The following is a 446,145-nucleotide window of genomic DNA, read 5'->3' on the forward strand; positions in this document are numbered from 1 at the left end:
AAGGCGGTGGATACCGACAGCTACCAGACCTTCAAGCGCTACTCCGAGGGCGTGCGCAAGCTGCCGCCGGTCGCGTTGCGCGACCTGCTGGATTTCCGCACCGAAGGCCGCACGCGCGTGGCGCTGGAGGAGGTCGAGAGCATCACGGAGATCCGCAAGCGCCTGGTGGCGCCCGGCATCTCCCTCGGCGCGCTCTCGCCGGAGGCGCATGAGACGCTCTCCATCGCGATGAACCGCATCGGCGCGAAGTCGGATTCCGGCGAGGGCGGCGAGGATCCGCAGCGCGCGCGTCCCCGGTCCAACGGCGACAACGCCAATTCCGCCATCAAGCAGATCGCCAGCGGGCGCTTCGGCGTGACGGCGGAATACCTCAACAACTGCCGCGAGATCGAGATCAAGGTCGCGCAGGGCGCCAAGCCCGGCGAGGGCGGCCAGCTGCCGGGCTTCAAGGTGACGGAGCTGATCGCGAAGCTGCGCCACTCCACGCCCGGCGTGATGCTGATCTCGCCGCCGCCGCACCACGACATCTACTCGATCGAGGATCTGGCGCAGCTCATCTACGACCTGAAGCAGATCAACCCGGATGCGACGGTCTGCGTGAAGCTGGTGGCGCGATCGGGGATCGGCACAATCGCCGCCGGCGTGGCCAAGGCGAAGGCGGATGCGATCCTGGTCTCCGGCCATTCCGGCGGCACGGGTGCGTCGCCGCAATCCTCGATCAAGTATGCCGGCCTGCCCTGGGAGATGGGCCTGAGCGAGACGCACCAGGTGCTGCAGCTCAACCGGCTGCGGCACCGCGTGAAGCTGCGCACCGATGGCGGCATCAAGACCGGCCGTGACGTGGTGATCGCGGCCATGCTCGGCGCCGAGGAATTCGGCATCGGGACCGCGTCGCTCGTCGCCATGGGCTGCATCATGGTGCGGCAGTGCCACTCCAACACCTGCCCGGTCGGTGTCTGCACGCAGGATGACGAGCTGCGCAAGAAGTTCGCCGGCAGCCCGGAGAAGGTGATCAACCTGTTCTCCTTCGTCGCGGAGGAGGTGCGGGAGATCCTGGCAGAACTCGGCTTCCGCAAGCTGACGGACGTGATCGGCCGCACCGACCTGCTGCGCCAGGTCTCCCGCGGCTCGGAGGACCTCGACGACCTCGACCTCAACCCGCTGCTGGTGAAGGCCGATGCCGGGCCCTTCGCCTCCTACTGCACCATCGAGGGCCGCAACGAGGTGCCGGAGACGCTGGATGCGGAGATGATCCGCGACGCGGAGGCGCTGTTCCGCCACGGCGAGAAGATGCAGCTCGCCTACAACATCCGGAACACGCATCGCGCCATCGGCACGAAGATCTCCTCGCGCATCGTGCGCAAGTTCGGGATGAACGGGCTGCAGCGCGGGCATCTGACCGTGCGGTTGCGCGGCTCCGCCGGGCAGTCGCTCGGCGCCTTCGCGGTGCGCGGCCTGAAGCTGGAGGTGTTCGGCGACGCGAACGACTATGTGGGCAAGGGGCTCTCGGGCGGCACCATCGTGGTCCGGCCGGCGCCGTCCTCGAAGCTGGTCTGGAACGAGAACACCATCATCGGCAACACCGTGCTCTACGGCGCCACGGGTGGCGCGCTCTTCGCCGCCGGGCAGGCGGGCGAGCGCTTCGCGGTGCGCAACTCCGGCGCGCTGGCCGTGGTGGAAGGCTGCGGCGCGAATGGCTGCGAATACATGACCGGCGGCTGCGCGGTGATCCTCGGCCCGGTCGGCGACAATTTCGGCGCCGGCTTCACCGGCGGCATGGCCTTCGTGCATGACGCCGATGGCAGCTTCGAGCAGCGCATCAACCCGGAGACGCTGCTGTGGCGGCGCCTCGGCGGCAGCGCCCACTGGGAGGAGGTGCTGCGCGACCACATCGCCCGCCATGTGCGCGAGACCGGCAGCCCCTTCGCCGCAAGGTTGCTGAACAACTGGGCGGTGGAGCGCGCGCATGTCTGGCACGTCGTGCCGAAGGACTATGCGCGCTACCTGCCGAAGCCGATGGAGGATGCGCCCGCGGTCGCGGCGGAGTGACCCGATCCGGTTGCCGCCCCGTTGGCCGCGCTGGCGGCGCGTGCCATTAGAGCGGATCGCGGACGGCTGGAGTCAGCCGGGGGCGTGAATCTGCTCTACCAACACGCGGCTAGAGTCGTTGACGCGAGCACGGGCGAGCGAAAACGGCTCTAGGGGGCGACCGGAGTCCTGCGAGGCCGATGCGGATCCTCTATCACCTTCCTCTTTCCCCCTTCTCCCGCAAGGTCCGCCTTGCGATGGCCGAGAAGCGGATACCCTTCGATCTGCGGATCGAGCGGGTATGGGAGAGGCGGGAGGAGTTCCTCGCGCTCAATCCCGCCTGCACCGTGCCGGTGCTGCAGGATGCGAACGGCATGGTGCTCGCCGATTCCAGCGCGATCTGCGAATACCTGGACGAGGCCTATCCCGACCTGCCGCTGCTCGGCCGCACGCTGGCCGAGCGGGCGGAGGTGCGGCGCCTCGTCGCCTGGTTCGATCAGAAATTCCATTCGGAGGTCACGCGCAACCTGCTGCATGAGCGGCAGATGAAGCGCCTGCTGGGCCGGGGAAACCCGGATGCCGGCGCGATCCGCGCCGGCTACGCCAACCTCAAGCCGCATATGGACTACATCGGCTGGCTTGCGGAGACGCGCGCCTGGCTCGGCGGCAGCAGCTTCAGCCTGGCCGACATCGCGGCGGCCGCGCAGCTTTCCGCCCTCGACTACATCGGCGACGTGGACTGGTCGCTGAGCGACGGCGCGAAGGACTGGTACGCGCGCATCAAGTCCCGCCCGGCCTTCCGCGCCATCCTGGCGGATCGTCTTCCTGACCTCGCGCCGCCCGCGCATTACGACGACCTGGATTTCTGACCGGCAACCCGGCGGCTGAGAGGACGTTCCGGCCCTGAACAGCCGGAGTGTCCGAGGTGAAGCCTGCGCCCTATCTGCTCGCCGCCCTTTTCGTCCTGCCGGTTTGCGCCGCCGCGCAGCAGGTGACGCCGCCGCAGGCCGGCGGGCCGCAGCCGGGGCAGGTCGAGGAGGTCGGCCGCGATGCCGGCCCCGCGCAGCAGCCGCCCCGCACCGATGGGCCGCAGGCGGTGAATCGCGGCACGGACGGCTCGGCGGTCGGGCTGCAGGCGCCTGCGGCGACCGGCACGACGCCGCAGGGCTTCCTGCACGATTCGACCGCCGGGGCGCGCGACCCCTCGCGTCCCATCGGTGGCGCGCCGCCGATGAGCAACCCGCCGCGCCGCTGATCGCACCGCCCCGGCTGCCGGATCGGCCTTTGCGGTGTCACCGGCGGGGCGGGCCGGCCTCGTTGAGGGCAAGGTTCTGGGCGGCGAGGTCCGCGGCGGCGCTGCCGGGGGCCACCGCCATCGCGCGCTCCCAGTCCGCGCGGGCGCCCTCGGCATCGCCGGAGAGCTGTCGCAGGATACCGCGTTCGAGCAGGCCCTCCGCATTGTCGGGCTCGATCGCCAGCGCGCGCTCCACGTCGCGGCGCGCGACATCCGCACGGTCGAGCTGGCGCAGCGCGGCGGCGCGGAAAACCAGCGCCTCCGCACGGTCGGGATCGACCGAAAGGACGCGGTCGAGATCCGCCAGCGACTCCCGGAAGCGGCCGAGCGTGCCGAGCGCGACGGCACGGTCCACCAGCAGGTCCAGGTCCTCCGGCGTCAGCGTCAGTGCGAGGGTGGTGGCGCCATAGGCACGGTTCGCGTCGCCCGCGATCATCCAGGCCTGCGCTGCCTGGGCGAACAGCGCCGCACGTTCGGGCCTCGGCGCAACGGACCGTGCGGCCACCGCTTCCAGGCGGGTCGCCGCCTGGACGGCGTCGCCGAGCGCGAGCAGCGCCAGCGCCTCGCATTGTTCGGCGCCTTCGCCACCCTGCGCGCCGCGCCAGGTCGCGGCGAAGCTGCGCGCCGCCTCGGGGTCCTCGCGCAGCAGCCCGCGGCAGCGCTCGGCTTCCGGCGTGTCGGCCAGCCGGGGCAGGGGGGCGGGCGCCGGCACGGGCAGCTGTGGCATGGCGGCTTCCGGTGGCGGCGGCAGCGCAGACGGGGCACGCAGCAGCGTGGCGCCTGCCACCGCGGCCAGCGCGGCCGCGGCGAAGGCGCCCAGCAACAGGATCCGGACCCGGGACGGCATCGGCGCGACCTTATCCATCGGGCCCGTCCGGTGCCAGAGCGACGCGCCATGCTGACCCCTTCACGAGAGGCGGCGCGTCGGCCATGTCAGGGGCCATGCAGCAACGGATGGTCGTGGCCGGGATCGGCTATGCGGGGGCGGCGATCGCGGCGGAGGCGGTGGCGCACGGCTTCGCGGTGACCGGCACGGCGCGGGATCCCGCCGCGGCGCGGCCGCCTGCCGGCGTCACGGTGGTGGGCTTCGCCGAGGCGGAGCCCGCCTTGCATGCTGCGACGCATCTGGTGATCACGGCGGCGCCCGCCGAGTCGGGCGATCCGGTGCTGGCGGCGCATCGCGACGCCATCGCCGCCGCGCCCGGCCTGCGCTGGATCGGCTATCTCTCGACCACCGGGGTCTATGGCGACCGAGGCGGCGGCTGGGTGGAGGAGACGACGGCGCCGGCGCCTGGCCAGGCGCGCTCCGTCGCCAGGCTGCGCGCGGAGGTGGCATGGCGCGACGTCGCCGCACTGCGTGGCGCAGCGCTCGACCTGTTCAGGGTGGGCGGCATCTACGGTCCGGGGCGCAGCGCGCTGGAGGAGGTGCGCGCAGGCCGCGCACGTCGCGTTTTGAAGCCGGGCCATGCCTTCAGCCGCATCCATCGCGACGACATCGCCCTGGCGGTGGTCGCCGCCGCGCTGCGGCCGGACGGCGTGCGGGTGCTGCACCTCGTGGACGACGAAACGGCACCGAGCGCCGATGTCACGGCCGAGGCGGCGCGCCTGCTGGGCGTGGAGCCGCCGCCGGCGATTCCCTTCGAGGCTGCGCGCGTCGCCATGTCGCCGATGGCGCTGTCCTTCTGGGCGGAGAACCGACGCGTCGCAAATGTGCGCACGAAGCAGGCGCTGGGCATTGCCTGGCGCCACCCGACCTATCGCGAGGGGCTGCGCGCCATCCTCGCCGCTCAGGGCTGAACCGGCAGCCCATCCAGCGTTTCGGCCAGCAGCCGGAGGTCCTCGGGCCGGGACAGGCGGTGGTCGCCATCCTTGATCAGGTGCAGGCGCACGTCTTCCGAATCGAGCGCGTCCACAAGCCGCAGCGCGTGCTGCCAGGGCACGTCGGGGTCGCGCATGCCCTGCAGGATGCGGACCGGGCAGGCGAGGGGGATGCGCGCGTCCAGAACGCGGTGCTGCCTTCCGTCCTCGATCAGGGCGCGGGTGATCGGCGTCGGCTCGCCATACTGGCTGGGCAGGTGCAGCACGCCGCGCTCGATGACCTCGTCGCGCTGCGCATCGGTGAAGCCCGGCCACATCAACTCCGAGGTGAAGTCGGGCGCGGGTGCGATGCCGATGATCCCGGCGATGCGCTCCGCCCGCGCGCGGGCCAGCAGCAGCGCGATCCAGCCACCCATGGACGAGCCGACGAGGATCTGCGGGCCTTCCGTGCAGGCGTCGAACACGGCGATAGCGTCGGCGGCCCATTGCCCGATGGTGCCGTCCTCGAAGCGGCCGTCGCTTGTGCCATGCCCGGAATAGTCGAGGCGCAGCAGGGCGCGGCCGCTTGCGGCGCAGTGCTCGCGCAGCGCGATCGCCTTGGAGCCCTGCATGTCGCTGCGGAAGCCCGGCAGGAAGACGACGCCGGGGCCGCTGCCGCGGAGCTTCGCATAGGCGAGGCGGCTTTCGACGCGGCCGGTCTCCTCAGTCACCGCGGCAGGCCGCGGCGGGAGAGGTTCGCCATCAGCGATCCGATGCCGAAGGTCCAGGGTGGGCACTCATCCGTGCGGTCCACCTCATTCACCAGCGCGCCGAGCCGCGCGCTCGCCACCCGCACCACGTCGCCTTCCCTGTGGGTGAAGCCCATGCCGGGCGCGCCGCGATCCTTCACTGGGGAGAAGGGCGTACCCAGGAACAGCACGGCGCCGTCGGGATACTGGTGGTGCGCGCCGATCATCTGGCCCACCACCTCGGCCGGATCGCGCGCGATGGCGCCGACCATGCCGCGCTCATCCAGGCTGAATCCGTCGCGGCCGGTGATGGTGACGCGCAGCTCCGCCCGGCGCACATCCTCCAGCGTGAAGGCGGCGTCGAACAGCCGGATCATCGGGCCCAGCGCGCAGGACGCGTTGTTGTCCTTCGCGCGTCCCAGCAGCAGCGCGCTGCGGCCTTCCACGTCGCGCAGGTTCACGTCGTTGCCGAGCGTGGCGCCGACGATCCTGCCCTTCGCATTCACCACCATCACCGCCTCGGGCTCCGGATTGGACCAGGAGCTCATCGGATGCACGCCGACCTTGGCGCCGATGCCGACGGCGGAGAGCACGGGCGACTTGGTGAAGATCTCGGCATCCGGGCCGATGCCGACTTCCAGGTATTGGCTCCACCAGCCCTTGGCGACCAGCGCCTCCTTCACCTTCGCGGCCTCGGCGCTGCCGGGGACGAGGCTGGCGAGGTCGTCGCCGATGATGCCGCGCACTTCCGCGCGCACCGCCTCGGCCTGGGTCGCGTCGCCGCGGCAGCGTTCCTCGATCACGCGCTCGAGCATGGAGCGCACATAGGTGACGCCCGCGGCCTTGATCACCTGAAGGTCCACCGGGGCCAGCAGCCAGGGTTTCTCGGCGTTGCGCGCGGCGTGATGGGCATTGGCCAGCGCCGCGGGAAGGTCGAGCGCCGAGGGCACACCCTCGCGGCGGATGGCGCCGAGCGGGTCCTCGCTGTTCAGCCAAGCGCTGCAGGTGCCGAAGGCCGGCGTCATGTCGAAGCCGGCGCCGCCGAGCAGCGCGAAGACCGAAGGGCCGTCCGGCGTCATCACGCGCAGCGCGAAGCTGCCTTCGCGCCAATCCTGCGGCAGCGCATCGGCCGACCATGCGGCATCGCTCATCGTCGCGTTCCTCCCCTGTCCGTCGCCAAGCCTAGCGGCATGGCGCGTGCGTGGAAGGGGGGCGGCCGATCACGAGGCAGGCCGTGTCACGCACGACATCCGCGTGAAACCTCTTTCGGAGTGTCGTGCAATCGAACGGAAACGCGGGCGGCCTAGCACGCCATCCATGCGGAGCCGGGGATGCCGGGACGCAAGGGTTGAACTGCCACACGACAACGCACCGGGACAAGGGAGATAGGCCATGCTGCGCACCGATCTTTACGGAAACAAGCTTTCCACCACCAACAGCACCGCCATCGCCAGGCTCGACGAGGCGACGGAACTGCTTCTCGGCTTCCGCGCCGATCCGCTCGCCGCGGTGGATGCGGCCATCGCCGAGCAGCCGGACTTTGCCATGGCGCATGCCTTCCGCGCGGGGCTGATGGCGATGGGCATGGAGGAAGGCGGCGTCGCGGAGGCCGAGGCGAGCATCGCCGCGGCCTGGGACATCCCGCGCATGACGGATCGCGAACGCGCGCATCTCGTTGCCGCCCAGGCCTGGGCCGAAGGCGACTTCGCGACCGCCCATCGGCGCTATGGCGCGATCGCGGCGGAGCATCCGCGCGACCTCTTCGCGCAGCAGGTGACGCACGCCTTCGACTTCTTCCTGGGCGATGCCGCCGCGCTGCGCGACCGCCCGATGGCCGCGATGCGCGACTGGCGCGAGGGCGAGGCGGGTTTCTCCTGGCTGCTGGGCATGCAGGCCTTCGGGCTGGAGGAGAATGGCGAATACGGCGCGGCGGAGCAGTCCGGGCGCATGGCGCTCGCCTTGCAGCCGGCCGATGCCTGGGCCGTGCACGCGGTGGCGCATGTGATGGAGATGCAGGGCCGCGACCAGGAAGGGGCCGCCTTCCTGGCGCGACGGGAGCAGGACTGGGCGCCGGCCGCGATCCTGGCGGTGCACAACTGGTGGCACCTCGCGCTGTTCCACCTGGAGCGCGGCGACTTCGCGCGCGTCCTCGGCATCTATGACCGCGCCGTGGCGGCGGGCGTCGCGCGAGGCGAAGCGCAGCCTGCGATCGAGATGGTGGATTGCTCCGCCATGCTGTGGCGCCTGCTGTTGCGCGGCGCCGATACAGGAAGGCGCTTCGCGCAGCTTTCCGCCGCGTGGCAGAAGGCGGGCGGCGAGGGCTTCTATGCCTTCAACGATCTGCATGCGGTGATGGCGCATCTCGGTGCCGGACGTGACGATGCGGCGGCGCAAGTGCTGGGCGCGATGCGCCGGGCGGCGGCGGGGCAGGGGACCAATGCCAGGCTGACGCGCCAGGTCGGCCTTCCGCTTGCCGAGGGGTTCCTCGCCTTTGCCCGCGGCGACTACGCGAAGGCGGCGGAGCTGATCGCGCCGGTGCGGCCGCGGGCGCGGGCCTTCGGCGGTTCCGACGCGCAGCGGGACGTGCTGAGCCTGACCCTGCTGGAAGCGGCGCTGCGCGGGAAGAACCTCGGCATGGCGCAGGTGCTGGCGGGCGAACGGATCGCGGCGAAGCCGGAAAGCCCGCTGGCGCAGGATCTCTGGGTGCGCGCGGGCGGGCCGCGCCTCGCCGCGTAGGCCCGGCAGGGTGGCGGGGGGATAGGCGCGCCCTGCCGGGGACGGTAACGGGGCGGCCATGTCCCGCCCCCCCGCCATCCTGCAGGTGCTGCCTGCCCTCGTCTCCGGCGGGGTCGAGCGCGGCACGGTGGAGATCGCGGAGGCGATCGCCGGGGCAGGCTGGCGTTCGCTGGTCGCGTCCGCCGGCGGGCCGCTGGCGGCGGAGGTGGAGCGGGTCGGCGGGGTGCATGTGACCTTGCCGCTCGATGCCAAGTCGCCGCTTGCGATCTGGCGCAATGCCGGCGCGCTGTCAGCGCTGGCGCGGCGCGAAGGCGTCGGCATCATCCATGCCCGCTCCCGCGCCCCGGCCTGGTCGGCGCTGCTGGCAGCGCGGCGGAGCGGGGCGCGCTTCGTCACCACCTATCACGGCGCCTACAACGAAGGGCTGCCGGGCAAGCGGTTCTACAATTCGGTCATGGCGCGCGGCGAGCGGGTGATCGCGATCAGCCGATTCATCGCGGGGCTGATCCGGGAGCGGCACCAGACGCCGGTCGAGCGCATCCGCGTGATCCCCCGCGGCGTGGACCCGCGCCGCTTCGACCCTGCCACCGTGCCGTCCGGGCAGGTGCTGGCGCAGCGGGTGGCCTGGGGCGTGGCGCCCGGCCAGCCGGTGGTGCTGTTGCCCGGGCGCCTGACGCGCTGGAAGGGACAGGGCGTGCTGGTGGAGGCGCTGCCGCTTCTGCCGGGCGTGCTTGCGGTGCTGGCCGGTGGCGGCAATGCGGCCTTCGGCCAGGAACTGCGTGCACGCGCCACGTCGCTCGGCGTGGCGGACCGGTTGGTGCTGGCGGGCCATGTCGAGGCGCTGGACGTCGCCTTCTGTGCCGCGGATGTGGTGCTGCATGCCAGCACCGAGGCCGAGGCCTTCGGCCGGACGGTGATCGAGGCGCAGGCCATGGCGCGGCCCGTGGTTGCCTCCGATCTCGGTGGCCCGCGCGAGACGGTTGAGCAGGGCGTCACCGGCTGGCGCGTGCTGCCGGACGATCCCGGGGCGCTGGCGAAGACGCTGGCCATGGTGCTGGCCATGCCGGAGGCCGGGCGCGCGGCGATCGGCGCGCAGGCGCGCGAAGCGGTATTGCGGAACTTCACGACCGGGGCGATGCAGCGCGCGACGCTCGACGTCTATCGCGAGCTGCTGCCGTGAGCCGGATCCTGGTGATCCGCCTCGGCGCGCTGGGCGATTTCGTGCAGTCCTTCGGGCCCTTCGCCGCGATCCGCGCGCAGCATCCGGCCGCGCGGATCACCCTGCTGACCACGCGGCCCTTCGCCGATCTGGCGCGCCGCAGCCCCTGGTTCGACGAGGTCTGGGCCGACGGCAGGCCGGCCTGGACGCGGCCGGGTGCAATGCTGGGGCTGGCGCGCAAGCTGCGCGGGGCGCGCTTCGACCGGGTGTATGACCTGCAGACCTCTTCCCGCTCCTCCCGCTATCGCTGGCTGGTCGGGCGGCGCGCCGAATGGTCGGGCATCGCGCCCGGCGCCTCCCACCCCCATGCCAACCCCCAACGCGACGCGATGCACACGGTGGACCGGCAGCGCGACCAGCTGCGCATGGCCGGCATCGTGCATTTCCCGGAGCCGGCGTTGGACTGGCTCGACGCCGACTTGGTCGGCTTCAGCCTGCCGGCCCGTTTCGCGCTGCTCATTCCCGGCGCCTCGCCGGTGCGGCCGCTGAAGCGCTGGCCGGCCGAGCGCTTTGCCGAACTCGCCGCGTCCGCAGGGTTGCCGGTGGTCATTCTGGGTGGCCCGGCAGAGAAGGACATCGCCGCGACGATCCGGGCCGCCGCACCGGATGCGCTCGACCTGACGGGCCGCACCAGCTTCGCCGAGATCGCCGCCATTGCACGCCGGGCGGCCTGGGCGGTGGGAAACGACACCGGTCCTACCCATATCGTGGCAGCTGCCGGGTGCCCGACGCTGGCGCTGTTCGGCGAGGACAGCGACCCGGCACTTTGTGCGCCGCGCGGCAAGGCAGCGACGGTGCTTCGGCACAGGCCGCTCTCCGACCTGTCCGTCGCGCAGGTCCGCGCCGCGCTGCCCCGAACTTGACGCGGCGGGGCGGGGCTGGCCATGTCCCGTCCCCTTCAACCCCAGGGAGCCTGGAAATCCTCCGATGCCTGCGATCACCCTGCCCGACGGTTCCGTCCGCTCCTTCGACGGGCCCGTGACCGGCACGACGGTGGCCGCGGCGATCGGGCCCGGCCTGGCCAAGGCCGCGCTCGCCATGTCCGTGGACGGCAAGCTGCAGGACCTGTCGCGCGAGATCGAGCAGGACGCGGCGATCCGCTTCGTCACCCGCAAGGACCCGGAGGCGCTGGAGCTGATCCGGCACGACGCCGCGCATGTGCTGGCGGAGGCGGTGCAGGAGCTGTTCCCCGGCACCCAGGTGACCATCGGCCCGGCGATCGAGAACGGCTTCTACTACGACTTCGCCCGCAACGAGCCCTTCACCCCGGAGGATTTCGCCGCGATCGAGGCGAAGATGCGCGAGATCGTCGCGCGGAACGCCGGCTTCGAGCGCATCGTGACCAGCCGGCACGAGGCGATGGAGCTGTTCGAGAAGAAGGGCGAAAAATACAAGGTCGAACTGATCCGCGACCTGCCGCGCGGCGAGACCATCACCCTGTACAAGCAGGGCGAGTGGGTGGATCTCTGCCGCGGGCCGCATATGCGCGGCACCGGCGATATCGGTACCGCCTTCAAGCTGATGAAGGTGGCCGGCGCCTATTGGCGCGGCGACCACCGCAACGCGATGCTGTCGCGCATCTACGGCACCGCCTGGCGCGACCAGAAGGAGCTCGACGCCTATCTCCACCAGCTGGAAGAGGCGGAGAAGCGCGACCACCGGAAGATCGGCAAGGAGATGAACCTGTTTCATCTCCAGGAGGAGGCGGTCGGCTCGGTCTTCTGGCACCCGAAAGGCTGGAAGCTCTACCGCGTGGTCGAGGACTACATGCGGCGCCGGCTTGATGCGGCCGATTACTTGGAGGTGAAGACCCCGCAGCTGGTGGACCGCAAGCTCTGGATCGAGAGCGGCCACTGGGAGAACTACCGCCCGCACATGTTCATCGCGACCGTCGAGGACGAGTCCGAGAAGGATCGCGTGCTGGCGGTGAAGCCGATGAACTGCCCCTGCCACGTGCAGATCTTCAACCACGGCATGCGCAGCTACCGTGAGCTGCCGATGCGCCTGGCGGAGTTCGGTTCGTGCCACCGCTACGAGCCCTCGGGTGCGCTGCACGGCATCATGCGGGTGCGCGCCTTTACCCAGGACGACGCGCACATCTTCTGCACCGAGGAGCAGATCGCGGCCGAGACCGTGCGCTTCGTGGAGCTCCTGTCGGGCATCTACCGCGACCTCGGCTTCAGCGATTTCCGCGTGAAGTTCTCCGACCGCCCGGACAAGCGCTCGGGCAGCGACGCGGTATGGGACCAGGCGGAGGGCGCGCTGAAGGAGGCCTGCCGCATCGCGAATGTGGACTACACGCTGAATCCGGGGGAGGGCGCGTTCTACGGCCCGAAGCTGGAATTCGTGCTGCGCGACGCGATCGGGCGGGACTGGCAGTGCGGCACCCTGCAGGTGGACTTTGTGCTGCCGGACCGGCTCGGCGCGGAATACGTGGCCGAGGACGGCAGCCGGAAGCGCCCGGTCATGCTGCACCGTGCCATCCTGGGAAGCTTCGAGCGCTTCCTCGGCATCCTGATCGAGCAGCATGCCGGCCGCTTCCCGCTGTGGCTCGCACCGGTGCAGGTGGTGGTGGCGACCATCGTCTCGGACGCCGACGACTATGCGCGGGAGGCCGTCGCAGCCTTGCAGGCGGCCGGCATCCGGGCCGAACTCGACCTGCGGAACGAGAAGATCAACCGCAAGGTTGTCGACCACATCGACCAGCGCGTCCCCATCCTTGCCGTCGTTGGAAGGCGGGAGGCTGAGGAGCGCGCCCTGGTCCTGCGCCGCCTGCCAGGACGGGAGCAGGAGACCGTTCCGTTGGCCGAGGCGGTCGCCCGCCTCGCCGCCGAGGCCACGCCCCCCGACCTTCGGGTTGCACCGGCGTGAGCGGATCGCCATAAAGACGGCATAATCACTGAAACTTTGACAGGAGAGCGCCATACCTCGAGGACCCATACCCGCCCAGCTGCCGACTCGTGACGGCCCGCGGGTCAATGAGGAGATCCGCGCACCGCAGGTGCGACTGATCGACCAGGACGGCGAGATGCAGGGCGTGATGAGCGCACGGGAGGCGCTGATCCGCGCCTATGACGTGGGACTCGATCTGCTCGAGATCAGCCCGAACGCCGTGCCGCCTGTGGTCAAGATCCTCGACTACGGCAAGTACAAGTACGAGCAGCAGAAGAAGGCGAACGAGGCCCGCAAGCGCCAGAAGATCGTCGAGATCAAGGAAATCAAGGTCCGCCCGAACATCGACGACCACGACTACGAGGTGAAGATGCGCCAGATGAAGGAATTCATCGGCGAGGGCGACAAGGTGAAGGTGACGCTGCGTTTCCGCGGCCGCGAAATGGCGCACCAGGACCTCGGTCTGAAGGTGCTGGATCGCATCCGCACGGAAATGGCGGAGACGACCAAGGTGGAATCCATGCCGCGGCTGGAGAACCGCCAGATGATCATGGTGCTCGCGCCGAAATAGGGCTTTCGGCCGGGAGTGCCGCGCATGCTGGCCAGGCTTCGCGCCCTGTTCGCGCAGCCCGCGCCGGCGCAGGCTGCGGCAGCTTCGTCATCACCCTCCTTCGCGCCGCCCGATCCGCTCGGTGCTGCGCCGCGCCTGCGGCGGCGCGCTGCCGCGCTGCTGGCCGCGCGGGACGAGCGTGCGGCGGCGGTGGACGCGGCGCTGGAAGCCTTGCAGGCGGAAGGCCGGCTGCGGCCTGACCAACGCGACTATGCAAGGCTGCACCGTCGGCGCTTCGCGGAAGCGGCGCAGGCGATCGAGGCTATGCTTGTGAAGCACCCGGACTGGCCCGCCTGCCGGGTGGTGGAGGTGGGCTCCTCCATCACGCCGATGCTCTACAAGCGGCTGTTTCCGGAACTCCGGCTCGGCTCGGCCTGCCTGTTCCGCCACCCCCAGCTCGACGGGGTGGTGGAGCTGGCGGCGCAGCTCGACCTGGAGAAGGCCGATCTGCGCGAGGCGCCGGTGCTGCCGCATCGCGACCAGCACATGATCCTGCTGTGCGAGGTGCTGGAACATCTGGTGGTGAACCCCGCCAATCTGTTCCGCAGCCTCGCCGGAAGCCTGGCGCCCGGCGGGCTGCTGTATGTCACCACGCCCAACTTCTTTCGCGAGGATGCGCGGCAGAAGCTGGTGGCCGGCCGCAATCCGCAGCCGGTCTATCCCGCCGCCTATGGGCCGGCCGACCGCTTCCACCACCATGTCCGCGAATACGCCATGGCCGAACTGCTGGAATCGATGCGGGGCGCCGGCCTGACGGTGGAGGCGGCCTACTATTCGGATTGCTGGGACACGCCGGAGGCCGTGGCCGCGCTCCCGGCCGACGCGTTGATGAACCTCGTCGTGGTCGGGCGCCGGCCGTCGCCATCCTAGGCCGCGCGCGCGGCCTGCGGTAAGGCGGGCGCGATGGAACGCGACGGATCCGCTGCCCCGATGCCCGATGCCCTCACCATCGTTCCGCCAGGCCGCCCGCTGCGCGGCAGGGTGGCGCCGCCCGGCTCCAAATCCATCACCAACCGGGCCCTGCTGCTGGGTGCGCTGGCGCGCGGCACCTCTCGCCTGACCGGCGCGCTGAAGAGCGACGACACGCACCACATGGCCAATGCCCTGCGCGCCATGGGGGTAGGGGTGCAGGAGCCGGACGCCACGGGCTTCACCGTTACGGGCACGGGCCGGCTCCGGGCACCGGCAGCGCCGCTCTTCCTCGGCAATGCGGGAACCGCGACGCGCTTCCTCACCGCCGCGGCCGCGCTGGCGGACGGCCGCGTGGTGCTGACGGGCGACGCGCATATGCAGAAGCGCCCGATCGCGCCGCTGATTGCCGCGCTGCGCAGCCTTGGCGTGGCGGCGGAGGCGCCGACGGGTTGCCCGCCGGTGACCGTGCAGGGGCGCGGCGGCTTCGACGGCGACGCCGTGACCATCGATGCCGGGCTGTCCAGCCAATACGTCTCCGCGCTGCTCATGCTGGCGGCCTGCGGGCGCCATCCGGTGACGGTCGCCCTGGCGGGCGATGCCATCGGCGCGCGGGGCTACATCGACCTGACCTGCGCCGCGATGCGCAGCTTCGGCGCGACCGTGGAGCAGCAGGACAATGCCACCTGGCTGGTGCAGCCAGGCGGCTACGCGGCGCGAGACTTCCACATCGAGCCGGACGCGTCCGCCGCCACCTATCTCTGGGCGGCCGAGATGCTGACCGGGGGCGCCATCGACATCGGCGCCGCGCCCGAAGCCTTCACGCAGCCCGATGCGCGCGCCCATGCGCTCATCCTGCAACTTCCCCACCTGCCGGCGGAGATCGACGGATCCCAGATGCAGGATGCGGTGCCGACGCTGGCCGTCCTGGCGGCCTTCAACGACACGCCCGTGCGCTTCGTCGGCATCGCGAATCTGCGTGTCAAGGAATGCGACCGGATCAGCGCCCTGGCCACCGAACTCTCGCGGCTGGTCCCGGGAATGGCCGTCGAGGACGGGGATGACCTCGTCGTCACGCCGATGCCGGTTGGGCGCTTCCGCCCCGCCCGGATCGAGACCTATGGCGACCACCGCATAGCGATGGCACTCGCGCTGGCCGGGCTGCGCGTGCCCGGCGTGACCATCCTGGACCCCGGCTGCGTCGCCAAGACCTACCCGGACTACTGGCGCGACCTGGGTCTTCTTGGCGTCGTGCTGCAGCCCGCCACGTAGCTCACCCCGCCTGCATCGCCGCGTCCTTCGACTTCCGCAGGTTCGGCAGCATCATCAGCCCGAGCGCGATCGCTGCCAGCACCAGCAGGGTCGCGCTGATCGGACGTTCCACGAACACCCCGACATCGCCGCGGGAGAGCAGCATGGCGCGGCGCAGATGCTCCTCCATCATCGGACCGAGCACGAAGCCGAGCAGCAGCGGCGCGGGCTCCATCTTCAGCTTGGCGAAGACGTAGCCGATGATGCCGAAGGCCAGCATGACGTAGATGTCGAAGACGTTGTTGTTCAGGCTGTAGGAGCCGATCAGGCAGAATGTCAGGATGCCCACGAACAGGTAGCGATAGGGCACCCGCAGAAGCTGCACCCAGATGCCGATCATCGGCAGGTTGATCACCAGCAGCATCAGGTTGCCGACCCACATGGAGGCGATCAGCCCCCAGAAGAGCTGCGGCTGCGCCTCCACCATGCGCGGCCCGGGCTGAATCCCCTGGATGATCAGCGCACCGACCATCAGCGCCATCACGGCGTTGGAGGGAATGCCGAGGGTCAGCAGCGGGATGAAGCTGGTCTGCGCGCCGGCGTTGTTGGCGCTTTCCGGCCCGGCCAGGCCCTCGATGGCGCCGTTGCCGAACTTCTCCGGCCGCCGCGTGATGCGGCGTTCGAGCATGTAGGAGCCGAAGGCGGAGAGCGAGGCGCCGCCACCCGGCAGGATGCCGAGGCAGGTGCCGAGCGCGGTTCCGCGGAACACCGCCGGGATCGCGTAGCGCCATTCCTCCCGCGTCAGCCACAGCTTGCCGCGCTTGGCGACGATGCCCGCGCGCAGTTCCGGATTTTCGAGGTTCAGCACGACTTCCGCGATGCCGAACAGGCCCATCGCCAGCACGACGAAGTTGATGCCGTCCGACAGCTCCGGCACGCCGAAGGTGAAGCGCTGCTGCCCGGTCTGCACGTCCGTCCCGACCATGCCGAGCGAGATTCCGAGGATCACCATGCAGACCGCCTTGATCACGCTGCCCTGCGCCAGCACGCAGGAGATGATCAGGCCCAGCAGCATGAGGGAGAAGTAGTCCGCCGGCCCGAAGGACAGCGCGACGGAGGTCAGCAGCGGCCCCGAGGCGGCGACGAAGAAGGTGGCGACGGTGCCGGCGAAGAACGAACCCATCGCCGCGATGGCCAGCGCCGCGCCCGCCCTCCCGGCCTGAGCCATCTTGTAGCCCTCGATGGCGGTGACGACGGCGGAGATCTCGCCTGGCAGGTTCAGCAGGATGGCCGTGGTCGAGCCGCCATACTGGGATCCGTAGTAGATGCCGGCCAGCATGATGATGGCCGTTGTCGGATCGAGCCCGAAGGTCAGCGGCAGCAGCAGCGAGATCGTTGCCGTGGGGCCCAGCCCGGGCAGGACGCCGATCGCCGTGCCGATCATCGCGCCGAGGAAGGCGAAACTGAGGTTCTGCAATGTGAGCGCGACGCTGAAGCCGAGCAGCAGGTTGTCGATCATCCCGGATCCCTGGGTTTGCGGCGCGCCGGAGCGCGGTTCAGGCGACGAAGGCCCACCAGACGAGGGAGGCGAGCAGCCCGGCCTCGATTGCCCCTGCGAGCGGTGGAATCGGCTGGTTCATGGCAAGTCGGACGACGGTGACGCCAAGACCAGCGGCCAGCACCGGCCCAATAAAATGCGCAGCCGTAACGGCGCCGGCAATTACCGCAACGATACGGATCGGCGGCGCGCGAAATATATTTCGGAATTCTTCTGAAATTATCCCATGAGACGATCCTCCTGCCCCTTTGTCACTGAACGCGGAGCCGGGATGGATCAACCGGGTCTGGCTTGATTTCGCCATATTGTGAGATGATGCGACATCCGGCTGGCGACGGCGGAGCTGGGGCGCTCGGAAGCCTTGACGCTCATGGGCGCGCCGGCGTATGCGGCGCTTCTTCCGGTCCGCCCTGGACCCTTTCGTCGGCCCCGATGGCGGGGCGGGCGCCGCCGCTCCGCGATGCTCGCGCAGCGGCGCGATCCGTTTTGGGGCGGCCGCAGGCGGAAAGGAAGCACCGGCCCTCATGTTCGAGGCCCTGGGGAACAGGCTGACAGGCGTCTTCGACAAGCTGCGTCGCCGCGGCGCGCTGTCGGATGCCGATGTGCAGGAGGCGCTGCGCGAGGTCCGCGTCGCGCTGCTGGAAGCCGATGTCGCCCTGCCGGTGGTGAAGGACCTCACCACCAAGGTGCGCGAGCGTGCGGTCGGCGCGGAGGTGATCCGCTCCGTCTCGCCCGCGCAGCAGGTGGTGAAGATCGTCAGCGACGCGCTGGTCGAGGCGCTCGGTGGCGGCGAGGCCGATGACGGCAAGCGCGGCATCGACCTGAATGCGCCGGCGCCGGTGCCGATCCTGATGGTCGGCCTGCAGGGCTCGGGCAAGACCACGACTTCGGGCAAGATCGCGCTGCGCCTGCGCATGCGCGAGCGGAAGAAGGTGCTGCTCGCCTCGCTCGACGTGCACCGCCCTGCGGCGCAGCTTCAGTTGCAGACGCTGGCGCAGCAGGCCGAGGTGACATCGCTGCCGATCGTCGCCGGCGAGACGCCGCTGCAGATCGCAGCCCGCGCGATGGATGTGGCGCGGCGCGAGCTCTACGACGTCGTGGTGCTGGACACCGCCGGCCGACTCGCCATCGACGAGGCGCTGATGGCGGAGGTTGCGGAGGTGAAAGCCTTCGCCAAGCCGCATGAGACGCTGCTGGTCGTGGACGCCATGACTGGCCAGGACGCGGTGAACACCGCGCGCGCCTTCCAGGACAAGGTCGGCGTGACCGGCGTGGTGATGACCCGCGTGGATGGCGACGCCCGCGGCGGCGCGGCGCTGTCCATGCGTGCGGTGACGGGCGCGCCGATCAAGCTGCTCGGCGCCGGCGAGAAGCTGGATGCGCTGGAGGATTTCCACCCCGACCGCATCGCCAACCGCATCCTCGGCATGGGCGACATCGTCAGCCTGGTGGAGAAGGCGGCGGAGCATATCGACCAGGCCGAGGCCGAGAAGCTCGCGAAGAAGATGCAGAAGGGGTCCTTCGACCTCGAGGACTACGCGCAGCAGCTCAAGCAGATCAACAAGATGGGCAGCCTGTCCGGCATGCTCGGCATGCTGCCAGGCGTAGGCAAGATGAAGAAGCAGATCGAGGACGCGAACCTCGATCAGACCGTGCTGAAGCGCCAGGCGGCGATCATCGGCAGCATGACGCCGAAGGAACGCCGCCACCCCGACCTGATCAAGGCGAGCCGCAAGAAGCGCATCGCCGCCGGCAGCGGCACCTCCGTGCAGGAGGTGAACAAGCTGCTGAAGCAGTTCGACGACATGTCCGCGATGATGAAGCGGATGAACAAGCTCGGCCAGAAGGGGCTGATGCGCGGGGGCCTTTCCGCGCTGATGCCCGGCCTTGGCAACCGCAGACCGTTCTGAACACAGGAGAGTAAAGGCTCATGGGCCTCAAGATCCGTCTTGCCCGCGCGGGCGCGAAGAAGCGGCCGTACTACCACATCGTGGTCGCCGACAGCCGCAGCCCGCGCGACGGCCGCTTCATCGAGAAGCTGGGCAGCTACAACCCGATGCTGCCGTCGGACCACCCGGATCGCGTTCGGCTGTTCGCCGAGCGCATCAACCACTGGAAGTCGCAGGGCGCGCTGCCGACCGAGCGCGTGGCGAAGTTCCTCGGCCATGCCGGCCTGGCGCCGATGCCCGTCTTCGCCGAGCAGCCCAAGAAGTCCGCGCCGAAGAAGAAGGCGCAGGAGCGGGCTGCCGCGGCCGCGGCAGCGGCGGGCTGACATCCGGCAGCAGCGGCTGAGGCATCGTGTCGGTGAAGCGCGTCTTGTTGGGCGAGATCGGGAGGCCGCACGGGGTGCGGGGCCTGGTGCGCCTGCACGCCTTCACGGACGACCCGATGGCGATCGGCCGCTACGGCGCGCTGACCGATGCGTCCGGCACACGGAGCTTCGCGGTGCAGGCGCTGCCGGGTGGGCTCGGCCGCATCGAGGGCATCGCGGATCGCGACGCCGCGGCGCGGCTGACGGGCACGAAGCTCTATGTCGCGCGCGACAGGCTGCCGAGCTCCGCCGATCCCGAGGAGTTCTTCCTCTGCGATCTTGAAGGTCTGAGCGCCTTCGATGCGGAGGGGAGGGGACTCGGCGTGGTGCGCGGCGTGGAGGAGTACGGCGCTGGTCCGTTCCTCGCGATCGAGGATGGTGGCCGCGAATTGCTCGTGCCCTTCACCAAGGTCGCCGTGCCCGCGGTGGATGTCGCGGGTGGGCGCGTCACCGTCGTGCGGCCGCCGGAAGTGGTGGTGCCGCCGCAACCGGGCGAGGAGGCCGCATGACCTGGCGCGCTTCCGTCCTGACGCTGTTCCCGGAGATGTTCCCCGGCCCCCTCGGCCTCTCGCTCGCCGGGAAGGCGTTGCGTGACTCGCGCTGGGGGCTGGAGACGCTGGACATCCGCGGCTTCGCCAAGGACCGCCATCGCAGCGTTGACGACACGCCCTTCGGCGGCGGCGCGGGGATGGTCATGCGACCGGACGTGGTCGATGCCGCGCTCAGTGCGGCCATCGAGGCCAACCCGGATGCGCGGTGCATCTACCTCACGCCGCGCGGCAGGCTGCTGGACCAGGCGCTGGTGCGTGAGCTTGCGGCAGGGCCCGGCGTGATCCTGCTTTGCGGCCGCTACGAGGGCGTCGACCAGCGCGTGCTCGAAGCGCGTGAACTGGAGGAAGTCTCCGCCGGCGACGTCGTGCTCTCGGGCGGCGAGGTGGCGGCGATCATGCTGCTCGATGCCTGCGTGCGGCTGCTGCCGGGCGTGATGGGCGCGGCCGACAGCGCCGCCGAGGAAAGCCACGGCCCGGAGGGCCTGCTGGAATACCCGCACTACACGCGGCCCGCCGAGTGGCAGGGCCGGACCGTGCCGGAGGTACTGCTCTCCGGCCACCACGCCGAGGTCGCGAAGTGGCGTCGCGCGCGGGCCGAGGAAGCCACGCGACTGCGCCGCCCCGATCTCTGGGCGAAGCATCTGAACCGGAACGCGGGCGAAAGCGGGCGGCTGGACGGCCACCCGGCCGCCGCCTAGATGAAATCTCGAAGGGAACCACTCCGATGAACCTGCTTCAGCAGTTCGAGGCGGCACAGCAGGCCCGCCTCTCCAGCGCCAGGGCGACGCCCGATTTCGCGCCGGGCGACACCGTCCGCGTGATGGTCAAGGTGGTCGAGGGCGAGCGCACCCGCACCCAGGCCTATGAGGGGGTCTGCATCGCCCGTTCCAACCGCGGCCTGAACAGCAACTTCACCGTGCGCAAGCTGTCCTACGGCGAGGGCGTGGAGCGCGTGTTCCCGCTCTACTCGCCGAACGTGGCGGAGATCATCGTGGTGCGCCGCGGCCGCGTGCGGCGCGCGAAGCTCTATTACCTGCGTGGCCGGACCGGCAAGTCCGCGCGCATCCAGGAGCGCGCGCGCGAGACGACGACGACGACCGCGGCCGCCGCGGAAGGCTGAACGAACATCCCGCGCGCACCGGAAGGTCGCGCGGGTCTCGCTTGAAGGGTAGGGGAACCATGTCGGCACAGAAGCCGCGTACGCTGTTCGACAAGATCTGGGACGCCCATGTGGTGGAGACGCTTCCGGACGGCACCGCGCTTCTCTACATCGACAAGCACCTCACCCACGAAGTCACCAGCCCGCAGGCCTTCGAGGGCCTGCGGATGGCCGGCCGCAAGCTGCGGCGCCCGGATGCGACGATCGCGGTGGTGGACCACAACATCGCCACCGATGCCTCGCGCTACGGCACCATCGAGGATCCCGAGAGCCGCATCCAGGTCGAGACGCTGGAGCGGAACGTCGTCGAGTTCGGCGTTCCCTACATCCCGCTGACGGACAAGCGGCAGGGGATCGTGCATGTCATCGGGCCGGAACTCGGCCTGTCCCTGCCGGGCATGACCATCGTCTGCGGCGACAGCCACACCTCCACGCATGGCGCGATGGGCGCGCTGGCCTTCGGCATCGGTACCTCCGAGGTCGAGCATGTCATGGCGACGCAGACGCTGCTGCAGAAGCCCGCCAAGAACATGCGCGTTGTGGTGCACGGCCGGCTTCCGGTCGGCTGCACGGCGAAGGATATCGTGCTGGCGATCATCGGCAGGATCGGCACCGCCGGCGGCACCGGCCATGTAATCGAATACGCCGGCGAGGCGATCCGCGCGCTCGACATGGCGGGCCGCATGACCGTCTGCAACATGTCTATCGAGGCCGGAGCGCGCGCCGGCATGGTCGCGCCGGACCAGACCACCTTCGACTACGTGAAGGGCCGCCCCTTCGCGCCCCAGGGCGAGGCGTATGATCGCGCCGTGGCGTGGTGGAGGACGCTGCCATCCGACCCCGGCGCGCATTTCGACGCGGAAGTGCGCCTGGACGCCGGGCAGATCGCGCCGCAGGTCACCTGGGGCACGAGCCCGGAAGACGTGCTGCCGATCACTGGCGTCGTCCCGAACCCGGCCGACGTCGCGGACGAGGCGAAGCGCACGCGCATGCAGCGCATGCTGGACTACATGGGCCTCACGCCCGGCCAGCGCCTGCAGGACCTGAAGGTGGATGTTGTCTTCATCGGCTCCTGCACCAACAGCCGCATCGAGGACATCCGCATCGCCGCGGAGATGGTGAAGGGCCGCAAGGTCGCCGACGGCGTGCGCGCGCTGGTGGTGCCCGGTAGCGGGCTGGTGAAGGAGCAGGCGGAGCAGGAAGGCCTGGACCGCGTCCTCAAGGAAGCCGGCTTCGAATGGCGCGAGGCCGGCTGCTCCATGTGCCTCGGCATGAACCCGGACAAGCTGAAGCCGGGCCAGCGCTGCGCCAGCACCTCGAACCGCAACTTCGAGGGGCGGCAGGGGCCGGGCGGGCGGACGCATCTGCTCTCGCCGGCCATGGCGGCCGCGGCGGCGCTCGCCGGTCGGCTGGCCGATGTGCGCGACTTCCAGCCTAAGGGGGCGGTGTGATGCAGGCCTTCACCAAGCTGACGGGCATCGCGGCGCCGATGCCGGAAGCCAATGTCGATACCGACAAGATCATCCCGGCGCGCTTCCTGAAGACCATCGCGCGCACGGGCCTCGGCAAGAATCTCTTCGCCAATGTCCGCTATCGCGAGGATGGCAGCGAGAACCCGGACTTCATCCTGAACCGGGAGCCGTACCGGAAGTCCGAGATCCTGATTGCGCACGAGAATTTCGGCTGCGGCTCCTCGCGCGAGCATGCGCCCTGGGCGTTGCTGGATTTCGGTATCCGCTGCGTGATCGCGCCGGATTTCGGCGACATCTTCCACAACAACAGCTTCAAGAACGGCATCCTGCCCATCCGTCTGCCGCGTGCCGTCTGCGACCAGCTGATCGAGGACGCGAAGCTCGGTCAGAATGCCCGCCTCACGGTGGATCTGGAGCGCCAGGTGGTGGTGCGGCCGAACGGCGAGGAGATCCCCTTCGAGGTCGATCCCTTCCGCAAGCACCTGTTGCTCAACGGCCTGGATGACATCGGCCAGACGATGCAGCACGCCCCGGCCATCGACGGCTACGAAGCGAAGCAGAAGGCCGCGCAGCCCTGGCTGTATGCCGCCGCACCGGGGGCCTGAGATGACGTCGAACAAGAAGCTGCTGATCCTGCCGGGCGACGGCATCGGCCCGGAGGTCGTCCGGGAGACGCGCCGCGTCGTCGAATGGATGGAGCGCCGCCGCGCGATCTCGTTCGAGATCGAGGAAGGCCTGGTCGGCGGCGCGGCGATCGACGCCACCGGCTCGCCCTGCCCGGACGCGACGGTCGAGGCCGCCAAGGCGGCGGACGCGGTGCTGTTCGGCTCGGTCGGCGGCCCGAAATGGGACAGCCTGCCCTTCGAGCAGCGGCCGGAGCTCGGCATCCTGCGGCTGCGCAAGGACCTTGGCCTGTTCGCGAACCTGCGCCCTGCCGTCGTGCTTGATCCGCTGCTGGATGCCTCCTCGCTGAAGGCCGATCTCGTGCGCGGACTCGACATCATGATCGTGCGCGAGACCACCGGCGGCGTCTATTTCGGCGAGCCGCGCGGCGTGACCACCGGTGCGGACGGCAAGCGCACCGGCGTCGACACCCAGATCTACCACGAGGACGAGATCGCCCGCGTCGCGCGCGTGGCCTTCGAGCTCGCGCGCAAGCGCCGCAGCAAGGTCACCAGCGTCGAGAAGGCGAATGTCATGCAGACCGGCCGCCTGTGGCGCGCCGTCGTGGGTGAGGTGCACAAGGCCGAGTTCGCCGATGTCGAGCTCGAGAACATGTACGCCGACAACTGCGCGATGCAGCTCGCCTCGAAGCCGAAGCAGTTCGACGTGATCCTCGGCGACAATCTGTTCGGCGACGTTCTGTCGGACCTGGCGGCGGCGCTGACCGGCTCGCTCGGCATGCTGCCCTCCGCGACGCTGGGCGCGGTGCAGCCCACGGGCAAGCGCCATGCGCTCTACGAGCCGATCCACGGTTCCGCGCCGGACATCGCCGGCAAGGGCATGGCGAATCCGTCGGCGCAGATCCTGTCCTTCGCCATGCTGCTGCGCATCTCCTTCGGCATGGAGGAAGAGGCCGCGCTGGTGGAGCAGGCGGTGGAGAAGGTGCTGGCCGGCGGCCTGCGCACCGCCGACATCATGGCGCCCGGCATGGCGCGGATCGGCACCAGCGTGATGGGCGAGGCGGTGCTGCGGGAGTTGGACAAGCTCTCTTCATGAAGTCGCCGCCCGGGGGTTGCGCCCCCGGGCCGGCCCCGCTACATCGCCGTTCCCGGCTGGACCCGTAGCTCAATTGGATAGAGCACCAGACTACGGATCTGGGGGTTAGGGGTTCGAATCCTCTCGGGTCCGCCAGGGTTTTTCCACCGATCTCGTCACGCGACGCCGCACTCGCTGGTGCGCCGTCAGCGCGCCAGCGGCAGCGCGAGCGGCGACAAGGCCTCGATGTCGGCGCCGGCGGGATCCCGCAGCGCGACGGCGGCCGCCAGCCTCTCCTGTTGGGCCTGCAGGGTGCGCGCGGCTTGCGGCTGGTCCAGGGTCAGCACGGTGCCCTCCGCCACGACCTGCCTGCCATCCACCCAGACGTCGCGCACCGCCCGCTCCGCCGCGACATGCACCAAATTCCGCAGCGGATCGCGCAGCGGCTGCATGGCCGGGTGATCAAGCGCGCAGCAGACGAGATCCGCACGCGATCCGGGCGCGATCCGTCCCAGATCCGGGCGTCCCAGCACCCCTGCCGCGGCGATCGTCGCCGCGTGGAAGACGCGCGCCGTGTCGCAGCGATGGCGCGGGCCGGCGGCGGCGCGCGCCAGCAGTTCCGCCACGCGCATCTCCTCCAGCAGGTTCTGCGGATGCGTGTCTGTGCCGATGGCGATGGGAATGCCCGCTTCCATGTAGGTGCCGAGGTCGTGCAGCAGCGTGCCGTCGCGCAGGAAGACGGTGGGGCAATGCGCGACGGCGGTGCCGCTGGCGGCGAGCAGGTGGAGGTCGGCGCGCTCCGGCCAGACCAGCCAGGGATGCTCGTCGGTGAACACCGCATGGCCGAGGATGGTGTGCGGGCCGAGGAAGCCCAGGCGATGCAGCCAGGCGATCGGCGTCATGTCGTGCCGGCGCGTCATGCCGGCGAACTCGGCGTAGCTCTGCGCAGCGTGGGTGTGCAGCGGCCGGCCGGTCTCGCGCGCCAGCGCCGCGCTGCGCTGCAGGAGTTCCGGCGTGCAGGTGTCCACCTGCGCCGGCGAGACCATGGCGGAGAGGCGCCCCGATGGATGACGCTCGGCCGCGTCCATCACCGCAGCGGCTTCCACGAAGGCGGCTTCGCCGAGGTCGGGCGCCCACTCGTATTGCGTCTCCTGGCCCGTCTCGGTGAACCAGGCGGCGGAGCGGAACATGGGCGCGGCAACGGCGCGGATCCCGCTTTCGGCCAGCAAGTCGAGCCAGCCCGGGTAGGCGTGGCTGAGATCCACCACGGTAGTCACGCCGCCCGCCAGCAGTTCGGCCAGGCCGAAGCGCGCGGAAGCGCGCTGCGCCTCGACATCCGGGATGAAGGCCTGGCGGAAGCGATGGCGCGCGGAATAGAACAGGCGGGGGTTGCCGAATTCCTCGACGAAGCCGCGGAAGATCGGCGACTGCGCCGGATGGCAGTGGATGTTGAGCAGCCCCGGGATGACGAGCAGCGCGCTGCCGTCGACCTCCCGCGCCGCCGCGCCGTCCCAGCGCCCGCCGACATGAAAGATGGTGTTGCCGGCGAAGGCGATGTCGGCGTCGCGGAGATACACGTGCGAGCCCCGCGCCGCGTCCCAGGCCACGGCCCAGGCGGCGCGGCGGATGCAGGTGACCGGCGCGGTCACGAGAGGAGGCCGGGCAGGAAACCGATGAAGGCGGGCCAGACGGTCATCAGCGCGACCATGGCGAACATGCAGGCGAGGAACGGCAGCGTGCCGGAGACGACCTCCGCGATGGTGCCGCGCCCACGCACGCCCTGCACGACATAGAGGTTCATGCCGACGGGTGGCGTGATCAGCGCGATCTCGCACATGATCACCAGGAAGATGCCGAACCAGATCGCGTCGTAACCGAGATGGGTCACGATGGGGAAGACGATCGGAATGGTGGCGATCATCATCGCCAGGCTGTCGAGGAAGCAGCCGAGGAAGATGTAGAGCAGCACCAGCAGCAGGATCATCACCCAGGGATGCACGTCGATTCCCGACATGGCGGCGGAGACCTGCGCCGGCACGCCGAGCACGCCGACGATGAAGTTCAGGTAGAAGGCGGCGACGAGGATCAGCAGCGTCATCGCCGTGACGCCGACAGTTGTCAGCATGGACTGCACAAGCATGTGCACGCTGAGCCGCCCGCTGGCGCCGACCAGCATCAGCGCGGCGACCACGCCGACACCCGCAGCTTCCGTCGGCGTGGCCCAGCCGGCGTAGATGCTGCCCATCACGACGATGAAGATGGCCAGGGGCGGCAGCAGGTCCTTCAGCCGGGCGATGCGCTCGGCCATCGGCGCCGCCTTCTCGCCGCCGCCGGCGATGGCCGGATGCAGCACGCTGGCGATGACGATCACCGCCATGAACATCGCTGCCATCAGCAGCCCGGGCAGGAAACCGGCGAGGAACAGCGCGCCGATCGAGGTGTTGGTCAGCGCGCCGTAGATGATCATGTTGATCGAGGGCGGGATCAGGATGCCGAGCGTGGCGCCCGACGCAACGGAGCCCAGCACCCATTTCTCGCTGTAGCCGCGCTTACGGAAGGCCGGGAAGGCCACGGTGCCGATCGTCGCGGCGGTGGCGACGGAGGAGCCGGAGATCGAGGCGAACAGCGTGGAAGCGGCGATGTTGGTGTGCAGCAGGCCGCCGGGCATGCGGTTCAGCCAGTCGGCCAGCGCGACGTACATCCGCTCGGTCACGCCGCCGCGCACCAGAATCTCGCCCATCAGCACATAGAGCGGGATGGCGACCAGCAGGAAGTTGTTGAGCGTGCCCCACATCATCGTGCCGAAGGGGCGGAACATCACGTCGCCGAAGTAGAACCACGCGCCGGCCGCCGCGGTGGCGAAGAGCGCGGTCGCGATGTGCAGCCCGAGCATCATCAGCCCGAGCAGGATCAGGAAGCCGACGAGGATTCCCTCGAGACCGATCATGCGGGATCCCCCGGCCTAGTTCAGCGTCGGCGCGGTGCCGTGGGCGCCGCGCTCCTCCTGGAACTCCTCCAACTCCTCCTGCGTGGTCAGCGGCCCGTAGAAGGCGGCGATGCGGTCCGGCGCGGCGAAGAGCAGCCAGGCCGCGTGCAGGGCCTGTGCCAGCGCGCAGACCGCGAAGGCGGCTGTGCCGATCATCCAGAAGGCCTGCGGGATCCACAGCGGGGTCTGCAGCGGCGTGCTGGCCAGGCTGTCGAAGGTCCAGGTCTCGTCGAAGGCGACCCAGGCATGGTCGGCCATGAAGACCGCGAAGCCTGCCAGCGTCGCGACCGCCAGCGCGTCGAGCACACGCGCCAGACGCCGCGGCATGTGCGGCAGCAGGATGTCGATGCGCGTGTGCCGCCGCCGCACCAGCGCATAGGCGAGGCCGAGCGAGCCGATCAGCGCCAGCGTGTAGCCGCCGAGCTCGTCGGTGCCCTGCACCGAGAAGCCGGCGAAGCGCCGCGCCAGCACGTCGAAGCCGATCATCAGCGCCAGGATGAACACCGCGATGCCGGCGAGCAGCGCGAAGCCGCTCGCCATCCAGTCCAGCAGCCGGAGCGGAAGCGGCGGCCGCGCCGGCTGCGCCGCCATCTCAGCGGATCGCCATGCCGCGGGCGCGGCCGACGGTGTCGTTCCAGACCTGCGCGCAGTTCGGGTAGCCGCGGGCGCAGCGCTGGCCCCACTCCGCCAGGATCACCTCCTCCGCGATGCGGCGCAGGCGCGCCTTGTCCGCCTCGCTCACCTGCACCAGCGTCATGTTGTAGGATTGGTGCGCCTGCCGAAGGCAGCTCGGCAGGCCGAGCGAGCAGTTGGTGGCATCCTCGTTCGTGGCGCTTGCAAGCTGCCACAGCGCGTCCTCCATCTGGCGGAACTGCGCCGTCAGCCCGTCGCGCACGGCCTGCGGCTGGCGGTTCCACCAGGCGAGATTCACCAGATGCGCCTGCACCGAGCCGGAGACCGAGAGCGGCAGCAGGTGCGTGGTGACCTCGGGCCACTTGCCGGTATTGGCGGAGGTGGGGGATGTGATGCCGCAACTCGCCAGGCCGCGCTGCAGCGCCGGGTAGACTTCCGGGAAGGCCAGCGTGACCGGCGTGGCGCCGAGGCGTTCCAGCAGCGCGGACATCGAGGCGGTGAAGCTGCGCACCTTCAGGCCACGCAGGTCGTCCAGCGTGCGGATCGGCTGGTTGCAGAAGAAGACCTGCGGGCCGAAGGGCCAGATGGCCAGCACGCGCGCGCCGAAGCGCTGCTCGATGCGGGCGTTGAAGGGCTCGCGATAGGCGTTCACCGCCGCGCGCAGCTCGCCCATGTCGGTGGAGACGCCGATCAGGTCGATTCCCTCGAGGAAAGGATCGTCGCGGGCGGCGAGGCCGACCTGGGTGGAGACCACATCGAAGGTGCCCGCGCGCACCAGGCGCAGCGCGTCCGCCATGTTGAGGCCAAGCGACTGGAACTCGCTGCGCTCGATCCGCACGCCGAGGTCGCTGGTCATGCGCTGCATCGCGGCGCTCTCGACCGGGAACTGCGTGCTGGCCTGTTGCGACTGGCTGAGCCATCGGATGCTTGTCTGGGCCGTTGCCGCTCCGGCGGAGAGCGCCAGGCCGAAGGCGGCGGCGAGAAGAAGGCGGGCAGGGCGCATGGTGGCCGGGTTCCCTCAGGATGTCCGTACGCATTGCAACCTGTAACCGGCGTGGCGCGCAAGCGGTGACGTGCCGGGATTCTGGGCAGGATGGGCAGGATGATGCACATGCATTGTCCGTGATGCCCTTGCCCTGTGCAGTGCGACATGGGCGACAGGCTGCGCGGCCCAGGCCATACTTACCCTTTCTGTCCCCTTCGGCACGGAGACGCCGCTTTGCGCCTGCTGGTCGCCAATCCCAACACCACGCCGCAGGTCACGGAGCTCTGCGCGCGCGCGGCGAGGGCGGTCGCCTTGCCGGGCACCGAGATCCGGCCCCTGACAGGCCGCTTCGGCGCGCAGATCATCAATTCCCGCGCCGAGAACGCGATCGCAGCCCACGCCATGCTGGAGATGCTGGCCGAGCACGCGCCAGACGCGGATGCGGTCCTGCTGGCGGTTTCCTACGACACCGGGCTGCTGGCGGCGCGGGAGGTTCTGTCCGTGCCGGTGGTGGGCATGACGGAGGCGGGGATGCTCGCCGCCTGCCTGCTGGGCACGCGCTTCGGGCTGGTGACCTTCGGCACGCCGGGCGTCTATCGCGAGCTTGTCGCGCTGTACGGCCTGACGGAGCGGCTGGCGGGCATCCGCAGCATCGTCGCCTCACCGAAGGATGCCTATGCGAATCCGGCGACGGTGGATGCGCAGGTCGCCGAGGCCGCGACGGCGCTGGTGGAGGAGACCGGCGCAGAGGTGGCGGTGCTGTGCGGCGCGGCGATGGCGGGCATGCCGGCGCGTATCGCCGACCGCGTGCCGGTGCCGGTGCTGGACGGGATCGCGTCGGGCGTCGGCCTCTGCGAGATGCTGGTGAAGCTGAAGACGGCGAAGGCGAAGGTCGGCAGCCTGGCGCATCCGGGCCTGCGCCCCACGGTGGGGCTGGCCGGGCCGCTGGAGGCGCTGCTGAAGGGCGGCTAGACGGCGCGCGACGGATCGGCGTGGATGAAATCGGCGATGTCGGCGCCGCGCGTGATCCAGAGATCGCCGGCGCGGGCGCGGACATGGTCCAGCGCGCGCGCGAACTGGCGGCGGCGGAAGGGCTGGCCGATGATGCCGGTGTGCAGCGCGATGCCGAAGGCCAGCGCCACGCCGTCCTTCGCATCCTCGATCAGTTGGTCCACCTGCGCGATCACCATGTCGGTGAAGTCGGCGGCACTGGCCTGGCGGCCCATAATGACGACGCTGTCGTTGACCTCCTGCGAATAGGGCAGGGCCAGCAGCCGGCCATCCGCTGTCTTCAGCCAGAAGGGCTGGTCGTCGGCGCACCAGTCCAGGATGTAGCGGTAGCCGGCAGCCCGAATCAGTTCCGGCGTGCGTGACGTCTCGGAAAGCCAGGGGCCGAGCCAGCCCGCGGGTGGCGTGCCGGTGGCCTGCGCGATGCGCGCGGTGGCCTCCGCGATCAGGGCACGCTCGGCGGGTTCGTCCAGCCCCGCCTGGCTCTCGGAATTGGTGCGGCCATGGCAGGAGATCTCGTGGCCCAGCGCCTGGCAGGCCGCGACGAAATCGGGCGCGTGGTCCAGCAGCGCGCTGTTCAGCAGGATCGTCAACGGCAGGTCACGCGATTCGAACTGGCGGAGCAGCCGCCAGGCGCCGACGCGCGTGCCGTACTCCCGCCAGGACGGGTTGAGCACGTCGGGCTTCGTCATGCCGGGGACGAGGTCCTCCACCAGCCCCTCGTCCCAGGCATAGTGCTCGACATTCAGGGCGAAATACACGGCGACGCCGGCACCGTTCGGCCAGCGGAAGCGCGGGCGGTCCTCGATGGAGCGGTAGGCGAAGCGATCCTGCGATGGGAGCATGGCGGCCTCAGGAAACAGCGGCGAGCTTGGGGAAGAGCGGCTTCAGCCGCGCATAGGTCTCGCGCCAGAGCGGATACAGCGCGTCGTAGCGCGCGACCCAGTCCGGGTTGGGCTGCACCACGGCGGCCGGCCGGACGAAGCGGCCCACCTGGTTCCAGTCCGGGAAGGCGCCGACCGCCATGCCCGCGACATAGGCCGCGCCGAGGCAGGAGCCGGGATGGCCATGCAGCAGTTGCACGGGCTGGCCCAGCACGCCGGCGGCGATGCGCATCCACAGCGCGCTCTGCGCGCCGCCATCGGAGGCGATGATGCGCGTGATCGGATGGCCGAGCTCGCGCAGCACCTCCAGGTGATGGCGGAAGCCGAAGCACACCGCCTCCAGCGCCGCGCGCCAGACATGCGCGAGGCCGTGATGCAGGCCGAGGCCGACAAGCGTGCCGCGCGCATGCGGATCGTGCAGCGGCGTCTTCTCGCCGAGGAAATAGGGCAGCAGCAGCAGCCCCTCCGCGCCCGGTGTCACCGCTTCGGCGCGCGCATCGAGCGCGGCGTGGTCGAGCCCGCCGCCCCATTCGCGGAGGATCCAGTTCAGCACAGCGCCGGAGGACGCCATGCAGCCATTCGGCAGGAACAGGCCGGGCACGAGATGGAAATCGAGGAACAGGCGCGGGTCCGGGCGCGGTGCCTCGGTCGCCAGAAGGATGTCGCCGGCGCCGCCGAACTTGATGAGCAGGTCGCCCGGCCGCGTGATGCCCGCGACGAAGGCCGAGGCGACATGATCGGCGCAGCCGGCGACGACCGGCGTGCCGGGCGCGAGGCCGGTCGCCGCGGCGGCCCCAGGCGTGACGCGGCCGACGACCTCATGCGCGTCGCGCAGCGGCGGCAGCACGCCGGGCCTGCCGCCCAGCGCGACCAGGTCATCCGCGAGAGCCCCCGTGCCGAGATCGAGGAACCCCGCCTCCAGCGCCCAGTTCCGCTCCAGCGAGAACGCGCCCGTCAGCTTCCAGGCGATGAAGTCGTAGGAGCCGAACATCGTCGCGATGCGGGCGAAGTTTTCCGGCTCGTGCTTCGCCAGCCAGCGCAGCTTCGGCGCGACGAGTTGCTGGTTGATGCCGTTGCCGGTGCGGCGGACGAAGGCGCCTTCGTCGGTCGCGCTTCGGATCTCCGCGACTTCCGCCGCGGTGCGCCCGTCGCTCTGCTGGATGCTCGGGCGGATCAGCCGGCCTTCCGCGTCCAGCAGCAGCAGCGCGGGGACCATGCCCGTTGCGCCGACCGCGGCCACCTGCGATGCGGCGATGCCGGCCTCGGCCAGCAATTCAGGGATGATGGCGCAGGCATTCGCCCACCATTCCGCAGGGTCCTCCTCCGCCCAGCCGGGCTTCGGGCTGCGCAGCGCGACGGGCCGGGAGGCGGTGGCCAGCACGCGCCCGCCGGCCTCGACCAGGATGCCGATGGTGGAGGTCGTCCCGATGTCGAGGCCGAGCAGGATCACGCGCGCAGCTTGCGCACGCGCTCCATGAAGCGCGCGACGCGGTCGGGGTCCACCTTGTTCCAGGTGTATCCCTCGCGCTTGAAATGCGTGCCGATCACGCAGCCATCCGCGACGGCGAGGATCTTGTCCACGTTGTCGATGGTGACGCCGGTGTTGGCGAAGACGGGCACGCTGCCGGCCGCGCCCTTCGCGGCGTCGAGGTCGGAGCCGTCCACGGCCTGGCCCGTGATCGCGCCGGAGACGCAGATCACGTCGGCCAGCGAGGAGAACACCACGCTCTTCACCCGCTGCGCCACGCCGCGGCTATCCAGCGCGCTGGCGAATTCGGCATTGACGTTGAACAGCAGCTTGAGGTCGGGACGACCGAGCTGCGCGCGCAGCCGCAGCGCGCCGGCGCAGTCCGGCTGCCACATCCCCATGTCCGAGGCATAGACGCCGGTGAAGACCTCGCGCGCGAAGCTGGCGCCGGTGGCGACCGCGAGCCCGACCGTTGCCACCGGGTCCCACAGGTAGTTCACGCCGAAGGGCACGGTCAGCCGCGCCTTCACTTGGCCGATGATCGCGGCCATGGCGGCGAGCGACTCGGGCGTGGCCTTCAGCAGGTAGGGCCGGTCGCCCTCATTGCCGAACATGATCGCATCCACGCCGCCCGCCTGCAGCGCCGCGATGTCTTCCTCGATGTCCGCGACCAGGCCTGCCATGCCGCGTGCTGCGTCGTACAGCGGCGAGCCCGGCAAGGGCCCGAGATGGGCCATGCCGATGATTGTTTTCCGCGTCGAGAAGAGGCCAGGAATCACGCTCGAAAAAATCCTTTCAGCTCATGAAGACGCCGCCATTCACGTCCACGGCCAGGCCGGTCATGAATCGCGACGCGTCGCCCAACAGGAACACGACGACATCCGCCACGTCCTCCGGCACCTGCAGCCGGCCGAGCGGCGTGAGGGAGACGTATTCGGCGCGCACCGCTTCCGGCGTCATGCCGCGCAACTGCGCTTCCCACACCGCCTCGCGGTCCTGCATGGAGGTGTTGACGAAGCCGGGGCACACGCAATTCACGCGGATGCCCTGCGGCGCAACCTCGCGCGCCAGCGCCTGGGTGAAGCCGGCGACGGCGAACTTGCTGGCGGAATAATGCGCCAGCAGCGGCGCGCCGACCTTCGCGGCGAGGGACGCAGTGTTGACGATCACGCCCCTCGTGCCGCTCGCCAGGAAATGCCGCACAACCGCCTGGTTGGTCAGGAAGACGCCCTTGGCGTTCACCGCCATGTTCGCGTCCCACTCGGCCTCGGTGAGGTCCACCACGCGTGCCATGGTGGAGATGCCGGCATTCGCCACCGCGGCGTCCAGCCCGCCCAGCGACTCGGCAGCCCGTTCGACCACGCGCGCCGTCGCGACTGCATCCGTGACGTCGAGCGGGAAGGCGACATGGGCGGCGCCCGCGGCGCGCGCAACGGCTTCGGCCGCCGCGCCGTCGCGATCCGTCACCGCCACCCTAGCCCCGGCCGCTGCCAGCGCCAACACGATCGCCCGGCCGATCCCGGCGCCGCCGCCGGTGACAAGGGCGCGGCGGCCTTCGAGCGTCCGCGTCGTCATACCCCCGCGCGGCCCTGGCCAGATGCCGCCCGCACCGGCGAAGATGCCGCCATGTCCCTGCTGATCCGCAACGCTCAGATCCTCACCTTCGATGGCGGCCGCATCTGGCCCGAGGCCGACATCCATGTCGCCGGCGGCCGCATCCTGGCCATCGGCCCCGGCCTCTGTCCAGAGACGCCGCCCGATCGCGTGATCGAGGCACGGGGCATGCTGGCCATGCCTGGGCTGATCAACGCCCACTTCCATTCGCCCGGCAACTTCCTGCGCGGCGCGCTGGATGGCCTGCCGCTGGAAGTCTTCATGCTCTACGAGGTCCCGCCGCTCGCCACGGGCGTCCCGGTGAAGCGCCTGAACTACGTGCGCACCATGCTCGGCGCGGTGGAGATGCTGCGGCACGGCGTGACCAGCGTGATGGACGACGCCTTCCACATCCCCGTCGCCAGCGCGGAGGGCATCGACGGTATCGCCGAGGCCTGGCGCGACAGCGGCATGCGGGCGCGCCTGGCGATCGACCAGCCCAACGTCGTCGAATACGAGAAATTCCCGTTCCTGGCCGATCTGCTGCCGCCGGAGATCCGCGACGGGATGGATGCCGCGCCGATCCAGCCGGCCGCGGAGCTGCTGGAGCTCTACGACCACCTGATCGCGCGCTGGGACGGCGCGGCGGAGGGGCGGATCGGCGCCGCGCTCTCCTGCTCCGCGCCGCAGCGGGTGACGCTCGACTATTTCCGCGCACTCTCGGCGCTCTCCGCGAAGCACGACCTGCCCTTCAACTGCCACATCCTGGAGACGAAGCTGCAGCGCGTCCTGGGCGAGGAGAAATACGGCAGGAGCCTGGTGCGGCTGGTGAAGGACCTCGGCGTGCTGGACGAGCGGATGGTGGTGATCCACGCCATCTGGATCGACGAGGACGACATCGCGCTGCTCGCCGCCTCCGGTGCGACAGTGGCGCATAATCCGCTGTGCAACCTGCGGCTCGGCAGTGGCGTGATGCCCTTCCGCGCGCTGCGCGACGCCGGCGTGCCGATCTGCATCGGCACCGACGAGGCCGTGGCGGATGACGCGATCAACCCCTGGTCGGCGCTGAAGATGGCGGGGCTGGTGCATACGCTGTCCGATGTGGACTACCGACGCTGGCCGACGGCGCCGGAGATCCTGGGCTGCATGTTCTCGGGCGGCGCGCGGGCGCTGCGCTGGCCCGACATCGGCCGGCTGGCGCCCGGCGCGCGCGCCGACATCGCTCTGCTCGACCTGGACAGCCTGCCCTTCACGCCATTGAACGACCTGCATCGCCAGCTGGTGTTCTGCGAGCCGGCTTCCGCCGTGCGCATGACCATCGTGGATGGTCGCGTCGTATTCGAGGATGGCCGCGTTACCACGGTGGATGAGCAGGCGCTGCGGCAGGAGGCCCGCGAACTGACCGCGGGCTACCGCGAAGCCTTCGCGCCCGCGCTCGCCGAGGCGCGGCGGCTCGAGCCGTATTACCGGGAGATGTATCTCCGCGCGCAGGCGCGCGACGTGGGTCTGCGGCGACGACTGACCAAATAAGCGGCGGGAACGCGCGGATCTGCCCGTATCCCGGGCAGTCATGACGTGCGTCCTGCAATTTCCGGGTTGCCGGCGCCTTGGTCCGGCGCTGCCGGCCGCTAGCCTTCATCGCGTGACAAGTGCTGCGACCAAGGCCGGCTGGCTTCTGGCGATCCCGGCCGTGCTGTTCCTTCTGCTGTGCTTCGTGGCGCCGGTGGCACAGACGCTCTGGCTCGGCTTCGGCGCGCGCACCGATGCGGGCGTGATGACCTACGGCTTCACCTTCGAGAACTACCGGCGCGCCTTCGCCACCGATCTCTACTGGCGCATCCTGCTGCGCACCGCGAAGATGGCGACATGGGCGGCCTGCGTCGCCGCCATCGTCGGTTTCCCGCTGGCCTGGGTGGTGGCGCGCGGCAGGCCCTGGCTCTCGCGGCTGGTGACGCTGACGCTGGTGACGCCGCTGCTGGTGAATGTCGTCGTGCGGTCCTATGGCTGGTCGGCGATCCTCAGCCGGAACGGGCTGATCTCCTGGACGCTCGGCGGGCTCGGCATCGAGGACCCGCCCTCGATCCTCTACACGGAAGCGGCGGTGCTGATCGCCTCCGTGCATGTGTTCCTGCCCTTCATGGTGCTGCCGCTGGCCGGCGCCATCGCGCGCATCCCACCCTCCGCCGAGCAGGCCGCGACCATTGCGGGGGCCGGGCCGGTGCAGCGCTTCTGGCGCATCATCCTGCCGCTGTCGCTGCCGGGTCTGGCGGTGGGGCTGCCGCTGGTATTCTCGCTGACCGCCGCGGCCTATGTCACGCCGCAGATTCTCGGGGGCAATTTCTCGCCGTTGCTCGGCACGCTGATCCAGCAGCAGGTGCTGACGCTGCACGACTGGCCCTTTGGCGCCGCGCTGTCCACGCTGCTGGTCGCCATGGTGCTGGCGGTCAACCTGGTGTTCATCGGCATCGTGGGGCGCCGTCTGCGGCGCTGGACCGCGGTGGCATGAGCGAGCGCATCCCCTGGCCGCTCGCGGCGGTCGTCGCGCTGCTGCTGCTGATCATCGTCGCGCCGCTGGTGGTGCCGGTGGCGATGTCGATCTCCGACACGCCCTACATCGTGTTCCCGCCGGAAGGCTTCACGCTGGAATGGTATGGCGTGATCCTGACGGACCCCGAGGCGCAGGCCTCGCTGCGCGTCTCGCTGGAACTGGCCTTCCTGGCGACGCTGCTGGCGCTGGCGCTCGGCATTCCATGCGCCATGGCGCTGGTGCGCTGCCGCTTCCCCGGCCGCGGCGCGGTGCTGGCGCTGGTGCTGGGGCCGCTGGTGGTGCCGCTGATCGTCACCGGCGTCGGGCTGCTGCAGTTCTTCTCGATGCTCGGGATGCGCGGCGCCTTCCTGCAATTGCTGATCGGCCACACCGTGGTCTGCATCCCCTATGTCGTACGCTCCGTATCCGGCGCGCTGGCCACGGCCGACCCGACGCAGGAGGATGCGGCGCGGGTGCTCGGCGCGGGGCCACTGCGTATCTTCACCCGCGTGATCTGGCCACAGATCCGGCCGGGGGTCGTCGCGGGCGGCATCTTCGCCTTCATCATCTCCTTCGACGACTTCGCGATCTCCATGTGGCTGGCGGATGCGCGCAGCTTCCCGCTGCCGCTGTTCCTCTACGCCGCGATCCAGAAATTCTTCGATCCGTCCATCGCCGCGCTGTCGGCGCTGATGGTCTTCTTCGCGCTCGGCCTGGTGCTGCTGATCGAAAAGGGCCTCGGCATCGGCGTGCGGCGGATCGCCGGATGAACCAACAGGGAGCCTGAATGATGACCACCACCACCCGCCGGCTGCTGCTCGGCACCGCGCTGGCCATACCCTTCGTGAAGGGTGTCGCCGCGCAGACCCGCGAGATCGTCGTGGGCATCTGGGGCGGCGCGCAGGGCGATTTCGTCAAGCGCCAGATCATCCCGGCCTTCGAACGCGACTTCAGCTGCAAGGTGCTGGCCGAGGAAGGCTTCACCCTGGCGAATCTCGCGAAGATGCGCGCGACGAAGGACAATCCGCGCTTCTCCGTGATGTTCATCGACGACCTGGCAATTCCCATCGCCAAGGCCGAGGGGCTGATCGCGGAGCTGCCGCGCGACAAGATGCCCGCGATGGCCAACCTCTATCCGCGTTTCCTCTACAACGAGGGCTACGGCACCGCGCTCGGCATCTCGCTCGGCGGCATCTTCCACAACACCCGCGTGCGCCCGCCGGAGAGCTATGCGGATCTCTGGGACAGCCGCTACCGCGGCAAGCTGAAGCTGGTCAGCCCGAACAACACGCCATCCATGTTCTTCCTGATCGTCGCCGCGGCGGTGGAGACAGGGAAGCCCTATGCCGAGGCGCAGTATGAGATCGACAAGGCGTGGGACCGCATCGCCGCGCTGAAGCCGAACATCCAGAACCTGTTCGGCGACGGCATCCAGGCGGCGAACGAAGTGGCGCAGGGCCAGGCCGATATCGGCCTGCTGGAGTATTCCAAATACGTCTATCCCTACACGGCCCGCCGCGCGCCGGTGACCATGGCCTTCCCGAAGGAAGGCGCCTTCGCCGGCACCAACTGCCAGGTGCTGGTGAAGAACGGCCCGAACCAGGAACTCGCCGTGGCCTTCATGAACCGCATGATCGAGCCGACGGTCCAGAAGCCCTTCAGTGAGTTCGCGCTGACCACGCCGCCAGTCTCCGGCATCACCTTCTCGGCCGACACGCAGCGCTGGATCGCCTATCCGGTGGAGGAGATGGACCGCCGCGGCCTGTTCACGCCGGACTGGACCTACATCAACGCGCGCCGCTCCGCCTGGACCGAGCGGCTGAACCGGATCTTCTCCCTCTGACCGAGGTCGCGCAGGGCGCGGGGGTTGTCCTCCGCGCCCTCTCCAAGAGCTTCGGGCCGACGCAGGTGGTGCGCGGCGTGGACCTCGAGGTCGCGCCGGGCGAGATGCTCGCCCTCCTCGGCCCGTCGGGCTGCGGCAAGACCACCACGCTGCGCATGGTGGCGGGTCTGATCGAGCCCAGCGCCGGAGAGGTGCTGATCGGCGGACGCTCCGTGCTCGGCGTGCCGGCGCACAAGCGCGACCTCGGCATGCTGTTCCAGGCCTATGGGCTGTTCCCGCACCTGACGGTCGCGCGCAACGTCGCATTCGGCCTGGAGATGCGTCGCGTGCCCAAGGCGGAGGCTGCGCAGCGCGTGGCGGAGGCGCTGAAACTCGTGCGCCTCGATGGCTTCGCCGAGCGGATGCCGGCACAGCTTTCCGGCGGCCAGCAGCAGCGCGTCGCGCTCGCGCGCGCGCTGGTCTACCGCCCGCGCGTCCTGCTGCTGGACGAGCCCTTCGGCGCGCTGGACCGCAAGCTGCGCGAGGAGATGCAGGTGGAGTTGCGACTGCTGGTGAAGCGGCTCGGCCTCACCACGATCATGGTTACGCACGACCAGGAGGAAGCGCTGACGCTCGCCGACCGCCTGGCCGTGATGGAGCATGGCGCGCTGATGCAGGTCGGCACCGGCGCCGAGGTCTATGATCGCCCGGCCAGCCGCTTCGTCGCGGACTTCATGGGCGTCGCCAACCTGCTGGACGGCCGCGTCGCGGCAACGGGTGCGGTGGCCAGCCTGGAAGCGGCGAAGGGTGTACATCTTCTCGCCACGCCGATCGCCGCGCCACCCATGCAGGGCAGTCTCGGCACCGTGGCGATCCGCCCTGAAGCGATTGCGCTGCTGCCGCCCGATGCCGCGGAAGAAGCCGGCACCACGACGCTGCCGGGCACGGTGGAACAGGCCATCTTCAAGGGGCAGGGGCTCGATGTCTGGGTCGGCACGCCGGCCGGGCGCATCCTCGCGCGGCTCGACCGCGCTGCCTTGGCGGCGGCACCAGCAGCCGGCGCGCCCTGCCTGCTGCGCTACGCCGCGTCGCGTGCCATCCTGTTGCCCCGCGAGACCAAACCCGCATGACCATTCCTGCCATCGGCACTATCACGCCGTCTTCCAATCGCACGGTGGAACGCACCCTTGCGGCGATCCTGCCGCTGTTCCCCGGTGTCGATTCTTGTGTCGCGCGGATCACCTATTACGGCCCCGGGATCGGCCAGCCGAAGGACGGCTACGATGCCGAGCCGTACCGCCACGCCGCCTGGCAGCTTGGCCATGCCGCGGTCGGCGTGGTCTGCTGGAACGGCACGCGCGGCGCCGGCCTTGGCCTGGATGCCGATCATGCGCTGTGCGCCACGATGGCGGATGCCGCAGGCTGCGTCGCGACCACGGCCTCGCTTGGCACGATGACGCTGCTCGACCGCTTCGAGGCGCGGCGCATCGGCTTCGTGACGCCCGGCGATTCCGCGTATGCCGAGGAAGCGGCCGCCGGCTTCGGGCGGGTGATGGCCGGCGCGCGCACGCTCGGGCTCAAGGACAACCTAGCCTCCGCCGCGGTGCCGCCCGCGCGGATCGCGGAGATGACACGCGAGCTGGCCGCCGCGGAACGGCCGGACGCGATCCTGCTGTGGAGCACCAACCTGCCGGGGTGGGAAGTGATGGCGACGCTTGAGGCGGAACTCGGCATTCCCGTGATCGATTCAGCCGCGGCCGGCGTATGGGCCTGCCTGGACGCGCTCGGCATCGACATGGCGCCGGCGGCGCATCTCGGGCGGATGTTCCGCCCGCGCTGACGGCACCTGCTGGTCGAGGGGTCTTGCCACGCCGGGCGCATCGCACGCTAAGGTGGCCCGCCGGGACAACCGCCCTCAGCAGCGGAGCCAGAGATGCAGCGACGCACGATGATCAAGGCCGCCGGGATCGGCTTGGCCGGCGCGATGGGCAGCCCTGCACTGCTTCGCGCACAGTCCACCACCACGCTGCGCTTCACGCCGCAGCAGGACCTCGTCACGCTCGATCCCGTCACCACCACGGCCTATATCAGTCGCAACCACGGCTACATGGTGTTCGACACGCTCTATGGCATGGACGCCAACTTCCAGGCGACGCCGCAGATGGTGGATGGACACCGCGTCGAGGATGACGGGAAGCGCTGGGATCTGACGCTGCGCGACGGCCTGCGCTGGCATGACGGCGAGCGCGTCCTGGCGCGCGATTGCGTGGCCAGCATCCGCCGCTGGGCGCGGCGCGATCCCTTTGGCGCCACGCTGATGGACGCGACGGAGGAACTCTCCGCGCCGGATGACCGCACAATCCGCTTCCGCCTGAAGCGCCCTTTCCCGCTCCTGCCGATTGCGCTGGGCAAGGCGTCCGTCCCGGTCTGCGCGATGATGCCGGAGCGGCTGGCGCAGACCGATCCGTTCCGCCAGGTGCCGGAGCTGATCGGCAGCGGTCCCTTCCGCTTCAAGGCGGATGAGCGCGTGGCGGGCTCCATCGTGGTCTATACGAAGTTCGAGGGCTATGTGCCGCGCAAGGACGGCGCGCTCGGCTGGACCTCGGGTCCGAAGGTCGTGCATTTCGACCGCGTCGAATGGCGCTCGATGCCGGATGCCTCCACCGCCACCTCCGCGCTGATCGCGGGTGAGCAGGACTGGCAGGAATACGCCTATCACGACCAGCTTCCGCTGCTGCGGCGCGACCGCAACGTGCAGGTACGCGTGCTGGACCGCACCGGCTTCGTCGCCATGCTGCGTGTGAACCACCTGCAACCGCCCTTCGACAATCCGGCGATCCGCCGCGCGCTGTGGCCGGCGGTCGACCAGACCGCCTACATGCAGGCACTGGTCGGGCCGGACGAGCCGAGCCTGTTCCACGTGCCGCTCGGCTTCTTCGCGCCGGGCACGCCGATGGCGTCCGATGCCGGCCTGGATGTGCTGACCGGCCCGCGCGATTTCGACAAGGCGAAGCAGGCGCTGCGCGAAGCGGGCTACCGCGGCGAGGCGGTGCTGCTGATGGTGCCGTCCAACTCCGCGGCCCTGTTGGCGCAGGGCGCCGTCGCCGCGGACATGTTCAAGCGCGCCGGCATGAATGTCGAGGTCTACTCGGTCGAGTTCAACGCCATGCTGCAGCGGCGCAACCGCAAGGGGCCGGTCTCCGAGGGCGGCTGGAGCGCCTTCGTCACCAACTGGTCCGGCACGGATTGGCTGAATCCGGCGGGCCACATCGCGCTGCGCGGCAATGGCGAAGCGGGCTATGCCGGATGGGCGACGATGCCGCGCATCGAGGAATTGCGCGAGGCCTGGTTCCGCGCGCCGGATGAGGCGGCGCAGAAGGCGATCTGCCGCGACATCCAGCTCGAGGCGATGCGCGAGGTGCCGTACTATCCGCTGGGCCAGTACATGCAGCCGACCGCCTACCGCCGGAACCTGCAAGGCGTTCTGGACGGCTTCGCGACTTTCTGGAACGTGCGCCGGGCGTAGGAACACAGCGAATGCCGACGAACGACGAGCTTCGCGCGCTTGCGCTGGACTGGATCACGGCGAACGAGGCGCGGCTTTCCGCCTTCAATGCGCGGATCTGGTCGCATGCGGAGCCTGCCTGGCGCGAGTACCGCTCCGCGCGCGACTATGTCGACCTGCTGCGCGCGGAAGGCTTCGCGGTCGAGGAAGGCTCGGGCGGGATGCCCACGGCCTTCGTCGCGCAGTGGGGGAAGGGCGGGCCGGTGCTGGCCAGCTTCTCCGAATACGATGCGGTGCCCGGCAACTCGCAGCAGGTGGTGCCCTATCCGGCGCCGCGCGCGGGGCTGCATCCGTATGCCGCCGGTCATACCGACCCGCATTCGGTGCTCGGCACCGCCGCGCTGGCGGCGGTCCTCGGCGCGAAGGCCGCGCTGGAACGAACCGGCACGAATGCCACGCTGAAGCTGTTCGGCGAGCCTGCGGAGAAGGTCTGCGGATCCAAGCCCATCCACGCTGCCAAGGGCTACTATGACGGGCTGGACGCCGCCGTGGTGTGGCATCCCTGGGCCTCCAACACCGTGACGGCGGAGACGCATTTCGGCGCCTATTGGAGCGCCGTCATCACCTTCGAGGCAGATGCGCCGGAGACCTGGATCGACCCATCGCTGATGCCGATCGAGGGCGCGCATGCCGCGGCGCGCTGCCCCGGCGCAGTGGACGCGCTGTGCCTGATGTACACCACGACGAAATACACCAAGGAGGCGATGTTCCCGCACGCAGGGTCCTGGACTCTGAACGAGTTCATCCTGGGTGATGGCGGCGCGACCTCGGACAACCTCACGCCGCGCTTCTCGCAGATCCAGTACGCCTGGCGTTCCTCCTCGCTCGGCATCCAGGAACAGATCTGGCGCGTGCTGGCGCAGAATGCGCGCCATGTCGCTGCCGTCACCGGCTGCAAGGCCTATGTGCGCTGGGTGACGAAGACGCGCGTCGGCGTGCCGAACATGGCGCTGACCGACCTGACCTGGAAGAACCTGCAGGCCGTCGGCGCACCGCGCTACGGCGAAGAGGCACTGGAATTCGGCCGGCAGATCCAGCGTCATCTCGGCCTGGAAGCGATGGCGGATCCCTTCGTCGCCGAGGTCAGCCGCCTGACACCGCCGGAGGAGCAGGAAACGCGGATGCGTGCCGGCCTGCCTTCCTGGCAGAAGCATCTCAGCGCGGACGACTATGTGGAGTTCTGCTGGCACGCGCCCACCGTGCGCTTGCTGGCGGCACGCCCGCGGCTGCGTCCGCCCTCCAAGGGCTATGCCTATCCGAACTGGGCCTACAACGCGCTCGGCGGACTGCCGGCGGCGGTGGATCCCGGCATGTTCGTCGCGGCCAAGACGATGGCGCTGACGCTGGTGGATCTCGCGTCCCAGCCTGACCTGTTGCAAGCGGCGCAGGCCGAGTTCCGCGAGCGCACCGGCGGCATCGACAGCAAGGACTGGGTGGGGCCGCTGCTCCCGGCCGGTTTCGATGCGCCAGTGGACCTGCGCTGGCCGGAATACGTCACCACCCCGCGCGGCGAGGAATGGTGCATCCCCACGCCGCATCACGGGACGGGCGCCGGCGAGCCGCTCTGAGGCCGATCAGCGGCGCCAGAGGTCCGCGGTAGCCCCCGCCTCGCCCAGCGCCGGCGCAGCCTCCGGCGTCGCGCCGAGCAGCGCGGCGGCGATCGGTACGGGCAGGGCAGGGAGGTTGCCACCTTCCGGCAAGGCGACGCGACGGTCGAAAAGGCCGCGCGCGGCGACATGCAGATCGGCCAGCGCTTCGGCGGGCGTGCGGACGCGTTCCACGCACACATCCTCGCCGGCAAACACTGCTTCCCAGTCCGCCGCATCCCGTTGCGCCATGCACGCAGCGACGCCCGCGCGCGTGGCATCGGGATTGGTGGTGTCGTCGCGCAGCGCGGGATCGAGCGCGATCAGTTCGCAGAACCGGCGCCAGAACTGCGGCTCGAGCGGCGCGACGGCGAAGGCGACGCCATCGCGCGCGGTGTAGATGCCGTAGCGAGGTGAGCCGCCCATGTGGCGCCCCTTGCCGGGCGCTGGTGCAGCCACGCCCAGCAGCAGTGGCGCGATCACGCGCGGCATCCAGGCCAGCACATTCTCCGTCATCGCGACATCGAGGTGGCAGCCTTCGCCTGTCGCCTGCCGGCGGATCAGCGCGAGCAGGATGTTGACGACCGCAGGCAGCGATCCGCCGCCGACATCGGCGATCTGGCCGCAGGGCAGGGCAGGCTTGCCCGTCCCGTCATCGGTCAGCGCCAGCATGCCCGCACGCGCGAGGTAGGTGAGGTCATGTCCCGCCACCTGCGCCAGCGGGCCGTCCTGCCCGAAGCCGGTGATGGAGCAGTAGATCAGCCGCGGGTTCTGTTCGCGCAGCGCGGCGTAGCCTAGGCCCAGCCGGTCCATCACGCCGGGCCGGAACTGCTCGACCAGCACGTCGGCCTCGCGCGCCAGCGCCAGAACGGCGGCACGTTCCTCGGCGTTCTTCAGGTCCGCCGCGATGCTGCGCTTGCCGCGATTGAGCAGGGCGAACTGCACGCTGATGCCGCCCTGCGCCGGGCGGTTCGCGCGGCCGGGATCGCCGCCCGGCTTGCGTTCCACCTTCACCACGCTGGCGCCGGCATCCGCCAGCATCAGCGTGGCCAGCGGACCCGGCAGCAGCGTCGTGAAATCAAGGACGCGCAGCCCGGCGAGCACGCCGCTCATCGCTTCTTGTGGTTCGCCGCGAAGGAGTCCACGCCCTTGCGCCACTCGCTATCCGCCAGGCAGCGGTCGATTGCCAGCAGTTCGTACGCCTGGCCGGTGCGCAGGTCGCTTTCCATGCCGACATCGATGCAGCGCTTCGCAAGCTGCACCGAAAGCGGGAAGGCCTTCAGGATCATGCCCACGGTCTCCTGCACGGCGCCTTCCAGTTCCTCCGGCGCGACCAGGCGGTTCACCAGGCCGACGCGCAGCGCTTCCTCGGCGCCCATGGTGCGGCCGGTGAACAGCAATTCCTTTGCCACCGCCTTGCCGACGATCCGCGGCAGGCGCTGGCTGGCCCCGACCGAGCCCCACACCGCCTCGGGATAGCGGAAGGAGACGCGAGTGGAGGCGATGATGAAGTCGCAGGCGGTCGCGATCTCGCAGCCGGAGCCGATGATCGGGCCATGGCCCACGGCGATGCAGGGCTTCGGGCAGTACTGCACGGCGTCGTAGGCGGAGAAGGCTGTCAGGCGGCGGTTGCGCAGCCATTCCTCCGTCACGCCGGCGCGCTCCTTCAGGTCGGCGCCTGCGCAGAAGCTCGGGCCGGCGCCGCGGATCAGCACCACGCGCACCGCCGCGTCGTTCTCCACCTGCTTCACCGCAGCGAACAGGTCCTTCGCCATCTGCAGGTTCAGCGCGTTGCGCTGTTCCGGGCGGTTCAGCGTGATCGTGCCAACGCCGTCGGCGACGTCGCAGAGGATGGTCTCGTATTGCGTCGCCATCAGATCGCTCCTTCCTGGCGCAGGGTTGCGATGGCCGCCTCGTCCAGGCCCAGACGCTCGCGCAGAACCTGGTCGGTGTGCTCGCCGAGCATGGGCGGGCGATCTACGTTCAGCCTGTCGTAGCCGGAGAAGCGGAACGGCACCGGCAGGGCCGGGAATTCGCCGAGCGTGGGATGCGCGAAGGTCTCGACCATGCCGCGTGACTGCACGTGCCGGTCTTCCACCACTTCGCGCACATTCAGCACCGGGCCTCCCGGCACGCCGGCTGCGACGCAGGCCTCGACGAAGTCGTCGCGCTTCCAGCCGCGGATCGCCTCGCCGAGCTTCTGCATCACTTCCGCGCGGTTCTCCAGGCGCGCGGCGTTCGTCGCCACGCGCGGATCGGCGCCCCAATCCTCCACGCCGAGCAGCTTGCAGAGCGGCGCCCAATGCGGGTCGTTACAGGTGATCTGCACATGCCCGCCATCGGCTGTGGCGAAGGCGGCGGAGGGCACGCGGCCCGGATGCTCCGTGCCCATGCGCGTCGGCACCTCGCCGAGCGCGAACCAGCGCGCGGCGGCGATGGTCAGCAGGCTGACCTGGCCATCGAACATCGAGAAGTCGATATGCGTGCCCTGGCCGCTGCTGTTGCGACCAAGCAGCGCGGACAGCACCGCGATCGCGCCCCAGAGGCCGGAGGAAAGATCGGCCACCGGCAGCCCCGCCTTGCAAGGCTCGCCGCCCTGCTCGCCGGTCAGGCTGACCATGCCCGTCATCGCCTGGAACACCGTGTCGTAGCCGCGACGCTTCGCGTAGGGACCATCCTGGCCGAATCCGGTGACGGAGAGGTAGACGAGGCGCGGATTGGCCTTTGCCAGGCTGTCGTAGTCCAGCCCGTAGCGCTTCAGCGTGCCGACGGTGAAGTTCTCCACCACCACGTCCACGCCGGCCGCGAGGTCGCGTAGCATCTGCTGCGCCTTCGGATTGCGCATGTTGGCGGTGATGGATTTCTTGCTGCGATTGGCGGTGAAGTAATAGGCGCTCTCGCCCTGCACAACCGGCTCGTAGAATCTGATCTCGTCGCCGGTCTTCGGCTGCTCCACCTTGATGACCTCGGCGCCCATCTCCGCCAGCAGCATCGTGGCATAGGGCGCGGCCAGCACGCGCGACAGGTCGAGGACGGTGATGCCCTGCAGCGGCTTCATACGGTGCTCCTTGCGCCATAGCCGCGCATGATCACGTTGGCGTCGCGTGCCACTTCCAGCGCCGGCTGCAACGGCAGTGCCGCGACGCGGTGGAACAGCCGCTTGGTGGCGAACAGCGCATCCTGGCCGCATGCGGCCAGCTTCTCGGCCATCGTGACCGCTTCCGCCAGCATTTCGGCATCCGGCACCACGCGGTTGATGATGCGCAGCGCGAGCGCCTGTTCGGCGGTCAGTGGTTCGCCCAGCGTCACCAGCTCGAAGGCGGCTTTCGGGCCGAGCTGCCGCACCAGGTTTGCCAGGACGATCGCCGGCACGGCGCCGCGCTTCACCTCGGGGTAGCCGAGCTTCGCGGAGGCCGCCATCAGCGCCAGGTCGCCGGCAAGCGCGAGGCCAGCGCCGCCGCCCATGGCGAAGCCGTTGATGGCGCAGAGGATCGGCTTGTCGATCTGCGCGAAGCTGGCGTGCAGGCGCATCGTGAGGTCACCGCGCGCGGCGATCTCCCGCGGGTTGTCTGCGGTGAGGTGCTTGAACTCGGTGACGTCGGCGCCGGCGCAGAAGCCGCGGCCGGCACCTGTGAGGATGATCACGCGCACCGCGTCGTCGCCTGCCGCGTCCCACAGCGCGGCGTGCAGGGCGCGGGTGAGATCCGTGTTCAGCGCGTTCAGCTTGTCCGGCCGGTTCATCGTGAGAATGCGGACCCCCCCGCGATCCTCGCGCAGCATCACTTGCGTGTCAGACATGGGCGGCGGCTCCTTCCAGCAGGCCGAGGCCAGAGCGCGTCACCATGCCGCGCAGCGTGCGCCCCAGCATCGTCTCGCAGTCGCGTGCGACGTCGAGCAGGCGGGACATGTCGAGGCCGGTGTCGATGCCCATGCCTTCGAACATCGCCACCAGGTCTTCGGTGCAGACATTTCCGGTGTAGCCCTCGCCGTACTGGATCTTCGTGGGATGACCTCCGACCCCGCCGAAGGCGCTGTCGAAATACCGGGCGCCTGCTTCGTAGGCCGCCACGCAGTTGGCGATGGCGGTGCCGCGCGTGTCGTGGAAATGCGCGATCAGCGTGCAGTCCGGCACCGCGCGCGCGAGGTCCTCGAACAGCGCGCGTACGCTGCGCGGCGTGCCCATGCCGACGGTATCGCCGATGGCGATGTGGCGCACGCCCGCGGCCGCCATGCGCCGCGCATCCTCCAGCACGCGCGCGCGCGGGACCTGTTTCTCGAAAGGGCAGCCGAGCGCCACGGAGATGGTCCCGACCATGACGAAGCGGCCTGCCCCTTCCGCGGCCATCGCCTCCACCAGCTCCCACTGCTCGCCACGGCTGCGGTTCAGGTTGCGCTTGCTGTGCGAATCCGTGGCGGAGACCAGCAGGCTGATCTCCTCCGGCCCATGGCCCGCATCCTGAGCAGCGATGGCGCGGCGCACCGCGTTCAGGTTGGGACAGGTGGCCTTCAGCCGTGTGCCGGGGCGGCGCGAGACGCGCTGCAGCACTGCATCGGCGTCGGCGAATTGAGGTACGTATTTCGGGTGCGAGTACGACGTCGCCTCGACGCGGCGGAAGCCGAGTGCAACGAAGGCGTCGATCGCCGCCACTTTCGTCTCGGTCGGAATGAAGGCTTCCTCATGCTGCAACCCGTCGCGGGCGAAGCACTCGCAGATCGTCACCGCCTCCGCGGCCATGCTCAATTCTCCCCTGCGCACCAGGCGGGGCGGCGCTTCTCGCGGAAGGCCGCCATGCCTTCGGTCGCCTCCGCCGTGCGGCGATGCGCGGCGACGAATTCGGCCAGCGCGCGCACCGCGCCTTCGTCCAATCCGGCCGGGCCATGCTGCGCCAGGATGCGCTTCGTGCCGGCAAGGCTTTCGGGCCCGCCGCGGCGCAACGCGGCCAGGATGGCCGCCGCGCGCGCATCCAGCGCATCTGCCGCCACCACCTCATGCACCAGGCCGAGCTCCTGTGCTTCCGCCGCGCCGAACCGCTCGCCGGTCAGCAGGTAGCGCCGCGCGCGCCGCGCGCCGATGGCATGCGCGAGGAAAGGCGCGACGAAGCCCGGCACCAACCCGTGCCGCACCTGCGTCGTGGCGAAATGCGCCTCTGGCGTGGCCAGCACGATGTCGCTGGCGACCAGCAGGCCGATGCCTGCGCCATAGGCGGGGCCCTGCACGAGCGCGAGCGTGGGGCGGGAGAGTCGCGACAGGCGCAGCATCATGCCGGTCAGCCGAACCGTATCGGCGATGCCGCGTTCCTCGGCGCCGGCTGCCACGTTGGCGGCATGACCGAGATCCACGCCGGCGCAGAAGACCGCGCCGGCCGCACGCAGGCAGAAGGCGCGGATCGCGGCGTCGGACTCGGCCCGATCGATGGCGGCATCCAGTTGGGCGACCATCGCGGCATCCAGCGCATTGCGGGCCGATTGGCGATCCAGCGTCGCCACCAGCACGCCCGCCTCGGCGCGGATCGTCACGCCCTCCGTCACTTGCCGAGGATTCCACGCGCGATGATGTTGCGCTGGATCTCGTTCGTGCCGCCATAGATCGTCACGGCACGCGCGCTGAGGAACGGCGTCAGCACATCCATCGTCATGCCCGCCACATCCTGCGGCCCGGTAACGGTGCCGGCATCGCCGAGCGCCTCGACCAGCGCCTCCGTCAGGCGCTGCTCCGTGCGGGTGGCGACGATCTTGAGAACGGAGGCCTCCTCCATGCCGGGGGCCGACCCCGCCTTCAGCGTATCCGCCGCGCGCCCGTAGAGCGCCGCCAGGTCCAGCACGTCGCAGGCCAGCCTGGTGAAGCGCGCGCGGAACAGTGGGTCGTCCTCGAGGCCCGTCTGGCGTGCGACGCGGCCGAGGCGCTGCAGCGCGAGCACGGAATTGCGCGGCGCGCCGACGCGCAGGCGCTCGAATCCCAGCACCGCCCGCGACACGGCCCAGCCCTCGTTCAGCGCGCCGACCATGTTGCCGCGATGCGTGCGCACGCCATCCAGGAAGACCTCGCAGAATTCCTCATGCCCGGCGATGTTGCGGATCGGCCGAATGGTGACCCCTGGCTGCCGCAGGTCGATCAGCAGAAAGCTGATGCCGTCGCGACCGGGCTTGCTGCGATCGGTTCGGACCAGCGCGTAGATGTGCGTCGCCTCATGCGCCAGCGTCGTCCAGATCTTCTGGCCGCTGATGACGAATTCCTCGCCTTCCAGCCTCGCTTCCGTGCGCAGGCTGGCAAGGTCCGATCCGGCATCGGGCTCGGAATAGCCCTGGCACCAGATGTGCTCGCCCGTGAGGATGCGCGGCAGGTAGGTGCGGCGCTGTTCCTCCGTGCCGCAGGCCAGCAGGATGGAACCGACATTGTTGATGCCGTGGTCGAGCAGGCGCGGCGCGCCGACGCGCTGCATCTCCTCGGCATAGATCATTTGCTTCGCGGCGTTCAGGCCCATGCCGCCATGCGCCGGCGGCCAGGTGGCGGCAAGCCAACCCGCGCGGGAGAGCAGCAGGTACCAGTCGCCGATCTCCTTCCAGCCCATGCGGCGCGGTACGAAGCGCAAGTCATGCGGCAGATTGCTGTCGAAGAAGTACCGTGCGCAGGCGCGGAATTCCGCGTCGCTCAGCGCGTTCCAATCCCGCGCGGCGACCGGCATCGCCTGAATTTCGGCGAGGCGTTGCGCTCCGCCGCGGGCCTGCGGCGAATCGTCGGTGTCAAGCACCAGGGGTTCCGCCGCGATGTCGCCGGCCATGCGCGCATGGTGCGTCGAGGCGCTGCCGAGCCAGGCCCCCAGGACGGTCGCGCGTTTCAGATACAGCCCGATATCGCAAGCGTCGGTGAAGCCGATGCCGCCATGCAGCTGGATCGCCTCGCGCGTGATCTCGACCGCCGCTTCGCTGCAACGCGCCTTCGCACGGCCCGCGGCGAGGCGAAGCGTGCGTGGATCCTGCATGCCCTCGGCCAGGCGCAGCGCGTCCGCGAGGCTCGCCCCGGCGAGTTCGCAGGTGACGTGCATGTCGGCGATGCGATGGCGGAGTGCCTGAAAGCTTGCGATGGGCCGGCCGAAGGCAACGCGCATGCGGAGATAGACGGCGGTCGCCGCCAGCGCGGCGCGGGCAACGCCCAGCGCTTCCGCCGCCGCGATCAGCGCAGCCTCGTCGAGCGCGATGCGCAGCGCCGCTTCCGCAGCGGCGCCTTCCGCAATCAGGCTGGATCGCGCAGCATCCAGGGTGAGCAGCCCCGCCGGGCTGCCGTCGGCGCGCGACTCCTGCGAGATGGTCACGCCAGGACCGTCAGCTTCGACCAGAAGCAGCTTGAGCCCATCCGAAGCGCGCGCGCTGACGATGACGCTGCGGGCAGCCCAGGCACCGGCCACGAAGCGCTTGCTGCCATGCAGGCGCCAGCCCTCGGCGTCCCGCGTCGCCCTTGTGTCGACGCGCATGGGATCGGCGATGTCGTTGCGCCCTTCCTGCCAGGCGAGCGTCACCGGACTCGCACCGCTGGCCACGGAAGGCAGCAGCCCATGGTCCGGCGCCGCGTGCAGGAGGCAGCGCGGGCCGAGCACGGCGAGCGGCACCAAGGGCTCAGCCAGGAGCGCGGCGCCGAGTTCCTCGGCGATGGCGGCCATGTCTGTCAGGCTGGCCTCGAGGCCGCCGCAGGAGGCCGGTAGCAGCGCGCCGAGCCAGCCGAGCGCAGCCATCTCCGGCAGGCGCACCGCCTCATGCCAGGGCATCTGCCCGCGGCCGCGGCGGATCGCCGCCATATCGCGAAAGCGGGCGGCGAAGCCGCGGGCGCTCTCCCGCACCAGGGCCGTGTCGTCGCCGGTCAGGACGGGCGCGTCATCCATGGGGCGATGCCCCACCGGTCGCGATCAGCGCATCCACCACGGTCAGGCCCTCGCCCAGCGGATGCACGAGGACGGGGTTCAACTCCAGCTCGGTCCAGCCACTACCCGCGGCTTGCAGGAACAGGGAGACATCGACCAGCAGTCGCACCAGCGCCGGAATGTCGGCAGGCGGCGCGCCGCGCACGCCTTCGAGCAGGCGAACGCCGCGGAGGCGCCGGATCATGGCCTCCGCTTCGCGCGGCCCGAGCGGCACGGGTTCGAACACGGTGTCGCCCAGGACCTCCACATGGATTCCGCCGAGGCCCAGCATCAGCAGCGGTCCGAAATCAGCATCGCGGATGGCGCCGACGATCACTTCCTGTCCGGGCGGCGCCATCTTCTGCACGACAGCGCCGGCGATGCGGGCACCAGGCGCGAGGCGTCTGGCATTCGCCTGTACGCGCTGGAACGCGTCGCGCACCGCTTCGGCGTCGGCGAGATTGAGCAACACGCCGCCGGCCTCGGTCTTGTGCGGGATGTCGTCGGACTCGATCTTTACCGCCACCGGGAAGCCGAGGCGGCTGGCTGCCGCCGCTGCTGCATCCGCATCCTGCGCCAATTCGTCGGGTGCAAGGGGGATGCCGTGCGCGCGCAGTGCCGCGCTGCGTGCGCCGTGGCCCGTGAGGGCCAAGGTGGCAGACACTGCTGCGCTCCCTTCCGCGAAGCTGCGTGCCTTCCAGCGGTCGCGGAAGGCCCGGTAGTCGTCCAGGCCGCGCAGCGCCTGCGCACAGCCGCTGAACGAGAAGTTCCAGACGCCGAGATCCGCAAGCTCCGCGAGATTCCCGGGGTGCGGCAGCGTCTGGGATACGAAGAGCAGCGGCTTGCTGAGCCGCGACAACGCCGCCTCGATCACCGGACGGAATGCTGCGATGCGCCCCACCGGAGCGAGGGAGAAGATCAGGATCACCGAATCCAGATCCTCGCGCGGCCCCAGCAGGTCCAGCACGCGCGACAGCGTCACGCCGCCGTCGTCCACGATTCCTGCGGTGACGTCGATCGGGTTCACGGCCGCACCGGATTCCGGGATCACCGCGGCAATATCGCGGGCGAGGGCGGGATCAAGCGGAGGCACCTCGAGCCCATGCATCGCGCAGAGGTCGGCCACCCATGCGCCTGTGCCGGCCGTGCCAGTCAGCACGCAGACGCGCCTTCCGCGCGGTCGCGCCGGCATGCAGAAGCCGGCGGCGATCGAGACCATCTCGTCCGGGTCGGCGACGCGGATCACGCCATGGCGCGCGAACATGGCGTCATAGGCGGTCTCCGCGCCGGTGAGATGCCCGGTGTGGGAGATCGCCGCCCGGCGCGAGGCGTCGGAGCGCCCGACCTTCATGACGATCAACGGAACGCCTGCATCGGCCGCAAGGCTTGCGGCGCGCGCGAAATCCTTTGGTCTGCGGAAGCCCTCGATGAACATCATGATTGCCGCGGTCCGGCCCTCGCGGACCAGGTACTCGACGACCTCCAGCGCCTCGACATCCGCCTCGTTGCCAGTGGTCACGACATGGCGGATGGGCAGGTGCATGCGCCGCGCCCGGCTGTAGAGGCCGAAGCCCAGCCCGCCGCTGTGCGATATGATGCTGACGCCACGACGATCGCGCAGATCGCGGGTGGCGGCCCCGGCCTCGTCTTCCACGACGATGCTGAAATTGGCGGCGACCGCGGCGGCGACGTTGAAGAAGCCCTCGGTGTTCGGGCCGAGGACACGCATGCCCGTGCGCCGTGCGATCGCGGCGATGTGCTCATGCAGCGGTGCCTCGCCGTCGCGCTCGATGGCGGAGGCTGCGCTGAACACCACCGCGGCTCGTGCTCCGGCGGCGGCGCATTCCTCCAGCGCCTGCAGCACCAGCCCGGGGGCGACCGCGACCATGGCAAGGTCCACGGTCTCGGGCAGCGACGCGATCGAAGGCCAGGCGCGCAGGCCCTGGACGGTCTCGTGGGAAGGATTGACCGGGTAGATCGTGCCGGCATAGCCCCCGGCAATGAGCGTGCGGAGCACCTTCCCGCGGATACGCTTGGGGTCAGGCGAGGCGCCGACCACCGCCACGTTCCGCGGCGCCAGCAACGCCAGAAGACCTGCATCCGACGGTGGCTGCTGCGTCATGACGCCGTTCTCCACACCACATGATATCGGCGGTTTGTTGACTTATCGACCAATTTTTCGACCATAGGGTCAGTACATCGCGCTCGCAAGCGCGGCCGGTGGAGCAGGAGGCGGCATGACCGACCCGAGCGCATTCAACGAGGTTCTTGGCGTCCGCTGGATCCGCTGGGAGGAAGGCGAGGCGGAGGCCGAGATCGAGATCAGGCCGATGCACCTGAACCGAAGCGGCTGGCTGCATGGCGGCGTGCTCTGCAGCGTGCTCGATTCCGTGTGCTCGCGCTCGGGCTGCTGGACGCCGGCGGGCGAGACGCCGCGCCGCTCGTCCACCGTGTCGCTCACGACGAATTTCCTGCGGGCCACGAATGGGGGATTGGTCCGCGCGATCGGCCGCCTGCGGCCCGGCGCCGGGCGGCAGATCTTCAGCGCCGTCGGCGAGGCCACGGACGCCGAAGGGCGGCTGCTCGCGCTCGCCCAGGGCACATTCAAGTATCGCACGCAGCCGCTGCCGGACGTTCGATGACGCGCCGCGGCGTCAGTCGACGCGGATGCGCGCTACCCGCGCAACTTCCGCCCAGCGCGCCGATTCCTCGTTCACCAGCTTCGTGAAGTCGTCGAGGCTCATCGGCGACGGGTTGGAGCCGAGCGTGTTGAACGTCCGGATGATCTCCGGGTCCCGCAGGATCTGGTTGATCGCGTCGTTCAGCGTCTGCCGGATCTCCCTCGGCATGCCGCGCGGTCCGAAGATCGCCCACCACGATTCCGCCTCGTAGTCCAGGCCTGTCTGACGCACCGTCGGCGCCTCCGGCGAGTCCGGCGGACGCCCTTCGGCGGTGTAGGCGAGCACGCGCACGAGGCCGTCGCGCATCTGGCCCGCGGCGCTGGCCGGCGTGGTAAGGATAACCTGCACGTCGCCGCCGAGCAGGCCGATCATCGCAGGGCCTATGCCGCGATAGGGCACGTGCTGCATGCGCGTGCCGGCGCGCATGTTGAAGTACTCGGAGATGAAGTGCGTGGAACTGCCGGCGCCCGCGGTGGCATAGAACATCCGGTCGCCGCGTTGCTTCGCCATCGCGATCAGGTCGTGCAAGGACTTCGCCGGCGAGTTCGCCGGCACGATCACCGCGAAGGGGCTGCGTGTCAGCATCGCCACCGTGTCGAAGGAGGCGACCTGGTAGCCGGTCTGCTGCACCGCCGGCGCCGTGACGAAGGACGCCGTGGTCGAGAGCAGGGTGTAGCCGTCGGGCGGAGCCGCCGCGACAAGGGCAGTCCCGATCGCACTGCCCGCGCCACCGCGGTTGTCGATCACGAAAGGCTGCCCGAAGCGTGCATGCAGCCGCTCCAGTACGGGGCGCGTATGGGCATCCGTGCTGCCCCCCGGCGCAAAGGGAATGACGACGCGGATCGGCCTGGTCGGCCATGCCTGCGCATGCGTCGGCTCGGGACCGAGCAGCGTGGCCAATGCCGTAAGCGCGACGCCTCGCCTCGTGAATGCGACCATGGGTTTCCTCCTTCCGGGCAACGCCGCGCCGGCTCAGCCGAGGCCGAGATCGGTGAGGGCGTACTCGCGCAGCTTGCTCTTCTGCACCTTGGAACTCGCGGTCATGCCGATGTGATCGAAGCTGTCGACGATGCGCAGATGGTGCGGCACGCGAAAGCCTGCGAGGCGCTCCCGGCACCACGCGACCAGCTCGTCCGGCGTCGCGGCGTCGCGCCCGTGCAGGATGACGTAGGCGGCGGGCACCTCCATCAGTCGCGGGTGCGGCACCCCGATGACCTGCGCCTGCACCACGGCGGGATGCGCATGCAGCACGTCCTCGACCTCCGCAGGCGCGACGTTCTCGCCGCCGACGCGGATCAGTTCCTTCGCACGGCCGGCGAAGCGCAGCCGCCCCGCCTCGTCCATCACGCCGAGGTCGCCGGTGTGCAGCCAGCCATCGCGGTCGATGGCGCGCGCGGTCTGCTCGGGCATGTTGTAGTAGCCCTTCATCAGCGACCAGCCGCGCACCAGGATCTCGCCGAGCTCGCCGACCGGGCGGATCGCGCCGCTGTCGAGATCGGCGATCCGCACCTCCAACCCCGGAAGGGGGAAGGCGAAGCCATCCAGCCGCTTCGCAGGATCGTCGTCGTGCGGTCCCATCGCGACATTCGGCGAGGCTTCCGACTGGCCATAGGCTGAACAGATCCCCGGCATGCCGAAGCGCTGCTGCGCCTGACGCATCACCTCGCCGGTCGCCGCCGCCCAGCCGCCGCGCAGCGCGATGCGCTCCTCCGGCGGGCGAGGCTGGCCGATCATCATCAGGAACATCGTGTCGTTGCCGGAGATATGCGTGCAGCATTCATCCTGCAGCATGCGCACGGCCAAGGCCGCATCGAAGGTCGGCGTCGTGATGTAGGTGGCGCCGGCAATCAGCGCCGTCAGGAAGGAGAGCGTGACGCCCGCGACATGAAAGAGCGGTCGCTGGCTGAAGTAGCGATCGCCTGGCCGTAGGTCGAGCCGCCGGCCGACATGGAACGCGTCGCGCAGCATGCCGTCATGCGACAGCATCGCACCCTTCGGCGCGGAGGTGGTGCCGGAGGTGTATTGGATGAGGGCGACGTCGTCGGGCTGCACGCCCTGTGCGGCTGGGGCGAAGCCTGGCGTCGCAGCGGTCGTCATCTCGGAATAGGGCAGGGCGCCCGCCGGCACGTCGTCGCCCTGCACGATGACCGTGCGCAGCCGCGGAAGCTCGGCGCCGGGCAGCGCGCCGTCCAGCGCCGGCTCGATGCCGCGGAGCATGGCGACGAAGTCCACCTTGAGCAGGCGGTCCTGCATGACAAGGAAGCAGCAATCGGATTGCCGCAAGGCATAGGCGATCTCGGGCGGGCGCAACCGCGTGTTGATCGGCACGACTACCGCCCCGAGCGTGCCCGCGGCCAGCAGCAGCGTAGCCCATTCGACCGAATTGCCCATGCAGATCGCAACATGCTCGCCACGGCGCAGGCCAAGCCGCCGCAGGTTGTCCGCCCGGGAAAGCACCCGGTCGCGCAGTGCCGAGAAGGTGACCCGCTCTTCGGGCAGGACGATGGCCTCGGTCTCGGGCCAGAGGCGCGCCGCCCGCTCCAGCGCACCCCAATAGGTCGTCCTCGGCCAATCGGACATCCGGCGCCCAGCCCTCCCAACTGCCACGGCGTCTGTGGCCGCTACGGACGATGTTGACGGAATTTCGACCAGACGGTCAATATGCATTCCGTGCGTCACGCCGTCGTGCATGCGCGGGCGCGCCGGACGCAGAAGGGAGGAAGCGATGACCGAGTCCTGCAGGATCCGCCGACGTTCCCTGGTCATCGCCGCGGCGCTGGCGGCGCCGGCGCTCGCACGCGCGCAGGAGGCTGTGTGGAAGCCGGACCGGACCGTGCGCATGTTCGTGCCCTTCGCGCCTGGCGGCCCCTCCGACACATTCGGTCGCATCTTCGCCGATGCCTTCTCGCAGCAGATCGGCCAGACCGTCGCCGTGGAGAACCGCGCGGGCGGCGGCGGCGTGGTGGGCGTGGATGCGGTGGCGAAGTCGCGGCCGGACGGGCTGACCATCGGCATCACCGGCGCCAGCGCACTGGTCGTCGCGCCGGCGCTGCCGCAGCCCATGCCGTTCCGGGTCTTCGAGGACCTGGCGAACCTCACGCCCGTGGTGCGCGTGCGGCAATGCGTCGTGGTCAGCGGGCGCGCGCGCTACCGCAACCTGACGGACTTCATTGCCGATGCAAAGGCGCAACGGGAGCCGCTGCCCATCGCTTCCTCCGGTGCGACCTCGGCACTCGCCACCGCGCTGCTGGCGCAGGAGGCCGGGATCCAGCTGACGGATGTGCGCTATCGCGGCGCCGCGCCGGCGCTGACGGACCTGCTGGCGCAGCGCGTGGTCGCCACGATCGTGGATCTGCCCGTGGCGCTCGGCCATATCCGCAGCGGCGACCTCAGGGCGCTGGCGATCACCAGCCGCACCCGTGCGCCGGAACTGCCGGAGGTGCAGACCGCGAGTGAGCAGGGCCTGCCCGGGCTTGCGACGGACAACTGGTATGGCCTCGCGGCGCCGGGCCAGACGCCGGAGAACATCCTGCGCGGGCTGCATGCGGCCTCCGTCGCGGCGCTTCGCTCGCCGCAGCTTGCCGCGGCCTTTGCGCAACGTGCAGGCGAGCCCCTGCCGATGACGCGGGAGGAGTTCGTCGCCTTCCTGCGCGCGGAAGAACGGAAATGGGCGCCGCTGGTGAAGGCGAGCGGAATGGACTCCCTTTGAGTAGCAGCCGAGTCGCGACGCCGCGTCGGCGCGCCGCGTCCGCGCGCGCCGGCCACGCCTTCGATCGCGACGCCCAGCGCGAGCAGAAGCGCCGCGCGCTGCTGCATGAGGCGGCGCGGCTGATCAATGCGCGCGGCGCCGGGGCGGTCTCGCTGGAGGATGTCGGCAGCGGGCTCAGCATCAGCAAGGCCGCGGTCTACTACTATTTCCGCAGCAAGCAGGACCTGCTGGCCGAGTGCTACTCGATGTCCTTCGACGTCTGGGAAGGCGCGCTGGATGCCGCCGAGGCGGCCGGCAGCACCGGCGCGGCGAAGGTGGAACTGTTCATCCGCCGCTATCTGGCGGATGGGCTTTCCGCGCTGCAGCCGATGATCCTGGTGCGGGAACAGGAAGCCCTCCAGGCGCCGCTGCGGCAGCGCGTGGAGAAGCGGCGCAAGGCGTTGCGAAACCGGCTGCGTGGCTTCATCGCCCAGGGTGTCGCGGATGGCAGCTTCCGCCCGCTGGATGCGAGGGTCGCGACGACGGTGATTGGCGCCGCGATCTCCTGGCTGCTGCGCACCTATCGCGAGGACGGCCCGCTCAGCCGCGAGGCCTTCATCGAAAGCGCTGTCGGATTGCTGCTGCAGGGCATGCGGGCGTGACGCCTCAGCGCCCGTTATTCTTCCGCCAGGCCGCAAACTCCTCCAGGCTCTTCGGATCCGTCGCGGGATAGAGGCCGCGGATCGAGCGGCCTTCCGCCACCTTCTCCGCGACGAAATCCTCATACGCCGTCATCTCCGTGCCCTCCGCGGCAATCTCCTCGGCCAGGTGCGCGGGGATCACGATCACGCCGTCGGCATCGCCCACCAGCACGTCGCCAGGGAACACCGGCGCATCGCCGCAGCCGATCGGCACGTTGATGTCGATGGCGTGGTTCAGCGTCAGGTTGGTCGGCGCCGACGGGCGGCTGTGGTAGGCGGGGATGCCCAGTGCCCCGATCTCCGCGGAGTCACGGAAGCCGCCATCGGTCACCACGCCCGCGACGCCGCGCGCCTTCAGCCGGCCCACCAGGATCGCGCCGGCGGAAGCGGCCCGCGCATCCTTGCGGCTGTCGAAGACCAGCACCGCGCCGGGCGGGCATTCCTCGATCGCCCTGCGCTGCGGATGGGCGGGGTCCCGAAAGACCTCAAGGCCGTTCAGGTCCTCGCGCGCCGGAATGTAGCGGACCGTATAGGCCTCGCCGACCATGCTCTCGTCCGCGGCGGCATGCAGCGGCAGCACGCCCTGGACCATCTGCGTGCGGAGGCCGCGCTTGAACAGCGCGGTCGCGATGGTGGCGGTGCTGATCCGGCGCAGCCTGGCGCGAGTCTCTTCGTTCAGCGGCATCGCATTCGGCTTTCGCTCAATAGATCACGGGTTCGGGGACAGGCGCGCCGAAATCGGTGCGCAAGAAGTCGAAGTCGCAGCCCTGGTCGGCCTGCTGGATGTGCTTCGTGAAGGCGAAGCCGTAGCCGCGCTCGAAGCGGGCAGGGGGCTGCACCCAGGCGGCGCGGCGGCGCCCCAACTCCTCATCGCTGACGCGCATGGAGATGCTTCGGGCGTCCACGTCGACCTCGACGATATCGCCGGTCCGCAGCAGCGCGAGCGGGCCGCCGACGAAGCTCTCGGGCGCGACATGCAGCACGCAGGCGCCGTAGCTTGTGCCGGACATGCGGGCATCGGACATGCGAAGCATGTCGCGATGGCCTTCCTTCAGCAGGCGCTTCGGCATGGGCAGCATGCCCCATTCCGGCATGCCCGGGCCGCCCTGCGGTCCGGCATTGCGCAGCACCAGCACGCTGTCCGGCGTGAAGGGGTAGCTCTCGTCGTCCACCGCCTTCTTCATGCTGGGATAGTCGTCGAAGACCACGGCCGGGCCGGCGTGCTTCAGGAACTTCTGGTCCATCGCCGCCGGCTTGATGACGCAGCCATCGGGCGCCAGGTTGCCCTTCAGCACCGCCAGCGAGCCCTCGCCGTAGATCGGGTTGGACAGCGGCCGGATGACGTCGTCGTTGTAGACCTTTGCGCCCGCGATGTTCTCGCCGAGCGTCCGGCCGGAGACCGTCATGCAGCCGAGGTCCAGATGGTCCGCCATTGTTGCCATCAGGCCGCGGATGCCGCCGGCGTAGTAGAAGTCCTCCATCAGGTAGGTCTTGCCGGAGGGGCGCACATTGCCGATCACCGGCACCTTGCGGCTCGCGCGTTCGAAGTCGTCCAGGCCGACATCATGCCCGGCCCGGCGCGCCATCGCGATCAGGTGGATGATCGCATTGGTCGAGCAGCCCATCGCCATGGCCACGTTGATGGCGTTCAGGAAGGCTGCGCGCGTCTGGATGCGCTTCGGCGTCATGTCCTCCCACACCATCTCCACGATGCGCCGGCCGCTCTCCGAGCACAGCCGGATATGCCCGGCATCGGCGGCGGGGATGGAGGAGCCGCCCGGCAGCACCATGCCCACGGCCTCCGCGATCGCCGTCATCGTGCTGGCGGTGCCCATCGTCATGCAGGTGCCGTAGCTGCGCGCGATGCCGGCTTCCACGCCCAGCCAGTCCTGCTGCGTGATCGTGCCGGCGCGCAGCTCGTCCCAGTATTTCCAGGAATCCGAGCCTGAGCCGAGCGTCCTGCCTGCCCAGTTGCCGCGCAGCATCGGCCCCGCAGGCACGAAGATCGCGGGAATGTCCATGCTGGTCGCGCCCAGCAGCAGGCCTGGCGTGGTCTTGTCGCAACCGCCCATCAGCACCGCGCCGTCCACGGGGTGGCTCCGCAGCAGCTCCTCCGTCTCCATCGCCAGCATGTTGCGGTAGAGCATGGTGGTCGGCTTGACGAAGCTCTCGCTGAGCGACAAGGCCGGCAGCTCCACGGGGAAGCCGCCGGCCATCAGGATGCCGCGCTTCACGTCCTCCACGCGCGTCTTGAAGTGCACGTGGCAGGGCTGCAGGTCGGACCAGGTGTTGACGATGGCGATCACCGGCCGGCCCTGCCACTCCTCCGGCGCGTAGCCCATCTGCATCGCGCGCGAGCGGTGGCCGAAGCTGCGCAGATCCGCCGGGCCGAACCAGCGTCGGCTGCGCAGTTCCTCGGGCGATTTGCGGCGGGACGTTTCGGTCATTTCTTGGCCTCTCGCGGTCCGTGGTCGCGGCACTGTCGGTCAGGCCGCTTCCCAGGGGAAGCGGCCCGCAGCGATCATTCGATGCGGATCTGCGCGCGGCGCGCCACCTCGCCCCAGCGCTGCGTCTCGCTGGCGACGAAGGAACGGAACTGGTCGGGCGAGCTGCCCACCGGCGTGATGCCCAGCGCCTGGAAGCGCCCGGCAACCGCCTCGGTCCGCAGCGCCTTCACCGCTTCCTGGTTCAACCTTGCGACGATCTCCGGCGCCACCCGCGACGGCGCGAAGAGCCCGTGCCAGGACAGGCTCTCGAACCCGGGCACGCTCTCCGCCACGGCGGGGATGTCCGGCGCGGCCGGCGCGCGCTGCAGCGAGGTGACGCCGAGGATGCGCAGCTTGCCTTCCTGCGCCAGCGGCCAGACGGAGGAGAAGTTGTCGAAGGCCATCGGCAGCTCGCCGGACATCAGCGCGGTGGCCACGCCCGCGCTGCCGCGATAGGGCACATGCTCCAGTTCCGTTCCGGTAAGCTGGCCGAACAGCGCGCCGGCGAGGTGGATGGAAGTGCCGACGCCGGAGGTGCCGAAGGCAACGTCCCGCGCCGGGCGTGCCTTCAGATAGGCGACCAGTTCCGGCACCGTGCGGACCGGCAGGCTGGGCGTGACGGCGAGCGCATTGGGCTGCGCGGCCAACTGCGTGATCGGCGCGAAGTCGCGGGCCACGTCATAGGGCAGGCGCGGATAGATCGCGGGGTTGATGGCGTGGCTGCTGATGGTGCCGAGGCAGATCGTGTAGCCATCGGGATTGGCCCGGGCGCAGGCCTCGCTGCCGATGTTCCCGCCGGCGCCAGGACGGTTCTCGATCACGAAGGTCGCGCCCATCGCCTTGCCCATCTCGCCGGTGACCAGGCGGGCGACGGTGTCGGAGGTGCCTGCGGCGAAGGGCACGATCACGCGGATCGGCTGCGAAGGCCAGGGCCGCCCCTGTGCCAGCGCGGGCAGGGCGGCGAGCGAGAGAAGCCCCGCCAGGACGAGGCGGCGCGCGGGATGAGCCATGGACGTACCTCCGGATTGGGCCGTCGTCGCGGCGCGGCCCGGTTGCGTACTCTGATCTGATATATGAGATTAAAGCGGTCAAGACAAATATTGGTCGCCGGTCCCGGTGCTGCTAAGCCGGCGGCAATGAGCGAAACAAGCGACCTGCGCGCCCGCGCGCCGTCAGGTGGCCCGGACGACGGCCTGGCTGCGCTCGCGCCGCTCGGGCCGCGGCGCTCGGCAGCGGACCATGCGTATGCCAGCCTGCGCCAGGCACTGATCTCGCTGGCGCTGCCGCCTGGCACCGTCATCGCCCGCGGCGCCTTGGCACAGCGGCTCAGCATCAGCCAGACGCCGGTGCGTGAGGCGCTGATCCGCCTGCAGGCCGAGCAGCTCATCGAGGTCGTGCCGCATTCCGCCACCCGCGTGACGCGCATCGACCTCGCCGCGGCGAAGGAGGCGCATTTCCTCCGCCTGGCGATCGAGCTGGAAATCGTGCGCCGCCTCGTTGCCGCACCGGATGCCGGGCTCGCCGCCACCCTGCGGGGCGAGCTTGCGCGGATGCGGGCGCTTCTGTCGGCCGGCGACCGCACCGGCTTCGCCGAGGCCGACGAGGCGTTCCACGACGCGCTCTATGCCGCCGCGGAAGTCCCTGGCCTGCGCGCGCTGGTACGCAGCCGCAGCGGGCACCTGGATCGTCTCCGGCGCCTACACCTGCCCGAGCCGGGCAAGGCCGATGCGGTGCTCGCCGAGCATGAGGCGCTTGCCGACGCGATCCTGGAGGGCGATGCGCCGCGGGCGGAGGCCCGGCTGCGCGCGCATCTGTCCGGCACCTTCGCCGAGGCCCCGCGCCTGCGTGCGACGGCGCCGCACTTCTTCGAAGACGCGGCGCGCGCGGCCTGAGCGACGCTACGCGTCCAGCACGCGACGCATCCGCGCAGGATCAGGCGTGATGCCCGTGAATAGCCGGAATGCCTCCACCGCCTGGAACAGCGCCATGCCGGTGCCGTCCACGGTGCGGCAGCCGCGTGCGCCGGCGGCGCGGAGGAACTCGGTCTCGCGCGGGAAATAGACGATCTCCGAGACCCAGAGCGACGGGCGCAGCAGCCCCACGGGAAGGGGCATCCCCGGGTATGTCTGCATGCCGATCGGCGTGCAGTTCACCACGCCGTCCGCATCCGCGACCGCCGCGTCGAGATCGCCAACGGCCACCGCGCGCCCCGCGCCGAAGCGGGCGGCCAGCGCCCCGGCAAGCGCCGCCGCCTTTACCGTATCCGTGTCGAACAGGCGCAGCTGCGTCGCGCCCAGCGTCAGTGCCGCATGCGCCACCGCCGCACCTGCGCCGCCGGCGCCGAGTTGCACTACCCTGCCCGGCGCAACACCGGGCAGGCCGCGCCGGAAACCCTCGGCCCAGCCGAACCAGTCGGTGTTGTGACCGATGCGCCGTCCGTCGCGCAGTACCACGGTGTTCACCGCGCCGATGGCGCGCGCATCGTCGGAGAGCTCATGCAGCAGCGGCAGCACGGCCTGCTTGCAGGGATGGGTGATGTTGAGCCCGGCGAAGCCCATGCGTTCGGCGCTGGTCAGCAGGTCAGGCAGGGCTTCCACGCCAAGTCCCAGCTCCGCCAGGTCGATCAGGCGGTAGATGCTGCGCAGTCCCTGCGCCGCGCCTTCGCGCTCATGCATGGCCGGCGTGCGGGAGGCCTGGATGCCGGCGCCGATCAGTCCGCAGAGCACGGCCGGCCAAGCGCTCGTGTCGGGTGGCACGGCTGTCATCGGCGCGGGTTTGGTCCATCCCGTGAAGGCATGTCAATCTGCCGGGTGCCTCCGCGCAAACCGAAGGGAGCAGGCAAGCATGAGCAAGGCACCGCGCCTGCCGAAATCCATCGCGACCGTCTGCCTGTCCGGCACGCTGCCCGACAAGCTGGAAGCGGCGGCGGCCGCGGGCTTCGGCGGCGTCGAGATCTTCGAGAACGACCTGCTCACCTTCAACGGCACACCCGCCGAGGTGCGGCGCATGTGCGAGGATCTCGGCCTCGCCATCACCATCTTCCAGCCCTTTCGCGACTTCGAGGCGATGCCGGAGCCCTTCCGCGCGCGCAACATGGATCGTGCCGAACGCAAGTTCGACACGATGCAGGCGCTCGGCACCGACCTCGTGCTGGTCTGTTCCAGCGTGCATGCCGCCGCGCTGGACGACGCCGCCCGCGCCGCGGCAGACCTGCGGGAGATGGCGGAGCGCGCGGCGCAGCGCGGCCTGCGCGTGTGCTACGAAGCGCTGGCCTGGGGGCGCCACGTCAACCGCTGGCGCCAGGCCTGGGACATCGTCCGCCGCGCCGATCATCCGGCGCTCGGCCTCTGCCTCGACAGCTTCCATACGCTGTCCGTCGGCGACGATCTCGCCGGCCTCGCCACCGCCGTGCCGACGGACAGGCTGTTCTTCCTGCAACTGGCCGACGCGCCGAAGCTGAGCATGGATGTGCTGTCCTGGAGCCGGCACCACCGGCTGTTTCCGGGGCAGGGCGAGTTGCCGGTCGCGTCCTTCCTCTCCGCGGTGCTGGACGCCGGCTTCCGGGGCGCGCTGTCGCTCGAGATCTTCAACGACGAGTTCCGCGCGGCGCCCGCCCGCCGCATCGCGCGCGACGGGCTGCGCAGCCTGGTGTGGCTTGAGGAGCAGGTGGGAACCGCGCCGCTGCCCGCGCTGCCGAAGCTCTCGGGCATCGAGTTCGTGGAATTCGCGCTGGATCATGGCGCGCGGGAGGAGCTGGGCCGCTTCCTCGGCACGCTTGGCTTCCGCCATGCCGGCGCGCATCGCTCGAAGGATGTGGAGCTGTGGCGCAATGGCGGCGCGAACCTGGTGCTGAACGCCGAGCCCGACAGCGCCGCCTCCGAACGCTTCGAACAGCTCGGCCCGTCGGTGTGCGCGATGGCGCTGCGGGTGGATGACCCGGAACGTTTGGTTGCGCGGGCGGAGGCGCTGCTCTACCCGGTCTGGCGCGAGCGGGTGGGAGAGGGCGAGCGCCACATCCCCGCGGTGCGCGCACCAGACGGCACGCTGGTCTATCTGGTGGAAGGTCCCGCGGTGGGCGCGGCGCCGATCTGGGAAGACGATTTCGTCCTCGTCTCACCCGCGGAGCAGGGCGGGCTGCTCGGCGTGGATCATGCGGCGCAGGCGGTGGTGCCGGGCATGCTGGACAGCTTCGTGCTGTTCTACCGTGCGCTGTTCGGCCTGGAACCCGATGCGCCTTGGGAACTGCCGGACCCGTACGGCCTGGTGCGGTCCCGCGCCTTCACAGGCGGCGACGGCACCGTGCGCCTGCCGCTGAACGTCTCGGAGAGCGGGCGCACCGGCACCGGGCGTTTCGTCTCGGCGCTGTCCGGCGCGGGCGTGCACCACATCGCCTTTGCCAGCGCCGATGCGGCCGCGGCAGCGGAAGCGGCTGCCGCGGAGGGCGCGCCGCTGCTCGACATCCCCGAGAACTACTACGAGGATCTCGGCGCACGCTTCGGGCTGGAGGATGCGGAACTCGCCGCGCTCGCCCAACGCCACCTGCTGTATGACCGCGATCCCGATGGCGGCAGCTTCCGCCATCTCTACACCCACGCCTTCCGTGACCGCTTCTTCCTGGAGATCGCGGAGCGCGGCGGCGGCTATGCCGGGTTTGGCGCCGCCAACGCGCCCGTGCGCATGGCAGCGCAGCGCCGGCAGGGCTGACGCGCTATTCCAGCTTGACGTTGCCGAGCCGCGCGGCGCGCAGGTTGATCTCGGTCTCCTCCCGCACGATGGCGCCGTAGGCAGCGGGGGTCACCTCGGCCGCAGGCGGGATGACGGCGCCGAGGCTCAGCAGCCTGTCGCGCACCGTCGGATCGGACATGGCGGCGACCAGCGCGTCGCGCAGCTTGCCGATCGCCTGCGGCGGCGTGCCGGCGGGCGCGAGCAGGCCGATGGTGGTGCTGATCTCCGGCTCCAGGATGCCGGCCTCGCGGAAGGTCTGCACATCCGGCACCAGCGGGGATCGCGCAGCGGAGGCGATGCCGATGATGCGCGCACGCCCGTCGCGATGCAGCTGCAGCGCGGAGGAAAGCTGGTCGAACACCGCAGGAATGGTGCCGGCAATCAGGTCGTTCAGCGCCGGCCCTGTGCCACGATAGGGCACGTGCACCAGTCCCGCGCCGCTGCCCGCGTTGAACAGCTCCATCGCGAGATGCGCGCCAGAGCCGATGCCGGCGGTGCCGATGGAAAGCCCGCCCCGCGTCGACTTTGACAGCGCGACGAACTCCGCCAGCGTGCGCGCCGGCAGGTCCTTCTTCACCATCAGCACCACCGGCACGCGGTACATCATGCCGATCGGCGCCAGATCCTTCAGCGGGTCATAGGGCAGGTGCGCCATGATGCCCGGGAAGATCGAGACGGGCGCGGTGCCGGTGATCAGGATGGTGGTGCCATCGGGCCGCGCGCGCGCAACGCTTTCGGTGCCGACCACCCCGCCGGCGCCGGGCCGGTTCTCCACGATCAGCTGCTGGCCGAGTGCCTGCGTCATGCCGGGCTGGATCAGCCGCGCGCTGAAATCCACGTTGCCGCCCGGCGGGAAGGCCACGACCATGCGCACCGGCCGGTCCGGGAAGGTCTGGGCGCGGGCGGCGCCGGACGCGGTCGCGAGCGCGGCCGTGCCGAGCGCCAGTTGGCGTCGCGTGATCATGCTGTTCCTCCCTGTGATTGCCCTGCCGCACGCCGCGCGGCGAATTCGCGTTCCAGCAGCGGAATCGTGCCACCGGCCTGCCAGATCTGCACCATGCGTTCCGAGAAGGGGCGCGCGTGCAGCACCTGGCCGGAGGGCAGGGTGACAATTCCGGTGGCGGGATCGGCCGAGATCACCGCGCCATCCGCCACGGCCGCCGCGATGCCCGGGCAGACCATCACCGGCAGACCATTGTTCAGCGCACGCCGTAGGAAGCCGGCATCGCAGCTTTCCACCACGACCACCGCGATGCCGGAGGCGCGGATGGCGACGCTGACCTCGACATGGTTGTGATGCGCGAAGTTGCGCCCGCCCACGACGATGTCGCCTTGCCGTACTTGATCCGGGAATTCCGGGCGCAGGCTGCGGAAGCACATGGCGCGCAGCGCGTCCTCGTCGAATTCCTTGCCGAAGCCGGCGGCGACGATGGCAAATTCGATGATGCCGTCATCGCCGCATACATCGTCGCCGAACTTCCAGACCCGGCCACGCGGGATGGCGTGCGTCACGGCGCCGCCTCCGCCAGCATCGGCCGCGGATCGACGATTTGCCCCGCCACCGCCGCGGCGGCCACCGCATACGGCCCCGCCAGGAAGACACGCGCGCTGCGGCTGCCGTTGCGGCCCTGGTAGTTGAACTGCTGCGTGGAGATCGAGACCTCGTTGTCGTTCAGCACGCCCTGGTAGCCCCAGCAGGTGGTGCAGCCCGGCGCCAGCACCGCGGCGCCGGCCTCGGCCAGTATCTCCAGCAGCCCCTCGCGCGCCGCTTCCACATAGACGTTGCGGCTGCCCGGCGTGACGTAGAGCGTGACATGCGGCGCCACCTTGCGCCCGCGCAGCACGCGCGCGGCGGCCCGCAGATCGTCCAGCCGGCCGCCGGCGCAGGAGCCGATGGAGGCCTGGTCGATGCGCTGCCCCGCCACCTGATCCACGGGCACGCCGCCATGCGCATCCGGCGGCACGGTGACCATCGGCGCGATGGCGGACAGGTCATAGCTCAGCCGCGTCATGTACTCCGCGCCGGGATCGGCGCGCACCACGTCCCACGGCCGCCCCTGGTCGCGTTCGCGGACATAGTCCAGCGCCAGCGCATCGGGCTCCATGATCCCGGTATAGGCGCCGCTGTGGAACAGCGAGGCGAGCAGCGTCTGCCGGTCGTCCAGCGTCAGCGCGGCAAGCCCCGGCCCGTCGAATTCCACGCAGCATTGCAGCAGGCGCCCATCCGCGGTGCTGTCGCGCAGGATCGCCTGGATCGAATCGCGCGCGGTTACGCCGAAGCCGAGCGCACCCGTCAGCGTGATGCGCGCCGAAGGCGGCACGGCAATCCAGTTGGCGTCCTGGATGATCGCCACGATGACCTCGGTGGAGATCGGCAGGTTCAGCGCGCCCAGGACGCCGATCGAGGCGATATTGCCCTCGTCCGAGAACACCAGCGTGCCCGGGCGCGCGAAGCCGCGTTCCGTCAGCACCAGATGGCGCAGGCCATTGCCCGGACCGAACAAGTTCTCGATCCCCTGCGCCGCGCACCAGTCGCGCAGCGAGCGATGCGTCGCGTGGTGGTGCGAACCCATCGCGCCGGAGGTCGAGTGGTCGATCACCATCAGCGCCTTGTCCGGGCGCGGAATGCGGTCAACGCCGATTCGGTCCAGGTTGCGCTTGTGGCCGGGCCAGAACAGCTCCTGGCAGGCGACGTAGTCCGGCGTGACGGTGACGTATTCCCCCACCTCCACCGTGTCGCGGCCGGCGGCACGCGCGATGATCTTCTGGGCGATGCTCCGCGCCGGTATCGGCATCGTCACTGCAGCGTGAGGCCGATCGACTTGACGATCGGGTCCCAGGTCGCCCGCTCTTCCTGCAGGAAGGCGGTGAGCTGGGCCGGGCTGCTCGGCACCGCCTCGGCGCCCTGGCGAGACAGCGCAACACGCACCGCCTCGTCGCCCTGCGCTGCCGTCACCGCGGCCGCGACGCGGTCGAGGATCGGCGCCGGCGTGCCGGCGGGCGCCAGCAGTGCCTGGAAGTTGCGGACGCGCAGCGCCGGAAAGCCGAGCTCCGCGGCCGAGGGCACTTCCGGCGCCAGCGGCGATCGCCGGTCGCCGGTGATCGCCAGCGCGCGCACGCGCCCGCCCCGCAGCAGCGGCAGCACGGCGGAGATGTCGCCGAACAGCCCGTCGATCTTGCCGCCGACCAGGTCGGGCAGCGCCGCGCCGGTGCCGCGATAGGGGATGTGCTCGAAGCGCACGGAGGCGATCTGCCCCAGAAGCTCCATCGCCAGGTGGGGCGTCGTGCCGATGCCGGCGGAGCCCATGTTCAGCCCGCCCGGTCGCGTCCGGGCCAGCGCGATGAACTCCGCGAGCGTGGTCGCGGGCAGCTCGGCGTTCACCACCAGGATCTGCGGGCTGATCGCGATCAACGCGATCGGCGCCAGCGCCTTCAGCGGGTCCGGCGCGTCCGCACTTGCGGCCGGTGCGATGACCAGCGGCCCGGGCGAGCCGACCAGCAGCGTGTAGCCATCCGGCCTGGCGGCCGCGACGAGGCGCGTGCCGACCACGCCGCCGGCGCCGGCGCGGTTCTCCGCCACCACGGGCTGGCCGAGCTGCCGGCGCAGCCCCTCGGCCAGCGGGCGCGCGACATTGTCCACGGGACCGCCGGGCGCGAAGGGCACGACCATCGTTATGGCGCGGCTTGGCCAGGCGTCGGTCTGCGCGCGGGCGGTTGCCGGCAGCAGGAGCGCGGCGAGCAGGCCGCGCCGGGGGAGCGTGACGGTCATTGGATGCTGATCCCTCCGCGCCGGATCACCGGGCCCCATCGTTCCGATTCCTCCCTGACGGCCGCAGCGAGTTGCTCCGGCGTGCCGCCGAGCTTCTCGATGCCGAGAATGCGGAACCGATCGGCGACCAGCGGCAGGTTGAGGACGGTGTTCATCGTGGCGTTCAGCGTCGCGATGATCTCGGGCGGCGTCCGGCCCGGTGCGAGCAGGTAGTTGAACGAGGCGTCGTGATAGCCGGGCAGGGTGCGTGCCACCGTCGGCAGTTCCGGCGCGGCGGCGGCGGGCTCGGCGGTGCTGACCGCCAATGCGCGCAGCTTGCCGTCGCGCACCAGCGGCAGCAGCGTGGCGATGTTGTCCATCATGAAGTCCACGCGCCCGGCCATGACTTCCTGCGCCGCCGGCGCGGTGCCGCGGAAGGGCACGTGCAGCAACTCCACATCCGCCATCTGCCCGAGCATCGCCGCGGCGAGATGGCCGGAGGAGGCGACGCCCGCGCTGGCATAGGTCAGCGGCTGCGGCGCGCGCCGCGCCATCTCCAGCAGCCCCGCGACGTCGCGCGCGGCGAAGCCCGGCCCGACCACCAGCAGCTTCGGCGCGCGCATCAGCGCGATCACCGGCGCGAAGTCGGCCACGGGATCGTAGGGCAGGCTGCGCATCAGATAGGGGTTGAGGATCTGCACGTTCGGCGTGGCGTAGAGCAGCGTCTGCCCGTCCGGCGCGGCGCGCGCCACCGCCACCGCGCCGATGGTGGTGCCGCCGCCCGGCCGGTTCTCCACCGTCACGGGCTGGCCGAGATCCTGGCCCAGCGGCTCGCCGATCAGTCGCGCGATGGTGTCGGCGGCACCGCCGGGGGCGAAGGGCACGACCATGCGCATCGGGCGGTCGGGTCGCCAGCCCTGGGCCTGCGCCTTGCCGGCCGCGAGGCTCGCCGCCGCGGCCAGCAGCAGGGCGCGGCGGCCGGTATGATGCGGGTGCGCGGACATGGCCTCCCCTCCGGTCTTATGTCGTTAGGTCAGTCCTATGACCTTATGCGGCGCTGCCCGACCTGTCCAGCGCCGGCCAAGCCTCGACAGCCCGAGGCCGGCGACTATAAGCGATAAGCCTAGCCTATTGGCGAAAGGGCAGGGAATGGCGGTCGCAGCCGCGCTCACTCTCGAACAGCTCGATGCGCAGGACGATGCCGGCTTCCGCGCGCATGTGCGTGGCTGGATCGAGGCGAACACGCCTGCCGCGCTGCGCTTCCCGCGCCGCCGCCTGCACTGGCACGAGAACCGCCCATGGTATCTCGCCCTGTCGAAGCAGGGCTGGCTCGCCCCCGCCTGGCCGCGCGCATACGGCGGCATGGGGCTGAACGCCGCGCGCCAGCTCATCCTGATCGAGGAGTTCGAACGCTGGGGCTGCCCGCGCATCAGCGACATGGGCGTGCTGATGCTGGGGCCGCTGCTGCTGAAGCATGGCAGCGAGGCTCAGAAGCGCCGCTTCCTGCCGCGCATCCTCTCCGGCGAGGACATCTGGGCGCAGGGCTATTCCGAGCCGAATGCGGGATCGGACCTGGCCGCGCTGCGGCTGGAGGCAACCGATGCCGGCGACCACTGGGTGCTGAACGGCCAGAAGACCTGGGTGACCTTCGCCAACGATGCGAACTGGATCTTCGTGCTGGCGCGCACCGATCGCAGCGGGAAGAAGCAGGAGGGCATCTCCTTCCTGCTGCTGCCGACGGACAGCCCGGGGCTGTCCATCCGTCCGATCCTCAACCTCGACCTGCATGACGAGTTCTGCGAGGTCTTCTTCGACGATGTCCGCGTGCCCAAGGACATGCTGGTCGGCGAGGTCAACAAGGGCTGGACCTATGCCAAGGCGCTGCTCGGCTTCGAACGCGTGGCGATCGGTTCGCCGCGCCTGTCCGCCAATGGCCTCGCCGCGCTGAAGCGTTTGGCGGAGCGCGTCGGCCGTGGCGACGATCCGGTGTTCCTGGACCTGTATGCGCGCTTCCGGCTGGAACTGGCCGACCTCAAGGCGCTGTACGAATCCTTCACCGCGGCGCTGCGGCGCGGCGAAACACTAGGCCCCGATGTCGCGATGCTGAAGATCGTGCAGACCGAGCTCTACCAGCGCATCACCGATGCGATGCTGGAGCTCGCCGGCGGGAACGCCGGCTTGCTCGATCCGATGGAGGACGCGCTGCATCCCGCCGGCCAGTTCCTGCTCGCGCGCCCGACGACGATCTTCGGCGGTTCCTCGGAAATCCTGCGCAACACGCTGGCGCGCGGGCTGCTGGACCTGCCGGCATGAGCGCGCTGCCCAATATCCGCGTGCTGGACATGACACGCGTCTTCGCCGGGCCCTGGGCGGCGCAGATGCTCGGCGATTTCGGCGCCGACGTGGTGAAGGTGGAGCAGCCCGGCAGCGGCGACGACGTGCGGCGCATGGGATTCCGGGCGCGCGACGCGGAGGGCAGGGAGGTCGGCGCCACCTCCTCCTTCCTCGCGATGAACCGCAACAAGCGCAGCATCACGCTCGACATCGGCAAGCCCGAGGGCCAGGCGACGCTACGCGCCCTGGTGGCCAAGGCCGATGTGTTCCTCGAGAATTTCAAGGCCGGCGGCCTCGCGAAGTATGGGCTGGACTACGCCTCCCTCGCGGCGGTGAATCCGCGCCTGGTCTATTGCTCGATCACCGGCTTCGGCCAGCACGGCCCCTATGCGCCGCTGCCCGGCTACGATCCGATCTTCCAGGCGATGAGCGGGCTGATGAGCGTGACCGGCCAACCGGACGGCACGCCCGGCGCCGGCCCCGTGCTGGCGGGCTACAGCCTGTCGGACGTGAATGCCGGCTTCTATGCCACCATCGCCATCCTGGCCGCGCTGCATCATCGCGACACCGTCTCCGGCCGTGGCCAGCACATCGACCTCGCCTTGCTGGATTCGCAGATCGCCGCACAGTCGCATATCGCGATGAATTGGCTCGTGTCGGGCAAGATGCCGGTCCGCGCGGGCGCGGCAAGCCAGATCAACACGCCCTGGCAGGCCTTCGAGACCGCCGATCGTCCCCTGATGGTCGCCATCGGCAACGACCGGCAATTCGCGCAGTTCTGCGCGGTGCTCGGCCTGCCCGACATGCCGCAGGATCCGCGCTTCGCCACCAACCGCCAGCGCATGGCGAACAAGGCGGCGATGCTGCCGGTGCTGCAACGGGCGCTGCTGGCACGGGGCGCGCGGGACTGGATGGATGCGTTGAACGAGGTCGGCGTCGCCTCCGGCCCCATCAACGATTTCGGCGCGGTGGCGGAGGACCCGCAGGTGCGCCATCGCGGCGTCTTCACGCGCATCGAGGGCGAGGGCGGGCCGACCATCGCCAACCCGATCCGCTTCTCCGAGACGCCGCCGCGCTATGCGCGCCCGGCGCCGGAGCTTGGCGAACACACGGAGGAAGTGCTGCGCGACTGGCTGGGAGAGGGCGCTTGACCGAAGCCGAAGCGCACGTCGCGCGGATGGACTCGCTGCGCATGATCCGCGACAGCGCCGCCGCGGTGGCCCCGCCCGGCGGCGACCTGCGGCGCATACGCGCGTTGCGCTTCAGCGAGTTGGGCCACGATACCGCGGTGCTGCAGCAGATGGGCGAGCTCGGCTGGATCGGCCTGCGCCTGCCGGAGGAGGCCGGCGGCATCGGCCTCGGCATGGCCGAAGGCTGCGCGCTGGCGGAGGAGATGGGCCGCGCGCTGGTGCCGGAGCCGCTGATCCCCGCGCAGCTTTCGGCGGCGCTGCTGCACGCGGCAGGTGCCGAGGACCTGCTGGCCTCGCTGCTCGCCGGCGAGCGCTTCCTCGCCACTGCCTGGCAGGAAGCGCCGGATGCGCTGGATGCGCCGGGCACGCAGGATGCGCCGCGGCTCCTCGTGCCGGCCGCGCGCGCCGCCACCGGCTTCCTGCTGCCCGTGCGCGAGGGCGACGCGCTGGCGCTGCATCTTGCCGAGCCCGCCCGTCTGGATGTGCAGGCGTTGCAGGATGGCGGCCATGTCGCAACGCTGGTGAGCACCAGTTCTCGCCGTCTCGGGCCGCTGGGCGACGCCGTTGGGCGCGCGCTGGACGAGGCCGCGCTGGGGACGGCGGCGTATCTGCTCGGCGCGATGGAGCGCGCCTTTGCCATCACGCTGGACTATTTGCGCACGCGCCAGCAATTCGGCCGCCCGATCGGCAGCTTCCAGGCGCTGCAGCACCGGGCGGTGGACCTGCGCATCCAGATCGCGCTGACCCGCGCCAGCGTGGACGCGGCGGCCGCGACGCTGGATGCCGCGTCCTCCGTCGCGCAGCGCCAGGCCGCCGTCTCCCGCGCCAAGGCCCGCGCCGCGGAGGCCGCGATGCTCGTCACCCGCGCCGCGGTGCAACTGCATGGTGCCATCGGCTACACCGACGAATACGATGTCGGGCTGTTCACCAGGAAGGCGATGGTGCTGGCCAATGCCTTCGGCAGCGCCGCGCTGCACCGCCGCCGTTTCCTGGCGACGGATCGGGATGCCGAGGCGTGAAGGTCAGCGCAGCTTGATGTCGATCCGCACGACGTCGCCGCGGTAGACTCCGTCGGCGACCAGCAGCAGCACGCCGCTCGGGTCCACCGCGGCGCGGCGCACATGCGCCACCGGCGCGTTCAGCGGCACCCGCAGCGCCGCGGCCGTCTCCACATCCGCCGTGCCGATGGTCAGCGTCTGCCGCGCATCGCCGATCTTCACACCGGGCAGGCTCGCCACCAGCTTCAGCGCGGTCTTGGTGCGCAGATCCTCCTCAGTCACCTTGGGCGCGAGGCGCTCGTCCAGATAGACGTCGGCCAGCAGGAAGGGATGGCCGTCGCGCCAGTGGCGTCGATGGAAGTGGCGATAGAGCGCCGCGGGCCTGCCGATTTCGACCGGCGGCACCGCCGTGGCCGGCAGGTCGCGGCGGATGGACAGCGTCTCGATCTCGGCGCCCTCGCGGGAGCGCAGCAGGCCGGACCAGTCGGTCTCCACCTCGCACCACAGGCGCTTCGCCGGCGTGCCGCGCACGAAGGTGCCCTTGGCGCGGAAGCGCTCGATCAGTCCTTCCTGTTCGAGCTGGTCCAGTGCCTGCCGGATCGTCGCGCGCGCCACGCCGCATTCGGCCGCAAGCTCGTCCACCGTCGGGATTTGCTGCCCCTGCCGCCATGCGCCCTGCTCGATCCGGCGCCGGAACAGCGTGGCGAGCTGGATATAGCGCGACACCGCGCTGCGGCTGAGATCAAGCCCAGGCGGCGCCGACTCCCGGCGGGTGGTGGCAAGCGGCATGCGGCCTGCTTATCCGGCGCCGGCTGCGGCGTCCAGGAATTCGCGCCCCTCGCGGAAGGCGGCGATGTCGCCCAGCATTCGCGCGATGATGGCCTGCCGCGTCTCATAGGTGATCGACGCGGAATGCGGCGCGAGCACGACGTTCTCCAGCGCGAGGAAGCGCGGGTCGAGCGCCGGCTCCCGAGCATACACATCGAGCCCCGCGGCGGCGATCGTGCCCTGCTCCAGCGCCGCGATCAGCGCCGGCTCGTCCACCACCGATCCCCTGGCGACATTGACGAAGATGCCGCGCGGACCCAGTGCCTCCAGCACGGCGGCATCCACCATGCGGTCGGTGTCGCTGCCGCCCGGCACCGCCATGATCAGCACGTCCGATGCAGCCGCCAGGTCGCGCAGCGCCGGCACATGCGGCCAGGGCAGGTCAGGCTTCGCGCGCGGGCCATGCCAGGCGACACCCATGCCGAGCCCCGCCGCGCGCCGGGCGATGGCCTGGCCGATGCGCCCCATGCCGGAGATGCCGACCTTCTTGCGGTGCAGGCTGATCGAGGGCGCCATGCGCTCCGGTCCCCAGCGCCCGGCGCGCACGAAGCGGTCGGCCTGCGCGATGCGGCGCGCGGCCGCGTACATCAGGCCGATGGCGGCGTCCGCCACGTCCTCCGTCATCACGTCCGGCGTGAAGGCGATGGCGACGCCGCGGCGGGCTGCGGCCGAGAGATCGAGCTTCTCCAGCCCGGTGCCCTGGCTTGCCACCAGCCTGATCCCGGGCAGCCTTTCGAGCTGCGCGTCCGTCAGCCCCGCCATGGCCGTGGTGACCGCGATACGGACGCCATCCGGCGGCGGCGTGCCCGGCTTGTCCTCCACCAGGTCGTAGTGCTGCGCGAAGGCAGCGCGCAGGTCGGCGGGGATGGGGCAGAGAAGCAGCAGCGTCTCGCGTGCCATGTCAGCGCCCCTTGAACACGGGCTTGCGCTTCTCCGCGAAGGCCCGCCAGGCCTCCTGCGTGTCCTCGGTGGAGGCCAGGGCGACGGTCTGCGATTGCTCGTAGCGGTAGCCCTCGTGCAGCGGCATGTATTCGGTGATCTGGAAGCTGCGTTTCGCCGCCTGCACCGCCAGCGGCACCTTGGCGGCGATTTCCGCGCCGATCCTGCGTGCCTCCGCCAGCAATGCGTCGCGCGGCAGGCAGATCGAGGCCGCGTTCATGCGCAGCAGCTCCGGCCCGGACATGCGGCGCGCGGTGTAGATCATCAGCCGCGCATCGGATTCACTGAAGTGGCGCCGCACATGCTTCACGCCGCCGGCGAGGCCGACATCCACCTCCGTCATCGAGAGATAGGCTTCCTCGGCGACCAGGATGATGTCGGCGGAGAGTGCCAGCACGCAGCCTGCGCCGATGGCCAGACCGTTCACCGCGGCGATCACCGGCTTGCCGCATTCCATCACGCTGTCGAACACCGCGCGGGTCAGCCGGTTGTGGCGCGGATAGGCGCCGGGATTGCCGGCGATGTTCGGGCGTTCCTTCAGGTCGGCGCCGGCGCAGAACGCCTTGCCCGCACCGGTGAGCACCACTGCGCGGACATCGTCGCGGTCGTGCAGCTCGTCGAAGACGCGCACGATCTCCTCGCGCATCGCGCGGTTCATCGCGTTCACCGGCGGGCGGTCCAGCGTGACGGTGGCGACGTAATCCGCCACTTCCAGCTTCAGCGTCTCGAAGGGTTCGCTCATTCCACGCGGATCCCTGCGGCCTCGATCACCCGTTTCCAGCGCGCGCTCTCCGCCGCCAGCGTCGCCGCCAGCTCCTCCGGCGTGGAGGGCGTCGGCTCCTCGCCGAGCGCGAGCATGCGCGCCTTGTAGGTGGGATCGTTCAGGATGCCGACGATCGCCTGGTTCAGCTTCGCGATGACCGGCGCCGGCGTGCCGCCAGTGGCGACAATGTAGTTGAAGGGAGCGGCGTCGAATCCCGGCAGCGTCTCCGCCAGCGCCGGCAATTCGGGCGCCAGCGCCGAACGCTGCGGCGTGGTGACGCCGAGCGCGCGCAGGTTCCCGGCGCGCGACGGCGGCAACAGGATGGAGAGCGTGTCGAGCGCCATGCTGACGGTGCCGCCCAGCAGGTCCGTCAGCGCCGGCCCGGTGCCGCGGTAGGGCACATGCGTGATGTCGATCTGGGCCATGAACTTCAGCATCTCGCCCGCAAGATGCGAGGAGGCGCCGACGCCGGAGGACGCATAGGTCAACGTGCCCGGCCGTGCCTTGGCCAGCGCGATCAGCTCCGCCAAATTGTTCGCCGGGATGGAAGGATGCACCGCCAGCAGGTTCGGTGCGCGCTTGTAGCCGGAGACCGGCGCGAAGTCCTTCACGGGGTCGTACGGCACGCTGCGCATCAGCCAGGGATTGATGATCTGCGGCCCTGGCGTTCCGTAGAGCAGCGTGTGCCCATCCGGCGTCGCCCGCGCCACGGCCTGCGCTCCGATGGTGGCGCCGCCGCCCGGCCGGTTCTCCACCACCACGGGCTGGCCGAGCGCCGCGCCAAGCGGCTCCGCCAGCATGCGCGCGCTTGCATCAGCCGATCCGCCCGCGGCGAAGGGGCAGATCAGCCGGATCGGGCGGCTGGGAAAGGCCTGCGCGCGCGCCACGGCGGGCAGCGCAAGACCGGCGGCAATCAGGGTGCGACGCGACAGTTTCATTCGATGGTGATCCGCTGTGCCGTGATGACGCCGCGCCACCGCTCGATCTCCTCCTGCACCATGCGGTCGAGATCCTCCGGCGAGCCGCCGAGCGGCTCGGAGCCGAGCGACGCCAGGCGGTTCTTCACGGTGGGATGGTTCAGCGCATGGTTGACCGCGGCGTTCTGCGTCATCACCGCCTCGCGCGGCGTGCGCGCAGGCAGGACGAGGTAGTTGAAGGACGCCTCGTGGAAGCCCGGCAGCGTCCTGCCGATCGGCGGCAGTTCCGGCGCGATCTGCGCGGGGTCGCGCGTGCTGACCGCCAGCGCCTTCAGCCGCCCGTCGCGCACCAGCGGGATCAGCGAGGCGGCGGTATCCAGCGTGAAGTCGATGCGGCCGCCGATGATGTCCTGCACCCCCGGCGCGGTGCCGCGATAGGGCACGTGCAGCAGCTCGATCCCCGCCATCTGCGCGAACATCGCCGCGGCCAGATGCGCCGAGGACCCGATACCGGAGCTGCAGAAGGTGATCTCGCCCGGCCGCGCCTTCGCCATCGCGATCAGCTCGGCCACGCTGTTCGCCGCGAAATCCGGACGCACCACCAGCAGCTTCGGCGACCGGATCAACGCCGCGAGGGAGGTGAAATCCTTCATCGCGTCGTATTGCAGGTTCCGGATCATCATGGGGTTGAGGATCTGGATCGGCGGTGGGCAGTACAGCATCGTATAGCCATCCGGCGCCGAGCGCGCGACCTGCACGGCCGCGATCTGCCCGTTCGCGCCCGGCTTGTTCTCCACGATCACGGTCTGGCCGAGGAACTGGCCCATCGGGTCCGCGACCATCCGCGCCACCGTGTCGGCGGTGCCGCCGGGCGTGACCGGGATGATCATACGCAGCGGCTTGTTCGGCGCCCAGGCCGGCTGCCCGAGCGACGGCCGCGCGAGGACCACGGCGGGCGGTGCCGCCGCGGCAAGGAGCAATCTGCGTCGCTGCATGTTGCCTACTCCAGCTTCGCGCCAGTGACGCGCACGACCTCGGCCCATTGCGCATGGGTACGGCGGATGAAGGTGACGAAATCGGCGGGCTTGCTGCCGACGACGCGCCCGCCCTGGTCCACCAGCTTCTGCCGCGTGGCGGGATCGTTCAGCGCCGCCATGACCGCGCCTTCCAGCACTGCGACGCGATCGGCGGGTATGCCGGCGGGGCCGAACACGCCGTACCAGGTCTCGCTGACCATACCGGGCACGCCGGCCTCGATGGCGGTCGGCACGTTCGGCAGAATGCCGAGCCGCTCCTCCGAGGTCACCGCAAGCGCCTGCAGTGCGCCGGCGCGCACCTGTCCGAGCAGCGCCGGCACGTCCGCCGCCAGGATCTGGATGCGCCCGCCGAGCAGGTCCGTCACCGCGGGCGCCGCGCCGGGATAGGGCACGTGGATGATGTCGATGCCCGCCCGCAGCTTCAGCAACTCGCCCGCCATGTGCAGCGAGGAACCGATGCCGGCGGAGCCGAAGGCGAGCTTGCCCGGTTCCGCCTTCGCCTTCGCCACCAGCTCCGCCAGCGTGCGTACGCCGAGGCCCGGCGCGACGGAGATGATCTGCGGCACCGCCAGCACCTGCGTGATCGGCGTCAGGTCGCGCAGCGGGTCGTAGGGCATGTTGCTGCGCAGGTTCGGCAGGATGACGATGGCGCCGCTGCTGGCCAGCACCAGCGTGTAGCCATCCGGGCGCGCCTTCGCGGTCACGTCCACGCCGATGGCGCCGCCGGCGCCAGGGCGCGATTCCACCACGACGGGCTTGCCGAGCTTCTCGGTCATCACCTGGCCGATGGTGCGCGCGATCAGGTCGGCCGGCCCACCGGCTGCGAAGGGCACGATCAGGCGCACCGGCTGGTCGGGGAAGGATTGGGCGATGGCGCTGCCGGCAAGCGCCGGCGCGGCGAGGGCGCCGAGGGCGGTTCTGCGGGTGATCATGGTTTCCTCCCTTTGCTTCGAAGTCGAGTGGTCGCGCCTACCGCGGCTTGGCGGGCGGCAGCGGGAACAGGCCCTGGGCCGGCGGCCGAAGCGGTTCCTCCACGCCCTCGGGCAGTGGCACGCCATGCGCGTTCAGGGTCATCGACACCATCGTGTAGTAGCCGATCAGCGCCGTCAGCTCGACCACGCCCTTCACGCCGAATGCCTCGCGCGCCGCGGCATAGACCCCATCCGGCACGTTGCCGTCCTGCTGCAACAGCCGCGCGAACTCGTAGACCAGCGACTCCTGCGCATCGGCAAAGCCTGGTGCGCGGCCCTCGCGGATTGCTTCCAGGATCTCCGGCGCGATGCCGGCCTCCGCGGCGACGCGGGCATGCACGTACCACTCCACCTGACTGCTCCAGCGCCGGCCGGTGACGCAGATCGCCAACTCCGAAAGCCGCTTGGGCAGGGACGTATTGAACCGCAGCGCCTCGCCCATCGCGGACCAGCGGCCGGCGAGTTCGGCATTGTGGATTGCGGCGCGCAGCGGCCCGATCACCTGCCCGCGCGGGCCGGAAACCACCTTGTCCCAGACCTCGCGCTGTGCGGCGTCCAGCTCGTCGCGGCCGGGCAGGGGGATTCGCGGTGCCATCAGATCACCCCAGTCTTCGACAGTTCCGCGCGCTCGGCCTCGCTGATGCCGAGTTCCGCCAGCACCTCCGCCGTGTGCTGGCCGAGCGTCGGCGGCGGGGTCTCGAAAGACAGCGGCGAGTCCTGCAGGCGGATCGGGCTGACCACCTGCTTCACGCGGCCGGCCAGCGGGTGCGGCAACTCCCGCAGCATGCCACGATGCTGCACCTGCGCATCGGCAAACACATCCGGCACCGCGTTGATCGGGCCGCAGGGCACGCCGGCGGCGTCCAGCAGCGTCGTCAGTTCGGCGCGGGTGAAATCTGCGAAGCGTTCCGCCAGCAGCGGCGTCAGCACGGGGTTGTTGCGCACGCGGTCGGCGTTGCGCGCGAAGCGTGGATCGCTCGCCCAGTCCGGCCGGCCGATGGCCTGGCAGAGCTTCACGAACTGCCCGTCATTGCCGACCGCCAGCACGATGTGTCCGTCCTTGGCGGGGAACACGTCCTGCGGCTGTATGTTCGGGTGTCGGTTGCCGGCGCGGTGCGGCACCTTGCCGCCGACCAGCCAGTTCATCGCCTGGTTCGCCAGGAAGCCCGCCTGCACGTCGAGCATCGCGAGATCGATGGTCTCGCCCTGGCCGGTCTTCTCGCGATTGGCGATGGCGGCAAGGATCGCGACGGTTGCGTACATGCCCGTCATCAGGTCCACGATGGGCACGCCGACCTTCTGCGGCGCGCCGTCAGGCTCGCCGGTCACGCTCATCAGGCCGCCCATGGCCTGGATCATGAAGTCGTAGGCCGCTTGGTCGCGGCGCGGCCCGTCCTGGCCGAAACCGGTGACGGAGCAGTAGATCAGCGACGGCTTGGTCGCGCGCAGGCTGGCCGCATCCAGCCCGTATCTCGCCAGCGCGCCGGCCTTGAAGTTCTCCACCACGACATCCGCGGTCCCGGCGATGCGCTTCACGATCGCCTGGCCCTCGGGCTTCGCGATGTCGAGCGTGACGCTGCGCTTGCCGCGGTTCACCGAGAGGAAATAGCCCGCCTCCTTCGTCGGCGTGCCGTCCTCCGCCGCCAGGAAGGGCGGGCCCCAGGCGCGCGTGTCGTCGCCGGCGCCTGGCCGCTCGATCTTGATCACGTCGGCGCCGAGATCGGCCAGGATCTGCGTCGCCCAGGGCGCGGCCATGATGCGGCCGAGATCGAGCACGCGGATATGCGAAAGCGGGCCGGGCATGTGGTTCAGGCGTCCACGATCGGGGTGGCAAGCATCGAGGGCCGCCGCGCGAAGCCCTGCTGCCAGGCCGAGAAGCGCGGGCAGCGATCGCGCCAGCCGAGGTCGGCGAAACGGAAGTCCATATAGGCGCCGGCGATGGCCGCGGTGATTTGCGCGAGGCCGACCGGCCCGGCGGCGATTGCCCCGATCTCCGACTCGACCGCCGCCAGCACGGCGTCCGCCTTCAGCGCGAAGGCGTCGATCAGGTCGGGCAGGGGATGCGGACGGTCGCGCTCGTTGCGCCAGAGGATGAGCAGGTCGAGAAAACCATCGAGCAGCGCATGCCGGCGCAGCTCCAGCCAGCGCGCATCGCCGCCCAGCGGGATCAGCGTCCCGCCGCCGGCGAGGCTGTCGAGATATTCGATGATCACCTGGCTGTCGTAGAGCGTGCTGCCATCCGCCAGCACCAGCGTCGGGATCTTGCCGAGCGGGTTGTCCGGCAGCAATTCGCGCGCCGGCTTGCGCATGGCGACCACGGTTCGGATGGTGCGGATGCGGTCGGCGAGGCCGAGCTCAAGCGCGGCGACCATCACCTTCCGCACGAAGGGCGAGCGTGGCGACCAGTGCAGCGTCATCGCCGCGGGTTCGTCAGGGCGCGACATCGCGGACGCGAAACTCCTCCCGTTTCGACCAAAAGGCCAGTCTTATGACATAAGACCTTTTCGCGCGCATGGTCCAGCCCTAAACTGGCGGCGCTCCAAGGACGCGCGACCATGTCCATTCCCAACACGGCAGCAACCGACGGCATCGAGCCGGTGGTGCCCGTGCCCGGCTACCCGAACACCTGGACGCATACGCCCGCGCAGCCGCTGATCCGCCGCCTGCCGGGCCGCACCGACCTTGCGGGCCCGGCGGCGTTGCATCGCAAGCTGGTGCCAGGCGCCGTGAACCTGGCCGAGCCCACGCCCGGCCGCCCCGCCATCGGCCAGCTCATGCAGGTTTCCGGCCGCATCCTGGACGAGGATGGCCGCCCGGTCGCCGGCGCAGTCGTTGAGTTGTGGCAGGCCAACGCCGCCGGCCGATATGCGCATGCGAATGACGGCAGCGTCGCGCCGCTCGACCCCAACTTCCTGGGCCATGGCCGCGCGCTGACCGATGCGGATGGGCGCTACGCCTTCACCACCATCAAGCCCGGCGCCTATGCCGTGCCGGTGGAGGAGACATGGTGGCGCCCGCCGCATCTGCATTTCTCGGTGCATGGCCCCTCCTGCCTCGCGCGACTGGTGACGCAGATGTATTTCCCGGGCGATCCGCTGAACGCGATGGACCGCATCCTGAACGCCATCCCCGATGACGCGGCGCGGTTGCGCATGATCGCGCGCTTCCTGCCGCCGCCCTCGGTCGGCGATCTCTTCCTTGGCTTCACGCATGACATCGTGCTGCGCGGCCGCCTCGCGACTCCGGAGGCATGAGGATGCATCCCACCTCGCAGCAGACGATCGGGCCGTTCTTTCCCGCGCAGTTCTTCGGCGCGGCCGACCACGACCTGACGCGCATCTCGGCGGACGCCGCACCCACACGGCGCGGCGAGACCGTCCTGCTGCGCGGCCGCGTCACGCGGCAGGGCGGGCTGCCCTGCGTGAATGCGGTCTTGGAACTGTGGCAGGCCGATGCCGCCGGGCGCTTCGCCGGCGAGGCAGAGGCGGATCCGGATTTCCTGGGCTGGGGCCGGGCCTGCACCGATGCGGATGGCCGCTACGCCTTCCGCACGCTCATGCCCGGCGGGTTCCGGGATGGACTCGGCGCGCGCGCACCGCATGCGAACGTCACCGTGCTCGGCAGCGGGCTGATGCGCCGCGTGCTGACCAGCGTGTTCTTCGACGATGCCGCGGCGGTCGGCGATCCCGTGTTGGCGCTGGTGCCTTCCGACCGGCGCGCGCTGCTGATCGCCACGCCGGAGGGCGAGTCGGAAGGGCTGCGCGCCTTCCGCTTCGACATCCGCCTGCGCGGCGAAGCGGAGACGCCGTTCTTCGAGGTGTAGCCCCGGCCTTCAGGCCGGCTTCTCGCCCTTCACCACCACGCGGTGCAGCAGGCGCCGCATGCTCGGGTCGAAGGCGCCGCGCTGGTGCATGGTGCAGCGGTTGTCCCAGATCATCAGATCGCCGACGCGCCAATGCTGCGTCCAGCGGAAATCGCCACTCATCACGTGGTCCCACAGAGCATCGAGAAGCTTTTCGCTCTCCGCGACCTCCATCCCCATGACATAGGCGTTGAAGCGCTTGCCGAGATAGAGCGATCTGCGCCCCGTCACGGGATGCGTCCGCACGATCGGGTGCACGGCGCCGGCGATGTCGCGGATGTCGCCGCTTTCCGGCGCGACCGTGCCCGGCCGCTGCTTGCCGGAGGAGACATAGACCGCATCGTGCTTGATGCTGCGTCCCTCCACGGCCTGCTTCAGGTCATCGGGCAGCGCGGCATAGGCGGCTTCCATGTTGATCCAGCTTGTGTCGCCGCCCCCATCGGTCGGGATCTCCAGTGAGCGCAGCAGGCTCGCCGAAGGCGGCGTGTCGATGAAGCACATGTCGCTGTGCCAGTCGGCCTCGCCGGCGCCGAGTTCGCCGACCGGCTTTCCGTTCTCGATGATGTTGGAGATCTTCACGATCTCCGGGATGCCCTCGACATAGACCTTGCCGGTCAGCCGCGTGCCCGGGTTGAAGTCGAGTTCGCCGAAGCGGCGGCCGAGCGCGACATGGGCATGGTCGTCGATGGTCTGGTCGCGGAAGCGCAGCACCAGGTGGTCCAGCCAGGCCTGGCGGATCACCGCGAACTCCGCATCCGACAGAGTCGCGAGGTCCACGCCCTCGACATCGGCGCCGAGCGCCGCACCGGTCGGACGGATGCGGATGGCGGTTCCGGCGTGATCCAGCATGGCGTTCCTCCTGCGTCGCGGGCCAAGGCTTACCGCTTGGGGAAGTCTCGCGTCAAGGGAATTGGTCAGACCGGTTGACGGGCCAGTCCGGCCAACCTTACCCTCGCGGCATGCCACCTCGGCCAAGCCCGGACCTGCCGCCGCTGCGCCTCATCCGCCCCAAACGGATGTACGAGCAGATCGCCGAGCAGATCGAGGCGCTGATCCGCGACGGCACCTTCGCACCCGGCAAGCGGCTGCCCGGCGAGCGCGAACTGGCCGAGCGCGTGGGCATCAGCCGGCCTTCGCTGCGGGAGGCCCTGATCGCGCTGGAGACCGCCGGCCTGATCGAGACGCGCGTCGGGGACGGCACCTATGTCCGCGCAGACCTCTCCCCCACGCCGGTCTTCCCGCTCGCGACGGGGCGCGACCTCGGCCCCGGCACGCTCGAGCAGTTCGAGGCGCGTCGCGCGCTGGAATGCGCGGCAGCCGAACTGGCGGCCCAGCGCGCCGGCGCCGCCGAGCGTGCGGTGCTGCAGGAAAGCCTCGACCGCATGCATGCGCTCGTCGCGCGCGGCGAGAACCCGGCGGAGGAGCATCGCGTCTTCCACGTCGCGCTGGTGGATGCCGCGCACAACCAGATCTTCTCCCGCCTTGTGCGCGAACTCTGGCGCGCGCGTCAGGGCGCGATGTGGGAGACACTGCGGCTGAAGGTGGAGAATGCCGAGAGCTGGCGTGCCGGCCTCGTCACGCGCGCGCAGCTGATGGAAGCGCTGGCGGCGCGCGACGGCGCCGCGGCGCGCGCGCTGATGGAGGCGCACTTCCACCGCGTCGGCCGCAAGTATTTCGACCCGGGCGAATGACCCGGGCAGGGAAGGGAAGGGAACGAGCATGACGGCACGCATCACGCGACGCGGCGCGCTGGGGACGGCGCTTGCCCTCTCCGCGCCCGCCATCGGCAGCGCCCAGTCGCCGACCACCATCACCATGTGGACCTTCCTCGACCCCAACCGCCCGGGCGGGCGGGAGACCGCGCTGAAGCAGATCATCGCCAGCTTCGAGCAGGCCAACCCCAACCTCCGCGTGCGCGTCGAGCCGCAGGTCTGGACCACCATGGCGGAGCGCTTCGTCCTCGCCGCGAATGCGCGCAACGCCCCGGACATCGTCTGGGTGAACGACCAGAACCTGGCACTGCTGGCCGAATCCGACGCGGCGGCCGATCTCAAGCCGATGGTGGATGCCTGGCCGCAATCGCGCCGCGACGACCAGGTGCTGCCCGCCGCCTTCCGCGCCGCCACCATGAACGGCAAGCTGCAGGCGGTGCCGCTGATGGCCACCAGTTCCGTGCTGATGGTGCGCCGCGACCTGCTGGCGGCAGCCGGCAAGACGATGGAGGACCTCCGCACCTGGGATGGCGTGGTGGAGGTCGCAAAGGCGATGACGAAGGACACCAATGGCGATGGCCAACCGGATGTCTGGGGCATTGGCCTGGGCCTTGCGACGGAGCGCTTCTCCTTCACGCCCGCCATCCTGGCCGCTGTCGGCCTGCAGGGCGGGCTGTTCGGCGATGGCTGCCGCGCCCGCCTGGCCACGCCGGATGTCGCGCGCGCCATCCAGTGGCAGGCCGACCTCATCCTGAAGCATCGCGTCACGCCACGGGAGGCGGTGGCAACCACCTCGGACGACGCGATCGACCAGTTCGCCGCCGGCCGCTACGGCATGCAGGTCATTGCCAACTCGCGCTTCGAGCAGATCCAGCGCACCGCCGCGGGCTGGAACAAGGACGCGCTGACGATGGCGCCGACACCGGGCTGGACCGCCGACAGGCCCGGCCCGCAAATCCTTGGTGGCTGGTTCGGGGTGGCCTGGCGCGGCTCACCCCGCGTGCGGGAAGCCGTGCGCTTCATCGACCACATGTCCAGCGCTGATTCGATGGCGCTGTGGAACCTGCCGGGCCAGCAGGTGCCCATGCTGAAGTCCATCGCCGCCCGGCCGGAGATGCAGGAGCAGCGCTACGCTCATCTGCGCCAGATGGCGGAATTCTTCGCGCGCTCCGGCTACTCCATGCCCAGCACCTGCGCCTGGTCGCGCACGCTGGCGGACTTCAACCTTGCGACGCAGCAGGTCGTACTGGGGCAACGCACCGTCATGGAGGCCCTGCGCATCGCCGAGCGCGCGACGCAGGACCGCCAGTAGCTTGCGTCGCTCCGAGCGTTTCGTTCCCTACCGGCTGCTGGCGCCGGCACTGGCGCTCGAACTCGTGCTGGTGCTGGGGCCGCTGCTGGTGGGGCTTTGGTACAGCCTGCACAACGTGCGCTTCTTCCGCGTCCGTGGCTTCACGGGGCTGGAGAACTACACGCGCCTGCTCGAATCGGAAGAGGTGCTGAACGCGCTCTGGGTGACGGCGGTCTTCGCCTTCTTCGCGCTGTTCCTCACCTTCATCCTGGGCTTCGCGCTGGCGATGTGGCTGGAACGCGATGGGCGCTTCAACACCGCGATGCGCGCCGTGGTGCTGGTGCCCTACATGATCGCGATGCTGGTCGGCTCCATGCTGCTGAAGTGGGTGTTCAGCCAGGAAGGCGGGCTGGCGCCGATGGCGCTCGGGCCGGTCGGGCTCGGCGAGGTGTCGATCCTCGGCGACCCCAAGCTGGCGATGGCGGCGCTGGTCTACAACGCCATGTGGCGCGACGGCGCCTTCGCAATGATCATGCTGCTGGCGGGGCTGAAGGCGATCCCGCCTTCGCTGCACCTGGCGGCGCGGGTGGACGGGGCAGGGGCCTGGATGCGCTTCCGCCGCATCACCCTGCCGCTGATGCGCATCCCCATCCTGATCACGCTGATCCGGCTGCTGGTGCACTTCGTCAATATCCTGACCTTCCCGCTGATCCTGACCGGCGGTGGCCCTTCCGGCGCGACCGAGGTCGTGGTGCTGAAGGTCTTCCGCCTCGGTTTCGGCGACCATCTGCTGGGCCAGGCGAATGCGCTGGCGCTGATGGTCTTCCTGGCCAACCTGCTGCTTGTCGGCGTGCTGCTCGCGCTGTTCCGTCGCGCGGGGCGCATCTGATGCACGGGCTGATCCTGCGCCGGCGCATCGGCCGCGGCCTGGTGAACCTGCTCATCGCCGGCTTCGCGCTGTTCCCGATCCTCTGGGGCCTCTCCTCCTCGCTGAAGCCGACCGAGCGGATCGTGGAGTTCCCGCCGCGCCTGCTGCCGGACGAGCCGACGCTGGAGCATTACGCGCGCATCTTCCAGGACGATGCCGCCTTCTACATTCTGAACAGCGGCCTTGTCTCCGCGGCGACGGTGGTGCTGACGCTGATCCTCGGCGCGCTCGGCGGCTATGCGCTGGCACGCTACGACTTCCGCGGCCGCAGCCTGACCATGATGGCGACCGTCGCGGTGATGAGCATCCCCATCGCCTCGCTGCTGGTCCCTACCTTCACGCTGATCTCGGTGCTCGGCCTGTACGACACGCGGCTTGGCCTCGTGCTGCTCTACACCGCCTACCAACTTCCGGCGGCGATCTGGATGCTCTACGGCTACTTCATGTCCCTGCCGGTGGAACTGGAGAACGCCGCGCGGGTTGATGGCTGCTCGCCCACGCGCACGCTGCGCAAGGTGGTGCTGCCGCTGTCCAAGCCAGGCCTGGTCGCGGCGGCGCTGTTCATCCTGGTCTTCGCCTGGAACGACTTCGTCGTGGCGGTGACCATGACCTCCTCGCAGGAGGTGCGCACCTTCCCGGTGGCAATCTACTTCTACCTGGGCTTCTACGGCCGCGAATGGGGCCCGCTGCTGGCGGCCTCGCTGGTCTCGATCGTGCCGATCATCGCGGTCTTCGTGTTCCTGCAGCGCTATTTCATGTCCGGGCTCACCGGCGGCGGGGTGAAGGGCTGATGGCGGCGGTGAGCTTCGAAGGCGTTTCCAAGCGCTATGGCGAGGTGGTGGCGCTCGATGCGTTGGACCTGGAGGTGCGGGAAGGCGAGTTCGTCTCACTGCTCGGCCCCTCCGGTTCCGGCAAGTCCACCACGCTGAACCTGCTGGCTGGGCTGATGGATGCCGATGCCGGGGTGATCCGCATCGGCGGCCGCGACGTCACGGCGTTGCCGCCGGAACGCCGCGACATCGCGATGGTGTTCCAGAACTACGCGCTCTATCCGCACCTGACCGTGTTCGAGAACATGGCCTTCCCGCTGGAAGCACGAAAGCCGAAGCCGGCGGCCTCGGCGATCCGCGCGAAGGTGGAGCAGGTGGCCGGCGTGCTCGGCATCGGCATGCTGCTCGCGCGGTATCCGAAGGAGATCTCGGGCGGCCAGCAGCAGCGGGTCGCGCTGGGGCGGGCGATGGTGCGCGACCCGACGGTGTTCCTGCTCGACGAGCCGCTGTCGAATCTCGACGCCCGCCTGCGCATCCGCATGCGGCGCGACCTGAAGGCGCTGCACCACGCCATCGGTTCCACCATCGTCTATGTCACGCATGACCAGGCGGAGGCGATGACGCTCTCCTCCCGCATCGCGGTCTTCGACCATGGGCGCCTGCAGCAATACGCGACGCCGGCCGAGATCTACGACCGCCCCGCCAATGTCTTCGTTGCCAACTTCGTCGGCGACCGGGAGACCAATTTCCTCGATGGCAGCCTGTCCGCGGAAGGCGAGGAGCTGGCCTTCGCCTCCGCCCTCGGCCGCGTCCCGCTCGGGCGGCCGCGCGGCGCGCTGGATGCCCGCGGCCCGCTGCGCCTCGGCGTGCGGCCGGAGGCGGTGGGCGTGCTGCCGGACCCCGATGCGCCGCTGCGCGTGACGCTGGCCGAACTCTCGGGCGCCGACCTGTTCCTGACGATCCGCGCGGCGGACGGGCTGGAAGTGGTCGCCCGCGCGGACCCGCGCGCCACCCGTGTGGCGGAGGGCGACGGCGTCCGCCTGGCCTTCGACCCCTCGCGGCTGCACCTCTTCGATGCCGGAACCGGTGTCGCCATAGCCCACGGCACCTGATTCCGGCGCTCCCGGCGTTGCGCCGGGACCGAGGCCCGGACATTCTTGCGGCGCTCTCTGTGGGGGTGGACCTTGGAGTTGCGCCGCGTCGGCGATTCCGTGCCAGCGATTCTGCTTGCGCTTGTCCTGGCCGCTCCGCCGGCTGCGGCGCAGGATTCCGGCGGCGCCACGCTCGGCGACCGTCTTCAGGAGCGGCTGGACGCGTTCCGCCAGGGGCTGCAGTCGCGTCGCGGCGGCGTGCTGGGCCTCATGGGCTACAACATGATCCCCGACGGCTCCGCCAATGCCATCCAGCTCAACCGCGCGAGCGCGAGCGGCGGAGAGCAAGGCGACCAGACCCTCACGCTCAGCCAGTTCGGCTTCGGCTTCACCGTCAGCGAGTCCTTCCCGCTCTGGCTCGAGATCTATGCCGGCTATGCACGTTACGACCCGCGCGCGGTGTTCGGCACTGGTGAGGCGGCTCGGGCGAGCCCGCTACGCTGGAACAACTTCGCCACCACCATCGGCGTGGGCTACGACATCAAGCTGGTGGAGAATCTCTGGCTACGTCCGATCGTGAACCTGGCGGCAGGCTATGCGGCCGGCGACGCGACGCTGTTCGGCCAGTTCATCAATCTCCGCACCGACCGCGACATCGCCCTGCTGACGGACCGGCACATCAACGTCGCCGGAATCGGCGGCGCGCTGATGCTGGCCTATTACGACTACCGTCCCGAGCGCGACATCGACGTGGAGCTTCGCTACACGCAGCTTCAATTGCAGACCGTGGGCGACACGCCGGAAGGCGTGCAGGGCCGCTCCACGCCGCAGACCCTCGGCCTCTGGGCCCGCTATCGCTGGCCAACTGGGCGGGAGATGTTCGGCCGCCCGATCCGCTGGGTGCTGGACGGCAGCGCCACCGGCTATCTCGGCGACCAGCGGGAAGCGATCGGCTTCGACTGGGCGGTGAAGGTCGGCGGCGGCATCGAATTCGACACCGGCCGCCTCGAATTCGGCGCCGCGGGCATCAACCTGCAGCGCGTCCGACTGGTGGCGCGCTACCTCTTCGCCGACAACAACATCACCGGCTACTCGATCGGCCTCGGGATGAGCTTCTAGAAGCGGAAGGTCACCCCCAGGAACGGGCCGCTCATGCCCAGGTCGAGTTCGACATCCTCGCGCTTGTAGTCGATGTAGATATACCGCCAGCCCGCCCGCGCCACGATGTTCGGCCGGATCGCCCAGTCGAGCGACCCGATGGCCTGCCAGGTGAGCTGCGATCCCGTGTCGAAGCCGCCGATATCGGCATAGCCGGCCAGCGAGAAGCTCTCGCTCAGCCGCACCTGGGCGCGCGTGGCGATGATCGGGTCCACCCAGTTCGGCGAACTGCCGGCGGAGCGCCCGGCGAGCAGGCCCTGGTTCGCGGAGATCGTCGTGTCGATCCACCAGGCCCGCATGCCGCCGCCGACATCGATCCAGTAGCGGTCATCCTGCACCACGCGATACAGGCCGATCAGCGAGGCCTCGGTGGTGGTCAGCCGCACGTCACCGCCGCGCACGGCGATGCTGCGCGGCGAATTGAAGCCCTGCTCGTTGTCCAGGTACATGAAGTCCGCGACGATGCCGAAGCGACCGCGCCGCGCCTCCGCGGTGGCCATCGCGGCGAACTTCAGGCTGTCGAAGATGTCGCTGAAATCGGCCGAGAAGTCGCGCGTGCCGCCGCGCGGCAGGACGACGTCGCCGCTGACGCCGGCGAACCAGAGGTAGGGCGTGATGGAGAACTGCCAGCCCTCGGCGGCACTGGTCTGGGCCGTTGCCGGCGTTGCCGCCGCAAGCCCGGCCATGAGGCAGGCGGCGGCAAGGCCAGCCTTGCCTCTCCGGCGAGACCCGCTGCCGATCCCGTCGGCGCTCATCCGCTGCAACATGCCACCCCTCCAACCCGCCCGCGCGCGACTCGGCTCCGGCATGGGCCGGGCGATGCAGGGAGGCTAGCCGCGGGCCGGGGCTGGCGCACCTCGACATCGTATCCGTATTGGGCGAAGCGCACGCAGGCGGCGGACCGGTGCTACACGGCGTTTCGCTTGAACCGCCAATCGGCGCGGCGTTGAAATGCTTCTCGCAGGTGCAAGCTGCGCAGGGCGTCTCGGCTATTCAGGAATCCCCAATGCTGTCTCCCTTTAAGGGCGCGCCACCCCTCGGCTTCGATCTCAGCACCGGTGACCACGACGAGTTCGCAGCCTCGCTGCTGGGCGGAAGCTTCGACTGCACTGCCTTGCCCGGCGGCCCGTTCCATGCGCGCCTTCGCATCCTTTGCGTCGGCGACATGGTCGTGCAGCATGGGGAAAACGGGGCGCATGCGATGCGCGGTGCCATGGCGCATGGCGTCTCCGCGCTCGTCGTGCCGCTGCAGTATCTGCATGGGCCGGCGCGGATGAACGGGTCGGAGGTTCTGGCGACGGAAGCCTTCCTCGCGCCGGGCGGCGTGGAGTTCAACGGCCATACCCCGGGGCGGCATGCCTGGGGCGCTCTGGCGGTTCCGACCTCGCGCATGGAATCCTGGCTCGAACTTGCCCAGCCCGCGATCCGCGAGCGCGGGGAGGCTTCGGTGCTCGCCATCCCGCCCGCTGCCGCAGCCGACCTGCTGCACATGCTGTCCTCCGCCGCCGAGATGGCCGCGCGCATGCCGGAGGCTCTGTTCGAGCCGGGCTGCGCGCAATGCCTGGCCGATTCGCTCGGCGACGCGATGCTGGAGGCGATGACCGGCGGGGCGGTGCTGCTGCCGCGCGGCCGCGCGGCACGCGAGGCGCAGCGCGTGGTTCGCGCGGCCGAGGACTTCCTCCGTGCCCAGATCAGCCGCCCGATCTACCGCGAGCATCTCTGCGCAGCGCTCGGCGTCTCGCTGCGCAAGCTGCACGACGCCTTCATCGCCACCGTGGGTGTCAGCCCGCAGGTCTATCTGAAGACGCGCCGCCTGGTGCTGGTGCGGCGCGCCCTGCGCCAAGCGGCCGATCGCAAGGCGCTGGTGAAGTCCGTGGCCCTGGCGCATGGCTTCTGGCACCTGGGCCACTTCGCGCGCGACTATCGCATGATGTTCGGTGAGTCGCCTTCCGTGACGGTGGACGCCGCGCTGGCGCGCGGGGCGCCGCGCAGCAGCGAGGCGGCGCGCGCCGCCTGACGGTCACAGCGAATTGCCCAGGGTGGATAGTGAAAGAGAATGACCGGCCCGGCCGCCGCGTGTGGGATGTGCGGCGGTGGGCGGCGCTGCCAGGCGCGGGTTGTGCCGTGCGCGGGCAAGAGGGGGACATGATGCGATCTCAAGGTGGATTTGCGCGCCGGACGCTGCTTTCGGCCACCGCCTGCCTGGCCCTGGCCGGGACCGCCTCGGCGCAGGTGGTGCGGGGAACGCCGGGCACCCCGGCCGCGGTGATGACGCCGCAGGGGCTGCAACTGCCCGCACCCTCGCCGCCCTTCACCGGGACGATCCTTCCCAACGCCGTTGACAGCAGCCCCGCCTGGCCGCCGCAGGTGATGCCGCCGGCCCGCGCGCCGAACGTGCTGCTGATCCTGACCGACGACGTCGGCTACGCCGCACCCTCGACCTTCGGCGGCGTGATCCCGACGCCGACGCTCGACCGGGTGGCGGCGGCGGGCCTCCGCTACACCCAGTTCCACACCACCGCGCTCTGCTCGCCCACGCGCGCGGCGCTGCTGACCGGGCACAACCACCACCAGGTCGGCTTCGGCAACATCGCCGAGCTGTCCACCGGCTATCCGGGCTACAATGCGATCATCCCGCGGGAGACGGCGACGGCTGGCGCGATCCTGCAGGAGAATGGCTACGCCACCGCCTGGTTCGGCAAGAACCACAACGTGCCGCCGTGGGAGGCGAGCACCGCCGGCCCCTTCACCAACTGGCCGATCGGCATGGGCTTCGACTACTTCTATGGCTTCGTCGGCGGCGACACGAGCCAGTGGCAACCCGGCAACCTGTTCCGCAACACCACGCCGATCCATCCCTATGTCGGCAATCCCGGCTTCAACCTGATCACCGCGATGGCCGATGACGCCATCGGCTATGTCAGGACCCAGACGGAGATCGCGCCCGACCGCCCCTGGTTCGTCCACTACGCACCCGGCGGTACCCATGCGCCGCACCACCCGACGCGCGAATGGGTGGAGCGGATCGAGGCGATGCACCTGTTCGACGACGGGTGGGAGAAGCTGCGCGAGCGCATCTTCGCCAACCAGCAGCGGCTCGGGGTGCTGCCGGCCGGCGCCGAACTGACCCCCTGGCCCGATTTCCTGCAGCGCTGGGATACGCTCTCTGATGTCGAAAAGCGGCTGTTCATCCGCCAGGCCAATGTCTACGCCGCCTACCTGGCCTACACGGACAACGAGATCGGCCGCGTCATCGCCGAAGTCGAGCGCCTGGGTCAGCTCGACAACACGCTGATCATCTACATCAGTGGCGACAACGGCTCCTCGGCCGAGGGCTCGCTCAACGGCACGCCGAACGAGGTGATGTATTTCAACGGCGTCGCCATGGATGCCGAGCGCCAGATGCGCTGGTACGACGCCTGGGGCACCGACCAGACCTACAACCACATGGCGGTCGGCTGGACCTGGGCCTTCGGCACCCCGTACCGCTGGACCAAGCAGGTCGCTTCGTACTTCGGCGGGACGCGCAACGGCATGGCGGTGTCCTGGCCCGCGCGCATCGCCGATCGCGGCGGCATCCGCCACCAGTTCCACCATGTGATCGACATCGTGCCGACGATCCTGGACGTCGCGGGCATTCCGCAGCCGCGCTCGGTGAACGGCATCCCGCAGCGGCCGATGGCGGGCACCAGCATGGCCTACAGCTTCCCGCGCGAGGCCGCTGCCGCTCCCTCCACCCGGCGTACCCAGTATTTCGAGATCCTCGGCAACTACGCCATCTACCACGATGGCTGGATCGCCAGCACGGTGCCGCCGGCGCCGCCCTGGGACTCCCTGGCGCCGCGTCCGACGGATGTCATGAACGGGCTGCGCTGGGAGCTGTTCAACCTGGCGCAGGACCCATCCCAGGCGCATGACCTCGCCGCCCAGCAGCCCGACCGGCTGCGCGATCTGCGCGAGCTCTTCATCATGCAGGCCACGCAGAACCAGGTCTTCCCACTGGACAACTCCACGCTGACCCGCATGATCGCGCCGCGGCCGGGGCCGGCGGCGGGGCGCACGCAATTCGTCTATACCGGGACGTCCTGCTGCACCCAGGCGAATGCCGCGCCTAACATCCTCAACCGCTCCTACCGTATCACCGCCGAGATCGAGGTGGCGGCCGGCGGCGCGAGCGGCATGCTGGTCACGCAGGGCGGCCGCTTCGCGGGCTGGGGCTTCTACCTGAAGGAAGGAAGGCCGGTCTTCACCATGAACCTGCTCAACCTCGAGCGGGTGAAGTGGGAAGGGCAGCAGGCGCTGCCGGCCGGGCGCCACACGCTGGTGTTCGACTTTACGCTGGACCCGCAAGGGCCAATCCCCTTCGGCCATGGCGGCACCGGCGTGCTGTCGGTGAACGGGCAGGAGGTGGCGCGCCACACCCTGCCCAAGACCACGCCCTTCACCTTCGCCTGGGACGAGACCTTCGATGTCGGCATGGACACCGGCACGCCGGTGGACGATGCCGACTACCAGGTGCCGTTCGCCTTCACCGGGCGCATCGGGAAGATCACGGTGAATCTCGGCGACAGCTCGGTGACGGCGGAGTCGGTGGACGGCTTCCTGCGGGCGATGGCGTTGCGCGCCCGCGATGCGGAGCGCGCCGCCCCGGGTGCAGCGCCGGCGGCCCAGCCCCGACGCTGACCCGAAACACGACCGGCAGACGGAGCAAGGGCGGCCCGCAAGGGCCGCCCTTTTTCTATGCGGCGGTGCCCCGCCGGAACGGCGCGGCCAGCCGGCCGAACAGGCCAGGGATGGACCACAGCGCCGCGAACAGCGTCAGCGCGCACAGCACCGCGCTGATCGGGCGGGTGAAGAAGGGCGTGATGTCGCCGCCCGTCAGCGTCAGGCCGCGCAGCAGGTTCTTGTCCAGCAGGTCGCCCAGCACGATGCCCAGCACCAGCGGCGCCATGGGGAAGCGCAGCTCCCGCAGGATGAAGCCGACCAGCCCCGCGCCCAGCATCACCCAGATGTCGAACAGGCGCGACGTGATGGCGAAGGCGCCCACCGTGCACAGCACGAAGACCACCGGCATCAGCCGCGCCCGCGGGATCAGCAGCACCCAGAGCAGCGGTCGCACCAGCACCAGGCCGTAGACCAGCTTCACCATGTCCGCGACGATCAGCATCGCGACGATCTGGTAGATGAATTCCGGCGCGGTGATCGCCAGCATCGGCCCGGGATTGAGCCCGTGGATCATCATCGCCGCCATCAGCACCGCCGCCGGCGCGCTGCCGGGCACGGCGAGCGTCAGCACGGGGATGATCGCGCCGGGGACGCAGGCGCTCTCGCCGGTCTCGGCGGCCATCAGCCCCTCGACGCTGCCCTTGCCGAACTTCTCCTTCTCCGCGCTGGCGCGCTTGGCGGCGGCGTAGCTGGTCCAGGCGGCGATGTCCTCGCCGAGGCCGGGCATGGCGCCGATGAAGGTGCCGAGCCCGCCGGAGCGCAGGATGGTGCGCCAATACTGCGCCACGTCGCGGATGCGCGGGATGACGCTGTCCATCTTGGAACTGACGGCCTTCACCGCCGGCCCGCGCATGGAGTTCAGCACCTCCGCCACGCCGAACACGCCGACCAGCACCGGCAGCAGCCCAAGCCCGCCGGCAAGATCGGTGTTGCCGAAGGCGAAGCGCGGATAGGCGTGGTTCGCTTCCTGCCCCACCGTCGCGACCAGCAGGCCGAGGAAGCCCGCGATATAGCCCTTCAGCGGATCGCCGCCCGAGAGCGACCCGGCGATGACGATGCCGAACAGCGCCACCCAGAACATCTCGTAGCTGCCGAATTGCAGCGCGAACTCGCCGAAGCTCGGCGCGAACAGCGCCAGGATCATCGTGCCGAACAGCGTACCGAGCCAGGAGCCGAGGGTGGAGATGCCCATCGCCCGCCCCGCCAGCCCCTGCCGCGCCAGCGGGAAGCCATCCAGCGTCGAGGCCGCGGAGGCCGGCGTGCCCGGGATGTTCAGCAGGATGGCTGAACGCGATCCGCCATAGATCGCGCCGACATAGACGCAGACCAGCACCAGCATCGCCACGTTGGGGCCCATGCTGAAGGTCAGCGTGGTCAGCAGCGCGACGCCCATGGTCGCGGTCAGCCCCGGCAGCGCGCCGACGACGATGCCGATCAGCACCGCCCAGAAGGCGTGGAACACGGCGCCGCCTGCGAACACATGGGCGAAGCCCGCCCCGAGCATGGAGATCGGATCGCTCAAGGCAGGCGCACCAGGAAGATGCGTTCAAAGACGTAGAGCACGGCCAGCCCGGTGCCGAGCCCGATCAGCGCCGCCTCCGCCAGCCGGCGCGGCCGCCCCTTCGGCCCGCGTTCCCATTCGAAGACGGCGGTGAAGGCGAAGACGAACAGCGCCGTCGCCATCCAGAAGGGCAGCCGCCCGACCAGAAAGCCGGCATAGAGCGTGCCGAGCGCCGCCGCGGTGAACAGCCGCCGCGTGTCGCCGCCCGCCCGCTTCGCCCGCGCCGGCTGCGCCGCCAGGGCGCCGCGGCGGATGGCGCGCAGCCCCAACAGGATCGCCAGCAGCGAGATGATGGTGGCATGGAAGCCAGGCACGATGCCCGGTGCCGTCAGCCCGGTCTGCGACTGCTCGACGAAGGTCGGCATCCGCCAGGCCAACGCGATCACGCCCAATCCGAAGGCCAGCAGCACCGCCGCGGTGATCAGGTCCCACCGCGGCGGCAACGGTGCGCGGTCGCCGGAGAAGGGGCTTTCCGCTTCCTCCTCCGGCGCCTGCGGCGCCGTCACGCGCCGATCCCGGCGCAGATCAAAGCCGCTGGATCCCCAGCGTGTCCGGGCTCACCTTGGCCGTGCCGCCGTCGAAGTAGAGCCAGGCGGTCTGCCGCACCATCTTCCAGGCTTGGTCGAAGGCCTCCTGCCCATGCAGCGGCGCGAACACCGCGGCGCGCTGCGCAGCGTAGTCCTTCAGCCGCTGGCTGTTCGCGATCTTGTCGCGCCAGACCTGGCCCATCGTATCCACCACGTTCTGCGGCACGCCCTTCGGGCACCAGATGCCGAAGTAGTTCAGTGGCGCCGGGATGTTCGGCAGCCAGCGCGTGATGGAGGGGATCTCGCCGAAGCCCTGCAGCGTCACCGGCTGCTCGGCCTGCACGGCCAGCGGGATCAGGCGGCGCGCGCGGATCATCTCGGCCGCTTCCACCAGCAGCACGGCGCCCATCGGCGTCTCGCCGCTGACGGTCGCGATCATCGCGGGGTTGCCGCCATCGTAGGTGGCGTGGCGGTAGTTGATGTTGGTCGCCGCCTTGATCGCCGACATCATGTTGTGGCCGGCCGAGCTGACGCCCGCCGTCGCCACCGCCAGGCTCGCGCCCCGGCTGCGGAAGGCCTCCATCGCCGCGCCGAAGTCGCGGATGCCGGCCTGCGGATTGGCGACGAGGATGTTCACATTGGCGACCGCGAAGAACAGGTTCCAGTCCGCCAGCATCGTGTCGAGCAGGCCGAGCACCTTGTAGCAGCCGACATCCACCGCCGCGCCCGCGGCCCAGGTATAGCCGTCCTTCTCCGCGGCCAGCGCGTTGCGCGTGCCGATCGAGCCCGAGGCACCGGGCTGGTTCACCACCACGAAGCGCTGGCCGAGCGCGGCTTCGAGTTCCGGTGCGACGAGGCGCACCATCTGGTCGGTGGAGCCGCCGGCGGCCCAGGGCACGATGATGGTCACCGGCCGCTCCGGCTTCCAGGCGGCCTGCGCATGGCCGAGGCCGGGCATTGCGAGCGTCGCCGCGCCGGCGGCGAGCAGGGTCCTGCGGGTGGTCGTCATGTCGTCCTTCTCCTCCCTGGAGCGCTGGTAACCCGACGGTTACCGCCGATGGTGCGGTGGCGGAAGCGAGGCGTCAACCGAACTCGGCCCCCGCCATGGCAACCAGCGCCTGCGCCCGGCCCGGCGGTGCTTCGCCGAGCGTCATGCGGGTAAAGCGACGCAGGCGTTGCGCGCCCTTCGCTTCCAGCGCCGCGGCCAGGACCTCCTGCGCATCCGCCAGGTCGAGCAGCGCCGGCCCGCCGATGGCCCGCTGCGCGGCGCCGATCAGCGCCGCCGCCGTTGCGGGCGACTCCGTGACCACGGGCCCGATCTGCGGCAGGCGATGCCCGTCGCGCCCGACGCAGAATCCGTCGGCCGCCACCCAGGCCGCCGCCGGCAGGCGCCGGGCGAAATCGCGCAGCAGCGCCGCGCGCGGCGCGCCGAAACCGTCGGCATCGGCGCGCAGCACTGCCGGCCAGTCGTCCTCCCGCAGGGGATGCGCGGCGCCGGGCGGCGCATCGAGCGGATCGCCCAGGCGCCAGCGCGCGAAGCCGAAGGCATCCGCGAACCCGAGCCGGCGATAGACCTCCCGCCCTTCGGGCGTCGCATCCAGCGCGATGCAGCGCGTGCCGGAAAGCGCCTTCACCGCCCAGCGCATCATCGCGGTGGCGAGGCCGGCGCGGCGCCGGTCCGGCCGCACCAGCACCATCGAGATCCAGGCAACGTCTCGCCCGAAGGGCAGCACCGCCGCGGTGGCGGCCAGGCATTCGGGATGTCCGTCATCCAGCGCCTGCACTTGGCCCTGCCGCAGGAAGACGCGCCAATCCTCTGCCGTCTGGTTCCAGCCGACGGTGGCGGACAGCGCGACGGCGCGCGGCAGGTCGTCTTCTGTGAGCGGGCGCGGTGGCATGGGCGCGCAGGCTTCCGCGTTGTGCCGGTGCGGTCAACCACGGCTTGACGACGTTGCGGCTGCGGCCTTGGCTGCTGCCATGCCGCGCATCCTGCTCATCGGCTGCGGCGCCTTCGGGCGCGTCCACGCCGCGGCGCTGGCGCGGCTCGGCGTCGCGGCGCTCGGCTACGACCCGTCGCCTGCGGTGCGCGCGATGCTGCCGGGCCTGCGCTTCGTGGACAGGCTGGAGGACGGGCTGGCCGCCTGCGACGCCGCCATCGTCGCCACGCCGCCGGACACGCATCGCGACGTGGCGGCGGCGGTGCTGCGGGCCGGGCGGGACCTGTTCCTCGAGAAGCCCGCCACGGTGACGGCGGCGGAGAGCGCGGTGTTGGACGCGATGGTGCGCGAGACCGGCCGCATCGCGCAGGTCGGGCTGTATTTCCGCTTCCATCCGAAGGCGCGGGCGCTGCATGCGATGCTGCGCGGGGGCGAATTCGGCCGGCTGCATCACCTCTCCGCGCGCATGTCCGGGCTGAAGCGCGCCCGCCCCGATTCCGGCGCGTTGCTCAACGACGCCGTGCATTTCGCCGACCTGTTGCCCTGGATGGCTGGCGAGGCGCCGTCCCGTGTCTTCGCCACGCTGTCCGATCCGCTCGGCCGCGGACGGGAGGACCTGGCACTGATCCAACTCATCTTCCCCTCCGGCGCCACCGGCTTCATCGAGGCCGGCTGTGTGCTGCCCGGCGAGCACGAGGACGCCGTGGTGCCCGGCGCGGAGACGCGCAAGCTGCTGGCGGTGGCCGGCCGCGACGCCCTTGCGCAACTCGATTTTGCGGCCGAGCGGCTGGTGCTGCGCCGTGGCCGACACGAGCCCGCGCCCGGCGGCGCCTGGCTGCCGCGGCATGCGGCGCGGGAGACCGTGGACGCGCCGGCGCTCGACCCCGTCGGCGTCGTCACGGCCCAGTTGGACGCCTTTCTCACGGCGGTGCGCACGCGCGCCCCGCAGGGGCCGGGGTTGCAGGAAGGCGGCGTCGCGCCGCTCGTCATCCTGGACGCGGCGCGGCGTTCGGCGCAGGAAGGCCGCGTTGTCGCGATCGGGGAGGGATGATGCGCATCGCGCTGTGCAACGAGGTCGTCGCCGGCCTCGGCTTCCGCGAACAGGCACGGCTCGCGGCCGGCCTCGGCTATGCCGGGCTGGAAGTCGCGCCTTTCACCTTGGATGCCGAGGCGCCGCATCGGCTGCCCGCGTCGCGCCGCGCGGAACTGCGCCGCATCGCGGAAGGGGAGGGCGCGCCGATCACCTCGCTCCACTGGCTGCTGGTCGCACCCACCGGACTGTCCATCACCAGCGGCGACCCCGCGTTGCGCACCCGCACGCTGGATGTGGTGCAGCGCCTGATCGGCCTCGCCGCCGATCTCGGCGCGACACTGCTCGTGCATGGCTCGCCGAAGCAGCGCCAGGTGGAAGCCGATGGCGATGCGGTACGTGCCGAGGAGGTGATGGCGAAGGCGGGCGCCTGGGCCGCGCAGCACGGCCTGACCTATTGCCTGGAGGCGCTGGATTCACGCCAGACCAACTGGGCCACCACCGTCGTGGAAGCGATCGCGATCGTCGAGCGCATCAACCTGCCCAGCCTCAAGACGATGCTGGACGTCAGCGCCGCCGGCAATGGCGAGGCCGAGCCGGTCGAGGCGCTGCTGCGCCGATACGTTCCTTCCGGCTGGATCGCGCATGTGCATCTGAACGACCGCAATCGCCGCGGCCCCGGCCAGGGGGATGACCGCTTTGGCCCCGTGCTGCGCGCCCTGCATGACACGGGCTATCGCGGCTTTTGCGCGGTGGAGCCCTTCGACTACCACCCGGATGGCCCGACCTGCGCCGCCCGCGCGATCGGCTACCTCTCCGGCCTGATGGAGCCAGCCTGATGGACGCGCCGCGCTTTTCCCTCGTCGAGACGCAGCGCCTCGAATGGCCGTTCAAGCTGCGGATGCCCTTCCGCTTCGGCGTGATCACCGTGACGCATGGCCGTCAGGCGGTGGTGCGCGCACGCATCCGGCTGGAGGATGGGACGGAGCATTGGGGCGTCGCAGCCGAAACCCTCGCCGCGAAGTGGTTCGACAAGGATCCCGCGCTGTCCGATGCGCAGAACGAAGACCAGCTTCGCCGCGCGCTGGAGATCGCGACGGAGGCCACGCGCGCCGCCGGGGCCAATACGGCGTTCGGCCATTTCGCCGACACCTATCCGCAGGTCACCGGAGCCGGCGCGGCAGATAAGCTGAACCCGCTCGTCGCCAGCTACGGCCGTGCGCTACTGGACCGCGCGATGCTGGATGCGCTGCTGAAGGCGAAGGCCGTCTCCTTCTGGTCGGGCATGCGCGCCAATATCGGCGGCATGGCGCCGCATGCCGTGGCGCCCGACCTCGCCGGCTTCGATTTCGCCGCGATGCTCGCCGGCCTCGATCCCCTGCGCCGCATCCACGCCCGCCACACCGTCGGCCTGGTGGACCCGATCACCGCCGCGGACCAGACGGAGCGTGTGGATGATGGCCTGCCCGAGACGCTGGAGGAGGTCGTCGCCACCTACGGCCACCGCTACTGGAAGCTGAAGGTCGGCGGCAATGTCGCCGCCGATGTGGAGCGCCTGTCGCGCATCGCCGCGGTGCTGGACCGACTGCATGGCGGCTACCACGCCAGCCTGGACGGCAACGAGCAGTACGAGGATGCCGAGGGCGCGCTGGCGCTCTGGCGCGCCATGGAAGCCGAGCCGCGCCTGGCGAAGCTGCGCAACTCCATCCTGTTCATCGAACAGCCCGTGAAGCGCGCCCGCGCGCTGGAAACGGGCATGAGCGCGCTGGCCGCCGCGCGGCCTGTGATCATCGACGAAAGCGATGGGCCGCTGGATGCCTTCGTCACCGGAAAGGCGCTCGGCTATGCCGGTGTTTCGTCCAAGGCGTGCAAGGGCGTCTGGCGTTCCCTGATCAACCTCGCGCGCTGCCGCGCCTGGAACGCGGCGGACGGGCGCGACCGCTACTTCATGTCGGCCGAGGACCTGACGACGCTCGCCGGTGTCTGCGTGCAGCAGGACCTTGCCCTGGTCTCGCTGATGGGCCTGCCGCATGTCGAGCGCAACGGCCACCATTTCGTGGACGGCTTCGCCGGCCGCCCGAAGGCCGAGGCGGTACGCTTCATGGAAGCGCATCCCGATCTCTACGCCGACACGCCACGCGGCCCGCGCCTGAAGATCCGCGACGGCGCGCTCGACATCGCCTCGCTCGACACGCCCGGCCTCGGCGCGACCGCCGAGCCCGACTACGCGGCCATGGAAGCGATGCCGCGCGCGACCTGGCCCTGAGCCGCGCGATTCAATCGCTGCGCAGGCCGGCCGCGCGCACAGCCTCGCGCCAGCGCTCCAGATCCTCCAGGAACATCGCGGAGGCGGCCGCCGGGCTTTCGGATGGCGCCGGCTCCGTGCCGCCATTGCGCAGGATCTGGCTGACCTGCGGATCCTCCACCGCCGCCACCGCAGCCTTGCGCAGCTTCTCCAGGATCGGCGCCGGCGTGCCTGCGGGGGCAAGGATCGCGTACCAATTGTCCGCCTGGAATCCCGGATAGGTCTCCGCCACGGTGGGCAGGTCCGGCAGGGCCGTTGCGCGCCGCGCATTTCCCACTGCGATGCCGCGCGCCTGGCCGTTGCGGATCAGCGGCAGCGCGACGCTGATGCCCATGAAGCCCATGTCGATGCGGCCCGCGATAAGGTCGTTGATCATCGGCGCCGCACCCTGGTAGGGCACGTGCAGAAGCTCGATCCCGGCGCGGGCGGCAAGCGTCGCCGCGCTGAGATGGTTGATGCTGGCCGGGCCCGCGGAGCCATAGGTCAGCTTGCCCGGCTGCGCCTTCGCCAGCGCCACGAGTTCCGCCAGCGTGTTCGCCGGCAGGTCCTTGCGCACCACCAGCACCGAGGGGCTGGAGACGAGCTGGGTCACCGGCGCGTAGAGCTTCAGCGGATCGTAGCCCGCCGGCCCGCGCGCCAGGGGATGGATCGAGACGGTGCCGGGCGAAGCCACCAGCAGCGTATAGCCGTCCGGCGCCGCCTGCGCGACATGCGCGGCGCCGATCGTGCCGTTCGCCCCCGCGCGGTTCTCGATGACCACCGGCTGGCCGAGCGTCGCCTGCATGTGCTGCGCGATGGGGCGGGAGGCAAGGTCGATCGGCCCGCCCGGCGGCCAAGGCACCACCAGGCGGATCGGCCGGTTCGGATAATCGCCCGCGCCCTGCGCACGCGCCGCGGCGGGTGCCAGCAGCGCGGCGAGCAGTGCGACGCGGCGATCCAGGATCAGCGTCATCTCAGCCCTCCCCCTCCAGCGCGCCGACGGCCTTCCACATCTTGTCCATGCCGTAGAAGCGCATGACATCGGCCACGCGCTCCGGCGGCGGGCGCCAGTTCTTCTGGCCCTGCCGGCTGCGCGAGAGCCCGAACTGGCGCTTCAGGTCCACCATCACCTCCGCCAGCTTGTAGGTAACGCCGACGCCGTCGATGATGGGTATCTCGTCCACGCGGTGGATGCCGTTGGTGGTGAGGAAGATGTTCTGTGGCATCTCGCCGGGGATGATGACGTCAGCGCCGGTTTCCTTGCTGAAGTCCCGCACCGTCTGCTGGAAGCGCTCGATCACCTCGCCCGGCGCCGCGAAGCCGCCGAAGATCTTCTTGTACGAATAGCCGGAGGCGACGACGCCAGCGAAGCTCTTGCCGAGCCCGATACTATCCAAAAAGTCCTGGATCTCGCCGCCGAGCTGCGGGGCGAAGCGGGTGATGCCGAAGCGGTAGCCATACATGGTCGCGAAATGCGCCGCCGCCTCCAGGTAGTTCACCACGGGGATGTCCACCAGCGCGCGGATCTCCGGCAGCATCACGCCCGAAAGGTAGCTCATCACGAAGGCGTCGAAGCCCTGGCGCTCCGCGGCATAGGCTGCCGCCATGGGCTGCGCGCGATGCATCAGCGCCAGCGGCCGGTACTGCAGCTCGTCGATCGGGTAATCCGTGGCATAGGTGCCGCGGAGGATGCCGTGCATCACCACCTCGGTGTCCGGCCGGACGACGGAGCGCAGATGCTTCTCCGTCGCCGCGCGGTACTCCGGCAGGTCATCGAAGATCACCAGGCCCTGGTGCCAGATGCGCATCGCCATGGCGCGGTCAGCCGATGCGTATGCCGGTGGCGCGCGCAAGCTCGCCCCAGCGCTGCAGGTCGTCGCGGATCTTCTGCGCATACTGGTCGGGCGTCGTCGCCTCGATGCCGAAGCCCTGCGCTTCCAGCGCGGCGGAGATCTCCGGCGTGCGGATCGCCGCGGCGAAGGCGCGATACAGCTTGTCGATGATCGGCCGCGGCGTGCCGGCGGGCGCCATGATGCCGTACCAGGAATTCACCTCGAAGCCCGGCAGCGTCTCGGCCACCGTCGGCACGTCCGGCAGCTTGACCGAGCGTCGCGGGGTGGAGACGGCGATGATGTTCAGCTTCCCCGCCTGCGCCTGCGCGATGGCGGCGGAGAAGTTGATGAAGGCGAAGTGGATGCGCCCGCCCAGCAGGTCCGTGATGACCGGCGCGGCACCCTGATACGGCACGTGCAGCAGCTGCACCTTGCCCATCAGCGCCATCATCTCGCCGGCCAGATGCGTGGTGCTCGCCGGGCCGACCGAGCCATAGCTGAGCTCGCCGGGCTTCTGCTTCGCCAGGTCGAGCAGCTCCTGCACCGTGCGCGCGGGCACGTCCGGCCGCACCACCAGCACGATCGGCCCGGAGACGAGCTGCGTGACCGGCGCGAAGTCGCGCAGCGTGTCGAATTGCAGGCCGGACGCGAAGTTGGGGCTGATCGCGACCGGACCGACATGGGAGAAGAACAGCGTGTAGCCGTCGGGCGCGGCGCGCGCGACGAAGGTGGCGCCGATGGTGCCGTTGGCGCCGGGCCGGTTCTCCATCACCACGGGCTGCCCCAGCAGTTCGCTCGCCTTCTGCGCGACAGGGCGGCCGACCGTGTCGGCGGGGCCACCGGGCGTCCAGGGATTGATCAGGCGGATCGGCCGCGTCGGAAAATCCTGCTGCGCGAAGGCCGGCGCGGCGGCGAGCGCCGCTGCCGCGGAGAGCAGTGTCCTGCGGGTGAATTCTGACATGGCCTGTTCCTCCTGTTTGTCGTTATCGGCCGCTGAAGCGCGGCTTGCGTTTCTCGCGGAAGGCGCGCGCCGCCTCCAGCCGGTCCTCGGTGTTCAGCAGCAGGGTCAGCAGGTCCACCTCCAGCCGCATGCCCTCGCGCAGCGGCAGGTCCATCGCGGCGCGCACGGCTTCCTTCGCCAGCGCCATCGCCATGGGCGGCCGCGCGGCGAGATGCGCGGCGAGCGCGGCGGTCGCGGCGTGCAGCTCCGCGCGCGGCACCACGCGCGTCACCAGCCCGATCTCCCGCGAGCGGGCGGCCGAAAGACGATCCCCCGTCAGCATCATGTCGAGCGCCAGGCCCAGTCCGACGACGCGCGGCAGGCGCTGCGACCCGCCGACGCCGGTCATGATGCCGAGGCCGGTCTCGGGCAGGCCGATCAGCGCATCCTCGGCCGCGATGCGGATGTCACAGGCCAGCGCGATCTCCAGCCCACCGCCGAGGCAGATGCCGTGGATGCTTGCGACGATCGGCTTGCGTGTCTCGTCGAATGCGCGGATCCAGCTGTCATGCACGCGCGACTGCCGGTATTCGGCGGGGGAGGGGACCTCCACGAATTCCTTGATGTCCGCGCCGGCGCAGAAGGCGCGCTCGCCGGCGCCGCGCAGCACGATCACGCGCACGGCCGGATCGGCCTCGGCGGCGCGGATCGCCTTCGGCAGCGCGTCGCGCGTCGCGGTGTTCAGCGCGTTCATCGCCTCCGGCCGGTTCAGCGTGATCCAGGCGACGGCGTCGGCGATCTCGAGCAGCACGGGTTCGCTCATGCCGAAACTCCTTCCGGCGCAAAGACGGGTCGCCGCTCGCCGCCGGGCATCGTGGCGAAGCGCAGCGTCAAAGGCAGTCCCAGCCGCAGCGCTTCTTCCGGCGCATCCACCACGCGGGTCATGAGTTGCGGCCCTTCCTCAAGCCGCACCAGCGCGACGGTGTAGGGCACCTCGGCCGCGAAATCCGGGGAGGGCGCGCGATGCACCACGGACCAGCTTGCCAGGCTGCCGCGACCGCTGGCCTCCCGCCAGGCGAGGCTCGCGTTGCCGCAATGCGGGCAGCGCGCGCGGGGATAGAGATGTGGCTTGCCGCATTTCTCGCAGAAGGGAAGGCGCAGCCGGTCCTCGGCATAGCCTTCCAGCAACGGCGCGAGTGGATCGGGCATCAGAGTCTCCCCAGCACAAGCGAGCAATGCAGCCCGATGATGCCGCCATTGCCATGCACCAGCGCAAGCTCCGCGCCATCCACCTGGCGCGACCCGGCGTCGCCCCGCAATTGCCGTACGGCTTCCACCACATGGAACATGCCGCCGGCGAGGCCGGGGTGGCCGGCGGAGAGCAGCCCGCCATGCGTCGTGACGGGCAGCGCGCCGCCCGGCCCGATGCGCCCGCCCTGCACGAAGGCGCCGCCTTCGCCCTTCGCGCAGAAGCCGAGATCCTCCAGTTCCACGATCACCGTGATGGTGAAGCAGTCATAGAGCTGCGCGACCTGGATATCGCCCGGCGTCACGCCCGCCTGGGCGAAGGCCGCGCGCCCGGCATCGGCCGAGGCGGTCGAGGTCAGCGCCTGGTACTCGCCGATGTAGCCGTGGCTGAACCCATGCCCCGCGCCGAGCGGTGTTATCGGCCGCTGCTTCAGGTCGCGTGCGCGGTCCTTGCCCGTCACGATCACCGCCACCGCGCCGTCCGAGACCAGCGCGCAATCCAGCACATGCAGCGGAGAGGTCACCATGGGCGAGGCCAGCACATCGGCGATGCTGATCGGCTCGCGCTTCTGCGCGTTCGGGTTCATCGCCGCCCAGCCGCGCATCGCGACCGCCACTTCCGCAAGCTGTTCCGCCGTTGTGCCGTATTCCCGCATGTGCCGCTGCGCGACCAGCGCGTAGAGCGTCGGCACCAGCGGGCCATAGGGCGCTTCCAGATCGGGATGCGCCCATCCCGCGCCGGCCAGCGTCTTCACCATGGAATCCCGCCCGTGATGCGACAGGCCCGGCTGCCCCGCAACGCAGAGCACGGTGCTCGCCTGGCCGGTCGCCAACGCCGCCGCCGCATGCGCCACCATCGAGCAGCCGGAGGCGCCGGCGACATCCAGCGTCGCGATGTAGCGGGGATGCAGGCCGAATTCCTGCGCCACCATGCCGCAGGGCATGGCCCAGCTTTCGGTGCGCACCGGCGTGGTCAGCAGCCCGTCCACATCCGCGAAGCTCAGGCCCGCATCGGCCAGCGCCGCCTCCGCGGCCTCCCGCTGCAAGTCGAGCGCGGTCATGCCGGGCACGCGGCCCAACCGGCTTTCGCCGATGCCGACGATGGCCGCATCGCGCAATCCGCTCACTTCAGCAGGTCCCGCGCGATCAGCATGCGCTGGATCTCGGAGGTGCCTTCGCCCACGCGGTAGTGGCGGATGTCGCGATAGAAGCGCTCCACCGCGAAGCCGCGCACCAGGCCGGTGGCGCCGTGGATCTGCACCGCGCGGTCCGCGACACGGCCGACCATCTCGGAGCAGAACAGCTTGCAAATGCTGGTGGCGACGCCCGGGTCCTTCCCGGCCGCGACGTCGCGCAGGGTCTGGTACAGGAAGGCCCGCGCGACCTCGATCTCGGTGGCGCTGTCGGCCAGCATCCACTGGATCGCCTGGCGCTCCGCCAGCTTCTGGCCGAAGGTGCTGCGCGCCTTCGCATGCTCCGCGGATAGCGCGTTCAACCGGTCCGCCGCACCGACGCAGGCCGCCGAGACACCCAGCCGTCCGCTGGTGAGCGAGCCCATGGCGATCGCGAATCCCTTGCCGGGATCGCCCAGCACCGCCTCATCCGGCACGACGCAGTCGGTGAAGGTCAGCTCGCCCAGCTTGATCGCCTCGGAGCCGATGGTGGTGTCCACCCGCGTCACGTCGAAGCCGGGCGTACCCTTCTCCACCAGGAAGGCGCCGATACCACCGCGAGCGCGCTTCTCGGCATCGGTGACGGCCATCACCATCACTACGTCGGCGGTGTGGCCGCCGCTGATCCATTGCTTGCGGCCGTTGATCCTCCACCCGCCCGGCATGCGCTCCGCCCGCGTGCGCATCGCCGCGGCGTCCGAGCCCGCATCGGGCTCGCTGAGGCCGAAGGCGGCGCGCAGCCGGCCGGTGGCCAGGCCTTGCAGCCAGCGTTCCTTCTGCGCGGCGCTGCCATGGCGCAGGATGCCCATGGGCGTCAGGCCGCTGGTCGCATCCAGCAGCAGGGTGAAGCAGCGATGCGAGCGCGCCACCTCCTCCATCACCAGGCAGTAGGCGAGGATATCGGCGCCGCCGCCGCCGGCGTCTTCCGGCAGCAGCATGCCGAGCCAGCCTTGCTCCCGCATCAGCGACCAGGCTTCCTCCGGGATGGCACCGCTGCGGTCGATCTCCTGCGCGACCGGGTCCAGCTTCTCCTCGACGAAGCGGCGGATGGCGGGGCGGAGTTCGGCGAGCTCGGGCGTCGGTTCAGTGCGCATGGGCGGTCTCCGCGAGTTCGGCTGCGCGGGCGGCCGCAAGCGGCAGTTCCGCGCGCAGCCGCGCGTTCATCCAGTGCTTGTTGGCGGCGAAGCAGCGCGCATCCAGCGCGCCCAGGCGGCGCGCGCGGTCCAGCGCGGCGGCATCCAGCGCGGCGTCGTCATGCACGAAAGCGGCGAGCCCCGCCGCCAGGCAGCGCGCTGCATCGAAGCTCTCCGCCGCCTGCATCAGCGCCTGCGCCGCGGCGCGGCTGCCGCGGTCCATCAGGATCGAGATGCCGATGGGGGAGGGCATGCCATGCCCGATCTCCGGCATGGAAAGGCTCGCACCGCCCTCCATCAGCGCCTCATCCGCCAGCAGCACCAGCATCCCGCCGCCACCGACGGCCTTGCCGCGCACCACCGCCAGCAGCGGCTTCGGAAAATCCAGCATTGCCAGCAGCGAGCGCAGCAGCGCTTCGCGCCGCAACCGCTTCGTATCCGGCCCGAGATCCTCGCGCAGATTCGCGCCCGCGCTGAACACGCGCCCGCCCGCACCGGTCAGCAGCACCGCGCGCACGGCCGCGTCGCGCGCGGCGTCTTCCAGCGCCGCTACCAGCGCGGCGTTCAGCGCGCTGTCCAGCGCATTGGCGGATCTGGGGCGGTCGAGCGTGAGCCGCAGCACGCCGCCATCCAGTGTCTCACAATGCAGGCTCATGCGCGCTTCACCAGCAGCGCGTCCAGCACACGCACGCCCTGGCCGGCGGGCAGCACCGCAAGCGGGTTCACATCCACCTCCTCCAGCGCCTCGCCGAGGTCGGCCAGCAGCCAGGAGAAGCGCGCGATGGCATCGGCCAGCGCCGGCACATCCGCCGCTTGCGCGCCGCGCACGCCGCGCAGCAGCGGCGCCAGGCGCAGCTCCTCCAGCGCGTCGCGCGCTTCCTCGGCGGAGATCGGCGGCAGGCGGAAGGTGACGTCGCGCAGCACCTCCACATGGATGCCGCCGAAGCCCAGCGTCAGCACCGGGCCGAAGGTCGCGTCGCGCGCCATGCCCAGCAGCATCTCCTGCCCGCCGGTCACCATCTCCTGCACCAGCACGCCTTCGATCAGCGCGTCCGGCGCATGGGCGCGCACATTCGCAAGGATCTCGGCAGCGCCAGTGCGCACCGCTGCGCCCCGCAGGCCGAGCTTCACGCCGCCCGCTTCCGTCTTGTGCAGGATGTCCGGCGAGAGAACTTTGAGCGCGACCGGGCGCGGCATGCGCGCGGCCAGCGCCTCGGCCTCTTCGGGTGAGGTTGCCACCGCTTCCTCGGGCCCGCGCAGCCCGTAGCAGCCGAGGATCGCGCGCGAACTCCGCTCATTCGGCCGGTCGCCAGCCTCCCGCAGCAGCCGGCGCGCGGTGTCCGGATCGGTGTCGGCGGGGCGCACGAGGATCGGCGCCGCGCTGCGGCGGCGCAGGAAATCCGACCAGCGCATGGTGCGCGCCAGCGCCTGCGCCGCGGGCAGCGCATCGCGGAACACCGCATGACCCTCCCGCACCAGCGCCTGCGGCGTCAGCGCGGGATCATCGGCGCAGCGCCCGGTCCAGACGATCGCCACCGGCTTGGGCGAGGCCGCGGCCATCGCGGCGATGGCCCGGATATCCTCGGCCGGCGCGATGGTCACCACCGGCATCGCCGCATCGACCGACGGATCCTCCAGCAGCGCGCGCGCCGCCTGCCCGAATATGTCCTTCGATCCGATCGCGCCCGCGCTCATGTCCGTCGGGTTGGTGATGTTCATGAAGCCCGGCACCAGCTTGCGCAGCTTCTCGTTGGTCTCTGGCGCGTAGTCCGGGAAGGCGATGCCCTGCGCCGCGGAGAGGTCGCTCAGCAGCACGAGGTTGCCGCCGGAGATCGCCAGCGCCGCCGCGCGGTTGCCCGCGGGCCGCTTGCCCTGGCGCAGCAGCATCGCGACCTCGTAGAGCTCCGGCGCATCCACCACGCGGATCAGCCCGAGTTGCCGCGCGGCCGCATCGAACACCGCATCCGCGCCGGTCACCGCGCCCGTGTGGCTCGCCGCGGCCTTCGCGCCCGTCTCCGTGCGGCCGAACTTGATCAGCGCCACCGGCTTGCCCAGCTCCGCCGCGCGCGCCGCCAGCGCCTGCAGCTTCGCGCCATCGGCGAAGCGCTCCGCCAGCGCCAGCACCACCTTCGTGTGCGGGTCCTCCACCAGGAAGTGCATGTAGTCCAGCAGGTCGAGATCGGCGTCGTTGCCCGAGCTCACCTGGTAGCTGACGCCGAGCCCGTATTCCTGCGCCCGCCACATCACGTTCACCTGCGTGGCGCCGCCGCTCTGCCCGACGATGCCGATATCGCCCGCCGGCCGCCGCCCGCCCGTGATCGTCGCGGTGGAGGTCAGCGCGAAGCCGTCCACGAAGTTGATCATGCCGTTGCAGTTCGGCCCCATCAGCCGCACGCCGCCGGCGCGCGCCGTCGCCACCAGCTCGGCCTGTAGCGCCGCGGCCTTCTCCGTGCCCATCTCAGCGAAGCCGCTCGAGAAGACGGTGGCGAAGGGAATGCCGAGCCGGCCGCATTCTGCCACCGCGCCGATGCAGGCGGCCGCCGGCAGCACGATGCCGACATGGTCGGGTACCGCGGGCAGCGCGGAAAGGGAGGGGAAGCAAGGCCGCCCGAACACCGCCGCGCGGTTCGGGTTCACCGGGAAGACGTCGCCCTCGAAGCCGAAATCCAGCATCTGCTTCAGGCAGCGCGCGCCGAACTTGGTCAGGTCCTCCGACGCACCGACCAGCGCGACGCGCCGCGGTGCGAAGAAGCGGCGGAGGTCGGGGAAGGGCGGGCGATCCCGCTTCAATTCGCTGTGCGGATTTGCTACTTGCATGTCGGACGGAAGCTTCAGACCATGAGCCCGCCCCGTCAACCCGCGAGGCGTGCAGCGCAACATCCGGTTCCGGAGGGTTTCCACTGACCGACGCCGTGGCGAAGGACCGGCAATTCGTCACCGCCCTGGCCCGCGGCGTCGAGGTGCTGCGCTGCTTCAGCCTGGAACGGCCGGAACTCGGCTCCACCGAGATCGCGGAGATCACGGGCCTGCCGCAATCCACGGTCTGGCGGCTGTGCCACACGCTGCAGCGCCTCGGCCTGCTGGTGCCGGGGCGCGATCCGCAGCGGCTGCGGCCCGGCTACGGCCTGCTCTCGCTGGGCTACGCCACCCTGGCGAAAAGCGGCGTGGCGGAGGTGGCGGAGCCCGCGATGCGCGACATCGCCCAGCGCTTCGGCGTCGCCGTCTCGCTCGGCGCGCGCGATGGCGACGACATGGTGATCGTGGCGCGGGCGGAGGCACCGACCATCCTGCGCCTTGCGTTGACGGTCGGATCGACGCTGCCCATCGCGACCTCGGCGCTGGGCTGGGCGTGGCTGGCGGGGCTGGCGGAGCCCGAGCGTCGACAGGCGATGCAGCGCCTCCGGCGAGCGGCGGGCGCGGAATGGCCTGCCCGCGCTGCGGATATCGAGGCAGCGCTGGCGCAGCACGCGGCGCAGGGCTTCGTCTTCAACCTCCGCCGCTTCCACCCGGATGTGAACGCCATCGGCGTGCCCGTGGTGGCCGCGGGCGGGCGCCGCGTCATGGCGCTGAATTGCGGCGGCGCGGCCTCTGTCCTGACGCCGGAGGTCCTGGCCGGCCCGATCGCGGCCGCGCTCCGGAACCTGGCCGCCCGCCTCGCGCCGGCGCTCGAAGCCGGCTGAGGTCTGGCCCGCGGCCGTTCACCGGGGCAGAGTGCGGCCGTTCTGCCGGAGGAGCGCCCGTGATCGACCTGAACGCCAAGCGGATGGATGGCCCGGTGATCCGGCTGCACCCGGATGACAACGTCGTCGTCGCCCGCGTGGACATCGAGCCCGGCACCTCCATCCCCGGCGAGAATGTCGTTGCGCGGCAGAAGGCGCCGGCCGGCTACAAGATCGCGACGCAGCACCTGCGGAAGGGCGATCCGGTGCTGAAATACCAGGTGACCATCGGCTTCGCGGCGGAGGACACGCCGCCCGGCACCATGCTGCACGGCCACAATATCGAGTTCCGCGAATTCGACCGCGACCCTGCCATCGGGCGTGATTTCCGGGCCGTCGAGCCTGTCCCGGACACCCAGCGCAAGACCTTCCAGGGCATCGTCCGCGCCGATGGGCGCGTCGGCACGCGCAACTTCATCGCGGTGGTGTCCAGCGTGAACTGCTCCGCCACCGTCAGCCAGGCCGTGGCCGATTGGTTCACGCCGGAGCGCCTGGCGGAGTGGCCGAACGTGGACGGCGTCGCCGCCTTCACCCATTCCACGGGCTGCGGCATGGAATTCTCCGGCGAGCCGATGGACCTGCTGCGCCGCACGCTCGGCGGCTACATGAAGCACGCCAATGTCGCGGGCGTGCTGGTGATCGGCCTCGGCTGCGAGCGCAACCAGATCAAGTCCATGCTGGAAAGCCAGGGCCTGACGCCCGGCCCGATGCTGCGCACCATGGTGATGCAGGAAGTGGGCGGCACGAAGAAGAGCATCGAGGCGGGCATCGCTGCCGTGAAGGAGATGCTGCCGGAGGCAGATCGCGCGACGCGCAGCACGGTCAGCGCCGCGCATCTCTGCATCGGCCTGCAATGCGGCGGCTCCGACGGGTTTTCCTCCATCACCGCCAACCCCGCGCTGGGCGCGGCCGTGGACCTGCTGGCGCGGCATGGCGGCACCGGCATCCTGTCGGAGACGCCCGAGATCTACGGCGTGGAGCACACGCTGACCCGCCGCGCCGCGACGCAGGAGGTCGGCCAGAAGCTTCTGGACCGCATCCGCTGGTGGAAGGACGTCTACGCCCTCGGCCGCGACACGCAGATCAACGGCATCGTCAGCCCCGGCAACCAGGCCGGCGGCCTCGCCAACATCCTGGAGAAATCGCTGGGTGCGATGATGAAGGGCGGAACCGGTCCGCTCATGGGCGTTTATAACTATGCCGAACCGGTCACCGCGAGGGGCTTCGTCTTCATGGACACGCCGGGCTTCGACCCCGTCTCCGCCACCGGCCAGATCGCCGGCGGCGCCAACATCATCGCCTTCACCACCGGGCGCGGCTCGATGTACGGCGCAAAGCCGGTGCCGTCCGTGAAGCTCGCCACCAACACGCCGATGTACCGCCGGCTCGAGGACGACATGGACATCAACTGCGGCGAAATCCTCGACGGCACGGCGACCCTGCCGGAGATGGGCGAGCGCATCCTGGACCTGCTGCTGCGCATCGCCTCCGGCGAGAAGAGCAAGAGCGAGGAACTCGGTCTCGGGCGCCACGAATTCGCGCCCTGGCAGATCGGCATCACCGGCTAGTCGCGCCGCATGGCAACCGGCCTCCTCGCGCTGCTCGACGATATCGCGGGCATCGCCAAGATCGCCGCGGCGTCGGTGGACGACGTCGCGGCGCATGCCGCGAAGGCGGGCGCGAAGGCCGCGGGCGTCGTCATCGACGATGCCGCCGTCACGCCCCGCTATGTCGTCGGCTTCGCCGCGGCGCGCGAGATCCCCATCGTCAAGCGCATCGCCATCGGCTCGCTGCGCAACAAGCTGGTCTTCCTGCTGCCGGCCGCGCTCGCGCTCAGCGCCTTCGCGCCCTGGGCGATCATGCCGCTGCTGGTGCTGGGCGGCGCCTTCCTCTGCTACGAAGGCGCGGAGAAGCTGTACGAGAAGCTGTTCCCGCACGCGGCGCACGCGCATGAGGAGCATGTCGGCGCCGCCCCGCAGGACCCGCAGGCGCTGGAGGATGCGCGCGTCGCCGGCGCCATCCGCACCGATTTCATCCTCTCCGCCGAGATCATGGCCATCGCGCTCGCCACGATCGAGACGGATTCCTTCTGGATGCGCGCCGTGGTTCTGGCGGCCGTGGCCGTCGGCATCACCGCGGTGGTCTACGGCGCCGTCGCGATCATCGTGAAGGCGGACGATGCGGGCGCGGCGATGGCGCGCGGCAATAACGGCGCAGTCGCGGCGCTCGGGCGGCTGATCGTCCGCGGCATGCCGCCCTTCCTGGCGCTGCTCGCGGTGGTGGGCACGGCGGCGATGCTCTGGGTCGGCGGCGGCATCGTGCTGCACGGCCTCTACGAATTCGGCGCGAAGACCATCGGCCACTTGCCGCAGGAGCTGTCGCATGCGCTGGTGCCCGCCGGCGGCTTCCTCGGCTGGCTGATCGAGGCGACCGTGGCCGGCGTGTTCGGCGTGCTGCTCGGCGCCGTGCTGATCCCGCTCGTCGAATACGTGATCGCGCCGGTCGCGAAGCGCTTCCGGCGCGGTGCGTCAGAACAGCGCGAGGCCTAGCACACCGCCGGCCGCCAGCACCCAGAGCAGGTTCAGCTCCGTCCGCCACACCACCAGCGCGGCGACCACGGCCACCGCCAGCCCGATCGCCTGCACCGACACCGTCCGCGCCATGATCAGCCCGGAGGCCAGGATCAGCCCCACCGCGATCGGCACCAGCCCGGCGCGCACTGCCTTGAGCCAGGGCTTCGACGCCAGCCGCTCCGTGATGCCCGCCACCCACCAGGCCAGCACCCAGGCCGGCGTCACGATGCCGATGAAGGCGGCGCCCATGCCCAGCGGCCCCGCGATCACCCAGCCCAGCGCAGCGGCGACGAGGATGTTCGGGCCCGGTGCGGCCTGCGCCAGCGCATAGACCTGCGCGAAGGTCGCGCTGTCCAGCCAGCCATGGATCTCCACGATCTGCCGGTGCATCTCCGGCACCACCGCATTAGCGCCGCCCACCGCCAGCAGCGACAGCGTGCCGAAGGTCAGCAACAGCGAGAGCAGCACGCCGCCCATCAGCCGCGCGCCTTCTGCCGGCGCAGGGCGGCGGCGACGGCAACCGGCGCCAGCAGCAGCACGATCAGCGGCAGCGGCAGGCGCAGCCAGGCGGCGCCGGCGGTCGCCAGCAGCCCGATCACCACCATCTCCGGTGGCGGTTTCAGCTTCTGGCCCATCTTGATCGCAGTGCCGATCACCATGCCGGCCGCGGCCGCCGCGATGCCGTGCATGAAGGCATCCACGCGCGGATCCTCCGCGACGCTGCCATAGACCAGCAGCAGCCCCGTCAGCAGCACCAGCGGCACCGCGTAGAAGCCGCCGCTCGCGGCCAGTGCGCCCGTCAGCCCGTGGAAGCGCCGGCCCAGCATGACCGAGGTGTTGCCCACATTCGGCCCCGGCAGCACCTGGCCGGCCGCCAGCATCTCCGCATAGTCGCGCTCGGAGAGCCAATGCTTCTCCTCCACCACCACCTGCCGGGCCATCGCCGCGGCGCCGCCGAAGCTGAACAGGCCGATGCGGGTGAAGGCGAGGAACATCTGCAGCCGCGTCGGCGGCGGCGCGAGGTCGGTCATGCGCAATCTCCTCGCGTCATGATGGGCGGGCGTCCCGCGCGACGGAAGCCGGCGGCCGGCGTTGACCCCGCCGGCGGCCCGGCGCATTGCGGCGCGCCGAAGGGAGACCCCGCGATGCCCAGCCGAAGCCTGATTGCCGCCCATCCCGCGCTGCGCGACGACATCGGTGATCTCGTCACGCGCCGTCCGCTGCCGGGGCCGGGCCTCGACCAGGTGGACCCCTTCCTGTTCCTGAACCATCACGGCCCGCAGACCTACAAGCCCGGCAATCACGGCCTGCCCTTCGGCCCGCATCCGCATCGCGGCTTCGAGACCGTCACCTTCATCCTGGAAGGCGAGCTCGCCCATCTCGACAGCGGCGGGCATGAGAGCGTGATCCGCGCCGGCGGCGTGCAGTGGATGACCGCGGGCAGGGGCCTGGTGCATGCCGAGATCTCGCCCGACAGCTTCAAGCGAACCGGCGGTCCGCTCGAGATCCTGCAGCTCTGGGTAAACCTGCCGGCGCGGCTGAAGATGACGGCGCCCGCCTATACCGGGCTGCAGCGCGAGGACATTCCGGTCGTCGAGGCGGACGGCGGCAAGGTCCGCGTGGAGCTGATCGCCGGCGCCTGGGAGGGCCGCAAGGGCGCCTTCGAATCGCTCACCGGCGTGGCGATGACGGTGCTGCGCTTCGACGCCGGCGGCCGCGCCATCGCGCCGGCACCGAACGGCCGCTCGGTGTTCCTGTACGTCGTCGCCGGTGCGCTGCAGGTCTCCGGCACCACGATCGAACGATTCCACCTCGCGGAGATGGCCGACGACGGCGATGCTGTGGAGATGGTGGCCGGCGCAGAAGGCGCCGTCGCACTGTTCGGCCACGCCGCGCCGCTCAACGAGCCGGTCGTCGCGCATGGCCCATTCGTGATGAACACGCGCGAGGAGATCAAGCAGGCGATGCGCGACTACCAGGCGGGGCGCTTCGGCGCGATCGCCTGACGGCTCAGGGCATCAGCAGCCCGCCATTCACATGCAGCGTCTGCCCCGTGACATAGGCCGCGGCGGGGCCGAGCAGGAACAGGATCGGCCCCACCACATCCTCGGGCGTCGCAAGGCGCCCGAGCGGTACGGATCGGGAATAGGCGTCGGTGTCGAAGCGCGGCGCATCCGCGCCGCCGGCATGGGTGCCGCCGCGCAGGAAGGCGGTCTCCACGGCTGACGGCGCCACGGCGTTCACGCGCAGCCAGGGCGCGTTCTCCGCCGCCAGCGCGCGCGTCAGCGCCAGCACCCCGGCCTTGGCGGCGGCATAGGGCGCGTAGCCCGGTGCCGGCTTGGCGGCGAGGCCGGAGGCCATCGTCACCACCGCGGGGTCTTTCCCGGCGCGCAGCAAGGGCAGCGCGGCACGGCAGGCCAGGAAGGTGGCGGCCAGATTACCCTCCGTCACCTCGGTCCAGAGTGCCAGGGAGGTCTCGCCGGCGGCGAGCTTCGGTCCGGCGAAGCCGGCGAGCGTCACCAGCCCGTCCAGCCCGCCCCAGCGGTCGCGCAGCGAAGCGAAGGCGGCACCGACGCCGGCCTCGTCGGTCGCATCGCAGGGCAGGGGAAGGGCGCCGCCGGCTGGCGGATGCGCCGCGAGCACCGCAGGCAGGTCGAGCACCGCCACGCCGCAGCCCTCGCCCAGCAGGGCGGCGACCAGCGCCCGGCCGATCCCGCCGGCGCCGCCCGTCACGGCGACGCGCGCGCCTGCTGCAGGGCCGAGGCGCGCCGCCATCGGCTCAGACCGGCAGCAGGATGGTGGCGGCGGCCTGCGCGGCGATGCCCTCGCCACGTCCCGGGAAGCCCAGCCGCTCCGTCGTCGTCGCCTTCACCGAGATGCGATCCACGGCCACGCCCAGCAGATCGGCCAGCCGCGCCCGCATCGCCTCGGCGTGCGGCGTGATCTTGGGCCGCTCGCAGATCAGCGTGACATCGGCATTGGCCAACACGCCGCCGCGGGCGGCGATGCGCCCGGCGGCGTGGCGCAGGAAGCGGGCGCTGTCGGCGTCCTTCCACTGATCTTCGGAGGGCGGAAACCAGCGGCCGATATCGCCCTCGGCCAGCGCGCCGTAGATCGCGTCGCACAGCGCGTGGATGCCGACATCCGCGTCGGAATGGCCCGACAGGCCGAACGGCCCCGGCACCACCACGCCGCACAGCACCATCGGGCGATCCGGCACGATGCGGTGCACGTCGAAGCCGGTCCCCATCCGCGGCAGCATCCCCGCCAGCATCGTCGCCTCCACGCGCCGAAGATCCTCGGGCCAGGTGATCTTCACGTTGCTGTCGTGCCCGGGAACCAGCGCCACCGGAAGCCCGGCCGCCTCCATCACCTGGGCGTCGTCGGTTACTTCCCGCGCCAGGGCGCGATGCGCGGCGAGCAGGTCGCCATAGCGGAAGCCCTGCGGCGTCTGGGCGCGGAACAACCCATCGCGCGGGACCGTGGCAACGATACGGTCCGCATCGCCGCGCTTCAGCGTGTCCGCCACGGGCACTGCCGGGATCGCGCCGGGCGCCTCCGCCAGCGCCGCGAGCAGGGCAGGGACCGTGCCTTTCGGCACGATGGGGCGCGCCGCGTCATGCACCAGCACGCAATCGGGCGGGTCGCCTGCCAACGCCTCCAGCCCCGCCAGCACGCTGGCCTGCCGCGTCGCGCCGCCGGCCACGGGCGGCAGGCAGGGCAGTCCCTCCAGCATGGCCGCCAGCACCGCCTCCTCGCCGATCGGCGAAACGGGCTGGATCGCGGCCAGCCCGCCGTCACGCAGCAGCGCCTCGGCGGCATGGCGCAGCACGGGGCGGCCGAGCAGGGGCAGGAACTGCTTGGGCAGGTCCGTCCCGAAGCGGGTGCCGCGTCCCGCGGCCACCAGCAAGGCGATCGTTCTCATCGCCGTGATGCTATTCCGTCCCTCTGCCGCGGGGGAGGTCACCGCTTCTGCACAGGGAATCAGCAACTGCTTCTGGATCGGTATCAGGTAGTGGACGAAACCCGAATTGATCGCTAATCCGCCTAAATCATGAGCAGTGAACAGCCCGACCGGGGGGTGCATCCGCTCCGATCGATCGATCTCGGCGGAACCCGCATCGAGACGCCCGTCATCCTCGCGCCCATGTCGGGCGTGACCGACCTGCCGTTTCGCCGCCTCGCGCGTGGCCTCGGCGCCGGTCTCGTCGTCTCCGAGATGATCGCGTCGAACGCGATGGTGCGGGAGAACCGCAACACGCTGAAGATGGCCGAGGTCGACGGCTTCGGCGCCCCCTCCTCGGTGCAGCTTGCCGGCTGCGACCCCGCCACCATGGCCGAGGCGGCCCGGCTGGTGGTGGATCGGGGCGCCGCCATCGTGGACATCAATTTCGGCTGCCCCGTGAAGAAGGTCGCGGTCGGCCAGTCCGCCGGCTCCGCCCTGATGCGAGACGAGGTCGCCGCGGCGCGGATCCTGGAAGCGACCGTGAAGGCCGTGCCCGTGCCCGTGACGCTGAAGATGCGCATGGGCTGGGACCACAACAGCCTCAATGCGCCGCGCCTGGCGAAGATCGCCGAGGAATGCGGCATCCGCCTGGTCACCGTCCACGGCCGCACCCGCCAGATGTTCTACAATGGCACCGCCGACTGGGGCTTCGTGCGGCTGGTGAAGGAGGCCGTGCGCCTCCCCGTGATCGTGAATGGCGACATCCTGGGACCGGAGGACGCGGCCGAGGCGCTGCGCCGCTCCAGCGCCGATGGCGTGATGATCGGCCGGGGCTGCTACGGCCGCCCCTGGCTGCCGCGGCTGGTGGCGCAGCAGCTCCGCACCGGCGACCCCATCGTCGAACCCGATCTCGCCGAGCAGTATCTTACATTGACAACGCACTACGAAGCCATGCTCACACATCACGGGAGGGATCCGGGGCTGCGCCTCGCGCGCAAGCATGTCGCCTGGTATTCGAAGGGCCTACCGGGCTCGGCTGAGTTCCGCGCCGAAGTGAACCGCCTGCATGAGGTCGAGGCGGTGCTGGATCTGATCCGCCGCTTCTACGAGCCGCTGATCGAGCGCGGTGTCGCGCGTGAGCGCCCGACGCGCGAAGCGGCGACGGATGCGGAACTGATGGCCGCATGAAGGTCGGGCTGCTGGCGCGGCGCAAGGCGCCGCCTTCCGCCCCGATGGCATCGCTGCCGCCGGATGCCGTGACGATCCTCGGCGCCCTGCCGGTGGCGGCGGTGCTGCTCGATGCCGAGGACCGCTTCCGCTTCGCCAATCCCTCCGCGGAACTTTTCTTCCAGCTCTCCGCCTCCTCCCTGACGACCATGTCGCTGCGCGACCTGCTGCCGGAGGACAACCGCCTTTTCGGCCTGCTGGCCCAGGTCCGGCGGCATGAGGCGCCGGTGCATGACCATGACCTCGCACTGGAAAGCCCGCGGCTGCGCCGCTTCGGCGTCGCCGCCCAGGGCGCACCGCTGCCGGAGATGCCGGGCAGCGTGGTGCTGACCCTGCAGGATGCTTCGACCGCGCAGATGCTCGACCGCCAGCTGAACTTCCGCGGGGCCGCGCGCGGCGCCTCCGCCATGGCGGCGATGCTCGCGCATGAGGTGAAGAACCCGCTCTCCGGCATACGCGGGGCGGCACAGCTGCTGGAACTCGGCGCCGCCGAATCCGATCGCGAGCTGTGCCAGCTCATCCAGGACGAAGCCGACCGCATCAAGAACCTGGTCGAGCGCATGGACATGTTCTCCGAGCGCCCGATCGAATGCGACGAGGTCAACATCCATGAGGTGCTGGACCATGTCCGGCGCATCGCCCTCTCCGGATTCGCAGGCCATCTGCGCATCACCCAGGACTACGATCCTTCGCTTCCGCCGGTCTGGGGAAATCGCGACCAGCTTGTGCAGATCCTGCTCAATCTGGTGAAGAACGCGGCAGAAGCCGTTGATCCGCGCGAAGGCGAGATCCAGCTGATCACCGCCTACCACCACGGCGTGCGCATCGCCGTGCCCGGCAGCGCAGAGCGTGTGCACCTGCCGCTCACCGTGATGGTGCGGGACAACGGCCCCGGCATCGCGGAGGAAGTGCGCGCCACGCTGTTCGAGCCCTTCGTGACCACCAAGCGCGGCGGTCAGGGCCTGGGACTTGCATTGGTCGCCAAGCTGGTCACCGACCAGGGCGGGCTGATCGAGTGCGACAGCCGGCCCGGCCGGACCACCTTCCGCCTCTCCCTTCCGGCACCTCCCCGCCGCGCCGACCACGGAGCCACGACATGAGCGACGCTGTCACGGCACCACCGCCCGCCCAGGCCACCACGCGGACCATCCTGATCGCCGATGACGACCGGGCGATCCGCACCGTGCTGAGCCAGGCGCTCGGCCGCTCCGGCTACCATGTCCGCGCGACCTCCTCCGCCTCCACGCTCTGGCGGTGGGTGGAGGACGGCGAGGGCGACCTGGTGATCACCGATGTCATCATGCCCGACGAGAACGGGCTGGACCTCGTGCCCCGCATCCGTCGCGTCCGCCCCGACCTGCGCGTGGTGGTGATGAGCGCACAATCGACCTTCTCGACCGCGCTGAAGGCCACCCAGCGCGGTGCCTTCGACTACCTGCCCAAGCCCTTCGACCTGAAGGAATTGCTGGCCGTCGTCGCCCGTGCGCTGGCTGCGCCCACCGCCAGCGAGGCGCCGGAAGGGGAGGAGCCGGAGGAGCGCCTGCCGCTGGTCGGGCGCAGCCCGGCGATGCAGGAGATCTACCGCACCGTCGCGCGCCTCACGACCACCGACCTGACGGTGATGATCACCGGCGAGTCGGGCACCGGGAAGGAACTGGTGGCCCGCGCCCTGCACGATTACGGCCGCCGCCGCTCCGGCCCCTTCGTCGCCATCAACATGGCCGCGATCCCGCGCGAACTCATCGAGTCCGAGCTGTTCGGCCATGAGCGCGGCGCCTTCACCGGCGCGCTGAACCGCGGCGTCGGCCGCTTCGAGCAGGCCGCCGGCGGCACGCTGTTCCTCGACGAGATCGGCGACATGCCGCCGGAGGCGCAGACCCGCCTGCTGCGCGTGCTGCAGGAAGGCGAGTTCACCACGGTGGGCGGCCGCCAGCCGATCAAGGCCAATGTCCGCATCGTCGCCGCCACGCATCGCGACCTGCGCCAGGCGATCCGCGCCGGGCAGTTCCGCGAGGACCTGTTCTACCGCCTGAACGTGGTGCCGATCCGCCTGCCGCCGCTGCGCGAGCGCGTGGAGGACATCCCGCTGCTCGCCCGCCACTTCCTGGAACGCGCGCGCAATGCGGGCCTGCCGGCCAAGCAGCTCGACGGCTCCGGCATGGACCGGCTCAAGGCGCATGGCTGGCCCGGCAATGCCCGCGAGCTGGAGAACCTGATGCGCCGCCTCGCCGCGCTCTACCCGCAGGAGGTGATCGGCGCCGACGCGGTGGCGGCCGAACTGGCCGAGGCCAGCGCCCCCGCCGAGGACGCGCCGCGCGCGCCCGAGACGCTGGAACAGGCGGTGGAGCGCCATCTCGGCGGCTTCATGGCCGCCCACAAGGACGGCATGCCGGTGCGCGACCTGTATGACCGCGTTCTGGCGGAGGTGGAGCGGCCGCTGCTGCGGCTCGCGCTCAGCGCCACGCGCGGCAACCAGATCAAGGCCGCGGCGATGCTCGGCCTGAACCGCAACACCCTGCGCAAGAAGCTCAGGGACCTCGACCTGCCGGTGGTGCGGGGCCTCCCCTGACGCTGCCCGGCGGCCGCGTCGCCCAGGGCGCGGCAGCCTGCTAGAAGGGCTGCGTGTCCGGCACCACCTCCTCGCCCCGGCGGCTGGCCGACCTCCTGCTCGGCCGCGGCATGACCTTCGCGCTGGCTGTCACGGCGGTGCTGCTGGGCGTCGCCACCTTCGTGCTGCTCGCAGGTGGTTCGCCCTTCGGCCCGACACGGCCGGGACAGATCGTCGGCGTCGTGCTGGCCAATGCCGGCGTGCTGCTGCTGCTGGCCGCCTCGCTCGCCGCGCGGCTGGTGCGGGTCTGGGCGGAACGGCGCCGCGGCAGCGCCGGCGCCCGGCTGCATGTGCGGCTGGTGCTGGTCTTCGGCGTGGTCGCCGTCGTGCCTTCCCTCGTCGTTGCCGCCTTCGCCGCAATCTTCTTCAATCTCGGCATCCAGGCCTGGTTCAGTGACCGCGTGCGCGAGACGCTGGAAGCGTCCCTCGTCGCCTCCCGCGCCTGGCTCGACCAGCACCGCGACGAGATCCGGGTGGATGCGCTGGCCATGGCGGCGGACCTCAACCGCGCCGCGCAGCTCTATCTGCCGCAGAACATGCCGGCTTTCGAGCGCCAGCTCGCCACCCAGGCCTCCGTGCGCGGGCTCACCGAGGTGGTCCTGGTGGAGCCCGAGCTCGGCCGTGTCGTCGCCCAGGCCGGCTTCGTCCTCGGCGGCGTCGTGGAACTGCCACCCGGCGCCATGGAGCAGCTCCGCCAGGGCGATGTCGTCGTGATCCCCGGGGAGAGCGACGCGCGGGTGCGGGCGCTGGCGCTGCTGGATGTGGAGCCGCGGCTGGTGCTGGTGGTCGGACGCCCGCTGGATGCCGGCGTGCTGGAGCATCTGCGCCGCACGGAACTCGCTTTCCAGGAGTACGACCGGCTGGATCGCAACCGCGGCAGCCTGCAGATCACCTTCGCGCTGGTCTTCCTCTGCGCGGCGCTGCTGGTGCTGCTCGGCGCCGTGCTGGTCGGGCTGGTCTTCGCCAACCAGCTTGCCCGCCCCATCAGCGCGCTGATCTCCGCCGCCGAGCGGGTGCGCGCGGGGGACCTTTCCACCCGCGTGCAGGAAGGCACGGCCGATGACGAGCTTGCCACGCTCAGCCGCGCCTTCAACCGCATGACCAGCCAGCTCTCCGCACAGCGGAGCGAGCTGATGGAAGCGTATCGCCAGATCGACGAGCGGCGCCGCTTCACCGAAACGGTGCTCTCGGGCGTCTCGGCCGGGGTGGTCGGGCTCGACGGCGATGGCCGCATCAACCTGCCGAACCGATCGGCGAGCGAACTGCTGGGAATCGATCTCGATGCCGGGATCGGCCTGCCGCTGGCGAAGGTGGTGCCGGAATTCGGCGCGCTCTTCGCCGAGGCAGCCGCGGCGCCGGAACGGCCGCGCATGGCGGAGATCCCGATCGGCCCGCCCTCCCGCCGCCGCATGCTGATCGCGCGGATCGGCACGGAGATGCAGCAGGGCGCCGTGGTCGGCTACGTGCTGACCTTCGACGACATCACCGAGCTGCAATCGGCGCAGCGCAAGGCGGCCTGGGCCGATGTGGCGCGGCGCATCGCGCATGAGATCAAGAACCCGCTGACCCCGATCCAGCTATCGGCCGAGCGCCTCAAGCGGAAATACCTGAAGGAGATCGGCACCGATCCCGAGACCTTCCGCTCCCTCACCGACACCATCGTCCGCCAGGTCGGCGACATCGGCCGCATGGTGGACGAATTCTCCGCCTTCGCCCGCATGCCCCAGCCGGTGATCCGGCCCGAGAATCTGGGTCGCCTCGTGCGGGAGGCGCTGGTGCTGCAGAAGGCTGCGCATCCGGAGATCGCTTACGAAACCGTGATCGCGGAGCCCTCTCCGACCGTGCCGGTGGATCGCCGCCTGATCGGACAGGCGCTGACGAACCTGCTGCAGAATGCCGCCGATGCCGTCGCCGCGCGGCCGCGCGACGCGGCGACGGACGGGCAGGGCGGCCGAATCGGCCTGCGACTCGAACCCTGCGCGGAAGGCTGGGCGATCACGGTGGAGGATGACGGAATCGGCCTGCCGGACGGCGAGGAACGTGCAAGGCTCACCGAGCCCTATGTCACGCACAAGGCGAAAGGGACGGGCCTCGGCCTTGCCATCGTCAAGAAGATCATGGAGGACCATGGGGGACGGTTGGCGCTCGAGGACCGCGGGGAAGGACCGGGGGCGCGTGCCGTGCTGATCCTGCCGGCCGACCCGCCGGCGGTGGCGCGGCGTGAGGAGGTGGGTTTGGGGCGGGTCGGTCATGGCGCATGACATCCTGATCGTCGATGACGAGCCCGACATCCGCGCCCTCATCGAGGGCATCCTGTCGGATGAGGGCTATCAGACGCGGCAGGCGGCGAATTCCGACCAGGCGCTGGCGGCCTTCCGGGCGCGCCGGCCCTCGCTGGTGATTCTCGACATCTGGCTGCAGAACTCGAAGCTGGATGGCCTTGGCATCCTCACGGTCATGCACCAGGAGGAGCCGCGGGTTCCCTGCGTGATGATCTCCGGCCACGGCACGATCGAGACCGCGGTGCAGGCGATCCAGCAGGGCGCCTACGACTTCATCGAGAAGCCCTTCGATTCGGACCGCCTGCTGCTCTGCGTCTCCCGCGCGCTGGAAGCGGCGCGGCTGAAGCGCGAGGTCAGCGAGCTGAAGCTCCGCGCGGGAGCGGAGACCGAGCTGGTCGGCGTCTCCCAGGCCGTGTCGCAGCTGCGCCAGGCGATCGAGCGCGTCGCGCCCACGGGATCGCGCGTGCTGATCAGCGGCCCCGCGGGCGCCGGCAAGGAAGTGGCGGCCCGCATGCTGCATGCCCGGTCCCGCCGGTCCGACGGGCCCTTCGTGGCGCTGAACTGCGCGACGCTCGCGCCCGGCCGCTTTGAGGAGGAGCTGTTCGGCGTGGAGGCGGGCACCGGGCCGGAGGCGCAGCCGCGCCGCGCCGGCGTGCTGGAGCGCGCGCATGGCGGCACGCTGCTGCTCGACGAGGTCGGCGACATGCCGATGGAGACCCAGGGCAAGATCGTGCGCGCCCTGCAGGAGCAGGGCTTCATGCGCCTCGGCGGCGCGCAGCGCGTGCAGGTGGACGTCCGCGTCCTGGCCACGACCAGCAAGGACCTGCAGGGCGAGATCGCCGCCGGCCGCTTCCGCGAAGACCTGTTCTATCGGCTTGCCGTCGTGCCGCTGCGCATCGCGCCGCTGCGTGAGCGGCGGGAGGACATCCCCGCGCTCGCGCGCCACTTCATGGCGAAATCCGTCGAGACCTCCGGCATGGCGCCCCGCGAGCTGACCGAGGACGCGCTGGCGGCGATGCAGGCCTATGAATGGCCGGGCAATGTGCGGGAACTGCGCAACCTCGTGGACTGGCTGCTGATCATGGCGCCGGGCGATGCGCGGGAGCCGGTGCGGCCGGACATGCTGCCGCCGCAGGTGGGCGCGGCCGCGCCCGCGGTGCTGAAGCTCGACCGCAGCAGCGAGATCATGACCCTGCCCCTGCGGGAGGCGCGCGAGCTGTTCGAGCGGCAGTATCTGGAAGCCCAGTTGCTGCGCTTCGGCGGCAACATCAGCCGCACCGCGTCCTTCGTCGGCATGGAACGCAGCGCCTTGCATCGCAAGCTGAAGTTCCTGGGCGTGAATGCGGAGGACCGGGCGCCGGCGAACGGGTGACAACGCCGCGGTCTCGGGCATGATGGGAGCTGGCGGCCGGCGCAGCCGGCCGAGCGCCCGAAGGGCGCCGCGCACAAACCAACCGCCGAAGCGGCGCATCCGCGGCCTGCGCGCAAGCCAAGCCGGCGGAGCCGGCGCCCGGCGCCTGAGGGCACGAAAGCAATGTCCAAGATCGCCTACGTGAACGGCCGATACCTGCCGCAGCCCGAAGCCTCGGTGAATATCGAGGATCGCGGCTACCAGTTCGGGGATGGCATCTACGAGGTCGTGCACCTCTATGACGGCCGCTACGTGGACGAGGATCTGCACCTGGCGCGGCTGGAACGCTCCCTGCGGGAGATCCAGCTTCCGATGCCGATGTCGCGCGCCGCGCTGCGGCTGGTGCTGCGGGAAGTCGCGCGGCGCAACCGCGTGACGGAAGGGCTGCTCTACATGCAGGTGACGCGCGGCGTGGCGCGGCGCGACCATCCCTTTCCGGCGAAGCCCGTGCCGCCCGCGCTGGTCGTCACCATCAAGCGCATCCCGCCCTATCCGACCGACATCGAGAAGTGGCAGGCCAGCGCCATCACCCTGCCCGACCTGCGCTGGGCGCGCTGCGACATCAAGACGGTGAACCTGCTGCCCAACTGCCTGGCGCGCCAAGCCGCGAAGCAGCAGGGCGCCATCGAGGCGATCCTCTACGACGAGGAAACCCGCGTCGTGAACGAGGGCGCGGCCACCACCTTCTGGATCGTGGACGAGAAGGGCGCGATCCGCACCCGCCACCTGGACCATGTGATCCTGCCGGGCTGCACCCGTGCGGCGCTGATGGCGGAACTCAAGGCCGCCGGCATGGAATGGGACGAGACGCCCTACACGCTGGACGATCTGGCCAAGGCCCGAGAGGCCTTCATCACCTCTGCTACCTCCTTCGTGCGGCCGATCACGAAGGTGGACGGCAAGCCTGTCGGGGATGGGAAGGTCGGGCCGGTGGTGCGTCGCCTGTTCGACATGTTCGCCCGTCATGTGAAGGGCGGGCTCAGGAACGCGGCATGACACCCGCCGCGCTGGTGCGCGCCTTCTACGGGGAAGTGTGGGAGGCTGGACGCCTCGACCGCATCCCCGCATTGATGCATGCCGAGGTCACGTTCCGCGGGTCGCTTGGGCCTGTGCTGCGCGGCCACGATGCCTTTGCCGGCTATGTGCGCCAGGTCCGCGGCGCGCTCGGCGGCTACCGGTGCGAGGTGCTCACGCTTGTCGAGGCGCCCGATCGTGCCGCGGCACGGATGCGTTTTTCCGGTCTGCATGAGGGCGCGCCGCTGCTTGGCATCGCACCGACCGGGCGCGCGGTGAGTTGGGAGGGCGCGGCCTTCTTCGATTGCGCGGGCGGCGCGATCCGCGACCTCTGGGTGCTTGGCGACCTCGACGACCTCAGGCGACAACTCGCATGAAGCGTCCGGCCTGCATCCTCTGGGACTGGGACAACACGCTGGTGGATGGCTGGGCGGCCATCCAGCATGGACTGAATGTCACCTTCCGCGACTTCGGCATGCAGGAGTGGGATCGCGAGACCGTGCTCGCCCGCGTCCGCGGTTCGCTGCGCGACACCTTTCCCGGCATGTTCGGCGCCGAATGGGAACGGGCGCGCGACGTGTTCTACGCAGCGGTCCGGTCCTGCCATCTCGACGTGCTCTCGCCCATGCCCGGCGCCGTCGCGGCAATCGGGGCGGCGGCGGCGCTCGGCCCGCAGGGCGTGATCAGCAACAAGCAGGGTCCGCTGTTGCGGGCGGAAGCGGCGCATCTCGGCTGGAATGCGGGTTTCGCCGTGCTCGTCGGCGCCGGAGATGCCGCCGCCGACAAGCCGGATCCCGCGCCTTTCGTGATGGCGCTGGCCGCCTGCGGGGTGAAGGCGGGTGCGCATGTCTGGTATGTCGGCGACACCGCGCTCGACATGCGCGCCGCGCGCGCGGCCGGCTGCACGGCGGTGCTGGTCGGCGGCGCGCCGCATGATGGCGGCGAGGCCAACGCCAACCCGGACTTCGCCTTCGCCGATGCCGCAAGCCTGGGCGCCGCGCTCAGGGCTTGCGCAGCCATGCCGGCAGAAGGGGGCAGGTGATCCCCGCGCTGGCGCCTCCCTCCCTTGCCAGAGCGCCCGCACCTCTGGAAAGGTGATGCCGTCGGTCCTGCACGCTGCCCCGGCGGCGCGGCAGGCCATGAACAAGAAGGACCAACCCTCCGTGGCCGCCGAGAAGTCGCAGAACGTACAGGACGTCTTCCTGAACCATGTGCGCAAGTCCAAGACGCCCGTCACCGTCTTCCTGGTGAACGGCGTCAAGCTGCAGGGCATCATCACCTGGTTCGACAATTTCTCCGTGCTGCTGCGGCGGGACGGGCACACGCAGCTCGTCTACAAGCACGCGATCAGCACGGTGATGCCGGGCGCGCCCATCTCGCTGTTCGACGCCGGCACCGCGGGCACCGGCGCTGCTCCCGGGGCGGCGTCGGCAGACCCCGGTGCGCCCGCGCGCGAAGGCCGCCTGACGCTGGGAGCAGGCCCTGTCGGACGCGGCGAATAGCAACGAGCCCCGGGGCGAGGAGAAGGGGCCGACCAAGGCCGCCGTCATCCTGCCCTATGAGCGTGCCGGACGAAGCGACGGCGCGGGCACGCGCGCGGCCGAGGCAAGGCTGGCGGAGGCCGTCGGTCTCACCGCCTCCATCGGGCTGACGGTCGTCCACAGCGCGATCCATCCGCTGCGCACCATGCGCCCCTCCACGCTGCTTGGCGAAGGGCAGGTGGCCATGGTGAAGGAGGCGGTGGAGCGGCACGGCGTGACCGTGGTGGTGGTGGATGCCGCGCTCAGCCCGGTGCAGCAGCGCAACCTCGAACGCGCCTGGGACTGCAAGGTCATCGACCGCACCGGCCTGATCCTGGAGATCTTCGGCGAGCGCGCCGCCACCAAGGAAGGCACGCTGCAGGTCGAGCTGGCGCATCTGGAATACCAGCGCACCCGCCTGGTGCGATCCTGGACCCACCTGGAACGGCAGCGCGGCGGCTTCGGCTTCCTCGGCGGCCCCGGCGAATCGCAGATCGAGATCGACCGCCGCCTGATCGGCGAGCGCATCGTCAAGCTGAAGAAGGAGCTGGAGCAGGTGCGCCGCACCCGCGGCCTGCACCGCAAGGCGCGCGAGCGCGTACCCTACCCGGTCGTCGCGCTGGTCGGCTACACCAACGCGGGCAAGTCCACGCTGTTCAACGCGCTGACCGGCGCCGGCGTCTATGCGCAGGACCAGCTCTTCGCGACGCTCGACCCGACGATGCGCGCGATCCGGCTGCCGTCCGGGCGCACCGTGATCCTCTCCGACACGGTCGGCTTCATCTCAGACCTGCCGACACAGCTTGTCGAGGCGTTCCGCGCGACGCTGGAGGAAGTGGCCGCGGCCGACATCATCCTGCATGTCCGCGACGCCGCGCATCCCGACAGCGCCGCGCAGCGCGCCGACGTGCTGGAGGTGCTGACGGAGATGGCCGAAGGCGCCGATGCCGCGCTGGATGCCGATTGGCCCTCGCGCGTGGTCGAGGTGCTGAACAAGGCCGACCTGATGGGCGGCGTGGACGCCGTGCCGCATGTGCCGGGCGCCATCGCCGTCTCTGCCCTGACCGGCGACGGGCTGGACGAGTTGCGTGCCGCGCTTGATGAGCGCCTGGCGGCGGGCATGGAGACGGCCGAGTTCCGCCTCGCCCCCTCCGACGGCGCCGGCATCGCCTGGCTCTACGAGCATGGCGAGGTGATCGCGCGCGAGGATGCCGAGGAGGCGATCCGCCTTACCGTCCGCCTCTCCCCCGCCAACCGCGCGCGCTTCGAGCAGAGATCCGCCTCGTGACGCCATCGCGCGCCCGCGTCAGCGAGGTCGCCACGCTGCTGCGGGAGGCGGCGCACGCGGAGATCATGCCGCGCTTCCGCCGCCTCGCCCCCGATGCGGTGCGCGCCAAGACCGGCCCGCTGGATCTCGTGACGGAGGCCGACGAGGCGTCGGAGCGCGTCATCGCCGCGGGCCTCGAACGCCTGTTTCCCGGCTGTGTCGTGGTGGGCGAGGAAAGCGCCTCGGCCGACCCAGCCATCCTGGACAAGCTGGCCGGAGCCGATCTCGCCTTCGTCGTGGACCCGGTGGACGGCACCGCCAATTTCGCCGCGGGCGTGCCGCTGTTCGGCTGCATGGCCGCGATGTTCCTGCGCGGCGAGGTTGTCGCCGGCTGGATCCATGATCCGCTCGGCGACGACACCGCCATCGCGCTGCGCGGGGAAGGGGCCTGGGTGGAGGATGCCGAAGGCACGTCGCATGGCGCGATGCGCGTTGCCGAAGCGGCGCCGGTGGCGCGCATGGTCGGCGCCGTCTCCTGGAACTGGATGCCGGAGCCGCTGCGCAGCCAGGTGCCCGGCCGCCTGCCGCGCCTTGCCGCCGCCGTCAGCTATCGCTGCGCCGCGCATGAATACCGGCTCGTCGCCGGCGGCCATGCGCATCTGCTGGTCTACAACCGCCTGCTGCCCTGGGACCACGCCGCGGGCTGGCTGCTGCATGCCGAGGCCGGTGGCTACGCCGCCCGCTTCGACGGCAAGCCCTACGATCCCGCGCGGCACCGCGACGGTGGCCTGATCTGCGCGCCCGACCGCGCGAGCTGGGACGCGATCATGGACGCCCTGATCCGCGGTGCCTGAGGGCGACGACGAGGACGAGGAGGACGGCCCGCCCGGGCTTCCGCCCGGCACGCCCTTCTACATGACCCCCACCGGCGTTGCCGCGCTGCGCGAGGAATTGCGCCGCCTGTGGGAGGAGGAGCGGCCGAAGGTGGTGGAGGTCGTCTCCTGGGCCGCGGGTCTCGGCGACCGGTCGGAGAATGCCGACTACCAGTACGGCAAGCGCCGCCTGCGCCAGATCGACGGGCGCGTGCGCTTCCTGCGCAAGCGGCTGGAACGCGTGCAGGTGGTCGACCCCGCGGCGCAGACGAAGCGCGACCAGGTCTTCTTCGGCGCCACCGTCACCTATGCGCGCCTGTCCGACGATGCCGAGGTCACTGTCACCATCGTCGGCGTGGACGAGGCCGATGCGGAAGCCGGGCGCATCTCCTGGGTGGCGCCGGTCGCACGCGCGCTGCTGGGCGCGCGCGTCGGCGATGCGCGGAAGCTGCGCACGCCCGCCGGTGTCGAGGAGATCGAGGTCGTTTCGATCGCCTATCCCACCTGAAGCGGATCAATTTGCGCGAAGGGGCGCTCGCGCCGCCATGTCAATCATGCGACGATCCTACCATTCTGGCGCGCTGTGGCGTGCCCGGCCCGGATGATCGGGGAGTGCGAACCATGCAGCGTGCCTTCATCATCCTCTTCCTGCTGCTGCTCGGCGCGGTGCCGGCCTTCGCGCAGGTGCCGCAGACGGTGCAGCGCAACCAGCGCGAGGCCGAGGCGGATTGCCGCTCGGCGGGTGGCCGTCCCAGCATACTCCCCGCCTTTCAGGCGCAACTCGACCTCAACGGCGACGGCCAGCCCGACTACGTCCAGGACTACACCGGGCTCGATTGCCAGGGCGCGGCCTCCTTCTTCTGCGGCTCGGCGGGCTGCCCGCTCGTGATCTTCCTCTCGCCCGCCTACCGCGCGGAGGGCCTTGGCCATTCGCAGAGCTGGACGGTGGACCGCACGCGGACTCCGCCCGCGATGGTGCTCTCGCTGCACGGCTCCTCCTGCGGCCGGGCAGGCGCCGATTCCTGCGAGGTGCGACTTGCCTGGAACGGGCGCGAGATGGCGCGCATCGGCGCCGGCGCGCCGGCGCCGCGCGTCGCCTCGCCCGCGCCAATACGCCCCGCGCCGGCACCCGGCGGCGAAACCAAATCCGGCACGCCGGCCGCCAACGCCCCGCCGCCCGCAGCCTCGCCGCCAGGCAGCACCTGGCAGGTGCGGCAGGGCGGCGATGGCCGCTCCATTGCCGTGGTGGCCGGGCCGGGCGTGGTCAGCGCCTTCACCGTGATGTGCCACCAGGGCGTGCCGGTCGCGGCGCTCGCGCTGCGCGCCCGGCCGCCGGCCGGGCCGGTGACGCTGAGCTTCGCGGGCCGCGGCGGCCGGGCTTCCGTGCCGCTGGCGCCGGGCGGCGGCAATGTCTGGATGGCGGATCTGCGCAACTCCGCCGTGCCCGGGCTGCTCGCCGGCAACGATTCCAGCCTCGAGCTCAGGATCAATGGCGGGCTGCAGGGACGGCTTCCGCTGCAGGGCTCCACCCGCGCGGTGCGCGACGCGCTGCAGGGCTGCCTCGCCTTCTGAACCGCGGCGTGGCGCGGGGGCCGCGCGGCTGTTAGGGCTGCGGCATGAATCCGCTGCTGCCCTATGACCTCGGAAGCTTCCTCGACACCGTCCTCAGCCTCGGCCTTGCCCTGGTCCTCGGCGCGCTGATCGGGGCGGAGCGGCAGTATCGCGAGCGCATCGCCAATCTCCGCACCAATGTCCTGGTCGCCCTCGGCTCGGCGCAGTTCGTGGACATGGGCGTGCAGCTCGGCGGCGCGGAGCAGGGGATGCGGGTGGTGGCGAATGTCGTCACCGGCGTGGGCTTCCTCGGCGCCGGCCTGATCATGAAGGAAGGTGCGAACATCCGCGGGTTGAACACCGCGGCGACGGTGTGGTGCTCGGCCGCGGTCGGCGCCTGCGCCGGCGCCAACCTGCCGGTGCAGGCGGTGTCGCTGACGATCTTCGTCCTGCTCTGCAATACCGCGCTGCGGCCGGTGGTGAACGCGATCAACCGCATCCCCGTGCGCGAGCAGGCGATCGAGGCGAATTACGACGTCTTCGTCACCGTCCCGAACACCGCGCTGGGCGCGGCACGGGAGGCGGTGCTGCAGGCGCTGGCGGAGGCGGACTATCCCGTCAGCAACCTCGACCTGGCGCCGCGCGGCGCGGAGGAGACGGCGGTGATCGCCAATCTCATCAGCATTTCCGTCAAGGCGGCGGAGCTGGACGCGGTCGTGGCACGCCTGCGCCGCCTGCCCGGTGCGAAGGATGCCGGCTGGGAACGCAGCAACGCGCATTGATCGCGCGCGTGAATGGCGCCCATCCGCCGGAGGGATTCGCAAGCACCGCCGAAGCGGCCACATCCTGCGGCGAACCCAGGAGCCATGCCGATGTCCGCCACCGACCCGACCGACCCGCTGCCCCCGGGCATCGAGACCGTGCTGCTGCCGCGCACCCACGACATCGGCGGCTTCGAGGTGCGGCGCGCCCTGCCGGCGACGCAGCGCCAGATGATCGGCCCCTTCATCTTCTTCGACGAGATGGGCCCCGGCGAATTCCTCACCGGCAAGGGCGTGGATGTCCGCCCGCATCCGCATATCGGCCTGTCCACCGTCACCTACCTCTTCGAGGGCGAGATCTTCCACCGTGACAGCCTGGGCAGCGCGCAGCCGATCGCGCCGGGCGATGTGAACTGGATGACCGCGGGCAGCGGCATCGCCCATTCCGAGCGCACCGCGGCGGCCCGCCGCGTGGCCCCGCACCGCCTGGCCGGCATCCAGTCCTGGGTCGCGCTGCCGAAGGACCAGGAGGAGCGCGCGCCGGATTTCGTGCACCACCCCAGTGCCACGCTGCCGGTGATCGAGGACCGGGGCGTATTGCTGCGGCTGATCGCCGGCGAAGGGTGGGGCAGCCGTGCGCCGGTCGCCGTCGCCTCGGAGCTGTTCTACGCCGATGCGCAACTCGCCCCCGGCGCCGCGCTGCCGCTGCCCGAGCATGAGGAACGCGGCGCCTGGATCATGCAGGGCGAGGTGGAGGTCGGCGGCGTGCGCTTCGGCCCCGGCCGCATGCTGGTGTTCCGCGCCGGCGACCGTCTGGCGCTGAAGGCCGGGGCGGAAGGCGCGCGGCTGCTGCTGCTCGGCGGCGCCACGATGGATGGTCCGCGCTACCTGTTCTGGAACTTCGTCAGCTCCTCCCGCGAGCGCATCGAGGCGGCCAAGCAGGCCTGGGCTCGCGATCGGATGGGCCTCGTGGTGCCGGGCGACGAGCAGGAGTGGATTCCGCTGCCTGAAAGGCGCGCGGTGCGTGCAGGCGAAGGTGCGCCGACCAGCTGACGGACGGGATTCGCCCGCGCGCCATCACGCATGGGTGAGAGGTGGTCGCCAACGGCTCGCGGCATCGGTCATCTTTCGTATGCTCCGCAACGGAACCGGGTGCAGGGAGCCATTTCGCTGACGGAAATCACCGGATTGCCGCCGCGGGCACCAGCGGCGGCGTCAACGAAGGAGGCGACCCGCCCGCCCGGCTTCTCGGTCGAGCGGCTGGGGGATGGCTGGCGCCTGCTGGCGAATTGCCCGCTTGGCGCGGACGTCGTCCACATCCTGCTGATCAATCCGACCGGCGGCGTCGCGCTGTTGGAAATCGAGCCCGCCTGGCACCCGGAGGCGTTGCGCCATTTCCGCGCCCGGCTGGACGAAGCCGGCTTCACCGACCGGTTTCCGGGCCACCTTCCCGTCATTCACCGTCGCCTGCGGGCGGTGGACGTGCCGGCGCTGGAGCACATCCTCGCCGAGGCCTTCGTCTGGCAGGACCCGCTCTCGCTGGAGGGGGAGGGGTCCTGGGCGGACGAGGTCGAACGTATCCTGACGCCGCCCGCGCCGCCGGTGGCGGAGCCGGCGCTTTCCGTCCCGGCGTCCTCCGGTGCCGCGGCGCCCGCGCGGAGCGGTGGCCGGCGCGCGGGCGCGGCCGCGCTGGTGGCGGGCTGCGTGGCCGCGGGCGCCGCAGCGCTGTTGCTGCTGCCGCGCGGCACGTCCATGCCTGCCGGAAGCGCGCCGCCAGCGGAGCGACGGATCGAGGCTGCCCTGGGTGGCGCCACCGCCGAGCGGATGCCGGCCGTGGCCGCGATCGACTCGCCCCCGGCCGCCGCGTCAGCGGCGCCGATGTCACCGATGGGCGCGCCGAACCAGGCCGGGGCTGATGCATTGCCGCCGCCAGCCGTGACGGAGCCGTCCGAGCCGGTGCCGTTGCCGGCGCCGCCAGTGATCGTTGCGGCGCCTGTCGCCCCGCTTCCCGAAGCGGAGGCGATGCCGGGCACGCAGCCGCCGGCCGCGCCGGTCGTCGTCGCGGAGCGCGTCGAACCGCTGCCGGAGCCCGAGGCGGTGCAGGGCGAGCCGTTCTGGACGGCCCCGCCGGTCGTGGTCGCGGAGCGCGCCGAACCGCTGCCCGAGCCCGAGGCCGTGCAGGGCGAGCCGTTCTGGACGGCCCCGCCGGTCGTGGTCGCGGAGCGCGCCGAACCGCTGCCCGAGCCCGAGGCCGTGCAGGGCGAGCCGTTCTGGGCGGCCCCGCCGGTCGTCGTCGCGGAGCGCGTCGAACCGCTGCCGGAGCCCGAGGCCGTGCAGGGCGAGCCGTTCTGGACGGCCCAGCCGGTCGTGGTCGCGGAGCGCGTCGAACCGCTGCCGGAGCCCGAGGCGGTGCAGGGCGAGCCGTTCTGGGCAGCGCCGCCGGTCGTTGTCGCGGAGCGCGTCGAACCGCTGCCGGAGCCCGAGGCGGTGCAGGGCGAGCCGTTCTGGGCAGCGCCGCCGGTCGTTGTCGCGGAGCGCGTCGAACCGCTGCCGGAGCCAGACCCGGTCCAGGGCGAGCCGTTCTGGGCAGCGCCGCCGGTCGTGGTCGCGGAGCGCGTCGAACCACTGCCGGAAGCCATGGCCCTCCGGGGCGCCCCCACCCGAAGCGAGCCGGCGATGGCGATCGCGGAGCAGAGTCCGTCACCTGCCCCGATCCCGGATCGATCGAGCGGTGCCGCGGCAGGCCTCATGCCCGCTCCACCCGCGGGGGGGAGAGGGTTGGGTGAGGGCGGCGCACCCGCCGCTGACGCTCGGGCCGGCACAGGCATCCCGGCATTCGCCCAGGCCGCGCCGCCCCCCGGGCCCCGCATGCCGCTCGACCAGCGCGATTTCATGCTCCGCCGCGGCGAGGCGCTGCTGGCGATCGGCGACATATCCGGCGCGCGGCGCCTGCTGGAACGGGTCGCTGCCGACGGCAGCGCCGCCGCCGCCTTCGCCATGGCCGAGAGCTTCGATCCCCGCGCCCTGGCGCGGCTTGGCGTGATCGGCCTGGCGGCCGATCCTGCCGCCGCGCTGTCCTGGTACCGCCGAGCCCTCGCGCTCGGCGCGCCGGAGGCAGCGGACCGTATCGCCACCCTCGAGGCCCAGAGATGACACGCCAGCCCCCGGGCGCCCTCGCGCGCCGCTCCCTGCTGCTTTCCGCGCTGGCCTCCGGCCTCGCCGCGCCGGCGCTGGCCCAGCCAGCCATGGCCCAGGCGCTCAGCCGCCGGACGGCGGAAGCCAATGCCGGCACGGTCGGCGTCATCGCCGGCGGCGTGGACGGCACCTATATCCGCATCGCCGCCGACCTCTCCGCCGTGCTCGACGACGGCAACGACCTCCGCGTGATCGCGATGCTGGGGAAGGGGTCGCTGCAGAACATTTCCGACATCGTCCTGCTGCGCGGGGTTGATGTCGGCATCGTGCAGTCGGACGCCCTGGCCTTCGCCCGCCGCCGCCGGCTGATCCCCGGCGCCGAGGGGCTGATCCAGTACATTGCCAAGCTCTATGACGAGGAGATCCACGTCCTCGCGCGGCCCGGCATAAACTCCGTGCAGGATCTCGCGGGGCAGGTGGTCAATGTCGACGTGGTCGGCAGCGGGACCGCGATGACCGCGTCGCTGGTCTTCGAGGCGCTGGGCATCGAGGTGCGCACCGCCAACGACGTGCAGGACCTGGCGCTGACCAAGCTGCAGCGGGGCGAGATCGCGGCGATCGTGTTCGTCGCCGGCAAGCCCGCCCGGCTCTTCGCAGGGGTGCAGCCCGGCAGCGAGCTTCGCTTCCTTCCGCTGCCGGCGACGCCGGCGCTGATGGAGACCTATCTGCCGGCGACCCTCTCCGCCGCCGACTACCCCGCGCTGATCCCCCAGGGGGCGTCCGTCGAGACCATCGCGGTGGGGGCGGTGATGGCGGTCTATGCCTGGCAGCCCGGCAGCGAGCGGCACCGGAAGGTTGCCCGCTTCGTGGAGGCGCTGCACGCCAACTTCGAATCCTTCCTCCGCCCGCCGCGGCATCCGAAGTGGCGCGAGGTCAACCTGGCGGCCCAGGTCCCGGGCTGGGTACGGTTCGACCACACCGCCGGGCAGGGTCGCGGGCGCCGCCGCGACGGCTGAGACCAACCCAGGCGAAGCTTTGTTCTTGTATTGTTCGGCGGTCCCGCGCGGCCGGGCTGATTGTAGTAGCACTACAACAGACACGCCCGGTCGCGGTGGCCGTTGTAAATCCGATTTACAACGGCGCCGTCAGCCGCCCCGCTCCTGCGACTTCACCGCCTGCCAGGCGGCCTCCATCTCCGCGAGGTCGACATCCTGCGGCGCCTTGCCCACCACGGCGAGGCGCCGCTCCACGGCGCCGAAGCGGCGCTCGAACTTGGCATTGGCTGCCGCCAGGCAGGTCTCCGGATCCAGGTCGAGCTTCCGCGCCAGGTTGGCCAGGACGAACAGCAGGTCCCCGACCTCGTCGGCCTGCCGCGCCTTGTCGGCTGCCGGCAACTCGGCGCGAAGCTCCGCGGCTTCCTCCTCCAGCTTGTCGAGCACGGCCGCCGCGTCCGGCCAATCGAAGCCGACGCGGGCCGCGCGGCGAGTCAGCTTCAGGGCGCGGGTGAGGGCAGGGAGCCCGGCCGGGATGCCGGCCAGGGTGCCGGTTTCCGCCCGCCCCCGGCGCTCATGCGCCTTCTGCGCTTCCCAGGCGGCCGTCTGGGCCTGGGTGGAGCGCATCTCGGCCTCACCGAAGACATGAGGGTGGCGCCGGATCATCTTGCTGCTGATGGAATCCGCGACTGCGGCGAAGCCGAACCGCCCGGCCTCCGCCGCCATCTGGGCGTGATAGACCACCTGGAACAGCAGGTCGCCGAGCTCGTCCTGCAAGGCGTCGAAATCGGGCCCCCTGGCGATCGCGTCCGCGACCTCATAGGCCTCCTCGATCGTGTAGGGCGCGATGGTGGAAAAATCCTGCTCGCGGTCCCAGGGGCAACCGTCGGGCGCACGCAGCCGGGCCATGATGTCGAGCAGGCGCAAGGTGGCGGCGGCGGGATCATCGGGCATGAGCGGTCTCCGCAGGCGGGCAGGGCGCCGCAGGTCTGGCCCGACGCGCACGGCGCGGCAAGGCACGCGCAGCTTATCCCCACGCCGACTTGTCGCATAAGATATATTATGGAAAAACTAGACCTGGGGATAAGGCGGTGGAGATCCGCGGGCGGCGCCGCGCGCCGTCGCCGCGTCAGGCTTCGGGGATCTCCAGGATCATGCCGTCATGGCCGGGCTCGATGCCCGGCGGCAGGTTCGCGCGCAGCCACGCCCAGTCGAGGTCGGTGCCCATATGCGTCAGCACCGTCCGGCGCGGCCGAAGCCAGGCGGCCCAGTCGCAGACCAGCGCCACATGGGCATGCACCGGGTGCGGCGACCGCTGGAAGCAGCCGACCACCCAGGTGTCGAGACCGGCCAGCGCCGAGAAGCTGTCCTCCGGAAACGCCGCCACATCGGTGCAATAGGCGAAGTTGCCGATCCGGAAGCCCAGCGTCTCCATGACCTTGTGGTCCTGGCGCAGCACCTTGGCTTCGATGCCGCCCATGCGGACGGTCTCGCCAGGTGCGACGGGCCGCGGCGCCAGCGACGGCCTGAAGAACCCCTGGGCCGGTGGCGGGTGGAAGGCGTAATCGAAGCGGCTCTTCAGTTCCGACAGCGTGCGGTAGCTGCCGAAGGCGTCCAGCGCCCCGCCCTTGATGCGGTTGACGATCCGAAGCTCGTCCAGGCCCATGACATGGTCCGCATGGGCGTGGGTGAAGACCACCGCGTCCAGCCTGCCGATCCCATTGGCCAGCATCTGCTGGCGCAGATCCGGCCCGGCATCGACAAGCAGCCGGTTGCCGAAGCCATTCTCCACCAGGATGGCGCTGCGGCTGCGGCGGTTGCGCGGCTCGTCGGGATCGCAGGCGCCCCAGTTGCCTCGCCCATCCGGGCCGCCCAGCAGCGGGACGCCGCCCGACCCGCCGCAGCCGAGAAGCGTGACGCGGATCACGCCCGTGCCGACCTCTGGAACAGACGGTGAAAATTGGCGGTCGTGAGTTCGGCGAGATCCTTCGGCGTCATTCCGCGCACCTCCGCCAGCCTGGCCGCGGTGTGCACGACATAGGCCGGTTCGCAGCGCTTCCCGCGCAGCGGAACGGGCGCCAGATAGGGGCTGTCCGTCTCCACCAGGATGCGGTCGGCCGGCATCTCCGCGGCGATCGCCCGGTTCTCCCCGGATTTCGGGAAGGTCAGAATGCCGCTGAAGGAGACATGGCCGCCGAGCCGGATGCCGGCCCGCGCCAGCTCGGCGCCCGAGGAGAAGCAGTGCAGCAGGAAGGGAAACGCCCCCTTCCCCATCTCCTCCTCCAGGATGGCGGCCATGTCGGCATCGGCGTCGCGGGAATGGATCACCAGCGGCAGGCCCGACTTGCGGGCGGCGGCGATGTGGCGCCGGAAATTCTCCGCCTGCACCGGCCGAGGCGCCTTGTCGTAGAAGTAGTCCAGCCCGGACTCGCCGATGCCGATCACGCGCGGATGATCCGCCTCGCGCAGGATCTCGTCCACCGTGGGCAGTTCGCGCTCGCCGGCATTGTGCGGGTGGATGCCGACGGTGGCGAAGACATCCGGATAGCTGTCCGCGATCTGCCGCACGGCTGCGGCCTGCTCACCCAGCCGGGTCCCGATGGTGACCATCAGGCCGACGCCGGCGGCCCGCGCGCGCGCGACCACCGCCTGCTGCTCCTCGCCCTGGAAATGGTCGAGGTGGCAATGGCTGTCCACCAGCATGGTCAGGCGACCACCTCGATCTTCGCAAACAGGGGCGCCGGCGGTGGCAGGGCGATGCCGCCAGGGAGCGGCGTGGCAAGGGCTTCGAGCCCCCTCGCCTCCTCCGGCACGCCGAGCTGGTCCAGCAGCTTCGCCATGCTGCCGGGCATGAAGGGCTGCAGCAGCGTGGCGAAGACGCGGAGCGCGTCGTGCAGTTGGCGCAGCACGGCCTCCATCCGCACGGGGTCGGTCTTCTTCAGTGCCCAGGGTGCCTCGACGGTGATGTAGCCATTCGCTTCCCGCGCTGCGGCCATCACGGCTTCCAGCGCCAGGTGGAATTCCTGCCGGTCGAGATGCGCGCCGACCTGGGCGGGCAGCGCATCGACCAGCGCGCCAAGGCCCGCATCCGCCGTCGTCCGGGCGGCGGGCGGCGGAAGCTTCGCATCGCAGTTCCGCTGGATCAGCGACAGCGTTCTGTTTGCAAGATTCCCGAGCGCGTTTGCCAACTCGCCATTGTTCCGCCCGATCAGCGCGGCGCGGGAGAAATCGCCGTCCTGGCCAAAGGGCACCTCGCGCAGCAGGAAGTAGCGGATCGGGTCCAGGCCGAACTCCGCCACAAGCACCACGGGGTCGATGACATTGCCCAGCGATTTCGAGATCTTCTGGCCCTCGTTGGTCCACCAGCCATGGGCGAAGACGCGCTGCGGCGGGGCGATCCCGGCGGCCATCAGGAAGGCCGGCCAGTAGATCGCATGGAAACGCACGATATCCTTGCCAACGAAGTGGATGTCCGCCGGCCACCACTTCTCGAATGCCGCAGGATCAGCGGGATAGCCGGCGGCCGTGATGTAGTTTGTCAGCGCATCCAGCCAGACATACATCACATGCGCGTCGTCGCCCGGCACCGGCACGCCCCAGCGGAAGGAGGTGCGGCTGATCGAGAGGTCGCCGAGGCCCGACTTCACGAAGGCAATCACTTCGTTGCGCCGGCTCGCGGGCAGGATGAAATCGGGGTTGGCCTCGTAATGCGCCAGCAGCCGGTCCTGCCAGGCGGACAGGCGGAAGAAGTAGGAAGGCTCCTTCACCCAGGCGACCGGCGCCCCGCTCGGCGCATACTTCACCCCGTCCCGCTCGGTGAGTTCGTCCGGCCCGTAAAACGCCTCGTCGCGCACCGCGTACCAGCCCTCGTAATGGCCGAGATAGATCTCGCCATTCGCCGCCAGCTTCTCCCAGAGGGCGGCGCAGGCCAGCTTGTGGCGGTCCTCGGTGGTGCGGATGAAGTCGTCGATCGACAGGCCCATGGTCACGGCCAGGTCGCGGAAATGCTGGCTCACCTGGTCGCAAAAGGCCTGAGGCTCCATGCCGGCGTCCTGCGCGGCCTTCTCCACCTTCTGCCCGTGCTCGTCGGTGCCGGTGAGGAAGAAGACCTCCCTGCCCTCCAGCCGGCGCCAGCGCGCCAGCACATCGGCCGCCAGCGAGGTATAGGCGTGGCCGATATGGGGCTTGTCGTTGACGTAGTAGATCGGCGTCGTGATGAAGCAGGGCCGGCTTTGGGGCACGGGGGTCTTCCGGGTTCTGCCGCCGGGCTCAGCGCCGCGGTGGGGAGAGCCAGCCGAGGGCGGTCAATACGGCCTGCTTGCGGTCGAGGCTCAGCACGTCCGTCTCGGCGGCGAGGCGGCCGAGGCTATCCCACAGGGTGGACCACTCGGCAAGCGGACGGATCGCGAGCCACCCGGGCGCCGCGGCATCGCCCCGCGCCGCGCGCCGAACGGCGCCGGAAATCTCCCGCCTGAGCAGGGCCATGAAGGTGACGAAGGCGCTGCCGTCGCGCTTCGCGGCCACCTGGTCGGCCACGGTATGCCAGCGCCGCCGGTCGCCGCCGGCGAGTCCCGCCAGCACTGCGTCCACCAGTTCCTGCAGCGCCAGCCCCTCGCCCTCGGCCAGCGACAGCGCCTGGCCGGGCGATCCCTCCGCGATGGCGGCCAGCCTTGCGCGATCCGCAGCGGGCATCTCCGGGCGCTGCCGGGCCAGCACGGCCTGGGTCTCGGCCAGATCGAGCGGCGCGAGATCGAGCCGCCGGCAGCGGCTGCGGATGGTCGGCAGCAGCCGGTCGGGCGCGGGCGTGGTCAGCAACAGCACGGCCCGCGGCGGCGGTTCCTCCAGCGTCTTGAGCAGGGCGTTGGCGGATTCGCCGCGCATCGTCTCCGCGCCATCCACCAGCACGACGCGCCAGCCGCCCTCGCCCGGTGTCAGCGCCAGCCTGTTGATGACCGTGCGCACCTCGTCGATCTTGATCAGCGCCTTCACGCCGGTCCCCGCCTCGGGCCGCAGCACGAACATGTCGGCATGGCTACCGGCCGCGACGCGGCGGAATACGGCGTTTTCCGGCGGGAGATGCAGCGGTGGCGCGCCCGGCGTGGCCGGTCGCCCGGCGCCGCCGGCCAGCAGCCAGCGCGCGAACCGATAGGCCAGCGTCGCCTTGCCGATCCCCGGCGGCCCGGCCAGCAGCCAGGCATGCGGCAGACGGCCGGATCGCGCCGCCGCCTCCAGCGTGGCGGCCGCGTGCTCGTGGCCGATCAGGTCGGGGTTGGCGCGGACCGGAAGGTCCTCATCCTCCTCGAAGACGACCGGCTTCGGCACCCGCGCCACGGCGTCAGGCTACCCGGCCGAGCCGCGCCGCGACGGTGGCGAGGATGTCGGCAAAGACCGTCTCGGCCGGTCGCGCCGCGTCGAGCACGGCGCAGCGCTGCGGTTCCGCCGCGGCGATGGCCAGGAAGCCCGCGCGCACCCGGGCGTGGAAGCCTGCATCGAGGCGTTCGTAGCGATCCGCCGCGGCGCCGCGCCGCATGGCGCGCGCCATGCCGGCCTCGGGCGGGATGTCGAGGATCAGGGTCAGGTCCGGCGCCAGCCCTTCCAGCGCCAGATCGGCGAGCTTCGCATAGACCTCTCCCGGCACACCCTGGCCATGGCACTGATAGGCGCGGGTGGAATCGGCGAAGCGGTCGCAGACCACCCAGAGGCCCGCCTGCAGCGCCGGGCGGATGCTGGCCACCACATGCTCCCGCCGCGCGGCGAACATCATCATGGCCTCCGCCACCGGGTCGAAGCCCTGGCCCTCCAGCAGCACGCGCCGGATCGCCTCCGCGCCCGCGGAGCCGCCGGGCTCGCGCGTCAGCAGCACCGGCAGCCCCTGCCCCGCCAGATGCGCGGCCAAGCGCCGCGCCTGGGTGGACTTCCCGCCGCCTTCCCCGCCTTCGAAGGTGATGAAGCGGCCGGAACTCAAGAGGCTATGTCGAGCCGACGCTCGATGCGCTCCACGCGATCGGTCAGCCGGTCCATGCGCGCCGACATATGCGCATCGGCCTCCGCGAGATGCGCGAGTTCCCGGCGGACGGCGGCGAGGCCAGGCTCCACGGCGGTCAGACGGTCCTTCACGTCGCGCATGTCCTGGCGGAGAGCACCGACGTCGCCCCGGATGGCGCGAAGATGCTCAAGGACGAGGTTGTCGCTCATGCCGGCAATGTAATGCGACCTCAGCCGCCGAACCAGCGCCCGACCACGGCTGGTATGCGCGAGATCAGGCCGAGCCGCTCGATATCGGCCCCGGCGATCAGGGCCACCTCCATCTCCGGCACGCCCTGGCCGCTCACCAGCAGCTTGCCCAGCTCCTGCCCCTTCGCCACCGGCGCGGTGACCGGCGCGTCGTAGCGCACCCGGGCCTGCAGGCTGCGCCGCCATTGCCGCGGCATGGTCAGGATCAGGTCGCGCCCGGCCACCAGCGGCACGGTGGATCGCTCGCCGAGATAGACCGGCACCTCCTCCACCGTCTCCGCCGCGCGGAACATCACGACGTTGTCGAACTCCCGGAAGCCCCATTCCAGCAGCCGCTCGCTCTCCTCGGCGCGGGCGCGCATGGAGGGCAGGCCGTTGAGCACCAGGATCAGCCGGCGCTCGCCGCGCTGCGCGCTGGCGGTCAGGCCATAGCCGGCTTCCTCGGTGTGACCGGTCTTCAGGCCATCCGCGCCCGGCACGCGGGCCAGGGCCGGGTTCCGGTTCTCCTGCGTGATGTCGTTCCAGCGGAAGCTGCGCTCGTTGTAGATGCGGTAGTATTCGGGGAAGTCCACGATGATCCGGCGTGCCAGCGTCGCCAAGTCGCGCGCGGTCATCCGGTGCTCAGGGTCGGGCCAGCCCGTGGAATTGCGGAAGGTGCTGTTCCGAAGGCCGATGCGCCGCGCATACTCGTTCATCAGCTCCGCGAATTGCTGCTCGGAGCCGGCGATCCCCTCGGCGAGCACGATGCAGGCGTCGTTGCCGGACTGCACGATGACGCCGCGGGTCAGGTTCTCCACGCTGATCTGCGTGCCGATCTGCACGAACATCTTGGACCCGCCCATCCGCCAGGCGCGCTCGCTGACCGGAAGCTGCTGGTCCATGGTGAGGCGCCCCTGCTTCAGCAGGTCGAAGACCACGTACATGGTCATCAGCTTCGACATGGAACTCGGCGGCATGCGCTCGTCCGGGTTCTTCTCGAGCAGCACCGCGCCGGTGTCGAAATCCAGCATCAGCACCTGCCTGGCCACCACGTCGATCGGCCCGAGCGGGCTGCTCGCCGGCGTGGAGGGCGGCGCGGCGGGCGCGGCCTGGCGCTGCGGCCGGCGCTGCTGCGCCAGCGCGGGCGTGGCAATCAGGGGGCTGCCGGCAAGGCCCGCGGCAGCCAGCATCACGTCACGACGGCGCATCGCCCAACCCCTAAGGTTCGCCCCGGCGGCGCGGCGCGGCACGACTCGCGCTCACTCCACCAGGATCCGTGCTTCCGATACGCCGGCGCGGCGGGTCCGCTCAAGCGCGCGATCGGCCTCCGCCACGCTGGCGAGCGGGCCGATGCGCACGCGGAAGCTCTGCCGCCCGCGCGGGCCGATGGCCTCGACGAAGCCGCCGATGCGCGCGGCCTGCTGCTGCGCCAGGTCGCGCCGGCCGAAGGTCGCCGTCTCCACATAGAGGCGGCCGGGCTGCGCCGGCACGCGGTTCACGCGCTCCGGCAGCCTTGCCGGTGGCGCCGTGGGCGCGGCGCCCTCCACAGCGCCGGCCGATGCCGGCATCGGCAGCGGCCGCGCTTCGCGCAGCCGGCCCGCCTGGGCCGCGCCCGGCGGTGGCGCCAGATCCTCCCGCTGCACGGCGCCGACGGGCGCCGTGGCGACGGCCAGGCGCGGCGCCTCCTCGCTGGGCAGTCCGGCGGCAAGCGCCCGGCTCGGCTCCGTCACCACCGCGATCCGCACCTGCGCCACCTGCCCCGGGCGCAGCCCGAGCAGTTCGGCGGCCCGGCGCGAGAGGCCGACAACGCGGCCCGGATCGGGCGGGCCGCGGTCGTTCACCCGCACCTCCGTCTCCAGCCCGGTCTGCAGGTTGGTCACGCGCAGGATGGCCGGAAGCTGCAGCGTGCGATGTGCGGCGGTGAGCGCGGCGGGATCGTAGATCTCGCCATTGGCCGTGCGGCGCCCCGCGCGGGGGTCGGCGATCACGCTGGCCAGCCCGGTCTGCACCAGGCCGAAATCCTCGCGTGGGTAGGACCATACGCCGCCCAGCTCATACGGCGTGCCAACCATGTAGCGCGGCTGCGGCGTGGGCGCCGGGGCGCAACCGGCGAGGCCGGCCAGCAGCGCCAGCGCCAGGATGGGGCGGCCTGACCCGGCCATGCGGGTCACCCCACGCGGTCGGAGAGCAGGCCGACGACCAGGGCGTAGAAGTCGGAGGGGTTGTAGCGCCGGATGACGTTGAAGTTGGGATACACCGCGAAGGCCTGACCGCCCGCCCCACCCGGCAGCAGGATCGCGGTGGGCAGGTCGAGGGCCGGCATCGCCGCGCCATCGGGCCGCCGCACCCCCATCCTGATCCACTCGCGCAGCGGGCGGCGGTTGTCGCGGCCCGCATCTCCGGGGTTGAAGCCGGCCGGCAGCAGCACCTCCCGGCCCCACAGCTCCTCCTCCCGCCAGCCGGACCGGGCGAGGTAGTTCGCGATCGAGCCCAGCGCGTCCGCGCGGTTCTCCCAGATGTCGCGCCGTCCATCGCCATCCATGTCCACGGCGAGCCGGTCGAAGTTGGAGGGCATGAACTGCGGATGCCCCATCGCGCCTGCCCAGGAGCCGCGCATGCGGTCCGGCGTGGTGTGGCCGGCATCAAGGATCTTCAGCGCGGCGATCAGCTCGTTGCGGAAGTAGCTGGCGCGCCTGCCATCCCAGGCCAGCGTGGCCAGGCTCTGGATCACGTTCATGTTGCCGGTGAAGCCGCCGTAATTCGTCTCCAGCCCCCAGATCGCCACGACGATGCGCGGCGAGACCTTGTAGCGCGCCTGCACCGCCTCCAGCGTCGCGCGGTTGTCGGCGAAGGCGCGGCGGCCGCCATCGATGCGCGCCTGGGACAGGCGGGCGTCGCGATACTGCTCCCAGGTCTGGGTGAATTCCGGCTGGCGGCGGTCGAGTTCCAGCACGCGCTCATTCGGGCGCAGGCCGGTCAGCGCCCGCCGCAGCGTCGCATCGGAGACGCCGGCGCGCCGCGCATCCGCGCGCACGCCCTGCAGGAAGGCCTCGAAGCTCTGCGTCGCCGCGCCGGCCGCCGCCGGCGGCAGGGCGAGCGTGGCGGTCAGCAGGAATCGCCGGGTCATGGACATGGCGGCTGGATGCCACAGCGGCGCCCGCCAGGGCAAACGCGGAGGCAGGCGCTGGGCCGTGGGACAGGCCGCACAGCGACGGCACATGCCGCGCGTGACGGGGGGATCACGGGATCCTTACCGTCCGTGTGACTGCCGCCACCCTGCCATTGCAGCAAGCACGCGCCTGCCGAGGAGACGCCCATGCGCCAAGCCGCGATCGCCGCCGTGCTCGCCGCCGGGTGCCTGGCCTGCGCCGCGACGCCGGCGCTGGCGCAGGGCAGCGACGCGGACACGATCGCCGAGCTGCGGCGCCAGCTGGAGGCGATGCAGCGCCGGCTGGAGGCGCTGGAGGCGCGCCAGACCCAGGCGGCGCCCGTACCCCTCCGCGCCGCGGCGCCGACCACCACGCCGACGCCCCGCCCTGCCCCGGCCGCGCGCAGTGCCGCGGCGCCGCGCCCTGCGCGGAGCGCGCGCCCAGTCGAACCGGCTGCGTCCACGGCAACGGTGCCGGCCACTCCCGCGCCCTCGCCCGAGGCGGTGCAGGAGGCTGCGCGCCAGGCGGGACGCGAGGCCGCGATCGAGGCGCTGCGCTCCGACCTGCCGGGCATCGCCTTCCGCGTACCGGGCACCGAGACGCAGGTGCGGCTGTATGGCTTCGTGAAGCTGACCTCCTGGCGCGACTTCGACAGCCGCAACCAGACCGATGCGCCGGCGCCGGCCCTCACGCCGCTGCAGGGCAGCGTGGCCGCGCTGCAGGGCGGCGACTACGGCATGACCGCGCGGTTCAGCCGCTTCGGCGTCGATACCCGCAGCGAGACCGGTTGGGGGCGGGTGGAGACGCGGCTGGAGGGCGATTTCGGCGGCGGCCCGCCGACCTCCAACAACGCCGTCTTTCGCCTGCGCCAGGCCTTCGCGGAGCTGACTTTCCCGGATGGCGACTGGCGCGTGCTGATCGGCCAGGCCAACAGCCTGTGGAACGAGGGGCTGTACGAGACGATCATCGACGCCACCAACCTGAACCAGTCCTTCATCCGCCAGGCGCAGCTCCGCCTGACGCGGGTGTGGTCCGATCCGGGCTCCGGCCGCACCATCACGGGCCAGGTCGCGCTGGAGGCGCCGGACACCAACTACGTCGCGGTGAACGGGCTGGTGACGCCGACGCAGAACTCCGACGGTAGCGCCAGCCCCGCGATCAACACCGCGCCCGACCTGCATGCCCGCCTGACCTGGCGGCAGGATGGCTGGGAAGGCGTGCTGCGCGGCATGCTGCGCCAGCTCTCCATCAACACGAGCGGCACCACCGCCCCCGCGCCGCAGGGCGAGCAGGATACGCTGGGCTGGGGCGTGGCGGGGCATGTGCGCATGCCCATGCGAGTGATCGGCGGCTGGTTCGGCCCGGACGAGCTGGTCGGCGGCGCCTTCGTCGGCCAGGGCATCGGCCGCTACCTGTTCGGCAACTCCGGCGGCTCCGACGCCATCACCAATCTCGGCCTGCCCGCCGCCGCGACCGGCTTCGACATGGAGGCGATCCCGACCTGGGGGCTGACCGCGGCCTATCGCCGCTTCTGGACAACGCAGCTGCGCAGCAACTTCGTCTATTCCTGGGCGAAGCTGGATTACCCGGACTATGCGGCACAGTTCACGCCGGGCTCGGCGGCGGCGACCTCGCTGAACGACCAGCTGCAGCAGGTCTTCGCCAACCTGATCTGGAGCCCCTTCTCGACGCTGCGCGCGGACGGCACCGTGGATACCGGCTGGCTCGATCTCGGCATCGAGTATCTCTACACGCGGCGCGACCTGTATGGCGGCGCGGCGGCGGCGATGGGGGCGGGCGGGATCGGGCACGGCATCCAGAACCGCGTGCTGGTCGGCGCGATCGCCCGCTTCTGAGCGGGGCTTGCCTCTTCCGGCAGGTGCGGCGGCCGCGCTATGCCGTGCCGGCGGGATGGGTGGCCGAGTGGTTTAAGGCAGCGGTCTTGAAAACCGCCGTGGGTTCACGCCCACCGTGGGTTCGAATCCCACCCCATCCGCCAGGTCCGCCGTTTCGGGACCGGTATCGACACGGAATGCCACGGGCTGGTATGCGGCGATCCGGATGCGGGCTGTCCCCGAACCTGTACGCGCCATGGGCGCACGCAGCCTGACCGGCGGAGGTCGGGGGCCTGGATTTTCCCCGCGGCGCACTAGCCTTCTCCTGCGTCGCCGGCTCGGCATTCTTCCTGTCTGTCTGCTCCTGGTCTTCGCCCACCCGCTTGCTGCGCAGACCGTTCCAGCTGTCGCGGGGGCGGCGACGCCAAGTGCGCTTTCGGATCGGTCGGCGCAGCTCCGCGCGTCCCTCAAGCCGCGCAACGGCGGCGTGCTGGGATTGATGGGCTACGGGGCCATTCCCACGGAATCCGGCACCGCGCTCCAGGTGAACCGCAGCTCCCTCGGCCCCGATGAAGGCGATCCGACGCTGACGCTCAGCCAGTTCGGCTTCGGCTTCGAGGTGGACCGCAGCTTCCCGCTCTGGCTCGAGATCTACGGGTCCTACATGCGCTACGATCCGCGCACGGTCCTTCTGGGCGAGGCGACGCGCGACGCCTCGGTGCGGTGGAACAACTTCACCACGACGCTCGGCGTAGGCTGGGACTTCTACCTCGCGGACAGCCTGTTCGTGACGCCGATCCTGAACGTCGCCGGCGGCTATGCCGCCTCGGACACATCGCTCGCCTCCGACCTCCTTGCCCGGCGCCGGGACAGGAGCGATTCGTCCGTGCTGTCCGACGTGCATGCCAATGTCTGGGGCCTCGGCGGGTCGTTGATGCTGAACTATTTCAACTACAGCGCCGCGCGGCAGATCGACTTCCAGGCGCGCTACACCCAGCTTCGGCTGCAGACCTTCGGGGACACGCTGCCGGCGGCGCGCGGCACCTCGACCTCGTCCACCTTCGGTGTCTGGGGCCAGTACCGCTGGCCGACCGGGATCGAGGTGTTCCGCCGGCCGCTGCGCTGGGTGGCGACGGCTGCGGCGTCGTCCTATTTCGGAGCCCAGCGCGAGACCACAGGCTTCGCCTGGTCCACCACGATCGGAGGAGGGATCGAGTTCGACGTCGGGCGCTATGAGTTCGGCGCGATGGGCCTGGACGTCTCCCGGGTCCAGTTCCTCCTCAACTATCTCTACGGCGACGGGAACGTCACCGGCGTCTCCTTCGGGCTCGGCATCATCTTCTGAAGGCCGACGCCGCGGCCCGCGCGGTTCAGCCCGCGACACCCAGCAGCACCAGGCGGCGCAGTTCCTGCTCCTGCACGCGGATCAGCCGCGCCGTGTCGCTCTTCGACAGCGCGTCCTTGTGTGCGGCGAGGAATGCATGTCCTTCCGCCACCTGGACCAGGGCAGCGACCCTGGCGTCCTGCGCCATGCGCTGGCGGTCGGCTTCGGCCCGGCGCGTGGCGGCCACCTCCTCGGCCAAAGCCCGCTGCGCCGGCGGGAGGTTGCGCGGGGGCGCGGTTCGCGGTGCGGGCGGTGCCGCCGCGGCGATCGCCGCCGACTGGCGCTGCAGCGCCGCGATGACCTTCTGGAACGAGGGGTTGCTCCGCTCGACCGCCGTCGAGAGCCACGGCGCCCGCGTGTCGCGCCGCGCGGCGTGGGCCATCAGATCGCCGAGGTCCTTCAGGGCCGCCGCGCCCTCGGCATCGTAGGGCTGCACCTTCGCGACGAGGTCGGTCAGCGGGTTCTCGCGCTGCAGCGGCCAGCCATCATCGGCAAGGAAAGCCAGCATCCCGAGCCAGGCGGCCGCGCCTTCCTGCAGCGCGAGCACCGCGCCGGCCTGGCCATCCAGCGTCACCGGGGTAGCCGGGACGGGCGCGACGGGCGGGCGTGGCGCGCGCGCCACCTCGATCGGCAGCGTCGCGTCGCGCGCCTGCGATGCCCAGTCGCGCACCGCCGTGTAGTCCGGCGCGCAGGCGGCGAGCGGCAGGACAAGCAGGATGCGGAACCCACGCATGGCGGCAAATTGCCCGGCCGGACGCATCCTTGCAACGGCGGCACGACACAGCCGCGCCCCCTTTTACGGCCGGCTGGTTGGGCCTTCGCCACCTCGCTGGCCCCTGCTTCGCAGGGCTCGGGTCCGATAGCGGCGGCGGCGAGAAGGTGCGCGGCGTCCTCACGGGCATCCGCCATCAGCCGCCACGGGAGGTCAGCGAGTCATTATATTAAGGACATTTGATGCACCTCAATTCGTATCCCGCATGTCCTCGCTAGTGAGTCCGTGAGGCGGGCGCGCCGCGTCCACCTCGCGGAAATGATGGGGATGTGACATGGCGACGACGATTTCACCTCAGGCCGGCGCTGGCAGTGGGAGCGGTGGGGGCGGCGGCGGTGGGGGCGACCTGTACGCCGACCTCTATGTCCTTTTGCGCGATCTCGACCCCTCTGGTGGCGGCGGCGATGGCGAGACCGTGCTGGACGCGAATGGCCAGACCATCCCGGTCGGGCTCGACACCGCCACGGGCAACATCTTCCCGATCTACTATCTCGAAGGCACCGAGGGCGACTTCGAGATCCCGCCCGACCTGCTGCCCTATGTGCAGGAAGTCGTGCTTGAGCGGGCCAATGTCGCGCGCGCCCCGGAATCGGTCCTGGCGCATGCGCTGGAAGAAGCGCTCGCGAAGCTGACGGGCGCCACCGCGATCACCACGGAGGCGTCGGGCCGCATCGTGGTGGATGGCGAGGCGATCGACTCGCCTCTCGAGAATCTCGCGCTCTACAAGCTGATCATGACGGCCGGCGGCAGCACGAGTTGGACCGAGGTGCAGGCCAATGCGGCCGCCAACCTGCCGGCGGAACTCGTCACGCTGATGAATGCCGGCTGGGACCCAACGGGGCTGCTCGGCGCCGCCTTCTCGAAGTTCACGCCCATCAGCCTGGACGCGGTGCTGACCGAGCACTCGATTCTCGGAGTGAACGAGGTCACGGGCACCGGCGAGACGCTGCAGGTGGACTATTTCGGCTTCACCGACGGCACGACCGAGACCTACGACTATGACCGGGTGGAGCGCTACGGCGACCTGTGGGTCAAGTGGTACCAGGACATGGACGGCGACCCGTCCGACCTCGAAGCGGTCCAGCGCACCGTGCTGGACGCGGTCTGGGGCAGCGACAACGACGGCGACGGCGTGAACGACGTCGGCAGCGGCGTGAACTGGACGGACGAGTACATCAAGCTCTCCGCCGACGGGCTGAGCTTCGAAACGGTGTCCGCGGCGAATGCCGGCGTCAACGACTGGGCGCAGGCCGTCGAGGATTCCCGCGCCGTCATCTACATGTTCCATGAGAGCATCGGCGCCGAGGAGGTTGCACCGCCGCCGGCCGTCGACGACACGCTCATCGGGACTGCGGTGGCCGACCTGCTGACCGGCTGGGGAGGCAACGACCTGCTGCGCGGCAACCACGGCAATGACACGTTGGAGGGTGGCGACGGGAAGGACCGGCTGCTCGGTGGCCGCGGTTCCGACCGGCTCACTGGTGGCGATGGCGCGGACAAGTTCATCTTCAACGCGCAGGATCTCGTCGGCACCGACACGATCACCGATTTCGACCGCAGCGAGTGGGACTCCATCAGCCTCAGCGGCGTGGACGCGAACACGACCCTGCTCGGCGACCAGGCCTTCACCTTCCTCGGCTACGCGGACTTCACCGGCGCGGCGGGCGATCTGCGCGTCGTGGATCTCGGCGGCTCGCAGCGCCTGGAGGGCGACGTGAACGGCGATGGCGTCGCGGAGCTCACCATCGTCGTGCTCGGCACGACGCATGTGGAAGCGAGCTGGCTGATCCTGTAGCGAGCGCCATCCCCGGCCCGGGCGCCTCCGGGCCGGGCCTAGCCTGGCGCTGTTGCTCGCGCAGCCCCGACCTTCAAGGGGGCTTGGTTCCCGGCGCTGATTCGGCGACAAGGCTCACGGTGATTCTACCGACACGGGCGGTGCATGAGGCGGGGCGGGGCGATCAGCGTGAGGGTGGCGGCGCTTGCGGTCCTGCTTCCGCTCGCGGCCTGCAAGGTCGGGCCGGACTTCTCCGACCCCTCGGCCACCGCAAGCGTCGCGGAGCGATGGCGCCAGGCGGGCGAGCCGGCCGTCATCACCGACCGCCGCACCGAGGAACAATGGTGGACGGTCTTCAACGATCCGGTCCTCGACCGGCTGGTTGAGACCGCCTACCGCCAGAACCTGACGCTCCTCGCCGCCGGCACGCGCGTGCTGGAAGCCCGGGCGACGCTCGGCGTTGCCATCGGCGAATTCTATCCGCAGACCCAGCAGCTCGGCGCCGGGCTGAGCTTCAACCGGCCCAGCCGGAACGATCCGACCGCCTCCCCGCTGGTGGATATCGGCGGCTTCTGGCGCGACACCCTCTCCGCCACCGCGGCCTGGGAGCTGGATTTCTGGGGCCGCTTCCGGCGCGGCGTGGCGGCGGCCGACGCCGCCTACCTTGCCTCCATAGCAACCTATGACGAGGTGCTGGTCACGTTGGTGGGCGACGTCGCCTCGACCTATGTCGGGCTGCGCACTCTGCAGGCCCAGCTTGCCATCGCCCAGGCCAATGTGGCGCGCCAGCGCAGCGCGCTGCGGATCGCGCGCGACCGCTTTCGCGGCGGCGTGACCACCGGGCTCGACGTCGCCCAGGCCGAGAACGTGCTGGCGCAGACCGAGGCGGCGGTGCCGCAACTCACCGCGCAGATCGAGCAGGGCCAGGGCTCGGTGGCGGTGCTGCTGGGCGTGACGCCGAACCAGGTCGTCGCGCTGCTCGGCGGCCCGCCGGACATCCCGACGCCGCCCGAGAGCGTCGCCGTCGGCATGCCCGCGGAGCTGCTGCGCCGCCGCCCGGACATCCGCGCCGCCGAACTGCGCGCCGCGGCGCAGAGCGAGCAGATCGGCATGGCGCTGGCCGATCTCTACCCGGCCTTCCGGCTGAGCGGCGTGTTCGGCAGCCAGTCCAGCACGGTCGGCCAGAACACGCTCGGCAACGTCTTCAACGCCAGCGCGATCCAGTTCGGCTTCGGCCTCGGCTTCTCCTGGCCGATCCTGAACTACGGCCAGATCACCAACACCGTCCGCGTGCAGGATGCACGGCTGCAGGGGATGCTGGTGGACTACCGCAACGCCGTGCTCCAGGCGCAGCGTGAGGTGGATGGCGCGCTGGCCGGCTACATCCAGGGCGGGCGGCAGGTGGCGGCGCTGCGCCGCAGCGTCCGCGCGGCCGAGCAGGCGATGCAGATCGCACTGGACCAGTACCAGCTTGGCACGCGCGACTACACCACGGTGCTGACGGCGCAGCAGAACCTGTTCACCGCGCAGAACAGCCTGGCCGCCGCGATGGGTGCCCGCGCCACCAGCCTGACCTCGCTCTATCGCGCGCTCGGCGGCGGCTGGCAGATCCGCGAAGGCAGCGCCTTCGTGGACGATGCGACGCGCGAGCAGATGCGCGCACGAACCAACTGGGGGGGGCTGCTGCCGCCGGCCGGCACGCCGCAGCCCGCCGCGCCGGGCCTGCCCGGCCCGGCCGATCGCGGCCCCGATGTGCGCGCCCCGCAATGGTGAGGATCATGCCGCAGGCCCTGAACCGCCTCTCCGCCCTGGCGCGCCGCCTGGGCGCGACCCGCGCGCTGCTGCTGGGCCTGGCGCTGCTGCCGGCGCTGCTGCTGTTCACCGAGCGCACCGTCGCACAAGGGCTGATTGAGCGCCTGTGGGACGACGTGACCGGCCGCGGTCACGGCGGCGCCGGCACGACGCAGCCTTCGGCACCGACCGGCGCCGGCCCCTCCACCACGCCGCTGCCGCCCAACCAGGCGCAGCAGCCGCCCACACCGGCGCCCGCGCAGGCCCAGCCCGCACAGGCTCAGCCCGCCCCCGCGGCGCAAGGCCCGGCGCAGGCCGCGCCGACGATCCCCGTGGTGACGCCGCGCGAGCAGACGGTGGCGGATTCCCTCGTCGTCACCGGCAACGCCGCCGCGGTCGATTCGGTGCGGCTGGTGGCGCGCGTGCCCGGCTATCTCGAGCGCATCCACTTCCAGGACGGCGCGCTGGTGCGCCAGGGCGACCTGCTCTTCACCATCCAGCAGACGCAATACCAGGCGCAGCTCCGCCAGGCGGAGGCGCAGCTGCAGCTCTACCAGGCCGCGCTGCGGCACGCCTCGCAGGAGGTCACGCGTTATACCGCGCTGGTGCGGCGCAGCGCGGCGTCGCAGGTCGAGGTGGACAACTGGGTCTATCAACAGGCCGCGGCGCGGGCGAACATCCTGGGCGCCGAGGCTTCGGTGGACCTGGCGAAGCTCAACCTCTCCTACACCGAGGTGCGCGCGCCCTTCGACGGGCAGATGGGCCGGCACCTGATCGACGCCGGCAACATGGTGGGATCGAGCGGCGAAAACGCGGTGCTCGGCGAGATCCTGAAGCTCGACCCGATCTATGTGGAGCTGAACATCGCCTCCTCCCAGGCGCAGCAGATCCGCGCCAACCTGGGCGAGCGCCGGCTGACGCTCGAGGATCTGCGGCGCATCCCGATCGAGGTGCAGCTGCAGGGCGAGAGCGGCTTCCCGCACCGCGGCACGCTCGACTACGTCGCGCCGCAGATCAACGCGGCGACCGGCACGCTCTTCGTGCGCGGCCAGCTGCCCAACCCGGATCGGACCCTGCTGCCCGGCGTCTTCGTGAATGTGCGCCTGCCCATGGGGCGCGTGCAGCAAAGCGCGCTGCTCATTCCGCAGCGCGCGTTGCAGGAAGACCAGGGCGGCCGCTTCCTGCTGGTGCTGGACCAGAACGACACCATCCAGAAGCGCTATGTCCGGCTGGGCCAGGCGGTCGGTGCCTGGCAGGTGGCGACCAGCGGCGTGCAGCGCGGCGAGCGGATCGTGGTCGGCGACCTCTGGCGCGCGACGCCCGGCCAGCGGGTGCGGCCGCAGACCACCACCGTGCCGGACTAGGCGCCGCTTATGTCGAAGTTCTTCATCGAGCGGCCGGTCCTCGCCAATGTGCTCGCGATCGTGCTGGTGGTGATCGGCGCCGTTTCGCTGTTCCGGCTGCCGGTTTCCGAATACCCGAACATCGTGCCGCCGACGGTGCTGGTTGCGGCGAACTATCCCGGCGCCTCCGCGCAGACCGTCATCGACACCGTCGCCCTGCCGATCGAGAACCAGGTCAACGGCGTGGACGGCATGCTCTACATGGAGAGCACCAGCGCGCCGGACGGCACCTATCGCCTGACGGTCACCTTCCGCATCGGCATGGACCCGGACACGGCGCAGGTGCTCGTGCAGAACCGCGTCTCGCTCGCGCTGGCGTCGCTCCCGCAGCCGGTGCAGGCGCAGGGCGTCAGCGTGCAGAAGAAGAGCACGGCCATCCTGCAGATGGTCACGCTGGAGTCCGCGGACAACCGCTACGACCCGGCCTTCCTCAGCAACTACGCGACGATCAACCTGACCCAGGTGCTGGCGCGGCTGCCCGGCGTGGGCAACGTCACCGTCTTCGGCGCCGCGACCTATGCGATGCGCATCTGGCTGGACCCGGAGAAGCTCTATTCCTTCGGCATGATGCCGTCGGACGTGGTCAGCGCGATCCGCAACCAGAACCAGGTGATCGCGGCGGGCCAGGTGGGCATGCCGCCCGCGCCGCCCAGCCAGCAGTTCCAGTACACCGTCGACGTGCAGTCCCGCCTCAGCGAGGTGGAGGAATTCGGCAGCATCGTCGTCAAGGACGAGACGCGGCAGGGTGGGCGTCTTGTGTATCTGCGCGATGTCGCACGGATCGAGCTCGGCTCGCAGAACTACTCGCAGATCTTCCGCCTGAACGGCCGCCCCGCGGCGGGCATCGCGATCTACCAGACGCCGGAAGCCAATTCGCTGCAGGTCGGCAACCTGGTGAAGCAGACGATGGCGCAGCTCTCGCAGCGCTTCCCGGAGGGTCTGCGCTACTCCGTGCCCTACGACACCACGACCTTCGTCCATGATTCCATCAACGAGGTCTACGGAACGCTCTACCAGGCGGGCCTGCTGGTGCTCGTGGTGATCCTGATCTTCCTGCAGAATTTCCGGGCGACGCTGGTGCCGGCCACCACCGTGCCGGTGACGATCATCGGCGCCTTCGGCGCGATGGCAGCACTCGGCTTCACCGTGAACCTGACGACGCTGTTCGGCATCGTGCTGGCCATCGGCATCGTCGTGGACGACGCCATCGTCATCGTCGAGGGCGTGACCAAGCACATCGAGGAAGGCAAGCCGGGCGTCCCCGCCGCGATCGAGGCGATGCGCGAGCTGTTCGGTCCGATCATCGGCATCACGCTGGTGCTGATGAGCGTGTTCCTGCCGGCCGCCTTCGTGCCCGGCCTCACCGGCCAGATGTTCGCGCAGTTCGCGCTGGTGATCGCCGCGACCGCGCTGATCAGCGCGATCAACGCGGCGACGCTGAAGCCGACGCAGTGCGCGATGTGGCTGCGCACGCCGGTGCCGCCAGAGAAGCGCAACATCCTCTATCGCGCCTTCAACCGCGTCTATGACGGGCTGGAGCGCTGGTATGTCGCGCTGGTCGGGCGGATGGTGCGGGTCTCCGGGCTGATGGTGATCATCGCGCTCGTCGTCGCCGGCGGGGCGCTCTATGGCCTCACGCGCATCCCAACCGGCTTCATCCCCGTGGACGACCAGGGCTATGTGCTGATGGCCATCGAGCTGCCCGAGGGCGCCTCGCTCGGCCGCACCGAGGCGACGCTGGAGAAGGCCGGCGAGATCGCGCGCGGCATTCCCGGCGTGGAGCAGGTTATCACCATCGCCGGCGTGTCGCTGCTCGACAACTCGGCCAACCTCACCAGCGCGGGCGCCGCCTGGGTGGTGCTGAAGCCCTTCGCCGAGCGCAACCCGCATCCCGACCAGGGGCTGCTGCCGATCTACGAGAAGCTGACCGCGGCGCTCGCCGCGTTGCAGGACGGCAGGGCGACGGTGCTGCCGCCGCCGGCGATCCAGGGCATCGGCAATTCCGGCGGCTTCCAGATGCAGATCGAACTGCTCGGCGGCAGCTTCGACTACCGCAAGCTCGAGGAGCTGACGCAGGAGGTGGTGCGCCGCGCCAACCAGGACCCGGCCATCCGCAGCGCGCTGACGACCTTCCGCGCCAATGCGCCGCAGGTGACATTGACGGTGGATCGCGACCGCGCGGAGACGCTGCGCGTGCCGGTCAGCGACATCTTCACCACGCTGACCGACTATGTCGGCTCGTCCTATGTGAACCAGTTCAACAAGTTCGGCCTGTCGCTGCAGATCTATGTGCAGGCGGATTCGCGCTTCCGCCTCAACCCCGATGACCTGCTGAGCCTGCATGTGCGCAGCCAGGACGGTCAGATGGTGCCGCTCGGCGCCGTCGCCTCGCTCGGCCAGCGGGTCGGGCCGCCGCTGATCACGCTCTACAACCTGTATCCGTCGGCGACGATCGTCGGCAGCCCGGCGCGCGGCCACAGTTCCGGCGAGGCGATCGCGGCAATGGAGCGGATCGCGCGCAGCGTGCTGCCGAACGACGTGAGCTTCCAGTGGACGGCGATGTCGTACCAGGAGAAGGTCACCGGCGACACGCTGGTCTATGTCTTCGCCCTGTCGCTGCTGCTGGTCTATCTCTGCCTGGCCGGCCAGTACGAAAGCTGGATCCTGCCCTTCTCCGTGCTGTCCGCCGTGCCGCTGGCGCTGGTGGGGCCGGTCGCCGCGCTGCTGGCGCTCGGGGTGGACAACAACCTCTACACGCAGATCGGCCTGATGCTGCTGATCGCGCTGTCGGCCAAGAACGGCATCCTGATCGTCGAGGTGGCGCGGGAGGAAAGGCTGATCCACGGCAAGTCGATCATCGATTCCGCCATCGAGGCGTCGCGGATGCGGCTGCGGCCGATCCTGATGACCTCCTTCGCCTTCATCCTGGGCGTGCTGCCGCTCGTGCTGGCCACCGGCGCGGGCGCGAACGCACGCAAGTCGCTGGGCATCAGCGTGTTCAGCGGCATGATCGCCTCGACCTGCCTGGCCGTGCTGTTCGTGCCTTCGTTCTTCGTGGTGCTGCAGCGCTTCGACGAGTGGCGCAAGCGCCGCAAGACCGGTTCTCCCGCGCCGATGCCGGAGGCGGCGCAGGGCTGACCGGGCGCCCGCGTCAGCGGGCGTGCCAGCCCGGCGCGAAGACAGTGATGCCGTTCACGACCGTCAGAAGGTCGCGCGCGGGATTGGCGAAGCGCGCGGCGCGCTGGCGCATCGCCTCCGTGCGGAGGATGTAGAGCGTGCCGCGCACCCAGCGGCCGGCCACGAACTCGGCGGTGGTGCGCCGGTTCAGGCGCTGCAGCGCATCCTCGTCCACGCGGGAGAGATACACGCTGTCGGTCGGCAGCCTGTGCCTGGCGGCAAAGCGGGCCACCGGCTCCCAATCCGCGCCGAAGTTTGCCGCCGGAACGGCCCGCACCCTGCCGTATCGCAGCGCCGCCTGGGCCCAGAACGGATCGGGCAGCCGGTCGGCGGCCACGCTCGGCGCGGCGGCCACGAGCGCCCGGAAGCGCGCCATGCCGGCATCCACATCCACCAGCTGCAGCAGCAGCGCCGCGGCCAGCACGATCCGCGCACGCCGCTGCGGCAGCCGCGTGGCCACCAGTGCGACGGAAGCGAAGATCGCCGTGTATGCCAGCGGCCAGAAGAACCGCTCCGAGGCGCGGAGCATGTCCGCGAAATGCGCGATGCGGGCCGGCAGGTTGAATTCGAACAGCAGGTGTCCGGCAATCGCCACGCGGTTAGAGATGGCGAAGGCCAGCATGCCCAGCAGCGCCAGAAGCAGCATCGCATGGCGCCGGAGATGCGGCCGCACCCCGCCGCGGAGCGCGAGCCCGAGGCCGATGGCCAGCATCAGCAGGACGCCCGCGCCGAGATAGGAGCCGCCATGCTCCCAGTGCCGGAGCCCCGGCAGCGCCGGCAGCAGCCGGCCCCATTCCACCCCGTCGAAGGGCGCGGTCAGGTCGAACTGGGCATGGCCGTAGTGCACGCCCATCGGCGCGACCTGCCCGCTCACCGTGAAGTAGCCCGCCAGATAAAGGCCGCAGACCCCCGCAAGCGGCACGATCGCCGCCTGCAGCACGGCGCCTGCGAGCCGCCCCGCACGGTGCGTGCGCGTCACGAGGTCCGCGACCCACAGCCCGGAGCACATGGCCAGCACATAGGGGTTCAGCATGGACACCAGGCCGAACAGCCCAGCCCATTGCAGGGTCTGCCTTCGGCCATCCTCCCGCAGGCAGAGCCAGAGCGCCCAGAGCAGCGCCCATTGCGAGGCGAGGGCGAAATGCCCACCGAAGCGATTCAGCAACAGCGGCTGGAAGGCGAAGAGCAGCGCACCCAGCAGGCGCGTGATCGGATCGCGCACCGCCAGCCCGAGCAGCCGCCACGCCAGCCCCGCCTGGAGCACCGCGCAGAGGACCAGCCAAGGCCCCCAATATTGTGGAATGACAACGAGAGGTCGGAGCGCCTTCGCGATGAACGCGGCGGCCGGCACCGCATCGACGTAGAAGATCGCGCTGGAGAGCTCGAGCCCGTAATCCGGGTTCAACCCCGGCGGCCACGCCCAGGCGGACGGCGCGAAGTAGCGCCAGGCCAGCCAGTAGGCCACGGGATCGGGCCCGAGCGTGCCATGCAACAGCCAGCCGGTGTCGCGGATATCGAGAATGCGGGGACCGAGCGTGAGGATCGCCGCGAGGGCGCCGCCCGCCAGGGCCAGGATCCAGCAGAGGCGCGGAGAGGCCAGCAGCGCAGGAAGGCTTGCGCCATCGTGCGGCCGGCCCCCCTGGCCTGCCGCGATCACCTGCGGCCGCACCGAAGGCATCCCTCCCTCGGCGACCGATGAAAGTCCCGCAGAGCCGCCATGTCGGTTGCCCGGGGGATCAGCGGTCAATTCCCGAATCCTTCACCAGGCCGCGTCGCCGCGACAGAACGCGATACGCCAGACACGCCATGCCTCCCTGGTCGTTCTCACGAGTATTTGACGATGAGCTCCGGGAGGCAACCGCCACCCGGTGCCATACCCCGATTGATCGCTGCACAGGATCGGATGACGTTTTCGTGATTCGACGTGGCCGACCTTACGCCGTTGCGCAGGAACCGACGCTGTTCAGCCACAGGACGTCCCGGCCCAGGATGAAACAACCCCAAGTAGACCGATGGCCTTGCCGTCTCTATCTTCCGCGGCCATGTCCGAACCGCCTCGGCGCCGCCGCTTCTGGATCCTGGCTGCCCTGCTTCTGGTGATCGCCGCGGTCGCGGCGGGGCTGACGGTGCACGCCGACCGGCAGCCGCAGCCGGTCATCGTTCCCTACGACCCTCTCCCGCGCTGGTAGCCGGCGACCGGCCGCCACGCGAAACGCGCGAAACACTGTCATCATCGCGCGCAATCCGGCCGACACGGAGCGGCGCGACGCTCGGCCCGTCGAATGGAGGCCAGGGCCATGACACCCGAACAGGTCAAGCAGGTCGAGAAGACGTTCCGCATCATCGCGCCGCTCAGCGAGATGGCGGCGGCCATCTTCTATGAACGCCTCTTCGCCCTGGACCCGGCCCTCTACCGACTGTTCCGCCACGTGGACATGGGCACCCAGGGGGGCAAGCTGATGGACGCCATCGGCTTCGTCGTCGACAACCTGCGCGATCCGCGGTCATTGCTGCCGACGGTTGCGGAACTCGGCCGGCGCCATGCAGGCTACGGCGTGCTGCCCGGCCACTACGACACCGTCCGGACCGCGCTGCTGGACACCCTGGCGGAGGGGCTGGGCGAAGGCTTCACCCCGCCGGTCCGCGAGGCCTGGGCCAGCGCCTACGCGCTGCTGGCCGCGACCATGCAGGAGGCCGCGGCGCCGGCGAAGGCGGCGTGAAGTCCCCGTCCTCCTTCCCTTCGCCCTGGCCGCGCCAGCCTGCTATCCTGCGCCGGTGAACGTTCTCGCCCCGCCGCGGTCCCGGCTGCAGATCGAGGTCGTGTTCGACCTCGTCTGCCCCTGGTGCTATCTCGGCACCCATCGGCTGCGCCGGACGCTGAGGTCGCGACCCGACCTTGCGGCGGATATCGCCTGGCGCCCCTTCCTCCTGAACCCCGACATCGCCCCGGGCGGCCTGGCGCGGCAGGACTACCTGATGCGCAAGTTCGGCGGCGAGGAGCGTGCCCGGCGCCTGCACGCGACCATCGCGGAGCTTGGCCGGGTGGAGGGGCTGCGATTCGCCTTCGATCGAATCCGTCGCATCCCGCCCTCTCTGGACGCGCATCGGCTGGTGCGGATGGCGGACCGCCAGGGGCTCGCCGATGCAGCCGTGGAAGCGGTGTTCCGCTCCTATTTCCAGGAGGGGCTCGATATCGGCGACCAGGATATGCTGGCCGCCATCGCCGGCAGCATCGGGATGGACCCGCAGGCCACGCGCCGCGCGCTGGCGAGCGTGCAGGAGGCGGAAGCGGTGCATGCCGACAACCTCCGCGCGCACCGCCTGGGGATCAACGGCGTCCCCTGCTTCGTCGTTCAGGGCCGCCACGCCATCGCCGGCGCGCAGGAGCCGGAGGTGCTGGAACGGCTGCTGGACGTGGCGCTGGTGGAGGGATAGCGGTCTACCGCTTCCACCGCCCCGGGAAGGGTATCGGCTTCGTCACCGCGCCCTTCGGCGCCGGTGGGACGATGGTGGGGCGGAACACGCTCTTCTTCGGTGGCGCCGCGGCGGGCTTGGGCGGCGGGGCCGCGGCCTTCGGCGGCGTCGGCGAGGCCGGCACGCGGCCCTGCGCCACCTCGGCCAGGGCGGCCAGCAGCCGCCGCGCCTCCCGCACGCGGGCCTCGAAGGGCATCTCCTGCGAGAAGGCGAGCTTGTGGTCCGGCCGCAGCTTCACGGCCGCACCCTGCCCCGCCACCCACTGCACCAGTGCCGCCGGATCGGCGAAGCGGTTGCCGCGGAAGCCGAGGACGATCCCCTTCGGCCCGACATCCACCTTCTCGACCCCCGCGGCGCGGCAGAGCGACTTCAGGAACACCACCTGCAGCAGCGTCTCGGCCTCCGGCGGCAGCTTGCCGAAGCGGTCGGCGAGCTCGGCGGCCATCGCCTCGATCTCCGCCTCGTTCTGCAGCGCGCCGATGCGGCGATAGAGGCCGAGGCGCACGGGCAGGTCGCGCACATAGGCCTCGGGCAGCATCACCGGCAGGCCGAGATTGATCTGCGGCGTCCATTCGCGGTCGTCCAGCGCTCCCTTGTCGCCGCCATGCTTCAGCTCGTTCACCGCCTCCTCCAGCATCTGCTGGTAGAGCTCGATGCCGACCTCGCGGATATGGCCGGACTGCTCGTCGCCCAGCAGGTTGCCGGCGCCGCGGATGTCGAGGTCGTGGGACGCGAGGGTGAAGCCGGCGCCGAGGTTGTCGAGCGTCTGCATCACCTCCAGCCGCTTCTCCGCGGCTGGGCTCAAGCGATGCGTCTGCGGCCAGGTGAGATAGGCATAGCCCCGCTGCTTGCCGCGTCCGACGCGCCCGCGAAGCTGATACAGCTGCGCCAGGCCGAACATGTCGGCGCGATGGATCACCAGCGTGTTCACCGCCGCCATGTCGAGCCCGCTTTCCACGATGTTGGTGGAGAGCAGGATGTCGTGCTTCTGGTCGCCGAACTCGGTCATCACCCGTTCCAGCTCGGTGGGTGAAAGGCGACCATGCGCCTCCGCCACGCGCGCTTCCGGCACGATCTCCGCCAGGCGCCCGCGCACCTTTGGCAGGTCCTCGAGCCTGGGCACGACGCAGAAGACCTGGCCGCCGCGGAAGCGCTCGCGCTGGATCGCCTCGCGCAGCACGACGCCGTCCCAGGGCATGATGAAGGTGCGCACGGCAAGCCGGTCCACCGGCGGCGTCGCGATCACGCTCATCTCGCGCACGCCGGTGAGTGCGAGTTGCAGGGTGCGCGGAATGGGCGTCGCGGTCAGCGTCAGCACATGCACGTCGGATTTCAGCGCCTTCAGCCGTTCCTTGTGGGCAACGCCGAAATGCTGTTCCTCGTCCACGATCACCAGGCCGAGATCGGCGAATTCCACCCCCTTGGCCAGCAGGGCATGCGTGCCGACGACGATGTTGATCGAGCCGTCCTTGAGCCCTTCCTTCACCGCCGCCGCATCCTTCGGCGTCACCATCCGCGACAGCTGCGCGACCTTCACGGGCAGGCCCTCGAAGCGCCTGGTGAAGGTGCGGGTGTGCTGCCGCGACAGCAGCGTGGTCGGCACCACCACCGCCACCTGCGCGCCGGTCATCGCCACGCAGAAGGCGGCGCGTAGCGCGACCTCGGTCTTGCCGAAGCCGACATCGCCGCAGATGAGGCGGTCCATCGGCTTGCCGGCCGAGAGATCCTCCAGCACGTCGGCGATGGCGCGCTGCTGGTCGTCGGTCTCGGCGAAGGGGAAGCGGGCGCAGAACTCGTCCCAGGCGCCCTCGGGCGGCATGGCCGCGATGGCCTGCCGTGTCGCGCGCTCCGCCGCCACCTTGATCAGCGCCGCGGCCATGTCGGCGATGCGCTGCTTGGCCTTCGCCTTGCGCGCCTGCCAGGAGCCGCCGCCGAGCTTGTCCAGCGCGACGCCTGCCGTCTCGCTGCCGAAGCGCGAGAGGATCTCGATGTTCTCGACCGGCAGGAACAGCTTGTCGCCGCCGTCATACACCAGGCGCAGGCATTCATGCGGCGCGCCGGAGACCTCGATCGTCTCCAGCCCGTCATAGCGGCCGATGCCGTGGTCCTGGTGGACGACGAGGTCGCCCTCGGCGATCTCGGTCGCGTCCGCGATGAACTGGTCGGCGCGACGCCGCCGGCGCGGCGGTCGGGCGATGCGTTCGCCGAGCAGGTCCTGCTCGCCGGTCACGACGATGTCGGGGGCGACGAAACCGCGCTCCACGCCGAGGACAGCCAGGCCCACCGCGCCTTTCGCCAGCTTCTGAAGCTGGAGGAAATCCTCGACGGGCTCGCTGGCAACGCCGTTCTCGCGGAGCAGGTTTCCGAGTCTCTCGCGGCTGCCGCGCGTCCAGGCCGCGAGCAGCGGTCGGTGCCCGCGCGCGGCCATTGCCTTCGCGTGCTCGCCATAGGCCGCGAAGACGTTGTTCCCCTCCGCCCGCACATCGGCGAAGAGGCGGCCGGGCCGGCCGCCCGCATCCACCACGCCCGGCAGGTCGGAGGCCGGCGCGAAGGGAACGAAGCGCATCACCACGGGCTCGGCGAGCATCGCCTCCCACGCGTCGAGATCGAGATAGAGCCGGTCCGGCGGCGCCGGGCGGTAGGGCACCTCCCCTTCCCGCGTGCCGCCGCGCCGCGCCTCGTAATGGTCGGCGATCATCTCCATGCGCACGGCGAGTGCATCGTCGGCCTGGTTGTCGAAGCTGACGGTGGCGTTGGCGCCGAGATGGTCGAGCAGCGTCTCCATGCCGTCGTGGAACAGCCCGGCCCAATGCTCCATGCCCGGATGCTTCCGGCCGGCGGAGATGGACACGTAGAGCGGGTCCTCCGCCGCGGCCGCGCCGAACAGCTCGCGATACGCGGTGCGGAAGCGGGAGATGGACGCGGCGTCGAGGAAGATCTCGCCGACGGGCCGCAGCGTCAGCCCGTCCAGCCGTTCGCCGCTCCGCTGGGTCGCGGTGTCGAAGCGCCGAAGGTCCTCGATCTCGTCGCCGAACAGGTCGAGGCGGACGGGGTCGGATTCCCCGGCAGGGAACAGATCCACGATGCCGCCGCGCATGGCGTATTCGCCGTGCTCCATCACCGTGCCAGTGCGGTGGTAGCCATTGGCCTCGAGGAAGGCCGCCATCTGCTGCGGGTCCTGCCGCCCGCCGCGCTTCAGGGCGAGCGTCGCGCCGCCGAAGGCCGCGCGCGGCGGCACCTTCTGCACCAGGGCGTTGACGGTGGTCAGCAGGATGCGCGGCGTCGGCGTCTTCTCCGCCAGCCGCGTGAGGGTCGCGACGCGCTCGGCGACGATCTCCGGATTGGGTGAGGCGCGGTCGTAGGGCAGGCAATCCCAGGCGGGGAAGCGCAACACCTCGAAGTGTGGGGCGAAGAAGGCCAGCGCCTCCGCCATCCGCGCCATGCGGGCATCGTCGCGGCAGACATGCAGCACCGGGTTGCGCGTCTCCGCTCGGCGGCGGGCCAGCAGCAGCGCGTCAAATCCTTCGGGCGCGCCGTGGACGAGGATCGTGTCCATCTAGATAGGCGCCCTGCCTGCAAGCCCCTCTCCACCCGCAGGGGGGAGAGGGTTGGGTGAGGGGGGCGCACAGACCGAGACAGCCCACGCCATCATGCGCTGCGCGCAGCCCCCCTCACCTGCTCCGCCTAGGCGCTGCGCGCCGAGGCTGCGCGATCCTCTCCCCCCTACGGGGGGAGAGGGATGAAGCTGAGGACGATGCATCAGCGCAGCTCCGGCGGCACGCCCGCGCCCGTGCCGCCGCATTCCAGCGCCATGCGCTCCAGCATCGGCGTGGTGACATGGGCTGGGATGGCGCGGCGGCCGGAGAGCCAGTCGGCCAGGTCCACGTCGGGCAGTTCCAGCACGGCTTCCAGCTCGTCCAGTTCGCCCTCGGTGAACCCGGCGATGTTGCGCTTCACGAAGCCGCCGATCATCAGGTCGGCCTCCTTCGTGCCGCGGTGCCAGGCGCGGAACAGCAGGCGCTTGCGGCGGGGAGAGAGGGTGTCGGGATCTGTCTCGTCGGGCATGTCGGCTTGAGGGCTTGTCAGTGCGATATAGGGGGGCATGGGAATCCTGTCAGCCCGACGCGGGACATGGCTGAATTGACCGACGCGGACAGCGCCGCGGGGTTGCTCGCGCCGCTCGAGAGCCTGGAAGGCGTCGGCCCCACCCTCGCCCGCCTGCTGGAGGAAGCCACGGGCGGCGACCGCGTGCTGGACCTGCTGCTGCACCTGCCCGAGCGGGTCGTCATCCGCCGCCGCGTGGCGAGCCCGGAGGAAGCGCCGCTCGACCAGGATTGCGTGCTGGAGGTGGAGGTGAAGAGCCTGCGCGCGGCGCGCGCCCGCTCCACCGGCCGGCCCTATGTCGAGGTGAAGGCGGTCTCGGGCGGCTGGCCGCTGACGATCCGCTACATGAACGGCCGCCTGCCCTGGATCCAGAAGCTGCTGCCGGCCAGCTCCTTCCGATTCCTCGCCGGGCGGGTGCTGGCGGAGGGCAGCCGCGGCTGGGCCATGCTCAACCCGCTCAGCGCGGAACGGCCGGATGCGCTGCCGTTGGTGGAGCCCGTCTGGCCCCTGGTGCGCGACCTGACGCCGAAGCGGCTGCGCGGCGCGATGGAGGCCGCGCTGGGCCGGCTGCATCCGATGCCGGAATGGGCCGACGTGCCGCTGCTAAAGCGGGAGGGCTGGCCCGCCTTCGATGTCGCCATCCGCACCCTGCAACGCCCGACGGGGCCCCTGCCCCATGCGCCGCGGCGGCGACTGGCCTATGACGAGTTGCTGGCCAGCCAGGTGGCCATCGCGCTGGTGCGGCGGCGCCAACGCAACCGGCCGGGCCGTGCCCTGCCCGGCACGGGCGATCTGCAGGACAAGGCGCTCGCCGCCTTCGGCCACGAGCTCACCCCCGGCCAGGCGCAGGCGCTGGCGGAGATCGGCGCCGAGATGGCAGCGCCGCGGCGGATGCTGCGGCTGCTGCAGGGCGATGTCGGCGCCGGCAAGACGCTGGTCGCGGTGCTGGCGATGCTGCGCGCGGTGGAGTCCGGCGCGCAGGGCGCACTGATGGCGCCGACCGAGCTGCTGGCGCGCCAGCACCTGCGCACCCTTGTGAAGCTCTGCCACCCCGCCGGGGTCGAGGTCCGGCTGCTGACCGGCTCCATCAAGGGCGCCGAGCGGAAGGAGGTGCTGCGCGGCCTCGCCTCCGGCCGCATCGGCATCGTCGTCGGCACCCATGCGCTGTTCCAGGATGCGGTGGCTTTCCACGACCTCGGCCTCGCGATCGTGGACGAGCAGCACCGTTTCGGCGTGGCGCAGCGGCTGATGCTGGCCAACAAGGGCCGCGACGCCGACATGCTGGTGATGACCGCGACCCCCATCCCCCGCACGCTGCTGCTGACGCAATGGGGCGAGATGGCCGTCTCCCGCCTGGAAGGGAAGCCGGCCGGTCGCCAGCCCATCACCACCCGCATCGTCTCCCAGGAGCGCCTGCCCGACGTAGTCGAGCGGCTGGGAGAGGCGCTGGCGCGCGGGGAGCGCGCCTATTGGGTGGTGCGCGCCATCTCCGGCGGGGAGAGCGACGATTCCGTCGCCGCCGAGGATCGCTTCGCGGAGCTGTCCGCCCGCTTCCCTGGCCAGGTCGGCATGGCGCATGGCCTGCAGGAGATGCCGATCCGCGAACAGGCGCTGGCCGATTTCGCCGCCGGGCGCACGAAGCTGCTGGTCGCGACCACCGTGGTCGAGGTCGGCGTGGACGTGCCGGAGGCGACGATCATGCTGATCGAGCAGGCCGAACGCTTCGGCCTCGCCGCGCTGCACCAGTTGCGCGGGCGGGTCGGGCGCGGATCGAAACCCTCATCCTGCCTGCTGGTGCATTCCGAGGGCCTCTCCGACTCCGAGAAGCGCCGCCTGCTGGTGCTGCGCGACACGGAGGATGGCTTTCTGATCGCCGAGGAGGACCTCCGCACCCGCGGCGGTGGCGACGTGCTGCGGGAGAGGCAATCGGGCATGCAGGGCGGCCGCCTGCTCGATCCGCGCGAAGACCCCGACGAGTTCGGGCGCCTGACCCAGATCGCGCATCGCGACGCCCAGGCGCTGCTGGACCGTGACCCGGAACTGGCCTCGCCGCGCGGCCAGGCGGCGCTGACTCTGCTGGCGTTGTTCGGGCACGACCCGACGCTGGCGCGGCTGGATGCGGGCTGAGGCGCCGGTTCAGGACGTGCCGTGGCTGATGACGGTGATCGCAAAGCCCACGGCTGCGATGACGCCGGCGAAGATGAACCAGGGCAGCGCCTGGCTTTCCGGCGTCTCGCCTGCCAAGCGGCTCACCGACGGATCGGCGCGGTCGTAGAAGACCTCGATCGTGTCGCCCGGTATCTTCGTCGTGATCGGCGCCGGCGACATCCGTTCGCCCTGATGCGTCACGCCCGCCAACGTGTATTCCCAGCCGAGCACATATTCGCGGTCCAGACGCTGCGCGGGCTGGGCTTCATCCTGGCGGAACTCGTCGTTCACCATCCGCAACTGCGTCTGGTTGCGCACCACCCGCGCGCCGATCGGCGCCAGCCGCGCTGCGCGCCGCCGCTCCGCCACCACGATGACAAGACCGCGCGCCGTCACCGCTGCCGCGAGGATGAAGGCGATGAGGCCGATCATGGCGCGCTCTCCCGTCGCCCGCAGCGTTGCGCGACACGCCGGGGCGGAGCAAGCACGAAACGACTCCGGCCGGACGCAACCTGCGGGCGCGCGGCGTGTTTGGCGGCTCCATGGATCCCGCCAGCCTCGTCGGCTACGCCGCCACGCTTTGCTCGGTCACGAGCTTCGTCCCGCAGGCCTGGAAGGTGATCCGCACGCGGGAGACCGCGGCGATCTCGCTGCGCATGTATGCGATCACCGTACTGGGCTTCGCGCTCTGGCTCACCTATGGCGTGCTGCTGGGGCAGTGGCCGCTGATCCTGACGAACGGGATCTGCCTGCTGCTCTCGGGCTTCATCCTGACCATGAAGCTGCTGCCGCGGGGACGGCGGCGGGCCGTCGCCGCGGCGTTGGACCCGGCCCAGGGCGGCTGAGCAGGGCGTAACGCCCCGCAACACTCCGCAAATTCCCGGTTCCCGCCCAGGGGTTGCAACCCCCGCGCGGCACGCTTAATCGCCGCAGCCGGGGAACTCTGGGGACCGGCCTTGACCGCCTTGATCGAGATCGAGCGCCTGACCAAGCGCTTCGGGGCCTTCACGGCCGTGGACGATGTCTCCTTCACCGTGTCGAAGGGCGAGGTGCTGGGCTTCCTCGGCCCGAACGGCGCGGGCAAGTCCACCACCATGCGCATGCTAGCCGGCTTCATGACGCCGACCGCCGGCACCGCGCGCATCTGCGGCGACGACGTGGTGGACAGGCCCGTCGCCGCCAGGCGCCATCTCGGCTTCCTGCCGGAAGGCGCGCCGACCTATCCCGAGATGACCGTGACGGGCTTTCTGCGCTTCTGCGGCCGCGCCCGCGGATTCCATGGCGCGGCGCTGACCGGCCGCGTCGGCCGCGCAATGGAGCTGACCCAGCTCGACAGCGTTCGGCTGCAACCGGTCGAGACGCTGTCCAAGGGCTTCAAGCGCCGCGTGGGCCTCGCGGCCGCGCTGCTGCACGATCCGCCCGTGCTGGTGCTCGATGAGCCCACCGACGGCCTCGATCCCAACCAGAAGCATGAGGTGCGCAACCTGATCCGCGCCATGGCGCCGGAGAAGGCGATCATCATCTCCACCCACATCCTGGAGGAGGTGGCGGCGGTCTGCACCCGCGCCATCGTCATCGCCAAGGGCCGCGTGGTGGCCGATGCGAAGCCGGCCGAACTCGCCACGCGCGGGCCGAGCATGGAAGCGGTGTTCCGCGACCTCACGCTGAGGGAGGCAGCCTGACCATGGGCGGCGTCCTCACCGTCTTCCGCCGCGAGCTGGCGGGCTATTTCGCGACCCCGGTCGCCTATGTGTTCATCGTCATCTTCCTGGTGATGGCGGGCGCGCTGACCTTCACGCTCGGCAATTTCTTCACGCGCGGCCAGGCCGACCTGCAGCCCTTCTTCACCTTCGTCCCCTGGCTGTTCCTGTTCCTGGTGCCGGCGCTGACCATGCGGCTCTGGGCCGAGGAACGCCGGCTCGGCACGATCGAGCTGCTGCTCACGCTGCCCATCGCCCAGTGGCAGGCGGTCGTCGGAAAATTCCTGGCGGCCTGGGCCTTCTGCGCCATCGCGCTGGCGCTGACCTTCCCGCTGGTGATCACCGTCAACCTGCTGGGCCAGCCGGACAACGGCGTGATCGCCACGGGCTATCTCGGCTGCCTGATGGTCGCCGGCGCCTTCCTGGCAGTCGGCGCCGCGATCTCCGCGCTCACCAAGAACCAGGTGATCGCCTTCGTCCTCGCCGTCGCGGCCTGCTTCTTCCTCACCGCCGCGGGCACGCCCGTGGTGACGGAGTTCCTCTCCCAGCGGCTCCCGCAACTGGCGGACATCGCTCGGGCGATCAGCGTGACCGACCGGCTGGGTGGCTTCTCGCGCGGCGTGATCTCGGCGCGGGACGTGGTGTTCTTCGCCACCTTCATCGGCTTCTTCCTCTTCGCCAACACCGTCGCGGTGGACCAGAGGAAGGCGGACTGATCCCATGAGCAGCACCACCTCTTCCGCACCGGCCGCGCACCCTGGTTCTGCCGCTCCGCGGCGGGGCAAGCGCGGCCTCTCCGCCCTGGTCGCGCTGGTCCTGGCGGCGGCGCTGGCCGTCGGCGTGAACATGCTGGCCGACCGGCTGCTGCCCAGCGCGCGGCTCGATCTCACGCAGAACCGGCTTTACACCCTTTCGGACGGGACCGCGCAGGTGCTGCGCGGGCTGGACGACCCGATCACGCTGCGCCTGTTCTATTCGCGCCGCCTCGGCGCGGCGATCCCGGCCTATGGCGCCTATGCCGACCGCGTGCGGGCGATGCTCGACGAATACGTCGCGGTCGCGAACGGCAAGGTTCGGCTCGAGGTGCTGGACCCCGAGCCTTTCAGCGAGACCGAGGACCGCGCCCAGGCGCTCGGCCTGCAGGGCGTGCCGGTGGACCAGTCCGGCGAGCAGGTCTGGTTCGGCCTGGTCGGCACCAACCTGCTGGACGACGAGCGGACCATCCCCTTCTTCCAGCCGGATCGCGAGCGCTTCCTCGAATACGACCTGACGCGGCTGGTGTGGGAATTGTCGAACCCGACGCGCCCCGTGCTCGGCGTGATGTCCTCGCTGCCGCTGAATGGCGATCCGCGCGCGCTGATGATGCGCCAGCCCGGCGTCGGCCAGCCCTATGTCGTGATGAACCAGCTGCGGCAGTTCTACACGGTGCGCGACGTGGCGCTGGATGCGCAGGTGATCGAACCGGACGTGCAGGTGCTGCTGGTGGCGCAGGCACAGAACCTCTCCGACGCCACGCAATACGCGATCGACCAGTTCGTCATGCGCGGCGGGCGGCTGATCGTGATGGTGGACCCGCACAGCGAGAGCCAGGCGGCGCGCGCCATGCCGGGCCAGCCGCCGCCGACCGACACCTCCTCCCAGCTCGACCGCCTGTTGAATGCCTGGGGCATCGACGCGCCGCATGACAAGGTGGTGCTGGACCAGCGCGGCGCCTGGCGCGTGCGTTCCGACGCGCGCGACCGGGTGCAGGCGGTGGACTACCTCGCCTGGTTCAACGTGCCGCAGGCGGGCCTCTCCAGCACGGAGATCGCGACCGCGCAGTTGTCGCAGGTGACCGTCGCCTCCGCCGGCGCGGTGAGCAAGCGCGACGGCGCCGCCATCGAGTTCATCCCGCTGATCACCAGCAGCGAGCGGTCTGAGATGGTGGATGCCGCGCGCGTCCGCACGGAGCCGAGCCCGACGCGCCTGCTGGCCTCCTTCGCGCCGGACGGGAAGTCCCGCGTGATCGCGGCGCGGGTGCGCGGCCAGCTCAATTCGGCCTTCGAAGGCCCGCCGCCGCCGCCCGAGGGGGCGGAGCGCCCGGCCGATTTCCCGGCGCATCGCGCGCGCACCGAAGGGCCGGCGAATTTCATCGTGGCGAATGATTCCGACATCCTGGAGGACCGCTTCTGGGTCCGCGTGCAGGATTTCTTCGGCCAGCAGGTGACGACGCCCTTCAGCGACAACGGCGCCTTCGTCATCAACCTGGCCGACACGATGGCCGGCGGCGAGGCGCTGGTCGGGCTGCGCTCCCGCGGCGAGTCCCAACGACCTTTCGAGATGGTGGAGGACATCCGTCGCGGCGCGGAAGCGCAGTTCCGCCAGACCGAGCGCACCCTGCAGGAGCGGCTGGAAGCCACCGAGCGCCGCCTGCGCGAGCTGCGCCAGGGCCCGCAAGGCCAGCAGGCCAATGCGGTGATCACGCCGGAGCAGCGCGCCGAGATCGACCGTGCGCGCGAGGAGATCCGCCGGACCCGTGGGGAACTGCGCCAGGTGCAGCTCGAGCTGCGGCGCGACATCGAGGGGCTGGAGACGCGCCTTCGCCTGCTGAACATCGTGCTGGTGCCGGCACTGCTGACGCTCTTCGCGATCGGGCTGGGCATCATCCGGGCGCGCAGGCGATCGGGGGCGCGCGCATGAATCGCCGAACCATCCTGCTGCTCGGTGTCGCCGCCGCCGCCACGGTCGGCGGGGCGATGATGCTCACGCCGAACCGCACGGAGAACCCGCGCCCCGGCAGCGATCCCCTTGCCTTCCCCGGGCTTGCGCCGCGGCTGGCCAATGCCGCGCGGATCGAGGTGACGCGGCATGACGGCACGCTCACCGTCAATCGCGCCGGCGATGTCTGGGTGCTGCCATCCAAGGCCGACCACCCCGTGCGGCCGGAGAAGGTTCGCGAATTGCTCGTCGGCCTGACCGAGCTGCGGCTGACCGAGCCACGCACCGCGAACCCCGAACTGCTGGAACGGCTCGGCGTCGAGGACCCGACGCAGGCAGGCGCGACCTCCTCGCTGCTCAAGGTGCTGGATGCGCAGGGCGGCGTGATCGCGGAGCTGATCATCGGCCGGCGACGGATGCGCGTGCAGGGCAACGTGCCGGAAAGCGTCTATGTGCGCCGCCCCGGCGAGACTCAGGCCTGGCTTGCGGAAGGCCGGCTGCCGATCGATTCGGACCCCAATCTCTGGATCGACCGCGACATCGCCAACATCCCGCGCGAACGCGTCCGCGCTGCCGAGATCGAGCGCGTGGGCGAGCCGCGCCTGGTGCTGCGTCGCGGCGGGGAGCCGGATGGCCGCATGGCCGTGACGGAGCCCGCGGAGACCCCGCCGCTCGACGAGATCAGCCTGGACGAGGTCGGCCGCGCCTTCGAGTTCCTGACCTTCCTCGATGTCAGGCAGGCCGCTGACATGCCCGGCGAGAAGCTCGGCGAGTCCCGTTTCGAGTTGACGGACGGGCTGCGCGTCGGCGTCGTCGCGCACAAGGACGGCGACAATGTCTGGGTGCGGCTCGCCGCCGAGGGCAGCGAGGAGGCGCAGCGCCTCGATGCGCGCTGGCGCGGCTGGGCGTACCAGGTGGGCCAGTGGAAGGAGAAGGCCTTCATGCCGCGCCTGGCCGACCTGGTGAAGGAACAGCGCGAGGCGCCCGCGCAGCAGCCGGCCGCACCGGCGGAACCACCCGCCGCGGCTCCGGCCCAGGACGCGCCGGCACAGCCGGCCCAGCAGCCGAATTGACGACCAATCCGCGGGAGAACCCGACGCGGCCCTGGGTGGGCATCGGCGTGCTGGTCTTCCGCGGGCCCGATGTGCTTCTGGTGCGGCGCGGCCGGCCGCCACGCCAGGGCGAGTGGTCCCTGCCCGGCGGCGCGCAGCGCCTCGGCGAACGTGCCGAGGAGACGGCGCGGCGCGAGTTGCGCGAGGAAGCCGGCGTGGAGGTCGGCGCGCTCGACCTTCTGGCGGTGGTGGATGCGATCACCCCCGGGGAGGCCGGAGCCGGCCCGCGCTTCCACTACACGATCATCGACTTCCTGGCGCCGTGGCTGTCGGGCGAGCCGCGCCCCGGCGGCGACGTGACAGCGGTCGCCTGGTGCGACAGCGCCCGGCCCGAGCCCTTCGATCTCTGGCCGGAAGCGCTGCGCGTCATCGGCTTGGCGCGGCGGCGCCTCGGCCTCGACTGATCACGCCGCGCTCTCGCCCCAGGAGGCGCGCTTGCGGTAGAGCGTCGAGGGGCTGACGCCCAGGAAGGCCGCGGCCTTGGGGATATTGCCGTCGCACAGCAGCACGGCACGCTCGATCGCCTCGCGCTCGACATCGGCAAGCGGGCGGATCAGCCGCGCGGGATCGCCGGTCATTGGCAGCGGCGCGACGGGCGCGGGCGTCGGCGGGGCGGAAGGCGCAGGCAAGGCGGCGGCGCGCAGCGGCAGCATCGCCGCTTCCACCCGCTCGCCGCTGTTCAGCACGACCGCAGTGCGGACTACGTTCTCCAGCTCGCGGACATTGCCGGGCCAGCGATGCGCCAGCAGCGCGGCCTTTGCCTCCTCCGTGAAGCCGCGGAACGCCTTGCCTTCCTCGGCGGCGCTGCGGGCCAGCATTGCCTCCGCAATGGCGACCACGTCCTCGCCGCGCTCGCGCAGCGGCGGCAGGCGCACGGGCACGACATGCAGCCGGTAGTACAGGTCCTCGCGAAAGCGCCCGGCCTTCACCTCCTCCAGCGGGTCGCGGTTGGTGGCGCAGACGAAGCGCACATCGGTGCGCCGCACCTGCGTGCTGCCGACGGGCTGGAAGGTGCCGGACTGGATGAAGCGCAGCAGCTTGCCCTGAAGCGAGAGATCCATCTCGCAGAGCTCGTCGAGGAACAGCGTGCCGCCATCGGCCGCCTGCGCCGCGCCGATGCGATCCGCCACCGCGCCGGTGAAGGCGCCGCGGACATGGCCGAAGATCTCGCTCTCGATCAGGTCGCGCGGGATGGCGGCGCAGTTGATGGCGATGAAGGGCCCGGCCCGGCGCGGCGAGAGGTTGTGAACCGCCTCGGCCGCCAGTTCCTTGCCGGTGCCGCTCTCGCCGGTGATGAACACCGTCGCGCGCGACTGCGCCGCCGTCTCCAGCACGCGATAGACTGCCTGCATCGCCGGCGCGGCGCCGACGAAGCCCTGGAAGCCGCTGCGCGCGCGCCCGGCCGTCAGGTCGCGGACCTCGCGCTTCAGCGCGGCGCGTTCCAGCGCGTTCGCGAGCGTGACGGCCAGCCGTTCCGCGGCGAAAGGCTTCACCAGGAAGTCCGCGGCGCCGCCGCGCATCGCCTCCACCGCCGTGGCCACGCTGCCATGCGCGGTCATCACCACCACGGCGATGTCAGGGTTCTGCCGCCGCAACTCCCGCAGCACGGAAAGCCCGTCGCCATCCGGCAGGCGCACATCCAGCAGCACCGCGTCCGGCGGATCGGCCGCCGCAAGCTTCACGGCTTCGGCCGCGGTGCGCGCATGTTCCGCGGCATGCCCCGCGCTGCGAAGGTATTCGGCATAGACCGCCGCGAGCGAGGCGGTGTCTTCCACCAGCAGCACGCGGGCGCGCGGCTCAGCCATGGCGCCTCCGCCGGCGGCGCAGGATGCCGATGACCAGCAGCAGGTCCCCGAGAATGAAGGGGATCAGCCAGGCCGGCGCGGTCAGCGCCGGCAGGAACACCAAATCCCACAGTTCCGGCGCGATCCGCCGCTGCACGCCGGCCTGCAGCGTGTTCAGGAAGGCCGGATAGAGCTGGAAGATCACGCCGCCGAGGGGTGCCCAGGGGCCGAACCAGATGGCAATGCCGCAGGCCAGGGCCAGCAGCATCACGCCAACCACCATCATGTGCCGCCTCCGGCGGGCCGCATCGGATTCAGACCTCCGGTGCTCGGCGCGTCCCGCGCCTGCGCCCTCCGGCCATCCGATGCGATCACGCCCAGAGCCGTTCGTTCTGCAGGTTGGTGTAGAGCGAGGCGACGAACTCGCCATAGCCGTTGAAGAGCTGCGTCGGCACGCGCTCACCGCTGCCGATCAGCCGCTCGCTGGCCTGGCTCCAGCGGGGATGCGGCACTTCCGGGTTCACATTGGCCCAGAAGCCGTATTCGCTGCCTTGCAGCGTTTCCCAGAAGCTCTTGGGGCGCTGGTCCGTCAGGGTGATGCGCGCGAGCGACTTGCCGGATTTGAAGCCGTATTTCCAGGGGAAGGCCACGCGCAGCGGGCCGCCATTCTGCGGCGGCAGCGGCTTGCCGTAGATGCCCATGACCATGAAGGTCAGCTCGTTGGCGGCTTCCTCGATGGTGCAGCCCTCGATATGCGGCCAGGGGTACCAGCTCTGCCGCAGGCCCACCATGGAATCCGGCCGCTGCGCCGTCTCGAAGCGCACATACTTGGCCGAGCCGAGCGGCTTCACGATCTCCAGCAGCTTGGAGAGCTGGAAGCCGGTCCAGGGCACGGTCATCGCCCAGGCCTCGACGCAACGCAGGCGATAGACGCGCTCCTCCAGCCCGATGCGCTTCATGAGGTCGTCCACGTCGAACTCACCGGGCTGCTCGACCATGCCGTCCACCTTCACGGTCCAGGGGCGCGTCGGCATGCGCAGCGCGGTCGGCCAGATGTCCTTGTTCGATCCGAATTCGTAGAAGTTGTTGTAGGTGACGGGCTCGCGCTCCCCGGTGATGGCGCGACCGGGCTGGTAGCGCGTGTTGCGCATCGCCGGCGGCAGGTCGGGGATGTCGGCGGGATTGCGCTGCCAGGGATCGCCCGACTCGCGCCGGCCGAACAGCCATTGCGCCTGCGCTTCCAGCGAGATCATGGCGCCGGCGCCGGCGGCGAGCATCAGCGAGCGGCGCTTCAGCGCAACCGGCTCGGGTGTTGCGGCGCTTTCGGGCAATTCCCAGCCCCGCTTGCGATGTATGCGCATGATCGTCTCCGCGGTCCGGTGGCCTTCCCGGATAAGGTTCGGTCGGCTTCACCCCGCGTCAAGGCTCGGGGCGGGGCAGGAGGGCAGTGGCCGGCTGGTCCGGCCGGGTCTCGGCGCGGAAGACGCGGTAGCGCTCCGCCTCGATGCCCCTGCGGGCACGCACCAGCGATCCCTCGGCGCGCGGGACAGGCTCGGCCTGCGGCCAGTCCGGCGCACTGTCACGCCGTTCGCTCTGCACCAGCAAGCCGGTTACGCCCGGGCGGGGCTGCGGCAGGTTGAAAAGCGTCCATCTGGGATTCAGCGCCATGACAGGCACGCCAGGCGGCAACCGCAGCGCGAGTTGCGCCGCGAGGCCGTATTCCTCCGCAGCGACGAAGGCCGCGCCGAGCCGCTCGCGTTCCGCCTCGACCGCGGTCGCGAAGTCGTCCCAGCCGCCGAGGCGCGCCAGCGTCGGATCCAGCCGACGCGGCAGGGGAATGGGTGCGAAGGCGGATTGCACATAGGCCGCGAGCGCCAGCACCGCGCCGAGCGCAAGCGCTGGCCGGCGCCAGCCTATCAGGCGGCGCGGCGTGAAGGCGGCCGCGGCGATGCACGCGGCGGGATAGAGGATGGCGGGCCAGTTGCCCTGCACGCGGCTGCCGGTGGCCTGCCACAGGAAGATCGCCGTGCCGGGCAGCACCATCGCGGTCAGCAGCGCCGCGCCGGCATCGCCCCGCCGCCACCACGCCGCCACCGCCAGGCCCAGCCCGGCGCAGCACAGGATGAAGATCGGCGGCGTTGCCAAGCCGAACTGGCCGCCCACCAGCTCGCCGAGGTAGCGGAGCGTCACGCCGGGCGTGTCCACCCCTGCCCTGCCGCCCTGCTTGGCGAAGCTCGCCCAGCCATGCGCGGCGTTCCAGGCGATGACAGGCGAAAAGACCAGCAACGCGAGCACGCCGCCGACATATAGCCGCCAGTCGCGCCACCAGCGCCAGGCGGGGCGGCAGGCGGCAAGCCAGGCGACCGCGCCCGCCCCGAGCAGCGCGGCGGTGTATTTCGAGAGCAACGCCAGGCCGCAGAACAGCCCGAAGGCGAGCCACCAGCGCCCATCGCCATCCGCGTGAACCCGCGTGAGCGCCCAGAGCGCCGCGCACCAGAACACCAGCAGCGGCGTGTCCGGCGTGGCGAGGATGCCGCCCACGCCGACGATCAGCGTGGCGTTGAACAGCGCCGCCGCCCAGGCGCCCGGCCGCTGCGCGGGAAACAGCCGGTTCGCGCCGTCCGCCAGCATCAGGCTGGCGACCGCCAGCCCGATCGGGCCGAGCAGGCGGATGCCGAGTGCATTCTCGCCGACCAGCAAGGTGCCCGCGCGGATGAAGAAGGCGATCATCGGCGGGTGGTCGAGATAGCCGGGCTGCAGCACGCGCGACCAGACCCAGTAATACGCCTCGTCGGGCGCCAACGGCGTGACGCCCGCAACGACCAGCCGCAGTGCGGTGACCGCCAGCAGTGCAAGCAGCCACGGATTCATCCGTCAGCGCGCCCGCCACACCAGGGTCGAGGACACCGCATAGTTCCAGACCACCGTGATCAGCGCGCCCGCCGCCCCCGCCAGGCCCCAGGCCAGCACGCCGTCGCGCACCAGGACGCTGGCAATGCCCACATTCGCCGCCGCGCCGATGCCGCAGACCAAATAGAACAGCACCAGGCCACGCCACAGCGCGGCGCCGCGCAGCCGCGCATCGCGATAGGTGATGCGGTTGTTCAGCACGAAATTCGCCGTCATCGCGACCAGCGTCGCGCCCCATTGCGCCGGGCCGAAGGCGAAGCCGGCCGAGACGAGCAACGCCAGCGCGGCCATGTGGACCAGGACGCCGATCGCGCCGACGGCCGCGAAGGCGACGAAGCGCAGCGGCACCAGGCCGCCCGTCGCCTTGTCCAGCAGCAGGCCGCCGAATTCCATCAGCACCGTGGCGTCGAGCTTCGAATCGCCATGCTCCCGCGCGCGGAAGGCGTAGGGGATCTCCACCACCGCCACCGTCTTCGGCACGGTCAGCAGCAGGTCGAGCAGGATCTTGAAGCCCCGGCCGGTCAGGCGCGGCGCCGCCTGCTCCACCAGCTCGCGCCGCAGCAGGAAGAAACCGCTCATCGGATCGGCGACCCGCACCGGCAGCAGCGCCTGCGCCAGCCGCGTGCCCGCATCGGAGAGCGCGCCGCGCGCCGCCGAGAATCCGTCCGCGGCGGCGCCGCCCGCGACATGGCGCGAGCCGATGGCGATGTCCGCGCCCTGCTCCACCGCGCGAAGCATGGCCGGAAGGATGGTCTCGTCATGCTGCAGGTCGCCATCCATCACGGCGACGAAGGGGGACGAGACGGAGAGCATCCCCTCGATGCTGGCCGAGGCCAGGCCGCGCCGGCCGACCCGGCGGATGCAGCGGACGCGCGGGTCGCGCGCGGCGATGGCGCGCACGGCAGCCGCGGTGCCATCCGGGCTGTCGTCATCCACGAACACCGCTTCCCAGGCGATGCCGGCAAGCGCCGCATCCAGCCGCTCCACCATCGGCACGACATTGGCGGCTTCGCGGTAGACGGGGATGACGACGGAGAGTTGTGCGGGGCGGAGGGTCATGACCACACGCCGATATGCCGACCTGGAAAGTTCAACGAGATGGCGGCTGCCACAGGCAGCCGAGCCGCCGAATGGCGGCCGCCGCCGGTGCGGCGAGCCAAGCGGCCGAAGGCCGCGCCCGGCGCCTGAGGGCACCCAAAACGGATCACTTCATCGTCCATCTTCGATGGACGATGAAGTGAGCCCGGTGGGACTCGAACCCACGACCCCATGATTAAAAGTCACGTGCTCTACCGGCTGAGCTACGGGCTCGTCCTGCCGCGCGCGACGGTCCCGCGGCGGCGGGCGCTTTAGGCGTCCGCGGCGGGGGCGCTGTCAACCCCGGCGGCACCTTCCGCCGGCTTCTCGGGCTCGGCAGCCGGCGCGGCGGCGCCGACCTTCATCGACTGCACGACATCCGGCTCCCGCACGATCCCGTTCGGGCCGCCGCCCCGCTTGATCTTGTCGACCACGTCCATGCCCGACACGACGCGGCCCCAGATGGTATACTGACCGTCCAGGCTCGAAGCCGGGGCGAACATGATGAAGAACTGGCTGTTCGCGCTGTTCGGGTTGTTGGTGCGCGCCATGCCGCATGTCCCGCGGACGAAGCGCGCCTTGCCCGGCGGGCTGAATTCCGCCGGCAGGTCCGGCATGTCCGAACCGCCGGTGCCGGTGCCGGTGGGATCGCCGCCCTGGGCCATGAAGCCGTCGATCACCCGGTGGAAGGGCGTGCCGTCATAGAAGCCGCGCGCGGCGAGCGCCTTGATCTGCTCGACATGCTTCGGCGCAAGGTCGGGCAGCAGTTCGATCGTGACCGTCCCGTCCTTGAGCTCGAGCAGCAGCGTGTTCTCGGGGGCGGGGCTCGTTTCGCTCATCGGTACGATCCTGCACTGGGGCGCCGGCATATCGCACACCGACGCAAATGTTGCACCCAAATAGGCTCAGCCTTGGTCGGCCGCCACCCGCATGCGGCGGATACGGTCGGGCGGCGGCGGGACGATGCCGCTCTGGCCGACGCCACGCTTTATCTTGTCCACCGCGTCCATCCCGGAAACCACCCTTCCCCAGATGGTGTACTGGCCGTCCAGGAACGGCGCCGGGGCGAACATGATGAAGAACTGGCTGTTCGCCGTGTTCGGATCCTGCGTGCGGGCCATGCCGCAGGTGCCGCGCAGGAAGCGCGCCCGACTGGGCGGGGAGAACTCGGCCGGCAGGTTCGGCAGCGGGGACCCGCCGGTGCCCGTGCCCGTGGGATCGCCGCCCTGGGCCATGAAGCCCTCGATCACGCGATGGAAGGCGGTGCCGTTGTAGAAGCCCTGCCGCGTCAGGGTGCGGATGCGCTCCACATGCCTCGGCGCGAGTTCCGGCAGCATCAGGATGCGCACCTCGCCGTCCTTCAGCTCCATCACCAGCGTATTCTCGGGGTTGGTCGGCTGGGCGACGGCGAGACGCGGCGCGACCGCCGGCAGGGCGAGCGCCGCGCCGAGCAGCGCACGGCGGCGGAACGGAAGGATCATTCGGCGGCGTCCTTGTGCTTGCGCACGCGGGCGAGCGTGCGTTCGAGGGTGAGCGCGGGGACGAAGCTGGAGATGTCGCCCCCGAGCATCGCGATCTCCTTCACGAAGCGCGAGGAGATGAACTGGTTCGTCTCGCTGGCCATCAGGAAGACGGTCTCGATCTCCGGGTCCAGGCGGCGGTTCATGCCGGTCATCTGGAATTCGTAGTCGAAATCGGTGACGGCGCGCAGGCCGCGCAGGATCATCTGCGCGCCCACCTCCTTGGCGAAGCCGATCAGCAGGCCGGTGAAGGGCTGCACCACCACATCGCAGCCGGTGCGGGCGGCGATGCGCTGCGTCTCGTTGCGGACGAGCTCGACCCGTTCCTCCAGCGGAAACAGCGGCCCCTTCCCTGCATTGATGGCGACACCGACCACCAGCCTGTCCAGCAGCCGCGCGCCGCGGCCGATGACATCCAGATGGCCGTTCGTCACCGGGTCGAAGGTGCCGGGATAGAGGCCGATGCGCTGCATGCTCATTGCGTGTCGGGTTCCGTTGTCCCCGCGCCGTTGTCCTCGGCGGCGCCGTTCTCGCCATTCTCGCCGTTGGATGGCGCCTCGTCCTCCATCACGGGGAAGCAGGAGGTGACGCGCTCGCCATCGTCCAGGCGCAGCAGCGTGACGCCCTGCGCGGTGCGGCCGGTGATGCGCACCTGGTCGGCCGGAAGGCGGATCAGGCGGCCGGCATCGGTCACCAGCATCACGTCGTCGCCGGAGCGCACCGGGAAGGTGGCCACGACCTCCCGCCCTGTGCGTGGCGTGAGGGTGATGCCGGTGATGCCCTGCCCGCCGCGACCGGTCACGCGGTATTCGTAGGCCGAACTGCGCTTGCCGAAGCCGCGGTCGGTGACCGTCAGCACCACCTCCTCCGCCGCTTCCATCGCGTCGAGCTTCTCCTGCGGCACGACCTCTTCCTCGACCGCCTCGCCCACCGCTTCGACCACCGGTCCCTCGGTGCCGTTCGGCTCGGCCACGTCCTCTCCGGCCGCGCGACGCTTCTGGGTGGCCCAGCGGAGGTAGGTCAGGCGCTCGCCCGGGCTCGCCTCGACATGGCGCAGCACGGCCAGCGAGATCACCGCATCGTCGCCCAGCAGGCGCAGCCCGCGCACGCCGGTGCTGTCGCGCCCGGCGAAAACGCGCAGCGTGTCGCTCTCCGCCTGGAAGCGGATGGCACGGCCGCGGCGCGAGCCGAGCATCACGTCATCGCCTTCACGACAGGTCGCGACACCGATCAGGCTGTCCCCCTCGTCCAGCTTCATCGCGATCAGCCCGACGGCGCGCACGTTGCGGAAGTCCGACAGCTTGTTGCGCCGGACATTGCCGCCGGCCGTGGCGAAGACGAGATGGAGGTTCTCCCACAGGGTCTCGTCCTGGGGCAGCGGCAGCACCGCGGTGACGGATTCCTCGGCCTGCAGTTGCAGCACCTGGCGCAGGCTGCGCCCGCGCCCGGTCGCGCCGCCTTCCGGCAACTGCCAGACCTTCTCGCGGAAGGCCATGCCGCGGCTGGTGAAGAACAGCACCCATTGATGGGTGTGGGCGACAAAGGAGCGGACGACGATGTCGTCCTCGCGCCGTCCTGCCGCGCTGCGGCCACGGCCGCCACGGTTCTGCGCGCGGAACACGTCGAGCCCGGTGCGCTTGACATAGCCGTCGCGCGTGATGGTGACGACCATCACGCCCGGCTCGATCAGGCTCTCATCGTCCTGGTCGGCGATGCCGTCCACGATCTCCGTCATGCGCGGCGTCGCGATCTGCGCGCGCACGGCCAGCAGTTCCTGCGCCATCAGCTCCAGCCGGCGGGGGCGGGAGCCCAGGATCTCCAGCAACTCGCGGATCGACGCGCCGACCTCGGACAGCTCCTGCGCAATCTTCTCGCGCTCCAGCCCGGTCAGGCGCTGCAGCCGCAGGTCCAGGATGCCGCGCGCCTGGTCCTCGGTCAGTCGGACCGTACCGGCCTCGGTCAGCATGTTGCGGTGGTCGTCCACCAGCGCGAGCAGCGGGCCGATATCGGCCGCGGGCCAGTCGCGTGCCATCAGCGCGACGCGGGCAGCGGCCGCATCGGGTGCGGCGCGGATCAGCGCGATCACCTCGTCGATGTTCGCCACCGCCACGGCCAGGCCGATCAGGGTGTGGCCGCGGTCGCGCGCCTTGTTCAGGCGGAAGCGGCTGCGCCGGCTGATCACCTCCTCGCGGAACCGGATGAAGGCCAGCAGCGCGTCCTTCAGCCCCATCTGCTTCGGCCGCCCCTCGTCGAGCGCGACGAAGTTCACGCCGAAGGAGGTCTGGAGCTGCGTGAAGCGGTAGAGCTGGTTCAGCACGACTTCCGGCGTCGCGTCCTTCTTCAGCTCAACGACGATGCGCAGCCCGTCCCGGTCGCTCTCGTCGCGCAGGTCGGAGATGCCCTCGATCGCCTTAGCGCGGACGAGCTCCGCGATCTTCTCGATCAGGTTCGCCTTGTTGACCTGGTAGGGGATTTCGCTGACCACGATCATGGACCGCCCGCCGCGCATCTCCTCGATCGCGGCGCGGGCGCGCAGCGGAATGGAGCCGCGGCCCGTCTCGAAGGCGGAGCGGATGCCGGCACGGCCGAGGATCAGCCCGCCCGTCGGGAAGTCCGGGCCGGGGATGATGCGCATGAGGTCTTGCAGCGAGGTGTCCGGCTCCTCGATCAGCTTCAGCGTGGCGTCGATCACCTCGCCCGGATTGTGGGTGGGGATGTTCGTCGCCATGCCCACCGCGATGCCGCCCGCGCCGTTCACCAGGAGGTTCGGATAGGCGGCCGGCAGCACACGCGGCTCCTCGGCCGATTCGTCGTAATTCGCGACGAAGTCGACCGTGTCCTCCTCGATGCCTTCCAGCAGGGCGGCGGCGGAGCGCGCCAGGCGGACCTCGGTGTAGCGCATCGCCGCGGGCGCATCGCCATCCATGCTGCCGAAGTTGCCCTGGCCGTCGATCAGCGGCACGCGCATGGAGAAGGGCTGCGCCATCCGCACCATCGCGTCGTAGATCGCGCTGTCGCCATGCGGGTGGTACTTGCCCATGACGTCGCCGACGACGCGCGCCGATTTCCGGTGCGGCTTGTCGAAGGTATAGCCGGCCTCGTGCATGGCAAACAGGATGCGCCGGTGCACCGGCTTCAGCCCGTCCCGCGCATCCGGCAACGCGCGCGAGACGATGACGGACATCGCATAGTCCAGGTAGGACCGCCGCATCTCCTCCTCGAGCCCGACGGGCGCGATGTCGGATGGGCCGTTGGGGTCCTCGGGCGTGGTATCGCTCAAGCCGTGATCCTCTAGGCAGGTTGGCGGCGGCCCCTGCCATGCACCGCGGACGCGTCGCAGGTCGGCACTGCGCGAGGCAAGCGCCAGCCCGACTCCGGCCGATCGCGGCGGGTCGAATTCAGCGCCCTATATAGGCCCGGGGGCGGCCCGGCACAAACCGGGGTCGGCGCGAGGCGAGCCGTTGATTCCGCGGGTTTTCCTGGCGCCGGGCGCGGCTGAGTTACCGTTCCCTGCAGCCGCGCGCCGGGCCGGGGCAAGGCTGGAAAATCGTTGCGGAGGAGACAAATCTGACGGGTAGGCTGCGCCGCTACCGCCGGCCGGCACCAACCAGGGGATGTCCGATGCTCCGCACGCTGATCCTTGCCGCCGCCGCGGCCACGCTGCTCGGCCTTGCCCCGATGTCGTCCCAGGCGGAGACCTACAGCTTCACCTACAGCGACAACACCAACAGCGGCGACAACTACAGCGGCACCCTGACGGTGAACGGCGGCTTCGTGACCGCCATGAGCGGCACGTCGGCCCTGTATGGCGCCATCACCGATCTCTTCCCGCCCGGCGTTTCCTTCCCCGGTGGGCCCACCACCGACAACGCCTTCGGCACGAGCTTCCCCTTCCTCTCCGTCAACGGCATCGGCTTCGCGACGGAGACCTTCGGCGTGATCCTCTACGCGACTTCGGGCGACCTGCAGGCGCTGGGCGACCTTGCCGTGCTGACGTCGCAACTGACGTCGTCGCTCGGCAATTTCTCCATCCAGCTCGTGCCCGGCCCGGGCGGCCCGGGACCTCGACCGGAAACGATCCCGGCGCCGGCCTCGGCCGCCTTGTTCCTCGCGGGGCTGGCCTGGCTCGGCGCAGCGCGGCGCCGGGGCGCGTGACGGCGGAGCCGCGCATCAGAACCGCCCGATGAAGCTCGCCTGGATCCGGCTGACCGTGCCGCCATAGGCGCCCACCACCGCGGGGTTCAGTACGTCGCGGTTCGCGTAGATGTATTCGATGCCCGCGTCGATCCAGGGCAGCGGGCTCCAGATCAGGTTGACGCTGAACTCCGTCGCCTGCCGGTTCGTGTTGCCGGCCGTGCCAGCGAAGCCGCGGACGTAGGAGGCGTAGTCGTAGCGCGCCAAGGAGGCGACGATGTTGCTGCGGACAGTGCTGCTCCAGGCGCGGCGGTAGCCGACCATCCCGCTCGTCACCCCCACGGCGTCCAGAACGCTGTCCTGCGGCGCGGTGCCGGGCAGGCCGAAGCTTGTCGTGGCGCCGTAGCCGTTCGCGGTGCCGTCGAGGTAGCGGCCGATGCCGCGGCCGTAATTCGCCACGGCGAAGAGCCGATCGCCCTCCAGCGCGCCGATCATCCGCCCCATCTCGACCCAGCCGCCCAGGCCGGCGCCCCAGCCGAACACCTCCTCGGTGAAGCGCTGGCTCGCCACGCTGGCCGCCTGATTGTCCACCTTGATCTGCCGCGCCACGCCGCGCGCGGCGAGCCCACCCCAGGCCTGCCGATAGTCGAGCGCCGCCAGCAGGTCGGGCACGTTGTTCGACCCCACGAAGCTCCCCTGCCCGTTGTCGTTGCTGATGTTGGTCGTGGCCGTGCTGGTCACGTCGCTGTACGGGCTCTCCAGCGCGACCGCGCCGGTCAGCCCCGCGGCGAGGTTCGCCGTGTAGCGCAGCCCGACCTGCCGCACATTCGATGTGCCGAGGAAGGTGCCGTCGTCCAGCCGCTCCGCCTGCGCCTCCGGCGGGAACAGGTAGAGGCTGTCGTTCTGGCCGATCATCACCGGCCCGAGCGTGACATAGGCCAGGCGGAGCCGCGGCTCGTAGCTGTTGCTGGTGCCGACATCGGACGTGCTGGCGTCGGAGCCGGCGAAGTCGAACTCGACGACCTGGTTGCTGAACCGCCAGTCGCCGGTCCAGCCGGTCTCCACCTCGGATTCGAAGCGGATGCGGCTGCGCCGGGCGGAGACCTGCAGGTTGCCGTCCTGGTTCGCGGTGGAGGCGTTGGCCAGCGGGATGGACGGTGTCGTGACGCTGTCGCTGTTGTAGCGCCCGTCGAAATCGTACTGCGCGTTGACCTTGACGAAGCCGCTGAGCCGTACGCGCACGCGACCATCGGTGCCGGGGATCGCGATGCTGTCGGCGAGACGCCCCGGCGGGACGGTGGAGGCGGCCGGGGATGTTGGGGGCGGCCTCGTGGGCGCTGCCGCGGCCGCGGCGGGCGTCGCGGAGCCCTGCGGCGGCACCGCTATGCGCGGCGCCGCCGGCTCGACCCGGGATCGGGCGGGCGCAGGCGGGCGCCGCACCGGCCCGGTCTCACGCGCCTGCTGCGCCTGCTGCGCCTGCAGGTCGCGCAGCTGCGCCCGCATCGCATCCATCTGCTGCTGCATCTGCTGCAATTGCCGCTGCAGGGCCTCGATGTCGCCCGTCTGGGCGAACGCCGGAGCCTGGCCGCCGAACACCAAGGTGCCGCCGAGCACCGCGACGCTACAAAGGAACGCCCCCCTGGGTGCGGCCGAGCCGCGCAGGGAGGGGGCAGAGCGCATCAACAGCTGTCCTGGCATCAACACCTCCGGCTCTCACGAGATAAGTTGCAGAGGCATCCCCCCGCAATCTTGAGAAATCCGTCGGTCACCTCCGTTCCAGAACGGTTGCATCTGCTTCGCACAGGAGAAGAGGCTGGCCAATCGTTCCGGGTTGCGCGACCTTGCCGGCGACACGCGGGGAGCCTTCGATGCTGCGGACCATCATCCTGGCCGGCTTGGCGGCGCTGTGCCTCGGCCTCGCGCCGGCGCGGGCGGCGACCTACAGCTTCAGCTACACGGACACGACCGGCGGCGGCGACGACTACAGCGGGCTGCTGACCGTCAATGGCGGCCTGGTGACCGGCATCAGCGGCACCTCGGCGCAGTACGGCACCATCTCCGGCCTGCTGCCGGCTGGGACGTCCTTCGGCGGAGGGACGCCGAGCGACAACGTCTTTTCCGCGTCCGCGCCGTTCCTCACACAGGGCGGGATCTGGTTCACCACACAGGTCATGCCCGTGGGCCTCTACACGGCGTTCGGCGACTTCTTCTCGGTGACGTCGCAGGGCGGTTCGTCGGTCGGCACCTTCACAGCGACGCTGGTGCCCGGGCCTGGACCCGAGCCGGTTCCGGCGCCGGGCGCGCTGGCCGTGCTGCTCGCGGGCGTGGCCGGGCTCGGCCTTGCACGCGGCGCGGCGGCGGAACGGCGCCTCAGAACCGCCCGATGAAGCTAACCTGGACCTGGCGCAGGGTGCCGCCACAGGCACCCGCCACCACCGGGTTCGGCACGTCGCGGTTCGCGTAGCTGCATTCGAGTCCGGCGTCGATCCAGGCCAGCGGGCTTCAGATCAGGTGACGCTGAACTCCGTCGCCTGCCGGTAGCTGTTGCCGGCCGCGGTGCCGAACCCGCGCACGCAGGAGGCATGGCCGTGGCGCGCCAGCGGGGTGCGGCCGTGCCCTCAGAAGGGAATGTCGTCATCCAGGTCGCTCTTCGCCGGTGCCCGTCCGCCACCGCCGGAGCGCGCGCCGCCACCGCCGCCACTGCCGCCGCGGTCCCAGCCGCCGCCGCCGCGCTCACCCGATCCCGAGGACCGCCCGCCGCCATAGCCGCCCCCACCCTCCGAGGGCTCCCCCGGGTCGGACCCGCCGCCCCCGCGGCCGCCGACCAGCGCCAACTCGCCGCGGAACTGCCGCAGCACGATCTCGGTCGTGTAGCGGTCCTGGCCGGACTGGTCCTGCCACTTCCGGGTCTCGAGCTGGCCTTCGAGATACACCTCGCTGCCCTTGCGCAGGTATTTCTCCGCGATCTCGCCGAGCTTCTCGTTGAAGATCGCGACCGAGTGCCACTCGGTGCGCTCCTGCATGTTGCCCTCGCGGTCCTTGTACCGTTCGGAGGTCGCAAGCCGCAGGTTCACCACGCGGCCGCCATTCTGGAAGTTGCGGACCTCCGGGTCGCGGCCCAGCCGGCCCAGCAGGATCACCTTGTTCACTCCGGCCATGGGTCGGAATCCTCTAGCTTTCTGAGGTTGGAGGCTATCCCGGCCGGCGACCGCAAGCCAGCCATGCGTCTTGCGAGACGGGGGACACCCTCTGGCGAAACCTCTTCCCAGCCCATCTATAACCGCGTAAACCTCCTGAGAACAAGATGCGAACGCGCGGTCGTGACCACGGCCGCGTTTCCCTTTGCGGAACCGGTGATCCATGAGCGGCATGATCCGCATTCGCGGCGCGCGCGAGCACAACCTCAAGAACCTCGACCTCGACATCCCCCGCGACACGCTGACCGTCGTCACGGGGCTTTCGGGCTCGGGGAAGTCCTCGCTCGCCTTCGACACGATCTATGCGGAAGGCCAGCGCCGCTACGTGGAATCGCTCAGCGCCTATGCGCGGCAGTTCCTGCAACTCATGCAGAAGCCGGATGTGGATTCGATCGAGGGCCTGTCTCCCGCCATCTCCATCGAGCAGAAGACCACCAGCCACAATCCGCGCTCCACGGTCGGCACCGTTACGGAAATCCACGACTACATGCGCCTGCTCTGGGCGCGGGTCGGCGTGCCCTACAGCCCGGCCACCGGGCTGCCGATCGAGGCGCAGACCGTCAGCCAGATGGTGGACCGCATCATGGCGATGGAGGAGGGCACGCGGCTGCTGCTGCTCGCGCCCGTGGTGCGCGGCAAGAAGGGCGAGTACCGCAAGGAATTCGCCGAGTGGCAGCGCCGCGGCTTCGAGCGCGTGAAGGTGAATGGCGAGGTTCATCAGCTCTCCGAGCCGCCGAAGCTGGACAAGAAATTCAAGCACGACATCGAGATCGTGGTGGACCGCGTGGTGGTGCGGGAGGGCGTGCAGTCGCGCCTGGCGGACAGCTTGGAGACGGCGCTCGGCCTGGCCGACGGCATCGCTTATGCCGACAATGCGGACACGAACGAAAGAACGGTGTTCAGCCAGAAGTTCGCCTGCCCGGTCAGCGGCTTTTCCATCGAGGAGATCGAGCCGCGGCTGTTCAGCTTCAACAGCCCGCAGGGGGCGTGTCCGACATGCGACGGGCTTGGCACCCAGGCCTTCTTCGACCCGATGCTGGTGGTGCCGGACGACACGCGCAGCCTGAAGGACGGCGCCGTTCAGCCCTGGGCCGGCGCTTCCTCGCCCTATTACGACCAGACGCTGGAAAGCCTGGCGCGGCACTTCAAGCTGGCGATGACCACGCCCTGGCAGGACCTTCCCAAGGCCTTCCGGAACGTCGTGCTGAACGGTACCGGCAGCGAGGTGGTCACGCTGCGCTACAAGGACGGGCTGCGCGGCTACGACGTGAAGAAGCCCTTCGAGGGCGTGATTCCGAACCTGGAGCGGCGCTTCCGCGAGACCGACAATCCCTGGACCCGCGAGGAACTCTCCCGCTACCAGGCCGAGCGCCCCTGCCCCGCCTGCAACGGCCATCGCCTGAAGCCGGAGGCGCTCAGCGTCAAGGTCGCCGGCAGCCACATCGGCGAGGTCAACGCGCTGTCCATCCGCCGCGCGCGCGACTGGTTCGCCGGCGTGATGCCGACGCTGACGCCACAGCGCGCCGAGATCGCCCGACGCATCCTGCGCGAGATCGAGGAGCGGCTGCAGTTCCTGAACGACGTCGGCCTCGACTACCTCTCGCTCGGCCGCTCCTCGGCCACGCTGTCCGGCGGCGAATCGCAGCGCATCCGTCTTGCCTCGCAGATCGGCAGCGGCCTGACCGGCGTGCTGTATGTGCTGGACGAGCCTTCCATCGGCCTGCACCAGCGCGACAATGAGCGCCTGCTGGCCACGCTGCGGCGCCTGCGCGACATCGGCAACACCGTGCTGGTGGTGGAGCATGACGAGGATGCGATCCGCAGTGCCGACCACCTGATCGACATTGGCCCCGCAGCCGGCAAGGGCGGCGGGCAGATCATCGCCCAGGGCACGCCCGCCGAGGTGGAAGGCAACCCCGCCAGCATCACCGGCCAATACCTGTCGGGCATTCGCCGCATCCCGATGCCGGAGACGCGGCGCAGGATCGACCCGAAGCGCATGCTGCGCGTCGTCGGCGCCAAGGGGAACAACCTGAAGGACGTCTCGGCGGAGATCCCGCTCGGCACCTTCACCTGCGTCACCGGCGTCTCCGGCGGCGGCAAGTCCACCCTGGTGATCGAGACCTTGTTCAAGGCCGCGTCGCGTCGGCTGATGGGCAGCGGCGAGGTGCCGGCGCCGCATGAGCGGATCGAGGGGCTGGAGCATCTCGACAAGATCATCGACATCGACCAGTCGCCGATCGGCCGCACGCCGCGTTCCAATCCGGCGACCTATACCGGCCTGTTCGGCCCGATACGCGACTGGTTCGCGGAGTTGCCGGACAGCCGCGCGCGCGGCTACGCGCCCGGCCGCTTCAGCTTCAACGTCAAGGGCGGGCGCTGCGAGGCGTGCCAGGGCGACGGCGTGCTGAAGATCGAGATGCACTTCCTGCCCGACGTCTACGTCACCTGCGACACCTGCAAGGGCAAGCGCTACAACCGCGAGACGCTGGAGGTGAAGTTCCGAGGCAAGTCCATCGCCGACGTGCTGGACATGACCGTGGACGAGGGCGTGGAGTTCTTCTCCGCCGTGCCCGCCATCCGCGACAAGCTGGTGGTGCTGCGCGACGTCGGCCTCGGCTACATCCATCTCGGCCAGCAGGCGACGACGCTCTCGGGCGGCGAGGCACAGCGCATCAAGCTGTCGAAGGAGCTGTCCCGGCGCGCCACGGGCCGGACGCTCTACATCCTGGACGAGCCGACGACGGGCCTGCACTTCGAGGACGTGCGCAAGCTGCTGGAAGTCCTGCACGCGCTCGTGAAGCAGGGCAACACGGTGGTGGTGATCGAGCACAACCTCGAGGTCATCAAGACCGCGGACTGGATCCTCGACCTCGGCCCGGAGGGCGGGGAGGGCGGCGGGCGCATCGTGGCCGCCGGCACGCCGGATCAGGTGGCGGCGGTGAAGGAAAGCCACACCGGCCGGTTCCTGGCGCCGATCCTGGCGCGGGACGGCGCCGCACAGGTCGAGCCGGCCCCACGGAAACGCCGCCGCGCCTGACCGGCCGAGACCCTGGAGCGTCCAAAAACGCGCGTCTCGTTTGGTTAAAGTTTATAAAATGCGGATGCGTCAGAATTTCTTACACAGCGCTACGGGGCGAGTGGCCCGCGCTGTGTAAGCCTTTGATCCATCAATGTCTGATTTTGTGGCACTGCGATTGCATTGTCTCTTTTAGCGAAGACAATCAGCAAAGGCGCCACGTCCCATGCGCAAGTTCCTGGCCTCTACGGCCCTCAGCCTGGTGATCGCCCTGCCCGCCGCAGCGGCAAATCTCGTCTCGAATGGAAGCTTCGAGGACGGGATCAATGGCTGGACCATCGGCGGCGTCGACACCCAGGGCTATCCGCCTGTCGCCATCTTTTACGGTGCGGCACAGCCCTACCCGAACGGCGCCTTTGGCGAGGCCGTTCCCGCGAACAACGCGCCGACCAACTCGCCCGATGCGGTGGGCGGCCGCGCGGCCTATTTCGTCACCGATTTCGCCGCCAATCAGAGCCTGACGCAGACCATCTTCCTGACCCCGGGCACCTACCAGATCGGCTTCAGCGCCTACGCGCCGGCGAACGGCTATGCCAACCAGGGCGACGCGACCTTCTCTGGCACGGTCCTGGACGTCATCCTCGCGGATTACACGGTGTCCTCGAAGCCGAGCACGACCTGGACGTCCTACCAGGGCGCGACCGACATCCTCGTGGCCGGCAACTACGAGATCAAGTTCGTCTTCAACACGAACCTCTTCCCGTCCAAGGACGTGGTGATCGACCAGGTCTACGTGATCGAGGGCAATCCGCCGCCGCCAGTGGTTGACGTGCCCGCTCCTGCGGCACTCGGCTTGTTCGGCATGGGCCTGCTCGGCCTCGCCGCGGTGCGCCGCCGGCGCGCCTGATACGGCACTTCACTATCGTGCTCTGGATGGCCCGGGGGCAAATGTTCCCGGGCTTTTCCATGTGCGGGTCCACGCGTTCGCCTTCGCAAGTAACCACGAAAGTGACGATGAGAAATTGTCAGGAGTTGTTCCCGCATATTGCGACTGGAACCAATTTTTGGGCATAGAGATGCCACCAGACAGGTTCCAACCATGCGCCGCCTTTCCCTCGCTTCCGCGATCCTGCTCGGCTTTGCCGCGCCTGCCTCCGCTGCCAGCCTCGTGGTCAACGGCAGCTTCGAACTGGGTTTCAGCGGCTGGACGCTGAGCGGCAGCACGCGCTCGAACCCGGCGTCCATCATCAGCTACAACAGCACCGCGAGTTACCCCAACGGCGCCTATGGCGAGCGCGTGCCCGCCAACACCGCGGCCACCGCCAGCCCGGACCTCCCCGGTACCCGCGCCGCCTACTTCGTGGACGACTACGCGGTGAACGAGACGCTCTCGCAGAGCGTCTTCCTCACTGCCGGGACCTACCAGATGGGGTTCAGCGCCTACCTGCCGCAGAACGGGTTCAACAACCGCGGCGAGGCGACCTTCGTCGGACGCATTGCCGGCGTGACGCTCGCCGACTTCGCGGCCTCCGCTGCGCCGGCCAGGCTGTGGCAGACCTTCTCCGGCACGACGCAGATCGCGACCGACGGCACCTATACGGTGCAGTTCGTCTTCAACACCAACCTCGCGCCGTCCAAGGATGTGGTGATCGATCAGGTCTATATCATCCCGATTGAATCCGGCGCCGCCGTGCCGGAACCCGCCAGCCTGGGCTTGTTCGCCGCCGGCCTGCTCGGCCTCGGCGCCCTGCGCCGGCGCCGCAGCTGAGCCCGGCGCGGGTCACACCCGACCGCGCAGACCTGCCACGGTGACCGCCAGGCGGTCACCCAGGCCTCTCGGGCCAACCTCCGTCCGTCCATTCGCGAGGCGCACGAAATCGCGACGCGCCAGCACCGCGGGCAGCGCGGCGGCTATCGCGGTGCGCGGCATGTCCCGCCGCGCCCCGGCCAGTGCCTCGAGGCCCTCGGCCGCCAAGGCGCGCAGCAGCGCCACGACCTCCGGCGCGCCCGGTGCTGCGATCACCGCGTCCGCGCTGAGCCCTGCCGCAGCAAGCCTGTCGCGCGGCAGCAGGCAGCGGCCGCGCGCCGCCTGCGCCGGCACCGCGCGCAGCACCCCCGCCAGCCCATAGGCGGCGCCGAGCGCACGGAGCACTTCTCTCGCCTCCGCGCTCGTGCCGAGCGCCCGGCCCGCCGCCGCAGACCAGCCGCCCGCCGTGCCGCGAAGCCAGGTCACGAAATCCGGTTCGGTGGCGATGGCCCCCTCTTCCGCTTCGATCTCGCGCGCATCGACCAGGGTCATCAGGTCGGCGGGATCGAGCGTGCCGGCCGCGATGGCGGCGTGCAGCGGCGCGGCGACCTCATGCCGGCGCGGCGGCTTGCCGGTTTGCGCCTCCTCCACCGCCTCGCGCCACCATTGCAGGCGGATCAGCGCGGCGATGGGGTTGCTCGCGGCTTCCCGCGCACGGGCGAGTTCGTGGTTGAAGGCGGTGAGCGCCAGGACCGCCGCGCGCCGCTCCGCCGGGGCGAACAGCGCGCAGAGGAAGCGATCCGGATCATGCGCGCGGACGAAGCCGGCGAGGTCGGTGGGCGGGGGTGTCATCACGTCGCAGATGACGGGCACGGGCAAGGCGTGCAAGCGTGGTTGACGCTCCTTCCGGCCACGCCTAGGTCAGCCGACGGCCGATCCGTGCCATCGGGAGAGATCCATGCCCTTCACGCTGCCGCCCCTGCCCTACTCGACCAATGCGCTCGCCGCCAACGGCATGTGCCAGGAGACCCTGGAACTGCACCATGGCAAGCACCACAACGCCTATGTGACGGCCCTGAACGGCCTGATCGAGAGCAAGGGCCTGGCGGGCAAGTCGCTCGAGCAGATCTGCGCGGAGGCCGGCAAGGCCGGCGCCGACGGCACGCCGGTGCTGAACCAGGCGGGCCAGCACTGGAACCACATCCTGTTCTGGCAGGTACTGCAGCCCGGCGGCGGCGGCGAGGACCTGCCCGGCGCGCTGAAGGCGAAGATCGACAGCGACCTCGGCGGCCTCGCGAAGTTCAAGGAGGACTTCAAGCAGGCCGGCGTCACGCAGTTCGGCTCCGGCTGGGCCTGGCTGGTCGTCGGCGGTGACGGCAAGCTGAAGATCACCAAGACGCCGAACGGCGCGAACCCGCTCTCCACCGGCGAAGGCCAGCCGATCCTTGGCGTGGATGTGTGGGAGCACGCCTACTACCTGGATTTCCGCAACGTCCGTCCGAACTACCTGCAGAACTTCCTGGACAAGCTGGTCAACTGGGAAGTGGTGAACGACCTGCTGCAGAAGGGCGGGATGAAGAGCGGCCAGAGCGCCTGAATCGAAAGAGCCTTTCCGCCCGGGCGGAAAGGCTCCCTTCGCGGCAACGGGCCCGGCACCGCATGGCGCCGGGCCCGCTCTGCTTTCAGCCCTTCGTTACTGCGGGCTTCGGATCGTTGGCCGCCGCGGGCGGCTGCAGCACGCTGGTAATGGTGCCGCGCAGCACCGTCACGCGCGTGCCGGGGGCGATCTCCACCTCGATCTCGTCGCTGTCGTCGCGCACCTTGCTGATGGTGCCGACGATGCCGCCGCCGGTGATGACCCGGTCGTTGCGCTTGAGCTTGCCCAGCATCTCCCGGTGGTCCTTCATCTTCTTCTGCTGCGGGCGGATCAGCAGGAAATAGAAGACGGCGAAGATCAGGATCAGCGGCAGAAGCTGCATGACGATCGCCGCGGAGCCGCCAGCGGCGTCCTGGGCGTAGGCGGGAGAGATCCACATGGCGGTCCGGCGTCCGTTTCTTGCGGGTGGGTTGCGGGGATTCGGCGCGCAACCTAGCTTCCGCCCCCCCGCCGTCAACCCGCCCACCGGACCATCGCCGTGACCGACCACCCGTTCGCCGATCCCGCGCTGCTGCCCGCTCTCACCCGCATCGCGGAGGCGCTGGAGCGGCTGGCGCCGCCGCCGGCGCTGCGGCCGGATCTCGGCGCGGCGGACGCCTTCGTCTGGCACCCCGGCCCGCCGGCGCACCTCGCCGCCGTGCCGAAGGTCTCAGCCGTCGGCATCGGGCTGCTGAAGGGTGTCGAGCAGCAGAAGACCATATTGCTGGAGAACACGCTGCGCTTCGCGCGCGGGCTGCCGGCGAACAACGCGATGCTCTGGGGCGCACGGGGGATGGGCAAGTCCTCGCTGGTGAAGGCGGCGCATGCGACGGCGAATGCGGAGGTGCCGGGTTCGCTCGCGCTGATCGAGATCCATCGCGAGGACATCCGCACCCTGCCGGACCTGCTGAACATCCTGCGCGAAGATCGTTCGGACCCGCACCGCGGGGGCGGCCGCCGCTGCCTGGTGTTCTGCGACGACCTCTCCTTCGAGAAGGAGGACGCCGACTACAAGGCGCTGAAGAGCGTGCTGGATGGCGGCATCGAGGGACGCCCGGCGAATGTTCTTTTCTACGCAACCTCCAACCGCCGCCACCTGATGCCGCGCGACATGATCGAGAACGAGCGCAGCACCGCCATCAATCCGGCCGAGGCGGTGGAGGAGAAGGTCAGCCTGTCCGACCGCTTCGGCCTGTGGATCGGCTTCCACAATTGCGACCAGGACACTTTCTTCGCGATGATCGAGGGCTACGCCGCAAGCTTCGGCCTTCCGGTCACGTCCGACGAGCTGCGCCAGGCGGCGGTCGAATGGTCGGTCACGCGGGGCGGGCGATCCGGGCGCGTCGCGTGGCAGTTCGTGCAGGACCTCGCCGGGCGGCTCGGCGTCCGCATTGCCGCCTGATGACGGCGCAGCGCGGATAGCTTGCCGGCCCGCTCTCCGGCGGATGAATTCGCGGACGTCATCACGAGGCCGCCTTGCGGCGCAGGCTGCGACCCGCGAGCGTTCCGCCGCGCGTCCCGTCAGGCCCGGTTCACGGACCGCCGGCGCGCTGTCCCGGAGCATCCCATGTCGTCTGTCTTCAACCTCGCCCTTTCGCCATTCGCCTACGCGCTGGGACTCGCCTATTCGCGACCCTGGCTCTCCGTCATCGTCAGCGGCGTCGCGGGGCTGATTGCGCTCGCGCTGCATCACGAGATCTGGATGGGCCTGCTGATCTCCTTCGGCGCCTACATGCTGATGTGGATGGACGAGGCGGAGCACCCGGTCGAAGCGGTCGCGCCGGACGCGGCGGAGTAGCCGCGCGACGGAGCGGGCGCGTCAGCCGCGCGGCGCGATCCGCTCCAGCCCGCCCATCCAGGGCCGGAGCACCGCAGGGATGGCGATGCCGCCATCCGCGTCCTGGAATGTCTCCATCACCGCGATCAGCGCGCGGCCGACGGCGACGCCCGAGCCGTTCAGCGTGTGCAGGAATTCCGTTCCCTTGCCGCCGCCCGGGCGGAAGCGCGCCTCCATCCGCCGCGCCTGGAAGTCGCGGCAGTTGGAGCAGGAGGAGATCTCGCGCCACGCCTGCTGCCCCGGCAGCCAGACCTCCAGGTCGTAGGTCTTGGCGGCGCCGAAGCCGGTGTCGCCCGCGCAGAGCAGCACACGGCGCCAGGTGAGGCCGAGCTCGGTCAGCACGCGCTCGGCACAGCGCGTCATGCGCTCATGCTCCTCCGCGGACTTGTCCGGCGTGGTGACGGAGACCAGTTCCACCTTCGGGAACTGGTGCTGACGCAGCATGCCGCGGGTGTCCCGACCGGCTGCGCCGGCTTCCGAGCGGAAGCAGGGCGTCAGCGCGGTGAGGCGGACCGGCTCGCCCGGTTCCGCGATGATCTCGCCGCGCACGAAATTGGTGAGCGGCACCTCCGCGGTCGGGATCAGCCAGCGGCCATCGGTGGTGCGGAACAGGTCCTCGCCGAACTTCGGCAACTGGCCAGTGCCGTACATCGTGGCGTCGTTGACAAGGTACGGCACCGTCGCCTCGGTGTAGCCGTGCTCCTCGGTGTGGAGCGTGATCATCCACTGGCCGAGCGCACGTTCCAGCCGGGCGAGCGCGCCCTTCAGCACGGTGAAGCGCGCGCCGGCGAGCTTGCCCGCCGTGGCGAAGTCCATCAGGCCGAGTCCCTCGCCGAGCTCGAAATGCTGCCTGGCGGCGAAGGGGAACGCCGCGGGCTCGCCCTGGACATGCTGGACGACATTGGCCGACTCGTCGGCGCCGTCGGGCACCTCAGGGTCGAGGCGGTTCGGCAGCGTGGCAAGCAGCGCGTCCCTTGCCTTCTCCTGCACATCCGGATCGGCGGCGGCCGCGGCATCCATCGCGGCCTTGACCTCCGCCTTCAGCCGCTCGGCCTCGGCCGTGTCGCCGGCCTTCATCGCGGCGCCGATACGGCGTGAGAGTTCATTCCGCGTGGTCTGCGCCGCCTGGACGATGCGCGTCGCCTCGATGCGCAGGTCATCGAGCCGCAGGGCCTCGGCGGCAGCCGCAGCCATGCCACGCCGGGCCAGCGCCGCGTCGAAGGCCGCGGGATCGGCCCGCAGGGCACGGATGTCATGCATGGTGAGGCACCTGTCGCATCGAGTGCCGCAGGAGGCGGCAGAGACGCTCGCTATGGAAGCTTTCGCAGGCCGTCAAGGAAAGCAGCCACCTCTTCCTCCAGCCAGACAACGCCGTCCTGCCAGAAGCGCAGCAGCGCATCGCGGTTCAGCGCCGCCCAGGCCTCGATGCGCGCCTCACTGGCGCGCGCTACACGCAGCGGCAGCCCCATGTTGATCGCGCGCGGCGGATCCTCGAGTGTCACGACGAGGCAGGGGCCGTCTCGCTCAGGCCTGCCGGGCAACCACTTGATCCGCTGCCCGTGCGCCGCCATGCGGGTCGAAATGAAGATCGTGCCGGCAACCCCTGTGCGCTGTTGCGAGAGGTTCACGATCTCCACCATCTCGTCGCGCGCGGGGTCGTAGGCGCCCGCCTTGCCTGCCGCATCTCCGATCGCGGCCTGCTCCCCGGCAAAGCCGCGCGGCTCCGCGGGCTTGGCGCTCACGTCGTGTCCCCGTCCTTCTTCTTCGCCATCCAGCCGGCCGCGAGAATCGAGATCTCGTAGAGAAGGATCAGCGGCAGCGCGAGGCCGATCTGGCTGATCACGTCGGGCGGCGTGATGACCGCGGCGATCACGAACATGCCGACGATCGCGTAGCGCCGACCCTTCTTCAGACCCTCCACGCTCACGATGCCGACCTTGGCCATCAGCGTCAGCGCCACCGGAAGCTGGAAGGCGATGCCGAAGGCCAGGATCATGTGCATGACCAGCGAGAGATATTCGCTGACCTTCGCCTCGAGCTGGATCGCCACCGTGCCGGCCTCGGCCGGGGTCTCGAAGCTGATGAAGAACTGCCAGGCCATCGGGAAGATGGCGTAGTAGGCCATCGCCGCACCGGCGACGAACAGGAAGGGCGAAGCGATGAGGAAGGGCATGATGGCCTTCTTCTCGCTGCGGTAGAGGCCCGGTGCGATGAACAGCCAGAGCTGCGTTGCCCACATCGGGAAGCTGAAGAAGACGGCGCCGAAGAAGGCGACCTTCAGGTAGGTGAAGAAGGCCTCGTAGAGCGCGGTGAAGATCATCCGCCGCTCCTGCCCGCTCTGGGAGGACAGGATGTCGGCCAGCGGCGCGGCCAGGAAGCCGTAGATCTGCCGCGAGAAATAGTAGCAGACGGCGAAGCAGATGATGAAGGCGCCGATCGACCACATGAGCCGCGTACGCAGCTCCATGAGGTGCTCGATCAACGGCATCGGCTTGTCGTCGATCGTATCTTCGGGATCGCGCGGCACGGTGGAAGCTTTCGGGTCTCAGGCCGCAGGTCCGCTGGCGCCGGCGGGCGGCGGCGCGGCAGTCACGGGCGATGGCGGCGGTGGCGGCGATGCGGGCGGCGGCGATGCGGGTGGCGGCGGCGTTGCCGCCGCGATGCCCGGCGGCACGAAGGCGGGCGCCGCAACGGGCTGCGGCGGCTGGGCAGCGGGTTCCTCCGGCCCCGCCGCGGGCGATTCAGGCGGCGGTGTCACGGCGGCGCCATGCGCCGGCGGCGGCCGGTCGTCGAAGGCGTCCTTCAGCGGGTTGCCGATCGGATCCTCGTTGAAGGTCTGGCGAAGCGACCCGTCCTTGTCGACCTCGCGCTCCACGGCGCCGCGGAAGTCGAAGTTGCGGATCTCGTTGATCTGGCTTCGCACGTCCTCGAGCTTGGCCTCGCGCACCACCTCGTCCAGCTGGCCCTGGAATTCGCCGGCCATCCGGCGCAGCTTCTGGATGCCCTTGGCTACGCCGCGCACCGCCTCCGGCAGGTCCTTCGGGCCGATGACGACCACCGCGACCACCGCGATCAGCGCAAGTTCCGTCCAGTCGAGACCGAGCATGCCACCCCTTCCCCGCACCCGGCTTCTTGGCCCCGGCGGCGGGGCGTTCCCGTTAGCAGGAAGGCCGCGCCCCGCCAATGCGGCCGGCTTGCGTTCGCCCTACTTAGGGTGTCTCGGCCGGGAATACGAAGGCCCGCTCGGCATCCATCGCAACGGACACCTTCTCTCCACGCTTCAGCCAGATTCCCGGCGGCAGCCGGGCGTGCAGGTGCAGCAGCCCGCCTTGCCCGTCGGGCACGGCCAGGTGGACCAGCGTGGTCGCGCCAAGCAGTCGGCAGGCCTCGACCTCGGCCATGGTTCCGCCCCCCGGTGCGGCGGCCGGCGGCTCCAGCGAGGGCGCCCCCAGCACGCGGAGGCCCTCCGGCCGCAGCAACACCTCCAGCGCCGCGCCGTCCTCCCGCGGAAGGCCGCTTGCGGGCAGGCGGTTGCCGAGCGCGATGGCGCCGATCGGCGTCTCCGCCCGGCCGGCCTGCAGCCGCGCGGGTAGCCGGTTCACCTCGCCCAGGAAGGTGGCAACGAAACGGCTTTCCGGAGCCAGATAGAGATCGGCCGGTGTGCCGAGCTGCTCGATCCGCCCCTCGTTCATCAGGGCGATCCGGTCCGCCATGAACATCGCTTCCTCGGCGTCATGCGTGACGATGAGGGTGGCGATGCCGGCTTCCTGCAGCACATGCAGCGTGTCGTCGCGCACCTGCTCCCGCAGGCGCGCATCCAGGCTGGCGAAGGCCTCGTCCAGCAGCAGCACGGCCGGGCGCGGCGCCATGGCGCGGGCCAGGGCCACGCGCTGCTGCTGCCCGCCGGACAGCATGTGCGGCCAGGATTGGGCGTAGCCCTCCAGCCCGACACGGGCCAGCGCATCCATGATCCGCCATTTGCGCTGGCCGCGCGGCACGAATCGCAGGCCGAAGGCGACGTTCTCCTCGACGGTCAGGTGCGGGAACAGGGCGTAGTCCTGGAAGACGAAGCCGACGCCGCGGGCTTCCGGCGGCACCTCGCGCCCTGGCTCGGCAATGGTCTGCTCGCCGAGCGCGATGCGCCCGGCCTGCAACGGTTCCAGCCCTGCGGCCAGCCGCAACAGCGTGGTCTTGCCGCAGCCGGAAGGGCCGAGCAGGCAGACGATCTCGCCGGGCTTCGCGGCCAGCGACAGGCCCCGCAGCACCTCGCCGCGCTCGGGATAGGCGTGCCGGATCGAGTCGAAGGATATTGTCACTGTTCCGCGCCCTCAGACGCCGGGCGCGCGCTCCGCGCGCTTGGCTTGCGCGCAGGCGACGGCCAGCGCGGGGGGCAAGGTCAGGTTGTACGCGGGCCGCCTTCGCGGCCTCGGCGCGCACAAGACGGCGCGCGCCGCCGGCTCCCTCGTCACGCCCGGGATTCCTCGGCCGGAGTTACCTCGGGAGCGGTCTCGTCCTCCGCCCTCTCCTCCGCCGCGGCCAGCAGGGGCGCCGCCACCTCCGCGCTCACCAGTTCCTCGCGCTTCGGCAGGTCCTTGATCGAGGCGAGGCCGAACTGCTCCAGGAAACGCGGCGTGGTGCCCCAGAGGGTCGGGCGGCCCGGCACCTCCTTGTGGCCCTTCGGCGCGATCAGCCCGTGTTCCAGCAGCGCTTCCAGCGTCGCCTGGGAAAGGCCGGCGCCCCGGATCTCCTCGACCTCGGCGCGGGTCACCGGCTGGTGCCAGGCGATGACGGCCAGCGTCTCCATCGCAACACGCGGCAGCCGCCGCGGCACCTCCACCACGCGGGTCAAGGCGGGGGCGAGGTCAGGCGCGGTGCGCAGCGCCCAGCCGCCGGCGACCTCGGCCAGCACCACGCCGCGGCCATGCAACGCCTCGCCCAGCGCGGCCAGCACCGTCGCAGCCGCCTGCCCCTCCGGCAGCACCTGCTGCAGCCGCTGCGGCGTCACCGGCCGGTCGGAGGCGAAGAGCAGGGCTTCGGCCAGCCGCACCGCCTCCGGCGTCGCCGGTTCGGGGGGCGCTGCTTGCTCTGCTGCCGCCGCAGGCTCCTCCGGCGGGGCCGCATCCTCAGGCGGCGCGGACATCCTTGTTCTCCTCCACGCGCTCGGCGCGGCGGAGCATGATGGGACCGAAGGCCCGCTCCTGACGAAGCTCCACCGCGCCGCCGCGGGCCATCTCCAAGCCTGCCACGAGCGTGCTGGCAAGTGCCGCGCGGCGTTCCACGGTGTCGAGCGAGGCGCCGACCTCGCCATCCGGCAGGAATCGCTGCAGCACCGCCCAGGAGGGGAAGCCGCCGAGGGTGCGGGCGAGATGGGTGATCGCTTCCTGGACCGACCACAGGCGGCGGGGCTTCGGGCGGTAGGGGCGCTTGGCGATGGCGCGCCGTCGCCCCGCGACATAGGCCTGGCACAGCGCGGAGAGGTCGGCGCGGATGCCGGAGCGGTCCTGCACCGTCAGGTCCTCCGGCGCGCCGCGCGGGAACAGGTCGCGGAACAGCTGCGGCCGGGCGCCGAGCCAGGCGGCACCGGCCCGCATCCGCTCCAGCTCGGCGAGGCGGTCGGTCAGGCGGCCGGCAACCGCCTCCGGATCCTCCCCGGCGGCTTCTTCCTTCGGCAGCAGCAAGCGGGACTTCAGCCAGGCCAGCCAGGCCGCCATCACCAGCCATTCCGCCTGGAGTTCCAGCCGCATCCCACGCGCCGTCTCGATCACCGCCAGGTACTGGTCCACCAGGGCGACGATGGAGATGCGCTCCAGATCCACCTTCTGCGCCCTGGCGAGATCCAGCAGCAGGTCGAGCGGCCCCTCGAAACCGTCGAGCTGCAGGTGCAGCACCGGCGCCGTGGCCGCGCCGAGCGGGGCGGGAAAGGCAGGCGCGGCAGGGGTCTGGATGGCGGCGGCGGTCATGCGGCTCCCCCTTCTAGTTGCCGGACAGGATGAAGATCGCGCGCAGCACCGGCAGCGCGACATGGGCCAGCAGCCAGCCGAGCGGATTGAAGCCCGGCACCAGCGAGGGCAGCACGAAGATCAGGCCCAGCACGATCAGCAGCCCCGCGCGCTCCAGCGAGGCGACGGCGCGCGCCGCCGGGGCGGGCAGGATGCCGACCAGGATGCGTCCCCCGTCCAGGGGCGGAATCGGCAGGAGGTTGAAACAGGCCAGGACGACATTCACCAGCATGCTGATCGCGACGAAGCGCAGAAGCCATTCCGTCACCGCCAGGGGCAGCGAATCGGCCAGCGCCTCCACCCCATGGGCGGCGATCCCGAAGCCCCAGGCAAGGGCGAAATTGATTCCGGGCCCGGCCGCCGCGACCAGCACCATGCCCCAGCGCGGGTTGCGCAGCCGCCAGATGTCCACCGGCACGGGCTTCGCCCAGCCGAACATCGCCTCCACCCGGCCGATGGTGAGCATCTGCGTCGCAAGAAGCATTCCCGGCACGATCAGTGTGCCCACCGGGTCCACATGGCGCAGCGGGTTGAGGCTCAGCCGTCCCGCGCGCTCCGCGGTGTCGTCCCCGAGCCATTTCGCGGCATAGCCATGCGCCGCCTCATGCAGGGTGATGGCGAGGATCGCCGCCAGGGCGATGGCCGAGACTTCCGCGATCCAGGACATGGTCAGGCCACGGCCGTCTGCGGACGCTTCGCCTGCAGCATCGCCGCCCGCGCGGCCGCAAGACGGCGCCACGCCGCCTCCGACGGCGGCGGGCAGGCGGCGAGCAGCGCCTCGGTCTCCGCCAGGACGCCGGTGCAATGCAGCACCAGGTCGCAGCCCGCCTCGATGGCGGCGCCGGCGAGGTCGTTGCTCTGCCCCCGCATCGCGCCCATCGCGAGATCGTCGGAAACCAGCACCCCATCGAAGCCGATGGCGCCGCGGATCACGTCGCGGACGATCGTGGAGGACAGCGTGGCCGGGCGGGAGCGGTCCCAGGCGTCGTAGAGGATATGCGCCGTCATAGCCCAGGCGCCCGATCCGGCCAGCGCCCGGAACGGCGCGATGTCGGCGGCGAGTTCGCCCGCGGAGGCGGTCACGCGGGGCAGGCTTTCATGGCTGTCCACCAGCGCCCGGCCATGGCCGGGGATATGCTTGATCACGGGGATGCAGCCCGCGGCGTGCAGCCCGCGCACCCAGGCGGCGCCGAGCCGCGCGACCTCCTCCGGCCGGTCGGAGAAGGCGCGGTCGCCGATCACCTGATGCGCGCCGGGCAGGCGCAGGTCGAGGCAGGGGGCGCAGACCACGTCCAGCCCGACCTCCGCGCATTCGGCGCCGAGCAGCGCCGCATTCGCCTCCGCGGCCGCCTCCGGCCCCCCTTCGAAGCCGGCGGGCGCGGGGAAGTCGGTCCAATTCGGCGGACGCAGCCGGGCGACGCGGCCACCTTCCTGGTCCACCAGGATCGGCGCCTCCTCGCCCAATTCCGTGCGGAGCGCGGCGGCGAGTGCCGCGACCTGCGCGGGCTCCACCACGTTGCGGCGGAACAGGATGGCGCCGAGCGGACGGTGGCGACGGAACAGCTCCGCCTCCTCCGCGGTCAATGCCGGCCCGGCGAGGCCGACGATGGCGGCGCGCGGCGTCACGCGCTCAGCCGCGCACCGGAACGCAGGCGCCGCCCTTCGACCGGATCTGCTGGCAGAATTCGGCCGCGGCGTCCTGGTCCTGCAGGCCGCCGGTGCGCAGTCGGAACAGCGGCGCCTGGCCCTCGGCCCGATCGAGCCGCGTGATCTGCGGGCTGCGGCCCTCGAACAGCTCGGGCGCGCGGCGCGACAGGCGTTCCCATTCCGACCGCGCGGCCTCCGCGGAGTTGAGCGCGCCGAGCTGGACCTGCACGCGGCCCGTGGTGGCGAAACGCACCGGCGCGGCCGATTCGGGCGCCGCAGGCTCGGCGGCCGGTGTCTCGGCGGGCGTCGCCGCCACGGGCGTTGCAACCGGTGCCGCCATGGGCGGGACGACGGGCGGCGGCGCGACGGCGGCGCGGAGACCGCCGATGTTCGGCGCCTCGGCCTCCGGCATCACCGTCGCGGTGCGTGATACGCCGATCTGCGCCCGGTTGGAGGGCCGGTCGAGGATCAGTTCGCCCTGGTTCGGCACGCGCAGCCCGCCGGGATCGTCAGGCCGGACCTTGAAGGGCCGCGGATCCGCCTCGACCAGCGGCACGACGCCGCCCTGGTTGAAGGCGCGCATCGCCCACCAGCCGCCGGCGCCCGCCGCGGCCACGGCCAGCAACCCCCCGGCCACCGCCAGCATGCGCCAGGGCACCCCCGATGCCTCCCGCTGCACGCGGTAGGACGGGACCATCGCGTCCATCGTCATCGCATCTCCTCGACCGGTTCGACCCCCATCACCGCGAGGCCCGAGCGGAGCACCACCCCCGTGGCGGAGACGAGGGCAAGCCTTGCCCGTGTCGCCTCCGGCTCCTCCGCCCGGATGAATCGCAGGGTCGAGTCATCCCGACCCTTGTTCCATAGTACATGAAAATCGGCAGCCAAGTCTTGGAGGAAAAACGCGATTCGGTGAGGTTCCCGCGCTGCGGCAGCGGCCTCCACCGTGCGCGGCCAGGCGGCCATCCGGCGGATCAGCGCGAGCTCGGCGGGGTCCGTCAGCGCATCGAGCGGCGCGGCGGCAAGATCGGCCACGGGCGGGTCGCCGGCCTGGCGCAGCACGCTGCGGCAGCGGGCATGGGCATACTGCACATAGAAGACCGGATTGTCGCGGGACTGCTCCACCACCTTGTCGAGGTCGAACTCCATCTGGGCATCGGCCTTGCGCGTCAGCATGGTGAAGCGCACGGCGTCCTTGCCGACCTCCTCGATCAGGTCGCGCAGCGTGACATAGGTGCCGGCGCGCTTGGACATGCGCACGGGCTCGCCGTTCTTCAGGACGTGGACGATCTGGGTCAGCACCACGTCCAGCTTCACGCGGTTGTTGGAGAGCGCGCCGACCGCCGCCTTCATGCGCTTGACGTAGCCACCATGGTCGGCGCCCCAGACATGCACCAGCTCGTCGAAGCCGCGCTCGATCTTGTGCAGGTGGTTGGCGACGTCATTGGCGAAATAGGTGCCGGAGCCGTCCGACTTCCGCAGCGGGCGGTCCACGTCGTCGCCGAACTGGGTGGCGCGGAACAGCACCTGCGGGCGCGGCTCCCAATCCTCCGGCGTCTTGCCCTTGGGCGGCTCCAGCACGCCGGTGTATATCAGGTCCTGCGCGGCAAGGCGCGCCTCGGCCTGGTCCAGCTTGCCCTCCTCGACCAGCTTGCGCTCGCTGATGAAGATGTCGTGCTGCACGCCGAGGGCGGCGAGATCCTCCCGCACGGCATCCATCATCAGATGGACGGTGGTGTCGCGGACGATGTCGAGCCAGACATCCGGACCGGCGGCGGCGTAGCCGAACACGCCATCCGGCGCAGCGAGCGCGTCGCCATGGCGTTCCTTCAGTGCGGCGCCGACGGGGATCAGGTATTCGCCGCGGTACTGCAGCCCGCCCGGCACCGACTGCGCGTAGTGGTCCTCGGTCATGGTGGTGCCGAGGGCCTGCAGGTAGCGCCAGTAGGCGGCATAGGCGAGCGCCAGCACCTGCGCGCCGGCATCGTTGATGTAGTATTCGCGGGTGACCTCGTAGCCTGCCTTGGCCAGCAGCCCCGCGAGGCCATCGCCCACCACGGCGCCGCGGCAATGCCCGACATGCATCGGCCCCGTGGGGTTCGCCGAGACATACTCGACGTTGACCTTGACCCCCTGCCCCATCCGGCTGTCGCCGTAGGACTCACCCGCCGTCAGGATCGCCGGCACCTGGCGCCGAACAAAATCCTCGCGCAGGCGGAGGTTGACGAAGCCGGGGCCGGCGGGCGTGGCCTCCGCCACCTCGGGCAGGGCGGCAAGCTTCTCGGCCAGCGCGGCCGCCAGTTTCTGCGGCGGCTGGCGGGCGGGCTTGGCGACGACCATGGCGCCATTGGTCGCCATGTCGCCATGCGCGGGGTCGCGCGGCGGCTCGGTCTGCACCTTGGCGAAGGAATCCTCGGGCAGGTCCGGCAGGATCTCGCGCAGGGCGGCCACGGTGCGGGCGCGCATCGCGGCGAAGATGTCTTGGGTCATGGTGCCGCGGTGTTAGCCCAGGCGGGGCGGGGTCGCCATTGTCTCTGGACAGGCAGCTGGCCACTACCCATGGTTGCGGGCGGCCGGCGTGCGCTGGCGCCCGGCATCCACCATCGGGGGTGTGCCATGCCGTACTACAAGCTGATCGAAGGCGAGGGCATCGCAGGGCCGTTCCCGGCCGTCACGGCCGAGACGACCGCGCTGTATTCCTGCATGGGAATCGTGTTCCGCAACACCGGCACGAATGTCTGCGGCCTCTACCACTACGGCGCCAACACGCTGCACCATGTTTTCGTACAGAACACCATCCTGCAGATGCTCAACGACATCCAGCCGACCGATGTCTACATCACCGCCCCTCCGCTGGTCTCCGCGAGCAGCAATGGGCAGGGATCCACCAACTTCGATCGCAATCAGGTGGACCTCTTCCTGGTCCAGCATGCAATGGGAATGGTCACCTGGCAGGGGGATCGGACCTTCGCCAACTACGTGCAGGGATATGCAGGGTTCAGCCTCAACCAGGGCGTCAACCTCGGCGGCGGCACGCGGCGCTCGATCGAGATGGCGACGCAGATGCCATCGCCGAACGGCCGGACCATGGGCGGGGTTGCAACCTTCTATGGCGGCCTCGGCCCGAAAACACCGGCGCGCACACATCACGTGGACGACCGCGCGCTCGGCTGAGGCCGCGGCGTGTCCAGCGTGAACCTGCCCACGCTGGCGCGGGCTGGTCGCCGGGCTGCCGGCGCGGCAAGCTGGGCCTGCCAAACCGGAGGAAACCGTCATGGATCGCCGCACCCTGCTGGGCGCGCTCGCCGCCGCACCCCTGTTGCCCGGCGCCGCCCGCGCCCAGGCCGACTGGCCGTCCCGACCGGTGACGGTGGTGGTGCCCTTCGTCGCGGGTGGCCCTTCCGACATCACGGCCCGGACCATCGCCGCGCGGATGAATGTCGGCCAGCCCGTCGTGGCGGAGAACCGCCCCGGCGCGAATGGCGAGGTCGCCGCCCGGGCGGTGGTGCGCTCGGCGCCCGATGGGCACACGCTGTTCGTCGGCTCGATCGGCGTCTTCGCCATCAACACCGCGCTGCGCCCGAACCTGGGCTACGACCCGATCCGGGAGCTGACGCCGATCACGCTCGCGGTGACCACCCCCAATGTCCTGGTGGTCAACGCGGAGAAGGTGCCGGTCCGCACCATGGCGGAGCTGATCGACTGGCTGAAGCAGAACCGCGGCAAGACCAGCTACTCGACCTCGGGCGTCGGCTCCTCGGACCATCTCACAATGGAGCTGTTCAAGCAGCGGACCGGGACGGACCCGGAGCACGTCCCCTACCAGGGCGGCGCCGCGGCCGCGACGGACCTGATCGCCGGCAATGTCCAGCTCAGCTTCCAGAACCTCGGCACGGTGGCGGGCCACATCCAGGGCGGGCGGCTGCGCGCCATCGCGGTCACTTCCGCTGAGCGCAACCGGCTGCTCCCGGATGTGCCGACCGCCATCGAGCAGGGCCTCGCCGACTTCGTCGTGACCTCCTGGCAGGCTGTGATGGCGCCAGGCGGCATGGCGCCCGCACTGCAGGCGCGGGTGCATGCTGCGGTGGTCGAGGCGCTGAAGCAGCCGGAGAACGTGCAGCGCCTGAACGGCATCGGCTTCGACGTCATCGGCAACAGCCCCGCCGAGTACCGCGCTTTCCAGGAGGCCGAGATTGCCCGCTGGCGCGAGGTGGTGCGCGCCGCGAACATCCGGGCGGAGTGACGTGACGCGGGCGCGCGTCACGCGCCCGCTCACCCCGGCACCGTCGGATCCGTCATGCGCCGGTGCTCTTCCAGCGCGTAGCGGTCGGTCATGCCGGCGAGGTAGTCGCACACCGCCGCCGCGGCCTCGCGCGAGCCGGCCTCGCCCGCCTTCTCCTGCCACCAGGGCGGCAATTGCCGCGGCTCGCCATGCAGCAGCGTGAACAGCATCTGCAGCGCGCGCTTGCATTTCTGCGTCGTGCGGTTGACCCGCCAGTGGCGGTACATGCGGGCGTAGAGGAAGGCGCGAAGCTGGTTGTTCGCTTCCATCACGCCGTCCGAGAAGGCCACCACGGGACGATCCGCCGCGCGGATGTCGTCTGCGCTGCGCGGGGCCAGTATGGCCAGGCGCCGCCGTGTCTCCGCCACCACGTCGTTGACCATCGCATTGATGACACGCCGCACCGTCTCGCTCACCGCGCGGTCGCGCGGCATGCCCGGATTGTCGCGCTTCGCATCCTCGAAGGCGGAACCGACCAGCGGCAGCGCCGCGGCTTCCTCCAGCGCGAAGATGCCCGCGCGCACGCCGTCGTCGAGGTCGTGGTTGTTGTAGGCGATGTCGTCGGCGATCGCGGCGACCTGGGCCTCCGCGCTCGCGTGGGTGGTCAGGTCCAGCGGATGCTGCCGGTCATAGGCGGCGATGTAGGGCGCGGGGCGGCGCAGCGGGCCGTTGTGCTTGGCCAGCCCCTCCAACGTTTCCCAGGTGAGGTTCAGCCCGTCGAAGCCGGCGTAGCGCGTCTCCAGCAGCGTCACCGCCTTCAGCGACTGCGCGTTGTGGTCGAAGCCGCCATGCGGCTTCATCATCGCGTCCAGCGCCTCCTCCCCTCCATGGCCGAAGGGCGGGTGGCCGAGGTCATGGGCCAGCGCCAGCGCCTCCGCCAGATCCTCGTCCAGCGCGAGTTCGCGCGCGATGGAACGGGCGATCTGCGCCACTTCCAGCGAATGGGTCAGGCGCGTGCGGAAATGGTCGCCCTCGTGATAGACGAAGACCTGCGTCTTGTACTGCAGCCGCCGGAAGGCAGTGGAGTGGATGATGCGGTCGCGGTCGCGCTGGAAGGGCGAGCGCGTGCCGCCGCCGGCCTCCGGGTGCAGGCGGCCGCGGGACTCGGCGGCGCGCACCGCCCAGGGGGCCAGCCCGTCCGCCAGGCGCTGTTGGTCCATCCGCCGCGCGTAGCATCGGGGCGGCGGCTGCCGCAACGGGCGCGACGGTTGGAAACCGGGGCGCGGACGCCCTATCTTCACCGCAAGGAGTCTCGCGCCCCATGGATCTCGCCACCACCCAAGCCCCGCTCGCCCCGTTCCGCGTGACGCCACGCGCCGCCGCGCAGGTCGCCGAGATCGCCGCCCGGGAGGGCAAGCCCGGCGCCGGGCTGCGCCTTGCGGTGGATGCAGGCGGCTGCTCGGGCTTCCAGTATCGCTTCGGGCTGGAGGACGCGCCGGCGGCCGACGACCTGGTGGTGGAAGCCGGTCCAGGCCGTGTCTTCGTGGACCCGGTCAGCCTGGAGCTGCTGGCGGGCGCCGAGCTTGACTGGGCGGAGGCGCTGATCGGTGCGCATTTCGCCGTGAAGAACCCCCAGGCGGTCAGCGCCTGCGGCTGCGGGACTTCCTTCGCGGTCGGTTGACCCGGCCCCCGCGCGGCTCTCGACGGGCCGCGCGGCCGCGGGCAGTGTCGCGGCCATGCGCCTTGCCAGCTTCAACGTGAACTCGATCCGCCGGCGTGCCGGGCATGTGCGGCGCTTCCTGGACCGCAAGCAGCCGGATCTGCTGTTCCTGCAGGAACTGAAGTGCAGGACCGAGGAATGCCCCTCGCTCGAATTCGAGGGCTCCGGCTATCGCGTGCATGCAGTGGGGCAATCCGGCGGGCGGAACGGCGTCGCGGTGCTCGGCCGCATCCCCTTCGAGGTCGTGTCCGAAGCCCTGCCCGGCGACCCCGCCGACAGCCAGGCGCGATACATCGAGGTTTCGGCGGCCGGGATACGTGTGGCGGGCATCTACCTGCCCAACGGCAATTCCGGCGGGGACGAGGGCTATGGCTACAAGCTCGCCTGGATGGCCCGGCTGCGGGAATTGGCGCAGGCGCGGCTGGACGCTTTCCTGCCTTTCGCGGTCCTCGGCGACTTCAACGTCTGCCCGACCGAGATCGACCTGGCACCACGCGCGCTGCCGCCGACCGACGCGCTGGTGCGGCCGGAAACCCGTGCTGCCTGGCGCGCGCTGGAGCATCTCGGGCTCACCGATGCGGTGCGGGCACTGCATCCGGCCGAGCGCATCTACACCTACTGGGACTATGGCGCGAATTTCGACGCCAATGTCGGGCTGCGCATCGACCATGCGCTCCTGAGCGCGGAACTTGCGGAGCGCCTGGCCGCCGCGGAGGTGGATGTCATGCCGCGCAGCGAGGAAAGCCCGTCGGATCACACGCCCGTGCTGATCGACCTCGCGGCGTAACCCGGGCCTAGCCGCCCCAACGTCCGCGGCCGTCGCGCGGCGGGCCCCTGCCCTGCCCGCGGTCGTAGCGCGGTCCGCCGCCGCCGTTCCAACCATAGGAGCGGTAGGCGGGCGGCGGTGGGCGCCAGGCCGGCGAACGGTAATAGACCGCTGGCGGGCGATACACCGGTGCGGGCCGATACACAGGCGCGGGGCGGTAATACACCGGCGGGGGCGCACGATAGACCGGCGCCGGCGCGTAGTACGACTGGGCATAGCCGTAGCCGCTGTAGCCATAGCCGCCATAGCCGTAGCCCGGCGCGGTTCCCGCGGCGACGACGCAACCCGCCAATGGCAGCGACAAGACCAGCAGGCCCAGCCGTCCCAGCACTCCAAGGCGTTGCATGGCACTCTCCGGCGCGGCGGCCGGTTGGGGGGCTTGGTCCGCCGCACCCTCATCCAACGCGAGCCGGACGCCGAAGGTCAGGCGACGGCGCGGCGGAAGCGGGGCGTTCGGGGCGGCGGCGTGGCAGCCGCCCGCCCCTCACGCGTCATTGATCGGCGTAGACGTGGCTTTCCTCGGCCGCGCCGGGGTGGGTCACGGCGCCGTTCAGCGCGGGACCGACGAGTTGCGCATACTTCCACAGCGCGCCGGCGGTGTATTGCGACTTGGGCGCCGTCCAGGCCGCGCGGCGCTTTGCCAGCGTCGCGTCATCGACCAGCAGGTCGATGCTGCCCTTCTCGGCGTCGATGACGATGCGGTCGCCATTCTCCACCAGCGCGATCGGGCCGCCCACCGCCGCCTCCGGCCCGACATGGCCGATGCAGAAGCCGCGCGTCGCGCCGCTGAACCGGCCATCGGTGATCAGCGCGACCTTGTCGCCCATGCCCTGGCCATAGATGGCGCTGGTGGTGGAGAGCATCTCCCGCATGCCGGGGCCGCCCTTCGGGCCCTCGTAGCGGATGATGATGATGTCGCCCGCCTTGTAGGCGCGCATGTCCACCGCCTTGAAGGCGTCCTCCTCGCAATCGAAGCAGAGCGCGGTGCCTTCGAAGCGCAGGCTCTTCATGCCCGCGATCTTCACGATCGCCCCTTCCGGCGCCAGCGTACCCTTCAGGGAGACCACGCCGCCGATCGGCGAGATCGGGTCGCTGGTGGGGTGCACCACGTCCTGGTCCTTGGGCACGATCACCTCGCGGTGGTTCTCCGCCAGCGTCTTGCCGGTGACGGTCATCGCGTCGCCGCGAAGATAGCCGCCATCCAGCAGCGCCTTGATGATCACCGGCACGCCGCCGACGCGGAACACGTCGAGCGCGACATACTTCCCGCCGGGCTTTAGGTCGGCGATGTGCGGCGTGGCGCGCATGATCTCGGCGACGTCGTGCAGGTCGAACTTGATGCCGGCCTCATGCGCGATGGCGGGCAGGTGCAGGCCGGCATTGGTGGAGCCGCCGGTCGCGCCGACGATGGCCGCCGCGTTGAACAGCGCGTCGCGCGTGACGATGTCGCGCGGGCGGATGTTGCGGCGGATCAGCTCCACCACCGCCTCGCCGGATTTTTCCGCCCAGTAGTCGCGGCTTTCATCGGGCGCGGGGGCGCCGGCCGAGCCGGGCAGCGCCAGGCCGATCACCTCGGACACGCAGGCCATGGTGTTGGCGGTGAACTGGCCGCCGCAGGCGCCGGCGCCGGGGCAGGCATGCTGTTCCAGCTCGAACAGCTCCTCGTCCGACATGTTGCCGGCGGCGTGCTGGCCGACCGCCTCGAACACGTCGAGCACGGTCACGTCGCGGCCGTTGTGCTTGCCCGGCATGATCGAGCCGCCGTACATGAAGACGCTCGGCACGTTGAGCCGCACCATGGACATCATAAGTCCGGGCAGCGTCTTGTCGCAGCCGCCGAGGCCGACCAGCCCGTCATAGCAATGCCCGCGCATGGTCAGCTCGACGGAATCCGCGATCAGATCGCGGCTGGCGAGCGAGGCCTTCATGGACTGGTGGCCCATGGCGATGCCGTCGGTCACGGTGATGGTGGTGAATTCGCGCGGCGTGGCGCCGGCGCGCTTGACGCCGACCTTGGCCGACTGCGCCTGGCGGGACAGCGCGATGTTGCAGGGCGCGGCCTCGTTCCAGCAGGTGGCGACGCCGACGAAGGGCTGCTCGATCTCCTCCTTCGTCAGGCCCATCGCGTAGTAGTAGCTGCGATGCGGCGCACGCTCCGGCCCCACGGTGGTGTGGCGGCTGGGCAGCTTCGACTTGTCCCACTTGGTCATGGTTTGCCCGGGTCTCCTGCACGGGGCCGAGGCGCTTCGCGCCGGCGCTTCCTGCGCCTTTCCGTGCCACATCGCGGCTGTGGCGGTAAGGGGGGCGGCTGGCGTAGGCTGTGCCGGAGGGCCGCATCGCAGCCATGTGCGAAAAGGTCGAACCGCCCGCGGGGGCGATGACGGTGGAGCAGTTCTATGTCTGGGCCGACCAGCAGCCCAGGGGCCGCTACGAGCTGAACCGGTCCGAAATCGTCGCCCTTGTGCCGGAGGCAATCGGGCATGCAAGGGCGGAAGCCGCAGCAGCGCTGGCGCTGCGGACAGCCATCCAGGCCGCCGGCCTGCGCTGCGAGGCCTTCCTGGCAGGCGTCGGCATCCGCGTCGGCGAGGACACGCTCTACATCCCCGACGCCACCGTGAATTGCGGGCCGGCGGTGGGCAACGACGCCCGCGCCCTGCCGGCGCCGGTGATCGTCGTCGAGGTCACCTCCCCCTCCACCGCGCGGGTGGATACGACCGACAAGCTCGAGGACTATTTCCGCCTGCCCTCGCTGCATCACTACCTGCAGATCGACCTCCATCGCCGGGCGCTGTTCCATCATCGCCGGCAGGAGGGCGGCGGCATCCTGAGCACGCTGCTGCGCGGCGGCGCGCTGGCCCTCGACCCGCCTTGCATCACGATCATGGTGGAGGATCTGTTCGGGATTGCCTGATACCACCTACCATCGAGAGGTTCCGAGGGAGGCAAGGTCGTGGCGAGACTGAACGGGCTGCATCTGGCGGGGTTCGCGGCCGGCGTCCTGGCGTTCTCACCGGCGGCGCAGGCGCAGCTCGACCCGCGCGTCGCGGGTCCGTTGCAGGCGATGTACCAGCAGGCCGCCATCGCCTGCCAGCAGGGCGCCCCCGCGGGGTGCCAGCAGATGCAGGCGCTGCAGCAGGCCGCGGGACAGCTCACCCAGGCGCAGGGCGCCTGCCAGATGGGCAACCAGCAGGCCTGCATGGTTTTCCAGAATGGCGCGCAGCAGGTGGTGATGGCCTGGCAGCAGATGCAGATGGGCATGGCGGGCGCCGCCCCTGCCCAGGGCTATTCGCCGCAGCAGCAGCAATTCGACCACCAGCAGCGCATGATGCAGCAGCAGCAGCAATTCCAGCAGCATCAGCAGATGATGCAGCAGCGCCAGCAGCAGATGGACCAGAGCCACCAGCGCTTCATGCAGCAGCTTCGCCAGTAGGCGCGGCGCCCGCTAACCCGTCGCGAGCAGGAAGCCGATCCCCAGGACGAGGCCGATGACGGCGCCGGCGGCCTGCGCCTGCGGGCGGGTCAGGCGGCGGCCGGCGATCTCGCGCTTCGGCAGCGTCTCGGCGCAGACCAGCACGGGCACGGAGAACAGCACGATCGCGACGAGAAGCTTGATCGTGCCGGTGTCCATGCTGGTTCCCTTCCGACCCAGGTTGCGCGGCCCCACCCCGACCCTCCCCCGTGAACGGGGGAGGGAGCGCGAATCAGGCGATGCGCGCCAGGGCGGCGTCGAGGCGGGCCATCTCGGCCTCGGCGGCGGCGAGGCGCTCACGGTTCTCCTCCACCACCTCCTCCGGCGCGCGGGCCACGAAATCGGCGTTGCCCAGCTTGGCCCTGATCTTCTTCGCCTCGCCTTCCGCGGCGCCGCGCGCCTTGGCAAGCCGCGCGCGCTCGGCGCCGAGGTCGATCACATCGGCCAGCGGCAGCATCACCGTCGCCTCGCCCACCACCACCTGCGCGACGCCCTTGGGCGCGGCGCCGTCCAGCGGCTTCACCTCGGTCGCGCGGGCCAGGCGGCGGATGGCGTCGATCCAGCGGTCGGCGCGCGCGAGCGTGGTGCCGGAAGCGCCCTGCAGCAGCAGGGGCACGGTGACGGAGGGCGGCACGTTCATCTCGGCGCGCGCGCCGCGCACCTCGCCGACCAGCGCCACGACCCAGTCGAGCTCGGCCCGCGCCGCCTCGGCGTCCCCCACCGTCACGGCGTCGGGCCAGGCGGTGCGGATCAGGCTGCCTTCCCCGCCATAGCCGAACTGATGCCACAGATCTTCCGTGACGAAGGGCATGGCGGGGTGCAGCAGCTTGAGGATGGTGCCGAAGACATGCTGCGCGGCGCCCTTGACCTCGGCCTTTTCCGCGCTGTCGGGACCGTAGAGCAGCGGCTTGGCGAATTCGATGAACCAGTCGCAGTAGCTGCCCCAGGTAAAGCGGTAGGCGGCGGCGGCGTATTCGTCGAAGCGATAGGCTTCCAGCGCGGCGGTGCATTCCGCGACCGCGCGGTTCGACGCATCCAGGATCCAGCGCGCCAGCGGTGAGGTCGCCGTCGCCGGGTCGAAGGACGCGTCGGCGGCAATCCCGTTCATCTCCAGGAAGCGCGCGGCGTTCCAGATCTTGGTGACGAAGGCGCGATGGTCTTCCACGCGCTTGCGGCCGAGCTTCACGTCGCGGCCCGGCCCGGTCAGCGCGGCGATGGTGAAGCGCAGTGCATCGGCGCCGAAGGCCTCGATCAGCTCCAGGGGGTCCATCACGTTCCCCTTGGACTTCGACATCTTCTGGCCCTTCTCGTCGCGGACCAGGCCGTGGATGTAGACGTGGCGAAACGGCACCTCCTTCATGAAGTGCAGGCCCATCATCATCATCCTTGCGACCCAGAAGAAGATGATGTCGAAGCCCGTCACCAGCACGCTGCCCGGATAGTATTTGCGCAGCTCCGGCGTCCCGTCGGGCCAGCCGAGCGTGCTGAAGGGCCAGAGCGCGCTGCTGAACCAGGTGTCGAGAACGTCGGGGTCGCGGATCAGCGTGACGTCGCGCCCGTATTTTTCCCGCGCGGCGGCAGCGGCTTCGGCCTCGGATTCCGCGACGAACACCTCGCCGTCCGGCGCGTACCAGGCCGGGATCTGGTGGCCCCACCACAATTGCCGGCTGACACACCACGGCTGGATGTCCCGCATCCACGCGAAGAAGGTATTCTCCCACTGGCGCGGCACGAAGACCGTCTGTCCCGTCTCCACCGCCTTGATGGCGGGCTGCGCCAGCGTTTTCGCATCCACGTACCATTGCATGGTCAGCCGCGGCTCGATCGGCACGCCGGAGCGGTCGCCATGCGGCACCTGGTGGACATGCGGCTCGATCTTCTCGATCAGCCCGAGCTCCTCCAGCCGCGCCAGGATCTTCTTGCGGGCCTCGAAGCGGTCGAGGCCGTCCAGCGCGCGCACGAAGGCGGGGTCGCCGATGCCGGGCACCTCCGCCAGATCCGCCTCGATCTCCGCGACCATCACCTTCGCATCCGCATCCAGCACGGACGGCATGGCTAGCGCGTGCCGCTTGCCGACCTCGAAATCGTTGAAGTCGTGCGCCGGCGTGATCTTCACCGCGCCGCTGCCCTTCTCGGGGTCGGAATGCGTATCCGCCACCACCGGGATGCGCCGCCCCGTCAGCGGGAGGATCAGGTGCTTGCCGACGAGATCGGCGAAGCGCGCATCCTCGGGATGCACGGCCACCGCCGTGTCGCCCAGCATCGTCTCCGGCCGCGTGGTGGCCACCACCAGGAAGCGGTCGGGCTCGCCCTCCACCGGATACTTCAGGTGCCAGAGGCTGCCCTTCACCTCGCGGCTTTCCACCTCGAGGTCGGAGATCGCGGTCTGGAACACCGGGTCCCAGTTCACCAGGCGCCGGTCGCGGTACAGCAGCCCCTGGCGCTGCAAGGTGACGAACACCTTCGCCACGGCCTTCGACAGGCCCTCATCCATGGTGAAGCGCTCGCGCGGCCAGTCGAGGCTGGCGCCGAGCCGGCGCAACTGGCGGGTGATGGAGCCGCCGGACTGCGCCTTCCACTCCCACACATGCTTGAGGAACGCCTCGCGCCCCATGGCGCGGCGGTCCTGCCCCTGCGAGGCCAGCAGTCGCTCCACCACCATCTGGGTCGCGATGCCGGCATGGTCCGTGCCGGGCTGCCACAGCGCGTCCCGGCCCTGCATGCGGCGCCAGCGCGTCAGCATGTCCTGCACCGACATCGTCAGCGCGTGGCCGATATGCAGGCTGCCCGTGACGTTGGGCGGCGGGATCATGATGACGAAGGGCTGCGCGGCCGAGGCCGGGTCGGCCGCGAAGGCGCCCAGCTTCTCCCAGAGGTCGTAGAGGCGCGGCTCGACGGCCGCGGGTTCGAAGGTCTTCGTCAGCATGGCGGCATCCCTTCCGCGCCGCTCACGCGGCGTCAAGGCCCGCGCATGCCGGCCCCGTCATGCGCTGCCGTCTTCCCGGCTTGCTCCGCTCACATCGAGACGTCGCTGGCGCGCCGGCGCTTCGGCGGCGGGCTACAGCGCCCGCCCGACCACCCGCTCGATCTCCGCACGCACCAGGCGTTCGACCAGGGGCGGCAGGTGCTGGTCGAGCCAGTCCTTCAACAGTGGCCGGATCTCCTCCCGCACCACATCCTCGATCGTCGGGCCACCGCGATGGATGGTCGCGGCGCGCTCCTGCGCGACCGTACGCAGCAGCTTGCCGACCGCGGCGGTGGTGGCCGCAGCCACGGCCGGCGCCACAAGGGCCGCGGCGGGGGGTGTATCCGGCGCCGGCGCCTCCGGCGCGGACATGGCGGCCTCGACCGCCTCGGCCGGCGGGGACGGGCGCGGTTCCGGCATGGGCGACGGCCGGCTTTCCGCCACCGGGGCTGGCGTGGCGGGCTGCACCATCATGGATTCGGTGAGCTGCAGCGGCTCCGGCTGGGGGCGTGCCTCGCCCTCCTCGGTCTCGGCCGGCGGCGGCGCGGCCGCGCCGTCATCCTCGTTCAGGATGCGTCGGATGGAGGCGAGGATGTCGTCCATCGCCGGGTCGGGACCGCCCTGCTTCGGCTGTTCGGGTGCGGCGCTCACGGGTCAGCGCCCCTGCGCCGAGACGCGCTCGGACGAGGTGTCGCCCCAGCCGACCCAGCGATTCCGCACCGCGCGGTAATAGGCCTCCATGTCGTAGAGCTCGACCGGAAGGTTGAGATCCCGCGCCGTCAGGCGCCCGACCGCCGCGGCCAGGCTGTGCGAGGCGGTGATCAGATTGGCCAGCGCACGGACCAGGCTGACGCGGGCATTCAGCAGTTCCTGCTCGGCATTCAGCACGTCGAGCGTGGTGCGGCTGCCGACGATCGCCTCGCGCTGCACGCCATCCAGCGCAATCTCCTGCGCGCGGATCTGGGCGCGGTTCGCATCGGCCTGCGCGCGCGCGGCCTGGAACACTTCGAAGGCCTGGGTTGCCTGCTGTGTCGCGGTGCGGCGCTGCTCCTCGACGACCTGGCGGGACTGCTGCGCCTGCTGGCGCGCCTGCCGCACGGCGGCGTATTCGGCGCCGCCCTGGAAGATCGGCACCGTCACGTTCGCGGTCACCGAGGTGCCGTTCTGGCGCAGGCCGTCCGTGGTCTGGTTGTCCTGCCGGAACACGCTGCCGTTCAGGCTGAGCTGCGGCATGAGCTGGCTGAACTGGATGTCGATCTGGTCGCGCGCCGCGGCCTCGTCGAACAGGGCGGCCACCACGTTCGGGTTGTTCTGGGAGGCATAGATCGCCGCCTCGCGTGCCGTGCCCGTCGGCGTGCGCAGCGGCTGCGGCGGGGTCAGCCGCTGCGGCGCCTGCCCCACCAGCCGTGTGAAGGTGGCACGCGAGGCCTGCAGCCGGCCTTCGGAATCCGCCCGCTGCGCGCGGGCACCAGCCAGGCGGCTTTCCGCCTGCGCCACGTCGGTGCGGGTGATCTCGCCCACCCGGAACCGCTCATTCGTGGCCTGGAGCTGGCGCATCAGCACCTGCTCGTTGTTGGTGTTGAGGCGCACCTCCTCCTGGTCGCGGATCACGGCGACATAGGCGTTCACCGTGTCGAGCAGGATCTGCTGTTCCGTGGCGAACAGCCGGGCGCGCTGCGCGAGAACCTGGTTCTCCGCCCTGCGGGTGGAGGCGACGGTGCGGCCGCCGCGATAGATCGGCTGCGTCACCGAGCCCTGCATCGAGTAGATGTCACGCGAGCGCCAGGGCGTGTCCTGCCGCGCCGCATTGGGCGGAAAGGCCGGCTGGCCCGTGGTGGATCCCGTCTGCTGGCCGGCGGCGCCGGTGAACTGCACGGTAGGCCGCCATCCGGCGAGGGCCTGCGGCACGTTCTCATCGACCGCGCGCAGCTGCGCCCGGGCCGCCTGCAGGGTCGGATTGTTCGAATAGGCCAGCGCGAGCGCTTCCTGCAGCGTCTGACTCTGGGCCGGGCGGACCTGAACGACGGCGGCCGAGGCGAACAGCACGGCAGCGAAGGCGAGGCGGGACGACGACGTCATGCAGTTCTCTCCGCGGTCGCTTTCATCCTACAGCAGGACAGCTTCGGCCATAAGGTCGCCGGTTGTGCGCGCCGATGCAACGCCTTATGGGCACGTGTCGCGGCGCCGCCTCAGAAGACGAAGCCAGGGCTCGGCGCAAAGGCCGGAAGCGCCAGCGTGGCGCAGTCGAACACCGGCGCAACGCTGAAGCTGCCCCCCATGCGGCGACCCAGCACCGCCCGCGCGGCCTGGCCGCGCGTCGCCGGGGCGAGCACGGTGACCAGGCGGCCGCCTTCGGCAAGCTGCCCGGCGAGCGTGGCCGGCACCTCCGGCACTTCGCCTTCAATCAGGATGCCGTCATAGGGCGCGGCGGTCGGGAAGCCGGCCCCCAGCGGCCCTTCGACGATCCGCAGCGAATCCGGCGCGGCCAGCCCCGCGACGGCCTTGCGCGCGGCGGCCACCAGATCCGCATCCCCTTCCAGCGCGATCACCCGGGCGCCGCTGTGCGCCGCGACCGCAGCCGCGTAGCCGGTGCCGGCCCCCACCACGAGCACCCGGTCGCCATCGCGGATCGCCAACAGCTGGAGCAGGCGGGCGATGCACATGGGCTGGATCAGCCCGCGGCCGCCCGCGAAGCGGATGTCCTCATCCGTGTAGGCCCGGGCGGCGAGGTGCGGTGGCATGAAGCGCTCGCGCGGGATCTCGCCCATGGCGGCAAGCAGCCGCCCATCGGTCACCCGGTTCGGGCGAAGCTGCCCGTCCACCATCCGACGGCGGGCCTCCGCCATGTCCTGCATCACGTCGCCGCGCATCGCCACCAGACCTTGCATGCCGGGCTTATACGTTCGCCGCACGGTCGGGCCAAGCCAAGGCGCTGCTTGACCCGGCGTCGTCGCTGCCGGATAGAGGCGGCGACACGTGGCCGCGTGGCAGAGTGGTGATGCACCGGACTGCAAATCCGTGAATGCCGGTTCGATTCCGGCCGCGGCCTTTCTACTTCCATCCCCCATGCGCCGGGCACCCGCTTCGCGGATACGGCCTGGGGGCTTCACCCCGGGCCGATCGGTTGCTATAGCCCCGGCCCTTGGCTGATCCGGCGTGGCGCAGCGGTAGCGCAGCGGACTGTTAATCCGTTGGTCGTTGGTTCGAATCCAACCGCCGGAGCCATCACTCCCCTGCAGTCGAAGCCTTGGTCCTGCGCACGGGCCGGCGCACGGCGCTGCGTCTTGCCTCGCCGCCGAAACGCGAACGGGCGGCCGCCGTGGCGACCGCCCGCTGCACGTCTTGCTGCGGGGTCAGGCGAAGATCTGGTCGGCAGCGGAGGAGACGGTGATCAGGTCCACCGAGATGATGTCGGCCGTGGTGTCGCTGCGCACCGTATCGACCAGCCGGACCCAGAGGTTGCTGCCGACGCCGGTCGCCAGGTAGTCGCCGTTCCAGTTCAGGCTGCCGGCGGTCGCCCCGGCGAAGGTCTTCCAGCTGGCCGCATCGTCGGTGGAGTATTCGAGGCGGAACAGCTCGTTCGCCGACCATGCATCGACCTGGACCAGCTTGTCCCCGGCCTGCAGCCCGGTGAACTCCCAGCGGATATCGGTGCCGGCCTTTCCGTCCGCGAACACGCTCTCGCGCCAGCTTGTGGCCTTCCCGTCATCCGCCGCCTGGTTCGCGATGGACTGGCCAGAGACCCCGCCCCTACTCGCATAGGTGCCGAACACCTTGCCGGCGCCGGTGGCGGAGACGTCGTCATCGGCCGTGGTCACGGACAGGCTGCGCGTCTCCATGCCGGCGGCGCTGAACTGCAGCGTGTAGGACGCGTCGCCATCCACGTTGCGGTCCTCGACGCCGGTGACGCCGAGATTGGCGCTCCAGTTGTTCGCCGCATTCAGCAGGAGCTGCGTCGCGGTGAGCGTGCCCTCGTCGCTGTCCAGCCCGCTGATCGTGACGAGCACGTCGCCGGTCGCGCCGGTGGCGCTGACCCGAACCGTGCCGGTGCTGCCTTCCGCGGTGACAAGCGTGGCGCGGTCGAGCGTCAGCGCCGCGACACCGGTTCCGCCGCCGCCGGAGCCGCCGGTGTCGCCACCGCCCCCGCTGTCGCCGGTGCCGCCATCTCCGCTGTCGCCACCGCCGCCGCTGTCGCCGGTGCCGCCATCGTCGGAGGTCGCCACCTTGTCGGAGACGGTGAGCAGGTCGACCGAGATGATGTCGGCGACGGTGTCGGTCCGCACCGTGTCCACCAGCCGCACCCAGAGGTTGGTGCCGACGCCGGTGGCGACGAAATCGCCGCTCCAGGCCAGCGCGCCGGTCGTGGCGCCGGCGAACAGCTTCCAGGTCGCGCCGTCGTCGGTGGAGTATTCCACGCGGAACAGCTCGGCCGACGACCAGGCATCGACCTGCACCACCTTGTCGCCGGCCGTCAGGCCGGTGAATTCCCACCGGATATCAGTGCCCGCCGTGCCGTTCGAGAAGATGCCCTCACGCCAGCTCGTCACCTTGCCGTCGTCGGCGGCCTGGTTGGCGATGGACTGGCCGGAGACGCCGCCACGGGTGGCATAGGTGCCGAACACCTTGCCGGCGCCAGTGGCGCTGTCGTCGTCATCGGCGTTGGTGATGCTGACGGTCTGGGATCCGAAGCCGCTCGCGGTCATCTGCAGGCTGTAGGTGGCGTCGCCATCGGCGTCGCGATCATTGATGCCGCTGACGCCGATCTCCGCCGTCCAGTTGTTCGCCGCGCTCAGGACGATCTGGGAGGCCGTGAGCAGCTTGCCCTCGGAGAGGTTGAGCCCGTCGATGGACACCGTGACATCCCCGGTGGCGCCCAGCGCGCGCAGCGTGAAGGTCTCGGTCGTGCCTTCCAGCGTGGTGATGCTGGTGCGGTCCACGCTCAGCGACTTGGTGCCGGTGCCACCCGTGCCGCCGGTGCCATCGGTGCCGCCGCCGGTCAGGTCCCCGGTGCCGGTTCCGGTGCCGGTATCCGTGCCGCCGTCGGAGCCGCCGTTGTCCGTCGTCGTGTCCGCGACGCTGTAGGTGCCGCGGATCATGTACTGGCCCAGCGAGCCGTATTCGGTGTAGCCGGTCGGCGTCGCCGCGGTCGGGTCGCCGACGCCGACGCCATCGAGCGCCAGGTAGTAGGTGCCGGCCGCGAGCCCGGAGAGCTTCACCGCGCCGTCGATCTTGCTCGCCTCGTTCCAGACATAGACCTGCTGAAAGGCCGCATTGTACAGCGTCAGCTTCACGTCCAGCATGCTGAAGGGCGAGGCGGTGTAGACTGGCGTGTTCGAGCCGGAGACATAGGCGCGGGTATAGGCCGAGACCGTCAGGTCGATGGCGCCGTTGGCGCCGACCGTGAAGGAGAACATGTCGATGTCGTTCTGCGCGCCGGAGCCGGAGATGACGCCGAAGGTCTCCACCGTCGCGATGCCGCCCGCCACCGTGCCGCCGAGCGCGGCCGCGCTGGAGAAGCTGTTGCCGTAATCGTCCGTGCGGTAGTTCACGCCGACATTGCGCGAGGTGATGATCGAGAGATCGTCCTGCGTGTTGCTGGCGCCGGTGTACTCGCCCTTGCTCCACTGCACGATGTTGGCGTTGTAGCCGACGCCGAGGATGGGCGCCCAATCCGTCGCGCCGCTGCCATGGCCATAATAGTACTCGGTGCTGCCCTTGCCGTCGTGGTCGAGGCCGAGCGAATGGCCGACCTCATGCGCGATCGCGTCGGAGATCGACTTCACGTTGTCGCCGAGGCGGTTGGAATAGACGAAGACGGGCGTGTCCACGCTCCAGACGAAGCTGCCCTTGTAGGCGATGCCGCCGAAGTTCTTGCCGCCCTCGTCGGTGACGACGACGCGAATGCCATAGGCGTCGTCGGAGCCGCCGGTGTAGGTCAGCGCCGCGGTGCCGGGATCCTTGGTGGTGACATTGATGTTGAAGGGGGAGAAATACTCGGCCACGCGCGCCCAGATCTGCTGGATACGCAGGAGCTCCGCGGAATTGAAGCTCTCGGAGGTATCGGTGGAGAATGCGGTGGAATAGAAGCTCGACTGGCCCCAGTAGGAGTTCCAGGTCGTGCCGGTCGTCGTGAAGCCATCGAAGTCGAGATAGACGGTGAGCTTGGAGGTCGGCAGGCTCGAAAGCTTGAAGGTGTTGCCGTAGGAGACGCCGACGCCGTTGGTCGGCACCGAACCCTGCGTCACCGTGCTGTCGATGACCGCCGCATCAGGCGCCGTGGTGCCGAGTTCCTCCTCGCCGACCGCGCCTTCGATGGAGGGCATGCCGCAGGCGCCGCAGGCGCATCCCATGGTGTGCAAGGGCGCTTCCGACAGGACCACCGCATCGGCGACGAAGCCCGAGGTTGCGCCGGAGGCGCTGCCGCCGGCCGTGCCGGCGCCTTCGAACAGGGCCGCAAGGTCGTCGGTCTCGGTCTCCACGGGCGGCGGCGTCACGCCGGCGGCCTCTGGCTCGCTGCTCTCCGTTTCAGGAAGGGTCTTTCCGGCGGTGAAGGAAGTGAGCAGGCTGGACGGCTCCGACTGCGCCTCCTCATCGGCCAGATCCCACGAATTCTGGCCAAGGACTCCGGGCTGCTGCATTGATCAGATCCCCTGAAACGACCTTGATGCGACGGTCACTATCAATTGGTCGTTAGAAAGGGGTGAAGAGCGTGTGCTCGTCAACCATGAGTGGTAGTCTTTAACCAATAACCAACACATTGGAACAAATGACCGTTTGTATGGATACTTCTTTAACGGGCGTGTTTCTTGCGATCATTGCAAAGAAATATTAGCGAATGAAGCGAATGCCCCTGCCCCTTCCTCACCTCCGCTGACAGCGGCAGACATTGCAAGACTCATTTAGACAGCAGAGGCCCTTGCCGTGCCGCCGCGCCTTGTTCTCCTCGATTTCGACGGCACCCTCGCCGACAGCTGGCCCTGGCTCCTCGACGCCCTGGCCGGGGTTGCAGCGCGCTTCGACCTGGCCCGCCCGACGCCCGTGGAGGTCGAGGCGCTGCGCGGCGAGGATGCCGCGACGGTGCTCCGCCGCCTGGGAGTGCCGCGCTGGCGGCTGCCCGCCATCGCCGTGCATCTGCGCCGGCTGGCGCGCGAAGCCCCTCCCCCGCCCCTGTTCCCTGGGGTGCCGGAGATGCTGGAGCGGCTCGCCGTATCCGGCATCGTCCTTGGCATCGCCAGCTCCAACAGCGCGGCGCAGATCCGCCGCACGCTGGGCCCCGCGCTCGTCGCCCGGATCGGCCATGTCGCGGCGGAGGCCAGCCTGTTCGGCAAGGCCGCGCGGTTCCGGCGCATCCTGCGCAAGGCGCGCGTACCTCCCTCGCAGGCGCTGGCGATCGGCGACGAGTTGCGCGACATCGCCGCGGCCCGCGCCGTCGGCGTCGCCGCGGGCGCGGTGGCCTGGGGCTATGCGCATCCCACAAGGCTGAAGGCCGAGCGGCCGGATGCCTTCTTTGAGACGCCGGGGCAGATCGCGGCCTTCTGCGGCGCATAGCGCCCTGCGGGCTTGCGCCGCCTGGTCGTGCGTGGCCCCCTGCGCGCCGAAGGAGACGCCATACGATGGTGCAGGTCCGGGCCGACGCGCTGCGCGGCCATGTCGCAGCGCTGTTCGCCGCCGCCGGGGTGCCGCAGGAGGACGCCGCGCTGGTCGCGGATACGCTGGTCCGGGCCGATCTGTGGGGCCATTCCTCGCATGGCGTGATGCGCGCGCCTTGGTATCTGGACCGCCTGCGGACGGGCGTGATGACACCGGTGACGGCGCCCGAGACGGTCGTGGATGCAGGCGCGATCTGCGTGATCGACGGGCGCGACGGCGTCGGCCAGGTGATCGCGCATCGCGCGATGACGGACGCGATACGCCGCGCGCGACAGCATGGCGTCGGCATCATCTCCGTGCGCTTGTCGAACCACCATGGCGCGCTGGGCTATTTCACGCGCATGGCCGCCGAGCAGGGCTGCATCGGCTTCCTCGCCGCCAATGGAAGCCCGGCCATGGCGCCCTGGGGCGGGCGGAAGCAGATGATCGGTACCAATCCCTGGTCGATCGCGGCGCCGGCCGGCCGCCATGCGCCGATGATGCTCGACATCGCCAACACCGTCGTCGCGCGCGGCAAGATCTTCCTGGCGCGTCAGAAAGGGCAGCCCATTCCGCTGGGCTGGGCCATCGATGCCGAGGGGCGGCCGACGACCGACCCGATCGCCGCGCTTTCGGGCGTGATCCTGCCGATGGCCGAGCACAAGGGCTACGCCATCTCCCTGATGATGGACGTGCTCTCCGGCGTGCTGTCGGGCAGCAGCGTTATGACGGAAGTGAACGGCCCCTATGTGGCAGACAAGCGCAGCGGCAGCGGGCATTTCGTGATGGCGCTGGACATCGCGCGCTTCGGCCCGCTCGACGCCTTCGAGCGGCGCATCGAGGGGATGATCGCCGAGATCAAGGCGGTGCCGCGCGCCGAGGGCTTCGACGAGGTGTTCTACCCCGGCGAGATCGAGGCGCGGAACGAGGCGCGGCACTTGCGGGAGGGCCTCGACCTGCCCCGGAAGTCGCTCGACGGCCTGCTGGCGGCCGGCGCCCGCCACGGCGTCGCCGGCCCGGAAAGCTGGTGAGGAACGGCAGCATGGCGGATCACTGGACCGTTGACGTCCTGGTGCAGGGCTACCCCGGGAAGTCCCCCGAACAGGGCGGGCTCGGCTGGAGCACCATCGGCCTGGCGCGCGGACCCGGCGGTCGCATCGCTCTGCTCGATACCGGCCGCGTCGGCGTGCGCAAGCTGCTGCTCGAACGGCTGCATCAGGCCGGCGTCGCGCCGGGCGAGGTCACGGACGTGCTGATCACGCATCTGCACTACGACCACTGCGAGAACTGGCCGATGTTCCCTGCGGCGACGATCCACGCGCCCGGGGCGGAGCTGGACTTCGCGCTCGGCCTGCCGGATGGGTCGCCGATGTGGCCGGAGTTCACGCTGAAGGCGCTGGCCGCCAGCCCGCGGCTGCATCGCCTTTCCGAAGGCCCGACCGGCCTGCCAGGCATCGCCTGCTTCGAGGCGCCGGGCCACTCGCCGCACCACCTGGTCTTCGTGCTGGACGGTGCGCCGCCGGTGATCTTCTCCTCCGACGTCGCGAAGAACCGCGCGGAGCTGGCGACGGGGCGTGCGGATATCAGCATCGATCCGGCGGTCCATGCCGCCTCCATCGCGCGGCTGCTGTCGGAATGGCGCGCGCGTCCCGGCGCGATGCTGCTGGTGGGGCACGACCTGCCGATGCGCCTGGATGCGCAGGGCCGCCCGCAGCCGATGGGCGCGCAGCGCAACCGCATCGAAGCCTGGCTGGGCGACACGCTGGAGGAGGTGACGCGCTTCCCGCTCAGCTGATCCGGTCGGGATCGCCGCGGAAGTCGAGCTCGCAGACGCTGCCGCCATGGAAGCGCGCGGCAACGCTGCCCGGCGGCGGCGCATTGCGCTCAAGCTCTGCCGCGAACTGCTCGGCATCGTCCTGCGGGACGAATCCGATCCGCGCGCGCGCCGCTTCGTCGCCGCCCCATTTCGCGCGGGTGTTGGCGGAGACGCCGTAAAGCACAAGGAAGTGGAAATCCGGCGCCTCGACGCAGCGGCGCGCGAGCTGCGCCATGTCGCGATGGCTGATCCAGCCGCCGAGCTCGCGCGCATTGCCGGGCTTCGCGCGGAAGGCGCCGATGCGCAGGCAGGCGACCTGCATGCCGTATTTGTCCGCATGCAACCGGCCCAGCGCCTCCCCCCACACCTTGCTCGCGCCGTAGAGGCCGGAGGGGCGCGGGCGTTCCTCGGTGCCGACAGGCCGGTCGGCGGGGTGGAAGCCGATGGTGTGGTTGCTGCTGGCGAAGATGAGGCGCGTCACGCCGGCCTCGCGCGCCGCGGCGAAGACCGTGTGCGCGCCGATGACGTTGGCGTGCAGGATCTCCTCCGGCGTGCCGCCGGTCTCGCGCGGGATGCCCGCGAGGTGGATGACGCAATCGACGCCCTCCATCGCGGCGCGCGCGACCTCCGGCAGGGCGATGTCGCCCTGCATCGCTTCCTCGCCCGGCGCGACATCCGCGACGGGGCGGATGTCGTGCAGGCGGATCGAGGTCGCGGCGCCGCGCAGCGCCGGGCGCAGCACGCTGCCGATCTCGCCGGCCGCCCCGGTCAGGAGCAGCCGGCGCCAGGTCCGTGCGTCAGGCATCGATGCGGATATTGGCCACGCGCACGATCTCGCCGAACTTCTCCGCCTCGGCGGCCACGAAGGCGCGGGATTCCGCGAGGCTCATGGACTGCACCAGCAGGCCCTGGCTCTCGAAGCGCTGGCGCAGCGCGGGCTCCTTCAGCGCATTGCTGACCACGGCGTGCAGCCGCTCCATCACGCCTTCCGGTGTCTGCGCGGGCGCATAGACGCCGAAGAAGTTCACCAGCTCGTACTGCGACAGCGGCGGGTATTCCGCCACCGCCGGCACGTCGGGCAGCGCGGGCATGCGGTCCTTCGAGGTGACGGCGATCGCGCGGATCTGCCCGCCCTGGATCAGCGGCAGGCCGGAGGCAAGGCTGTTGTAGCCGAACTGCACGACCCCCGCGGCGATGTCGGTCACCGCTGGCGCGCTGCCGCGATAGGGCACATGCACGGTGCGGATGCCCGCCATGTGGTTCAGCAGCTCGCCCGAGAGATGCTGCGGGTTGCCGATGCCGGAGGAGGAGTAGCTCAGCGCGCCCGGATGCGCCTTCGCGTATTCAACGAGGCCGGCGATGTCGCGGAAGGGCGCGTTCGGATTGGCCATCACCACGTTCGGCACCTTCACCACGATCATCACCGGGCGCAGGTCGTTGACGGGGTGATAGGTCATCTTGTCGCGGAACAGGTGGTGGTTCACCGCCGTCTCGCCGGCGCCGCCGAGCATCAGCGTGTAGCCATCGGCCGGTGCGCGTGCGAGCGCCTGTGCCGCGACCATGCCGGAGGCGCCGCTGCGATTCTCCACCACGACGGGCTGGCCGAGCGCGGCGCGCATCGGGTCGGCGAGCAGACGTGCCGAGATGTCCTGCCCGCCGCCGGCGGCATAGGGCACGAGGAAGCGGATCTCGCGGTTGGGATAGGTGCCCTGGGCCAGCGAGGGTCGCGCAAGCGCAACCAGCGGAAGCCCGGCCAGGGCGGCGCGGCGCGTGAGCATGGTCGTTCTCCTCCGTGTCTGTTGCGAGGAGACTAGACCGTGCCGGCGATCTCCTCCACCCGCCGCAGATCCGCGGCCGAGACCCGCACGCCCTCGCGTCGCGCGCGATGGAAGGACTCCATCTCGCGCTCGCCCGGCAGCATCACCGGGCGCGCGGGATCGGCGGGCGGGGTGGCATGGATGATTGCCGCGAAATCCGCCATGCGCGCGGCCATCTGCGCGGCGTCGCCGAGCTTCGTCGTGTCGAGCGCGATGAAGACATGGCCGAGGTCCTGCGCGACGCCCGGCTCCTTGTCCCAGGCGCGCACGTGCGTGAGGTAAGCGGCGCCGGAGAGCAGGCCGGCCAGCAGGTCCACCATCACCGCCAGGCCATAACCCTTGTGGCCGCCGACTGGCAGCAGGAAGCCCTTGAGCGCAGCCGCGGCATCCGTCGTGGGGCGGCCTTCCGCGTCGGCGGCCCAGCCTTCGGGCAGGGGCTCGCCGCGCGCGGCGTGCTCGCGGATCTTGGCGCGGGCGGCGACGGAGAGCGCCATGTCCAGGATCACGGGGTCGCCGCCGGGATTCGGGACGCCGATGCCCATCGGATTGTTGCCGAGGCGCGTGTCCTTGCCGCCCCAGGGCGCGATGGTGGTGCTCGCGTTGCTGGCGATGATGCTGGCGCAGCCCTGCTCCGCCGCCAGGAAGGCATAGGGCATGATCGGCCCGAAATGGTTGCTGCCACGCACGAGGGCGGCGCCGATGCCGGCGGCGCGTGCGCCCTCCAGCGCAGCGTCGAGACCGCGCATGCCGACCAGCGGGCCGATGCCGTTGCGGCCATGTACGATGGCGAGCGCGGGCGCCACGCGCTCCACCTGCACCACCGCCTGCGGATCGATGCCGCCGAGAGGCACGCGCCCGAGATATTGCGGGATACGGCTGATGCCGTGGGTGCGCAGGCCGAACAGGTCGGCCAGCACCAGAATGCGCGCGGCCTCCGCGGCTTCCTCGGCGCGCATGCCGCCACGGGTGAGCGCTGCAGTCGCGAGGTCGAGGAGCTTGTCCTCGGCAATGGATGCTTCGGTCATCGCGGCGTGCCGCGCCGGAGCGTGCGCGGCCCCCACCCGGCCTCGCGGCGCTCGGCCACCCTCCCCCGCGCGCGGGAGAGGGAGCGTTGGCGCGATCGCCAGACGACCGGGGTCACTTCCCCGCCCAGACGCGGCCTGGAACGAAAACCTCGCCCTTCATCAGCAGGCGTGCGGTGCGCAGCGTGCCGCCGGCGGCGATGGTGGGCTGGCCGGCGGAATCCTTCGCCAGGGTGATCACCGCTTCCATCGTGCCGGTGGGATGCTCGATCACCACCTCCTCGCGCATCGCGTCCGTCACGCGCGCCAGACCCGCGGCGACGGTGCCCGGCAGCTTGCAGGCGGAGGCGATGCAGATGCCACCGGTCACCGCCATCGCCTCGTGGCAGGCCAGCGGCGTGAAGTAGCGGGCGAGCACCGAACCGCCCGGCGTCGCGGGCTCCGCCACCATCGCGAATTTCGGGATCACGCGGCCCTCGGCGTCGCCCATGCCCATCGCGAGGGACGCCGCGCGGCGGATCACCTCGATGCGCGCCATGAAATCCTTGTCGGCGTCGAGCTCCTTCGCCGTCTCGCGCCCGGTCTTGCCCAGGTCCTTCGCGCGCGCGATCACCACGGGCATGCAGACATCGAGGCAGGTGACGTCCACGCCCTCGATGCGGTCGAGCGCATTGCCCGTGGGCATCAGCTTGCCCGTCGCGCCGCCCACGGCATCGGCGAAGTTCAGCAGGATCGGCGCGGCGGTGCCGGGCACGCCGGCGATCGCGGTGTCGCCGTCGTAGCGCACGCGCCGGCCGGGGGTCTGCACAACCGCCTCGATCAGCGCGCCGGTGTTCACGGCGCGGATCATGACCTTCGTCTCGCCATCCTCGGCGGGAACGAGGCCGCTCTCGATCGCGAAGGGGCCGACGCCGGCCAGCATGTTACCGCAGGTCGGACCCCAATCCACGAAGGCGCGGTCCACCGCGGGCTGTGCGAAGAGGTAGTCGATCTGCTGCGGCTGGCCGGGCTCGGCCTTCGAGATGATGACGACCTTGGTGGTCAGCGTCGTCGCGCCGCCGATTCCGTCGATCTGCCGCGCATCCGGGGAGCCGACGGCGGCCAGGATCACCTGCCCCATCGTCTCCCGGTCCTCGGGCAGGTCGGACTTGAGGAAATACGGCCCGCGGCTGGTGCCGCCGCGCATGAAGGTGCAGGGGATCGCGGTCTGGAGCGTCATCGCGGGACTCTCAGCGGAAGGGCCAGGGCAGGTCGTAGAGATCCTGCAGCAGGCCGCCGGGGAAGACGAGGTTGAGCGACGAGGCGAGGATCAGGATGAAGCCGCACGCCGCCACCGTCAGCAGCAGCGTCTGCACCCAGCCGCAGCGCGCGACAACCCGGAGAAAGGCAAGGAAGAACAGCGCCAGCGCCGCGAAGAAGCCGACCAGCAGCGTCAACCCGAGGAAGCCGAGCGCCCAGATCACGAAGCGCCAGGGACCGCCATCGGTCGCATGCGCCTCCTGGTCGAAATTGGTGGTGCCCGCAGCCTTCGCGCCGCGCGCCTGCATGACCAGCACATAGATGACGGAAAGGCCGCCGATCACGCCGACCACCACGGGCATCAGCGCCGCCAGGTAGGAGTTCTTCAGACCCTCCACCATCACGAAGCCGAACAGCGCGAGAAGGACGACGGAGAACAGGATCTGCGGCATCAGCGCCGTGGCGCGGGATTCCTCGATCGACCCCTCGGTGTTCAGCGCCGCCTTGCTGCGGCGCAGACCCGCCCACAGGGAGAGGACCGTCAGCGCCAGGATGATCAGCGCCACCGGCCGGGTCAGGAACTCGAGACCGGAGAACTGCACGGCCTGGTAGAGGTAACGCTCGGCGCCGAGCGACAGCACGAAGCCGATCAGGAAGGCCGGGCGCGACCAGCCGAAGCGCCGCATGAACAGGCCGAGGATGCCCACCGCGAACAGCGCGATCATGTCGTAGACGCTGCGCGTCGCCTGGAAGGCGGCGAAGCTGATGATCATGATCATGAAGGGCGCGATCAGCGGATAGCGGATCGTCGTCAGCTTCGCGATGCCCGGCGCCAGCAGCACGCACATCAGCGTGCCGGCGAAATTGGCGATCGCGAGCGACCAGATGATGATGTAGGTGACGTCGAGGTTGCGGTCCGCCATGGCCGGGCCGGGCTGCAGCCCGATCAGGATCATGCCCGCCAGGAAGATCGCCATCGACCCCGAGCCGGGGATGCCGAACAGCAGCGTCGGCAGCAGCGCGCCGCCCTGTGTGGCGTTGTTCGCGCTCTCCGGCGCGATGACACCGCGGATGTCGCCCTTGCCGAAGTTGCGCGTGTCCTTGCAGGTCTGCATCGCATGGCTGTACGCGATCCAGTCCACCACCGACCCGCCGATGCCGGGGATCGCGCCGATCAGCGCGCCGATCCCGGAGCAGCGCAGGACCAGCCAGGGATTCCGGAACACGTCGCGCACGCCCTGCAGCCAGCCCGTGCCCATCGGGTTGTGCTCGGCGATGGCGCCGCCGCTGCGCAGCAGATTGAACAGTTCCGGCAGCGCGAAGATGCCGAGGCCGACGATCACCAGCGGCAGTCCGTCGCTGAGGTACAGCGTGTCGAAATCCATCCGGTACTCGCCGGTGGCGGGCGCCGCCCCGATCATGCCGAAGGCGAGGCCCAGACAGGCCGACGCGACGCCCTTCGCCAGGTTGCCGCCGGACAGGGCCGCCACCGTTGAAAGCCCGAACAGCGTCAGCATGAACAGCTCGGCCGAGCCGAACAGCAGAATGATCGGCCGCGCCGCCATGACCGAGAAGGTCAGCACCACAGCGCCGAAGAAGCCGCCGATCATCGAGGCCGTGAAGGCAGCCGACAGCGCCCGCGCGCCCTGGCCCTGGCGCGCCAGCGGAAAGCCATCCAGCACCGTCGCCTGCGAGGCGGATGAGCCGGGGATGCCCATCAGCACCGAGGAGAAGGTGTCCGATGTCGGGATCACCGCGATCAGGCCGATCAGCATGGCGAGCGCCGAGGTCGGATCCATGCCGTAGATGAAGGGCAGCAGCAGCGACAGCCCGGCGATGCCGCCGAGCCCCGGCAGCACGCCGATCACCAGGCCGACGCTGACGCCAAGCATCATGAACAAGAGACGCTCGACCGTCAGCAGTTCGAGCAGCGCGCCGAGGATGATGTCCATCATGGCGATAGCCTTTCCGCCGGCGCGCGGCGCGTGACGTCAGAAGCGGACGTTGTGGTTCGCTGTCAGGAACTGCCGCACCCAGGCGCGCGCCTCCGGCGAGATCGTCGTCGCGGTGGTGTAGAGCCGGTCCGCCGCCGGCCCGACCGCCTGCTTGTAGTCGCCGAGGATGTCACCGCGCTTGGCGATCAGCTCGGGATCCGCGACCGCGTCCGCGAACGCCTTGCGGAAGGCGGCGACGATCGGCGCTGGCGTCTCCTTCGGCAGGACAGCGGGCTTCTGGCCGGCGAAGGCGGAAACCGCACAGGCGAGATAGGCGTCGTATTCCGCGCCGGAGGGCTCCTTGCCCATCATGCCGCGATAGACTTCCTCGAAGGTCGGGATCTCCGGGAAGGAGGGATCGCGCACGATCTTCCCGTCGTCGTCCTGGACGCCATAGGAGAACAGCGGCACCGCCGTGCCGGCCTGCACCATCGGCACCACCTGGGTCAGCCAGGCCGGCGTGGTCTGGTGGTCGATCGAGGCATCGCCGCGCTCCACCGCCAGCCGCGCATCGCCACGCCCGCGCATGCCGAAGACGTATCGCACCTTCAACCCGAGCATGTGCAGGGCGAGGATCGGCACCACATCGAGACCCGTCGCGCCCTGGCTCGGGAAGACCAGTTCCTTGTCCTTGAGCTGGGCGATCTGGTCCCCGCGGCTGATGCCGGTGCGGGACGACACATAGACCACGCCGCCGGTCGGCGAGACGATCAGCGGCACCCATTTCGCGTAGTCGTAGCGAACCCGGCGGTCGCCCAGCAGGAAGGGCAGCTGCGTGGAGGCGGAGGAGCCGAAGAAGCTCGACCCGTCGGGCCGCGCCCGCTGGGCGAAGTCGTTCGCACCGGTGATGGAGCCGCCGCCGGGGATGTTGCGGATGATGACCGTCGGCTGGCCCGGCAGGTATTTCGAGACGAAGGGCGCAAGGAAGCGGGCCCATACATCGCTGCCGCCGGCCTCGGCGAAGGGAATGACGAATTCGATGGTGCGGCCGGCGAAGCTGACCTGGGCCTGCGCCCGGCCCGGCAGGGTCGCGGCGGCCGTGGCGGCGCCGAGCAGGGCGCGCCTTCCGATGACGGTCATCGATGTTCTCCCTGTCGTGGTGGCCGCCGGCGCGTCGCCGGCGGCCCGAGCGTCAGAAGCGCACGTTGTGGTTGCTGCTGAGGTAGCCGCGTACCCACTCGCGCGCCGCCGGATCGATGGTGGTTGCCACCTCGAACAGCTTCTGGATGTTGTCGCCGACCGCCTGCTTGTAGTCGCCGAGGATCTCGCCCTTCTTGGCCTGCAGGTCGGGATCGGCCACGGCTTCGGCGAAGGCGCGGCGATAGGCGGCGATGATGGCCGCATCGGTGCCGCGCGGCAGCATGGCCGGCTTCTGCGCCGCGAAGCCCGAGCCGAAGAAGGCCATGTAGGCGTTGAACTCCACGCCCGAGGGCTTGCGACCATGCATCATCTCGAAGGCTTCGACGAAATGCGGCAGCTCCGGGAAAGTCGGGTCGCGCGCCACGTTGCCCTCGTCGTCCAGCACGCCCCAGGAGAACATCGGCACGGCGTTCCCGGCCTCGATCATCGGGCGTACCTGCGTCAGGTAGGCCGAGGAGGTCTGGTAGTCGATCGTCGCCTCGCCGCGCTCCAGCGCAAGCCGGCCCTCGCCGCGACCGCGCATGCCGAAGACATGGCGCACCTTCAGGCCCATCAGGTGGAAGGCGAGCATCGGCACGAGGTCCAGCGAGGTCGCGCCCTGGCTGCCATAGACCAGTTCCTGATCCTTCAGCCTGCCGAGCTGGCTGGCATTGGCGACATTGAAGCGGGCCGGCAGGTAGACCACGCCCCCGGTCGGCGAAACCAGCACGGGCGGCATGTTGGCGTAGTCGTAACGCACGCGACGGTCGCCCAGCAGGAACGGGAACTGGGTGGAGCCGGAGGTCCCGATGAAGCTGGACCCGTCGTTGCGCGCGCGCTGATAGAAATCGTTGGTGCCGGTAATGGAGCCACCCCCCGGCACGTTGCGCACGATCACGGTCGGCCGACCCGGCAGGTATTTTGCCAGGTAGGGCGCCATGAAGCGGGCCCAGACGTCGCTGCCGCCGCCCTCCGCGAAGGGGATCACCCATTCAATGGTCTTGCCCGCGAAGGTGGTCTGCGCGCGAACGGCGCCGGCCGGCAGCAGCGTGGCCACGCCGAGCGCCGCGGCCCCCTGGAGCAGCCGTCGCCGCCCGGGCCCGCGGGCCTCCGTCTCGATGCCCATTATTGATCCTCCCGTATCACGTTTCGCCTCGTGTCGCATGGCGCCACGCCTCGGGCGCTGTCAAGCCGCCTCCGCGCCAAAGAACCGCAGGAACCAGGCCAGGGTCTCCTCCGGGGCGTGTTCGGGCACGTAGTGGCCACAGGCCAGGCGGTCGCCGCGCAGGTCGGGGGCGTAGTCCCGCCAGACCGCGGTGACGTCGTCGAAGACCTCCCCGGTGTGGCTGCCGCCGCCGAACAGCACCAGGGTGGGGCAGGTCACCCGCTTGCCGGCGTCGAAATCCGCCGCGTCCATCGCCCGGTCCACCGTGGCGGCCGCACGATAGTCGGCGCAGGAAGCGCGGATGGTCTTGGGCGTGAAGCAGCGGACATATTCCTCGAAGGCGCGCGGGTCGAAGATCGAGAGGCCGATGCCCTTCTTGCCGATCTTGCGCTCCATGTACCAGCGCGCCGGCACGCTCTCCATCATGCGCTCCGGCAGGTCGTTCTCCTGCGGCATGAAGACCCAGTGCCAGGACTTCATGGCCCATTCGGCCGAGGCATTCCGCCAGACATGCAGGGTCGGCAGGATGTCGAGCAGGGCCAGGCGCAGCACGCGGTCGGGGTGGTCGAGTGCCATGCGGTGCGCGGTGCGGGCGCCGCGGTCGTGCCCGGCCACGAAGAAGCTCTCATGCCCCAGGGCGCGCATCACCTCCACCTGGTCCTCGGCCATGGCGCGAAAGCTGTAATTGGCGGCGAGGCCCGGATCGGGCCCGGTGCTGTCGCCATAGCCGCGCAGATCGGCGGCGACGACATGGAAGCGCTCGGCCAGGCGCGGCGCGATGCGGTGCCAGCAGACATGGGTCTGCGGATTGCCGTGCAGCAGCAGCAGCGGCGGCCCCTCCCCCGCATGGCGCAGATGGATGCGCGCGCCGCCGGAGGTCTCGATATCGCGCGCGGCGAAGCCCGGCAGCAGGCCGTGGTCCGGTGGTGGCGTCATGTCGTCTCCCCTTGCCTCCGTGCCGCCGGCGCGGCGACGGGCAGGCCCGGCGCGCGGACAAGCCAGGCGAGCCGGTGCCGCTGCGCCGCCCGCGCATGGGCGCGCGCCGCCTCCTCCGCCGCGTGGCCGTCGCGCCGGCGCAGCGCGGCGAGGATCGCCACGTGCTCGGCATGCGCCTGCGCGGCGCGACCGCCAAGGGTCAGCAGCGTCGGCAGCAGCGCGATGGTGGCGGAGATCTGCTCCAGGCTGCGCAGCAGATAGCGGTTGTGCGCGGCGAGGTAGAGCATGCCGTGGATGCGCTGATTCAGGGCGGAGAGCGCGGCGGCGTCGTCCAGCACGGGCGGTTCGGCCTCGATCAGCTCGGCCATGGCGTCGAATTCGGTGTCTGTGGCGTGCTGGGCGGCGAGGCGGGCGGCGGCGCCTTCGAGGATCTCGCGCATCACGTAAAGCTCGATCACCTGCTGGTGGTCCGGGCGGGTGACCGTCAGGCCGCGACGGGGGTCGCGGGTCAGCAGCCCCTCCGCTTCCAGCCGCGCGATCGCCTGCCGCACGGGGGTGCGGGAGACGCCGAAGCGGGTGGCGAGGTCATTCTCCGTGAGCCGCAGGCCGGGCACGAGCAGCCCCTCGCGGATCGCGTCGCGGATGCGGTCATAGGCTTCCTGGCCGAGATCCCGAGGGACGGGCGGCGGCGGTGCGGGCAGGTCCATGGCTATGGACATCATGGGATACCGCGGGATACAAAGCCAGGGATTTCGCGGGGGACCCATGCCCGACTTCACCCGGACCTACGACGTCCTGGTCGCCGGCGGCGGCAATGCGGCGCTTTGCGCGGCCATCGAGGCACGGCGCGCCGGCGCTTCCGTCATCCTGGCGGAGCACGCCCCGGTGCCGATGCGCGGCGGCAATTCCCGCCACACCCGCAACCTTCGCGCGCTGCATCCGGCACCGACGGATGTACAGATCGAGAGCTACCTGGAAGAGGAATACTGGGACGACCTGCTGCGGGTGACCGGCGGCAAGACTGACGAGCACCTGGCGCGCATGTGCATCCGCGCCTCCCAGCACGCGCCGAAATTCCTGGCTTCCTGCGGCGTGACGTTCCAGCCCTCGCTTTCCGGCACGCTATCGCTGTCACGCACCAACGCCTTCTTCCTCGGCGGCGGCAAGGCGCTGCTGAACGCGCTGTACCGCACGGCGGAGAAGCTCGGCATCACCGTGCTGTACGACACCGAAGTGCAGCATGTTGAAGCGAAGGACGGCTTCGCGACCGAGGCCGTCATCTCCCACCGCGGCTTCCCCGAGCGCATCCGCTTCCGCGCCTTCGTCGCGGCCTGCGGCGGCTTTCAGGCCAACCGCAACTGGCTGCGCGAATACTGGGGCGACGCGGCGGACGAGTTCCAGATCCGCGGCACGACCTATGCCCAGGGTACCATCCTGAAGGACCTGCTCGCGCAGGGCGTGCAGCAGGTGGGCGATCCCACGCAATTCCACGCCGTCGCCAACGATGCCCGCGCGCCGATGGAGGATGGCGGGCTGGCCATGCGGCTGGACTGCATCCCCTTCGCCATCGCCGTGAACCGCAATGTCGAGCGCTTCTATGACGAGGGCGAGGATGTCTGGCCGAAGCGCTACGCCATCTGGGGCCGGCTGATCGCGCAGCAGCCGGGGCAATGCGCCTTCGCCATCACCGACAGCCAGGCGGAGTTCGACTACCTGCCGAGCGTCTTCCCGCCCTACAAGGCGAACACCATCGCGGAGGTGGCGGCGATGGCGGGCATCGACGGCGCGAAGCTGGAGCGCGTGGTCGCGGAATACAACGCCGCGGTCCGGCCCGGCACCTTCCGCCCCATGGTGCCCGACGACTGCCGCACCGAGGGGCTGACCCCGCCGAAGAGCCACTGGGCGCGGCGCATCGAGAAGCCGCCCTTCATCCTGCATCCGCTGCGCACCGGCATCACCTTCACCTTCCTCAGCGTGAAGGTGAACGATCGCGCGCGCATCCTGATGGAGGACGGCAAGCCCTCGGCCAACATGTTCGCATCCGGCGAGATCATGTCCGGCAACATCCTCGGCCAGGGCTACCTGGCCGGCTTCGGGATGACGCTCGGCACGGTGTTCGGCCGCATCGCCGGCGAGGAGGCCGCGCGCCATGTCCGCAACTGAGCAGACCGCGCCCGCGCCGAGCGAGGCGATGCAGAGCGCCTGGAGGCAGATGCAGGTGTGCAACGCCTGCCGCTACTGCGAGAGCTACTGCGCGGTGTTCCCCGCCATGGCGATGCGCCGCAGTTTCAGCGAGGGCGACCTGACGCACCTGGCCAATCTCTGCCATGGCTGCAAGGGCTGCTACCACGCCTGCCAATACGCGCCGCCGCATGCCTTCGACATCAACATCCCCGCCACCTTCGCGGAGATCCGGCAGGAGAGCTACGCCGCCCATGCCTGGCCCGCGCCGATGGGCCGGCTGTTCGAGCGCAACGGCACCATCGTCTCGCTGGCCGCGGCGCTGATCGTGACGCTGGTGCTGCTGATGACGGTCGCCGTGAAGGACCCCGCGGTGCTCTACACCGCGCAGACCGGACAGGGCGCCTTTTTCCGCATCATCCCGCTCTGGCTGATCAACCTGCTGGCGGGCGCGACCTTCGGCTATGCGATACTGGCCATGACCATGGGCGGCATCCGCTACTGGCGCGGCACCGCCGGCGGCGCCGGGGCTGTGCCGGTCACGGCCGCACGCGATGCCGCGGTCGACATCCTGACGCTGCGCAACCTCGGTGGTGGCGGGCATGGCTGCAACGACCTGGACGACAGCTTCGCCATGCATCGGCGCTGGCTGCATCAGGCGATGTTCTACGGCTTCTTCCTGTGCTTCGCCGCCACCTGCACCGGCGCCGTCTATCACCACGTGTTCGGCTGGCGCTCCCCGCATGCCTTCCTCAGCCTGCCGGTGCAGCTTGGCACCTGGGGCGGCGTGCTGCTGTGCATCGGCACGGCCGGGCTGATCTGGGTGAAGATCGTGACCGATCCCGTGCCGGTCTCGCGCCGCGTCCTGGGCGGCGACTACGCGATGCTGGTGCTGTTGTTTCTGGTGGGCGCCACCGGACTGCTGCTGCTGGCGCTGCGCCACACCGGCGCGATGGGCCTGCTGCTCGCGCTGCATTTCGGCCTGGTGCTCGCGCTGTTCATCGCCCTGCCCTACAGCAAGATGGTGCACGGGGTGTATCGCGGCCTCGCCCTGCTGCGCCATGCGCGTGAGCGCCGCAGCGCCTTGCGTTCGGCGGCTGCGTAAAGACCGACTTCGCCATCTGGACGAGTTGCCCGCGACTTGCGCAATCATGGATCGCTTGCGGTCGATGGCGGCGTATGATGCTGTCCGGGCTGCGCAAGGACTGCGCTGAGGTGCCGTATGCCGTTCGATCCTGCGGCGATGGGGTGGAAACCCTTCGACGACCCTGCCCTGCCACGGGTGATGCTGCGGCATTGGGAACGCGATGAAGGCGAAGGATTCGCCTATGGATTCGAGACCGACACCACCCAGGCGAACGGTCTCGGAGTGGTGCATGGCGGGATCCTCGCGACCTACATAGACCACACGATGGGCCGCGTTGCGCGGCGCGCGGCGGGCGAGGTGCCGGTCGCGACCATTCAGCTCGACCTCCACTACCTCGCCCCGGCCCGGCCTGGACACTTCATCGAGGCGCGCGGCATCGTCGTGCGGCGGACCATGTCGGTGATCTTCCTGCGCGGCGCGCTGACGTCGCAGGGCACTGACGTGCTCTCCGCCAGCGGGATCTGGAAGATCCTCGGCCGGCCCTGAGCCTTGGCGCGTCAGTAGCCCCGCGCCGGGTCCACCCGGTTCGGCGCGGGCTTGCCGGCGCGCAGGGCCAACAGGTTCTGGAACAGGATGTCGAGGGTGCGGTCGTTGTAGGTCTGCGGATCGTCCGAGGAGACATGCGGGACGACCATCATGCCCGCCGTGCGCCACAGGCGGTGCCCTGCGGGCAGCGGCTCCGGCACCGCGACGTCGGTGACCGCGCCGTCCAGCGCACCGGCCTCCAGCGCGTCGCACACCGCGTCCTGGTCCCACACCGCGCCGCGCGCCATGTTCACGAGCTTGGCGCCCTGCGGCAGCAGGCCGATGCGCCGCCGGTCCATCAGCCCCTGCGTCGCGGGCGTCAGTGGGCAGGCCAGCAGCAGGAACTCGGCCCGCGGCAGCACCGCATCCAGCGACGCCGTCGCATGCACTTCGTCGCAGTCGGGGTGCGGCGCTGGGGTGGTGCGCACGCCGATCACCCGCATGCCGAATTCGCGCGCCCGCCGCGCCGCCGCAGCGCCCATCGTGCCAAGTCCGACCACGCACACCGTGCGCCCCGCCAGGACGGAACCGAACAGCGACTCCCACCTCTCCGCGCGCTGGTTGCTCGCGATACGCGGCATGCGGCTCGCCAGCATCAGCAGAGCCATGATCGCGAACTCGCCCGCCTTCGCCGCGTGCGTACCGCGGTTGTTGAGCAGCAGCACCTCCGGCGGCAGCCAGTCGAAAGGCGCCAGGCGATCGAGCCCTGCCGAGGTGCAGGCAATGACCTTGAGCTTCGGCGCGAGCGCCGGCAGCGCGCCGGGCTGGAAGCGCGCCTTCACCACCTTGGTGAAGGTCAGCAGCACCTCCGCATCGCGCATCGCCAATGCGAAACCGGCGTCGTCATCCGCAAAGGAGACTTCGAGGCCGGTCAGGTCCGGCGCGCGCGCCCGGGCCGCGGCGACCTGCGCCGGCGTGACGGCGAAAAGGGACTCTTCCGCGTAGTTCTGCACGTGCAGGCGCATCCGGTTCAGCCTTTCGTCGCCATCGGCGCACCCCAGACGCGCTCCAGCAGGCGAAGCCAGTTGCCGCCCAGCAGCTTCACGATGGTCGCCTCGCCCCAGCCTCGCCGCAGCATCGCCGCGGTGATGTGCGGGATGTCGTTGATGCGCTGGATGCCGCGGGGCTTGCTGATCTTCGCCGTCGCGAATTCCGTCAGGTTGCGCGCGTAGCCCTTGTCGCGGCTGGCGTATATCTGGTACGGCCCGGGCCGCGCATGGTCCAGGCTGAAGTCGCAGCCGAGGCCAACGTTGTCCTCGCCCACCAGCGCGATCACATGCGCCATGGCGTCGATGTAGTCCTCCACCGTCGCGTCGTTGCCGGCGCGCAGGCCCGGCGCGAACAGGCTGATGCCGATGATCCCGCCACGCTCCGCGCAGGCCGCCAGCAGCGCATCGGTCTTGTTGCGCGGCACGTCGTGCATCGCCCGCGGCAGGACATGGGAGATGCAGACCGGCTGTCTGGACCAGGCGATGGCGTCGAAGCTGGTCTTCTCGCCGACATGGCTGAGGTCGCAGAGCACGCCGACGCGGTTCATCTCGTGCACCACCTCGCGCCCGAAGCCGGTCAGGCCGGAATCCGTCAGCTCCAGGTAGCCCGCGCCCGAATAGTTCTGCGTGTTGTAGGTGAGCTGCATGATGTTGACGCCGAGATCCTTAAAGACCTCGACGTCCTGCAGCCGGTCCTCGATGGGCGAGGTGTTCTGCCAGCCGATGCTGATGCCGGTGCGCCCTTCCCGCTTCGCCGCATGGATGTCGGCCACGGTGCGGACCGGGCGTAGCAGGTCGGCGTTCTCCTCCAGCATGCGCTTCCAGGCGACGACATTGTCGAGCCCGCCGCGCAGATCCTCCCACAAGACGGAAGCCGCGTTGACGGCGGTGACGCCACCGGCGCGCATCTCCTCGAAGATGGTGCGGCTCCAGTTGCAGGTGGAGAGCCCGTCGAAGACCATTGCGCGCGCATGCAGCGCGGCGGCGCGGGCCATCAGCTCCGGATCCTCATGCGCCAGCATCAGGAGGCCGCCTTCGCCAGCGCGCGGTCGACGAAATCCAGCCGGTCCTGACCCCAGAACAGCGCGTCGTTCACGATATAGGTCGGCGTGCCGAAGATGCCGCGCTGCTCCGCTTCCGCCAGGTTGGCGTGCCATTGCGCGACGTGGCGCGGCAGGGCGGGATCGCGCACCAACGCCGCACCCGCCTCGCCCACCGTCGCGCGCGCCAGGTCCTGCAACGTCGGCACATCGGCGATGTCGCGCTCCTCCGCCCACAGCGCGCGCTGCACGGCGAAGGTGAAGGCCTGCGCGTCCAGCCCCGCCTCCTGCACCGCGATCACCGCCTGCGCCGCCGTCTCGATGGTGCGGCAGGGATAGAAGCGCGGCGCCAGGTTCAGGGGCATGCGCAGATGCTCGCGCCAGCGCGCAAGTTCCAGCGCGTGGTAGTCCTGGCGCGGCTGCGCGCGGGTGCGCAGGGGTATGCCGCCATTCGCCTCGATCACGCGGATCGGCCGCAGCACCACCTTCGCGCCGTGCCGCGCCGCGATCTCCCCCACGCGCGGCGCGCCGAAATAGGCCCAAGGGGAGGAGATGCCGTAGAACACCAGAAGCTCAGGCTGCGGCATCGTTGTCCTCTCCCACCGGGCCTTCCCAGGGCTGCCATTCGTCGCCCAGCAGTTCCGGCGTGTCATAGGCGTCGAAGGCGGCGAGGACCTTGCTGCGATCCTCGACGAACAGGCTCCGTGCGATCGCCTCGGTCAGCCGGCGCGCGGCGTCGGTGACGGAGGGAATGCCGCTGGTGACCTTGCCGTGGCTCAGCACGGCGGGGAAGGCGAAGCAGAAGATCCGGTCCAGCCCCGGGCAGACGCCGGGGACGCGTTCCTGCAACTCGAAGCCGGGGCCGAGATCGGGATGGGCGGCGAGGCCCGCATCCTCGAGGCCGTGCGGCGGCGCGTACACATCCGACCAGCGGCGGATATGCGGGGCGATGGCCGCGAGTTCCGGCCGCTTCTCCGGCGCGATCTCGAAGCCGGTCGCCAGGATCAGGAAGTCGAGGCGCAGCACGCCGCGCGGCGTCACCACGCGCAGCGCACCGCCCTGCTCCTCCGCCGCCAGGATCGGGCAGCCGAACAGGAAGCGCGCATTCGGATGGCGAGAAACGCGCAGCACGGACGACCGCGGCGCCGGCAGCTGCGCCTGGTTGCCCGCGTGGAACATCGCCCATTTCGCCTCGCGCGGCAGGCCGGGATAGCCGAGCGCCATGCCGCGGCTGCCGATCCCCGTGAACTTGTCCACACGCGGCATCTCCGCGCGGCGGATGATCAGGTCGACGGACGCCGCGCCCGCTTCCAGCGCGGAGGCAGCATTGTCCATCGCCGATGCGCCGGCACCGACCACACCGACGCGCTTGCCGACCAGCGCGGCCATGTCGATCGGGTCCGAGGAATGCGCCCAGAACTTCCGGCGCAGCTTCGTGACGGCTGGCAGCACGGCCGGCCCGCCGAGGCCATCGATGCCGGTCGCCAGCACCACGCGCCGCGCATGCAGGGTGCGCGTGCCCGCGGCGTCGCGGATGTCGAGCGCGATGGGCGCGCTGGCGTCAGGGCGTATCGCCAGCACCTCGACGCCGTTGCGCACGGGAAGCTGCAGCACGCGGCGGTACCAGACCATGTGGTCCATCCACATTGCGCGGGGGATGCGGATCATCGCCTGCCAGGCCTCGCGGCCGTACTGCGCCTCGAACCAGGCGCGGAACGTCAGCGAGGGCACGCCGAGCGCCGGCCCGGCCGCCTCCTTCGCGGTGCGCAGCGTGTTCATCCGCGCCGTGGTGACCCACGGACCTTCCTGCCCGGCTGGCGCGCGATCCAGCACCGCGATGCGCGTCACGCCGGCCAGGCGCAGCGCCGCGGCGGCGCAGAGGCCGTTCAGCCCGGCGCCGATGATCGCGACATCCAGCAATTCGGCGCCGGCGAAGGCCATTTCCGGCACCCAGGCCTTCGCCGGCAGGTTCAGGAAGGCAAGATCCTCGGCGAGCCGCGCTTCCAGGGCACGCAGCCGCACCTCCGCATCGGGAAGCGGCCGAAAATCCTGCAGGCTGGGGCCGGCTTGGGGCATCGCGCGACCCTAGCCGTGGTGCTGCGACGCAACAACCATGCGCGCGGCAGGATCAGACAAGGGTTCCGCGGATCGGGTAGCCAACCTCCTGGATGCGCCGCACGCCGCGGAGAATGGCGGCCAGGTCGGGCCGCGCCCAGGGCGCGTTGGAGATGTCCACCACCTGCAGCAGGCTATCCGGGTTGATCAGGAACAGGCCGGGCTCGGCGAAGGGACGATCCGTCTCCTGCGCCGAGCGCGGGCTTGAGACATAGAGACCGAGTTCGCGCATCTGCGGCACGGACAGGTCATGCCCGATGGGAAATCGCCAGCCGAATTCCGCGCGGTCGGCCTCCGCCTTCTCCGCCGGGTCGGCGGAGATCGCCATCACCTGCACGCCAGCTTCGGCGAACTCATCGAGCAGCTTGTCGAGGCTCGTCAGGTACGGCTTGCACAGTGGACAATGCTTGCCGCGATAGACGACCAGCAGCCGCCAGACCTGCATCGCGCCCGGGGCGATCTCGCCGCCGCCAAGGCGCGGCGCCCTGATCTCCGGGAAGCGGCTGCCTGCCGCCAGCTTCATCGCCTGATTCATTCGATCGGCCCTCCGCCTATGCCCCGAAGCACGGGGCCTGGCGCGCCATCCCGCCATGCAGGTCGAGCATCCGCTCGCGCCAGTCGGAGACGGGATCGTCCGGCTCCAGAAGCCGCAGAGGGCTGACGCTGCGCGCCCACATGAAGCTGCCGAAGACGATCATGTCGGCGTAGTCCGGCGCATCCCCGCCGAAGAAGGGCTGCGCGCGCAGCATCATGCGCACCGGCTGCAGGCTGGCGCGAAAGGCCGGCAGGCGTTCCTCGCGGTCCGCCGTCACCGCCTCCAGCGTCATGCCGAAGCGCTTCTCGCGGCTCTCCACGAAGTAGGCGCGCTCCTTTTCGCCAAGCAGCGCGGGGATGTCGGAGACGACCAGCCGGCCGATCCCGGCCTGAACGATCGCGTCGTTCCAGGCGGCAACGAAGATGTAGCTCGCGGGGTGGCCATGCAGCAGGCTCGGCGCGTCCGGGTAGGCGTCGTCGAGGTACTGCGCGATGGCCCAGGAATCCGCGACCGTGCGATCCCCGTCCACCAGCACCGGCACCTTGTCGTGCTTGGCGAAGGCGAGGCGGTCGGTCTCGGTGAAGCGCCAGGGCACGCTCTCGAAGTCCAGCCCCTTATGCGCGAGCGCCATGCGCGCCCGCCAGCAATAGGGGCTGAAGATGCGTGCGGGATCCCAGCCGCAGAGCTCATAGAGGGTGCGCGCCATGGCTCAACGCCCCCCCTGCACGACAGCGGCGGTCTGGCCGAACAACACCGAGGCGGAGGCCGCGTTCACCGTCGGCGTGCTGTTCACCTCGGCCGCGCGCGCATAGGCGCGCTGGGTCGCCGGGCGTTCGCGGATCGCCTCGAACCAGCGCTGCAGATGCGGGAAGTCCGCAAGCTTCTGACCCTGCCGCTCATGCGGCACGATCCAGGGATAGGACGCCATGTCGGCGATGGAATACGCATCGCCCGCCAGGAAGGCGCGATCCGCCAGGCGACGGTTCATCACGCCGTAGAGGCGGTTCGTCTCCTTCACGTAGCGCTCGATCGCGTAGGGCAGCTTCTCCGGCGCGTATTGCGAGAAATGGTGGTTCTGCCCGGCCATCGGCCCAAGCCCGCCCATCTGCCAGAACAGCCATTGCAGCACCTCCGCCCGCGGGCGGATCTCGGACGCCGGTGGGATGAAGCGCCCGATCTTGTCGCCGAGGTAGAGCAGGATCGCGCCGCTCTCGAACAGCGATACCGGGGCGCCGCCATCGGCCGGCGCGTGATCGACGATGGCGGGGATGCGGTTGTTCGGCGCGATCGACAGGAAGTCCGGCTTGAACTGGTCTCCCTTGGAGATGTTGACGGGGATGATGCGGTAATCGAGGCCGGCCTCCTCGAGGAACATCGTCACCTTGTGGCCGTTCGGCGTCGTCCAGTAGTGCAGGTCGATCACGCGGTGCGCTCCGTTGCGGGGGGATCGAGCAGGCTGAGTGCCTGGCGGGCGGCGCCGCGCAGCAGCGCCGGTTCGGGATGCGCCCGCGCCAACACGCGCAGGCCCATGATCGTGGTCACCATCAGCCGCGCAACGTCGCGTGCGGGCCGCGAAGGCGCGATGCTGCCCTCGCGCTGGCCGGCGACCATGCAGCGATGGAAGAAGCCCTCGAGCTCGCCGAGCCGCGCCGCGACCACCTCGGCCACCGCCGCGTCATGCGGCGCCACTTCCAGCGCGGTGTTCACCAGCAGGCAGCCCCGCGGGTCCGCAAGGGACCGCGCGACGATCTCCTCCATGAACCGCTCGATCGCCGCGCGCGGTGGCAGGGTGGATTCCAGCCGCCGGATGCGTGCGCGCATGTTGCCGTCGAGGTAGCGGTCCAGGCAGCGGGTGAACAGCGCGTGCTTGTCGCCGAAGGCGTTGTAGAGGCTCGGCGCGTTCAACCCCATCGCCGCGCCGAGATCGCGCACGGAGGTGGCGCCGTAGCCCGCCCGCCAGAAGCAGTCGGTGGCGGCGTCGAGAGCGGTTTCGTCGTCGAAGGCGCGTGGGCGGGCCATTGCAAGCGATGATCTATAGCGACCGCTAAGAAATAGGCGGCTCGCCCGACCTGCGCAATCCCTGGGGCGCGGCGCTCATCCCGGCGTTGCGTAGCCCGCCGATTCCGCTTCGCGCGCCCAATCCAGCGTAACCGCGTAGCGCGCGCGATCCGCCGGCGTGAAGCCGGCAAGCAGCAGGGCGTCCGCATGCCGCGCGAACCAGGAGCGTGTCCGCGCCGCGACGAAGGCCGCGCGCAGTCGCGCCACCGCCTCCGCCGGCATCGCCAGCGAGGCCACGAAGGCGGGCATGGGCGCGAGGTCGGTCGAACCGATCACCCGGATGCCGGCGGTGAGATCGGGGCGCCAACGCGCGATCAGCGCGTGCCAATAGGCATCGAGCGGCCCGACATCGATGCTGCCGTCCAGCACGGAATCGAGGATCCGGCGCGCGGTGACGAGATTGCCGCGCTGTTCGGCGTAAAGCGGTCCGCCCTTCGCGCGGCGGTATGGCAGCAGGTGATGGCGCAGCGCGTTGAAGCCGGACTGCGAATGCGCGACCGTCCAGCCGAGGCGATGGCCGAAACTGTCCTCCAGCACGCGGAACGGCGAGTCCGTGCGCACGATCAGATCGGAGCGATACACGGCCTGCCCCTGCGCCCAGGGCAGGGCCGGGATCGGCGCGGCAATCGGCACCACCTCCGCGAGGCCGAGCGCGATCGGAAAGCCGCACATCTGCACGCAGCCGAGATCGGGCCGGCACCAGAGATCCTCGAGCGGCCGCGGCGCCGGATACGCCTCGTATTCCAGCGGAACCTCGGCCTCGGCGGCGATGTCGGCGATCAGCGCCTGCCACGCGGCCTCGGCCTCGGGCGCGACGGCATACATGCGCGCATTGGCGATGAAGCGCGCCATGGCTAGTGCAGCCGTGCCGCCCCGTCCGGGGAGAGCCAGGCGAGCCGCCCGGCGGCGAAGGTCGCCACGGGCGCGCGGCGCGCGGGATCCACCAGCACGATGTCGCCGCGCAGCCCGGGCGCGATGCGGCCGCGGTCGGCCAGCCCCGCCGCTTCCGCCGGGTTCGCCGAGACCAGCGCCCAGGCGCGCGGCAGGTCCAGCACCCCGCGCCCTTCCATCATGAAGGCCGCCTGCAGCAGCGCCGGCCAGACGTAGTCGGAGGCCAGCACCGTCACCAGGCCCCGCTCGGCCAGCGGCGCCGCGGCGGACCAGCCCATGTGGCTGCCGCCGCGCACCACGTTCGGCGCGCCCATCACCACATGCTCGCCCGCGGCGCGCGCGGCCTCCGCCACCGCTTCCGACATCGGGAATTCGCAGATCGCGGCGCCCAGCGCGCGGAAATCGCGGCGCATCTCGGGCGTCGCGTCGTCGTGGCTGAGCATCGGGATGCCGGCGCGGCGCGCGGCATCGGCGAGGCGCGCGCGCGCCTCCGGCACCTCCGGCCGGCGCGACCAGGCGCGCTGCGCGAGCGCGACGAACTCGGCCGGCGGCAGCCCCGCGCGCGCGGCATATTTCGCGGCCTGCGCGGGATCGGCGATGCGCTTCACGATCGCCGGCGTGTGGTCGTTGTAGGCCAGAAGCTGCACGCGGCCGGCCGCGATATCGGCCAGCACCTCCTCCAGCGCATCGAGGTTGTCGGCCTCGAAGCGGCAATGGATGCGCAAATCCACGCCGGCCGCAGCGCGCATCGCCTCCACCGCGGCGAGCGTGGCGCGCCACGCCTCGATCCCGCGCAGCCCCGGCTCCCAGGAGAGCGTCACGCCGAGGAAGGCGGTGGTGACGCCGGCGGCCAGAAGCTGCGCGGCGCTGTCGCGCATCGCGACCTCCGGCGGGAAATCCACGCCTGGCCGCGGCTGCATCTGCCGCTCATGCGCATCGCCATGGATGTCCACGATTCCCGGCAGCACCAGCAGTCCGGTGGCATCGAGCCGCCGCGCACCCTGCGCCGGCGCCGCGCCGATCCGCCCATCCGACAGGGCCAGCGTGCCTGGCTTCAGCCCTTCGGCGTGCAGCACCTGCCCGCCGGTGATCGCCCAATCCATGCGCCGTCACGACTCCACGACGAGTTGCACGCGCCCGGCAGCGTAGCGGGCATGTGTGACGTCCACGACCACGCCGGCAGGATCGGTGTTGACGGCTTCCGTCACCAGCACGGGGCGGCTGCGCGATTGCTGCAGCAGCTCCGCTTCCTCCGGCGTCGGCAGCCGCGCGGTGATGCGTGTCACCTTGCGGCGGTAGTCCGGCACGCCGCAGGCCGCCAGCGCCGCCGTGATCGAGGGATCCTGCGCCAGCAGCTCCGGCAGTTGCCCGAAGCGCGCCGCCGGGAAGTGATGCGTGCCGACCACCACCGGCCGTCCGTCCGCCAGCGCCAAGCGCTCCACGAGGATCACCGCGCGGCCGCGACGGATGCCGAGCGCCTCCGCCAGGCCGGCTTCCGCCGGCACCTCCGCCACGCGCAGGATGCGGCCATTCGGCTCGCGATTCTGCCGGCGGATGTTCTCGGAAAAGCGGGTGCGCGGACCAAGGCGGTAATCCACCACATCCTCGGCCACGAAGCTGCCGCGGCCTTGCTCGATGCGCACCAGACCGCGGCCTTCCAGCTCCTCCATGGCGCGGCGGACGGTGTGGCGGTTGACGGCGAAACGCGCGGAGAGCTCGGCCTCCGTGGGCAGGCGCGCGCCGGGCTTGTGGCTGCCGCCGGCGATCTCCGCCTCGATGGCCTGCTGGATCTGGCGCCACAGCGCCACGCCCTGACGGCGCGCGAGGCTGGCGGGCGTGAGCTGGTGCGGGCCATCCGCCGTCATCGAAACTTCAAGCTCCCGGCCGGTGTGGGGTGGCACATTCGGCTTGACCCTAGCGGGGCATACGACTAGTCGTCTAGATAAATATGGACGCCCCGATGCCGCCTTCCCCTCAGTCCCGCAATGGCGCGGAGGCCGCGCGCCGCGCCTGGATGGGCGTGCTCGCCCGCGCCAGCGCCGAGCAGATCGCGCGCCACCTGGCCGACCTGCCGCCGGCACCGGCGCATGTCAGGCTGCGCGGACCGGAGACGGGGCTGCTGATGGTGCGCGGACGCGCGGGCGGCGACGGCGCGCCCTTCAACCTCGGCGAGATGACCGTCACGCGCTGCGCGGTGCGGTTGCCGGATGGCCGCGTCGGCCATGCCTATGTCGCCGGCCGCGATGCGCGCCAGGCGGAGCTCGCCGCGCTGGTGGACGCGCTGATGCTGGACGAGGCCGCGCGCCCGGCGGTGGAGGCCGCGGTGATTGCGCCGCTCTCCGCCGCACAGCAGGCCGCGCGGGACGAAGCGGCGCGCAAGGCCGCGGCGACGCGCGTGAACTTCTTCACCATGACGCAGATGCGCTGATGGACACCCGCTTCCCCGGCTTCGCCGCTCCCGTCCTGGATGCGCAAGCGAGCTTCCGCGCGGTGCTGGAGGCGATGAGCCGGCCCGGCCGCGTGGAGACGGTCACGCCCCCGCCCGAGGTGCCGCCAGGCCTTTCGCCCGCCGCTGCCGCCATGCTGCTGACGCTGGTGGATGCCGTGACGCCGCTGCGGCTCGCAGCCGGCGCGGAGGCCGAGGCCTGGGTGCGCTTCCATTGCGGCTGCCCGATGCGGCGCGACGGCGCCGCCTTCGTCCTCGATCCCACTGCGACGCTGATGGAGCTGGACGCCGGCACCGATGAGGAGCCGGAGCATGGCGCGACACTGATCCTGGAGGTCGCTGCGCTGGAGGAAGGCAGCGGCTGGCGCCTGACCGGCCCCGGCATCCGCGATGCGCATCGCCTGCATGTCCGGGGCGCGCCGGCTGGCTTCGTCGCGGACTGGGCGCGCAGCCGCGCGCGGTTCCCGCGCGGCGTGGACGCCATCCTCTGCGCCGACACGCGGATCGCCGCGCTGCCCCGCACCGTCCGCATCGAGGAGGCGTAGCGCATGTATGTCGCGACCAAGGGCGGCGAGCAGGCGATCGGCGCCGCGCATGCCTGGCTGGCGGAAACGCGCCGCGGCGATGCCACGCTGCCCGAACTCACCGTGCCGCAGATCGAGGAACAGCTCGGCCTCGCGGTCGATCGCGTGATGGCGGAGGGAAGCTGCCACGACCGCGGCCTGGCAGCGCTGGCGGTGAAGCAGGCCAAGGGCGACCTCATCGAGGCGGCCTTCCTGCTGCGGGCCTACCGCACCACCCTGCCCCGCTTCGGCGCGAGCGCCGCGTTGGACACCGGCGCCATGCACATCCGCCGGCGTATCAGCGCGACCTACAAGGACCTGCCCGGCGGCCAGGTGCTGGGGCCGACTTTCGACTACACGCACCGCCTGCTGGATTTTGCGCTCGCCGCCGAAGGCAACGCATTGCCCGCCGTGCCGCACGCCGAGCCCAACACCGCGCAGACGCCGCGCGTGACGGAACTGCTGGCGCGCGAAGGGCTGATGCAGCGCGAGGCGACGAGCGAGGCGGAGCCCGGCGACCTCACCCGCGATCCCCTGAGCTTCCCCGCCGACCGCGCGGTGCGGCTGCAGGCGCTGGCACGCGGCGACGAGGGGTTTCTTCTGGGCCTCGGCTACTCCACGCAGCGCGGCTACGGCAACGCGCATCCCTTCGTCGGCGAGATCCGCGTCGGCGAGGTCGCGGTCTGCTTCACCCCGCCCGAGCTCGGCTTCGAGATCGAGCTGGGCGACATCGGCGTGACCGAATGCCAGATGGTCAACCAATTCAAGGGCAGCCGCACGGAGCCTCCGCAATTCACCCGCGGCTACGGCCTGGTCTTCGGCCATGGGGAGCGCAAGGCCATGGCGATGGCGCTGGTCGATCGCGGGCTGCGCGCCGAGGAGCTGGGGGAGGACGCCGACGCGCCGGCGCAGCAGCAGGAATTTGTGCTGTACCACTGCGACAATGTGGAGGCCACCGGCTTCGTGGAGCATCTGAAGCTGCCGCACTACGTGGATTTCCAGAGCGAACTGGAGAATGTCCGCACCATGCGCGCAAGCGCGATGCAGGCGGCGGCGGAATGAACGCGCAAACCGGCTACAACTTCGCCTATGTCGACGAATCCACGAAGCGGATGATTCGCCGCGCCATCCTGAAGGGCGTCGCGATCCCCGGGCACCAGGTGCCCTTCGGCTCGCGCGAGATGCCGCTGCCCTATGGCTGGGGCACCGGCGGCATCCAGGTAACGGCCTCGATCCTGGGTCCGTCCGACGTGCTGAAGGTGATCGACCAGGGCGCCGACGACACCACCAACGCCGTGTCGATCCGAGCCTTCTTCCGCCGTGTCGCCGGCGTCGCCACCACGGAGCGCACGGCCGAGGCCACGGTGATCCAGACACGCCACCGCATCCCCGAGCATGCGCTGACCGAGCGCCAGATCCTGGTCTACCAGGTGCCGATGCCGGAGCCGCTGTTCCGCCTGGAGGCGCGCGTCGCGGAGACGAAGCGCATGCATGCGCTGGCCGACTACGGCCTGATGCATGTGAAGCTCTACGAGGACATCGCGCGGCACGGCCACATCGCCACCAGCTACAACTATCCGGTGATGGTGGACGGGCGCTACCTGATGTCGCCCTCGCCCATTCCCGCCTTCGACAATCCGAAGATGGACCGCATGCCCGCGCTGCAATTGTTCGGCGCGGGGCGCGAAAAGCGCATCTACGCGGTGCCGCCCTACACCGCGGTGCGCAGCCTGGATTTCGAGGACCATCCCTTCCGCCCGATCCGCGCGCCGCATGCCTGCACGCTCTGCGGATCGCGCGAGAGCTACCTCGATGAGGTCATCACCGATGACCGCGGGGGCAAGATGTTCGTCTGCTCCGACACCGACTACTGCGCCGAGCGCCAGGCGGCGAAGGCGGCGGCGGAATGAGCGCGCTGCTTTCGGCACGCGGGCTGGAACTCCGCTTCGGCCGGATCGCCGCGCTGGACGGTGTGGACCTCGACATCTGGCCGGGCGAGGTCGTCGCCATCGTCGGTGAATCCGGCAGCGGCAAGACGACGCTGCTGCGCGTGCTGTCCGGCCTGGTGCCGCCGGATGCCGGCGGCGTGATCTTCGACGGGCAGGACGTGCTCGGCATGAACGAGGCCGCGCGACGCAACCTGATGCGCACGCAATGGGGCTTCGTCCACCAGAACCCGCGCGACGGGCTGCGGATGGGCGTGTCCGCCGGCGGCAATATCGGCGAGCGGCTGATGGCCACCGGCGCACGACACTACGGCAACATCCGCGCCGCAGCCGCCGACTGGCTGCGCCGCGTGGAGATAGACCCGGATCGGCTCGACGCCCTGCCCCGCACCTTCTCCGGCGGCATGCAGCAGCGGCTGCAGATCGCGCGCACGCTGGTGACGCATCCGCGCCTGGTCTTCATGGACGAGCCGACCGGCGGCCTCGACGTCTCCGTCCAGGCGCGCCTTCTCGACCTGATCCGCGCGCTGGTCGCCGAGCTCGGGCTTTCCGTGCTGCTGGTCACGCATGACATCGCCGCGGCGCGATTGCTCGCGCATCGCATCCTGGTGATGCGCCAGGGCCAGGTGGTGGAGCAGGGGCTGACCGACCGCGTGCTGGACGACCCGCAGCATCCCTACACGCAGCTGCTCGTCACCTCGGTGCTCGCGGCATGAGTTTCGCCCTGCGTGCCGAGAACCTGGGAAAATCCTTCACGCTGCACCTGCAAGGCGGCGTGACGCTGCCGGTGCTGCGCGCGCTGGACCTCTCCGTCGCGCCGGGGGAGTGCGTCGCGCTGTCCGGTCCCTCGGGCGCCGGCAAGTCCACGTTGATGCGCTGCCTCTACGGGAATTACGGCGCCGGCAGCGGGTGCATCCTGATCAGGCACCACGGCGCGCCGGTGGACCTCGCCACCGCCGATGCGCGGCTGGTGCGAGAGGTGCGGCGCGACACGCTGGGCTACGTTTCGCAGTTCCTCCGCGTGATCCCGCGCGTCCCGTGCCTAGAGATCGTGGCGGAGCCGCTGACCGCGCGCGGCATGGCGCGGGACGAGGCGCTTGCGCGCGCCGAGGCGCTGCTGACGCGCCTCAACCTGCCGCCGCGGCTGCATCACCTGCCGCCCGCCACCTTCTCCGGCGGCGAGCAGCAGCGGGTGAACCTTGCCCGCGGCTTCGCCCCTGGCTATCCCGTGCTCCTGCTCGACGAGCCGACCGCCAGCCTCGACGCCGCCAACCGCGAGGTCGTGATCGGGCTGATCGCCGAAGCCAAGGCGCGCGGCGCCGCCATCGTCGGCATCTTCCACGATGCCGAGGTGCGGGACCGCGTCGCGGACCGCCTGTTCGACGTCGCCCCAATCACCGAGGCTGCATGACCGCCGAGACCATCCTCACCAACGCCCTGGTCGTGCTGCCGCAGGCGGTGATCGCCGGCACCGTGGTGCTGCGCGGCGCGCGCATTGCCGATGTTCAGCCCGGCCGCAGCCACGCCGCCGGCGCGGTCGACCTGGATGGCGACCACCTGATCCCCGGCATCGTGGACGTGCACACCGACAATCTGGAACGCCAGGTGCAGCCGCGCGCCACCGCGCGCTGGCCCTCGCGCTCCGCCATGCTGGCCCATGACACCCAGACCATCGCGGCGGGCGTGACAACGGTGCTGGATGCGCTCTGCCTTGGCGATCTCGGCTTCGATGTCGGCCGCACCCAGACTTTCCGCGACGGGGTGAAGGATCTCGACGCGCTCGCGCCGACCGGGCTGCTGAAGAGCGAGCATTTCCTGCATCTGCGCTGCGAACTGCCGGCCAAGGACATGCCGGAGCTGGTGGAGAGCGTCGCCGACCACCCGCTGGTACGCATGGTCAGCCTGATGGACCACTCGCCCGGCGTCGGGCAGTACCGCGACGTCGAGCGATATCGGCAGATGCGCATTCGCCAGTTGCAGCAGACGCCTGCGCAGGTGGACAAGCGCATCGGCGAGTTGCTGGAGCAGCGTGGCCTCCTGCGGGAGACGCAGCGACGCTGGCTGCTGGACCGCGTGCGCCACCGCAAGCTGCCGCTGGCCAGCCATGACGACGATTCCGCCGAAGGCGTGCGCGCCAATGCCGCCGACGGCATCATGATCAGCGAGTTCCCCGTGGTGATGGAGGCCGCGCGCGCGGCCAAGGAAATCGGCGTGGAGGTCATCGCCGGCGCGCCGAACATCGTCCGCGGCGGCAGCCATTCCGGCAACCTGTCCGCCGCCGACCTGGTGCGCGCGAATGCGGTGGACGTCCTGGCCAGCGACTACGTCCCGCCCGCGATGCTCGAGGCCGCCTGGCTTGCCGCGGCCAGCGGCGCGGCCACGCTGCCGCAGGCGGTCGGCATGATCACCGATCGCGCCGCGCGGATGGTCGGGCTGCACGACCGTGGGCGGATCGAGAAGGAACTGCGCGGCGACCTCGTGCAGGTGCGTCCGCATGAAGGCCACGCGGTGGTGCGCAAGGTGTGGCGTGCGGGCGAGCGCGTGGCGTGATGCGCGTTGCCGTCTATTGGGCACCGCGGCTCGATGATGCGTTGCACAGGCTCGGCTCGCAGTGGCTCGGCCGCGACGCGGAGACCGGCGCTGCCCTTCAACAACCGGAACTGCCCGGCCTCGACATCGCGGAGATCACGGCCGAGGCGCGAGGCTATGGCCTGCATGGCACGCTGAAGCCGCCCTTCCGGCTGGCGACCGACTGGCACGCCTTCCGCGCAGACGCCATGGCACTGGCCGCGCGCACGCGGCCCTTCGCCATGCCGCCGCTGGTGCTGGCCGAGCATCACGGCTTCCTCGCCCTGCTCGAAGGCACGAAGTCGCCGGAATTGCAGGCGCTCTGCGACACCTGCGTCGAGGCGCTGGATCGGCATCGTGCGACACCGACGCCGGAGGAGATCGCACGCCGCCGCCCGGAACGCGCGACCGAACGCCAGCGCGAACACATCCACCGCTGGGGCTACCCCTATGTCTTCGACGAATGGTGGTTCCACGTCACGCTCAGTCGCCGGCTGACGGAAGCCGAGCGTGCCGTCGTGCAGCCCGTGCTGGCCGCGCATCTCGGCAACCTGGCCGCGCAGGCGCGGCGGGTGACGGAGCTCTGCCTGTTCACCCAGGGCGCGCCGGGCGCGCCCTTCCTGATCGCCGAGCGCCTGCCGCTGCTCGGCTGACGCTCAGCGCCAGGCGACTTCGCCGAGCCGCGCCATCGCGGCGGTGCTGACCGCCTGGCGCAGCACGCGCACCACTTCGGCAATGCCCTGTTCAGGCTCGCCGTCGTTCACCACCCTGCGCGCATCCAGGCCGCGCGGCAGCGGCGCCTCACGCGCCAGGCGGCGGGCGACGTCCTCCGCCTCCTCGCGGCCGCGATTCGCCAGGCGCGCGGCGCGCACCTCGAGCGGTGCGGTGATCTCCAGCACCAGCAACGGAAAGCGCGACGCCGCATCCTGCAGCACGCCTCGCGAGAGATTCGCCACGACGACGATGCCTGCGGCGATGTCCGGCGCGACATGCGCGGGAATGCCGTAGGACAGGCCATGCGCCTGCCACCACAACGCGAAGCCGCCGGCGTCGCGCAGGCTGCGGAACGCCTCCTCCGTCACGGGCTGATGGTCCTCCCCGCCGGCCTCCGCAGGGCGCGTGATCACGCGACGGACGAAACGGACATGCGATTCCGCAGCCAGTTGCGCACGCGCACCGGCCATCAGCGTGTCCTTGCCAGCGCCTGAAGGACCGACCACGGCAACCAGCACGCCGTACCTCCGTCTTGACCCCTTCCCTTCTGCCTGCGCCAATCGGCCCACTCAAGCGAAAGACCGTGAAGGTTCCACTGATGTTCACAACCCGTCCAGAAATCGCTGGCAGTTTCGGCGTCGTCGCTTCCACGCACTGGATCGCGTCCCAGGTCGGGATGAGCGTGCTGGAGCGCGGCGGCAACGCCTTTGACGCAGCGGCGGCGGCGGGCTTCACGCTGCAGGTCGCGGAGCCCCATCTGAACGGGCCTGGCGGCGACGCGCCGATCATCGTCCATGACGCGAAATCCGGCGCGCAGCATGTGATCTGCGGGCAGGGCGTCGCGCCCGCGGCGCTGACGGTGGCGCATGTGAAGGGCGAACTCGGCCTCGACCTGATCCCCGGCACCGGCCTGCTTCCGGCGATGGTGCCGGGCGCCTTCGATGCCTGGGCGCTGATGCTGCGCGACCACGGCACCTGGTCGTTGCGCGAGGTGCTGTCCTACGCCATCGGCTATGCGCGGCGCGGCATCCACTATGTCCCGCGGATCATCGCCACGCTGAATGGCGTGCGCCCGCTGTTCGAGGCGGAGTGGACGACATCGGCCGCGATATGGCTGCGCGACGGCGGCCCGCGGGAGGGCAAGCTCTGGGCCAACCCCACGCTGGCCGAGACCTGGGAACGCCTGCTGCGCGAGGCCGAGTCCGCCGGCCGCGACCGCATCGCGCAGATCGATGCAGCCCGAAGCGCCTGGTATGGCGGGTTCGTCGCCGAGGCGATCGATCGCTTCTTCCGCAGCAACGAGATCCTGGACGCGTCCGGCCGACGCCATCGCGGCGTGCTGACGGGCGACGACATGGCGAAGTGGCGCGCGAGCGTGGAGGCGCCGCTGAGGCGCGACTATCGCGGCACCACGCTGCTGAAATGCGGGGTATGGAGCCAGGGGCCGACCATGCTGCAGACCATGGCGCTGCTGGAAGGCTTCGACATCGGCGGCATGGACCCGCTTGGCGAGCAGTTCATCCACACTGTCGTCGAATGCCTGAAGCTCGCCTTCGCCGATCGCGAGGCCTATTATGGCGACCCGAACTTCGTGGATGTGCCGATCCAGGCGCTGCTCTCCGCGGAATATGCCGCGGAGCGGCGCAAGCTGATCGGCGACACGGCGTCCATGGAACTTCGCCCCGGCAGCATTGCAGGCTTCGAACGCTCCGCGCCCGACCTGCAGGCCGCCGTGGATCGCAAGGAGATGCGCACGCGCGCGCCTGGCGTCGGAGAGCCCACGGTGGCGCGGCTCGGCGTGTCCGGCGCCGACACCTGCCATATCGACATCATCGACAGCCAGGGGAACATGGTCAGCGCGACGCCTTCCGGCGGCTGGCTGCAATCCTCGCCAGCGATCCCAGAGCTCGGCTTCTGCCTGGGGACGCGCGGGCAGATGTTCTGGCTGGACGAGTCGTTGCCGAACGGCCTGAAGCCCGGCAAGCGGCCGCGCACCACGCTCTCGCCGGCGATGGCGCTGAAGGATGGCCGGCCCTGGATGAGCTTCGGCACGCCCGGCGGCGAGCAGCAGGACCAGTGGCAGCCGATCATGTTCGCCCGCATGGTGGACCATGCGATGACGATCCAGCAGGCGATCGACGCGCCCTCGTTCCATACGGAGCACTGGCCCTCCAGCTTCTGGCCGCGCGATGCCAGCCCGGGCCGCGTGGTGATCGAGGGCCGCTTCCCGGCGGAAGTGCTGGACGCGCTGAATGCGCGCGGACACCTGGCGGAGATGGGCGGCGAATGGTCGGAAGGCCGGCTGAGCGGCGCCCGCCAGGAAGCGGACGGCCAGCTCTTCGCCGGCGCGAACCCGCGCGGCATGCAGGGCTACGCGGTGGGGCGGTAGCGGCAGGGGGCTTTGCGCCCTGCACCCCCACCAGGAGCCTGAGGCTCCTGGACCTGCGTCCGTTTAACGTCGAAGGAGGAGGGGGCACTTCGCCCCCCTCCTCCTTCGACGTTGAAAATGAATGTGGGGGTCCGGGGAGCTTCAAGCTCCCCGGCCGGGGCGCGGGGGCAGCGCCCCCGCAGACCGCACGCCCTACCGCGCCGCCTGCGCGCGCAGCTGCGCGATCGTCGCGCGGTTCGTCACCTGGTCCGGATTCATCCGCACCTCGATGACGGCCGGCTTGCCGCTGGCACGCGCGCGCTGGAAGGCCGGCACCAGTTCCTCGGTGGCATTCACCACCTCGCCATGGCCGCCGAAGCTCTCGATGAAGCGGGCGAAGTCCGGGTTCGTCAGTTCGGTGCCGGAGACGCGGCCGGGATAGGTGCGCTCCTGATACATCCGGATCGTGCCGTACATCCCGTTGTTGAAAACCAGGATGATCGGCGCCGCGCCATGGTGGAAGGCGGTGGCGAGTTCCTGCCCCGTCATCAACGCGCCGCCATCGCCGACGAAACAGACCACGCAGCGCCCCGGGTTGGTGATGGCGGCCCCGATCGCCGCCGGCACGCCATAGCCCATCGCGCCGTTGGTCGGGCCAAGGAAGTCCTGCTTCTCCCGCACATGCATGAAGCGCGTCGGCCAGGTGGCGAAGTTGCCGGCATCCGTGGTGAAGATCGTATCCTCCGGCAGCACCGTCTCAAGCTGCTGCAACGCAACGGCAAGGTTCAGCGGGCCGTCGTACTCCTGCGGCTTCGCCTGCGCCTCGCGCGCGGCGCGCACCGCCTGGCGCCAGGCGCCCCAGCGCGGCTGCGCCACCCGCTGACCGCGCAGCGCCTGCGCGAAGGCGTTCAACTCGGAAACAACGCCGAGCGCGACGCGATAGACGCGGCCGATCTCGGACTGCTCGGGATGGACGTGGATGATCGGCTTGCTACCGGCCATGTCCCACAGCGTGTACCCCTGGCTCACCGGCTCGCCGAGGCGCGTACCGATCGCCAGGATCAGGTCCGCCTCCTTCGCCTTCGCGACAAGCTGCGCATCCGCACCGACGCCGAGATCGCCGGCGTAATGCGCGCTGGTTCCGTCGAACAGGCCCTGACGGCGGAAGGCGACGGCGACGGGGATGTCGTTGCCGACGAGGAAGTCGCGGATCGCCGCACGGCCTTCCTCGGTCCAGCGCGTGCCGCCGAGGATGGCCAGCGGCTTCTCCGCCTTCGCCAGCATCTGCATCAGGCGCGGGATCGCATCCGGCGCCGGGTGCGGCGGCAGCACCGGCTGCGGGCCAATGTCCGGCACGCTGGCCAGGTGCTTCTGCATCTCCTCGCTCAGCGCGACGACGACGGGACCGGGACGGCCGCTGACAGCCACGTCGAAGGCATGCGCCATGAGTTCCGGGATGCGCTCGGCCTCGTCGATCTGGGTCACCCATTTCGCGATGGGCGAGAAGAAGCGGCGGTAATCCACTTCCTGGAAGGTCTCGCGATCGGTCTCGGAGACCGGGATCTGCCCGACCAGCAGCACCAGCGGCGTGCTGTCCTGCTGCGCCACATGCACGCCGATCGCGGCGTGGCAGGCGCCGGGACCGCGGGTGACGACGGCGACGCCGGGCCGGCCGGTCAGCTTGCCCTGGGCCTCGGCCATGTGGACGGCGCCGGCCTCGAAGCGGCAGGTGACGAGCTCGATGCGGTTGCGCTGGTTGTACAGGCCGTCGAGCAGGTCGAGATAGCTCTCGCCGGGCACCGCGAAGACGTGCGTGGCGCCGTTCGCCACCAGCGCATCCGCGAGCAACTGCCCGCCCGTCCGACCTTCCGGTCGCGCCGCATCCGCCATGAGCCCTTCCTCCGCACCTCAGCGGGCGGAGGTTTAGCCCGCGGCGCGCGGCCCGCCTACTCCGGCGATCCTATTCCGCCGGCGCCGGATGCGGCGCGGGATCGCGCTTCTCGAGCTCGGTCAGACGCGCGGCGATCGCGCCGATCGGCTTCGTATAGCCCGCGAGAAGGACGTAGAGCGCCGGCACCGCATAGAGGGTGAGGAAGGTGGAGAGGCTGACGCCGCCCACGATCACCCAGCCGATCGCCATGCGGCTCTCGGCGCCCGCGCCGGTCGCCATGGCAAGCGGCACGGCGCCGAACACGGTGGCGATGGAGGTCATCAGGATCGGCCGCAGCCGCACCACGGACGCTTCCAGGACCGCGTCATGGATGGACAGGCCGCGGTCCCGCAGCTGGTTCGCGAATTCCACGACGAGGATGCCGTTCTTCGCCATCAGGCCGATCAGCAGGATCATGCCGATCTGGCTGAAGACGTTGAGGGACTGCCCCGTCATGTGCAGCGCCAGCAGGCCGCCGGTCACCGCGAGCGGGGTCGAGAGCAGGATGATGAAGGGATGGACGAAGCTCTCGAACTGCGCGGCGAGCACCAGGAACACCACCAGCAGCGCCAGCGCGAAGGTGAAATAGAGCGCGCCGGAGCTTTCCTTGAACTCAAGGCTCTGGCCGCGATAGCTGATCCGCGCTTCCGGGGGCAGCACCTCGCGCGCCACGCCTTCCAGATAGGCCAGCGCATCGCCCAGCGAGTAGCCTGGCGCGAGCGACGCGCTGATGGTGATGGCGCGCACCCGGTCCTCGCGCGACAGCGATTGCGGCCGCGCACGCTCGCTGAGCGTCACGACGTTGGACAGCGGAACGAGGCCACCCTGCTGCGCGCCGCTGCCGATCAGGCCGAGCGCGCCGCCGGCACTGGTCCGGATGAAGATGTTCTGCAGGTCGTAGGGCGTCGCGCGGTCCTGTTCGCGCGCCTGGAGCAGCACCTTGTACTCCTCGCCGCCCTCGACATAGGTGCCGGCCTCGCGGGAGCCGAGCATCGTCTCGATGGTGCGGCCGACCGCCTGGATGGACACGCCGAGCTCGGCCGCCTTACGCCGGTCGATCTCGACGCGGATCTCTGGCTTGGTCTCGCGGAAATTGCTGTCGAGGTTGAGCAGGCGCGGATTCTCCCGCGCCTTCGCCAGGAAGCGGTCGCGCCACTCCACCAGCGTGCCGTAGTCGGTGCCGCCGATCACGAACTGCACCGGGGGCTGAAAGCCGCGCTGGCCGAGCGACGGCGGGTTGAGCGCGAAGGCGCGCACGCCCGGGATGGCCAGCAGCTTGGGCATGATCTCGGACGTCAGGGTCTGCTGCTTGCGCTCCCGCTCATGCCAGGGCGCCAGGCGCATGAAGACATTGGCGACATTGGCCTGGGCCGGGCGCTGGAAGCCACCGACCGTCGCGAAGATCGATTCGACCTCGCCACTGTCGATGTAAGGCTGCACGATCTCCTCGATGCGCCGGACGTGCTCGCCGGTATAGGCGAAGCTCGCGCCCTCGGGGCCCGTGGTGGGGATGATGACCACGCCTCGATCCTCGGTCGGCGCGAATTCCTTCGGCAGCGCCTGGAACAGCCCGATCGCCATCGCGGAGACCAAGGCCATCACGCCGAGCGTCAGCAGCGGCGCGCCGAGCGCCCGCTTCAGCGTCACGCGCAACAGCCAGTTCATCCCGAGGAAGAGCGGCTCCGTCCAGCGCACCAGCCGGCTCTCGCCCTCATGCGGCTTCAGCAGCTTGGAACACATCATGGGCGTCAGCGTCAGTGCGATGAAGCCCGAGAACATCACGGACGCAGCCAGGGCGAAGCCGAATTCCGTGAACAGCCGGCCGGTGTTGCCGCCCATGAAGGACAGCGGCAGGAAGACCGAGATCAGCACCAGCGTGGTCGCGATCACCGCGAAGGCGATCTCGCGCGCGCCGCGGAGGGAGGCGAGCAGCGGATGCTCGCCCTCCTCGATGCGGCGGTGGATGTTCTCCAGCACCACGATCGCGTCGTCCACCACCAGCCCGATGGCCAGCACCAGGCCGAGCAGCGTCAGCACATTGATGGAGAAGCCGAGCGCGGCGAGCGCGATGAAGGACCCGATGATGGAGACCGGGATCGCCACGGCCGGGATCAGCGTCGCGCGCCAGGATCGCAGGAAGAAGAAGATCACCACGACGACGAGCGTCAGGGCGATCATCAGCGCGTGCTCGACCTCGTAGATGGACTGGCTGATGAACAGGCTTTCGTCGTAGCCAACCACCACTTCCACGCCTTCCGGCACGGAGCCGCGGATGCGCTCCACCTCCTCCTTCACGCCGTCGGCGACGGAGAGGGTGTTGGCCGTGGACTGGCGCAGGATGCCAAGCCCGATGGCCGGCTTGCCATTGATGCGATAGCCGCCGCGCGTGTCTTCCGGCGCGACCTCCACCTGGGCCACGTCGCCGAGCAGCACCTGCGCGCCGCCGACGCGGCTGATCACCACCTGGCGGAACTGTTCCGGCCGGTTCATGCGCGTGTCGGTGCGCACGGTCAGCTCGCGCGCATCGCTCTCGATGCGGCCGCCGGGGAGTTCGACATTCTCGCGCCGGATCGCGTCCTCGACATCCTGCGCGGTCAGGCCGCGGGCAGCGAGCGCCTGGCGGTCCAGCCAGATGCGCATCGAGGGCTTGCGCTCTCCGAGCACCAGCACCTGCGCGACACCGTCCACCACGGCAAGGCGGTCGGCGAAGCGGCGGCGCGCGATCTCGGTGAGTTCCATGCCGGACAGCTGGTCCGACACGAGCGCGATCCAGAGGATCGGCCGCGCATCGCCATCCACCTTGGCCACGATCGGCGTGTCGGCGGCTTCCGGCAATCGCGCCAAGGTTCGGGCGACACGGTCGCGCACGTCGTTGGAGGCGGCGTCCACGTCCCGCGTCAGGCGGAACTCCATCGTCACCTGGCTGCGCTCGTCGCGCGACACCGAGGTCATGACCTTGATGCCCTCGATGCCCGCGACCGCGGCCTCGATCAGCTCGGTGATCTGCGTGTCGATCACCGCGGCGGAGGCACCGCGATAGGTCGTGGTGATGGAGATCACCGGCGGGTCGATCTTCGGGTATTCGCGGATCGGCAGCTTCGCCAGCGAAGCGAGGCCGAGCACGATCAGCAGCAGGCTGACCACGGTCGCGAAGACCGGGCGCTTGATCGAGATATCGGAGAGAACCATGGCGTGTGCCTTCCCCGTCCCCCGGTCAGGAGGTCGGCCGCGTCAGGGTTTCGACCACGCGCACCGGCGCGTCGTTGCGCAGGCGCTGGATGCCGCGCACCACCACCATCTCGCCGGCCCGCACGCCGGAGAGCACTTCCACCTCGCCCTGCAGGCGCTGGCCGAGGCGTACCTCCACGCGCTTGGCGCGGTTGTCGCGGACGACGAAGACGAAGTTGCGGTCGCCGAGCGGGTCGAGCGCTTCCTCCGCAACCAGCATCGCATCCTCGCGGCGCTGCATCTCGATGTCCACCGTCATGAAGAGGCCGGGCTTGAGGACCTCCTGCGGGTTCTCGAACTCGCTGATCACGCGGACGGTGCGCGTGGTGGTGTCGATCCTGGTGTCCACCACCAGGACCCGCCCCTCGAAGCGACGGTCGCCGAAGGCGGCCGAGCGGGCGATCACGGGGCTGCCGACGCGCACGCGCGCCACATAGACCTCGGGCACGGCGAACTCGACCCGGACGCGGGAGATGTCGTCCAGCGTGGTCACCACGGTGCCGGGCTGCACCAGCGCGCCCACGCTCACCTGGCGCAGGCCGACGCGGCCGCTGAAGGGGGCAGTGACGCGCAGCTCCTCGAGCTTCGCCTGCGCCTGGCGCACGCGACCCTCGGCCTGGCGGGTCAGCGCCTCCAGCGTCTCGAGGCGCTGGGCGGTGATGGTCTGGCCGGGCTGCAGTCCGCGTCCGCGGACGAGCTGGCTTCGGGCATCGTCGAACAGGGCGCGCGCCTGGTCCAGCTCCGCGCGCAGGGCGGCGGCGTCAAGCTCGACCAGCACCTCGCCTTCCTGGACGTTCTGGCCTTCCTGGAAGCGGATCGCCTGGACGATGCCGGTCACCTTGGTGGTGATGGTCACCGCATCGCGGGCGCGCACCGTGCCCACGCTCTCGCTGCGATCCACCACCGTTCCGGTCCGCACGGGCGACACCACGACGCCTACCGGCCCACCGCCCCCGCCACGCTGCGGTCCCGTGGGGGCAGCCGCCTCCAGCCCGACGAGCGCGAGCGGCCGCGGAAGCCCGAACTGCTCGCCATAGATGTGCCAGGCGGCACCCAGGCCCCCAAGGAGGGCCAGGATGGCAAGCTGGGGAAGTGTTCGCATTCGATCGGTCCTGATCCCCGCTGTTCTGGCGCGTCAACGAAGTTCCGGCAAGGGTTCAAACGTGTCCATTTGTTTCCATGGCCTCGAAATGCTGCACCGACGCCGTGCTTCTCCGCGCGATGGGCCAGTTCGGCGTTACGCACCGAACCGTGGCATGGGCGCGCTTAGGGGCCGGTCCCGTCAGGCCAAGCAAGCTTTATGCCGCTGCCGCCGCCGCCCTGTGCCCGAGACGTAACGCCGCCCGGCGATCTAGCCCTCGGCGGTCCCAAGCGCCAATGTGGTGTGGGCAAGCTCCGGGAGCGAGAGGCGATGCGCGCGATCTTCGTGATGATCAAGTGCGAGATGGGGCAGGCCTACCGCGTCGCCCGCGAGATGGCCGACACCATCCCCCAATTGTCGGAGATGCACTCGATCAGCGGGCAGTACGACCTGCTTGGCAAGTTCTATCTGGAGACGGACGAGGATATCGGCCTGTTCGTGGTGGAACGCATCCAGAGCGTGGCCGGCATCAAGGACACCTACACGCTGCAGACCTTCAACGCCTTCTCCGGCGGTCGCGCCTGAGCCTGCCCCCGCGCCGCCGCAATCGACGCGCTGCGGACACAACCCCGCCCGAAGGGGGCCGCGCCGTGTCGCGACGATGCCAGGCGTGGAGGAACCGACGATGCGCCTGCTTCCCGCCCTTGCCCTCTCCGGCGCCGTAGTGCTGGGCGCCTGCACCAATCCCGACGGCACGGTGGATGTGCCGGCCACGCTGGCGCTAGGCGCCGGAGCGGCGATCGCGGGGCTTGCCATCGCCTCGGCCGCCAATCCGCCGCGCTACACCAACAACAACTACTATTATGGGCGGCCTGCCTATCGGTACGGCAGGCCGGCCTATGGCTACGGCCGGCCCTACCGCCGCTGGTAGCTCAGCCCCAGGTCCGGAATTCCGGCATCTCCGCGATCGGCCGCGCCGCCGCGAGCGCGGCGATGTCCGGCACTGGCCGCGCCAGTTCCGCATCGCCCGCGACCGCCAATTCGATCGCCGCAGCCACCGCCAGCACCAGGGCATCGCCGCCGCGCGGCCCGACGATCTGAAGGCCGAAGGGCATGCCCGCGCGATCCTTGCCGAGCGGCAGGCTGATGGCGGGATGCCCGACCAGCGTGACGGCATAGGCCATCGCCAGCCAGTGGTAGTAGGTGCGCGTGGCCTGCCCGTCGATCTCCGCCGGGTAGAGTTCACGCCAGTCGCGCGGGCTGAGCGTGATGGCGGGCGTGATGATCACGTCATGGTCGCGGAAGAAGCCCTGCCAGACGCGGTAGAGCCGGGTCTGCTCCGCCGCGGCGCGGGCATAGTCGGCCAGGCTGTAGCGCAGCCCCTCCTCGACATTCGCGCGCACATTCGGCCCAACCATGTCCGGGGTCTTCCGCACCTTCTCCAGATGGCCCTGCAGGAAGCTGGCGGCGCGCAGCACCTCGAAGGCCTCGTCGCTGCCGGCGCAGTCGGGCGAGGCATGGGCGATGCGGCCGAACATCGATTCCAGTTTTGCGACGCGCTCTGCGAATACCGTGCGAATATGCTTCTCCGTCGGTGCGAAGCCGAAATCCGGCGTCGCGGCCACGCGCAGCGCCGAAAGATCCACCCGCATCGGCGGGAACAGGTCGCGATCGCCCTTGCGCACGGCCCGGCCCGGCAGCGTGTAGGCCAGCGGATCGAGCGCATCGTCATCCGCCATGGCGGAGAGCAGCAGCGCGCAATCCTCGGCGGTGCGCGCCATCGGTCCCAGCACCGGCAGGTTAGACCAGCCGAGGCCGCGCCGCTCGCTCGGCACCATGCCCGGCGAAGGGCGGAAGCCGACGATGCCGTTGAACGCCGCGGGATTGCGCAAGCTGCCGCCGGTGTCGCTGCCGGAGGCGATCGGCACCATCCCCGTCGCCAGCGCCACGCCCGACCCGCCGGAGGAGCCGGCGGCGGACTTGCTCGGGTTGAAGGGATTGCCGGTCGCGCCATAGACCAGGTTGCGGGTGTTCGCGCCGGCGCCGAATTCCGGCGTGTTGGTCTTGCCCACCACGACAGCGCCGGCCGCGCGCAGATTGGCCACCATCGCCTCGTCGCGCGTGGGGATGTGCTCGGCGAAAAGCGGGCTGCCCCAGGTAGTGCGCAGGCCCTTGGTTTCCTCCAGGTCCTTGATGCCGATGGGCAGGCCGTGCAGCGGGCCGAGTTTCTCGCCCGCCATCACCGCCTGCTCGGCGGCCTTCGCCGTGGCGCGGGCACGATCCTCATCCAGCGCGACCATCGCGTTCACCGCGTGGTTCACTTGGCCGATGCGGCGGAGGCAGCTTTCCAGCAGCTCGACCGGGCTCAGCTTGCGCGCGCCGATCAGGCGGCGGGCGGCGACGGCGGTGAGGTCGCAGGGTTCGGTCATGCGGAGGGGTCCCTTTGCATCAGCGCCGTCAGTAACCCAGCGCGCAGCCATCCTTGCGCGGGTCGGAACCGCCGACGAGGCAGCCGCGCGCGCGGTCGATCAGGATCGCCTGGCCGCCGCCATGCGGCTTGTCGATCAGCTCGCACTCATGGCCGAGGCGGTTCAGCCGGTCGATCGCGGCGTGCGGGATGCCGCGCTCGATCTGCACCTTGCCCAGGCGCGGGAACAGGCGCGGCGCGTCGAGCGCCTCCTGCACGTCCAGCCCGTATTCGAAGTGGTTGGCGAGGAACCAGGTCTGCCCCATCGGCTGGAAATGCCCGCCCATCACGCCGAAGGGCATGATGGCCTGGCCACCCTGCATCACCATGCCCGGGATGATGGTGTGCATCGGCCGCTTGTCCGGCGCGATGCAGTTCGGGTGGCCCTCCTGCAGGCGGAAGCCGTAGCCGCGGTTCTGCAGCATCACGCCCGACTTCTCCGCCAGGATGCCGCTGCCGAAGCCCTCGAAGAGCGAGTTGATGAAGGAGCACGCATTGCCGTCGCGGTCCACGACGCAGAGATAGACGGTGTCCTTGTGCTTCGCCCAATCCGCCTGGCCCGCCGGCGGCATCTCCGCCATGGCGCGGTCGTCGCGGATCAGACCGGCCAGCTTCTCCAGATAGGTGTCGGAGGTCAGCTTGCCGACGGGCACCTCGACCTGGGTGGGGTCGGCGAGGAAGGCATCGCGGTCGCGATAGGCGAGCCGCGCGGCCTCGATGTGGCGGTGCATCCGCTCCACCGAGAGGAAGCCGCCCTCCGCCGTGCCCAGCCGCTCGATCATGCCGAGGATCATCAGCACCAGCAGGCCCGATCCGTTGGGCGGGCACTGATACACCTCCATGCCGCGCCAGGCGCGGCGGATCGGCTCCACGAAGTCGGCCACGGTGGCGCCGCGGGCGAAATCCTCCTCGGTATGGGTGCCGCCGGCCTCGCGCAGCGTGGCCACGATGTCGGCGGCGACCGCGCCCTCGTAGAAGGCCTTGGCGCCGCCCTTGGCGATGGCGCGCAGCGTGGCGCCGAGCGCCGGCTGCACGAAGCGGTCGCCGAGCCCGAAGGCCTCGCCGTCCTTCAGGAAGTGCCGCGCCGCGCCGGCATGCTTCGACAGCTTGCCGACCGATGAGGCCCAGTCGCTGGCGACGCGGGCGGAGACGAAGAAGCCGTCCTCCGCGTAGCGGATGGCCGGCTGCAGCAGCTCGTTCAGCCCCTTGCGCCCATGCGCCTTGTTCAGCGCCGCCCAGGCGGAGACCGCGCCGGGCACGGTGACGGAATGCGGCGAGAGCGGTTCCATCTGGGTGAGGCCGGCAGCCCGCAGCGCCTGCGGCGTCGCGCCGCGCGGCGCCCGGCCGGAGCCGTTGATCGCGATCACCTTGCCCGTTCCAGCGGGCGCATAGAGGCAGAAACAATCGCCGCCGATGCCGGTGGATTGCGGCTCCACCACCGCCAGCACGGCCGCGGCGGCGATGGCGGCATCCAGCGCGTTCCCGCCGGCGCGGAGGATGTCGAGCGCGGCAAGCGTCGCCTGCGGCATGGAGGTTGCCGCCATCCCGTTCGCGGCATAGACGGCGCTGCGGCCGGGTGCGTGGAAATCGCGCTTCATCGTGCTTCCTCGGAGACAATCCCCTCCCCCGCTTGCGGGGGAGGGCCAGGGTGGGGGCCGCGCGCACTCATCCAGGGCACGCGCCCGTGTTTCAGTGGGTCAAGGTTCCACCATCGATCACAAGGCTCAGCCCCGTGACCATGCTGCTGACCGGGGCGGCCAGGAACACCACGGCGCCCATGATGTCCTCCACGGTCATCACGCGCCCAAGCGGCATCGCGCGCACCACGCGCGCGCGGAACCTCTCGTCGTCCAGCACGGGCTTCGTCAGCGGGGTCTCCACGAAGCCGGGCGCGATGGCGTTCACGCGGATGCCGTGCGGGCCGAGCTCGAAGGCCATCGCCTTGGTCATGCCCTCCACGCCGTGCTTGGTCGCGGAATAGACGCTGCGGTTGCTGCCGGCGACATGGCCGTTGACCGAGGACAGGTTGATGATCGAGCCCTGGATCCCGGCCGCGACCATGCCCTGCGCCACGGCCTGGGCGGTGGTGAACATCGCCCGCAGGTTCAGATCCAGCAGCGCATCCACCGAGGCGTCCTTAAGTTCCAGGAAGGGCTCGCGGATATTGGTGCCGGCGTTGTTGACCAACACCTGGAACGGCCCCTCGGCGGCCACCGCGGCACGCACCGCCGCGCGGTCGGTGACGTCAAGCCGGACCGCCCTGGCCTGATGCCCCGCGGCGCGGAGTTCGGCCGCGGTCTCCTCCATCTCCGCCAGGGTCCGTGCGGCAAGCACCACCGCGGCGCCGGCCTCCGCCAACGCCACTGCGGCGGCGCGGCCGATGCCCTTGCTCGCCCCGGTCACCAGCGCGCGCTGCCCATCCAGGCGGAAGCTCGGCGTGACGGGCAGGCTCATCGGCGTTCCTCGGGCGTCTTCGCGCGGGTGAATGAACCGCGCGCCGCCCGGGCGCAAGGCCCGCCGCCGGCTGTTCCAAGCTGCCGCGCCCCGGGCTATGACGCGCCATGGACCAGATCGCCTATGCCGATTTCGAGCGGGTGGACATCCGCGTGGGCACGGTGGTGGATGCCCAGCCCTTCCCCGAGGCCCGCAAGCCCGCGATCAAGCTTTGGGTGGAGTTCGGCGAGGGCATCGGCGTGCGGCAATCCTCTGCCCAGCTCACCGTCCACTACACGCCGGACCGGCTGATCGGCCGCCAGGTGATGGCCGTGGTCAATTTCGCGCCCCGCCGCATCGCCGGCTTCGAGAGCCAGGTCCTGGTGCTCGGCCTGCCGGACGAGAACGGGGCGGTGGTGCTGCTCCGCCCCGACCTGAAGGTGCCCGACGGCGCGAAGATGTTTTGATGGATTTCTTGTGCCCTCAGACGCCGGGCGGCCGCATCCGCGGCCTTGGCTTCGCGGCACGAGCCGCGGGCCGCATTCGCGGCCTCAGCCCGCTGATGCGGGCTGCCGGCGACGCGCGGCTTGAGGGCTGACCAAGGGGACCCGCATGGCCATCCGCTACTACACCGTCACCTGGGACCAGCTGCACCGCGACGCCAAGGCGCTGGCCTGGCGGCTGGTGGACAAGGGCCCCTATGCCGGCATGGTCGCCATCACCCGCGGCGGCCTGATCCCTTGCGCGATCATCTCGCGCGAGCTGGAATGCCGCCTGATCGAGACCGTCTCCATCGTCACCTACGATGAGGAAAAGCGCGGCGAGCCCAAGGTGGTGAAGCCGCCCGCGGCGGCGCTGGACGCCAAGGGCGAGAACTGGCTGATCGTCGACGACCTGGTGGACACCGGGACAACCGCCAGGGTCATCCGCGCGCTGCTGCCGAAGGCCCATTTCGCGACGGTCTATGCGAAGCCCGCCGGCAAGCCGCAGGTGGACACCTTCATCACGGAAGTGAGCCAGGACACCTGGATCCTGTTCCCCTGGGACACCGAGCCGCAATTCGTGGCGCCGATCGCCAAGTCGCACGCGAACGGCAGCTGACAGCCGGAGGCGCCGGGCTCAGCGCACCGGCGCCGCCAGCCCCGCCTCCGCCACCTCTTCCTTCACGGCCAGCACCTTGTCGATGCGCCGGCCATCCATGTCCACGATCTCGAAGCGCCAGCCGGCCCAGACGATACGGTCGCCCTCCTTCGGCACGCGCTGCAGCAGCGCCAGCATCAGGCCGGCAACCGTGTGATAGGTGCCTTCGCGCGGCAGGTCCGGGAGGTCGAGCCGCGCCTTCAGCTCGTCGCTCGCCATCATGCCGTCCAGCAGCAGGCTGCCGTCATGGCGCGTCACCGCGGGCTGCGATTCCGAAGGCTCGGGCACGCCCAGCTCACCGACGATGGCCTCGAGCAGGTCGGAGGCCGTCACCACGCCCTCGAAGCTGCCGTATTCATCCAGCACCAGCGCCATGCCGATGGGATCGCCGCGCATCCGCTCCAGCGCGTCCAGCGCGGAGAGCGTGTCCGGCAGCACCAGCGGCTGGCGCATCGCCGCCGGCACCGACAGCGGCGCACCTTCCAGGATCTGGTCGAGCAGGTCCTTCGCGGCGACCACGCCGACCACGTTGTCCACGCGCCCGTCGGCCACGACGAAACGGGTGACGTTGGAGGCGCGCAGCCGCGCCGCGACATCCTCCGGCGGTGCGGTGCGGTCGATCCATTCCAGCTCGTTGCGCGGCGTCATCAGCGCGCGCACCGGCTTGTCCGCCAGGCGCAGCACGCGCTCGATCATCTGCCGCTCTTCGGTCTCGATGGCGCCGGAGGTGGCGCCCTCCGCGACCACCGCCTTCACCTCCTCCTCCGTCACCGCCTGGTCGGCGGGGTCGTGCCGGCCGAACAGGCGCAGCACCGCGGCGGAGGAGGTGGAGAGCAGCCACACCACCGGGCCCGTGGCGCGAGAGAGCCAGGACAGCGGCCGCGCGACCAGCACGGCGATGCGCTCGGGCTGACGCAGCGCAAGCTGCTTCGGCACCAGCTCGCCGAGGATCAGTGAAAGGTAGGTGATCAGCACCACCACCAGGGTGAAGGCGATCTCCGAGGCGAAGCGCTCCAGCCCCGGGATCTCCGCCAGCAACTCGCCAATGCCTCCCGAGAGCCGGGCGCCGCCGAAGGCACCGGCGAGGATCCCGACCAGGGTGATGCCCACCTGCACGGTCGGCAGGAATCGCTGCGGATCATCGGCAAGCGCGATTGCCGCCGCGGCCCCGGCGCTGCCCCGGCGCTGCATCGCCTGCAGGCGGAGGCGGCGTGCCGAGACGATCGCCAGTTCGCTCATCGCGAAGGCGCCGTTCAGCAGCACAAGCAGCAGGATCAGCAGGATCTCGAGGCCCATGGCCATGCGGGGAAGCGTCTCCGAGGGATGCGGTGCCCCTGCATGTAGCGACAGGCGGGCTGCAGGGAAACGCCGGGCCTTGCGCCCGGTGCCCGCGGGGAAACATCCGGGCCATGACAGAACCCCTCCCCCCTGCCCCGGCGCGCCTGCTCGGCACGGCCGGTCTGATCCCGTTCATGGGCCTGGCAATCGCGGCATGGGCCGGCTGGCCACCGGCAGCGCCGGCACTTGCCGCCTATGGCGCAACCATCCTGGCCTTCCTGGGCGCCGTGCATTGGGGCCTGGCGCTCCGCGCGCCGGCCTCGGAACAGGGCGCGGGCACGGCGCGCTACGCTCTTGGCGTGTTGCCCGCGCTGCTCGCCTGGGTTGCGCTGGTGGTGCCGCCGCTCCAGGCGGGGCTGGTGCTGCTCGCCCTGGGCATCCTTGCGACGGCGGTGTTGGAGACCCTCGGGGCCCGGGCCGGTCTTGTGCCGTGGCACTACCTGCGGCTGCGCTGGCTCCTCTCGGCCGGCGCAAGCGGCGCGATGTTTCTCGCTTCTCTGGTCGTATAGGGATCTTCTGGGGATTGTCTCAAAAAAGACCTTCGTGTTAGGCTCCTGTTAACGACGGAGCCGCCCATGCCCCAAGACGCCGCCGAGATCCCCGAGGCCGCGCTGATCGCCTTTCCCGACACGCCGGCCAGCCGTCTGCGCCGAGCACTGCGCCAGCTTGAGGTCGCGATAAACGAGCAGAGCGAAGCCGTGGCCGCGTTCCGGAACCAGATCGGCGCGCTGGGCGGGGCTGTCGCCGGCCTCGATGCGCGGACGCAATCCTTCCGCAGCGCGCTCGCGGAAGCGGCGCAGGAAGCCGATCGCGCCCGCGCCGCCTCGGCGGAGCTGATGGCGACCGCGGCACTGATGGAAGCGACGGCACGGCGCTGACCGGCTGCGCTCCGCCGCGCGCGGGGCTACCCTCCGAATCGAGGAGGACACCCGGTGCGCGAGCGGATCGCCGAAGTGCTGGACCGACTGACCCCGGCCGAGCGCCGGGTTGCCGAGTTCGTCGCTGCGGATCCGGGGGCCGTGCCGGAGGCGACGGTGGCCTCCGTGGCCCGCGCCGCCGGCGTTTCCGAGCCCACCGTCATTCGCTTCTGCCGCGCCCTGGGTCTGGATGGCTTTTCCGGGCTGCGCCTGGCCGTGGTGCGCGACCAGGCGGCGGGCCCCGCGCCGGCGCCGCGGCGGATCGAGCCGGGCATGCCGGCCGGCGAGGCCGGGATCGCGGCGCTGGAGTCCGGCCTTGCGACCCTGAGTGCCGCGCGCCAGGCGCTTGACCGTGACCTGCTCGCGCGTGCCGCGCTGGCGCTGCTTCTCGCCACGCGGGTCGAGATCTGGGGCAGCGGTGCCGCCTTCGCGCCCGCCTGCCATCTCGAGGCCGCCCTCGCAGGCCTCTGCCGCGGTGTGGTCGCGCGATCCGACGCGGCGCGACAACGCGAAGCCGCGATCGGGCTGGAAGCCGAAGGCGTCGCCGTCTGCTTCTCCCCCATGGGCACAGAGCGTGACCTGCTGGTCGCGGCGCGGCTGGCGGCAGCCGGCGGCGCTTCGGTGATCGCGATCACGCGGCCGGCCTCGCCCGTGGCGATGGCGGCTTCCCTCATCCTTCCCTGCGTGCTGCACAGCGAGGCCGGTCCGGGCGACCCCGCTGCCCTGTTGCCTTTCGCATTGGCCGAGGCGATGGCTGCCGCAGCCGCCGCACTCGCCCCGCCCGCCGCCGCAGCCAGGCTGCGGCGCATCGCCGAGGCCCGCACCGAAGGCTGAGACGGCCAGGAGTTATCGACGCCATGCATCCTCTCATCCCGCGCCTCGCAGCCGCCCGCATCGTACCGGTGGTGCGCACCACCCGCCCCGAACTCGCCGAGCGTGCCGTGGAATGGCTGCGCGGCGTCGGCATCACCGTCTTCGAGATCACGATGACGGTGCCGGACGCACCGGGACTGATCCGGCGCCTTGCAGCCGATCCCGCGCTGCTGGTGGGCGCCGGGACGGTGCCGGACCGCGCAGCCGCCGAGGCCTGCCTGACCGCCGGCGCGCAGTTCCTCGTCGCGCCCTGGGTCGACGCCGCCGTCGCGCAGGCCGCGAAGGCCGCCGGCGCCTGCACGCTGCTTGGCGCCATGACGCCGACCGAGGTGCGCGCCGCGCTGGCCGCGGGTGCCGATGCCGTGAAGATCTTCCCGGCGTCCTCGGCCGGGGGACCGGCGCATATCAAGGCGCTGCGCTCGGTCTTCCCCGATGTCGCGTTCTGCCCGACCGGCGGCGTCGATGCGCGCACCGCGCCCGACTACTTCGCGGCCGGCGCGTCCTTCGTCGGCATTGGCGGGAAGCTGGTGGATGAGGGTTTGCTGGCGCGCGGCGACCGCGCGACGGTCGAACAGGCCGCGCGCGAGGTGCTCGGGATCATGCAGGCATGAGCGGGATCCTCTGCATGGGCGAGCCGATGCTGGAGTTCAGCCAGTTGCCGCCCGACGGATCGGGGCGCCGGCTGTATCTCGAGGGCTTCGGGGGCGACGCCTCCAACGCCGCCATCGCCGCCGCGCGCAGCGGCGCGAAGGCGGGCATGCTGACGGCGCTCGGCGCCGACCGCGCTGGCGAGGCCTTTCGGGCATTGTGGCGCGAGGAGGGGGTGGGGGATGGCGCCGTGGCGACCAACGCCGCTGCGCCGACCGGCATCTATTTCATCACGCATGACGAGGCCGGCCATCACTTCACCTTCCATCGCAAGGGCAGCGCCGCCGCGCTTCTGGGACCGGAGGCGCTGCCCGAAGCCGCCATCCGCGCAGCGAAGGTGCTGCACCTGTCGGGCATCACGCTGGGCATCTCCGACGCGTCCTGCGATGCCGCGTTCCGCGCGATGGAGATCGCGCGCGAGGCCGGCGCGATGATAAGCCTCGACACCAATCTGCGCCTGCGCCTGTGGCCGCTGGCGCGTGCCCGCGCCTGCATCCACGCCGCGGCGGCGGTGGCCGGCATCGTCTTCCCGTCCTTCGACGACGCGCAGGCGCTGACCGGCCTTACGGACGCGGACGCCATTGCCGATTTCTACCTGGCGCTCTGCCCGCGCGTGCTGCTGAAGCTCGGCCCTGAGGGCGTGCTGATGGCGACGCGCCAGGATCGGCAACGCATCCCTGGTTTCCGGGTCGAGGCTGTGGATGCCACGGGGGCGGGCGACACCTTCGCCGGCGCCTTCCTCGCGCGCCACCTCGATGGCGCGGGCTGGGCCGATGCCGCGCGCTACGCCAATGCGGCGGCGGCGCTCTCCACCCGCGGCTATGGCGCGGTCGCGCCGATCCCGCGCCGCGCGGAGGTGGAGGCCTTCCTCGCTTCGCAGCACTGATCGGCGCCCGGTTGACGCTGCGACGCTTCTGCGCGCCACAATGCAGACCTGATCGGAGGGAGGAAGAACGGATGCAGTCCCGGCGTGCGGTCCTTGCGACCCCATTCCTGCTCGGCCTCGCGGCGAAAGGCGCCGCAGCCCAGGCCTATCCCGCCCGCCCCGTGCGCATCGTGGTCCCCTTCCCGCCCGGCGGCTCCACCGACATCACCGCGCGGCTGATCGCGGCGCGGCTGCAGGAGAAATGGGGCCAGTCCGTCGTGGTGGACAACCGCGCCGGCGGTGACGGCATCATCGGCACCAGCGCCGTCACGCAATCCGCGCCCGACGGCTACACGCTGCTGCTGGCGGCGAGCGCGCTGCCCATCGCCGCGGCCGGTCGCCGGCGCATGCCATATGATGTGGAGAAGGATCTGGCGCCGATCACCCTGCTCGGCACCATCTCCAACGTGCTGATCGTGCATGAGTCCGTTCCGGCGCGCACGGTGCAGGAGTTCGTCGCGCTCGCGCGGGCACGGCCGGGCGCGCTGAACTTCGCCTCGGCCGGCGCCTCCACCGGGCAGCGCTACGCCTTCGAGCTGATGAAGCAGCAGCTCGGCATCGATGTGGTGCATGTGCCGTTCCGCGGCGGCGCGCCGGCCGGCCAGGCGCTGATCTCCGGCCAGGTGGAGAGCATGATCGTCAACGGGCTGGAGGCGATGCCGCTGATCCAGACCGGCAAGGCACGCCCGCTGGCGGTGACGACGAAGGACCGCATTCCATCCCTGCCGGACGTGCCGACGCTCGCCGAGACGGTGATGCCAGGTCTCGATGTCAGCGTGTGGCAGGCGGTCTTCTCGCGCGGCGGCACGCCGGAGCCGATCATCGCGAAGCTCAACACCGATATCCGCGCCGTGGTCGCGGAACCGGCGGTAACACAGCGGATGCGCGAGCTCGGCCTGACCGTGCGCACCACCAGCCCGGCCGAGCTCGGCGCCTTCCTGAAGCATGAGCTGGAGACCTGGACACGCGTGGCGCGCGCCGCCGGCATCCAGGAGGATTGACCGGCCGCGTGGCGCGGCCCGATCCTGGCCGCGCCACCCAATTCGGAGCTTCCCATGCCGCGCCTGCTGCGCTTCACCTTCGTCGATGCCGGCGTCTCCGGCCGCGTCGAGCTGCACGAGACGCTCGCGGCGAAGACCGTGGATGCGATCTGGGGCGCGCTGGCGCAGCCGATCCGCGAACTGAGCTTCCACGCGATGTTCGCGGGGCCGGAGATCATGGTCGGCCTGCCGAAATCCGCCCAGACCTTCGACCCGCGCGGCCTGCCGCCGGAGAACCAGACGGTGATCCCGACCCCGGGCGACGTGCTGTGGTTCTACCAGGCGCCGAACATGATGAAGGGCCTGGCCGACGAGTTCTGGGAGATCGGCATGTTCTACGGCGACGGTGGCCGCGTCTTCGGCCCGCTGGGCTGGACGCCGGTGACGATGTTCGGCCGCATGCTGCCCGAGGATCTGCCTGCGTTTGCCAAGGAATGCGCCGACATCCGGCTGCGTGGCGCCAAGATGCTGGAGATCCGGCGCGAGGGTTGAACGCCCCCGCGCCAGCCCGAATCACCACAGCATGTCGCTGAGGTTCTTGAAGGGCGCCGGCAGGTTGGCCGGCGCCGGCAGCATCGTGGCGTCCCACTGCTCCCATTGGTGACGCAGCGCCTTCAGGCGCTCCGGCTGCTTCTCCGCGAGGTTGCCGCGCTCCCGCGGGTCCCAGGCGATGTCGAACAGGAATTCGCGCTCCGCGACCTTCAGGTATTTCCAGCGCCCCTGCCGCACCGCGCGCTGCGACCGGTTGGCCATCCGCCAGTAGAGCGTGCGCTCCTGCTCCGGCACGGCGCCCGACAGAAGCGGCAGCAGGTCCATCCCGTCCAGCGGATGGTCGGGATGCGGCGCGACGCCGGCGGCGGCGAAGCAGGTGGCGCTGAGGTCCATCGTGATCGCCACCTGGTCCGTCACGCGCCCCGCGGCGATGCGGCCCGGCCACCAGGCGATCTGCGGCACGCGCAGACCGCCTTCCAGCAGGTCCCATTTGCGCCCGACGAAGGGCCAGTTCTTGGAATAGCGTTCACCGCCATTGTCGCTGGTGAAGACCACCAGCGTGTCCCGGCCGGTGCGCGCCTTCAGACGCCGCACCGCCTCCATCACGCGGCCGATGCCGGCATCGAGGACGCCCATCATCTCCGCGTAGATCCGCGGGCTGCCGCCTTCCGCGAGTTCGGACGGCACCAGCTCCCGCTCCCGCGCCGCTGCCTCGTCGGAGGGCGCCGACCAGGGCCAGTGCGGCGCGGTGTAGTGCAGGCTGAGGAAGAAGGGCGCGTCGCCGGCCTCATCCACATAGGCGGTCGCGCGATCGCTCAGCAGGTCGGTCGTGTATCCCACGAGATCCACGGTGGTCTCGCCTTCGTACAGGTCGAGGTCAAAGCCGTCGCCGACATGCGTGAAATAGCCGGTATAGCCGCCCATGATGCCGAAGAAGCTTTCGTAGCCGGACTTGAGCGGCCCGAAGCGCGGCAGGTAGCCAAGGTGCCACTTGCCGATCAGCGCCGTGCGGTAGCCCGCGCGCCGCAGCATCTCCGGCATGGTCGGGAAGCCCGGCGGGATGCCCATGCTGGGATCCTCGCGCTGCGAATGGCGCAGCGGCTCCGCCAGGCCGAGCGCATGCCGGTACTGGTATTGCCCGGTGATGATGGCGACGCGCGTGTTGGTGCAGAGCGGCGCATTCGCATAGGCCTGGGTGAAGCGCGCGCCTTCCGCCGCCATGCGATCCAGGTTCGGCGTGCGGAAATCCGTCTGCCCGCAGCAGGAGAGATCGGCGTAGCCGCAATCGTCCACGACGATGAAGAGGATGTTGGGGCGTTCCATGCGCGGGCTCATTGCGCCCGGATGTTCCGCGCCGCCATCAGCTCAGTCCAGCGGCGCTTCTCCGTCGCAAGCCATTGCGTCGCGGCAGCGGGCGCGATCTGCCAGGGATCGATGGCCTGTTCGCGCAGCTTCTGCTGCACGCCGGGATCGGCCACGGCGCGCTGCACCTGTGCGCTGACGCGCGCCACGATGTCCGGCGGCGTGCCGGCCGGCAGCCACACCAGGTTGCCGAGCTGGACCTCGAAGCCGGGATAGCCGCTCTCGATCATCGTCGGCACCTCCGGCAATTGCGGCACGCGCTGCGGGCTGGAGACGGCGAGCGCGCGCAGCGCGCCGGAGCGGACATGGCCGATGGCGTTGCCGATCACCACGAAGGCGGCCGGCACCTGGCCGGCGATCAGGTCCGTCATCGCCGGCGCCCCGCCGCGATAGGGGACATGGCTGAGCCTCAGCCCCGCGACCGAACCGAGATACTCCATCGTCAGATGCCCGCCCGAGCCGATGCCGCCGGAGGCATAGGGCACCTCGGTCGTCTTCGCGTGCGCGACGAACTCCGCCACCGTCCGCCAGGGTGCGCGCGGGTTGACGACGAACAGCGACGGCATGACGCCGATGGTGCCGACCACCGTCAGGTCGCGATCGGCGTCGAAACCCATCTGCGGCCCGTAGAGCGCCGGATTGACCGTGGCGATGCCGTCCGAGTTCACGAGCCAGGTCAGCCCGTCCGGCCGCGCCTGCGCGACCGCGCGCGATCCTATATTGCCGTTCGCGCCCGGGCGGTTCTCGACGACGATGGTTTCGCCCGCCTGCTCGCCGATCTTCTGCGCGAGCAGCCGGCCCATCAGGTCGGTCGTGCCGCCCGGCGGAAAGGGCACGATGATGGTGATCTGACGCGACTGCGCGCGCAGCGGCAGCGGCGCAGCGAGCATGGCAGAGCCAGCCAGCAGGGCGCGGCGGCGCAGCATCGGATGAGTGGTCATTCTTCTGGCCTTTCCTGGCATTTCCCGGCGGGCAGCATCGCGCTGTCAGCCGGATCGCGCCAGTGCCGGCTCAGCCGAAGCGCGGCGGCCGCGCATCGCGCACGCCAAGCCGCGCTTCAAGCGCTGCGGCGGCGGCGAGAATGCTGCCTTCCTCGCCGCGTCGGCCGATGATCTGCAATGCCAACGGCATGCCGTCGGCGTCGAAGCCCGCCGGAAGCGACAGCGCCGGATGACCCGTGAGGTTGAAGGGGATGCGCAGCGAGGGCGCGGAGACGAACGGAAAGCTTGCGCCGGAGACGGCGTCGTCGAAACGCGGCGCGCCCGAGACTTCCGCGGCGCAGAGCAGCAGGTCGTGGTCGTCGAACAACGCATCCATCTGCCGCGCCAGCGCCATGCGCCGACGCTGCGCCTGCAGCAGGTCGGCGGCCGAGAGGAAGGCGCCGAGCACGAAACGGTGCCGCGCCAGCGTGCCGTAGATCGTGGGATCGGCGCGCAGCTGCGCCTCGTGATTGGCATAGGCTTCGGCGAGCAGGATGACGCGGCCACAGGCGTCGAGATCCTGCGGCGAGGGCGGCGACGCCTCGCTCACGCGCGCGCCCAGTGAGGCCAGCAGCGACAGGCCGTGCTCGACAGAGGCGATCACCGCATCCGCCGCCCGCACCGCGGCGCCGTCGAAGAAGCTGCGCAGCACGCCGATGCGTGCGCCGGCAAGGCCCGCGCCGAGCGCCGCGGCGGTCCGCGTGCCCGCGATGGCATCCAGCAGCAGGGCGCAGTCCTCGACATTGCGCGCCATCGGCCCCGCCTCGCCCATGGTGAAGGTCATCGGCAGCACGCCCTCGCGCGAGACAAGGCCGAGCGTCGGCTTGAGGCCGACCACGCCGCAATAGGCGGCGGGCTGGCGTATGGAGCCGCCAGCATCCGTGCCGACCGCGACCGGCCCCTGCCCCGAAGCCACCGCCGCCGCCGAACCGGAGGACGAGCCACCGGGGATGCGCGCGGGATCCCAGGGGTTGCGGGCGGGCGGGAATGGCAGGTCGAAGGATGGCCCGCCATAGGACAGCTCATACATCGCATGCTTGCCGAGGATCACGGCTCCGGCTTGGCGCAGCCGCGCCGCGATGGCGGCGTCTTTCGACGGGGTGCGATCGAGGAACAGGCGCGAATGGCCGGTTGTTCGCAACCCGGCGGTGTCGATGCAGTCCTTCAGGCCGACGGGCACCCCGTGCAGCGATCCTCGTGGCGCGGTGCGATCCGCTTCGCGCGCGGCGGCCAGCGCGCCTTCGGCATCGAGCGTGATCCAGGCGGCTACCGCGGGTTGCAGCGCCGCGCAGCGCGCCAGCAGCGCCTCGGTCCAGCGTTCGGCGGTCAGCGTGCCGGCGGCGATGCGCCGCGCCCCCTCCCCCGCGCCGAGCCAGGCCAGGTCGCTCATGTGCCGAGCGGGGGCTTGGGCGGCAGGTCCTCGGCGCGCAGGCCGTCCCGCACGCGCTGCAACTGCGGCTGAAGGCCGAGCCAGCCGCGATGCAGCTCCGCCAGGTCCTCCGCCGTCAGCCGCTCGAGCCCGAGGCGCCGCGCCCAGGCCGTGAATTCGGCCAGTGTCATGCGTGCTTGCGCTCGACGACTTCCACCACCTGGTCGCCGGCGTAGAGCGGCATGTAGGCGCGACGGATCGAGCCGACCCAGGCCTCCTTCGCGGGGCAGAGGATCGTCTCCACGGTGTCGCCATACATGTCCACGATCTCGCCCATCAGCTGGCCGCCGGTCATGTCGTCCCCCGGCGCGATGGCCGGCTTCCAGTAGCCGCCGCGCGTGCACTTCACATGCACGGCGTTGCCGCCGCGGCGGATGTCGGTGGCGGTCGGCGGATCGCCGGCGATCATGCCCAGCGCACGCGCCGCGCCATGCAGCGCGATGGAGAAATTCGCGAGATCCTGATCGAACACCCGCGCGCCGCCGCCGCTCTCGATGATGAGGCTCGGGATGGCGTGCCGGCGCGTGACGTTGGTGAGGTAGGTGCCCTCCATCCAGTCTTCCGACGCGCCCCATTGGTAGCGGCTGCCAACCTTGGCGGCGAGGTCGCGCGCCGCCGTCTGCGCCGGCCCCATCACCTTCGCGTCGTAGATCACGTAGAAGGCGGTGATCGTCAGCTCGCCGCCGGAATGCAGGTCGAGGACGGCATCCCCGCCATGCTCGCCGGCGAGTTCCAGCAGCCGGTGCGCGATCTGCTCGCCGACGCTGCCCTTCGGGCTGCCGGGGAAGATGCGGTTGAGGTTGGTGCCGTCCTGCGGGATCAGCCGGCTGTGCTGCCGCTGGCCCAGCGGATTGGCGCACATCAGCGCGGCGATGCTGCCCTTCATCTGCTTCAGATCGAGGCCGCGGATGAATCGCGCCGCGGCCAGCGGCCCGACATTCTCGCCGCCATGGATCAGGCACTGGATGTAGAGCCGCGGTCCCGGCTGCGCGCCGCGCGCCAGCAGCACGGGCGAGAGCAGCGGCAGGATGGGGTCCTGGCCGAGCTCGATGACTCCCTTGACGAGTTCGCCGGGTGCGGCTTCCGCCGTGCCGAATTTCATTTCTGCGTTTCCCTTCAGACCTGCGGGATGGCGGTGAGGTCGGCTGGCGTCCAGCGCGCGGTCGCCGCGGCGCCCGGGCGGAAGCGGTCGGCAAGCGCGGCCGCGCCTTCCACCAGCAGCGCACGGCCGCCGGGCAGGCGCAGCACGGCCTGCACGCCATTGCCGAGGAAGGACAGCACCTCGACCGTGCCGGAGACCGCATTCGCGCCGTCGGCGGGCTCGGCAACCAGCGTGACGCGCTCGGGACGCAGCACATAGGTCGCGGCGCCACCCGCGGCGTCGAGCGGGATGCCATCCTCCGAGACGAGGCCGCCGCCGGCGCCGGGCTTCGCTTCGAACAGGTTGGCGCGGCCGATGAAGCCGGCGACGAAGCGCGTGGCAGGGCGCTCATACACCTCGCGCGGCGTACCCAGCTGTTCCAGCCGCCCTTGGTTCATGACCGCGATGCGGTCGGAGATCGCCATCGCCTCCGCCTGGTCATGCGTCACGAACAAGGTGGTCAGGCCGAGCTCGGTCTGCAGGCGCCGCAGCTCGATGCGCGTGCCTTCGCGCAGCAGCGCATCAAGGTTGGAGAAGGGCTCGTCCAGCAGCACCACCGCGGGGTTGATCACCAACGCGCGGCCGACCGCGACGCGCTGCTGCTGGCCGCCGGAGAGCTGGCGCGGCAGCCGCGCCTCCAGCCCATCGAGCTTCAGCAGCGCCACCATGCGCGCGACGCGCTGCGCGACCTCGGCCTTCGCCACGCCGCGGCGATGCAGGCCGAAAGCGATGTTGTCCGCCACGGAGAGATGCGGGAACAGCGCATAGGATTGGAACACCATCCCCATGTCGCGCTTATGCGCGGGCACGCGCGTGATGTCCCGCCCGCGCAGCAGGATGCGGCCCTCGCTGGGATCGACGAAGCCCGCGACCATGCGCAGGGTGGTGGTCTTGCCGCAGCCGGACGGCCCAAGCAGCGCAACCAGCTCGCCCTTGGCGACGGCGAGATCCATGCGCGCGACCGCAACCGTGCTGCCGTAGCGGCGCACCAGGCCCTGCAGGTCGAGTTCAGCAGCCTCGTTCATCGCTGCGCGTAGAGCTGCTGCGCGACCATCAGGATCAGCGCGATCAGGATCAGCAGCGCGGAGACGGCCGCGACCGTCGGGTCGAAGGCCATCTGCGCCGCGCCGTAGAGCACCACGGTCAGCGGCGCTTCGCGCGCGGACCCGACGAACAACGCCATCTCGACCTCGTCGAAGGAGAAGATGAAGGCCAGCGCCGCCGCGGCGAAGAGCCCGGGCTTCAACGCCGGCAGCGTCACCAGGAAGAACGCCTTCAGCGGCGAGGCGCCCAGGTTCCGCGCCGCCTCCTCCACGGATCGGTCCACGCGCTTCAGCACCGGCAGCATCACCCGCAGCACCAGCGGCACGCCGACGATCAGGTGCGAGACGACCAGCCGCGTCATGCCCGGCGGCACGAGCGGCGTGGAGGCGAAGAACAGCGTGAGCGCCACCGCCAGCACCAGCCCCGGCAGCACCAGGGGCGAGAGGAAGAAGGCCTCGACGAATGCGCGCCCGGGGAAGTGGAAGCGTGTCAGCGCCACCGCTGCCGCGGTTCCGATCACCAGCGAGGCCGCCGCCACCGTCACTGCCAGCCGCACGCTCACGAAGAAGCCGTTGAGGTAGCGCGCATCCGCCAGCGCCGCCTGGTACCAGCGCAGCGAAAGCCCTTGCGGCGGAAACACCAGGTAGCCGGTGTCGCTCAGCGAGGCCGCGACAATGACGAAGAGCGGCCCGAGCAGGTAGACGAAGGCGATCACCGCGACCAGGCGCAGGAACCAGCCGAAGCTGTGGCCGAGGGAGATCACCGCGCCTCCTCCCGCCCCTCGCCCAGCAGGCGGCCATAGGTCAGCGCGACGGCCAGCGAGATGGCGAGCAGGATGGCGGAGATCGCCGCGGCGAAGGGCCAATCCAGCAGTTCCAGGGTCTGCTCGTAGATCGTCACCGCCATGAAATGCGCGCGCGCGCCGCCGACCATGCTGGGCGTGGCGAAGGCGCTGACGGAAAGCGAGAAGACCAGCAGCGACCCCGCCATGATGCCGCCGCGGGCCAGGCGGATCGTCACCAGCCAGAGCGCGACGACGGGCGCAGCGCCGAGGCTCATCGCAGCGTGCTCCAGGTCGCGGTCGATCCCGCGGATGACGGCATAGAGCGTCAGGATCATGATGGGCAGCAGCACCTGCGCCAGCGCGATCACCACGCCGGAGAAGGTGCCGAGCAACTGGAAATCGGGCGGGACCAGCCCCGATCCCTGCAGCAGCCGGCTGATCGTGCCGCCACGGTAGAACAGCACCATCCAGGCGAAGCTGCGCACCACGGCGCTGACCCAGAGCGGAAAGGTCGTCAGCAGCAGCAGCAGACCCGCCCAGCGCGTCTCCGCGCGCGCGAGCAGGAAGGCCAGCGGGAAGCCCAGCACCAGGCAGACGACAGTGACGCAGGCGCCGAGCGCCAGGGAATTCGCCAGCACGCCGAGATAGTAGGAATCGCCCAGGAACCGTTCGTACGATGCCAGCCCGAATGGCGCCGGGTTGCCGAACGACAGGCCAAGAAGCCGGAACTGCGGCCAGACGAACAGCAGCGCAAAGAGCAGCGCCGCCGGCGCCAGCAAGCCGGCAGCAACCAGGCTCCGACGCGCGCTGGAGTTCACCGGGTGGCGATCTCGCGATTGAAGCGCTCGGTCCAGGCAGGACGGCTGGCATTGATCAGGTCGCGGTCAAGGTTCGCCAGCTTGTCGGTGGGCGCCATGAACTTCGCGACGTCCGCCGGAAGTTGCGTGGCGGTGTTCACCGGGGCCCAGCCGATCTGCTGCGCGATCGCCGTCTGCACATCCGGCTCCAGGTGGCCGTCCAGGATGGCGCTGGCGATGTCGGCGTTGCGGCTGCGCCGCGCGACGCAGCCCATCAGCGTGACATAGGGCGCGCCTTCCTCCGGCACGGAGTAGCCCACGGGAATGCCCATGGCGCTGCTGCGCATCGCCGAGGCGCCGTCATACGGCATGATCCAGATGTCGCCGGTGGAGAACAGCGTCTGAACCTCGGCCGCGGCGCGGAAGATGGTGGCGCGTGGCGCGATGCGCTTCATCGCATCGAAACCAGGGCCGATGTTGCGCTCGTCGCCGCCGAAGGTCTTGGCCAGCATCACCAGGAAGTCGGTGCCGTAGCCGTTGGTGATGTGCGGGAAGGCAATCTTGCCCTCGAATTCCGGCTTGAAGAAGTCCTTGTAGCTGCGCGGCGGCGTCGCGACCTTGTCGGTGCGATACAGTATGCCCTCCGTCACCAGCCCCCAGGCGATGTAGTGGCCCTCGGCGTCCTTCAGGTGCGCGGGCACGTTGCCGAAGTTGCGGCCGGGCGGGATGGGCTGGGTGAGGCCGTCCGCCTTGGCCGCCCGCTCCTGGCCGCCGGAGAACATGAACAGGTCGATCTGCGGCGCCTGCGCCTCGGCCCGCATGCGGGCGAAGGCCTGGGCGGAGAGCAGCGGCGTCTGCGTGCCGCGCGCGCCGGTCTGCTGCTGCACCTTGTCGAAGACCATGCGCTGGATCAGGTCCTGGCTCGGGCCACCGAAGGCGGTGGCGACGATCTCCCGCCCGCGGAACTGCTGTGCCGCGGCACCGCCGCCCAGCAGCGGCCATGCGGCCGCGCCCATCCCCGCGGCCAGCGCCGTGCGCCGACCGAACCGCGCCGAAACATGACCCTGTCGCATGGTCCGCATCCTTCGAAAGCCGATCCCTGGATCGGCAAACTATGCGACAGCGCGCGCGCAGCGACAACCGCGCCGGCGCGCCCTATCCGCCCTTCGCCTGCGCCGAGAGGATCTCCGCGATGCGGGCATTGGTGCCGTTGATGTCCGGCATCTTCTCCCCGGCGCGCAGCCTGGCCATGGTCTTCTTCTCGTTCGCCTGCATGCCGATGGCGCGCTCCGCCGCCTCGGTGATCTCCGCGGCCTTCAGCACGAGAACGCCGTTCTCGTCCGCCAGCACGGCATCCCCGGGCTCCACCGCGACGCCGCCGCAGGAGACCGGCACGCAGAACTCGCCCTGGGTGAACTGGCGCTTGCCGGTGACGGTGGACAGGCCCCGCGCCCAGACCGGCAGGTCGTATTCGCGCAACTCCTGCATGTCCGTGGCCATGCCGTCGATGATGATGCCGAGGCAGCCGGCCGCGCGCGCCGCGAAGGCCACGCCGCCGCCGCAGGCCGCGTGCTTCAGGTCGCCGGCGCGATCGACCACCAGGATGTCGCCCGGCCGCAGCTTGCCCAGCGCATAGTGGATCATCGTGGTGTCCGCGCCGAAGCAGCGCACCGTCACCGCCGTGCCCGCGATGCGCCGGTTCGGCAGCAGGCCGCGGATCTCCGGCGCCATGAAGCCGGTGTGGCGGAAGTGGCCGATGGTCGCGGGCTCCGCCCGGCCCAGCAGCGCCAGCAGCGCGGGATCCACCGGCGGCGGCAGGTCGTTGACGACGAACATGCGGGTTGGCTCCTGGCTTTATCAGGGATAGGCGGCGCGGAAGGCGCGGACATCGGCAATGGCGCCGTCGCGCAGCCGCCCGATGTCGCTGCCGGCATTCACGAAGGCATAGCCGCGCGCGAACATGTCCATCGCCGTGCAGCCGGGATGCGGCACCGTCCCCATCGGCTTGCCGCTGGCGAGGATGCGTTCCTCTGCCCGTGCGATCAGCTTCGCGACCTCGGGGTGCTTGAGGTCGCCGAGATGGCCGACCGTGCCGGAAAGGTCGTGCGGGCCGATGAACATCACGTCGATCCCGTCCACCGCAAGGATCGCATCGATGTTCTCCACGCCCTTCGCGGATTCGATCTGCAGCACGACGAGCAGGTTGTCGCTGCAGGTCGCGACGTAGTCGGGCGCCGTGCCGTAGCCGGATGCACGCGCGCTGCTGCTGGCCGCGCCGCGACGACCGCGCGGCGGGTAGTGGCACGCGGCGACGGCTGCGCGCGCTTCCTCCGCCGTCTCGATGCTCGGGATCATCACGCCTTCCACGCCGGCATCCAGCACGCGCTTCAGGTAGACATGATCGTTCCAGGGCACCCGCACCACGGAGGTGGCCGGCGTCGTGTTGATCGCCTGCAATTGCGAGACCAGCGTCGTGGGATCGCCCAGCCCATGCTCCTGGTCGATCAACAGGAAGTCGAAGCCGGCGAGGCCGAGGATTTCCGTCACCACGGGGCTGCCGATCATGGACCAGCATCCCACGACCTTTTTCCCGGCGGTAAGCTTCTGCTTGAGGGCGTTGGGGCGGTACATCCGGGGCGGTCTCCCTGCGGGCTGTGCAGGCGCCATGGAACGCGCGAACGAAGCCTGCCGCAATGGGCAGCGCGGCATTTCCATCAACAAGATTGTCTTCTGCCACGCGCAGGCTACGATCGCTCCGCTGACGCTTGGAGGAGACACCCATGGCCCTTCAGATCAGGCCGCTCGCCCCGAACGGCTTTGGCGCCGAGGTGGTCGGCGCGGATCCGACGCTGCAGCTCGACGACGCCGCCTTCCGCCAGGTGGAGCAGGCCTGGTTCGACCATTCGATCCTGGTCTTCCGCAACCTGGCGATGACGCCTGAGCAGCAGATCGCCTTCACCCGGCGCCTGGGCCCGCTGCACATCATGGTGCCGCTGCAATACAACCTGGACGGCTATCCGGAGATCTTCGTGGTCGGCAATGCGGAGGAAGGCGGCAAGGCCGTGGGCATGCGCCGCGCCGGCATGGGCTTCCACAGCGATGGCGAGGACAAGGCGATCCCGAATGCCGGCTCCTTTCTGTTCGGCGTGAACGTGCCGCCGGAAGGCGGGGACACGATCTTCGCCGACATGTATTCCGCCTGGGACGCGCTGCCGGCTGCGCTGCGCGACCGCCTGGCTGGCAAGCGTGCGCGCTTCAGCCGGATCGAGTTGCATCACGTGCACTACCCGCATTTGCCCGCCCTGACCGAGGAGCAGAAGCGCGATCGCCCGGATGTGTGGCACCCCATTGCGCGCAAGCACCCCCGCAGCGGCCGCACCGCGCTCTATATCGGCCGCTGGGCCGTGGAGATCGAGGGCATCCCGCAGGAGGAAGGCAAGGCGCTGATCGCCGAGCTCTGCGCGCACGCCCAGAAGCCGCAATTCCTGTATCGCCACAGCTGGCGGCCCGGCGACGCGGTTCTGTGGGACAATCGCTGCACCCAGCATTGCGCGACGCCCTTCGACGAGGAGCGCTACACGCGGCGCATGCACCGGACCACGCTGGAAGGCGAGCAGCCGCTGCTGGCCGACCTGGCGGCATAGACGCGCCTATTCCGGCAGCGCGCGACAATCCTCGGCGCGGACCGTCATCCAGACGGACGCACCGATCCGCGCCAGCCGGCTGCCGGGTGTGTCCATCGTCTCCGCCACGACGGGCGAGCCGCCGGCAACCGTCACCCGCAGTTCAGTGCGCGATCCGACATAGACGGCGGTCGCCACCGTCCCTTCCAGCGTAGCCCTGCCGGGCGCCGGTGGCGGCGGTGCGGAGGAAAGCGCGATCCGCTCCGGCCGGATCGCCAGCGTCACCCGCGTTCCGGGCGGAGGCGGCGGATCGGACTCTGCGAGCAGGTCGCCCGCCGCGGTGCCGACGCGCAGCATGCCGTCCTCCATGCCCCGCACCTGGCCCTCGATCAGCGTGATCGCGCCGATGAACTCCGCGACGAAGCGCGTGCGCGGATGGCGATAGATTTCGACGGGCGGTCCGATCTGCTCCACCAGCCCGGCGCGCATCACGGCGATGCGGTCCGACATGGCCAGCGCCTCGCCCTGGTCATGCGTGACGAAGATGGTCGCGATGCCCAACTGCTTCTGCAAGGCGGAAATCTCGATGCGCATCTCCTCGCGCAGCTTCAGGTCGAGGTTCGAGAGCGGCTCGTCCAGCAGCAGCATGCGCGGGCGGATCACCAGGGCGCGCGCCAGCGCCACACGCTGCCGCTGCCCGCCGGAAAGCTGCAGCGGCCGCCGCGCATCGAGGCCGGAGAGCTTCACCATCGCCAGCGCATCCGCCACGCGCCGCGCCGCCTCATCCCGCCCCAGGCCGCGCATGCGCAGGCCGAAGGCCACGTTCTCCGCCACCGTCATGTGCGGAAACAGCGCGTAGTCCTGGAACACCACGCCGAGGTCACGGCGGAAGGGCGGCAGCCCATCCATCCGCTCGCCGCCGATCTCGATGCGGCCAGCGGTCGGTTCGATGAAGCCTGCGATCATGTTGAGCGTCGTCGTCTTGCCGCAGCCGGAGGGCCCGAGCAGCGTGACGAACTCGCCCTCCGCCACATCGAGGTCAAGCCCGGCGACGGCGAGATGACTGCCGAAGCGCCGCTCGACGCCGGTCAGCCGCAGGGCGGGGCGCTCATCCACGGCGCGAGCCTGCGTCCGCGTAGAGGAACTCGCCGATCGGCACGAAGCGCTCCAGCAGCGCAATGACGGCGAGCGGGATGACGAGGCTGAGCATGGAGACCGCCGCGAGGGTGGGGGCGAAGCCGAATTCCAGGAAGGCGAGGATCGCGACCGTCACCGGCCGCTCCCCCGGGCTCGCCAGGAACAGCGAGAGGTTCACGTCCGTGAAGGAATGCACAAAGGCGAAGGCGCTGCCGGCGAAGACGCCGCCGCTGATCACCGGCAGTGTCACCTCCCGCAGCACGCGCATCGGCCGCGCGCCAAGGCTGGCCGCTGCGGATTCCAGGCTGGGCGGCATGCCCTGCAGCGAGATCGCGACGGTGCGCACGACGAAGGGCAAGGAGATCACCACATGCCCGATCAGCAGCCCCCAGAATCCGATGAGGCTGTTGAGACCGATCGCGCTCAGGAACTGCAGCAGCGCGATCCCCGTGACCAAGGTCGGCAGCACCAGCGGACCGAGCACCAGCATCTGCAATACGGGCTTGCCAGGGAATTGCCGCCGCACCAGCGCGAAGGCCAGCGGCGTGCCGATGGCGGCACAGACGATGGCCGTCACCACCGCCAGGCGCAGCGAGAACAGGATCGGCGTCATCCAGCGTGCGTCGAAGGCCTCGCCCCACCAGCGCAGGCCGAATCCCTGCGGCGGGAAGACCGAGCGCGGACTGCCGTTGAAGGACACCGCCGCGGTGATCAGGATCGGCCCGAGGATGAAGAGGAAGATGACCAGCACCGTCAGGCGCAACAACCACCAGGGCAGGTCGCGCCGCGTCATGTCGGCGCCGCGCTGCGCCGCCCGCCCAGAAGCTGCGCGATCACCAGAAGCAGCAGCGAGCTGGCCAGCAGGATCACGCCCATTGCAGAGCCGAGGCCCCAATCCAGCAGCGCCAGCATGAAGTTGCGGATCATCGTCGCCATCGTCTCCTGCGCCGGGCCGCCGAGGATCGCGGGCGTCGCATAGGCGCCGATGGAGATCGAGAAGGCGAGGATGAAGCCGCCCGCCACGCCGGGCCAGGTCAGCGGCAGGGTGACGGTCAGGAAGGTGCGCGTGCGCGTCGCCCCGAGGCTCATCGCCGCCCTTTCGAGCGCCGGGTTCACCGCGTTCAACGCGCTCATGATGGACAGCACGCCATAGGGCATCAGCGCATGCGCGAGACCCACGATGATGGCCGGCGTGGAGGGCAGCAGGCGCAGCGGCTGCTCGATGACGCCGATGGCGAGAAGCGCATTATTCAGCGCGCCGTCCTGGTTAAGGATCACGTACCAGCCATAGGTCCTTACGATCACCGAGGCGAGCAGCGGCGAGAGCGAGAGCGCGATCAGCACGCCCTTCCAGCGCGAGGATGTCCGCACCAGGAAATACGCCAGCGGATAGGACAGCAGCACCACCAGCGTCCCCACGCCGAGCCCGACCACGAAGCTGCGCAGGATCACGCCCCGGTAGAGCGCGCTGGACAGCAGCAGCCGGAAATTGTCCAGCGTCGGCTCTTCCTGCGGGAACATCCCCTCCGCGATCAGCACGGAGGAGGAGAACAGGTAGCCCGTGGGCACCGCGAAGAAGACGATCAGGAAGAAGGCCGGCCCCGCCACCATCAACGCGGTGGCGAGGCGGCCGCGCAGCGAAGATCCCACCCGCTCAGCCGGCGCCCATGATCTCCTGCCACTTCAGCGTCCATTCGCGGCGCCGGCGCGCGATCACCTCGCTGTCCGGGAAATCCACCGCGGCCATCTGCGCTTCCGTGGTGATCTGCGCCTCGGCGAAACCGGCTGGCCAACCGGTGATGTCGGGCCGGCCGGGACCGCATTTGTAGCCGAGGCAGAAGGCGCGCTGGACCTCCGGCTCCAGCCGGAAGTTCAGGAACTCATAGGCCAGCCGCTTGTTGCGCGCGCCGACCGGCACGGCGGAGCCGACGCCGAGGCCGATCGTGCCTTCCTTCGGGATCGTCAGGTCGATCGGGTGGCCAGCATCGCGGTAGTAGACGCTGCGCGCGCTCCAATAGGGCGCGATCCAGACCTGGCCATTCTCGAAATACGGCGCCGCCTGGGCCGAGGTCGTCACCACCGTGCCGACCCAGGGCTTCTGGGCGCGCAGCCTTTCCCAGGCCGGCTCCATGTTGTCGAGCCCGCCGCCGCCGAGCTTCGCGGCCATGATGAGCGCGTAGATCGAGAGCAAATTGCCCGGGTTGAAGTTGATGACATGGCCGCGCACCTGCTCGCCGTATTTCCGGCCGGGCGTCCAATAGTCGTCCCAGCTGTCCGGCTTGCCGAGCTTGCCGGTGTTCCAGATCAGCGCGAGATACTGGTAGTAGTTCATGATGCCGGTGTTCGGCACGATCTGCCGGCTCTTTGCCCAGACGTGGCGGATGTTCGGCACCTCGCGCTCGGTCAGCGGCTCCAGCAGCCGCTCCCGTGCGCCCAGGATGATCTCCGGCGGCGTCAGCTCCGCCGCCACGTCGAAGCCGGGCGCGCCGCGGGAGGCGCGGATGCGCGCATAATCCTCGGATGCGGTGCCGGCGGAATCGTAGACGACACGCACGCTGAACTTCTGCTCGAAGGGCTTCACGACCGTGGTCATGAAGACCTCCTCGAACTCGCCGCCATAAGCATTGACCGTCAGCGTCTCCGGCGTCTGCGCCACGAGCGGCGGCGCGGCGAGCGTAGCGGCGGCGCTGCCGAGCAGCGCGCGACGCGATATCCGGGTTGCGAGCATGGCTGCCTCCCTCGGTCCTGCCGCGTGATGGTAGGAATGTGTTGACCCAAGCGTCAATCGCGAAGGATCGAGCGGGGAGCATGGCCATGCGGCACCAACCGACGCGCGCCGAGCACGAGGAAGGCTGGCTGCGCAGCAGTGACGGCATCGCATTGCGCTACGTGATCGACGACTTCACGCCGCCCTGGCGCGATCCCGAAACCATCCTGCTACTGCATGCCAATATGGGCTCGCGCAATCGCTTCCGGCGCTGGGTTCCCGCGCTCGCCGGCGCCTATCGCGTGGTGCGATGGGACATGCGCGGCCATGGCGCTTCCGGATTGCCGGGACCCGACGCGCAGCTCTCGATCGAGCGGCTGACACAGGATGTGGTTGAACTGCTGGACCATCTGGGCCTCGCGCGCGTGCATCTCGCCGGATCCTCCACCGGCGGGATCATCGGGCTCCATGCCGCCGCGACAGGGCCCGAGCGCGTTGCCACCCTCGCCAGCTTCGCCGCGCTGCCTGGGTTGGTCGGCGCCGCCGGGCACGAACGCTACCTCGCCTGGACGGAGCGGCTGGCGGCCGAGGGCGTCGGCAAGGTGCTCTCCGAGACGATCCATCACCGCTTCGGCGACGACGCCGATCCCGCCCTGCTCGACTGGTTCATCGCAGACGCCGCACGCAACGATGGGCGCTTCGTCGGCCGGCTGCTGCGCATGCTGGCGGGGGTGGACCTGGCTCCCCTGCTGCCGGGCATCGCCTGTCCCTGCCTCTTCGTCGTCCCCGGCGCGGATCCTGAGCAGTCGCCGGAAGACTACGCCAGGCTGCGCGGCGTGCCCGACCACCGCTTCGTGGTGATGCCGGGCATGCGCCACAACATCACCGACGCGGAGCCGGAACGCTGCACGGCGGAGCTTCTAGCCTTCCTGCGCGACGTCGCGGCGCGCCCGGCGCCGCTCACGCGATGAGCAGGATGTCGGCCGCCGTCAGCGCGGGCTTGGTGTCGAGCGTCGCCACCACCACCGCTGCTTCCGCGCCCGTGCCGTCGGCGTCGAAGGCAAGCAGGCCGGTCGGCGCGACATAGACGAACTGCGCCGCGGCGGCGTTCGGCGCATCGGCTGCGAAGCTCGCCGCCGCCAGCACACCGGCGGGCAGCAGCCCGCCGAAGCCCGACGCCGAGATCACGATCAGGTCCTCGCCCGGCGCGAAGTCGGTGATGCGGTCACCGCCCTCCAGCAGCCCATCGAAGCGGAACTGGTCCGCACCGGCGCCGCCGGTCAGTGTGTCGTTCAGCGCACCGCCGACGAGCAGGTCGGTGCCTTCACCGCCCAGCAGGCGGTCGCGCCCTTCCCCGCCCCGCAGCGTGTCCGCGCCGTTCAGCCCACTCAGCACGTCGTTGCCGTCGAGCCCGTTCAGCAGGTTCGCCTGCGTCGTGCCGCTGATCGCGTTGCCCAGCGCATTGCCGGTGCCGTTCAGCGCGGCGTCGCCCATCAGGACCAGGTTCTCGACATTGGCGGCCAGGCTGAGGCTCACGCTCGACCGCACGACGTCGATCCCGGCATCCACCGCCTCGATCACGACATCGCTGGCGCTGTTCACCAGATAGACGTCGTCGCCGGCGCCGCCCTGAAGCGTGTCGGCACCGATGCCGCCATCCAGCGTGTCGGCGCCATCCGCCCCGTCCAGCACGTTGGCGCCGCGATTGCCGACGATGCGGTTGTCGAGCGCGTTGCCAGTGCCATCGATCGCCGCCGTGCCGCTCAGCAGCAGCCATTCCAGATGGTCGCCCAGCGTCCAGCCGATCGTGGCGACGACGGCATCCAGCCCGCCCCCCGCATCCTCCTGGATCACATCACCGGCATCGTCCACGGCGTAGTTGTCGTTGCCGGCGCCGCCCTGCAACAGGTCCGCCCCGGTGCCGCCTTCCAGCGTGTCGTTGCCATCGCCCCCCTGGAGGGTATCCGCGCCGGCAAAGCCGAACAGTCGGTTCGCCGCGCCGTTGCCCTGCATCAGGTTGTCGAGCAGGTTCCCGTTGCCGTTCACGGCCTCCGTGCCGGTCAGCACAAGGCGCTCCAGCGTCGGGCGCAGTGCCCAGGTCATGTCGGACAGCACGGTGTCCACGCCACCATCGATGGCCTCGACGATGATGTCGCCGAGGGTGACCAGGAAGACGTCGTTGCCTTCGCCGCCGATCAGGCGGTCCACGCCGATGCCGCCATCCAGCGTGTCCGCGCCGATCCCTCCATCCAGCGTGTCGGCGCCGGCCTCGCCGGAAAGCAGGTTGTCATGCGCGTTGCCGATCATCCGGTTGTCGAGGCTGTTCCCGGTGCCGATGCTCGCCAGGCCGCCGAGTGTGAGGTTCTCCACCCAGGCGCCAAGCGTCCAGTTGATGACCGCGCCGACCAGATCCACGCCGCCATCCGGCGCCTCCACGACGACGTCGGCGATGTTGTCCACGGCATAGACGTCGTTGCCGTTCCCGCCTTCCATGCGGTCCGCGCCGCTGCCGCCGTCCAGCGTGTCGTCGCCCTCGCCGCCCTGCAGCGTGTCCAGGCCGCCAAGGCCGCGCAGGCGGTTCGCGGCGCCATTGCCGACCATCAGGTTCGCGAGGCCATTGCCGATGCCGCCGACAGCCTCCGCGCCGACCAGTTCGAGATTCTCGACCTCGGCCGCCAGCGTCCAGGTCACCGCCGTGCGGACGGTGTCGGTGCCTTCCTGGCCGTACTCCACGATCTGATCGGAGAGGCTGTCGACCAGATAGAGATCGTCGCCCGCGCCACCGGCCATGCTGTCCGCCCCGGCGCCGCCATCCAGCGTGTCGGCATCCTGGCCGCCCTCCAGCCGATCCGCATCCGCGCCACCGAACAGGCTGTCGGCGCCGGTGCCGCCGGAGATCGTATCGGCGCCGGCACCGCCATCGACCGTGTCCGCGCCATGCCCAGCGCTGATGCTGTCGGCACCCTCGCCTGCATCGATGGAATCGGCGCCGGCCAGGGCGATGATCGTATCGGCACCTGCGAGACCCAGGATGGTGTCGTTCAGGATCGTGCCGATCAGCGTGGCGTCGTCGCCTGGCGTGCCTTCCAGCAACACGCCGCTGAACCCATCCGAGACCTGCACGACCTCGTCGTTGAAGATGACGATCTCGATGTCGTAGAGCACATCCGTCTTGTCCGGCGTGCCTTCCACGTTGTCGTAGATGGTCATGCCGGTCTGGTCGCCGACCACGGTGTAGAAGGCGCGGCTGCCACGGAACACCGCGATGTCCTCGCCGGCGCCACCGCGGAGCGTGTCGAAGCCGCCCCATCCGGTCAGCGTATCCGCACCCTCGCCGCCTTCCAGGCTGTCATTGCCGTCGCCGCCATAGAGCGTGTCCGCGCCTTCGCCGCCGAGCAGCGTCTCCGCCTGGATCCACCCGATGACCGTGTCGTCCCCGATGCCGCCATCGAGGAAAGCGCCGGCAGCACTGCCGGAGAGGCGGGAGATCAGGTCGTTCCCCTCGCCACCCTGCACCGTGGCCGCGCCGGCGACGTAGCGGATCACGTCGTCATCCGCGCCGCCATCCAGCACGCCCGTGCCGGTGAGCGTATCGGCCCCTGCTTCGCCGTACGCCGCATTCACGCCGTTCGAATCCTCGATGGAGTCGGCGCCGTTGCCGCCCTGCAGCGTGTCCGCGCCGAGGCCGCCGAACATGGTGTCGTTCTGCGTGCCGCCGAACAGCAGGTCGTTCTCGTCGCCGCCATCCATGATGTCGTCGCCGGCGCCGCCATCCAGCGTGTCCGCCGCGATACCGCCATTCACGGAATCGTTGCCATCGCCCGCGTCGATGCTGTCCGCGCCGTCCTGGCCAAGCAGGCGGTCGTGGCCCGCCAGGCCGAACAGCACATCCGCGCCCTCGCGCCCCTCCACCAGGTCGCCGAGTGTCGTGCCGTACAGCGTGTCCGCGTCCGGTCCGCCGATCACCAGCGCACCCGCATTGCTGGGGGTCGGCACGAACAGCACGTCATCGGCGAAGACCAGCGTCTCGACGCCGCGCAGCCGGTCGTCGCCATCCGGCGAGAGGAAGCGGTTGTCCAGCACCAGATAGTCGCCGCCATCGCGCGCGATGGTGTAGCGCTCGAGCCTGCCGGTGAGCAGCGCCCGGTCGTCGCCGGCGCCGCCGTCGATGGTGTCCGCGCCGCCGCCGCCTTCGATCGTGTCTGCGCCCTCGCCGCCATCAATGCTGTCGGCCCCGTCCGCCGCATCCAGCGAATCCGCGCCCGTGCCGCCGAACAGCACATCGGCGAAGCGGGTTCCAGCGATGCTGTCATCGTCAGCCCCGCCGTCCAGCACGGTGCCGTTCAGGTTGCCGGACAGCCGCAGCATGCGATCATTGCCGGCGCCGCCGAGCACGGTCGTCGTGCCGGAAGCGATGTAGTGCAGCACGTCGTTGCCATCGCCACCGTCGAGCAGGCCGAGGCCGCTCAGCGTGTCGGCGCCGCCCTCGCCGTGGAAGCTGTTCCAGCCCTCGTCGTCGAAGAGGGTGTCCGCCCCGTCCCCGCCCTCCATCGTGTCAGTGCCCGCGCCGCCGAGCAGCCGGTCATTCTCGGTGCCGCCGCGCAGCAGGTCGTCGCCATCGCCGCCGAGCAGCGTGTCGTCCGCGCTGCCCGCATCGGCGGTATCGTTCCCGTCCCCGCCGTTCAGCAGGTCGCGGCCGCCCGCCGCGTCCAGGCTGTCGTTCCCCGTCTCGCCTTCCAGCCGATCGTTGCCCTCCAGGCCACGGAGCGTGTCGTCGCCGGCGCGCCCGAGGATCCAGTCGTAGAACGGCGTGCCTTCGATCAGGTCACGGTCCGGCGTGCCGATCAGGAGGTAGCCATCGAAGCTCATGTCGGCGACGAAGTAGGTCTTGCCGCCGAAGACCAGCGCCTCCACGCGGTCGAGGAAGTCCACGCCATCGGGGCTGGAATCGCGGTTGTCGAAGACGGCCAGGCTCCGCCCACCATCCTCGTCGGTGCTGCGCAGCAGGATCGTGTAGTTGCCGATGTCGCTGCCGAAGACGACGACGTCGTCGCCCTCGCCGCCATCGATCGTGTCGTCGCCGAACCCGGCATCCATCGTGTCGTTGCCGGCGCCGCCTTCCATGACGTCGTGGTCGCGGCCGGCATCAAGCGTGTCGTTCCCGGTGCCGCCGCGCAGCGTCTCGGCGAAGCTGGTGCCGAAGATCGTGTCATCGTCAGCGCCGCCATCCAGCAGGGCGCCGCCACCCGTCACGGTGTCACGCGAGATGTAGTCGCGGCCGGCGCCGCCATCCACGGTCGTCGCGCCGGAACCGAGATACCGGATGACGTCCTCGCCCTCGCCACCCATCAGCAGGCCGATTCCGTAAAGCGTGTCGGCGCCAATGCCGCCATCCATCGTGTTGGCGCCTGACCGGTCCTCCAAGATGTCGGTGCCGATGCCGCCGACGAGCGAATCCGCGCCGATCTCGCCCAGCAGCGTGTCCGCGCCATCGTCGCCGACCAGCGTGTCGCGTCCGTTGCCGCCCACCAGCAGGTCCGGCGCGCCTTCGCCGAGCAGAAGGTCGGACCCAGTGCCGCCCAGCAGCGTGTCGCCGTCGCTGCCGCCGAGCAGCGTGTCCGGCCCGCTGAGACCGGAAAGGCTGTCCGCGCCGAGGAAGCCCGAGATGCTGTCCTCGGCCGGCCCGCCTTCCAGCGTATCGGGTCCATCGCCGCCGATCAGAGTGACGCCACCACCGGGAGCGAGGATGACGTCGTCATCCGCGAAGCTCGCAACCTCCACGTTGCGAAGGATGTCCGTGCCATCCGGGGAAGCGGGGCGCAGGTCCTCGATGGTCACGGTGCCCGCCAGCGTGTCCACCGTGATCGCATAGTCCGCCAGGTTGCCGGAGAACATGGCGACATCGGTGCCGCTGTTGCCGTCCAGGCTGTCATGGCCCGCGCCGCCGCTGAGCGTGTCGGAACCGGCGCCGCCATCCAGGCTGTCGTTCTCCGTGCCGCCGCTCAGCGTGTCCGCGTCGTCGCCGCCGTCGAGCGTGTCGTTGCCGACGCCGCCCGAGAGCGTGTCGGCGCCAGATCCGCCGCCGAGGCTGTCGCTGCCATTCGCTGCATCCAGCGTGTCGGCGCCCGCGCCGCCGAACAGCGTCTCCGCGCCCGCCGTGCCGATCACGGTGTCGTTGTCGTCGCCGCCATCCAGCACCACGCCGCCGGCCGTGCCGGAGTAGCGCGCGATGTGGTCGTCGCCGGCGCCGCCCTGCACGGTGGTGCCGGGCCCTGCGACATAGCGCAGCACATCGTCGCCAGCGCCGCCGTCGAGCAGGCCGACGCCCGTCAGGCTGTCGGCGCCATCCTCGCCGAACATGGCGTTGGCCTGCTCGAAGTCGGTCAGCCGGTCATTGTCCGCGCCACCCTGCAGCGTATCGGCGCCGGCATTGCCCATGAGGGTGTCATGGCCGCTGCCGCCGATGATGACGTCGTCCTCGGTGCCGCCTTCCAGCGTATCCGCGCCGTGTCCACCATCGATCGTGTCGGCGCCCGATCCACCGCTGCCGACATCGTTGCCCTCGCCGGCCTCGATGCTGTCATTGCCGCCGAAGCCGGACAGCCGGTCGTTGCCACCGAGACCGATCAGCGTATCGGCATCCGCGCCGCCATCCAGCACGTTGTCGAGTTCATCGCCAATGTCCGGCATGACGTGCCACCACCCGCATGTATCGTGTTGCGTGGACATGCCGGGCAGGTCCGCCCGGCCGCCCAGTGGACCGACCATCGGGGGTCCAGGCGGCGCAAGCAATCGTTATGGCTTCAAACAGACATCTCCTTCCCGATACTGACAATGTGAGCATGCCGCACGGGCCAAAGACACGGACGCCCTCCGGGAAGCAGCGGGGCAATGGCGCGTAATATAAGAAAGTTTTCTACATGGCCAGGGGATACGGACGCGGCGCGCTGTCAGCCGTTTCCATCGCTGAGACGGAAGAAATCCGCGTTGCCTTCTCCCCGGTCCTGCAGCGCCGCGTAGCCGGCGCGGACCATCGCGCTGAGCGGTGCGGTGAGCCCGGCCTCCCGCGCAACAGCGAGCGCCAGGTCCAGATCCTTCCCGAGCAGGTCCACCGAAGCCGCCGGCGTCCAGTCCCGCGCCTTCAGCGCCTCCGCTTTGTAGGCCAGCAGCGGCGAGGCCACGACGCTCTGCGCCAGCGCGTCCACCACGGTGGCGCGCGGCAGGCCGAGCGTGGTGCCGAAGGCAATCGCCTCGCCCAGCAGCGCGGGCATGGCGGCCACCACCATGTTGACCAGCAGCTTCACCACCCGCGCCTCCTCGGCCTCGCCGAGATGCAGGCGCTTGCTGCCGAGGACATCGAGCACGGGCGCCGCGCGATCCAGCGCTGCCCGCGGGCCGGAGACGAAGAAGGCGAGTTGACCGGCCGCTGCCGTCTCCGTACTGCCGGAGACCGGGCAGCGCAGGTAGCCTGCGCCGCGTGGCGCCAGCGACTGTGCCACGCGCGCGGAGACGGCGGGCGACACCGTGCTGGTGTCCAGATGCAGCAGCCCCGGATGCGCGGCCTGTGCAACGCCGTCCGGTCCTGCGATGACGGCTTCAAGCGCCGCGTCGTCCGGCACGGCGGAGATGCTGATCATTGCCTGCCGCGCCGCTGCCCCGGGTGTCTCCGCCGCTGTCGCGCCGAGCGCGAGCAGCGATGCAAGGCGAGCGGGATCGCGGTCGCACAGGGTCACCGCCGCCCCTGCCTCGATCAGCCGCCGAGCCATCGGCGTGCCCATCCGACCGACGCCGATGACTGCAATCCGCCAGCCATGGAGACTTGTCGCCATGTGGCCTCAGACCCCGAGATAGAATTTCCGAACGAGCTGATTGTCGTTCAGTTCGGCCGCTGAGGCGCCCGCGAACTCGATGCGGCCATGCACGATGACATAGCCGCGGTCGGCGATGCGCACCGCCTGCTGGAAGTTCTGCTCCGCCATGAGCACGGTCAGGCCGAGCCGCTTCTGCAACTCCGCGATCTTCTCCATGGTGCGCGCGACCAGCACCGGCGCCAGCCCCACCGACGGCTCGTCCACCAGCAGGATGCGCGGCGCGGCCATGATGGCGCGGCCCAGCGCCACCATCTGCTGTTCTCCGCCGCTCATGCTGCCCACGGCCTGGCGACGGCGCTCCTTCAGGCGCGGGAAGCAGTCGTAGCAGAAGTCGAGGCTGCGGTGCCGCTCAGGCCGCGCGGCGGCGCGCCAGGCGCCGAGCAGCAGGTTCTCCTCGACGCTGAGCCGCGGAAACAGGCGCCGGCCTTCCGGCACCAGCACGATGCCGAGTTCCACGATCTGCTCGGGCGACAGGCCGACGAGATCGATGTCGCGCCCGTCGAGCGAGGCACGGATACTGCCCTGCGCCGGCCGCAGCAGCCCCATCACGCACCGCATCAGCGTGGACTTGCCATTGCCGTTGGTGCCGAGCAGCGCCACCGTCTCGTTGGTGTCCACGCGGACGGAGACATCCTCCAGCACGCGCACCGCGCCGTAGCCGGCGTGCAGCCCGCTGATCTCCAGGCTGGCGCTACCGACCAAGATAGGCCTCCTCGACCTCCGGCAGCGCGAGCACGGCGCGCGGCGCGCCATCGGCGATCTTGCGGCCGGCGACAAAGACCACCAGGCGCTCGGAGAACTCCGTCACGGCGCGCATGACGTGCTCGATCATGATCACCGTCGTGCCGAGCCTGTTCAGGCGGAACAGCAGGGCGAGGATCTGGTCCACCTCGGCATGCGAAAGCCCCGCCATTGCCTCATCCGCCACCAGCAGGCGCGGACGCAGCGCGATGGCGCGGGCGAGTTCCAGGCGGCGCTGATCCACCTGCGTCAGCTCGCGCGGCCGCAGCCGCGCCTTGCCGGCGAGTTCCACCGCTTCGAGGCATTCCAGCGCCCGCGCCTGCACGGCGGTGTGCGTCTTCGGTCGGTCCGGGCCGAACAGCAGTGGCACGCTGACATTCTCCAGCACGCTCATGCTGTGGAACGGTCGCGGCAACTGGAAGGTACGCGCCAGGCCCAGATGCCCGCGCTCATGCGGCGTCAGGCGCGCCAGCCTGCGGCCATCGAAGACGAAGCTGCCGTCATGCGAGGGAAAGGCGCCGCCCAGGCAATTGACGAAGGTGCTCTTGCCCGACCCGTTCGGCCCGATCAGCCCCAGGCGCTCTCCCACGCGGACCTCCAGGTCCACATCCTGCAAGGCGACGAAGCCGCCGAAGCGCTTGCCGACGCGCTCGGCTTTCAGCAGCACGGCGCTCACCGGTGTCCGCCCTTGCCGAACAGGCCGAGGATGCCGCGCGGCGCGGCGACGACAAAGACCACCAGCACCACGCCGACGATCATCAGGTTGGCCGCGGAGGAGATCGTCACCGTCGCCGCCTGTTGCAGGGACGCCAGCAACACCGCCCCGATCACCGGTCCCAGCCAGGTGCCGGCGCCGCCGATCAGTGGCATGGCGATGGCGTTCACCGAATAGGCAAGGCCGAAGGCCGATTCCGGGTTGAGGTAGCCGGCGTAGTAGGGCAGCGGTGCGCCGGCCACCGCCATGAGCGCCGCGCTGAGCGTCGTTGCGATCAGCTTCAGCCGCAAGGTGGGCACGCCCGCGGCCTCCGCGGCGCGCTCGTCGTCGCGCAGCGCAGCGAGCCCCCGGCCTACACGGGAGAGTTCGATCCAGCGGGCGACACCGACCGCCATCACCGACAGTGCCAGCATGACGACGAACAGGAATTCGCCGTAGCTGGCGAAGGGCGGGATGGATTGCGGCCGCACCACATAGGCGCCCCGGGAGCCGCCCACATAGCTCCAGTTCACGACGACGGTGTGCAGCAGTACTGCCAGGCTCAGCGTGGCAATGGCGAAATACACGCCGCGCAGCCGCAGCGTCAGGTAGCCCGTGCCCAGCCCCACCAGCGCGCCGATCCCGGCGGCAGCGACGATGCAGGGCAACAGGTCGAGCCCGAAGGCCTTCCGCAGCGCGACCGTGGTGTAGGCGCCCACCGCCATGAAACCGGCCGCGCCGAAATTCACATAGCCCGCATAGCCGCCGAGGATGTTCCAGGCGGTCGCCAGCACGACGTATTGCAGGATGAAGTAGCCGGCGAACCAGGCGTATTCGTTGCCGACCAGCCGCAACCCCACGACAAGCGCGGCCGAGAGTAGCAGCGCCCCGGCCCAGAAGCCGAGATGATTGCCGCCGGCGCGCGGCAGGCCCAGATCCGCCGCAGTCCGCCGGCTCATGTCGCCTTCCCGAACAGGCCTTGCGGGCGGAAGGCGAGCACCAGCAGCAGCGCGCCGAAGGCGACAGCCGGCGACCAGGAAGGGCCGTACAGCGCCGCCGTCACGTTCTCCGCGACGCCGAAGGCAAGCGCCGCGAGCACGCAGCCGGCGATGCTCGCCATGCCGCCCATGATGACGATGGCGAAGACGCGCCCGATGAACACATGGCCGGCCCAGGGATCGATCGGCTGCACCACCACAAGCGCGCCCCCTGCCAGCCCGGCGAACGCGACGGAGATGCCGAAGGCCAGCCGCTTGATGCGCACGGGGTCGATCGCCAGCAATCGCAGCGCCTCCGGGTCCTGCGCCACGGCGGCGATCGCGCGGCCGGTGAAGCTGTAGCGCAGGAACAGCAGCAGCGCCCCGATCGCCGCCAGTGCCGCAACGGCCGGCACCAGCATCCGCAGCGGCAGGTCGATCTCGCCCAGGAACCAGGTGACATAGGCATAGGGCGGCTCGACGAAGCGCTGGTCCGCGCCGAAGCTCATCACCAGGCCGACCTCGATGATGAACATCAGGCCGAAGAAGAACGCCAGGCCCTGCAACGCCTCGTCGCCGCGCCGTTCGAAGAAGCGGTGATAGGCGGTGTAGATGCCGGCACCCAGCAGCCAGAAGGCCGGCGCCAGCAACAGCGCCGCCAGCAGCGGGTCCAGCCCCGTCATGCCGGTCAGCACGACCACGGCGAAGGCGCCCAGCACCATCAGCGCGGGGTGCGCGATGTTGACGATGTCCAGCATGCCGAAGGAGACCGCGAGACCCACCGCCGCGGCAGCGTAGAGGCTGCCGAGCAGGAGTCCCGAGACCACCGCGTTCAGCAGCAGCGCGAGCTCGGGATCCATACCGGGATGTGCGCGCCGGCGATCAGGTGTTCCCGGCGCCGTAGGGCGTGCGGAGCTGGCCGGAGCGGTAGCGCGGCGGATAGAGGATCACCTGCGTGCCCGGCTGCGCGAAGCGCTGGAGGTTGCCGTCCGTCACCCCCTGGAACTGCACGTAGAGGTTCCGCTCCTCGGTCCATTCGCCAAGCTGGTCGAAGCGCAGCGGGCCGATCACCGTATCGAACTGGTTCGCATGCATGTCCGCCGCCAGTGCAGCCTGGTCGATCCGCCCGACTCGCCGCACCGCCTGTTCCAGCACCTGCATCTGCGAATAGGCCAGCGGCGGCACATAGAGGCCGAGGCGGTCCACATTCTCGCGCTCCGCCACGGCCCGATAGCGCGTCAGCAGCGCGTCCACGCCGGGGAACTGCATGGTCGGCTCCGGCGCATAAACGTCCCAGTTGACCATGTTGTTCAGGATCGGGCCGAGCTGCGCCTTCAGCGCCGCGATCTGCGGCCCGATCATCGCGCCGCCGAACATGCGCGCGGAGAGCCGCGCCTCGCTCGCCGCGCGCAGCAGGCCGACGGAATCCGGCGGATAGGAGCTGATGTAGATCAGGTCCGGCCGCGCCGCCTGGATGCCGCGGATGATCGGCGAGAAATCCACCGTGCCCGGCGGGTATGACCGGTCGTAGACGATGCGCAGGCCGAGCTGCCGCGCCAGGAAACGCGCGCTTTCCACCGATCGCTGGGAGAAGTCCGCATCCAGCGCGGCGATGGCGATGCTGCGCGGCTTCGGGTCCATCGCCATGGCGATGTCCATGTAGCCCTTCGCGAAGGTCTCCTTGATGTTGGAGCCCACGGGGCAGATGTTGAAGTGCTTGTCGTAGCGGAACTCGTGGTTCACGCCGGTGCCGAGCAGCGTGACGAACACCATGTTCCGCTGCATCACCACCGGCATCGCCGGCGCGATGATCGCCGTCGCGTAGCCCGATACGACGAGATCGACCTTATCCACGTCGATCAGCTTGGTGTAGATGCCCGGCACCTGGGCGCCGTTGCTCTGGTCGTCGTAGTGGACCAGTTCCACGGGTCGGCCGAGCAGTCCGCCGCGGCTGTTCACGTCCTGCGCCCAGATCTGATGGGTGACGAGCGCCGGCCGCCCGTTTCCGGCCAGGCCGCCGGTCAGCGACATGGAATAGCCGATGCGCAGCGGCGGCCCCGAAGGCGCCTGCGCCGCGGCAGGCCTTGCGCCAGCAGCAGCAGCAGCGGCGGCTGCGGAAAGCCGGCCCAAGCCCCGGCGTGTCATGCGGTCCATTGATTCTCTCCTCCCTGATCGGCGCGCGGCGCTTCAGCCGGCAGGCACAAGCTTGGATGGATCTGATCCGACCCGCCCGCCGCTGCCATCCGTCTCGCGCGAGAGCGTGAAGTCATAGCGCACGCTCGGCATCCTCGGCACCGGGGCATCCGGCAGATCCGTGCGGTCGGTCACCACGAGCGACTTGGAGACGCCGAAGACCGTGTCGCTGTCCACATGCTTGTCGTCGCCGAAATACAGCGCCGTCACCAGCTCCCGGTAGCCCGGCGCGGCGACGAGGATGTGGATATGGGCGGGCCGGAAGCCATGCCGGCCCTGCTTGCGCACCAGCTCGCCGACCGGCCCATCCATCGGGATGGAGTAGCCGAGCGGTTTCAGCGTGCGGAAATGAAAACGCCCCTCCGCATCGCAGCGCAGCCGGCCCCGCATCTCCATCACCTCGGGGTCATGCGCCTGCAGGTCGTACATCCCCTCCGCATCGGTCTGCCACACATCGACCCAGGCCCCGCCGATGCCCTTCCCCGCGGAGTCCGTGACCTGGCCGTAGAGCATGATCTCCGGCCCCTGGGAGCGCTGCGCGATGCTGCCGCCAAGCGCAATCTCCGGTGCCTGTTCGCGGAAGAATGGGCCGAGCAGGCTGGTCTCGGTGCCCGCGGCTTCGCGCCCCTGCGAGTCATGCATCACGTTCACCAGGCGCGACAGGCCCAGCGTGTCGGACAGCAGGATGAATTCCTGCCGTATCGGCGTGCACATCTGGCCGACGGCGGTGAGGAAGGCGATGCCCTTGAGCCATTCCTCGGGGGTGAGGTTCACCTCGCGCGCGAATGCGTGCAGGTGGCGCACCGCCGCCTCCATGATCTCCCGCAGGCGAGGGTCGGGCGTCGTCGCCATCTGGGCGATGACGGCATCGGTGACGTTCTCGGCGTTCAGGTCCTGCACGGCTTCCTCCTGCGGCGGCGCCTAGCGGGCCGCCCCGCCGCTTTCTAGCGCGCCGCAAGCCTGCGTGCCACAGGCTGCGCCGGTCAATGGCGGGCAGCGCCCTTGTGCGGCCAGGCGGCCCGTCCCATCCTCCGGCCGCGCCGGCGTGCGAGGAGACGACATGACGCGACTTCCCCTTCTGCCCACCACCGTCGTCGGCAGCTATCCTCAGCCGGCCTGGTTGGTGGACCAGTCGGTGCTGCGCAAGAACAACGTCGTGCCGCGCGTGCGCCTGAAGGAGATCTGGCGCGTGCCCGAGGATGCGCTGGAGCAGGCGCAGGACGACGCGACGATCATCGCCATCCGCGACATGGAGCGCGCGGGGATCGACATCATCACCGATGGCGAGATGCGGCGCGAAAGCTACTCCAACCGCTTCGCCCTGGCGCTGGATGGCGTGGACGTGGACGCGCCCGCGGTCGTGGTCGGCCGCATGGGCAAGCCGACGCCCGTGCCTCGCGTGGTGGGGGTGCTCCGCCGGCGCCATCCCGTGGAGGTGCGGGACGTGCAGTTCCTCTGCGCGAACACCGACCGTACCACGAAGATCACCCTGCCCGGCCCCTTCACGCTGTCGATGCAGGCGAAGGACGAGCATTACGGCGACGAGGAAGCCCTTGCCATGGCCTATGCCGAGGTGGTCGCCGAGGAAGCCCGTGACCTGAAGGCGGCGGGCGTGGACGTGATCCAGCTAGACGAGCCGTGGCTGCAGGCGAAGCCGGAGCAGGCGAAGCGCTATGGCGTCAAGGCGATCAACCGTGCACTGGAAGGTGTCGGCGGCCCGACCATCGTGCATCTGTGCTTCGGCTACGCCGCGGTGGTGAGCGAGAAGCCCTCAGGCTACTCCTTCCTGCCGCAGCTTGCCGACAGCAGCGCCACCCAGATCTCCATCGAGGCGGCGCAGCCGAAGCTCGACCTCGGCATGCTGCGGGATCTCTCGACAAAGACGATCATGCTCGGGGTGCTCGACCTCGGTTCTGCCGAGGTGGAGAGCGCCGAGACGGTCGCGACGCGGCTGCGCGACGGGCTGCGCCACGTGGCGGCGGAACGGCTCGTCGCGGCACCGGATTGCGGCATGAAATACCTGCCGCGCGATCGCGCCTTCGGCAAGCTTCGGGCGCTGGCCGAAGGCGCGGCGATCGTGCGGCGCGAACTCGCGGGGTGAACCATCGGCGCTGGCGCATGCCGGCGCCGTGCAGGCTCAGGCCGCCTTGCGGTTGACGCGCGCCTCCGCCACCTCGCTCAGCTTGCGGTCGGCGGCGTATTCCTCGTCCAGGTTCTGTTGCAGCACGGAGGCGCAATCGTTCCGCCCGAGCTGCTTGGCGAAGGCGATCAGCGTGCCGTAGCGCGTGATCTCGTAGTGCTCCACCGCCTGTGCGGAAGAGATGATCGCGGCATCTGTCACCTCGTTGTCGTTGGCGACGCCGAGGATGTCCTTCGCCTCCTCGAGGATGCCGTCCATGGCGGCGCAGGTGGTGCCCTTGACCGGCTGGTCGTGCATGCGGAACACCTGCTCCAGCCGCGTGATGTGGTTCTGCGTCTCGCTCAGATGGTGCTCCAGGCCCTGCTTCAGCATGGGATCGGAAGCCTTGCGGATCATGGTCGGCAGGTTCTTCGCGATCTGCTGCTCGGCATAGTAGATGTCCTGCAGCGTATGGACGAAGAGATCGTCAAGCGTATTGATCTTTTTCGAGAACAGGCCCATCGCGTCGGCACTCCTTTGGCTGGCGTTGCGGATAGCTCCGGGCGGACGGGCAAGCCCACCCTGAGCCGCACCAACGCCTCGCCTCACCGCCGGTTCAGGCTTGTTCCCGCGCTTGCCCCGCAAGCCGCCCCAGCACGTCCGCGGTCCGCGCCAGGTGCCGTTCGATCACCGCCTGGGCCGCGGCGGCGTCCCGGCTCGTCAGCGCCGTCACCAGGTCCCAGTGATCCGCCTGCTGCACGGCGATGCCGAGCTCGGTGGCGAAAGCCCGCACGTAGCGCTCCACATTGGTCCGCTGCACGCGGATCAGCTCCACGAGACGCGGCCAGCGAGAGGCCGCATGCACACCGTCGTGGAAGGCGGTGTTCAGCGCCATCCAGCCCGCGTCGCGCCCGCGGGCGCGGTCCATGCGCTGCAGGATCCTGCGCAGCCGGCCGAGTTCCATGTCAGAGATGCGCTGCGCCGCCTCGCCCACGGCCAGGCGCTCCAGGGCGATGCGGATGGCGAAGAGTTCGCGGAAATCGTCGGCCGAGAGCCGCGTGACCTCGACGCCGCGATAGGGCAGCACGCGCACCAGCCCCTCGGCCTCGAGCTGCTTCAGCGCGTCGCGCACCGGCGTGCGGCTGACGCCGTGCTGGGCCGCGATCTCCTCGATGTCGAGCCGCGCTCCGGCGGCCACGCGCCCGCGCAGGATGCCTGCCCGCAGGGCGGCGGCAACCGCTTCCTGCCGGCTCGGAAAGCCGCCCGCGAACGGAGTCGCCTTGCGCTGCTGCGGAGACACTGCCATGCTCGATTAATATATTACGTATCGCGCCAGTGAAAGAGCGCGACGCACCGGCAGGGGAGCCGCAGACACGGTCCACTTGGCGCCGCAGCGCCGAAACATCTCCAGGGAGACAGCTTCATGCCGAACACGCCCGCCTGCCTGCCTCGCGGCCTGACGCGCCGCACGGCCCTGCTTGCGCTCGGCGCGACGTCCCTCGCGGGTCGCGCACAGGCGCAGTCGGATTGGCCAACACGGCCGATCCGCATCCTCGTCGGCTATCCCGCCGGCGGCGCCAACGACCTTGTCGCCCGCGCCGTCGCGCAGCCGCTGTCGGAGACGCTGAAGGTGCCCGTGACGGTGGAGAACCGCACCGGCGCCGCCGGCACGATTGCAGCAGATGCCGCCAAGCGCGCCGCACCGGATGGCGAGATCCTCTACATGATGTCGAGCGCCCAGGTGCTGGCGCCGGCGGTGCGCAAGGATGTCGGCTTCGATCCCGTGGCGGATTTCACGCCGATCGCGCTCTGCGCCTCCGCGCCCTATTTCCTCGTCGTCCACAACAGCGTGCCGGCGCGCAACGTGGCGGAGCTGGTCGCGCTGGCGAAGGCCCGGCCTGGGCAGCTCAGCTTCGCCTCATCCGGCGTCGGCGCGGGGCCGCACCTCACGTCCAGCCTGTTCATGGCGGTCGCTGGGATCGAGATGAACCACGTGCCCTATCGCGGCGACGCGGATGCGATGGTGGACCTGACGGCTGGGCGCGTGCAGGTCTCCTTCATCTCCGTCGCGCCGACCTGGCCGCATATCCAGTCCGGCGCGTTGCGCGGGCTCGCCGTCTCCAGCGCCGAGCGGATCGCGCTGGCGCCGAACATCCCGACCGTCGCCGAAAGCGGGTACGCGGGCTTCGACATGGGCGCCTGGTGGGGGCTGGTCGGGCCGAAGGGCCTGCCGCGCCCGATCGTGGACAAGGTGGCGAATGCGGTGCGGCCGATCCTGGATGCGCCGGCCTTTGCACAGCGCTTCGCCGACCAGGGCGTGACGCCGGGCAAGCTCGGCCCCGACGCCTTCGCGCAGCGCATCGCGCAGGACAAGGAGCGGTTCGCGGATATCGTCCGCCGGGCCGGCATCAGCCCGTCGTGACGGAAGCGCCGTCGCGCGTCGCGCTGCTCGGCGGCGGCGCCGTCGGCGGCTTCGTCGGCGGCAGCCTCGCCGCGGCGGGACACGACGTGCTGATCCTCGACGGCTGGCCCGACAATGTCGCGGCCATCCGGGAGGACGGCCTGCTGCTGGCCACGCCGGAAGGCGAGCAGCGCAGCCGCCCGCAAGCGCACCACCTGAACGAGGCGCATCTGCTGCGGCGCTTCGCGCCGGAGGTCGCCTTCCTCACGGTGAAGCTCTACGACACGGATTGGGCGGCGGCGCTGCTCGCCACCTGGCTGCCGCCGCATGTGCCCGTGCTGACACTGCAGAACGCGCTGGTCGAGGAACGCGTCGCCCACGCGCTGGGCCATGGCCGCGTGCTCGGCGCGATCGGCAGCGGGCTGGACGTGGCGCTGGTCGCGCCCGGCGTGGTGCGGCGCAGCCGCAGGCGCGGCGCTGCCGGCGGCGCGGTGTTCAAGATCGGCGAGATGCATGGCCGCCGCACGCCGCGCGCCGAGCGCATCGCCGCGCTGCTCGGCGCGGCAGACACCACGATGGTCACCGCCGACCTCTGGACCGAGCGCTGGTCCAAGCTGTCGCAGAACACGATGACGACCGGCCTCTCCGGCCTGACGGGGCTGTCGCTCAAGCAGGTCTATTCGCGGGACGACACGCAGCGCGTTGCGATCGGGCTGGGTGCCGAGGTGCTCGCGCTGGGCGAGGCGCTGGGCTTCCGCCTGGAACGCCTGTTCGGCGAGCCGCCGGAGACCTGGCGCCGCGCCGCCAAAGGCGATGCCGAGGCCACGGCGGCGGCGAAGGCGGCGATGGCGAAGCAGGCCGCGAGCATGGCGGAGGGCGGCATGTCCGGCACCCTGCAGGACCTGACCAAGGGCCGCCCGACCGAAGTCGCCTTCTTCAACGGCTATGTGGCGCAGGAAGCCGCGCGGCTCGGCCTGCCCGCGCCGACCCATGCGCGCATCGCCGCCCTGATCGCCGAAGCCGAGGCTTCGCGCCTCGCACCGGCCGAGTCCAACATCGCCCTGATCGCCTGAACAACGGAGACCGCCCGAGCATGACCGAAGGCCTGAGCTTCACCGCCAGCGACGGGCTGCGCATCGCCTACTACGTGGACGACTTCACCGATCCCTGGACCAGCCCGCCCACGCTGGTGCTGCTGCATTCTGCCATGGGCAATTCGCAGCGCTTCTATTCCTGGATCCCGGGCCTCGCGCGGCACTTCCGCGTGGTGCGGATGGACCTGCGCGGGCATGGCCGCTCCGAGGTCCCGAAGTCGGACGCGACGCTTTCGATGGAGCGCTTCGTCAAGGATGTCGAGGAGCTGATGGACACGGTCGGCGCGAAGCAGGCGCATATCGTCGCCAATTCGGCCGGCGGCTACCTTGCGCAGCGCCTGGCGATCACGCGGCCGGAGCGCGTGCTGGGCCTTGCCGTGGTCGGCTCCACCCCGGGCCTCGACCCGAGCGCGCTGGACTGGCTGCCGCTGATCGAGAAGGAGGGCCTGACGCCGTTCCTGACGCGCACCATCGCCATGCGCTTCGACCTCGCCAGCACCGACCCCGGCATGGTGCAGTGGTTCCTGAAGCAGACGGCGGAGAACGACCCGGCCTATGTCGCGCGCTTCATCGGCTACATGGCGACGCAGGAGTGGAGCGCCGACCTGCCGCGCATCAAGGCGCCGACGCTGGTGATCTATCCCGGCGGCGAGACGGTGGGCACCGCCAACAGCTACGACACGATGCGCGCCCGCATTCCCGACGTGACGATGATCGAATACCCGCACATGCCGCACAACATCGCGGACATGATGGCGGATCGCTGCGTGGCGGACATCCTCGCCTTCCTCACCGCCAAGTTCGGCAATCCGAAGGCCTGAGCCATGCCGCGCCATATCGCCTGCCTCTCTTTCGATTTCGACACCTGGTCCGGCTTCGCCGCGCGCGGCATGACCACGCCGACGCCCACGTCCCGCGGGGAGTTCGGCGTGGTCGGCGCCGGCCGCATCCTGGACCTGCTGAAGGCACGCGGCCTGAAGGCAAGCTGGTACGTCCCGGGCGTGGTGATCGAGACCTATCCCGCCGCCTGCGAGCGCATCGTGCGCGAAGGCCATGAGGTCGGCCACCATGGCTGGAGCCATGTCCCGCCCGCCTGGCTGGAAGCCGATCGCGAAGCCGATGAATTCGGCCGCGCGGTGGACAGCATCGTGAAGCTCAAGGGCAGCAAGCCCGCCGGCTACCGCTCGCCATCCTGGGACATCAGCGACCGCACCATCGACCTGATCGCCCAGCATGGCCTGCGCTACGACAGCAGCATGATGGGCCATGACTGCCAGCCCTACTTCGCCCGCCGCGGCGACGTGGTGGCCGCCGACCAACCGATGACGTTCGGCGAGACGACGGACCTGGTGGAGATCCCGATCAGCTGGTCGCTGGACGACCACCCGCATTTCGAGTTCATCCGCACCAAGACCGAGGTGCTGCCCGGCCTGTCCAACGCCAATGCCGTGCTCGACAACTTCGTCAGCGACTTCGCCTACATGAAGCGCACGGAGGAATGGGGCGCGCTGGTCTACACCTTCCACCCCTATGTCGTCGGCCGTGGCCACCGCATGCTGATGCTCGAGAAGCTGATCGACACACTGACCGCGGAGGGCGCCGTGTTCCTCACCCTGGACGAAGTGCAGCAAGAATTCCGCGCCCGCGTGGAGGGCAAGGCATGAGCGCCGCCTGGACAGGCCCGCGCACGGCCAGCAACCTGCCCGACCCGACGCCGGAGAACGCGCCGGCCACCACCGAGGTCTTCGCGCGCGTCGCGGAAAGCCGCGGCTGGGTTTCCAACCTGCTGAAGTCCCTCGGCCACGCGCCGGACGCGCTGGCGCGCTTCTCCGCCGTCGGCCATTACGGCCGCTACGGCACCGACCTGAACGAGCGTCAGCGCGAGCTGGTGATCTGCATCGTCGGCCGCAACATCGCCTATGCCTGGGCGCATCATTCTCCGCTGGCGCTGGATGCCGGCGTGACCCAGGCCGAGCTCGACGCGATCAAGGCCGGGCGCACGCCGGACGGGCTGAACGCCGCGGACAAGGCGCTGTGCGACATGGTGTTCGCGATCACCGGATTCGCCGGCGTGCCCGATGGCGCGTGGCAGGCCGTGCAGAAGGCGTTCACGCCGCGCCAGGCGACGGACATCGCGATGCTCGCCGCCTACTACGTCGCCGCCGGCGCGCTGATCATGGGCCTCGGCGTGCGCGTGGAGCCGCCGGAGATCCTGGCGATCGAGCGCGACTGGCAGAAGCTGCCGCGCGTCGGCGACAAGGTGGTGCCGAAGGGATGAACCCGCGGCTCGACGGCAAGGTCGTCTTCGTCTCCGGCGGCGGCGGCGGCATCGGGCGCGCGGCCTGCCTGGCCTTCGCCGCCGCGGGCGCGCGCGTCGCTGCGAGCGATCTCGACGGCGGGCGCGCCGAAGCCTCCGCGCAGGCGGTGCGCGAGGCCGGCGGCGAGGCCATCGCGCTGCCCGCCGACATCCGCGAGGACGCGCAGGTCGCCGCGGCAGTGAACGAGGCCGCCGGGCGTTTCGGCCGGCTCGACATCCTCTTCAACTGCGCCGGCGGCTCCGTGCCGGAAGACGGCACCGTGGTGGACGTCGCGCTGGAGGTGTTCGACCGCACCATCGGCCTCGACCTGCGCGGCACCTTCCTCTGCTGCCGCCACGCCATCCCGCACATGGTCCGCGGCGGCGGCGGCGCCATCGTCAACATGTCCTCCGGTGCCGCGCTGCGCGGCGCCAGCCCGCACCACGTCTACACCTCCGCCAAGGGCGCGATCCTGTCGCTGACCCGCGCCCTGGCCGGCACCTATGCGAAGGACAACATCCGCGCCAACGTCATCGCCTCCGGCCGCGTGATGACGGACCGCATCATCCGCCAATGGGGCGACCTCTCCACACAATCTGACGGCCGCGACCCGCAGGACCCCGTCGGCCGCCTGCGCGAATACCCCTTCTGGGTGGGCGAGCCCGAGCATATCGCGGCAACGGCGGTCTTCCTCGCCTCCGATGCCGCGCGCATGATCACCGGCGCCACCATCGCCGCCGATGGAGGCCGCTCGGCTTACTGAGGAATTGTCGCGATGGCCGCCCGCTGCCGCCTGCTGCTGATCGGCGCCTATGCGCCCCCCGCCGATGGCGGCCTCACCCTCGGCACCTTCGCCAACAGCCGCGAGACGATGCTGGGCAACGCCACGCACCTTCCCGTCCTGCTGGACGACGTGGAGTGGGACGTTCATCCCGGCGCGCCCGCCTCGCCCGGCTTCTGGCCGGTGGAGATGCGCGAGGAATTCGCCATCGCCGGCGTGAATCGCCTGCCCGTTGTGCGCGCCGAAGCCGCCAGCGGCCGATGGGATGCGCTGGTGCTGCTCGGGGGCGGCGATCCTGGCTTCGTCGAGGCACGCGAGGTGGCGCATCGCCACCGCGTCGTCGTCACCACCTGCGCGCATGCGCAGATGCATGCGGCGATCCTGCTCGGCCGCCGATTCACGATCCTGGACGTGTCCGAGAACCACACGCTGCGAATGGCGGACCTGGTGCAGCTCTACCGGATGGAGGATCGCTGCGCCTCGATCCGCAACCTGGAATTCCCCCTGCCACGCGCGGCGCATGCCGGCCGCGTGGATGTGCAGCAGGAAGCGCAGCGCCATGCGCGCGGCGAGCCCTCGGCCATGCTCGACGCCGCTGTCGCTCAAGCCGTCGCGGCGATCGAGGAGGATGGCGCGGAGTGCGTCATCTTCGGCTGCTCCGCGGCGTATTGGCTGCAGGCGCCGTTGCAGCGGCGCCTGGCCGAGCTCGGTTGGGACGTGCCGGTGCTGGAGGGCTATGGCAGCGCCGTTGCGCAGGCGAAGTTGCTGGTGGGCCTCGGCGTGGACGCCAGCGGACTTGCCTTCCCCGCAGATCCGCCGGCCCGCACGCGCCGGCGCCGCATGCCGTGACCGCTACCGGCTGGCGCGCAACAGGGTCGGCGCGACCAGAAGCGTCACCACCGCAAGCTGCACTGCCGTGAACAGCATCGGCGCCAGCCATCCGCCGCTCGCCGTCACAAGTACTCCGTACGCCACCGGCCCAACGACATAACCGAGGAAGCACAGCAGCGTGGAGCCGGACGTGGCGTCGGAAATGCGGTCCTTCGAAGAAAGCCGCGCGATCTCGGCCAAGTAGATGCCGTTCCAGCTTGCGCCGACGAAGCCCGCGAAGCCGGCCAGCAGCGCCGTCAGCAGCAGTCCCGGCGACTGTGGCAGCGCGGCCAGCATCAACACCGCGCCGGAGGCGACCAGGCCCTGCACCAGCAGGTTCACGATCGGTCGCCCCGTGCGATCCGCCAGCCAGCCAAGCACGATGCGCGCCACCACGCCCGAGCCCTGCATCGCCGCGAAGACCGTGCCCGCCTGCACCAGGCTCATCCCGCGCGTCTCCACCAGCCAGGTGACGGTGAAGGTGAACAGGCAGCCCTGCACCACCGCGAAGGAGATCGCGAGATAGGTCAGCGGCAGCAGCGCCGGCGCCAGCGTCAGCGCCGTGAAGGGCAGCGCCAGCGTGCGCGGGCTCAACACGCTGCGCGGACTGATCGAACGTGCCGGGTCGCGCTCCGCATCCAGGTCGCGTCGCAGCCCCTGGATGGACAGCGCCGCGACGAAGGCTGTCGCCGCGCAGACCGCGAGCGCCGCGCCCCAGCCGAAGGCGCTGGCCACGGGCGCGGTGATCAGCCCGGCGAGCACGCCGCCCATCGGCGCACCCGCCTGCTTCACCGAGAAGATCAGGCTGCGATGCCGCGGCGGCGCCGTCGCGGCCAGGATGCGGCTTCCCGCCGGCGGGCTCGGACCATAGCCGACGCCCAGCAGCACCGCCGCGAAGACCAGCGCGGGCACCGTGCCCAGCACCAGCGCGAGCAGCCCGACGGCCGACAGCGCTGCGCCGATCTGCAGCATGCGCACCGGCCCCAGCCGCGCCAGGAACGGCCCGCCGAAGGCCAGGAACAGCACCGTGCCGAAGGCATTGAGCGCGGAGAGATTGCCGATGGCCTGCGACTGCAGACCGAGATCGCCGGTCAGCAACGGCGCCACCACCGGCAGGCTCTGCGCCATGAAGGAGGCGATCACCTGCATCAGCAGGGTCGCCCCCAGGGCTGCGATCCAGGGGCTTGTCACGCCGCCCTGCGATCCGTCGCAGCTGCCACTCAGTCCAGCTTCACATTCGCCCGCCGCACCACCTCGGCCCATTTCGCCGTCTCGGTGCGCAGGTTGGCGGCATAGGCCGCGGCGTCGCCGCCGATCGGCTCGAAGCCCAGGCTGCGCAGCCGCTCCTGCACCGCAGGCGCGGTCACGCCGGCGCGGAACGACTCGGAGAGCTTCGCGATCGCCGCCTGCGGCGTACCCGCCGGCGCCAGCGCGCCCCAGAAGGTGGAGGCCGCAACCCCGGCCAGCCCGGACTCCGCGAAGGTCGGCACGTTCGGCAGCGCCGCGGCGCGCTTGTCTCCCGTCACAGCCAGCGGCTTCAGGCGCCCGGCATCCACATGCGGCCGCGCCGCGCTGATGCCGTTGAACATCAGCTTCACATGCCCCGCCACCACGTCGGTGGTCGCCGGGCCGGTGCCGCGATAGGGCACATGCACCAGGTCGATCCCCGCCACCATCTTCAGCAGCTCGCCCGCCAGATGCGTGGACGCGCCATTGCCTCCGGAGGCGTAGTTCAGCGCGCCCGGCTGCGCCTTCGCCAGCGCCACCAGCTCCTGCACCGTGTTCACCGGCAGCGAGGGATGCGCCAGCAGGATCACCGGCCCCGTCGCCAGCAGGCTCACCGGCACCAGATCCTTCGCGGGATCGAAGGGCAGGCTCGGGAACAACGAGGGATTGATCGCGTAGCTGCTGTCCGTGACCAACACGGTGTAGCCGTCCGGCGCGGCGCGCGCGACGATCTCCGTGCCGATGGTGCCACCGGCGCCGGCGCGGTTCTCGATGACGAGGGTCTGGCCGAAGGCGGCGCGCATCGGCGCCTCGATCACGCGCACCAGGTTGTCCGTGCCGCCGCCGGGGCCGAAGGGCACGACGATGCGGAGCGGACGATCGGGATAGGATTGCGCACGCGCCCGCCCCGCAACGGGCAAGGCGCCGGCGGCAGCCAACAGGTGTCGACGACGGATCATTGTCTTCTCCTCTCCCAGGCGTGCCGCGCATCGTAGCCCTCGCCACGCATTGCGCAACGCCGCGCGGCGCGTGACGATGCGCGATCTCGCCGCGCGATGGGTCCGATGAGCACGCTGCAACCGAGCATGGCCTTCCTCACCGCAAGCGACGGCATCCGCCTCGCCTGGCGCGTCGACGATTTCACGCCGCCCTGGCGGACACCCGAAACGCCGGTGCTGCTGCTGCATGCGGCGATGGGTGCCTATCGCCGCTGGTTCTCCTGGATTCCCGACATCGCGAAGCACTGGCCGGTGCTGAGCCTGGAACTGCGCGGCCACGGCGCCTCCGCCATCCCGACCGAGGCGCAGCCGCTGACGGTCGAGCGCCTGGTCGCCGATGTCGTGGAACTGCTCGACCATCTCGGTGTGGCGCGCGTGCATGCCGTGGGGCTTTCCGCCGGCGGCTATGTCGGGCAGCGCCTGGCCATGGCGCATCCGGATCGCATTGCGACACTCGCACTCTTTGCCTCGACGCCGGGGCTGCGCAACAGCGATGCCGCCACCTGGCCTGCGCGCGCGTCGGAGATGGGGCTGGAGGCCTTCGTGCGGTCCGGTATCGCAGACCGATTTCCGCCCGATGCCGATCCGGGTCTGGTGGACTGGTTCTGCCGCCAGACCGGCAGCAACGACCTGCCCTTCATCGGACGCTTCGTCGCGCATATGAGCAGCCGCGACTGGGAGGACGAGTTGCCGCGCATCGCCTGCCCTACGCTGATCGTCGCGCCGGGCCACGAGCCGATCGGCTCGCATGACCAGTACGAGCGCATGCAGGCGCGCATCCCCGATGCGAAGCTCGTCTCGCTCGCGGGCATGCCCCACAACATCGGCGACGCCGCGCCCGAGGCCTGCACGGCGGCGCTGCTGGAGTTCCTCGGCGCCCGCGCGGCCGGTTGATTCGGCCACGGTTGCGCGCATACTCCACTTGTCCGGACAAGCCGCGGGGAGGCAGGACCCAAGATGTTCACACGCAGGACCATGCTCGGTGTCTCGGCGGCCATGCTCGGCGCGCGCGGCGCCGCGGCACAGACGCAATTCGTGCGCATTGGCTCCGGCCTTGCCGGCACCTATCCGGTGTTCGGCGCCAAGATGGCGGAGATCATCAACCGCACCGTGCCCGGCGCGCGGGCCAGCACCCTGCCCGGCCCGACCGAGCAGAACCTGGTGCGCGTGCATCGCGGCGAAGCGGAACTCTGCCTGTCCTATACCTTCCAGACCTACCAGGTGGCGGAAGGCCGAGGCGAACTGCGCGTGCCGTCGCCCGATCTGCGGCACATCATGAGCACCTATGGCAGCTTCCACATGGTGGTGGTGCAGAAGACCATCGACATCGAGGATCTCGGCGCGCTGGCGCGGCGGCCGCTGCGCGTGTGGCTCGGCCCACGCGCCAGCGTGTTCTGGCCGATGAACATGGCGGTGCTCGCGGCCTACGGCCTGACTCCGGATGACATCACCAAGGCCGGCGGCGTGGTGAACACCGCGGGCTACCAGAACCTCACGCAGATCTTCCAGGACGGCCAGGTGGACGTGGCCTTCTTCGCGGGGCCGGCGCCCTATTCGCTGCTGCTGCAACTCGATCGCTCGCCCGGCTTCCGTATGCTTGGCCTGCATGGCGACGCCGTCGCGCGCTTCGAGGCGGCGTTGCCCGGCACCGGCGTGCGCCCGCATCCCGGCGGCCTGTATCAGAGCGTGCCGAACCCGGTGCCGAGCCCCTATGTCTTCAACCACGTCGCCGCCAGCACGCGGATGCCGGAGGAGCTGGCCTACCGCATCACGAAATCGATGTGGGAGAACTACCGCGAGTTCCACGGCCTGTTCCCCGGCGCCGACGAGATCAACCCGCAGACCGCGCTGGCCTACAACAAGGTGCCCGTGCATCCCGGCGCCGCGCGCTACTACCGCGAAGCCGGGATCATGCGCTGACGCCCGTGGCCGCGCTGGCTTCTTCGGCAGCGCGGCTGCTCGGCGCCTTCCTGGTCCTGTATCACCTCGCCATCGGCATCTACGGGCCGCCGACGAACGCGGTGTTCCTGCCGGTGCATCTGGGCGCGTCGCTGACGCTGCTGTTCCTTCTGCGCCCGCTGCGCCCCTGGGACCGACCGAATCCGCTGCACCTCGTGGATTTCGCCTGCATCGCGGCGGCGATCTGGTCCGCGGCCTATTTCCTCACGCAACTCGACACCTGGGAGTTGCGCTTCGCCGACATGCGGCCGCTCGACATCTGGTCGGCGGCGGCCGTGACGCTGATGGTGCTCGAAGCCGTGCGCCGCACCGTCGGCTGGGCGCTCGTGGCGATGGCGCTGGCCTTCTGCCTGCATGCGCTGAACGCGGATCACGCGCCCGGCGCGCTGTTCGGTCCGCCCGTCAGTTTCTCCACCCTGATGCAGACGCTCTTCATCGGCGATGCCGGCATCCTCGGCATCCCCGTTCTGGTGATGGCGCAGTATGTCGTGCTGTTCCTGCTGTTCGGGCGGCTGCTGCAGAACACCGGCGCCGGCGCCTTCTTCTCCCGCATCGCCTTCGCTGTCTTCGGCCATCGCGTCGGCGGCCCGGCGAAGGCGGCGGTGGTGTCCTCCGGCCTGTTCGGCACAATGTCGGGATCGGGCGTGTCGAACGTGCTGACCACCGGCAGCTTCACCATCCCGATGATGATCCGCCTGGGCTACCGCCCGCCCTTCGCCGCGGGGGTGGAGGCCTCGGCCGCCGTCGGCGGCGCGATCATGCCGCCGGTGATGGGTGCGGTCGCCTTCATGATGGCGGAGTTCATGGGAGTGGCGTACGTGCAGATCGCCATCGCCGCCGCCATTCCCGCCGCGCTGTACTACCTGGCGATCTACTTCACCGTGCATTTCGAGGCGAAGCGCATGGGGCTCGCGGGCATCGCGCGCAGCGAATTGCCTGACCCGTGGAAGCTGCTGGCGCGGGAAGGCTACCTGCTGATCCCGCTCGGCATCATCGTGGGCATGCTGCTCGCGGGCTGGTCCATCGTGCTGGTCGCGGTCGTCGCATGCGCGGGCACCGTATTGGTCTCCTTCGTGCGCCCCGCGTCGCGCCTGTCGCCACTGCGCATGATGGCGGCGGTGGAGAACACGGCGCGCGTCACCGGCCCGCTGACGGCTACCTGCGCCTGCGCCGGCATCATCATCGGCGCGATCTTCGCGACCGGCCTGTCTTTCCAGGTCAGCCAAGCGATCATCTCGCTCGCCGGCGAGAATCTCTGGCTGCTGCTGGTGATCTCCGCGCTGCTCGCCATCCTGCTGGGCACGGGGCTGACGGCCTCCGCGGTCTACATCACCATGGTCGCGACGATCATCCCCGTGCTGAAGCTGGCGGGCGTGAACGAGATGGGCGCGCACATGTTTGCCTTCTACTACGGCGTGGTCAGCGACATCACGCCGCCCACGGCGCTGGCCTGCGTCGCCGCCGCGGGCATCGCGCGCGCCAACCCGATCAAGGCCATGATGGAGGGATCGCGCCTCGGCATCGCCGCGTTCATCGTTCCGATGGCCTTCGTTGCGCAGCCGGCGCTGCTGATGCAGGGAAGCTGGTCGGAGGTGCTGCTGGCCGCCGGCACGGCAGCGGCGGGGCTGATGGCGCTTTCGGCCGCGCTGGCGGGCTACCTGCTCGGGCCGCTCGGCGGCTTGCGGCGCGCGGCGCTGATCCTCGCCTTCGTGCTGCTGATCATGCCGAGCAGCGCCATGGAACTGCTGGGGCTGCTGCTGCTTGCCGCCTGCATGGCGCCGGAGTTGCTGCGCGGCCGCCCGGCGACCGAGGTCGCGCGCGCCACCGGCCTGCGCGAGGCGATCGAGGCGGTGGACGACCAGGGCGGCCCGCCCGCCGATTTCGGCCGCGCGGGCGGCTGGATCGTGATTGGGCTCGTCGCCGCGGGGATCGGCTGGATGGGCAGCCAGTCGCTGCACGCCACGGCACCGCTGCTCTGGCTCGCCGGGCTCATGGCCCTGGCCGCGGTGCTGGTGCTCGGCCTGCGCGCGACCGTGGAGCGCGGCTGATGGATTTCTCCGTGGCGCCGACGCAGCAGGCTTTCCTGGAGACGGTGGACCGCTTCATCGCGCGCCACCTGCCGCCCGGGGAAGTCCGGCGTCGCGACGCGCATCACATCCCGCCCTACGACCTGATGCCGGTTATGGGAGAGGCCGGCTTCTTCCGCCTGGCGCTGCCGCCGGAACATGGCGGACTCGGCCAGGACTGGACGAGCGTCGCGCTGGTGCAGGAACGCCTCGGCTTCCACGCCTATATGGCAGCCTCGATCATGAACCGCGTCGTCGGCTTCGGCATCGCCTCGGTGCTCGGCTATGGCAGCGCCGCGCAGAAGGCGGCGCTGCTGCCGCGCTTGGCGGAAGGGCGGCTGCTGATCTCGCTCGCGCTGACCGAGCCCGGCGCCGGCACCGATGCCGGCGCCGTCGCCACGCGCGCGGAGCGCACGTCCGCGGGCTGGCGCATCACCGGCCGCAAGACCTGGATCAGCGATGCCGGCGGCGCCGATTTCCTGCTCGTCGTCGCGCGCGATGGGGAGGGGATCTCGCTGCTGCTGGTGCCACCGACGACGCCCGGCATCGCCATGACGCCGCTGCCGAAGATCGGCAACAACGCCATGCCCTCTTGGGACATCGGCCTCGACGGCGCGGAGGTGCCCGAGGATGCGCTGATCGGCGAGCGCGGGCGCGGCTTCCGCCACCTGATGTCCACGCTGCACGCCTCCCGCGCCAGCATGGCCGCCACGGTCACGGGCTGCGCGCAGGCCGCGGTGGATTGCGCGCTGGCGCATGCGAAGGAGCGCGTGCAGTTCGGCCGCCCCATCGGCGCCAACCAGGCCATCCGCCACCGCCTGGCGGAGATGCAGATGCGCGTGGACCAGTCGCGGCTGACGATGCGCCACCTCGCCTGGCTGATCGCCACGGGCCGCCCGTGCCGGCGGGAAGCCGCGCAGGCCAAGATCATCGCAACCGACTGCCTGCAAGACGTGACGCATCACGGCATGCAGATCCTCGCCTCCGCCGGTTACGCCGCCGACAGCGACATGCAGCGCTACTGGCGCGATGCCCGGCTCTATTCCTTCGGCGAAGGCACCAACGAGATCCTGCGCGACCTCGTCGCGCGCGAGATGGGACTTCCGACATGAGCGAGCCGATCGCGGCCATCGACACCGTCGTCAACATCTGGACGAAGGAGGCGCTCGCCGGTCGCCCCGACCGCACCGCCTTCTACCAGGACAAGATGCATGTGGACCGCGAGACCTTCGAAGGCATCAGCCTGGAGGACACGCTGCGTCGCATGGACGCCGCGAATATCGAGCGTGCCTTCCTCGTTGCCGCCAAGGTCGGCGTGAAGCACCACCCGGCCTGCTACCACGTGCCGTACGAACTCGTCGCCGAAGCCGTGCGCAAGTATCCGCACCGCTTCTCCGCCCTCGCCGGCCTCGACCCGACCGAGGGCATGGACGGCGTGCGCGCGCTGGAACGTGCGGTGAAGGAGCATGGCTTCATCGGCGCGCATTTCTACCCGCACTGGTTCGAGCTGCCGCCGGATCACGCGAAGTGGTACCCATTCTACGCGAAATGCGTGGAGCTCGACATTCCGGTCCAGCTCCAGGTCGGGCAATCCATGGTCTATGATCCCACCTATCCGCTGCGCTCCGTCGGCCGTCCCATTACGCTGGACGCCGTCGCCTGCGACTTCCCCGAACTGAAGCTCATCGGCATCCATGTCGGGATTCCCTGGACCGATGAGATGATCGCGATGGCCTGGAAGCACCGCAACGTCTACATCGTCTCCGACGCGCACAGCCCGAAATACTGGCCGCAGAGCTTCGTGCGCTACATCGACAGCTACGGGCAGGACAAGGTGATGTTCGGCACGGATTTCCCGGTGCTGCAGTTCGAGCGCACGCGGCAAGAGGTCGAGGCGCTGGGCCTGCGTCCCGGGCCGTTCCGCAAGTTCATGCGCGATAACGCGCTGAAGCTTTACAAGCTGGCATGATGAACCTCGCCGACGCGCTTGCGCATCATGTGCAGGCGCGGCCCGACCGGCCCGCGATCATCGCGGGCACGCGCATCGTGCCTTACCGCAAGCTCGATGGCCTTGTGCGCCGCTGGGCCGCGCACCTTGCCGACTGCGGCGCGCGTCAGGGCGAGGTTATCGGCATCGCGCTGCGCGACACGATCGAGCATCTCGTCGCACTCTACGCCGCCGCCCGCATGGGCGCTGTCGCGCTGCCGATGGACTGGCGCTGGACGGAGGCCGAGAAGCACGCCGTCGCCAAGCAATTCGACGCGCGGCTGATCCTGGCCGAGCCCGATGCGCCGCCGATCCCCGGCATTCCCTGCCTCACCGTGGACGCTGCCTTCCTCGCCGCCGTCGCCGCCGCGGCGACGGACAGGCAATTCCCGGAAGGCCCGGCCTGCGCGGAGATGCCGCTGCTGCTCTCGCTGTCCTCCGGCACCACAGGCCGGCCGAAGGGGCCGGTGGTCACGCACCAGCAATTCCTGCGCCGCTTCTGGACGCATTGGATCGATCTCGGCCTCAATGCGCGGGAGACATACATCTCGGCCACGCCGATGTATTTCGGCGGCGGCCGCACCTTCTGCATGTCACTGCTGTTCTCCGGTGGCACCGTCGTGCTGTTCCCCCCGCCGCACAAGACCGAGGAACTGGCGGACGAGATCGCGCGCCGCAACGTCACCTCCGCCTTCCTTGTGCCAACGCAAATCCGCCGCCTGCTGGACCTAGCGCCCGAGCGCACCGCAGCGATGCGGCGCATGCGCCTGCTGCTCTCCTCCGGCGCGCCGCTGCATCCCTGGGAACGCACCGCGATCCGCGAGCGGCTCTGCGCCAACTTCCACGAATACTACGCCTCCACGGAAGGCGGCGGCGTCTCGCTGCTGCGGCCGGAAGACATGGACCTGCATCTCGACAGCGTCGGCCGCCCGGTCTTCGGCGTGGAGGTCGCGATCCTCGACGAAGACGGCAACCGCCTGCCGCATGGCGCGGTCGGCCGCCTCGCCTATCGCGGCCCCGGCGTCGCCCGCGGCTTCCACAACGACGCCGACGCAAGCGCGGAGGCCTTCCTTGGCGACTGGTTCCTGCCCGGCGACCTCGCCGCGGTGAACGAGGCCGGCTACGTCTTCCTGAAGGGGCGTCGCAAGGACCTCATCATCCGCGGCGGCGTTAACATCTACCCGGTCGAGGTGGAATCCGTGCTGCTCTCGGATGAGCGCCTGGCGGATGCCGCCGTGGTCGGCTGGCCCGCTGAGGAGATGGGCGAGGAGGTCGCCGCCTTCGTCGTGCCGCGCGCCGGCCTGGCGCAGCCTTCGGAAGCCGAGCTGATCGCGCTCTGCGCGCAGCGTCTCGCGCCCTACAAGGTGCCGCGCGGCGTGTTCTTCGTGCCGGAACTGCCGCGGAACAGCGGCGGCAAGGTGCTGAAGCCGGATCTCACGGCACGGCTTCCGGCACTTCCGGCGCGTCGAGGAAGCGGCTGAACAGCGCGACGGTCTCCGCCAGCGCCTCCGGCGTCGCGATGCCCGGCGTCAGCGTACGCTCGGCGCTGGGCACAAGCGCCGCGAATTCCTCGAACATGCGCGCCAGCATGTCCGTGCGCGCGCAGGCCGCGAGCGTCTTCACGCGCAGCAAGGGGAAGCGCGCGCGCTTGTCGTAGGCGAAGGCAGCGCGATAGCTCTTGTGATAGGTGGTCAGCGCCTTGAGCACCTCCACCAGCTTCTCGTGCAGCGCCTCCGCGCCGGGCAGGCCGAGCGGGCGGCGATGCGCGGCATCGGTCGCGTACCAGGGCCAGAACACATAGGTGTCGCGCACGAAGTGCCAGGCCCACATGAGGTATTGCGCCTGCAGGTCGGGCTGCATCGCCGGCGCGTAGCGCGCCAGCATCTCCGCCTGTTCCTCCGCCGTGTAGAGCCCGACGCCGTCCAGGATCAGCCGCCGCACGCGTCCCGGCGCACGAAGGCAGATTTCCGCGGCGATGGAAGCGCCGGTATGCGTGCCGTAGAGGTCGAAGCGCTCCACGTGCAATGCGTCCAGCGCCGCCAGATGCGTCGCGGCGAACACGTCGATGTCGGGTGCCTCCGGCAGCGCCACCGCGCTGTCGCCATTGCCCGCCGTGTCCGGCGCGATCACCTGCCTTGTCTGCCCGAAGGCCTCGATCAGCGGCGCGAGCATCAGCGAGGAGCCGGGCGAGGCATGGATCAGCACCAGCGGTCGCCCGAGCCCCCTGCCCGTCTCCCGGACATGCACCTGGCCGCCCGGCACGTCCACGAAGCCGCGCCGCAGCATGCTCAGGCCTCCACCGGCAATGCGAGAAAATCGCGCACCGCGCGGTCGAGCAGCGCGCCTGTCTCCGGCGCGCCCATCGCACCGAAGAACACCTCGTATTCCAGCAGCCCGCGGTAGCCCGCCGCCTCCAGTGCCGTCACGAAGGACCGGAGGTCGGGTGGCCCGGCACCGAGTTCCGCACGCCGCGGCGCGCTGCCGTCAGTCGGCAACTCGAGCCCGCAGATCTGCACGGCGTGCATGCGCGCGACATCCTGCGCGATGGCCTCGTGCAGCCCCGGGTCCCACCAGGAATGATAGAAGTCGAGGGTCAACCCGATGCCCTCCCGTCCCGCGATCAGCGCGCGCGCCGCGTCCAGCGTGTTGACGCAGCTTCGTGTCGCGATGGCCGCGGGATGCATCGGCTCCAGCGAGAGAACCACGCCCGCCGCGCGCGCCTGCGCCGCAAGCCCATCCAACCGTTCCGCCGTGCGCGTCCGTGCCTCGGCCAGAGTCGGCAGACCGGCCGCCGCCGCACCGTGCAGCAGTCCGCCCGGGATCAGGTTTACCGGCGCGCCCAGCTCCGCCGCCGCCGCAATCAGCCGTGCGTCCAGATCCGCCTGCTTCCGCGCTTCCGTGGCATCGGCGTGCAGCACGTAGCCAGCACTGTTCAACGAGGTCGCGACCAGCCCGTGCCGGTCCAGCATCGCACGCAGCGCCGCAGGCGCATGTGCCTCCACCGCGCGCGCGGTCAGGCCCACGCCGCCGATGCCGCGCTCCGCCAGCATCGCGCAGAAATCCTCCACGGGCAGGTCGTCCGGGGTGGCGTAGAGGCTGATGGCCAGCCGCCGCAGCCTCGCCCGATCCGCGCCCGTCATGCCGCCCGCCGTGGCGGCAGCTCGCGCAGCAGACGCCCGCCGCGCGACAGCCTCTCGCGGATGCCGAACAGGTCCAGCAGCGCCCACATCCCCGCGGAATTGGTGGAGACCACCGGCTTGCCGATCCGCGCCTCGATCGCATCCGCCAGCGCCAGGCATTGCATGTTGCCACCCGGCAGCAGCATCGCCTGCGCCTCCGGATGGTCGGCGCGCGCCGCGAGGTCCAGCACCGCCTCCGGCGGGATCTCGGCGATGGCGAAGTTGTCGCGCACGCCGCCGAAGGCGCTGCCCAGCACCGCGATGCCGCCGGCTTCCAGGTAGCGCAGGCTGGCCTGGCCGATCTCCTCCGGGAAGGGCGCGGCGAAGCTGATCCGGCTCGCGCCGAGCGCCGCCAGCGCATCGAACACCGTCTGCGCCGCGGTCAGTGCGGGAACGCCAGCCCAGCCGCGCATCTCCTCGCGGATCTCGCGGTCCCAGGCGGCGCCCATCCAGAAGCTCGCCGCGGTCTGGCACAGCAGCACCGCGTCCACCCGCGCATCCGCCAGGCTGGTCACGGCGCGGCGCATCTCCGCCTGCTGCTCCGCCATGCCCGGCGCATCCAGCCGGGTCATCGGCAGCCGCGCGAAATGGAAGGAGAGAGAGGCCGGCATCCAGGCCGGGTATTCCCGCTCGATCGAGGTGTTGGAGGAGGGAATCAGCATGCCCACCCGCCGCCAGGGGGCCTCGTCCTTCGCCTCGACCATGCCGCACACCCCTTCCGCCGCTGCGTCGCCACCAGCATAGCCGATCCCTGCGGGCGCGCAGGAGCCGTCCCCGCAATGGAACGCGATGACCGCGCTACCCAAAAGGGATACAGTTCGGGCTGCGCCGCGCCGAGGAATCCCACTAGGGTGCGGCGCGACAGATGGCGGGGGCCTTGCCGCTGCCCGCTTCCGTTGGAGATAGAGCACGATGCGTATGCGCCCGTTGGCCCTGGCCCTCGCGATGTCGGCGGCGACTGCACCCGCTTTTGCCCAGGCGCCCGCACCGCCCCCGGGCCCGCCGACCGTCGAGACGATGGACCGCGGCCTGGTGAATCTCGGCCTGATGGCCGGGCACGCCATGCAGTGCCTGCCGGACGCCGAGCGCGAGACCGCGCAGCGCCGCCTTCTCGCCTTCAATGCCATTCTCGTGGCGGAGATGGGCGCCAATGCCGCGTTCCGCTTCGCCAGTTCCTTCGGCGCAGGCTCCTCGCACGAGGTGGACCGCTCGTTCTGCGAGCGCAGCCTGGCCGATTGGCGCAAGCTGCTGCAGGACCACGGGCTGCAGAGCCGCTGACCCCTTGGCACGCGGAGAGACGCGCATGCGCAGGATCATGATTCTGGCCGCGCTCGGCGGCTTCCTCGCCATCCCGGCGGCAGAGGCCTGGTGGCATGCCGGTGGGGTGAACCGCTGGGGCACCGCGTGGCACGCGGGTGGCACCGGCACCGGCTATCGCTATGGCGGCGCCTATCACCCGGGCTATGGCGGCGCCACCTATGTGCATGGCTATTCCGGGTATCACTATGGCGGCTATTACCGCGCGCCGGTGCCGGTGGCGCCCGTGCCCTATTACCACCCGGTCGGCGCCTTCGCCGCTGGCGCGGTGACCGGGGCGGCGGTCGGGGCGGCCGCAGCATCCGCCTCCGCCGCGAACAGCGTGTATCGCTACGGGCAGCCGACCACCGTGGTGAACAACTACTACAACAACTGATCCGGCAGGGGACGCCGAGCAGGGCGGCCACCCGGCCGCCAAGGAGTTTCGGGCCGCGTGCCAACCGACAGGCTTCCCCCGTGGCGCGCAGCCTCCCGGGCCTCGGGGGCCGCGCCATGCTGATCGCCGACTCACCTGCCGCGCCCCCCGCGGTGGCGGCCGAGGCATGGCGCACGCCCGCGCGGCTGTGCGAGTGCGCAAGCTGCGGCCGCTTCCAGGTCATGCCGGCGCTGCTGCCCGGGGAAAGCGCGAACTGCCTCCGCTGCGGCTCCCGCCTGCGCCGTGCCGTGGTCGATCCGCTCGGCCGCGCCCTTGCGCTGAACCTGGCGGCCCTGTCGATCTTCACCCTCGCCTGCGTGATGTCGCTGATGACCGTCAGCACCGCCGGCATGGTGCGCAATGCCTCGCTCTTCACCGGCCCCGTCAACATGGGGCGCGACGGGCTGTGGGAGCTGACGCTGGTGGTGCTGTTCACCACCGTGGTGGCGCCGCTGTTGAAGCTGCTCGCGATGGTCTATGTGCTGACGGGCCTGCGCCTCGCCCGGCCGCCGCGTCACATCCGCCGCGTCTACGCCTTCGTCGAACACATCCGGCCCTGGTCCATGATCGAGGTGTTCCTGCTGGGCGTGGCCGTCGCCTACACCAAGCTGGTCGATCTCGTGCATATCGAGCTCGGCGTCGCGCTCTATGCCCTGTTCATCCTGATGCTGACGATGATCGCCGCGGAGGCCGTGCTGGACCGCCAGGCGGTCTGGGAGGAGATGGAACGGCGCGGCATCCCGAACGACGATATCGACCACGCCGCCAGCGTGCTGCTGCGGCCGGAACACGGCGCCGTTTCCTGCCACACATGCGGCCTGGTTGGCCTGCCGCACGAGCATGACGCGCATTGCCCCCGCTGCGGCAGCCACCTGCATGCCCGCAAGCCGAAGGCCGTGGCGCGCGCCTGGGCGCTGCTTGTCTCGGCAGCGATCCTCTACATTCCCGCCAACTACTTCCCCGTGCTCGCCTTCATCCAGCTCGGCTCCGGGGAGCCCAGCACCATCCTCGGCGGCGTCGTGGAATTGCTGGACAGCGGGCTCTATCCCCTGGCCGCGCTGGTGTTCTTCGCCTCCGTCGCGGTACCCCTGCTGAAGGTGCTCGGCCTCGGCACGCTGCTGATCTCCACCCAGATGGGCGCCCGCGCCCGGCTGCGCGACCGCACCCGGCTCTATTTCGTGGTGAACGCGATCGGCCGCTGGTCCATGATCGACATCTTCATGGAGACGATCCTGGTGGCGCTGGTGCGCTTCGGCGCGATCGTCAGCATCGAGCCCGGCTATGGCGCCATCGCCTTCTGCAGCGTGGTGATCCTCACCATGATCGCCGCCGAGAGCTTCGACCCCCGGTTGATGTGGGATGCCGCCGGCGAGAACCCCGATCGTCCCCCTGCGAGCCAACCGGCATGAACGACAGCCCGCACCCCGAGGCGACGGTTCGTGCCCGCGTGGGCCGCAGCCGGCGCGTCTCCCCGATCTGGGCGATCCCGCTCGTGACGGTGCTGATCGCCGGCTACCTGGTCTGGCACGAATTCTCCAAGCGCGGACCGCTGATCACCGTCACCTTCCATAGTGCGGAGGGGCTGACGGCTGGCCAGTCGCAGGTGCGGCTGCGCGACGTCACCGTCGGCACCGTGCAGTCCATCGCCCTTTCGCAGGACAGGCAGCGCGTCGAGCTCAGCATCCGCATGGACCGCGAGGCGGAGCCGCTGTTGACAGAGGATGCGCGCTTCTGGGTGGTGAAGCCGCGGCTCTTCGCCGGCAGCATCTCCGGCCTCAGCACGCTGCTCTCCGGCTCCTACATCCAGGTCGCGCCGGGCAAGCCGGAGTCGCCGCCGGCGCGACGCTATACCGGCCTCGAGGACCCGCCGCTGCTGAACTCGGACGAGCCGGGGCGCACGCTGCTGCTGCGTGCCGACCGTCTCGGCTCGCTCAGCCTGGGATCGCCGATCTTCTTCCGCGACCTCAGCGTCGGGCAGGTGCTGGGCTGGGATCTGGCGGACATGGCGCAGCATGTGACGATCCACGCCTTCATCCGCGCGCCCTTCGACCGCTACGTGCATGAGGGCACGCGGTTCTGGAACGCTTCCGGCGTGTCGCTGAAGCTGGGCGCGGAAGGGGTGCAGGTCCAGCTCGAATCGCTGCGCGCCCTGGTGCTCGGCGGCATCGCCTTCGAGACACCGGACGCCGCCCAGCGCGGGCCGATGGCGGCGGCGGACCAGGTGTTCCGCCTCTATGCCAGCCAGGAGGCGGCGAACAATGCCAGCGTGACGCGCCGCATTCCCGTGGTTTCCTACTTCACGGACTCGGTCGGCGGCCTGGCACCCGGCGCGCCCGTGCAGTTCCAGGGCGTGCGCATCGGCGAGGTGATCGGCTACGATCTGGTCTACGACGCCGCCACCGACCGGCTGCGCATTCCCGTGCGCTACGAGATCGAGCCGGACCGCATCGCAGGTTCCTCCGCCGCCGAGCATCGCGGCCCGCTCGAGAACGCGCAGATGCTGGTGCGGCAGGGACTTCGGGCCAGGCTCGCCAGTGCGAACCTGCTCACCGGGCAGCAGCTGATCTCGCTCGAGGTCGTCGCGAATGCCGGCCCCGCCGAGGTGCGCGTGACGGACGGCGTGATCGAGATGCCCACCGCGCCCGGCCAGTTCGCTTCCATCCTCGATGGCGTCAACCAGGTGCTCGCGCGCATCGAAGCGCTGCCTCTGCAGCAGATCGGCGACAATCTCAACGAGACGATCGCGGGCGTGAACACGCTGGTGCGCGGGCCGGAACTGGCGGGCGCCATCGCCTCGCTTCAGGGCACGCTTGCCACGGCGGAGCAGACGCTGCGCCAGATCGACGCCGCCGCGGCGCCGGCGCTGCGCACCTTGCCCCAGCTTGTTACCAGCCTGAACAACGCCGCCACGCAGGCGGGGCGCCTGATGACCTCGGTCAACCGCGGCTATGGCGACGAGAGCCAGTTCCGGCGCGACCTCGACCGCATGCTCGACCAGATCACCACCGCCGCGCGCTCGCTGCGCAGCCTGGCTGACCAGCTCAACCGAAACCCCGAGGCGCTGATCCGGGGCCGCTCGACCCAGGGGCCCTGACCCGATGCCGTACCGTCGCCGCAGGGTCGCACTCGGCGCCCTTGGCCTGCTTGCCGCCTGCCGCTCGCCCGAGCCGGACCTCTATACGATCCTGCCGGTGCCCGGCACGCCCAGGCGCGGCGGCCCGCGGGGCGTCTCGGTGCGGACGGTGTCGCTGGCCCGATACCTCGACCGGTTGCAGATCGTGCGTACGACCGAGGATTACCGCCTCGCCGTCTCCGGCAATGACTGGTGGGGCGAATCGCTGGAGGCGATGCTGACCCGCGTGCTGGTGGAGAACCTGGCGCAGCGGCTGCCGGAATCCAGCGTCTTCGCCACCGGCGGCGCGATCTCCTCGCCGGCCGAGGCCGCGGTGGAGGTGAACGTGCAGCGACTGGGCCTCAGCGGGCCCGCCACGCTGGCGCTGACAGCGCAGGTGGCGGTCGCCAACCGGGAGGCGCCGCGGCAGGACCTTGTCCGCACGGAAACGCTGACCAGCCCGGTCGCGGGGTCGGACACGCCTGCCTTCGTCGCCGCGGCCAGCGCGGCAGTCGGTTCGCTTGCCGATGTGCTGGCTGGCCTGCTCGCCGCCCCGGCACCGCGCGGCCGGCGCTAGAGCATGCTGCGTTCGCTCGCGCTCGCTTCGCAGGCTCTAGCCTCTTGTTTTCAGAGCATCTTCACGCGTTCGAATGATTCCATCTGAACGCGATCTGCTGTAGGCCAGCCGTCCCTCGCCTCAGATCGGCGCTCCCGCCCACACTTGGCGGATGACCGCGGCCAGGAAGGCAATCGTCAGCCCGAAGATCAGCATCCCATTGAGCGCCTGGATCGCACCGAGCAGCGCCCATTCGGGCCTCAGATACACCTGGTCGTGACCGTAGGTGGAGAGTGCGCCCATCGAGTAGACGACGGCCTCGCGCCAATGGTCCGTCGCGCCGAACAGCACATAGGTTGCGGCCCAACTGAACGACTCCAGCGCGTGCAGCAAGAAGATCATCGCCACCACGGGCGTGAGCAGCAGCAGGGAGCGGATGGCCTCGTTGTGGCGGCTGCCCCGGAGGCGAGCAAGAATCCGCAGGAAGACGAGGTGGATGAGGCCGAGACCGATGATGTGGAATACGACCGTGCCGACGGTCATGACAGCGCCCACGAGCCAATCGGGCTCCCAGATTCCCAGCTGTTCCATCCGGCCCCCGCTTCTTGTGCCTGCACCTTTCGTCCATGTCTCGCCAGGGCGCGACCGCGAAGCGATATCCAATTCAGGCTTTTCACGCCGTTGGCCGGATCTGGCGTGATGCGACGTCCCGCTGCCAAGCGCTGCCGGAGGCGCGCCTGACCCGTCGCCGCTGGTCGCGCTGGCTGCTGCGCCTCGGCGCGGCGGGGTTGCTGCTGCCGATGCTCGCGCTCCTGCTGCTGCGCGCGGTCCCTCCGCCGCCGACCCCGCTGATGCTGATCCGCCTGGCCCAGGGCTATGGGTTGGAGCGCGACTGGGTGCCGCTGGAGCGCATCGCGCCCGCCCTCGCCCATGCCGTGATCGCCAGCGAGGACAACCTCTTCTGCCGCCAGGCGCTCGGCTTCGACTTCGGCGCCATCCGCGAGCAGGTCGAGGCCTGGCGCCAGGGCGAGCGCCCGCGCGGCGCCAGCACCATCACGATGCAGACGGCCAAGAACCTGTTCCTCTGGCCGGGACGCGATCCCTTGCGAAAGATTCTGGAAGCCTGGCTGACGCCGCAGCTCGCATTGCTCTGGCCGCGTCGGCGGGTGATGGAGGTCTATCTCAACATCGTCGAGTTCGGCCCCGGGCTCTATGGCGCCGAGGCCGCCGCGCGCCGCTATTTCGGCCGGCCTGCCGCCGCGCTGTCCGCGCAGCAGGCCGCCTTGCTCGCGGCGGTGCTGCCGAACCCGCTGGCGCGCAACGCCGGCGATCCCGCGCCGGGGCTGCGCCGCCGTGCGGCAGCCATCGAACAGCGCGCCGCGCGCATCACCCCGCTGTTCGACTGCCTCCGCTGAGCGCTTGCGGCCAGTGCCCCGCGGCGTCAGAGTAGTCAGCGGAACTGTGTTCTGCATTGCGGAACATAATGAGGGAGGTTTCGGCCATGGGCAACGGCAACCCTGCGCGACGGCTCGCGACGCGTCGCTCGCTGCTCGGCGCATCCGCGCTGCTCCTGCCGCTGCCCGCCGCGGCGCAGAGCTATCCCAGCGGCCCCGTGCGCATCGTCGTCGGATTCGGCGCCGGCGGCCTGGCGGACCTGACAGTGCGCCTCGTCGGCGAGCATCTCGGCCGGCGCCTCGGCCAGCAGGTGGTGGTGGACAACCGGCCCGGCGCGGGCGGCAGCGTCGCCGCGCGCCTCGGCGCCTCAGCCGAGCCGGACGGCCAGACGCTGATGGTGCTGAGCACCGGCAACGCCATCAACAAGTCGTTGTTCCGTACCCTGCCCTATGATCCGGTCGCTGATTTTGCACCGATCACCGCGATGGTGTCCTTCGACCTGCTGATGCTGACGGCGGTGAATTCCCCGCTTCGCGACGTGCAGGATGTGCTGGCGGCGGGGCGGCGCGGCGGCAGCGGGCTCGCCATCGCCACCATCAGCCCCGGCAGCACGCAGAACCTCTCGGCGGAATGGCTGAAGGAAGCCGCGAAGCTGGACGCGACCGTCGTGCCCTATCGCACGACGCCGGAGGTGCTGACCGCGACGCAGCGCGGAGATGCCCAGATCGCCTTCGAATCCTACGCCGCCGCGCGCGGCGCGTTGGATGGCGGCGTGCTGCGCCCGATCGCCAGCACCGGCACGCGCCGATCCGAGTTCCTGCCCAACGTGCCGACGCTGCGCGAATCCGGCCTGCCGGACTACGCCGTCACCGGCTGGAACGCGATGTTCGCACCCGCGCGCACGCCACAGCGGATCATCGAGCGGCTGCACCGCGAGATCACCGCCATCCTCGCCACGGCGGAAGTGCGCCAGCGCCTGCTCGGCCTCGGCGTCGAGCCTGCCCCGAACACGCCGGCGGAGATGGCGACGCTGCTGCGCGACGACATCGCGCTCTGGGCGCGCGTGATCGACCGCGCCGGCATCCAGAAGCAGTAGCAGGGAGGAACCACGGCATGATGAACGCAACGCGCCGCGCGCTGTTCGCCAGCGCGGCGGTCCTGGCGCTGCCGGGCCTCGCCCGCGCGCAATCGGACTATCCGACGCGCCCCATCCGCCTGGTCGTGCCCTTCCCGCCCGGCGCGACGGTGGACGTGACGGCACGCACCGTTGCCGCGCGCGCCGCCGAACTGCTCGGCGCCAACGCCTCCATCGTGGTGGAGAACCTGCCGGGCGCCGGCGGCAACATCGCGACCCAGCGCGTCGCGCGCGAACGGCCCGACGGCTACACGCTGCTGTTCACCGCGCCGAACCACACGGTGAACCCCGCGCTCAACCCCAACAGCGGCTACGACCCGGAGAAGGACTTCGCGCCGATCTCGCTGGTAGCGCAGATCCCGGAGATCCTGATCGCGCCGGTCTCCGCGCCCTTCACGAACTTCCAGGAGTTCGTCGCCTATGCGCGGGCCAATCCGGGCAAGCTCAGCTATTCCTCGGCCGGCATCGGCACGCATCCGCATGTCGTGACGGAGCTCCTGCTGTCGAAGCTCGGCCTGCAGGTGCTGCATGTGCCCTATCGCGGTGCGGCGCCGGCATTGACCGACACCATCGCCGGCCGCGTGCAGCTCAAGATGGACAGCTATGTCAGCTCCGCGCCGCATATCGCGGCCGGCACCATCCGCGTGCTGGCCCTCGCCAACCTGCAGCGTTCGCCGCTGATGCCGAATGTGCCGACGGTGCAGGAACTCGGCCTGCCCGGCTTCGAGGGCATCCTCTGGATGGGCGTGCTGGCCCCGGCCGGCACGCCGGAGCCGATCGTCGCGAAGCTGTCGCAGGCCTTCATGGGCGCGGTGCGCACGCCGGCCATCGCGCAGCGCCTCTCCGCGCAGGGGGTGGAGCCGGTCGGCAACACGCCAGAGCAGTTCCGCGCCATCATCGCGAAGGAACTGCCGCAATGGCGCGAGGTGATCCGCGCCGCCAACATCCAGGCACAGTGACGCGCCCCGCATGTCGCCGCCCCTGACGCCGCCGCCCGATCCGAACCCGCGCAAGCCGCGCCTCGTCTGTCCGCCGGGCTCGGTGGATTGCCAGGTGCACCTGTTCGGGCCGGCGGCGGAGTACCCCTTCGATCCCGGCAGCCGCTACATCAGCGAGGACGCGCTGCCGGAGACGAACATCGCGCTGCAGGACGTGCTCGGCCTGTCGCATGCCGTGATCGTCAGCGGCGGCGGCTACGGCATGGACACGCGCCACCTGGAGGACACGCTGCGCCGCTTCCCCGACCGCTTCCGCGGCGTGGCGCTGCTGCCGCCGGAGACGAATCAGGCGGAGATGGCGCGGCTGCATGCGCTCGGCGTGCGCGGCCTGCGCTTCGTCAGTCCGCATCACGGCGCGCATCTGCCGCACCTGTCGGAACGCGCCGCGGCGATGGCGGCGGAGCTTGGCTGGGTCGTGCAGTTCTATCCTGCGCAGACCGACCTGGAGGATTTCGCGGATCGGCTGATGGCGCTGCCGGGGCCAGTGGTGCTGGACCATTTCGGCGCGGTGCCCGCGGCCGGCGGCGTGGACCAGCCCGCCTTCCGCACGATGCTGCGCATGCTCGACAGCGGCCGCGTCTGGGTGCGGCTGTCCGGCCCGATGCGCTGCACGAAGGAGGATTTCCCCTACGCCTCCGTCACGCCGATGGCGCGCGCGCTGGTGCAGCACGCACCGGAACGCCTGGTCTGGGGCTCCGACTGGCCGCATGTGAACATGCGCGGGCGCGTGATGCCGAACGATGGCGACCTGCTGGACCTGATGCTGGACTGGGCGCCGGAGGAGAGCGTGCGCAACCGCATCCTGTCGGAGAATGCGTGGGGGCTGTACGATATCGCGGCGCCGAAGGTGGAGTGAGCGCGCGTTCTCACAGGTCGGTCGCGCCCCCACCCCGACCCTCCCCCGCATGCGGGGGAGGGAGGCGTCGGCCGCGCAACCTGCTCCCTCCCCTGCGAAGCGGGGGAGGGCCGGGGTGGGGGCACGGCCTGCCTGCGAAACGGGCGCGCTAACCGCCCCCTCACCCCGCCTCCAGCATCTCCCGCATCGCCCGCACCGCCGTCGGATACCCCCGCGCCCCCAGCCCCGCGATCACCGCCGTCGCGACGCCCGAGACCAACGAACGATGATAGATCGGCTCGCGCCGGTGGATGTTGGAGATGTGCAGCTCGATGATGACGCCGCGGAACATCTTCAGCGCATCCAGCACGGGGATCGAGCCGAAGGTCAGCCCCGCCGGGTTGATCACGATGCCCGCGGCCTCCTCGTCCGTCGCCGCGTGGATCCACTCCACAAGCTGGCCTTCCCAGTTGGTCTGACGGAACACGATCGCGTCCTCGCCAGCTGCCGCGCGGCACATCGCCTCCACCTCCGCCAGCGTGGTGCGGCCGTAGATCTCCGGCTCCCGCTTGCCGAGCCGGTTGAGATTCGGCCCGTTCAGCACATGGATGGTTCGCGGCACGCGGAGATCCCCTTTCAACCCAGATAGCCGAACTGCCGCGGCAGCCAGAGCACCAGTTCCGGCACGAAGGTGATCAGCGCCAGCGCACCGAGCATCGCGGCGATGAAGGGCAGCGTGTGGCGCACCACCTCGCCCAGCGGCGCGTCGGAGATCTTCGCCACGATGAACAGCAGCAGCCCGTAGGGCGGCGTGATCAGCCCGATCATGATGTTCACCACCACGACCACGCCGAAATGCACCATGTCCACGCCCAGCGCCTGCGCCGTCGGGATCAGCACCGGCACCACCACCAGCAGGATGGTGCTGCCCTCCAGCAGGCAGCCGAGCACCAGCAGCACCAGGTTGACCGCCAGCAGGAACTGCCAGTCGGCCAGTTCCCACCCCGCCAGGATGCCGCGCACGGTGCCCGGGATGTTCTCGCTGGCGACGACGTAGTTGAAGGCCAGCGCCCCCGCGATCAGCATGCCGATCGCCGCGGTTGACCGCGCGCTGCCCAGCACCGTGGCATAGAGTTCGCGCAGCGAGATGCTGCGGTAGAGCAGCGTCGCGACCAGGAACGCATAGGCGGCGGCGACGGCCGCGGCCTCGGTCGGCGTCATCACGCCGCCATAGATGCCGCCGAGCAGGATCACCGGCATCAGCAGCGCCGGCAGCGCCTCCCAGGTCAGGCGCGGCATCTCGCGCAGGGGCACGCGCTCGGCCACGGGGAAGTCGTGGCGGTGTGCCATCCAGCTGTTGATGGCCATCTGCGTCAGCCCCATCAGCAGCCCCGGCACCACGCCGCCCAGGAACAGGTAGCCGATCGAGGAATCGGAGATCAGCGCATACAGCACCATCGGGATGGAAGGCGGGATGATCGGCCCGATCACCGCCGTCGCCGCCGTGATCGCCGCGGCGTAGCTGGCGGGATAGGCGCCGGTGCGCTTCATCATGTCGATCAGGATCTTGCCGCTGCCCGCGGCATCCGCGATGGCCGAGCCCGACATGCCCGCGAAGATCACGCTCTGCACGACGTTGACGTGGCCGAGCCCGCCGCGGAACCGGCCCACCAGCATGTTGCAGAAGCGCAGCAGCCGGTCCGTCATCGTGCCGGCGTTCATCAGCCCAGCCGAGAAGATGAACAGCGGCACGGCCAGCAGGATGTAGCTGCCGTTCAGCCCGTTCAGCAGTTGCTCCGCCGCGATGGACATGTCCTGGCCGGAAGCGGCGAGATAGAGGATCGAGCCGCAGATCATCGCCAGCCCGATCGGCAGGCCGAGCAGCGCCAGCGCGACGATCGCGACAAGGCCCAGCGCGAAGGGCGTCACGCCCGACCGGCCCCGGATACGGCGCGCCAGACGATGAACGCGTAGCGGATGATCACGGCCACCGCGAAGACCAGGTAGACCGAATACAGCCAGTCCATACGCACACCGAGATAGGCGGCGCGCTCCACCTTCATGAAGGTGACGTAGTCGAACACCGCCGGCAGCGACCAGGTGAAGATCGCCACGACGGCGACGCCGGTGATCGCGTCGAACACCCGCCTGACGCCCGGCGGCACCGCGCCATAGAGGATGTCGAAGCGGATCTCCTCATCCTCCCGCAGTACAAGCGCGGCCCCCCACAACACGCCCCAGAGCCAGGCGAGGGTGGAAACCTCCGTCGTCCAGCCGACCGGCGCGTTGAAGACGTAGCGCATCACGATCTGCACCACGAAGGCGATGAACATCGCCGCCAGCAGCGCAGCCAGCACGTTCTCGGCGCGCCGCCCGCCGAAGGCCAGCACGCGGCGCGCGAGACCCGTCATCGGCCCGGCCGATCAGCGGACGGCGTTGATCCGCTCGAGGATGCCCGCCGGCCAGCTCTGCGACAGCGGCGACGCCAGGTAGCGCCGCTGCGCCTCCGCGCGGAAGGCGTCGACGTTCGGCGCATAGACCTCCAGCCCCTGGCTGCGGAAGAAGGCGACCATCTCCTGCTCCTGCGCCAGATGGCGCTGCGTGCTCGCCGCGACGGCCTTGTCCACGGCGGCCTGCACCTTCTCCTTCTGCGTCGTCGACAGGCTGTCCCAGAAGCGCGCCGACATCGACAGCAGGTCATAGGCGACGAGGTGGCTGGTCAGCACGAACTGGGTCGTCACCTCATAGAAGCGCATGGTCCGGCTGGTCGGCAGCGGGTTGTCCTGCCCGTCCACGGCGCCGGATTGCAGGGCGGTGTAGAGTTCCGCGAAGGCCACCGGCGTCGGGTTCGCGCCGAGCGCCTCGCCGAGGAACTGCCAGGCTTCGCCCGGCGGCATGCGCAGCTTCATCCCGGCCATGTCGGCGGGCGTGCTGATGCGCTTGCGCGGCTTCAGGTTCACCTGCCGCGTGCCGAAATAGAGCGGGCCGAGGACCTGCACGTTGAGCTGGTCGCGGACCATCTTCTTGAAGTCCGCCCCGATCGGGCCGGCGAAGACCTTGCCCATGTGGTCGGCATCGCGGAACAGATAGGCTGAGGTCATCACCGACCAGGCCGGAATCTGCCGCGAGAAATCCTGCGGCGCGATGTTCGCCATCTCCAGGTTGCCGCGCTGCAGCGCCACCAGTTCCGTCCCCTGGCGGAACAGCGAGGCGTTCAGGTGCAGCTCGACGTCGAATTCGCCCTGCAGGTCGGTAGCGAAGCCGCGCATCGCCTCGCCGCGAATGTCCTGCTCCGTGAAGACCGCTGCGAAGCGCAGCTTGCGTCGCGCCTGCGCGCGCGCCGGCAGCGCCGTGGCCGCCGCAAGTGCCGCCGTGCCGGTCATCGCCGCACGCCGTCCGATGAGCGCCTTCATGCGCTTCCTCCCTGCCCATTGCGTCTGGCGCGCCGGACCGATCCGCCGCGCGACTGCTGTCGACGCTAATGGCGGCCAATCGGCAAATCAATGGTCATTCGTCCGATCATCCGCTATTGTCCGAAACAGCCGATAAAGGAATGCCCGGCTTGACCGCCATGCTGCCCGACTGCCGAGCCGAGACGGAGGAAGGCTTCGCCGACCTCGCCTACCGTCGGATCCGGGCCGACCTCGTGCATGGACGGCTCGCGCCCGGTCGCAAGCTGGGGCTTGAGGGGCTGCGGCAGATCTACGGGGCCGGAATCTCCACGCTGCGGGAAGCGCTGAACCGCCTCGCCTCCGAAGGCCTGGTGGTGGCGGAGGGCCAGCGCGGCTTCGCCGTCGCACCGGTCTCCATCGCCGAACTGCAGGAGGTCGCGGCGCTGCGCCTGCTGCTCGAATGCCACGCCATCCGCGACTCCTTCGCCGCCGGCGACCTCGATTGGGAAGGCCAGGTAGTCGGCGCGCATCACAAGCTGGCGGCCCTGGAACGCCGGCTGCTGGCCGGCGACACGGCCGATGCAACGCAGTGGAAGCGCTACGATCGCGAATTCCACCACCTGCTGATCGCCGCCTGCGGCTCCGTCGCGCTGCTCGAGACCTATGCGGCGGCTTATGACCGCTACCTGCGCTACCAGATGGTGGCCGTGGTGTTCCGCGGCGCGCTGGCGGCGGAGCAACACGCGGCGCTGCTCGACTGCGCGCTGACGCGCGATGCGGACCGCGCCTGCCGGGTGTTGGAAGCGCATGTGCAGGGTTGCGTGGATCATGTGGTCCGCACCAATGCCCTCGCCCCGTTCGCGCCCGGGCGCCGCAAGCCCGCGGCCGGAGCAACGACGCCCGCCCTGCCCCGGCGCGCGGCCGCCCGATGATCGCCGCCGACGTCCCCGCTACCGTGGAATCGGCGGGCGAGCGCGCCTACCGCCGGATTCGCGCGGACCTGATCGCCGGCGTGCTGCCGCCGGGCGAGCGGCTGCGCCTCGATGCGCTGCGCGCCCGCTACGGCGCGAGCATCAGCACCCTGCGGGAGGCCTTGAGCCGCCTGACCGCCGAGCGGCTGATCCTCGCCGAGGGCCAGCGCGGCTTCGAGGTGGCGCCGCTCTCGGCCCGCGACCTGCGGGAGATCGCGGCGCTGCGACTGCTGCTGGAAGGCCACGCGCTGGAACATGCCTTCCGGGCCGGCGACGTGGAGTGGGAGGCGCGGGTCGTCGCCGCGCATCACAAGCTCTCGCAGATGGAGGAGCGGCTGCGGGCGGGCGATGCCGCCGCGCTGCAACCCTGGCGGCGTTTCGATTCCCAGTTCCACCAGACGCTGATCTCCGCCTGCGGCTCCCGCACGCTGATGGCCACCCACGCGGCGGTGTTCGACCGCTACCTGCGCTACCAGAACATGACGCTCGGCTTCCGCGGCGCCATCGCGGTGGCCGAGCACCAGGCGCTGCGCGACTGCGCGCTGCGCCGCGACGCACCGCGCGCGCGGGACGTGCTGACGCGTCATATCCTTGGCGGGGTGGATGCCGCGCTGGCGACCGGTGCGATCGGCTGAGGGTCCGGTCGCCGCGCCGGCGCGGCCTCGCCGGCTCTTGTTACATTAATTGACCGCTAACTGTTGCAACTTGCAACAGACTGCCGTGGCTGCGTTGCCAGCCAACCTTTTTGCCGTCGTGTCCGATCAATGACTTGGCATCACTGTCCGTCTGCTGGTTCTGACTATGGGCAGGTTGAATACCCCATTGCGCTTGCGCCAGATCAAATTAATATTTTCCTCAGTCCCTATATAAGGACGACGCCGATCAATCGGCGGGCTGGGGAACAGGGTCATGAAACACGACAGCGTGGCGACAAGCCGCCGAACAACCAGTTCTGGCACAGCGGCAGGAATGCGAAGGGCCTTGCCATGCTTCGCGGGCAACTTGGCCAGGCCGGACCGCCGCGATCACCCGTGAGCCACTCACCGTAAGCGGATCCGGCCTGGCCCCCGCGCCGCGGGGCGGTCTTTCCGTCAGCCCTGGGCCGCGCCGCACGCTCTGACGGAACGAGTTTCCTGGAAGATGCGCCATGCAGCGATCGGCGCTCTTTTGTTTCTATACCAAAACGGAGGAAGTCATGAGCACTCAGTTGATCGACGATCTCGCCGCCGAAGCCGAGGCAGCCGCGGAAGCTGGCGGCGGCGCGGGCGGAGGAGCTGGCGGTGGTGGCGGTGGTGGTGGCGGCGGTGGTGGCGGCGACCTCTTCGCCGACCTCTATGTCCTGCTGCGCGACCTCGACCCGTCGGACGGCGGCGGCAATGGCGAACCGGTGCTCGACGGCAACAGCCAGACCATCCCCGTCGGGCTCGACACCGCGAGCGGCGATACCTTCCCCATCTACTACGTCGAGATTGCCGAGGGCGACTACGAGATCCCTGCCGACCTGCTGCCCTATGTGCAGGAAGTCGTCCTGGAGCGTGTCAACGTCATCCGCGCGCCGGATAGCGTGCGCGAGCACGCGCTTGAGGAAGCGCTCGCCAAGATCACGGCCGGCACCTCGATCACGACCGATTTCGCGGGCCGGATCGTCGTGGATGGCGCGACGATCGATGCGCCGAACGAGAACCTCGCCCTCTACCACCTGATCATGACCGAAGGCGGTGTGAACAGCTGGACCGAGGTTCTCGCCGGCGCCAGCACGAACCTGCCGACGCAAATCGTCGATCTGCTCGCCTCCGGCTGGGACCCGACGGGCCTGCTCGGCGGCGCCGCCTCGAAGGCCACGCCGTTCAGCATGGACGCCGTGATCACGGCGCACTCGATCTCCGGCGTGAACGAGGTGACGGGATCGGGCGACACCCTGCAGATCGACTACTTCAGCTTCACCGACGGCACCACCGAGACCTATGACTACGATCGCGTCGAGCGCTATGGCGACATGTGGGTGCAGTGGTACCAGGACATGGACGGCAACCCGTTCAATCTGGAAGCGGTCCAGCGCACTGTGCTCGATGCCGTATGGGGCAGCGACGGCGACGGCGACGGCGTGAACGACGTCGGCAGCGGCGTGAACTGGGTGGACGAGTACATCACCCTCTCCGCCGACGGCCTGAGCTTCGAGACCTTCGCCGCGACCGGCGCCGGCATCAACGACTGGGCGGCGGCAGTCGACGATTCCCGTGCGGTGATCAACTTCTTCCACGAAAGCGTCGGCGGCGCGCAGATCCCGCCGCCGGCGGAGAATGTCGCCGCAAGTGGCGACTTCAACGCGGACGGCACGGCCGATATCGCGCTGCGCGACACGGCGACGGGCGCCCTGGTGAACTGGCAGATGTCCGACAGCGCGGTGGCGCAGGAGATCGCGCTCGGCACGGCCGGCCTCGACTGGGCGGTGTCGGGCAGCGGCGACTTCAACGGCGATGGCACCGCGGACATCCTGTTCCGCAACGAGAACAGCGGCTGGGTGCTGAACTGGCAGCTTTCGGACGGGGCGGTGGCAGCGTCGATCAACGTGGCGGGTGCCGGGCTCGACTGGAACCTCTTCGGGACAGGCGACTTCAACGGGGATGGCACGGACGACATCCTGCTGCGCCACGAGACCAGCGGCTGGCTGCTGAACTGGACGATGGCCAACGGCACGCTCTCAGCCGAATCCTTCGTCGGCGGCGCGGGGCTCGACTGGAACCTCGTCGGGATCGGCGATTTCAACGGCGACGGCACGGACGACATCCTGCTGCGCCATGAAACCAGCGGCTGGCTGCTGAACTGGACGATGGAGAACGGCGCCATGTCCGCCGAGTCCTTCGTCGGCGGCGCGGGGCTCGACTGGGAGGTCGCCGCGACCGGCGACTTCAACGGCGACGGCACGGACGACATCCTGCTGCGCCACGACAGCGGCGCGATCCTGAACTGGGAGATGGCGAACGGCGCGCTGAGCCGCGAGGTCAGCGTGGGCGCGCTCGACAATGCCTGGGAGGTCGCCGGAACCGGCGACTACAACGGGGACGCGACGGATGACGTGCTGTTCCAGAACAGCGGGCCGGATCTCGCCGGCCAGGTGATGATCCTGGAGATGGCCGCCGGAACCCTTGGCGCCTTCGTTCCCGTCTCCGCTCCGGCCTCCGGCGCCGATCTGCTGGGCTGAACCGCGGCGCGGGGCGCCTGCCCCGCAGACCCGAAAGACCCCGGCGCATCCTGCGCCGGGGTCTGCTAGACTTGGGCGAGGGCATGGCAGGACGACCGGCATGTTCCTGGAGAGGCTGAGTCGCTTTCTGAGCGCCGTCGCCGACGTAGTGCGGGACCGCGGGGTTCTCCCCGGGATCGGCTTCGCGGTCCGGAGCCTCGGCCGCAAGGCGGTGCTGCTCGCCAGTGCAGCGTTCTCCCTCTTCGGGGCACGCCGTGCGCGCAGGCAGGTGCGGGAGGACGGCGTCCTTCCGGTCGCGCCCTGCATCGCGCTGTGCCTGACCGGCGGCATCGGCGACACCGTCGTGATCGCGCGCTTCATGCGGGACCTGGTCTCCGCGGCCCCGGGCACGCGCTTCGACGTGTTCATGGCAAGGCCCGACACGGCGGCCTTCGTGTTCGCCCGGGTGCCAGGCTTCCGGCGCGCGTATCACGATGCGCTGTTCGAGCCGTTGCGCCGCGAATACCCGCTGGCGCTGCGCGCCAATCAGACCGTCGTCGCCTATCTCGATTCCATCCGCTGGAAGGACCTGCGGGAGGCGCCGGCGCTGGTCGCGATGCTCGACAGGCTGCGTCTCGCCCGTGGCGACATCGAGGATTTCATCGCCCGCCACCCGTTCCGCGACAATTGCCTGGCGCGGAGCGCGGTCTTCGCAGGCGCCAGCCGCCGCAACTTCCTGCATGCGATGGCGGGCCTGAAGTATGGTGGCGACCGGATGGAGATCGCCGGCGACCGCACGGCGCCGGCGCGCTTCGGCCTCGGCGCGACCGCCTATGTCACGGTCCACAACGGCTACGACCCGGACTTCACCATCAGCGGCCAACGCGCCACCAAGTGCTACCCGCATTTCGGCCGCGTCGTCTCGCTGCTGCGGGCGCAGCGCCCCGATCTCGTCTTCGTCCAGCTCGGCACCTCCACCAGCGAGCCGATCGCCGAATGCGACCTGAACCTGATCGGCAGGACGAGCCTTGCCGAGGTGGTCGGGCTGCTCGGCGGGGCGATCGCCCACATCGACAACGAGGGGGGGCTCGTGCATGTCGCCGCCTGCCTCGGCGTGCCCGCGGTCGTGCTCTTCGGGCCGACACCGAGCGACTATTTCGGCTATCCCGGCAACATCAACATCGATCCCGCCGTCTGCGGCGATTGCTGGTGGCTGACCCGCAGTTGGATGAGCAATTGCGTCAAGGGCTACAACGTCCCGCGCTGCCTCCACGAACAGAAGCCGGAAGCGGTCGTCGCGCGCTCGCAGCATCTCTTCGCGCCGGCCGGAACGGCTGCGGAGGCGGGCCGGGTCGCGGCCGTGGCCGGCGATCTCGAGCAGGCGGGGGGCGGTTCGTGAAGCTCTATCTCGGCAGCCGCGACTACGCACCTCCGGGTTACCTGACGGTGGACATCGATGCGGCGCATCGGCCGGACATCGTGGCGGACGTCACGGACCTGCGGCAGATCGCCGACGGCGACGTCGAGGAGATCTGCGCAAGCCATATCCTGGAGCATCTTGCATGGCCGACGGCCTTCAAGGCGCTGGCCGAATGGACACGCATATTGGCGAAGGGCGGCCAGCTTCGGCTCGCCGTGCCCGATCTCGGCATGCTCGCGGCGATGGTCGCGGATGGGCGGAACTGCTGGACGGCGGCCGGGCTGATCTTCGGCGTCGGGCGCCTCGAGAACCCGCTCGAGGCGCATCAGTTCGGCTACACCCAGGCGATGCTGCGCGACATGCTGCGGGCCCTGGGCTTCGGCCAATTCGCCTGGTGGAAGCATGACATCCCCGATGCCTCGAATGGCTGGATGCCGGTGGAGAACGGGGGCCGGATGGCGATCTCGCTCAACCTGCAGGCGCGCAAGCTGCGCCCGCCTGTCGCGCCGCCCGGTGATCTGCTGGCAGAGCTCATGACGGACCGCATGGCGCCCTTCGACCAGGTCCATGCGCGGGTGGTTGCGCGTCGTGGCTCACCCGCCGACATGACGGAGGGCGATCCACTGCTGACCCAGCAGCTCCACATGGAGCTGATCGAGGCGCGCATGCGCATCCTCCACCTGGAGGATGAATTGCGCCGGGGCTCAGACCGGCCAGGGTGATTCCGCATCGGCCAGCACCGGGCGTCAATCACCGGCAGACCGCCGCTCCATGAGCCGAAGGACTGGAATGATGGTCGGAGCGGCGGGATTCGAACCCACGACCCCCAGTCCCCCAGACTTGTGCCGCCAGAGCGTCGACTCAAGGAATTCTGCGGCATCCCGAGCGCTCGAAACTCGGGGAAAGCCGTGCGGGCTACCACGGGGCAACCAGCAAAATGCGATGGATGGCCACGCCGGTCGGACGGTTACGCAATGAGCCGTGCGATCTTGGCAGCCGGAGACCGCACCGACTGTCGCTTTGTCCGGTCGCCTCACTTGCCGACGCCCGCGACCGGTCCGCAAGTCACCAGACGATCCAGTCGAACCAGCCCATGCCCAAGGCGGCATGGCTCCCGATGTTGCAGGTTTCCGCCATCATCAGGAGCGGTGCGAGTTCGCCCAGGTCACCATCCAGCGTCAGTTCCCCAAGATGCCCGCGCATCGGCACCGGGGTATCACCCTGGTTTCGAGTGAAGCGCTCCCACGACACTTCGCGCCAATAGCGGGTTGCCACGTCGAGGCCTGAGGAATGCCGTGCCAACCAATCGTCCGGCGTCAGCAAGCGGCAGCCCTGCCAGCGCGCCATGCGATCCACGCGCCGCAGCGCGGCGCCGAAGACGGCATCGGGTCTTGCATGCGCAACGCCACGTTGCCGCACTGTCACCGGTGAGCGGAACCGCATCATCCCATGAGCGGCAGATGCGGGAATGTCGAGACAGCTGACCCGCCGATGAACCACCCCGCTAGGGGTCACCGGGCGGCGCTGCGCACGCGGTGCCCCGCGCAGGGCAACGCCTTCCTGTAATGCGTCCAGCATTGCCGTGGCCGCCTCATCTCGCCATGCGATCGCACAGCCGAAGATCCGCAACTCCGCAATCAGCGCAGCCCCTTCAATCCAGCCACGAACCAGGGCCGGCTTGGCCGTCTCGTCTTCGCCAGCCGCCGAGGGCAATTGTCGAAACAGCACATCCACAGCATGCGGGCGCAGGCGCCCCGTGGCGGTCATGGGCTGCGGCTGCCGGTGCAATGCCGCGCCGAAAGCGCCGCGCAGCCGTTCGGAGAGCTCCGGATAGTCTTCCATATCCCCGGGGCGGGCGCAGGTGAAGCGGAACACCTCATAGGTCCACAGCTCGGCCAATTCTGGAATGCCGACGACCATTTGTGGCGCCGCGAGATCGCGCACCAGCTCGTGCAGCTCGCCCAGAGCTACCTCGCCCTGCGTCAGAGGCCCGCTGGCGACAAGTTCAGAAGAGGAGGAAGTCATGCGCCTCCGGCAACTGCGCGCGACCGAACGCCATGCTCGCACGCCGGCCGGCCTCCGTGATCGCATAGACGCGCAGGCTGTCATCCGGGCCAAGCAGCGCTTCGGCACGCCGCGCCAGCCGCCGCGCAGCGGCGAGGCTAAGCCGCCCCTCGAAGACGCTCAGCTGGACGCGGTCCAGCGATTCGTCGAGCAGAGTGGCAAGCTTCGCCCGCGACGTGTCCCGCGCGACGTCGTAGGCGAAGACGAACAGATGATCAGGCCGAGCCATCAGTAATCCATCCGATATGGCTCGTACGGCGTGTCGTCCTCGCATTGCGCCGCGTAGGCCAGCGCCTGCTCCTCCATGACACCACGCCAAAGCATGCTCTCTCCACTGCGCTGGCCTCGCACCGGGCGCGCCACCCAAGCCTCGTAGCCGCGGATGCAGGCCGAGTAGCCATCGCCGGTCAGCCGCCAGCTGTCGCCCCAGGCATCGAAGTGCTTTGCCTCCAGGGCGCGTCGGCCGAACAGTGCCAAGGCACACGCTTCCACCACCGGGGCGCGGAATTCCTCCATCAGGTCGTGCACCAGCGCCTCCACCCCGTCCTCGGCGGCGTGGAGGACGGCGAACCCCGTGTGCAGGCCGTGGCGCTCAAGCGCGACCTCGAGATCCCGCGCCAGCAGGCCCGAGAGGACATCGAGCACCGCATTCACGGGATCCTCGCCCTGGCGCCGCCGGCGTTGGCCACGGAAGAATTCGGGCTTGTCCAGGCTCAAGGCCAGCAACGGCCAGTAGATCGCTGCCGCCGCGCCTTCCTGGCCCATCAGCGCCGCGGTGGTGCCGAGCTTCGGATCCAGCGCTGCGGCGCGCGCCAGGCGACGCAGGCGCGGCGCCGCCTCGGTCGCGGCCGCCTTGAACGCCGGCGGTGGCTTGCCGCGGGAGAGCCGCTTCAGCAGCGTCCGCTGCGAGAGAATGCGTCCGCTCACGATGCGCCGCGCCAGTGCGATCCGGCGGGCAGGATCCAGCACCAGGGCGGCCTGCGCCAGCTGGCGCTTGGCACGGCCCGAGCCCGCCGGCGTCCAGCGCCCGAGGGCGCGTCCCCAGCCATCGGTGCGCAGCACGACGGTGTCCGTGGCGGCGGCGAGGTCCAGCGCCTCCACATCCAGCGCCACCCCGCGGCCGAGCTCGATCCTGTCCACCCGATGCGGCGCGACGCGCGCGAGCTCGGTCTCCGCCTCCCGCACCACGAAGCTCTCGCCGGCCGTGGCGAGGCGCCGCCCCGGCTGCAACACATACATCACACGCTGCCGTGCGGCCCAACGGCCGGGCGGTGCGGCCGCCTCGGCACCGGGATCGTCCGGCACCGAAGCGTCGGGCGCCTCGGTCACAGCGGCCGTCCACTGCTCCGCAGCCGCCAGGGCATCCTCGGGCGGCATGTCGTCCAGCGGGATCTCCTTCACCACCATGCCCTTGACGAACAGGTGCCCGAGGAAGCGCACGCCCTGGTCGAAGCTGGTGATGCGGGATTTCTCGGCATTCAGCTCCAGGCCGTATTCCGCCAGCAGCGCGGCCATGCGCGCCTTCGCGCCGGCCGCCAGGGCCTCGTCCTTGCAGAGGATCAGGAAGTCGTCGGCGAACCGGACAAGCCGCAGGCCGCGGCCCTCGATCGCTTCATCCACTTCGTCCAGGTAGAGATTGGCCAGAAGGGGGGACAGCGGCGATCCCTGTGGCAGGCCGCGCCCTTCATGGCTGTGATGCTCCAGCCATGTGGCGATCAGGTCCACCAGCGGCGCATCGCTCACAGACCGCTCCAGGCGGCTGAGCAGCCCCTCATGCGGCACGCGCTCGAAATAGCGGGTGATGTCGCCATCCACCACCCAGCGGAAGCCGGCGCGCCGGTGCTTCGCGACGCGCGCCACCGCCTGCAGCACCGACCGGCCAGGGCGGTAGGCGAAGCTGGAATCCTCGAATTCGGCGTCCAGCAGGGGGGTGAGCACGATCGCCACCGCGGCCTGGGCGATGCGGTCCTGGACGGGCGGGATATCCAGCGGCCGGACGCCGCCATCCGGTTTGGGGATGAAGACGCGGCGCGCGGGTCCTGGGCGGTAGCGCCCGTTGCGCAGGTCGTGCGAGAGGCGGGACAGGCGGCCATGCGCGGCCGGTGCGTAGCGGGCGACGGTCATGCCGTCCCCGCCGGCGGCGCCGTTGTTGGCCCGCACCTTCTCCCAGGCGAGCCACAGTGTGGCGTGTCGGGTGGCCCGGTCGAACAGGCTGTCCGGCGGAAAGCGCGGGCCGGGCAGATAGGGCTGTGCCAAAGCCTCTTTCGTGGTGTTCTCCACGGACATGCTCATTCCTTCTGAGATCTGGCCCCAGGTCGCCGGGAGAGTGGAAAGTCTTGCTCATGGCATCAGCCTTGACAAGTGTTTGGCAGAGGGGGACTAATGCGGCCTGTTCCATGAGTACGTGGATTGAGACCAGAGACGTAGAGGAACCGTCGACCTTGGTGGCTAATGCGGCCTGTTCCATGAGTACGTGGATTGAGACCTACGGTAAGCGCGTTCCGTACCGCACAGCGCTAATGCGGCCTGTTCCATGAGTACGTGGATTGAGACGATTCGTGCGCCGGAAGTACTCGCGAACCTCACTAATGCGGCCTGTTCCATGAGTACGTGGATTGAGACTGCCTCCTCCCCCTGACGCATGATGCCAAACATCTAATGCGGCCTGTTCCATGAGTACGTGGATTGAGACATATGCCAGGCTTACCTGCAAAAGAACTGATCTAATGCGGCCTGTTCCATGAGTACGTGGATTGAGACAGCAGCGCACCGATGGGGGCCGAGAATGCGAGCACGACTAATGCGGCCTGTTCCATGAGTACGTGGATTGAGACCAGCGCGCGCGGCGAGGCGGTCATCGGCAGGCTAATGCGGCCTGTTCCATGAGTACGTGGATTGAGACCCACCCATCGCGCTCCGGGTTCTCCGGCACCTAATGCGGCCTGTTCCATGAGTACGTGGATTGAGACCCGCCTCCCTCGTTCAGCAGCGCGCGGATGGCTAATGCGGCCTGTTCCATGAGTACGTGGATTGAGACGCAACGTCTTGGTGGTGCCGCTCCCCTTGGGCTAATGCGGCCTGTTCCATGAGTACGTGGATTGAGACTCGCCGTCAGTCCCGGTAAAGTCGTCGGTAACTAATGCGGCCTGTTCCATGAGTATGTGGATTGCGACGGAGCGAATGCCCGTGGTGACGATCCACACCGGTAATGCAGCCTGTTCCATAAGTGCGTGGATTGAAACGTCCAGCTATTCGGCCAGTCGCCCATGCCGACCGACAATTCTGCTCGCCTTAGCACTGATGCCGAGGTAAAGGCGGTCAAGAAACGGACGGCAGACATGCTAAGATCATTGGTTGCATGAGCTCAGGGAGCGGCATCGCGTTCACCGCAAACCCATGCAGTCGCGCCCCTCCCCGGAGACCTCCGCAGACTGGGAGATTGATGCATCACGCCAAATACCCTGGCGTTGTCTGGGACAATAGGAGGCGGCCCGCGACCAGCATGATCGTGGGCCGCTATCCGGCGCATCTACTTCTCCAGCAGCAGCGTGTTGCCTTGCCGTCTGTTCCTCGATTGTGAATCTTGCGCAGTATGGGCAACCATGCTCCTGCGTCCGACTGCTGCCGACCCGCCGCTGCGGGGGGAGCGCTGCCCCACAGCGGTCCGGTATCCCCGGCTTCTCTCGCGCCGGCGCTGCCGGACTTGGCGGCTGTGTCGCGGCCGAACGCGCAGAGACCGACGCGACCTACCGCAGCGGAAACCACTCGACACGAATCGGGTCCCGCCCGTCGCTGTCCGGCTTGACCATGTTGCGCAGCCGCTGGAAGGGCTGCACGGTCTCGCCGCCGTCACGACGCGCGACCGTCATCGTATCCAGTTTGCCGGCGCGGTCCCAGGCGGCGCCCTTTGCGGGGTCCGAGGTCGCAAGAAGCGCCTCCAGCACCTTCGCCCGGCGCGCCAGGCGCGCCCCGTCGGCACCGATCCGCGCTGCGACATACCGCTCGAAATCCGCCAGGAACGGCTCGGGCAGCGCCGCCTCGGGCGGGCCGGAGGCGTTCCGCTCCACGGTCAATCCGGTGATCTCCACCCGCATCTGGCCGGCACCGAACGGCTTCGCCCGCCCCACCATGTGCCGATGCGTCGCCTGCCGCCCCCCGAAGGTCAGCGCCCACAGCACCAGGCCAAGTTCCTCCGGCGTCACATTGAACAGGCGCACCTCGCTGTTGAAACGCAGCGCGCCGCCTGGCGGTGGCATCAGGAAGGACAGGTGGCTCAGCATGTGCGGCTCCGGCGGCCGGCGGGTCATCGCCTGGATATTGGCGATCTGCTTCTGGAGACGTGCGGCGATTCGGGGCAGCGCGTCCTGCGGGTCGGCACCGGCGTGGCGAGGCGGATAGCGCTTGCGCCCGGCGATGCGCGGGGTCGTGGGCGCCGAATAGTCGCGGAAGCCCTCACCGTCGGCGGCCAGGTAGAACGGCGCGAAGGACGGCTTCGGCCCCACCATCACGGTGCTGATGCTCGGCGCGACAGCCGGTATCGCATGCCGCTCGGGCAGCGCCGCGGAAAAGGCCACGCGACCCTTGAGCGCAACATCTGCCGGCGGCGTCTTGCCTTCCATGCCCTCCACCGGTTCGCGCACGAACCCGAACAGCGCCTCCACCATGTCGAGATTGCCGGCGCTATAGGGGCCGCGCTGCGCCTCCACGCCCGAGGCGGAGAGGACGCTGTCGAAGGACCAGCGATGCGGCACCTTGAACAACCGGGTGAGCCCCATGAAGAAGGCGCGTTCGCCGGTCTCCGGCTGCGTCGCGAGGTCGCCGACATAGAAGACGGGAATGCGGACCTCGCGGTTGCGGGCAAATGCCTGCAGCACCGTCCGCCAATTGCTCTCCGGCTCCAGGTTCTCGTCCACGGCCCGTGAGTTCAACTGCCGGAAGCGCCGCATCGTTGCTTCGGTAAGGGGCTCCGGCTGGGTGCCCTTCGGCGCCGGCAGCACGTACTCGTAACGCTTGCCTTCAGGCGATCGGCCGGAGAACACGAGATGGCCGTGAATGTCGCCACCAGGGTCCAGCACCACGCGCTTCTGCACGGCGGAATTGCTGCTGTCTCGACGGAAGCGCAGTCGTTGGCGGGTGGGGTAGACCGTGCCTCCCGAAGCGGCACGGATCAGCCGATACTTCGTCGCCAGGTCGAACATGGTGAAGGCGCGGCCGGTCTCCGGTCGCGGTACGCTCTCTGGCGGGTCTGCCGCTGACGCGGATCGCTTCCTGGGCAGCGCCGACCAATCCCAATGGATATCACTCGCCGCAAGCACGTCGTCGGCCTCGATGACGAACCAGTCGTCGCAAGGCTCGATCTCGAACGCGGTGTTCAGCGATCCGCCCTTTAGCGGGTGGCGTCCTGTCGGCACGGGAGCAGCGCTTGCGCGGCAGGCGCTGTTCAGGCGCAGCCATCCAGCCTTGACGCTCGCGGGTTGCGAGACAGGGAAGCTGTCGCCGCCCTGCTGTGGCGCACCGCCGCGGATTGCGGCATGCGTGAAGTCGCGCAATCCGAACAGCCGCTCGCGATTGACCTGCGAGAGCTTCGCGTCCGCTGCGATCTCCGCCACCGCGCGGATCGCACCGCGCAGGGTGGCGGCCGGGATCACGAAGGCAGTCTTGTCGTCGCCGAGGTAAAGCGGCACCACGACTTGGCTGCCCTGGTCCTGCTTCCCGATCAGCAATGGCGTCTCGGCCGTCCAGCACAGATGGATACGGGCACAGAGGCCGTCCGGCAGAGGATTGATGATGTCGATCGGCCTGTCCCCGTCCCGCGCCACGACGGAGTTCTGCGCCGGCAACCAGTCGCCCTTGGCGTAGGGCACGAAGCGATAGGGCGCAGTCGCCTCTGCTGAATGGTCGGGCCGCCGGGAAGCGCTGCCGGCCGCAGCCTCGGGAAGGGGAGCCCCCCTTAACTTGGCCGCCGTCGTACGGACCAGAGCCTCGAAGGCCTCGCCGGCAAGCTTCGGATGCCGATGGCGCACCAGCGCTTCCGCCTTGCGGCGCCATTCGTCGCTGCCGCTCATGGCGTGCTCCCCACCTCGAACCAGCCGAAGCCGCGATTGCCGCCATGACCGAGCATCAGCCCCTGGCGCGGCCCGGCATCCGTCATGTCGGCGATCAGCCGCCTCACCCAGGCGTGGAGCGGGGCTTCGCATTGCGAACCGCCGGGATGGGGACGCAGCCGCAGATCGACGCGGAAGGTCGGATTGAGGAACGCCTCGGTGTTGAACAGCGCGCCATCCATCGGCGCCTGCGTGAAGCGGTCGATGCGCACCGAGGGAAGGCTCGTCAGTGGCGCCGTGCCGGCCTCGATGCTGTCCACCACCAGCAGGCCGGCAAAGCCCGTGACTTCCGGCAGGTGGCGCCCGCAGCGCGCGGCAATCCGCGCCACGAAGCCCTTGTTGCGCTGCTGGTCGGCACGCAGGCCGAAGAGTTCGGCCAGCACCAACTCATCCTCGTCGTGGCCGGGCTCGGCCCGCAGCCTGCGCAGGCCCGCGAGCCACGCCGCGCGCGACCGCAGCGCCCCCATCAGGCTGCTGCCCGGCAGTTCCGGACTGCCGCTTCCCGAGCGCAAGGCGTGGAGCGTGTTGTCGGCCTGCGAACCGTCGGGGCTGGCCATTACCAGGAACGGCGCGGTGCCGGACAAGGTCAGCACATAGGCCGTGCCGGCCGGCTCGATCCGGGTCGCGGTGCGGACCCGGTCGCGCCATGCGACGACGTCGTCCCCTCGCTCGATGGTCTGCCCGACGAGCCACCGTGTCGCCACAACGTCGATGGCGACCAGCCTGACCACTCCCTGGCCGTCGCCCCTGCCGCGCCCAAGGCGCAGCCCCGGCGCCTGCATCGAGGCGAGCAGGCGCGCGACGCGCGCCTCCCGCTCGGGCGCCGTGTTCGGGGGGCCGGCTAGACGCATCCGAAAGCGGAAGCGCGCACCAGGTGCCACCATCTCGGCATTGCTGAGCTGATACGAAGCCGGCACGCCAGTGGCGGCGTCGATCGCCGTCCGGACCGCGCGATAGGTGCCGCGCGTGTCGTTGCGAAATCCTGCCGGCTCGGCCCGTGCGCCCAGCACCGCTGGCTGCACGAGCATCGCGGCGTAGGGCGTCAGGACCCCTGCCCTGGCCTTGGCGCCAGGCTTGTCCGGATCGTCTAGGATCGAGCCGAACAGATCGCTCGCCTCGTCGGGCGGAAGCAGCGCCCGCAAGGCGCCCTTCAGGCCGGTGGCCGTGATGACCGGCAGGTCGTCGCAGCCCAGAACGATCTGGGCGACATGCGGGTCAGCGTCGTCCAGCGCTGGATCCTCGTCGAAGCCGGCCCCGATATGCAAGGGGGAGACGACCTCCAACACGCCTTCGAAGAGCGTGCTGCCGCGATACGCCTCGTACTCCCCGCTCATGCCGCGGCTCCGCCGCTCAGGACCGAGATCTCGCCATAGCCGTTCTCCGCCACGAAGGGGCAGTTGCGCCAGGTCATCGCCGGGGTACGGAACGGCAGCGGCCGGAGGCCGGCGACCAGCAGCGCACGCAGACGCTCGCGATCGCGCAGCCGCAGACGGAACACGGCGCCCGCTTCGGTCAGCTCGAAGGGCTGGTACAGCTGGTTTCCGAAAGCGCGGTGGCGGACGCTGAGGTAATGGCCGGCCATGCGTTGCCGCGCCCAGCACTCCAGCAGTTCGGCATCCGCGACCGCGCGGAAATAGCAGCGGTACTGGTCGAACAGGATGCTGCCATCGGTCGGATCGGTCAGGGCCGCCGGCGTTTCCAGCAGCAGCAGCACCTCATCGGCCGCGATCGCAGGCGCAGGAGGTGCGGCGATGACCTCTTCCACCACGACCATCCGTGCGGCTGTGCGCCCGACGCCATCAAGGCCAGCTTCGAACTGCGCGGCGATGGCTGCGCGCAGCGCATCTGGTGCACCCGTGCTGTCGAGCGTGAAACGCCAGCGTGTCCCGGCTGTGGCGATGGGCATGACAACGAATAATTGCCCATCCGACGCCACGCCGGTGCTGTCGATCGCGACGCGCCCGCGCGAGAGGAAGCGTTCCGCGAAGCGCGGCCGGCCAAGCTGCGAGCGTGCCGCGTCGAACACATCGTCCTTCCAGTCGCCCGGAAAGGCAGGCGCACCGTGCTTGCTCAGCTGCGCGAGCAGGTCTCCGCCTTCGTCGAAGACTGGAACTGCGTGGCTCGCCACCATCGCGTCGGGGATCGCGCGATCGGCGCGCGTCCCATCCGCGAGCGGAAAGGCGTGGCTGATGCGCAGCGCCGCGAAGGCATCGTCGAGGAGGGCGGCGCCGCCTGCGTCGTCAATCGCGGCCGCAAGGGTGCCCTTCACGGCGCCGCCGGGCACGACCGTGCTGCCCTTGAAGATGTTGTTGTCCAGCCGCTCGGCATTCACCAGCAGCGGACGGTCGAAGCGCACCGTCACCTGCCAGCGTCCCGCCGCCACAGGGAAGGCCCGACCGGGAGGATCGACCAGCGGGGCCAGCCCGCACCGATCCGGCACCACCTCGCCGAAGCCGGCCGATTTCGCCGCCCCCATGGCCGGGATCATGCATAGCGCGGTACGCAGCAGGTCTTCCGCCGCGGAAGCCGATAGCCCCTGCATCGGCCGCAACACGAGACGGCCGGCGAAGCACACCTCCTCGCCGATCGGCGCCGCCAGCTCAATCTGCTGCACCGCCCCTTCCGCCGCGGCGCCGGTCGCGTCGTCCAGCGCCACACGGGGATAGACGGCAATCTGCCGCGGACCGCCATCATCATGCAGATCGCCAATCAGCAAGCCGCCGCGTGCCGGCGCGTCGTTCATGCCCTTCGGCGATTCGGTTCCGAACAGCGCGGTGCACTCGATCGAGGTGACACCGCCCGTCAGCGCTGCCAAAGCATGTCGCAGATGGCCGCGCAGGTGGTCGCCTGGAATGATGAGGCGGCCCAACTCATCGCGGTGCGCCGAGGCATCGAAGCCGTGCGCCGCCACATCCAGCCCCTGGAAGATGAAGGGCGAGCGCACCGTCACATGCACCGTGTACACGCGCCGGCTCATCGCCGGATGCCTTTGGCGCTGCCGAGATTCTCCAGCGGCGCGACGTAGTCCCACAGATGCGTCATCAGCCACGCCGCCATCGCGGCTTGGCGATTGTCGGCCAGCAGCGCGGCCCAGCCCTGGTCAGCCACGCCGCGCCCCGCCGCACTGCGATACCGTGCGAAGGCCGATGCCGCGGCCTCGTTGGCAGCCGGATCGTTGAGCTTGCGCCCCGCGGAGAACCCGGCATCGGTCCGGTCCGGCCACTGCGCCGCCTGCATCATGCGAAACAGTTGCGAGCGGGGCAGCGACGCGTCACGGCGGAGCTGCGCGAAGGCCGCAAGATTGGCGGCGAAGCGGTCGCCTTCCAGCGCAAGCAGCGGGTGTGCTCCGCCCCCGGGCTGACTGGTCTCGCCGAACAGGCCCTCGCGCAGCGACTGCAGCCCGTTCCCAGGCGGCTCCACGCTTTCGAAGGCGTGGATGGCCAGGCTGTTCCGCCTGGCGCCGCCTCCCTTCGTGCTGTCGGCCAGCGACTTGGCGAGGTCATAACTGGCCCGGATCGGCATCGCCACCGGCGCCAGCGCGATGCCCATGGCAAAGGTGAGCGGATGCGGGCCGATGGTTCGCCCCTTCACCGTCTCGAAGAACGCCGCGGCCATGGCCAGGGCGAACCACGCCGGCGCCACGAAGCAGATCTCGTCGCCGCCATAGAGCAGCGTCTCGAATCGAAGCTGGTCGCGTTCTGACGGCTGCGCCTCCTTCGCGTCGTGGAACACGGCGGCCGCACGCAGGTCCGATTGAGCCGCCGTCTTCGCAACCTCCGCCATCGCGGCCGCCAGGGCGAACCTCACCACCCTGTCCGCGCGCCGCGAGAAACGGCGCAAGGCATCCGGACCGCCCCCCATCGCCTTGCGGATCTTGGTGAACCCGTTGCCATCGGCATAGACCACCGCAATCTTGCCGAGCAGCGCGAGCGGCAGGCCTTGCCGGAACCGCTGGCCATCGTCCGGTTGTCCTCTCGCCTGCCGCAGGCTGATCATGTCCTCGAAATTGTCGGTCACGCGGAGGCGACCGAGCGTTTCGGCCAGCGGACGGCGTGTTCGGTAGAACGCCTGGCGCTGCACCCTTCCGTAGTGCCAGCGCGCCAGGGCGGAGGTGGAGATGCGGACGGCCTGGGTGTGCGCTTCAGGATCGGCCGCAGGGTCGAACCGCGCGGCATGATCGCCACGCAGGTTCAGCGTCGTGTCGCCCACGCGCTGCTGGGAGAACAGGCAAGGTCCGTGTTGGCCGGCGACGGAGGGTCGGCGCGGCACCGTGCCGGCCAATTGCATCCGCCGGGCGCAGCCCTGGGCGAGTGCCGGCCCTGCCCCGGTGCCGTCATCCACTGCGGTGCCCACGACGAAGCGCAGATGGGCGAAGGGCGGAGTGCGCCCCGATGTGTCCGGCGCCACACCGCTGGTGTGCAGGTGCTGGATCAGGGCGGTCGCATCGGCCGCGATCTGCTGCTGGCCGACTGGGGCGCGGAACAGCGCGATGCTTGCGCCGCCGAAGACGCACTCGTAGTCCGGGTGCCGGCCCGACAGGAAAGTCAGCGCCGGTCCCGCCGCGGCGAGCAGCGTGAGCGAGGAGCCACGGATGACGGAAAGCGTCGTCGTGTCCTCCAGCGTCTCGGCGAAGTCCACGCCTTCAAGCCAGAGCAGATGATGCGTCGGGGCGGACATGCCTCTCCCAATGTCGGGCCCCGGTATCGGCCGGCGCCTGGCGCCCGCCTTCGGTGCTTTCACCGCCGTCGAGCGCCATCCACGAGGTCCGGCGCCGGCCAACCGATCCGAGGTCGTTACATGATGAGGCTAGGCAGGTCCGGCCATCCGACGCAACGAAAACCTCGGGTCCGCAGGACGGCGCGATCATAAGCCGCTGCGTTTCTTGAGGCATTTTCCACGCATATATGCTATGGTTTGCCATTGATGAACGGATTGCGCTGGATAGTGGAAACTGTTCGACTCGATAGCGCCTTGACAAGGGCTTGCCATCGGGGGCCTGATGCTGCGTGTTCCGCGCGAACGCGGATTGAGACCAGGCGTAGCCTCCGTCCATCTTCACATGGATCTGATGCTGCGTGTTCCGCGCGAACGCGGATTGAGACTTCAGTGGCGCGATGAGCATGAGGCCGCACAGCTGATGCTGCGTGTTCCGCGCGAACGCGGATTGAGACCAGCCGGCTAACCGATCGGCGCCGCATCGCACCTGATGCTGCGTGTTCCGCGCGAACGCGGATTGAGACAATGGGAATGGCCATTGGTGCAAGCCGCGGTGCTGATGCTGCGTGTTCCGCGCGAACGCGGATTGAGACCATGGTGCTGTCGTAGATGTCCGAACCGTAGAACCTGATGCTGCGTGTTCCGCGCGAACGCGGATTGAGACGAAGCGTCGAAGCCTCCGCCGCCGAAGATGCTGATGCTGCGTGTTCCGCGCGAACGCGGATTGAGACCCTGTCGGGAGTGGATGAGCGTCCCATGCGTACTGATGCTGCGTGTTCCGCGCGAACGCGGATTGAGACCAGAAAGAACTGATGCTGCTGCCTACGGCTGCCTGATGCTGCGTGTTCCGCGCGAACGCGGATTGAGACGGAAAGAACCCCGTTCACAATATGCGCCCACCTGATGCTGCGTGTTCCGCGCGAACGCGGATTGAGACCGGGCGCGCCGGCGGTCTTCTGGGCGATCGAGGCTGATGCTGCGTGTTCCGCGCGAACGCGGACTGAGACTCCAGTCCGAGAGAATGTGCTCAACGACGATGTCTGATGCTGCGTGTTCCGCGCGAACGCGGATTGAGACCCAAGCGCAACCGTAAAAAGTTTCGTCAGCTCTGATTCTGCGTGTTCCGCGCAAACGCGGATTGAGACCGAGAGTCACTCACCAGAGGGCCGGTAGCTGCTCTGATGCTGCGTGTTCCGCGCGAACGCGGATTGAGACGCATCCCGCTCCGCCTCCGCCCGCCGCAGCCTGATGCTGCGTATTCCGCGCGAACGCGGATTGAGGCGATGGTGTTCTTCGCCGGGTTGCGGCCCTTGCTGATGCTGCGTGCTCCGCGCGAACGCGGATTGAGACGCTCATGGCGTCGGCTCCGATGCGAGCGCGGCTGATGCTGCGTGTTCCGCGCGAGGCGGATTGAGACATGGCGTTCAGGCCAGCGAGGAGGCCCGGATCCTGATGCTGCGTTCCCCAAGCGAACGCGGCCTGTGACGAGATTGCGCGGACGTAGGTGTCCTTGGCGGCTGTTGCTGCGTGTTCCGCGCGAACGTGGATTGAGACCGCACGAACGCCACGAACGCCCGCTTTCCGCCTGATGCGACGTATTCAGCGCGAACCCGAATTGGGACCTCAGCCCCCGGGCTGATATCGGGGTTTGTCTGCTGATTCTGTCCACTTCGCGCGGCGACGGATCAGGACAGCGCAAGGCTTGTTCTTTGCGTCACCAATGGCCGTTTCTTACCATCTCGCGAACGCTCCGGCGGCAGCGCCACGAATATGAAGCCGACGAACGGCGTGCTGCGTCGTTCCAGACGCCGCCGCGGCGGCGCCGAGGAACTCCGCGCTACCGTCCGCCCAGCGCGGGCTCCAGCGCCGCCAGCAGGTCCGGCTCCGGCAGCACGCGGCCCACCCCCCAGAAGCCGCGCTGCGGCAATGAACCGCCACGCCAGCCGCCCGGGAAGGCGCGGTTCAGCGCCGCCACAGCCCGCCCGTCCCCGAAGAATTGCGGCCCGGACGGCGTCAGCAGAAGCACGTCCCGCGTTGCATCATCCAGGCCCAGCGCCAGGGGGTCCATCACCGTGGCGCTCCGCCCGTGCGGCAGCGTCACGACCAGCAGCCGGCCGCCCAGCGTCGCACGCGCCGCCGCCAGCGCGGCGCGCCCCGAATCCTCCTCCGCCGCCGTCACGCCCTGTGCCGCGCGATCCGCCGCGCGGATCGCCTTCATCTCCACCTCGCTGGCACCCAGCGCCCGCATGGCCGCCACATGCCCGACGTCGTTCGCTTCGACCAACGCGAAATGGCGCGTCCAGCGCTCGGGCGGCAGCCCCAGCAGGTCGAACACTTGCCGCAGCGCGCTCGGCTCCGCTGCCCGATCGCCGTGGTGATCCACCATGATCAGGTCCGCCGCGGGCGGGTCCTCCGCCGGCAGTTCCACCAGCACCGCCGTGCCGCCCTGCGCCCGCCAGGCCGAGATCTCCGGCGCATAGGCTTCTGCCCGGGCGCCCCAGGGCAGGCGCTTGTCGGCAAGCGCCGCCTCCCCCAGCTCCGTCCGCACCAGATCAGCAATGGTGGCCATCTCCAGATCCTGGCCGCCGAGGAAGAATCGCAGCGGGCGCGTCATGGCCGGGTCCAGCGGTCCACCAGGCGCCCGAGCACCACCATCGCCAGTATTGCGCAGGCGATGATCCACAAGGGCTGCCAGACAATGCCGGCGAGCAGCGCCAGCCCGAAGGCCAGCCCGCCCCAGCCCAGCAGCCGCAACACCTGCCGCAGCTTCGCCGCCAGCGGCTCCGCGCCGTCGTCACGGGGCGGCGGCATGGCCAGGTGGCCCAGTACCAGGCCCGCGATGCTGCACAGGCCAACCGTCACCGACAGCAGGCCGACCGCCGCGGCGATGCTCGTCCACCGCCACGGCATGCCACCCAACGCCTGCGATGCCTCCCCACCGGGCAGGCGGAGCACCTTGGCGACGTCGTCTGCCCCCAGGATGTTCATGCCCAGCAACGAAAAGGCGAGGCCGAGGATCACGCCGAATGTCGCGATCACGGAAAGCCGGGCCGTGCTGTTGGTCTGGCGCTGCTGGTTCAGCAGCGCCAGGAAGCCCGTGGCGGTGGTCAGCTCGTCCTTGATGTCGTCATAGAGCGCCACCAGGCCCATGTTCCTGCGCAGCATCTCGAATAGCTCGCTCGGCTGCACCTGATCCGAAACGCCGGTGAAGCGGAAGCGGTGCACGTATTGGAGGAAGTCGTGCTCCACCTCCTGCAGCGTGGCCTCGAACCGTGCGAGCGCCTCATGCTTCGGGCCGTTCGATGACTCGTATGCCTGCACGGCCTCGCTGATCCGCGCCGAGACCGCGAGCAGGACCACGCGTTCGAGCTGCGCGAGAAGCATCAGCTGGAAATAGTGGCGGCGCATGTGCATCGTAACGTGCGAATCGAAGAACCCGTCATCGCTGCCGACCGCCAGGAACGAATAGGCCGAGATCAGGAAGCGCTGCGGGCCGTGGTCGGAATCGCCGGCTGCGTAGTGGAAGCGGTCATAGGCATGGCCCTTCCAGCGGTCGCGGATGAACGCGCCGGCATAGGGGAAGGCATTGCCGCCCGGTGGATCTACGAAGCACAGGCGAGCCCAGTCACCATTCGAGATGCGCTGATAGGGACGCAATTTCCCGCCATCGTCCTGCGGCAGCACGGTGCAGCTCAACACCGGCAGCCTGTCATCCGCCATATGCCGCCAGGTGAGCTGCGGCGTGTTGCGTGCCGCGACGGTCCACCCACCACCGCTATCCGGCGCGCGAAGCAGCCAGGCGAAATGCTCGAAGGGCGGAATCGCGCGCGCGCTCGCTTTCCTGCGCAGGGATTCGGCAATCGCGCCCTGACGGGTCTGATGCGACGGGTTGCGCGTGCCGTCCTGGCAGGCGCCTGGAAGCCATTCATTGACCCTGAAGCTGCGCAGCAACCGGCCCGCAGCGTGCCACTGCACGGCGAAGGGCACGGCATCCGGCGCACAGAGCGCGTTTTCGCCGCGGGTCTTCTCGCGAGGCGGCACCAGATACGGCGCGTGCGCCCGGCGGAAGCCGTCGTTCAGCCGCAGCATGTCCGCGAGCGTGAGATCCTGCTTCCTCAGATGAGAGAAGTCCCCCCGTTCGGAAGCCGAGAGCAGATGATCCGCGCGCTCGGCCTCCGCGACGTAGGTTTCCTCGGCGCGAACCTCGAGCGCCAGGATCGCGACGCCAAGCGGCAGCACATACAGATTGAGGCGCTCGACGGTCAGCGGGTAGAGGATCACCTGATCGCCATCCCGGAACATGACATTCACGCGCGCGATGTCGGTCCGGCGGAACAGCCACATCGGCCGCTGGTGCCCGCCGCGGTCGTGGCGCGCGAAGAGGAACTGCTGCACGAATTCGTGGAAGAACGTCATCTCACTGTAGGAATGCGCCAGGCGTTCGCGGCGCTCCCTGTCGTCCTTCGCCTCTGTGGGCGGGTCGATATGATCCAGCAACTCGTCAGCCGCCCTCCACACCTGCGTCTTCCGCAGCGCGGCTCGCTGATCGGAAATATGCGCGGCGATGCTACGCGCTTTGGGTGACGAAGCCGGTGGCGGATCAAGGGTTAGTGGCCAGAAGAAGGTGGTGCGGAAATACTTGACCGGGATCTTGCCGGCAGTTGTCTGCATACGCATCGTCCTCGGTGTTTTACGGATTTCAGGTTCGAGTTCCCTCAGCAGACAATTATTATTCCTCAATCGTTAGATTTACTCAAGTATTATTCCAATTTAGTCCAAAACTTACTCCGATCCTCTGTGTGCCTTATTCTTGCCCGAAGGCGGAGTGCGGCGCTGAGCGGCGCACGCCACGCAGCAACGAGCGTCGCCCCAGAGTAGGCTACTACCTCGGACGGGCGCGATGCCGGTATCAGAATTGCGACCACGCCGTCCTAAGGGTTCCCTGCGGGCTACCACCGGGCAACCAGTCGGACGCGACTGGGGCCGCAAGTTGGAAGATCGTCCCGTATTAACCGGGATCATTCCCGCCATTGGCTGTAGAGGAATATCAGGGGGTTAGTGGTCGGAGCGGCGGGATTCGAACCCACGACCCCCAGTCCCCCAGACTGATGCGCTACCAGGCTGCGCTACGCTCCGACTGCCCGCGGCATAGCACCGGCCACCCCGCGCCGCCAACCCTCCGCGGCGCCCGCTTCAACTCCGTGAAGCCAGGGCGCGCAGTTCCTCTGCCAGGCCTTCCAGCGTGGCCAGGGCTTCCCGCAGGGCAACCGTTGCGGTGTCGGCTTCGTCGCGCTCGGCTTCCTCGGGCGCCCCGAGGGGGAGTTCCGGCGCGCCCTCCTCGCCAAGCGTGCCATCCCGCAACAGGCGCTGCACGCCCTTGATGGTGTAGCCCTGGGTATAGAGAAGGTCGGAGATCCGCCGTAGCAGCGCGATGTCCTCGGGCCGGTAGTAGCGGCGCCCGCCGCCGCGCTTGAGTGGCTTGAGCGCAGGGAACTTCGTCTCCCAGAAGCGCAGCACATGCTGCGGGATCTGAAGATCGTCCGCCACCTCGCTGATCGTGCGGAAGGCCGTGGGCGCCTTGCGTGGCCTGGCGCGCGTCGCCTCGGCCTCCCCCACGCCTGTCTCCTCGGGCGTCACCTCGGGCTCAGGCATCGTCGTCCGGGCCGAAGCTCTGGCCCGGGTTCAGCCGCGCCTTCAGGACCTGTGACGGGCGGAAGGACAGCACCTTGCGCGGCAGGATAGGCACTTCCACGCCGGTCTTCGGATTGCGTCCCACGCGCTTGCCCTTCTGCCGCACCACGAAGGAGCCGAAGGCGGAGATCTTCACGGCCTCACCCGCTTCCAGTGCCGCGGACATGCGTTCCAGCACCGTCTCCAGCAGCGCCGCGCTCTCGTTCCGCGACAGGCCGACCTGGGTGTAGATCGCCTCCGCCAGGTTGGCACGGGTGATGGTCTTCATGCTGCTGCCTTCATGACGCATCGCCCCTGCCGGCAAAGCGGTCGCAGCCCGGCGCTGCAACCCCTTCAACCCGCAAGAAAACCCGTCTGCGGCTGCTGCGTCAATCACCGCGATCGAGCCGCATCCGCAATGCTTCCTGCAAGCGCGCAGGAAAAGCCTCCAACACTCTCGAAACTAAGGCTTATCGGCTGCCTGCGCGGTCAGAACCGCGCGAGGGTCGCGCCCCAGGTCAGGCCGCCGCCGATCGCCTCCATGACAACCAGGTCGCCGCGCTGGATGCGCCCGTCCCGCGTCGCCTCCGCCAGCGCAAGGGGGATCGAGGCGGCGGAGGTATTGGCATGACGGTCCACCGTGACCACCACGCGTTCCAGCGGCAGGTGCAGCTTCTTGCCCATCGCCTCGATGATGCGGAGGTTCGCCTGGTGCGGCACCAGCCAGCCGATATCGGCATGGCCGAGTCCGTTGGCCGCCAGCGCCTCATCCACGGCCGCCGCCAGCTTCGTGACGGCATGCTTGAACACCTCGCGGCCCGCCATGCGCACCACGCCGGTGCCGCCGTTGGAGCCGGCGCCACCATCCACATGCAGGATGTCGCCGAAGCGGCCATCCGCGTGCAGATGGCTGGAGAGCAGCCCGCGCCCCCCGGCATGCTCGGCGGCAACACCCCGCAGGAAAACGGCGCCGGCACCGTCGCCGAACAGCACGCAGGTGCCGCGGTCGGTCCAGTCCAGGATGCGGGAATAGACCTCGGTGCCGATCACCAGCACGCCCCGCGCTTGGCCGGTGCGGATCAGCGCATCGGCGACGCCGAGCGCGTAGACGAAGCCGGTACAGGCCGCGGCGAGGTCGAAGCCGAAGCCGCGGGTGATCCCGAGCTTGCCCTGGATGCGAACCGCCGTGGCCGGGAAGGCGGAATCCGGCGTGGAGGTGGCGACAAGGATCGCGTCCACCTCCTCCACCCCTGCGCCGGCCTGCGCCAGCGCCGCCAGCGCGGCCCGCGCTCCGAGATCGGAGGCGGTCTCGCCCTCCGCCGCGATGTGGCGGCAGCGGATGCCCGTGCGCTCGGCGATCCAGGAGTCGGTGGTGTCGAGGCCTTTCCAGGCCGCAAGTTCATCGTTCGAGACGGACCGCGCCGGCAGGTAGCCACCGGTCCCCGCGATCAGGGCGCGCAACGCGGAAATCGGAACCTCCCTGGTGACCGTTCAGCGCGACGCGTCGGTGAGGCGCGGCGCCACCTGCGAAAGGCGGGCTAGCCCCTCGCGGATGCGGTCGTTGAAGCGATGCGTCACCATGTCCATGGCGACATCGACGGCATGGGCGAAGCCCAGCGCGTCCGTCCCGCCATGGCTCTTCACCACCACGCCGTTCAGGCCGATCAGCACGGCGCCGTTGTAGCGGCGGGGATCCATCCACTCGCGCAGCCGGTCGAGCGCCGGCCGTGCCAGCAGGTAGCCGACGCGCGCGGGGATGGTGCTGGTGAAGACCTGGCGCAGCAGGTCGCGCATCAGCTTGAGCGCCCCCTCCCCGGTCTTGAGCGCGACGTTGCCAGTGAATCCGTCGGTGACGATCACGTCCACCGTGCCGGCCGCGATGTCATGGCCCTCGACGAAGCCGCGGAAGTTCTCGCCGAACAGCGAATCGCGCAGGGTATCGGCAGCCTGGCGCACGCGCTCGTCGCCCTTCAACTCTTCCGAGCCGACATTCAGCAGGCCGATGGTCGGGCGGGTCAGGCCAAGCACGGAGCGGGCGAAGGCGTCGCCCATCACCGCAAACTCCACCAGGTTCCGCGCATCGCATTGCAGGTTTGCGCCGAGGTCGAGCATCACCACGTCGCCGCGGGCCGAAGGCCCGATGGCGGCAAGCGCCGGCCGGTCGATCTCCGGCAGCGTCTTCACCACGATCTTGGCCAGCGCCATCAGCGCGCCGGTGTTGCCGGCCGAGACGATGCCGGCCGCCTCGCCGGACGCGACGGCGTCGATCGCCACGCGCATGGAGGAGCCGCGGATGCGCAGCGCCGCCGTGGGTTTCAGGTCGCCGGGGATCGAGTCCGGCGCGTGGCGCAGGCTGCAGGCCTTGGCCGCGCGCCTGCGCAGCGCCAGCAGCGCACCGAGCCGCGCCTCGTCACCGACCAGCAGGAAGCGCGCATGCGGGTGGCGCTCCGCGGCCAGTTCCAGGCCGTCCAGCACCACTTCCGGCGCGTTGTCGCCGCCCATGGCGTCCACCGCCAGGGAGAAGGAAGCGGGCGGCACGGGTGCGACGTCGTCAGGCACCTTCCCGCCCCTTCCCTACGGCGCGCATCATGCGCGGCTCAGGCGCGAACGACGCCGCTGGCCTTCTCGGCGGAGATCACCTCGCGGCCGTCGTAATGCCCGCAATGCGAGCAGACATGGTGCGGGCGCTTGAGCTCGCCGCAATTGGCGCATTCATGATGCGCCGAGGCGGTGAGAGCGTGGTGGCTCCGGCGCATCCCGCGGCGGGAGGGCGAAACCTTCTTCTTCGGGACGGCCATGGCGCCGAGCCTTTCTCGTCAACAGACTACAGGAGCGGGTGAGCCGCGCGGATTACCACCGCCCCCCGAGGGCTGCAAGCGGCATCCCGCCTCGCCCCCGGCACAGATCACCCTTCACGCAACTTGGCAAGCTTGCCGAAGGGGTTGGGGCGTGTCGGCTCCGGCTCCTCCGGTGCGGCCTCGACCTCCGGCTCCGGCAGCACGGCGCCCTCGGTCCGGGGATAGGGGTCGAGCGCCAGGGACAGCTGCTCGGCCACCGCTTCGCCGAGGTCCACCAGGCCGCCCTGGCTTTCGATCTCGTCGGGGCTGTCCGGATCCTCGTCGGATGGCTCGTCGCCATCGGGCAGGATGCGCAGGTCCAGCGGCGCGTCCACGCGCTGGACCACCGGCTCCAGCGTCACCACGCAGGCCTGTTCCACCCTCGCCTGCAGTCGGCCGCGGGCGCGGACCGAGCCGCCCGGCTCCGGTTCGAGTCGCAGCAAGGCGGAGAGGCTGCCGACGCCGAGGATGCCGAACCGTCGGGCCAGCGCGGCGCATTCCTCCGAAGTCGCCTCCAGCGTGACGTCGCGCGCCTCGGGGCCGAGGCGCACCAGGCGGGAGAATTCTGGCTGGATCATGCGCTCACCTCCGGGAAGGACACGCGGCCGGCGACCAGTTCGGCGAAGGGCACCCGGGCAAGCGCCGCATCGGCCGCGGCCGCGACGGCGGCCAGGCGCTCGGCGCCGCCGGCTGGCGGCGCGCCACGCCAGACGTTGCGGCCCAGCGCGCCTTCGAGCGCCGACCGGTCGCCTTCCCGCAGCGCCGTGTCATAGGCCTGGGCACGGCCATGGAAGGCCTCCCACATGCGCTTCACCCGCTTCCCCACGGAGAGATCGCCCACCCCCATCTCCCGCAGGTTGACGTCCATGTCGGCGAACATCGCATCGAACACGGCCTGGGCGAGGTCCTTCCCGCGCGGATCGGCGTCGCGGGCGATGCGGCAGACCAGCAGCCCGGTATGCAGGGAGACCAGGTCGAAGCGCCCGTCCAGCGTGTCAGGCACGCCGATCTCGGCGAAGAACACCGGCTGCCGCGCTGCGCCCACCGCGGCGCCATACAGGGCGAAGCCGGCCCGTTCATGCGGCTTGCGGGTAAAAAGGCCGAGCAGGCCCATGCGGCGGACTCCGGGGGTGGTGGCGCGCGCCGCGGCGCGGATTGACCGACGCCCGCCGCGATGGCATGCGGCCCACATGGAGCGCCACCGCAGGATGGTCAACGTGCCGGTTCGGGCCATCCCCGCCCGCGGCGCCCTTCTGGCCGTCGCCCTGCTGGGCCTGGCCGGCTGCTCCTATCTACCGACTGCCGCCGTGCAGGGCGTGCCTGGTGCGGGTCTGTTCGATTCGCCCCGACAGTTCCGCGGCCACGCCGTGACGGATGAGCAGCTCGGTCAGATCGTGCCGGGCGTCACCACCCGGGACGACGTGGAGGCACTGCTCGGCTCGCCTTCCTCCAGCGCGACCTTCGACCCGAGCGAGTGGTATTATATCAGCGCGATCACGCATCAGCGGCCGGGGCGCACGCTCGGCATCGTCCAGCAGGACGTCGTGGTGGTCGCCTTCGACGGCACCGGGACGGTGCGGCAGGTGCGTAAGCTGGGGCTCGAGGATGGGCGGGAGGTGCAGATGGTGGACCGCGTCACGCCCTCGCCGGGCAATGAGCGGTCCATGATGCAGCAGCTCTTCGGCAACATCGGCCGCGTCGGCATGACCGGCCAGCAGCAGCAGGGCCCCGGCGCCGCCAGCCCGACCAGCGGCCGCTAACGCGCCACGCCGAGACAGCCTCAGGCCGGCTGCATCGCGCGCGGCCTCGGCCGGACCAGCAGCAGCAGGACCAGCGCCAGGGCGAGGCCCGGCAGCACCGCCAGGTTCTGCACGTTCCAGCCGAAGGCGGCGTGCACGAAGCCGGAGCCGATCGCGGTGCAGGCCACCGTGCCGAACACGATGAAATCGTTGGCCGCCTGCGCGCGCAAACGCTCCGCCGGGGAATGGCTTTCCGCGAGCAGGGTCGTCGCGCCGGTGAACATGAAGTTCCAGCCGAGCCCCAGCAGCACCAGCGACGACGTGAAATGCAGGAAGCTGATGCCGGTGATCGCCACCAGGACGCAGGCGATGTTCAGCAGCGTCCCGGCCACGATGATGCGCCTGGCGCCGAACCGCCCGATCAGCCGCCCCGTCACGAAGCCCGGCGCGAACATCGCCAGCGCATGCGCCTGGATGACCGTGGCCGAGGCCGCGATGCCGAAGCCGCAGGCCATCATCTCCAGCGGCGTCGAGACCATGAGCAGGTTCATCGTGCCATAGGCGATGGCAGCCGTGAGCGCCGCGGTCAGGAAGGCCGGACGGCGGATGATCTCCAGCACCGGCGTCGGGCTCGCCTGGCGCGGCGGGGCCGGCGGCAGGCGTACGAAGGCGAGCAGGGTCAGGCAGATCAGCGGCAGGGTCGTCAGGATCAGGTAGGTGCCGAGGAAGGTGAAGGGCTCCACCAGATCCTTGGAGTGCTTGACAAGTTCCGGCCCGAAGATCGCCGACAGCACGCCGCCGGCCATCACCAGCGCGATGGCGCGCGGCCGGTAGGCGGGGGTGGCGACCTCGGAGGCGGCGAAGCGGTATTGCTGGGCGATGCCGAAGCCGATGCCGGCCGGCAGCCCGCCCGCGGCATAGAGCCAGAAATCATGCCGCCAGATGCCGAGCGCGAAGGTGAGCGTGCCGATCACCATGCAGATCGCGCCGAGGTTGAAGCCGGCGCGGCGGCCGAGGCGGGCGAAGATGATGCCGGCGGGGATCGAGGCCGCCATGGTCGCGACCCATTGCAGGCCGAGCGGCAGCGTCGCCAGCACCTTGTTCTCGGCCAGGCTGTAGCCAATCAGGGCCGACATCGCGATCTGCCCGACGGCCGAGGCGTTCATCGTCGCCTGGCAGAAGAACAGCAGCAGGACGTCCAGCTTCATCCGCTTCTCGGCAGCGGCGGCGGTCGCGGGTGCAGCGGTGGTCACGCGAAGTGGCTCCATCCCCCCCGGGGCAGCGTGATGGCGGTCCCTGCATCATCCAGCACGCATACACCCTCTCCGTCCAGGAAGCGGCCGATGCGCGTGACGGGGGTCTGTGTTGCACGCCCGGCCGCCCGCACGCGATCCGCATCTCCCGGCGCGGCGGCAAAGAGCAATTCGTAGTCGTCGCCGCCGGAGAGGATTCGGGACAGCAGCGCCGGATCGGCCGCCAGAGCGCCCCGGGCAGGGTCGGACAGCGGCACGGAAGGCGCCTCGATGGCTGCGGCACAGCCGGCGGCGCGGGCGAGGTGGCCGAGGTCCTGCGCCAGCCCGTCCGACACATCCATCGCCGCCGTCGCGATGCCGGCGAGCGCCTGGCCGAGCGCGAGGCGGGGCGTCGGCACGCGGTAGCGGGCGGCGAGGTGCGGATCCGGCGGCAGGCGGCCGGTCAGCGCCAGCAGACCGAGCGCGCCGTCGCCGATGGTGCCGGAGACCCAGACCTCGTCGCCGGGCCGCGCGCCGGCGCGGCGCAGCGCGCAGCCGGGTTCGACGGTGCCGAGGATGGTGAGGGAAAAGGTCGCGGGCCCGGGCGTGCCGACGGTGTCGCCGCCGAGGACGGTCAGGCCGAACTCCGCCTGATCGGCCGCCAGCCCCGCGACGAAGCCGGCGATCCAGGCGTCGTCGGTGCCATGCGGGAAGGCGCAGGTCATGAGGTAGCCGAGCGGCGTGGCGCCCATGGCGGCAAGGTCGGACAGGTTCACCCGCAGCAGCTTGCGGCCGATGGTCTCGGGCGGGTCCTCGGGGAGGAAATGCACGCCGGCGACCATGGCGTCGGCGGCAAGGACAAGCTGCCGGCCGGCAGGCGGGTCGAGCAGCGCGGCGTCATCGGACAGGTCGAGCGCACCGGCGCCGGCAAGCGGGCGGAAATGACGGGCAATGAGGGCGAATTCGGGGGGGAGCGTCATGTCGGGCGAGGGAGCGCGGCCCCCACCCAACCCTCCCCCGCACTTCGGGGGAGGGCTTCTTCTCCCTCTCCCGCAGTGCGGGGGAGGGTCGGGGTGGGGGCCAATCCCCTACCCCCGCGCGAATTCATCCGACCGGAACTTCCGCGCCAGCGCCTCCAGCACGCCATTTGCGAATTTCGGCTCGTCGCCGGCGAAGAAGCCGTGGGCGATGTCGAGATACTCGTTGATCACCACGCGCATCGGCGGGTCGTTCTTCTGCATCAGCTCCGCCCCCGCCGCGCGCAGCAGCGCGCGCAGCACGGGATCGAGCTTCTCCAGCGGCCAGTCCTTGGCCAGCACCTCGGCCAGTGCGGCGTCGATCGGCTCGATGTTGCCGGCGGCGGCCCGGACAAGCTTCGCGAACAGCCGCACATCGGCCTCTGGCACGCGGCCCTCGCCGAAACCTTCCTCGGCCTCGTTCGGGCCGAGGCGATGGCGGACGAACTGCTCGATCACGGTTTCCGGATTCTCGCCGGCCTGCTCGGACTGGAACAGCGCCTGCACGGCCGCAACGCGCGCGCCGGTACGGGGCCGCCCACGCTGGATCTGCGCCTTGCCGCTCACGAGGCGAACCGCCGCGCCAGCGCGATCTGCTGCACCATCGCATGGGCCGCCTCGGCGCCCTTGTTCATGCGGTCGTCGCGGGACCGCGCGATGGCCTGCTCGATCGTGTCCACCGTCAGCAGCCCGAAGCCGAGCGGCGCGCCGGTCTCGACGGAAAGCGCCATCACGCCCTGGCAGACCGCATCGCAGATGAAGGTGTAGTGATCAGTCTCGCCGCGCACGACGCAGCCGAGCAGCAGGAAGCCGTCCCAGTTGCCGCGGCGCAGCGCCATGCGCAGGGCTGCCGGCAGCTCGAAGGCGCCGGCAACATCGGCGACATCGACGCGCGCGCCGATCTCGTCCAGCACGGCGCGCGCGCCGCGCAGCATGCCGCCCACGACATCGGCATAGTAGGGCGCCTGGATCACCAGCACCCGCGGCGCCGGCCCGTCGAGCGCCGCCCTGGCGCGCTCCGGAGAATCTTTCGTACTCACGCGGAATCCTTCAGGATCGGTCGGGTCTCGACCACCGTCAGCCCATAGCCTTCCAGGCCGACAACAGGACGGGGGTTGTCGGACAGGCGGATGATCTCGCGCAAGCCCAGATCGGCAAGGATCTGCGCGCCGATGCCGTAGTCGCGCAGTTCCGGCGCGGTGGCGCGCCGCTCCCGCCCCGCGCGCACGGCCTGGGAAAGCCCGTCCGCACGCCAGTCGCGCAGCAGCACCACCACGCCGCGGCCCGCATCGGCGATGGCCTGCATGGCGTTGTGCAGCTCATGCTCGGCGCGGCCGGCGACGAGATCCTGCAGCATGGAGGCCGCGTGCATCCGCACCAGCGCCGGTTCCGGCCGCGCCAGGTCGCCCTTCACCAGTGCCAGGTGCTCACCGTGGTCGAGCGTGGAGGCATAGACCACCACGCGCCAGGTGCCGCCGATGCCCTCGATCGAGCCGTCCTCGACCCGGCGCACCAGGCGTTCGGTACGGCGGCGATGCGCGATCAGGTCGGCGATGGTGCCGAGCTTCAGGCCGTGATGCTGCGCGAAGGCGACGAGGTCGGGCATGCGCGCCATGGTGCCGTCGTCGTTCATGATCTCGCAGATCACGCCGGACGGGTTCAGCCCGGCCATGCGGGCGAAATCCACCGCGGCTTCCGTGTGCCCGGCCCGCACCAGCACGCCGCCGTCGCGCGCCACCAGCGGGAAGACATGGCCGGGCGTGACGATGTGCTCGCGCCCCAGCTCCGGGTTGATCGCGACGGCCACGGTGCGCGCGCGGTCGGCGGCGGAGATCCCTGTGGTCACGCCGTCGCGTGCCTCGATGGAGACGGTGAAGGCGGTCTGGTGCCGCGTGCCGTTGGACTGCGCCATCAGCGGCAGGCCGAGCTGTTCCACCCGCGCGCGCGTCATCGCCAGGCAGATCAGCCCGCGGGCGTGGCGGGCCATGAAGTTGATGGCGTCAGGCGTCGCGAATTGCGCGGGAATGACCAGGTCGCCCTCGTTCTCGCGGTCCTCGTCATCCACCAGGATGAACATACGGCCGCGCCGGGCTTCCTCCAGCAATTCCTCGGCCGGGCTGAGGAATTCGGCGAAGCTGGTCTGCGTGGTCTCGACCTTCACCGCTGATACTCCCGCAGGCGGGCGACGTAGCGCGCCATCATGTCGATCTCGATGTTCACCCGGCTGCCGGGTTGCAGCGTGCCGAAGGTGGTGATGGTGGCGGTGTGCGGGATGATGTTCACCCCGAATTCCTCGCCCGCAACCTCGTTCACCGTCAGCGAGACGCCGTCGATCGCGACCGATCCCTTCGGCGCGATGAAGGGCGCCACCGTCTGCGGCACCCGGAAGCGCCAGCGGACCGAGCCGTTCTCCGGCGTGGCGGAGACCACCTCCCCCGTGCCGTCCACATGGCCGGCAACCAGGTGCCCGCCCAGCTCGTCGCCCATCTTCAGCGAGCGTTCCAGGTTCACCCGCGTCCCCGCCTGCCAGCCGCCCAGCGTGGTCTTCGACAGCGTCTCGGCCGAGGCCTCCACCGCAAACCAGTCGGCGCCGAGTTCCACCGCCGTGAGGCAGACGCCGGAGCAGGCGATTGAGGCGCCGAGCGCCACCGGCGGATTGGCCAGGAAGGCGGGCGAGGTGCCGATGATCAGCCGGTGGTCCTGGCCGCCCCCGATCGGCTGCACCTCCCGCACCGTGCCGAGGTCCGTGACGATCCCGGTGAACATCTTTCGTCAGTCCCTCTCGAATTCGGTCAGCCAATCCTCGCCCAGCGGACGCGCGGCGACACGGCGGAATCTGGGCATGGCGGCCAGCACGTCCACCGGCAGCGGATAGGCGGCGGGCAGCCCATCCCCGCCCATGATGCCGGGGGCATGGAACCAGGCGAGGCGATCCACAAGCCCCTCCCGCAGCAGCCCCGCCGCGATGCCGGCGCCGCCCTCGGCCAGCACGCGGGTGACGCCGCGCTGCGCGAGCGCCTCCAGCAGGGGGCGGAGCGCCAGCCCCTCCCGCGCCCGCGGCACGGTGGCCAGCTCGACGCCGGCGGATTGGTAGGGGGCGCGGACGGAAGGGGGGTGGCCGGGCGCGGTGACGATCAGGGTCGGCGTGTCCTGCGCCGTGGCGACCAGCCGGGCCGTGACAGGCATGCGCAGCCGGGCATCGGCCACCACCCGCAGCGGCTGGCGCGGCGTGGCGCCGGGCAGCCGGCAGGTGAGCTCGGGATCGTCGGCGAGTGCGGTGCCGGAGCCGACGAGGATCGCGTCGTGCCGGGCGCGCAGCGCATGCGCCTCCCGCCGCGCGGGCGGGCCGGTGATCCACTGGCTTTCGCCGGTGCGGGTGGCGATGCGGCCATCCAGCGTGGTGGCGAGCTTCAGCGTGACCAGCGGCAGGCCCTGGGTGATGCGCTTGATGAAGCCGGCGGTGACGGCCCGCGCCTCGGCGGCGCAGAGCCCCTCCTCCACCGCGATCCCGGCCTCCCGCAGCCGCACGAAGCCGCGGCCATCCACGCGATGGTCGGGGTCGCGCAGCGCGCAGACGACGCGGGCGATGCCGGCGGCGATCAGCGCGTCGCAGCAGGGCGGCGTGCGGCCGTGATGCGAACAGGGCTCCAGCGTGACATAGGCGGTCGCGCCGCGGGCGAGGTGCCCTGCCCTGCGCAGCGCCTCCGTCTCGGCATGCGGGCGCCCGCCGGGCTGGGTCCAGCCGCGGCCGACGACCTGACCGTCGCGGACGATGACGCAGCCGACCGAGGGATTCGGCCAGACATTGCCGAGCCCACGCCGCGCCAACGCCAGCGCGGCCTGCATATGGGCGAGGTCGGCGGGATCGGGCACGGGATCAGGCGGCGTTGCGGGGGCGCATGGCGGCTACTTGGCGCAGGGTGGAGCTTTGCGGAAGTGGCGTGCGCCAGCGGGGGCATTCGGCGAACTGGCGGCTACTGCCAAGCGGCGTCACACTCCGGAGCGCGTAGCGGATTGCCGCGCCAGAGGCTCAGCTGTGCTAGACTGGTCCGCGACGCTCCCATCCGGGTTCAAAGGGCAGGCTCGTGCGAAATACCCCATCTTCTCCTACTGGCGGTGAAGAGGCGGTCTTAAGATTTTTAAAATCTTTGGTGCCTGGCGACAAGCCAATCAACGTGACCGACAGATTAATTGATGACCTTGAACTTCGTTCTGACGACGCCACGGCGCTCCTTATCTATTTGGAGCGGGTTTGGCGATCCACAAACTAATTTAGATACCCGAGCACGCGACCCAGATCATGCTAATCTCACTCTGCGCGGCTTCGAACCTCCTCAAGTCGATCGATCATCAGACTCTTATGCAGCAATTCGTGGCAGAGAGCAGCAGCTGATTGATGCCCTTGGCGGTGTAAATAGCCCCCTTGTAGCTAATCGCATAAATGCAATTTCTGCGGTAAACCCACTCGGAATATACTACCATATAAGAGCGTACCACGAGTTTGGTTGCCTGGAGGGGGACAACGATGACCCGCGCTATCGGCACTTTAGGAGATCTATTTTCGATTTCTCTATCAATGGGTGGCTATGGGTATGCCATATCGCTAAATCCAATTCTGGCCTTTTTTGATTTAAGAACACAGAGCGAGATGACTCTCGATAGTCTAGATTGCGTCAATCCTAAGATCGCGTTTAAGGCGGGAGTTCATATTTCATGGAACAAACGATGGCATAAGATCGGACACTGCGCTGTTGGAGAAAATCTGATGCAGCCAGTAGATTTTGTCCGCCAAGATATCATCTCTAAAGATCTATATATATACACACGGTTTCCTGGAAATGTAGAAAAATTTTTGGAAAGATTAGCGCCGCCAGAAGAGTGCGTAGATCTAGATCCACTTTGGTCCTGGGATCCTGAGCAAATTGAAGCTCGGCTGGAAGCGCATCTAAATAACACTGAATATACGATGTTGAAAAATTTCAAGATGCGGACGCAGAAGAAATTTTGAACGATTTCTCTTGCTTGCCCATTACTTGCTTCTCCATTTAGCGGCCGACCATGGTTGGGATCCTTCGCCTTGCGACGGCATGAACGCCGACCGGGATAGGGCGGAGTTCACCGAACCAGTCGGCAAGGCCCTCACTGACTGCCGGCAACCGGGTGCTGCACCGGACACGGGCGGGGCAGCGCATCGTGCTGGCCCTACGATGCGCTGAACCGGCTGCTGACGCGCGCGGTGCCGGCGAACGCGAACGCGCCGGCGGTGACCTATACGATCGGCTACGACCGGGATGCCGACGGCAACGTGACGCGGCTGACCTTGCCGGCCGCGGGCAGCAACACCTACGAGGCGACCTATGTGCATGACGCGCTTGGCCGGGTAACGGCGATCCACGAGGGCAACGGCACGGCGGGGCTGCGGCTTGGCGGCTATGGCTACGACACCGCCTCGCGCCGCCTCGCGCTCGACCGCGGCAACGGGACGCGGACGAACTGGGGCTGGCGGCCGGACGGGCTGGTGGAGACGCTGACGCACGGCTTCGCGCGGGGCGCCTCGGTCGGCTTCACCTACCTCTACAACCGCGAGGGCGGGCTGTCGGCGCGAACCGGAATACGGAACGCGCGCGCCCCTCACCCCTCGTCCAGCTTCCCCAGCAGCGCCCGGAAATCCTTCGCCTCCCGAAAATTCTGGTAGACGCTCGCAAAGCGCACGAAGGCCACCTGGTCCACGTCGCGCAGTGTGTCCAGCACCACGTCGCCGATGCGGCGGCTGGTCACCTCGCTGTCCGCCTCCACCTCCAGCCGCCGCTGGATGCCGTTGACGATGCGCTCGATGCGCTCCTCGTCGAAGGGGCGCTTCCGCAGCGCGATGCGGACGGAGCGGGCGAGCTTGTCGCGGTCGAAGGGCACGCGGCGGCCGTCGGACTTGATGACGACGAGTTCGCGTAGCTGCACGCGCTCGAAGGTGGTGAAGCGGTTGCCGCAGGCGGGGCAGGAGCGGCGGCGACGGATGCTGGCGCCGTCCTCGGCGGGACGCGAATCCTTCACCTGGGTGTCGTCATTCCCGCAGAAGGGGCAGCGCATTGTTTTGTGCCCTCAGACGCCGGGCGCCGGCATCCGCCGGCTTGGCTTCGCCGCGCAACGGTCGCACCCGGCGGCACTGTCATGCGGGCGGCGCCGGCCGCTGTGCGGCCGGATCCTCCGTCCGCAGTTCGCATACTGGGCGGCGCCGATCATTCGGGCGGGCGCGCCAAAGCTCACTGGTAGATCGGGAAGCGCCGGCACAGGTCCAGCACGCGGCCCTTCACGCGTTCCTCGACAGCCGCATTCGCCTCCGGCGCATTGGCGGCGGTGAGGCCGTCCAGGACCTCGCCGATCAGGGTCGCGACCTCGCGGAACTCGGCCTCGCCGAAGCCGCGGGTGGTGGCGGCGGGGCTGCCGAGCCGGATGCCGGAGGTCACCATCGGCTTCTCGGGGTCGAAGGGGATGGCGTTCTTGTTGCAGGTGAGATGCGCGCGGTTCAGCCCGCCCTCGGCGATCTTGCCGGTCAGCTTCTTGGGCCGCAGGTCCACCAGCACCAGGTGGTTGTCGGTGCCGCCGGTGACGAGGTCGAGGCCCTGGCCGCGAAGCCCCTCCCCCAGCGCCTTGGCATTGGCGACGACCTGCTTCGCATAGGCGCGGAACTCGGGGCGCAGAGCCTCGCCGAAGGCCACGGCCTTGGCGGCGATCACATGCATCAGCGGCCCGCCCTGCAGGCCCGGGAAGACGGCGCTGTTGAACTTCTTCGCCAGCGCCTCGTCGTTGGTCAGGATCAGGCCGCCGCGAGGGCCGCGCAGCGTCTTGTGCGTGGTCGTGGTGGTGACATGGGCATGCGGGATCGGCGAGGGATGCGCCCCGCCCGCGACCAGCCCGGCGAAATGCGCCATGTCCACCATGAAATAGGCGCCGACCTCGTCGGCGATCTGGCGGAAGGCGGCGAAATCCCAGTGCCGGGCATAGGCGCTGCCGCCGGCGATGATCAGCTTCGGCTTCGATTCCAGCGCAATGCGCCGGACCTCCGCCATGTCGATGATCTGGTCCTCGCGCCGCACCGTATAGGGGACGGGCCGAAACCATTTGCCGGAAAGGTTGGCGGGGGAGCCATGCGTCAGGTGCCCGCCGGCGGCGAGATCCAGGCCCATGAAGGCATCGCCGGGCTGCAGCAGCGCCAGGAACACCGCCTGGTTGGCCTGCGCGCCGCTATGCGGCTGGACGTTCGCGAAGCCGCAGCCGAACAGCTTCGTGACGCGCTGGATCGCCAGGTCCTCGGCGATGTCCACGAATTCGCAGCCGCCATAGTAGCGCCGGCCGGAATAGCCCTCGGCGTATTTGTTAGTCAGGACCGAGCCCTGCGCCTCCAGCACCGCCTTCGAGACGATGTTTTCCGACGCGATCAGCTCGATCCCGTCCTGCTGGCGGCCGAGTTCCAGGTCCAGGGCGCGGGCCAGGTCGGGGTCCGTCTCCGCGACGCCGGCCTGGAAGAAGCGGGCGGGCGTCATGGCGGGGGTCTGCTCGTTCATCGCAGGCTCCATTCCGGCGTGAGCTTTCGGACGCGGCGTTCATGCCTGCCGCCGCCGAAGGGGGTGTTCAGGAAGGCGCGGAGTGCATCCAGCGCCACTTCCGGCCCGATCACACGCGCACCCAGCGCCAGCACATTGGCGTCGTTGTGCTCGCGCGAGAGGCGGGCGGTGGTGGCGTCATGCACCAGGGCGCAGCGGATGCCGGCATGGCGGTTGGCCGCAATGGAGATGCCGATGCCGGTGCCGCAGACCAGCACGCCGAAGCGCGCCGTGCCGTCCAGCAGGCTGTTCGCCACCGCATCGGCGAAATCGGGATAGTCCACGCTCTCGGGGCCGTTGGTGCCCATGTCAAAGGTGGGGTGGCCGGCTTCCTCGAGCGCCGCGCGCAGCGTCGCCTTCAGCGCGACGCCGGCATGGTCGGAGCCCAGCGCGACCGGGGTGTCCTGGGGGGTCATGTGCGGATCACTACCACGCCGGGTGGGCCGCCGGAACCACCGCCACAAGCTGTTGCGCGGCGCCTACGGCGCAGAAAGCCTTGCCAGCCCGGCCGGCACGAGGAGAAAACCCGCCCAGCCCTTCCAATCCCGGCCGCGGCTGTGCCACCACTGTCATGATCAGAGGATCGGAGGGACGCCCATGGCCTATACCAACCCGGAGACGATCGCGCTCCACGCCGGCTGGCGGGCGGACCCGACCACGGGCTCGGTCGCGGTGCCGATCCACCAGACCACCTCCTTCCAGTTCCAGGACACCGGCCATGCGCAGCGCCTGTTCGCTCTGCAGGAGCTGGGGAACATCTACACAAGGATCATGAACCCGACCGTCGATGTGCTGGAACAGCGCATCGCTGCGATGGAAGGCGGGGTCGCGGCGCTCGGCCTCGGCTCGGGCCAGGCAGCGACGGCCTTCTGCGTGCTGAACCTCTGCCAGGCCGGCGACAACATCGTCAGCTCCACCGACCTCTATGGCGGCACCTGGAACCTGTTCGCGAACACGCTGAAGCAGATGGGCGTCGAGGTCCGCTATGTGGACCCGGAGAACCCCGAGAACTTCGTCGCCGCCACGGACGACCGCACTCGCGCCTGGTATGCCGAGACGCTGCCCAACCCGAAGCTGCACGTCTTCCCGATCGCCGAGGTGGCCGCACTCGGGCGCAAGATCGGCGTGCCGCTGATCATGGACAACACCGCGGCGCCGGTGATGTGCAAGCCGCTCGCGCTGGGCGCGGCGGTGGTGATGTATTCCACCACGAAATACATCGGCGGCCACGGCACCAGCATCGGCGGCATCGTGGTGGATGGCGGCAATTTCGACTGGGAGGCGCATGGCGACCGCTTCCCCACGCTGAACCAGCCCGATCCCAGCTATCACGGCGCGGTCTGGACGCAGGCGGTGAAGGGGCTCGGCCCTGTCGCCTACATCATCCGCATGCGCACCTGCCTGCTGCGCGACCTGGGCGCGCCGATGGCGCCGATGAACGCCTTCCTGTTCCTGCAGGGGCTGGAGACGCTGCCGCTGCGGATGGAGCGCCACAACGCCAATGCGCTGAAGGTCGCGGCGTATCTCGCCGAACATCCCGCCGTGGAGCGCGTGATCCATCCCTCGCTGATGAAGGGCGAGTGGAAGCGCCGGGCGGATGCCGCGCTGAAGGGCGGCTATGGCGGGCTGATCGGCTTCGAGCTGAAGGCCGGCGCCGAGGCGGGCCGCAAATTCATCGAGGCGCTGAAGATGTTCTACCACGTCGCCAATATCGGCGATGCGCGCAGCCTCGCGATCCATCCCGCGACCACCACGCACAGCCAGCTTTCCGTCGAGGAACAGAAGGCCACCGGCGTGACGCCCGGCTATGTGCGGCTTTCCATCGGCATCGAGCATATCGACGACATCATCGCCGATCTCGACCAGGCGCTGGCGGCCGCGTCGTGAACGCCTTCGACAAGCGCGCGGGACTGACGGTGGAGACGCCGGCGCAGCCCGGCGCCTTCCCCGCGGTGCGCATGCGACGCAACCGGGTGGACGCCTTCACCCGCCGGCTGGTCGCCGAGAACCGGCTTTCGGTGGACGATTTGATCTGGCCGATCTTCGTCATCGAGGGCACGGGCACGGAGACGGATGTCGCCTCCATGCCCGGCGTGAAGCGCGTGACGCTCGACCGGCTGGCGGCGCATGTGGAGCCAGCGGCAAAGCTGGGTATCCCGGCGCTGGCACTGTTCCCGGCCACGCCTTCGGAGAAGAAGGACGCGGAGGGGACCGAGGCGAAGAACCCGGAGAACCTGATGTGCAGCGCCGCCCGCCTGCTCAAGCGCGAATTCCCGGAGCTCGGCCTGGTCGGCGACGTCGCGCTCGATCCCTATACCGACCACGGGCATGACGGCGTGCTCCGCGAGGGGCCGGGCGGGCACTACGTGGCGAATGACGAGACGCTGGAGATCCTGACGGTGCAGTCGGTGATCCAGGCGGAAGCCGGCATCGACGTGATCGCGCCGTCGGACATGATGGATGGCCGCATCGGCGCGATCCGCACGGCGCTGGATGCGCGCGGCCTGATCCACACGCGCATCATGTCCTATGCGGCGAAATACGCCTCGGCCTTCTACGGCCCGTTCCGTGACGCGGTCGGCAGCGGCGGCGCGCTGAAGGGCGACAAGAAGACCTACCAGATGGACCCCGCCAATTCCGACGAGGCGCTGCGCGAAGTGGCGCTCGATCTCGCGGAGGGCGCGGACATGGTGATGGTGAAGCCGGGCATGCCGTATCTCGACATCTGCCGCCGCGTGAAGGACGAGTTCCGCGTCCCGACCTTCGCCTACCAGGTCAGCGGCGAATACGCGATGATCATGGCCGCCGTGCGCAATGGCTGGCTGAACCACGAGAAGGCGATGCTGGAAAGCCTGCTGGGCTTCAAGCGCGCGGGCTGCGATGGCGTGCTGACCTATTTCGCGGTGGAGGCCGCGACGCTGCTGCGGGCGTGACGGCACCGCCCGACCTCACCCCCCTGCTGCGCGCCGCGGAGGCGCTGCGCGCGGCGGGACGCCATGAGGAGGCGGTGGCCGCCTTCCGCACGCTGGCGGCGCTGGCGCCGGCGGATTGGCGCTTCCCCGCCGGCCTCGCCATCAGCCTGTTCTTCGCAGGGCGCTGGGACGAGGCGTGGGACGCGTACGACGTGCGCTTCCACCGCATGGGCAGCCCGGCCGCGCCGCGGCGCGTGGACGCCGCAGGCCGCGAGGTGCCTCTGTCGCGCTGGCGCGACGGCGCGCCGCCCGCGGACCTGCTGGTGCGCGCCGAACAGGGCATGGGCGACACCATCCAGTTCGCGCGCTACCTGCCGCTGCTGCGTGCGCGGGGGCGGCGCCTGCGGCTGGAACTCGATCCGCGCATCCAGCGCTTGCTGCGGCCGCTGACGGAGGGGTTCGAGGTGGTGGACCGCCTGCCCTCCCCGGTCGAACTCTCATCCTGCGACGCCTGGGTGCCGCTGCTGGACCTGCCGCGTCGCCTCGGCATCACGCCAAGGGCCGATCCGGCCGCGGGGCCCTATCTTTTGGCGGAACCGGAGCGCGTTGCGTTCTGGCACGAGCGGCTTGCGACGCAGGCGGGCTACCGCGTTGGCCTTGTGTGGCAGGGCAATCCGAATGCGCCCGTGGACCGCTACCGCTCCGCGCCGCTCGCCGCCTTCCTGCCGCTGGCGCATGTGCCGAGCGCGCGCCTGATCGCTCTGCAGAAGGGGCCGGGCGAGGAGCAGGTGGCGGCCGCCCCCTTCCCCATCGAGACGCTTGGCGACGACTTCGATCCCGGCCCCGCCATGTTCCGCGACACCGCGGCCGTGCTGGCGACTCTCGACCTGCTCGTCACCGTGGACACCGGCGTCGCGCATCTCGCCGGCGCGATGGGCGTGCCGACTCTGCTGCTGCTGCACCCCACGCATTCCGACTGGCGCTGGCTGCATGGGCGTGAGGATACGGTTTGGTACCCCTCGATCCGGCTGCTGCGCTGCGAGAAGCCGGATGCATGGATCACTGCCGCCGCGAAGGCTGCCGCGATCCTGCGCGCGCGCCTCGCGTCCGGCGCCCAGCCGCTGGCGCCGCCGCCCGGCCCCGCGGTGGAGCGGCGCGAGCGTGGCGCGGCGGATGGCACGGGCATCGCGGCCTCGCTGCCCGTGGCGGAAGCACTGGACCTGCTCGGCGCGCTCGCCGCCGCCGCGGATGGCAGCGCCGATCCCGCGACGCGCGCCGGGCTGCACCGCAGGCTGGAGGCGCTGCAATCCTCCGTCGCGGCCGCGAGGCTCGGCCCGGTCGCCATCGAATACATGCTGGCGCTGCGCGAGGCGCATGCGGCCTTCGCGCAGGCCGAGGCGGCGGGCGACGGCGCGGCGGTCATCGCCGCGCAGCAGCGCCGCGCCGGATTGCTCCGCGCCGCCGCGACGCTGCGGCTGGACGCGGGCTGACCATGTCCGACACCACCGTCGCCGCCATCCGTGCCCAGCGCGCCGAGGTCGAGGCGCTGCTCGCCTTCAAGCACGCGGAGCCCGGCGAGGAGGAGAACCTGGCCTGGTGGCGGCTGCAGCAGGCGCGCGTGGCGCGGCGCGCGGTGCTGTCGGACAAGGATGCCGCGCGCCTGCCTACGCTGCCGCCGCCGCCGGCGCATGCGCTGTCGTGGTGGCAGGGCGTGAAGCAACGGCTGGGCGTGCTGAAGGTCGAGCAGGAATCGCCGCCGCGTGCCATCGCGCGGCGGCTGGGATCAGCCCGCGGCGCCTGACTCCGCCCCGAACGGATTGCGCAGCGTGCCGATGCCCGCGATCGTCACCTCCACCACCATCCCCGCCCGCATCGGCAGCGCGCCTACACTCGTGCCGCAGGCGATGACGTCACCAGCCTCCAGCGTCATCTCCCGTGACAGCAGCGAGACGATGCGCGCGGGCGGCAGGATCATGTCGCTGCACGGATAGTTCTGGCGCACGCGCCCGTTCAGCGCGACCTGCACGCTGAGCGTCGACCAGTCCAGGCCGGTCGCGATCGCCGGGCCGATCGGGCCGAAGCTGTCGCAGCCCTTGGCGCGCGCCCATTGTGCGAAGGAGGGGTCGGCGTTCAGCAGGTCCAGCGCCGTCACGTCGTTCACGCACGTCAGGCCGAAGATCGCCGCCGCGGCCGCGTCCTCGTCCACGTCATGCACGCGCCTGCCGATCACCAGGCCGAGCTCGCCTTCGTAGATCACGCGGCCGGCATAGGAAGGCGGCGGGCGGATCGGCGCCTCCGGCCCGATGACGCTGCGCGGCGATTTCAGGAAGTACAGCGGCGTCTCCGGGATCGCCAGGTTCTGCTTCGCCGCGGCCTCCCGGTAGTTGTTCCAAAGGCCGATGAACAGCGACGGCCGCACCGGCGGCAGCAGCGTGACATCGGCGCGCGCAATCGCCTCGCCGGTCGGCGTCGCGCCGGCGAAGAGGTCGCCCGCATGCACGCGGATGCTCTCCTCCTCCAGCGTGCCGAAGCCTTCCGCGCCGTCGCGCGCGTAGCGGACCCAGAGCGCCATGCGCCTTCCCCTCTCTTCGAGCCCGAACAGGCAGCGGCTTCGGCGCTGCCGCAAGCCACCCCCGGACCTTTACACGATTTTCTTTGCTTTACAGTAGTTTCCGCCCCATCCGTCGCGGCGTGCCGCGGTCGTAAGGCCGTGGAGATCGGGAATCGTTGCGCCGCGCGCGCCGGATGATGGGAGTCGAAGGATGACGAATCTGCTGTCGCGCCGGAGTCTGACGCTGGGCCTTGGCGGCACGCTGACGCTCGCTTCCATCGGCGGGCGCAGCGCCGCCGCCGCAGGGTGGGAGCCGACGCGGCCGGTGCAGATCATCGTGCCGGCCGGCACGGGCGGCGGCGCCGACCAGATGGCCCGCGCCATCCAGGGCATCGTCTCCAAGCACAACCTGATGCGCCAGCCCATCGTGGTGGTGAACAAGGCCGGCGGCGCGGGCGCCGAGGGCTTCCTGGAAGCCAAGGGCGCGCGGCGCAACCCGCATCTGCTCATCATCACCCTGTCGAACCTGTTCACCACGCCGATGGCCACCGGCGTGCCCTTCAGCTGGCGGGACCTCACGCCGATCCGGATGATGGCGCTCGACGAGTTCGTGCTCTGGGTGAACGCGGAGTCGCCCTGGAAGACGGTGGCCGACTACGTGACGGCGGCGAAGGCCAGCCGGCTGCGCATGGGCGGCACCGGATCGAAGCAGGAAGACCAGATCATCACCGCCGCCATCACCCGCGCCACCGGCGCGCCCTTCAACTACGTGCCGTTCCGCGGCGGCGGCGAGGTGGCGGTGCAGCTTGTCGGCAAGCACATCGACAGCACCGTGAACAACCCGATCGAGGCGGTGACGCATTGGCGCGCCGGCGCGCTGCGTCCGCTCTGCGTCTTCGACAGCCAGCGCCTGTCCGGCACCGAGAAGATGACCGAGACGATGGCGTGGAGCGACATTCCCACGGCGAAGGAATCCGGCCTCGATGTCGAGTATCTGATGCTGCGCGGCATCATGGGCGCGCCGGGGCTGACGCCGCAGCAGGTGGCCTTCCACGCCGACCTCCTCGCCAAGGTGCGGGAGACGCCGGAATGGCGCGAGCTGATGAGCCAGGGCGCGTTCAACACCACCACAATGACCGGCGACGCCTTCGCTGCCTGGCTGGAGCGTGAGGAGCAGCGCCATCGGGCGTTGATGCAGGAAGCCGGATTCCTCGCGGGCCAGAGCTGATGCCGCTGGTGACCGGCGAGGAACCACGGCATCCGCCGCGCGCGCCGGACGGCGCCGCATCCGGTGCGATCGCACTGGAGATGCACCTGCCGCAGGTCGCGGCGCCCCGCGGCGTCGGCGTGCGGACGGTGGAAGTGGCCACGTCGCTCGGCTTCATGGCGGCCGGCGCGGCGGCCATCGCAGACAGCCTGCGGCTTGGCGCCGGCTGGGGGGCAGACGGGCCGCAGAGCGGCTACTTCCCGTTCTGGATCGGCCTGCTGCTGGTGCTGGCCGCGGCGGCGAACCTGACCGGCATCGCGATTGCGGCGCGGCCGCGCGGCGGAGAGTTGCGAGGCCGCGCCGCGCCGCTGTTCCTGAGCTGGGACCAGGCGCGCACCGTGGCGACCGTGTTCGTGCCGACCGTCGCCTATGTCGCGGCAATTCCGTTCATCGGCCTCTATGTCGCCTCGGCCCTGCTCGTCGCCTGGTTCATGCGGCGTCTCGGCGGCTTCGGCCTGCCGGCGGCGCTTGGCGCGGGCGTGACGACGGCCGTCGTCACCTTCGTCGTGTTCGAGATCTGGTTCCTGGTCGCGCTGCCGAAGGGACCGCTTGAGGAGTTCCTCGGCTACTGAGCCGGGGCTCCCGCCACCCTTCAAGCGCCGGAGCGGATGATGGACGAGATCGGCCTGCTGATGCAGGGCTTCGCCGTGGCCCTGCAGCCCGACAACCTGGTGCTCATGCTGGTGGGCGTCGTGCTCGGCGTGCTGATCGGCGTGCTGCCGGGCCTCGGCGGCGCCAACGGCATCGCCATCCTGCTGCCGCTGACCTTCGCGATGCCGCCGGTCTCCGCGGTGATCATGCTGTCCTGCATCTACTGGGGCGCGCTGTTCGGCGGGGCCATCACCTCCATCCTGTTCAACATCCCCGGCGAGCCCTGGTCCGTCGCCACCACCTTCGACGGCTACCCGATGGCGCAGCAGGGCCGCGCCGGAGAGGCGCTGACAGCGGCCTTCACCTCCTCCTTCGTCGGCGCGTTCATCGCGGTGGTGATGATCACCTTCGTGGCGCCGGTAGTCGCGGGCTTCGCGCTGCGCTTCGGGCCGCCGGAATTCTTCGCGGTGATGTTCCTCTCCTTCGCCGCCTTCATCGGCATGGGGCGCGGCTCCGCGCTCAAGACCGTGATGGCGATGATGCTGGGATTCCTGCTGGCGGCGGTCGGCATGGATGCGATGACCGGGCAGCTTCGCCTGACCTTCGGCAGCACGGAGATGATCCGCGGCTTCGACTTCCTCGTTGCGGTCATCGGCCTGTTCGGCATCAGCGAGATCCTGATGTCCATCGAGGACGGGCTGCGCTTCCGCGGCCAGAAGGCGCGCATCGACCTGAAGGTGGTGTTGCGCACCTGGGCGGAGCTGCCGCGCCACTGGCTGATCGCGATGCGCTCCGCGCTGATCGGCTGCTGGATGGGGATCACGCCGGCCGGTGCGACCCCCGCTTCCTTCATGTCCTATGGCGTGGCGCGGCGGATGTCGAAGCACCGGGCCGAGTTCGGCAAGGGCCGGATCGAGGGTGTGATCGCGCCGGAGACGGCGGCGCATGCCGCCGGCACCTCCGCGCTGCTGCCGATGCTGACGCTCGGCGTGCCGGGCTCGCCCACGGCGGCGGTGCTGCTGGGCGGGCTCATCATGTGGGGGCTGCAGCCGGGACCGATGCTGTTCGTGGAGCAGAAGGAGTTCGTCTGGGGCCTGATCGCCAGCATGTATCTCGGCAACGTCGCCGGCCTGCTCATCGTGCTGGTGGCGGTGCCGTGGTTCGCCGCGATCCTGCGCGTGCCCTTCTCGGTCATCGCCGCGCTGATCCTGGTGGTCTGCGCCATCGGCGCCTACACCGTGAACAATGCCGAGTTCGACATCGTGCTGATGCTGGCCTTCGGCGTGATCGGCTACGTGCTGAAGAAGCTGGACTATCCGCTGGCGCCGCTGGTGCTGGCGCTGGTGCTGGGCGACCGCACGGAGGAAGCCTTCCGCCAATCCCTGCTGCTGAGCGAGGGCGACCTGACGGTGTTCTTCCACAACTGGCTGTCGGGCTCGATCATGGCGGCGGGCATCGTGCTGGCCGCCTGGCCGCTGCTCTCCGCGCTGCGGCTGCGCTGGGCGCGGCCGGCGCCGGCCTGAGGCGCGGTCAGGCCGCCGCGGCCAGCGGCGTGCCAATCAGAGCGGCCAGCGGGGCGGGGCGGCCGAGCAGGTAGCCCTGCCCGCGGCCCACGCCGAGCGCGCGCAAGGTGGCGAGTTCCGCCTCGGTCTCGATCCCCTCGGCGATCAGGATCGCACCCGTCTCGCGCGCGTAGTAGGTCATGGCGCTGGCCAGCGCGCGACGCGCGGGGTCGGCGTCCAGGCTGCGGGTCAGGCTCATGTCCATCTTGATGATGTCGGGCTGCAGCTGGATCAGGTGCTGCAGGCCGGAATAGCCGGCGCCCGCATCGTCCGCCGCGATCTTCAGCCCGCGGCGCTTCAGCGGCGCCAGCATGCGCTGCAACTCCGCATAGTCCGGCACCATCGCATGCTCGGTCAGTTCCAGCACGGTGCGCGGCAGATGGCGCGACACCAGCGCTTCCTCCAGCCGCCCGCTCAGGATCGTGGCCGGCGATGCGTTGATCGAGAGCGTCACCGGATCCGGCAGGCTGTCCAGCCCGGCGAGCGCGGTCTCCATCACCATCAGCTCCAGGTCCACCGCCAGCCCCGCTTCGGCCGCGTCCTGGAACCACTTGTCCGGCGATCGGTACGGCTGGGGGTTGAAGCGGCAGAGCGCCTCGCAGGAAACGAGCACCAGCCTCGCCAGGTCCATGATGGGCTGGAACACGACGGAGAAGTTGCTGCCCTGCATCACCGCATCCAGCGCGGCACGGCGGGCATGACCCTGGCGATGGGCCTCGAGCTCGGCATTGACCTGCTTCGCGGCGAGGCCGGCGAAGACGCGCATCGTCTCCAGGTCGCGGTGATTGAGCGAGGGGTTCGGGCGCGGGCTGAGGCAGCAGAACATGCCGAAGGCAGACCCATCCGGCAGCCGGATCGGCAGGGAGGCATGCGCGCCGATCGGCACGTTGCGGGTGATGGGCAGCGCCATCGCCACCGGCTCGCTCGCCGTGTCCGGGATCAGTTCCGGAAGGCGGCCTTCCAGGATGTGGGTGCAGTAGACATCGGCCAGCGGCAGGCTGTCGCCGGGCTTGATCATGTGCTCCAGGCCCGGCGCATCCACGTAGCGGAAAACCGAGCGGTCGCCGACGAATTCCGAGAGGTAGGCCACCTCCATGCCGAGATGATTCCGGATCGCGATGAGCGCGTCCTGGATCAGGTGCCGGCCCTCGGAGGCGAGGGCAGGCCAGGCGCTTGCGATCGAAGACATGCATTCTCCTCGGCGGCGTTCCCGGGGAGTGATGCAGGAGCAACGACTAACGGCCCGCTAACCGGACCGCCATCTCAGATGAACACGCCCTTCATGCCGCCGGCCGGATAGCGCGTGCCGGCAGCGGCGCCGGCGGGGATGGTGGCGGAGATCCGCGCGGCCTCCTCCGCCGTCAGCGCCACCTCCTGGGCCCCGAGATTCTCGTCGAAGCGCGCCGCGCTGCGCGTGCCGGGGATGGGGAAGACGTCGTCGCCCTGGGCCAGCAGCCAGGCCAGGCAGAGCTGCGCCGGCGTGCAGCCCTTCTCCCGCGCGAAATCCGCCACGCGCATCGCCAGCGCGTGGTTGTGCGCGAAATTCTCCGGCAGGAAGCGCGGATGCTGCGCGCGACGGCCGCCGACATCCTCCAGCGTGTTGATGGTGCCGGAGAGGAAGCCGCGGCCGAGCGGCGCATAGGCGACGAAGGCGATGCCGAGCTCCAGCGTCACCTCCCGCGTCGCCTCCGCTTCCGTGCGGTAGAGCAGCGAGTATTCGGTCTGCACGGCGCTGATGGGGTGCACGGCATGCGCGCGGCGGATGCGCTCCGGCGCGGCTTCCGAAAGCCCGAGCCAGCGCACCTTGCCCTGCTCGACCAGCCGCTTCATCGCGCCGACGGTCTCCTCGACCGGCACGTTGGGGTCCACGCGATGCTGGTAGTAGAGGTCTATATGGTCCACGCCGAGCCGCTTCAGCGAGGCATCGCAGGCGGCGATCACGTAGGCGGCGCTGCCGTCCACGCCGTTGCCGCCGCCCTCGCGCCGGATCTGGCCGAACTTGGACGCGAGAAACACCTGGTCGCGCCGGCCCTTGATCGCGCGGCCGATCACCTCCTCGTTGTGGCCCCAGCCATACATGTCGGAGCTGTCGAGGTGGTTCGCGCCCTGGTCCAGCACGTGATGGATCAGCTTTTCCGAGGCCGTGTCGTCGGCATCGCCGTACACGCCGGAGAGCGACATGCAGCCGAGACCGATGCGCGAGACGAGCGGGCCGTTGGCGCCGAGGGCGCGGCGTTGGGCGGTCATGGCGTGGCCTCCTGCCTGAAACCGATGGCGTCCAGCGCGGCGCGCATCGCGGGCGAGCGCAGCATGGCGAGGATGGCATCCGCCTGCGCGCCTTCGGCGACGGGCGCCGCTGCGTAGCCGGTGGCGAGGTCGTAGGGCGGCGGCAATTCGCCGAGCAGCGAGACGCCGGGCCGGTTGACGATCTCGGTCACCTGGCTGACGGCAAGCTCGACCTCACCGCGGCCGCAAGCGGCGACGGCCTCCACGCCGAAGCGCACGAGCTTCGCCTTGGCGCGCATGGCATCCGCAATGCCAAGCTTCTCGATCACCGCCTCGAAGTGCTTCCCCGCTGTGGCGCCGCTGCTGCCTTCCGCCCAGCCGATGCTGTCCGCGGCGAGCAGCGCGGCGCGGAATTCATCCGGCGTGCCGATGGGCCGGCGCGGCGCGCCCTCGCGCAGCGCCAGGCCGGTGCCGGCGAGGCCGAGCTTCAGGATCGCCTCGCGGCGGATCGCCCCGCGCGCGGCAAGCCGTTCCAGCGCATCCTCGCTCACCACGATCACGGCGGGGCGCTCGCCCTCCAGCACGCGGTCGCGCAGCGCGCCGACGGTGCCCCAGGCGATCTCGGGATGACCCGGCCAGTCCAGCCGCTCCACCGCGGTCTTGATGGCGCCGCAGAAGAAGGCGGACGGCGTGCTCATGTGCGCTCGAGGATCTCGAGGCCGCGGTTGCGGTCGAGGATGTAGACCAGGCCGCGCGCGTCGGTGTCCACGTCATTGGCCTGCGGGCTGGTCTGGCCGGGGGGCGGCTCGGCCAGCCAATGCGCGACCTCCTTCGGCGCGGTGGGATCGGCGATGTCCACAACGCGCAGCCCGCCGCCGAACCAGGTGGTGTAGAGGCAGGTGTCCTCCATGTGCTCCTGGAACTGGTGCGCGCCGAAGCGGCCGCCGGCCTTGACGTAGGGATTGTCCAGTTCGGTCAGGTGCCACATGGACAGCGGCTGGATCTTCGCGGGATCCGTCACGTCGAAGGTCCAGAGGCCGCCATGGAGCTGGCCCGCGACATGCTCGTGCTCCTCGTCCACCGCGACCGCGATGTCGCGGCCGTCGATCTGGAAGGGTACGCGCATGAAGGTGTGCGTCGGCTCCGGGAAGGGCGGGTGGTAGCGGTATTCGCCGACCACCCTGGGCCGCGTGATGTCGCTGACGTCGAGGATGCGGCAGCCGGCATACCACACGGCGGCAAAGAGCTGGTCGCCATGGCGCAGCGTGTGGTGCAGGCGGTGCTGCTGGCCCGGCCAGGTCGGCACCTCGCCGGCGGCGATATGCTGGCCCGGCATATGCCAGCGCGAGACCTCCCGCGGCTTCGCGGGATCCGCCATGTCGTAGATCACGAGTATGTTGCCGACATAGCCTTCCATCTCCGTCGAGATGTAGGCGTAGCGGGCATCGAGGTCGAAGCGGTGCACGCCGATGCCACCGGTCAGGTGATGCGTCAGCAGCTTCGGGTTGGCGCGGTCGCGGATGTCCCAAACGCGGAAGCCGCCCTCGGCATATGGCGCTGCGGTGAGCGAGGCGCGGGCGCGCGGCAGGAAGTCCGGCTTCACCTTGATGGCGGCGGCGAGCTCCGCATCGGTGATGGGGCGGCCGTGCTGCGCGAGATGCGCGGCCTCGATCTCCGGGATGCGCTTCGCGCGGCGCAGCGCGTGCCGCTCGTCCTGCTCGACATTCGTCACCATGATGTCGCCGGCGACGCGCACCTTGTGGGTGTGCGATCCCACCGAAGGCGGGTCGAGCGTGGACACCACGCGCGGCTTGCGCGGGTCCGACACATCCACGATGGAGGTGCCGTGCGGCGGCTTCATGTGGCCGACATAGGCGAAACTGCCATCCACATAGACCTGCCCGCCGCCGGGCATGTCCAGCCAGGCGATGCGCTTCAGGCCCTTGGCGGAGACGGCGCCGTCGCTCATTCCCATGCTTCCTTCAGGCCACGGCGCGACGCGCAAGGCGGCGTTCGCGCCAGATCGGCACCACGACCGAGATCACCAACAGCACCCACAGAACATTGGCGATCGGCGAGGAGAACAGCACCATGATGTCTCCCTGCCCGATGCGCAGGCTGCGCAGCAGGTAGCGTTCGAAAATCGGCCCCAGAAGCACGCCGATCAGGATCGAGGTCACATGGTAGTTGGTCTTGACGGCGATGTAGCCGATCACGCCGAAGCCCAGCGCCAGCGCCATGTCGAAGATGTATTCGCGGTCGGCGAAGGCGCCGATCACGGTCAGGCCCAGGATCAGCGGGACGATCACCTGCACCGGCACCGCCACCACCTTCGACGCATAGCGCGCCATCGGCAGGATCAGCGGGATCATCATGATGTAGGCGACCGTCATCATGACGAACACGCCGTAGGCGATGTTCGGGCTGTCCTGGAACAGCCTTGGGCCGAGCGTGATGCCCTGATACTGCAGCACGATCATCATCACGGCCGCGGTGGATCCGCCGGGTATGCCGATGGCCATGGTCGGGACCAGCGTGCCGGAGGTGACGCCGTTGTTCGCACTTTCGGGCGCCAGCACGCCGGGCGGAAAGCCCGTGCCGTACTTCTCCGGCGTCTTGGAATAGAGCCGCGACTGCTGATACGCGACGAAGGAGGCGATATAGGCGCCGGCGCCCGGGATCACGCCGATGGCGAGCCCGAGGAAGGCGGTCCAGACGATCTGCCACCAGTAGCGGACGCACATGCGCAGGCCATCCAGCGTATCCGCCCACTGCGGCCGCTGCGCCTTGGTCGGCACGCTCGCCGTGCCGAACTTCTCTTCCAGCATCACCAGGCATTCGCTGACGGCGAACAGGCCGATCAGAACCGGCACCAGCGGCAGGCCGTCGTAGAGCTCCAGGAAACCGAAGGTGGCGCGCGGCGTGGAATAGACCTGGTCCGTGCCGATGGCGCCGAGCATCAGGCCGAAGGCGCCGCCGATGAGCCCCTTCAGCATGTCCTTCGCCGCCAGCACCGCAATCAGCGTCAGGCCGAACAGGATGATCACCACCATCTCGACCGAGCGAAGGATCAGGCCGAGCTGCGCCAGGTAGGGAAGGATAGCGAGTACCGCGAAGGAGGTGATCAGCCCGCCCGCCACCGAGGCGACGAAGGAGAGCACCAGCGCCTGCTGCGCCTGGCCGTTCTTCGTCATCTGGTAGCCGTCGAGACAGGTGGCCGCCGCTCCGGCACTGCCGGGGATGTTCACCAGGATGGCGGGGATGCCGCCCGAGAGATGGTTGGCGCAGTAGAGCGAGATCATGAAGGCGAGCGCCGCCTCCACATCCATCGCGAGCGTCACCGGCAGCAGGATGATGAGCGTGTTCTGCGGCGAGAAGCCCGGCAGCACGCCAACGGCGAGACCGAGCGCGATGCCCGGGATGATCGCCCACCACAGCGAGAAGGAGCGGCCGAAGAGATCGGCCAGCGTCGCGAGGTCGAGTTCCATCAATCCACCGGGCCGAGGCCGAACAGCGCGGCCATCGCATGCTCGAAGGGGCCCAGCGGAAAGCGCGTGCCCAGGATGACGATCAGCGTCGCCCAGACCACCAGGGGCGTGACGACGGAAACGCCGATCAGCGTGGGCCAATTCCGCTCGCCCAGCAGCCACATCGACGCGAACAGCATCACGGCAAGCGCGATGCTGGTGCCGACGAGCGGCAGAGCGACAAGGAAGCCAACCATCACGGCCATCAGCGCGATGCGCATGCGATTGGTCGGCGCATCGCCGCCGAGCGTGACGCCGAGCCTCGCCTGGCCGCGGCGCACGCGCCAGGCGAGGCGGAAAACGAGCAACGCCACCAGCACCAGGAGGATGGCGCCGATGACGATGCCGTTCGCCTTCGCCTCCCAGGCCAGCTCCTGCACCGTCCAGAAGTAGTAGGCGGTGAAGCCGACCGCGAGCACCGGGATGATCAGTTCCTGGCCAACCGGCGGAGGGTCGCTGCCTTGCCGCTGCATCCGCTCGCTCCCCCTCCGCCGCCGCTGCGGCTAACGCTGCGCCGAAAGCTGCGGGCGGTAGCGATTGGCCAGCTCGATCATCGCCATCGCGTATTCCGTACAGAGCGCGCGATCGCCGAACTTGACGGTCTCCATGGGCTGGCCAGCCCGTTCCAGTGCGGCCTTGAAGGCGGCGTCGTCGAACACCTTCGCGGCCGTCTCCTCCAGCAGCTTGAAGCGGTCCGGGTAGCGCTCGATCGCCTTGGTGTGGATCGCCCAGGACCGCGAGGAGTAGAGATCGGGAATGCGCGTGCCGAACACCGCGTTGACCGTCGGCGCATTCTCCGTCAGGCGCGCGACCACATTCTCCCGCGCGAAGACCGAGAGCACCTTCAGCCGCCCCGCCTGCGCCGTGAGGCCGGAGACCGGAAGCGCGCCGACATCGGCCTCCCCGCTCATCACCGCGACCATGGTCGGGCTGCCGCCGCCATAGGGGATCAGGTTGAACCGCGCGCCCTGCGCCTCACCGAGGGCGAGCATGCCGATCGAAGCCGGATGCGGGATGCGGCTGACCGCGACGTTCAGCGGGCGCTTCTTCGCCTCCGCCACCACGTCCTCGACACGGCGCAGCGGCGAGTCGGGTTTCACGAAGATCGCGGAATCGTCGATATCGATGCGGCAGAAATAGGACAGGTCCTCGGGGAACTTGAAGCGCGGCCGCTGCAGCGCGTACATGATCATCTCCGGCCCCATGTTGCCGAAGAGCAGGTTGTAGGCATCGGGATCGCGGCGGTTCACGAACAGCTCGTAGCCGACCTGCCCGGCGGCGCCGGGATAGAACTCGTATTCGAACTGGCGCCCGCCGAGCAGCTTGGACCAGCCATCGTCGAAGCTGCGCGCCAGGCGATCCGCGCCGCCGCCCTGGCCGGTGGGGATAACCACGCGGAAGTTGCGCGTCGGGAAGCCGGCCTGTGCCGCGGCGCCGCGTGGCAACGCGCCGGCAAGTGCCGCGCCCGCGGCCGCGGCGCCGAAGGCCCGGCGGCCGATCATGCGGTTGGTGAAGCCCATTGTCGTTCTCTCCTCCCGTCTGGGCCGGCTTCCGCGCCGGCGGCGTTCAGTGGCCTTCCGGTGCGCCCCGGTACACCGGCTCCGGCTGCGCGAAGAAGGATGCCAGGATGTGCTTCACCAGCGCATGGTTCTTCTGCTGGAAGCTGGCATGCGAGATGCCCGGCATCACCGCGAACTGCTTGTCCGCATTGGGCAGGCGCTTGAAGAACTCGATCAGGTCGTCGAAGCCGGCGATGCCGTCGTACTCGCCGCGCATCACGATCGTCGGCACCGTGATCTTCTCCGGGTCCACCACGGGCAGGTGCAGGCACATGTCCACGTAGGTGCCGATCGGCACGCTGTCGTCCAGCGCAAGGATCGCGTCGCCGAAGGCCTCCACCAGCGTCTCGTCGCCGGTACCGGGATGGTCGCGGGTGAAGATGGAGCGGACAAAGGCGCGGTCGATCGGGCGGCGTTTCCCGCCGGCCTGGTATTCCGGCAGCTTCTTCTTCCGCTGTTCGAGCGTCGGGCTGCCCTCCCCGGTCCAGACGAACGCATCCAGCGCCAGGCGTTTCACGCGTTCCGGCCGGCGCTGCGCGAACAGCGCGGCCTTCAGCGCGCCGGAGGAGATGCCGTAGACCAGCAGCTTCTCCTCCCCGCGCTGCGCCGCGATGTATTCCGCCGCGCGCTCGATGTCGTCGGCGCCGGTGGCGATGTCGCAGATGATGTCGCGATGCTTGGAGGACCGGCCGTAGCCTTCATTGTCCAGGCACCAGGTGTCGTAGCCGGCGCGGGCGAAGAGGTCCATCACCGAGGTGTCGTCGCGCCCCGGCACCTGCAGGTCGAAGGTCGGCTGCGACGCCATGGAGGAGCCGTGGATGAACAGGATGATGCCGCGCCTCGAGCCCGGTGCGACCGACGGCTTCTCCCACAGGAAGAGGCGGACATCGCCCTTGTCCGTCCAGTGCTCGACGCCCTTCACAGGCTCCGCCATCCGGCCCGTTCCCCGCTGCGGCGCTCGGCAGGCGGACAGCCGGGACTGAGGCCCGAACAATCCTGGAGATTTCCCGCCGTAGCCTGATTGATTGGTGTTGCTTCATCTATTCGGGGCTGGCCGCAGCCGCGTCAAGAGCGCGGCCGCGTCCGTCAGAAGCCGAACAGCGTCGCCGGATTGTCCACCAGGATCTTCCGTCGCGTCGCCTCGTCCGGCGCCCAATCCGCGAGCAGGTTGAAGAGCTGCACCGATCCCACCTGGTCGGCGAACGACAGATGCGGGTAGTCGCTGCCCCAGATGATGCGTTCCGGCGCCGCGGCGATCACCGCGCGGGCCATCGGCAGCGCATCGGCGAAGGCGGGCGGCGTCGCCATGCGGTAGGTGCCGGTGAACTTTACGTATCCCTGCACCGCGCCGCCGCGGACGATCTCCAGCAGCCTCACGAAGCCGGGCTGCGCCGGGCCCTCCTTCGCCAGGAACATGCCCATATGTGCGACGCTGAACGGGCAGCGCAGGCTGGCCAGGGTCGGCAGCAGCTCCTCCGTCAGCCAGCCCGGGCCGAGGAAATCGAGATGCCAGCCGAGTTCGACGCAGCGCGATTCGAGCTGGCGGATGCGCGGCAGCATCGTCGCGGCGAAGCCCGGCACATGCGGCTTCACGGGCGAGTAGTTGATGCGCACGCCGCGCACCCCGATGGCGTGCAGCTCCGCCAGCATCGCATCGGGCGCGTCCTCATCGATGTCCACGATGCCGCGGCAGCGCGCCTTGCCCACCTGCTTCATTGCATCCAGCATGCAGGCATTGTCGCGGCCATAGGCGCTCGGCTGGACGAAGACGAAGCGCTCGATGCCGAGATGCCGGGCGAGCTTCATGTAGTCCGGCAGGTCCGCCACCGGCGGCGCGTAGCGCAGCGGTTCGGTCGAGGCGTAGGGGTATCGCTCCGCCGGGCCGAACACATGGAAATGCGCGTCGCAGGCGAGCGGCGGCGGGCGGAAGGCGGGAGGCGCTTCGTCCCCGTGCAAGGTCGCTCTCCTATTCCACGCGGACGCCGGCGCGGGTGATCACCTCTTTCCACAGCGCGACGTCACGCGTGAGGAAGGCCGTCATCGCCTCGGGCGTGGAGGTGACGGGCACGGCAGCCGAACGGGCGAAGGCCTCGCGCAGCGCAGGCTTCTCGCAGGCCGCGACCACTTCCCGGTTCAGCCGCGCGACGACCGGCGCCGGCGTGGCGGAGGGCACCGCGATGCCCCACCAATAGGACATGGTGTAGCCGGGCTGGCCGGCCTGGGCGAAGGTCGGCACGTCCGGCAGCGTCGCGTTGCGCGCATCGCCGCTGACCGCGATGCCCAGCAGCGCGCCGCTGCGCACATGCGCGACGCCGGAGGCGAGGCTGGCGATGGCCATGTCCACGCGCCCCGAGATCACTTCCTGGATCGCCGCGGCGACGCCGCGGAAGGGCACATGCAGCGCGCGGATGCCCGCGACGTTCAGCAGCAGCTCCATGGCCAGATGCGCCGACGAGCCCTGCCCGCCGGAGCCGAAGCTGATCTCGCCCGGCTTCTGCTTGGCCAGCGCGACAAGCTCCGCCAGCGTCTTCGGCCCGAGACCGGGTCGGACCAGCAGGATGGAGGGCGAGGTGGCGATCTGGCTGACCTGCTGCAGGTCCTTCAGCGGATCGAAGGGCAGGTTCGGGTAGAGCCCGGGCGAGATGGCCAGCGAATTGTCCGTCAGCAGCATCGTGTAGCCATCCGGGGCGCTGCGCACCACGGCGGTGGCGCCAAGCGTGCCGCCCGCGCCGCCGCGGTTCTCCACGATCACCTGCTGGCCGAGCGGGCCGGACATCTCGTTGGCGACGAGGCGCGCGGAGATGTCAGTGAAGGAGCCCGGGGCGAAGGGCACCACGATGCGCAGCGACCGATCCGGCCAGCCGGATTGCGCCAGCGCGGGCCGTGCGAGCGGGGCGAGCGCAAGCGCGCCGAGCAGGGTGCGACGGTTCATGGATCAGGTTCCTCCCTTCATTGGTGACTTGCGTCCGACAGCCGCGCGCCAGCGCGCCAGCAGCGCGGCACGGCCGGCAGGATCCAGCAGGCGCACGAAGCCCTCGTCGAGCGGGATCGAGGAGACGGGATCGGCGGCCGGAGCCAGGATCGGATAGAGCCCCGCCGCGCCCAGTGCCGCCTGCCCTTCCGGCGAGACGAGATGCGCCAGGAACGCCGCGGCCGCTTCCGGATTGGCCGCGCGGCGCGGGATGAAGGCCAGGCGCGCCACCGCCGGCGGCGGCGCGGCGGAGGGCGCGATGGAAAGATCCGGATGTGCCGCCGCCGCGCGCGCGGCATAGGCGCCGAGCATGTGCAGCCCGAGCCCCGCCCCCTGCTCCATCGCCGCCGCAAGCTGGCCGATCGAACCCACCGGGCGCGGCGCGCTCATGGCAAGGGCGTCCAGCATCGCGTCGAACTCCGGCGCCTCCAGGCTCCAGCGCAGCATGGCGAGGAAGCCGAGGCCATTCGCCTCGATGTCGGGCACGACAACCTGGCCGCGGAAGCGCAAGGGCTGCGCGCGCAGCAGCGTCGCGAGTTCCGCGGGCGTGCCGGCCGGGGCCGGCGGGCCGCGCAGCAGGGTCACGATGGGCTCCGCGGTGGTCGAGAGCGCGAGGTCGCGATAGGCCGCCCAGGGTGGCAGCCGATGCGCCAGGCCGTGCGGCTGGGCGTGGCCCTGCAGCACCAGGCCCATCTGCAGGTCCATGGCACTGCTCCAGATCAGGTCGGCGGTGGCGCCGCCCGAGGCGAGCTCGGACAGGAAACGCTGGTGCAGCGCGGTGCTGATGCCGAAGACGAAATCCAGCTCGACCGCCGGATGGCGCGCCGCGAAGGTGGCCAGCAGCGGCTCGCAGTACCGGCGCTCGGCGGCCGAGAGCAGCGTGAGCCGGCCGCGCACCATCTCAGCCGCCGATGAGCTTCCGCAGGGTGGTCACGTCGGCGCGCGCCGCGCCCATCATGTAGCCGACATCGTTGCCGGCGATCAGGAAGCGCGCGCCGAGGCCGATCAGGTCGCGCTGCAACTCCGCATCCCCGCGGATGCCGCCCACGCCCAGCACCTTGCCGTGCTTCGCGCAGCCCGCCGCCACGCGCTGGTAGGCGGCGCGAAGATCGGGGTGCCGCAGCTGGCCGGGGATGCCCATTTCCGTGCAGAGGTCATTCGAGCCGATCAGCAGCACGTCGACACCGGGCACGGCCGCGATCGCGTCCGCATTCGCGACCCCCTCGGGCGTCTCGATCATGCAGACCAGCGTGGTGTTGGCGTTCAGCGCGGCATTGATCTGCCCGAGCGGCAGCGCGCGATACTGCACGCCCGGCCCCGCCCCCATGACCGACCGCTTGCCGAGCGGGGGGAAGAGCGCGGCGCGGACCAGCGCCTCGGCCTCCGCCGCGGTGTTCACATGCGGCACGATCAGGCCCTGCGCGCCGCCATCGAGGATGCGGCCGATCCAGTCGGCGCCATGGCCGGGCGGCCGGACCAGCGGCGCGATGCCGAGCCCCGCCGACGCCACGCAGATCGCGGAGACCGTCTCCAGCGAGAGCGGGCTGTGCTCCATGTCCAGATACAGCGCGTCGAAGCCGCAGGCGGCGGCGATCTGGGCGATGTCCGGGGTGCGGGTCTGGCGGACGCCCATGCACAGGACGGTTCCCCCTTCGGCAAGCCTTCGCTGCGCCGGATTCGCGGCTGTATCCTGTGCCGTGATGACCGCCTCCTCCTGCCCGGCAGCGCATTGCGCAGCGCCGCATCCTGACCGCCGCCACGCTACGGGGCTTGCGTTGGGATGTCCAGCATGACGGGACTTTCTTCACCGCGCCGCGCGGGCAGCAGCCTGGACCGGATGCTCGCCCTGCTGGATGTGTTCACGACGGCAGCGCCGGCCTGGTCCACGGAGGACCTGATCCGCTATTCCGGCGCGTCCCGTTCCACGCTGTACCGCTACCTCAAGGCGTTGCAGGCGGCAGGACTGCTGTCGCCGGTGGCGGGCGGTGCCTGGATGCTGGGGCCGCGCATCATCGAGCTCGACCGCACCATGCGGCTGTGCGATCCCGTCAGCGCCGGCGGCGGGCCGCCAATGCGGCGCCTTGCGGCGGAGACAGGGTTCAGTGCGCTGCTCTGCCTGCTGTTCAGCGGCGCCGTCATGTGCGTGGACGATGTGCCCGCTTCGGGGGCACCGGCCGGCCTGTTCAGCCGCGGGCAGCGGCGGCCGCTCTTCGCCGGAGCCGCCTCCAAGGTCATCCTGGCGCATCTGCCGCCGCACCGCCTGCGCACGCTCTTCGCGAAGCATCGGACGACCATCGCGGCCGCCGGGCTCGGGGCCGACTGGGATGCGTTCCGCACGACACTGCGGCTGATCCGGGAGGCGGGGCATTGCGTGACGCTGGGCGAGTTCCAGCCGGGCGTGCTGGGCATCGCCGCACCGCTGTTCAACGTGCAGGGCGAGGTGCTGGGTAGCCTGGGCATCGCGACGGATGCCGGGCGCGTTCCGCCTGCCGCGCGGCCCGCGCTGGCGGAGCAGGTGATGGAGGCCGCGCGCGAGGCCTGCGCGCGGCTGATCGAGGAACAGCCGCATGCGGCGCGGCCGGCGCGCGCGGTGGGATGAGGAGGCGCGAGCCCCCACCCCGGCCATCCCCCGCACAGCGGGGGAGGGAGAAGATCGCACGCGGCAGGTTGCGCTACAGCGGCACCGTCACGACGATGAAGACGAGGCGCTCCATGCCGGTATTCTGCAGGGCATGCGGCACATGCGGCGGGATCAGCGCGCAGTCGCCGGCGCGCACGACATGCGCGGCGTCGCCGAGTTCCAGCAGCCCTTCGCCTTCCAGGACATGGTAGATCTGCTCCTTCGCGTCATGCGCATGCCGCGCGACATGCGCGCCGGGCGCGTAGGAGGAGATGCGGTAATCCGTCAGCCGCGATCCCCCCTCGCCGGCCGAGACCAGCACCTTCGACAGCGCGCCGCCGTGATGCCCCGGACCCTCGATCCACGGCACCGCGGCGACATGGCGCAGCACGCCTTCGCGCGCTGGCGTCATTGCGCAACCTCGAAGCGGACATGCTTCGCCAGATCGTCCCAACGGCGCAGCTCGTTGTCGAGATGCGCGGCCAGCGCCGCGGGATCGCTGCCCTGCCCCTCGACGCCGATGTTCTTCAGCCGCTCGGCGATGGCGGGATCGCGCACGGCCGCCGCCGCGGCACGGTGAAGCTGCGCCAGGATAGGCTCCGGCAGGCCGGCCGGGCCGAGCAGGCCGAGCCACTCATACAGCGCGAAGCCCGGCAGCACCGTCTCCGCCACCGTCGGCACGCTCGGCACCGCTTCGCTGCGGGTGCGACCGGTGACCGCCAGCGCGCGCAGCGAGCGGTCCAGGATGAAGGGCCGCGCCGTCGGCAGCACCGCGAAGACGAACTCGACGCGCCCGGCAACGAGATCCGTCATCACCTGCCCGCCGCCGCGATAGGGCACATGCGTCGCACGGATGCCGGCGGCATGCATGAACATCTCGGTGGTCAGATGGTTGCCGCTGCCATTGCCGGCCGAGCCGTAGTTCATCTGGCCGTTGCGCTGCTTCGCCAGCGAGACGAACTCCGCGATGGAATTCACCGGGGAATTGCGCGGCACCACCAGCACCATCGGCACCAGCCCGACCAGGCTGACCGGCGTGAAGTCGCGCCGCGCATCATAGGGAATATCGCGGAACAGCACGGGGTTCGCCGCCAGCGCGGTGGTGGCCAGCACCAGCGTGTGCCCATCCGCCGGCGCGCGCGCGGTCATCCCGAATCCCAGCATCGCGGCGCCGCCGGGTCGGTTGTCGACGATCACCTGCTGGCCGAGTTGCTCGCCGAGGCCCGGCGCGATGATGCGCGCGGCGATGTCGGTGATGCCGCCGGGCCCGTAGGGGACGATCAGGCGGATCGGCCGGTCGGGAAAGGCCTGTGCCGCCGGCGCCAAGCCGAGCAGCAGGGCGGCGCCGAGCGCCGCGGCGAACAGCCTTCGCATGCGTTTCCTCCATTGGCCGCGCGTTGCGGCGCACGGAAGAATGTCCCACGATGCGGCATTCGATCAAGCGCGGGATGAGAGGCATGGTGGACGAGCTGCGCATCTACACGCTCCGGCCCGGCGCGATGACGCGCTACATGGAACTGGCGGAGCAGGTGGCCGTGCCGGTGCGCGGCGACCGCTTCGGCACGCTGCTGGGCTTCTGGGGCGGCGAGGTCGGCGCGGCCAATGCCGTGTTCAACCTCTGGCGGCATGAGGATCTGGAGACGCGGCGCAAGCTGCGGCTGGAGCTGGAGACGCTGCCCGCCTGGCGCGAGCAGTATCTGGCGCATGTCCGCCCGCTGATGCTGCGCCAGGTGGTGCGCTTCATGGATGCGGTGATGCCGCTGCGCCCGCCGCCGGCGCCGGCACGCCTCTATGAATGGCGGCTGATCCGCAGCGTTGCCGGCGGTGCGGGCGAATTGGCGCGGGCCGTGGCGGCGGATGGCGAGGCGGGTACGCTCGGCGTCTGGGTGACGACGGCCGGGCCGATCAACGAGGTGGTGCAGCTTCTGGCGATCCCGGATGCCGCGGCGCGCTTCGCACGGTCCTGGCATGAGGACGGCGTGCTCGCGCGGCACGGGCGCCTGGTGGAGGAGGTCGAGAGCAGCCTGGTGCTGGCGGCGCCGCACTCGCCGTTGCGGTGATTCTGCCGCGTCGGTCGCGCCCCCACCCCAACCCTCCCCCGCAAGCGGGAGAGGGAGCGGGTGGCGCTTCAGTCTCCCTCTCCCGCGAAGCGGGGGAGGGCTGAGGTGGGGGCGGCGCTACGCCGCCGCGCGCTGTTCCATCACCTGGCGCGCCAGCCACGCCGTCGCGCTGATCGAGGACAGTGCCGGCTTGCCGAAGCGCTGCGACAGCCCCTCCAGCACCGCATGCGTCGGCAGTTGCGAGCAGCCGATGAACAGCGCGTCCACGTCGGTCCCCATCGTGCGCTCGGCGAGGTCCAGCACCTGATCGGACGTGATGGCGCAGAGCGCCGCGAGGTCGGACGCGCGGAAGCTGGCCAGCCGGTCCACGGCAACGCCGCCATCGGCCAGGAACTCGGTGAGTTGCTCGTTCACGCCGTCCTGATAGGGTGTGACGACGGCGATGCGCCGGGCGCCGGCGTCCTGCAGCGCCTTCACCATCGCCCCGGCGGTGGTGACCACCGGCAGGCCGGTGGCGCGCGCAAGGTCCTCCGCGAGTTCGGCGTCGCCCGCGGGGCCGGAGATGAAGCCCGCGGCCGTGCAGCCATAGGCCACGATGTCATGCGTCGCCGGCGAGAAGTGCTGCGCCGCCAGCGCCAGCGCCGCATCGCGATAGGCGGGCATCGTCGCCTTGGTGAGCAAACCGCCCGACGTCCTCGGGATGCCGACCCGGGTGATCTGCGTGCCCGGCGGCATCCAGGCCGCCAGCTCGCCTTCCATCGTCGTGTTGCTCTCCGGCACCATCAGGCCGACGCGCAGGGGCTTGGTCATGCGGCACCTTTCGGCAGGGGTTGCAGCGGCGGCGCCATGCCGTCGGGCAAAGGCGGCTGCGCGGTGTTCAGCACCATCGCGAGCATCGCATAATAGCCGCAGAGCGCCAGCAGATCGAGGATGGCGGCACGGCCGAACTTCGCTTCCGCCGCCGCGAACAGCGCATCGGGAAGCTCGCCCGTGTCATGCGCGGCCAGCGCGATCTCGTAGACCAGGCGCTCATCCTCCTGCATCGGATCGGGGCGCCTGCCCTGCCGGATCGCCTCGATGATCGGCTCCGGCACGCCCTCGTTCCGCGCGATGCGGGAATGCGCGACCCACTCATACTGGCAGGTCCAGTGGCGGGAGGTCACCAGCACGACGATCTCCACCAGCCTCTGCGGCAGGCCGGTGCCGAAGCGCAGATGCTCGCCCAGCGCCTGGATTCGATGCGCAAGCTTCGGATGATGCATCAGCGCCAGGAACGGGCCGCGGACGCCGCCGCGCGGACCGCCGGCGATCTCGGCCGCCAGGGCGCGCTGTGCCTCGTCCATCGCCTCCGGCGGGACGGCGGGGAACCGTGTGCTCATGCCGCTTTCCAGCCCATCTGCGCCGCCTTCAGGGTCGGCCGGGTGATCGAATGCGCCGCCTGGCGCGTGCCCTTGGGGAGCGATCGCCAGAGCAGCGCGCGCAATTCCCCGAAGACATGCGGCAGTCGAACGAAGGTCTCGCCGCCATCGGTGCTTCGGAACAGCTCGCCGAGGTTGGTGCAGACGAAGATCAGCATCGGATCGGCGGCGTCGGTCGCGATGCACCAGACGCTGCTGTCCCGCGCGCCGGGCAGCTTCGCGTCCTCCCAGGTGCGCCCATGGTCGCGCGAGCGCAGCAGAAAGCCGTCATTCCCCGGCGGGCCGTTGCCGTTGGCGAGGAAGACCACGCCGGTGCCGTCGGCGCGCGGCTGCACGCCGCGAGTGTAGGGCCAGGGCGAGGGCAGGTCCTGAAGCTGCCAGCTTTCGCCGTCGTCCTCGCTGCGATGCAGGCCGCGATTCGTCGTCGCCAGCAGCGCCTTGCCGCCGCCGGGCAGCGGGATCACCGCAAGGCCATGCACGTCGCCCGAGACCAGGCCGGCATCCTTCTTCTCCCAGGTCAGGCCGCGATCCCGACTGCGATAGATGCTGCCGATCTCGACCGACGCCCAGACCGTGCCGTCGTCCACCGGATCGAACAGGATCTGGGTGACGCGGGTCGGGCCCATGTTCTGTTCGGAGAATTGCGCCATGCCCGGCGCAGAAAGCTGCTGCCAGGTCCTGCCCGCATCGGCGCTACGCCAGAAGGCGGCCGGCCGCGTGCCGGCGATCAGCACATCCGGGCCCTTCGGGTCGATCGCCAGGGCCCAGACATCCTGCATGGGCGATTCCATCGGCGTCCAGCGCGCCGTCGCCTCGTCCCAGCGGTAGAAGCCCATGTCGGTGCCGGCGAAAAGCCGGTCCGGCCGCGCGGGATGGCACGCCATGGTCCAGACGCGGGCTTCGAGATACATGCCGGAATGGCTGTTGGGATGCACCCAGGTCTCGCCGAGATCGTCGCTGAACCAGGCGGAATGACCGGCGGTGCCGGCATAGACATGCACGTCGCGTGCGGCTTCCAACGTCGCCTCCTGTCCGGTGCTCGCGGCTCGGCCTTGACCGGTCCCACAAACTAATCCCAGCATGCGGTAAATCTCAACAGCCGACCACCCTGCGGCGAGAACGGGAGGAGACGTGATGGTTATGCGCGCGACGCGACGCGGGCTGCTACTGGGGGCCGGCGCCCTGCCCTTCCTTGGCCGTGGCACCGCCGCCCAGGCCTGGGCGCCGACCCGGCCGGTGCGCATCGTCATCGGCTTCCCGCCCGGCGGCGGCATCGACATCCTTGCGCGGCTGATGGCGCCGAAGATGGCGGAGAAGCTGGGCCAGCCCGTGGTGGTGGAGAACCGTCCGGGTGCGAACGGCCTGCTCTCCACCGAGACGGTCATCCGCGGCGATGCGGATGGCCATGCCATCCTGTTCGGCACCACCGGCGTGCTGGCGGTGAACCAGGCGCTCTATCCCGACAAGGTTGACCTGCTGCGCGACCTCGCGCCGCTGTCGCATGTCGCGTCCCTCGACTTCGTCATGGTGGTGAATCCGGAGGTGCCGGCGCGGACGCTGCCCGAGTTCATCGCGCTGGCGAAGGCGAAGCCGGGCGAGCTGAATTTCGGTTCCTCCGGCAATGGCGGGTTGCCGCATCTTTCAGGCGAGCTGCTCAATGCGCAGGCAGGCATCCGCACCGTGCACGTTCCCTATCGCGGCAGCGCGCCGGCCTATGCCGACCTGATCGGCGGCCGCGTGCAGTTCATGTTCGACGCCTTCGCCATCGGTCGCCCGCATATCGAGGCCGGGCGCGTGCGCGCGCTGGCCAGCACGGGATCGAAGCGCATGGCCACGCTGCCGAACGTGCCGACGATGAAGGAGACGCTGCCGGAGTACGAGGTGCAGAACTGGTACGGCATGTCCGTGCGTGCCGGCACGCCGGAGGCGGCGATCAACCGGCTGCAGCAGGAAGTGGCGGCGGCGCTGCGCCAGCCCGACGTGGCCGAACGCGCGGCAACGCTCGGGCTCGATCCCGTGGGCAGCACGCCCGCCGAGTTCGCCGTCTTCCAGCGCGCCGAGATCGCCAAATGGGGCGGGGTGATCCGCGCCGCCGGGATCAAGGCGGAGTAGCCGCAACCACCCCGGCTTCCCCGCCGCGCCGCCCTGCGGCAGTCTCCTCCTCCGGGGAGAATGCGTGCGCGGCATCGACCTTGCTTGGCGCAAGGCGGGCCGCGACGCCGCAGGGAGAGAGAGCAGGCGATGAGCAGGATCGGAACGTTGGGGCGCGCCCTGCTGGGCGCCGTCCTTGGAACGGCCATGCTGGCGGGCCCGGCCGCGGCACAGGGCCAGGTGAACATCCAGGCCGTCACCCAGCCCTCGCCGGCGATCCCGCAATGGACGCGCGTGGACATCCCGATGCTGCGCGAGGGCCTGCCGCAGCAGACCAACGGCCGTGTGCGCGTGACCCTCGCCTCCTGGCCCGAGCGCAACCTGAACGGACCCGAGATCGTGCGCCTGGTGCGCTCGGGCCAGGTGGATATCGGCGCGGTGCCGCTGAACACCGTCGCCGGCGACGTGCCGCTGCTCGACATGGCCGACCTCGCCGGCCTGAATCCCGATATCGGCCAGGCCCGCCGCATCGCGGAGGCGCTGACGCCGGATCTGAACCGGGCGCTGGAGCGGATCGGCGTGCGCATCATCGCCACGGCGCCCTATCCTGCGCAGGTGCTGTTCTGCCGTGACCGCGTGAACAGTCTGGCGGATCTGCGCGGCAAGCGCATCCGCACCGGCGGCGGCTCGATCAACGATTTCGTCACGGCCGTCGGTGGTCAGGCGGTCGGGATCGGCTTCCCCGAGGTGTACGGCGCGCTGGAACGCGGCGTGGTGGATTGCGCCATCACCGGCACCGGCAGCGGCAACGGCGCGCGCTGGTACGAGGTGACCACGCACATGTACGCGCTGCCGGTCGCCTGGTCGACCTTCGGCTACTTCGTCAATCTCGCCTGGTGGAACCGGCTGGACGCGCCGACGCGGGACCTGCTGACCAGCACTTTCGCGCAGATCCAGGACCAGCAGTGGAAGCTGGGTGAAGAGGCGTCCGAGGACGGCATCGCCTGCAACATCGGGCAGCGCCAGGGCTGCTCGATCGGGCGCCTGGTCGAGAACCGGCCGATGACGGTGACGCGCGCCACGCCGGAGGATTTGCAGACCCTGCGCGGCATCCTGACCAACAACGTCTTGCCGGCCTTCGTGCGCCGCTGCGGCGCCGCCTGCGGCGAGACCTACAATCGCGTCGTCGCGCCGATTTCCGGCGTGCGGTACGAGGCGCGGTGAGGCGCGCGCGCCGGGCCCTGTCCCTTCGGGCAGGGCCCTTCCGATGCTGAAGGCCGCGACGGCGCTCCGCCGCGGCATCACAGTCATCGCCACCGTGATGGGCGCGATCGCGGGCTGGGGCTTCGTGCTCTGCGCCTTCTTCATCGCCGCCGAGGTGCTGGCGCGCGCCTTCCTGCGCGTCAGCACCGGCTCCACGGTCGAGATCTCCGGCTACATGCTCGCCTTCGGGCTCTCCTGGGGGTTGGCGAACACGCTGACGCAACGCGGGCATGTGCGCATCGACATCCTGATCAACCGCCTGCCGCGCGATGCGCGCGTGCCACTGCACCTGCTCTCGCTCAGCATGCTCGGCATCTTCATCGGCTTCGTCGCCTACGGCGCCTGGATGCTGGTGGATGAGAGCCTGCTGTTCGGCGCCTCCGACATCAGCGCGCTGCGCACGCCGCTGGCGATCCCGCAAGGGCTCTGGGCGGCCGGGCTCATTGTGTTCCTGGTGCTGATCATCGCGATGTTCGTGGAGAACCTGCTGCTCGCGCTTGCCGGCGATGCGCGGCAGGTGGAGCGCAACCTCGCCTCCCGCACCTATGGCGAGGAGGCGGAGGAAGCGCTGGAGGCGCTGAAGGACGGCGCGGAGGCGAAGCCGTGATCGCCGCGGCCATCATCCTCGGCGTCATCGGCCTGTTCCTCGGCCTCTCGCTCACGGGCGTGGTTGGCGCGGAGCAGGGCGCGCTGCTGCCCACCCTGATGGCGCTCGCGGTCTTCGCTGCCTTCTTCGCCGGCGGCATCTATGTCGGCGCGGCGCTTGGCATGCTGGGCATCCTGGCGGGCTTCGCCTTTTCCGACCGTCCGTTCTGGACCTTCATCGGCCAGACCGCATGGGGGCCATCCTCCTCCTTCGTGCTGGTCTCCGTGCCGTTGTTCCTGCTGATGGGCGAGATCCTGCTGCGCGCCGGCCTCTCCGCGCGGCTCTACCACGCGCTGAATGTCTGGCTGGACCGGACGCCGGGCGGGCTGCTGCACACCAACATCCTGTCCTGCAGCGTGTTCTCGGCAGTCTCGGGCTCCTCGGTCGCGACGGCCGCCGCGATGGGCTCGGTCGCGCTGCCGTATTTCCAGGGCAAGGGCTATGATTCGCGCGTGGTGATGGGCTCGCTCGCCGCGGGTGGTGCGCTCGGCATCCTTATTCCGCCCAGCATCGTCTTCATCGTCTACGCGCTGATGACGGAGACCTCGGTCGGCGCGCTCTACCTCGCCGCGCTCGGGCCGGCGCTGCTGATGATCTTGCTGTTCACCGGCGTCATCCTGCTGAACCGCAAGGCGGCCCCGCCCCCCTCGGAGCGCATCCCGCTCGGCCAGAAGCTGCGTGCGCTGGTCGGCCTGATCCCGATCATCCTGCTGATCCTGGTCGTGCTCGGCACCATCTATGCGGGGCTGGCCACGCCGACGGAATCGGCCGCCCTCGGCGTCGTCGCCTCGCTCGGCATCGCGGCGCTGGAGGGACGCTTCTCCTTCCGGATGCTGCACCAGAGCGCGGAGGCGGCCGCGCGCAGCAGTTCGATGATCGGGCTGATCCTGCTCGGCGCCTATGTGCTGAACTACATCATCAGCCTGCTGGGCGTGCCGCAGATGATCGCCTCGGTGGTCGATGGCCTGCCCTTTCCGCCCTGGGTGGTCATGCTGCTGATCGTCACCTTCTACATCATCCTCGGCACATTCATGGAGGGCTTCTCCATGATCATCACGACGGTGCCGCTGGTCTTCCCGATCGTCGTGTCGCTCGGCTACGACCCGATCTGGTTCGGCGTGGTCGTCACGATGCTGGTGGAGATCGCGCTGATCAGCCCGCCCTTCGGAACGGTGCTGTTCGTGCTGCAGGGGATGCGGCGCGACGGCAAGCAGATCGGCGACCTGTTCGTGGGCGTGCTGCCCTTCGTCGGCGCCTATATCCTGGCGATCCTGCTGCTGATGATCTTCCCCGCCATCGCGCTGTGGCTGCCGAGCGTGGCGGGGCCCTGAGGCGCGCGTTGTCCGGACAACCCGGGCACGCTAGCCTGCCGCGGCAGGGAAGGATCGCCCCAATGACCGACAGTCTGGGCTGGCACCGCGCCTTCGACGTCATCGCGCCATCGGCGCAGGGCTTCGGCGCCCTGCTCGAGAGGCTCTGAGCCGCCGGATGGCGCCGCGCGACCTGTCGCCGCGCCCGCCGCTCTATGCCCGCATCGAGCAGCGATTGCGCGACGCCATCGCGGAGGGCCGCTATGCCGTCGGCTCGCTGCTGCCGACCGAGGCCGAGCTTTGCCAATCGCTGAAGGTTTCCCGCCACACCGTGCGGGAAGCGCTGCGGCGCCTGGTCGACGCCGGGCTGGTCGAGCGGCGGCAGGGCGCGGGCAGCATCGTGATCGCGCGGGAGCCGCATCGCGGCGAGGTCTATGCGATCCGCAGCCTGGACGGGCTGATGCGCTACGGGGACGACACGCGACTGCAGATCCAGCGCCACGGCCTGGCGCCGCTGAGCCGGGAGGAGGCCGCGCTGACGCTTGGCGAGATCGGCACCCCCTGGCTTTCGGTGCAGGGGCTTCGCATCGGCCAGGATGGCAGGCCGCTTGCCACCACAGACATCCTGATCCATCCGCGCTTCGCCGCAATCGAGCCCGACCTGCCCGAGCGCGGCGCGATCCACCGCGTGGTCGAGCAGCGCTTCGGCGTGGAGGTGGCGGAGGTGGTGCAGGAGATCTCGGCCGGTCCCATGCCTCCCGCGGCGGCCGCCGCGCTGAATCGCAAGAAGCGCGCCACCGGGATGCTGCTGACCCGCCGCCACGTGCTGACCGATGGCGACACGCTGCTGGTCTCTCGCAGCTGGCACCCGGCGGAGGGCTTCACCTATGCCATGCGCCTGCGGCGCCAGGAGGATTGAGGCTTCACGCGGGGCGGCACGCGGGCTAGATTTGTCCGGACAAGTATCGGGATCCCGCCATGTGGCCGCATGATGCCCGCCTCGCGCTCAGCATCGTCGTGAATGTCGAGGAAGGCGCGGAGATGTCGCTGCGCGACGGCGACAAGGCGCCGGAGCCGGTGGACGAGCTCGGCGTGCACCTTAAGGTGCCGATCCGCAACTTCGCCAACGAGTCCAACTACGAATACGGCATCCGCGCCGGTTGGCCGCGGGTGGAGGCAGTGCTGCGCAAGCACGCGATCCGCGCCACCTTCACGGCCGCCGGCATGGCGCTGGAGCGCGCGCCGCAGATCGGCCGCGCCATCGCCGAAGGCGGGCACGAGGCGTGCAGCCATGGATGGCGGTGGATCCACCAGTTCTCCTACAACGAGGAACGCGAGCGCGACTTCGTGCGCAAGGCGGTGGACAGCATCCGCGCCACGACGGGCGCCCGCCCGCTCGGCTGGCTCTCCCGCTACCTGCACTCGCCGCGGCTCCGGCGCACGCTGGCCGAGGAAGGTTTTCTTTATCACATGGACGACTTCTCCGACGACGTCCCGCGCTGGGACGTCGTGGAGACGGATGCGGGGCCGCGCGCGGTGGTGATCCTGCCCTATGCGCTGGACAGCAACGACATGAAGTTCTGGCTTGCGCCCGGCTACACGCCGCAGCAGTGGCTGGACTACGCCGTCGAGACCTTCGAGGTGCTGTACGAGGAAGGCGGCAGCGCGGCGCGGATGATGTCGCTCGGGGTGCATCTGCGCATCATCGGCCGGCCCGGCCGCATCCGTGCCTTCGACCGTTTCCTCCAGCACGCCCGCAGCAAGCCCGGCGTCTGGTTCGCGACGCGGCTGGAGATCGCCCGCGCCTTCGCCGCCGCCACACCTGCCCCCGCGGAGCAAGCCGCACGATGAGCATCGACGTCACGCAGGCGCTCGCCGAGCATGCGGCGCGCATCCGCTTCGCGGATCTCTCGCCCTCGGCCATCGCGAAGGCGAAGACCTTCCTGCTCGACACGATCGGCGTCGGCGTGGCCGGCAGTTCGGGCACGGGCGTGGCACAGGTGCTGGACCTCGCGAAGTCGTGGGGACCTGGCGACGAGGCGACATCCTGGGTGGGCGGGCATCGCATGTCCGCGGGATCGGCGGCCATCGCCAATGCCTATCTGATCCACTGCCTGGAGTTCGACTGCGTGCATGAGGGCGCGGTGGTGCATCCGATGGCGACGCTGCTCTCCGCGCTGATCGCCTGGTCGGAACGCGAGGCGGCGCGCGGCAGACCGGTGGATGGCAAGCGCTTCCTGGCCGCGATGGCCGTCGGCGTGGATGTCGCCGGCAATCTCGGCATGGCGACGGATGCGCCGCTGCGCTTCTTCCGCCCCGCCACGGCCGGCGGCTTCGGCGCGACCGCGGCGATCGGCAACCTCGCCGGCTTCGACGCCGAGACGATCCGCAGCGCCTTCGGCCACATGTATGCGCAGACCTGCGGCACCATGCAGGCGCATGTCGAGGGCTCGCCCGCGCTCGGCCTGCAGATCGGCTACAATGCCCGCGGTGCGATCGGCGCGGCGGACCTAGCCGCCGCCGGCCTGCCCGGCCCACGCGATGTCTTCCATGGCCGCTACGGCTACTACGTGCTGATCGAGGACGGGCCGTTCCACCCGGAACGCGTCGCGGAACGTCTCGGCAAGCGCTGGGAGATCGAGCAGCTCTCGCACAAGCCCTTCCCTTCCGGCCGGCTGACGCACGGCCTGGTGCACGCGCTACGCGACATGATGCGCGAGCACGGCTTCGCTGCCGACGACGTCGCGGAAGTGGTCTGCTACGCGCCACCGCTGGTTCGGCGCCTGGTGGGTCGGCCGGACGTTCCGGACCCCGGCTCCAACTACGCCAAGCTATGCCTGCCCTTCGTCGGCGGCGTGTGGCTGGCGCATGGCGCCTGCGACGTGCCGCATTTCCGCGGCGAGGCGCTGCGCGATCCGCGCGTGCACGCCTATGCCGCCCGCATCCGCCACGAGGCGGATGGCAACACCAACGAGAATGCGCTGGACCCGCAGCGCTTCGTGATCACGCTGAAGTCCGGCGCCGTGCATGAGATGCTGCTGCCCCATGCCTATGGGCACCCGAAGGCGGCCCTGACGGACGCAGAGAACGAAGAAAAATTCCTCCGCTGCTGCAGCCATGCGGAGCCGCCCCTGGCGCCGGACCGCGCGCGCCGCGTGATCGAGACGGTGGCGGCCATCGAGACGCTGCCCGACATCGCCGCCCTGCCCCGGCTGCTCGCAGGCCGCGGTTGACGGAAGGCCGGCGCACGCTAGGTTGTCCGGACAAATCCCGCGGGAGGCCGCCATGGACGTGAACATCGCCCGCCAATCCGAGGAGGATGACGCTCTTCTCGACGCCATCGAGAAGTGGCTGGAGCGCGACGTGCGGCCGCATGTGCTGCGGTTGGAGCATGCGGACGAATACCCGCATGAGATGGTCGCGCAGATGAAGGCGCTCGGCCTGTTCGGCGCGACGATCCCCGCCGAATATGGCGGCCTCGGCCTGTCGGCGACGACCTATGCGAAGATCGTCGAGAAGATCGCCGAGACCTGGATGTCACTCTCCGGCATCTTCAACAGCCACCTCATCATGGCCGCCATCGTCACCCGCATGGGGACGGAGGAGCAGAAGGCGAAGTGGCTGCCGAAATTCGCTTCCGGCGAGATCCGCGGCGGCCTCGCGCTGACCGAACCCGATTGCGGCACCGACCTGCAGGCGATCCGCACGCGCGCGCGGCGCAGCAACGAAGGCTATGTGATCAACGGCACCAAGACCTGGATCAGCAACGGCATCGAGGGCACCTGCTTTGCCCTGCTGGTGAAGACCGACCCGGAGGCCGAGCCGCGCCACAAGGGCATGTCCATGGTGCTGGCGCCGAAGGGCCCCGGCTTCCGCGTCGGCCGCAAGCTCGAAAAGCTCGGCTACAAAGGCATCGATTCCGCGGAACTTGTCTTCGAGGACTATGTCGTGCCCGCCGAGAACCTGATCGGCGGCGAAGGCCGTGGCTTGCAGGCGGCGCTGTCGGGCCTGGAGCTCGGGCGGATCAACGTCGCCGCGCGCGGCTGCGGCCTCGCTTCCGCGGCGCTGAAGGATTCGGTGCGCTACAGCCAGATCCGCCGCACCATGGGCAAGCCGATCTGCGAGCATCAGGCCATCCAGCTCAAGCTCGGCGAGATGGCGACGCGGCTGCAGGCGGCGCGCCTGCTGACCTACGACGCCGCGCGCGCCTACGACAAGGGCGAGCGCTGCGACATGGAAGCCGGCATGGCGAAGTATTTCGCCAGCGAAGCCGCAGTGGAGAACAGCATGGAGGCGATGCGCATCCATGGCGGCTACGGCTATTCGAAGGAGTACCATGTCGAGCGCTACTACCGCGACGCGCCGCTGATGTGCATCGGCGAGGGCACGAACGAGATGCAGCGCATCATCATCGCCAAGCAGCTCATCGCGCGGAATCCGGTGTGAAGCCGCTCCCCCTCAGCGGCCTGCGCGTCCTGACCTTCGAGCAGTTCGGCGCAGGCCCCTTCGCAACGATGAACCTTGCCGATCTCGGCGCGGAGGTGATCCGCGTGGAATCGCCGCCCACTGCCGATGGCGAACCGCCTGGCGACATTGCGCGCCACACCGGCGACTATCGCCTCGGCGAGAATGACAGCCAGTACTACCAATCCTTCAACCGCAACAAGCGTGCCATCACGCTGGACCTGCGCACGCCCGAGGGCCGCGCGGCGCTGCATCGCCTCGTTGCCGGCGTCGACGCGGTGCTGAACAATCTGCGCGGCGACCTGCCGGCGCGGCTCGGCCTCGACTATCCCGCCCTGTCGAAGGTGAAGCCGCAGATCGTCTGCGTGCATCTCTCCGGCTACGGTCGCCACGGCGCGCGCGCGACCTGGCCGGCCTATGACTACCTGGCGCAGGCCGAGGCGGGATTCTGCGCGCTGACCGGCGAGCCGGGCAGCGAGCCCGCGCGCGCCGGACTGCCGGTGATCGACATGCTCTCCGGCCTCACCGCCGCGACGGCGCTGCTGGCGGGCGTCATGGGCGCGCGCGCAACCGGCCAGGGGCGCGACCTGGATGTCTCGCTCTACGACGTCGCCGTGCAGAACCTGACCTATGTGGCGACCTGGTATTTGAACGAGGGTTTTGCCGTGCCGCGCCGCCCGCGCGGCGGCCATCCCTTCATCGTGCCGTGCGAGATGTTCCCGACGGCCGATGGGCATGTCTTCGTCATGTGCGTGAAGGCCAGCTTCTGGCGCCGCTACTGCGACGCGATCGGCATGCCGGACCTGCCGAAGGATCCACGTTTCCGCGGCTTCGACGAACGCCTGGCGAACCGCGACGCGCTGGCCGCAATCCTCGATCCAGTCATGCTGACGAAGACCTCGGCCGAGTGGGTGGCGCTGCTGGCGGGCAAGGTGCCGGTGGCGCCGGTACTGACGCTGGCCGAGGCGCTGGACAACCCGTGGCTGGCGGACCAGGGCGGCATCCTGAACCTGCCGCATCCGCTGCGCGCGGACCTGCGCACGGTCAGCAATGCCATCCGCCTGGACGGCCAGCGCCTGGCTGGCCGGCCTGCGCCCGGCTATGGCGCGGACACCGCGGCCGCGCTCGCCGCCGCCGGCTATGCCGAGGACGAGATCGCGCAGTTGCGCGCGCTGGGGGCGGTGTAGCGATGAAGCTGGATGGCGTGCGCGTCCTCGACCTCTCGCTGTTCCTGCCGGGGCCGTATCTCACCACTGTGATGGCCGATCACGGCGCCGAGGTCATCAAGCTGGAGCCGCCCTCCGGCGAGCCGGTGCGCAACATCGGGCTGCGCGCGAACGGCGAGAGCGTGTGGTTCCGCAACACGCATCGCGGCAAGAAGTCCATCGTGCTGAACCTCAAGGACAAGACCGACCTTGCCGCGCTGCATGACCTGGCGCGCACCTGCGACGTGATGCTGGAAGCGTTCCGGCCCGGTGTCGCGGATCGCCTCGGCATCGGCGCTGCCGCGATGACGGCGCTCAACCCGCGGCTGGTCTATTGCTCCATCTCCGCCTTCGGCCAGGACGGTCCGCTGCGCGACCGGCCCGCGCATGATTTGGCGGTGGAAGCGCTGGCGGGAACGCTTTCGGTCAATCTCGGGCAGGACGGGTTGCCGACGCATCCCAACGTCCCGGTGGCGGATGTCACGGCATCGCTGCTCGCGCTGTCGGCGATCCTGATGGCGCTGTACCGGCGCGAGAAGACCGGGCGCGGCGACGTGATCGACATGGCCATGTACGACGCCACGCTGTCCTGGCTGCCGAACGCGACGGGCGCGGTGATCGCGGAGGCGCGTCCACCGGTGCCGAAGCAGGAACGGCAGTGGGGCGGCGGCAGCTTCTACAACATCTACGGCACGAAGGACGGCCGCTTCATCGTACTCGGCGGCAGCGAGCACAAATTCGTCGAGAACCTGCTCCATGCGCTCGGCCGGCCGGACCTGATCGCGGGTGCCGCCGGCCCGCCGGGGCATGGCCATGACGCCGCGAAGGAATTCCTGCGCGAGACCTTCGCCACGCGCTCGCGCGACGAATGGGAAGCCTGGTTCGAGGGGCGCGACGTCTGCTTCGCGCCGCTGCTCGACCTGAAGGAGGCCTTCGACAGGCCGCATGCCGCCGCCCGGCGCATGATCGAGCGCGATGACGAGGGCAACCTGCATATCGGCCTGCCCATCAAGTTCCGCGACGAGCCCGGCCGGCTCGATCCGCGCCTGCCGAAGCTCGGCGAGCACACCGCCGAAGTGCTGGCCGAGGCACGCCGCCGCCTGGCGCGCGATGGCTGACGCGACGCTCACCGAAGGCCTGGTCGCGCTGCTGGCGCGGCCCATCGCCGCGGCGGATCGCCGGCGGGCGGTGCTGCATCTGCTCGACTGGATCGGCTGCGCGGCCGCGGGCGCTGGCAGCGAAACCGGCGCCGTGTTCCGTCGCCACGCCGGGGTCCAGCCCGCCGGCGCCGCGCGCGTGATCCGCGGCAACCGGACCACGGCGCGCGCGGCCGCCTTCGCCAATGGCGCCTTCGGCAATGTGCTGGAGATGGACGACGTCCATCGCGAGGCGATCCTGCATCCTGGCCCCGTCATCATCCCCGCTGCCCTGGCCTTGGCGGCGGAGCGGAACGCCGGCGGCCTGGCGCTGCTCGATGCTATCCTGCACGGCTACGAAGTGGAGATCCGCATCGGTCGCGCGATGGGCGCCGCGCATTACGCGCGCTTCCATCCGACCGCAACGATGGGCCCCTTCGGCGCCGCCGCGGCCTGCGCCGCGCTGCTCGGCCTGGATGCGGCACGGACGGTCTGGGCGCTCGGGAATGCCGGGACGCAGGCGGGCGGCGTCTGGCAATGCCGGCACGAGCAGGTGATGACCAAGCAGTTGCACACAGCACGCGCCGCGACGATGGGCATGGAAGCGGCGGAGCTCGCCGCGCTCGGCCTCACCGGGCCGCGCGCGATCCTGGAAGGCCCGCAGGGTGTCTTCGCCGGCCTCGCGCCCGATGCGCGGCCGGCGCGCGTGCTGGCGGAGGCCGATGCGCCTTGGCTGGTGCACGCTACCAGCTTCAAGCCGTGGCCCGCCTGCCGCCATGCGCATCCCACCATCGACGCCGCGCTGGCCCTGCGGCCGAAGCTGGCCGGGCGCGGCATCGCGCGCGTGACCGTGGAGAGCTACCCGGATGCGCTGGCCTTCTGCGACCGGCCCGAGCCACGCGACACCGTCGGCGCAAAGTTCTCACTGCAGCATGCGGTCGCGGTTTGCCTGCGCGACGGGCCGCCGCCGCTTTCCGCCTTCGACCCACCCGCGCTCGAGCGCGCCGACATCGCCGCGCTGCGCGCCCGCGTGACGGTGCGGGAATCGCCCGCCTTCACCGCCGCCTATCCCGCGCATTTCGGCGCCGCGGTTGAACTCGCGCTGGAAGACGGCACGATGCTGCGCGAGAGCGTGGCCGATGCGCTGGGCGACCCCGAGAACCCGCTGGCGGAGGAGGCGATCCTCGGCAAGGCGCGCATGCTGATGGACAGTGCCGGCGTGGACGCGCAGCGTGCGGAGGCGGTGATCGCGACGGCCTTCGCCTTGCTGGACGACGCACCGGCGATACGCCTCAACGACGTCCTGCCCTGACCGGAGCCGCGCATGGCCGCCTTCGACTACGTCACCGCGATGCAGCCAGAGGCCCTGCGGCGGGACTACCCGATCGGCCCGGATTTCCCCGGCGCCCTGCTGGGCATGTCGCGCGACGCGTTGCGTGCGCGGCAGGAACGCGATTTCGGCAAGGTCATGGACTTCGCCTGGAAGGTGCCGTTCTACCAGCGTCTCTGGGGCGCGCGCGGCATCGAGCCCGGCGATATCCGCAGCCTCGATGACCTGCCGAAGCTGCCGAGCTACGACAAGGCCGACATCATGGCGAGCGTGGCGGAACACCCGCCGATCGGCGATTTCCACGGCCAGGACGCGCATCCGGAGGACGCGCGCCCGCAGATCATCTTCCACACCACCAGCGGCACCACCGGCAAGCCGCAGCCGCTGCTGTTCGGCCCGAAAAGCCGAGAGGTGCAGAACCGGCTGCTGGCGCGGCTCTATCTGGCCGCCGGCATGACCCGCGACGACGTCGTGCACAGCGTCTATGGCCACGGCCTGATCAATGGCGGCCACTATGTGCGGGAGACGGTGCAGCACTGGGTCGGCGCGCGCTTCATGTCCGCCGGCACGGGCACCGAGACGCGCAGCGCGCAGCAGGTCTTTATCATGAAGGAGTTCGGCGCCACCTGCATCATCGGCTTCGCCGACTACATCAAGCGGCTTTCGGACGTGGCGCGGGAGGAGGGCTTCGTCCCCGGTCGTGACATCCCGATCCGGCTGATCTGCGCGCATCTCGGCAGCGAGAGCCAGGCGAGCCTTTCGGCCGCCTGGGGCGGCGCCGCCGTGTACGACTGGTACGGCGTCGGCGACACCGGGATCATCGCAGGCGAATTCCCGGACCGCACGGGGATGCATGTGATGGAGGACGCGCATGCGCTGGAGATCGCCGATCCCGACACCGGCAAGCCGGTGGAGCGTGGCCGCCTCGGCGACATGATCTGCACCTGCCTGTTCAAGGACGACATCTTCCCGATCATCCGCTTCAACACGCATGACGTGACGGAGGAAGTCGTCGGCGAGAGCCCGCTGGGAATCCCGTTCCGCCGCATCAAGGGGTTCCTCGGCCGCAGCGACAACATGGTGAAGCTGCGCGGCATCAACCTGTTCCCCACCGGCATCGGCGCGCTGCTGGTGGAGCAGTGCGAGAGCGCGACCGGCGAGTTCATCTGCCGCGTCCGGCGCGACGGCACCCGCGATGCCATGACCGCGCATCTGGAAGTGCGCGGGGAGCGCCCGGATGGCCTGCGTGAGAAGCTGGAAGCCGTGCTGAAGACGCGGCTCGGCGTGGAGGTGGCGGTGGCGCTCGAAGCGCCCGGCACCCTCGCGCCACTGACGCAGGTGGAAAGCCGCCAGAAACCGATCCGCCTGCTGGATGAGCGCACGTGAACGACCCGCACGGCATCTTCTGGCACCGCGCTCCGCAACCCCCGCGCAGCGGACCACTCTCCGGCCTCACCCTCGCCGTGAAGGACAATGTGGACGTCGCGGGCATGCCGACCACGGCGGGTTTCGCCGGCTATGCAGGCCGCATGGCCACGCAGGACGCGCCCTGCGTGGCCGGGCTGCGCGCCGCGGGCGCAGAGATACTCGGCAAGGTCGCGATGCATGAAGGCGCGCTCGGCGCGACCACCGATGTCCCGCGTCTCTGCCACAACCCGCTGCGGCGCGGCTTCACGCCGGGCGGGTCTTCCGGCGGCTCGGGCGCCGCCATCGCGGCGGGTCTCGCGGACCTCGCCATCGGCACGGACACGATGGGCAGCGTGCGGATCCCCGCGGCCTATTGCGGCGTGGTCGGGCTGAAGCCCACCGCGGGCCTCGTCTCGCGCAGCGGCGTGGTGCCGCTGTCGCCCGCCTTGGATCACGTCGGCATGCTCGCGCGCACGCCGCGCCTGGCGGCACAGGGCCTGGAGGCCATGGTGTCGGACGATCCCACCGACCCCGCCAGCCGCCCCACACCTGCGGGCTGGCGCGCGGTGCCGCAGGTGGCACCGACGCTGCACGGCCTGCGCATCGGCCTGCCGCAGCCGGTTCGCGATGCACCGAAGGAAGATGCGCTGCGCGGCGCGTGGGACGCCACTGCGGAACGCCTGCGCGATCTCGGCGCAAGCGTCGTGCCTGTTGACGTGCCCGGCTGGGACCCCGGCGCCGCACGCCGTGCCGGTCTGCTGCTGATCGAGTCCGAGGCCGCCGCATTGCACGAGGCACTTATTGCCGATCCCGCCGCGACCTCGCCCGGCTTCCGCGCGGCCCTGCAATATGGGCGCGACGCCGGCACGATTCGCCTGGCGCGCGCGCTGTTCCGACTGGCGGAGGTGCGCGCGGGTGCGCTGCGCGCGCTGGATGCCTGCGACCTGCTGCTGATGCCCACCGCGCCGCAGCGTGCCTTCTCCTTCGGCACGCCCACGCCGCCCGACCAGGCGGATTTCACCGCACTCGCCAACATCGCCGGCCTGCCGGCGATCGCGATCCCCTGGCCGGCCGATGGCCTGCCCGCCTCCGTCCAGCTTGTCGGGCACCCGCATGCGGAAGCGCTATTGGTCGGTGTCGCGGAGGCGCTCAGCGCGCCCTGAATGACGGCGGGCGCTTCGCGAGAAAGGCGTCGTAGCCTTCCTGGAAATCCGCGCCGGCGAAGGCCTCGTCGAACACGCGGCGCAGTTCCGGCGCCTCCCACTCCGCACCGTCCTCGATGGCGTTCGCAACCGCCTTGATGGCGCGCAGCGCGGGACGGGACCCGGCGGCGATCGGCGCGAGGCGCTGCGCGACGAAAGCGTCCAGCGCATCGGGTGCGCAAACTTCCTCCACCAGGCCGATGCGCAGCGCCTCCTCGGCCTCGACCAGGCGCGCGGTGAACAGCAGCTCCTTCGCACGCGCCGCGCCGACCGCGCGCATCAGCCTGGTCGTGTCGGCCTGGCTGTAAATCAGGCCGAGCTTCGCGGGCGTCACCGCGAAACGCGCATCCTCGGCCGCGAAGCGCAGGTCGCAGGCCAGCGCCAGCGCGACGCCGCCGCCCACGCAGGCACCGCGGATCACCGCAACCGCCGGCTTGGGAAAGGCAGCCAGCGCAGCCACCGCGGCACCGATCTCCGCATTCGCCTGCGCCGCGCTGTCCGGCGTCGCGTATGTTCCGGCGAATTCGCTGATGTCGGCGCCGCCGCAGAAATGCGCACCGGCGCCCTCCACGCGCAGAACGGCGATGGCATCATCCGCGGCCGCCTCCGCCACCAGCGCCGGCAGCGCCCGCCACATCGCGCGCGTCATCGCGTTGCGGCGCGCGGGCTGGTCGAGCAGCAGCGTGGCGACCGCGCCGTCGCGCAGCAGCCGGACCGCGCCGCTCATGCCGACAGCGCCTCGACGCGCTTCATCACGGCCGCGCCGGCGCGCGCCCAGCATTGATGGCCGTGGATCAGGATGGCGATGCTCAACGCGTCCATGATCTGCCCCGGCGTGAGGCCCGCGCGCAGCCCGGCCTCGGCATGCGCGACGGCGCCTTCCACATGGCCCGCGGCGACGTCCAGCACGATGAAGACCAGTTCCTTCTGCGCCAGCGGCAGGTGCCCCTCGGGCGGCGGACGATAGGCGGCGGCGCGCGCCGAAAGGTAGGCCGCGAAGGCTTCCGGCGCGTGGCGCTGCAGCAGCGCGACGCTCTCCGGCACCTGGCCGATGGTGTTGTCGAAATGCCGTTCCGCCTCGTCCATGGGCTGTCCCCGCCTGCCGCGCGGGCAGCCTATCCGGGCCGCTTGCCGCAGCGCCAGCCGGGCGCCCCCGATTTGTCCGAACAAGTGTTGTCAGCGTCCGGGCCGCATGGTTAGGTCGGGCCAGGGAGACCCTGGAGGACGTAAACATGCAGCGACGCGATCTCATGCGGGCGGCGGGCGGCCTGACGCTGGCCGGGGCAGTCGGCGGAACGGCGCAGGCGCAGTCGCCCACGCGCTGGGATGTCTCGATCCCCTGGGGCCCCTCGGAATTCCACACCGTCAACGCCACCCGCTTCGCCACCGCCGTGCGCGACGCGACGAATGGCGCCGTGCAGATGACGGTGCATCCCGGCGGCTCGCTCGGCGTGCGCGCGAACGAGACGGTGCGCGCGGTCGGCGACGGCGTGGTGCCGATGGCGGAGATGGCCGGCTTCCAGAATGTCGGCGACGTGCCGATGCTCGGCATCGAGAGCATCCCCTTCCTGATCGCCAACTACGACGAGCTGGCGATCATGCATTCCCTCGTGCGTCCGACCTGGGAACGCGAGCTGGAGCGACGCGGCAACATCGTGCTCTACATCGTGCCCTGGCCGATGCAGTGCATGTATTTCAAGAAGCCGATCAACACCGCTTCCGACCTGCGCGGCGTGCGCATGCGCACCTATGACCGCGTGACGGCGGAGATGGTGACGCGGCTCGGCATGGTGCCGCAGCAGCTGACCAACCCGGATGTGGTTCCGGCGCTCGCCTCCGGCCGCGTGGATGCGGTGATGACCAGCGGCACCACCGCGGTGGCGCAGCGCTACTGGGAATTCCTCAAGCACGTCTACATCACCAACCATCTCTGGGCGTCCAACCTGATGGTGGTGAACCGGGATGCATGGCGCCGCCTGCCGCAGGCCACGCAGGACAGTATCATGCAGATCGCCAAGCGCATGGAGCCGGAGTTCTGGAACGTCTCCAAGGGCGAGCACGACCTGCGCATGAACGAGCTGAAGCAGAACGGCATGACGGTTGAGCAGCCCGCCCCTGCCCTGCTGACGGCGCTGCGCTCGGCCACCGCCACCATGGCCGATGACTTCATCAAGACCAATGCGCCGGCCGGGCCGATCATCCAGCAGTTCCGCCAGCGCGTCGGCCGCGCGTGACGGCAGCCGATGACGCGCGCAGCGCGCCGCCCCCGCTGGCGGCGCTGCTGCGCGGCATCGACGTTCTCTGCGCCGCGGGCGCCTTCGTCGCCGCGATCTCGGCGGCGCTGCTGGCGCTGATCCTGATCACGGAGGTGATCGCGACCTCCTTCTTCGAATGGTCGCAGCCCTGGGCGGTGGAATACGCCACCTACCTGCAGTGCTTCATCCTGTTCTGCGGGGCGGGCTGGGCGTTGCGGCAGGGCAGCCATATCCGCGTGGCGATCCTGCTGCAGGGGGTTCCGCCCGCCGCGGCGCGGCTGCTGGACATGGCCGGTACCGCCTTCGCCATCGGCATCCTCGGCTTCGCAAGCTGGGCGCTTTGGCAGCAGTTGTTGCGCACCATCGATTTCGGCTCGACCTCCTACTACCCGATGGGCACGCCGCTCTGGATCCCGCAGGCGTTCCTGACGGTGGGCATCACGCTGCTGCTGCTGGCCTTCGTCGCGCGGCTGCTGCGGCTGGTGCTTGGTCTGAAACCGGATCTCGGCGCCGGCTATGGCGGTGGCGCGGAATGACGGGGCCGCTCGCCCTCGTCCTCGGCATGCTCGTCGTCACCCTGGCGGGCGGCGTCTGGGTGGGCGTGGCGCTGCTGTCCATCGGCGTCGTCGCGCTCGAGACCTTCCGCGACATGCGGGTGGATCGTTTCCTCGCGGGCGACATCTGGTCGAGCTCCACGGCGGTGGAGCTGATCACGCTGCCGCTGTTCATCCTGATGGGCGAGTTGCTGTTCCACACGCGCCTGTCGGAGAACCTGTTCCGTGGCCTGTCGCCCTGGACGCGCCGCCTGCCCGGTCGGCTGGTGCATGTGAACGTGCTGGGCTGCACGCTTTTCGCCGCGGTCTCCGGCAGCAGCGCGGCGACCACCGCGACCGTCGGGCGCATCACCCTCCAGGAATTGCTGGCGCGCGGCTATGACCGGCGGCTGGCGGTGGGCTCGCTCGCCGGGGCGGGCACGCTTGGCTTCCTCATCCCGCCATCCATCCCGCTGATCGTCTATGGCGTGGTCGCCGATGTCTCGATCCTGGAGCTGTTCATCGCCGGCCTGGTGCCGGGGCTGCTGCTGGCAGCGATGTTCATGGGCTGGATCGCCTTCCGTGCCTGGCGCGACCCGTCGCTGGTGCCGCCGCAGGAGCCGGCGATCCCGCGCGCGGAAGCGATCCGCTCCCTGGTGAACCTGGTGCCGATCGTGTTCCTCATCGGCTTCGTGATGGGCAGCCTGTATTTCGGCTTCGCCAGCATCACCGAAGCCGCCGCCATCGGCGTGCTCGGCGCGCTGCTGGTCGCGCTGGGCCAGCGCACGCTGACTTTGCGCGGGCTGTGGCAGGCGCTGCTCGGCACGGTGAAGACCTGCTCGATGATCGGGCTGATCCTGGTGGGTGCGCTGTTCCTGTCGAAGGCGATGGCGCGGCTCGGCCTGCCGGCGGATGTGGCGAACGCCATCCAGTCCTGGGGCCTGCATCCGTTCACGCTGATCTTCGTCCTGCTGCTGTTCTACCTGCTGCTGGGCTGCGTGCTGGACGGGCTTTCGGCCATCGTGATGACCCTGCCCGTGACGCTGCCGCTGGCCACTGCCGCGGGCTTCGACCCGGTCTGGTTCGGCGTGTTCCTCATCATCACCATCGAGATGGCGCAGATCACCCCGCCCGTGGGCTTCAACCTGTTCGTCATCCAGGGACTGACGCGCGACGGCATCTTCCGGATCGCCGGCTGGGCCTGGCCGTTCTGCATGATCATGATGGTCTTCACCGCGCTGATCACCGTGTTCCCGGAGATCGTGACCTTCCTGCCGCATTCCACGCGCGGATGAGCGCGCTGATCCGGCGCCACGGGATGGCGCTGATCGCGGCGGGGGCGGTGCTGGGCATCGCGGTGCCGCCGCTGGCCGCGGCGATGCGGCCCTGGCTGCTCTGGATCTCGCTGGCGGTCATGACGCTGGCGCTGCTGCGGGTGGAGCCGGCCGCGCTCGGCGGCGTGTTGCGGCGGCCGCGGCTGGCGCTGCTGGTGCTGGCCTGGGTCACCCTGGGCGTGCCGCTGCTGGTCTATGCCTTGCTGGCACCGCTGCTGCCCACGACCAGCCCGTTCCTGGCGGCGGCGGTACTGATCGCGGCGACGCCCTCCGTCATGTCGGCGGCGGTGTTTGCCATCCTGCTCGGCGCGGATGCGGCACTGTTGACGGTAGTGGCGATCCCCTCCAACGCGTTGGCGCCGGCCCTGCTGCCTGCCGTCGCGGCGCTGATGGGCGTCTCGGCGCAGGTGGACCCCTGGGGCATGGCGTTGCGGCTCGCCATCCTGGTGTTCGGCAGCTTCGCGCTGGCCGGGCTCGCCATCCGGCTTGCCGGTCGCCAGGCGCTGCGCGCGGCAGCGCCGGTGCTGGATGTGTGGATCGTGCTGCTGGTGATCGCCTCCGCCATCCCCTGTATGGATGGCGTAGGGGAGGCATTGCTGGCGCGCCCGCTCACCTTCCTGCTGATGCTGGCCTTCGCGCTGGGGCTGAACCTGGCGTTGCAGGCCATCGGCTTCGCCGTGTTCCTCGCCGCACCACGAGAGGGCGCGCTTTCGGCCGGCCTGGTCAGCGGCACGCGCAACATGGTGCTGCTGCTCGCCGCACTCGGCGATCCCGGGGAGAGCGATGTCGGCCTGATCGTGGCTGCCGCGCAGCTTGCTCTGTTCGTGATGCCGGTGCTGGTCGCGCCCGCCTATCGGCGCCTGCGCCGCCGCCCTTGACGCCGGGCGCGGCCGGCGGCACGGAGTTGTCCGGACAAATCGAGAGGGGACGCCATGGTCCAGACCCACAAGGAAGTCGCGCCCGGCCGCTTCCGCGAGACCTTCGGCCGCTACTTCGAGGATTTCGAGCCCGGCCACGTCTACGAACACCGTCCCAACCGCACCATCACGGAGACGGAGAACACCTGGTTCACGCTGCTGACGATGAACCAGCACCCGATGCATTTCGACGCCGAATACGCGAAGCATTCCGAGTTCGGCCGCTGCATCATCTGCTCGCCCTTCACCGTCGCGCTGATGGTGGGCATGAGCGTCTCCGACGTGTCGCAGAAGGCGATCGCCAATCTCGGCTGGAAGGAGATCAAGCTGACCTATCCGCTATTCGCCGGCGACACGCTTTCCGCCGAGAGCGAGGTGCTGGACAAGCGGGAGAGCAAGTCGCGGCCGAATGCGGGGGTGGTGACGATCCGCACGCGCGGCTTCAACCAGGACGGCAAGCTGGTCTGCGAATTCGACCGCACCATGCTGATCGCGAAGCGCGGCTTCGAGGTGGAGGCGAAGGCGGGGTACTGAGGCGAAGGGCGCGCGGCCCCCACCCCGACCCTCCCCCGCACTGCGGGGGAGGGAGCAGTGTCACGCCGGCGGCTCGGCGCCCGTCCTTTCCACGATCATGCGGTACTGCTCCGGCCGGCGGTGGCGGGCGAAGTTGAAGATGTTGCGCTTGATCGGGGTCGCCGCATCCAGGTCGCAGCGCGCCGTCACCAGTTCGTCGCCCGCCGTGATCGCCTGCGCCACGATCTCGCCGGTCGGGGCGATGATGCAGGACCCGCCGATCTGCTCGATGCCTTCCTCTACGCCCGCCTTCGCCACGCCCACCACCCAGCACCCGTTCTGGTAGGCGCCGGCCTGCATCGACAGGTGATTGTGGAACTCCGCGAGACGGTCGTGCTGCGGCGTCGTGGGATCGTGGCGCGGCGTGTTGTAGCCCAGCACCACCAGCTCCGCGCTCTGAAGCCCCAGCACGCGCCAGGCTTCCGGCCAGCGACGGTCGTTGCAGATCATCATGCCGGTCACGCCGCCGAAGGCACGCCACACCGGCCAGCCGAGATTGCCGACTTCGAAGTAGCGTTTCTCCAGGTTCTGGAAGGGGCGCCAGGGCTCGTGGTCGGCATGGCCGGGCAGATGGATCTTGCGGTATTTCCCGATCACCTGCCCGTCCTTGCCGACGAGGATCGCGGTGTTGAAGCGGCGCATCCGCCCCTCCTCCTCGACCAGCTCGCAATAGCCGAGGTGGAAGCCCACACCGAGCCGTCGCGCCTCGTTGAACAACGGCGCCGTCTCATTGGAGGGCATCTCGCGCTCGAACCACGCATCCAGTTCCGCCGCATCCTCGATCCACCAATGCGGGAAGAAGGCCGTCAGCGTCGCCTCGGGGAACACCACCAGGTCGCAGCCTGAAGCCGCGCCCTGGCGCAGCAGCGCGATCAGCCGTTCCACCACCTGCGGGCGGGATTCGCCGCGCGCGATGGGTCCCGTCTGCGCGGCGCCGATGGTGACGATCCTGGACATGTCCGCAAAAACCTCCGTCAGGCTGCGCGCTGCATGATCATCGCGGCGAGGTCGCCCGCCGTCAGCCCCGCGACCGGCCGGTCCTCCACTTTCCGCCCGCCCCGCAGGATCACCACGCGGTCCGCCACCGCCACCACGTCCTGCATGGCGTGGCTGACGAGGATGACGGTGTGCTTCTCAGCATGCAGGCGGCGGATCAGGTCCAGCACCTGCGCCGTCTCCTTCACGCCGAGTGCCGCAGTCGGCTCGTCCATGATGATGATGCGTGCATCCCAGCGCAGCGCACGGCAGATCGCGACGGCCTGGCGCTGCCCGCCGGAAAGCCGCTCCACCGGCGTCTCCATATCCGCGATGTCCACCGCGAGCCGAGCGAGGAAGCCGCGGCTCATCTCCGCCATGCGGCGCTTGTCGAGCAGGCCGAAAGGCGGGCGCGTCAGCTCGGACCCGAGAAAGACGTTCTGCCAGATGGACAGCCGCGGCGCGACGGCCAGGTCCTGGTAGATCGTCGCGATGCCCTTGCGCAGCGCATCCTGCGGATCGCGGAATCGTTCGTTCGTGTCATCCAGCATGATCGTGCCGGCGGTTGGCGCCTGCGCGCCGGCCAGTATCTTCACCAGCGAGGACTTGCCCGCGCCGTTGTCGCCGCAGAGCGCGACCACCTCGCCCGCGGCGATGTCGAGATTCACGTCACGCAGCGCGGTGACCGCGCCATAGGACATGCCGATGCCGCGGAGGGAGAGGAGCGAGGTCACGCTCCCCCGACCCTAAAGGAACCGCCGCACGTTGTTTCCATCAACCAGCGCCGCATCCATGAAGAGATATGGCCCTGACGTGATCGCGCCCTTCGGCTCGCCCTTCACGACGATGCGTTCCGCCGCGTCCACCGCCTTCGTCCCCATCTCCTCGAAGGGGATGGTCACCGTCGCCATCAACGTGCTGTCGGGATCGGCGATGCGGCGATAGGTCTCGGCGCCGCCGTCGATCGAGACGAACTTCACCTGCCCCTTCTTCGCCCCGCGCACCTTCAGCAGGTCGTCGATGACGAAGGCCTGGCCGTCGAAGCTCGCCCAGATGCCCTGGGTCTGCGCCCCATGGCGCAGCAGCAGCGCCTGGAAGCCCTGCCGCACATCGTCGCGCCAGGACGCGGTTCGCGCCATGGTGTGGGTGCCCAGCACGCGCACGCCGGTATTCTCCGACAGCACCACGTCCAGCACCTTGCCGCGGATGCGCGTGCCGACATTGCCCTCGAAGCGCTGCGTCAGGATGTTGCCCTGGTAGCCGAGCTCGCCGAGCAGCCACAGCGCCGCCTTCGCGCCCACCTCGTATTCGTTGACCTGGATGTCGAACAGCGTGTCGTTCGAGGCGCCGGACATGATGGTGATCACCGGCACATTCGCGGCTTTGGCGCGCTGGAACTGTGCCTCGGCCTCCACCGGCTTGCCCATGCAGACGATGATCGCCTTCGGCCGGCGGCCGATCAGCGTATCCAGCTGCTCGGCATGGCGCGGCAGCGATCCCTCGCTGTTCAGCACCGTGGCGTTCCAGCCCTTGGCGCGGGCCGCAGCGGCGGCGGCGTTGGCGGCACGGGCATGCGTCTCGCTGCTCATCTGGAATCCGATGATCGCGACATCCATCGCCTGCGCCAGCGCCGGGCGCGCGAGCGTCGCGGCCAGCGCGGCGCCGCCGAGCATCAGGTTGCGCTTGGTGATTGCCTGCATCGTCGTCTCCCCTATCTCCGAAAGTTCAGCTTCTTGACGAATGGTGCCTTGCCCGTGCCGGTCGCGGACAGCGCCACCGAGACCAGGATGATCGTGCCGAGCACGATGTCCTGCCAATAGTACTCGGCGCCGAGCAGCACCAGCCCGTTGCCCAGCACCTTCAGCGTGAAGGCCGCGAACAGCGTGCCCGGGATGTTCGGCCGCCCCGGCTCGAACATGCTCATCCCGAGGAGCACCGCGGCGATGGCATACAGGAAATGGTCGTTCGCCATCGCCGGCGCGGCCGAGGAGAGCGAGGAAGCCAGCAGCACCGCCGTCAGCCCCGCGCAGGCGCCGGCCAAGGTCAGCGCCAGGCGCTTCATGGACCGCGTGCGGATTCCGGCCAGCCGCGCCGCCTCGTCCGCCTCGCCGGTCGCGACCAGATGCGCGCCGAGCCGCGTCCATTTCACCAGCAGCCAGGCCGCGAAGCCGACGCCGGCCAACCACCAGATCAGGTTCGGCACGCCGAGCAGCGTGCCGCGCGCCAGGTTGGTGAAGGACGCCGGCCAGCGCCCGACGAAGGCCACGCCCTGCGTCAGCATGAACGAAAATCCCTTGGCGATGGCAGCGACGCCGAGCGTCGCGATCAGCGAGGGCACGTTCAGCACCGTCACCGCGACGCCATTCGCCGCGCCGCAGAGCGTACCGACGACCAGCCCCGCGCCCACCGCGATCCAGGGATTCGTGCCGCCATGCACCAGCGCGCCGGTCACGACAGCGGCGAGGGAGGCGACCTCGGCGATGGAAAGATCGATCTCGGCGGTGACCAGCGCCAGGGTGAAGCCGATGGCGAGGATGCCGAGGAAGGCAGTCTCCTTCAGGATCAGCGCGATGTTGTCGGGCGTCAGGAAGACCGGGGAGCCGAGCGCAAAGAAGGCGAAGAGCGCGACGCCCGCCAGCGCGGTGCCGTAGCGGGCGAGTGTGCGGCGGATCATCGCAGACTTCTCCCTCCCCCGCGGTGCGGGGGCTTGCGGCATTGCCGCGAGGCCGAAGGCTGGTCGGGGTGGGGGCAGCGCTGCATCTGCAAGCGAAGGCGCGAACTCATCGCCCCACCTTTCCCCAGCAGGCGCCTTACGAAAAGCCCGCCAGCGCCCGCGAGACCGGCGCCACCGCCGCCTCCGCCTGAGAGAAGACCGCATGCAGCCGCGTCGCGATCGCGTGCCGCCGGGCATCCGGCGCGAAGCGCGCCGCCGGCCGCACGAGCGCCGCCTGCATCGCCGGCAGCGACGCACCCTCCACCGCCGCGAAGGCCGCGACCGCGCAGCCCAGCAGGCCGGGCTCCCGCCCCTCCGTCAGCACCACCGGCCGCCCCAGCACATCCGCGCGCAGCTGCGCCCAGCCCGGCGTCGCGCCGCCGCCGCCCAGCCGCACTTCCTCCGCCACGCGCCCCGTCGCCGCTTCGGCGCGCTCCAGCACGGTGCGGTTGTTGAGCGCGACGCCCTGCATCACCGCACGGCGCATCTCCGCCGCGCCGTGGTCGCGCGTCAGGCCAAGGAAGGCGCCGCGCAGCGCGGCATCCCAGTGCGGCACGCGCTCGCCGGCGAGCGTCGGCAGGAACAGCAGCGGCAGCGGATCGCCCGGTGGGGGGTCCTCCGCCGCCACGCCCATCGCGGCCAGCCAGGCCAGCAGATCCGCGCCATGCTGGCTGGGACCGCCGAGTTGCCAAAGCCCGTCCCAATCCACGGTCAGCAACCCCGGGGCGAATGCAGGCGCATCATGCAGCAGCCCCAGCACCTCCGTGGTGCCGGAGATGCAATACGCGCAGCCCGCGCGCAGCGCACCGAGGCCCAGCACCGCGGCCCAGGTGTCGTGCGCCATCGCCATTACCGGCAAGCCCGCGAGCCGGCCCAGCGCGCCGGGTAGTTCAGGCCGTACCTGCCCCATCACCTGCCCCGGCCGGTTCAGCCGCGGCAGCAGCGAAGGCAGGTCCGCGGGCGCAAACAGTCCGGCCGATGCCGCAAGGCGCGCCGAGGAGATCACGTCGGAGGCGACCTGCCCCGTCAGGCGGAAATTGAGGAAATCCTTGGGCTCAATCGCGGCCGCAGCACGGTGCAGCGTGTCGGGTTCGGCTTGCGCCAGCCAAGACAGCCGCGCCAGCGGATGGAAGGCGTTGACCTGCTCGACTTCGGGATGCGCCGACGGCAGGCGCGCGCGCAACGCCGGCAGCACGGACTCCGCGCGCGTGTCGCCCCACAGGATCGCCGGTCGCAGCACCGCGCCCGTTTCGTCCAGCAACACCAGGCTCCGCGTGAAGGCGCTGACCGCGACGGCACGGAGTTCGGCGAAGCCCACGGCATCCGCCGCGTGCAGCGCGGCGGCGCCATCCTGCACGCCCTGCCACCACTGCGCCGGATCGGCCTCTGCCTCGCTGCGATGCGGCACGGCATGCAATGCGCGGATCGTCCCCTCGCCGATCAGCGCGACCCGCAGGCTGGACCCGCCGAGGTCCACCGCCAGCACGGTGCCGCGCATGGCGCGCAGGCTACCGCACGCGCAGCCCGGCGCCCTCGATCACGCGGACCCATTTCGCGTCCTCGGCGCGGACGAACCGCTCGAAGGCGGCGGAGGGCATGAAGCCCGCGGTGCAGCCCTGGTTGGCCAGCGCGGTCACCACCGCCGGCTGCGCCAGCCCCTGGCCCAGCGCGCCCGACAGCTTCTCCAGGATCGGCGCCGGCACGCCGGCCGGCGCGACGATCCCCCACCAGGGCGCGATGGCGAAGCCGGCGACGCCCGCCTCGGCCAGCGTCGGCACATCCGGCGCCTGCGGCGCGCGCGTGGGCGTGGTGACGCCGAGGATCTGGATGCGCCCGGCGCGCGTATGCTCCTGCACGCTGCTGAAGGCGTCGAAGTAGTAGTCCACGCGACCGGCCACCAGATCCGTCATCGCCTGCGACGATCCGCGATAGGGCACATGCGTCGCCTGGATGCCGGCGGCGGTGTTGAAGGCCTCCGCGGTCAGGTGGCTCGTCGAGCCCTGGCCGGAGGAGACGAAGTTCAGCTTGCCCGGGTTCGCCTTCGCATGCGCGATGAAACCCCCCAGCGTGCCCGGCAGGCCGTTGCGGATCACCAGCGCGAAGGGTCCCTGCCCGATCAGCCCGACGAAGCTGAAATCCTTCTCGGGATCCCAGGGCACGTTCTGCTCGATGGCGGTGCGATAGAAGGTGCCGGCGCCGGCGATCAGGATGGAATAGCCATCCGGCGGCGACTTCGCGACATTCTCCGAGCCGATGGCGCCGCCCGCGCCGGGCTTGTGATCCAGCACGATCGGCTGGCCCAGCAGCGGCGACATCGCATCCCCGGCGATCCGCGCGATGTTGCCGGTCGCACCGCCCGGCGGCCAGGGCACGACGAAGCGGATCGGGCGCGTCGGATACCCGCCTTGCGCGCGCGCAACGGCGGGGGCGGCGACGGCCAGGGCGGTGGCGGCGATCAACGTGCGGCGTGTCGTCATGCATCTCTCCTGGGCAGGCGGACATGTTGCGCATCCCGCACGCTGCGGCGCAACATCCCCTGACACGCTGCGAAGGGTCCACCGCGCATGACGACGCCCGTGCTGTATCTCGGCAGCGCCTGGTCCTCCTCCTGGTCGGTGGTGGGGTGGATGGCATGCCGCCTCGGCGGGCTGGCGGTGGAGGAGCGCACGATCTTCCTCTCGCGGCCCGACAGCCCGGCCAAGCTGAAGGCGATCAGCCCCTCCGGCCGCGTGCCGGCGCTGCACCTGCCGGACGGCGCGGTGCTGTGGGACAGCCTCGCCATCGCCGAATGGCTGTGGGAGCGCGATCCGTCCTGCGCGATCTGGCCACGCGATCCCGCGAAGCGCGCCTATGCCCGCTGCGTCGCCGCCGAGGTGCACAGCCATTTCGACGAGGTGCGCAACGGCCTGCCGATGAACCTGATCAAGCGCTGGCCGGTGAAGGACGGGCTGCCCTCCAACGTGAAGCTGATGAACCGCCCCGGCGTGCGCACGGGGACGGAGCGGCTGGAGGCGATCTGGCGCGACGCGCGCGCGCGTCACGGCGGGCCGTATGTGATGGGCACGGAATTCTGCTTCGCCGATGCGGTGATGGCGCCGATGTGCAGCCGTTACGTGACCTATGGCGTGGAGCTTCCGGCTGATTCGATGGCGTTCATCGTGGCGCAGATGGAGAGCCCGCTGATGCGCGAATGGCGGGCGCGGGCGGAGGCGCAGGCCGAGCAGATCGGGCGCGAGGTCGTGCTACAGTATCCTTGAAGCGGGTCGCCCCCCTCACCCAACCCTCTCCCCCCGCAGGGGGGAGAGGGCCTCGAGGCATCAACCCCGCCGTGGGCCGCGGCCTTCGGGGTAGGGCCAGCGCGGGTCGTTGAATTCCTGCATCTCCAGCCAGTAGCCCTCCGGGTCCTTGAAGAAGCACGAAAAGACAGTGCGGCCGCCGAGCATGTCCGGCGGCCCGTCGAACTCGACCCCCTTCGCCTTGAAATAGGCGTAAGCCTGCTCGACGTCCTCCACGAGGAAGGTGAACATCATCCCCTTCGTGCCGCGCGGCCGGCCTTCCTTGTTGCAGACGCCGAGGAAGCCCGTCGGGCTCACCTGGAACACGCGGCACACGCCCTGGTCCAGCACCTGCGGAAGCTCCAGCACGTCGCGATAGAAGTTCGCGAGGCGATCGAGGTCATCGGTGTAGAGCCAGACAACATTCTGCTCGATGAACGGCTTCCGCGCGGCCTCGGCCATGTGACACCCTCTTTGCACAATCCCGCCCAGCCTGCCCGCACGGAGACATGCCGGCAATGACACCCCTGCCCGAGGATGTGCGCGCCAAGCTGCAGGCGCTGCCGGTGCCGACGCTTTCCGCCGTGCTCTACGCCCGCGGCCTGCGCAGCCGCTTCCTGCATGGCGTGCAACCGGCGAACCCCGCCGCACCGCGCATGGTGGGCCCGGCCTGGACCATCCGTGCCATCCCCGTGCGGGAGGACCTTCGCGACGCGGTGGCGCGCGGCGAGGCGCCGAACCTGCACCGCGCCTTTTTCGGCGCCGCGCCGGAAGGCTGCGTGCTGGTCTGCGCCACCGGCGGCGCCGCGCATGTCTCGGTGCTCGGCGACATCATCGCCACGGCGCTGCATCGCCGCGGCGTCGCGGGCGTGGTGGTGGATACCGGCGTCGCGGACCTGCCGGCCGTGGCGGCGCTGCCGCTGCCGGTGTTCCATTCCGGCGGCTCGGCGCCGGTGCCGTCCGGCGCGGCGGTGATGATCGTGGACCAGGGGCTGCCGGTGGGGCTCGGACCCGTCGCGATCTTTCCCGGCGACATCATGGTTGGCGATGCCTGCGGCGTAGTGTGCATCCCCCGCGGCATCGTGGAGGCCGTGGTCGAGGAAGCCGCCGCGAAGCTCGAATACGAGGATTGGGCGCAGGCGCAGATCGCGGCGGGGGCGCCGCTGGAAGGGCACTACCCGCCGGATGCCGCCGTGAAGGCGCGCTACGCGGCGTGGCGCGCCACGCGATAGCGCGCGATCACTCCGCCACGCGCGACCAGCCCTGGCCGGGATCGAAGGCGGTGATCGCCGCGGCACGACGCGCCGTGTCACGGCCGAGATCGGCCTCCCACACCACGCTGTCATGGCTGACCATGAAGCTCTTCCAGCCGGTGCTGCCGTAGCTGGCTGGCCAGGCGAGCACGGCGAAGCCGCCGATCATCCGCCCGTTCACCACCCAGTCCATCGCCCCGCCCGGCGCCGCCGCGCCCTGTCGCGTCAGGATGCGGAAATAGTAGCCGTGATAGGCCTGCGGCACGTCGCCGCGCCCACGCGCATAACCACCCGCGCTGGCGGCGGCGAGCAGCGGTCCGAGCGGGCTTTCCGCCTCGCCCGGCGCGCTTGGCCAATACAGCCCGTCGCGCTGGCCCGGGGTCGAGAAGAAGCGTTGCGCATAGGCGCGCAGCCCGCCCTGCCGTCCGGGTCCGCTTGCGTAGTCCCGCTGCGCATCGGCGATGGCGCGCAGCGTCTCGATGGTGTCGAGCTCGTTCCGCCCGATCCGGCGATCCACGAGCTCCTGCGCGCCGGCGCGCGCATCGAAGCGCCAGGCGCCGCCGCTCAGGCGCATGGGGATGGGCAGCGGCCAATCGTCCGGCCCCACGACCAGCACCGCGCGGTCCGCGGAGGGCCGTTCGATCCTGTGCCCCGCGGCATACATTGCGGTGAAGTCGGCGCGCGCGGCACGGTCGGCCACCGCGTCGCCGGAGCGGATCAGGCGGCGTCCGGCCTCGCCCAGCACGCGCAGCAGGCGCCGCTCGTCATGCCGGGCAACAGCCTCAGCGAAGGCCGCGAAGCCTTCCTCGGGACTGCGAAAGCGCTGCGGCTGGACCGGCTGCGGCGCGGGTGCGGCCGCGGGCGGCGCGGCCTCGCCGCCGCCCTGCGCGACCGCAGGCGGCAGCGACAGGCCCAGCAGCAGCAGGGCGAGGGGGGCGATTCGGATCATCATGGCGATCTCCCCGCCCTACCGCCGACCGCCGCCACGCGCGGCAGCGCCGCCGCCGGCGCGCGGCGCGGCAGCACGCTGCGGCGCCGGGCGCGCCTGGGCGGCCTGGCGGCTGGCCTGCCCGCGCGAAGCGGCGGCGCGGTCGAATTGCGGATTGGACGCGCCCTGCAACGCACCGCGATTGGCCGGCTGCGGCGCGGGGCGTTGCACCTGCGGCCGACCGCTCTGGCTGACCGCGGGCTGGCGGTCTGCCACGGCGGGCCGCTGGGCCGGACGTTCGGCCGGACGCTGCGATGGCCGGTCCGCGGGGCGCTGCGCAGCGCCCGACCCGGGACGATCTGCGGGGCGCTGCGCAGCGCCCGCGCCGGGGCGGTCCCCGAGGCTGGGCCTGTCGCCGGCGCCGGGACGATCCCCCAGGCCAGGCCGGTCACCGCCACCCGGACGCTCGCCAAGGCCGGGTCGGTCGCCTGCCCCCGGCCGGTCGCCGAGCCCCGGACGATCACCCGCGCCCGGCCGGTCGCCGCCGATCGGCGCGCGGTCCAGACCGCCCTGGCGCTGGATCTGCTCGGCCCTGCCGCGGAACTGGTCGCGCGCATCGGCGCGCTGCGCGCCGGCATCCGGCCGATAGGTGTTGCGCACCTGGTCGTTGCGATAGGCGACGCCATGCCGGTGGCTCGAGTCATGCCGCCACTGGTTGCTGGTGATCTGGTTCCGGTTGACGTTGATGTTGTTGTAGCGGTTGACGTTGACGTCGACGTTGCCGCGCCCCCAGGAGGGGGAGGCCCAGCCCCACAGCGAACCGACCAGCGCGACGCCGCCGGCGAAGGCCATGCCGGTCAGCAGCGCATTGCCGATGCCCCAGGAGGGCGGCGGCGGATAATAGGTCGGCGGGTAGGACGGATAGGGCCAGCTACCATAGACCACGCTCGGATTGTAGGCCGGCACATAGACCGTCTCCGGCTGCGTCGGCGCGATGGTGATCACCTGCTGCGGCGGCGCCACCACAGGCGCCGGCGCGCCAGGCGCGGGCGGCGGCACGGTGACGTTCGTGGTCACGTTCACCGTCTGCTGCGGGCCGCTCTGCAGGTTCCCGGCGGCATGCGCACGGCCGCGCAGCACCTGCACGGCATTCAGCACATCCTCCTGCTGCCCCAGCAGCGCGTCGCCGACCTGCTGCGTCCAGTCGAGCTGGTCATTCATCATGGTCAGCACATCCGGGAAGGGCACCAGCGACTTCACCGAGGGATCCCAGCTTTGCCCCTCCAGCGCCTTCGCCAGATCCTCTCCCTTGAGCTGCGCATTGCTGCCCTGGCCGAGCCAGCGCTTCGCCTGCACCACCTCCAGCGGATAGGTGCTGGCCATCAGCACCTGCATCAGCAGGCTGTCGGGATAGAGCGCGATGGGCGCCAGCAAGGCCTCCAGCTGGCCCTGGTCGAGGCGCTCCGCCGCCGATTGCGGCGTGGCTGGCGCGCTGGCGGGCGCCTGTGCCCAGGCCTGGCGCGGCGAAGGATGCAGGCACACGGCGCTGCCGAAGCCCGCGGCCAGCAGGAGTGCCATCCCCGGATGCCAGCCGCGCTGGCCCGCCCTGCACCGTCGGCCCATGGCATTCCTCCGTGCAATCCTGCGGCGTCCCGCGGCAAGTGTCGCGCCGCGCCGGCGCGTTGGGAAGGGTCCGGCGCAATTCCGCTGGCATTGCGGCGCCCCGCGGCGCATTCCTGCCATGGACCGGCTGGGGTAGCGTGGCGCAGATGCATCTGCTCACCCCGCTCGACTGGCTGGCGCTGGCGGTCTTCGCCCTGTGCTGGTTCGGCTATGCCACGCTGGTGGACCGCGTGCCGGCCATCCGCGCGCGCAGCGTGATCACCGCCATGGATCACCACCGCCAGCGCTGGATGCGCGCGGCGCTCGCGCGCGAGAACCGCATCCCGGATGTCGCCGCCATCGGCAACCTGATGCAGTCGACCGGCTTCCTGGCCACGACCTCCATCCTGATCCTCGGCGGGCTGGTGGCGCTGCTCGGCGCATCGGATCTCGGGCGGCGCGTGGTGGCGGTCCTGCCCTGGTCCGTGGTGCAGGACGAGGCCGCCTGGGAGATGAAGATCGCGCTGCTGCTGGTGATCTTCGTCAACGCCTTCTTCGAGCTGACCTGGGCGCTGCGCCAGTTCAACTACGGCTCCATCCTGCTCGGTGCCATGCCCTGCGCACCGCAGAGCGAAGCGGCGCAGGCCGAGGCCGAGGCGACGGCGCGGGTGCTGAACCGTGCGGCCCGGCATTTCACGACAGGGCTGCGCAGCTACTATTTCGGGCTCGCGGCGCTGGCCTGGATCGTCCATCCGCTGGCGCTGATCCTGGCGAGCCTGCTGGTGCTGCGCGAATTGCACCGGCGCGAGTTCCGTTCCGCGCTGCGCGACGTGGTGCGTTCGGGATCGTGAATTCCAGGCCAGGAACAGCGACACTGCCTTGCCCGGCGCGTTCCCGCCTGCCCGCCGCAGTCTCCGAGGATCGATCCGCATGGCCGATGGCCAAGCCGCCGCCATGACGCCGCCGCAACCCACCGAGGATCCGCCGCCCGCGGCGCCTGCCCCAAGGTTGCGGCTGGTGCTGGGCGGCGCGCTGCTGACCATGGCGCTCGCCGCGCTCGACCAGAACATCGTGAACACGGCGCTGCCGCGCATGGTCGGCGACCTCGGGGGGATGGCGCATATCTCCTGGGTGGTGACCGCCTTCATGCTCACCGCCACCGTCACCGCGCCGCTCTACGGCAAGCTGTCGGACCTCTATGGACGCCGCCGGCTGTTCTTCCTGGCGGTGTCGCTGTTCCTCGCGGGATCGCTGCTGTCGGGGCTGGCGCAGGGCATGGGGCAGCTCATCGCCTTCCGCGCGCTGCAGGGGCTGGGCGCGGGCGGACTTCTGGTGCTGGCGCAGGCAGCGATCGGCGATGTCGTCCCGCCGCGCGACCGGCCGCGCTACCAGGGGCTGTTCACCGGCACCTTCGCGCTGGCAACGGTGGCGGGGCCACTGATCGGCGGCGTGATCACCTCCGCGCTGTCCTGGCGCTGGGTGTTCTACGTCAATCTTCCCGTCGGAATCCTCGCGCTGGTACTGATCGCGATGGGTCTGCGCCAGCCCAGCCGGATCGAGGCACGGCGCATCGACTATGCCGGCGCGGCGCTGCTGACGGGGATGACGGCGTCGCTGCTGCTGCTGCTGGCCTGGGGCGGCGTGGAATTCCCCTGGGCGTCGTGGCAGGCGGCGGCGCTGGCAACGCTGGTCGTGCTGCTGCTGCTGCTGTTCGTGTTGCGCGAGAGCGTGGCGCCGGACCCGCTGATCCGCCTCCGGCTGTTCCGCAACCGGGTCTTCGCACGCGGCGTCACCGTGGGGGGGATGATGGTGTTTGCCATGCTCGGCTCCACCGTGTTCCTGCCGCTGTATTTCCAGCTCGTCTTCGGCATGAGCCCGGCGCGCGCCGGCGCGATGCTGCTGCCGCAGGTGATCGGGATGGTCCTGACCTCGGTGATCGGCGGCCGCATCGTCTCGAAGCTCGGGCGCAACAAGCCCTTCCTGCTGGCGGGGCTTGGGCTGGAGGCGGTGGCGCTCGCCTCGCTGGCGGTGCTGGCCTACACCGCCGCGCCGCCGCCGCTGTTCCTGGTCTCGATGGCGCTGCTCGGCCTCGGCATGGGGATGGGCATGCCGAACCTGACGGTTGCCGTGCAGAATGCCGTCTCCCAGCGCGAGCTCGGCGCGGCGACGGGGGCGATGACCTTCCTGCGTTCGCTCGGCGGTGCGCTCGGCGTCGCCGCCTCCGGCGCGATCATGTCCGCGCGGCTGGCTTCGGCCTCCGGTGCGGCCGGACCGACGCTCGATGTCGCGGCGCTTGCGCGGCAGGGCGCCGAGGCGCTGTCGGCGCTGACGCCGGCGCAGCATGCGCTGCTCGGCGATGCCTATCGCACCGCGCTGACCGGCTGCTTCACCCTCTCGGGCGTGGTGATGAGCGCGGCCTTCCTGCTGGTGCTCGGCCTGCCCGAGCAGACCTTGCGCGGGCAGCTGAAGGGCTGACCGCGCTCAGCCGCCGCGCAGCGCCAGCAAGCGGTCCAGCGGCAGGGCACGGCCCACCGCGCGCTTGCCGCCGATGCGGCTTTCAACCGTGGTCGCCATGGTCAGCGCGTTGAGCACGGCTTCCTCCGTCGCCTCGATCGCCGCGACGAAGAGCGGCGAGACGCGGTCGTTCGGCCAATCGGCGTAGCTGGTCTGCGCCGCGCGCCGCGCCGGCGTGCGGATCACCTCCGGATGCGTCGCGAAGGCGATGGCGTAGTCGCCGGAGCCGTCCGAGAATGCCGCGCCGGTGCGCGCGATGCCGGCCATGGCGCGGCGCGCCAGGCGCTGGAGGTTGCGGTCGGAGATCGGCGCATCGGTCGCCAGCACCACCACGACGGAGCCGTCCGCATCCGCCTGCTGCGCGACATGCTCCGCGAGATGGTATCTGCCCAGCAGCCTGCCGACCGGCAGCCCGTCCATCACCAGCGTGCCGCCGTAATTCGCCTGCACGAGCGCGCCCACGGTCCAGCCGCCGAGTGCCGCCGGCAGCACGCGCGAGGCTGTGCCGATGCCGCCCTTCCAGCCGAAGGCCATGGTGCCGGTGCCGGCCCCGACGCTGCCCTCCGCGACGGAACCGGTCGTCGCGTCCGCCAGCGCGCGCTGCATATGCCCGGCCGTCACGCCGCGGGCGCGGATGTCGTTGAGGCGGCCGTCATTGGTCTCGCCCACCACGGCATTGACGCTGCGCACGGCCTCGTTGCCGGGAAGCGCCAGCGTCCAGTCCACCAGCGCCTCCACGGCGCGGCCGACGGCGAGTGTGTTGGTCAGCAGGATCGGCGTCTCCAACTCGCCGAGTTCCTGCACCTGCGTCACGCCCGCCATCTTGCCGAACCCGTTCATCGCGAAGACAGCGGCCGGCACACGATCCGCGAAGGGGTTGCCGCCATGCGGCAGGATCGCGGTGACGCCGGTGCGCGTGGCCTCGCCTTCCGTCACCGTCACCTGGCCGACGCACACGCCGGCGACATCGGTGATGGCGTTCAGCCGACCCGGCGGCAGGATGCCGGGCGCGAAGCCGAGGTCGCGGGCGCGGCGGCGCTCCGTCATGCAGCCGGAGCCGCACCTCGCGGCGGCAGCGCGAAACCCTCCTGGTCCGGCGTCTCGGCCCAGGCGCGGAACGCCGGCGACGGCACGACGCGCCCGCTGCGCAGCACCTGAAGCCAGGCCCCGCAGGCTTCGAGGAAGCGGTTCACGCCGCACGGCCACATCACCAGGCTCATCGCCTCCGCCATCTTCGGCTCCGGCACCGCCTCGCCATAGGCCGCCTCGATGTCCGTCGCGAGCGGCCAATGCGCGCCCCTGGCGGCCTGCACCCCGAGCAGCGCCAGGCGCGCCAGCGGCGCCGGCACATCCAGCCCTGCGATCAGCGCCGCCGTGCCGGCGCGATAGGCGTCGGCCGCGCGCAGGTCCGGGAAGTGCCCCTGCCAGTGGCGGTCGAGGAAGGCGAAGGTCTCCGCCCCGCGTGCCCAGGCGACCAGCCGAAACGCCGCCTCCGCCTGGCGCGGCGTGCCGCCGGTGCGGTGGAACAGGTCCACGTGATGCGTGCCGACATGCTCCTCCGCGGCGGTGAGGATCGCCAGCCAGACGAACTCCTTCTCGAAGGGCGTCAGGTGCCGCTCGGTCAGGGTCAGGGCGCGGTACATGGCGCCGTAGGCATCGTGCAGGTCCGGCAGCGCGGCGGCCATCGCGCCGTGATGCGGCAGCAGGAAGCCGCGCGTTGCCCGGATCTCGTCCAGCCGCGCGCGGACCGCCTCGGGCGAGGGCTTGGGCGGCTCACCCGTCATGGAGGCCCGCCGCCCGAATCCCTGCGCCGGCCGCGCCGCCAGGCGGAGCGCGACGGGCCGCTACGCCGCGACCCCATGGCTCAGCGTCTCCCGAACCGCGGCGAGCGCTTCGGCCACCTTGGCCGTATCCGGGCCGCCCGCCTGGGCCATCTCCGGCCGCCCGCCACCGCCCTTGCCGCCCACCGCGCCCGCGGCGGCACGCACCAGCGTGACGGCGTCCGCCCGGCCCTTCGCACCCTCGCCAAGGCCCGCGACGATGCTCGCCTTGCCGCCTTCGGTGCTGACCAGCACGGCCACATCCGCCGTGCCGCCCTTCAGGATCGCCTCGGCGAGGCCCTTGAGGTCGCGCGCCGGCACCTCGCCCACGTCGCGCAGCGCCACGCGCAGCCCGCCGATCGTCTCGACCTCGGCCGCGGCGCCGCCGGTCGCGAGCTTCTTGCGCAGGTCGGAGACCTCGCGCTCCAGCTTGCGGCGCTCCTCGAGCAGCGCGCCGATGCGCTCCGACAATTCCTGCGGCCGCACCTTGAGCGCGGTGGCGGCCTCGTTGAGCTGACGGTCGCGCTCCTCCAGCAGCTTCAGCGCACTCTCGCCGGTGACGGCTTCCACGCGGCGCACGCCGGCGCTGACCGCGCCCTCGCTGACGATGCGGAACAGGCCGATGTCGCCGGTGCGCCGCACATGCGTCCCGCCGCAGAGTTCCAGCGAATAGACGCCGTGCTTCTCGGTGGCGTTCACGTCGTGGCCCATGCCGACGACGCGCACCTCCTCGCCATACTTCTCGCCGAACAGCGCCATGGCGCCGGCGGCGACCGCCTGCTCCGGCGTCATCAGCCGGGTGACCACCTCGGCATTCTCGCGCACGCGGGCATTCACCTCGGCCTCGACCCAGGCGAGGTCCTCGTCGCTCATCGGCGCATTGTGGCTCACGTCGAAGCGCAGCCGGTCCGGCGCGTTCAGCGACCCCTTCTGGCTGACATGCAGACCGAGGCGGCGACGAAGCGCCTCGTGCAGCAGATGCGTGGCCGAATGGTGGGAACGGATCGCGGTGCGGCGCGCATGGTCCACCTCGGCCTGCACGGGCAGCCCGACCTTCGCCTCGCCATGCGCCACGACGCCCGTGTGCACGAACAGCTCGCCGAGCTTCTTCTGCGTGTCCTTCACGATGATGCGGCACGCCTCGCCGGCGCTGATCAGGCCGGTGTCGCCGACCTGGCCGCCGCTTTCCGCGTAGAAGGGCGTCTGGTTCAGCACCACCGCGACCTCCGCGCCCGCCGGCGCGCTGTCCACGAGCTTGCCGTCCTGCACGATGGCCAGGATCTCGCCCTCGGCGGTCTCGGTGCTGTAGCCGAGGAACTCGCTGGCGCCGACCTTCTCCTTCAGGTCGAACCACAGCGTCTCCGTCGCCGCCTCGCCGCTGCCGGCCCAGGCCGCGCGCGCGCGCTTGCGCTGCTCGGCCATCGCCGCCTCGAAGCCGGCGACGTCGACCGACTTGCCCTCGCCGCGCAGCGCATCCTGCGTCAGGTCGAGCGGGAAGCCATAGGTGTCGTAGAGGCGGAACGCCACCTCGCCGGGCAGCACGCCCCGGTCGCCGAGCTTCGCCGTCTCGTCCGTCAGCAGGCCGAGGCCGCGGGCGAGCAGGCTGCGGAAGCGCCCCTCCTCCAGCTTCAGCGTCTCGACGATGAGCTTCTCCGCGCGGACCAATTCCGGATAGGCAGCGCCCATCTGACGGATCAGCACGGGGACCAGGCGATGCAGCAGCGCGTCCTGCGTGCCCATCAGGTGGGCGTGGCGCATGGCGCGGCGCATGATCCGGCGCAGCACGTAGCCGCGGCCCTCGTTGGAGGGCAGCACGCCATCCGCGACGAGGAAGGATGCCGCGCGCAGATGGTCGGCCACCACGCGGTGGCTGGCGCGCCACTTGCCGTCGGGATCCTGGCCGGTGGCTTCCGCGCTCGCCAGGATGATCGCGCGCAGCGTGTCCGTGTCGTAGTTGTCGTGCTTGCCCTGCAGGATCGCGGCGAAACGCTCCAGCCCCATGCCGGTGTCGATGGAAGGCTTCGGCAGCGGCACACGAGTGCCGGGCGGGCCTTCCTCGTACTGCATGAAGACCAGGTTCCAGATCTCGATGAAGCGGTCGCCGTCCTGGTCCTCGGACCCTGGCGGGCCACCCGGGATCTTGTCGCCGTGGTCGAAGAAGATCTCGGAACAGGGGCCGCAGGGACCGGTGTCGCCCATGCGCCAGAAATTGTCGGAGGTCGGGATGCGGATGATTCGGCTGTCGGGCAGCCCGGCAACCTTCTTCCAGTAGGCCGGCGCCTCCTCGTCCTCGGAATACACCGTCACCAGCAGACGGTCCTTCGGCAGGGCGAAGTCCTTGGTCAGCAGCTCCCAGGCATGATGGATGGCCTGTTCCTTGAAGTAGTCGCCGAAGCTGAAATTCCCGAGCATCTCGAAGAAGGTGTGGTGCCGGGCGGTGTAGCCGACATTGTCCAGGTCGTTGTGCTTGCCGCCCGCGCGCACGCATTTCTGCGCGGTGGTCGCGCGCACATAGGGGCGCTTCTCCTGCCCTGTGAAGACGTTCTTGAACTGCACCATGCCGGAGTTCGCGAACATCAAGGTCGGGTCGTTGCGCGGGACCAGCGGCGAGCTCTCCACCACCTCGTGCCCGTTGCGGCGGAAGTAGTCGAGGAAGGTCGCGCGGATGTCGTTGCTGCTGGTCATGGCCTTGGTTCGCCGAAGTGTCTCGCCCGGGGGAAAAGCCGCCTCCACTAGCGCGCAGGGCCGCCCCCGTCGAGGGCCGCGCCCCGGAACCCGCCCCCCGGCCCGGCCGTTCGGGAGCATGCCTACCACCCCACGATCAGGGACAACTGCCATGGCCGACGACTTCAAGTCGCTGATGGGCGAGCTTCTGCAGGACACCTATAGCGCCGAGACGCAGCTGCTCGACGCGCTGCCGGAGATGGCCGACGCCGCCTCCAGCCCCGCCCTCAAGCAGGCTTTCGAGGAGCATCTCGCGGTCACCCAGCGCCAGATCGAGCGGCTGGAGAAAGTGGCGGAGATGCTGGGCTGCGACCCCGAGGGGGAGGAGTGCGAGGCGATGGAAGGCCTGGTCGCCGAGGCCGAAGAGCTGATCGACGAGCACGACGAAGGGCCCATCCTCGACGCCGCCCTGATCTCCGCCGCACAGAAGGTGGAGCACTACGAGATCGCCGCCTACGGCACGCTCTGCGCCATGGCGAAGGCAGCCGGGATGAAGGAGGCGGCCGACCTGCTCGCCCAGACGCTGAAGGAGGAGAAGGACACCGACGAGTTGCTCACCCAGGTCGCCGAGCAGCACGTCAACCCCGCTGCCCTGCGCGGCGAGCCGGCGAACGACAAGACGAAGCGGAGCAAGGGCAGCGCGGCGTGAGGTGAAGGAGCGCGCGGGGGCGCTGCCCCCGTGCCCCCGCCGCGGAGCTTGAAGCTCCCGGCCCCCCACATCCAGTTTTCAATGCAGAAGGGGGAGGGGGCCAAAGCCCCCCCCCCCTTCTGCATTAAACGGACGCAGGTCCAGGAGCCTCAGGCTCCTGGTGGGGGTGCAGGGGGCAAAGCCCCCCGCGGACGCGCCTCACTCCGCCGCGGCCGCCTCGGCTTCCTCGCCGACCAGCATCGCGCTGGCCAGGCCGCTCGCCTGGTCGCGGATGCGCTTCTCGACGCTTTCCGCCACCGCCGGGTTGTCGCGCATGAACTGCTTGGCGTTCTCCCGCCCCTGCCCGATGCGCTGGCTGTCGCAGGAGAACCAGGCGCCCGACTTCTCCACCACGCCGGCCTTCACGCCGAGGTCAATCAGCTCGCCGACCTTGGAGATGCCCTCGCCGTACATGATGTCGAACTCCACCTGCCGGAACGGCGGCGCCATCTTGTTCTTCACCACCTTCACGCGTGTCTGGTTGCCCGTGGTGGTGTCGCGTTCCTTGATGGAACCGATGCGCCGGATTTCCATGCGGACGGAGGCGTAGAACTTCAGCGCGTTGCCGCCCGTGGTCGTCTCCGGATTGCCGAACATCACGCCGATCTTGAGGCGGATCTGGTTCAGGAAGATCAGCAGCGTGTTGGAGCGGCTGACGCTGCCGGTCAGCTTGCGCAGCGCCTGGGACATCAGGCGCGCATGCAGGCCGACATGGCTGTCGCCCATCTCGCCCTCAAGCTCCGCGCGCGGCACCAGGGCGGCGACGCTGTCCACCACCAGCACATCCACCGCGCCGGAGCGCACCAGCGTGTCGCAGATCTCCAGCGCCTGCTCACCGGCATCGGGCTGGCTGATCAGCAGGTTGTCCACATCCACGCCGAGCTTCCGGGCATAGCCGGGATCGAGCGCGTGCTCGGCGTCGATGAAGGCGCAGGTGCCGCCCTTCTTCTGCGCCTCGGCAATGGCATGCAGCGCCAGCGTGGTCTTGCCCGAGCTTTCCGGGCCGTAGATCTCCACGATGCGGCCCTTCGGCAGCCCGCCGATGCCGAGTGCCAGGTCCAGCCCCAGCGAGCCGGTGGAGATCACCTCCACCTCCGCATCGGCGGCCTTGGTGCCCATGCGCATGATCGAGCCCTTGCCGAAAGCCCGCTCGATCTGGCTCAGCGCGGCATCCAGCGCCTTCGTCTTGTCCATGGGGTCGCGCCCTCTCCGACATCCTGTCTCAACCCACGGGCGCAACAGCCGGGCGAATCACCACCCTGCGGTCATGCCTGCGGCAAACATGCCCGATCGGCTGCGGAGACTCCACGGCGTTCCGCAACCGGCCGGCGGCCGGGCGGCACTATGGCCCAGGCGGGCCAGCCCCACAAGAACATTTAGGAAACTGTGGCAGGAATCCGCGGCAGGATGGAGCGCAACTCGGCCACCAGGTCGGCCAGGCCGTAGGGCTTCGGCAGCAGTTTCAGCCGCTCCGCCTCCAGGTCGCGGCCCAACGCCACCTCGGCATAGCCCGACACGAGCAGGACCGGCAGGTCGGGATCGCGTTCCCGCAGCCGGGCGGCCAGCGCCAACCCGTCCATGCCGGGCATCACCACGTCCGAAACCAGCGCGATCGGCTTCGGTGCGCCGCCGGCAAGCAGGTCCAGCGCGTCTTCCGCGGATGCGGCCGCCATCACCTCGAACCCCGCCCGGCGCAGGGCGCGCTCCGCAAGCTTGAGCAGCGGCGCCTCGTCCTCCACCAGAAGGATCGGCGCGGTCGCGGGCTGCGCGGGTGCGGGCTGCGGTGCTGGGTGCGCGGCCGCTGCCGGCGAGGGCACGGGCGCCGGCACCGACTCCACGGCCCCTTCATGGCGCGGCAGCCAGATCCGGAAGGTGGTCCCCTGGCCCAGCCGGCTTTCCGCGGCGATGAAGCCGCCGGACTGGCGGACGATGCCATGCACCGTGGCAAGGCCGAGCCCGCTGCCGCCCTGCTCGCGCTTGGTGGTGAAGAAGGGGTCGAAGATGCGCGGCAGGATATCCGCGGGGATGCCGCCGCCGGTGTCGCTGACTTCGAGAACGGCATAGCGGCCGGGCGGCAGCTCCTCCTGCTGCAGCGGCTCGGGCTGCAACACCACCGCATGGCGGGTCGCGATCCGCAACGCGCCGCCATCCGGCATCGCATCGCGCGCATTCAGCGCCAGGTTCATGATGACCTGGTCGAGCTGCGTCGGGTCGATACGCACGCGCCGACCGGGTTCCTCCAGCTCGACGGAAAGCCGCACGCGGCTGCCCAGCAGCCGGCGCAGCAGGCCCGCCATGGCGGAGACCGCATCGTTCAACTCGACCACGCGCGGATTGAGCGCCTGCTGGCGCGCGAAGGCGAGCAACTGGCGCACCAGCGCGGCGCCCCTGCCGGCGCTTTCCATCACCTGTCGAAGCTCCGGCGCGGCATCGCCATCGGGGTCGCGCGACAGCGCCGCCTCCGCGCTGCCGGCAATGGCGGTCAGCAGGTTGTTGAAGTCATGGGCGATGCCGCCCGCCAGGGCACCCACCGCCTGCAACCGCGCCGCGGCTGCGTTCTGCGCGGTCTGCTCGGCCGAGGCGACGGGCGCGACCCGCAGCAGCGCGCCATGCTCGCGCAGCCGCCGCCTTTCGATCTGCACCTGCGGCGTTCCTGCGCTGGCAAGCTGCACATCCGCGCGGCGCCCTGCATCCAGCGCGGTGCCAACCGCTTCGCGCAGATCCGGCGCGATCAGGCTCGCCATCGGCATGCCCGGCCGCAACGGCAGCGTCGGCCCGCAGATGCGCGCGAGTTCCGGGTTCCAGGCGACCAGCCGATCCGCCATGTCCAGCAGGGCCAACCCGGGCGAAGCCGCCTCGAGCACCGCGCAGAGGGCCGGGTCCAGCTCTCCCTTCGGCAAACGGCTCCGCAGCAGCGCCTCAAGCCCGCCCCAGCGCGGCTCCGACATCGGCGTTCCCCTGTCCAGCGCGACCTCACGCTTCGGTGAGCCTGCACACGCATTCGGGTGTCTCGTCAAGCGCGCCTCGCTCCATCCGCTGCAACAAGTTGTTCGCCTGAACCCCGACGTCGCCATACGAACGCAATGATTTCCGCGACTGCCTGGTAATGTTCGGCCGGGATCTCCGCTCCGAGGTCCAGCCGGTGCAGGGCGCGGGCGAGCGGCGGGTTCGCCACCAGCGGCACGCCGGCACCCTCCGCCGCGGCGCGGATGCGCGCGGCCAGTTCGTCCACGCCCTTCGCCACCACCCTGGGCGCCGCATCGCCGCCGGCATAGGCAAGCGCAACGGCGTAGTGCGTGGGGTTGGTGATCACGACCGACGCGCGCGGCACCGCCGCCATCATGCGGTTGCGCGCCCGGCTTTCGCGGATCTGCCGCCGACGGGCGCGCAGATGCGGGTCGCCCTCGCTTTCCTTCAGCTCCTCGCGGATTTCCTGGCGCGACATGCGCAGCATCCGCAGGTGCCGCAGACGCACCCAGAGCAGGTCGAGCAGCGCGACGCCGGCGAAGGCAAGGAG

Annotated in this window: 423 protein-coding genes, 6 tRNA genes and 2 CRISPR repeat arrays (2 of these 431 running past the window's edge); of the genes, 196 read left to right on the plus strand and 233 right to left on the minus strand. The window is 70.3% G+C overall.

The features are described 5' to 3' along the window. From gltB to E4T13_RS02850, 3 genes are all read left to right on the plus strand, one after another. Positions 1–2,049, plus strand: partial view of a glutamate synthase large subunit gene (gltB, locus tag E4T13_RS02840; RefSeq protein ID WP_137176719.1) — the end only. It extends 2,490 nt beyond the left edge of the window; 2,049 of the gene's 4,539 nt are visible here — the last part of the coding sequence; its start codon lies off the left edge, out of view; its stop codon occupies positions 2,047–2,049. 179 nt (positions 2,050–2,228) lie between these two features. Further along, a complete protein-coding gene (locus E4T13_RS02845; protein WP_137176720.1) occupies positions 2,229–2,897 on the plus strand; it encodes a glutathione S-transferase family protein in 669 nt (222 codons plus the stop codon). 56 nt (positions 2,898–2,953) lie between these two features. Continuing rightward, positions 2,954–3,283 (plus strand): hypothetical protein, encoded by a 330-nt coding sequence (locus E4T13_RS02850; protein WP_137176721.1) that lies wholly within the window; start codon positions 2,954–2,956, stop codon positions 3,281–3,283. A gap of 37 nt (positions 3,284–3,320) precedes the next feature. Here the strand turns inward: E4T13_RS02850 and E4T13_RS02855 are convergent, their stop codons facing one another. Next, complete coding sequence (locus E4T13_RS02855) at positions 3,321–4,169, minus strand: tetratricopeptide repeat protein (protein ID WP_137176722.1); 849 nt, start codon at positions 4,167–4,169, stop codon at positions 3,321–3,323. Positions 4,170–4,252: 83 nt separating this feature from the next. Here E4T13_RS02855 and E4T13_RS02860 point away from each other — a divergent pair, with 83 nt between their 5' ends. Continuing rightward, positions 4,253–5,119 (plus strand): SDR family NAD(P)-dependent oxidoreductase, encoded by an 867-nt coding sequence (locus tag E4T13_RS02860; protein ID WP_240790962.1) that lies wholly within the window; start codon positions 4,253–4,255, stop codon positions 5,117–5,119. Here E4T13_RS02860 and E4T13_RS02865 read toward each other — a convergent pair. Together E4T13_RS02865 and E4T13_RS02870 are read right to left on the minus strand one after the other, a co-directional pair. Further along, positions 5,110–5,850 carry a carboxylesterase gene (locus tag E4T13_RS02865; protein ID WP_137176723.1) on the minus strand — a complete coding sequence of 247 codons (741 nt, stop codon included), beginning with the start codon at positions 5,848–5,850 and terminating at the stop codon, positions 5,110–5,112. The genes E4T13_RS02860 and E4T13_RS02865 overlap by 10 nt on opposite strands. Then, positions 5,847–7,019: a fumarylacetoacetate hydrolase family protein gene (locus tag E4T13_RS02870; protein WP_137176724.1), complete on the minus strand. Its 1,173-nt coding sequence runs from the start codon at positions 7,017–7,019 to the stop codon at positions 5,847–5,849. The genes E4T13_RS02865 and E4T13_RS02870 overlap by 4 nt, the downstream gene beginning before the upstream one ends. Before the next feature lie 241 nt (positions 7,020–7,260). Between E4T13_RS02870 and E4T13_RS02875 the strand changes: the two genes are divergently transcribed. From E4T13_RS02875 to E4T13_RS02905, 7 genes are all read left to right on the plus strand, one after another. After that, positions 7,261–8,604 (plus strand): tetratricopeptide repeat protein, encoded by a 1,344-nt coding sequence (locus tag E4T13_RS02875; protein ID WP_137176725.1) that lies wholly within the window; start codon positions 7,261–7,263, stop codon positions 8,602–8,604. A gap of 58 nt (positions 8,605–8,662) precedes the next feature. After that, entirely contained in the window at positions 8,663–9,784 is a 1,122-nt protein-coding gene (locus E4T13_RS02880; RefSeq protein ID WP_137176726.1) for a glycosyltransferase family 4 protein, read from the plus strand. Next, a complete protein-coding gene (locus tag E4T13_RS02885) occupies positions 9,781–10,686 on the plus strand; it encodes a glycosyltransferase family 9 protein (RefSeq protein ID WP_137176727.1) in 906 nt (301 codons plus the stop codon). Before E4T13_RS02880 ends, E4T13_RS02885 begins: the two co-directional genes overlap by 4 nt. 64 nt (positions 10,687–10,750) lie before the next feature. Next, the gene (thrS, locus tag E4T13_RS02890; RefSeq protein ID WP_137176728.1) at positions 10,751–12,694 is read left to right on the plus strand and encodes a threonine--tRNA ligase; all 1,944 of its coding nucleotides are present in this window, start codon (positions 10,751–10,753) and stop codon (positions 12,692–12,694) included. Between the two features lie 67 nt (positions 12,695–12,761). Continuing rightward, the gene (infC, locus tag E4T13_RS02895) at positions 12,762–13,286 is read left to right on the plus strand and encodes a translation initiation factor IF-3 (protein WP_170984861.1); all 525 of its coding nucleotides are present in this window, start codon (positions 12,762–12,764) and stop codon (positions 13,284–13,286) included. Between the two features lie 24 nt (positions 13,287–13,310). After that, positions 13,311–14,195 (plus strand): class I SAM-dependent methyltransferase, encoded by an 885-nt coding sequence (locus tag E4T13_RS02900; RefSeq protein WP_137176730.1) that lies wholly within the window; start codon positions 13,311–13,313, stop codon positions 14,193–14,195. Between the two features lie 60 nt (positions 14,196–14,255). Continuing rightward, positions 14,256–15,506 (plus strand): 3-phosphoshikimate 1-carboxyvinyltransferase, encoded by a 1,251-nt coding sequence (locus E4T13_RS02905; RefSeq protein WP_137176731.1) that lies wholly within the window; start codon positions 14,256–14,258, stop codon positions 15,504–15,506. Between the two features lies 1 nt (position 15,507). Here E4T13_RS02905 and E4T13_RS02910 read toward each other — a convergent pair whose 3' ends face one another. Then, positions 15,508–17,004, minus strand: coding sequence for a tripartite tricarboxylate transporter permease (locus tag E4T13_RS02910; RefSeq protein WP_137176732.1), 1,497 nt, complete (start codon positions 17,002–17,004; stop codon positions 15,508–15,510). Between E4T13_RS02910 and E4T13_RS02915 the strand changes: the two genes are divergently transcribed. The 10 genes from E4T13_RS02915 to E4T13_RS02960 all read left to right on the plus strand — a co-directional run bounded on the left by E4T13_RS02915 (position 16,994) and on the right by E4T13_RS02960 (position 24,390). Continuing rightward, positions 16,994–17,260, plus strand: a complete 267-nt coding sequence (locus E4T13_RS02915; protein ID WP_137176733.1) for a hypothetical protein — start codon at positions 16,994–16,996, stop codon at positions 17,258–17,260. The two genes, E4T13_RS02910 and E4T13_RS02915, sit on opposite strands and share 11 nt — an antisense overlap. Positions 17,261–17,567: 307 nt before the next feature. After that, positions 17,568–18,953 carry a signal recognition particle protein gene (ffh, locus tag E4T13_RS02920; protein ID WP_137176734.1) on the plus strand — a complete coding sequence of 462 codons (1,386 nt, stop codon included), beginning with the start codon at positions 17,568–17,570 and terminating at the stop codon, positions 18,951–18,953. Positions 18,954–18,973: 20 nt separating this feature from the next. Further along, on the plus strand, positions 18,974–19,315 hold the full coding sequence (rpsP, locus tag E4T13_RS02925; RefSeq protein WP_137176735.1) for a 30S ribosomal protein S16: 342 nt from the start codon (positions 18,974–18,976) through the stop codon (positions 19,313–19,315). 74 nt (positions 19,316–19,389) lie between these two features. Beyond that, positions 19,390–19,863, plus strand: coding sequence for a ribosome maturation factor RimM (rimM, locus tag E4T13_RS02930; RefSeq protein WP_240790963.1), 474 nt, complete (start codon positions 19,390–19,392; stop codon positions 19,861–19,863). Beyond that, a complete protein-coding gene (gene trmD / locus E4T13_RS02935) occupies positions 19,860–20,603 on the plus strand; it encodes a tRNA (guanosine(37)-N1)-methyltransferase TrmD (RefSeq protein ID WP_137176737.1) in 744 nt (247 codons plus the stop codon). Before rimM ends, trmD begins: the two co-directional genes overlap by 4 nt. A gap of 26 nt (positions 20,604–20,629) precedes the next feature. Next, on the plus strand, positions 20,630–21,025 hold the full coding sequence (gene rplS / locus E4T13_RS02940) for a 50S ribosomal protein L19 (protein ID WP_137176738.1): 396 nt from the start codon (positions 20,630–20,632) through the stop codon (positions 21,023–21,025). A gap of 59 nt (positions 21,026–21,084) precedes the next feature. After that, positions 21,085–22,515: a 3-isopropylmalate dehydratase large subunit gene (gene leuC / locus E4T13_RS02945; RefSeq protein WP_137176739.1), complete on the plus strand. Its 1,431-nt coding sequence runs from the start codon at positions 21,085–21,087 to the stop codon at positions 22,513–22,515. Next, the gene (leuD, locus tag E4T13_RS02950; RefSeq protein WP_137176740.1) at positions 22,515–23,141 is read left to right on the plus strand and encodes a 3-isopropylmalate dehydratase small subunit; all 627 of its coding nucleotides are present in this window, start codon (positions 22,515–22,517) and stop codon (positions 23,139–23,141) included. The genes leuC and leuD overlap by 1 nt, the downstream gene beginning before the upstream one ends. Position 23,142: 1 nt before the next feature. Next, positions 23,143–24,255: a 3-isopropylmalate dehydrogenase gene (gene leuB, locus E4T13_RS02955; RefSeq protein ID WP_137176741.1), complete on the plus strand. Its 1,113-nt coding sequence runs from the start codon at positions 23,143–23,145 to the stop codon at positions 24,253–24,255. A 58-nt stretch (positions 24,256–24,313) separates the two neighbouring features. Beyond that, a tRNA-Arg gene (locus E4T13_RS02960) sits at positions 24,314–24,390 on the plus strand. A gap of 50 nt (positions 24,391–24,440) precedes the next feature. Here the strand turns inward: E4T13_RS02960 and E4T13_RS02965 are convergent. The 4 genes from E4T13_RS02965 to E4T13_RS02980 are packed head-to-tail and all read right to left on the minus strand — an operon-like array spanning position 24,441 to position 28,856. After that, the gene (locus E4T13_RS02965) at positions 24,441–25,883 is read right to left on the minus strand and encodes an amidohydrolase family protein (RefSeq protein WP_137176742.1); all 1,443 of its coding nucleotides are present in this window, start codon (positions 25,881–25,883) and stop codon (positions 24,441–24,443) included. Beyond that, on the minus strand, positions 25,880–27,181 hold the full coding sequence (locus E4T13_RS02970; protein WP_137176743.1) for a TRAP transporter large permease: 1,302 nt from the start codon (positions 27,179–27,181) through the stop codon (positions 25,880–25,882). The genes E4T13_RS02965 and E4T13_RS02970 overlap by 4 nt, the downstream gene beginning before the upstream one ends. A gap of 15 nt (positions 27,182–27,196) precedes the next feature. Next, positions 27,197–27,811 carry a TRAP transporter small permease subunit gene (locus tag E4T13_RS02975; RefSeq protein WP_137176744.1) on the minus strand — a complete coding sequence of 205 codons (615 nt, stop codon included), beginning with the start codon at positions 27,809–27,811 and terminating at the stop codon, positions 27,197–27,199. Between the two features lies 1 nt (position 27,812). Further along, positions 27,813–28,856, minus strand: coding sequence for a TRAP transporter substrate-binding protein (locus tag E4T13_RS02980; RefSeq protein WP_137176745.1), 1,044 nt, complete (start codon positions 28,854–28,856; stop codon positions 27,813–27,815). A gap of 216 nt (positions 28,857–29,072) precedes the next feature. On the opposite strand from E4T13_RS02980, the gene E4T13_RS02985 reads away from it, so the two are divergent. Next, positions 29,073–29,810, plus strand: coding sequence for an aspartate/glutamate racemase family protein (locus E4T13_RS02985; protein ID WP_137176746.1), 738 nt, complete (start codon positions 29,073–29,075; stop codon positions 29,808–29,810). Here the strand turns inward: E4T13_RS02985 and E4T13_RS02990 are convergent. From E4T13_RS02990 to E4T13_RS03005, 4 genes are read right to left on the minus strand one after another with little or no spacing between them, the layout of a single operon-like run. After that, the gene (locus tag E4T13_RS02990; RefSeq protein WP_137176747.1) at positions 29,807–30,691 is read right to left on the minus strand and encodes a polysaccharide deacetylase family protein; all 885 of its coding nucleotides are present in this window, start codon (positions 30,689–30,691) and stop codon (positions 29,807–29,809) included. The two genes, E4T13_RS02985 and E4T13_RS02990, sit on opposite strands and share 4 nt — an antisense overlap. 7 nt (positions 30,692–30,698) lie before the next feature. Further along, positions 30,699–32,180 (minus strand): FGGY-family carbohydrate kinase, encoded by a 1,482-nt coding sequence (locus tag E4T13_RS02995; protein WP_137176748.1) that lies wholly within the window; start codon positions 32,178–32,180, stop codon positions 30,699–30,701. Then, entirely contained in the window at positions 32,177–32,935 is a 759-nt protein-coding gene (locus E4T13_RS03000; RefSeq protein WP_137176749.1) for a BtpA/SgcQ family protein, read from the minus strand. Before E4T13_RS03000 ends, E4T13_RS02995 begins: the two co-directional genes overlap by 4 nt. 58 nt (positions 32,936–32,993) lie before the next feature. Further along, positions 32,994–33,773 carry an SDR family NAD(P)-dependent oxidoreductase gene (locus tag E4T13_RS03005; protein WP_137176750.1) on the minus strand — a complete coding sequence of 260 codons (780 nt, stop codon included), beginning with the start codon at positions 33,771–33,773 and terminating at the stop codon, positions 32,994–32,996. Positions 33,774–33,824: 51 nt separating this feature from the next. Here E4T13_RS03005 and E4T13_RS03010 point away from each other — a divergent pair, with 51 nt between their 5' ends. From E4T13_RS03010 to E4T13_RS03045, 8 genes are all read left to right on the plus strand, one after another. Further along, entirely contained in the window at positions 33,825–35,321 is a 1,497-nt protein-coding gene (locus E4T13_RS03010; RefSeq protein WP_137176751.1) for an amidohydrolase family protein, read from the plus strand. 112 nt (positions 35,322–35,433) lie between these two features. Next, positions 35,434–36,297: an ABC transporter permease gene (locus tag E4T13_RS03015; RefSeq protein WP_170984763.1), complete on the plus strand. Its 864-nt coding sequence runs from the start codon at positions 35,434–35,436 to the stop codon at positions 36,295–36,297. After that, a complete protein-coding gene (locus E4T13_RS03020) occupies positions 36,294–37,088 on the plus strand; it encodes an ABC transporter permease (protein WP_137176753.1) in 795 nt (264 codons plus the stop codon). The genes E4T13_RS03015 and E4T13_RS03020 overlap by 4 nt, the downstream gene beginning before the upstream one ends. A 20-nt stretch (positions 37,089–37,108) precedes the next feature. Then, a complete protein-coding gene (locus tag E4T13_RS03025; protein ID WP_170984764.1) occupies positions 37,109–38,161 on the plus strand; it encodes an extracellular solute-binding protein in 1,053 nt (350 codons plus the stop codon). Between the two features lie 77 nt (positions 38,162–38,238). Further along, positions 38,239–39,270, plus strand: a complete 1,032-nt coding sequence (locus E4T13_RS03030; RefSeq protein ID WP_206030055.1) for an ABC transporter ATP-binding protein — start codon at positions 38,239–38,241, stop codon at positions 39,268–39,270. Beyond that, positions 39,267–39,980, plus strand: a complete 714-nt coding sequence (locus E4T13_RS03035) for an aspartate/glutamate racemase family protein (protein ID WP_137176755.1) — start codon at positions 39,267–39,269, stop codon at positions 39,978–39,980. Before E4T13_RS03030 ends, E4T13_RS03035 begins: the two co-directional genes overlap by 4 nt. A 93-nt stretch (positions 39,981–40,073) precedes the next feature. After that, positions 40,074–41,666 (plus strand): ABC transporter substrate-binding protein, encoded by a 1,593-nt coding sequence (locus tag E4T13_RS03040; RefSeq protein WP_137176756.1) that lies wholly within the window; start codon positions 40,074–40,076, stop codon positions 41,664–41,666. Between the two features lie 11 nt (positions 41,667–41,677). Further along, a complete protein-coding gene (locus E4T13_RS03045; protein ID WP_137176757.1) occupies positions 41,678–43,273 on the plus strand; it encodes an amidohydrolase in 1,596 nt (531 codons plus the stop codon). Positions 43,274–43,279: 6 nt separating this feature from the next. On the opposite strand, the gene E4T13_RS03050 is transcribed toward E4T13_RS03045, so the two are convergent. Genes E4T13_RS03050 through E4T13_RS03085 form a run of 8 tightly spaced genes read right to left on the minus strand, consistent with a single transcriptional unit; the run spans position 43,280 to position 53,305 of the window. After that, entirely contained in the window at positions 43,280–44,404 is a 1,125-nt protein-coding gene (locus E4T13_RS03050; protein ID WP_137176758.1) for a CaiB/BaiF CoA-transferase family protein, read from the minus strand. Further along, positions 44,401–45,165 carry an enoyl-CoA hydratase/isomerase family protein gene (locus E4T13_RS03055; RefSeq protein WP_137176759.1) on the minus strand — a complete coding sequence of 255 codons (765 nt, stop codon included), beginning with the start codon at positions 45,163–45,165 and terminating at the stop codon, positions 44,401–44,403. Before E4T13_RS03055 ends, E4T13_RS03050 begins: the two co-directional genes overlap by 4 nt. Next, positions 45,165–46,349, minus strand: a complete 1,185-nt coding sequence (locus tag E4T13_RS03060) for a CaiB/BaiF CoA-transferase family protein (protein WP_137176760.1) — start codon at positions 46,347–46,349, stop codon at positions 45,165–45,167. The genes E4T13_RS03055 and E4T13_RS03060 overlap by 1 nt, the downstream gene beginning before the upstream one ends. Then, a complete protein-coding gene (locus E4T13_RS03065; RefSeq protein WP_137176761.1) occupies positions 46,346–47,089 on the minus strand; it encodes an enoyl-CoA hydratase/isomerase family protein in 744 nt (247 codons plus the stop codon). The genes E4T13_RS03060 and E4T13_RS03065 overlap by 4 nt, the downstream gene beginning before the upstream one ends. Continuing rightward, positions 47,082–48,026 carry a hydroxymethylglutaryl-CoA lyase gene (locus E4T13_RS03070; RefSeq protein WP_137176762.1) on the minus strand — a complete coding sequence of 315 codons (945 nt, stop codon included), beginning with the start codon at positions 48,024–48,026 and terminating at the stop codon, positions 47,082–47,084. Before E4T13_RS03070 ends, E4T13_RS03065 begins: the two co-directional genes overlap by 8 nt. 2 nt (positions 48,027–48,028) lie before the next feature. Continuing rightward, entirely contained in the window at positions 48,029–48,820 is a 792-nt protein-coding gene (locus tag E4T13_RS03075) for an enoyl-CoA hydratase-related protein (RefSeq protein ID WP_137176763.1), read from the minus strand. After that, positions 48,817–51,165: an acyl-CoA dehydrogenase gene (locus E4T13_RS03080; RefSeq protein ID WP_137176764.1), complete on the minus strand. Its 2,349-nt coding sequence runs from the start codon at positions 51,163–51,165 to the stop codon at positions 48,817–48,819. The genes E4T13_RS03075 and E4T13_RS03080 overlap by 4 nt, the downstream gene beginning before the upstream one ends. Then, positions 51,158–53,305, minus strand: coding sequence for an acetate--CoA ligase family protein (locus E4T13_RS03085; protein WP_137176765.1), 2,148 nt, complete (start codon positions 53,303–53,305; stop codon positions 51,158–51,160). The genes E4T13_RS03080 and E4T13_RS03085 overlap by 8 nt, the downstream gene beginning before the upstream one ends. 115 nt (positions 53,306–53,420) lie before the next feature. Here E4T13_RS03085 and E4T13_RS03090 point away from each other — a divergent pair, with 115 nt between their 5' ends. Next, positions 53,421–53,825 (plus strand): PaaI family thioesterase, encoded by a 405-nt coding sequence (locus E4T13_RS03090; RefSeq protein ID WP_137176766.1) that lies wholly within the window; start codon positions 53,421–53,423, stop codon positions 53,823–53,825. Positions 53,826–53,837: 12 nt separating this feature from the next. Here E4T13_RS03090 and E4T13_RS03095 read toward each other — a convergent pair whose 3' ends face one another. Continuing rightward, positions 53,838–54,803 (minus strand): tripartite tricarboxylate transporter substrate binding protein, encoded by a 966-nt coding sequence (locus E4T13_RS03095; RefSeq protein WP_137176767.1) that lies wholly within the window; start codon positions 54,801–54,803, stop codon positions 53,838–53,840. Between the two features lie 33 nt (positions 54,804–54,836). Then, entirely contained in the window at positions 54,837–56,444 is a 1,608-nt protein-coding gene (locus E4T13_RS03100) for an AMP-binding protein (protein ID WP_137176768.1), read from the minus strand. Between the two features lie 145 nt (positions 56,445–56,589). On the opposite strand from E4T13_RS03100, the gene E4T13_RS03105 reads away from it, so the two are divergent. Both E4T13_RS03105 and E4T13_RS03110 read left to right on the plus strand, forming a co-directional pair. Continuing rightward, a complete protein-coding gene (locus E4T13_RS03105) occupies positions 56,590–57,573 on the plus strand; it encodes a tripartite tricarboxylate transporter substrate binding protein (RefSeq protein ID WP_170984765.1) in 984 nt (327 codons plus the stop codon). Continuing rightward, entirely contained in the window at positions 57,570–58,214 is a 645-nt protein-coding gene (locus E4T13_RS03110) for a TetR/AcrR family transcriptional regulator (RefSeq protein WP_170984766.1), read from the plus strand. Before E4T13_RS03105 ends, E4T13_RS03110 begins: the two co-directional genes overlap by 4 nt. A gap of 4 nt (positions 58,215–58,218) precedes the next feature. Here the strand turns inward: E4T13_RS03110 and E4T13_RS03115 are convergent, their stop codons facing one another. The 3 genes from E4T13_RS03115 to E4T13_RS03125 form a co-directional block, all read right to left on the minus strand. Continuing rightward, entirely contained in the window at positions 58,219–58,938 is a 720-nt protein-coding gene (locus E4T13_RS03115; RefSeq protein WP_137176771.1) for a ribonuclease activity regulator RraA, read from the minus strand. Between the two features lie 16 nt (positions 58,939–58,954). Then, complete coding sequence (gene araD / locus E4T13_RS03120) at positions 58,955–60,700, minus strand: L-arabinonate dehydratase (protein ID WP_137176772.1); 1,746 nt, start codon at positions 60,698–60,700, stop codon at positions 58,955–58,957. 74 nt (positions 60,701–60,774) lie between these two features. Then, positions 60,775–61,749 (minus strand): tripartite tricarboxylate transporter substrate binding protein, encoded by a 975-nt coding sequence (locus E4T13_RS03125; protein WP_137176773.1) that lies wholly within the window; start codon positions 61,747–61,749, stop codon positions 60,775–60,777. 126 nt (positions 61,750–61,875) lie between these two features. Between E4T13_RS03125 and E4T13_RS03130 the strand changes: the two genes are divergently transcribed. Further along, positions 61,876–62,631, plus strand: coding sequence for a GntR family transcriptional regulator (locus E4T13_RS03130; RefSeq protein WP_137176774.1), 756 nt, complete (start codon positions 61,876–61,878; stop codon positions 62,629–62,631). A 6-nt stretch (positions 62,632–62,637) separates the two neighbouring features. On the opposite strand, the gene E4T13_RS03135 is transcribed toward E4T13_RS03130, so the two are convergent. Beyond that, positions 62,638–63,504, minus strand: coding sequence for a shikimate dehydrogenase (locus E4T13_RS03135; RefSeq protein ID WP_137176775.1), 867 nt, complete (start codon positions 63,502–63,504; stop codon positions 62,638–62,640). 79 nt (positions 63,505–63,583) lie between these two features. On the opposite strand from E4T13_RS03135, the gene E4T13_RS03140 reads away from it, so the two are divergent. Beyond that, on the plus strand, positions 63,584–65,443 hold the full coding sequence (locus E4T13_RS03140; RefSeq protein ID WP_137176776.1) for a bifunctional sugar phosphate isomerase/epimerase/4-hydroxyphenylpyruvate dioxygenase family protein: 1,860 nt from the start codon (positions 63,584–63,586) through the stop codon (positions 65,441–65,443). Positions 65,444–65,447: 4 nt separating this feature from the next. Here the strand turns inward: E4T13_RS03140 and E4T13_RS03145 are convergent, their stop codons facing one another. Genes E4T13_RS03145 through E4T13_RS03165 form a run of 5 tightly spaced genes read right to left on the minus strand, consistent with a single transcriptional unit; the run spans position 65,448 to position 70,216 of the window. Continuing rightward, positions 65,448–66,428 (minus strand): tripartite tricarboxylate transporter substrate binding protein, encoded by a 981-nt coding sequence (locus tag E4T13_RS03145; RefSeq protein ID WP_137176777.1) that lies wholly within the window; start codon positions 66,426–66,428, stop codon positions 65,448–65,450. Then, positions 66,425–66,976, minus strand: a complete 552-nt coding sequence (locus E4T13_RS03150; protein ID WP_137176778.1) for a 3-isopropylmalate dehydratase — start codon at positions 66,974–66,976, stop codon at positions 66,425–66,427. Before E4T13_RS03150 ends, E4T13_RS03145 begins: the two co-directional genes overlap by 4 nt. Then, positions 66,973–68,259: an aconitase family protein gene (locus tag E4T13_RS03155; protein ID WP_137176779.1), complete on the minus strand. Its 1,287-nt coding sequence runs from the start codon at positions 68,257–68,259 to the stop codon at positions 66,973–66,975. Before E4T13_RS03155 ends, E4T13_RS03150 begins: the two co-directional genes overlap by 4 nt. 2 nt (positions 68,260–68,261) lie before the next feature. Then, the gene (locus E4T13_RS03160) at positions 68,262–69,233 is read right to left on the minus strand and encodes a tripartite tricarboxylate transporter substrate binding protein (protein WP_170984767.1); all 972 of its coding nucleotides are present in this window, start codon (positions 69,231–69,233) and stop codon (positions 68,262–68,264) included. Beyond that, entirely contained in the window at positions 69,230–70,216 is a 987-nt protein-coding gene (locus tag E4T13_RS03165; protein WP_137176781.1) for a tripartite tricarboxylate transporter substrate binding protein, read from the minus strand. Before E4T13_RS03165 ends, E4T13_RS03160 begins: the two co-directional genes overlap by 4 nt. A 145-nt stretch (positions 70,217–70,361) precedes the next feature. On the opposite strand from E4T13_RS03165, the gene E4T13_RS03170 reads away from it, so the two are divergent. The 3 genes from E4T13_RS03170 to E4T13_RS03180 are packed head-to-tail and all read left to right on the plus strand — an operon-like array spanning position 70,362 to position 73,755. Further along, complete coding sequence (locus E4T13_RS03170) at positions 70,362–71,525, plus strand: acyl-CoA dehydrogenase family protein (RefSeq protein ID WP_137176782.1); 1,164 nt, start codon at positions 70,362–70,364, stop codon at positions 71,523–71,525. Further along, on the plus strand, positions 71,522–72,697 hold the full coding sequence (locus tag E4T13_RS03175) for a CaiB/BaiF CoA-transferase family protein (protein ID WP_137176783.1): 1,176 nt from the start codon (positions 71,522–71,524) through the stop codon (positions 72,695–72,697). Before E4T13_RS03170 ends, E4T13_RS03175 begins: the two co-directional genes overlap by 4 nt. Continuing rightward, a complete protein-coding gene (locus E4T13_RS03180) occupies positions 72,694–73,755 on the plus strand; it encodes an acyl-CoA dehydrogenase family protein (protein ID WP_240790964.1) in 1,062 nt (353 codons plus the stop codon). Before E4T13_RS03175 ends, E4T13_RS03180 begins: the two co-directional genes overlap by 4 nt. Positions 73,756–73,758: 3 nt before the next feature. On the opposite strand, the gene E4T13_RS03185 is transcribed toward E4T13_RS03180, so the two are convergent. The 9 genes from E4T13_RS03185 to E4T13_RS03225 are packed head-to-tail and all read right to left on the minus strand — an operon-like array spanning position 73,759 to position 81,633. Next, a complete protein-coding gene (locus E4T13_RS03185; protein ID WP_170984768.1) occupies positions 73,759–74,523 on the minus strand; it encodes a GntR family transcriptional regulator in 765 nt (254 codons plus the stop codon). A gap of 9 nt (positions 74,524–74,532) precedes the next feature. Continuing rightward, positions 74,533–75,462: a 2-hydroxyacid dehydrogenase gene (locus E4T13_RS03190; protein ID WP_137176784.1), complete on the minus strand. Its 930-nt coding sequence runs from the start codon at positions 75,460–75,462 to the stop codon at positions 74,533–74,535. A gap of 1 nt (position 75,463) precedes the next feature. Beyond that, positions 75,464–76,243: an enoyl-CoA hydratase/isomerase family protein gene (locus tag E4T13_RS03195; RefSeq protein ID WP_137176785.1), complete on the minus strand. Its 780-nt coding sequence runs from the start codon at positions 76,241–76,243 to the stop codon at positions 75,464–75,466. Beyond that, entirely contained in the window at positions 76,240–77,202 is a 963-nt protein-coding gene (locus tag E4T13_RS03200; RefSeq protein ID WP_137176786.1) for a tripartite tricarboxylate transporter substrate binding protein, read from the minus strand. The genes E4T13_RS03195 and E4T13_RS03200 overlap by 4 nt, the downstream gene beginning before the upstream one ends. Continuing rightward, positions 77,199–78,176 carry a tripartite tricarboxylate transporter substrate binding protein gene (locus E4T13_RS03205; protein WP_170984769.1) on the minus strand — a complete coding sequence of 326 codons (978 nt, stop codon included), beginning with the start codon at positions 78,174–78,176 and terminating at the stop codon, positions 77,199–77,201. The genes E4T13_RS03200 and E4T13_RS03205 overlap by 4 nt, the downstream gene beginning before the upstream one ends. A gap of 5 nt (positions 78,177–78,181) precedes the next feature. Continuing rightward, positions 78,182–79,150 carry a tripartite tricarboxylate transporter substrate binding protein gene (locus E4T13_RS03210; protein ID WP_137176788.1) on the minus strand — a complete coding sequence of 323 codons (969 nt, stop codon included), beginning with the start codon at positions 79,148–79,150 and terminating at the stop codon, positions 78,182–78,184. Between the two features lie 37 nt (positions 79,151–79,187). Continuing rightward, positions 79,188–79,784, minus strand: coding sequence for a carboxymuconolactone decarboxylase family protein (locus E4T13_RS03215; protein WP_137176789.1), 597 nt, complete (start codon positions 79,782–79,784; stop codon positions 79,188–79,190). Continuing rightward, positions 79,784–80,992 (minus strand): CaiB/BaiF CoA-transferase family protein, encoded by a 1,209-nt coding sequence (locus tag E4T13_RS03220; protein ID WP_137176790.1) that lies wholly within the window; start codon positions 80,990–80,992, stop codon positions 79,784–79,786. The genes E4T13_RS03215 and E4T13_RS03220 overlap by 1 nt, the downstream gene beginning before the upstream one ends. Before the next feature lie 5 nt (positions 80,993–80,997). Then, positions 80,998–81,633: a glutathione S-transferase family protein gene (locus tag E4T13_RS03225; RefSeq protein ID WP_240790965.1), complete on the minus strand. Its 636-nt coding sequence runs from the start codon at positions 81,631–81,633 to the stop codon at positions 80,998–81,000. Positions 81,634–81,744: 111 nt separating this feature from the next. Here E4T13_RS03225 and E4T13_RS03230 point away from each other — a divergent pair, with 111 nt between their 5' ends. Together E4T13_RS03230 and pcaG are read left to right on the plus strand one after the other, a co-directional pair. Next, positions 81,745–82,443 carry a carboxypeptidase regulatory-like domain-containing protein gene (locus E4T13_RS03230; RefSeq protein WP_137176791.1) on the plus strand — a complete coding sequence of 233 codons (699 nt, stop codon included), beginning with the start codon at positions 81,745–81,747 and terminating at the stop codon, positions 82,441–82,443. A 2-nt stretch (positions 82,444–82,445) separates the two neighbouring features. Beyond that, positions 82,446–83,012: a protocatechuate 3,4-dioxygenase subunit alpha gene (pcaG, locus tag E4T13_RS03235; RefSeq protein WP_170984770.1), complete on the plus strand. Its 567-nt coding sequence runs from the start codon at positions 82,446–82,448 to the stop codon at positions 83,010–83,012. Between the two features lie 9 nt (positions 83,013–83,021). Here the strand turns inward: pcaG and E4T13_RS03240 are convergent, their stop codons facing one another. After that, a complete protein-coding gene (locus E4T13_RS03240) occupies positions 83,022–83,900 on the minus strand; it encodes a TauD/TfdA family dioxygenase (protein ID WP_137176793.1) in 879 nt (292 codons plus the stop codon). Between the two features lie 110 nt (positions 83,901–84,010). On the opposite strand from E4T13_RS03240, the gene E4T13_RS30745 reads away from it, so the two are divergent. The 6 genes from E4T13_RS30745 (at position 84,011) to E4T13_RS03270 (ending at position 89,962) form a co-directional block, all read left to right on the plus strand. Next, positions 84,011–84,742: a FadR/GntR family transcriptional regulator gene (locus E4T13_RS30745; RefSeq protein ID WP_137176794.1), complete on the plus strand. Its 732-nt coding sequence runs from the start codon at positions 84,011–84,013 to the stop codon at positions 84,740–84,742. A 28-nt stretch (positions 84,743–84,770) separates the two neighbouring features. Continuing rightward, the gene (locus E4T13_RS03250) at positions 84,771–86,075 is read left to right on the plus strand and encodes an ABC transporter substrate-binding protein (RefSeq protein ID WP_137176795.1); all 1,305 of its coding nucleotides are present in this window, start codon (positions 84,771–84,773) and stop codon (positions 86,073–86,075) included. Position 86,076: 1 nt separating this feature from the next. Continuing rightward, positions 86,077–86,943 (plus strand): carbohydrate ABC transporter permease, encoded by an 867-nt coding sequence (locus E4T13_RS03255; protein WP_137176796.1) that lies wholly within the window; start codon positions 86,077–86,079, stop codon positions 86,941–86,943. Continuing rightward, complete coding sequence (locus E4T13_RS03260) at positions 86,943–87,773, plus strand: carbohydrate ABC transporter permease (RefSeq protein WP_137176797.1); 831 nt, start codon at positions 86,943–86,945, stop codon at positions 87,771–87,773. Before E4T13_RS03255 ends, E4T13_RS03260 begins: the two co-directional genes overlap by 1 nt. After that, on the plus strand, positions 87,773–88,864 hold the full coding sequence (locus E4T13_RS03265; protein WP_137176798.1) for an ABC transporter ATP-binding protein: 1,092 nt from the start codon (positions 87,773–87,775) through the stop codon (positions 88,862–88,864). Before E4T13_RS03260 ends, E4T13_RS03265 begins: the two co-directional genes overlap by 1 nt. Positions 88,865–88,963: 99 nt before the next feature. Beyond that, positions 88,964–89,962 (plus strand): hypothetical protein, encoded by a 999-nt coding sequence (locus E4T13_RS03270; protein ID WP_137176799.1) that lies wholly within the window; start codon positions 88,964–88,966, stop codon positions 89,960–89,962. Here the strand turns inward: E4T13_RS03270 and E4T13_RS03275 are convergent. Next, positions 89,959–90,756 (minus strand): hypothetical protein, encoded by a 798-nt coding sequence (locus tag E4T13_RS03275; RefSeq protein ID WP_137176800.1) that lies wholly within the window; start codon positions 90,754–90,756, stop codon positions 89,959–89,961. The genes E4T13_RS03270 and E4T13_RS03275 overlap by 4 nt on opposite strands. A gap of 251 nt (positions 90,757–91,007) precedes the next feature. Between E4T13_RS03275 and E4T13_RS03280 the strand changes: the two genes are divergently transcribed. Next, positions 91,008–92,018 (plus strand): helix-turn-helix domain-containing protein, encoded by a 1,011-nt coding sequence (locus tag E4T13_RS03280; RefSeq protein WP_137176801.1) that lies wholly within the window; start codon positions 91,008–91,010, stop codon positions 92,016–92,018. A 128-nt stretch (positions 92,019–92,146) separates the two neighbouring features. Beyond that, positions 92,147–94,684, plus strand: coding sequence for an arylsulfatase (locus E4T13_RS03285; protein WP_137176802.1), 2,538 nt, complete (start codon positions 92,147–92,149; stop codon positions 94,682–94,684). Between the two features lie 55 nt (positions 94,685–94,739). On the opposite strand, the gene E4T13_RS03290 is transcribed toward E4T13_RS03285, so the two are convergent. The 4 genes from E4T13_RS03290 to E4T13_RS03305 all read right to left on the minus strand — a co-directional run bounded on the left by E4T13_RS03290 (position 94,740) and on the right by E4T13_RS03305 (position 98,712). Next, positions 94,740–96,248, minus strand: a complete 1,509-nt coding sequence (locus tag E4T13_RS03290) for a tripartite tricarboxylate transporter permease (protein ID WP_240790966.1) — start codon at positions 96,246–96,248, stop codon at positions 94,740–94,742. After that, positions 96,245–96,793 (minus strand): tripartite tricarboxylate transporter TctB family protein, encoded by a 549-nt coding sequence (locus E4T13_RS03295; RefSeq protein WP_170984771.1) that lies wholly within the window; start codon positions 96,791–96,793, stop codon positions 96,245–96,247. The genes E4T13_RS03290 and E4T13_RS03295 overlap by 4 nt, the downstream gene beginning before the upstream one ends. Positions 96,794–96,812: 19 nt before the next feature. Then, positions 96,813–97,823, minus strand: coding sequence for a tripartite tricarboxylate transporter substrate binding protein (locus E4T13_RS03300; protein WP_137176804.1), 1,011 nt, complete (start codon positions 97,821–97,823; stop codon positions 96,813–96,815). A 73-nt stretch (positions 97,824–97,896) separates the two neighbouring features. After that, positions 97,897–98,712: a GNAT family N-acetyltransferase gene (locus E4T13_RS03305; protein WP_137176805.1), complete on the minus strand. Its 816-nt coding sequence runs from the start codon at positions 98,710–98,712 to the stop codon at positions 97,897–97,899. A gap of 79 nt (positions 98,713–98,791) precedes the next feature. Between E4T13_RS03305 and E4T13_RS03310 the strand changes: the two genes are divergently transcribed. Genes E4T13_RS03310 through E4T13_RS03320 form a run of 3 tightly spaced genes read left to right on the plus strand, consistent with a single transcriptional unit; the run spans position 98,792 to position 102,047 of the window. Further along, the gene (locus E4T13_RS03310; protein WP_170984772.1) at positions 98,792–99,802 is read left to right on the plus strand and encodes a Gfo/Idh/MocA family protein; all 1,011 of its coding nucleotides are present in this window, start codon (positions 98,792–98,794) and stop codon (positions 99,800–99,802) included. Then, complete coding sequence (locus E4T13_RS03315) at positions 99,802–100,620, plus strand: sugar phosphate isomerase/epimerase (RefSeq protein ID WP_137176807.1); 819 nt, start codon at positions 99,802–99,804, stop codon at positions 100,618–100,620. The genes E4T13_RS03310 and E4T13_RS03315 overlap by 1 nt, the downstream gene beginning before the upstream one ends. Beyond that, the gene (locus tag E4T13_RS03320; protein WP_137176808.1) at positions 100,620–102,047 is read left to right on the plus strand and encodes a mandelate racemase; all 1,428 of its coding nucleotides are present in this window, start codon (positions 100,620–100,622) and stop codon (positions 102,045–102,047) included. Before E4T13_RS03315 ends, E4T13_RS03320 begins: the two co-directional genes overlap by 1 nt. 10 nt (positions 102,048–102,057) lie before the next feature. Here E4T13_RS03320 and E4T13_RS03325 read toward each other — a convergent pair whose 3' ends face one another. The 9 genes from E4T13_RS03325 to E4T13_RS03365 are packed head-to-tail and all read right to left on the minus strand — an operon-like array spanning position 102,058 to position 111,180. Then, entirely contained in the window at positions 102,058–103,038 is a 981-nt protein-coding gene (locus tag E4T13_RS03325) for a tripartite tricarboxylate transporter substrate binding protein (RefSeq protein ID WP_170984773.1), read from the minus strand. Position 103,039: 1 nt separating this feature from the next. Beyond that, complete coding sequence (locus tag E4T13_RS03330) at positions 103,040–103,879, minus strand: aspartate/glutamate racemase family protein (protein WP_137176810.1); 840 nt, start codon at positions 103,877–103,879, stop codon at positions 103,040–103,042. A 7-nt stretch (positions 103,880–103,886) separates the two neighbouring features. Then, complete coding sequence (locus tag E4T13_RS03335) at positions 103,887–104,858, minus strand: tripartite tricarboxylate transporter substrate binding protein (protein ID WP_137176811.1); 972 nt, start codon at positions 104,856–104,858, stop codon at positions 103,887–103,889. A 22-nt stretch (positions 104,859–104,880) separates the two neighbouring features. Beyond that, positions 104,881–105,660: an enoyl-CoA hydratase/isomerase family protein gene (locus E4T13_RS03340; protein WP_137176812.1), complete on the minus strand. Its 780-nt coding sequence runs from the start codon at positions 105,658–105,660 to the stop codon at positions 104,881–104,883. Then, on the minus strand, positions 105,657–106,046 hold the full coding sequence (locus tag E4T13_RS03345) for a Zn-ribbon domain-containing OB-fold protein (protein ID WP_137176813.1): 390 nt from the start codon (positions 106,044–106,046) through the stop codon (positions 105,657–105,659). The genes E4T13_RS03340 and E4T13_RS03345 overlap by 4 nt, the downstream gene beginning before the upstream one ends. Further along, a complete protein-coding gene (locus tag E4T13_RS03350) occupies positions 106,046–107,212 on the minus strand; it encodes a thiolase C-terminal domain-containing protein (protein WP_206030056.1) in 1,167 nt (388 codons plus the stop codon). The genes E4T13_RS03345 and E4T13_RS03350 overlap by 1 nt, the downstream gene beginning before the upstream one ends. Further along, on the minus strand, positions 107,209–108,351 hold the full coding sequence (locus tag E4T13_RS03355) for an acyl-CoA dehydrogenase family protein (protein WP_137176814.1): 1,143 nt from the start codon (positions 108,349–108,351) through the stop codon (positions 107,209–107,211). The genes E4T13_RS03350 and E4T13_RS03355 overlap by 4 nt, the downstream gene beginning before the upstream one ends. Then, positions 108,341–109,045: an enoyl-CoA hydratase/isomerase family protein gene (locus tag E4T13_RS03360; protein ID WP_137176815.1), complete on the minus strand. Its 705-nt coding sequence runs from the start codon at positions 109,043–109,045 to the stop codon at positions 108,341–108,343. Before E4T13_RS03360 ends, E4T13_RS03355 begins: the two co-directional genes overlap by 11 nt. Then, the gene (locus E4T13_RS03365) at positions 109,042–111,180 is read right to left on the minus strand and encodes an acetate--CoA ligase family protein (RefSeq protein WP_170984774.1); all 2,139 of its coding nucleotides are present in this window, start codon (positions 111,178–111,180) and stop codon (positions 109,042–109,044) included. The genes E4T13_RS03360 and E4T13_RS03365 overlap by 4 nt, the downstream gene beginning before the upstream one ends. Positions 111,181–111,302: 122 nt before the next feature. Between E4T13_RS03365 and E4T13_RS03370 the strand changes: the two genes are divergently transcribed. From E4T13_RS03370 to E4T13_RS03380, 3 genes are all read left to right on the plus strand, one after another. After that, positions 111,303–112,070 (plus strand): IclR family transcriptional regulator, encoded by a 768-nt coding sequence (locus E4T13_RS03370; protein ID WP_170984775.1) that lies wholly within the window; start codon positions 111,303–111,305, stop codon positions 112,068–112,070. An 83-nt stretch (positions 112,071–112,153) separates the two neighbouring features. Next, positions 112,154–113,677 (plus strand): UxaA family hydrolase, encoded by a 1,524-nt coding sequence (locus E4T13_RS03375; protein WP_206030106.1) that lies wholly within the window; start codon positions 112,154–112,156, stop codon positions 113,675–113,677. A 9-nt stretch (positions 113,678–113,686) separates the two neighbouring features. After that, positions 113,687–114,658 carry a DUF808 domain-containing protein gene (locus tag E4T13_RS03380; RefSeq protein WP_137176819.1) on the plus strand — a complete coding sequence of 324 codons (972 nt, stop codon included), beginning with the start codon at positions 113,687–113,689 and terminating at the stop codon, positions 114,656–114,658. On the opposite strand, the gene E4T13_RS03385 is transcribed toward E4T13_RS03380, so the two are convergent. Continuing rightward, a complete protein-coding gene (locus tag E4T13_RS03385; protein WP_137176820.1) occupies positions 114,638–115,159 on the minus strand; it encodes a chromate transporter in 522 nt (173 codons plus the stop codon). The two genes, E4T13_RS03380 and E4T13_RS03385, sit on opposite strands and share 21 nt — an antisense overlap. Continuing rightward, complete coding sequence (locus tag E4T13_RS03390) at positions 115,159–115,713, minus strand: chromate transporter (protein WP_170984776.1); 555 nt, start codon at positions 115,711–115,713, stop codon at positions 115,159–115,161. Before E4T13_RS03390 ends, E4T13_RS03385 begins: the two co-directional genes overlap by 1 nt. Before the next feature lie 114 nt (positions 115,714–115,827). Here E4T13_RS03390 and E4T13_RS03395 point away from each other — a divergent pair, with 114 nt between their 5' ends. After that, complete coding sequence (locus tag E4T13_RS03395; RefSeq protein WP_137176822.1) at positions 115,828–116,688, plus strand: pirin family protein; 861 nt, start codon at positions 115,828–115,830, stop codon at positions 116,686–116,688. 4 nt (positions 116,689–116,692) lie between these two features. Here the strand turns inward: E4T13_RS03395 and E4T13_RS03400 are convergent, their stop codons facing one another. Both E4T13_RS03400 and E4T13_RS03405 read right to left on the minus strand, forming a co-directional pair. Then, positions 116,693–117,457: an SDR family NAD(P)-dependent oxidoreductase gene (locus E4T13_RS03400; RefSeq protein ID WP_137176823.1), complete on the minus strand. Its 765-nt coding sequence runs from the start codon at positions 117,455–117,457 to the stop codon at positions 116,693–116,695. A gap of 4 nt (positions 117,458–117,461) precedes the next feature. Continuing rightward, a complete protein-coding gene (locus E4T13_RS03405) occupies positions 117,462–118,607 on the minus strand; it encodes a bifunctional 2-C-methyl-D-erythritol 4-phosphate cytidylyltransferase/2-C-methyl-D-erythritol 2,4-cyclodiphosphate synthase (protein ID WP_137176824.1) in 1,146 nt (381 codons plus the stop codon). Positions 118,608–118,736: 129 nt separating this feature from the next. Between E4T13_RS03405 and dusB the strand changes: the two genes are divergently transcribed. The 17 genes from dusB to E4T13_RS03490 all read left to right on the plus strand — a co-directional run bounded on the left by dusB (position 118,737) and on the right by E4T13_RS03490 (position 137,292). Then, entirely contained in the window at positions 118,737–119,816 is a 1,080-nt protein-coding gene (dusB, locus tag E4T13_RS03410; RefSeq protein WP_137176825.1) for a tRNA dihydrouridine synthase DusB, read from the plus strand. Next, a complete protein-coding gene (locus tag E4T13_RS03415) occupies positions 119,813–120,955 on the plus strand; it encodes a nitrogen regulation protein NR(II) (protein WP_137176826.1) in 1,143 nt (380 codons plus the stop codon). Before dusB ends, E4T13_RS03415 begins: the two co-directional genes overlap by 4 nt. Continuing rightward, entirely contained in the window at positions 120,952–122,424 is a 1,473-nt protein-coding gene (ntrC, locus tag E4T13_RS03420; RefSeq protein WP_137176827.1) for a nitrogen regulation protein NR(I), read from the plus strand. The genes E4T13_RS03415 and ntrC overlap by 4 nt, the downstream gene beginning before the upstream one ends. 110 nt (positions 122,425–122,534) lie before the next feature. Beyond that, positions 122,535–124,724, plus strand: coding sequence for a PAS domain-containing sensor histidine kinase (locus E4T13_RS03425; protein ID WP_137177677.1), 2,190 nt, complete (start codon positions 122,535–122,537; stop codon positions 124,722–124,724). Further along, positions 124,714–126,117: a sigma-54 dependent transcriptional regulator gene (locus tag E4T13_RS03430; RefSeq protein ID WP_137176828.1), complete on the plus strand. Its 1,404-nt coding sequence runs from the start codon at positions 124,714–124,716 to the stop codon at positions 126,115–126,117. Before E4T13_RS03425 ends, E4T13_RS03430 begins: the two co-directional genes overlap by 11 nt. 162 nt (positions 126,118–126,279) lie before the next feature. After that, positions 126,280–127,152, plus strand: coding sequence for a D-amino-acid transaminase (locus E4T13_RS03435; RefSeq protein ID WP_137176829.1), 873 nt, complete (start codon positions 126,280–126,282; stop codon positions 127,150–127,152). Beyond that, positions 127,149–127,547: an ester cyclase gene (locus E4T13_RS03440; RefSeq protein ID WP_137176830.1), complete on the plus strand. Its 399-nt coding sequence runs from the start codon at positions 127,149–127,151 to the stop codon at positions 127,545–127,547. Before E4T13_RS03435 ends, E4T13_RS03440 begins: the two co-directional genes overlap by 4 nt. Continuing rightward, positions 127,544–128,212 (plus strand): HAD family hydrolase, encoded by a 669-nt coding sequence (locus E4T13_RS03445; RefSeq protein WP_137176831.1) that lies wholly within the window; start codon positions 127,544–127,546, stop codon positions 128,210–128,212. The genes E4T13_RS03440 and E4T13_RS03445 overlap by 4 nt, the downstream gene beginning before the upstream one ends. Before the next feature lie 121 nt (positions 128,213–128,333). After that, the gene (hfq, locus tag E4T13_RS03450) at positions 128,334–128,672 is read left to right on the plus strand and encodes an RNA chaperone Hfq (protein WP_137177678.1); all 339 of its coding nucleotides are present in this window, start codon (positions 128,334–128,336) and stop codon (positions 128,670–128,672) included. Beyond that, positions 128,653–129,978 (plus strand): GTPase HflX, encoded by a 1,326-nt coding sequence (gene hflX, locus E4T13_RS03455; protein WP_137176832.1) that lies wholly within the window; start codon positions 128,653–128,655, stop codon positions 129,976–129,978. The genes hfq and hflX overlap by 20 nt, the downstream gene beginning before the upstream one ends. Continuing rightward, complete coding sequence (locus E4T13_RS03460) at positions 129,975–130,811, plus strand: inositol monophosphatase family protein (RefSeq protein WP_137176833.1); 837 nt, start codon at positions 129,975–129,977, stop codon at positions 130,809–130,811. The genes hflX and E4T13_RS03460 overlap by 4 nt, the downstream gene beginning before the upstream one ends. Further along, entirely contained in the window at positions 130,804–131,337 is a 534-nt protein-coding gene (greB, locus tag E4T13_RS03465) for a transcription elongation factor GreB (protein ID WP_137176834.1), read from the plus strand. The genes E4T13_RS03460 and greB overlap by 8 nt, the downstream gene beginning before the upstream one ends. Positions 131,338–131,450: 113 nt before the next feature. Continuing rightward, a complete protein-coding gene (locus tag E4T13_RS03470; protein WP_137176835.1) occupies positions 131,451–132,401 on the plus strand; it encodes a hypothetical protein in 951 nt (316 codons plus the stop codon). A gap of 44 nt (positions 132,402–132,445) precedes the next feature. Beyond that, positions 132,446–133,162 carry an MgtC/SapB family protein gene (locus tag E4T13_RS03475; protein ID WP_137176836.1) on the plus strand — a complete coding sequence of 239 codons (717 nt, stop codon included), beginning with the start codon at positions 132,446–132,448 and terminating at the stop codon, positions 133,160–133,162. 90 nt (positions 133,163–133,252) lie between these two features. Beyond that, a complete protein-coding gene (locus E4T13_RS03480) occupies positions 133,253–134,194 on the plus strand; it encodes a pirin family protein (protein WP_206030057.1) in 942 nt (313 codons plus the stop codon). Between the two features lie 99 nt (positions 134,195–134,293). Then, on the plus strand, positions 134,294–136,294 hold the full coding sequence (locus E4T13_RS03485) for a hypothetical protein (RefSeq protein WP_137176838.1): 2,001 nt from the start codon (positions 134,294–134,296) through the stop codon (positions 136,292–136,294). After that, the gene (locus tag E4T13_RS03490; protein WP_137176839.1) at positions 136,291–137,292 is read left to right on the plus strand and encodes a TAXI family TRAP transporter solute-binding subunit; all 1,002 of its coding nucleotides are present in this window, start codon (positions 136,291–136,293) and stop codon (positions 137,290–137,292) included. The genes E4T13_RS03485 and E4T13_RS03490 overlap by 4 nt, the downstream gene beginning before the upstream one ends. A 129-nt stretch (positions 137,293–137,421) precedes the next feature. Here the strand turns inward: E4T13_RS03490 and mazG are convergent, their stop codons facing one another. From mazG to E4T13_RS03540, 10 genes are all read right to left on the minus strand, one after another. Then, on the minus strand, positions 137,422–138,222 hold the full coding sequence (gene mazG / locus E4T13_RS03495; RefSeq protein ID WP_137176840.1) for a nucleoside triphosphate pyrophosphohydrolase: 801 nt from the start codon (positions 138,220–138,222) through the stop codon (positions 137,422–137,424). Between the two features lie 175 nt (positions 138,223–138,397). Next, positions 138,398–139,192, minus strand: a complete 795-nt coding sequence (locus tag E4T13_RS03500) for an MBL fold metallo-hydrolase (protein ID WP_137177679.1) — start codon at positions 139,190–139,192, stop codon at positions 138,398–138,400. Then, positions 139,192–139,971, minus strand: a complete 780-nt coding sequence (locus E4T13_RS03505) for a TatD family hydrolase (protein WP_137176841.1) — start codon at positions 139,969–139,971, stop codon at positions 139,192–139,194. Before E4T13_RS03505 ends, E4T13_RS03500 begins: the two co-directional genes overlap by 1 nt. A gap of 2 nt (positions 139,972–139,973) precedes the next feature. After that, positions 139,974–141,509, minus strand: coding sequence for a methionine--tRNA ligase (metG, locus tag E4T13_RS03510; RefSeq protein WP_137176842.1), 1,536 nt, complete (start codon positions 141,507–141,509; stop codon positions 139,974–139,976). 28 nt (positions 141,510–141,537) lie between these two features. Then, a complete protein-coding gene (locus E4T13_RS03515; protein ID WP_240790967.1) occupies positions 141,538–142,599 on the minus strand; it encodes a DNA polymerase III subunit delta' in 1,062 nt (353 codons plus the stop codon). Positions 142,600–142,603: 4 nt separating this feature from the next. Continuing rightward, a complete protein-coding gene (gene tmk / locus E4T13_RS03520) occupies positions 142,604–143,233 on the minus strand; it encodes a dTMP kinase (protein ID WP_137176843.1) in 630 nt (209 codons plus the stop codon). Beyond that, entirely contained in the window at positions 143,230–143,463 is a 234-nt protein-coding gene (locus tag E4T13_RS03525; RefSeq protein ID WP_137176844.1) for a hypothetical protein, read from the minus strand. The genes tmk and E4T13_RS03525 overlap by 4 nt, the downstream gene beginning before the upstream one ends. A gap of 20 nt (positions 143,464–143,483) precedes the next feature. Beyond that, the gene (locus E4T13_RS03530) at positions 143,484–144,689 is read right to left on the minus strand and encodes a D-alanyl-D-alanine carboxypeptidase family protein (protein ID WP_240790968.1); all 1,206 of its coding nucleotides are present in this window, start codon (positions 144,687–144,689) and stop codon (positions 143,484–143,486) included. A 51-nt stretch (positions 144,690–144,740) separates the two neighbouring features. Further along, positions 144,741–145,643 carry a septal ring lytic transglycosylase RlpA family protein gene (locus tag E4T13_RS03535; RefSeq protein ID WP_137176845.1) on the minus strand — a complete coding sequence of 301 codons (903 nt, stop codon included), beginning with the start codon at positions 145,641–145,643 and terminating at the stop codon, positions 144,741–144,743. A gap of 5 nt (positions 145,644–145,648) precedes the next feature. Further along, positions 145,649–146,608, minus strand: a complete 960-nt coding sequence (locus E4T13_RS03540; RefSeq protein ID WP_240790969.1) for a lytic transglycosylase domain-containing protein — start codon at positions 146,606–146,608, stop codon at positions 145,649–145,651. A gap of 189 nt (positions 146,609–146,797) precedes the next feature. Here E4T13_RS03540 and E4T13_RS03545 point away from each other — a divergent pair, with 189 nt between their 5' ends. The 3 genes from E4T13_RS03545 to E4T13_RS03555 all read left to right on the plus strand — a co-directional run bounded on the left by E4T13_RS03545 (position 146,798) and on the right by E4T13_RS03555 (position 149,810). Continuing rightward, the gene (locus tag E4T13_RS03545) at positions 146,798–148,486 is read left to right on the plus strand and encodes a porin (protein WP_137176847.1); all 1,689 of its coding nucleotides are present in this window, start codon (positions 146,798–146,800) and stop codon (positions 148,484–148,486) included. Positions 148,487–148,539: 53 nt separating this feature from the next. Next, positions 148,540–148,629 (plus strand) — tRNA-Ser (locus E4T13_RS03550). Positions 148,630–148,952: 323 nt separating this feature from the next. Then, positions 148,953–149,810 (plus strand): hypothetical protein, encoded by an 858-nt coding sequence (locus E4T13_RS03555; RefSeq protein ID WP_137176848.1) that lies wholly within the window; start codon positions 148,953–148,955, stop codon positions 149,808–149,810. 25 nt (positions 149,811–149,835) lie between these two features. On the opposite strand, the gene E4T13_RS03560 is transcribed toward E4T13_RS03555, so the two are convergent. Beyond that, on the minus strand, positions 149,836–150,582 hold the full coding sequence (locus E4T13_RS03560) for a hypothetical protein (RefSeq protein ID WP_137176849.1): 747 nt from the start codon (positions 150,580–150,582) through the stop codon (positions 149,836–149,838). Between the two features lie 313 nt (positions 150,583–150,895). On the opposite strand from E4T13_RS03560, the gene E4T13_RS03565 reads away from it, so the two are divergent. The 4 genes from E4T13_RS03565 (at position 150,896) to E4T13_RS03580 (ending at position 158,727) form a co-directional block, all read left to right on the plus strand. Continuing rightward, the gene (locus E4T13_RS03565; RefSeq protein WP_137176850.1) at positions 150,896–152,416 is read left to right on the plus strand and encodes a calcium-binding protein; all 1,521 of its coding nucleotides are present in this window, start codon (positions 150,896–150,898) and stop codon (positions 152,414–152,416) included. Between the two features lie 168 nt (positions 152,417–152,584). Next, positions 152,585–154,168, plus strand: a complete 1,584-nt coding sequence (locus E4T13_RS03570; protein WP_206030058.1) for an efflux transporter outer membrane subunit — start codon at positions 152,585–152,587, stop codon at positions 154,166–154,168. Positions 154,169–154,173: 5 nt separating this feature from the next. Continuing rightward, a complete protein-coding gene (locus E4T13_RS03575) occupies positions 154,174–155,550 on the plus strand; it encodes an efflux RND transporter periplasmic adaptor subunit (RefSeq protein WP_137176852.1) in 1,377 nt (458 codons plus the stop codon). 9 nt (positions 155,551–155,559) lie between these two features. Next, positions 155,560–158,727 (plus strand): efflux RND transporter permease subunit, encoded by a 3,168-nt coding sequence (locus E4T13_RS03580; protein ID WP_137176853.1) that lies wholly within the window; start codon positions 155,560–155,562, stop codon positions 158,725–158,727. A gap of 13 nt (positions 158,728–158,740) precedes the next feature. Here E4T13_RS03580 and E4T13_RS03585 read toward each other — a convergent pair whose 3' ends face one another. Then, positions 158,741–160,435, minus strand: a complete 1,695-nt coding sequence (locus E4T13_RS03585; protein WP_137176854.1) for a DUF6311 domain-containing protein — start codon at positions 160,433–160,435, stop codon at positions 158,741–158,743. Between the two features lie 373 nt (positions 160,436–160,808). On the opposite strand from E4T13_RS03585, the gene E4T13_RS29725 reads away from it, so the two are divergent. The 3 genes from E4T13_RS29725 (at position 160,809) to E4T13_RS03595 (ending at position 162,201) form a co-directional block, all read left to right on the plus strand. Then, entirely contained in the window at positions 160,809–160,955 is a 147-nt protein-coding gene (locus tag E4T13_RS29725; RefSeq protein ID WP_170984777.1) for a hypothetical protein, read from the plus strand. Between the two features lie 108 nt (positions 160,956–161,063). Next, on the plus strand, positions 161,064–161,486 hold the full coding sequence (locus tag E4T13_RS30385) for a globin family protein (RefSeq protein WP_137176855.1): 423 nt from the start codon (positions 161,064–161,066) through the stop codon (positions 161,484–161,486). 55 nt (positions 161,487–161,541) lie between these two features. Next, positions 161,542–162,201, plus strand: coding sequence for a DsbA family oxidoreductase (locus E4T13_RS03595; RefSeq protein WP_170984778.1), 660 nt, complete (start codon positions 161,542–161,544; stop codon positions 162,199–162,201). Positions 162,202–162,205: 4 nt separating this feature from the next. Here the strand turns inward: E4T13_RS03595 and mfd are convergent, their stop codons facing one another. Both mfd and E4T13_RS30390 read right to left on the minus strand, forming a co-directional pair. Next, positions 162,206–165,796 (minus strand): transcription-repair coupling factor, encoded by a 3,591-nt coding sequence (mfd, locus tag E4T13_RS03600; protein WP_137176856.1) that lies wholly within the window; start codon positions 165,794–165,796, stop codon positions 162,206–162,208. 203 nt (positions 165,797–165,999) lie between these two features. Next, positions 166,000–166,305: a succinate dehydrogenase assembly factor 2 gene (locus E4T13_RS30390; RefSeq protein WP_240790970.1), complete on the minus strand. Its 306-nt coding sequence runs from the start codon at positions 166,303–166,305 to the stop codon at positions 166,000–166,002. A 66-nt stretch (positions 166,306–166,371) separates the two neighbouring features. Between E4T13_RS30390 and recG the strand changes: the two genes are divergently transcribed. After that, positions 166,372–168,471 (plus strand): ATP-dependent DNA helicase RecG, encoded by a 2,100-nt coding sequence (recG, locus tag E4T13_RS03605; protein ID WP_240790971.1) that lies wholly within the window; start codon positions 166,372–166,374, stop codon positions 168,469–168,471. 9 nt (positions 168,472–168,480) lie between these two features. On the opposite strand, the gene E4T13_RS03610 is transcribed toward recG, so the two are convergent. After that, the gene (locus tag E4T13_RS03610; RefSeq protein ID WP_137176858.1) at positions 168,481–168,924 is read right to left on the minus strand and encodes a DUF3592 domain-containing protein; all 444 of its coding nucleotides are present in this window, start codon (positions 168,922–168,924) and stop codon (positions 168,481–168,483) included. Between the two features lie 110 nt (positions 168,925–169,034). Here E4T13_RS03610 and E4T13_RS03615 point away from each other — a divergent pair, with 110 nt between their 5' ends. The 6 genes from E4T13_RS03615 (at position 169,035) to E4T13_RS03640 (ending at position 174,405) form a co-directional block, all read left to right on the plus strand. Next, entirely contained in the window at positions 169,035–169,337 is a 303-nt protein-coding gene (locus E4T13_RS03615) for a SemiSWEET family sugar transporter (RefSeq protein ID WP_137176859.1), read from the plus strand. A gap of 111 nt (positions 169,338–169,448) precedes the next feature. After that, on the plus strand, positions 169,449–170,174 hold the full coding sequence (locus tag E4T13_RS03620) for an ABC transporter ATP-binding protein (RefSeq protein ID WP_206030060.1): 726 nt from the start codon (positions 169,449–169,451) through the stop codon (positions 170,172–170,174). A 2-nt stretch (positions 170,175–170,176) separates the two neighbouring features. Beyond that, positions 170,177–170,908: an ABC transporter permease subunit gene (locus E4T13_RS03625; protein ID WP_137176860.1), complete on the plus strand. Its 732-nt coding sequence runs from the start codon at positions 170,177–170,179 to the stop codon at positions 170,906–170,908. Between the two features lie 4 nt (positions 170,909–170,912). Further along, the gene (locus tag E4T13_RS03630; protein ID WP_137176861.1) at positions 170,913–172,871 is read left to right on the plus strand and encodes a Gldg family protein; all 1,959 of its coding nucleotides are present in this window, start codon (positions 170,913–170,915) and stop codon (positions 172,869–172,871) included. Then, positions 172,868–173,962, plus strand: coding sequence for a DUF4340 domain-containing protein (locus E4T13_RS03635; protein WP_137176862.1), 1,095 nt, complete (start codon positions 172,868–172,870; stop codon positions 173,960–173,962). The genes E4T13_RS03630 and E4T13_RS03635 overlap by 4 nt, the downstream gene beginning before the upstream one ends. Further along, positions 173,959–174,405: an NUDIX hydrolase gene (locus tag E4T13_RS03640; RefSeq protein WP_240790972.1), complete on the plus strand. Its 447-nt coding sequence runs from the start codon at positions 173,959–173,961 to the stop codon at positions 174,403–174,405. The genes E4T13_RS03635 and E4T13_RS03640 overlap by 4 nt, the downstream gene beginning before the upstream one ends. Here the strand turns inward: E4T13_RS03640 and E4T13_RS03645 are convergent, their stop codons facing one another. From E4T13_RS03645 to gyrA, 10 genes are all read right to left on the minus strand, one after another. Further along, positions 174,406–175,806, minus strand: coding sequence for a sigma-54 dependent transcriptional regulator (locus tag E4T13_RS03645; RefSeq protein ID WP_137176863.1), 1,401 nt, complete (start codon positions 175,804–175,806; stop codon positions 174,406–174,408). Beyond that, positions 175,799–176,071: a hypothetical protein gene (locus tag E4T13_RS03650; RefSeq protein ID WP_137176864.1), complete on the minus strand. Its 273-nt coding sequence runs from the start codon at positions 176,069–176,071 to the stop codon at positions 175,799–175,801. Before E4T13_RS03650 ends, E4T13_RS03645 begins: the two co-directional genes overlap by 8 nt. An 85-nt stretch (positions 176,072–176,156) precedes the next feature. Further along, the gene (msrP, locus tag E4T13_RS03655; protein WP_137176865.1) at positions 176,157–177,146 is read right to left on the minus strand and encodes a protein-methionine-sulfoxide reductase catalytic subunit MsrP; all 990 of its coding nucleotides are present in this window, start codon (positions 177,144–177,146) and stop codon (positions 176,157–176,159) included. A gap of 58 nt (positions 177,147–177,204) precedes the next feature. Beyond that, entirely contained in the window at positions 177,205–178,656 is a 1,452-nt protein-coding gene (locus tag E4T13_RS03660; protein ID WP_137176866.1) for a glycosyltransferase family 39 protein, read from the minus strand. Between the two features lie 3 nt (positions 178,657–178,659). After that, a complete protein-coding gene (locus tag E4T13_RS03665) occupies positions 178,660–179,754 on the minus strand; it encodes a glycosyltransferase family 2 protein (RefSeq protein ID WP_137176867.1) in 1,095 nt (364 codons plus the stop codon). 179 nt (positions 179,755–179,933) lie between these two features. Continuing rightward, positions 179,934–180,006 (minus strand) — tRNA-Lys (locus E4T13_RS03670). A gap of 38 nt (positions 180,007–180,044) precedes the next feature. Further along, a complete protein-coding gene (locus E4T13_RS03675) occupies positions 180,045–180,611 on the minus strand; it encodes a peptidylprolyl isomerase (RefSeq protein ID WP_137176868.1) in 567 nt (188 codons plus the stop codon). A gap of 66 nt (positions 180,612–180,677) precedes the next feature. Further along, positions 180,678–181,253, minus strand: a complete 576-nt coding sequence (locus E4T13_RS03680) for a peptidylprolyl isomerase (protein ID WP_137176869.1) — start codon at positions 181,251–181,253, stop codon at positions 180,678–180,680. Next, the gene (coaD, locus tag E4T13_RS03685) at positions 181,250–181,771 is read right to left on the minus strand and encodes a pantetheine-phosphate adenylyltransferase (RefSeq protein ID WP_206030061.1); all 522 of its coding nucleotides are present in this window, start codon (positions 181,769–181,771) and stop codon (positions 181,250–181,252) included. The genes E4T13_RS03680 and coaD overlap by 4 nt, the downstream gene beginning before the upstream one ends. Next, positions 181,768–184,503 (minus strand): DNA gyrase subunit A, encoded by a 2,736-nt coding sequence (gene gyrA, locus E4T13_RS03690; RefSeq protein ID WP_170984864.1) that lies wholly within the window; start codon positions 184,501–184,503, stop codon positions 181,768–181,770. Before gyrA ends, coaD begins: the two co-directional genes overlap by 4 nt. Positions 184,504–184,913: 410 nt before the next feature. Here gyrA and E4T13_RS03695 point away from each other — a divergent pair, with 410 nt between their 5' ends. Then, entirely contained in the window at positions 184,914–185,447 is a 534-nt protein-coding gene (locus E4T13_RS03695) for a VPLPA-CTERM sorting domain-containing protein (protein WP_137176871.1), read from the plus strand. A 15-nt stretch (positions 185,448–185,462) separates the two neighbouring features. Here E4T13_RS03695 and E4T13_RS03700 read toward each other — a convergent pair whose 3' ends face one another. Continuing rightward, positions 185,463–187,106 carry a DcaP family trimeric outer membrane transporter gene (locus E4T13_RS03700; protein ID WP_137176872.1) on the minus strand — a complete coding sequence of 548 codons (1,644 nt, stop codon included), beginning with the start codon at positions 187,104–187,106 and terminating at the stop codon, positions 185,463–185,465. Positions 187,107–187,294: 188 nt separating this feature from the next. On the opposite strand from E4T13_RS03700, the gene E4T13_RS03705 reads away from it, so the two are divergent. After that, complete coding sequence (locus E4T13_RS03705; protein ID WP_137176873.1) at positions 187,295–187,813, plus strand: hypothetical protein; 519 nt, start codon at positions 187,295–187,297, stop codon at positions 187,811–187,813. A gap of 231 nt (positions 187,814–188,044) precedes the next feature. On the opposite strand, the gene ssb is transcribed toward E4T13_RS03705, so the two are convergent. Next, positions 188,045–188,584 carry a single-stranded DNA-binding protein gene (gene ssb / locus E4T13_RS03710; RefSeq protein WP_137176874.1) on the minus strand — a complete coding sequence of 180 codons (540 nt, stop codon included), beginning with the start codon at positions 188,582–188,584 and terminating at the stop codon, positions 188,045–188,047. A gap of 202 nt (positions 188,585–188,786) precedes the next feature. On the opposite strand from ssb, the gene uvrA reads away from it, so the two are divergent. From uvrA to E4T13_RS30160, 3 genes are all read left to right on the plus strand, one after another. Next, entirely contained in the window at positions 188,787–191,663 is a 2,877-nt protein-coding gene (uvrA, locus tag E4T13_RS03715; protein ID WP_137176875.1) for an excinuclease ABC subunit UvrA, read from the plus strand. 205 nt (positions 191,664–191,868) lie between these two features. Beyond that, positions 191,869–192,549, plus strand: coding sequence for a PEP-CTERM sorting domain-containing protein (locus E4T13_RS03720; protein WP_137176876.1), 681 nt, complete (start codon positions 191,869–191,871; stop codon positions 192,547–192,549). A gap of 192 nt (positions 192,550–192,741) precedes the next feature. Then, the gene (locus tag E4T13_RS30160) at positions 192,742–193,410 is read left to right on the plus strand and encodes a PEP-CTERM sorting domain-containing protein (RefSeq protein ID WP_206030062.1); all 669 of its coding nucleotides are present in this window, start codon (positions 192,742–192,744) and stop codon (positions 193,408–193,410) included. A gap of 12 nt (positions 193,411–193,422) precedes the next feature. Here the strand turns inward: E4T13_RS30160 and E4T13_RS03730 are convergent, their stop codons facing one another. Then, positions 193,423–194,277: a squalene/phytoene synthase family protein gene (locus E4T13_RS03730; RefSeq protein ID WP_240790973.1), complete on the minus strand. Its 855-nt coding sequence runs from the start codon at positions 194,275–194,277 to the stop codon at positions 193,423–193,425. A gap of 70 nt (positions 194,278–194,347) precedes the next feature. On the opposite strand from E4T13_RS03730, the gene E4T13_RS03735 reads away from it, so the two are divergent. After that, positions 194,348–194,986, plus strand: coding sequence for a superoxide dismutase (locus E4T13_RS03735; protein ID WP_137176877.1), 639 nt, complete (start codon positions 194,348–194,350; stop codon positions 194,984–194,986). A gap of 85 nt (positions 194,987–195,071) precedes the next feature. Here E4T13_RS03735 and yajC read toward each other — a convergent pair whose 3' ends face one another. Further along, on the minus strand, positions 195,072–195,425 hold the full coding sequence (yajC, locus tag E4T13_RS03740; RefSeq protein WP_137176878.1) for a preprotein translocase subunit YajC: 354 nt from the start codon (positions 195,423–195,425) through the stop codon (positions 195,072–195,074). Between the two features lie 99 nt (positions 195,426–195,524). Between yajC and E4T13_RS03745 the strand changes: the two genes are divergently transcribed. Then, on the plus strand, positions 195,525–196,427 hold the full coding sequence (locus tag E4T13_RS03745; protein ID WP_170984779.1) for an ATP-binding protein: 903 nt from the start codon (positions 195,525–195,527) through the stop codon (positions 196,425–196,427). A gap of 165 nt (positions 196,428–196,592) precedes the next feature. Beyond that, positions 196,593–196,823: a hypothetical protein gene (locus tag E4T13_RS03750; protein WP_137176879.1), complete on the plus strand. Its 231-nt coding sequence runs from the start codon at positions 196,593–196,595 to the stop codon at positions 196,821–196,823. Between the two features lie 21 nt (positions 196,824–196,844). Here E4T13_RS03750 and serS read toward each other — a convergent pair whose 3' ends face one another. From serS to argS, 11 genes are all read right to left on the minus strand, one after another. Continuing rightward, entirely contained in the window at positions 196,845–198,122 is a 1,278-nt protein-coding gene (gene serS, locus E4T13_RS03755; protein WP_137176880.1) for a serine--tRNA ligase, read from the minus strand. 50 nt (positions 198,123–198,172) lie between these two features. Continuing rightward, complete coding sequence (locus E4T13_RS03760; RefSeq protein ID WP_137176881.1) at positions 198,173–198,604, minus strand: hypothetical protein; 432 nt, start codon at positions 198,602–198,604, stop codon at positions 198,173–198,175. Next, a complete protein-coding gene (gene tatC / locus E4T13_RS03765; RefSeq protein WP_240790974.1) occupies positions 198,601–199,389 on the minus strand; it encodes a twin-arginine translocase subunit TatC in 789 nt (262 codons plus the stop codon). The genes E4T13_RS03760 and tatC overlap by 4 nt, the downstream gene beginning before the upstream one ends. An 18-nt stretch (positions 199,390–199,407) precedes the next feature. Next, on the minus strand, positions 199,408–199,968 hold the full coding sequence (gene tatB, locus E4T13_RS03770; protein ID WP_137176882.1) for a Sec-independent protein translocase protein TatB: 561 nt from the start codon (positions 199,966–199,968) through the stop codon (positions 199,408–199,410). Positions 199,969–200,071: 103 nt separating this feature from the next. Continuing rightward, a complete protein-coding gene (locus E4T13_RS03775; protein ID WP_137176883.1) occupies positions 200,072–201,178 on the minus strand; it encodes an ABC transporter ATP-binding protein in 1,107 nt (368 codons plus the stop codon). Positions 201,179–201,327: 149 nt separating this feature from the next. Next, entirely contained in the window at positions 201,328–202,002 is a 675-nt protein-coding gene (scpB, locus tag E4T13_RS03780; protein WP_137176884.1) for an SMC-Scp complex subunit ScpB, read from the minus strand. Further along, positions 201,986–202,822, minus strand: coding sequence for a ScpA family protein (locus tag E4T13_RS03785; RefSeq protein ID WP_137176885.1), 837 nt, complete (start codon positions 202,820–202,822; stop codon positions 201,986–201,988). The genes scpB and E4T13_RS03785 overlap by 17 nt, the downstream gene beginning before the upstream one ends. A gap of 13 nt (positions 202,823–202,835) precedes the next feature. Then, positions 202,836–203,528 (minus strand): site-2 protease family protein, encoded by a 693-nt coding sequence (locus E4T13_RS03790; RefSeq protein WP_137176886.1) that lies wholly within the window; start codon positions 203,526–203,528, stop codon positions 202,836–202,838. 2 nt (positions 203,529–203,530) lie between these two features. Continuing rightward, on the minus strand, positions 203,531–204,487 hold the full coding sequence (gene nagZ / locus E4T13_RS03795; RefSeq protein WP_137176887.1) for a beta-N-acetylhexosaminidase: 957 nt from the start codon (positions 204,485–204,487) through the stop codon (positions 203,531–203,533). Positions 204,488–204,491: 4 nt separating this feature from the next. Then, complete coding sequence (locus E4T13_RS03800; protein WP_170984780.1) at positions 204,492–205,214, minus strand: SPOR domain-containing protein; 723 nt, start codon at positions 205,212–205,214, stop codon at positions 204,492–204,494. Between the two features lie 2 nt (positions 205,215–205,216). Further along, positions 205,217–206,998 carry an arginine--tRNA ligase gene (gene argS / locus E4T13_RS03805; RefSeq protein WP_137176889.1) on the minus strand — a complete coding sequence of 594 codons (1,782 nt, stop codon included), beginning with the start codon at positions 206,996–206,998 and terminating at the stop codon, positions 205,217–205,219. A 126-nt stretch (positions 206,999–207,124) separates the two neighbouring features. Here argS and E4T13_RS03810 point away from each other — a divergent pair, with 126 nt between their 5' ends. Then, positions 207,125–207,682: a hypothetical protein gene (locus E4T13_RS03810; RefSeq protein WP_137176890.1), complete on the plus strand. Its 558-nt coding sequence runs from the start codon at positions 207,125–207,127 to the stop codon at positions 207,680–207,682. Positions 207,683–207,782: 100 nt separating this feature from the next. Next, positions 207,783–208,751, plus strand: a complete 969-nt coding sequence (locus E4T13_RS03815) for a tripartite tricarboxylate transporter substrate binding protein (protein ID WP_137176891.1) — start codon at positions 207,783–207,785, stop codon at positions 208,749–208,751. Positions 208,752–208,780: 29 nt separating this feature from the next. Here E4T13_RS03815 and E4T13_RS03820 read toward each other — a convergent pair whose 3' ends face one another. Next, entirely contained in the window at positions 208,781–209,950 is a 1,170-nt protein-coding gene (locus E4T13_RS03820) for a deoxyguanosinetriphosphate triphosphohydrolase (RefSeq protein ID WP_137176892.1), read from the minus strand. A gap of 101 nt (positions 209,951–210,051) precedes the next feature. Between E4T13_RS03820 and E4T13_RS03825 the strand changes: the two genes are divergently transcribed. Both E4T13_RS03825 and E4T13_RS03830 read left to right on the plus strand, forming a co-directional pair. After that, a complete protein-coding gene (locus tag E4T13_RS03825) occupies positions 210,052–210,411 on the plus strand; it encodes an iron-sulfur cluster assembly accessory protein (RefSeq protein WP_137176893.1) in 360 nt (119 codons plus the stop codon). A gap of 55 nt (positions 210,412–210,466) precedes the next feature. After that, positions 210,467–211,237: an exodeoxyribonuclease III gene (locus tag E4T13_RS03830; RefSeq protein ID WP_137176894.1), complete on the plus strand. Its 771-nt coding sequence runs from the start codon at positions 210,467–210,469 to the stop codon at positions 211,235–211,237. 7 nt (positions 211,238–211,244) lie between these two features. Here E4T13_RS03830 and E4T13_RS03835 read toward each other — a convergent pair whose 3' ends face one another. Together E4T13_RS03835 and ilvD are read right to left on the minus strand one after the other, a co-directional pair. Further along, positions 211,245–211,622, minus strand: a complete 378-nt coding sequence (locus E4T13_RS03835; RefSeq protein ID WP_206030063.1) for a hypothetical protein — start codon at positions 211,620–211,622, stop codon at positions 211,245–211,247. 145 nt (positions 211,623–211,767) lie between these two features. Continuing rightward, complete coding sequence (gene ilvD, locus E4T13_RS03840) at positions 211,768–213,486, minus strand: dihydroxy-acid dehydratase (RefSeq protein ID WP_137176895.1); 1,719 nt, start codon at positions 213,484–213,486, stop codon at positions 211,768–211,770. A gap of 134 nt (positions 213,487–213,620) precedes the next feature. Between ilvD and E4T13_RS03845 the strand changes: the two genes are divergently transcribed. After that, positions 213,621–214,187 (plus strand): Uma2 family endonuclease, encoded by a 567-nt coding sequence (locus E4T13_RS03845; protein ID WP_137176896.1) that lies wholly within the window; start codon positions 213,621–213,623, stop codon positions 214,185–214,187. 39 nt (positions 214,188–214,226) lie between these two features. Continuing rightward, entirely contained in the window at positions 214,227–214,706 is a 480-nt protein-coding gene (locus E4T13_RS03850) for a hypothetical protein (protein WP_137176897.1), read from the plus strand. A 12-nt stretch (positions 214,707–214,718) separates the two neighbouring features. On the opposite strand, the gene E4T13_RS03855 is transcribed toward E4T13_RS03850, so the two are convergent. The 5 genes from E4T13_RS03855 to E4T13_RS03875 form a co-directional block, all read right to left on the minus strand. After that, positions 214,719–214,904, minus strand: coding sequence for a hypothetical protein (locus tag E4T13_RS03855; RefSeq protein WP_137176898.1), 186 nt, complete (start codon positions 214,902–214,904; stop codon positions 214,719–214,721). A gap of 73 nt (positions 214,905–214,977) precedes the next feature. Next, on the minus strand, positions 214,978–217,671 hold the full coding sequence (locus E4T13_RS03860; protein ID WP_137176899.1) for a valine--tRNA ligase: 2,694 nt from the start codon (positions 217,669–217,671) through the stop codon (positions 214,978–214,980). A gap of 132 nt (positions 217,672–217,803) precedes the next feature. Continuing rightward, the gene (locus E4T13_RS03865; RefSeq protein WP_240790975.1) at positions 217,804–218,361 is read right to left on the minus strand and encodes a DUF2497 domain-containing protein; all 558 of its coding nucleotides are present in this window, start codon (positions 218,359–218,361) and stop codon (positions 217,804–217,806) included. A 3-nt stretch (positions 218,362–218,364) separates the two neighbouring features. Beyond that, positions 218,365–219,789: a TolC family outer membrane protein gene (locus E4T13_RS03870; protein WP_137176900.1), complete on the minus strand. Its 1,425-nt coding sequence runs from the start codon at positions 219,787–219,789 to the stop codon at positions 218,365–218,367. A 110-nt stretch (positions 219,790–219,899) separates the two neighbouring features. Next, positions 219,900–220,598 carry a protein-L-isoaspartate O-methyltransferase gene (locus tag E4T13_RS03875; protein WP_240790976.1) on the minus strand — a complete coding sequence of 233 codons (699 nt, stop codon included), beginning with the start codon at positions 220,596–220,598 and terminating at the stop codon, positions 219,900–219,902. A gap of 90 nt (positions 220,599–220,688) precedes the next feature. On the opposite strand from E4T13_RS03875, the gene E4T13_RS03880 reads away from it, so the two are divergent. Both E4T13_RS03880 and E4T13_RS03885 read left to right on the plus strand, forming a co-directional pair. Next, a tRNA-Cys gene (locus tag E4T13_RS03880) sits at positions 220,689–220,759 on the plus strand. 101 nt (positions 220,760–220,860) lie between these two features. Continuing rightward, positions 220,861–220,935 (plus strand) — tRNA-Asn (locus E4T13_RS03885). A gap of 128 nt (positions 220,936–221,063) precedes the next feature. Here E4T13_RS03885 and E4T13_RS03890 read toward each other — a convergent pair. Continuing rightward, the gene (locus E4T13_RS03890; RefSeq protein ID WP_137176901.1) at positions 221,064–224,348 is read right to left on the minus strand and encodes a zinc-dependent metalloprotease family protein; all 3,285 of its coding nucleotides are present in this window, start codon (positions 224,346–224,348) and stop codon (positions 221,064–221,066) included. Between the two features lie 283 nt (positions 224,349–224,631). Here E4T13_RS03890 and E4T13_RS03895 point away from each other — a divergent pair, with 283 nt between their 5' ends. The 3 genes from E4T13_RS03895 to E4T13_RS03905 all read left to right on the plus strand — a co-directional run bounded on the left by E4T13_RS03895 (position 224,632) and on the right by E4T13_RS03905 (position 227,134). Continuing rightward, positions 224,632–225,258, plus strand: coding sequence for an HAD hydrolase-like protein (locus tag E4T13_RS03895; protein WP_137176902.1), 627 nt, complete (start codon positions 224,632–224,634; stop codon positions 225,256–225,258). A 65-nt stretch (positions 225,259–225,323) separates the two neighbouring features. Further along, complete coding sequence (locus E4T13_RS03900; protein WP_137176903.1) at positions 225,324–226,370, plus strand: Ldh family oxidoreductase; 1,047 nt, start codon at positions 225,324–225,326, stop codon at positions 226,368–226,370. Positions 226,371–226,381: 11 nt separating this feature from the next. After that, positions 226,382–227,134 (plus strand): MBL fold metallo-hydrolase, encoded by a 753-nt coding sequence (locus E4T13_RS03905; protein WP_137176904.1) that lies wholly within the window; start codon positions 226,382–226,384, stop codon positions 227,132–227,134. On the opposite strand, the gene E4T13_RS03910 is transcribed toward E4T13_RS03905, so the two are convergent. The 9 genes from E4T13_RS03910 to E4T13_RS03950 form a co-directional block, all read right to left on the minus strand. Continuing rightward, on the minus strand, positions 227,127–227,960 hold the full coding sequence (locus E4T13_RS03910; RefSeq protein ID WP_137176905.1) for an NAD(P)-dependent oxidoreductase: 834 nt from the start codon (positions 227,958–227,960) through the stop codon (positions 227,127–227,129). The two genes, E4T13_RS03905 and E4T13_RS03910, sit on opposite strands and share 8 nt — an antisense overlap. Beyond that, a complete protein-coding gene (locus E4T13_RS03915) occupies positions 227,953–228,933 on the minus strand; it encodes a tripartite tricarboxylate transporter substrate binding protein (RefSeq protein ID WP_137176906.1) in 981 nt (326 codons plus the stop codon). Before E4T13_RS03915 ends, E4T13_RS03910 begins: the two co-directional genes overlap by 8 nt. Before the next feature lie 32 nt (positions 228,934–228,965). Further along, positions 228,966–229,997: an Ldh family oxidoreductase gene (locus tag E4T13_RS03920; protein ID WP_137176907.1), complete on the minus strand. Its 1,032-nt coding sequence runs from the start codon at positions 229,995–229,997 to the stop codon at positions 228,966–228,968. A 112-nt stretch (positions 229,998–230,109) separates the two neighbouring features. After that, positions 230,110–231,213, minus strand: a complete 1,104-nt coding sequence (locus E4T13_RS03925) for a 4-oxalomesaconate tautomerase (RefSeq protein ID WP_137176908.1) — start codon at positions 231,211–231,213, stop codon at positions 230,110–230,112. Positions 231,214–231,223: 10 nt separating this feature from the next. Next, positions 231,224–233,188, minus strand: a complete 1,965-nt coding sequence (locus tag E4T13_RS03930) for a tripartite tricarboxylate transporter permease (RefSeq protein ID WP_137176909.1) — start codon at positions 233,186–233,188, stop codon at positions 231,224–231,226. A gap of 36 nt (positions 233,189–233,224) precedes the next feature. Further along, positions 233,225–234,307, minus strand: a complete 1,083-nt coding sequence (locus E4T13_RS03935; RefSeq protein ID WP_137176910.1) for a tripartite tricarboxylate transporter substrate binding protein — start codon at positions 234,305–234,307, stop codon at positions 233,225–233,227. Between the two features lie 52 nt (positions 234,308–234,359). After that, positions 234,360–235,472 (minus strand): tripartite tricarboxylate transporter substrate binding protein, encoded by a 1,113-nt coding sequence (locus tag E4T13_RS03940; protein WP_137176911.1) that lies wholly within the window; start codon positions 235,470–235,472, stop codon positions 234,360–234,362. Between the two features lie 60 nt (positions 235,473–235,532). Beyond that, on the minus strand, positions 235,533–236,447 hold the full coding sequence (locus tag E4T13_RS03945; protein WP_137176912.1) for an alpha/beta fold hydrolase: 915 nt from the start codon (positions 236,445–236,447) through the stop codon (positions 235,533–235,535). Continuing rightward, a complete protein-coding gene (locus tag E4T13_RS03950) occupies positions 236,444–237,154 on the minus strand; it encodes a GntR family transcriptional regulator (RefSeq protein ID WP_137176913.1) in 711 nt (236 codons plus the stop codon). Before E4T13_RS03950 ends, E4T13_RS03945 begins: the two co-directional genes overlap by 4 nt. A gap of 58 nt (positions 237,155–237,212) precedes the next feature. Between E4T13_RS03950 and tcuA the strand changes: the two genes are divergently transcribed. The 3 genes from tcuA (at position 237,213) to E4T13_RS03965 (ending at position 240,261) form a co-directional block, all read left to right on the plus strand. After that, positions 237,213–238,610: an FAD-dependent tricarballylate dehydrogenase TcuA gene (gene tcuA, locus E4T13_RS03955; RefSeq protein WP_137176914.1), complete on the plus strand. Its 1,398-nt coding sequence runs from the start codon at positions 237,213–237,215 to the stop codon at positions 238,608–238,610. Then, positions 238,597–239,733, plus strand: coding sequence for a tricarballylate utilization 4Fe-4S protein TcuB (gene tcuB, locus E4T13_RS03960; RefSeq protein WP_240790977.1), 1,137 nt, complete (start codon positions 238,597–238,599; stop codon positions 239,731–239,733). Before tcuA ends, tcuB begins: the two co-directional genes overlap by 14 nt. A 117-nt stretch (positions 239,734–239,850) precedes the next feature. Then, the gene (locus tag E4T13_RS03965; protein WP_137176915.1) at positions 239,851–240,261 is read left to right on the plus strand and encodes a PaaI family thioesterase; all 411 of its coding nucleotides are present in this window, start codon (positions 239,851–239,853) and stop codon (positions 240,259–240,261) included. Between the two features lie 11 nt (positions 240,262–240,272). Here the strand turns inward: E4T13_RS03965 and E4T13_RS03970 are convergent, their stop codons facing one another. The 11 genes from E4T13_RS03970 to phnF form a co-directional block, all read right to left on the minus strand. Continuing rightward, entirely contained in the window at positions 240,273–241,265 is a 993-nt protein-coding gene (locus tag E4T13_RS03970; RefSeq protein WP_137176916.1) for a D-2-hydroxyacid dehydrogenase, read from the minus strand. 5 nt (positions 241,266–241,270) lie between these two features. Beyond that, positions 241,271–242,311, minus strand: coding sequence for a membrane dipeptidase (locus E4T13_RS03975; protein WP_240790978.1), 1,041 nt, complete (start codon positions 242,309–242,311; stop codon positions 241,271–241,273). Further along, complete coding sequence (locus E4T13_RS03980; protein ID WP_137176917.1) at positions 242,311–242,916, minus strand: 2-hydroxychromene-2-carboxylate isomerase; 606 nt, start codon at positions 242,914–242,916, stop codon at positions 242,311–242,313. Before E4T13_RS03980 ends, E4T13_RS03975 begins: the two co-directional genes overlap by 1 nt. After that, positions 242,903–244,405: an FAD-dependent oxidoreductase gene (locus tag E4T13_RS03985; protein WP_137176918.1), complete on the minus strand. Its 1,503-nt coding sequence runs from the start codon at positions 244,403–244,405 to the stop codon at positions 242,903–242,905. Before E4T13_RS03985 ends, E4T13_RS03980 begins: the two co-directional genes overlap by 14 nt. Before the next feature lie 52 nt (positions 244,406–244,457). Next, positions 244,458–244,979: a redoxin domain-containing protein gene (locus tag E4T13_RS03990; protein ID WP_137176919.1), complete on the minus strand. Its 522-nt coding sequence runs from the start codon at positions 244,977–244,979 to the stop codon at positions 244,458–244,460. Between the two features lie 16 nt (positions 244,980–244,995). After that, on the minus strand, positions 244,996–245,685 hold the full coding sequence (locus E4T13_RS03995; RefSeq protein WP_137176920.1) for a glutathione S-transferase family protein: 690 nt from the start codon (positions 245,683–245,685) through the stop codon (positions 244,996–244,998). Positions 245,686–245,688: 3 nt separating this feature from the next. Continuing rightward, positions 245,689–246,402: a glutathione binding-like protein gene (locus E4T13_RS04000; RefSeq protein ID WP_137176921.1), complete on the minus strand. Its 714-nt coding sequence runs from the start codon at positions 246,400–246,402 to the stop codon at positions 245,689–245,691. Then, on the minus strand, positions 246,399–246,998 hold the full coding sequence (locus E4T13_RS04005; RefSeq protein WP_137176922.1) for a TetR/AcrR family transcriptional regulator: 600 nt from the start codon (positions 246,996–246,998) through the stop codon (positions 246,399–246,401). The genes E4T13_RS04000 and E4T13_RS04005 overlap by 4 nt, the downstream gene beginning before the upstream one ends. 75 nt (positions 246,999–247,073) lie before the next feature. Beyond that, entirely contained in the window at positions 247,074–247,889 is an 816-nt protein-coding gene (locus tag E4T13_RS04010) for a phosphate/phosphite/phosphonate ABC transporter substrate-binding protein (protein ID WP_137176923.1), read from the minus strand. 2 nt (positions 247,890–247,891) lie between these two features. Beyond that, positions 247,892–249,031: an alpha-D-ribose 1-methylphosphonate 5-triphosphate diphosphatase gene (locus tag E4T13_RS04015; protein ID WP_137176924.1), complete on the minus strand. Its 1,140-nt coding sequence runs from the start codon at positions 249,029–249,031 to the stop codon at positions 247,892–247,894. Between the two features lie 6 nt (positions 249,032–249,037). Continuing rightward, the gene (gene phnF / locus E4T13_RS04020; RefSeq protein WP_170984781.1) at positions 249,038–249,793 is read right to left on the minus strand and encodes a phosphonate metabolism transcriptional regulator PhnF; all 756 of its coding nucleotides are present in this window, start codon (positions 249,791–249,793) and stop codon (positions 249,038–249,040) included. A 95-nt stretch (positions 249,794–249,888) separates the two neighbouring features. On the opposite strand from phnF, the gene phnG reads away from it, so the two are divergent. From phnG to E4T13_RS04060, 8 genes are read left to right on the plus strand one after another with little or no spacing between them, the layout of a single operon-like run. After that, complete coding sequence (gene phnG / locus E4T13_RS04025; protein WP_137176925.1) at positions 249,889–250,356, plus strand: phosphonate C-P lyase system protein PhnG; 468 nt, start codon at positions 249,889–249,891, stop codon at positions 250,354–250,356. Then, on the plus strand, positions 250,356–250,919 hold the full coding sequence (phnH, locus tag E4T13_RS04030; protein WP_137176926.1) for a phosphonate C-P lyase system protein PhnH: 564 nt from the start codon (positions 250,356–250,358) through the stop codon (positions 250,917–250,919). Before phnG ends, phnH begins: the two co-directional genes overlap by 1 nt. A gap of 3 nt (positions 250,920–250,922) precedes the next feature. After that, positions 250,923–251,999: a carbon-phosphorus lyase complex subunit PhnI gene (locus E4T13_RS04035; protein ID WP_137176927.1), complete on the plus strand. Its 1,077-nt coding sequence runs from the start codon at positions 250,923–250,925 to the stop codon at positions 251,997–251,999. Further along, positions 251,996–252,847: an alpha-D-ribose 1-methylphosphonate 5-phosphate C-P-lyase PhnJ gene (locus tag E4T13_RS04040; RefSeq protein ID WP_137176928.1), complete on the plus strand. Its 852-nt coding sequence runs from the start codon at positions 251,996–251,998 to the stop codon at positions 252,845–252,847. Before E4T13_RS04035 ends, E4T13_RS04040 begins: the two co-directional genes overlap by 4 nt. Then, the gene (gene phnK, locus E4T13_RS04045) at positions 252,844–253,599 is read left to right on the plus strand and encodes a phosphonate C-P lyase system protein PhnK (RefSeq protein WP_137176929.1); all 756 of its coding nucleotides are present in this window, start codon (positions 252,844–252,846) and stop codon (positions 253,597–253,599) included. The genes E4T13_RS04040 and phnK overlap by 4 nt, the downstream gene beginning before the upstream one ends. Continuing rightward, entirely contained in the window at positions 253,596–254,294 is a 699-nt protein-coding gene (phnL, locus tag E4T13_RS04050; protein ID WP_137176930.1) for a phosphonate C-P lyase system protein PhnL, read from the plus strand. The genes phnK and phnL overlap by 4 nt, the downstream gene beginning before the upstream one ends. Then, on the plus strand, positions 254,291–255,433 hold the full coding sequence (locus tag E4T13_RS04055) for an alpha-D-ribose 1-methylphosphonate 5-triphosphate diphosphatase (protein ID WP_137176931.1): 1,143 nt from the start codon (positions 254,291–254,293) through the stop codon (positions 255,431–255,433). The genes phnL and E4T13_RS04055 overlap by 4 nt, the downstream gene beginning before the upstream one ends. Then, a complete protein-coding gene (locus tag E4T13_RS04060) occupies positions 255,433–256,104 on the plus strand; it encodes a DUF1045 domain-containing protein (protein WP_137177696.1) in 672 nt (223 codons plus the stop codon). Before E4T13_RS04055 ends, E4T13_RS04060 begins: the two co-directional genes overlap by 1 nt. A gap of 3 nt (positions 256,105–256,107) precedes the next feature. On the opposite strand, the gene phnN is transcribed toward E4T13_RS04060, so the two are convergent. Next, positions 256,108–256,734: a phosphonate metabolism protein/1,5-bisphosphokinase (PRPP-forming) PhnN gene (gene phnN, locus E4T13_RS04065; protein WP_256370434.1), complete on the minus strand. Its 627-nt coding sequence runs from the start codon at positions 256,732–256,734 to the stop codon at positions 256,108–256,110. A gap of 29 nt (positions 256,735–256,763) precedes the next feature. On the opposite strand from phnN, the gene E4T13_RS04070 reads away from it, so the two are divergent. Beyond that, positions 256,764–258,554, plus strand: a complete 1,791-nt coding sequence (locus E4T13_RS04070; RefSeq protein WP_137176933.1) for a gamma-glutamyltransferase family protein — start codon at positions 256,764–256,766, stop codon at positions 258,552–258,554. A gap of 192 nt (positions 258,555–258,746) precedes the next feature. Here the strand turns inward: E4T13_RS04070 and E4T13_RS04075 are convergent, their stop codons facing one another. From E4T13_RS04075 to E4T13_RS04085, 3 genes are all read right to left on the minus strand, one after another. Beyond that, positions 258,747–260,423, minus strand: a complete 1,677-nt coding sequence (locus E4T13_RS04075; RefSeq protein WP_137176934.1) for a thiamine pyrophosphate-dependent enzyme — start codon at positions 260,421–260,423, stop codon at positions 258,747–258,749. A 70-nt stretch (positions 260,424–260,493) separates the two neighbouring features. Then, on the minus strand, positions 260,494–263,652 hold the full coding sequence (locus E4T13_RS04080; RefSeq protein WP_137176935.1) for an efflux RND transporter permease subunit: 3,159 nt from the start codon (positions 263,650–263,652) through the stop codon (positions 260,494–260,496). A 25-nt stretch (positions 263,653–263,677) separates the two neighbouring features. Beyond that, on the minus strand, positions 263,678–264,793 hold the full coding sequence (locus E4T13_RS04085; RefSeq protein ID WP_137176936.1) for an efflux RND transporter periplasmic adaptor subunit: 1,116 nt from the start codon (positions 264,791–264,793) through the stop codon (positions 263,678–263,680). A gap of 309 nt (positions 264,794–265,102) precedes the next feature. On the opposite strand from E4T13_RS04085, the gene E4T13_RS04090 reads away from it, so the two are divergent. Together E4T13_RS04090 and E4T13_RS04095 are read left to right on the plus strand one after the other, a co-directional pair. Beyond that, positions 265,103–265,357, plus strand: coding sequence for an Lrp/AsnC ligand binding domain-containing protein (locus E4T13_RS04090; protein WP_137176937.1), 255 nt, complete (start codon positions 265,103–265,105; stop codon positions 265,355–265,357). A gap of 100 nt (positions 265,358–265,457) precedes the next feature. Then, on the plus strand, positions 265,458–265,703 hold the full coding sequence (locus E4T13_RS04095) for a hypothetical protein (protein WP_137176938.1): 246 nt from the start codon (positions 265,458–265,460) through the stop codon (positions 265,701–265,703). 1 nt (position 265,704) lies between these two features. Here the strand turns inward: E4T13_RS04095 and E4T13_RS04100 are convergent, their stop codons facing one another. The 3 genes from E4T13_RS04100 to E4T13_RS04110 form a co-directional block, all read right to left on the minus strand. After that, the gene (locus E4T13_RS04100) at positions 265,705–267,201 is read right to left on the minus strand and encodes an amidase (RefSeq protein ID WP_137176939.1); all 1,497 of its coding nucleotides are present in this window, start codon (positions 267,199–267,201) and stop codon (positions 265,705–265,707) included. 28 nt (positions 267,202–267,229) lie between these two features. Then, positions 267,230–268,837 (minus strand): gamma-glutamyltransferase, encoded by a 1,608-nt coding sequence (gene ggt / locus E4T13_RS04105; protein WP_240790980.1) that lies wholly within the window; start codon positions 268,835–268,837, stop codon positions 267,230–267,232. A 91-nt stretch (positions 268,838–268,928) separates the two neighbouring features. Next, entirely contained in the window at positions 268,929–269,693 is a 765-nt protein-coding gene (locus E4T13_RS04110; RefSeq protein ID WP_137176940.1) for an SDR family NAD(P)-dependent oxidoreductase, read from the minus strand. Positions 269,694–269,800: 107 nt separating this feature from the next. On the opposite strand from E4T13_RS04110, the gene E4T13_RS04115 reads away from it, so the two are divergent. Both E4T13_RS04115 and gpt read left to right on the plus strand, forming a co-directional pair. Next, the gene (locus E4T13_RS04115) at positions 269,801–270,139 is read left to right on the plus strand and encodes a tRNA-binding protein (RefSeq protein ID WP_137176941.1); all 339 of its coding nucleotides are present in this window, start codon (positions 269,801–269,803) and stop codon (positions 270,137–270,139) included. A 145-nt stretch (positions 270,140–270,284) separates the two neighbouring features. Beyond that, positions 270,285–270,773: a xanthine phosphoribosyltransferase gene (gpt, locus tag E4T13_RS04120; protein ID WP_137176942.1), complete on the plus strand. Its 489-nt coding sequence runs from the start codon at positions 270,285–270,287 to the stop codon at positions 270,771–270,773. Between the two features lie 18 nt (positions 270,774–270,791). On the opposite strand, the gene E4T13_RS04125 is transcribed toward gpt, so the two are convergent. Continuing rightward, positions 270,792–272,108: a hemolysin family protein gene (locus tag E4T13_RS04125; RefSeq protein ID WP_137177698.1), complete on the minus strand. Its 1,317-nt coding sequence runs from the start codon at positions 272,106–272,108 to the stop codon at positions 270,792–270,794. 113 nt (positions 272,109–272,221) lie between these two features. On the opposite strand from E4T13_RS04125, the gene E4T13_RS04130 reads away from it, so the two are divergent. The 7 genes from E4T13_RS04130 (at position 272,222) to E4T13_RS04160 (ending at position 277,045) form a co-directional block, all read left to right on the plus strand. Further along, a complete protein-coding gene (locus E4T13_RS04130) occupies positions 272,222–272,659 on the plus strand; it encodes a DUF3429 domain-containing protein (RefSeq protein WP_137176943.1) in 438 nt (145 codons plus the stop codon). 66 nt (positions 272,660–272,725) lie between these two features. Then, positions 272,726–273,028, plus strand: a complete 303-nt coding sequence (locus E4T13_RS04135; protein WP_137176944.1) for a hypothetical protein — start codon at positions 272,726–272,728, stop codon at positions 273,026–273,028. Positions 273,029–273,082: 54 nt separating this feature from the next. Beyond that, a complete protein-coding gene (locus E4T13_RS04140) occupies positions 273,083–273,901 on the plus strand; it encodes a MurR/RpiR family transcriptional regulator (RefSeq protein ID WP_137176945.1) in 819 nt (272 codons plus the stop codon). A 23-nt stretch (positions 273,902–273,924) separates the two neighbouring features. Further along, positions 273,925–274,551, plus strand: a complete 627-nt coding sequence (locus tag E4T13_RS04145; protein WP_137176946.1) for a bifunctional 4-hydroxy-2-oxoglutarate aldolase/2-dehydro-3-deoxy-phosphogluconate aldolase — start codon at positions 273,925–273,927, stop codon at positions 274,549–274,551. After that, entirely contained in the window at positions 274,548–275,474 is a 927-nt protein-coding gene (locus E4T13_RS04150) for a sugar kinase (protein WP_137176947.1), read from the plus strand. Before E4T13_RS04145 ends, E4T13_RS04150 begins: the two co-directional genes overlap by 4 nt. A 71-nt stretch (positions 275,475–275,545) precedes the next feature. Next, positions 275,546–276,514 (plus strand): tripartite tricarboxylate transporter substrate binding protein, encoded by a 969-nt coding sequence (locus tag E4T13_RS04155; RefSeq protein WP_137176948.1) that lies wholly within the window; start codon positions 275,546–275,548, stop codon positions 276,512–276,514. Positions 276,515–276,568: 54 nt separating this feature from the next. After that, positions 276,569–277,045: a DUF3830 family protein gene (locus tag E4T13_RS04160; protein ID WP_137176949.1), complete on the plus strand. Its 477-nt coding sequence runs from the start codon at positions 276,569–276,571 to the stop codon at positions 277,043–277,045. Between the two features lie 21 nt (positions 277,046–277,066). Here the strand turns inward: E4T13_RS04160 and E4T13_RS04165 are convergent, their stop codons facing one another. The 11 genes from E4T13_RS04165 to E4T13_RS04210 form a co-directional block, all read right to left on the minus strand. Next, complete coding sequence (locus E4T13_RS04165) at positions 277,067–278,368, minus strand: sulfatase (RefSeq protein WP_206030065.1); 1,302 nt, start codon at positions 278,366–278,368, stop codon at positions 277,067–277,069. Positions 278,369–278,376: 8 nt separating this feature from the next. Beyond that, positions 278,377–279,348, minus strand: coding sequence for a tripartite tricarboxylate transporter substrate binding protein (locus E4T13_RS04170; RefSeq protein WP_170984782.1), 972 nt, complete (start codon positions 279,346–279,348; stop codon positions 278,377–278,379). A 70-nt stretch (positions 279,349–279,418) separates the two neighbouring features. Beyond that, entirely contained in the window at positions 279,419–280,777 is a 1,359-nt protein-coding gene (locus E4T13_RS04175; RefSeq protein WP_170984783.1) for an amidase, read from the minus strand. After that, on the minus strand, positions 280,774–280,947 hold the full coding sequence (locus tag E4T13_RS29730; RefSeq protein ID WP_170984784.1) for a hypothetical protein: 174 nt from the start codon (positions 280,945–280,947) through the stop codon (positions 280,774–280,776). The genes E4T13_RS04175 and E4T13_RS29730 overlap by 4 nt, the downstream gene beginning before the upstream one ends. Further along, positions 280,944–281,918, minus strand: coding sequence for a succinylglutamate desuccinylase/aspartoacylase family protein (locus tag E4T13_RS04180; protein WP_137176953.1), 975 nt, complete (start codon positions 281,916–281,918; stop codon positions 280,944–280,946). Before E4T13_RS04180 ends, E4T13_RS29730 begins: the two co-directional genes overlap by 4 nt. A gap of 14 nt (positions 281,919–281,932) precedes the next feature. Continuing rightward, the gene (locus tag E4T13_RS04185; RefSeq protein WP_137176954.1) at positions 281,933–282,982 is read right to left on the minus strand and encodes an ABC transporter ATP-binding protein; all 1,050 of its coding nucleotides are present in this window, start codon (positions 282,980–282,982) and stop codon (positions 281,933–281,935) included. Beyond that, on the minus strand, positions 282,979–283,764 hold the full coding sequence (locus E4T13_RS04190; RefSeq protein ID WP_170984785.1) for an ABC transporter permease: 786 nt from the start codon (positions 283,762–283,764) through the stop codon (positions 282,979–282,981). The genes E4T13_RS04185 and E4T13_RS04190 overlap by 4 nt, the downstream gene beginning before the upstream one ends. Continuing rightward, positions 283,761–284,603 (minus strand): ABC transporter permease, encoded by an 843-nt coding sequence (locus tag E4T13_RS04195; RefSeq protein WP_170984786.1) that lies wholly within the window; start codon positions 284,601–284,603, stop codon positions 283,761–283,763. Before E4T13_RS04195 ends, E4T13_RS04190 begins: the two co-directional genes overlap by 4 nt. Next, positions 284,600–285,655 carry an extracellular solute-binding protein gene (locus E4T13_RS04200; RefSeq protein ID WP_170984787.1) on the minus strand — a complete coding sequence of 352 codons (1,056 nt, stop codon included), beginning with the start codon at positions 285,653–285,655 and terminating at the stop codon, positions 284,600–284,602. The genes E4T13_RS04195 and E4T13_RS04200 overlap by 4 nt, the downstream gene beginning before the upstream one ends. Positions 285,656–285,737: 82 nt before the next feature. After that, the gene (locus E4T13_RS04205) at positions 285,738–286,418 is read right to left on the minus strand and encodes an RraA family protein (RefSeq protein ID WP_137176958.1); all 681 of its coding nucleotides are present in this window, start codon (positions 286,416–286,418) and stop codon (positions 285,738–285,740) included. Positions 286,419–286,439: 21 nt separating this feature from the next. Next, on the minus strand, positions 286,440–287,147 hold the full coding sequence (locus tag E4T13_RS04210; RefSeq protein WP_206030066.1) for an HpcH/HpaI aldolase/citrate lyase family protein: 708 nt from the start codon (positions 287,145–287,147) through the stop codon (positions 286,440–286,442). A 215-nt stretch (positions 287,148–287,362) separates the two neighbouring features. Here E4T13_RS04210 and E4T13_RS04215 point away from each other — a divergent pair, with 215 nt between their 5' ends. Then, positions 287,363–288,226, plus strand: coding sequence for a TauD/TfdA family dioxygenase (locus tag E4T13_RS04215; RefSeq protein WP_137176960.1), 864 nt, complete (start codon positions 287,363–287,365; stop codon positions 288,224–288,226). A gap of 6 nt (positions 288,227–288,232) precedes the next feature. On the opposite strand, the gene E4T13_RS04220 is transcribed toward E4T13_RS04215, so the two are convergent. Genes E4T13_RS04220 through E4T13_RS04235 form a run of 4 tightly spaced genes read right to left on the minus strand, consistent with a single transcriptional unit; the run spans position 288,233 to position 292,070 of the window. After that, a complete protein-coding gene (locus tag E4T13_RS04220; RefSeq protein WP_137176961.1) occupies positions 288,233–289,321 on the minus strand; it encodes an ABC transporter ATP-binding protein in 1,089 nt (362 codons plus the stop codon). Beyond that, entirely contained in the window at positions 289,314–290,135 is an 822-nt protein-coding gene (locus E4T13_RS04225; RefSeq protein ID WP_137176962.1) for an ABC transporter permease, read from the minus strand. Before E4T13_RS04225 ends, E4T13_RS04220 begins: the two co-directional genes overlap by 8 nt. Then, positions 290,132–290,992 carry an ABC transporter permease gene (locus E4T13_RS04230; protein WP_137176963.1) on the minus strand — a complete coding sequence of 287 codons (861 nt, stop codon included), beginning with the start codon at positions 290,990–290,992 and terminating at the stop codon, positions 290,132–290,134. The genes E4T13_RS04225 and E4T13_RS04230 overlap by 4 nt, the downstream gene beginning before the upstream one ends. Before the next feature lie 4 nt (positions 290,993–290,996). Beyond that, positions 290,997–292,070, minus strand: coding sequence for an extracellular solute-binding protein (locus E4T13_RS04235; protein WP_170984788.1), 1,074 nt, complete (start codon positions 292,068–292,070; stop codon positions 290,997–290,999). 86 nt (positions 292,071–292,156) lie between these two features. Here E4T13_RS04235 and E4T13_RS04240 point away from each other — a divergent pair, with 86 nt between their 5' ends. After that, entirely contained in the window at positions 292,157–293,020 is an 864-nt protein-coding gene (locus E4T13_RS04240) for an alpha/beta fold hydrolase (RefSeq protein WP_170984789.1), read from the plus strand. Here E4T13_RS04240 and E4T13_RS04245 read toward each other — a convergent pair. From E4T13_RS04245 to E4T13_RS04280, 8 genes are all read right to left on the minus strand, one after another. Next, entirely contained in the window at positions 293,010–298,739 is a 5,730-nt protein-coding gene (locus tag E4T13_RS04245; protein ID WP_170984790.1) for a calcium-binding protein, read from the minus strand. The genes E4T13_RS04240 and E4T13_RS04245 overlap by 11 nt on opposite strands. A 260-nt stretch (positions 298,740–298,999) precedes the next feature. Continuing rightward, positions 299,000–299,878 (minus strand): NAD(P)-dependent oxidoreductase, encoded by an 879-nt coding sequence (locus E4T13_RS04250; protein ID WP_137176967.1) that lies wholly within the window; start codon positions 299,876–299,878, stop codon positions 299,000–299,002. 6 nt (positions 299,879–299,884) lie between these two features. Next, positions 299,885–300,622, minus strand: a complete 738-nt coding sequence (locus tag E4T13_RS04255; RefSeq protein ID WP_240790981.1) for an ABC transporter ATP-binding protein — start codon at positions 300,620–300,622, stop codon at positions 299,885–299,887. Beyond that, complete coding sequence (locus E4T13_RS04260; RefSeq protein ID WP_137176969.1) at positions 300,612–301,337, minus strand: ABC transporter ATP-binding protein; 726 nt, start codon at positions 301,335–301,337, stop codon at positions 300,612–300,614. Before E4T13_RS04260 ends, E4T13_RS04255 begins: the two co-directional genes overlap by 11 nt. After that, positions 301,334–302,314 (minus strand): branched-chain amino acid ABC transporter permease, encoded by a 981-nt coding sequence (locus E4T13_RS04265; RefSeq protein ID WP_137176970.1) that lies wholly within the window; start codon positions 302,312–302,314, stop codon positions 301,334–301,336. The genes E4T13_RS04260 and E4T13_RS04265 overlap by 4 nt, the downstream gene beginning before the upstream one ends. Further along, positions 302,311–303,192 (minus strand): branched-chain amino acid ABC transporter permease, encoded by an 882-nt coding sequence (locus E4T13_RS04270; RefSeq protein WP_137176971.1) that lies wholly within the window; start codon positions 303,190–303,192, stop codon positions 302,311–302,313. Before E4T13_RS04270 ends, E4T13_RS04265 begins: the two co-directional genes overlap by 4 nt. A gap of 22 nt (positions 303,193–303,214) precedes the next feature. Beyond that, positions 303,215–304,486, minus strand: coding sequence for an amino acid ABC transporter substrate-binding protein (locus tag E4T13_RS04275; RefSeq protein ID WP_137176972.1), 1,272 nt, complete (start codon positions 304,484–304,486; stop codon positions 303,215–303,217). A gap of 33 nt (positions 304,487–304,519) precedes the next feature. After that, on the minus strand, positions 304,520–305,425 hold the full coding sequence (locus tag E4T13_RS04280) for a dioxygenase (RefSeq protein ID WP_137176973.1): 906 nt from the start codon (positions 305,423–305,425) through the stop codon (positions 304,520–304,522). 160 nt (positions 305,426–305,585) lie between these two features. Here E4T13_RS04280 and E4T13_RS04285 point away from each other — a divergent pair, with 160 nt between their 5' ends. Beyond that, complete coding sequence (locus E4T13_RS04285) at positions 305,586–306,626, plus strand: uroporphyrinogen decarboxylase family protein (protein ID WP_137176974.1); 1,041 nt, start codon at positions 305,586–305,588, stop codon at positions 306,624–306,626. Positions 306,627–306,662: 36 nt separating this feature from the next. Here the strand turns inward: E4T13_RS04285 and E4T13_RS04290 are convergent, their stop codons facing one another. Both E4T13_RS04290 and E4T13_RS04295 read right to left on the minus strand, forming a co-directional pair. After that, the gene (locus E4T13_RS04290) at positions 306,663–307,166 is read right to left on the minus strand and encodes a ferritin-like domain-containing protein (protein ID WP_137176975.1); all 504 of its coding nucleotides are present in this window, start codon (positions 307,164–307,166) and stop codon (positions 306,663–306,665) included. Positions 307,167–307,260: 94 nt separating this feature from the next. After that, on the minus strand, positions 307,261–307,950 hold the full coding sequence (locus E4T13_RS04295) for a GntR family transcriptional regulator (RefSeq protein ID WP_137176976.1): 690 nt from the start codon (positions 307,948–307,950) through the stop codon (positions 307,261–307,263). Positions 307,951–308,067: 117 nt separating this feature from the next. On the opposite strand from E4T13_RS04295, the gene E4T13_RS04300 reads away from it, so the two are divergent. From E4T13_RS04300 to E4T13_RS04330, 7 genes are read left to right on the plus strand one after another with little or no spacing between them, the layout of a single operon-like run. Then, a complete protein-coding gene (locus tag E4T13_RS04300) occupies positions 308,068–309,066 on the plus strand; it encodes a tripartite tricarboxylate transporter substrate binding protein (RefSeq protein ID WP_137176977.1) in 999 nt (332 codons plus the stop codon). Next, entirely contained in the window at positions 309,063–310,118 is a 1,056-nt protein-coding gene (locus E4T13_RS04305; protein ID WP_137176978.1) for a ketopantoate reductase family protein, read from the plus strand. Before E4T13_RS04300 ends, E4T13_RS04305 begins: the two co-directional genes overlap by 4 nt. Positions 310,119–310,138: 20 nt before the next feature. Then, the gene (locus tag E4T13_RS04310) at positions 310,139–310,960 is read left to right on the plus strand and encodes an alpha/beta fold hydrolase (RefSeq protein WP_137176979.1); all 822 of its coding nucleotides are present in this window, start codon (positions 310,139–310,141) and stop codon (positions 310,958–310,960) included. 3 nt (positions 310,961–310,963) lie between these two features. Beyond that, on the plus strand, positions 310,964–311,803 hold the full coding sequence (locus E4T13_RS04315) for a polysaccharide deacetylase (RefSeq protein ID WP_137176980.1): 840 nt from the start codon (positions 310,964–310,966) through the stop codon (positions 311,801–311,803). After that, positions 311,800–312,417, plus strand: a complete 618-nt coding sequence (locus E4T13_RS04320; protein ID WP_137176981.1) for a carboxymuconolactone decarboxylase family protein — start codon at positions 311,800–311,802, stop codon at positions 312,415–312,417. Before E4T13_RS04315 ends, E4T13_RS04320 begins: the two co-directional genes overlap by 4 nt. After that, the gene (locus E4T13_RS04325) at positions 312,414–313,199 is read left to right on the plus strand and encodes an SDR family NAD(P)-dependent oxidoreductase (RefSeq protein WP_137176982.1); all 786 of its coding nucleotides are present in this window, start codon (positions 312,414–312,416) and stop codon (positions 313,197–313,199) included. The genes E4T13_RS04320 and E4T13_RS04325 overlap by 4 nt, the downstream gene beginning before the upstream one ends. A gap of 12 nt (positions 313,200–313,211) precedes the next feature. After that, on the plus strand, positions 313,212–314,066 hold the full coding sequence (locus tag E4T13_RS04330) for an aspartate/glutamate racemase family protein (protein WP_137176983.1): 855 nt from the start codon (positions 313,212–313,214) through the stop codon (positions 314,064–314,066). Between the two features lie 3 nt (positions 314,067–314,069). Here E4T13_RS04330 and E4T13_RS04335 read toward each other — a convergent pair whose 3' ends face one another. Beyond that, on the minus strand, positions 314,070–315,278 hold the full coding sequence (locus E4T13_RS04335) for an MFS transporter (protein ID WP_170984791.1): 1,209 nt from the start codon (positions 315,276–315,278) through the stop codon (positions 314,070–314,072). Positions 315,279–315,307: 29 nt separating this feature from the next. Further along, on the minus strand, positions 315,308–316,273 hold the full coding sequence (locus E4T13_RS04340) for a tripartite tricarboxylate transporter substrate binding protein (RefSeq protein ID WP_137176985.1): 966 nt from the start codon (positions 316,271–316,273) through the stop codon (positions 315,308–315,310). 105 nt (positions 316,274–316,378) lie between these two features. Here E4T13_RS04340 and E4T13_RS04345 point away from each other — a divergent pair, with 105 nt between their 5' ends. The 6 genes from E4T13_RS04345 to E4T13_RS04370 all read left to right on the plus strand — a co-directional run bounded on the left by E4T13_RS04345 (position 316,379) and on the right by E4T13_RS04370 (position 323,805). Further along, positions 316,379–317,206: an alpha/beta fold hydrolase gene (locus E4T13_RS04345; RefSeq protein ID WP_170984792.1), complete on the plus strand. Its 828-nt coding sequence runs from the start codon at positions 316,379–316,381 to the stop codon at positions 317,204–317,206. 63 nt (positions 317,207–317,269) lie between these two features. Further along, entirely contained in the window at positions 317,270–318,232 is a 963-nt protein-coding gene (locus E4T13_RS04350; RefSeq protein WP_137176987.1) for a TAXI family TRAP transporter solute-binding subunit, read from the plus strand. Between the two features lie 5 nt (positions 318,233–318,237). Continuing rightward, complete coding sequence (locus E4T13_RS29735) at positions 318,238–320,319, plus strand: TRAP transporter fused permease subunit (protein WP_170984793.1); 2,082 nt, start codon at positions 318,238–318,240, stop codon at positions 320,317–320,319. Beyond that, positions 320,319–321,449 (plus strand): acyl-CoA dehydrogenase family protein, encoded by a 1,131-nt coding sequence (locus E4T13_RS04360; protein ID WP_137176989.1) that lies wholly within the window; start codon positions 320,319–320,321, stop codon positions 321,447–321,449. Before E4T13_RS29735 ends, E4T13_RS04360 begins: the two co-directional genes overlap by 1 nt. Beyond that, positions 321,446–322,306 carry an amidohydrolase family protein gene (locus E4T13_RS04365; RefSeq protein ID WP_137176990.1) on the plus strand — a complete coding sequence of 287 codons (861 nt, stop codon included), beginning with the start codon at positions 321,446–321,448 and terminating at the stop codon, positions 322,304–322,306. Before E4T13_RS04360 ends, E4T13_RS04365 begins: the two co-directional genes overlap by 4 nt. Continuing rightward, complete coding sequence (locus E4T13_RS04370) at positions 322,306–323,805, plus strand: class I adenylate-forming enzyme family protein (protein ID WP_170984794.1); 1,500 nt, start codon at positions 322,306–322,308, stop codon at positions 323,803–323,805. Before E4T13_RS04365 ends, E4T13_RS04370 begins: the two co-directional genes overlap by 1 nt. Here the strand turns inward: E4T13_RS04370 and E4T13_RS04375 are convergent. The 3 genes from E4T13_RS04375 to E4T13_RS29740 are packed head-to-tail and all read right to left on the minus strand — an operon-like array spanning position 323,759 to position 326,207. Further along, complete coding sequence (locus tag E4T13_RS04375; RefSeq protein ID WP_137176992.1) at positions 323,759–324,610, minus strand: alpha/beta fold hydrolase; 852 nt, start codon at positions 324,608–324,610, stop codon at positions 323,759–323,761. The genes E4T13_RS04370 and E4T13_RS04375 overlap by 47 nt on opposite strands. Positions 324,611–324,612: 2 nt before the next feature. After that, positions 324,613–325,464 carry a sugar phosphate isomerase/epimerase gene (locus E4T13_RS04380; RefSeq protein WP_170984795.1) on the minus strand — a complete coding sequence of 284 codons (852 nt, stop codon included), beginning with the start codon at positions 325,462–325,464 and terminating at the stop codon, positions 324,613–324,615. Next, positions 325,461–326,207 (minus strand): hypothetical protein, encoded by a 747-nt coding sequence (locus tag E4T13_RS29740; protein WP_170984796.1) that lies wholly within the window; start codon positions 326,205–326,207, stop codon positions 325,461–325,463. The genes E4T13_RS04380 and E4T13_RS29740 overlap by 4 nt, the downstream gene beginning before the upstream one ends. Before the next feature lie 208 nt (positions 326,208–326,415). On the opposite strand from E4T13_RS29740, the gene E4T13_RS04385 reads away from it, so the two are divergent. The 5 genes from E4T13_RS04385 (at position 326,416) to E4T13_RS04405 (ending at position 330,924) form a co-directional block, all read left to right on the plus strand. Continuing rightward, on the plus strand, positions 326,416–326,781 hold the full coding sequence (locus tag E4T13_RS04385) for a hypothetical protein (RefSeq protein WP_137176994.1): 366 nt from the start codon (positions 326,416–326,418) through the stop codon (positions 326,779–326,781). Positions 326,782–326,806: 25 nt separating this feature from the next. Beyond that, positions 326,807–327,196 (plus strand): hypothetical protein, encoded by a 390-nt coding sequence (locus tag E4T13_RS04390; protein WP_137176995.1) that lies wholly within the window; start codon positions 326,807–326,809, stop codon positions 327,194–327,196. Between the two features lie 80 nt (positions 327,197–327,276). Further along, the gene (locus tag E4T13_RS04395; RefSeq protein WP_137176996.1) at positions 327,277–328,644 is read left to right on the plus strand and encodes a paraquat-inducible protein A; all 1,368 of its coding nucleotides are present in this window, start codon (positions 327,277–327,279) and stop codon (positions 328,642–328,644) included. Then, positions 328,641–330,329 (plus strand): intermembrane transport protein PqiB, encoded by a 1,689-nt coding sequence (locus tag E4T13_RS04400; RefSeq protein WP_137176997.1) that lies wholly within the window; start codon positions 328,641–328,643, stop codon positions 330,327–330,329. The genes E4T13_RS04395 and E4T13_RS04400 overlap by 4 nt, the downstream gene beginning before the upstream one ends. A gap of 4 nt (positions 330,330–330,333) precedes the next feature. Next, a complete protein-coding gene (locus E4T13_RS04405; RefSeq protein WP_137176998.1) occupies positions 330,334–330,924 on the plus strand; it encodes a membrane integrity-associated transporter subunit PqiC in 591 nt (196 codons plus the stop codon). 120 nt (positions 330,925–331,044) lie between these two features. On the opposite strand, the gene E4T13_RS04410 is transcribed toward E4T13_RS04405, so the two are convergent. Then, on the minus strand, positions 331,045–331,494 hold the full coding sequence (locus tag E4T13_RS04410) for a hypothetical protein (RefSeq protein ID WP_137176999.1): 450 nt from the start codon (positions 331,492–331,494) through the stop codon (positions 331,045–331,047). Between the two features lie 209 nt (positions 331,495–331,703). On the opposite strand from E4T13_RS04410, the gene mtgA reads away from it, so the two are divergent. The 4 genes from mtgA (at position 331,704) to E4T13_RS04430 (ending at position 335,287) form a co-directional block, all read left to right on the plus strand. Continuing rightward, positions 331,704–332,318 (plus strand): monofunctional biosynthetic peptidoglycan transglycosylase, encoded by a 615-nt coding sequence (gene mtgA / locus E4T13_RS04415; protein ID WP_240790982.1) that lies wholly within the window; start codon positions 331,704–331,706, stop codon positions 332,316–332,318. An 86-nt stretch (positions 332,319–332,404) separates the two neighbouring features. Next, positions 332,405–333,394 (plus strand): tripartite tricarboxylate transporter substrate binding protein, encoded by a 990-nt coding sequence (locus tag E4T13_RS04420; RefSeq protein WP_170984797.1) that lies wholly within the window; start codon positions 332,405–332,407, stop codon positions 333,392–333,394. 17 nt (positions 333,395–333,411) lie between these two features. After that, complete coding sequence (locus tag E4T13_RS04425; RefSeq protein WP_137177002.1) at positions 333,412–334,392, plus strand: tripartite tricarboxylate transporter substrate binding protein; 981 nt, start codon at positions 333,412–333,414, stop codon at positions 334,390–334,392. A gap of 10 nt (positions 334,393–334,402) precedes the next feature. After that, positions 334,403–335,287 carry an amidohydrolase gene (locus E4T13_RS04430; protein ID WP_137177003.1) on the plus strand — a complete coding sequence of 295 codons (885 nt, stop codon included), beginning with the start codon at positions 334,403–334,405 and terminating at the stop codon, positions 335,285–335,287. Between the two features lie 160 nt (positions 335,288–335,447). Here the strand turns inward: E4T13_RS04430 and E4T13_RS04435 are convergent, their stop codons facing one another. From E4T13_RS04435 to dctP, 4 genes are read right to left on the minus strand one after another with little or no spacing between them, the layout of a single operon-like run. Beyond that, positions 335,448–335,888 carry a type II 3-dehydroquinate dehydratase gene (locus E4T13_RS04435; RefSeq protein WP_137177004.1) on the minus strand — a complete coding sequence of 147 codons (441 nt, stop codon included), beginning with the start codon at positions 335,886–335,888 and terminating at the stop codon, positions 335,448–335,450. A 14-nt stretch (positions 335,889–335,902) separates the two neighbouring features. Then, on the minus strand, positions 335,903–337,195 hold the full coding sequence (locus E4T13_RS04440) for a TRAP transporter large permease (protein WP_137177005.1): 1,293 nt from the start codon (positions 337,193–337,195) through the stop codon (positions 335,903–335,905). Then, on the minus strand, positions 337,192–337,677 hold the full coding sequence (locus tag E4T13_RS04445; RefSeq protein WP_137177006.1) for a TRAP transporter small permease: 486 nt from the start codon (positions 337,675–337,677) through the stop codon (positions 337,192–337,194). The genes E4T13_RS04440 and E4T13_RS04445 overlap by 4 nt, the downstream gene beginning before the upstream one ends. Before the next feature lie 12 nt (positions 337,678–337,689). Further along, positions 337,690–338,679 (minus strand): TRAP transporter substrate-binding protein DctP, encoded by a 990-nt coding sequence (gene dctP / locus E4T13_RS04450; protein WP_137177007.1) that lies wholly within the window; start codon positions 338,677–338,679, stop codon positions 337,690–337,692. Positions 338,680–338,837: 158 nt separating this feature from the next. On the opposite strand from dctP, the gene E4T13_RS04455 reads away from it, so the two are divergent. The 5 genes from E4T13_RS04455 (at position 338,838) to E4T13_RS04475 (ending at position 344,952) form a co-directional block, all read left to right on the plus strand. Beyond that, the gene (locus tag E4T13_RS04455) at positions 338,838–339,590 is read left to right on the plus strand and encodes a GntR family transcriptional regulator (protein WP_137177699.1); all 753 of its coding nucleotides are present in this window, start codon (positions 338,838–338,840) and stop codon (positions 339,588–339,590) included. Further along, on the plus strand, positions 339,587–340,264 hold the full coding sequence (locus E4T13_RS04460; RefSeq protein ID WP_137177008.1) for a GntR family transcriptional regulator: 678 nt from the start codon (positions 339,587–339,589) through the stop codon (positions 340,262–340,264). Before E4T13_RS04455 ends, E4T13_RS04460 begins: the two co-directional genes overlap by 4 nt. Positions 340,265–340,824: 560 nt before the next feature. Beyond that, positions 340,825–342,831 (plus strand): VCBS repeat-containing protein, encoded by a 2,007-nt coding sequence (locus E4T13_RS30165; RefSeq protein WP_137177009.1) that lies wholly within the window; start codon positions 340,825–340,827, stop codon positions 342,829–342,831. Positions 342,832–342,931: 100 nt separating this feature from the next. After that, positions 342,932–344,209 carry a glycosyltransferase family 9 protein gene (locus E4T13_RS04470; protein ID WP_137177010.1) on the plus strand — a complete coding sequence of 426 codons (1,278 nt, stop codon included), beginning with the start codon at positions 342,932–342,934 and terminating at the stop codon, positions 344,207–344,209. Continuing rightward, positions 344,206–344,952, plus strand: coding sequence for a methyltransferase domain-containing protein (locus E4T13_RS04475; protein WP_137177011.1), 747 nt, complete (start codon positions 344,206–344,208; stop codon positions 344,950–344,952). Before E4T13_RS04470 ends, E4T13_RS04475 begins: the two co-directional genes overlap by 4 nt. 343 nt (positions 344,953–345,295) lie before the next feature. Here the strand turns inward: E4T13_RS04475 and cas6 are convergent, their stop codons facing one another. The 17 genes from cas6 to E4T13_RS04560 form a co-directional block, all read right to left on the minus strand. Next, positions 345,296–346,255, minus strand: coding sequence for a CRISPR system precrRNA processing endoribonuclease RAMP protein Cas6 (gene cas6, locus E4T13_RS04480; protein WP_170984798.1), 960 nt, complete (start codon positions 346,253–346,255; stop codon positions 345,296–345,298). Beyond that, complete coding sequence (gene cas2, locus E4T13_RS04485; RefSeq protein ID WP_137177013.1) at positions 346,236–346,523, minus strand: CRISPR-associated endonuclease Cas2; 288 nt, start codon at positions 346,521–346,523, stop codon at positions 346,236–346,238. Before cas2 ends, cas6 begins: the two co-directional genes overlap by 20 nt. Beyond that, positions 346,523–348,580 carry a CRISPR-associated endonuclease Cas1 gene (gene cas1, locus E4T13_RS04490; protein WP_137177014.1) on the minus strand — a complete coding sequence of 686 codons (2,058 nt, stop codon included), beginning with the start codon at positions 348,578–348,580 and terminating at the stop codon, positions 346,523–346,525. Before cas1 ends, cas2 begins: the two co-directional genes overlap by 1 nt. 93 nt (positions 348,581–348,673) lie before the next feature. Next, a CRISPR array of direct repeats spans positions 348,674–349,536; the repeat unit is 37 nt; unit sequence CTAATGCGGCCTGTTCCATGAGTACGTGGATTGAGAC. Positions 349,537–350,040: 504 nt separating this feature from the next. After that, positions 350,041–352,359 (minus strand): hypothetical protein, encoded by a 2,319-nt coding sequence (locus tag E4T13_RS04495; protein ID WP_137177015.1) that lies wholly within the window; start codon positions 352,357–352,359, stop codon positions 350,041–350,043. After that, entirely contained in the window at positions 352,356–353,681 is a 1,326-nt protein-coding gene (locus tag E4T13_RS04500) for an RAMP superfamily CRISPR-associated protein (protein WP_170984799.1), read from the minus strand. Before E4T13_RS04500 ends, E4T13_RS04495 begins: the two co-directional genes overlap by 4 nt. A gap of 47 nt (positions 353,682–353,728) precedes the next feature. Then, the gene (locus E4T13_RS04505) at positions 353,729–355,447 is read right to left on the minus strand and encodes an RAMP superfamily CRISPR-associated protein (protein WP_137177017.1); all 1,719 of its coding nucleotides are present in this window, start codon (positions 355,445–355,447) and stop codon (positions 353,729–353,731) included. Beyond that, positions 355,372–357,075 carry a hypothetical protein gene (locus tag E4T13_RS04510; RefSeq protein ID WP_137177018.1) on the minus strand — a complete coding sequence of 568 codons (1,704 nt, stop codon included), beginning with the start codon at positions 357,073–357,075 and terminating at the stop codon, positions 355,372–355,374. The genes E4T13_RS04505 and E4T13_RS04510 overlap by 76 nt, the downstream gene beginning before the upstream one ends. Before the next feature lie 319 nt (positions 357,076–357,394). Next, positions 357,395–358,464: a CRISPR direct-repeat array (repeat unit 37 nt; unit sequence CTGATGCTGCGTGTTCCGCGCGAACGCGGATTGAGAC). Between the two features lie 487 nt (positions 358,465–358,951). Next, entirely contained in the window at positions 358,952–359,728 is a 777-nt protein-coding gene (locus E4T13_RS04515) for a hypothetical protein (protein ID WP_137177019.1), read from the minus strand. After that, positions 359,725–361,785: a hypothetical protein gene (locus E4T13_RS29750; RefSeq protein ID WP_170984800.1), complete on the minus strand. Its 2,061-nt coding sequence runs from the start codon at positions 361,783–361,785 to the stop codon at positions 359,725–359,727. Before E4T13_RS29750 ends, E4T13_RS04515 begins: the two co-directional genes overlap by 4 nt. 388 nt (positions 361,786–362,173) lie before the next feature. Beyond that, positions 362,174–362,250 (minus strand) — tRNA-Pro (locus E4T13_RS04525). A 57-nt stretch (positions 362,251–362,307) separates the two neighbouring features. Next, positions 362,308–362,766 (minus strand): MerR family transcriptional regulator, encoded by a 459-nt coding sequence (locus E4T13_RS04530; RefSeq protein WP_137177020.1) that lies wholly within the window; start codon positions 362,764–362,766, stop codon positions 362,308–362,310. After that, complete coding sequence (locus tag E4T13_RS04535) at positions 362,759–363,073, minus strand: integration host factor subunit alpha (RefSeq protein ID WP_137177021.1); 315 nt, start codon at positions 363,071–363,073, stop codon at positions 362,759–362,761. The genes E4T13_RS04530 and E4T13_RS04535 overlap by 8 nt, the downstream gene beginning before the upstream one ends. Positions 363,074–363,273: 200 nt before the next feature. Next, positions 363,274–364,254, minus strand: coding sequence for a beta-ketoacyl-ACP synthase III (locus E4T13_RS04540; protein ID WP_137177022.1), 981 nt, complete (start codon positions 364,252–364,254; stop codon positions 363,274–363,276). A gap of 21 nt (positions 364,255–364,275) precedes the next feature. Further along, positions 364,276–365,343 carry a phosphate acyltransferase PlsX gene (gene plsX / locus E4T13_RS04545; RefSeq protein WP_137177023.1) on the minus strand — a complete coding sequence of 356 codons (1,068 nt, stop codon included), beginning with the start codon at positions 365,341–365,343 and terminating at the stop codon, positions 364,276–364,278. A 38-nt stretch (positions 365,344–365,381) separates the two neighbouring features. Next, complete coding sequence (gene rpmF, locus E4T13_RS04550) at positions 365,382–365,582, minus strand: 50S ribosomal protein L32 (protein ID WP_137177024.1); 201 nt, start codon at positions 365,580–365,582, stop codon at positions 365,382–365,384. 107 nt (positions 365,583–365,689) lie between these two features. Then, positions 365,690–366,199 carry a DUF177 domain-containing protein gene (locus tag E4T13_RS04555; protein WP_137177025.1) on the minus strand — a complete coding sequence of 170 codons (510 nt, stop codon included), beginning with the start codon at positions 366,197–366,199 and terminating at the stop codon, positions 365,690–365,692. Continuing rightward, positions 366,196–366,735 (minus strand): ubiquinol-cytochrome C chaperone family protein, encoded by a 540-nt coding sequence (locus E4T13_RS04560; protein WP_137177026.1) that lies wholly within the window; start codon positions 366,733–366,735, stop codon positions 366,196–366,198. The genes E4T13_RS04555 and E4T13_RS04560 overlap by 4 nt, the downstream gene beginning before the upstream one ends. Before the next feature lie 103 nt (positions 366,736–366,838). Between E4T13_RS04560 and E4T13_RS04565 the strand changes: the two genes are divergently transcribed. Next, positions 366,839–367,381 (plus strand): outer membrane protein assembly factor BamE, encoded by a 543-nt coding sequence (locus E4T13_RS04565; RefSeq protein WP_240790983.1) that lies wholly within the window; start codon positions 366,839–366,841, stop codon positions 367,379–367,381. 20 nt (positions 367,382–367,401) lie between these two features. Here the strand turns inward: E4T13_RS04565 and E4T13_RS04570 are convergent, their stop codons facing one another. The 7 genes from E4T13_RS04570 to ribD all read right to left on the minus strand — a co-directional run bounded on the left by E4T13_RS04570 (position 367,402) and on the right by ribD (position 373,454). After that, entirely contained in the window at positions 367,402–368,613 is a 1,212-nt protein-coding gene (locus E4T13_RS04570) for an MFS transporter (RefSeq protein ID WP_240790984.1), read from the minus strand. Next, positions 368,610–369,572, minus strand: coding sequence for a thiamine-phosphate kinase (gene thiL / locus E4T13_RS04575; RefSeq protein ID WP_137177029.1), 963 nt, complete (start codon positions 369,570–369,572; stop codon positions 368,610–368,612). The genes E4T13_RS04570 and thiL overlap by 4 nt, the downstream gene beginning before the upstream one ends. A 108-nt stretch (positions 369,573–369,680) precedes the next feature. Continuing rightward, positions 369,681–370,175, minus strand: coding sequence for a transcription antitermination factor NusB (gene nusB / locus E4T13_RS04580; RefSeq protein ID WP_137177030.1), 495 nt, complete (start codon positions 370,173–370,175; stop codon positions 369,681–369,683). Next, positions 370,172–370,648 (minus strand): 6,7-dimethyl-8-ribityllumazine synthase, encoded by a 477-nt coding sequence (gene ribH, locus E4T13_RS04585; protein ID WP_137177031.1) that lies wholly within the window; start codon positions 370,646–370,648, stop codon positions 370,172–370,174. The genes nusB and ribH overlap by 4 nt, the downstream gene beginning before the upstream one ends. Further along, complete coding sequence (ribB, locus tag E4T13_RS04590; RefSeq protein WP_240790985.1) at positions 370,645–371,769, minus strand: 3,4-dihydroxy-2-butanone-4-phosphate synthase; 1,125 nt, start codon at positions 371,767–371,769, stop codon at positions 370,645–370,647. Before ribB ends, ribH begins: the two co-directional genes overlap by 4 nt. Then, positions 371,766–372,374: a riboflavin synthase gene (locus E4T13_RS04595; protein ID WP_137177032.1), complete on the minus strand. Its 609-nt coding sequence runs from the start codon at positions 372,372–372,374 to the stop codon at positions 371,766–371,768. Before E4T13_RS04595 ends, ribB begins: the two co-directional genes overlap by 4 nt. Before the next feature lie 6 nt (positions 372,375–372,380). Continuing rightward, complete coding sequence (ribD, locus tag E4T13_RS04600; RefSeq protein WP_137177701.1) at positions 372,381–373,454, minus strand: bifunctional diaminohydroxyphosphoribosylaminopyrimidine deaminase/5-amino-6-(5-phosphoribosylamino)uracil reductase RibD; 1,074 nt, start codon at positions 373,452–373,454, stop codon at positions 372,381–372,383. Positions 373,455–374,133: 679 nt separating this feature from the next. Between ribD and E4T13_RS04605 the strand changes: the two genes are divergently transcribed. Both E4T13_RS04605 and E4T13_RS04610 read left to right on the plus strand, forming a co-directional pair. Beyond that, a complete protein-coding gene (locus E4T13_RS04605) occupies positions 374,134–374,616 on the plus strand; it encodes a hypothetical protein (protein WP_137177033.1) in 483 nt (160 codons plus the stop codon). 255 nt (positions 374,617–374,871) lie between these two features. After that, a complete protein-coding gene (locus E4T13_RS04610; protein WP_170984802.1) occupies positions 374,872–375,303 on the plus strand; it encodes a hypothetical protein in 432 nt (143 codons plus the stop codon). Here the strand turns inward: E4T13_RS04610 and nrdR are convergent. The 3 genes from nrdR to rpiB form a co-directional block, all read right to left on the minus strand. Beyond that, on the minus strand, positions 375,240–375,692 hold the full coding sequence (gene nrdR / locus E4T13_RS04615; RefSeq protein WP_137177035.1) for a transcriptional regulator NrdR: 453 nt from the start codon (positions 375,690–375,692) through the stop codon (positions 375,240–375,242). The genes E4T13_RS04610 and nrdR overlap by 64 nt on opposite strands. Positions 375,693–375,865: 173 nt before the next feature. Continuing rightward, positions 375,866–377,167 (minus strand): serine hydroxymethyltransferase, encoded by a 1,302-nt coding sequence (gene glyA / locus E4T13_RS04620; RefSeq protein ID WP_137177036.1) that lies wholly within the window; start codon positions 377,165–377,167, stop codon positions 375,866–375,868. After that, a complete protein-coding gene (rpiB, locus tag E4T13_RS04625; RefSeq protein ID WP_137177037.1) occupies positions 377,164–377,622 on the minus strand; it encodes a ribose 5-phosphate isomerase B in 459 nt (152 codons plus the stop codon). Before rpiB ends, glyA begins: the two co-directional genes overlap by 4 nt. A gap of 181 nt (positions 377,623–377,803) precedes the next feature. On the opposite strand from rpiB, the gene E4T13_RS04630 reads away from it, so the two are divergent. Genes E4T13_RS04630 through E4T13_RS04645 form a run of 4 tightly spaced genes read left to right on the plus strand, consistent with a single transcriptional unit; the run spans position 377,804 to position 381,919 of the window. Then, on the plus strand, positions 377,804–379,093 hold the full coding sequence (locus E4T13_RS04630; protein WP_137177038.1) for an O-acetylhomoserine aminocarboxypropyltransferase/cysteine synthase family protein: 1,290 nt from the start codon (positions 377,804–377,806) through the stop codon (positions 379,091–379,093). After that, positions 379,090–380,139: a porphobilinogen synthase gene (gene hemB, locus E4T13_RS04635; RefSeq protein WP_408906385.1), complete on the plus strand. Its 1,050-nt coding sequence runs from the start codon at positions 379,090–379,092 to the stop codon at positions 380,137–380,139. The genes E4T13_RS04630 and hemB overlap by 4 nt, the downstream gene beginning before the upstream one ends. Continuing rightward, a complete protein-coding gene (locus E4T13_RS04640) occupies positions 380,136–381,608 on the plus strand; it encodes a glycosyltransferase family 9 protein (RefSeq protein WP_137177039.1) in 1,473 nt (490 codons plus the stop codon). Before hemB ends, E4T13_RS04640 begins: the two co-directional genes overlap by 4 nt. 2 nt (positions 381,609–381,610) lie before the next feature. After that, entirely contained in the window at positions 381,611–381,919 is a 309-nt protein-coding gene (locus E4T13_RS04645; RefSeq protein WP_137177040.1) for a hypothetical protein, read from the plus strand. On the opposite strand, the gene E4T13_RS04650 is transcribed toward E4T13_RS04645, so the two are convergent. After that, the gene (locus tag E4T13_RS04650) at positions 381,902–382,690 is read right to left on the minus strand and encodes a fumarylacetoacetate hydrolase family protein (RefSeq protein ID WP_137177041.1); all 789 of its coding nucleotides are present in this window, start codon (positions 382,688–382,690) and stop codon (positions 381,902–381,904) included. The two genes, E4T13_RS04645 and E4T13_RS04650, sit on opposite strands and share 18 nt — an antisense overlap. A gap of 190 nt (positions 382,691–382,880) precedes the next feature. Here E4T13_RS04650 and E4T13_RS04655 point away from each other — a divergent pair, with 190 nt between their 5' ends. From E4T13_RS04655 to E4T13_RS04665, 3 genes are read left to right on the plus strand one after another with little or no spacing between them, the layout of a single operon-like run. Further along, positions 382,881–383,897: a tripartite tricarboxylate transporter substrate binding protein gene (locus tag E4T13_RS04655; protein WP_137177042.1), complete on the plus strand. Its 1,017-nt coding sequence runs from the start codon at positions 382,881–382,883 to the stop codon at positions 383,895–383,897. After that, positions 383,897–384,508, plus strand: a complete 612-nt coding sequence (locus E4T13_RS04660; protein WP_137177043.1) for a tripartite tricarboxylate transporter TctB family protein — start codon at positions 383,897–383,899, stop codon at positions 384,506–384,508. Before E4T13_RS04655 ends, E4T13_RS04660 begins: the two co-directional genes overlap by 1 nt. A gap of 39 nt (positions 384,509–384,547) precedes the next feature. Beyond that, positions 384,548–386,050 carry a tripartite tricarboxylate transporter permease gene (locus tag E4T13_RS04665; RefSeq protein WP_137177044.1) on the plus strand — a complete coding sequence of 501 codons (1,503 nt, stop codon included), beginning with the start codon at positions 384,548–384,550 and terminating at the stop codon, positions 386,048–386,050. Between the two features lie 7 nt (positions 386,051–386,057). On the opposite strand, the gene E4T13_RS04670 is transcribed toward E4T13_RS04665, so the two are convergent. The 12 genes from E4T13_RS04670 to E4T13_RS04725 all read right to left on the minus strand — a co-directional run bounded on the left by E4T13_RS04670 (position 386,058) and on the right by E4T13_RS04725 (position 398,005). Continuing rightward, positions 386,058–387,278, minus strand: coding sequence for an EAL domain-containing protein (locus E4T13_RS04670; RefSeq protein WP_137177045.1), 1,221 nt, complete (start codon positions 387,276–387,278; stop codon positions 386,058–386,060). Between the two features lie 74 nt (positions 387,279–387,352). After that, a complete protein-coding gene (locus E4T13_RS04675; protein WP_137177046.1) occupies positions 387,353–388,336 on the minus strand; it encodes an aldo/keto reductase in 984 nt (327 codons plus the stop codon). Continuing rightward, positions 388,333–389,013: a substrate-binding domain-containing protein gene (locus tag E4T13_RS04680; RefSeq protein ID WP_137177047.1), complete on the minus strand. Its 681-nt coding sequence runs from the start codon at positions 389,011–389,013 to the stop codon at positions 388,333–388,335. The genes E4T13_RS04675 and E4T13_RS04680 overlap by 4 nt, the downstream gene beginning before the upstream one ends. Continuing rightward, entirely contained in the window at positions 389,010–390,284 is a 1,275-nt protein-coding gene (locus E4T13_RS04685; protein WP_206030068.1) for an LVIVD repeat-containing protein, read from the minus strand. The genes E4T13_RS04680 and E4T13_RS04685 overlap by 4 nt, the downstream gene beginning before the upstream one ends. Before the next feature lie 13 nt (positions 390,285–390,297). Next, on the minus strand, positions 390,298–391,803 hold the full coding sequence (locus E4T13_RS04690) for a tripartite tricarboxylate transporter permease (RefSeq protein ID WP_137177049.1): 1,506 nt from the start codon (positions 391,801–391,803) through the stop codon (positions 390,298–390,300). Further along, positions 391,803–392,315 (minus strand): tripartite tricarboxylate transporter TctB family protein, encoded by a 513-nt coding sequence (locus tag E4T13_RS04695; RefSeq protein WP_137177050.1) that lies wholly within the window; start codon positions 392,313–392,315, stop codon positions 391,803–391,805. Before E4T13_RS04695 ends, E4T13_RS04690 begins: the two co-directional genes overlap by 1 nt. 30 nt (positions 392,316–392,345) lie before the next feature. Then, positions 392,346–393,362: a tripartite tricarboxylate transporter substrate-binding protein gene (locus E4T13_RS04700; protein ID WP_137177051.1), complete on the minus strand. Its 1,017-nt coding sequence runs from the start codon at positions 393,360–393,362 to the stop codon at positions 392,346–392,348. 46 nt (positions 393,363–393,408) lie between these two features. Next, on the minus strand, positions 393,409–394,335 hold the full coding sequence (locus E4T13_RS04705) for an alpha/beta hydrolase (RefSeq protein WP_137177052.1): 927 nt from the start codon (positions 394,333–394,335) through the stop codon (positions 393,409–393,411). A 152-nt stretch (positions 394,336–394,487) separates the two neighbouring features. Next, positions 394,488–395,357 (minus strand): amidohydrolase, encoded by an 870-nt coding sequence (locus tag E4T13_RS04710; protein WP_137177053.1) that lies wholly within the window; start codon positions 395,355–395,357, stop codon positions 394,488–394,490. Between the two features lie 10 nt (positions 395,358–395,367). Continuing rightward, positions 395,368–396,333, minus strand: coding sequence for a tripartite tricarboxylate transporter substrate-binding protein (locus tag E4T13_RS04715; protein WP_137177054.1), 966 nt, complete (start codon positions 396,331–396,333; stop codon positions 395,368–395,370). 3 nt (positions 396,334–396,336) lie between these two features. After that, positions 396,337–397,272, minus strand: coding sequence for a substrate-binding domain-containing protein (locus E4T13_RS04720; RefSeq protein ID WP_137177055.1), 936 nt, complete (start codon positions 397,270–397,272; stop codon positions 396,337–396,339). A gap of 1 nt (position 397,273) precedes the next feature. Continuing rightward, complete coding sequence (locus E4T13_RS04725; protein ID WP_137177056.1) at positions 397,274–398,005, minus strand: HpcH/HpaI aldolase/citrate lyase family protein; 732 nt, start codon at positions 398,003–398,005, stop codon at positions 397,274–397,276. A 156-nt stretch (positions 398,006–398,161) separates the two neighbouring features. Between E4T13_RS04725 and E4T13_RS04730 the strand changes: the two genes are divergently transcribed. Continuing rightward, the gene (locus E4T13_RS04730; RefSeq protein WP_170984803.1) at positions 398,162–398,971 is read left to right on the plus strand and encodes an IclR family transcriptional regulator; all 810 of its coding nucleotides are present in this window, start codon (positions 398,162–398,164) and stop codon (positions 398,969–398,971) included. Positions 398,972–399,044: 73 nt separating this feature from the next. Here the strand turns inward: E4T13_RS04730 and E4T13_RS04735 are convergent, their stop codons facing one another. Then, complete coding sequence (locus tag E4T13_RS04735) at positions 399,045–399,404, minus strand: cupin domain-containing protein (protein WP_137177058.1); 360 nt, start codon at positions 399,402–399,404, stop codon at positions 399,045–399,047. After that, positions 399,401–400,366 carry a tripartite tricarboxylate transporter substrate binding protein gene (locus E4T13_RS04740; RefSeq protein WP_137177059.1) on the minus strand — a complete coding sequence of 322 codons (966 nt, stop codon included), beginning with the start codon at positions 400,364–400,366 and terminating at the stop codon, positions 399,401–399,403. Before E4T13_RS04740 ends, E4T13_RS04735 begins: the two co-directional genes overlap by 4 nt. Positions 400,367–400,449: 83 nt before the next feature. Between E4T13_RS04740 and E4T13_RS04745 the strand changes: the two genes are divergently transcribed. Then, positions 400,450–401,052 carry an NIPSNAP family protein gene (locus tag E4T13_RS04745; RefSeq protein ID WP_170984804.1) on the plus strand — a complete coding sequence of 201 codons (603 nt, stop codon included), beginning with the start codon at positions 400,450–400,452 and terminating at the stop codon, positions 401,050–401,052. Between the two features lie 117 nt (positions 401,053–401,169). On the opposite strand, the gene E4T13_RS04750 is transcribed toward E4T13_RS04745, so the two are convergent. Genes E4T13_RS04750 through E4T13_RS04760 form a run of 3 tightly spaced genes read right to left on the minus strand, consistent with a single transcriptional unit; the run spans position 401,170 to position 403,489 of the window. After that, positions 401,170–401,862 carry an aspartate/glutamate racemase family protein gene (locus tag E4T13_RS04750; protein ID WP_137177061.1) on the minus strand — a complete coding sequence of 231 codons (693 nt, stop codon included), beginning with the start codon at positions 401,860–401,862 and terminating at the stop codon, positions 401,170–401,172. Further along, positions 401,859–402,431, minus strand: coding sequence for a carboxymuconolactone decarboxylase family protein (locus E4T13_RS04755; RefSeq protein ID WP_137177062.1), 573 nt, complete (start codon positions 402,429–402,431; stop codon positions 401,859–401,861). The genes E4T13_RS04750 and E4T13_RS04755 overlap by 4 nt, the downstream gene beginning before the upstream one ends. Beyond that, positions 402,428–403,489: a hypothetical protein gene (locus E4T13_RS04760; RefSeq protein WP_137177063.1), complete on the minus strand. Its 1,062-nt coding sequence runs from the start codon at positions 403,487–403,489 to the stop codon at positions 402,428–402,430. Before E4T13_RS04760 ends, E4T13_RS04755 begins: the two co-directional genes overlap by 4 nt. 115 nt (positions 403,490–403,604) lie before the next feature. On the opposite strand from E4T13_RS04760, the gene E4T13_RS04765 reads away from it, so the two are divergent. The 13 genes from E4T13_RS04765 to E4T13_RS04825 all read left to right on the plus strand — a co-directional run bounded on the left by E4T13_RS04765 (position 403,605) and on the right by E4T13_RS04825 (position 418,485). Then, positions 403,605–404,582, plus strand: coding sequence for a tripartite tricarboxylate transporter substrate binding protein (locus E4T13_RS04765; protein ID WP_137177064.1), 978 nt, complete (start codon positions 403,605–403,607; stop codon positions 404,580–404,582). Between the two features lie 129 nt (positions 404,583–404,711). Continuing rightward, a complete protein-coding gene (locus tag E4T13_RS04770; protein ID WP_170984805.1) occupies positions 404,712–405,785 on the plus strand; it encodes a TRAP transporter substrate-binding protein in 1,074 nt (357 codons plus the stop codon). Positions 405,786–405,828: 43 nt separating this feature from the next. Beyond that, positions 405,829–406,431, plus strand: coding sequence for a TRAP transporter small permease subunit (locus tag E4T13_RS04775; RefSeq protein WP_137177066.1), 603 nt, complete (start codon positions 405,829–405,831; stop codon positions 406,429–406,431). Beyond that, positions 406,428–407,801 (plus strand): TRAP transporter large permease, encoded by a 1,374-nt coding sequence (locus E4T13_RS04780; RefSeq protein WP_206030069.1) that lies wholly within the window; start codon positions 406,428–406,430, stop codon positions 407,799–407,801. Before E4T13_RS04775 ends, E4T13_RS04780 begins: the two co-directional genes overlap by 4 nt. A 157-nt stretch (positions 407,802–407,958) precedes the next feature. Continuing rightward, positions 407,959–408,699 (plus strand): GntR family transcriptional regulator, encoded by a 741-nt coding sequence (locus tag E4T13_RS04785; RefSeq protein WP_137177067.1) that lies wholly within the window; start codon positions 407,959–407,961, stop codon positions 408,697–408,699. Between the two features lie 59 nt (positions 408,700–408,758). Then, positions 408,759–409,631: a polysaccharide deacetylase family protein gene (locus E4T13_RS04790; RefSeq protein WP_137177068.1), complete on the plus strand. Its 873-nt coding sequence runs from the start codon at positions 408,759–408,761 to the stop codon at positions 409,629–409,631. Then, a complete protein-coding gene (locus E4T13_RS04795) occupies positions 409,628–411,013 on the plus strand; it encodes an MmgE/PrpD family protein (protein ID WP_137177069.1) in 1,386 nt (461 codons plus the stop codon). Before E4T13_RS04790 ends, E4T13_RS04795 begins: the two co-directional genes overlap by 4 nt. Positions 411,014–411,065: 52 nt before the next feature. Continuing rightward, entirely contained in the window at positions 411,066–412,226 is a 1,161-nt protein-coding gene (locus E4T13_RS04800; RefSeq protein ID WP_137177070.1) for an acyl-CoA dehydrogenase family protein, read from the plus strand. Next, positions 412,223–413,431 (plus strand): CaiB/BaiF CoA-transferase family protein, encoded by a 1,209-nt coding sequence (locus tag E4T13_RS04805; RefSeq protein ID WP_170984806.1) that lies wholly within the window; start codon positions 412,223–412,225, stop codon positions 413,429–413,431. The genes E4T13_RS04800 and E4T13_RS04805 overlap by 4 nt, the downstream gene beginning before the upstream one ends. A 2-nt stretch (positions 413,432–413,433) precedes the next feature. Continuing rightward, a complete protein-coding gene (locus E4T13_RS04810) occupies positions 413,434–414,567 on the plus strand; it encodes a CaiB/BaiF CoA-transferase family protein (protein WP_137177072.1) in 1,134 nt (377 codons plus the stop codon). Then, positions 414,560–415,897, plus strand: coding sequence for an MmgE/PrpD family protein (locus E4T13_RS04815; protein WP_137177073.1), 1,338 nt, complete (start codon positions 414,560–414,562; stop codon positions 415,895–415,897). The genes E4T13_RS04810 and E4T13_RS04815 overlap by 8 nt, the downstream gene beginning before the upstream one ends. A gap of 12 nt (positions 415,898–415,909) precedes the next feature. After that, positions 415,910–417,301 carry a phenylacetate--CoA ligase family protein gene (locus tag E4T13_RS04820; RefSeq protein WP_137177074.1) on the plus strand — a complete coding sequence of 464 codons (1,392 nt, stop codon included), beginning with the start codon at positions 415,910–415,912 and terminating at the stop codon, positions 417,299–417,301. Beyond that, positions 417,298–418,485: an amidase gene (locus E4T13_RS04825; RefSeq protein ID WP_137177075.1), complete on the plus strand. Its 1,188-nt coding sequence runs from the start codon at positions 417,298–417,300 to the stop codon at positions 418,483–418,485. Before E4T13_RS04820 ends, E4T13_RS04825 begins: the two co-directional genes overlap by 4 nt. On the opposite strand, the gene E4T13_RS04830 is transcribed toward E4T13_RS04825, so the two are convergent. Together E4T13_RS04830 and E4T13_RS04835 are read right to left on the minus strand one after the other, a co-directional pair. Next, positions 418,472–419,251 (minus strand): enoyl-CoA hydratase/isomerase family protein, encoded by a 780-nt coding sequence (locus E4T13_RS04830; RefSeq protein WP_137177076.1) that lies wholly within the window; start codon positions 419,249–419,251, stop codon positions 418,472–418,474. The two genes, E4T13_RS04825 and E4T13_RS04830, sit on opposite strands and share 14 nt — an antisense overlap. Continuing rightward, on the minus strand, positions 419,248–419,610 hold the full coding sequence (locus E4T13_RS04835; protein WP_137177077.1) for a carboxymuconolactone decarboxylase family protein: 363 nt from the start codon (positions 419,608–419,610) through the stop codon (positions 419,248–419,250). Before E4T13_RS04835 ends, E4T13_RS04830 begins: the two co-directional genes overlap by 4 nt. A 146-nt stretch (positions 419,611–419,756) precedes the next feature. On the opposite strand from E4T13_RS04835, the gene E4T13_RS04840 reads away from it, so the two are divergent. The 5 genes from E4T13_RS04840 to E4T13_RS04860 are packed head-to-tail and all read left to right on the plus strand — an operon-like array spanning position 419,757 to position 424,097. Beyond that, positions 419,757–420,758: a TRAP transporter substrate-binding protein gene (locus E4T13_RS04840; RefSeq protein ID WP_137177078.1), complete on the plus strand. Its 1,002-nt coding sequence runs from the start codon at positions 419,757–419,759 to the stop codon at positions 420,756–420,758. Continuing rightward, positions 420,755–421,315, plus strand: a complete 561-nt coding sequence (locus E4T13_RS04845) for a TRAP transporter small permease subunit (RefSeq protein ID WP_240790986.1) — start codon at positions 420,755–420,757, stop codon at positions 421,313–421,315. Before E4T13_RS04840 ends, E4T13_RS04845 begins: the two co-directional genes overlap by 4 nt. Further along, positions 421,312–422,607: a TRAP transporter large permease gene (locus tag E4T13_RS04850; protein WP_137177079.1), complete on the plus strand. Its 1,296-nt coding sequence runs from the start codon at positions 421,312–421,314 to the stop codon at positions 422,605–422,607. Before E4T13_RS04845 ends, E4T13_RS04850 begins: the two co-directional genes overlap by 4 nt. Continuing rightward, positions 422,604–423,524, plus strand: coding sequence for a hypothetical protein (locus E4T13_RS04855; protein ID WP_137177080.1), 921 nt, complete (start codon positions 422,604–422,606; stop codon positions 423,522–423,524). Before E4T13_RS04850 ends, E4T13_RS04855 begins: the two co-directional genes overlap by 4 nt. 54 nt (positions 423,525–423,578) lie before the next feature. Then, a complete protein-coding gene (locus E4T13_RS04860) occupies positions 423,579–424,097 on the plus strand; it encodes a MaoC family dehydratase (RefSeq protein WP_137177081.1) in 519 nt (172 codons plus the stop codon). 60 nt (positions 424,098–424,157) lie between these two features. On the opposite strand, the gene E4T13_RS04865 is transcribed toward E4T13_RS04860, so the two are convergent. From E4T13_RS04865 to E4T13_RS04890, 6 genes are all read right to left on the minus strand, one after another. Then, entirely contained in the window at positions 424,158–425,093 is a 936-nt protein-coding gene (locus E4T13_RS04865) for an N-carbamoyl-D-amino-acid hydrolase (RefSeq protein ID WP_137177082.1), read from the minus strand. A gap of 17 nt (positions 425,094–425,110) precedes the next feature. Continuing rightward, positions 425,111–425,845 (minus strand): ATP-binding cassette domain-containing protein, encoded by a 735-nt coding sequence (locus E4T13_RS04870; RefSeq protein WP_137177083.1) that lies wholly within the window; start codon positions 425,843–425,845, stop codon positions 425,111–425,113. Positions 425,846–425,857: 12 nt separating this feature from the next. Next, a complete protein-coding gene (locus E4T13_RS04875; protein ID WP_137177084.1) occupies positions 425,858–426,811 on the minus strand; it encodes a sugar ABC transporter substrate-binding protein in 954 nt (317 codons plus the stop codon). Between the two features lie 11 nt (positions 426,812–426,822). Further along, on the minus strand, positions 426,823–427,785 hold the full coding sequence (locus tag E4T13_RS04880; protein WP_240790987.1) for an ABC transporter permease: 963 nt from the start codon (positions 427,783–427,785) through the stop codon (positions 426,823–426,825). Positions 427,786–427,921: 136 nt separating this feature from the next. Beyond that, on the minus strand, positions 427,922–429,322 hold the full coding sequence (locus tag E4T13_RS04885) for an FGGY-family carbohydrate kinase (protein WP_137177085.1): 1,401 nt from the start codon (positions 429,320–429,322) through the stop codon (positions 427,922–427,924). Positions 429,323–429,332: 10 nt separating this feature from the next. Beyond that, positions 429,333–430,301 carry a tripartite tricarboxylate transporter substrate binding protein gene (locus E4T13_RS04890; RefSeq protein ID WP_137177086.1) on the minus strand — a complete coding sequence of 323 codons (969 nt, stop codon included), beginning with the start codon at positions 430,299–430,301 and terminating at the stop codon, positions 429,333–429,335. 87 nt (positions 430,302–430,388) lie between these two features. On the opposite strand from E4T13_RS04890, the gene E4T13_RS04895 reads away from it, so the two are divergent. Continuing rightward, complete coding sequence (locus E4T13_RS04895; RefSeq protein ID WP_137177087.1) at positions 430,389–431,081, plus strand: glutathione S-transferase N-terminal domain-containing protein; 693 nt, start codon at positions 430,389–430,391, stop codon at positions 431,079–431,081. A gap of 60 nt (positions 431,082–431,141) precedes the next feature. Here E4T13_RS04895 and E4T13_RS04900 read toward each other — a convergent pair whose 3' ends face one another. Then, positions 431,142–431,561 (minus strand): VOC family protein, encoded by a 420-nt coding sequence (locus tag E4T13_RS04900; protein ID WP_137177088.1) that lies wholly within the window; start codon positions 431,559–431,561, stop codon positions 431,142–431,144. A 56-nt stretch (positions 431,562–431,617) separates the two neighbouring features. Between E4T13_RS04900 and E4T13_RS04905 the strand changes: the two genes are divergently transcribed. Continuing rightward, complete coding sequence (locus E4T13_RS04905) at positions 431,618–432,331, plus strand: ribonuclease activity regulator RraA (RefSeq protein WP_170984807.1); 714 nt, start codon at positions 431,618–431,620, stop codon at positions 432,329–432,331. A 7-nt stretch (positions 432,332–432,338) separates the two neighbouring features. Here the strand turns inward: E4T13_RS04905 and E4T13_RS04910 are convergent, their stop codons facing one another. After that, complete coding sequence (locus E4T13_RS04910; protein ID WP_240790988.1) at positions 432,339–433,304, minus strand: DUF2950 domain-containing protein; 966 nt, start codon at positions 433,302–433,304, stop codon at positions 432,339–432,341. Positions 433,305–433,319: 15 nt separating this feature from the next. After that, positions 433,320–434,858, minus strand: coding sequence for a DUF3300 domain-containing protein (locus E4T13_RS04915; RefSeq protein ID WP_170984808.1), 1,539 nt, complete (start codon positions 434,856–434,858; stop codon positions 433,320–433,322). A 191-nt stretch (positions 434,859–435,049) separates the two neighbouring features. Here E4T13_RS04915 and E4T13_RS04920 point away from each other — a divergent pair, with 191 nt between their 5' ends. Further along, positions 435,050–435,733, plus strand: coding sequence for a DUF599 domain-containing protein (locus E4T13_RS04920; RefSeq protein ID WP_137177091.1), 684 nt, complete (start codon positions 435,050–435,052; stop codon positions 435,731–435,733). A 79-nt stretch (positions 435,734–435,812) separates the two neighbouring features. Continuing rightward, a complete protein-coding gene (locus E4T13_RS04925; RefSeq protein ID WP_306768304.1) occupies positions 435,813–437,357 on the plus strand; it encodes an MDR family MFS transporter in 1,545 nt (514 codons plus the stop codon). 6 nt (positions 437,358–437,363) lie between these two features. On the opposite strand, the gene E4T13_RS04930 is transcribed toward E4T13_RS04925, so the two are convergent. From E4T13_RS04930 to alaS, 3 genes are read right to left on the minus strand one after another with little or no spacing between them, the layout of a single operon-like run. Beyond that, the gene (locus E4T13_RS04930; protein ID WP_137177092.1) at positions 437,364–438,443 is read right to left on the minus strand and encodes a P1 family peptidase; all 1,080 of its coding nucleotides are present in this window, start codon (positions 438,441–438,443) and stop codon (positions 437,364–437,366) included. Next, positions 438,440–439,180, minus strand: a complete 741-nt coding sequence (locus tag E4T13_RS04935; RefSeq protein WP_137177093.1) for a hypothetical protein — start codon at positions 439,178–439,180, stop codon at positions 438,440–438,442. The genes E4T13_RS04930 and E4T13_RS04935 overlap by 4 nt, the downstream gene beginning before the upstream one ends. Positions 439,181–439,240: 60 nt before the next feature. Then, positions 439,241–441,901: an alanine--tRNA ligase gene (alaS, locus tag E4T13_RS04940; protein ID WP_137177094.1), complete on the minus strand. Its 2,661-nt coding sequence runs from the start codon at positions 441,899–441,901 to the stop codon at positions 439,241–439,243. A gap of 151 nt (positions 441,902–442,052) precedes the next feature. Between alaS and E4T13_RS04945 the strand changes: the two genes are divergently transcribed. Next, complete coding sequence (locus E4T13_RS04945) at positions 442,053–442,589, plus strand: ferritin-like domain-containing protein (protein ID WP_137177095.1); 537 nt, start codon at positions 442,053–442,055, stop codon at positions 442,587–442,589. Between the two features lie 198 nt (positions 442,590–442,787). Here E4T13_RS04945 and recA read toward each other — a convergent pair whose 3' ends face one another. The 3 genes from recA to E4T13_RS04960 all read right to left on the minus strand — a co-directional run. Further along, the gene (gene recA, locus E4T13_RS04950; protein ID WP_137177096.1) at positions 442,788–443,822 is read right to left on the minus strand and encodes a recombinase RecA; all 1,035 of its coding nucleotides are present in this window, start codon (positions 443,820–443,822) and stop codon (positions 442,788–442,790) included. A 182-nt stretch (positions 443,823–444,004) separates the two neighbouring features. Then, the gene (locus tag E4T13_RS04955) at positions 444,005–445,576 is read right to left on the minus strand and encodes an ATP-binding protein (protein WP_170984809.1); all 1,572 of its coding nucleotides are present in this window, start codon (positions 445,574–445,576) and stop codon (positions 444,005–444,007) included. Between the two features lie 65 nt (positions 445,577–445,641). Then, positions 445,642–446,145, minus strand: the final stretch of a protein-coding gene (locus tag E4T13_RS04960; protein WP_137177098.1) for a flagellar biosynthesis protein FlhB. 582 nt of this gene lie beyond the right edge of the window; only the last 504 of its 1,086 coding nucleotides appear in the window; its start codon lies off the right edge, out of view — the gene reads right to left on this strand; the stop codon is at positions 445,642–445,644.

This window comes from Roseomonas sp. AR75 (assembly GCF_005222815.1).
Taxonomy (GTDB): Bacteria; Pseudomonadota; Alphaproteobacteria; order Acetobacterales; family Acetobacteraceae; genus Falsiroseomonas.

What these genes read in the sequence shown, in the direction of transcription:
- E4T13_RS03970 (WP_137176916.1), bottom strand. Translation starts at nt 241,265, where the DNA reads ATGCGCCTGCACGTGCAGAACTACGCGGAAGAGTCCCTTTTCGCCGTC.
- tatB (WP_137176882.1), bottom strand. Translation starts at nt 199,968, where the DNA reads ATGCTCGGTCTCGACTGGACGGAACTTGCGCTGATCGCGGTGGTCGCG.
- E4T13_RS04075 (WP_137176934.1), bottom strand. Translation starts at nt 260,423, where the DNA reads ATGGCGGATGCGGCGCGACCGGAAGGTCGGACGGGCGGGCAGTTGCTC.
- E4T13_RS02970 (WP_137176743.1), bottom strand. Translation starts at nt 27,181, where the DNA reads ATGATCGGTCTCGAGGGAATCCTCGTCGGCTTCCTGATCCTGCTCGGG.
- E4T13_RS03055 (WP_137176759.1), bottom strand. Translation starts at nt 45,165, where the DNA reads ATGGCGACGCAATACGAGACCATCCTCTGCGACGTCGCCGACGGCGTT.
- E4T13_RS03375 (WP_206030106.1), top strand. Translation starts at nt 112,154, where the DNA reads ATGGATGGCCCGGTGATCCGGCTGCACCCGGATGACAACGTCGTCGTC.
- E4T13_RS04200 (WP_170984787.1), bottom strand. Translation starts at nt 285,655, where the DNA reads ATGCGACAGGGTCATGTTTCGGCGCGGTTCGGTCGGCGCACGGCGCTG.
- E4T13_RS04755 (WP_137177062.1), bottom strand. Translation starts at nt 402,431, where the DNA reads ATGAGCACACGGTTCCCCGCCGTCCCGCCGGAGGCGATGGACGAGGCA.
- E4T13_RS04070 (WP_137176933.1), top strand. Translation starts at nt 256,764, where the DNA reads ATGTTCACAACCCGTCCAGAAATCGCTGGCAGTTTCGGCGTCGTCGCT.
- thiL (WP_137177029.1), bottom strand. Translation starts at nt 369,572, where the DNA reads ATGACGCTCCCCCCCGAATTCGCCCTCATTGCCCGTCATTTCCGCCCG.
- E4T13_RS02900 (WP_137176730.1), top strand. Translation starts at nt 13,311, where the DNA reads ATGCTGGCCAGGCTTCGCGCCCTGTTCGCGCAGCCCGCGCCGGCGCAG.
- ilvD (WP_137176895.1), bottom strand. Translation starts at nt 213,486, where the DNA reads ATGACCAAGTGGGACAAGTCGAAGCTGCCCAGCCGCCACACCACCGTG.
- E4T13_RS03445 (WP_137176831.1), top strand. Translation starts at nt 127,544, where the DNA reads ATGAAGCGTCCGGCCTGCATCCTCTGGGACTGGGACAACACGCTGGTG.
- E4T13_RS03990 (WP_137176919.1), bottom strand. Translation starts at nt 244,979, where the DNA reads ATGAATCAGGCGATGAAGCTGGCGGCAGGCAGCCGCTTCCCGGAGATC.
- E4T13_RS04095 (WP_137176938.1), top strand. Translation starts at nt 265,458, where the DNA reads ATGCGCCTGCTTCCCGCCCTTGCCCTCTCCGGCGCCGTAGTGCTGGGC.
- E4T13_RS04495 (WP_137177015.1), bottom strand. Translation starts at nt 352,359, where the DNA reads ATGAGCGGCAGCGACGAATGGCGCCGCAAGGCGGAAGCGCTGGTGCGC.
- E4T13_RS04160 (WP_137176949.1), top strand. Translation starts at nt 276,569, where the DNA reads ATGCCGCGCCTGCTGCGCTTCACCTTCGTCGATGCCGGCGTCTCCGGC.
- E4T13_RS03170 (WP_137176782.1), top strand. Translation starts at nt 70,362, where the DNA reads ATGGCGGTCGCAGCCGCGCTCACTCTCGAACAGCTCGATGCGCAGGAC.
- E4T13_RS02880 (WP_137176726.1), top strand. Translation starts at nt 8,663, where the DNA reads ATGTCCCGCCCCCCCGCCATCCTGCAGGTGCTGCCTGCCCTCGTCTCC.
- E4T13_RS03945 (WP_137176912.1), bottom strand. Translation starts at nt 236,447, where the DNA reads ATGACGCCACCACCGGACCACGGCCTGCTGCCGGGCTTCGCCGCGCGC.
- E4T13_RS03360 (WP_137176815.1), bottom strand. Translation starts at nt 109,045, where the DNA reads ATGAGCCTGCATTGTGAGACACTGGATGGCGGCGTGCTGCGGCTCACG.
- E4T13_RS04285 (WP_137176974.1), top strand. Translation starts at nt 305,586, where the DNA reads ATGACGCGACTTCCCCTTCTGCCCACCACCGTCGTCGGCAGCTATCCT.
- E4T13_RS04245 (WP_170984790.1), bottom strand. Translation starts at nt 298,739, where the DNA reads ATGCCGGACATTGGCGATGAACTCGACAACGTGCTGGATGGCGGCGCG.
- E4T13_RS04900 (WP_137177088.1), bottom strand. Translation starts at nt 431,561, where the DNA reads ATGGCCGAGGCCGCGCGGAAGCCGTTCATCGAGCAGAATGTTGTCTGG.
- E4T13_RS03215 (WP_137176789.1), bottom strand. Translation starts at nt 79,784, where the DNA reads ATGGCACCGCGAATCCCCCTGCCCGGCCGCGACGAGCTGGACGCCGCA.
- E4T13_RS04670 (WP_137177045.1), bottom strand. Translation starts at nt 387,278, where the DNA reads ATGTCTTCGATCGCAAGCGCCTGGCCTGCCCTCGCCTCCGAGGGCCGG.
- E4T13_RS03705 (WP_137176873.1), top strand. Translation starts at nt 187,295, where the DNA reads ATGCTGCGGACCATCATCCTGGCCGGCTTGGCGGCGCTGTGCCTCGGC.
- E4T13_RS03190 (WP_137176784.1), bottom strand. Translation starts at nt 75,462, where the DNA reads ATGGCACGCGAGACGCTGCTGCTTCTCTGCCCCATCCCCGCCGACCTG.
- E4T13_RS04745 (WP_170984804.1), top strand. Translation starts at nt 400,450, where the DNA reads ATGGTGGACGAGCTGCGCATCTACACGCTCCGGCCCGGCGCGATGACG.
- E4T13_RS03480 (WP_206030057.1), top strand. Translation starts at nt 133,253, where the DNA reads ATGTCCGCCACCGACCCGACCGACCCGCTGCCCCCGGGCATCGAGACC.
- E4T13_RS02855 (WP_137176722.1), bottom strand. Translation starts at nt 4,169, where the DNA reads ATGCCGTCCCGGGTCCGGATCCTGTTGCTGGGCGCCTTCGCCGCGGCC.
- E4T13_RS04630 (WP_137177038.1), top strand. Translation starts at nt 377,804, where the DNA reads ATGGCCTATACCAACCCGGAGACGATCGCGCTCCACGCCGGCTGGCGG.
- E4T13_RS03875 (WP_240790976.1), bottom strand. Translation starts at nt 220,598, where the DNA reads ATGCAAGGTCTGGTGGCGATGCGCGGCGACGTGATGCAGGACATGGCG.
- E4T13_RS03050 (WP_137176758.1), bottom strand. Translation starts at nt 44,404, where the DNA reads ATGAGCGGCGTGCTCGCCGGGCTGCGCGTCCTTGATTTCACGACGCTG.
- E4T13_RS02980 (WP_137176745.1), bottom strand. Translation starts at nt 28,856, where the DNA reads ATGCGCCCTGCCCGCCTTCTTCTCGCCGCCGCCTTCGGCCTGGCGCTC.
- E4T13_RS03165 (WP_137176781.1), bottom strand. Translation starts at nt 70,216, where the DNA reads ATGTCCGCGCACCCGCATCATACCGGCCGCCGCGCCCTGCTGCTGGCC.
- E4T13_RS03935 (WP_137176910.1), bottom strand. Translation starts at nt 234,307, where the DNA reads ATGACCGTCATCGGAAGGCGCGCCCTGCTCGGCGCCGCCACGGCCGCC.
- E4T13_RS03860 (WP_137176899.1), bottom strand. Translation starts at nt 217,671, where the DNA reads ATGCTGACGAAGACCTTCGAACCCGCGGCCGTCGAGCCGCGCCTCTAC.
- E4T13_RS04015 (WP_137176924.1), bottom strand. Translation starts at nt 249,031, where the DNA reads ATGGATTGGGCGATCACCGGCGGGCAGGTGCTGCACGCCGAAGGGCTG.
- E4T13_RS02990 (WP_137176747.1), bottom strand. Translation starts at nt 30,691, where the DNA reads ATGCTCCCATCGCAGGATCGCTTCGCCTACCGCTCCATCGAGGACCGC.
- E4T13_RS04235 (WP_170984788.1), bottom strand. Translation starts at nt 292,070, where the DNA reads ATGCTCGCAACCCGGATATCGCGTCGCGCGCTGCTCGGCAGCGCCGCC.
- E4T13_RS04915 (WP_170984808.1), bottom strand. Translation starts at nt 434,858, where the DNA reads ATGGCACTCCTGCTGGCCGCGGGCTTCGGCAGCGCCGTGTGCCTGCAT.
- E4T13_RS04035 (WP_137176927.1), top strand. Translation starts at nt 250,923, where the DNA reads ATGTATGTCGCGACCAAGGGCGGCGAGCAGGCGATCGGCGCCGCGCAT.
- E4T13_RS03920 (WP_137176907.1), bottom strand. Translation starts at nt 229,997, where the DNA reads ATGACCGAAGCATCCATTGCCGAGGACAAGCTCCTCGACCTCGCGACT.
- E4T13_RS03005 (WP_137176750.1), bottom strand. Translation starts at nt 33,773, where the DNA reads ATGACGACGCGGACGCTCGAAGGCCGCCGCGCCCTTGTCACCGGCGGC.
- E4T13_RS03925 (WP_137176908.1), bottom strand. Translation starts at nt 231,213, where the DNA reads ATGACGCTCCAGACCGCGATCCCCTGCACCTTCATGCGCGGCGGCACC.
- E4T13_RS04555 (WP_137177025.1), bottom strand. Translation starts at nt 366,199, where the DNA reads ATGATCCAGCCAGAATTCTCCCGCCTGGTGCGCCTCGGCCCCGAGGCG.
- ffh (WP_137176734.1), top strand. Translation starts at nt 17,568, where the DNA reads ATGTTCGAGGCCCTGGGGAACAGGCTGACAGGCGTCTTCGACAAGCTG.
- E4T13_RS04410 (WP_137176999.1), bottom strand. Translation starts at nt 331,494, where the DNA reads ATGGAACAGCTGGGAATCTGGGAGCCCGATTGGCTCGTGGGCGCTGTC.
- E4T13_RS03335 (WP_137176811.1), bottom strand. Translation starts at nt 104,858, where the DNA reads ATGTCAGAATTCACCCGCAGGACACTGCTCTCCGCGGCAGCGGCGCTC.
- E4T13_RS04180 (WP_137176953.1), bottom strand. Translation starts at nt 281,918, where the DNA reads ATGAAATTCGGCACGGCGGAAGCCGCACCCGGCGAACTCGTCAAGGGA.
- gpt (WP_137176942.1), top strand. Translation starts at nt 270,285, where the DNA reads ATGGCCATCCGCTACTACACCGTCACCTGGGACCAGCTGCACCGCGAC.
- E4T13_RS04735 (WP_137177058.1), bottom strand. Translation starts at nt 399,404, where the DNA reads ATGACGCCAGCGCGCGAAGGCGTGCTGCGCCATGTCGCCGCGGTGCCG.
- leuB (WP_137176741.1), top strand. Translation starts at nt 23,143, where the DNA reads ATGACGTCGAACAAGAAGCTGCTGATCCTGCCGGGCGACGGCATCGGC.
- E4T13_RS04680 (WP_137177047.1), bottom strand. Translation starts at nt 389,013, where the DNA reads ATGAGCACGCCGTCCGCCTTCTTCTGCGGCGCCATCAAGACCGCGGTG.
- E4T13_RS03660 (WP_137176866.1), bottom strand. Translation starts at nt 178,656, where the DNA reads ATGAATCCGTGGCTGCTTGCACTGCTGGCGGTCACCGCACTGCGGCTG.
- E4T13_RS04275 (WP_137176972.1), bottom strand. Translation starts at nt 304,486, where the DNA reads ATGGACCGCATGACACGCCGGGGCTTGGGCCGGCTTTCCGCAGCCGCC.
- E4T13_RS04215 (WP_137176960.1), top strand. Translation starts at nt 287,363, where the DNA reads ATGGCCCTTCAGATCAGGCCGCTCGCCCCGAACGGCTTTGGCGCCGAG.
- leuD (WP_137176740.1), top strand. Translation starts at nt 22,515, where the DNA reads ATGCAGGCCTTCACCAAGCTGACGGGCATCGCGGCGCCGATGCCGGAA.
- tcuA (WP_137176914.1), top strand. Translation starts at nt 237,213, where the DNA reads ATGCCCGACTTCACCCGGACCTACGACGTCCTGGTCGCCGGCGGCGGC.
- E4T13_RS04790 (WP_137177068.1), top strand. Translation starts at nt 408,759, where the DNA reads ATGTGGCCGCATGATGCCCGCCTCGCGCTCAGCATCGTCGTGAATGTC.
- E4T13_RS04345 (WP_170984792.1), top strand. Translation starts at nt 316,379, where the DNA reads ATGAGCACGCTGCAACCGAGCATGGCCTTCCTCACCGCAAGCGACGGC.
- ssb (WP_137176874.1), bottom strand. Translation starts at nt 188,584, where the DNA reads ATGGCCGGAGTGAACAAGGTGATCCTGCTGGGCCGGCTGGGCCGCGAC.
- E4T13_RS04690 (WP_137177049.1), bottom strand. Translation starts at nt 391,803, where the DNA reads ATGGAACTCGACCTCGCGACGCTGGCCGATCTCTTCGGCCGCTCCTTC.
- E4T13_RS04320 (WP_137176981.1), top strand. Translation starts at nt 311,800, where the DNA reads ATGAGCGCCGCCTGGACAGGCCCGCGCACGGCCAGCAACCTGCCCGAC.
- E4T13_RS04225 (WP_137176962.1), bottom strand. Translation starts at nt 290,135, where the DNA reads ATGACGCGGCGCGACCTGCCCTGGTGGTTGTTGCGCCTGACGGTGCTG.
- argS (WP_137176889.1), bottom strand. Translation starts at nt 206,998, where the DNA reads ATGACCCAAGACATCTTCGCCGCGATGCGCGCCCGCACCGTGGCCGCC.
- E4T13_RS02845 (WP_137176720.1), top strand. Translation starts at nt 2,229, where the DNA reads ATGCGGATCCTCTATCACCTTCCTCTTTCCCCCTTCTCCCGCAAGGTC.
- E4T13_RS04250 (WP_137176967.1), bottom strand. Translation starts at nt 299,878, where the DNA reads ATGGCGACAAGTCTCCATGGCTGGCGGATTGCAGTCATCGGCGTCGGT.
- serS (WP_137176880.1), bottom strand. Translation starts at nt 198,122, where the DNA reads ATGCATGACATCCGTGCCCTGCGGGCCGATCCCGCGGCCTTCGACGCG.
- cas2 (WP_137177013.1), bottom strand. Translation starts at nt 346,523, where the DNA reads ATGGCTCGGCCTGATCATCTGTTCGTCTTCGCCTACGACGTCGCGCGG.
- E4T13_RS04090 (WP_137176937.1), top strand. Translation starts at nt 265,103, where the DNA reads ATGCGCGCGATCTTCGTGATGATCAAGTGCGAGATGGGGCAGGCCTAC.
- E4T13_RS04605 (WP_137177033.1), top strand. Translation starts at nt 374,134, where the DNA reads ATGACCCGCGCTATCGGCACTTTAGGAGATCTATTTTCGATTTCTCTA.
- E4T13_RS04595 (WP_137177032.1), bottom strand. Translation starts at nt 372,374, where the DNA reads ATGTTCACCGGGATCGTCACGGACCTCGGCACGGTGCGGGAGGTGCAG.
- cas1 (WP_137177014.1), bottom strand. Translation starts at nt 348,580, where the DNA reads ATGTCCGTGGAGAACACCACGAAAGAGGCTTTGGCACAGCCCTATCTG.
- E4T13_RS03200 (WP_137176786.1), bottom strand. Translation starts at nt 77,202, where the DNA reads ATGAAACTGTCGCGTCGCACCCTGATTGCCGCCGGTCTTGCGCTGCCC.
- E4T13_RS04785 (WP_137177067.1), top strand. Translation starts at nt 407,959, where the DNA reads ATGGCGCCGCGCGACCTGTCGCCGCGCCCGCCGCTCTATGCCCGCATC.
- E4T13_RS04010 (WP_137176923.1), bottom strand. Translation starts at nt 247,889, where the DNA reads ATGGCGCGCTTCATCGCCAATGCGCGCATGTATGCCGTCGCGCCCGAG.
- pcaG (WP_170984770.1), top strand. Translation starts at nt 82,446, where the DNA reads ATGCATCCCACCTCGCAGCAGACGATCGGGCCGTTCTTTCCCGCGCAG.
- mfd (WP_137176856.1), bottom strand. Translation starts at nt 165,796, where the DNA reads ATGGACACGATCCTCGTCCACGGCGCGCCCGAAGGATTTGACGCGCTG.
- E4T13_RS03325 (WP_170984773.1), bottom strand. Translation starts at nt 103,038, where the DNA reads ATGACGCTGATCCTGGATCGCCGCGTCGCACTGCTCGCCGCGCTGCTG.
- E4T13_RS03750 (WP_137176879.1), top strand. Translation starts at nt 196,593, where the DNA reads ATGTCGTCTGTCTTCAACCTCGCCCTTTCGCCATTCGCCTACGCGCTG.
- E4T13_RS04240 (WP_170984789.1), top strand. Translation starts at nt 292,157, where the DNA reads ATGCGGCACCAACCGACGCGCGCCGAGCACGAGGAAGGCTGGCTGCGC.
- E4T13_RS03355 (WP_137176814.1), bottom strand. Translation starts at nt 108,351, where the DNA reads ATGCGCACTGAACCGACGCCCGAGCTCGCCGAACTCCGCCCCGCCATC.
- E4T13_RS03915 (WP_137176906.1), bottom strand. Translation starts at nt 228,933, where the DNA reads ATGCTCACGCGCCGCGCCGCCCTGGCCGGGCTTCCGCTGGTTGCGCTT.
- E4T13_RS04420 (WP_170984797.1), top strand. Translation starts at nt 332,405, where the DNA reads ATGGGCAACGGCAACCCTGCGCGACGGCTCGCGACGCGTCGCTCGCTG.
- scpB (WP_137176884.1), bottom strand. Translation starts at nt 202,002, where the DNA reads ATGTCCGCGCCGCCTGAGGATGCGGCCCCGCCGGAGGAGCCTGCGGCG.
- E4T13_RS03040 (WP_137176756.1), top strand. Translation starts at nt 40,074, where the DNA reads ATGCAGCGACGCACGATGATCAAGGCCGCCGGGATCGGCTTGGCCGGC.
- glyA (WP_137177036.1), bottom strand. Translation starts at nt 377,167, where the DNA reads ATGAACGAGCAGACCCCCGCCATGACGCCCGCCCGCTTCTTCCAGGCC.
- E4T13_RS04425 (WP_137177002.1), top strand. Translation starts at nt 333,412, where the DNA reads ATGATGAACGCAACGCGCCGCGCGCTGTTCGCCAGCGCGGCGGTCCTG.
- E4T13_RS04080 (WP_137176935.1), bottom strand. Translation starts at nt 263,652, where the DNA reads ATGGTTCTCTCCGATATCTCGATCAAGCGCCCGGTCTTCGCGACCGTG.
- E4T13_RS03240 (WP_137176793.1), bottom strand. Translation starts at nt 83,900, where the DNA reads ATGCTGGATCACGCCGGAACCGCCATCCGCATCCGTCCGACCGGTGCG.
- thrS (WP_137176728.1), top strand. Translation starts at nt 10,751, where the DNA reads ATGCCTGCGATCACCCTGCCCGACGGTTCCGTCCGCTCCTTCGACGGG.
- E4T13_RS04510 (WP_137177018.1), bottom strand. Translation starts at nt 357,075, where the DNA reads ATGTCCGCCCCGACGCATCATCTGCTCTGGCTTGAAGGCGTGGACTTC.
- E4T13_RS29730 (WP_170984784.1), bottom strand. Translation starts at nt 280,947, where the DNA reads ATGACACTGGCCGAATTCACGGCCTGGGCGCGGCGCCTCGGGCTCGAG.
- E4T13_RS04270 (WP_137176971.1), bottom strand. Translation starts at nt 303,192, where the DNA reads ATGGATCCCGAGCTCGCGCTGCTGCTGAACGCGGTGGTCTCGGGACTC.
- E4T13_RS03160 (WP_170984767.1), bottom strand. Translation starts at nt 69,233, where the DNA reads ATGACCGTCACGCTCCCCCGGCGCGGCCTGCTCGCCGCGCTCCTGCTG.
- E4T13_RS03135 (WP_137176775.1), bottom strand. Translation starts at nt 63,504, where the DNA reads ATGACAGCCGTGCCACCCGACACGAGCGCTTGGCCGGCCGTGCTCTGC.
- E4T13_RS04330 (WP_137176983.1), top strand. Translation starts at nt 313,212, where the DNA reads ATGGCCGCCCGCTGCCGCCTGCTGCTGATCGGCGCCTATGCGCCCCCC.
- E4T13_RS04770 (WP_170984805.1), top strand. Translation starts at nt 404,712, where the DNA reads ATGAGCAGGATCGGAACGTTGGGGCGCGCCCTGCTGGGCGCCGTCCTT.
- E4T13_RS02905 (WP_137176731.1), top strand. Translation starts at nt 14,256, where the DNA reads ATGCCCGATGCCCTCACCATCGTTCCGCCAGGCCGCCCGCTGCGCGGC.
- E4T13_RS03830 (WP_137176894.1), top strand. Translation starts at nt 210,467, where the DNA reads ATGCGCCTTGCCAGCTTCAACGTGAACTCGATCCGCCGGCGTGCCGGG.
- ggt (WP_240790980.1), bottom strand. Translation starts at nt 268,837, where the DNA reads ATGAAGCGCGATTTCCACGCACCCGGCCGCAGCGCCGTCTATGCCGCG.
- E4T13_RS02860 (WP_240790962.1), top strand. Translation starts at nt 4,253, where the DNA reads ATGTCAGGGGCCATGCAGCAACGGATGGTCGTGGCCGGGATCGGCTAT.
- E4T13_RS03060 (WP_137176760.1), bottom strand. Translation starts at nt 46,349, where the DNA reads ATGAAGCCGCTGCAGGGCATCACCGTCCTCGACCTGTCGCGCGTGCTG.
- E4T13_RS02875 (WP_137176725.1), top strand. Translation starts at nt 7,261, where the DNA reads ATGCTGCGCACCGATCTTTACGGAAACAAGCTTTCCACCACCAACAGC.
- E4T13_RS04325 (WP_137176982.1), top strand. Translation starts at nt 312,414, where the DNA reads ATGAACCCGCGGCTCGACGGCAAGGTCGTCTTCGTCTCCGGCGGCGGC.
- E4T13_RS04800 (WP_137177070.1), top strand. Translation starts at nt 411,066, where the DNA reads ATGGACGTGAACATCGCCCGCCAATCCGAGGAGGATGACGCTCTTCTC.
- E4T13_RS03175 (WP_137176783.1), top strand. Translation starts at nt 71,522, where the DNA reads ATGAGCGCGCTGCCCAATATCCGCGTGCTGGACATGACACGCGTCTTC.
- E4T13_RS03340 (WP_137176812.1), bottom strand. Translation starts at nt 105,660, where the DNA reads ATGAGCGAACCCGTGCTGCTCGAGATCGCCGACGCCGTCGCCTGGATC.
- E4T13_RS03115 (WP_137176771.1), bottom strand. Translation starts at nt 58,938, where the DNA reads ATGCCGCTGAACGAAGAGACTCGCGCCAGGCTGCGCCGGATCAGCACC.
- E4T13_RS03380 (WP_137176819.1), top strand. Translation starts at nt 113,687, where the DNA reads ATGGCAACCGGCCTCCTCGCGCTGCTCGACGATATCGCGGGCATCGCC.
- E4T13_RS04165 (WP_206030065.1), bottom strand. Translation starts at nt 278,368, where the DNA reads ATGGAACGCCCCAACATCCTCTTCATCGTCGTGGACGATTGCGGCTAC.
- E4T13_RS03130 (WP_137176774.1), top strand. Translation starts at nt 61,876, where the DNA reads ATGAGCGAAACAAGCGACCTGCGCGCCCGCGCGCCGTCAGGTGGCCCG.
- E4T13_RS04110 (WP_137176940.1), bottom strand. Translation starts at nt 269,693, where the DNA reads ATGAGCCTGCCCGTCACGCCGAGCTTCCGCCTGGATGGGCAGCGCGCG.
- E4T13_RS03045 (WP_137176757.1), top strand. Translation starts at nt 41,678, where the DNA reads ATGCCGACGAACGACGAGCTTCGCGCGCTTGCGCTGGACTGGATCACG.
- ntrC (WP_137176827.1), top strand. Translation starts at nt 120,952, where the DNA reads ATGAGCGACGCTGTCACGGCACCACCGCCCGCCCAGGCCACCACGCGG.
- E4T13_RS04265 (WP_137176970.1), bottom strand. Translation starts at nt 302,314, where the DNA reads ATGAGCCGGCGGACTGCGGCGGATCTGGGCCTGCCGCGCGCCGGCGGC.
- E4T13_RS03025 (WP_170984764.1), top strand. Translation starts at nt 37,109, where the DNA reads ATGACCACCACCACCCGCCGGCTGCTGCTCGGCACCGCGCTGGCCATA.
- rpsP (WP_137176735.1), top strand. Translation starts at nt 18,974, where the DNA reads ATGGGCCTCAAGATCCGTCTTGCCCGCGCGGGCGCGAAGAAGCGGCCG.
- uvrA (WP_137176875.1), top strand. Translation starts at nt 188,787, where the DNA reads ATGAGCGGCATGATCCGCATTCGCGGCGCGCGCGAGCACAACCTCAAG.
- alaS (WP_137177094.1), bottom strand. Translation starts at nt 441,901, where the DNA reads ATGACCAGCAGCAACGACATCCGCGCGACCTTCCTCGACTACTTCCGC.
- E4T13_RS04765 (WP_137177064.1), top strand. Translation starts at nt 403,605, where the DNA reads ATGGTTATGCGCGCGACGCGACGCGGGCTGCTACTGGGGGCCGGCGCC.
- E4T13_RS04835 (WP_137177077.1), bottom strand. Translation starts at nt 419,610, where the DNA reads ATGGACGAGGCGGAACGGCATTTCGACAACACCATCGGCCAGGTGCCG.
- E4T13_RS03545 (WP_137176847.1), top strand. Translation starts at nt 146,798, where the DNA reads ATGCGCCAAGCCGCGATCGCCGCCGTGCTCGCCGCCGGGTGCCTGGCC.
- E4T13_RS03580 (WP_137176853.1), top strand. Translation starts at nt 155,560, where the DNA reads ATGTCGAAGTTCTTCATCGAGCGGCCGGTCCTCGCCAATGTGCTCGCG.
- E4T13_RS03395 (WP_137176822.1), top strand. Translation starts at nt 115,828, where the DNA reads ATGCCCAGCCGAAGCCTGATTGCCGCCCATCCCGCGCTGCGCGACGAC.
- E4T13_RS04430 (WP_137177003.1), top strand. Translation starts at nt 334,403, where the DNA reads ATGTCGCCGCCCCTGACGCCGCCGCCCGATCCGAACCCGCGCAAGCCG.
- dctP (WP_137177007.1), bottom strand. Translation starts at nt 338,679, where the DNA reads ATGAAGGCGCTCATCGGACGGCGTGCGGCGATGACCGGCACGGCGGCA.
- E4T13_RS04370 (WP_170984794.1), top strand. Translation starts at nt 322,306, where the DNA reads ATGAACCTCGCCGACGCGCTTGCGCATCATGTGCAGGCGCGGCCCGAC.
- E4T13_RS04400 (WP_137176997.1), top strand. Translation starts at nt 328,641, where the DNA reads ATGAACGACAGCCCGCACCCCGAGGCGACGGTTCGTGCCCGCGTGGGC.
- E4T13_RS04705 (WP_137177052.1), bottom strand. Translation starts at nt 394,335, where the DNA reads ATGGCGGAGCCTGTGAAGGGCGTCGAGCACTGGACGGACAAGGGCGAT.
- E4T13_RS03010 (WP_137176751.1), top strand. Translation starts at nt 33,825, where the DNA reads ATGTCCCTGCTGATCCGCAACGCTCAGATCCTCACCTTCGATGGCGGC.
- E4T13_RS04730 (WP_170984803.1), top strand. Translation starts at nt 398,162, where the DNA reads ATGACGGGACTTTCTTCACCGCGCCGCGCGGGCAGCAGCCTGGACCGG.
- E4T13_RS04820 (WP_137177074.1), top strand. Translation starts at nt 415,910, where the DNA reads ATGGCCGCCTTCGACTACGTCACCGCGATGCAGCCAGAGGCCCTGCGG.
- phnF (WP_170984781.1), bottom strand. Translation starts at nt 249,793, where the DNA reads ATGACGGCGGATGGCCCGCACCAGCTCACGCCCGCCAGCCTCGCGCGC.
- E4T13_RS03265 (WP_137176798.1), top strand. Translation starts at nt 87,773, where the DNA reads ATGGCGGCGGTGAGCTTCGAAGGCGTTTCCAAGCGCTATGGCGAGGTG.
- E4T13_RS03035 (WP_137176755.1), top strand. Translation starts at nt 39,267, where the DNA reads ATGACCATTCCTGCCATCGGCACTATCACGCCGTCTTCCAATCGCACG.
- E4T13_RS03390 (WP_170984776.1), bottom strand. Translation starts at nt 115,713, where the DNA reads ATGACCGACCTCGCGCCGCCGCCGACGCGGCTGCAGATGTTCCTCGCC.
- E4T13_RS04885 (WP_137177085.1), bottom strand. Translation starts at nt 429,322, where the DNA reads ATGCGCGGCACCGTGCTGGCGGTGGACCTCGGCGGGTCCAGCCTGCGG.
- E4T13_RS03615 (WP_137176859.1), top strand. Translation starts at nt 169,035, where the DNA reads ATGGATCCCGCCAGCCTCGTCGGCTACGCCGCCACGCTTTGCTCGGTC.
- E4T13_RS03785 (WP_137176885.1), bottom strand. Translation starts at nt 202,822, where the DNA reads ATGACCGCCGCCGCCATCCAGACCCCTGCCGCGCCTGCCTTTCCCGCC.
- E4T13_RS04135 (WP_137176944.1), top strand. Translation starts at nt 272,726, where the DNA reads ATGCCCCAAGACGCCGCCGAGATCCCCGAGGCCGCGCTGATCGCCTTT.
- E4T13_RS03535 (WP_137176845.1), bottom strand. Translation starts at nt 145,643, where the DNA reads ATGGCCGGGTCAGGCCGCCCCATCCTGGCGCTGGCGCTGCTGGCCGGC.
- E4T13_RS03560 (WP_137176849.1), bottom strand. Translation starts at nt 150,582, where the DNA reads ATGCGTGGGTTCCGCATCCTGCTTGTCCTGCCGCTCGCCGCCTGCGCG.
- E4T13_RS04115 (WP_137176941.1), top strand. Translation starts at nt 269,801, where the DNA reads ATGGACCAGATCGCCTATGCCGATTTCGAGCGGGTGGACATCCGCGTG.
- E4T13_RS03470 (WP_137176835.1), top strand. Translation starts at nt 131,451, where the DNA reads ATGCAGCGTGCCTTCATCATCCTCTTCCTGCTGCTGCTCGGCGCGGTG.
- E4T13_RS04715 (WP_137177054.1), bottom strand. Translation starts at nt 396,333, where the DNA reads ATGAACCGTCGCACCCTGCTCGGCGCGCTTGCGCTCGCCCCGCTCGCA.
- E4T13_RS03890 (WP_137176901.1), bottom strand. Translation starts at nt 224,348, where the DNA reads ATGCAGCAGCCCGGAGTCCTTGGCCAGAATTCGTGGGATCTGGCCGAT.
- E4T13_RS03400 (WP_137176823.1), bottom strand. Translation starts at nt 117,457, where the DNA reads ATGGCGGCGCGCCTCGGCCCTGCAGCAGGCGCGCGCGTCGCCGTGACG.
- E4T13_RS04530 (WP_137177020.1), bottom strand. Translation starts at nt 362,766, where the DNA reads ATGCCTGAGCCCGAGGTGACGCCCGAGGAGACAGGCGTGGGGGAGGCC.
- E4T13_RS04125 (WP_137177698.1), bottom strand. Translation starts at nt 272,108, where the DNA reads ATGGGCCTCGAGATCCTGCTGATCCTGCTGCTTGTGCTGCTGAACGGC.
- E4T13_RS04840 (WP_137177078.1), top strand. Translation starts at nt 419,757, where the DNA reads ATGCAGCGACGCGATCTCATGCGGGCGGCGGGCGGCCTGACGCTGGCC.
- E4T13_RS03610 (WP_137176858.1), bottom strand. Translation starts at nt 168,924, where the DNA reads ATGATCGGCCTCATCGCCTTCATCCTCGCGGCAGCGGTGACGGCGCGC.
- E4T13_RS04295 (WP_137176976.1), bottom strand. Translation starts at nt 307,950, where the DNA reads ATGGCAGTGTCTCCGCAGCAGCGCAAGGCGACTCCGTTCGCGGGCGGC.
- E4T13_RS03230 (WP_137176791.1), top strand. Translation starts at nt 81,745, where the DNA reads ATGTCCATTCCCAACACGGCAGCAACCGACGGCATCGAGCCGGTGGTG.
- E4T13_RS03735 (WP_137176877.1), top strand. Translation starts at nt 194,348, where the DNA reads ATGCCCTTCACGCTGCCGCCCCTGCCCTACTCGACCAATGCGCTCGCC.
- E4T13_RS03910 (WP_137176905.1), bottom strand. Translation starts at nt 227,960, where the DNA reads ATGCCTGACGCACGGACCTGGCGCCGGCTGCTCCTGACCGGGGCGGCC.
- E4T13_RS03275 (WP_137176800.1), bottom strand. Translation starts at nt 90,756, where the DNA reads ATGAGCGCCGACGGGATCGGCAGCGGGTCTCGCCGGAGAGGCAAGGCT.
- E4T13_RS04405 (WP_137176998.1), top strand. Translation starts at nt 330,334, where the DNA reads ATGCCGTACCGTCGCCGCAGGGTCGCACTCGGCGCCCTTGGCCTGCTT.
- E4T13_RS03000 (WP_137176749.1), bottom strand. Translation starts at nt 32,935, where the DNA reads ATGGCCCATCTCGGGCCCTTGCCGGGCTCGCCGCTGTACGACGCAGCA.
- E4T13_RS03435 (WP_137176829.1), top strand. Translation starts at nt 126,280, where the DNA reads ATGTCCAAGATCGCCTACGTGAACGGCCGATACCTGCCGCAGCCCGAA.
- E4T13_RS04350 (WP_137176987.1), top strand. Translation starts at nt 317,270, where the DNA reads ATGTTCACACGCAGGACCATGCTCGGTGTCTCGGCGGCCATGCTCGGC.
- E4T13_RS30165 (WP_137177009.1), top strand. Translation starts at nt 340,825, where the DNA reads ATGAGCACTCAGTTGATCGACGATCTCGCCGCCGAAGCCGAGGCAGCC.
- E4T13_RS04890 (WP_137177086.1), bottom strand. Translation starts at nt 430,301, where the DNA reads ATGACGACACGCCGCACGTTGATCGCCGCCACCGCCCTGGCCGTCGCC.
- E4T13_RS03020 (WP_137176753.1), top strand. Translation starts at nt 36,294, where the DNA reads ATGAGCGAGCGCATCCCCTGGCCGCTCGCGGCGGTCGTCGCGCTGCTG.
- E4T13_RS03845 (WP_137176896.1), top strand. Translation starts at nt 213,621, where the DNA reads ATGTGCGAAAAGGTCGAACCGCCCGCGGGGGCGATGACGGTGGAGCAG.
- E4T13_RS03630 (WP_137176861.1), top strand. Translation starts at nt 170,913, where the DNA reads ATGAGCAGCACCACCTCTTCCGCACCGGCCGCGCACCCTGGTTCTGCC.
- nrdR (WP_137177035.1), bottom strand. Translation starts at nt 375,692, where the DNA reads ATGCGCTGCCCCTTCTGCGGGAATGACGACACCCAGGTGAAGGATTCG.
- E4T13_RS04795 (WP_137177069.1), top strand. Translation starts at nt 409,628, where the DNA reads ATGAGCATCGACGTCACGCAGGCGCTCGCCGAGCATGCGGCGCGCATC.
- cas6 (WP_170984798.1), bottom strand. Translation starts at nt 346,255, where the DNA reads ATGACTTCCTCCTCTTCTGAACTTGTCGCCAGCGGGCCTCTGACGCAG.
- E4T13_RS03105 (WP_170984765.1), top strand. Translation starts at nt 56,590, where the DNA reads ATGACCGAGTCCTGCAGGATCCGCCGACGTTCCCTGGTCATCGCCGCG.
- E4T13_RS04775 (WP_137177066.1), top strand. Translation starts at nt 405,829, where the DNA reads ATGCTGAAGGCCGCGACGGCGCTCCGCCGCGGCATCACAGTCATCGCC.
- E4T13_RS04830 (WP_137177076.1), bottom strand. Translation starts at nt 419,251, where the DNA reads ATGAGCGGCGCGGTCCGGCTGCTGCGCGACGGCGCGGTCGCCACGCTG.
- msrP (WP_137176865.1), bottom strand. Translation starts at nt 177,146, where the DNA reads ATGCGCATACATCGCAAGCGGGGCTGGGAATTGCCCGAAAGCGCCGCA.
- E4T13_RS03085 (WP_137176765.1), bottom strand. Translation starts at nt 53,305, where the DNA reads ATGACGCAGCAGCCACCGTCGGATGCAGGTCTTCTGGCGTTGCTGGCG.
- E4T13_RS03565 (WP_137176850.1), top strand. Translation starts at nt 150,896, where the DNA reads ATGGCGACGACGATTTCACCTCAGGCCGGCGCTGGCAGTGGGAGCGGT.
- E4T13_RS04385 (WP_137176994.1), top strand. Translation starts at nt 326,416, where the DNA reads ATGCGTATGCGCCCGTTGGCCCTGGCCCTCGCGATGTCGGCGGCGACT.
- E4T13_RS03320 (WP_137176808.1), top strand. Translation starts at nt 100,620, where the DNA reads ATGGACGCGCCGCGCTTTTCCCTCGTCGAGACGCAGCGCCTCGAATGG.
- E4T13_RS03210 (WP_137176788.1), bottom strand. Translation starts at nt 79,150, where the DNA reads ATGATCACCCGCAGAACCGCCCTCGGCGCCCTCGCCGCGCCGGCGCTT.
- E4T13_RS03260 (WP_137176797.1), top strand. Translation starts at nt 86,943, where the DNA reads ATGCACGGGCTGATCCTGCGCCGGCGCATCGGCCGCGGCCTGGTGAAC.
- E4T13_RS04865 (WP_137177082.1), bottom strand. Translation starts at nt 425,093, where the DNA reads ATGTCCAGGATCGTCACCATCGGCGCCGCGCAGACGGGACCCATCGCG.
- E4T13_RS03345 (WP_137176813.1), bottom strand. Translation starts at nt 106,046, where the DNA reads ATGCCCGATCCACTCGCGCCGTTGCTGGAAGGCTATGCCGAGGACCGG.
- E4T13_RS03475 (WP_137176836.1), top strand. Translation starts at nt 132,446, where the DNA reads ATGAATCCGCTGCTGCCCTATGACCTCGGAAGCTTCCTCGACACCGTC.
- E4T13_RS04660 (WP_137177043.1), top strand. Translation starts at nt 383,897, where the DNA reads ATGCCGCTGGTGACCGGCGAGGAACCACGGCATCCGCCGCGCGCGCCG.
- yajC (WP_137176878.1), bottom strand. Translation starts at nt 195,425, where the DNA reads ATGTGGATCTCTCCCGCCTACGCCCAGGACGCCGCTGGCGGCTCCGCG.
- E4T13_RS04460 (WP_137177008.1), top strand. Translation starts at nt 339,587, where the DNA reads ATGATCGCCGCCGACGTCCCCGCTACCGTGGAATCGGCGGGCGAGCGC.
- E4T13_RS03905 (WP_137176904.1), top strand. Translation starts at nt 226,382, where the DNA reads ATGGCGGATCACTGGACCGTTGACGTCCTGGTGCAGGGCTACCCCGGG.
- E4T13_RS04185 (WP_137176954.1), bottom strand. Translation starts at nt 282,982, where the DNA reads ATGAACGAGGCTGCTGAACTCGACCTGCAGGGCCTGGTGCGCCGCTAC.
- E4T13_RS30385 (WP_137176855.1), top strand. Translation starts at nt 161,064, where the DNA reads ATGACACCCGAACAGGTCAAGCAGGTCGAGAAGACGTTCCGCATCATC.
- E4T13_RS03145 (WP_137176777.1), bottom strand. Translation starts at nt 66,428, where the DNA reads ATGATCACGCGACGCCAACTGGCGCTCGGCACGGCCGCGCTCGCGACC.
- E4T13_RS03985 (WP_137176918.1), bottom strand. Translation starts at nt 244,405, where the DNA reads ATGCCCCAAGCCGGCCCCAGCCTGCAGGATTTTCGGCCGCTTCCCGAT.
- E4T13_RS03720 (WP_137176876.1), top strand. Translation starts at nt 191,869, where the DNA reads ATGCGCAAGTTCCTGGCCTCTACGGCCCTCAGCCTGGTGATCGCCCTG.
- E4T13_RS04905 (WP_170984807.1), top strand. Translation starts at nt 431,618, where the DNA reads ATGACACCCCTGCCCGAGGATGTGCGCGCCAAGCTGCAGGCGCTGCCG.
- E4T13_RS04310 (WP_137176979.1), top strand. Translation starts at nt 310,139, where the DNA reads ATGACCGAAGGCCTGAGCTTCACCGCCAGCGACGGGCTGCGCATCGCC.
- E4T13_RS03530 (WP_240790968.1), bottom strand. Translation starts at nt 144,689, where the DNA reads ATGCGCCGTCGTGACGTGATGCTGGCTGCCGCGGGCCTTGCCGGCAGC.
- mtgA (WP_240790982.1), top strand. Translation starts at nt 331,704, where the DNA reads ATGCTCGCGCTCCTGCTGCTGCGCGCGGTCCCTCCGCCGCCGACCCCG.
- E4T13_RS04455 (WP_137177699.1), top strand. Translation starts at nt 338,838, where the DNA reads ATGCTGCCCGACTGCCGAGCCGAGACGGAGGAAGGCTTCGCCGACCTC.
- E4T13_RS04910 (WP_240790988.1), bottom strand. Translation starts at nt 433,304, where the DNA reads ATGATGATCCGAATCGCCCCCCTCGCCCTGCTGCTGCTGGGCCTGTCG.
- E4T13_RS04375 (WP_137176992.1), bottom strand. Translation starts at nt 324,610, where the DNA reads ATGCTGCGGCGCGGCTTCGTGGACGTGCCGGGCGGCCAGGTGCATGTC.
- E4T13_RS04695 (WP_137177050.1), bottom strand. Translation starts at nt 392,315, where the DNA reads ATGCAGCGGCAAGGCAGCGACCCTCCGCCGGTTGGCCAGGAACTGATC.
- E4T13_RS04040 (WP_137176928.1), top strand. Translation starts at nt 251,996, where the DNA reads ATGAACGCGCAAACCGGCTACAACTTCGCCTATGTCGACGAATCCACG.
- E4T13_RS04360 (WP_137176989.1), top strand. Translation starts at nt 320,319, where the DNA reads ATGGATTTCTCCGTGGCGCCGACGCAGCAGGCTTTCCTGGAGACGGTG.
- rpiB (WP_137177037.1), bottom strand. Translation starts at nt 377,622, where the DNA reads ATGACCCCCCAGGACACCCCGGTCGCGCTGGGCTCCGACCATGCCGGC.
- phnL (WP_137176930.1), top strand. Translation starts at nt 253,596, where the DNA reads ATGAGTTTCGCCCTGCGTGCCGAGAACCTGGGAAAATCCTTCACGCTG.
- E4T13_RS04390 (WP_137176995.1), top strand. Translation starts at nt 326,807, where the DNA reads ATGCGCAGGATCATGATTCTGGCCGCGCTCGGCGGCTTCCTCGCCATC.
- E4T13_RS04175 (WP_170984783.1), bottom strand. Translation starts at nt 280,777, where the DNA reads ATGAGCGACCTGGCCTGGCTCGGCGCGGGGGAGGGGGCGCGGCGCATC.
- E4T13_RS03790 (WP_137176886.1), bottom strand. Translation starts at nt 203,528, where the DNA reads ATGTCCTGGATCGCGGAAGTCTCGGCCATCGCCCTGGCGGCGATCCTC.
- E4T13_RS03540 (WP_240790969.1), bottom strand. Translation starts at nt 146,608, where the DNA reads ATGACCCGGCGATTCCTGCTGACCGCCACGCTCGCCCTGCCGCCGGCG.
- E4T13_RS04290 (WP_137176975.1), bottom strand. Translation starts at nt 307,166, where the DNA reads ATGGGCCTGTTCTCGAAAAAGATCAATACGCTTGACGATCTCTTCGTC.
- E4T13_RS04815 (WP_137177073.1), top strand. Translation starts at nt 414,560, where the DNA reads ATGGCTGACGCGACGCTCACCGAAGGCCTGGTCGCGCTGCTGGCGCGG.
- E4T13_RS04850 (WP_137177079.1), top strand. Translation starts at nt 421,312, where the DNA reads ATGACGGGGCCGCTCGCCCTCGTCCTCGGCATGCTCGTCGTCACCCTG.
- phnH (WP_137176926.1), top strand. Translation starts at nt 250,356, where the DNA reads ATGGACACCCGCTTCCCCGGCTTCGCCGCTCCCGTCCTGGATGCGCAA.
- E4T13_RS04875 (WP_137177084.1), bottom strand. Translation starts at nt 426,811, where the DNA reads ATGCAGGCAATCACCAAGCGCAACCTGATGCTCGGCGGCGCCGCGCTG.
- recG (WP_240790971.1), top strand. Translation starts at nt 166,372, where the DNA reads ATGGCTGAATTGACCGACGCGGACAGCGCCGCGGGGTTGCTCGCGCCG.
- E4T13_RS03625 (WP_137176860.1), top strand. Translation starts at nt 170,177, where the DNA reads ATGGGCGGCGTCCTCACCGTCTTCCGCCGCGAGCTGGCGGGCTATTTC.
- E4T13_RS03080 (WP_137176764.1), bottom strand. Translation starts at nt 51,165, where the DNA reads ATGGATGACGCGCCCGTCCTGACCGGCGACGACACGGCCCTGGTGCGG.
- E4T13_RS03405 (WP_137176824.1), bottom strand. Translation starts at nt 118,607, where the DNA reads ATGAGAACGATCGCCTTGCTGGTGGCCGCGGGACGCGGCACCCGCTTC.
- E4T13_RS03995 (WP_137176920.1), bottom strand. Translation starts at nt 245,685, where the DNA reads ATGGCGCGCACCCTCTATGAGCTCTGCGGCTGGGATCCCGCACGCATC.
- E4T13_RS03835 (WP_206030063.1), bottom strand. Translation starts at nt 211,622, where the DNA reads ATGCAACGCCTTGGAGTGCTGGGACGGCTGGGCCTGCTGGTCTTGTCG.
- E4T13_RS04650 (WP_137177041.1), bottom strand. Translation starts at nt 382,690, where the DNA reads ATGGCGCTCTGGGTCCGCTACGCGCGCGACGGCGCGGAAGGCTTCGGC.
- E4T13_RS04880 (WP_240790987.1), bottom strand. Translation starts at nt 427,785, where the DNA reads ATGATCCGCCGCACACTCGCCCGCTACGGCACCGCGCTGGCGGGCGTC.
- trmD (WP_137176737.1), top strand. Translation starts at nt 19,860, where the DNA reads ATGACCTGGCGCGCTTCCGTCCTGACGCTGTTCCCGGAGATGTTCCCC.
- E4T13_RS03140 (WP_137176776.1), top strand. Translation starts at nt 63,584, where the DNA reads ATGAGCAAGGCACCGCGCCTGCCGAAATCCATCGCGACCGTCTGCCTG.
- E4T13_RS30745 (WP_137176794.1), top strand. Translation starts at nt 84,011, where the DNA reads ATGCCACCTCGGCCAAGCCCGGACCTGCCGCCGCTGCGCCTCATCCGC.
- E4T13_RS02975 (WP_137176744.1), bottom strand. Translation starts at nt 27,811, where the DNA reads ATGGCGGCGCAGCCGGCGCGGCCGCCGCTTCCGCTCCGGCTGCTGGAC.
- E4T13_RS04300 (WP_137176977.1), top strand. Translation starts at nt 308,068, where the DNA reads ATGCCGAACACGCCCGCCTGCCTGCCTCGCGGCCTGACGCGCCGCACG.
- E4T13_RS04315 (WP_137176980.1), top strand. Translation starts at nt 310,964, where the DNA reads ATGCCGCGCCATATCGCCTGCCTCTCTTTCGATTTCGACACCTGGTCC.
- E4T13_RS04560 (WP_137177026.1), bottom strand. Translation starts at nt 366,735, where the DNA reads ATGGGCCTGCTCGGCCTTTTTACCCGCAAGCCGCATGAACGGGCCGGC.
- E4T13_RS03650 (WP_137176864.1), bottom strand. Translation starts at nt 176,071, where the DNA reads ATGATGGTGGTTGGCGTGATGCTGCTGGCCCTGGCCTGCGGCATTGCC.
- E4T13_RS04055 (WP_137176931.1), top strand. Translation starts at nt 254,291, where the DNA reads ATGACCGCCGAGACCATCCTCACCAACGCCCTGGTCGTGCTGCCGCAG.
- E4T13_RS03280 (WP_137176801.1), top strand. Translation starts at nt 91,008, where the DNA reads ATGCTGTCTCCCTTTAAGGGCGCGCCACCCCTCGGCTTCGATCTCAGC.
- E4T13_RS04750 (WP_137177061.1), bottom strand. Translation starts at nt 401,862, where the DNA reads ATGACCAAGCCCCTGCGCGTCGGCCTGATGGTGCCGGAGAGCAACACG.
- E4T13_RS03490 (WP_137176839.1), top strand. Translation starts at nt 136,291, where the DNA reads ATGACACGCCAGCCCCCGGGCGCCCTCGCGCGCCGCTCCCTGCTGCTT.
- E4T13_RS03425 (WP_137177677.1), top strand. Translation starts at nt 122,535, where the DNA reads ATGACCTTCGCGCTGGCTGTCACGGCGGTGCTGCTGGGCGTCGCCACC.
- E4T13_RS04155 (WP_137176948.1), top strand. Translation starts at nt 275,546, where the DNA reads ATGCAGTCCCGGCGTGCGGTCCTTGCGACCCCATTCCTGCTCGGCCTC.
- E4T13_RS03195 (WP_137176785.1), bottom strand. Translation starts at nt 76,243, where the DNA reads ATGAGCGAACCCTTCGAGACGCTGAAGCTGGAAGTGGCGGATTACGTC.
- E4T13_RS04470 (WP_137177010.1), top strand. Translation starts at nt 342,932, where the DNA reads ATGTTCCTGGAGAGGCTGAGTCGCTTTCTGAGCGCCGTCGCCGACGTA.
- E4T13_RS04700 (WP_137177051.1), bottom strand. Translation starts at nt 393,362, where the DNA reads ATGGGCTTCACCAACCGCATGATCGGCCGCCGGGCCTTCGGCGCCGCG.
- E4T13_RS04895 (WP_137177087.1), top strand. Translation starts at nt 430,389, where the DNA reads ATGACGACGCCCGTGCTGTATCTCGGCAGCGCCTGGTCCTCCTCCTGG.
- tcuB (WP_240790977.1), top strand. Translation starts at nt 238,597, where the DNA reads ATGTCCGCAACTGAGCAGACCGCGCCCGCGCCGAGCGAGGCGATGCAG.
- E4T13_RS03250 (WP_137176795.1), top strand. Translation starts at nt 84,771, where the DNA reads ATGACGGCACGCATCACGCGACGCGGCGCGCTGGGGACGGCGCTTGCC.
- E4T13_RS03415 (WP_137176826.1), top strand. Translation starts at nt 119,813, where the DNA reads ATGAAGGTCGGGCTGCTGGCGCGGCGCAAGGCGCCGCCTTCCGCCCCG.
- E4T13_RS04945 (WP_137177095.1), top strand. Translation starts at nt 442,053, where the DNA reads ATGGCCGACGACTTCAAGTCGCTGATGGGCGAGCTTCTGCAGGACACC.
- E4T13_RS02870 (WP_137176724.1), bottom strand. Translation starts at nt 7,019, where the DNA reads ATGAGCGATGCCGCATGGTCGGCCGATGCGCTGCCGCAGGATTGGCGC.
- E4T13_RS04380 (WP_170984795.1), bottom strand. Translation starts at nt 325,464, where the DNA reads ATGACGGGCGCGGATCGGGCGAGGCTGCGGCGGCTGGCCATCAGCCTC.
- E4T13_RS03820 (WP_137176892.1), bottom strand. Translation starts at nt 209,950, where the DNA reads ATGGACCAACAGCGCCTGGCGGACGGGCTGGCCCCCTGGGCGGTGCGC.
- E4T13_RS03965 (WP_137176915.1), top strand. Translation starts at nt 239,851, where the DNA reads ATGCCGTTCGATCCTGCGGCGATGGGGTGGAAACCCTTCGACGACCCT.
- E4T13_RS03185 (WP_170984768.1), bottom strand. Translation starts at nt 74,523, where the DNA reads ATGCCGCTTGCCACCACCCGCCGGGAGTCGGCGCCGCCTGGGCTTGAT.
- E4T13_RS03810 (WP_137176890.1), top strand. Translation starts at nt 207,125, where the DNA reads ATGCCGTACTACAAGCTGATCGAAGGCGAGGGCATCGCAGGGCCGTTC.
- E4T13_RS03645 (WP_137176863.1), bottom strand. Translation starts at nt 175,806, where the DNA reads ATGGCTGAGCCGCGCGCCCGCGTGCTGCTGGTGGAAGACACCGCCTCG.
- rplS (WP_137176738.1), top strand. Translation starts at nt 20,630, where the DNA reads ATGAACCTGCTTCAGCAGTTCGAGGCGGCACAGCAGGCCCGCCTCTCC.
- E4T13_RS04340 (WP_137176985.1), bottom strand. Translation starts at nt 316,273, where the DNA reads ATGATCCGTCGTCGACACCTGTTGGCTGCCGCCGGCGCCTTGCCCGTT.
- E4T13_RS04935 (WP_137177093.1), bottom strand. Translation starts at nt 439,180, where the DNA reads ATGACGGGTGAGCCGCCCAAGCCCTCGCCCGAGGCGGTCCGCGCGCGG.
- E4T13_RS03700 (WP_137176872.1), bottom strand. Translation starts at nt 187,106, where the DNA reads ATGCGCTCTGCCCCCTCCCTGCGCGGCTCGGCCGCACCCAGGGGGGCG.
- E4T13_RS04205 (WP_137176958.1), bottom strand. Translation starts at nt 286,418, where the DNA reads ATGTTCGTCGTCAACGACCTGCCGCCGCCGGTGGATCCCGCGCTGCTG.
- E4T13_RS04930 (WP_137177092.1), bottom strand. Translation starts at nt 438,443, where the DNA reads ATGACGGAGCGCCGCCGCGCCCGCGACCTCGGCTTCGCGCCCGGCATC.
- E4T13_RS04515 (WP_137177019.1), bottom strand. Translation starts at nt 359,728, where the DNA reads ATGACGCGCCCGCTGCGATTCTTCCTCGGCGGCCAGGATCTGGAGATG.
- E4T13_RS03305 (WP_137176805.1), bottom strand. Translation starts at nt 98,712, where the DNA reads ATGCCACCGCGCCCGCTCACAGAAGACGACCTGCCGCGCGCCGTCGCG.
- E4T13_RS04445 (WP_137177006.1), bottom strand. Translation starts at nt 337,677, where the DNA reads ATGACGGGTCTCGCGCGCCGCGTGCTGGCCTTCGGCGGGCGGCGCGCC.
- E4T13_RS29740 (WP_170984796.1), bottom strand. Translation starts at nt 326,207, where the DNA reads ATGGTCGAGGCGAAGGACGAGGCCCCCTGGCGGCGGGTGGGCATGCTG.
- E4T13_RS02910 (WP_137176732.1), bottom strand. Translation starts at nt 17,004, where the DNA reads ATGATCGACAACCTGCTGCTCGGCTTCAGCGTCGCGCTCACATTGCAG.
- E4T13_RS04685 (WP_206030068.1), bottom strand. Translation starts at nt 390,284, where the DNA reads ATGAGCGACGGCGCCGTCTCCGCCAAGGGCCTGAAGCGCATCGCCTGG.
- E4T13_RS03635 (WP_137176862.1), top strand. Translation starts at nt 172,868, where the DNA reads ATGAATCGCCGAACCATCCTGCTGCTCGGTGTCGCCGCCGCCGCCACG.
- E4T13_RS04645 (WP_137177040.1), top strand. Translation starts at nt 381,611, where the DNA reads ATGTCCGACACCACCGTCGCCGCCATCCGTGCCCAGCGCGCCGAGGTC.
- E4T13_RS03695 (WP_137176871.1), top strand. Translation starts at nt 184,914, where the DNA reads ATGCTCCGCACGCTGATCCTTGCCGCCGCCGCGGCCACGCTGCTCGGC.
- E4T13_RS04005 (WP_137176922.1), bottom strand. Translation starts at nt 246,998, where the DNA reads ATGGCCCGCCCACGCGCCTTCGACGACGAAACCGCTCTCGACGCCGCC.
- E4T13_RS03900 (WP_137176903.1), top strand. Translation starts at nt 225,324, where the DNA reads ATGGTGCAGGTCCGGGCCGACGCGCTGCGCGGCCATGTCGCAGCGCTG.
- E4T13_RS04810 (WP_137177072.1), top strand. Translation starts at nt 413,434, where the DNA reads ATGAAGCTGGATGGCGTGCGCGTCCTCGACCTCTCGCTGTTCCTGCCG.
- E4T13_RS03430 (WP_137176828.1), top strand. Translation starts at nt 124,714, where the DNA reads ATGGCGCATGACATCCTGATCGTCGATGACGAGCCCGACATCCGCGCC.
- E4T13_RS03975 (WP_240790978.1), bottom strand. Translation starts at nt 242,311, where the DNA reads ATGCTGGCGCATGAGGATCCGGAGCTGATGGCCCGCGCCGCCGCGCTG.
- gyrA (WP_170984864.1), bottom strand. Translation starts at nt 184,503, where the DNA reads ATGCGGCGGTCCTACCTGGACTATGCGATGTCCGTCATCGTCTCGCGC.
- E4T13_RS29750 (WP_170984800.1), bottom strand. Translation starts at nt 361,785, where the DNA reads ATGCAGACAACTGCCGGCAAGATCCCGGTCAAGTATTTCCGCACCACC.
- phnK (WP_137176929.1), top strand. Translation starts at nt 252,844, where the DNA reads ATGAGCGCGCTGCTTTCGGCACGCGGGCTGGAACTCCGCTTCGGCCGG.
- E4T13_RS29725 (WP_170984777.1), top strand. Translation starts at nt 160,809, where the DNA reads ATGTCCGAACCGCCTCGGCGCCGCCGCTTCTGGATCCTGGCTGCCCTG.
- E4T13_RS04145 (WP_137176946.1), top strand. Translation starts at nt 273,925, where the DNA reads ATGCATCCTCTCATCCCGCGCCTCGCAGCCGCCCGCATCGTACCGGTG.
- ribD (WP_137177701.1), bottom strand. Translation starts at nt 373,454, where the DNA reads ATGCAGGCCGCGCTGGCGTTGGCGCGGCGTGGGCTCGGCAATGTCTGG.
- E4T13_RS03065 (WP_137176761.1), bottom strand. Translation starts at nt 47,089, where the DNA reads ATGTCTGACACGCAAGTGATGCTGCGCGAGGATCGCGGGGGGGTCCGC.
- E4T13_RS03525 (WP_137176844.1), bottom strand. Translation starts at nt 143,463, where the DNA reads ATGAGCGACAACCTCGTCCTTGAGCATCTTCGCGCCATCCGGGGCGAC.
- E4T13_RS03300 (WP_137176804.1), bottom strand. Translation starts at nt 97,823, where the DNA reads ATGACGACCACCCGCAGGACCCTGCTCGCCGCCGGCGCGGCGACGCTC.
- E4T13_RS03220 (WP_137176790.1), bottom strand. Translation starts at nt 80,992, where the DNA reads ATGCCCGGCCCGCTTTCGCATATCCGCGTGCTCGATCTCGGCCGCATC.
- E4T13_RS03680 (WP_137176869.1), bottom strand. Translation starts at nt 181,253, where the DNA reads ATGATCCTTCCGTTCCGCCGCCGTGCGCTGCTCGGCGCGGCGCTCGCC.
- E4T13_RS04655 (WP_137177042.1), top strand. Translation starts at nt 382,881, where the DNA reads ATGACGAATCTGCTGTCGCGCCGGAGTCTGACGCTGGGCCTTGGCGGC.
- E4T13_RS04085 (WP_137176936.1), bottom strand. Translation starts at nt 264,793, where the DNA reads ATGCGAACACTTCCCCAGCTTGCCATCCTGGCCCTCCTTGGGGGCCTG.
- E4T13_RS04740 (WP_137177059.1), bottom strand. Translation starts at nt 400,366, where the DNA reads ATGCGAAGGCTGTTCGCCGCGGCGCTCGGCGCCGCCCTGCTGCTCGGC.
- recA (WP_137177096.1), bottom strand. Translation starts at nt 443,822, where the DNA reads ATGGACAAGACGAAGGCGCTGGATGCCGCGCTGAGCCAGATCGAGCGG.
- E4T13_RS03870 (WP_137176900.1), bottom strand. Translation starts at nt 219,789, where the DNA reads ATGACGTCGTCGTCCCGCCTCGCCTTCGCTGCCGTGCTGTTCGCCTCG.
- E4T13_RS03575 (WP_137176852.1), top strand. Translation starts at nt 154,174, where the DNA reads ATGCCGCAGGCCCTGAACCGCCTCTCCGCCCTGGCGCGCCGCCTGGGC.
- E4T13_RS03940 (WP_137176911.1), bottom strand. Translation starts at nt 235,472, where the DNA reads ATGGGCATCGAGACGGAGGCCCGCGGGCCCGGGCGGCGACGGCTGCTC.
- E4T13_RS03205 (WP_170984769.1), bottom strand. Translation starts at nt 78,176, where the DNA reads ATGCAGCGACGCAGATTGCTCCTTGCCGCGGCGGCACCGCCCGCCGTG.
- E4T13_RS04725 (WP_137177056.1), bottom strand. Translation starts at nt 398,005, where the DNA reads ATGGGCGTCCGCCAGACCCGCACCCCGGACATCGCCCAGATCGCCGCC.
- E4T13_RS03855 (WP_137176898.1), bottom strand. Translation starts at nt 214,904, where the DNA reads ATGGACACCGGCACGATCAAGCTTCTCGTCGCGATCGTGCTGTTCTCC.
- E4T13_RS03155 (WP_137176779.1), bottom strand. Translation starts at nt 68,259, where the DNA reads ATGCCGATACCGGCGCGGAGCATCGCCCAGAAGATCATCGCGCGTGCC.
- E4T13_RS03125 (WP_137176773.1), bottom strand. Translation starts at nt 61,749, where the DNA reads ATGGCTCATCCCGCGCGCCGCCTCGTCCTGGCGGGGCTTCTCTCGCTC.
- E4T13_RS04920 (WP_137177091.1), top strand. Translation starts at nt 435,050, where the DNA reads ATGCATCTGCTCACCCCGCTCGACTGGCTGGCGCTGGCGGTCTTCGCC.
- E4T13_RS03100 (WP_137176768.1), bottom strand. Translation starts at nt 56,444, where the DNA reads ATGTCCGATTGGCCGAGGACGACCTATTGGGGTGCGCTGGAGCGGGCG.
- E4T13_RS03950 (WP_137176913.1), bottom strand. Translation starts at nt 237,154, where the DNA reads ATGGACCTGCCCGCACCGCCGCCGCCCGTCCCTCGGGATCTCGGCCAG.
- E4T13_RS03825 (WP_137176893.1), top strand. Translation starts at nt 210,052, where the DNA reads ATGGATCTCGCCACCACCCAAGCCCCGCTCGCCCCGTTCCGCGTGACG.
- E4T13_RS03440 (WP_137176830.1), top strand. Translation starts at nt 127,149, where the DNA reads ATGACACCCGCCGCGCTGGTGCGCGCCTTCTACGGGGAAGTGTGGGAG.
- E4T13_RS04955 (WP_170984809.1), bottom strand. Translation starts at nt 445,576, where the DNA reads ATGTCGGAGCCGCGCTGGGGCGGGCTTGAGGCGCTGCTGCGGAGCCGT.
- dusB (WP_137176825.1), top strand. Translation starts at nt 118,737, where the DNA reads ATGAGCAGTGAACAGCCCGACCGGGGGGTGCATCCGCTCCGATCGATC.
- E4T13_RS03070 (WP_137176762.1), bottom strand. Translation starts at nt 48,026, where the DNA reads ATGGCCGCGGAGGCGGTGACGATCTGCGAGTGCTTCGCCCGCGACGGG.
- mazG (WP_137176840.1), bottom strand. Translation starts at nt 138,222, where the DNA reads ATGCCCGATGATCCCGCCGCCGCCACCTTGCGCCTGCTCGACATCATG.
- coaD (WP_206030061.1), bottom strand. Translation starts at nt 181,771, where the DNA reads ATGAGCATGCAGCGCATCGGCCTCTATCCCGGCACCTTCGACCCGGTG.
- E4T13_RS04675 (WP_137177046.1), bottom strand. Translation starts at nt 388,336, where the DNA reads ATGACCGCCCAACGCCGCGCCCTCGGCGCCAACGGCCCGCTCGTCTCG.
- leuC (WP_137176739.1), top strand. Translation starts at nt 21,085, where the DNA reads ATGTCGGCACAGAAGCCGCGTACGCTGTTCGACAAGATCTGGGACGCC.
- E4T13_RS03090 (WP_137176766.1), top strand. Translation starts at nt 53,421, where the DNA reads ATGACCGACCCGAGCGCATTCAACGAGGTTCTTGGCGTCCGCTGGATC.
- E4T13_RS03930 (WP_137176909.1), bottom strand. Translation starts at nt 233,188, where the DNA reads ATGATGGACATCATCCTCGGCGCGCTGCTCGAACTGCTGACGGTCGAG.
- rpmF (WP_137177024.1), bottom strand. Translation starts at nt 365,582, where the DNA reads ATGGCCGTCCCGAAGAAGAAGGTTTCGCCCTCCCGCCGCGGGATGCGC.
- E4T13_RS04150 (WP_137176947.1), top strand. Translation starts at nt 274,548, where the DNA reads ATGAGCGGGATCCTCTGCATGGGCGAGCCGATGCTGGAGTTCAGCCAG.
- araD (WP_137176772.1), bottom strand. Translation starts at nt 60,700, where the DNA reads ATGACCGAAACGTCCCGCCGCAAATCGCCCGAGGAACTGCGCAGCCGA.
- E4T13_RS03665 (WP_137176867.1), bottom strand. Translation starts at nt 179,754, where the DNA reads ATGACCCTCCGCCCCGCACAACTCTCCGTCGTCATCCCCGTCTACCGC.
- E4T13_RS04100 (WP_137176939.1), bottom strand. Translation starts at nt 267,201, where the DNA reads ATGACCGAACCCTGCGACCTCACCGCCGTCGCCGCCCGCCGCCTGATC.
- E4T13_RS03225 (WP_240790965.1), bottom strand. Translation starts at nt 81,633, where the DNA reads ATGTCGCGCCCTGACGAACCCGCGGCGATGACGCTGCACTGGTCGCCA.
- E4T13_RS04535 (WP_137177021.1), bottom strand. Translation starts at nt 363,073, where the DNA reads ATGAAGACCATCACCCGTGCCAACCTGGCGGAGGCGATCTACACCCAG.
- E4T13_RS03310 (WP_170984772.1), top strand. Translation starts at nt 98,792, where the DNA reads ATGCCGCGCATCCTGCTCATCGGCTGCGGCGCCTTCGGGCGCGTCCAC.
- E4T13_RS04170 (WP_170984782.1), bottom strand. Translation starts at nt 279,348, where the DNA reads ATGACCACTCATCCGATGCTGCGCCGCCGCGCCCTGCTGGCTGGCTCT.
- E4T13_RS30390 (WP_240790970.1), bottom strand. Translation starts at nt 166,305, where the DNA reads ATGCCCGACGAGACAGATCCCGACACCCTCTCTCCCCGCCGCAAGCGC.
- E4T13_RS04130 (WP_137176943.1), top strand. Translation starts at nt 272,222, where the DNA reads ATGACAGAACCCCTCCCCCCTGCCCCGGCGCGCCTGCTCGGCACGGCC.
- E4T13_RS04855 (WP_137177080.1), top strand. Translation starts at nt 422,604, where the DNA reads ATGAGCGCGCTGATCCGGCGCCACGGGATGGCGCTGATCGCGGCGGGG.
- E4T13_RS03330 (WP_137176810.1), bottom strand. Translation starts at nt 103,879, where the DNA reads ATGGCGATGCGCATCTGGCACCAGGGCCTGGTGATCTTCGATGACCTG.
- E4T13_RS04665 (WP_137177044.1), top strand. Translation starts at nt 384,548, where the DNA reads ATGGACGAGATCGGCCTGCTGATGCAGGGCTTCGCCGTGGCCCTGCAG.
- E4T13_RS04925 (WP_306768304.1), top strand. Translation starts at nt 435,813, where the DNA reads ATGGCCGATGGCCAAGCCGCCGCCATGACGCCGCCGCAACCCACCGAG.
- E4T13_RS04210 (WP_206030066.1), bottom strand. Translation starts at nt 287,147, where the DNA reads ATGATCGGCAGCCCCGTGGTGACGGAAATCCTCGGCCTCGCCGGCTTC.
- E4T13_RS03505 (WP_137176841.1), bottom strand. Translation starts at nt 139,971, where the DNA reads ATGCTGGTGGACAGCCATTGCCACCTCGACCATTTCCAGGGCGAGGAG.
- E4T13_RS03800 (WP_170984780.1), bottom strand. Translation starts at nt 205,214, where the DNA reads ATGGACGCGATGGTCCCGTCCTACCGCGTGCAGCGGGAGGCATCGGGG.
- E4T13_RS03385 (WP_137176820.1), bottom strand. Translation starts at nt 115,159, where the DNA reads ATGGGCGGCGTGCTGCTCTCGCTGTTGCTGACCTTCGGCACGCTGTCG.
- E4T13_RS03315 (WP_137176807.1), top strand. Translation starts at nt 99,802, where the DNA reads ATGCGCATCGCGCTGTGCAACGAGGTCGTCGCCGGCCTCGGCTTCCGC.
- E4T13_RS30160 (WP_206030062.1), top strand. Translation starts at nt 192,742, where the DNA reads ATGCGCCGCCTTTCCCTCGCTTCCGCGATCCTGCTCGGCTTTGCCGCG.
- E4T13_RS03095 (WP_137176767.1), bottom strand. Translation starts at nt 54,803, where the DNA reads ATGGTCGCATTCACGAGGCGAGGCGTCGCGCTTACGGCATTGGCCACG.
- phnG (WP_137176925.1), top strand. Translation starts at nt 249,889, where the DNA reads ATGCCGCCTTCCCCTCAGTCCCGCAATGGCGCGGAGGCCGCGCGCCGC.
- E4T13_RS03285 (WP_137176802.1), top strand. Translation starts at nt 92,147, where the DNA reads ATGATGCGATCTCAAGGTGGATTTGCGCGCCGGACGCTGCTTTCGGCC.
- E4T13_RS04720 (WP_137177055.1), bottom strand. Translation starts at nt 397,272, where the DNA reads ATGGTGCGCGGCCGGCTCACGCTGCTCTCGGCCGCCGAGCGCCGGTAC.
- E4T13_RS04365 (WP_137176990.1), top strand. Translation starts at nt 321,446, where the DNA reads ATGAGCGAGCCGATCGCGGCCATCGACACCGTCGTCAACATCTGGACG.
- E4T13_RS03980 (WP_137176917.1), bottom strand. Translation starts at nt 242,916, where the DNA reads ATGCCGCAGCCTGAGCTTCTGGTGTTCTACGGCATCTCCTCCCCTTGG.
- E4T13_RS03675 (WP_137176868.1), bottom strand. Translation starts at nt 180,611, where the DNA reads ATGAGCGAAACGAGCCCCGCCCCCGAGAACACGCTGCTGCTCGAGCTC.
- E4T13_RS04060 (WP_137177696.1), top strand. Translation starts at nt 255,433, where the DNA reads ATGCGCGTTGCCGTCTATTGGGCACCGCGGCTCGATGATGCGTTGCAC.
- E4T13_RS03815 (WP_137176891.1), top strand. Translation starts at nt 207,783, where the DNA reads ATGGATCGCCGCACCCTGCTGGGCGCGCTCGCCGCCGCACCCCTGTTG.
- E4T13_RS04860 (WP_137177081.1), top strand. Translation starts at nt 423,579, where the DNA reads ATGGTCCAGACCCACAAGGAAGTCGCGCCCGGCCGCTTCCGCGAGACC.